Genomic DNA, 455,692 nt, shown 5'->3' with positions numbered 1-455,692 from the left:
GCGAGACAGCGGTAAGCCGACGAATAGGGGTTCTGACGAAGGGCCTTCTTTCCAGCGACGATTGCCTCGTCAAAGCGCCGAAGCTCAATTAAGGCCACCCCCATCCCAGTAAACGGCCGGTATAGCAGCGGGTCTACCGGGCTCAAGCGGATAGCACGTTCAAAGCTGCGGAGCGCTTCCTCCGGCTGAACTGCAATTGTATAGACCCAACCTCGGCCATTCCATGCGTGATGTGAATTTGGATTGAGCTTGACCGCCCGCTCTGCCATTTCGATCTCACGTTCACTATCGCTGACCATGAATGCCGAGGTTGCGGCAGCCATTGCTAACGTGTCTGGATCATCATCGTCGACGCTCAATGCATAGCGAGAAAGCCGGATTGCTTCCTCCCGCTCGAAATCAGGATCGTCAGCATAGCCAAAAAGGACGTTGTTCATGTGACAGAGACCTGCCAGAGCAGCGACAACGCCGAACCGAGGATCTAGCTCCAAAGCCCGACGAGCCAGCCTGATCGCCTCGGCCACCCCTTCACGGGTCATTGGGTAGTACTGTTGCGCGGCTCGAAGATAGAGATCATACGCGGTGAGGTTCTTCGGTCGTCGCCGCGCCGCCTCCGCAATTTCTGTTTGAAGTAATTTCGGGTGAATGGCTGAGACGACCGCAACTGTGACTTCGTCCTGAAGGACGAAAATATCAGTCAGGTCGCGCTCGAACCTGTCCACCCAAATGTGCGCGCCTGTCACCGCATCAACCAACTGCCCAGTGATGCGAACTTTGCCTGACGCCTTGCGCACCGACCCCTCAAGGACGTAGCGCACGCCAAGTCTGCGCCCGACTTCCTTAATATCGACGGCTCGACCTTTGAAGGTGAAGCTAGAATTGCGAGCGATCACGAACAACGATTTGAACCGCGAGAGCGCGGTGATGATCTCCTCAACCATTCCGTCCGCAAAATATTCCTGCTCGGGATCGCCGCTCATGTTATCGAACGGCAATACCGCGATGGAGGGCTTGTCGGGGAGCGCAAGAGCGCTCTCGGGCGCATCGCCCGGATCCGGGCCCGCAACTTCTCGCGTCTCCTGCACCTGTCCGACGAAACGGAATCCCTTGCGCGGAAACGTCTTGATGAGGCGCTGCTCCTCGCCGGTATCGCCGATGGCCGCGCGGACAGCATTCAGGCGAGTCGTAAGCGCAGCATCGGACACAATGCGACCTTTCCAAACGGCGTTGATAAGGTCGTCCTTGCTGACGACGCGCTCTCTATTTCGGATCAGGTATTCGAGCAAATCGAACACCTGTGGTGTAATGGAAACGACCTGTGCCCCGCGATGCAGTTCGCGCCGGTCGATGTCAAATGCGAATTCCTCGAAGCGATAGCGCAAGTTGCCAAACCTCTCACGGTGTCCTCCCTTCGCAGGAAGGCATCTTCGCACACCCAAAGAATAAGCCGATGGTATGAAAAATGTAAGCCGATGGTTGAGCGGGTTTTGAGCCGTGGCATCTCATCTGATGCGGCGCAGCCCGACTTCCGGTTTGGGTCTTGGCTGTGTGCAAACGGATGGTCGGCACGCGGCCGTGGGTCGCCAATCACTGCAGGCGGCTGAGGTTCTCGCGTCGGATCGCCCAATGACGGCCAAAGCGGGTATCGCGAGGCGGTATTGCGCTTTTGGACGTACTTTCCGGGCTTCAGGCGGCGCGGATGGCTGCAATCAGGCGCGGTTTGCCGACGATGTTCATCACCCGTGTGAGGTTATAGGCGAGAACGTGCAGCGCCATTTCGGCGGCGACGTTCCGTAGGCGCTTCATCAGGAAGTGGGTCGCCCCCATACGGGCCTTGATCGTGCCGAAGGGATGCTCGACCGTCTCGCGCCGCCTCCGCATGGCGTCGGGGTCGGAATCGAGCCGTCTCTGGACCTCCTCGACCACATGCTCATGCTCCCAGCGTGTGATGCGGCGCTCCTTGGACGGCGTACATTGGCTCTTGATTGCGCAGCCTTGGCACGCTGCTGTCGACCAGTAACGGCGCAGCGTCATTCCATGCTCGATGTTGGTATAGCGATAGGGCAGCACCTGGCCGGACGGGCAACGGTAGACGTCCTCGTCAGGTAGATAGGCGAAGTCCTGTTTGCCGAACCGACCCTCCGCCTTGGCGTTCGACGTCATGGGCTTGGGCAGCGTGACTGCAACGCCAGCCTCTTTGCAGGCCAATATCTCCTCTCCGTCGAAGTAGCCACGGTCGGCGACCGCCTCCAGTTTGTCCACTTCGAGCACTTCTTTGGCTTGCTTCGACATCCGAGCAAGCTGCCCACGGTCGTTGCCGACGTTGATGACCTCATGCGTAACAATCAGGTGGTGTTCGGTGTCCACCGCGACCTGGACATTGTAGCCGACGACACCTGATCCGCGTCCACTGGTGGCCATCGAACGGGCATCCGGATCGGTGAGCGATATCTGTTGATCCGGCGTGTTGCGCATCTGCGCATCGAGCACTTCCAGGCGGCCCATCTCCTGCTTCAGCCGAGCGATCTTTTCCTTAATCCTCGTCGTCTTGATGCTGATCGCTTCCGATGGCTCCTGCCGATCGGCGCTATCGAGTTGACGCAGATATCGACCGACGCTTTCCTCGATCTGCGCCATCCGCCTCGCCATCTTGGCATGCGTGAAGTTGCGGTCGCGGTTGTTCACCGCCTTGAACTTGCTGCCGTCGATTGCGACGCTTGAGGTCTGCAACAGGCCCATTTGCCGGCATAGTGCAATGAACTTCGCACAAACCTTCCGAAGCGCCGCACCATTGTCCTTCCGGAAATCGGCGATCGTCTTGTGATCGGGAGCCAGGCGGCCGATCAGCCACATCACCTCGATATTGCGGCACGCCTCACGTTCCAGGCGGCGACTGGATTGCACCCGATTGAGATAACCGTAGATGTAAAGCTTCAGAAGCACTGCCGGATGATAGGAAGGCCGGCCCGTCTCCTTGGCGATCACACGCTCAAACCCCAGTCCATGCAGGTCGAGCGCTTCGACGAACGCATCGATCACATGGACCGTGTTGTCCTCACTTACCCAATCCTCCAGGCATTCCGGCAAGAGCGTCAGCTGGGATCTGTCCGCGCCTTCAACGAAGCGTCCCATCCGTATCCTCCATCAGAAAACGGAGGAATCGTAACCGACTCGTGGCTTTTCACACAGCCAGGGTCAAAGGCTGACCTGGGCAGATCCGCGATGCTATTCCGCTCAGCTCTCGGAAGCGGTGCGTTGACCGCATGGCGGGAAGACGTGCTAGGTCGTTACCGCACGGAACAGACGCCATTTGTCGGGCACGCCTTTGAGAATGTGGCGGCCGCGCTCCTCAAACGTCAATCCGGAGCCTGCCACGAGATCGCGAACCGTCTGTGAGACCAGAACTTCACCCGGGGCAGCTAGCGCCGCCACACGTGCACCAATATGCACGGCAATGCCAACAATATCGTGAGCGACGAATTCGCACTCGCCGGTATGCAAACCGCAACGGACCTTCAGATCGAGTGGGCGCACCGCGTCGCCGATTGCGCTGGCGCAACGCACAGCGCGCGCAGGGCCATCGAACGTGGCAAGGAAACCGTCGCCGGCGGTATTGACTTCGCGGCCGCGATACTGACCGAGCACGCCCCGAGCTTTGGCATAGAACGCATCCAGCAGCACGCGCCAGGCGCCGTCGCCGAGAGCGGCCGCGCGCTCCGTCGATCCCGCAATGTCGACAAACAGCACAGTTGCAAGCACCCTGTCCGGCTCAGCTGCTTGCCGATGCCCGGTGACGAACTCTTCGACCTCATTGATAATTGCATCCTGATCGCCAACCCAGACCATATGGTCCTGACCGCTGAGCTCAATCAGTTTGGCGCAAGGAATCTGCTGCGCCATGTAGCGCGCATGCTTCACGTCAATGACGCGCTCATCGGTGCGATGCAAAATCAAGGTCGGCACACGCGTCACGGGCAGGATGTCCCTGACATCGATCTCCCGGTTCATGCGCATGATCGCCGATGCCGCGCCTGGGCTTGCCGAGGCCCTGAAGTAGGCGGCGGTTTGCTCAAGTGCCTGCTTATTGCCAGCGAGGCTAGGCGCCCACATCAGCAAACTCATCGCATCTGCCGAACCCCAATGGTGCTCAATGTCATCGAGGAAAGCGCTCCACTGCGCATCGGTCCACGCGAATGCGTAGTCAGGGGCCCACGAGCGTCGCGCATAAGTGCCACAAAGCACCAGAGCTGACGTGCGTTCGGGATACGTAGCGGCATAGAGCAGCGACATCGGACCGCCCTCGGACACGCCAAACAAGGTGGCCCGCTGAGAACCAACCTGGTCCAGCACCGCCTGCACGTCGTGCATCCGCTGTTCAAGCGTGAAGATCTGGGAACCGCGATCGGACATTCCGGTGCCGCGCTTGTCGAACGTGATGACCCGCGCAAACGTTGCAAGCTTGCGGAAAAAGGAAGCGCGTGCCGGCGATTGCCAGAGCGCTTCGACATTGGAGACAAAACCTGGGACGAACAGCAGGTCGCGCGGACCGTCGCCCATCACCTGATAGGCAATATGGACGTCGTCACTTTTGACATAGTGAGTGGCCGGGATGTCAGCCATGGTGGCCTACTGCGGGACAAACCGCGCGGCGCGAGTGTCGCACCTCATTCCGCGTCAGGCTAGCGAAATTCGGTGGAGAATTTGGCTGCCGCCCACCCGTAAGTACCGGCGCGACTGGGGGAACCCAGGGTGACGCCAGGTGCGGCCGCGATGTGCGTTTCGGGTCAAACGCGACCGGTCCGGCCGATCTTGCTCACCCTTTGATGTCGGCTTCGTCCCGAAAGCTACCGAGTTGGTGCGGCGATGCAATGTGACACGATGGGCCAATTCCGGAAGTGGACTGTGCCTACTCGATCACCGCGTCGGCACAGTCGAGAAAGGATGCCGGAATCTCGATGCCGAGCAATTTCGCTGTCTTTAAGATTGTTGGTAAGCAAGCTTTGGTGGGCTGCTCCGGTCATTGAAAGTTTGCGGTTCACGAGTCAGGTCAACCACGCATCATAAGACGATCAGAACGATAGTCGCCCCCGGCTTGGGTCCTCGTTGATTGAGCAGGCGCCGCGCTCAGCTCCCACCAATAGGCTGTCGGGCATAAACGCTTCCACTACTCTGCACAGGACCGGGGCGGCGCACCACGGCAGGGGGCGTCGCCCGACTGCTGTCAGATCGTCACGCGGCTGCCGTCGAAGCGCGTGAAGGAAAAGCCCTCGAAAGGTTCGCGGAGGGTCATGCGCTCGTCCCGCAGCATGCCGATAGCCACTTCTTCGCCGATCGCCATTGAGGCGGAGGCGTCGGAACGCCAGTGGATGCCCGCCCAATTCCGTCCGAAACCGTAATTCGCCGCGAGCTTGTTCAACTCTCCACCCACCGTGAGCGGCGGCCCGTTATAGGGCACCAGTTTCGTCGGGTCGGCCGGATCGGGCTGCACCGGGTTGGCGATGACGCGGCTCTCGTCGAAAAATGCCTTCAATAGGGTAGCTGCGACGGCACCAACGCTCGTGGCACCGCCGGGATAGCTGGAATGGAAGGGTGCGGCCTCCGGATAGGTTTGTGACAAAAGATAGGTGCCGTATCTGCCTTTGCTGCGATCGAGGGCTTCCGATCTCAGGAAGTTATCGTGCAACGGGTAGTCGCTCACGCCATTGGCGAGGCGATGGTGGGCGAGACCGCCATAGGCTTCCGGTCGTACAGCCCGGTGCACGAAATACTTCTGCCAGTAGGACGCGCGGGCGGAGTTATTGATCCCCATAGCGACTAGTGCCTGCAGATAGGGCAACCCGAAGGTGGCAGCTCCAGGGTTTTGGGTTTTCGATTTTCGATACGGGTCCGATGGGTAGGACGCGGGCTCGGCCGGTGGATACATCCCGGAGTAGCGTTGGTCCGTCCCACCGCCGGGTGTTGCAAGGAGCAGTGCTGCCGCCCACCCAAATGCAGGACCACTGTGGACATACTCGGCGAGATCTCTTCCTGTCGCTACGTATCGCGGTGTCGTGTCGAACTGCAGCCTGCGTTTCGGTGGAGTGCCATTCTGGATCGCCAGCCACTCCTCATATTCGGTCAGGAATTCGTTGGCGGGCGACGGGGTGCGAATTTGAGCACTGACCCACTGTGCGGCGTTGGGCACGTCCCGGAGCAGGAATTGCGAGATCAGCGGGCCGTCCAAAACACCCAGAGGCGTGACGGAGCGACCCTTCGGGTCAGTCGGGTCGAAGTAAAGCGCATTGGCACGGAACAGCGTCCCGGGTGTGACCCGACCACCAGACTTCGGCCCGCGGAAATCCGCAAGCTTGTTGATTTCCTCGGTCGCTGCAAGCACGTCGCGGTTGGAGGTGTCGTCGCGCAACTCGGTAAGCGGAACATCACGAAGCAGGGATTGCCAGTATACCTCGACCGCCTCGCCGCCGCGCTCCGCACTTGCAAGGGCCGGCGCCGGCGGTAGCGCAATCTGAGTAGGGTTCATGCCGCTCAGGCTGACGGCCAGCGTGCCTACCGGATTGACCAGTTTGCGCGTGCCGCCGAGCGGGATTTTCTCGAAATCAGCGGGATCGCCCGACTGGCAAGCAATATAGAAAGCCTGCCAAGCAGCTTGTTCCACTTCGCCGCGTTTGTCGTGCGGCAGGCCCCGCGTATCGGAGCCGATCTTGTTGGTGTAGCGCGCCTCATCGCCATTCGCCGGGTGGGGCGGGATGGGAATTTTCTCGTTATTGCTCGCGCAGGCCGCTCGGACTTCGAAGGCGCGGCGCTTGAACGCCGCGTCGAGCGGTCGCGCCTCCATGCCCACGCCCACGGTCTGCGCCGCGGCCGGGGCTACTCCGGACATACCCGGCGGAGACGCAAGCACGGCGGCGCCAACTGCGATGCCGGCCCCGCCGAGGAGCGAGCGGCGAGTGACCGCCGTGGTCGGCAGGGTCGGCGATGCCAGGTCATATACAGTCGAAATAGTGGGGTGGTCAGCCATGGAGATCTCCTTCCTCGCAGGCACGCTCTGGGCCCGCGTTTCAGATTCAAAGCATCCGGGCGCGCCTTGCGCACACCCGCGTTGGAATGCGAATGCTGAAGGACCGGCGAAAAAGGAAGTCGGTTTTTCGAGTGCAATGCTGCCGATGGCACGACTGCTGTCCGTTCAGTCCCGCGAGGAATTCGGCATTCTCGCCCGCGACGACAGCTATTTAAAGAGTACACGATCTCGTGCGTCCGGAAAAGACGCCTGAATCTTTGGACGACTTCCGCTTAGGAGCAAAAGCCGACCGTTGGAGAGCCCAGCAGCTTGTTCTGCAACGGGGCCACTTCCAGACATCGCCGATGGGTTAGGATCAGCCGCCACCCGGAGAACGACAAGTGGCCCGAATAACTTCCTTGGTATGCATCCTAACGACTTTCATAATCATTGTGGTCGCCACTCCACGACCGGCTCTGGCAACACCAGAAGCGTCTGCATGCGGGTACCTCGCTGGCCTGATCGATAAGGCACCGCCAGGGCCGTTGTTCTTGCCCAGCTATCCAACCGTGAACTCGGGGCCTCTCCATGGCGCCGCATACCTCTATGACAATGCGGTGGCCGCCATCGCATTGGTCGGTTGCGGTGAGCAAGACAAAGCACGTCGCATCGGCGCGGCGATTCTCTGGGCCATCGACAACGACCGGAGCTGGCATGATGGACGGCTGCGGAACGCCTACGGTGAAGACCGAGATGGTGTGTGGACCGAAGGGACAAGCCAAATGGCTCTCTTGCTGAAATTGCTCGGCAGGGCTGCGGAGGCGAAATCGTTGGTCGCTGTCATCGAATCCCAGAGGTCGCCGGATGGCGGGTTCTATGCCACAAGTGTCCGAGCGCTACCGACCGGGTTCATGCTGGATACCGATCCGGCCAAGCCACGACTCTATTTCCGATTGCCACATCTTGGCGCTGCTTCGTGGGCTGCTCTTGCAGAACGCGGGTTCAATCCCTTTACGGCGACCAAAGGACTTCCGTAGTTGAACCGCAGTGGCGCCCGTCCAGCTCCGAATTGGATCAAAAGCTCCGTTTTGACCAGCGGTCGGGAGCTTCGGGTTAGAAGCGCTGACTCATTTCCAACCACCTTTACCTCCGGCGCGCGACTTTTTGCCTCATCGCCTGAACTTTGGGATCAGTGCGCTGAACAAAGAGGGATATCCGACGGGAGTTGAGATTCCCGCAAGGTTCACATCGGTAGCGGATACGTTTGTATGAGTCGCCATGCGGCTCGCAATGCGAACTGACGACGCACTTTGTGCGCAAGAGCCCCAGATCCGAGTCATCCAGAGGTATCGCTGCCTTTCCAGGAAAGGAGGAGACCTCATGCAACTCAAGCAAACCGCAATCCGCATGTTTGCCGCCGCGTGTCTCACCTGGACCACGTCAGTTTTGGCTCAGCCAACCGAACCTCAGGACCCGAGAATCAAGGCGGCCATGGACCTCTTGGTGTCGATCGCGGCCCAGCTTGGTCCGCCAAGGGTCGAAGGTACTGAACCCGTTGCAGGCAAGGAGGTACCTGTCATTTATTTTGGTTCGGCAAAGATGAACAATAGTTTCGACCTGGTCGACGAGGTCGTGAGGAAAGCGCAGGGCACGGCCACAATTTTCGTCAGAAGCGGTGACGAGTATGTTCGGGTCGCGACTAACGTGAAGAAAGATGATGGCTCCCGAGCGATCGGAACTATTTTGGATCCCAAGGGCAAGGCGATCGAGTCCATCAGGAAGGGCGACGCTTTCTATGGCGAGGTCGACATCCTCGGCAAGCCCTACGTCACAGGCTACAAGCCTATCCGGGATGCCTCGCAAAACGTGGTCGGCATCTACTACGTCGGCTATCTGAAATAGATCGCCTCTGCGGTCTGTCGTGCCGCCAATGTGCTTCAACGTCCATGCCAACCGCGCTCGGCGCGGGGTGAGGGCGCGAAACGATTGGATCGGTGACTACAAGTCTGCGTTCGCGCTTCCCGGAACCAGCGGAATGTCTGCCTTGGGTCTTGGCTGTGTGCAAACGGATGGTCGGCACGCGGCCGTGGGTCGCCAATCACTGCAGGCGGCTGAGGTTCTCGCGTCGGATCGCCCAATGACGGCCAAAGCGGGTATCGCGAGGCGGTATTGCGCTTTTGGACGTACTTTCCGGGCTTCAGGCGGCGCGGATGGCTGCAATCAGGCGCGGTTTGCCGACGATGTTCATCACCCGTGTGAGGTTATAGGCGAGAACGTGCAGCGCCATTTCGGCGGCGACGTTCCGTAGGCGCTTCATCAGGAAGTGGGTCGCCCCCATACGGGCCTTGATCGTGCCGAAGGGATGCTCGACCGTCTCGCGCCGCCTCCGCATGGCGTCGGGGTCGGAATCGAGCCGTCTCTGGACCTCCTCGACCACATGCTCATGCTCCCAGCGTGTGATGCGGCGCTCCTTGGACGGCGTACATTGGCTCTTGATTGCGCAGCCTTGGCACGCTGCTGTCGACCAGTAACGGCGCAGCGTCATTCCATGCTCGATGTTGGTATAGCGATAGGGCAGCACCTGGCCGGACGGGCAACGGTAGACGTCCTCGTCAGGTAGATAGGCGAAGTCCTGTTTGCCGAACCGACCCTCCGCCTTGGCGTTCGACGTCATGGGCTTGGGCAGCGTGACTGCAACGCCAGCCTCTTTGCAGGCCAATATCTCCTCTCCGTCGAAGTAGCCACGGTCGGCGACCGCCTCCAGTTTGTCCACTTCGAGCACTTCTTTGGCTTGCTTCGACATCCGAGCAAGCTGCCCACGGTCGTTGCCGACGTTGATGACCTCATGCGTAACAATCAGGTGGTGTTCGGTGTCCACCGCGACCTGGACATTGTAGCCGACGACACCTGATCCGCGTCCACTGGTGGCCATCGAACGGGCATCCGGATCGGTGAGCGATATCTGTTGATCCGGCGTGTTGCGCATCTGCGCATCGAGCACTTCCAGGCGGCCCATCTCCTGCTTCAGCCGAGCGATCTTTTCCTTAATCCTCGTCGTCTTGATGCTGATCGCTTCCGATGGCTCCTGCCGATCGGCGCTATCGAGTTGACGCAGATATCGACCGACGCTTTCCTCGATCTGCGCCATCCGCCTCGCCATCTTGGCATGCGTGAAGTTGCGGTCGCGGTTGTTCACCGCCTTGAACTTGCTGCCGTCGATTGCGACGCTTGAGGTCTGCAACAGGCCCATTTGCCGGCATAGTGCAATGAACTTCGCACAAACCTTCCGAAGCGCCGCACCATTGTCCTTCCGGAAATCGGCGATCGTCTTGTGATCGGGAGCCAGGCGGCCGATCAGCCACATCACCTCGATATTGCGGCACGCCTCACGTTCCAGGCGGCGACTGGATTGCACCCGATTGAGATAACCGTAGATGTAAAGCTTCAGAAGCACTGCCGGATGATAGGAAGGCCGGCCCGTCTCCTTGGCGATCACACGCTCAAACCCCAGTCCATGCAGGTCGAGCGCTTCGACGAACGCATCGATCACATGGACCGTGTTGTCCTCACTTACCCAATCCTCCAGGCATTCCGGCAAGAGCGTCAGCTGGGATCTGTCCGCGCCTTCAACGAAGCGTCCCATCCGTATCCTCCATCAGAAAACGGAGGAATCGTAACCGACTCGTGGTCTTGGCTGTGTGCAAACGGATGGTCGGCACGCGGCCGTGGGTCGCCAATCACTGCAGGCGGCTGAGGTTCTCGCGTCGGATCGCCCAATGACGGCCAAAGCGGGTATCGCGAGGCGGTATTGCGCTTTTGGACGTACTTTCCGGGCTTCAGGCGGCGCGGATGGCTGCAATCAGGCGCGGTTTGCCGACGATGTTCATCACCCGTGTGAGGTTATAGGCGAGAACGTGCAGCGCCATTTCGGCGGCGACGTTCCGTAGGCGCTTCATCAGGAAGTGGGTCGCCCCCATACGGGCCTTGATCGTGCCGAAGGGATGCTCGACCGTCTCGCGCCGCCTCCGCATGGCGTCGGGGTCGGAATCGAGCCGTCTCTGGACCTCCTCGACCACATGCTCATGCTCCCAGCGTGTGATGCGGCGCTCCTTGGACGGCGTACATTGGCTCTTGATTGCGCAGCCTTGGCACGCTGCTGTCGACCAGTAACGGCGCAGCGTCATTCCATGCTCGATGTTGGTATAGCGATAGGGCAGCACCTGGCCGGACGGGCAACGGTAGACGTCCTCGTCAGGTAGATAGGCGAAGTCCTGTTTGCCGAACCGACCCTCCGCCTTGGCGTTCGACGTCATGGGCTTGGGCAGCGTGACTGCAACGCCAGCCTCTTTGCAGGCCAATATCTCCTCTCCGTCGAAGTAGCCACGGTCGGCGACCGCCTCCAGTTTGTCCACTTCGAGCACTTCTTTGGCTTGCTTCGACATCCGAGCAAGCTGCCCACGGTCGTTGCCGACGTTGATGACCTCATGCGTAACAATCAGGTGGTGTTCGGTGTCCACCGCGACCTGGACATTGTAGCCGACGACACCTGATCCGCGTCCACTGGTGGCCATCGAACGGGCATCCGGATCGGTGAGCGATATCTGTTGATCCGGCGTGTTGCGCATCTGCGCATCGAGCACTTCCAGGCGGCCCATCTCCTGCTTCAGCCGAGCGATCTTTTCCTTAATCCTCGTCGTCTTGATGCTGATCGCTTCCGATGGCTCCTGCCGATCGGCGCTATCGAGTTGACGCAGATATCGACCGACGCTTTCCTCGATCTGCGCCATCCGCCTCGCCATCTTGGCATGCGTGAAGTTGCGGTCGCGGTTGTTCACCGCCTTGAACTTGCTGCCGTCGATTGCGACGCTTGAGGTCTGCAACAGGCCCATTTGCCGGCATAGTGCAATGAACTTCGCACAAACCTTCCGAAGCGCCGCACCATTGTCCTTCCGGAAATCGGCGATCGTCTTGTGATCGGGAGCCAGGCGGCCGATCAGCCACATCACCTCGATATTGCGGCACGCCTCACGTTCCAGGCGGCGACTGGATTGCACCCGATTGAGATAACCGTAGATGTAAAGCTTCAGAAGCACTGCCGGATGATAGGAAGGCCGGCCCGTCTCCTTGGCGATCACACGCTCAAACCCCAGTCCATGCAGGTCGAGCGCTTCGACGAACGCATCGATCACATGGACCGTGTTGTCCTCACTTACCCAATCCTCCAGGCATTCCGGCAAGAGCGTCAGCTGGGATCTGTCCGCGCCTTCAACGAAGCGTCCCATCCGTATCCTCCATCAGAAAACGGAGGAATCGTAACCGACTCGTGGCTTTTCACACAGCCAGGGTCATGAACGTCAAAACTCAAGGTGAGCATAATAGGTCTGCTTCCGGGTGCTTAGCGACCTGTCGAGCCTGACAGCCGAGCCATGATTCAAGGCCCCCAAAGGAAGGGGCCGAATCATGCGCTACGAACTCACGGACTACGAGTGGTTTGCCACTAAGCCGATGCTGCCGTGCAGACGATCGACACGTCTATTGTCCGCGTGCATTAGCCGCACGTTATGAGCCGCACCGCTAGCGCCTGATCGTCCGCGTCAGCATCGGAAAATGCTTGTTGCCGCCCGCAAATGGCGGGAACTGGACGAAGTCGGCGCGCATGCGCGCGATGACGTCGGAGCTCAGGGCGCGTGCGAGCGCGGCCGGGCTGTCGAACACCAGCTTGTTGCGTTGCATGTGCTCCACGCGGCGCGACGGCAAGCGGTCGACCCAATCGATGCGCGTATAGATCTCGATCTGGCGGACATCCGGGAAGGTCCGCATGATCGCCGGGTGATGCGCGAGATAGTGCAAATGCCAGGCGTTCAGGTCTTCGGCAGGCCCGGGATAGTGAACGAGATAGCTGCACGGCGTGCCGGCGCCTTCCAGATGCGCGGCGACGTCGACGGGAAAGGCGCGCGTGAGCATCACCTGGTGCGTGACCCCCAGTCCGGTGAGGCTCGGCAATCCGACTGCCGCCACGAGCCTGGCGAGGTTGCCCTCGCCGTTCATCGCCGCCTCGCATGCGAACAGATCGTCAAACCGTAACTGAAGCGCCAGCACGGGACCTGCGCCGTCGGCCTTGTAGGGATGATCGACCGACTGCTCCAGCGGCGTGAACAGCAAAGCCTCGGTCACCGCCGGGATCGACCCAGCCAATTCGGCTGCGACGGCCATGTCCTCCGGACGGAGCCGCCGCTCGCCGGCCGGATCGGAGAATGTCACGAAGAGCGAAATCATGACGGTACCGCCTGCGTTCCCTCGTCCGCGTGACGATGCCTCTCGAGCGCGCCGCGAATATCATCGGGCCAGGGAATGGCATGATGATTTTCCAGCGACGTCGCAGCAAGAATCTGGCGGGCGCGCCAGCGCGTGCCGTCTGCGCCGGAGACCACGTGCGCCAAGTGAAGCGAGGCCCGTCCGACCTTGCCGATGCGCAGCTTGAAGGTCAGGAGATCGCCGAACATCGACGGCCGGGAAAAATCGCAGTCCAGATGCACCGTCGGTGTGCCGATCTTCCGGCTTCCGATCAATTCGGGCCAGGGAAATCCGATGTCGCCCCAGAAATCCTCGACCACCCCGTTCAACATGTTCAGATAGGAGGGAAAGTAAGCGATTCCGGAGGGGTCGCAGTCTGCGAACCGCAGCCTGCGCTCGAAGGAGAACTCGCTCATCAGATCGCAACGACCGGATGCCGGATGACACCGACGCCGTCGACCCCGGCTTCCACCACGTCGCCCGGCCACAGCCATTCCTGCGGGCTCATGCCCGCGCCCACGCCTTCCGGCGTACCGGTCGCGATGATGTCGCCGGGCTCCAGCGTCATGCCCGACGAAATGTCCGAGATCAAAACCGGGATATCGAAGATCATGTATTTGGTGTTGGAATCCTGCTTCACGACCCCGTTTTTCGTCAGCCACAACCGCAGATCATGCGGATCGGGAATCTCGTCCGCAGTCACGATGCAGGGGCCGAACGGCGCATAGGTGTCCATGCCTTTGGAGAAGATCCACTGACCGGCCCGGCGGTTGTCGCGCGCGGAGATGTCGATCATCACCGAATAGCCGAACACGTGGTCCATCGCCTTCTCGGGCACGATACGCGTCGCGGTCTTGCCGATGATGACGGCAAGCTCGACCTCCCAGTCGAGCTGCTGCGTCATCTTCGCATTGTGCTGGATCGCCGCGCCCGGGCCGATCACGGAGGTCGGCGGCTTGGAGAAGACGACTGGCTGTTTCGGCAAATCCTTGTCGGTATCCAGGCTCTTGGCGGATTCGGCGACATGGGCGCGATAGTTCAGCCCTATGCCGAAGATGTTCTTGCGCGGCCGCGGGATCGGGGCCTGCAGCTTTACGTCTTCGAGCGGAACCGCGGCGCCGGCCGGCAGGCGTCCTTTGGTGCTTTCCAGGCCACTCTTAAGCGCCGGCAGCAATGTGGCGTTGTTATCGATGAAGGAGATCATGTCGTTCGGCCATTCCAGGCCGAATGATGCGCCGAGGCGCTCGACATCGACGACCAATCCGTTGACGAGAACACCAAGGCGGGCGCCGGCGGCGCCGAGAGTATAGGTTACGAGACGCATTGAAGCTTGATCCGTCTGTTGAAATCCCGGGCCAATGAGGCGGTCAGGCGGCCACCGGCTGATGGCCCGCATTGTCGCCATAGGCCTCCTCGCGATAGAGACCGAGGCCTTCGATGACCGGCAGGTCGTTGAAGCAGAACAGGCAGGCGTCCTCGCTCTTCGAGGCATTGCCATGTTCGTGCCAGGCCCAGGACGGAACGCAGAAGATATCGCGCTCCCGCCATTCGAAGCGTTTGCCAGCGATGACGGAATAGCCCTGCCCCTTCGCGACCTGGTAGATGAAGCTTCCGGTATGCCGATGCGATTTCGTCGTCTCGCCCGGCCGCAGCAACTGCATGCTGGCGCCGATCGTCTGCATCACGTGGCCGCCGGTGACCGGATTGACGTAGTTCATGAGAATACCGTCGTAAGGCGATCCGTCGGTTGCCGCGGCATATTTGTTCAAGGCATCGTAGGTCGGCTCCCACTCATATTTGAACATCGGCGAATAGCCTTTCGACCAGGGCGCGTTCACCGGGCGAAGGCCCGGGTTGCCCCAGGTCCTGGTCATGTCGTCGACCGGATAGCCGGATTCCTCCTGCTGGACCTTCGGATGCACCACGAAGAAATTTGCCTCGAGCGCGTTGACGAGAGGAATGTCGAGCCCGTCCTGCCAGATGCACACCGAGCCGCCGGCGTCGACGCCGTGCTCATGCCAGGTGCCGTTCGGCGTGAGCACGAAGTCGCGGGCCCCCAGGGTCATCTTGTGACCGTCGACGATGGTGTAGGCTCCCGAACCTTCCATGATGAAGCGCAGCGCCGAGGCCGAGTGCGCATGTGCCGTGGCGACCTCGCCGGGATGCATGACCTGCAGGCCCGAGTAGAGCCAGCCGACGGCAGCCGACACCTCGCGACGACCGGGATTGTTGAGATAGATGACGCGGCGACCGGCCTTCTCCGGCGACACCAGCTCGACCGACCGCAGCACATGCTCGCGCAGATCCTCGTAGCGCCAGAGCACGGGAACGGACGCCGATTGCGGCTGCCACGGCTCGATCTTGTTGGCGACGGTCCATAAGGCGCCAGCTTCGTATCGCTCGAGGTCCTTGTAATAAGCCTTCAGTTCCGGAGTGTCCTCGACGTTGGCGCGGCCGATCACGTTCTCCCGCATCTCATCCTCCAGGTGCTGTGTCGTGGTATCGTGCGATCGATGCCCTGTCGTCGGTCACGACCGCTTCCATATCACGACGGCGGCATGCCCGGGCGTTGACTTACTTTACATGTAAAAGTATGGTAATGCATATTTCTGGAGGACGCAATGGCTGAACGGTCTTTCGCGCGCGAGGTCGAGGATCTCCGGCTCGGCGACGGCGACACCTTTCGCGGCGAAGGCATCCTCGCGATCACCAAGGCGCTGCTGCAATCAGGCGTCGCCTATGTCGGCGGCTATCAGGGCTCGCCGATCTCGCACCTGATGGACGTGCTGGCCGACGCCAAGGACGTGCTCGACGATCTCGGTGTCGTGTTCCAGAGCTCGGCGAACGAGGCGGCGGCCGCCGCCATGCTCTCGGCCTCCGTGATGTATCCGCTGCGCGGCGCCGTGGCCTGGAAGTCGACGGTCGGCACCAATGTCGCGTCCGATGCACTCGCCAATCTCGCCTCGGGCGGCGTCACTGGCGGCACCATGATCATCGTCGGCGAGGATTATGGCGAAGGCTCCTCCATCATGCAGGAGCGGACCCACGCCTTCGCCATGAAATCGCAGATGTGGCTGCTCGACCCGCGTCCCGACCATGAATGCATCGTCAACCTGATCGAGAAGGGTTTCGAGCTGTCGGAAGCCTCGAACACACCCGTGATGCTCGAGGTCCGCGTCCGCGCCTGCCACATGCACGGCAGCTTTGCCTGCAAGGACAACGCCAGGCCGGCTCACACCATCAAGGACGCGCTCAACAATCCCAAGCGCGACGTCAATCGCATCGTGTTGCCGCCGGCGGCCTACGAGCACGAGCAGGAGAAGATCAAGACACGCATGCCGGCCGCGATCGGCTTCATCCGGGACAACAAGCTGAACGAACGGATGGGACCGGCGTGGGGCAAGGTCGGCATCGTCATGCAGGGCGGCATGTACAACAACGTCATCCGCGCGCTGCAATATCTCGGTCTCTCGGACGCCTACGGCAACACGCAAGTCCCGCTCTACGTCATGAACGTCACCTATCCGGTGATCGAGGCCGAGGTGGCGGACTTCTGCATCGACAAGGACGCGGTCCTGATCGTCGAGGAGGGTCAGCCGGAATATCTGGAGCAGGCGATCAACACCGTTCTGCGGCGCAAGGACATCCAGGCGCGCGTCCACGGCAAGGACGTGCTGCCGATGGGCGGCGACTACACCGCGCAAGTCCTGCTCGGCGGCATCAGGGACTTCCTCGAGAAGACGGAGCCGCGCCTGCTCGGCAACCGGCCGCCGGCGCCGGACGCCGCTCCCGTGCTGAGTCATCCGGCGGTCGAGAAGCTCAAGCAGGTCGTGCCGCCGCGCCCGCCCGGGCTGTGCACGGGCTGCCCGGAACGACCGATCTTCGCGGCCATGAAGCTGGTCGAGGAGGAGCTCGGCCAGCACCATGTCTCGGCCGACATCGGTTGCCATCTGTTCTCCATCCTGCCGCCCTTCAACATCGGCGCAACCACGATGGGCTTCGGCCTCGGTCCAGCCTCGACCTCGGCCTTCAACGTCAAGGCCGACAAACGCTCGATCGCGGTGATGGGTGACGGCGGCTTCTGGCACAACGGGCTGACCAGCGGCATCGGCAACGCCGTTTTCAACAAGCATGACGGCGTGTTCGTCATCGTGGACAATTTCTACACCTCGGCGACCGGCGGACAGGACATCCTGTCCTCGCGCGCTGTCAACAAACGCCGCAAGACCAACAATTCGATCGTGCAGGCCGTGAAGGGCATCGGCGGTCAATGGGTCCGGCAGATCGACCGCACCTATGACGTCGCCAGGATGCGCGACACGTTGAAAGAAGCGCTGACGACCAAGGAGGAAGGTCCCAAGGTCATCGTCGCCTCTTCCGAATGCATGCTGAACAAGCAGCGCCGCGTGAAGCCGCAAGTGAGCAAGGCGATCAAGGACGGGGAGCGGGTCGTCAAGGAACGCTTCGGCGTCGACGAGGACGTCTGCACCGGCGACCACGCCTGCATCCGCCTGTCCGGCTGCCCGTCGCTCTCGGTGAAGCAGCTCGACGATCCCTTGCGCGACGATCCGGTCGCCGCGATCGACAATTCCTGCGTCGGCTGCGGCAATTGCGGCGAGGTCGCCGAGGCTGCCGTGCTGTGCCCCTCGTTCTATCGCGCCGACGTCATTCACAATCCGACGCGCTGGGACACGCTCAAGTCGAGGATCGCCATGGCGGTGATCGGCTGGCTGCAGCGACGGCGCGATCGGCGGCGGCCGACATTCGGGGCCTTGGCATGAGGGTCCTGGCATGAGGGTCCTGGCATGAGGGACGAGACGGTTCGGCTGGCGCTTCCCGCGGCCGGCGAAGCGACCGAACGCCCGATCTCGATCGCGATCCTGGCCATGGGCGGTCAGGGCGGCGGCGTGCTGACCGACTGGATCGTCCAGCTTGCGGAGAACCATGGCTGGGTCGCGCAGTCGACTTCGGTGCCCGGCGTCGCGCAGCGCACCGGTGCGACCATCTACTACATCGAAACGATGCCGCCGCTCGATGGGCGCAAGCCGATCCTCTCGCTGATGCCGACGCCCGGCGATGTCGACGTGGTGATGGCAGCCGAATTCATGGAGGCGGGGCGCTCGATCCTGCGCGGCCTGGTGACGCCGGACCGCACCACGCTGATCGCGTCCAACCACCGGTCATTTGCCATCGGCGAGAAGATCGCGCCGGGCAACGGCGTTGCCGATCCCGGCGCCGTCACCGGCGCGATCGGCATCGCCGCCAAGACCGAGATCATCTTCGACATGAACGCGCTGGCGATTGCGCACGGGAGCGTGATTTCAGCCGCGATGTTCGGCGCGCTCGCGGCCACCGGCGTGCTCCCCTTCGATCGCGACAGCTATCTGTCGGTGATCCGCGCCGGCGGCAAAGGCGCCAAGGCCAGCGTCGAGACTTTCGAAGCCGCGTTCGATCGCACCCGATCCGGGGCGCCGGAGGGCGTCGAGGTCCCGCGAGCCGAGGAGAGCAACGAAAGCCGTGCGCCTGCGACGCCGGATGCAGAGCTGGGCAAGTTGCTCGAACGTGCGAGACGGGAGCTGCCGGACGCAGCGCTGTCCATGGCGCAGGCCGGCCTGAACAAGGTGGTGGATTTCCAGGATATCGCCTACGGCGCTGAATATCTCGACATTCTCGGCACGCTGCACGCGGCCGATCGTGGTGCCGGCGGCATCGACAGAAGCTTCGCCTTCACCCAAACGGCCGCAAAATACCTCGCCAATGCCATGACCTATGACGACGTCATTCGCGTTGCCGACCTGAAGACGCGCACCAGTCGCCGCGCGCGGATCGAGGGCGAGCTGGAGCTGGGCCAAGGCCAGGTGCTCCAAACCACCGAGTTCATGCACCCTCGCCTCGAGGAGATCATGGGAATGCTGCCGGTGTCTTTACGTTGGCTCGACACCAAGCCGCGCCTGATGGGCTGGCTCGATCGCCGCATCAACAGGGGACGACGGGTGCGGACCTATTCGCTGCCCTGGTTTCTCGTGCTCTATGCCGTCGGCGGGCTTCGCGGCATGCGCCGCCGCTCACGGCGCCATGCGATCGAGACGGCGCATCGCGACGAATGGCTCAAGGCCGCCACCGAGGCTATCAGGACCAACTACCAGCTCGGCGTCGAGATCCTGCAATGCCGCCGGCTGGTGAAGGGCTATTCCGATACCCACAGCCGCGGCCTGTCGAAGTTCGACCGGACGCTGGCCACGATCAAGCTGGTTGCACAGCGCGAGGACGCCGCCGATTGGGCCCGGCGCCTGCGCGAAGCGGCGCTCAAGGACGGCCCCGGCAAGGAGCTCGACGGCGTCATCCAGACCATCAAGAGCTTCGCCTGATGAGACCGGCGTCGGCGAAGGATTGCGGTTCAACCGACGCTGGTCAGAACCGGGCTGCTTGACTGCGCTGACCGGTGCGCTAATCGGGGCCCGATCACCTCCGAAAAGAGCTTTGGAATATCTCCGTCAGACCAACCCGCCCTCCTGGTCATGCGATGCCGGCAGCACTCAAAGAGAATATCGTTCCCCTCGGGCAGATCGAGACCCGGCTCTGGCTGCAGCTGTTGTCGCTGCACGGAGACATCTTCGCGTCGTTGAATTCCCTCCTCGGCGCCGAGTTCGGCTTGTCGCTGGCGAAATTCGACGTCCTGGCCCAGCTCGACCGCGACAGGAACGGCCTTGCGCTCGGACAATTGTCGCAGAACCTGAAGGTATCAGGCGGCAACGTCTCGGGCCTGGTGCAGCGCCTCCTCGCTGACGATCTCATCAGCAGGGAAATGTCGAGTGAGGACCGCAGGTCGTTCATCGTGCGCCTCACACCGAAAGGCGAAGCTTTGTTCAGGAAGGCCGCCGACGTGCACAAGAAGCATCTCGGCCAAAAATTCGAGAACATCTCGGCCAAGGAACTCGACGCGGCGCTGTCGGTGCTACGCTCGCTTTCGGCCAAGATCCGAACCCCCAGCAAGAAGCAAAGTCGAAAAAGCTAATGGCAAGAGAATCCAGGAGCAGGTGGAGATCCGGCCCGCCAAGGTCGAGAGATCAGCTCTACGCCTACATTCCCTATCTGTTCAATCGGCTGGCCAATCGCTGGAACCTGGATCAGAACCGCGATCTCACCGAGCATGGCATCAACAACGTCGTCTTTCGGACGCTGTCGGTGCTGTTCATCTACAAGACGCTCACGGTCAACGAGATCGCCGTGCTCGCCGTGACCGAGCAATCGACGGCGAGCCGCATGGTCGAATCGATGGTGTCCGCCGGTCTCGTCAAGCGCGAGATCGCGGAGGAGGACCAGCGCCGCCGGGTCGTGGCATTGACCGCCGACGGCGAGGCGTTGCTGCGCAAGATCTGGCCGATCATGGCAAAGAACTACGAGCGCCTGACCGCCGGCATCGATCCCGACGAGATCGAGACTTGCGCGCGCGTGCTGGCCAAGATGATGGAAAACGTCAAGCAGAACCAGATCTGACGCGCGTCATCCGATGCGCATCATTTGACGCGCGTCATTTGATACGAGTCATTTTATAGGCGTCATGGGCCGAGGCCAACGAGGCTGGTGCCGCCGCAGACATAGAGCACCTGCCCGGTCACGAAGTCGGAGCGTTCGTCGAGAAAGAATTCGATCGCGTGCGCGACGTCCTCGCGTGCGCCGAGCCGGCCGACCGGGACGTTACGCGCCATTGTTTCCTGCCGCTCGGAATCCTTGGGGATGATGCCCCAGAAATTGTCGGTCAGGATCGGGCCCGGCGCGACGACGTTCACGGTAATGCCGCTGGACGCAAGCTCCAGCGCCCATGTCCGGGCCATGCCGTGCACGCCGGCCTTGGTGGCGGAATAGGCCGAGCGGGTCACGGCGCCCATCGCCGCGCGCGAGCTGACGAATACGATGCGGCCGAAACGGCGCGATTTCATCCTCTCCAGCGCGGCCTGGGTCAGGAGCATGGGTGCGCCGAGATGCAGCTGCGCCAGCGCCAGGATGTCTTCGGGCCTTGCGTCGGGCAACAGGTTCGGCAGGATGATTCCGGCATTGTGCACGAGGCGATCGATCGCATGATTGGAGGCGATCTCCCGGGCAACGTCCCGCGTCTGCTCGAGGCTGGTCAGGTCCGCGCAATAGGCCGTGAGCAGATCGTGTGTCCAGTCCGGCCTGTGCAGCCCGACCGAGACCACGCGCTGGCCCTTGTCCACGAGGCTCTTCGCCAGCGCTTCGCCGATTCCGGAATTGCCGCCGGTGATGAGGGTGGTGCGGACCTGGCTCATGCTCGGTTATCCCTGCGTTTCGTCAGACCTGCCGCCGCTTCAGATCGCGCAGATCGAAGAAGGCGCCGTCCTGCATCAGCCTGGCGACGAAATCCTTCAAGCCGCCGCGCTGGATCTTCTCGGTCGCGGTCAGCGGCAGGGTGTCGACGAAGCAGATCCAGCCGGGCGCCTTGTAATAAGCCATCTGCTCCAGGCTCCAGCGGACGATCTGCTCGGCGAGCGCGCGGTCGGCGCCGGCCTGCTCGGCGATGATGACGGCCGCCACTTCGTCGCCGCGCACCGGGTCCGGCGTCGCGGCGACGGCGGCCTGCCGAATCTGCGGATGCCGATTGAGCACGGATTCGACCTCGACCGCGGCGATGTTTTCGCCGGAGCGGCGGATGACGTTCTTCTTGCGGTCGACGAAGTGCAAATCGCCGTCCGCATCGCGCGACACGATATCGCCCGTATGCAACCAGCCTCCGGCCCAGGCCTCCGCCGTCGCCTCGGGGTTCTTGAGGTACTCCCGGAAGAAGCCGTAGCGCGGATCCGCGCCGGCCCGCCGCACCAGCAGCTCCCCCGGCGTCCCGGCCGGCACGTCATCCCCGCTGTCATCGACGATGCGAATGTCGATCTCCGGAGCCGGGCGGCCGAAGCAGCTGGTGCCGACCTTGCGCGGCTCGACATTGGCGGCGATCACGCCGCCGCTGCCGGTCTCGGTCATCGCCCAGGCCTCGAGCAGGGGGAAACCGAAGCGCGCCTCGAACGGCGCGTGAAGCAGCTTGTCGACGCCCGCGCCGAAGCCGAAGCGAACCGCGTGCTGCCGATCCTCTTGCGAGGGCGCGGCGCTCATCAGCATCGACGGCATGACGCCGAGATAATGCAGGCACGTGGCCCGGCTCTGCCGCACCGAGCTCCACCAGCTGCGCGGGTGAAAACGATCGAGCATGGTCAGGCAGCCGCCAACCGAGACCATCGCCATCAGCGAGACGGCCATCGCGTTCATGTGGAACAGCGGCAGCGGCGTGATCATGCGTTCGACATCCGGCATCAAACCGATTAGCCCGCCGGCATCGCGATACCAGTTTCCGCTGTGCAGGAAGTATTCGTTGGTGAGGACGCAGCCCTTCGGCTGGCCCGTCGTGCCCGACGTGTAGAGCAGCGCGCACTCCGTTGCGCCGTCCGCCGGCCGCAGCGGCCGCGTACCGTCATAGGGCGCGGGCACGTCTGCGTCATCGGTCACGACAGGAATCGGCCGGCCCGCCTGGCGCGCCGCCGTCTCCACCTCAGTACGGCGTTCGGCCAGCACGAAGGCGGCGTTCATCTCGGAATGCGCGATGATGTATTCGAGCTCGCTCATCCGCAGATCGGGGTTGATCGGCACCACGGAGACGCCGAGCGCGTTCAGCGCGAACCACAACTCGATGAACACCGGCCGGTTCTGGAGCAGGAGCCCCACCCTGTGGCCTTCGCCATAACCGCTTTCGGCGAACGCCTGGCGGCGGGCCTCGATCCGGTCGAGCATCGCGCGGTAGGAGATCTCGCCGGCCGGAATGCCGTAGATGCCTGATGTCTCAGGCAGCACGTTGAGGAAGCCGGCCTCGCCGCGGCGGAGCGCGGTCTGGCGAAAGCGGGCATGGACTGTCGTTGCAGCGATCAAGGCGCACTCACATGAAGAGCTGGATGTTGCCGAACGGCGCGTCGAAATTGACGAGATCGAGGCGCTTGAGCTTGATCTTCAGGCCGTCGCCGACCTTGACCAGGTCGTGCGATGCCCATCCCGAATAGCGCTCCAGCAGGTCGCCGCGGGTCTCGGTGTAGATATAGGACGTTCGTGCCTTGAACACGCCCGCCGCGACGTCGCAGGCGACGATCCTGGGGGCCTGGAGCAGATGGTGGCAGCGGCTCTTCGGCTTCTGGCTGAAGGTGCGCTCGCCGGCGAGGCGTTCGACCCGGACCTTGAGCAGCAACAGGTCCTCGTACATCAGCGACGGCTGCAGCACCGGATCCTGTTGCTGCCATTCGAGCGGCATCCAATAGCGCCCTTCCGGGTGAAACAGATCGAGCCAGCTCTGCCACTGCATCGTGTCGAGAAGCTCGGCCTCCCGATAGATGAAATCGATGATGGCCTTGTCGTCGATCATTGCGCCGCCTCGGTGTGCTCGTCCATGCCCATCGTCATGAATTTGGCCCAGGCATGGAACTGGTTGCGCATCTGCCGCTCGGACGTGCCGTTGATGACGGCGGTGACGTCCGGCTGTTCGCCTGCTACGTAGAGACGGCGCAGATTGATCCACTGATTGCCGTTGGACTTGAGGCCTTCCTGCGCCCGCTCGTACATTTCCAGGTCGTCATGCCCGACGATGGAGGTCGGCGCGTTGATGAAGCGATTGTACATCAGCGCGCGCTCGTAGAGCTTGTCGGGTGCGCCGACCAGGCGGTAGACCCAGCTCTCGACCAGCGTCCTGTCGACCGCGATCGGAATGAAGTTGCGCAGGATCTGCACCGCGCCCTTGACCATGATATTCGGGAAATAGACGGTATTGTGCCTGACCTCGCCGAGGATTTCGTGCGCCCGCGTCTCGCCATAGGCGGCGACCATCTGATCGAGATAGCCGTCGACGTCGGAATAATTGGAGTGGATCGAATTGGCGACGCCGGTGTGGCCGTGGCCGTTGGGCCAGATCCTGATGCCGCTCTGCTCGTAGAATTCGTACGGGCTCATGAACGGTCCGTAGAGCTGAACCGCCATGGGCGTCTCGGTCGAATCGCCCTGCTCGCGCTTCCAGACCTTGACCGCGGTGCCGGCCGAGCTCTCGTGCGCGACCATGGGATGGCAGGTGTCGGTCTGGTTCTCGACCAGCATCTTCCAATTGCAGGTGTGCATGTAGCGGATCGGCGCCGCCATCACCGCGAGCTTGCCCTCCGGCGAGCGCTCGACCATGTTGTCGATCGTCGAGAGGCTTTCGCCGAAATAATCCTCGAAGGACAGGCCGCGCTCACTCAGCCGCGCGAAGATGAAGTCGCGATAGATCGCGACGTTCCTCACGCGCGACAAGCCTTCATTGGCCTGGGTGTCGCCGAAGCCGGTCGCCTCATAGCCCTTCTTTAAGGGAATCGCGAGCAGCGATCCGTCGGTCTTGAACGACCATGCATGGTAGGGACAGCGAAAGAACTTGCCGGTGTTGCCGCAGGGCTCCGAGGCGATCTTGACGCCCTTGTGCGGGCAGCGGTTGTAGAAGACATGGACCTGGCCGTCGGTGTGGCGGCTCGCCAGCACCGGTTGCCGGCCGATCGTGGCAGTGATGAAGTCGCCGGGCTTGCCCAGCTGGCTGGCATGGCCGACATAGATCCAGCTGTTGGGAAACAGATGCTCCATCTCGAGATCGAAGATCTCGGGGTCGACGTAGACGTCGCGGTGCACCTCGCCCTCGCGTACCAGCGCCGCGATCGAGCGCCTGTCACTTGCGTGCTTGCCCATGGTGTCTTAAGTCCTTGTCCTAGAGATCCAGCACCAGTCGGTCCGATTTCGCGCGCGAGACGCAGATCTGCATCACCGTGTTCGACGCCCTCTCGTCGTCGCTGAGAATGACGTCGCGATGATCCGGGACACCGGAGATCACGCCGCACTGGCAGATGCCGCAATCGCCGCGCCGGCAGTCGGAGAGAACCTCGTGGCCGGCAGCTTCCAGCGCCTCGATGATGCTCTGGTCGGCCGCGACGGCGATGACCTCTCCCGTCGACTTGAGCTCGACTTCGAAGGCACGGTTCGGCGCGCTCGAGGTCTCGGCCTTGAAGAGCTCGTAGTGGATGCGATCGGCGGCGATGCCGCCGGCGTGAGCGGCGGCCTTCACCGCATCGATCATGCCTGCGGGACCGCAGACATAGACGTGGGAGCTCGCAGGCGAGGCGTGTAGCGCCGCGGCGATGTCGAGACACGAGGCGTCGCTGTCGTAATGGATCGAGAGAGCGCGCGCGCAGACGGCCTCGAGCTGCGGCAGGAACGCCAACGCGCCCGGTGCCCGCCCGGCATAATGGAGACGGCAGGTCGCTCCCCGCGCTTCGAGCTCGGCCGCCATCGACAGGATCGGCGTGATGCCGATGCCGCCGGCGAACAGAAGCGCGGGCGATGCGTCCTCGTGCAGCGGGAAATTGTTGACCGGCACCGAGGCGGTCACGACGTCGCCGACCTTGAGCGCATGCATGAAGGCCGAGCCGCCGCTCGACATCCGCTCGCGCAGAACCCCGAGCGCAAGCTGGCCTTCCGGCAGGCCCGGCAGGGCCATCAGGGAGTAAGGCCGGTCTCCCCCGCTCGGCAGCGAAACACGAATATGCGCCCCTGCCCGCCATCGCGGTGCCGCGCCGCCCTCCACGTCGAACACGAGGCTTCGTATCGTCGGCGTTTCCGCCGAGACCGACTGCACCCTGAGCCTCAGCTGACGCGTGTCCATTCGCGGGGTCTGCATAATGTATGAATTTGCATATTTTTAGACATATAACAATTCGATGTCAATCGGCTCTCGGACGGGACGTTTGCAGCTCTGAACGCCGGCGGCCGCTATTCGATCGGCGCCGGACGCGCCAGCTGGAAGAGGTCGCGAGGCCTTGCATACCAGCCGGAGCCGTGCATGCGGGCGATGAGGTCGAGGCCAATCGTGTCGATATGCCCTCGCTGTGCATCGATCACGAACTGCTCGGCGACGTGCGCACAGACGATCTCGCCGATCACCGCGATTTGCCGCGGCCCGGTTTCCTGAACAACGAGGGAGCGGCATTCGAACGCGACAGGGCAGCCCTTGAGGAGCGGAGGCGAGACCATTTGGGAGGGTAGCGTCTCCAGCCCCGCAAGCTCGATCTCGTCGATCTCGGCCGGAGCATCGACTGCGGTCGCGTTCATCGCTTCAGCCATCCGATGCGGCACCAGGTGAACGACGAACTCGCCCGTCTCGACGATATTCTGCGCCGTGTCCTTCAAGCCTCGTTTCGGATGGCGCAGCAGACCGAGCACGACCGTCGGCGGCTCGTGGCCCAGCACGGTGAAGAAGCTGAACGGCGCGGCATTGGCGGCCCCGTGTCTGGATCGCGTGGTGACCCACGCGATCGGCCGCGGCGTCACCGTCGCGGTCAGGATCTTGTAGCGGATATCCGCCGGAAGCTGTCCCATATCGAAGAGCATCGAACCCTCAGTTGCGCACGCGAGCGGCTTGTATTTGCGATCCGTCTAGTTTTTATTTGATCATATGCATATGATCTTATCAAATGTGCCGTATTGCATCGGAGCGCCCCCGACTTAACGATTTGATTTACAAGGACATTCAGTGAAGAAATCGCGCCGCCCCCGTCCGCCGGATCCGGCGAAAGCCTCCGCACGCGGGGCCAAATCCAGCAAGACCACCACGCCAGAACACCGCGGCCGGCGCGGCATCCAGTCGATCGAGATCGGCTTCAGAATTCTCGATTACCTCCGGACCGAACTGCGGCCGGTGCCGCTGAAGATGATCGCGGCCAACACCGGAATGTCGGCCGCGAACGTCCACTATTATCTCGTGAGCTTCCAGGCGGTGGGCATCGTCCGCCAGGAGACCGACACCGGCTGCTACGCCCTCGGGCCCTATGCGTTGAAGCTCGGCATGGCGGCGATCGAGCAGTTCGACGTCTTTGCCGTCGCACGGCCGGCCATGACCGAACTCGCGACGACCATCGGCCACACGGTGTTTCTCGGCGTTTGGGGTAATCGCGGTCCCACCATCATCTATCGCGTCGAGGGCGGGGCCAGCCGCCCCATCATCGAGCTGCGGGTCGGAAGCGTCCTCAGCCTGCTGCGGTCCGCGTTGGGACGCAACTTTCTCGCACATCTGCCGCGCTCGCTGACGGGTGAGATGCTCGATCAAGAGCTCAAGGAGGAGCGCTCGCGCAAGCCGCGGATGGATGATGCGCCAACCACCAAGATCGAGGTGGAAGAGATGATGGCCGCAATCCGGCGCGACGGCATCAGCCGCTGTCGTGATGCGCTGCTGCCGAACTTCACCTCCTTATCCGCACCGATCTTCGATCAGGCCGGGTTCATGATCGCCGCCATCACGATGATGGGGCCGATCGGCATTCTCGACGACGACCTGAAAGGCCCGACCGCAACCGCGCTGATCCTCCATGCGCGCGCCATCTCCGCGACCGCCGGCTGGCAGCCCGAGGCGTGACGGCTCCACGACCGGGCACGACGCAACAGCGCGGCCGCATCTCGGCACACGGACTTGCATCGATCAGCTGATTGGGGATCAACCTCCCGGCGCTCTCGATACCATTTGCGGCGCCGCCGCGGTGGATACCGGTTTCCTGGCCGGCAGCAATAGGCCAATCCATGCGCCGACCAGCGACAACAGCGCCGCCAATGTCATCGCTGCCTCGAAACCGTCGGCGAAACGAGCCGCGCTGTCCATTGCGCCATTCGCCGAGAAAGTGGCAACCAGCGCCGCAATCCCGAACATGCCGCCGAGAAATCGGCCCATGTTGAAGATGCCCGAAGCCTTCGCCATTTCAGCCAATGAAACCGAGCTCAGGATGGCGTTCTGCGCCGCGGGCATCGCCATGGACACCCCAACGCCGGCGATCACCAGCGGAGCAATTAGCGCGCCGTAGGCGACATCGGGCGAAGCGATGAAGGCGATCCAACCAAGCCCGAGCGCCTGCATGATCAGTCCCGTCACGACGAGCGGCCGCTCGCCAAACTTGCCGACCACGGCGCCCGCGATCGGAGCGGTCACAAACAACGTCGCCGTCCATGGCAGCAGGCGCACGCCGCCCCCGAAGGCGCCGAAATGCAGGGTCACTTGCAGGAACTGCGGCAGCAGGAATACGACGCCATACATCGCAGCATAGAACAGGAAGCTCAGCGAGAGCGCCGCCGAGAACGACCGCGACACGAACAGCCCGAGCGGCACCATCGGCGCAGCGACGCGCGCTTCCCAGATCAGGAATGCGATCGCGAAGACGAGACCAACGATCATCGAACCTACGACTTCCGCGCTGGTCCAGCCAACATTGTTGCCGCGCATGAGGCTCCAGACCCAGGCCAAAGCGGCAACGGCGACCAGTGTCAGCCCGGTGACGTCGAGTGTTGCCGCAGGTCCAAAGCTCTCGCGCAAACGCGCCCGCACCAATGTGGCCGCGAACGCGCCGATCGGCAGGTTGATCCAGAAGATGGAGCGCCAGCCAAGCTGCTCTGTGAGAAGGCCGCCGATCGCGGGCCCGATGATCAATGCAAAGCCGGTAATCCCTGAAAAGACGCCGAGCGCCTTGGCGCGCTCCTCCCGCCCGAACGTTCCACTCAGGATCGCCATCGCAAGCGGCATCACCAGCGCCGCTCCAGCACCCTGCGCGGCACGCGCCGCGATTAACCAACCGATCGTCGGCGCCTGCGCGCAAGCGGCCGAGGCGAGTGTGAACAGCGCGATGCCGCCAGCAAACATTCTGCGCCGCCCGAACCGGTCGCCGAGCGCGGCTCCGGACAGCAGCAGCACGGCGAAAGCGAGATTATAGGCGTTAACAGTCCATTGCAGTGTCTCGACCGAGCTCGAGAACTCGATGCGGATACCTGCGAACGCCGTCGTAAGGACCATCGCATCCAACGCCATCATGAACGAGGCAAGCGAGGTCAGGGCGAGTACCCAGGTCTTCTCCGCGGGGGTGGGAGCGTCTTGCATCTCATCAATCTCCATCTTGGGGCCGGAACGGCGCTGTCGCGGAGAGGACGAAGCAGGAGAGCCCAAGGATGCTGGCTGAAAAAAACTTGTGCGGGCCGCATCCTTTGGACCCAGCCAGACGTCCTAGTGATCGAGAAGCCGCAAGTTCGTGCTGCGGTGAGATGAGGAGACAACGATGAAACGAAACGTGATCCGCTACAGGACCAAGGCCGACTTGGCCGACAAGAATGCCGAGCTGGTCGAGGCGGTGTTTGCCGAGCTGAAGGCGGCGCACCCGGAGGGAGTGCGTTACTTGACGCTGCGGCTCGAGGACAACACCTTCATCCACATCGTCGAAACCACGGCCGAGGACGGCTCGTCAGCGCTGCCGAAGCTTGCGGCCTTTCAGGCCTTTCAGAGCGGTTTGCGTGACCGCTGCGCCGAGCCGCCGGTGCGCAACGGTGCTATTGTCGTCGGCAATTATCGCGTGCTGGCGGAGCCATAGGGCTCGTGGTGGAGGCATGATGAACTCAGCTCGGGAAGGCGCGGCCCACGACATTCCGGCGCTCCTGGTGGCTATCCGGCCGCGGCTGCACCGCTATTGCGCGCGTATGGTCGGATCCGCCATCGACGGAGAAGACGTACTGCAGGACGCGCTGATCAAGGCCGTGGAGGCGGCCCCTACGGCCAGTCCGATCCGCAATCCGGAGGGCTGGCTGTTCCGGATTGCTCACAATACGGCGCTCGATTTCCTGCGCCGGCGCAACCGGCAAGAGGCACTGCATTCGCTTCAGGAGGTGGACATGATCGTTGACGAGATCGACACGGTCGCAAGCCGCCAAATCGCAGCGACCAGCCTGCGCACTTTCATGCGCCTGCCGGTTGGCCAACGCGCAAGCGTGATCCTGATGGACGTGCTCGGCTGCTCGCTTCAGGAGATCTGCGATGTCATGGACTTGAGCCTGCCCGCAGTAAAGGCTGCGCTGCATCGCGGGCGCTCGCAGTTGCGCGAGCTTGCAGATGAACCCGACGATGCGCCGCCTCCGCGTCTGTCGGCAGCCGACCGCACGCGGCTGGCCAATTATGTCGACCATTTCAATGCACGGGATTTCGATGCGATTCGCGCCATGATCGCCGAGGACGTCAAGCTCGATCTGGTCAACAGGACCCGACTGACCGGCAAGGCCGAGGTGTCCCGCTACTTCGGCAACTACGCAAGAATCAATGACTGGCACCTCGTACCGGGCCTCGTCGAACGCCATCCGGCCGTCCTGGTGCTCGATCCCGCGGCGATCCCCGGTTCAAAGCCCAAATACTTCATCCTGCTCGGATGGGCGTCGGGCAAAGTCGCCAGGATACGGGACTTCAGGCATGCCTCGTACGTTGCCGAAGACGCTGACATCCTGGTCGACCAAGACAAGATCGGGCGTTAGGAGCCCGACCAGCGTTTCGATGCACTGGGTTCAGTCACGGAGCGGGCATTGGAGTTGCCATCGGTGCCGCGCCCCAAGGCACGCCCCCAAGGCACTGCAGCTACGTCATCCGAACCCAAGCGCCCTTGCTTGTTGCGGACTTCACAGCAGCATCGATGAACTGCACCCCTGCCAGACCATCCTCGGCGGTTGGGAAGATCACCTCAGGATCCGGCTTTTGGCCGGCCTGTGCCGCGCGGATGGCGCGCGCTGCTTCGGCATAGATCGTCGCGAAACCTTCGAGGTAGCCTTCAGGGTGACCTGAGGGGATACGGCTAACGCGGGCGGCGTCGGCCAATGTGCCGGCCCCACCGCGCGTCAGGAGCTGCTTCGGCCGGCCGTACGGCGTGAACCAGAGATGGTTCGGATTCTCCTGCGCCCATTCGAGACCGCCTTTGCTGCCGTAGACGCGCAGCGTGAGCCCGTTCTCGTTGCCGACGGCAACCTGGCTCGCCCACAGCATGCCCTTCGCGCCGCCCTTCCACCTGAGCAGAATCTGCACATCGTCATCGAGCCGCCGCCCCTCGACGAAGGTCGATAATTGCGCGAGCAATTCGTCGAGCGCGAGCCCGGTGACGAAGCAGGCCAGATTGTAGGCATGGGTGCCGATGTCGCCGATGCATCCGCCGGCTCCGGACCGGGCCGGGTCCGTGCGCCATGCCGCCTGCTTCTGGCCGGTGGTTTCCAATGGCTCGGTCAGCCAATCCTGCAGATATTCGGCCTTGACGAGACGGATCTCGCCGAGATCGCCATTTGCGATCATCGCGCGCGCTTGCCGGATCATGGGATAGCCGGTGTAATTGTGCGTGACGACGAAGACCTTGCCCGTCTTCCTGACCAGCGCCACCAGTTCCTCGGCCTCGGCTACGGTCGTCGTCAGCGGCTTGTCGCAAATGACGTGGATGCCGGCTTCGAGGAAAGCTTTCGCGACCGGGCTGTGCATGTGGTTGGGCGTCACGATCGCGACCGCCTCGATGCCATCCGCCCGCGCCGCTTCGGCCCGCGCCATCTCCTCGAAAGAGCCATAGGCACGGCCGTCGGCGATGCCGAGCTCCTTTGCGGAGGCTTTGGCGCGAACCGGATCCGACGCGAGCGCACCGGCGACCAGCACGAACTGGTCGTCGATGCGCGCGGCAATGCGGTGGACGGCACCGATGAAGGCACCCTGGCCGCCGCCGACCATGCCGAGGCGGATACGACGATGGCCGCCGGTGTCAGTGCTTGCTTCGATCGCCATGTTGCACCCTCTCGTCAGGAGATGCCGAGCATCTTGCGGTTGGCGGCAGCATCAGTGCCGCTGCCTGCGAAATCGTCGAAGGCTTTCTCCGTCACCCGGATGATGTGGCTTCGGATGAACTCGGCGCCCTCGGCCGCGCCTTGCTCGGGATGTTTCAGGGCACACTCCCACTCGAGCACCGCCCAGCTGTCGTAATCGTATTGGGTGAGCTTGGAGAAGATGGCGCCGAAATCGACCTGGCCATCGCCAAGCGAGCGGAAGCGGCCGGCACGGTCGACCCAGCTCTGGAATCCGCCATAGACGCCCTGGCGGCCGGTCGGATTGAACTCGGCGTCCTTGACGTGAAACGCCTTGATGCGCTGATGGTAGATGTCGATGTAGTCGAGATAGTCGAGCTGTTGCAGCACGAAGTGCGAGGGATCGTAGAGCAGGTTCGCGCGCGGATGGTTGTTCACCCGCTCCAGGAACATTTCGTAGGAAACACCGTCGTGGAGGTCTTCGCCCGGGTGGATCTCATAGGCGAGATCGACGCCGTGCTCGTCGGCATGGTCGAGGATGGGCCGCCAGCGCCTGGCGAGCTCGTCGAAGGCGGTCTCGATCAGGCCGGCGGGACGCTGCGGCCAGGGATAGACATAGGGCCAGGCCAGCGCGCCGGAGAAAGTCGCCTGGGCAGTCAGCCCGAGGCGCCTGGACGCCAGGATGGCGCGCTTGACCTGATCGACGGCCCATTCCGTGCGGGCCTTGGGGTTGCCACGCACCTCCGGCGCGGCGAAGCCGTCGAATGCCGCGTCATAGGCCGGGTGAACGGCGACGAGCTGGCCTTGCAGATGGGTCGAAAGCTCGGTGATGGCAAGGCCGTGGCGAGCCGCAATGCCCTTCACCTCGTCGGCATAGGTCTGAGACTCCGAGGCCTTGTTCAGGTCGAACAGCCGCCCATCCCAACTCGGAATCTGAATCCCCTTGTAGCCCAGGGATGCCGCCCATCCGCACATCGCATCGAGCGAGTTGAACGGCGCCGCGTCGGCAGCGAACTGAGCCAGGAATATCGCAGGCCCTTTGATCGTCTTCATCGAATGCCTCCTTCTGCCTTGGACGTTTTTCGGATCGCTTTTCCGCATCATGGGTGCGAGGATGCCGGCCATCGAGAAAGAGAGCAATACCGGACTACGCGACGGGATGAAGCTCTATATCGCGACGGGACCGATGATCCTACGCTCCAACAGATGGCGAGCGCCCCGCGCGCACGGTAGGCTGCGCGTTTGCCAAACTGGCCGGAGCCATTGCGGCTGCGACCGAACCCAGCCCATCTCGCTCCGCAGTTCGATCAATCGACGCGGCCACAAAGTGGCCGCGTCGACTTGGTCAGCGAAAGTCCCCTTTGGTCTCGGGGATCACGACCGCCCCGATCAGATAGATCGCGAAGACGCCGACCGCAAACCAGGCCAGCGACATCGGGATCTGCGCCGGGCTGCCGCTCACCAGCGAAACGAAGGTCGGCATCATGCCGCCTAGCGCGAAGCCGATGTTCCAGGACAGGCCCGTGCCGCTCGCGCGCAGCGCGGTCGGGAAACGCTCGTTCAGGAAGATCAGCACCGGCGCATAGCCGGCATTGCCGATGAAGGCGATGGCGAGCGCAAGAAGCGTGATCTCAGTCGTGTCCTTGGTCGCCGCGAGGTTGAGATAGCACAGCGGCAGCAGCACGGCCGCCAGCGTGCCGATCAGCAGAAAGGTCTTCTTGCGGCCGATCCAGTCGCTCAGCGCGCCGATCAGCACGGCCGAGAAGAACGCCGAGACGCTCGCGCCCATCAGGATCAGCGACGAGGTCTGGTTCGGCACCGCGTTGATCACCTTCAGGAAGCTCGGCAGGTACCCCGAGGTCAGGTAGTAGCCGGCGCCACCGCCGAAGGTGATGAGCAGATTGACCAGCAGGACGCCGCGATACTCGCCCGAGAACACGTCCTTGACCGGTGCTTTCGACACCTTCGCCTGCTTGTTGCCCTGCTGGGACTTGAGCTCCTTGAAGTACGGCGATTCCTCGAGGTTCCTGAAGATGAACCAGCCGAGCAGCGAGCTCAGCAGCCCCGAGAAGAACATGAAGCGCCAGCCCCACACGGCGAAGGCATCGCCGGGAAAGACCGAGGACGTGATCAGGAAGACGAAGGATGCGAGCAATGCGCCGATGCCGGCGCCACCTCCGCCTACCAGGCCTGACATCGCGCCACGCCATTGCGCCGGCACCGATTCCGTCCCGATCGTGTGGGTCGAGGCCACGACGCCGCCGACGAACACACCCTGTACCAGACGCAGGATCAGGAAGATGATCGGCGCGATAATTCCGGCCTGCGCGATGGTCGGCAGCAGGCCGAACGCCGCGGTACTGAGGCCGACGCCGACAATGGCGATCAGCATCGCCTGCTTGCGCCCATGCACGTCGGCATAGTGCCCGAACACTGCCGAGCCGAGCGGCCGCATCAGGAGCGTGACGGCGAACGAGCCGTACACTGCGGCGAGCGACAGTGCCGCATTGCTCGACGGAAAGAACAGCGCGCCGACGACCGGCGCCACGTAGAGCAGAATGAACAAATCAAACAGATCGAGCGCCCATCCGAGCACCGATGCGATGATCGCGTTGACCATCTGCTTGTTATCGGCCGATGCTTGCGCACCCGCGGCCGGCATATCCATCTCAGCCATTTTGTCCTACCTCCCCGCTTGAGTAATGCCGCGGTCCGCGCCATTGCGAACCACGGCAGTTCGTTGCATCGCGTATCAGCGGCCGACGAATTTCGGCGGGCGCTTGGCGTTGAAGGCCTCGACGCCCTCCTTGAAGTCCTCCGACTGGCGCAGGCGGCTGTAGCAATGGCCTTCGAGCTCGATGGCAATCGCCAGCGTCGAATCCTCGGTGTCGTTGAGCAGCTTCTTGGCGGTGCGCTGCGCCAGTGCAGAGAAGGTGCGGAGCTCGTCCACCAGTCTGTCGGTCGCCTTCTCGAGCTCGGCATCGGGCACGCATTCGGTGGCGATGCCCCACTCATAGGCCTGCTTGGCCGAGATACGCTTGGAGCGCATCACGATGTCCTTGGTGCGGGTGATTCCGACCATCTTCTGCAGGCGGGCCGAACCGCCCGAGCCCGGAATCTGACCGAGCTTCTGCTCCGGCAGCGCGTATTGCGTGGTCTCGGATGCGATGCGGAAGTCGCAGGCGAGCGACAGCTCGAAACCGACGCCGAAGCAATAGCCGCGATTGGCGACGATCACGGGTTTTGCGCAACGCGCCGGCGCCGCGATGTTCCAGGCGAGCTTGGAGACGTGCTCCGGGCTCGCCGCCATGAAGCCGCCGATATTGCCGCCGCTGGAGAAATGCTCGCCCTCGCCGCGCACGACGATGACGCGCACGCGCGGATCCTCGTCAAGCGTCTCGAAGGTCAGGCGCAGCTGGTCGCGCTGCGGCATCGCCACGACGTTGTAGGGTGGACGTCCCAGGATGATGTCGGCGCGCTCATGCGCCTCGTCGATCTCGACCTTGAACCCGTCGAGCTTTGCGAGCCGGGGATCGGCGAATGTGTAGGGTGACGGCATCTGTGCTTCCTTCTGTTGAATGGATGATGATCAGGCCGCGTCCGACGGCGGCAGGCGCTCGGCCTCGTATTCTCCCGCGACGAGCAGTCGCCGCAGCAGCTTTCCGACCGGCGATTTCGGGATCGCGTCGACGAAGACGTAGCGGCGCGGCCGCTTGAAATTGGCAAGGCCCGAAGTGCGGCAGAACTGCTCCAGCTCGACTTCAGACACCGCGCGGTTGCGCTTGACGAAGGCGGCGACGACCTTGCCCCATTTCTCGTCCGCGACGCCGACGACCGCGACCTCGTCCACGGCTGGATGCAGCGACAGGCAACTCTCGATCTCGACCGGCGAGACGTTTTCGCCGCCGGTGATGATCATGTCGTCGACCCGGCCGGTGACGAACAGATCGCCGTCGGGATCGACGAAGCCGGTATCGCCGGTGAAATACCAGCCTTCGCGCAACGACTTGGCGTCCGCTTCGGGACGGCGCCAATAGCCTTCGAAGGCCTCGTCGCCTTTGAGCGTGGCGATGATCTCGCCCTCCTCGCCGACGGCGGCAAGCTCCGCCACCGACTTCGCGCCGATGCGCACGACCTTGACGTGCTGGTTGAGCCCCGCCTTGCCGGCCGAGCCTGGCTTTGCGGCCGCATTCTGGTCGATCGTAAAGGTGTAGATCTCGGAGCTGCCGTAGTGATTGACGAACAGGCTTGGCTTGAACGCCTCGTTCAGCTTCTTCAGCAGGCCATCGGTCATCGACGCGCCGGCGAAGCCGAGCTTGCGGACGCTGGAGACGTTGGTCCCGGCAAAGGCCTCGTGATGGACGAGATCGTGGTAAAGCGTCGGCACCAGATAAAGATTGGTGATCGCTTCCTTCTCGATCAGCGCCAGCGCCTGGCGACTGTCATAGCGCGGCAGGCAGATGAACGTGCCGCCGATCAACGACATCGCCAGCAGCGAGCGAACGCCCATGGTGTGATAGAGCGGCATCACGCCGAGCGTGCGCTCACCTCGGCCGTAGAGATTTTGCGCGACATGGGCGACCGCGGCGGCGCGTTCGGCGCGATGCCGCCGCGGCACGCCCTTGGGACGCGACGTCGTGCCCGAGGTATAGAGCATGATCGACCAGGCATCGGCACCGACGCGCGGCTCGGCATCGGAGACGCGGTCCCTGATCAGATCGGCGAAGCTGGTTGCATCGCCCGTGCCGGGATCGACGGACACGCGCAGCAGCTTGCCTGCCAGCGCCGAGCCCTGCACGGCCTCGGCGGAGATGTCCTGATGGAAGACCGCGCAGGCCTCGGCATTCTCGATGCAATAGTCGAGCTCGTCGGCCGTGGCACGCCAGTTGATGGGCGTGATCACGAGGCCTGCGAACTGGCAGGCCCAGTGCAGCGTCGCCGCTTCCCAGCGGTTCTGCAGCAACGTGACGACGTGATCGGCGGGCTTGAGGCGGAGGCGGTCGAACGAGGCGACGAGAGCAGAAATTCTGTCGTACCATTGCCGGTAGGTCAGGCGGAGTTCGCCGTCGACCAGGGCAATGGCGTGAGGATCGCGCGCGGCGCTGGCAATGAAGCTGCTGGCGAGATCAAGCATCGGACGTCTCTTTGTTGGATGAAGCAAGCTCGGCGGCGGCATCCAGCGCCGCCTGGATGATCGGCGTGTAGCCGGTGCAGCGGCAGATATGGCCGCTAAGGAGATCGCGGATCTCCGCCTCGGTCGGCGCCGGGTTCTTCGCGAGATAATGATCGAGCGACATCAGAATGCCGGCGGTGCAGAAGCCGCACTGGAGCGCGTGGTTGCGACGGAACGCCTGCTGCAGCACGCCGAGCCTGTCGGCCGACGGCGCGAGGCCTTCGACGGTCTTGAGCTCGCAGCCATCGACCTGCGCGGCGAGCGTCAGACAGGACCGTGTCAGCATGCCGTCGACGACGACAGTGCAGGCACCGCAGACGCCGTGCTCGCAGCCGACATGGGTACCGGTCGCGCCCAGCTGGTGACGCAGGAAATCGGACAGCAGCATGCGCGGCTCGGCCTCGCCCTCGACCGGCTTGCCGTTGAGCGTGAAGCGGACGGGATGGCGGCGATCTGCCTCGAGGCGCGTCATTGCAGCACCTCGCCGATCAGGTCGCGGCCGATCATGCGCACGAGGTCACGGCGATAGCGCGCCGTGGCGTGGACGTCGTCGCGTGCGCCAAGCTCCCAGGCAAAGGCGTTGAGGGCATCGTCGAGCGCGCCTCCCTCCAGCCGCGGCCAGTCGCGCGCGGTCGGAACATCCGCGACGCCGCCAACGGCGAGGCGCACGCCCGTCGGCGTCTTCATCGCAGCGCAGGCAACAATGGCGAAGTCGCCGTGCCGGCGCGCGAGCTCGCGGAAGGCGACGCGCAATCCCTTCACCGCCGGCAGCGAGATGCCCTCGATCAGCTCGTCATCGGCGCGCGCAGTCAGCATCATGCCGGCAAAGAAATCTTTGGCCGCGACGCGACGGCGTCGTTTAGCGTTGCGCAACAGCACCTCGCCATCAAGTGCGACCAGCGCGAGCGGCATCTCGGCACTGGGATCGGCATGCGCGAGCGAACCGCAGATGGTGCCGCGGCTGCGGGTCTGCATATGCCCGACCCAGGGCAGCGCCAGCGCCACCAGCGGCAGTGCCTCGGCGAGACCAGGCCAGGCCAGGAGATCGGCCTGCCGCACGCCGGCGCCGATGACGATGCTATCGCCCTTCCGCTCGATCTGGCGCAGCTCCCTGATCCGCATGATGTCGATCAGCAGCTTCGGCTTGGCGAGGCGCATGTTGAGCATCGCCATCAGCGACTGGCCGCCGGCAAGGACGCGGGCATCGCCGCCCTGCTGCGCGAGGCCTTCGAGGACGTCACCGATGCTCTCGGCGCGGAGATAGTCGAATGCGGGCGGCTTCATCGGCGCCCCCCGAACAAGCCGGCGACCTTTGCCAGCAGCGCGAACAGCGAGAAGCCTCCACCCGAAGCACCGCCGGCCTTGCGGGCCAGCGCGGTGAAAAACTGGCCGATGATCACGCGTGTCGCGCCATCAAGCAGACGGCCGCCGATGCTGGCGACCTTGCCGCCGATCGCAGCGTCATAGCTGTAGGTCAGCTTCGTGCCGCCGTTGCCGTCCGGTGCAAGCGTGATCCGCCCCTCGGCGCTGCCAAAGCCCAGCGCGCCGGTGGCGCCGCCGCGCAAGGTGACCGCGCGTGGCGGGTCGAGATCGAACAGATCCACATCGGCGCGATAGCGGCCGGTGACCGGGCCGATGCCGAGCGTGACGTCCGCGCGGAAATGCGTGTCGGTGACCTTGTCGACGCGCTGGCAGCCGGGAATGACCGATTGCAGCGTGGCCGGATCGAGGAGCATCGCCCAGACCTGCTCCGGCGCGCCCTTCAACGTGGCCTGTCCTTCGCCGCGCAGCCGCCTGTCGCCGTCACGAACGGGGGCCGAGGTCGCGCCGCCTGCCGGAGGCGGCGGCTCGACGCCGCGCACCAGTTCGGCGAGCCGCGCCGGCACCAGCGGCAAGGTGATGTCGGCAATGCCAAGTGCATCCGCGACCGCATTGGCGAGGCACACCGGCGTCGACATGCAATTGCCTTCACCGACGCCCTTGGCGCCGAGCGGCGTGAACGGCGACGGCGTCTCCATGTGGAAGATCTCGGGCTCCGGCACCTCGGTTGTGGTCGGCAGCAGATAGTCGGCGAACGTTCCCGTCAGGAAGCTGCCGTCCTCGGCGTAGGCATATTCCTCGAGGAGAGCGGCGCCGAGCGCCTGGGTGAAGCCGCCGCGGATCTGGCCGTTGACCATGCCGGGATGCAAAATGGTGCCGCAGTCGTGCATGGTGACGTAGCGGTCGATCCGCGTCTCCAGCGTGACGGAATCAATCTCGACGCCGCAGAAGTCGAAGATGAAGCCGTGGCAGAGCGAGGAGTTGATGCGATCCTCATCGTCGGGCGGCGTCAGCTCCGGCGGCGTCCAGAACACGGTCTCGCGGATGGTCTGACCGGCATCATCAGGGAGCGAGCCCGGTGACCAATGGCTGAGCGCAGCGACGCGCGAGAACGCGATCCGGTTCTCGGGATTATGCTTTGAGGCCACAAAACCCTTTGCGAAGACGATGTCCGCGGCCTCGACGTTGAGCTGGCTCGCAGCAATGCGCGCGAGCCGGCCAGCGACGCGCTCGGCCGCAAGTTTTGCTGTGCCCGCCACGGCCGCGGCGAAGCGGCTGGCGTAGTTGCCGGACGCGATCGACCAGGCATCCTTGGCCGTGTCGATCTCGGTGTTGACGCGGATGTCCCCGGGCTGGAGGCCAAAGACGTCGGCGACGACCTGCGACAGCACGGTGCGATGGCCCTGCCCCTGCGGCACGGAGGCGACATGGACGGTGACGCTGCCAACGGGATCAAGGCCAACGGTAGCCGTCGCCTGCGCGCCGTTCTTGGGACCTGCCTTGCGGCGCTCGGCCGCCGTCAGCACGGTCGTGATGTAACCCATGTTGGAGACGCTGGGCTCGACCACCGCGGTGAAGCCGATGCCGTAGAGACGCCCTTGCGCCCGCGCCGCGTCGCGCCGCGCTTTCAGCTCCGCGAGCCGGCCCTGCTCGACCGCGCGCGCGACAGCTTCCTGATAATTGCCGGAGTCGAGTAACGCGCCAGTTGCCGTAGGATAGGGAAATGCGCCGGCGCCGATCAGATTGCGCTTGATCACATCGAGCGGATCGAGGCCGAGGCCGATCGCAATCGTCTGAACCAATCGCTCCAGCGCGAAATAGACCTGCGGGCCGCCAAAGCCGCGGTTGAGGCCGGTCGGCGTCTTGTTGGTGACGACGACGCGGTTGCGGACCTTGACGTGACGAATGTCGTAGGCACCGGTCAGATTGCCGTGCATGCGATAGAGCGTCGCCGGCTCGGGCGCGCGCAAATGCGCGCCGCAATCCTCGACCTGGTCCCAATCCAGCGCGAGGATCTTTCCATCCGCCGCGACCGCCGCCGACAGCGTCGTCGCGCGGTTGGTCGCCGACACCGATGCGGTGAGATGCTCGAGCCGGTCCTCGATCCACTTCACCGGCCGGCCCGTGATGCGCGCGGCGGCGGCGATCAGCACGATGTAGGGAAACACGCCTTGCTTGACGCCGAAGCTGCCGCCGGAATCCGGCGGCGTGCGCAACCGCAGGCGATTGCCCGGCACTTTCAGCGCCCGCGCGATCACGGTGTGGATGCTGAACGGGCCCTGAAAATTGGCGAGAACCTCATAGGCGTCCTCGCCGGCATCATGCGAGGCGACGACGCCATAGGTCTCGACCGGCGTGCAGGAATTACGGGGATAGCGGATGTCGATCGAGAAGCGATGCAGAGCCTCCGCAAAGACACTTTCTGGATCGCCATAGCGGAAGGAACGATCGCTGGCGAGATTGCCGGGAAAGCCGTCATGCAGCACGGGAGCATCAAGCGCCAGCGCACCCAGCGGATCGACGACGGCGCCGCGCGGTCGATATTCGACGTTGATGAGCTCGGCCGCATCCTCGGCATGCGCGCGATCCGTCGCGACGACCACGGCAACCGGCTCGCCGACATAACGCACGCGGTCCATGGCGATCGGCCAGCATTCGACCGGCGCCTTCACGCCGACGACGAGGCTTGTCGTGACCGCCTTGACATCGCTGCCGGTCAGAACCGCCGCAACGCCCGGCACGCGTTTTGCAGCTTCAGCATCGATCGAGAGAATATCGGCATGCGCATGCGGCGAGCGCAGGATGGTCGCGTGCAGCGTGCCGGGCGCAACACCGAGATCGTCGATGAAGCGACCACGGCCGGAGAGCAACGCGGCGTCCTCGACGCGCTCGATCGAGCGCCCGACCCACGGCTCATCGCCTCGTTCCGGATCTGCGGATCTGACCGCCTGCAACATGTCCCGGCATACCTCCCGACGCGTTCTTTGACGCGGCGGTGACACTTGTCAGGACAGGGGCTGCGCGGGCCATACCGCCCGCTCTCACGACTTACCAAATCGTCTCATTCGAGCGCGTGCAGCGCAATATCAGCCCGCGAGACTCAACCAGCGAGACGCGAGACGTTGCGAAACTCGCGCGGGCTGACGCCGGCATGGTCGCGGAAGAAGCGCGTGAAATGCGCCGGCTCCGGAAAGCCAAAACGCTCGCTGAGCTCGCCGAGCGGTGTGTCCTCGCGCATGACAGCATCGAGCGCGCGTTCCATGCGGACCACGTTGAGATAGATTTTTGGCGAGACACCGAGCGAGGTCTCGAACAGGCGGAAGAACTGCGCGCGCGAGAGCCCTGCGTCCTTCGCGAACTGATCGACGCCGCCATAGGAATCATGCACGCGCATCGCATCCATCGCGCGGCGGATGCGCCAGTCGCAGCTCACCGCGCTCATGCCGCGGATCGAGGTCGGAAAGCTGCGCCAGGGCGTAAAGCGCTCGATCACCGCGATCATCAGGTCCGACAGCGTCTGCTCGTGGGTCCGCACCGCATCCGGATTGGCCATCATTTCGGCCGCCAGGTGCAGCGTGAGCTGGCGGATGCGCGGCGACACCTCACCCGAGGGCCGCTCGAAAAAGCCCGGCGCGCCGCTCGCGGCCCAGCCGGGACGGAACTCCTTCAGCCATTCCGGCTCGATATAGAGCGCCATGATCAGGGTGCGCGGACGGTTGACGTCATGCACATAGGCATGCGGCTTCCAGCCGTCGACCAGTACGGCGGCGGTGTCCGTCAGCGGCGTGACCTGGTCGCCGACCATGAACTGCGTATCGGCCCCCTCGACCTTGAGCAGGACGTGGCAATGATGATGAGCGTGGCGGACCAGCGATCGATCCATGTCGAGCAGCGCGACCCTGCCGAAAGCACCATGAGCGATGCGCAGGGCCGTCGACATCAGTTCCTCCCTCCCGGCGTTGCACCGCAAAATGGCTGCCTTGTCGAGTGCGGCACTATAAGCAGCACCCACTTCATATTCCAAGCGCGCAAACGGATGCAAGCCGTTCACGCCCATAGCTCTGCAAGCAGTCCGCCGGGCTTGGATCGCCGCAACGCGGTGGCGAGATCGGCATCCTCGCCTTGACGCGGATGCGCTTGATCGCTTGATGCACGAAGCCGGCACGCCGCGACGTCACGGCGCGCTTCGAGCGACCTCACCGGTTCGCGCAACGTCTGCCTGAAAGACTTTTCCCAACCAACGCTGGAGATCGTCCATCACCGTGTAAAAAGCGGGCACGTACATCAGACTGAGAAGGGTCGAGCTGAACAATCCCCCGATCACGGCGATTGCCATAGGCGCCCTCCTCTCGGCATCCGCTCCCATGCCCAAAGCTATGGGCAGCATGCCGGCGCTCATCGCTATCGTGGTCATGACGATCGGCCGAGCTCGTTTCCGGGCCGCGTCCAACAAAGCCTGCGTGCGATCAAGGCCGCCATCGCGTCTGGCGACGATCGCGTACTCGACGAGAAGAATCGAGTTCTTCGCCGCAATTCCCATGAGCATGAGCAGCCCGATCATGACCGGCAGGGAGATCGACATCTGCGTCATCAGCAACGAGCCGAGAGCCCCTCCGACCGACAGCGGTAGCGCGGTGAGAATGGTTACCGGCTGAACGAACCCGTTGAAGAGCAGCGCGAGGACGACGAAGAGCAGAACGATGGCCGACTCGACCGCGAGCTTGAAGCCGTCGAACAGCTCCTGCATGCGTTCGGAATCGCCCGCAGGCTTGTAAAACACCCCTGCCGGCAGCCGCTTGATCGAAGGCATCCGGGCGACCAGGTCTTCCGCCTCGCCGACCGTCAAGCCACTTAATTCCGCTTCGACCGTCTCGCTTCTGGTGCGATCGGTCCGCTCGATCTGGAGCGGACCTGAGCCGAAGCTGATGTCGGCGACAGACGACAGAGGCACCGGCTTCTCGAAAGTCGGCACCTGCAGCATCGACAGGCCAGCCATGTCGGAGCGAGCAGCGTCGTTCAGCAAAATGCGAACCGGAATCTGCCGTGCGCCCAGGCTGAACTTCGACAGGTTCTGGTCGATATCGCCTACGGTGGCGATATTGACAGTCTTGGCGATCGCAGTCGTGGAAACTCCGAGGAGAGCGGCCTTGTCCGCCTTAGGCGTTATCTGGAGCTCAGGCTTGGCGAAACTGCTTGTGACTCTCGCGCGTTGGAATCCAGGAGTTGCGCGCATATCCTGGGCCAATCGGCGTGCCGCATCGGCAAGTGCTGCGGCATCATCGCTCAACAAGGATATCTGGATTTTCGCGCCGGAGGACCCGTCCTCGCCGAGGCGGATCCGGACGCCCGGAATGATCGACAGTTGACGGCCGATCGAGGCTTCGAACGCCTGTTGGGAGAGGGTTCGCTCGGCTCTCGGAACGAGATTGATCGTAACGGTCGATCTTCTGACCTCTCCCACCGAGGTCGACAGGTCTCCCGGGCCGGAAAGCGTCGAGGTCTCGGTTCCGACGGCGGCATAGACGGAAGCGACTTCTGGTCTCGCCCTCAGCAGGAACGCGACCCTTTGCGTGGCAGCGTCCGTTTCCTGCAACGTCGCACCCGGCGCCAACTCTACGCTGAGGATCGTGCGGCTTCGATCGGCCGCTGGCATGAAGTCGGTCGGAAGGGACGGAATGAGAGATAAGGACGCGACGAAGACTATGACACCGGCGACGATGGTGATCCATCGATAGCGCAGCGTCCAGGTCAACAGCAAGCCATAGTACCGCACCCACGCCGGCTCGGGATGCTCTTTTCCGGTCGTCTTCAGGAGAAAGGCCGCCATCAATGGCGTAAGAAGGCGAGCGACCACGAGAGAGAAGAAGACAGAACTGCAAACGGCGATCGAGAAAGCCTTGAAGAACTGCCCCGGAATGCCCGGCATCAGGCCGACCGGCGCGAAAACCACGATGATGGCGAACGTCGTCGCGACCACGGCCAGGCCAATCTCGTCGGCCGCATCGATGGCGGCCTCGTAAACGGTCTTTCCGGACTGCCGAATATGCCGGACGATGTTCTCGATTTCCACGATGGCGTCGTCGACAAGAATGCCGACGACCAGGGCAATCGCCAGAAGAGTGATGTTGTTCAGCGATTGGTTCAGCGCATACATCACCGCGAAGGTCGGCATCAACGACAAGGGTAGCGCAGCACTCGAGATCAAGGTCGCCCGAATATCCCGCAGGAAGATCCATACGACCAGAACTGCGAGCAACGCTCCCAACAGGAGCGCCTCGATGGCGGCGTCGTATCCCTCGATCACCGCATCGGTCGAGGACGTCACTTCCAGGATCCGAACGCCAGCGTGCGCAGCGCCGAATTCGGCCATCCGCTTCCTGACGGCTCGGGTCACTGCAAACTCTCCGGTCCCGACGGCGCGGTAGACGCTGAAGCCCACGACTTCCCGATCATTGAACCGGGACCTCTGTCGCGGTTCGGCCCATGAGCGCTCGACGGTTGCGATTTCGGACAGCTTGACGCTGCGGCCGTCGCTGAAGGCGAGCCGCATCTCCTTCAGGGCCGCGACGTCCGGAACGCTTCCCACGGTACGAATGACTTGCTCGGATCCCCCGAGCGTCGCACGACCGCCGGGCTGAGTGATGTTGCGGTTTCTCACAAGGTCGGAAACTTCCGCGGCGGTCAGTCCCAGAGCGAGCAATCGGTCGGGATCGAGCTTAACGGTGATTTCCGCATCGACACCGCCGGATCTGAGGATCTTGGAGACACCGGGGACTGCGAGCGCGGATTTGGCGATGTCGTTGTCTATGAACCAGCTCAACGCGTCCGGAGCCATCATCGGAGCGTCGACGATGAACGTGAGGATCGCCTGTCCCGTCGCCTCCACGCGCCGGACCGTGGGATCGAGCGTTGCTTGCGGGAGCTTCGAACGGATCGATACGACGGCATCCCGGACGTCGTTCGTCGCCCGATCGATATCGGTGCCGATCGCGAACTCGACCATGGTCATGGACAGTCCCTCGTTCACGATCGAACGAGTGCGATTGACGGTACCAAGTCCTGCGACGCCATCCTCGACGAATCGGGTGATTTGCGCCTCGATTTCGGTCGGCGCAGCTCCAGGCCAGGCAACGCTGACGGTCACCGTCGGAATGTCCATGTCGGGCATATTGTTGAGCCGGAGCTTCGAGAAGCCGGCGGCCCCTGCAAGGTTGAGCAGCACGAACAGAATGATGGTCGCGACGGGATTGCGGATCGCCCAACCGGAGATGCCGTTCATCGCAGCGCGCCGCCTTTGACCGAGGCAGTCTTGACGTTCACGAAATCGCCGTCACTGAGGAGACCTGCACCATGGGTCACAATGCGATCTCCAGCCTCCAGTCCGCGCAGGACTTCCACGTCATCCGATTCCTTGGCGCCTAGACCGATCTCGACCAACGACACCAGGCTGTCGCGTCCTATCTTGAAGACGTGCGCCTTCGCTTCGCGCCAGACCAGCGCCTTCAGAGGAACGGTCAACGCGAGTTTTCTTTCGGCCGAAATCTCGACCCGAGCGAACATCCCCGGCTTGAGTTTCGTTCCCTTTGGCAGCGCGACATGAACCGTACCCAAGCGCGTCTTCGGATCGACCACCGGCGAAACGAGGCGGACCGATCCATGCTCGGATTGCCCGCCGGGGCCGAGCACCATCACATGCTGCCCCGCGGCAGCAGCGAGCAGGTCGGTTTCGACCACGCGGGCATCGACCTCGATGCGATCGTCCTGGATCAATCGGAACATCTCGACCCCGGCTTGGACCACTTGGCCGATCGCCACCGATCTCGAGGCGATCGTTCCCGCGGCGGGAGCGATGATGACCGTCTGACGTTGCCGTGCTTCTGCTTCGTCGAGTTGGGCACGAGCCGCTTCCAGCTTGGCCTCGGTCGTCTTGACGAGCGTCTCGCGCTGCTCGATGGCTTGCGCGCTCATCACGCCCGAGGACACCGAATGCGCGCGCGCAGCATCCGATCTGGCAATGGCAAGGCTCGCTTCCAGTTCGTCGATCGCGGCTTTCTGCTTGGATATCGCTGCAGCCGTCAGATCCTGGCTGAGGCGCGCCAGTACCTGCCCCTTCGCAACGAGGTCGCCTTCGTCCACGGCGACCTCGATCACCGCCAGCCCACCCGCTTCAGAGCTGACCGGGATTTCACGCCACGCGACGACGTTGCCTGTCGCCGTGATCGTTCTGGTGACCTCCGATCTCTCGACCGATGCGGCCACGACGGTCATCGCGAATGAGAGACTTTCCGCATGGACGGTGGAATGGAAGACCAGAGACGTCATGAGCGCCATCGACCTCAGGCCGCGATGGATTCTTTTCATATCAGCACCCTTCTCCACGCCCCCGTCGATTCCCGAACGCCTCGCCAGCCATCACCTTCCCCGAACGGCCGACGACTGCTCGGGTAGGACGTGGGGTTTGCTCGCGTAGTACAATTTGTGTCGGATCGTCTCGGGCGGGTGCCCATTTGTGTCGAAATGTTGCTAGATCGGTGCCTTGGCGCCTTTCGTTACGAGTTCCGGCTTTTTTCGAGCCTGCTTACCGGTAAAACCGTGCTTCCGAGCCACCGTGAAGGGCATCCATGAACGAACACACTCCTCAGATCCTGGTCGTCGACGACGATCCCGAGATTCGTAAGCTGCTTGCCCGCTACATCGAAAGCCAGTCGCTTCGCGTCGTCCTGGCATCGAGCTGCAACGAGATGCGCGAGCGCCTTGCGGCCGAACAGGTCGATCTCGTGGTTCTGGATGTGATGCTTCCGGACGGCTCCGGGCTCGACGCCTGCCGCGATTTGCGAGCGAAACGGAACATGATTCCCGTTATCCTTCTGACGGCGCTCAAGGAGGATGTCGATCGCATCGTAGGTCTGGAAATGGGAGCCGACGATTATCTCGGCAAGCCGTTCAATCCGAGAGAACTGGTCGCCAGAATTCGCGCCGTCTTGCGACGCCGCTCAGAAAGAAGTCTTCGATCTCAAGAAACGAGGAAGTACCGATTCGACGGCCTTACGGCCGATCCTCAGTTGCGCAGCGTAACCGATGCGCAGGGCAATGCCCTGGAACTGACCGGCGCGGAATTCGACCTGTTGCAGGTCTTCCTCGACAGACCGGGACGTGTGCTTTCGCGGGATCAACTCCTCGACCTTACGCGCGGCCGGGAGGGAGAGGTCTTTGATCGCTCCATCGATGTCCTCGTCAGCCGGTTGAGGCGCAAACTGGACACTTCCGGAATGCCGCCCCTCTTCAAGACAGTTCGCAACGGCGGTTATCAACTCGTCGCGAAGATCGGGGTGCAGGACTTTCCGGCGTGAACACTCTGCGCGCCAAACTCGCCGTCCTTCTCACCGTCGTGATCATCTCGGTGGTCTGCATTCTGACCGGGATTCTCGTCTACCTGTTTGATCCGCCCAACGAACGGGAGGCAATCAGTCCACTCGTCGACCAAGTAGAGTTATTGACGCGAGTTGGGCAGGTCGCTCCCAAATTGGTCATCGTTCAACAGGCCGCTGCGGGCGGTGAAGTCGAAACCAATCTCACCACGTGGCTGCGCGCCGCTCTGACGGCCCGCGGGATCCCCCGCGACGTCATCGTGTCCCGCAAGGACGACCTTCCTCTCCTGTCCATTCCGGTTGATCAAGGATGGGTCGTCACGCAAATCCCTGACTTGCCTCCCGCGGGCGGCATCTTCCATCTCCTTTTGATTTGGCTTGCGCTGACCACGCTGGGCACGATGGCGGTCGCTCTCTTTTTCGCGAACCGGATGGTCAAACCCCTCGTACTTCTCGAACGCGCGATCGAGACCGTAGGCCCGGACGGTGTTCTTCCCGAACTGGCCGTGACAGGACCGGCGGAGGTACGGGTCGCAGCCAGAGCGCTGAATTCTCTGTCTTCCCGGCTGAAGGCGGCAATGGAAAGCCGAATGCGGCTCGTCGCGGCAGCGGGCCATGACTTACGGACACCGATCACCCGTATGCGCCTGCGCGCCGAGTTCGTCGCGGATGAAGAAGACCGCCAAATGTGGCTCAAGGATATGGACGAGCTGGAAAGGATCGCGGACAGCGCAATACTTCTCGTGAGAGAGGACTCCGGCAAATCGGCGCCCGAGCCGATCCGGCTGGACATTCTCGTTTCCGACCTCGTGGACGAGCTTCGAACGCTATCTTACGACATCACCCTGACCAGCTCTGCGGCGGCGACCGCGCTCGCGAATCGAACGGGTCTGAGCCGCGCCTTCAGGAATTTGCTCATAAATGCATCCACGCATGGTAAGCGGGCCCGGGTTGCCGTCCAAAGCAGCGCGAACGACGCCGTCGTTGTGATCGACGACGACGGTCCGGGGATTCCGCCCGATCTCATCGGGCAGGTTTTCGAGCCGTTCTTCCGCGTCGACCGGGCGCGCACGAAGCAGTTCGATGGTGCCGGACTCGGTTTGACGATCGCGAAAGAGATCGTTCAGCGCGCCGGCGGCAGCATCAAAATCCAGAACGGATCATTCCGGGGGCTGATCCAGACCGTGACGCTGCCGGTTGCGCAATCGCTTCCGGCGGAGCCACACTGACGGGTCCCCTTTCACAGCGACGGGACACACTTACCGGAGCTCCGCACCCTGGCTGGCGGGGGGCGATGCCGAACTGGAGACGCGTCCCAGCGGCTTCGGGTTGTTCGCGATTCCCGGGGGTGCCTTCATCCACTGGTAGCCCTCGTAACCCGAACGATAGCCTTCGGTGTACAACGCTTTCATATATCCCTGCTCAAACGACGTCTCCCTCGTCGCTCGAAAGGTCGACGGAATTGCCGCAAGGTTGAAGTCGGTACCGTCGATCTCGGCCTTCGCATAAATGCGATAGAGGTCGCCGATGCTTTGATTCTTGATCAGGGTGGAGATCGATCTCAGAGAAATAGAGAAAATGCCCGGTTCTACGGCTTCCCATTCCGGGTTGATCTTTCCGTTTCGGATGATGAAGAGGCGTGTAGCGGCTCTCTTGGTTGGGACGTCGGTACGAATGATCATCGAAGGTCGCGGCACGAAAACCTGCTGAGTCACGCCCCCATCGACGTGCAGTTCCTCGAAGGTCCGATCTGCAACACTGACCTTGATGCGGACGGGAGGAAAGGCACCCGGCACAGAAGCGGAAGCCAGCAGGATCTTCCGGAAGAGGGGCAGGGCTTGGGGATGATTGCTCATGGCTATGCGTCCCACATCCCATAGAACCGGACGCTGCGCGTCCAAATTCGTCGTTCCGATGAGCAATACTCGGCCCTTGCGCCGCTCCATCGCGATATCGCGGAGGAATTGATCATCGACATACTTTGCTATCAGGCTCTCGAGCGGAGAGCTGTCGACCAGGCCCGATCCGAGCAATGGCGCTACGACGCCGGGATCGTAGATATCGCTGCGCTCGTACCTCGTGAACACCTCTTTCAATGCCGCATCTCTGGTCCGCCCCAGGTAGACGAACGGCGCAGTCAACGCGCCGGCACTGACCCCGGTGACCAGATCGAACTCAGGTCTCGTGCCCGCATCACCCCACCCGACCAAGAGACCGGCGCCGAAGGCACCGTTGTCGCCTCCGCCAGATATTGCGAGAATGTTAAGCTCATCCGGTTGTTGGCCGAGACGACCATGAGCGGCATTCGGCTTCCTCCGGATTTGTTTGATCGTAGACAGGGCGGCAAGCGCCTCAGGCGGAGCATCCCCCCATACCCGGACGTTCGGCATCCCGGCGAGTTCGGCCTCGTCGATCAGTCGTTTCGGAACCACATCGCGCGGGAACATGGAGGCGCATCCGCAAAGAAGGCCGGTCATCAGAAACAGCGCGGCCACGCGCATCGCCGATCTGGACGCATACATGACGGGGCCGTACTCGATGGTGCGGATGACCATCATCATGGCGTTCTTCGCGGTCGAGCCGCAAAGGCTGTGTCTGCCCATGCGGCCGTCCTTGATCGCCACTACTTTCGTGTCTCCACTGGACCATCATCGGTCCATTCAGGAGGAAGGCCCAGTTTGCCGCCGACGAGACCGGCGATCCCAGGAGCGCGGCCGTAGGTTTCGCACGCCGCATACTTGGGAGCGAGACCAATATTCGAACCGACCTTTTCCAAGGACGGGATCTCGATACTAAAGCCTTCGAAGGGACTTTCACCCTTATTGAGCATCTTGGCGAAATCGTCGCCGAAGTCCCGAGCGAGATCGTAAGCGTCACTGGCTTTCGATGCTCTCGGCGTGCTGAAAAAGGCGTTCGCCCCTCTTCCCCAGATCATGGCGGCTTGCTGTCGCCCCGTGGCGTCGACGGCCTCGGCTTCGATGGACAAGTCTCCGAGCCCAACCGGAATGCGGGGCACCGGAATCGGAACGGCCGTATCCACGAAGCTCGAACCGAGCTTCGCCGCGGCCGAGACGCCCGCGGCGACTTCATCAGTCGGCGTCGCACGCGTAATGGCCGCACGCACGGTCAAATCCGCCTGTTGATCGGACGACACCACCCTGAATCTGTCGCTCAAATTGATGCACAAGGCGCGGCTTACCGTGTTGGCGACAAGGATACGCTGTTCATGGGTTAGGGCAGGCGCAACGTGGGCAGGGAATGCCGTCGGTGCGATATTGATCGTCTTCGCCGCCGCTACCTGCTCTTTCTTCACCTGAAGACGGGACTTGGTGATCTTTCCGTCCGACTGCTTCAATCCCTCGTAAGAGGAGAGCCCGTTGCCCTGGACCAGGGCGGGGGTCGCGCAACCCGGCAACAGTGCAAGGATGAGCAGGGCCGAAACGCAATATCCGAGCGGCCACCGGCGTTGATACGGAAACGACGGATATGAACCAGGATGGTTAAGACCGGCGGCGGAGCGCATTCAGACCCCCTTATTGTGAACCCTGCGCTCTTGATAAACGGGCTACATGGCTCGGAATCTGGCTGCGGATGACCTAATGTTGCTGGCCGACCGCCATTTGTGTCGAAAGATGTCCGGCCCGAATTGAGGACAGCCTTCGTTACAAATATTACCCTTCAGCCTGTTCCAACCGGACTAAACCGGCGCCCATGCACATTCCCCAAATCCTTGTCGTCGATGATGACTTAGAGATCCGCAAGCTCCTTGCTCGCTACATCAAGGAGCAGGGCTTCCGGGTTCAACTCGCGTCCCGCTGCGTGGAAGTACGTGAACGGATCGCCACGAATCAGATCGATCTGATCGTGCTGGACGTGATGCTGCCGGACGGGTCCGGACTCGATCTTTGTCGCGATCTCCGGTCCACGCGGTCGCGGATTCCGATCATCCTGCTCACTGCTCTGAAGGAAGACGTGGATCGGATCATCGGTCTGGAGATCGGCGCCGACGACTATCTCGGCAAACCGTTCAACCCGCGTGAGCTGATCGCCCGGATTCGTGCTGTGCTCCGACGCGGCGACGATGACCGCCCCTCTCACGGCCGGAAGGGTCGCTACCTCTTCGAAGGGTTCGTCGCCGATCCGTCCGCCCGGTCGGTGGTCGCTCCGCAAGGCGACTCGATCGATTTGACCGGGGCGGAGTTTGATCTTCTCTTGACGTTTCTCGACCGTCCCGGTCGCGTTCTGTCTCGCGACCAATTGCTCGATCTGACCCGCGGGCGCGATGGAGACGTCCTAGACCGCTCCATTGATGTGCTGATCAGTCGACTGCGGCGCAAACTTGCAGAGGGCGGCGCAAATCACATCTTCAAGACGGTGCGCAACGGCGGCTATCAGCTCGCGGCCACGGTCAGCTATCTGGACGAGCACTCCTAAGCCTGTTGCCGCTCAATCGGCTGTCGTCTGAATGCGAATGTCGGCGCTTTGTTCGCTTCATCGCGCATCACGCGTAAGATCGATGGAGACCTCGGACACCCAGGCTCCCGGCGACTCCATGACGAAGGATTGGCGGCTTCCTTTCGTGCGAACGACGAGCAACGCTGTGATCTTGTCGCCCTCGATGCGGGCATCGATCACGCCATTCTGATTTTGCCCATAGACCTTGCCCCCGACGCGGTACTGGCTTTCGAACCAGTTTCCTGAAAGCTCCGAGCCGCTTTGTTCGATTGTAGCGCCCAGATCCATCTTGTACGCGTCGCTCGCGCAGCGCACATTCATCTTGACGGATTGACCTTCGTTCTTGGGAACGTAGTCGACCTTACAGCGGACCCGCTCCCGGGGCCCGTCCTTAGGCCTCATCCAACCACTGCCCGACCATGACCCGGCGACGTTATTGAAGCTCGCCTGCGCTGATGCAGGCGATGCGACGGCGACGGCCATCAGCACCGAGAAACCGAGGCTCCGTGACATCTTCAACCGGCACATTGGCAGGCTTTTCATTGCGCTTACCATTGCGAAAATCATCTGCCCTCCTTCTGGAACATTGATCGTCGCTCCAGGCTTCGATCCATTGGTCAGCTGCATACCGCGCACTGCAGCGCGAACATCAGGCCCTTCGACGCGGCAGACCCCGCTTTCCGCTCTTGCAAAGCTGAACCACCCGACGAACGTCCGATCTTGATGAAATCGAGCGCCGCCCTTCTCCGGACCCGCGCTCGTTATCCGGGCACCTGGATCCAAATTGGGCCGTGTGTGACTGAACGTTTCTGCGCGTCGGCATGTTGAGTCAAAAGATGTCAGAACGGCCGAGTTGCCGAACCGGGTGCATCAGGCGACAGCTGCCTGGCATGGACTCTTGCTCGCCAATCCAGGCATGACCCCGTCCTCCTGGCCGCGCGGATGCCACAGCGTGCGCGCAGGCTTGCGTCGAAGCGGTCTCGGCATCCGAGCCAGCCCCGCAGCATGCTCGCAGTCGCTTCGTTTGCTCGTCATGGGCTGGGCTTGGGCGAAGGCGTCGGTGAAGGGCTGGCCTCCGGCTTCACGACGGCGCCGTCACCATGAGGCACGCACGTTCCAACATTGCTCAACAAGCGCTTGGCTTGCGCCTCCCGGGCTTTGGAATAGTCGCGACGCCGCTCGATGTTCACTGCCGCCCACTTGTCCCAAGCCTCGAAAGCGTCAGCATAGTGCTTGCGCATCTGCTCTTCCGCCGAAAGGCAATCAGCGAACTTGTCAAACAGCAAGTCTGTGTTGACCGGCGTCACGCCGCCGACCAGAACCACCAGCATCCATTTCATCGCGGTTCACCGTACTTCCCGGATGCAAACAGCGAACAAAGCTCGCCGGTTCCGTGGGGCGGAGCATCAACATCACCTCGAAGGCGTCCGCAATAGTCCAGCGCGGTCGCGGAAAGGCGGGCGGCGCTGCAGGGCGGCCCCATCGAAGCAAGGGCTCCGTGCCCAATGCTCGCCGCTCGCCGATGGGCGCGCCCGGCAGGCCGAAACGTCATGGCTTCTGCAACACGGTCGAGAGCGCCGAACCGTCGTTCAAGATCGAGAAGATCTCCCGCGAGGACAGATGCTCTGCGGCCTCCTCGAAAGTCTCGCTGGCATCGATCTTGGCACGTCCGACCGCCAGGTTGGCGTCGACGGTGTCGGGCCTGGTGGGGCGAGGCGGCGGCAGCTGAGCGAGGTGGAAGGCCAGGAGCGCGGGGTCTTGGCGCAGCTCCAGCAACGCGGGGTTGCCCCCTGCGTCCGCCGACGCGCTCAGTTCGTTCGCTCGCCGCAGCACCGGAGGCGGCTCTCGCTCTTCGGGAGTGACGAACAATCTTCCGGAGACGGGTATGGCGGTCAGCGCGCCTATGGGAACGGCGAACAGCAGACCAACGATGACCGGCGACATCCAAAGCAGCAGGGGCAGCGAAACGGCGTAGGCGCTTGCGGCCATCGCGACGCCGCACATGGTTGGAATGCCGTACTTCCGATAGAGTTCGCGGCGCTCCACCGTGCCGTCGTCGCGCCTTTGCGTCTGCCAGCCGGCATCGCGGCCGGCCAGAATCTCGACCACGGCGATCGACTGAAAGATCATCATCACCGGCGCCATCAGCGCGGAAACTATGATCTCTGCGAGAACTCCGGCCGAGGCTCGCAACGCGCCGCCGAACTGGCGTCTCGCCGAGCCCCGCATCCAAACGAGGACGAGGCTGAGCAGCTTCGGCAACAGCAGCAGACCCATCGTGGCGACGAACACCCAGATGGCGAGCACGGGATCCTGGGCCGGCCACGTCGGAAACAACGAGAAACCCTTCGGAAAATACTCCGGACGCACGAAGCGGGCCTGCAACGAGATCAGCATGCCCAGCAAGAGGAACAGCAGCCAGAGCGGTGCCGTCAGATATGCCCCTATCCCCACCATGAAGTGCAGGCGCGACACCCAGTGGAGACCCCGCGCCGGCACGACAGCCAGATGCTGAAGATTGCCCTGGCACCAGCGTCGGTCGCGCGCGGCAAAATCGAGCAGCGAGGGCGGCACCTCTTCGTAGCTTCCGCCGAGCGTCGGCAGCATGTAGATGCCCCACCCCGCGCGCCGCATCAGCGCAGCTTCGACGAAATCGTGGCTGAGGATGTGCCCGCCGAATGGCTTGCGCCCGCGCAGCTGCGGCAGCGCGGCCGATTCCGCGAACGCCTTCACGCGGATGATCGCGTTGTGGCCCCAGTAATTGCCTTCGGAGCCGTGCCACCAGGCGACGCCGGCGGCGATCAACGGTCCGTACAGGCGGCCCGCGAATTGCTGGACCCGGCTGAACAGGCTTCGCGCGTTGACGACCATGGGGAGCGTCTGGACGAGCCCGGCGCTCGGATTGCTCTCCATGGCGTGGACCAGTCGGACGATGGTCTGCCCGCTCATGAGACTGTCGGCATCGAGCACGATCATGAAATCGTACGCGCCGCCGAACCGCGTGATCCACTCGGAGATATTCCCGGCTTTGCGCGCCGTATTCTCGCCTCGGTGTCGATAGTACAGCCGTGGCGTCCCCACCGCCTGTCGCAGCGCGAGGAGCGCCTTTTCTTCGGCGACCCAGATGTCCGGATCGGTGCTGTCGCTCAGAACGTACCAGTCGAACAGCCTTCCTTGCGAGGTCGTCTCCAGGGATTCGATGATCGCGCGGAGCCGCGCCGTCAATCGGTGCGGGTCTTCGTTGTAGGTGGGAAGCAGCATGGCGGTGCGGCTTGCGATCGCAGGCAGCTCCGCGTCCGGCGCGAAGGCGCCCGGACGATGGGCCAGCAGCACGAAGAAGCCGGCCAGCGCGGAGGCGAACGAGAAGGCGACCCAGGCGAGCAGGACCAGGAAGAGCGCCAGCACCATGGCTTCAAGGACGGTGACGCCGCCCACCTGCAGCACGCGATACATCTCATATCCGCCGGCCGCCGTGAGCGCCGCCGTCGAGACGACGATGAGGCCGCGCCGCCAAGCCATCGCGGGAGCAACCGGCGCAGGAATGCGGTGGGCGACCTGGTTTTTTCCGAGGTCGCCGGGAGCCATCGGAAGGGGGGACTCGCCCGGCAGCAGGCGCTGGGTCGCGATATCGCCGGCCATCGGCCGCGGTGCCGTGCTCAGGGCGCCCATCGGTAGACCCAGATTTCCGACAAGGGCTTGTCGACTTGGGCCAGGAACGCCCGCAGCTCGATCGGCTCGCTTTTCACCTGGCACTGGAAGCTGAGCCGCCACCCACCTGTGTGGGGATTGGGCTGCGTGACGATGTTCTTCACTTCGGACTTCTCCGCCGTCACCACGCCTTTGACACCGGCAGGATCGATGCCCTTGAGGTTGTCGCCGAGCAGATCGAGCACGAACAGGCGCGCGTCCTCGCCCCTCGCCCCGATCCCGCTTCGCGTGAATCTGGCCAGCGAATGCGGCTTCGGGCTATCCGGCCCCCAATGCAGCCGATAGGTGTAGTTGTGTTCGCCCTTGGCCTGCAGCGGGTTTTTCGGCCGCCAGAAGGCGGCGATGTTGTCGTGGACCTCCTCCTTGGTCGGGATCTCGAACAGCACGACCCCGCCCTCGCCCCAATCCCCGATCGGCTCCATCCAGAGACTTGGGCGTTTTTCGAAGCTGGATTCGATGTCCTGGTAGGCGAAGAAGTTTCTCTCCCGCTGCATCAGCCCGAAGCCACGCGGATTGAGATCCTGGAAGGTGCTGATCTGGAGATCGCGGGGATTGCTGAGCGGCCGCCACAGGCTCTCGCCCTTCCCATTGAATATCCCAAGGCCATCGGAATCGTGGACTGAGGGGCGGAAATCGTCGATGTCGTTGCGGTCGTTCGGACCGTAAAAGAACATGCTGGTCATGGGCGCGAGACCGGCCCGCGGCATCTCGACGCGCGGGTAGACCGACATTTCGACGTCGAAGACCGTCGTCTCACCGGGCCGCACCGTGAACCGATAGCTCGCGGCGCAGCTCTTGCTGTCGAGCAGGGCATGAATCACCAACGATGTCGCACCCGGCGCCGGCCGCTCAAGCCAGAACGTCTTGAAGAGCGGAAATTCCTCGCCCTTGGCTTCGCCCGTATCGATCGAGAGCCCCCGGGCGGAAAGTCCGTAGGTCTGCCCCTTGGCCACGGCGCGGAAGTAGCTCGCGCCCAGGAAGACGCAGACCTCGTCGTAATAGTCGGGACGGTTCATCGGCGCGTGGATGCGGAAGCCTGCGAACCCGAGATCGATGTCCTCGAACGCCGGGACCTTCTCGCCAAAGGAGAAGTCCGCCTTGCGGTACTTTAGCTCGGACGCCTTTCCGTCCGCGACCTCGAAGATGTTCACCCTGTTCTTGTAAAAGAAGCCGCGGTGGAAGAACTGCGCCTCGAACGGAAGATTCTTGCCGCGCCAGAGCGCCCGCTCGGGCAAAAAGCGGATCGAACGATACTGATCGTAGTCCAGGTCCTTCAATCCACTCGGCAGCTTCTCGTCCGGCGCCTCGTACGGCTTGCTCGCCAACCTCCGCGCCAGGTCCCTCACGGTGGACGGCCCGAACATGTCATCCGAAGGGGCGGCCAGACTGCGTCGGGAAGCAAGCAGCAGCGCCGGCAGCGCTGCCGACCCTTGAACAAGCTGGCGTCGGTTCACGTACTCTCCTACTCGCTTGCAATTGCCGCGGCCAAGCAACGGCCGACGCGCCCACGAGTTCCAGTCGGCCCAGTTCCACCCTCGCACGCCGCGTGAGGTCGCCGGCTGATTGCGACACGGTTTCGCATCCTCGCGACGACCTTCGCCCGAGCTTTGCTTCGTCACTCCGCCCTCTGAAAGCCAGGAGGGCACAGGGAAGGCCCCTCAGGTCTCATTTCCCGGCAACGAAGTAAAAATCCTGCCGGCCCGAGACCGATCCGTAGCTGAACGGCTTTTGTGCACGATTGGTCGCCTCCATGACGTCGTCACGCACGACGTCGAACAGCCGGCGCACCTCGAGACCGGGCTTGCGCATATTGTCGACGAACGCCGTGGCGAACGGGCTGTTCCTGCCCACTCCGTCGAGCGCCATCTCTCCGTCCTTGGCGGCATACACCACCAGCGTGCCCGCCTCGGGCTCGATCGCCGCAAGGCCGCGCGACACCGAACGCGACGCCAGCGTCATGGTGCGCTTCATCTGGGTGGCGAAGGGATTGTCGCGGCAGGCATCGAGGATGATGAGGCGCAGCCGCTTGGCGCGTTCCGCCGCGTTCAACACCTGATCCAGCGCCACGGCTTCGAAGCTGACGTCGCGGTCGGAGGCGATCTTCGCGTCGATCGGGATCAGATAGTTGACGCCGCCGACCTCCATGCCGTGACCGGCGTAATATACCATCGCCCAGTCGGCGATTTCCGCCTGCCTTGCAAAGTCGCGCAGCGCCGCGGTCAACGCATCCTTGCGCAGATCGGTCAGCAGCGTGACGGAATCGAATCCGGTGAGCTTGAGCGTTTCGGCGACGAGCGCCGCATCGCGCGCCGGATTGGCGAGCGCTGCGACATTCTCATAAGCGGAGTTTCCGACCACGAGCGCGATGCGCCTGTCATTTCTACTTGACGGTCCCGGCAGCGCGATGACCGACGTGGTGGTGGCGGGAGGAACGGTCTTGATGGACGTATCGTCCAGCGCGGCGAGGCGTTCGCGTGCCTTGTCCATCGACCATTTCGCGCTGTCGTACTTCTGCGGGGCAGCCAGAGCTGCGTTGAAGTCGGCGCGGGCCTTTGCGACCTCGCCCAGCTTCTCGAACACCATTCCGCGGTTTACCAGCGCGCTCTGATGTTGCGGATCATTGCGCAGCGACTCGTTGAAATCGGCGAGGGCTTGATCGTACCTGCCCTGAAGGAGGTAGATGTCGCCGCGGTTGTTGTAGGCCAGCGTCGTCCTCGGCAAAAGCCGGATCGCCTCGCTGAAATCGGCCACGGCACGCTCGGACTGGCCGGTGTGCTGATAGGACAGTCCGCGATTGTTGAACGCATAACCGTAGGTCGGGTCAATGCGAATGACCTCGGAGTATTCGGCGATCGCCCGGGTGTGGTCGCCCTTGCCGGCATAGAGCCGCCCTCGATTGAAGTAGGCGAACTTGAACCTCGGATTGATGCGGATCGCTGCGTTGTAATCCGAAAGCGCGCGCTCGGAATCACCTGCAGCGGCATAGGCCATGCCGCGGTCGTTCAAGGCGTTCAGATTGTTTGCATCGAGCCGGATCGAGGCGGTCAGGTCGGCGATGGCCCGATCCACCTCGTTCCGGCGAAGCAGGGCGGCGCCGCGATGCTGCCAGGCAAGCGCGTATTTCGGATCGATGCGGATGGCCTCGCTGAAATCGGAGATTGCGCGATCGTAGTCGCCCTTGTCGCCATATTCGGCACCGCGATTGTCGAACGCCAAGGCGTCGCGCCCGCCGCTCTTTGCGATCAGCCGCGAACACGCGGCGATGCGGTCCTCATGGCCGCGCTGCGCGCAGATTGTCCGGTCGTCTGCGGCCGCAAGATCCGCGGCTGCCAGAAAAGTGAAAAAGAAACTGAAAACCAGTGCAATCCGATTCCGCATGGTCGCTACCCTGCTTCCGAACCGGCAGTATAGACAGGGAAAGGCGGCCACACCTGTGATGGTGATCACAGAACCGGTCGCTTGCTTCCCGAGCGAACCTTCGAGGGCCGGCGCGACGGCCAGGTCAGTCCGACGGGCTGGACCATTATCAATGGTGGTGCCGGCGTGATTCTTGATGAATAGAGCGAAGCGAAACCCATCAAGGTTCATCCGCGGACGAGGCAAGATGGGTTTCGCAAGAGCTCTACCCATCCTACCGGACTAAGTCCGTCCGATTAGCTCAGCGATCTCCCAGACATGACCTGAAGGATCGGCGAAGGATGCGGTTCGCCGTCCCCATGGACGGTCGATCGGGCCATTGAGCAGATCGACACCAATCCCCCGAAGGGCGAAGCACACCGCATCGACATCCGTGACCCTGATCGTCAACATCGCGCGGGGCCCCGCGGCGGACGGCCCAACCGGCAACGGCGTAACAAGCGCAGGCGCTTGAGAGGCGTCGAGAAGATTGATCAAGAGGCCGCCGAATTTCAGCACGGACGAGACGTCATCCTCCCAGATGGTCTCGGCTGCAAAGACCTTGGCGTAGAACGCCTTCGAAGCGGCAATGTCATCAACGAACAGCGTGATGACTTCAACTTCGCTTGGCAGACCTTCGACCATGTCGCCACACTCCCCCCGTAACGGCGCGTGCTTGCAGACGGCACAAGCGGCGCGCCGTCCAAATAGACCCGGCGCCATGCAATCAGGCTGAGGTCTACCGAACTATCAAATGGGAGCTTGGGGAGATGATTGGTAGCGGGGGAGGGACTCGAACCCCCGACCCCAGGATTATGATTCCCGTGCTCTAACCAGCTGAGCTACCCCGCCACAGGGATCGCGACGGCGACTTGAGGCCGATCTCGCGAACGCGCGGCATATAAGGAAGGGGGCGGGGGTAAGTCAATCCGCCTTCGCTAAAGCTTCCGCCTTCGCCGAGGCTTCGGCGCGACAAGTCCGCTTCGGCCCGATTTCTCACCAGAATTTGCGATTTTTACGGCGCCGGACTCGTGGAGGGTCCCCTCACCCGGAATCCGCGCTCTCGCGCGGATTCCGGCCTCTCCCCGGCGGGGAGAGGCGAAGGGAAGCGGCCCTTATTTCGGCCTGACGTTCGGGTCGCCGCCGGGGCTGCCGGGGGGCGGGATCACCGGGGTGTTGCCGCCGGTGCTGGGCGCGGGGGCGTGCATATCGGGATCGACGCCCGAGGGCGGGCAGAGCACGCCGTCCGTCTTGGCGAGCTTGTCGCCGAGCGGTTCCCGGGACTGGCCGGTGGTGGTGCCGTCGGGGGTGGTAGCCAGCCGATCGGATGGGGCGCAGCCGGCGGCGCGTTGCGGGGATGGCGGCGCGGTCTGTTGTGGCGGCGTCGCCGGGGCGGGCGGGGCCTGCGCGATCGCGCTGCCAGAGGCGGCGATCAGGAGGCCCGCAAGAATGAGGTTTGTCGTGCGCATGGGACGGAAACGCGCAGGGAGGGCGGGCTGTTCCCGGCGCGGAGTGCGATGTGATCGGGCCCCGTCTCCGGTTTCCTGCCTTGTCATTGCGAGCGCAGCGAAGCAATCCAGAATCCCTCCGCAGAGACAGTCTGGATTGCTTCGCTGCGCTCGCAATGACGGGATGACTCGCGAGATATCGTGCTTGGAGAGAGCCCTCTCCCCAACCCTCCCCCGCTCGCGGGGAGGGAGCGCACTGCCGTCTTGGCGGCGTGCCGGGCTCTCGCAGCTAGGCCTTGCGGTAGCGGATCAGCGAGAAATGGCCCATCGGCGGCATGGGCCTGCGCTCGGTGAGCGCGACGCCGCCGTGCCTTGTAGCCCAGCCCTCGAGGCGGGCCCACGGGAATTCCGGGCGCCAGCCGAGGCGGCGGGCGATGGGCGCGAAGGCGAGCTCGAACAGCTTGCGAGGGCCGCTCTCCGCACCGATGTGGTTGACCAGGATCAGCTCGCCGCCCGACTTGAGCACGCGCACGAACTCGTCGAGCGTGCCTTCGGGATCGGGCACGGCGGTGATGACATATTGCGCCACCACGGCGTCGAAGAAATTGTCGGGAAAGGCGAGGTTCTTCGCATCCATCACCGAGAGCACTTCGACGTTCGACAGACGAAGCGCGCGGACGCGCGCCTGCGCCTTGCGCAGCATCGGCTCGGAGATGTCGACGCCGCAGACCTTGGTGGTGCGCGCGTAGTCGGACAGCGAAAGACCCGTGCCGACGCCGACGTCGAGGACGCGGCCGCCGATGCGGTCGGCCTCCGCGATCGTCGATTGCCGCCCGGCGTCGAACACCTTGCCGAACACGAGATCATAGACCGGCGCCCAGCGGCCATAGGCCTTCTCGACCCCGGCCCGCGAGATGTCTGCTGCCATGCCCCCTGCCCTTGCTTACTTCACCTCTCCCATAGGGAGAGGTCGGATCGCATCGCAAGATGCGATCCGGGTGAGGGGTTGCAGTCTCAACGGGAGTTGCGGCCCCTCACCCGGATTGCTTCGCAATCCGACCTCTCCCCGCTGGGGAGAGGTGAACCCGGCCCTACCAATTGCGCTTAAAATCGTCATTCCGTCAGCCGCGCACGGCTTCCGCGAGCGGGCGCGATGTGTCCGCACCGAGCTTGGCCGCGGCGCTCTGGATGAAGCCGCCGCCGAGCACGCGGGCCTGGCCTGAAGGTGCGTCGTAGAACACGCAGGCCTGTCCCGGCGAGACGCCCTCTTCGCCGGCGACGAGCTCGACCTCATAGCGGCCATTGCTGCCGCGCAGCCAGGCTGCTTGCGGACTGCGGGTCGAGCGTACGCGCACGAACATCTCGAGGCCGGCACCGATGGCGCGGTCGATGTCGCCATCGCCGATCCAGTTGACGTCGCGCAGGGAGATGCGATGCATCTTCAGCGCATCGCGCGGGCCGACCACGACGCGGCGGGTCGCAGCGTCCAGCCGCACCACGAACAGCGGCGAGCCGGAGGCGATGCCGAGGCCGCGGCGCTGGCCGACGGTGAAATTGGCGATGCCGTGGTGCCGGCCTAGCACGCGGCCCTCGAGATCGACGATGTCGCCGGGGTCCATCGCATTGGGGCGCAGGCGCGTGATGATGTCGGTGTAGCGGCCGGTCGGCACGAAGCAGATGTCCTGGCTGTCGTGCTTGTCAGCGACCGCAAGCCCGAAGCGGCGCGCGAGCTCGCGCGTCTCGGGCTTGGTCATGTCGCCGAGCGGAAAGCGCAGGAAGTCGAGCTGCTCCTGCGTCGTCGCGAACAGGAAATAGCTCTGGTCGCGGTCGGCATCTGCCGCGCAGACCAGCGCGCGCGAGCCGTCGGCCCGACGGCGCGAGGCGACGTAATGACCGGTGGCGAGCGCCTGGGCGCCGAGCTCGCGTGCGGTTTTCAAGAGGTCACGGAATTTGACGCTGCGGTTGCACTCGATGCAGGGCACCGGCGTCTCGCCGAGCGCGTAGGAATCGGCGAAGTTGTCGATGACGGACTCGCGAAAGCGATCCTCGTAATCGAGCACGTAATGGGGAATGCCGAGCTTGGCCGCGACGTCGCGGGCGTCGTGGATGTCCTGGCCGGCGCAGCAGGCGCCCTTGCGGTGGGTAGCCGCGCCATGGTCGTAGAGCTGCAGCGTGATGCCGACGACGTCGTAGCCCTCAGCCTTCAGCAGCGCAGCCGTCGTCGAGGAATCGACGCCGCCCGACATGGCAACGACGACCCTGGTGTCCTCGGGACGGCCTTCGAGATCCAGACTGTTGAGCATCGGCCCTGAAGCGTTGTGACGGCGGCGAAGCGCGATCCGCGATTGCTGTGCTTTCTCGGGGGACAGCGGCGATCCCCCGGAACCTTGGTTCCCGAAGAGCACGACTGCCCAAGTCGAAAGCGGCTGAGAGTAACCTCTTTAATATAGGCGGCATTCCGGTGAAGCAATCACGCGGGCCCCCGGTTAGGGCAATTCTTGCCGGGGCGGCAGAAATGGCGGGGTCGCGACCAGCCGCCCGGCATTGCCCCGACATCATCAAAACCTTGATTATATTGATGAAATACCCGCTTTCGGAGGCTGGCCCACTCCTTGCTCCCTCTGGTCCGAAGTTGCTTGCAAGGGGTTGCCTGTGGTCGGTCGGATGTCAGATGTCGTGGCAAGCGTGCAAATCCAGAGCGCGCAGCAGAAGCCTGCCCGCTCGCAAGCCCCGAAGGACACGCCGGCGAGCGAGGCTTTCGGCTCGCTGGTCGACAGCAACACGCAGGCCATCAGTAACAACGCGCCGGCGCAGGACACCCCACCGCGTCGGAGCGAGCAGACCTCGTCCGCCCCGGCGCCCGAGCGGCCGTCGCGCGACAGCTCGTCCACGGACCAGCCTTCGCAGAGCAAGGCGAGCGACGACACCGACCCGTCTGCGCCGGTCGAGAATGACAGGGCCGAGGCATCCAGCGATCCGGCCAAGGACGCCGGCAAGGTCAAGGAAAAATCCGAGACGGCGGACGCCAAATCGGCGGACAAATCCGACGAGACCGAGGGCGAAGCGACCGACGGCACCGAGGTCGTCACGGCCGCGGTCGACGCGGCTGCCGCCGCGCCGCCCGATGTGACGCAAACCGCCCTGCCCGATCCCGGAATCATCGTTGCCGCGCCGGTCGTCCCGGTCGATCCGAATGCAGCTGCGAACCAGGCTGGCGATGCCGCCGCCGCGCCGCTGGCGATCGCCGCGGCCGCTCTTGCCGCCAGCGCCTCCACGGCGGCGCAGATCGCCGGCACCAAGACCGATACCGCCACGACGAGCGATAAGAGCGCCAAGGCCGCAGGCGTCGAGGTCGATGCCGACACCACCACGACGCTCGGCGAGGCCGCGGCCGGCACGACCGAGACCACCTCGACCGATGCAAAAGCTGGTGGCGGACTGATCGCCGCCGTCAGCCAGGGCACGCCCAAGACCGCGTTCAAGGACGCCGCCACGGCGCAGGCCCAGACCGACGTCTCCAATATCGGCCAGGATACCGGCAAGGCGAACCTCGCCACGGCGCAGGCACCGGCCGCCAACGCCGCACATGCGCAAGGCTTGAAGCCGCAGGCAGAGAACGTCGCGACCGAGGCGAAGGCGGGCCCCGCCGACCGCGCGGCCGATCCGGCCCAGGGCACGCCGGCCGCGCCTGCGCATGCGGGCTCGCAAGCGACCGTCGCCGCAACCGATACCAGCGCGCAGGCCGCCTCCGCCGTGCAGGCGCCGCTGACCAACACGACCTCGGCCGCGACAGCATCGACCGCGACGCTCACCGCGACCGCGGCGACCCACAATGCGGCGGTGCCGGTCAGCGGCATCCCGATCGAGATCGCGGCCGCCATTCGCGCCGGCAAGTCGCGGTTCGACATCAGCCTCGACCCGGCCGAGCTCGGCCGCATCGACGTGCGCATCAACGTCGACCGCGCCGGCAACGTCACCTCGCATCTCACCGTGGAGAAGCCGGAGACACTGCAGATGCTGCGCCAGGACGCGCCGCAATTGCAGCGCGCGCTCGACGATGCCGGCTTCAAGACCGGCAGCAACGGACTGTCCTTCAGCCTGCGCGACCAGAATTCATCGGGCCAGCACTCCGGCCAGAACAACGACAATGGCGGCAATGCCCGCCGCCTGATCGTCAGCGAGGACGACAGCGTTCCCGCAGCGCCCATCGGGCGCGGCTATGGCCGCATGCTCGGATCGAGCAGCGGCGTCGATATCAGAGTGTGAGGAGTATCAGGCAATGACCACCACGAATGCCGCCACCGCCCCTTCCGTCGTCTCCGGCACGACCGACATTCCGAAATCCTCGTCGAATTCGTCGATGAGCTCGACCACGGGGTCGACGCTCGCCGGCAATTTCCAGACCTTCCTGACCCTGCTGACGACGCAGCTGCAGAACCAGAACCCGCTCGATCCGCTCGACACCAACCAGTTCACCCAGCAGCTGGTGCAGTTCGCCGGCGTCGAGCAGCAGCTCAAGACCAACGATGCGCTGTCGCAGCTCGTCACCCTGCAGCAGACCACGCAAGCGACCCAGGCGCTGGGCTTCGTCGGCAAGACCGCGCTGGTCGACGGCTCGACCGCGACCATGAAGAACTCGTCGGCGACCTGGCATCTCAACGTGCCGACCGATTCCACCGTCGACATCACCATCGCCAATTCCAGCGGCCAGACCGTGTTCACCGGCAAATATAGCGCCGCCGCCGGCACCGACATCCCCTTCACCTGGAACGGCATGGGCAACGACGGCACGCAATGGCCCGACGGCAAGTACACGATCTCGGCCACGGGCAAGGACGTCGCGAACAACAATGTCGGCATTGCCGCGCAGGTGCAGGGCGTGGTGTCGTCGGTCGACCTGACCCAGTCGCCGCCGCTGCTCACCATCGACGGCGCCAGCTACACGCTGAGCCAGGTGAAGAGCATTATTGCGACGACGAGCAATTGATAGTGGAACACTGCCAGCGACAGATTCAGTGTCATCCCCGCCTAGTGCGCAATTGCGCACGGGGGCGGGGATCCATAACCCCAGGACGTCGTTTTCGCATGAGGTCTTAACCGGAGTCGTCGCCCAACTACTCCCTGGGGTTATGGATCCCGGGCTCGCGCTCCGCGCGCCCCCGGGATGACTATCAGGGCCTCCGCAACACCACCGCAGGCCCCATTCGTTAGTAAAGTATTTACGTTCCGCCCCGCTCAGCCGGCCGAGATTGCGTCTCCGCCCGCCGAACCGGCCGCGTTCCCGCAAGTTTCAACGAGAATTGTATTGAACCCTTAGGCTTAGCGGATTTTTAAGCCGCGGGGGTTACGGTTACGGCGTGAGTTCAGTGGTTGAGAGTTTGTGAGTACGCCATGACAGAACCCCATCGCCCGAGGGTGAAATACGTCATCGGGCCGGACGGCAGTCCGTTGACGATCGCGGACCTGCCTGCACCCGGCACCAAACGCTGGGTCATCCGCCGCAAGGCCGAAGTCGTCGCCGCGGTCCGTGGTGGACTTCTCTCCCTCGAGGAGGCCTGCAGCCGTTATACCCTGACGGTCGACGAATTCCTCTCCTGGCAGTTTTCCATCGACCAGCACGGTCTGGCGGGTCTTCGCACCACCCGCATCCAGCAATATCGCCAGTAGGCGATCCGGAAATCTGCGGCTTTTGACGAAAATCGGCCTCGCCCTGCGAGGCCGATTTTTTTCATGATGCACTTTTGTCCGACCTCTTAACCTTCGTTAACCATATCGAAACCATCACCTAGGCAATAATTGCCCAGTCGGCCTTTCCAGTGAAAGCGGCCGAAGCTGTGGGGCGGTTGCTTGCAAGGGCTTGCGGACTTTCTGAAGAGTATCGGCGCCGCCCGGTTCGGGGCGATGATCGCGGTCACCGCCGCGCTCATCGGCTTCTTCGCCTTCGTCATCATGCGCGTCACCACGCCGCAGATGACGACGCTGTTCACGGACCTGTCCGTCGAAGATTCCTCCAGCATCATCAAGGACCTGGAACGCCAGGGGATCCAGTTCGAGATCCGCAACGAGGGCTCCATCATCATGGTGCCCAAGGACAAGGTCACGCGGCTGCGGATGAAGCTCGCCGAGGGCGGCCTGCCCAAGGGCGGCGGCGTCGGCTACGAGGTGTTCGACAAGTCGGACGCGCTCGGCACCACCTCCTTCGTCCAGAACATCAATCATCTGCGCGCGCTCGAGGGCGAGCTCGCCCGCACCATCCGCGCCATCGACCGCATCCAGGCCGCCCGCGTCCACCTGGTGCTGCCCGAGCGGCCGCTATTCGCCCGCGAGGCGCCGGAGCCGTCGGCCTCGATCGTGGTGCGCGTCCGCGGCGCGCTGGAAGCCCAGCAGATTCGCGCCATCCGCCACCTCGTCGCCTCCGCCGTCAACGGCCTGAAGCCGCAGCGGGTCTCGATCGTGGACGAGGCCGGCCAGCTGCTCGCCGACGGCGCCCAGACCGATCCGGAGCAGGCGCTCGGCGACGAACGCCGCATCTCCTTCGAGAAGCGGATGCGCAAGCAGGTCGAGGACATCGTCTCCTCGGTGGTCGGTTCGGGCCGCGCCCGCGTGCAGCTCTCCGCCGATTTCGACTTCAACAAGGTCACCCAGACCTCGGACAAGTTCGACCCCGAAGGCCGCGTGTTGCGCTCGAGCCAAACCCGCGAAGAGCAGAGCATGACCGCCGACAACAACGGCCAGGTCACCGTCAACAACGAGCTGCCCGGCAACCAGCAGAACAACGGCGTCGCGGCCAAGGACCAGAGCAAGAAGACCGAGGAGACCAACAATTACGAGATCTCCCGCACCACCAAGACCGAGGTGACCGAGGCCGGCCGCGTCAACCGCATCTCGGTCGCGGTGCTGGTCGACGGCATCTACACCAAGAACGACAAGGGCGAGCTCGCCTACCAGGACCGCACCAAGGAGCAGCTCGACCGCATCGCCACCCTGGTGCGCTCGGCGATCGGCTTCGACCAGAAGCGCGGCGACCAGGTCGAGGTCGTCAACCTGCGTTTCGCCGACGCGCCCTCCACCGCCCCGATCGGCGAGCCCTCAGGCTTCCTCGGCATGCTGCAGTTCACCAAGGACGACGTCATGTACTTCGTCGAGCTCGGCGTGATGATGCTGCTCGGCCTCGTCGTGCTGTTCCTGGTGATCCGCCCGCTGGTCAAGCGCATTCTCGCCTCCGACGAGGTCGCCGCCGCCATCTCCGGCGTCCTCGCCGGCCCGTCTGCCTCGGAAGAGTCCGCGCCGGCCAGCCAGCCGCTGCTGCCGAGCGGCGCCGCCAGTGCCATCGACGTCGCCACCATCCAGGGCCAGGTCCACGCCCAGTCAGTTCACCGCGTCGGCGAGCTCGCCGAACGCAATCCCAACGAAACCGTCGCCATCATTCGCCAATGGCTCACCGAGCCAACCAAGTAACCGCCAAGTAAATCAAGAAGTGATCTGACATGGCCGCCTCCTTGCAAAACGCCAACTCCAACGACATCACCAGCGTGATCTCCACGCTCGGTCAGCGCGCCGGCAGCCGTGCCGCCGACGGCAAGGGCGCCGCGCAGCTGTCCGGTCCGCGCCGCGCCGCGATCCTGATGCTGGCGCTGGGCGAGCAATATGGCGGCAAGATCTGGGGCCTGCTCGACGACGACGAGGTGCGCCAGCTCTCGCTGGAGATGTCGACGCTCGGCACCGTCGAGGTCGACACGGTCGAGGACATGCTGCTCGAATTCGTCTCGCGCATGTCGGCCTCGGGCGCGCTGATGGGCAATTTCGACGCCACCGAGCGGCTGCTGCAGCAATACCTGCCGCCGGAACGCGTCAACGGCATCATGGACGAGATCCGCGGCCCCGCCGGCCGCAACATGTGGGAGAAACTCTCCAACGTGCAGGAAGAGGTTCTCGCCAACTACCTCAAGAACGAATATCCGCAGACCATCGCGGTGGTGCTGTCGAAGCTGAAACCGGAGCATGCCGCGCGCGTGCTCGGCATCTTCCCCGAGGATCTCGCGCTCGACGTCGTCAACCGCATGCTGAAGATGGAGGCGGTGCAGAAGGAGGTGATCGAGAGCGTGGAGAAGACGCTGCGCACCGAATTCATGTCCAACCTGTCGCAGACCCGCCGCCGCGACGCCCACGAGGTGATGGCGGAAATCTTCAACAATTTCGACCGCCAGACCGAAACCCGGTTCATCACCTCGCTGGAAGAGGACAACCGGGAATCGGCCGAACGCATCAAGGCGCTGATGTTCACCTTCGACGACCTGGTGAAGCTGGATTCCGGCTCGGCCCAGACCTTGATGCGCAACGTCGACAAGGACAAGCTCGGCGTCGCGCTCAAGAGCGCCAACGAGGACGTCCGCAACTTCTTCTTCGGCAACATGTCTTCGCGCGCGGCCAAGATGCTCCAGGACGACATGGCCGCGATGGGGCCCGTGCGCCTGCGCGATGTCGACGAGGCCCAGGCGCTGCTGGTCAATCTCGCCAAGGACCTCGCCGCCAAGGGCGAGATCATGCTGACCAAGAACCGCGCCGACGACGAGCTGGTGTACTGATGGCCGCTCCGGCAAAATTCCTGTTCGATACCGACTTCGCGGCACCCGAGCGCTCGCCGCGCGAGAAGGCCGCGACCGCGGCCGAAATCGCGCAGAAGGTCGCGGAAGCCGAGGCGCGCGCCTATCAGGACGGCTTTGCCGCCGGCCAGCGCGAGGCCAAGGCCGAGAGCGACCGCCGCGTCGCGCTCGCGATGGAAGAGATCAACATCGCCATCCGCGGCGTCGCCGCCGGAATCGGCAACATCGAGACCAGGATGGAGACGGAGGCCGTCGAGGTCGCGGTCGCGGTGGCGCGCAAGCTGTGCGCCGACCTCGTCGCCGCCGAGCCGCTCGGCGAGATCATCGCGCTGGTCAAGGACTGCTTCTCGCATCTGGTCGCGACGCCGCATCTCGTCGTCCGCATCAACGATGCGCTCTACGACAGCGCGCGCGAGAGGATCGAGCGGCTCGCCAAGCAGAGCGGCTTCGAGGGCCGGCTGGTGATCCTGGCCGAGCCGGACATTGCCACCGGCGACTGCCGGATCGAATGGGCCGATGGCGGCGTCGTGCTGGAGCGCGGCGCCATCGCGGCCAAGATCGACGAAATGGTTGGACGCTACATCGCGTCCCGCAGGGGGAGCTAAGCCATGAGCGACACTGACGGACAGGTCCCGCTGCCCGATCTCAACGGCCCGATGCCGCCTGCCGGCACCGACGTCGGCTACAACGAGGACGAATATGCGGCGCGCGCCGCCGCCGACCTCGAAGCGGTGTTCGACGTGCCGGTGCAGGTCTCGGCCGTGCTCGGCCGCTCCAAGATGGACGTCGGCGAGCTCCTGAAGCTCGGACCCGGCACCGTGCTCGAGCTGGACAGGCGCGTCGGCGAGGCCATCGACATCTACGTCAACAACAAGCTGGTCGCCCGCGGCGAGGTCGTCCTGGTCGAGGACAAGCTCGGCGTGACCATGACGGAAATCATCAAGGCCGACCGCGGCTGACACGCAAGGACATGACGCGCGCCGGCGCGAACAGACGGACAGGAGACTGACATGCGGCTTCTCATCGTTGGCACATTGAAGGGCCAGCTCACCACCGCCACCAAGATCGCGATGGAGAACGGCGCCACCGTGACCCATGCCGAGGATCACGAGCAGGCGATGCGCGTGCTGCGCGGGGGCAAGGGCGCCGACCTCCTCCTGGTCGACGTCGCGCTCGACATCCGCGACCTCGTGCTGCGGCTGGAAGCCGAGCACATCCACGCCCCGATCGTCGCCTGCGGCATCACCAACGACGCCCGCGCCGCCGTCGCCGCGATCCATGCCGGGGCCAAGGAATACATCCCGCTGCCGCCGGATCCGGAGCTGATCGCCGCGGTGCTGGCCGCAGTCGCCAATGATTCCCGCGAACTGGTCTATCGTGACGATGCGATGGCGAAGGTGATCAAGCTCGCCCAGCAGATCGCCGGCTCGGACGCCTCGGTGATGATCACCGGCGAATCCGGCACGGGCAAGGAAGTGCTGGCCCGCTACGTCCACACCCGCTCGGCCCGCGCCAAGCGTCCGTTCATCTCGATCAACTGCGCCGCGATCCCCGAGCATCTCTTGGAATCCGAGCTGTTCGGCCACGAGAAGGGCGCCTTCACCGGCGCGGTCGCTCGCCGCATCGGCAAGTTCGAGGAGGCGACCGGCGGCACGCTGCTGCTCGACGAAATCTCCGAGATGGACGTCCGACTGCAATCCAAGCTGCTGCGCGCCATCCAGGAGCGCGTGATCGATCGCGTCGGCGGCACCAAGCCGGTGCCGGTGGACATCCGCATCATCGCGACCTCGAACCGCAACCTGGCGGAAGCCGTGCGCGAAGGCACGTTCCGCGAGGACCTGTTGTTCCGCCTCAACGTCGTGAACTTGAAGATTCCGCCGCTGCGCGAGCGTCCCGCCGACATCCTCGAGCTCGCTCAGCATTTCGTGAAGAAATACGCCGAGGCCAACGGCGTGCCGATGCGCCCGCTCTCGGCCGAGGCGCGCCGCGTGCTCTCCGCCAACCGCTGGCAGGGCAACGTCCGCGAGCTCGAAAACACCATGCACCGCGCGGTGCTGATGGCGCAGGGCGACGAGATCGGACCCGACGCCATCATCACGCCGGACGGCGACCGCCTCGACCTCGCCAAGACCGCACCGGCCGTGGCGCATGCCACCATGGCCGCCGAGCAGGTGACGCGCGCGCTGGTGGGGCGCACCGTCGCCGACGTCGAGCGCGACCTGATCCTGGAGACGCTGAAGCACTGCCTCGGCAACCGCACCCATGCCGCCAACATCCTCGGCATCTCGATCCGCACGCTGCGCAACAAGCTCAACGAATATGCGGACGGCGGCATTCCGATCCCGCCGGCGGGCACGCCCGGTGAATATCCGCGGATGCCGATGATGGGGGCGTGATCCCTCGAAGCACACGAGCTGACGACGAATGCCCGGGCTAGACCCGGGCATTTTTGCTTGATGCAGGCCGCCAGCACGTCATTGCGAGCGCAGCGAAGCAATCCAGAATCCCTCCGCGGAAAGACTCTGGATTGCTTCGCTGCGCTCGCAATGACGGCGTCGAGAGCGCTCGTCGCATAACGGGAGCGCGCCACGCGACTAGGCCATCCGCGCATCAGGCCCTATAACCCGCCCGAAAACCACGCGAGGAACCACATGTCTGAAGCTCAAATCACGGATTGGCTGGCGTCGCAGAAGCAGGCGATGATCGACCTGCTCCGCGACGTCGTGAACATCGATTCCGGCTCCTACGACAAGGAAGGCGTCGATACGGTCGGTGCGCGGTTCGAGCGGCATTTTGCCGAGCACGGCATTCCGTTCCGACGCGAGGCCAACGCCACCTTCGGCGACGCGATCCATGCCGAGGTGGCAAAGCCCGGCAGCAACGAAAAGCCGGTGCTGTTGATGGGGCATCGCGACACCGTGTTCGGCAAGGGCGAGGCCGGGCGGCGGCCGTTCACGATCCGGGATGGCCGCGCCTATGGACCGGGTGTCGCCGACATGAAGTCCGGCCTCGTCATGAACGTGTTCGTGGCCACCGCCTTCCACAAATTCGGCAGCTCACCGCATCCGATCAAGGTGCTGATCACCTCGGACGAGGAGATCGGCTCGCCCTCCTCGCGCCCGGTGATCGAGCGCGAGGGACGCGCGGCCCGCGCGGTGTTCAATTCCGAGCCGGGCCGACCCACGGGCAACGTCGTCACCGGGCGCAAGGGCGGCATCTTCATGCACATGGCCATCACCGGCAAGGCCGCGCATTCCGGCGCCAATTTCGCCGCCGGCGTCAGCGCCATTGGCGAGCTCGCGCACAAGATCGTGCAGATCCACGCGCTCACCGATCTCGACAAGGGCATCACGCTCAATGTCGGCCTCGTCTCGGGCGGGCAGTCCGTCAACACGACGGCGCCTTACGCGGAAGGGCAGATCGATCTGCGCTATGTCGATCCGGCCGATCGCGCGCGGATCATGGCTGCGATCGAAAAGATCGTCGCGACCTCCTCCGTGCCGGGCACCAGCGCGACGTTGTCGATCAAGGGCGAGTTCGTGCCGGTGGTGCAGAGCGCGGAGTCGAAGGCCCTGTTCGAGGGCTATCAGGCGGCCGCAAGGCAGGTGGGCCTCACCACGCTGCAGGGCGAGTTCTCCGGCGGCTGCGCCGATTCCGGCTTCACCGCCGCGGTCGGCACGCCGACCATCTGCGGCCTCGGCCCGGTCGGCGGGCTCGCGCACACGCCGGAGGAATATCTGGAGATCGACAGCATCGTGCCACGCGCGCAGGCGCTGGCGCTGGCGATTCTAAGGGGGTGATTGCCGCAACCGCGGTGCCGTAGGGTGGGCAAAGGCGCACTTGCGCCGTGCCCACCATCTGGCTTCGCTGGGTAGAAATGATGGGCACGCTTCGCTTTGCCCACCCTACGAGACTACGAGACCGTTACGAATAACTCGGCGCGTCCGGCTTGCGGAAAATGTGGATGGGATCGCCCGGCACGATCGGAGAGCCGGAGAACATCGCATAGGCGTAGAGCGCGAGATAGGCGATCGCGAGCGCGCCGATGGCGTAGAAGGCCCAGGTCGCGATGCGCTTCATCGTTCCGCTCCAATGCCGACCCGGCGGGACGGCTCCAGGCGCTTCTAGAGCGATGAGGCGGAAAAGACCAGCCTTGCGCGAGGCGCGCCGTCGGCGATCAAATGCCGCGCCGGCCGCGCGCGGGAAGACTGACATCGGCGAGCCTGGCCGCGTCTTCGTCCTGATCGACCGCCACGTACTGGCCGTGCCAATAGGCCAGCGCGGCGGTGCGGGTCGAGCTCCTGATGTCCCTGACACGGCCGATGACGATGCCGTGCGAGTGGCGCTCGACGATCTCCTCCACTTCGCAATCGAAGGCCGAGAGCGCGCCGACCAGCAGCGGAACACCCGAGACTGCCGTCACCCATTGGCTGCCTGCAAAGCGATCCGCGCCCTTCAGCCCGCCCTTGCCGGCAAAACGCTCGGCAATGTCGAGCTGGTCGGCATTGAGGATATTCACGCCGAAAGCGCCGTGGCGGCGGATCAGCGGAAACGACGAGGCGTCGCGGTTGATGCTGACCAGCAGCGTCGGCGGCTCGACCGACAGCGAGGCCACCGAGGTCACCGTCATGCCGGTGATGTCCTTGCCCCGCCCGGCGGTGATGACGCTGACGCCGCCGGTGAGGTGGCGCATGGCGCCGCGGAAATCGGCGGACGAGACGGGAATTTCGGTCATGAGATCGCGGGGCACTACATTCATGGCGTTGCTCCCCAGAAGCGGGGTTCCCTTTATCTAGGTACGATCGTCCGCTGACAACAGGTGGCTCAGGATCGAGCCTTCGAGGCCTGCCAGCTCGGCCGAGCCGCGCTGGCGCGGCCGGGCGGCGTTAACCGTGACGTCATGGGCGATGCGGCCCTCCTCGATGACCAGCACACGGTCGGCCAGCGCGACCGCCTCGGCAACGTCGTGGGTGACCAGGATCGCGGTAAAGCCCTGGTCGCGCCAGACCCGCTCCAACAGGCGCTGCATCGAGATGCGGGTCAGCGCATCCAGCGCGCCGAGCGGCTCGTCGAAGGCGAGCACGCGTGGCCGGGAGACCAGCGCACGGCCGAGCGCGACGCGCTGCTTCTGGCCCCCTGAGAGCACCGAGGGCCATTGGTCGCGCTTGTCGGCGAGGCCGACCTCGATCAACGCCTTCTCGGCGCGCGCATGCGCATCGCTGGAAGCACGATCGCGGCCGAGGCCGACCTCGACATTGGCGAGCACGCGGGCCCACGGCAACAGCCGCGGCTCCTGGAACATCACGCGGATGTCCTCGGGCTGGATCTCCTGACCGAAGCTGATGCTGCCGGCATCGATCTTCTCCAGCCCGGCGATCAGGCGCAGCAGCGTGCTCTTTCCGCACCCACTTTTTCCGACGATCGCGACGAACTGGCCGGCGGGAATGTGAAGGTCGATGCCGCGCAGCACCTCGTTGTCACCGAACGATTTGCGCAGGCCGCGGATGCTGAGCGGCAGGCCGCTGGCCTGAACTCGGCGTTCTTCTTGCCGCTCCTCGCGCGCCACGCGGGCGTGAGGCGCGAAATTGGCGCGGCTGGCGAGCTCGGTCTCGGGAAGAGAGGTACGAAGCGCTGTCTGCATGTGATTCCCAGTATTTTCGCTCAACGTTTCTGGAAGGCGGGGTGCCAGGAGAGCGTCAGGCGCTCCAGCACCCGGGAGGCGCTGTCGGCGAGCTTGCCGAGCAGGGCATAGATCAGGATCGAGAGCACGACGACGTCGATCAGCATGAACTCACGCGCCTGCATCGCCATGTAGCCGAGGCCCGAAGAGGCCGCGATGGTCTCGGCGACGATCAGGGTCAGCCACATGATGCCGAGCGCGAAGCGGATGCCGACGAAGATCGAGGGCAGCGCGCCCGGGAAGATGACGCGGCGGAACAGTTCGCCGTCGGTCATGCCGTAGATGCGGCCCATCTCGATCAGCTGCGGATCGACGGTGCGGATGCCGTGCAGCGTGTTGAGGTAGATCGGGAAGAACACGCCCAGCGCCACCAGGAAGAGCTTTGCGCTCTCGTCGATGCCGAACCAGAGGATGACCAGCGGGATCAGCGCCAGATGCGGCACGTTGCGCACCATCTGCAGCGTGGTGTCGGTCAGCTTGGCCGAGAGCTGCGACAGGCCGTTGGCGAGGCCGAAGGCGAAGCCGATGCTGCCGCCGATCAAGAAGCCGATCGAGGCGCGCCAGAACGACACCCAGATGTTGCGGACGAGCTCGCCGGAAAGCAGCAGCTTCCAGCCGGAGAGCACGACGTCGCTGGGCGCCGGCAGCACCCGCGTCGGCACGAAGCCGGTCACGCTCGCGACCTGCCAGGCTGCGATGATGGCGAGCGGCACGATCCACTGGATCAGGCCGTCGACGCGCGGCAGGCGGATGCTGCGCGGAAGCGAAATGCCGTCGATGAGGCTCATGATTGCGACACCCGGTGCTGCGGACGGAAATCGCTGCCGACCGTCTCGCCGAACGGACCGCCGTTGAAATGCAGCTTGGTCACGTTGGAAGGCTGCTCCAGCGCAAGCAGCGGGAACACCAGCTCGGCGAACCGATAGGCTTCCTCCAGATGCGGGTAGCCCGACATGATGAAGGTATCGATGCCGAGATCCTGATACTCCTTGATGCGGGCCGCGACGGTCTGGGCGTCGCCGACCAGCGCGGTGCCGGCGCCGCCGCGGACGAGGCCCACGCCGGCCCACAGGTTCGGGGCGATCTCGAGCTTGTCGCGCTTGCCGCCATGGAGCTGCGCCATGCGTTGCTGGCCGACCGAATCCATGCGGGCAAAGTTCTTCTGCGCCAGCGCAATGGTGTCGTCGCTGACATGCTTGATCAATTCGTTGGCCGCGCGCCAGGCTTCTTCATTGGTCTCGCGGACGATGACGTGAAGACGGATGCCGAAGGAGAGTCTTCGGCCGCGCGCGCTCGCGACCTCCCTCACCTTGGCGATCTTCTCGGCAACGAGCGCCGGCGGCTCGCCCCAGGTGAGATATTTGTCAACGGTGTCGACGGCGACGTCGATGCCGGCATCGGAGGAGCCGCCGAAATAGAGCGGCGGGCGCGGCGACTGCACCGGGGGAAACAGCAGTTTGCCGCCCTCGATATGGAAGTGCTTACCCTCGACGTCCACCGTCTTGCCGGCGAGCAGGTCGCTGTAGACGTTGAGGAACTCGCGGGTGACCTCGTAGCGCTCGTCGTGAGCGAGGAAGATGCCGTCGCCCTTGTTCTCGACGGGATCGCCGCCGGTGACGACGTTGACGAGCAGCCGGCCGTTCGAGATGCGATCGAGTGTCGCGGTCATGCGCGCGGCAACGCTCGGCGATTGCAGGCCGGGACGAACGGCGACGAGATAGCGCAGCCGCTCGGTGAACGGCGCGACCGAGGAAGCGACGATCCAGGAATCCTCGCAGGACCGCCCGGTCGGCAACAGCACGCCGAAATAGCCGAGCTGATCGGCGGCCTGCGCGATCTGGCGCAGATAGTTGAAGTTGACCTCGCGGCCGCCGATGCCGGTGCCGAGATAGCGGCCGTCACCATGGGTCGGCAGGAACCAGAGGATGTTGGCGTTGGATTGGCTCATCGATGTGCCCCTAGCCGTAAGTCGTGCCGACAGCGGCGGCGACGATGCCGATCGAGAGCACGATGGCTGCGATCATGCGTTGAACGATACGCCTCATGTTCAGACCTTTGGAAATGGGAAGAGTTGTCGGCACGGTCAGGCTGCCGGGTTGCGCCAGACGATGTCGCGGATATGAATCGGCTTCGGGATCAGGCCGAGCTTGTAGAAGCGGTCGGCGACGCCCTGCTGGGTCGCGACGATCTCGTCGGTGACCGGACCGATCACGAAGTTTGCGCGGTTGGCGGCGACGTTCTGGATATCCAAGGGAACGCCGGTGATCGCGGCGAGCGATCTGGCGACCTCGTCGCGATGCTGCTCGGCCCATTTGCCGGCCGCAGCTGTGACCTCGACGATCTGCTGCAGGATGGCACCGTGGTTCTTCGCGAACTCGCGGTTGGCGATGAAGAAGGAATTGGTCTTGGTGACCTCGCGCGCATTGATCAGGATGCGGCCGTTCTGCTTGGTCTCGCCGATCGCGAAATACGGATCCCAGATCGCCCAGGCCTCGATGCTGCCATTGGCGAAGGCGGGCCCGGCGTCGGGCGGCGTCAGGTAGACCGGCGTGACGTCGGCATAGGTGAGGCCCGCCTTCTCCAGCGTCTGCACCACGACGTTGTGGGCGCTGGAGCCCTTGGTGAAGCCGATGCGCTTGCCCTTGAGGTCGGCGATGTCGCGGATCGGCGAATCCCTGGGCACCAGGATGCCCTGGCCGTTGGTGATGGGCTGGCCGGCGGCGTAGACGATCGCCGCGCCCGCGGCCTGGGCAAACACCGGCGGGGAATCCCCGACCGCGCCGAAATCGACGCTGCCGACATTCATCGCCTCCATCATCGGCGGCCCCGAGGAGAACTCGATCCATTTCACCTCGATGCCTTGCGACGTGAAATGTTTTTCCAGGGCGGCCTGCTGGCGCGTGATGACCAGCACGCCGGTCTTCTGATAGCCGATGCGAATTTCCTTCACCGCGCCTTGCGCGATCGCAGGGGATGCGAACGCAGCGGCGGCCGCAGTTCCAACCGTCAGCTTCAGAAAGTCTCGACGCTGCATTCCACTCTCCGGGCCACGCGCGGCCGTGATCATTCACGTTTGCGGAATGATGGTGCGGGCCGTCAGAAGTGTCGAGACGTCCGGGAAAATAGCGATGCGAGCACTGCGAGTTCATGCTGCGCGCGTGATCAATCTTTCAAGCGGCGAGGCGAATGAGGATGGAATTTTTCTGCACGCGAATGTGAGAGCTGCACGGATTTTGTCCAGGCCAGACGAACGGAACACAAAAAGTCGCAAAACAACCCCATGCACAGTAGCCGGGGCGCGCGAAAACAATGACTTACGTATTATCCGAAGCACGTTTGACCCGTCGGGCAAAACAGGAGCAGAATGGCATGATCTGCGGATCAAGGGCTGAGGTGTGAAGCCCCCTCTCCCACTGTCATTCCCCGCGAAGGCGGGGAATCCAGTACGCCGTGGCCCATCGATTCAACCACAACTGTCTCGGAGTACTGGATCGCCCGGTCAAGCCGGGCGATGACACCGAACGTGTGACGCGCCACGTGCCCCAAGCACGACCGGCCTATTGCCCCCATCTCACCGGCAGATTCTGCAGCCCGCGGAAGGCCCAGCCGCCGATCCGCACCTCCTCGTCCTCGGCGATCTCGATGCGCCCCGCGCGCGCGAACAATGTCGGCAGCGCGACGTCGGCGATCATGGCGCGCGAGGCGAAGGCGCCGGCGCAGAAATGCGGGCCGGCGCCGAAGGCGACGCTCTTGGAGGTGTCGCGCCGCACGTCGAACTGATCGGCGCGCTCGAAATGCTTCTCGTCGCGGTTGGCGGAGCCGAACATCAGGAATACGCGCTCGTCGCGCTCGAACGAGACGTCGCGAATGGTCCAGGGCTTGGCGATGCGGCGCGGCGACATGCCGATCGGCGAGATCCAGCGGGCATATTCCTCGAAGGCCTGCAGCCATGACACCTCGCCGCGCAGGACCAGATCGAGCTGGTCGGGATGGGTCAGCAGCGCCCAGACCGTGCCGGCGATCGCCTTGCGCGGCTCGTTCTGGCCGCCTGATATCGCGAGTTTTACATTCGCGCGCACGCTCTCCATCGGCATGCCCGAGCTAAGGAGCACGCCGAGAATGCTCTGGTCCGTGTTCTTGCGCATCACCGGCAGGATGTCGTCGATCGCGGCGTCGATGCCCGCGGTCGCCGCATGGCAGCGCGCCTCGACCTCAGGGTCGCCGGCATAATTGGCGATGCCCTCGATCATGCCTTGCGACCACGCGTCCATGTCCTGAAAGCCGATATTGGTGAGGCCGGTGATCGACTTCAGGCATTCGCCGGAGAACGGCAGCGCGAAGTCGCGCATGAGATCGATCCGGCCCGGTTCGAGCGAAGCGATGATGCGATCCGCATGGGCCTGGAACTGGGCGGTCCAGTGCGCCTTCACCGTCTTCGGCGAGACCGTCGGAAACATCGCGCGACGCTCGACGAGATGCGCTTCGCCGTCCTTGCGCATCATGTTGTGGCCCATCAGCCGGTTCATCAGGCCGGCCGGCTGGTGCGACGAGAACACGTCGATCTGCTTCTCGGAGATCGAGATGTCGTCGCGGCTGGTCAGCAGCGTCGAGCCGAGCTGCGGCACGAACGCGATCGGCGCCTCCTTCCGCATCCGGGCGAGCATCGGATAGGGATCGGCCCAGAAGGCGGCCGGGTCGATGTCGATGCGCGGCGCGGTGCTCAAGCTTCGCTCCCTTGTCGTCTCCTTGATGCCAAGGCTAGCGCCTTCGCGAGCCGCCGTCTGTCCCCAGCGATTGGGACGGGCGGCCTCGGGGGGCGTACCTTCAAGACCAAAGTACGCGCGGGCGAGACAGCGAGGTCCGCATTGCCCACAACGGCGGATGCTGAAGATGCATAGGCGGACTTCGTTAAGGGCCATTTTCAGCCCCTTGCACCGCAGCAAATGGCTTCCTTATTCGATGACCTCGTCGGCACGCGCAAGCAGCGTCGGAGGCATTTCGAGGCTCAGGGCGCTGGCGGCCTTCAGGTTGATCACCAGGTGGAATTTGCTGGGCCGGTAGATTGGGATGTCGCCCGGCCTGGTCCCGTTGAGAACCTGGTGGACATCAACGGCAAGTCGTTCGGCAAGCTCACCGAGATCCGGCGCATAGCTGATCAGCCCACCCGAATCCGCATAGTCGCGGAAGGGATAGATGATCGGAAGATGAAGTTTCCCGGCTAGCTCGGTGATCGAGGCGCGTCGTGCCAAAAAGCTGCCGCTCGCGTCAACCATGGCAGCGTCGAACCGCTGTGACGTCAACTCGGCAAAGGTCCGTCGGAGTTGCTCATCGTTCACCTCTGGAAGGAAATTCCAGCTCAGCACGATGCCCAGGGCCTGCCCTGCCTTCTGAAGCGACAATCCCAGGGGAGTATCCATCAAGGTACGCGACGATGTCAGGTAAGCGACCTTAGCGGCCGCGGGCATCGCCTCCTTCAGGATTTGCAGGCGCTTCGCGATGATTTCGTAACCTGCATCGATGCTGACGCCCGTCAGGTTGCCTCCGGGATGCGCGAGGTTCGCAACCAATCCTGTCGCGATCGGGTCTCCCATGATCGCGACAATCGGTATCGTTGTCGTGGCCGCGGCGAACGCTTCGATCAGCTCGTTAAGATTTACAACGATCACTTGCGGATCGCTGCCAACGACGGCAGCGGCGAGAGACGTAAAGTGCTGGGAGCGCCCCTCGGCTGAATAACGCTGGACGACGATATTGCTGCCTTCGGCATAACCGAGCTTACGCAGCGTTTGATAAAACCGCCGCACCCAGAAGGGGCCAGCAGTCTCGGTCAGCTGATCAGCAGGGATACCCGAATGAACCAACGCAATGCGGTGTTGCCGCCGCGCCTGCTGTGCTCGCCCCGCGAGCGGCCAGGCCGCTGCCGCACCGCTCACAAGCGTGATGAACTGCCGTCGCTGCATCGCCAATCCCGATGCTCCCAACCCGAGCGTAAGCAATATTTGGCGCAGGTCCAAGCGGCGGATATACGCACCCTTGCATCAAAGCATATCGGTGTCCACGAACGTCGGTACGCTCCCGTCAGGGCCTGGCCGAGCTCGACGGGTTCGGCCCATCGTGTATCCTTGTCTGCCTTCTACTCAGATGGCAGCTCCGGCCAGCAAGAAAACGCCGCCAAGCGCGACCATCACAAGTCCAGGCCAGTTCGATTTGACGCCGAAGCCGCTACCGGGCCTTTCAGGCTCCAGCGTATCACTCCCGGAGCGAAGCCACTTCCCACCGCTGAACCGGCCTCGCCAAATGGGCTGATACGCCATTTGGAACACGCCTCCGAAAACAAGGAGCACTCCAAGCAATATGAGAGTCATGCTCACCTCCTCTACCCGCGAACGCCGATAGGTTGCGGCGCCGAGAACCGTGGCCCATTCAACGTCTGCCCGCGGAATCAGACCGACCTTGAAAGCCGCCGGGCGGACCAGCGCGCTGCACGCAGGCTGGAGATCGCGCTCACCGAAGCTCAGACTATGTCCAAGCATCCTGCCTAGTCCTCGTCCGGCTCGCGCACGACCGCCGGTTCGTCGGTTTGGTTTTCTTCATCGTCTTGCTCGTCCTCATCCTCTTCGTCGTCATCAGGATCTCGGGGCGGCATCGTGTTGGTCATGACCGCAAAGACATGCCGGTCGGTCCCGGCGGTAACCAGCTCAGGAAGCAGGGTCATGTTGTTGCTCCTCGGATGTGACCTGGGACACTCTGTCCCTATTCGGCGGAGCAGACACGAAACGCCCCGCCAACGGCCCGCTGGAGCCCGGATCACCCGGGCCTCCAGGTCCTGAGATCGCGCGACGCTGGGATAACGCAATATCTCTCAAATAGTTGAAATATGAACATGATTTCTGCTAGGCGTCTATTGATGCCCACCCGGGAAATAGTAGCAATTGAGTTCCGCTGAATCGGGTTGGTATCAAGGGCCTTGGACGAGCAAAGCACGAACGCTCCTGCAAAGATGCACGCCGTGCGTCTGAAAGATCGGTCGAATCTGATGGGTCCAGCGCAGCAATGACGGGCATCGATTTCGAGCAGATCGTGGACCGCATCCACGAGGCAGCGACCGTTCCGGAGCTCTGGCCTGATGTCCTGGAGCAAATCGCACATGCCGCGGGCGCGCATGGCATGGTCATGATCACCACGGACTCCGATCAGTGGTCCGGTGTCTGGAATGGTGTCGTGACGTCGCCGTCGATCCGCGAGGCCTTCTCGGCGTTCGTGCGTAGCGACCTCTCCAGCCGGACGGAGACGACGCCGAGACTCCTGGCGCTTGATCATCCCGGCTTCGTCGGCGAGCAGGAGGTGTTTTCGCCGGAAGAATGGGACCGCGATCCATATCGGGTGGAATGGAACAAGAAGTGGGGATTCGAGCATGCTTGCGCGACGGCGGTCCGCAGCCCGTCCGGTGAGATCATCGTCTTCCACATGGAAAGACTGGCCGGCCGGCCCGCCTTTTCGCGGCAGGACCTCGATTTTCTCGACCGCTTTCGCCCCCATCTCGCGCGGGCGGCTTTGCTGTCGACGCGCTGGCGCCTCACCCGGATGCGGGCGGCAACCGAGGCGTTGTCGCTGGTCGGCCTACCGGCCCTCGCGATCACGCGCTCCGGGCGGGTTCTGGCCGCCAACGCCTTGATCGAAGCCATGACGGATGTTCTGCAATGGCTGCCGAAGGACCGGATCGCCATCAGGGACCGCGCGGCCGACACCCTGCTGCGCGCCGGCCTTGCTCAACTCGATGCGCCGGACAAGGTCGTGTGCTCCTTCGCCGCGCGCCGCACCAGCGATCTCGATCGGGTGGTCCTTCATCTCGTTGCGATGCCGGGCGAAGCCCGCGATCTCTTCGATGGGGCGGTTGGCCTTCTCATCGCGACACCGGTCGCCGCCTCGCAAGCACCGAGCCTCGCCCTCATTCGTGGCCTGTTCGATCTCACCCCGAGCGAAGCGCGCGTTGCGCGCGGAATTGCGCAAGGACAGACGATCGGCGACATCGCCGCGCATCACGGACTCAGCCGCGAAACCATCCGCACGCAGGTCAAGGCCGTCCTCGCCAAGACGGGAACGCGGAACCAGAAGAGCGCAGCTGCACTCTTCGGCGCGATCCCCAAATTGCCGCTGAGGGACTGACGCCAGACTTGTCGCCCGTGACTCGTAGCAGCGGCCTGCGCGCACGCCTCGTCCTTCGAGACGGCGCTGACGCGCCTCCTCAGGATGAGGCTCATCGGCTTCAGTTCTCGTTGAAACTGCTGCCGCGAACTCTATCCTCATCCTGAGGAGCCCGCCTTAAGCGGGCGTCTCGAAGGATGGCCGCAGGGAAAAGCTCTGCAACAGCCTGCCCCGGCAGGAGCAAGCTCCGCTTCACCCAAATGGGTGAAGACACAGGCCGACGCTCCGGGTTCAACTCCGCCCAAATTGGATCTCTGGCGAGAAGCGGCGGCGATGGCGGGACCGGAATTTCCGATTTTCGAGATGACCCTGGCGCAGCGCAGGCGCAGGAAATGGAACTGGAGCGTCTGCACCGTTCAAGGGGCGGTCGTGATGCAGGGCCGGGAATCCAGCCGAGCGGCCGCAAAGTACCGGGCCGAACGAGCGCTTTTCATGCTGCTGCTCACCGCGCCCTATCGTTCGCGACTTTCCGCATAGCAAGGCGCTCGTCGAGCGCTGCAGGGTTGCCGACGCCTTAGTTCATGCTGCGCGTCAGCAGGCGCAGCACGATCGCAAACAATTCGCTCTGCGACGAGATGCCGAGCCGTTCATAGGCGCGCTTGCGGTAGGTCAGCGTCGAATGCAGGCTGATGCCGAGCGCTTGCGAGATCGCCTCTGAGCTGAAGCCTGTGAGGATGCGGCGGCAGACCTCCTGCTCGCGCGGCGTCAGCGCGGAGAGCGGCGCGCGCGTGGCGAACAACGCGGCGATGTTCTGGTCGGGTGTCGCGGTCTCCGCCTGCTGGAAATGGCGGGCGACGCTGGCTGCGATCGCCGGCGCGATCGTCCCGAGCCGGTGGCGCTGGGCGGCGCTGAAGCGGCCCTGCGCGGCGATGCGGTAGAAATTGACGTAGAAGCAGGTATCGCCGGCCCAGATCGCGGTCGCGCATTTGTCGACGATGCCGGAATCCTGGAAGAAGATTTTTCGGTAACGCGCCCCGTACATGCGCGGCGCGAAGTGGGGCAGCATGATCGGCGCGCCGCCCTCGCCTTCGAACAGCGCGTCGCGGTTGGGGTCCGTTTCGTGAAACTGGCCGGCATAGGCGGCGCCGAGATCGCCGCCGATCGGGATGTTGCCGGCATCGAGCAGGCAGCTTGCCGCGCCGGCCCGGCTCAGCGCGAACACCATGCAATGGCCGACGTCCGCCTGCCGGCGCAGCGTGTCGATGAGAACGTTTGGAAAATTCGAGCGGCCGATGGCGAGCACCGCGGGCGTGACATCGCCGGCCGCAAAGCCTGAACCTGTCCCGTTGGGTGGCATCGCTCTCTCCCGGTCGCCTTCCTTATGGCTTGTGCCGATTTGTAGCAGCAGCTCTCGATGGCGTGAATGACTCATCTTTCTCGGGGTCTTCCGGCATAGAGCCAGTGAGGTTCGTCGGGCTAACCGGTTCCGCCTGGAGGAACAAGTGCGGTGGCCCCGCCTTGTCCAACCGATGAGATCAGCCGTTTGTCGGCATTCGGTTGCCTATCGAAGGAGGAGTCATGCGAATTCTCCTCGTTGGCGGTACAGGGTTTCTCGGCTCGGCGATCCACGCCAGGCTGTCGGCCGATGGCTACGAATGTATGTTGGTGTCGCGCCACCCGGCAGCAGAGCGCGATCGGCGCCATACCAGCCTCGACGTCGCCCGCACAACCGATCCCTCGCAATGGAAGGGCGTCCTTGCGGGCGTCGATGCGGTGATCAACCTGGCCGGAGCGCTCCAGGGACGGGATCTACACGGGGTTCATGTCGCCGGAAGCGCGGCACTCTACAGCGCCTGCGAAAGCGCAGGCGTCCGCCGCGTCGTCCTGTTCTCGGCCATCGGCAGCAATGTCGATGCCCCCAGCGATTTTTCTCGTACCAAGCGGGAAGGCGAAGCCGCCTTGATGGCGCGCGACCTCGATTGGGTCATCCTGCGCCCCTCCGTCGTGATCGGCCGCGCCGCCTATGGCGGCAGCGCGCTGTTGCGAGGGCTGGCGGCGCTGCCAATTCTGCCGGTCATGCCCGACACGGCGGCGATTCAACCGGTGCATCTCGACGACGTCGTTGAGACCGTGCTGTTCTTTCTGCAGCCGGGCGCGCCTTGCCGCATCGCCATCGATCTGGCCGGCCCACGGCAGATCGCCTTCAGCGACGCGGTCGGGCTGTTTCGGACCTGGCTGCGCTGGAGGCCGGCGTACCGCCTGCAGCTGCCATCCTGGGCAGCTTCGGTTGCTTTCCGCGCGGGGGACGTTGCGCAGATGCTGGGATGGCGAACGCCCATCAACACGACGGCACAGGCGGAAATGCGCCGCGGTGCGACCGGCGATCCCGAGCCCTGGCGTCGATTGACCGGCACTCCACCGCGCGATCTCGAAGTGGCGCTCGCACGCGAGCCTGCGTCGGTGCAAGAACGATGGTTTGCACGGCTGTATACGCTCAAGCCGCTGATCTTCGGCGTCTTCGGCGCGTTTTGGATCGCCACAGGCATCATCTCGCTGAGCGCGGGCTGGAAGATCGGCATGTCGTTGCTGCTTGAAGGCGGGCTGCAAGGGAACGTCGCGGCGCTCGTCGTTACCGCGGGCGCGCTCGCCGACATCGTCATCGGCCTTGCCATTCTCTGGCGGCCTCTGAGCCGCTACGGACTCTGGGCAGCACTGATCATCTCGCTCACCTATGCCGTGATCGGCACCGTCCTGGTGCCGCGGCTGTGGGCCGATCCGCTGGGACCGATGCTGAAGATCTGGCCGGTGATCATGCTCAACCTGGTCGCCATGGCGATCCGGGAGGATCGCTGATGCTCTATCTCCTCGTGAAGATGGCGCACATCATCGGCGCTGCCGTCCTGCTCGGCACCGGGGCCGGCATCGCCTTCTTCATGCTGGTGGCACATCTGCGCGGCGACCCGCGCGAAATCGCGGGGGTCGCGCGGACGGTGGTGCTGGCTGACTTCCTGTTCACGGCGAGTGCCGTGATCCTGCAGCCAATCACCGGGACATGGCTCGCTTGGTCCAGCGGGTATTCCCTCGGCGACGGCTGGGTGGCGGCGTCGATTGCACTGTATCTCGTGACCGGCGCCTTCTGGCTGCCGGTGGTGTGGATACAGATGCAGATGCGCGATCTCGCCGTCGCGGCGGTCGCGAGCAAGAGCGAGCTGCCCGCCTGCTATCACCGTCTCTTCCGATGGTGGTTCGCCTTCGGCTTTCCGGCTTTCGCGGCCGTGCTGATCATCTTCTGGCTGATGATCGCCCGTCCGGCCATTCCATTCTGGGATTAGATCGGCGCCTTCCAGCTTGATTGGCTTCTCATTGCGCCTGCTTCCAAATGACCGGCGCCGGATTCGGCAAGCTTCAGGAACAGAACCGGACCGGCCGAGTTCGACCTGTTTGGCGCTACATACAATGGAGTTACACGATGAGCCGCGGAATGCCGTCGATGACCGCACTTCTCGGACTGCTCGCAATCGCGGGATATCAGAATCGGGACAAGCTGGCGGAGTTGCTCAGAGGTCCGGGGGCCGGATCCCTCGAACCGTCCAGCGGCCAACAACCGCTTGGCGGCCTGCTCGGAAACCTGACGGGCATGCTGAGCGGGGCCGGGGTTGGAGGACTATTGCAGGGAGGAATTGGCGAGCTGCTGGAGAGATTCAACCAAAACGGCCACGGTGATGCAGCCCAGTCGTGGGTCGGCACGGGGCCGAACAAGGACATCTCGCCCCCGCAATTGCGGGAAGCGATCGGGCCCGACGTGCTGGACAAACTCGAGAAGGAGACCGGGCTTTCGCAAGAGGAAATTCTCGCGAGGCTCTCGCGCGAGCTGCCGCAGGCGGTCGACAAGTACACGCCCGAGGGGCGTCTGCCGAGCTGACGGCCTCGTCATTGTCGCCATTGATCAGGAGGAGTGGAGAATGGGCATTATTTGGACGATCATCATCGGCTTTATCGCGGGCATCATCGCGAAATTCATCATGCCGGGTGACAATGAACCCTCCGGGTTCATCCTCACGACCATCCTGGGCATCGTCGGTGCCTTCGTTGCCACTTACCTTGGCCAGGCCCTAGGCTGGTACCGTCCTGGAGAGGGTGCCGGGCTGATCGGAGCGGTCGTCGGCGCCATCATCGTCCTCTTTGTGTATGGTCTGTTCGCCGGACGACAACGGCGCGCGATCTGAAGAGCAGCAGGCCGGCCCGGTCGGTGGCGACCTGCGTGCGAGCCGATGAGACCTGCCTAAATCCCAGCGGGCGAAGGGGCGCGCCATTGATCGCAGCCCCTTCGCTTTCTTCGTCTCAAGGAGACTTCACCCCGGCACGGGCAGCTGCTGCAGCAGCGCCAGGAAGCAGGGCCTGTCGTTGCTTACACGCTACCCCGCCGCCGCCTTCGCGGGGGCCACGTTGATCGCCAGCTTGCCGTAGCGATCGGTGAAGGCCTCGGTGTCGATCTCTTCCAGCTCGATCTCGCCGCTCATCACGCCCTGCTTCCAAGCCGCCTGCGCCGGATCGTCCTGGAACTCCGGCATCACCTCGCGGCCGAACAGCTCGAGCGATTCGCAGATGTGCTCGTGGCTGTTCTTGCCGGCCTGATTGAGCAGGATGACCTGGTCGATATGCGAGGACTGGAAGCGCTTCAGCTTCTTCCGGATCGTCTCGGGTGAGCCGATCAGGCCGCCGCGCAGCGCCGCCTCCTGTGCTTGCGGATTGTCGCGCTTCCACTTGTTGTACTCGTCCCACATGTTGACGGTGTAGGGCGCAGGCCGCTGGCGGTTCTGCGCGGCGCCGTAGAAGCGCAGCGCGAACTGGAAGAAGGTGGCGCCGTCGGCGCGCGCACGCGCCTCCTCGTCCGTCTTGGCGCACATGAAGAACGAGACCAGCGCCATGTTCGGATTGATCTCGTAGTCGGCGAGCTTGTGCAGGCGCTTGGTGATGGCGTTGTAATAGGCGTGCACCCAGGCGTGCGCGGCATCGGCGCTGACGAACTGGAAGCCGAGCGCGCCGAAACCGTGGCGGCCGGCGCGCTCGATGGTCGGCAGCTGCGAGCAGGCCATCCACAGCGGCGGGTGCGGCTTCTGCACCGGCTTCGGCACCACATTGCGCAAGGGGATGTCGAAATACTTACCGTGATGCTCGCTGCCGGCGTCCTTGAACATCGGGAAGATCGCCGCGACCGCCTCCTCGAACACCTCCTTCTTGGTCTCCATGTCGCGACCGAACGGCTCCAGCTCGGTGATCGAGGCGCTCTCGCCCATGCCGAACTCGCAGCGGCCGTTCGAGAGCAGATCCAGCACCGCGACACGCTCGGCGACGCGCGCCGGATGATTGGTGGTGAGCTGGAGGATGCCGTGGCCGAGCCGGATGTTCTTGGTGCGCTGGCTTGCCGCAGCCAGGAACGATTCCGGCGAGGGCGAGTGCGAATATTCCTCGAGGAAGTGATGCTCGACCACCCAGGCGTGGTCGTAGCCGAGCTTGTCGGCGAGTTCCATCTGCGAGAGCGCATTCTGGTAGAGGGCGAGCTCGTCGCCGGCCACCCAGGGCCGCGGCAGCTGCAGCTCGTAGAAGATGCCGAACTTCATGGCGTTGCTCTCTCCCGCTTGTTCTTGTTGAGCTCATCTTAATGGGTGAGGCGAAGCTGTCTACGCAGTGGCAATTCCGCTGCGCGGGAGAATGATTTCGTCGCCCGGCCTGCGGGGCGGGGCTCGTCTTGCCCCGGGCGCTGCGACATCCGCGCAAGCGGCAGGTTGATCCAGATCAACGCCGTGGCGGCCCGGATGCATCAGAAGTGCAGCAAGGCAACGGCCCGGATGCCGTCCCGATTCCCATCCCATCCCGAAGAGACCGAATATGTCGGCCCCTGACGACACGACGTCGCGCGTGCGCCGTAAGCGCATGGAGATTTTTGCGTTCCTGTTCCTGACCGCCATCGTGATGCCCGTCCTCGCGGTCGGGACGGTCGGCTCCTATGGGCTCGGCGTCTGGATCTACCAGATGTTCGCCGGCCCTCCGGGCCCGCCACCCTCCCCGCATTGATCCGCTCAAAGCGAAAGACAGGCATCATGGCCCAAGCCACATTCAAAAGCGCCAAGCTCAACCGCCGCGCCCTGATCACCGGCCGCGTGCTCGCCGCCGACCGCATCGTGACGCCGCCGGGCGCCGAGATCGCCAGCATCATCGTGCAGGCGCGGCCCGAGCGCCTTGCCGAGCTGGAAGCGGAGATCGCGGCGCTTCCCGGCTGCGAGATCCATGCGCGCGATGCGCGCGGAAAGCTCGTCGTCGTCGCCGAAGCGCCGGATGCCGGCAGCCTCGGCACCATGCTCAACACCATCCAGTCGCTGCAGCACGTCTATTCCGCGGCGCTGGTGTTTCATGCCATCGAAACGACTTAAGGGCCGGAGAGCCAACATGACATCGCCGAAGCTCGACCGCCGCCAGATGCTCAAGCTCGAGGCCGCCGCGATCGCCGCGGCCGCCGCCGGCCTTCCCGCGCCGGCGCTCGCCGCCAACCTCGCCGCCGAGCGGGAGGTGAGCGAACTGAAATGGGACAAGGCCGCCTGCCGCTTCTGCGGCACCGGCTGTTCGGTGATGGTCGCGACCAAGGACAACCGCGTCGTCGCCACCCACGGCGACATCAAGGCCGAGGTCAATCGCGGCCTCAACTGCGTCAAGGGCTACTTCCTCTCCAAGATCATGTACGGCCACGACCGCCTGACGCAGCCGATGCTGCGCAAGACGAACGGCAAGTACGACAAGAACGGCGACTTCACGCCGGTGTCCTGGACCGAAGCCTTCGACATCATGGAGCTGAAGTGGAAGGAGGCGATCAAGAAGCGCGGGCCGAACGGCGTCGCCATGTTCGGCTCCGGCCAGTGGACGATCTGGGAAGGCTATGCCGCGTCAAAGCTGTTCAAAGCCGGCTTCCGCACCAACAACATCGACCCCAATGCGCGGCACTGCATGGCCTCGGCCGTCGCCGGCATGATGCGCACCTTCGGCATCGACGAGCCGGCCGGCTGCTATGACGACATCGAAGCCACCGACGCCTTCGTGCTGTGGGGCTCCAACATGGCGGAGATGCACCCGATCCTGTGGACGCGCATCGCCGACCGCCGGCTGTCCGCGCCGCATGTGCGTGTCGCCGTGCTCTCCACCTTCGAGCACCGCTCGTTCGACCTCGCCGACATCGGCATGGTGTTCGTGCCGCAGACCGACCTCTACATCCTCAACGCCATCGCCAACCACATCATCAAGACCGGTCGCGTCAACAAGGATTTCGTCGCCGCGCATACCGCGTTCAAGCGCGGCCAGACCGACATCGGCTACGGATTGCGGCCGGAACACCCGCTGCAGAAGAAGGCGACCGGCGCTGCGAAAGCCAACGACTCCACCGACATGAACTACGACGAGTTCGTCAAGTTCGTCTCGGAATATACGCTGGAGAAGGCGGCGCAGATGTCGGGCGTGCCGCTGAACCGGCTCGAAGCACTGGCCGAGCTCTATGCCGATCCGAAGACGAAGGTGGTCTCGTTCTGGACCATGGGCTTCAACCAGCACACCCGCGGCGTCTGGTGCAACAACCTCGTCTACAACATCCATCTTCTGACCGGAAAGATCTCCGCGCCCGGCAACAGCCCGTTCTCGCTGACGGGCCAGCCCTCAGCCTGCGGCACCGCGCGCGAGGTCGGCACCTTCTCGCACCGCCTGCCCGCCGACATGGTGGTGACCAACAAGGCGCATCGCGACCATACCGAGCAGATCTGGCAGTTGCCCGAAGGCACCATTCCGGACAAGCCCGGCGCCCACGCCGTGCTGCAGAGCCGGATGCTGAAGGACGGCCTGATCAACGCCTATTGGGTCCAGGTCAACAACAACCTTCAGGCCGGCCCCAACGTCAACGAAGAGACCTATCCGGGCTTCCGCAACCCCGACAATTTCATCGTGGTCTCGGATGCCTATCCGACCGTGACGGCGCTCGCCGCCGACCTGATCCTGCCGACCGCGATGTGGGTGGAGAAAGAAGGCGCCTACGGCAATGCCGAGCGGCGCACGCAATTCTGGCACCAGCTCGTCACCGCGCCGGGCGAAGCCAAATCCGATCTCTGGCAGCTCATGGAATTTTCAAAACGCTTCAAGATCGAGGAGGTCTGGCCCGCGGAGCTGATCGCCAAGAAGCCGGAATATCGCGGCAAGACGCTGTTCGACGTGCTCTACAAGAACGGCCTGGTCGACAAATTCCCCGTGACGGAGATCGAGCAAGGCTACGCCAACGAGGAAGCCAAGGCGTTCGGCTTCTACGTGCAGAAGGGCCTGTTCGAGGAATATGCCCAGTTCGGCCGCGGCCACGGCCACGACCTCGCGCCGTTCGACACCTATCACAGGGAGCGCGGCCTGCGCTGGCCCGTCGTCAACGGCCAGGAGACGAAGTGGCGCTTCCGCGAAGGCAGCGACCCCTACGTCAAGCAGGGCACCCGCGTGCAGTTCTACGGCTATCCCGACGGCAAGGCCCGCATCTTCGCGCTGCCCTTCGAGCCGGCGGCGGAATCGCCCGACAACGAATATCCCTACTGGCTCTCGACCGGCCGCGTCCTGGAGCACTGGCATTCCGGCACCATGACGCGCCGCGTGCCCGAGCTGTTCAAGGCCTTTCCCGAAGCCGTCTGCTTCATGCATCCGGACGATGCGCAGGACATGAAGCTGCGACGCGGCGACGAGGTGAAGGTGGTCTCCCGCCGCGGCTTCATCCGCGCCCGCCTCGAGACGCGCGGCCGCGACCGGCCGCCGCGCGGCCTCGTGTTCGTGCCGTGGTTCGACGAATCCAAGCTGATCAACAAGGTGACGCTCGACGCCACCGATCCGATCTCGCTGCAGACCGATTTCAAGAAATGCGCCGTGCGCATCGAGCGGGTGAACATGTCATGATGAAACGATCCGCAATCGTCCTGCTCGCCTTCGCGGTCGCAGCGGGCACGGGCTCGCTGACGGCGCAGACCGTGACCTCCGGCCTGCGCGGCCCGACCCCGCTCAACGACGAGGGCCCGGCGCCGCCGATGCTGCCGAACCGCAACACCTCCGAGAAGGAGGTGCGCAACTATCCGGAGCAGCCGCCCGTCATCCCGCACAATATCGACGGCTATCAGGTCGACCTCAACGGCAACAAATGCCTGTCCTGCCACGCGCGGGCGCGCACCGCCGAGTCGCAGGCGCCGATGGTCTCGATCACGCACTTCATGGATCGCGACGGCCAGTTCCTGGCTTCGGTCTCGCCGCGCCGCTTCTTCTGCACCGAATGCCACGTGCCGCAGAACACCGCCAATCCGCCGGTCAGCAACGACTTTACCGACATCGACACGCTGCTGTCGCGTGCAAGTCCGGGTGGCCGGCGATGACGACGACTGCTGACGAGCCCAATGCGGAGCTGAAGGCCAAGCGCGGCTTCATCGCGCGCAGCTGGGCGTTTCTGCTCGAGCTCTGGCAGGTGCTGACTCGGCCGAGCTCGGTGTTCGCCCTCGGCACCCTGGTGCTGGCCGGTTTCGTCGCCGGCGTGATCTTCTGGGGCGGCTTCAACACCGCGCTGGAAATCACCAACACCGAAAAATTCTGCACCGGTTGCCACGAGATGAAGGACAACGTCTACGCCGAGCTGAAGTCGACCATCCACTTCTCCAACCGCTCCGGCGTGCGCGCGACCTGCCCGGACTGCCACGTGCCGCACAACTGGACCGACAAGATCGCGCGCAAGATGCAGGCCTCCAAGGAGGTCTGGGGCAAGATCTTCGGCACGATCGACACGAGAGAGAAATTTAGGGATCATCGGCTCGAGCTCGCCGCGCATGAATGGGCGCGCTTCAAGGCCAATGATTCCCTGGAATGCCGCAACTGCCACAGCGCCGATTCCATGGACATCACCAAGCAATCGCCGCGGGCCTCGGTGGCGCACCAGCGCTTCCTGTTCACCAAGGAAAAGACCTGCATCGACTGCCACAAGGGCATCGCCCACCAGCTGCCCGACATGCGCGGCGTTCCCGGCTGGCAGTAGGGGCGGCCTGTTGAGCTCAGGCTCGCTTATAGCGGGGCCCGAGCAAGCGCCTCGTCCTTCGAGACGACCGCTTTCAGCGGTCTCCTCAGGATGAGGCTGAGCGGCATCTTCGCCTGCCGAAACTGCTGCCACACGCTCCGCCCTCATCCTGAGGGCCCGCCAAAGGCGGGCGTCTCGAAGGATGGGCCGCGGGGGAACGGCCTCCCTACGCTTGAACGGGCGGGGCGAATGGTTAGTTTCGGGGGGAAGGCGAATCGCCTCATTCGCCGCTCCCTCAAGACAGACATGGCCACTTTCACCCCGCATCAGGATGCTGCGCTCAAGGCCGTCGGCGATTGGCTCAAGGCCAGGCCGGGACGAGGCGACACGCCGCCGGTGTTCCGCCTGTTCGGCTTTGCCGGCACCGGCAAGACCACGCTGGCGCGGCACATCGCCGAGGGCGTCGACGGCGAGGTGAAGTTCGCCGCCTTCACCGGCAAGGCGGCCCTCGTCATGCGCAACAAGGGCTGCGACGGCGCCTCCACCATCCATTCGCTGATCTACCGCGCCCGCGAATCCGGCGAGGAGCAGCCGAGCTTCGAGTTGTGGGACGATGCGCCGGCCTCGAAAGCGAAGCTGATCGTGATCGACGAATGCTCGATGGTCGATGCCGAACTGGGTCGCGACCTGATGTCGTTCGACTGTCCTCTCCTCGTGCTGGGCGATCCCGCGCAGCTGCCGCCGATCCAGGGCGGCGGCTTCTTCACCAACACCACACCCGACGCGATGCTGACCGAGGTGCATCGCCAGGCCCAAGACGACCCGATCGTGCGGATGTCGATGGACGTGCGCGAGGGCCGCGAGCTCGACATCGGCCGCTACGGCGAGAGCGAGGTGGTGTCGCGGAAGGAGCTCGACCCCGATCGCGTCATGGGCGCCGACCAGATCCTGGTCGGCCGCAACAACACGCGCCGCGCCTACAACATGCGGGTGCGCCAGCGCCAGAACATCGAGGATCCGTTTCCGGTCGCCGGCGACAAGCTGGTGTGCCTGCGCAACAACCGCAAGAAGGGCCTGTTCAACGGCGGCCTGTGGCGCGTGAAGTCGCGCAACACCTCGCGCTCGAAATCGCGCATCCTCTCGATGCGGCTGTCGCCGGACGAGGATTTCGGCCACAAGGTGACCAAGGTCTCGGTGCGCGCCGATTGCTTCGAGGGCGGCGTCGAGCAGATCGCCTGGGAGCAGCGCAAGCCCTATGACGAGTTCGACTACGGCTACGTGCTGACCGTGCACAAGTCGCAGGGCTCGCAATGGGACGATGTCGTGCTGTTCGACGAGAGCTTTGCGTTCCAGGATTCGCGGGCACGGTGGCTGTACACGGGGATCACGCGGGCGGCGAAGCGGTTGAGCATCGTCGTCTAGATTCCGCTGCCGTAGGGTGGGCAAAGCGCAGCGTGCCCACGCACTATTGCTTGAGGAGAGAGATCGTGGGCACGGCGCGTTGCGCCTTTGCCCACCCTACGGCACCGCAGATGTGGCGCGAGTATTCCCCTCACTTCCCCGCGACGAAGTAAAAATCCTCCCGCCCCGGCGGCGATCCATATATGAACGGCTGCTGCTCGTGCTTGGTCGCGGCCCAGACGTCGTCGCGGACGATGTCGAACAATTTTCGGATCTCGACGCGCGGCTGCTTGATCTCGCGGGCGAGCGCGGTAGCGAACGGGCTGTTGGCGGCACCGTCGCCGTCCATCGCGGTCTCGCCGTGCTTGGCGGCGTAGACCACCATGAAGCCGGCACCGGGCTCGATGTTGGAAAAGCCCTTCTCCACCAGCTTCAGCGACAGGGTGCGTTGCATGGCCGGCGCGAAGGGATTGTCGCGGCAGGCATCGAGGACAACGAGGCGGACTTTCCGCGCGGCGCCGATCGCAGCGATCACCTGCTCGAGCGCGACGGCCTCGGTCTCGGCGTCCTTGTCGGCGGTGAGCCTGGCGTCGACCGGAACGAGATAGTTCACGCCGCCGATCTCAAAACCATGGCCGGCATAATAGACCACGGCCCAATCGGCTTTTTCCGCTTCCTCGGCGAAGGCCTTCAGAGTCTGAAAGAACGTGTCGCGGGTGAGGTCCTTGGTGTCGAGCACGGTCTGGAAGCCGAGGTCGCGCAGCACGCCCGCGATCAGCTTCGAATCGCGCGGCGGATTGGGCAGCGGGTGGGCGTTCTTGTAGGCGCCGTTGCCGATCACAAGCGCGACGCGACGGCCGGTCGTCGCGCCCGCCGCTTCTTTCGGCGACAGGGCGGCGAGCCGCTCCTGCGCGATGGCGCGGGCGCGCGCAACCTCGGTGTCGTCGAACCTCGTCAGCGAATAGGCCGCGGCGCGATAATCTGCGCGGGCCTGCGCGAGATCCTTCCGCCGCTCGTAGATCTGGCCGCGGCCGGAATGGGCGCGGACGTTGTTCGGGTTGATCTGGATGGCCGTGTTGTAATCCTTCAGCGCGGCCTCGAGGTCGCCCTTCATCATGCTGACGTCGGCGCGGTTGTTGATCGCGAACACGTTCCTGGGCTGCTTCTCGATCAGGCCGTTGCAATCGGCCAGGGCGCGGTCGAACTTGCCCATCATGCCGTAGGTGACGCAGCGATTGCCGGCGATCTGCGGCGCGGCCGCATCAATCTTCTCGGCCTCGGCGAAATCGGCGATGGCGCCGTCGAAATCCTTCATCAGCGTGCGCGCGCGGGCGCGATTGGTCCAGGCGAGCAGGAATTTGGGCGTGTACTTGATCGACAGGCTGAAATCGTCGATCGCGCTCTGCAGCGCGCCGCGGCGCGCGTGGATGACGCCGCGGTTGTTGTAGGGAACGCCATAGGCCGGGCGCTTCTGGAGCGCGAGGTTGTAGTCGGCCATCGCGAGATCCTCCTGTCCGCTGCGCTCATAGGCGAGGCCGCGCAGGTTGAGCGCGACGACGTTGTCCGGATCGAGGTCGATGGCCATGGACAGCGTCTCGATCGCGTGGACATGGTCGCGCTTGTTGAGCAGGATATTGCCGCGCACGGACAGGGCGATCGCCTTGTCCTTGCCGGTGAGACGATCGGCGTTCAGCAGGTTCTCGCAAACCGTGGCGCGGGCCTGCAGCTCGGCCTGACGGTCGCGGCACAAAGCGAGATCGTCGCCGGGTTGGGGATCGGCCGCGGCACTGCAAGTGCCGGCGGCGAGGACGGCGAGGATCAGGAATACGACGCGCAGCATGTTGTCAGGCCAGCTCCAGCCACCATTTGGTCGATCGTCGATCGCGCCGGTTCATCTAGCGCGGAGTTCCGCACCCCGCCAAGCGGGCCGGTTGCCGCGTCACCCCTGCGCGTCCTCACGGTCTCGTGTCCGCCCCGGCGTAACAATCGGCGGCTCGGCCCGTATCTCGGATGATGCGAAAACGTGGCCGGGCAGGCTGTTCGCCCGGTCCCGTCCACCCTAGACTGTCAGACCTCCCAAAAGAGGATTGCCGAAAGAGGATTGCCATGCGCCGAACCGCCCTCGCCACCCTGCTCGCCGCAACCACCGCCGTGACGCTGGCTTTCTTGATGCCGTCCCGGGCCGCGGAGGAGGCGGTCGTGATCCCAGCTCCCGCATTGGACGCTTCGCCCGCAAGCGGCATCCAGACCGCCGTGCTCGCCGGCGGCTGCTTCTGGGGCGTGCAAGGCGTCTTCCAGCACACGGCCGGCGTAGTCAACGCGGTGTCCGGTTATGCCGGCGGCACCAAGGCGACCGCCGACTATCAGGCGGTGTCGAGCGGCCGCACCGGCCATGCGGAATCGGTCGAGATCAAGTACGACCCGAAGAAGATCTCCTACGGCAAGATCCTCCAGATCTACTTCTCGGTGGTGCACGACCCGACCCAGCTCAACCGCCAGGGCCCCGACGTTGGCCCGCAATATCGCTCGGCCATCTTCACCACGTCGGACGAGCAGAAGAAGGTGGCGGAGGCCTATGTCGCCCAGCTCAACGGCGCGAAGGTGTTCAACAAGCCGATCGTGACCAAGATCGGCGCGCTGGAGGCGTTCTATCCGGCGGAGGCCTATCACCAGGACTATCTGACGCTGCACCCGAACCAGCCTTACATCGCCTATAACGACATCCCGAAGGTCGAGAACCTGAAAAAGCTGTTCGCGGATAACTACATTGAGAAGCCGACGCTGGTGAATGCCGGCAAGGCCACCAACTGATCGAAAGATCACCAAAGCAACGGGAGACCCATGCCCGACACCAAGACGAAAGCGACCGAGGACAAGGTCATCAAGAGCGAAGAGCAGTGGCGGCGCGAGCTATCGCCGATGCAATACGCCGTGCTGCGCGAGAAGGCGACCGAGCGTCCCTTCTCGGGCGAATATGAGCACGAGCACCGTACCGGCACTTATGTCTGTGCCGGCTGCGGCAACGTGCTGTTCGAGTCGGACGCCAAGTTCGATTCCGGCTGCGGCTGGCCGAGCTTCACCCAGCCCGCGGTCGAGAGCCACATCGACGAGGAGCGGGACACCAGCCACGGCATGATCCGCACCGAGGTGCTCTGCTCCAAATGCAGCGGCCATCTCGGCCACGTCTTCCCCGACGGCCCCGGGCCGACCCGCCTGCGCTATTGCATCAACTCCGCGGCGCTGAAGCTCGAGCCCAAATAACGCGGCGCGCCGCCGGGTTCCCCCGTGGAACCCGGCGGCGCGATGTGCTTTTCTGCTCTGGCGGTGCGGCCGATGATCGCATTCGGCGGCCGCCAGGGAGGATGCCATGACGCTTGGGACCATCCTGATCATCCTGGTGATCATCTATCTCGTCGGCGGCCTGTCCGGACGGTTCGGCGGCTACGGCTATGGCCTTGGTCATTCCGGCATGGGGATCGGCGGGGTCGTGCTGGTCATCCTGGTCGTGCTGCTGCTTCTTGGCAAAGTTTAAACCATATAAGTTATTGAAATATAAAGATTTTATTGGTCAGCGGAGCTGCCATGCGCGGATTCATCATCTCGCATCGCGGGGGTCGCATTTTTGTCAAATCGGCCTATATTAGAGGGCGACAATGACATGTGGCGGGCCCGCTCGATTGCGGCCCCTGCCCTCCCCAACCCCACGCGCTTAAAGCCCCAGAGAAGATCACGAGGTCTTTGACCATGCGTCCACTGCGTCCGTTCAACTTCAACACCTCCGCCGAGCTCTTCCCCGCCGCCATCCGCAAGAAGAAGCGCGCGGGCTTCACCTATCGCCGGTTCGGCACGGCGGCCGAGGCCGTGCAGTTCGCGATGGAGCAGTTGCCGACGGACTCGCTGAACGGCGCCTATCTCCAGGTCGAGGAAGCGCGCTTCGACCAGAACGGCATCCGCTCGCTGTACGAGAGCGATGCCTTCCCGCTGCCCCGCCGGCCCAAGCCGGCCCCGGCCGCGGAGACCGACGCCGACGCGGCGTAAGCTTTCGCAACAAAGTTCGATGTGCGCAGAAGGCGCGATGGCCGAAAGGTCGTCGCGCCTTTTGTGTTTTGGGGCTTTGTCCGGCCGTCATTGCGAGCGTAGCGAAGGAATCCAGAGTCCCTCCGCGGAAAGATTCTGGATTGCTTCGCTGCGCTCGCAATGACGACGCAGGGAGATCCGGCGCATTATCGACCAGTCGGACTCGCGGCGAGCGCTCTCAGCCAGGCTACATCCGCGGCTGCTTTTCCAGCCAGCGGCGCAAGAGGCGGACGTTGCGCATGTTGGCGCGGAACATGACGTCGAAGGCGTCGCCCGCGAACGGGACGAGGCCAACCACGCCGTCGACCGCGACATTGCCGAGCATGCGCGCCGTGATGTGCCAGGGCGCGCCCAGCGCGCGGGCCTCGCGCACCAGCCACAGCGAGATCGCGGTGGTGATGATGTCGCCGACGACGGGGATCAGGCCGATCAGCCCGTCGATGCCGTAGCGGATGTTGGTGCCGGGCAGGATGAAGGCGACGTCGAGCAGCTTGGCGATCGCCTCGAGCCGCGCGATCCGCTGCTCGCGGGTCAGATTGCCGAACGGGCCGCCTTGACCGAACTCGAAGCGAAACTCGCGAAATCCCTGCTCCAGGCTTTCGGGCCTGATCTCGTGGCCTTCCTGGTCGATGATCGGCCCGCGGGCCTCGTCGCGCGAAAAGCGCGCACGCGAGTTGCTCCCGGAACGGGATTTGCGCGGAGCGAGGATATCGTCGTCGGGCATGCCCATGGCCTGGAGTGAACGCGCCAGCGCGGCGGAGGTTGCTGCCGCGCGTCAGGTCGGCGCCGGCGCGGATTGCGTCTCCTCGACATAGCGATGCACGAGCCAGGATGAAATCACCGCCGGCACGAAACCCACGAGCCCGTACAGGATGAACTGCACCGCGCCCGAATCCGGCCCGCGCGAGCTGTAGGTGAGCGAGGCCAGGACGAAGGCGAACAGGCCGACCAGGAGCATCCGCAAGCCGGGACCGATCCGGCGGATGTGGAGCAGGATGTCGTCGACCGCGCCGATCATCAGCGAGGGGAGGAAGCCGAACAGGTAGCTGTATTGCAGGGTCTTGAAGAACACCGCGAAAAGCTTGCCGACCTCGGCGAGATTGGTCTGCGCCCAATAGCCGGACTGGTAGGTCGTCGTCAGCAGCAGCAGGAACCCGCCGACGAACGGGCCGACCAGCGCAAACACCAGATAGCGTTTCATCAAGCACCTCACACTTTGCCGGCGTTATAGCAGCGCAGCGGGAACCTTGAACAGCCGGCGCCGGGCGCCTTAAGGGGAACAAGTGGCAAGGCGATGAGTTCATGCTGGACCTGAATTCAACCCCTGACAGACTGGAGCCGCCGATGGCCCGCAAGATTCTCCTGGCGACGATCGCGCTGGCGGCCCTCAGCGGGCTGTCGACGTCACCCACGTTCGCCCAAGGCCATATGGGCACGCCGCAGGAGCAGCAGGCCTGCTCGCGCGATGCCCAGCGCTTCTGCCGCAAGGACCTCGGCAATGACGGCGCGGTGCAGAGCTGCCTGCAAGCCAACCGGGCCAAGCTGTCGAAGCCCTGCAGCAAGGTGTTTCAGAGCCACGGCATGTGAGGACGAACCCATCCCCGCGAATGGAGCGTGAAGCCATGTTGCACGACGAAGAGCTCTCGATCCTGCGGGACATCAGCCAGTCCGTCGCCTTCGCCGACGACCGGCAGGGCAAGATGGGGCAATTGATCGCCGACGGCTACGTGATGAAGGACGGCGATCTGTTCGAGCTGACGCCCAAGGGCGTCACCGCCGTCGAGGAACACGCCGCTTCGCTCGGCGCGAGCGATGCGGAACAGGCGCGGGCGTCGTAGGCTGGCTGATCTGATCGCGCACGACGTGACTGGCGTGCAACAATTGCGAATTCCTTTGTGTCGGCCATTGCGGGTGCGTGACAATGGCGCATACTTCGCTCGGGCGGCGCAGCACTTTCGATTCGAGCATCACGAAATCGAGCGACCACATGCGGGATTGAAGCTCCCGGCGTGAAGGCTGTGACATGCGGCAGATCAAGCCGCGTGCGGCGCCCCAAAACCAAGTGGCTCAACCCACGGAACTCGGGGACGCAACCTTCATGACGCGCTATCAGACCATCACCTCTCTCTTCGCCTTCGCCACTACCTTCGTACTCCAGACATCACCCAGTCTCGCCTTCTCGCAAGAAGCCCAGCAGATGTGCTCGGGTGACGCGATGCGGCTGTGCTCCAGCGAGATTCCCGACATCCCGCGCATCACCGCCTGCATGGTGCGGAACAAGGCCCATGTCAGCCCCGGCTGCCGCGCCGTGATGGACCGCGAGCACGCCGCCGCGGCGGCATCGCGCAAGCGGGAAGCCGCGGCGCAGTAGTCGTTCCATCCAAGATGTCATTCCGGGGCGGTGCGCAGCACCGAGCCCGGAATCCATCGGGCGGCAGTGACACGGTGAAATGGATTCCGGGCTCGCGCTACGCGCGCCCCGGAATGACAGAAGGGCTCAATCGCCCCACTGCGCGAAGGCGTCGTTGAAGGCGCGCTCGCCGGGGGCGCCCTTCTCGATGGCGATGATGGCGCGGCGCTGGTTGGCGTAGACCAGCGGCACGTCGAACCAGGAGCGCTCCTTCAGGAGCTGGACGTTGCGGGCGCGGTCGGCGTCGACATTGGAGAGGCCGACCAGGAAGAAGCCGTCGGTGACCTTGACCGCGAGGCCTGCCAGCGGCGTGCCGCGGGCCTGCTCGTTCGACTTCATTAAGATGCCCGGCACGTTGGAGACGCTGCCGCCGGGGAAATCCTGCGGCAGGATGAAGGTCAATTCCGCGGTGTGGCTCGCCGGCAGCGAGGAGTCGGTGTTGCGGCGGAACGACATCGTCATCTTGAACTTGCGGTCGGGGATCTCGATGTCGGCGCGCACGGCGAGGTCGGCCTTCTGGTTGCCCGAGGCCTTGATCGGCTCGAGCCGCCACACCACCGAGCCGACATATTGCTTGCCCTTCGGGTCGGACGGATCCTCGTCATAGAGCACGACCTTCTGCGCCACCGGCGCGACCGGCTGGTCGCTGGCCGAGGGCTGACCAACGCGATCGGGAATCTTGGGCTTGCTCTGCGGCTGCGCCGGGGTCGGCGTATCAGCCACTTGCGTCGCGGACGGCTTGAGAAAGCCGTTGACGATCTGGACCAGCTGCTTGCCCCAGAGGATGCCGGCGCCGACCAGGATGAGCACGATGCCGACGGCAATCGCGCTCTTGAACGGAAAGGCGGAGCGGGTGCGGGCGCGCTTCTTGACGTCGCGGTCGGGGGCAATGCGCGCACGCGGCGACGGCGGCTGCGGCGTGTAGCGCTCGGCCTCCTCGATCGACTCGTCGTAGGAATAGGGCGCCTCGGATTCGCCGGTGCGGTTTTCCAGGCTCGGCTCCAGCCGGTCGAATTCCGGCGAGGGCGAGGGCACGTTGGCGTAGGTGCGGCGCGCGGCGCGGCTGGCCTGCGCGGCGGCACCGCCGAGATCATTGGCATCGGCCGTGATGTCGCGGAAGCCGCGCACGCCGGGCGAGGACGGCAGCGGCGGCGGCGGTCCCACATCGGGCGGACGGCGCGCACCCTGGCGATCGCGCCCGGCCGGCGGCTCGGGCGGCGCGGGGGGAGGACCCGACGGGCGCGGGGCGTCGAAACGGGGCGCGCGCGGCGGACGCGGTGCCTCGCCCTGCTCGTCGACGTTGAAGGACGGGCGGTCGGCGCGCGGCGGCGTCGGGGCCGGACGCGTGCGCGGCGGCGCCGCAGCCGGGTTGCCCTCGGTGGCACGGGTGCTGGCGCGGCGGAAGGCATCGCCACTGCCGCCGCTACGGGCGCCGCCACCGGGACGCGAGGCCTCGCGGGCACGCTGGGCGGCCTCCGATTCGACCTTGCGGACGGCCTCCTCCAGCGACAGCCGTTCGCGGGTGATCTCGGATTCGGAGAGCGGCGGCTGCACGCTGCGCAGCTGCGCGATCAGGGCCGTGCGCGCCCGCTCATAGAGCGCGCGACGGCTTTCGCCGGGAGCGTTGGGGTCCAGGGCGGCAATAGCGCGGGCGATCAGCGGGTAGTAATCAGCCATTTCTACTCAACTATACGCGCGTCCCGGTAAGATATCGTTAAGCCTCAAACGGATTTTGCACCAGGATAGTATCTTCGCGTTCCGGGCTGGTGGAAAGCAGCGCAACCGGACATCCCACCAATTCCTCGATCCGCCGGACATATTTGATGGCCTGCGCCGGCAGGTCGGCCCAGGACCGCGCATTGGCGGTCGGCTCCTTCCAGCCCTCGATGGTCTCGTAGATCGGCTCGACGCGGGCCTGCGCGCCCTCGCCGGCCGGGAAATGGTCGATCTCCTTGCCGTCGAGCTTGTAACCGGTGCAGACCTCGATCGAATCGAAGCCGTCGAGGATGTCGAGCTTGGTCAGCGCGAGGCCATTGATGCCGCAGGTCCGGACCGCCTGGCGGACCAGCACGGCGTCGAACCAGCCGCAGCGGCGCGGGCGGCCGGTATTGGTGCCGAACTCGCGGCCGCGCTCGCCGATCTTGCGGCCGATCTCGTTGTCCTGTTCGGTCGGGAACGGGCCCTGGCCGACGCGGGTCGTGTAGGCCTTGCACAGGCCGAGCACGTAGCCGACCGCGCCCGGTCCGAGGCCAGCGCCGGTCGCGGCCTGGGCCGCCACCGTGTTGGACGAGGTGACGTAGGGATAGGTGCCGTGGTCGACGTCGAGCAGCGCGCCTTGCGCGCCCTCGAACAGCATGCGCTTGCCGGCGCGCCGCTCGATATCGAGCAGCCGCCAGACCGTCTCGGCATAGGGCAGCAGCTGCGGCGCCATCGCCATCAGCTCCTTCAGGATCACGGCGCTGTCGAATTCCGGCAGGTTGAGGCCGCGGCGCAGCGCGTTGTGGTGCGCCAGAAGGCGGTCGATCTTGTGCGGCAGCGTCTGATGATCGGCGAGATCCATCAGGCGGATGGCGCGGCGGCCGACCTTGTCTTCATAGGCCGGGCCGATGCCGCGGCGCGTGGTGCCGATCGCGGTCGCGGCGCTGGCGGATTCGCGATGCGCGTCGAGCTCGCGGTGCAGCGGCAGGATCAACGTGACGTTTTCCGCGACACGCAGATTGTCGGGGCTGACATCGACCCCCTGCGACCTGAGCCTGGCGACCTCGTCGAGGAAGGCGGCGGGGTCGAACACCACGCCGTTGCCGATCACCGACAGCTTGCCCTCGCGCAGCACGCCGGAGGGCAGGAGCGCGAGCTTGTAGGTCTTGCCGTTGATCACCAGCGTGTGGCCGGCATTATGGCCGCCCTGGAAGCGGACGACGATATCCGCCTGCTCCGACAACCAGTCGACGATCTTGCCCTTCCCTTCGTCGCCCCATTGGGCGCCGACGACGACAACATTGGCCATTCGCGGGTAATCCTGTTCAATCTGTCTCTAGAAGGCATGATCCTCGCGGAAAACCGGTGCCCACTCTTCCGGGATCATGCCTGCGCCCAGCCCAATCGGCGGCCGGAGCCGCCCGCACGCAAGGCAGCCAACCGGATAAAGGAAGCAGCCCCTCTAGGCAAGCAAGAACGGGGCTTTTTCGGGGTCCAAAGCCCGGTCCAAGCCCTTGATATCCGCGGAAAATCCCGACCCTTGCGGGCCGGCGTAGGCGGCTTCGACCAAAGCGTGAGAGGCCGCCTTCGCCGCTGGCATGGTCGCGATGCGTCCGCCCCCCGTTGCTGCAACCTCGTTTTCCGTGTCTTTGGACCTGCCGGGTGGATCAGCCGGCCCGGACCTCGCCGGGCCGGAGGGCTCGGCGTACTCGACGCGGGGCCCAACCATCACAATGTCCGCCACCGGCCACACCACGCATGCGGAAACATCCGGCCACAGCTGGATCGCCAACCAGCCTTACCTGCTGCTCAGCATCACCGCGCTGTGCTGGGCCGGCAACGCCATCGTCGGGCGGCTCGCCGCCGGCCACATTCCGCCGGTCACGCTGTCGTTCCTGCGCTGGTTCTTCGCCTTCCTGCTGGTGCTGCCGTTCGCCTGGAAGCACCTCGTGCAGGACTGGCCGGCGATCCGCGGCAAGCTCGGCCTGATGATCACGCTCTCGATCACCGGCATCGGCGCCTTCAACACGCTGCAATATTGGGCGCTGGAGCATACCCAGGCGCTTAATACGCTGCTGCTGCAATCGGCCGCGCCGCTGCTGGTGGCGCTGTGGTCGCTGGTCATCCTCGGCATCCGTCTTACCGCGGCTCAAGCCTTCGGCGTTCTGCTGTCGATGTGCGGCGTGCTGACCATCCTGCTCCACGGCGATTTCACCACGCTGTCGAGCATCGACTTCAACAAGGGCGACCTGATCTTCCTGCTCGCGCTCCTGATCTTCGCGCTCTATTCGGTGCTGTCATTGAAGCGGCCGCCGATGCACGGCCTCTCGTTCCTCGCCTTCACCTTCGGCTGCGGCGCCGCCTGTCTCATTCCGCTGGAGATCTGGGAACTGTCGGCACGCCCGGTGATGAAGCTCACCGGGCCGAATCTCCTGACCCTATTCTACGTCGCCGTCTTCCCCTCGGCGCTCGCCTATCTCTGCTTCAATCGCGGCGTGCGCCTGATCGGCGCCAACCGCACCGCGCCGTTCTTCCACGTCGTGCCGGTGTTCGGCTCGATCATGGCGATGGTGTTTCTGGGCGAGCACCCGCAGGCGTTCCACTTCATCGGCTTTGCATTGGTGCTGTCGGGCGTGTTCGCGGCGTCAAGGAAGCAGACGACGTAGGGGCTGCATTCATTCAAGCACAGGTGCCACAAGGGTGCCCCGCTACTTCGTCCTGAACTTGCTGTAGGCCTCGCTCGTCGCGATGATCACGTGCCCGGCGCAGCCGTTGACGCGATGCGGATCGGCTTCGCGCTCGTAGGCTTCCGAGGTCATCATGTCGAGAAAGGTCGAGACGGACGGGTAATGGACCAGCGCGACAAAGTCCCAATCGTTGCCCGCGTGAGGACCAAGCGCGACCGCCTTGGCTTCACCGGTCCAGAGCAGCGTGCCGCCGCGCGCCTTGATCATCGGCACCGCGATCGCGCTGTAGCGCAAATATGCGTCCCAGCCCGACCCGTTGCCGTCGCGCGAGCGCGCGTGGAAGCGCATCAGGTTCAGCATCACCACCGGCGCATTCGGATCGAGCCGCTCCAGGCCCTCGATGTTCAACATATTGACCGCCAATGGCACCTCCTTAAGGCTCGGCTGCATTGTAGCATTGCGGCGCTGTGACTTGTGCCACGACGCCGATCCGGCGCAAGCTTGCACAAAACGCCCATGACAATTGCTTCGCCCGCGCCACCGGCCGCCAATCCGGCCAGCTGGCTCAACAACCAGCCTTATCTGCTGCTCAGCCTGAGCTCGCTGTTCTGGGCCGGCAACATCGTGCTCGCGCGCCATGTCGGGGCGCATGTTCCGCCGCTGACGATCACCACCATCCGCTGGTTCGGCGTGTTCCTGATCCTGTTGCCGTTCGCCTGGCCGCATCTGAAGCGCGATTGGCCTGCCTTGCGCAAGAGCCTGCCGCTGATGCTGTTCCTGTCGCTAGTCGGCTTCGCCTTCAACAACGCGATCTCGTACTGGGCGCTGCAATACACCGAGGCGCTGAACGCGCTGTTGATCCAGTCGGCGGGTCCGCTGTTCGTGGCGCTGTGGTCGCTGGTGCTGTTCGGCGTGCGGCTCACCGGCGCGCAGCTCGGCGGCATTGCGATCTCGCTGCTCGGCGTGCTGATCATCATCCTGCGCGGCGATCTCGCGGCGCTGGCAAGCATCAGCTTCAACAGGGGCGACATCATGTTCGCCTCCTCGCTGGTGGCGTTCGGGCTCTACTCGGCTTTCATCCCGCGCCGGCCGAAGATCCACCAGCTCTCGTTCCTGTCCTTCACCACCTGCTGCGGCGCGACGATGCTGCTGCCGACCGCGATCTGGGGAGGCGGCAAGCGGCAGCGTGCTGCAATTCGACGCGATCACGCTGGCGACGCTGGGCTACATCCTGATCTTTCCCTCCACCCTCGCCTATCTCTTCTTCAACCGCGGCGTGGCGCTGATCGGGCCGAACCGTGCGGCGCCGTTCTTCCATCTGGTGCCGGTGTTCGGCTCGGCGCTGGCGATCCTGCTGCTGGGTGAGAAGCTCCAGCCGTTCCACCTGATCGGTTACGCCCTGGTGCTCGCCGGCGTCGTGCTTGCATCGCGCCGGGGCTCGGCGATGAAGTAATTCCGCGCGACGGACGCGGTCACGACCTATAGCCATCTTCCGATTCCCCTTTGGACAAGCTAGGTTCCCCGCCAACCAAAAAGAGGGAACGACCAGACATGATTTCAGGGCTGATCCGAAACCTGCGGACCGTCGCCGCGGCCGCGCTGTGCCTCACGGCAGCATCCACCGCTCACGCCGACACCTATCCCAGCCGCAACATCACGCTGGTGCTGCCGTTCGCGGCCGGCAGCGGCACCGACACCACGACGCGGCTGATCTCGCAGCATCTGTCGCAGGCGCTCGGCGTTCCCATCGTGATCGAGAACAAGGCGGGGGCCAACGGCATGCTGGCCGCGACCTATGTCGCGAAGGCCGCTCCCGACGGCTACACGCTGCTGGTGACGACCAACACCACGCATTCGGCCAATCCCTATCTGCTCAAGAGCCTCACTTACGATCCGGTCAAGGATTTCACCCCGATCGCGCGCACCGGCGACCTGCCCTTCATGCTGGTCATCAATCCCGATGTGCCGGCCAAGACGGTCGGAGAGCTGGTGGCCTACGGCAAGGCCAATCCGGGCAAGCTGAGCTACGCCTCCGGCTCGTCCTCGGCGATCGTGTCGGGCGCGACCTTCGCGCACAATGCCGGGCTCGACCTCTTGCACGTGCCCTACAAGAGCTCGCCGCCGGCGCTCAACGACGTCATGGGCGGCCGCGTCTCGATGATGTTCGTCGACATCCTGACCGGCCTGCCCCACGTCAACGGCAACGCCCTGCGCGCGCTCGCGGTCACCACCAAGGACCGCTCGCCGCTGGTGCCGCATCTGCCCTCGATGCAGGAGGCCGGCGTGCCGGACTTCGACATCTCGTCCTGGCAGGGCTATTTCGGCCCCGCCGGCATGCCGAAGGAGATCGTGACGCGGCTCAACACCGAGATCCGCAAGATCATCGAGAATCCGGAGGTCAAGGCCAAGCTCGCCACGCTCGGCATGGACGCCTTCTCCGGCACGCCGGAGCAGCTCGGCACCTTCGTGAACGAGCAGCTGGTGCTGTGGGAGAAGCTGATCACCAACGCGAAGATCGAGAAGCAGTAGCGCGGTGTCGTAGGGTGGGCAAAGCGTAGCGTGCCCACCAACCGTCGCGAATCAAGAGAAATGGTGGGCACGACGCTTCGCGTCTTTGCCCACCCTACGAATACAGCGCACTTACGCCGCGCGGACCTTGGCGAGGAAGCCATCCACGGCATTGCGCAGCGCGCCGGACTGATTGTCCAGCTCGCGGGCATTGCTGAGCACGTCGGTGGCCGCGCTACCGGTCGCTTCCGCGGCCGAGGTGACGCTGCCGATATGGGCGTTGATCTCGCTCGATCCGGCCGCGACCGACTGGATGTTGCGCGCGATCTCGCGCGTCGCTTCGCCCTGCTGCTCGATCGATGCGGAAATGCCGGCGGTGATCTCGCTCATCTCGGCGATCGTCTGGGTGATGCCGGAGATGGCCGCCACCGCGTCGCCGGTCGAGGTCTGCATCGCCGCGACCTGGGCGGAGATCTCTTCGGTCGCTTTCGCGGTCTGGTTGGCGAGCGCCTTGACCTCGGAGGCGACCACGGCGAAGCCGCGGCCGGACTCGCCGGCCCGCGCCGCCTCGATGGTGGCGTTGAGCGCGAGCAAATTGGTCTGCGCCGCGATCGAGTGAATGAGCTTGACCACCTCGCCGATCTTCTCGGCTCCGGTGGAGAGCTCCTGCACCGTGGCGTTGGTGCGCTCGGCATCGGTGACGGCACGGCTCGCAACTTCAGTCGAGCGCGTGACCTGGCGGGAGATTTCCGCAACCGAGCTCGACAGCTCTTCGGCGGCGGCGGCAACGGTGCCGACATTGCCGGACGCCTTCTGCGAGGCGGCACCGACGGTCGCCGCGCGCGAAGAGGCGTCGCTGGCGGTCGCGGTCATCGATTGCGCCGTGGTCTGCATGCCGGCTGCGGCCGAAGAGACCGAGCGGACGATGCCGTTGACGCTGCGCTCGAAGTCGTCGGCGATCTCCTCCATGGCGCTGCGGCGTTCCGCCGCGGCGCGTTCCTTGGCGTCCGCCTCGGTCCTCTCGAGGTCGCGGATGCGGACCGCGTTGTCCTTGAAGATCTGGACGGTCGCCGCCATCGCGCCGACCTCGTCGCCGCGGCCGACGCCGGGGATATCACCCTCGAGCTTGCCGTCGGCGAGATCCTTCATGCGGGTGCCGAGCCGGGCGAGCGGAGCACTGATGCTGCGGCCGATCAGCCAGGCGACGCTGCCGGCAACGATGACGATGCCGAGCACCGCCAGTCCGAGCAGCCAGTAGACCGGGCCCATCTTGGCGTCGATGTCGTCGAGATAGGCGCCGGTGCCGAGATACATGTCGAAGCCGGGCACCGCGACGGCATAACCGATCTTGCGGATCGGGGTTTCCTGGCCGGGCTTCATATATTCATAGTGAAGCAGAATCTCGCCGTTGGCCTTGACGCCGTTCATCAATTCCAGCGACAGCTTGCGGCCGTTGGTCACGACGTCCATTCGGTTGGTGCCGATCACCTTCGGATCGGGCGCAAGCTGGGTGAGACCGTCATAGGACGTGCCGAACAGGTAGCCGGCACCCTTGTCGTAGGTCATCGCGTTGCCGTAGCGGCGAAGCTCGGCCATCGCGGCGTCCTTCGTCATCTCGCCGGCATCGACGCGCTTCTTCAACGCGGCGGCATAGTTGCGCGCCAGCTCGACGATCGCCTTGGCCTGGTCGATGCGCGCATTCACCATCTCGCGCTTCATCAGGTAGCCGGCGAGAACTCCGGAGATGCAGAGGCCGAACAGCGTGACGCCGACGAGAATGCCAAGCTTCGGCGCGATCTTCAGATTGCTCAACTTCACGGGTTAGCTCCGGCAATAATGGTAAGGGCGCACGACGAGATCGATCAAATTCGAATCAAGGTTTAGTGGCGGAGCCCTTAGCAAGTTACTTACGTACCTCCGTAAAAGCCCCGACCTTGCTCGGAAAAGCGGAAAGATACCTCGCTCGCGACAACCATGAATTGTACGCGCCCGCCCCGATTTCGCGTAAAAGACGCAAAGGCTCGTCACGAAGGCGGGCCACGACAAGAAACCAATCGGGAGCAGAGAATGCCGAAATACAGGGTGGTGACGCCGAAGGGTGCGAGCTTCACGGTCGCGGGCAGCGATTATTCCTATGAGCGCGAGGCGCTCGATCCGATCGATGCCGAGATCATCGAGGCGCCGGCCGACGAGGCCGGGTTCATCGCCGCCGCGAAAAATGCCGACGCGATCTACGCCAAAGGCATCCCGATCACCAAGTCGATCATCGACGCACTCGAGAGCTGCAAGGTCATCACGCTCGGCTCGGTCGGCGTCGACAGTGTCGACGTCAAGGCCGCCACTGCCCGCGGCATTCCGGTCACCAACATCCCCGACACGTTCATCGAGGAGGTCGCCGACCACGCCATGATGCTGCTGCTCGCGGGCTTCCGCCGCCTGGTCGAGCAGGACCGCATGGTGCGCGACGGCCGCTGGGCCGAGGGCCGGCCGGCGCTGCTCAAGATCCCGAGGCTGATGGGCCAGACGCTCGGCTTCGTCTCGTTCGGCCGCGTCGCGCGTGCGGTTGCGAAACGCGCAGCGCCCTTCGGCCTGCGCATGATGGCCTACGATCCCTTCATCCAGGAAACGCTGATGTACGACCACGGCGTCATCCCGGCGACGCTGAACGAGGTGCTGTCGCAATCCGACTTCGTCTCGATGCATGCCCCTGCACGGCCCGAGGTGCACCACATGCTGACCGAGAAGCACTTCCGGCAGATGAAGAAAGGCTCGATCTTCATCAACACCGGCCGCGGCGCCACCGTGGACGAGGAGAGCCTGATCAAGGCGCTGCAGGAGGGCTGGATCGCACACGCCGCCCTCGACGTGCTGGAAAAGGAGCCGCCCTCGCACAACAATCCCCTGCTCGGCATGGAGAACGTGACCTTGACCGCCCATGTCGCCTCGGCCTCGGCACGGTTCGACGAGGCGCGCAAGCGGCGGGTGGGCTACGAATTGTCACTGGTGCTTCAGGGCATGTGGCCGGTAAGCTGTGTCAATCCGTCGGTGCTGCAGAACACCGCGCTCCGCCGCTGGCAGCCCGTCAGCATGGATCGCGGACCGAACAGCTAGGCGGCCGGCGCATCAGCGCCCACGACCGAAACGGCCCTTCACCGGCGATCAACGCCGGGAAGGGAGACATCATAGGGAGGAACTGATGAGGAACGACATCACACGTCGTGATGCCTTGGTGCTGGGCCTGTCCGCTGCAACGCTCGCGGCCACCGGTGCTGCAGCGCAAACATCGAATATCAAGGCTGCCGACGTCCCGGCACCCAAGCTCGACATCGAAAAGGGCGCGTCCTTGCGCATGCTGCGCCCGGTGCGTTTCGTCCAGGCGGACGAGGACGTGTTCCGCGCCAATGCCGCAAAGTTCACCAAGGACACCGGGGTCGAGGTCAAGGTCGACTTCGTCGGCTGGGAAGACATCAACCAGCAGACCGCGGTGACCTCGAATTCCGGCGCCGGCCCCGACATCATCATCGGCTTCTCCGACGCGCCCCATATCTACATCGACAAGCTGATCGAGCTCACCGACGTCGCCGACTATCTCGGCAAGAAGTATGGCGGCTGGCTGCCGCTGGCGCAACGCTACGGCAAGAAGAACAAGAGCGTATCCTGGATCGGACTGCCGTTCGGCGCCACCGCGGGTCCCCTGATCTACCGCAAGTCGGTCCTGCAATCGGTCGGCTTCGACAAGGTTCCGGAAGACCATGCCGGCGTGGTCGACCTCTGCCGCAAGCTGCACAAGGCCGGCAAGCCGGCCGGCTTCGCGCTCGGCAACGCCAAGGGCGACGGCAACGGCTTCGCCAACTGGGCGCTGTGGTCGCACAACGCCTCCCTGCTCGACGAGGAGGGCAACGTCACCATCAACAGCAAGGAGACGATCGCCGCGCTCAACTGGGTCAAGGAGCTTTATCCGACCTTCATCGCCGGCACGCCGTCCTGGAACGACGTCAGCAACAACCGGGCGTATTCCTCGCAGGAGATCGCGCTGACGGCCAACGGCGTCTCGCTGTACTTCTCGCTGAAGAACGATCCGGCCACCAAGGCCATCGCCGAGGACAGCGAGCATCAGCTGCTGCCGAAGGGCCTGGCCAAGGTCTCGCCGATGGCGGGCCTGACATTGAACGCCATGGTGTTCAAGCACAGCCCGTACCCCAACGCCGCCAAGGCCTTCCTGCAATACATGCTGGAGAGGGACCAATACGAGCCGTGGCTCAATGCCAATTCCGGCTACTGGTCCCAGCCGCTGGCTGCCTATGCCGAGGCTGCCGTGTGGTCGCAGGATCCGAAGGTGAGCCTGTTCAAGAACACGATGAACAGCACCTACTATGACGGCTACAAGGGGCCGATCTCGACGGCGACCGGCGCGGTCAGCGCCGATTACGTGCTGATTCAGATGTGCGCGTCCGTCGCCACCGGCGCTGCCACGCCGGAAGCCGCGGCCGCCGAAGCCGAGCAGCGCTGCAAGCGCTACTTCCGACGGCAGAAGTGACGGCCGATAGGCCGTCATTGCGAGGAGCCCTTGCGACGAAGCAATCCAGACTTTCACCGCGGAAGCACACTGGATTGCTTCGCTTCGCTCGCAATGACGGCGTGTTGAATTTCAAGAACAGGACAACACACTAATGTCCGTGACCACCCTCTCCTCCGCCGCACTGGCACAACGGCAGCCGAACTGGATCGTGCGGCTGTTCGACTACAAGCCGTTCCTGATCGCGATGTGCCTTGCGCCCGCGCTCGGGCTGCTCACCGTGTTCCTGACCTATCCGCTCGGGCTCGGCGTCTGGCTCGCCTTCACCGACACCACGATCGGCCGGCGCGGCATCTTCGTCGGGCTCGAGAATTTCCAGTACCTGCTGACCGATCCCTTGTGGTGGAACGCGGTATTCTACAGCGTGTTCTACACGGGGGTGGCGACCGTCGGGAAATTCGCGCTCGGCTTCTGGCTCGCCCTGCTGCTTAACAACCATTTCCCGTTCAAGAGCCTACTGCGCGCCATCGTGCTGCTGCCCTGGATCGTCCCGACGGTGCTCTCGGCGCTGGCGTTCTGGTGGATCTACGATCCGCAGTTCTCGATCATCTCGTATCTCCTGGTCGACGTTCTGCACTGGAAGTCGAGCAATATCGACTTCCTCGGCTCGCCCTGGCCGGCGCGCTTCTCGCTGATCGCCGCCAACATCTGGCGCGGCATTCCCTTCGTCGCGATCTCGCTGCTGGCGGGCCTGCAGACCATCTCGCCCTCGCTCTACGAGGCCGCAATGCTCGACGGGGCCAGCGCCTGGCAGCGCTTCCGCTACATCACCTTCCCGATGATGATGCCGATCCTCGCCATCGTCATGACGTTCTCGATCATCTTCACATTCACCGACTTCCAGCTGGTCTACGCCATCACCCGCGGCGGCCCGGTGAACTCGACCCACCTCTTGGCGACACTGGCGTTCCAGCGCGGCATCGCCGGCGGCGAGCTCGGCGAAGGCGCGGCGATCGCGGTGTCGATGATCCCGTTCCTGGTGTTCGCGACGCTGTTCTCCTATTTCGGCCTGGCGCGCCGCAAATGGCAGCAGGGAGAGGCCAATGACTGACACCGTCGCACAACCGACTGTCGCCGACGCAAAGGCCCCACCCGACACCATGGCCTGGGATTCCGGGCTGCGGCGGCTGATGATGATCTACCTGCCGCTCGGCTGCTTCGTGCTGATCCTGCTGTTTCCGTTCTACTGGATGGCGATCACCTCGTTCAAGCCGAACGCGGAACTCATGAACTACCGGGACAACAACCCGTTCTGGATCTCCTCGCCGACGCTGGCGCACATCAAGCATCTGTTGTTCAACACCGCCTATCCGCAATGGTTGAAGACGACGATGCTGGTCGCGATCGGCTCGACCACGCTGTCGCTGATCGCGTCTACGCTAGCGGCCTATGCGATCGAGCGCCTGCGCTTCCGCGGCAGTCCCTATGTTGGCCTCGGCATTTATCTCGCCTATCTGGTGCCGCCATCGATCCTGTTCATTCCGCTCGCGACCGTCGTGGTGCAGTTCGGCCTGTTCGACTCGCCGCTGGCCCTGATCCTGGTCTATCCGACCTTCCTGGTGCCGTTCTGCACCTGGCTCCTGATCGGCTATTTCAAGTCGATTCCTTACGAGCTCGAGGAATGCGCGCTGGTCGACGGCGCGACGCGGCTGCAGATCCTGCGCCGGATCACGCTGCCGCTCGCGGTACCCGGGCTGATCTCGGCCGGCATCTTCTCCTTCACGCTGTCCTGGAACGAGTTCATCTACGCGCTCGCCTTCATCCAGAGCGGCGCCAACAAGACGGTGCCGGTCGCGATCCTGACCGAGCTCGTCACCGGCGACGTCTATCAATGGGGTGCGCTGATGGCGGGATCGCTGCTCGGCTCGCTGCCGGTCGCGATCTTCTACTCGCTGTTCGTGGATTATTACGTGTCATCGCTGACGGGGGCGGTAAAGGAGTAGACGAAGCTGCGGCCTTTGGCCCGGCTTCACAATCCTGCAACATGCGATCCGCATAAGCGTTGCGTCCGCCAACAGGAGACGCACATGCGCGCGACTTTTCTTTGCACCGTCGCCACGATCATTCTCACCGCGAGCACCGCGCTCGCGCAGAGCGAGGGCGAATTCCCCGCCAAGCTTGCCGGCCACGTGGTGATGCCGGCTGAAACGTTCATCGAGGCGCCGGCCGATGCCCCCGCCGATCTCAAGGCGGCAGGCAAATATACCACCGGCAAGCGGGTCGACGCGCCCGGCACCGTCATGGGCAAGTCCTTTGAACGTCCGACCGGCGTGTCGCTGCCGTTCAAGGGCCAGCCTCTGCAGGGCCATTCCGGCATCAAGACCATGCCCGACGGCACGTTCTGGGTCCTCACCGACAACGGCATGGGCGCGCGCGCGAACTCGCCGGATTCGATGCTGTACCTCAACCGCTACAAGATGGATTGGGCCAGCGGCAAGATCGAGCGGCTGGAGACCATCTTCCTGCACGATCCCGACAGACGCGTGCCGTTCCGCATCGTGCATGAGGACACCCAGAAGCGCTATCTCACCGGCTCCGATTTCGACACCGAAGGCTTCCAGATCGTCGGCGACACCTTCTGGATCGGCGACGAATTCGGCCCCTATATCCTGAAGGCGGACAAATCCGGCAAAATCCTCGGCGTGTTCGACACGGTGGCCGACGGCAAGCCGGTGCGCTCGCCCGACAATTGGGCGGTGGGAACGCCGGCCGCGCCGGGCGCGACCTACACCAACGTCAATCTCCGCCGTTCCAAGGGCTACGAGGGCTTCGCCGCGTCGAAGGACGGCAAGTTCCTCTACGGCCTGCTCGAGGGACCGCTGTGGGATGCCGAGAAGAAGGATTGGGAGAAGGTCGACGGCAAGGAAGCCTCCCGCATCCTCGAATTCGACGTCGCCGCGGAGAAATTCACCGGCCGCTATTGGCAATATGTGTTCGAGCAGAACGGCAACGCCATCGGCGACTTCAACATGATCGACCAGGCCTCCGGCCTCGTCATCGAGCGCGACAACGGCGAAGGCACGGCCGACAAGGCCTGCCCGCAAGGCCAGCGCGGCGAGAACTGCTTCCCCGACCTCGCCAAGTTCAAGCGTGTCTACAAGATCGAGCTGACCGACGCCAATGTCGGCAAGCCCGTGCGCAAAATCGGCTATATCGACCTGATGAAGATCAGGGATCCCGACAAGAAGGCGAAGAAGCCGCTCAACGAGGGCGTCTACACCTTCCCGTTCTTCACCATCGAGAACGTCGATCGCGTCGACGACACCCACATCATCGTCGGCAACGACAACAACCTGCCGTTCTCCTCCAGCCGCGATCCCAACAAGGCCGACGACAACGAATTCGTGCTGCTCGAGGTCGCGGATTTCCTGAAGGCGAAGTGAGCGCCCCACCCTCATTGTCATCGCCCGGCTTGACCGGGCGATCCAGTACGCCGCAGCAGTGAATCTCGCTGCCTCTGGAATACTGGATGCCCCGCCTTCGCGGGGCATGACACCGAGGGCTACCTCACCGTAAATGCCACGGGAATCGTGAAGCTCATCGCGCCGTTCTTGATCTCATCCGGGATCGGCGGGAACGGCGAGGCCTGGCGAAGCATGGACATCGCCTGGGCGTCGAAGGCGGCGATGCCGGACGCACCACTGAGGCGGCTCGACGTCACCTGCCCGCTGCGGCTGATGGTGAAGCTGAGCCTTGCAACGCCGCGCTGGCCGCCGCCGCCGGCCGGATAGGAATGGAAGCGCATCAGATGCGCGCGAACGCGTTGGTTGAAGGATGCGACCGCGGCGGCCGTCGCACCCGCACTCATGGCGGATGCCATGGGCGCCTCACGCTCGGCGCGCGGCGGTGCGCTGGTGCGCGGCGCCGGAATTGCGTCCGACGGCCTCTTTGCCTCACGTCGAACCACCTTCGGCTTCTCCTGCGCGGGCTTTTCGACCGGCACGATTTTCGCCGGCTCGGGCCTGGCGGGCGTCGGCTCGAGCTTCTGCTCCGGCGCCGCAACCACCTCCGGCCTCTCCTGCGGCGGCGTCGGCGCGATGGTCTCCTCGACGGCCTGCTGCTGCACCGGCTCCGGTGGCGAGGCATCCGCCTCCTGCATCAGCGGCCCCGGCGCGACGTCGTCCAGCGTCGACTGCGGCGCCGATGTCACCGGCGACATGTCGACCATGATCGCGGGCAGGCTGACGCCCTGCTCGGGTTGCGTCCTGAGCCAGCTCATTGCAAGCAGCGCGGCGGCGACATGCAGCGCCACGATCACGCCCGCCGAAAGGCCCCAGCGCGCGCCGTCGCGCTCGCCGAGCGGCTCGTGCAGGGCGAAGGCATTCGCGGCCATCAGCTGCGTCCGTCGAGGCCGACAAGGGCGACCTTGAGATAGCCGGCGTTGCGCAAGGTGTTCATCACTTCCATCAGCTCGCCATAGGAGACGGCCTTGTCGGCGCGCAGATAGATGCGCTCGTCCTTGCGGCCCTTGGTGGCGGCATCGAGCGAGGTGCTGAGCACGTCGCGAGCGACGACATCCTCACCGACCGCGATCGAAAGGTCCGGCTTGACCGTGACGAAGACCGGCTTGTCGGGCCGTGGTGCCGGCTCGGCCGCCGTTGCCGGCAGATCGACGCCGATGTCGACGGTGGCAAGTGGCGCCGCCACCATGAAGATGATCAGGAGCACGAGCATCACGTCGATGAACGGCGTGACGTTGATCTCGTGCGTGACCTCGAGCTCGCCGGCATCGCCGCGCGAGCCGAGCTTCGATGTCCCGAGCCTGGCGGCCATGGCCTACTCCGCCGCTCGGGCCAGACGGAAATGGCCTTGGTCGCGCTGGCGGCTCACCAACAGCATGAGCTGCGCCGAGGCGTCGCCGAGCAAAGCGCGGTAATTGGCGATGCCGCGGACGAGGTGATTGTAGATCACCACCGCCGGAATCGCGGCGACGAGACCGAGCGCGGTCGCGAGCAACGCTTCGGCAATGCCGGGCGCGACCACCGCAAGACTGGTGGTATGGCTCTCGGAGATGCCGATGAACGAATTCATGATGCCCCAGACGGTGCCGAACAGGCCGACGAACGGCGCGATGGCGCCGATGGTCGCGAGCACGCCGGTGCCGCGCGCGATCTGCCGGGACATCGCCGCCTCGACCCGTTCCAGCCGCAACGCGATGCGCTCCTGCAGGCCGTCATCGACGATGCCGCCGGAGAGCTCGGCCTCCCTGGCGCAGGACTGGATCAGCTGCGCGACCGCATCGCGCGCGTCGCCGGTCCGTGCGCATGCTTCGGCCAGCGTCATGTTGCCCTCGAGGGCACGTGTCCGCTGCACGGCGAGCGAGGCCTTGCGGCGCAGCTCGACGGTCTTGGCGAGCCACACCGTCCATGTCACCAGCGAGGCGATGGCGAGGCCGACCATCACGACCTTCACGACGATGTCGGCACCGAGAAACATGCCCCGGGGCGACAGATTGCGCGGCAACAGCGCCGCGTCGATCGCGAAGGCCGGAGCCGGCGCGAGCGCCAGCGCGATTGCTGGGATCACATGCCGAAGCCTGGACTTGCTCTGCATCCTGATCTCCCCAGGTTGAAGCAAACTAGAGTGCGGGCGCGATCCGGTCCGCAAGCTGCCGGAACCGTGCCAGCTGATCCGCCCGCAGCGCCCTCGTCTCGTCGCGGCCGACGAAGACCTTGAACATGATGCCGCCGTCGGCGTTCACGAAGGCGACGAAGGCCGACACCTTGCCCATGAAGGGCCGCTCGACGAAGGCAATTCCTGCGCAGCGCTCGTGGCGGAGATGACCGTGCAGGCCCTTCGGCTGCATCAGGTTGAAATAGCCGCGGCCGACCTCGCCCGCAGGGATCGATCCCGTGAACTCGAAGATCGCGTCATCGGTGTGCACGATCAGCGTCACCTCGCCCCATTCCGAAATGTCCTGCATGGCGGCGGCGAAATGCTCGCCGCCTCCCATGCGCACCATGGACGGCGGCAGCGCCTCGATCACCGCGCGCGGGGTGACCTTGCGCTCGCGCGCAACGTCCTCGACCACCGCGCCGGGATTGTCGGCCATGTACGCCTTGAGATCGGCGAGTTCGGTGCTCAGCATGTCCGGCTTCCTTTCGTGATCGGCCGCGATCAGGCCGCCGCGCTCGCCTTGCGCTCGGTCATGATGACCTCGAAGCCTTCAAACTTCGGATGACCGAGATAGAGGCTCTCGCCGGTCTTGTTGTCGGCGCGCGCATGAGCGCGGCGGAATTCCTCCGAGCGCGTCCAGGCCTCGAAGGCCGCCTTGTCGACCCACACGGTATGCGAGGAATACAGCGTGTGGTCCTCGGCGACCGGCCCCTTGAGCAGATGGAATTCGACGAAGCCCGCCATGCTGCCGAGATAGGACTCGCGGGTCCGCCAGACGGTTTCGAACGCGGTTTCCGAGCCGGGCTTCACCTGGAAACGATTCATGGCGATGAACATTCGACTTTTCTCCTGTGACTTGTAGATCGGCAATTGCCGATCGGATATTTCATGACGGATCGAAAGCCACGCTGACGCATCAGCGTGGCTTTCGAGATCAGCTCGGCATCCCTGGAGAGAACCTCCGGTGTCTCCCTCAGGTGCCGCCAAAGTGGTACTTGAGACCTCCCTTGATCACGAGCCCGGCACCGGCGCTCGCCCACTTCACGTCGTTTTGCGTGTCACCCGTGCTACCGACCGGAATGGCGTACGGCCGATAGTAGCGGTTGAAGAGGTTCTCGACCGAGAAGTTGAGCGTGAGATCGCGCGTCGGGTGATACTGCGCGTAAAGATTGACGAGATCGTACGACGTCGCCGGCATGTAGGTCCTGGGGATGTCGTAGTTGGCGATTGCCGACGTCCACATCATCGAAAGGATGAGGGTGCGGTCGAGCAGACGCACGCCGGCCGTCGTCGTGATCTTCTGCGGCGGAATGCTGTAGAGGCCGAAGCCGGTCTGGAGATTCTTTCCGCTCTGATAGGTCCCGGAGAGGCCGAAGAACCACAGGTTCGCGTCATACATCGCCTCGGCCTCGACGCCTTGAATAAGCGCGGACGCCACGTTCTGATACTGCAGGAACGGGAGCACCGTGATCGACGGTGCCGGTGGCGGCCCGGTCGGGACCACGAGCGGGTTTCCGTAAGCGACCTGATCGATGAAGTCGCTGATGTCGTTGCGGAACACGTTGATCTTGCCGCGCAGCGTGTCGCCCGCCGTGAAGAGATCGTTCTTCTTGACGTTGAAGCCGATCTCCTTGTTCTTGCCGATCTCGGGGCGCAGGTTTGGATTGGGCACGAAGCAGAAGGTCGAATCCGCGCCCGGTCCCGGCGTGCCCGACGGACAACGGAAGAACGAGTCGTTGACCGTCGCGCCGGCATGTGGCCCGCTCACCAGCGTCTCCGTGATCGAGGGCGCCCGATAGCCTTCCGCGTAGCTGGCATAGGGAGTCACCACCGCGGTCGGAACGAGAGCAACGGTGATCTTCGGCGAGAGGCGATCGCCGCCCGACGACGACGACGCCGAGGAAAGCTGATAATTGTCGTAACGGAGCGCACCGATCACCTCGAGCATCGAGGTGTAGTTCGCCCTCCACTGCACGAAGCCGCCCGATACTGTGCGCTGACCGCCGGGGGTCGTGACCTCGGATGTACCGGTCCTGTCTTGAGATGACACCTTGTCCTGGAACGCATCCAGACCGTAAGTCACCGCGTGGCGCCAGCTTCCCGTTTCGAAGCGCGTCGTGTTGTGCACATCGATGCCGATCGTATCGAGCAGGTATCCGCGATTGCTCCCGATGCATCCCGAGACGGCGTTGCCGGGCACGCCGCCGCAATAAACGGAGGGCGTCGCAGTGGTGTGCCTGGTCTTGATCTGGTCGTTCTCGGTGCGATTCCAGTAGATCTTGGCATCCCAGTCGAACCACTGATCGTCCGGCTGCGCGTATTTCCAACCGAGCGTCGTGGTGTAATTCTTCACGTTGGACGCGTAGATGGACGTACCGCTCAGATTGTTTGTGCCGTTCGCATTGGTCGAATTGGGATCGCCCGCGCGCCGGGGCGGCTGGCCTACACTGAAGATGTCCTCCTGGAAGATGGCGCCGAGCTTGACCTCGTGGCCGTCCGCCGGCCGCACCGTCAGCTTGGCGATGCCGCTGCTGAGCCGATTGCCGGTGTTGGCGACCTCAAAGCCGGTGCCGTCCTTGTAGCTCTCCTGCGTCGAATAGGTACCCCCTGCGAACACGTCGACATTGGGATTGACGTGAACACCGCCAAAGGCGGATCCGAGTGCGCGTCCGTAGTTGCTGCCGAGGATGGTTTTCACGTCGACGCCCCAGCGCTCTCCCACGCGGACAACGTCCTCGATGTCCTTGGTGCGGAACGAGGCCACGCCGCCGATCGCACCGGAGCCGTAGATGTTCGCGGTCGGCCCGCGCACGATGTCGATGCCGCTGATCAATTCCGGATTGAGGAAGAACGAACCATTGGCGAAGTGACCGGTGCGCTGGTAGTTCTGCCGCGCGCCGTCGACCACGACGGCAACGCGGCCGAAATCCTGGAGGCCGCGGATGTTGATCGAGGTGGCCGGATCATCGCCGCGATTCTGAACCCAGACGCCGGGCAAGTTGTATATGAGATCGCCGATGTTGCTGGCTTGGCGGGCTTCGATCTGCTCGGACGACACGACACTGACCGGCGCCAGCGCGTCGACGGCGCGCTCTTCCGTCTTGGTCGCCGCAGCCGTGATCGTGTCGAGCACCTGAACGGGTGCCGTGCTGCCAGCCTGGGCGCGCGCATTCAGGGCGTCAGGCGTCGGCTGCTGTGCGACTTGCGGCTTCGCAGGCTTGCGCTTGGCCTGTTTCGGTCGTTCGGAGGACGCGTTTTCACTCTGCGGCGATGCGGTCTGCGCGAGACTGCCTTCCGCCGTCATTGCCGCAATTGAAACCACCGACGCGCCCAAAATCACGGCGCGCGCATACCTAGCCCCGTCAGCCATATCAGCCCCAGCCTGCACTTCACTTTAGTTTTTGATGTCGTCTGGCTGGCGTGCGCTCGCAACGCGAGCGACTGGCTGGCTGATTGTCTCGAGAGGCGGGGCAAGTTCCCCGCTGCCAGAAATGGTTACGTGGCAACACTCTGACGGTCAATGACATCAGGTTGCAGTTTATATCGATTGTAAACTGCGAACGTTGGAATGCGCTTGGCGCCGCCTATACAAACGGGCGGTACTCCAAGTTTTCGAAAGCGTATCACACCGACCATGTCAGCAACATCAGGAGACAGCAGCGGCAGCGCGGCAGGGCCGGCACAAAGCCCTTCTGCAACAACGCGAACGCTCACCATGCGCGGGAGCCGCATCGACAGCCGCGAGCTGTTTGCCGCCGAGCGCGAGATCATCATTGCGCATGGCGAGGACAGTTATCGTCTCCGCCTGACCTCGCAGAACAAGCTGATCCTGACGAAGTAATTGCAATGACATCTTGCCGCACCCTCGCCAGTCTTCTGCTCTCCGGTGGAATCGCGTTCGCGTCTGCTGCGCACGCCGCGGGCATCACCGTGCATGACGCGCGCAATCGCGACGTCACTGTTGCCGATTTTGCCCGCACGGTGTCGATCGGCGGCGCCATCACCGAGATCCTCTATGCGCTGGGATTGGAAAGCCGGCTGGTCGGCGTCGACACCACGAGCCTCTATCCGGCGGCGGCGCTGCACGACAAACCCAATGTCGGCTATATGCGCCAGATCTCGGCCGAGGGCGTGCTCGGTCTCAACCCGACGCTGATCCTGGCGATCCAGGGCTCGGGCCCGCGCGAGACCATGGACATCCTGGAGACGGCGAAGGTGCCGCTGGTGCTGGTGCCCGAGACCTTCTCCGAGGAAGGCCTGATTGCGAAGATCAAGCTGGTCGGCCACGCCATGGGCGTCGATGCGCGTGCCGAATGTCTCAGCGCCGCGGTCGGCGCCGATCTTGCGCAGCTCCGCGCGCTGCGCGCCAAGGTGACGAAGCCGGTGCGCGTGATGTTCGTGATGTCGCTCCAGAACGGGCGGGCGATGGTAGCGGGCCACAAGACCGCGGCCGACGAGATCATCCAGCTGGCGGGCGCGGCCAACGCGGTCGACGATTACAACGGCTACAAGATCATCGGCGACGAGGCGATCGTGGCCGCAAAGCCCGATGTCGTGCTGTCGATCGAGCGCGGCAAGGAATCGCTGCAGGCCGATGCAGTCTACACGCACCCCGGCTTTGCGCTGACGCCGGTCGCGGCCAACAAAAGCTTCATCACCATGGATGGGCTCTATCTACTCGGCTTCGGGCCGCGCACCGCGGCGGCGGCGCGCGATCTCTCGGTCAAGCTCTACCCGGCCCTGGCTGCGGGCGGCGCATTCACGTCGGCGCTGTCGACGGCGAATTGCCGGCAATGAGCGCGGCCGTCGGCATCGAAGCACGGAGGGCGCGACGCCGCGCGGGACGGCGGGCCGCATCGTTCGCGATTCCCCTTCTGCTCGTGGTGCTGGTGATCACCGCGATCGCCGCCCTGACGGTCGGCGCCGCCGGCATCCCGCTCTCCCGGCTGCCTGCCGCGCTGGGCTTGGCCGGCGAAAGCACGGCCATGACGGCACGCGACCAGCTCGTGCTGTTGTCGATCCGCATCCCCCGGATCGCGGCGGCTGCGATGATCGGCGGCCTGCTTGCCGCGGCCGGCGCGATCATGCAGGGGCTGTTCCGCAACCCACTCGCCGATCCCGCCCTGGTCGGTGTCTCCAGCGGCGGCGCGCTCGCGGCCGCAAGCGCGATCGTCTTCACCGACTCCCGCTTCGGCGAGGCGCTGCGCTTTCTCCAGACCGAGCTGTTGCCGCTGGCGGCCTTCGCGGGCTCGCTGGCGACCACCGCAATCCTCTACGGCATCTCCAGTCGCTCGGGGCGCACCTCGATCGCGATCTTCCTGCTCGCCGGCGTCGCCATCACCGCGATCGCCAATGCGGGCATCGGGCTGCTGGTTTTCATCGCCGACGATCGCCAGCTGCGCGACATTACGTTCTGGATGCTGGGCTCGATGAGCGGCGCGACGTGGACCAAGGCCGCCGTGCTCGCGCCGGTCCTCATTGCCGGACTAGCGGCCTGCGCCTTCATCGCCCGCGGTCTCGACCTGCTGGTGCTCGGCGAGGCCGATGCCTTTCACGGCGGCGTCGATGTCGAGCGCCTGAAGCGGATCTCGATCGTGATCGTCTCGGCCATGACCGGCGTCGCGGTGTCGATCAGCGGCGTCATCGGCTTCGTCGGCATCGTGGTGCCACACCTGCTCCGTCTCGTCATCGGCCCGGCGCATCGCCTGCTGCTGCCGGCCTCGGTGCTATCAGGCGCGATCCTGATGGTCGGCGCCGACACGCTGGCACGCACCATCGTGGCGCCGGCGGAGATGCCGATCGGCATCCTGACCGCGGCCGTCGGCGCACCCGTCTTTCTTTTCATCCTGCTGCGGCAGCGCGGGCTCGCAGCGCTATGACAGCGGTGCTCGAGGCACGACACTTGGGCAAGCGCGCCGGCCGCGCGACATTGCTCGACGGCGTCGGCCTGACGGTCGCGGCCGGCGAGATGGTCGCCATCATCGGCCCGAACGGCGCCGGCAAGTCGACGCTGCTACGGCTGCTCTCCGGCGATCTCCGTCCGAGCGCCGGCGAGGTGCGGCTCAAGCAGCGCGACATCGGCAGCTTCACGCCGCGCGAGCTCGCCGCGCGCCGTGCCATGCTGTCCCAGCACATCAACGTCACCTTTCCCTTCACCGTCGAGGAGATCGTGCTGATGGGCGCGGGCGAGCGCAGCTTGCGTGATGCCGGCCCACTCGTCGACGCCGCGCTGGACGAGGTCGGCCTGTCGCATTTCCGCGAGCGGCAATTGCCGACGTTGTCAGGCGGCGAGCAGCAGCGCGCTCATTTCGCCCGCGTGCTGGTGCAGCTCGCCTGCGGCGAGGCCGAGCACGGCCCCGGGCTTCTGCTGCTAGACGAGCCGACCTCGAGCCTCGATCTGCGCCACCAGATCGACCTCGTCGAAGCAGCGCGCCGCCGAGCGGCTGCCGGCACCGCCGTGATCGCGATCCTGCACGATCTCAATCTCGCGATCCGCTTTGCCGACCGACTGGTCGTGCTGGCCGGCGGCAGGCTCGCCGCGGACGGCCCGCGCGCCGATGTCGTCACACGCGAAAGGATCCGGGATATTTTCGAGATCGACGCGCTCGTGCATCAGGCCGACGGCGTGCCGTATGTGCTGCCGCAGTCGATGCGGGCTGCGGGGCAAGCTGAGCTGCCGCCGCGGTGAAGCTGCGCTCCCTCGCCCCGTTCTTACGGGGAGAGGGTTGGGGTGAGGGGCCTCTCTCACACGCGAGATGGTCGACGGACCTGTACCCCCTCACCCGGACCGCAAGAGCGATCCGACCTCTCCCCGCAAGCGGGGAGAGGTAAGAGGGCTGCGCGCCTCAGGCTCCTACCCCGCCGGCACGATCACCATGCTCTTGTCCTTCGGCCAGCGGACACGCCAGGCGAAGTTGATGTCGCGGGCCTCGCCGGGCTTGGCGTCGAACGACCATTCCAGCACGCCGCGCTTGTCGCGGATGTTGGTTGCGGTCGGCTGGGTGCTCGAGGGCAGCAACTCGACGACGATGTCCTCGTTCTCGCTGACCGGCAGCTGATCCTCGATCGCGACGCGAATCGGGAAATCATGGCCGTTGCGGATCGTGGTCTTGAACGAACGCTCGTCGGTCTTCGACGTCGTGACCAAGAGGCCGGCCGAACCTTCGTTGCGCTTGAGCACGGCGCGCTCGATCTTGACCTTGTCGTCGGCGCCGAAGCCGAGCCGCACGATGTCGTCCTTGGCGGACGCCGTGATCTTGCCGCGGCCGACGAAGGTGCCGTCGCGGTAGATCGCGACCTTGCCCGGCAGCAGCGTCGTGTCGTCGGTCTGCTTGAAGCTGGCTTCGAGGAACGCGGTCGGATCCAGCACCGGCGCGGCGCGCACCGCGAGATCGGCGGGCACGTTCACCGAAGCGATGCGGAGGCTCTTGGCGCCCTCGGCGGCGCCGAGGCTGACGCGGCCGGGAATCCTGAAGGTCGCCTGGAAGTCGCCGATCTCGGCGATGGCCTGCTGTTCGTCCGCCCGCTCGCGCGACTCGGCCGCCTCTGCGATCTTGGCCATGGCCGGCGATTGCGCCTGGCGCGTCATTGGCGCGGGTCGCGCCAGATCGGAGACCGAACCTGCCGCCAGCGGCTTCGGCACTTGTGGATATTGCGCGATCAGCGAATGCAGCTCCGGGGCACTGCCGCCGCGGCTGATGCGGGTCGTGGAGACGCCGAGCGTCACGTTCGACCAGTCCTCGCCGGTGGATTGCGTCACCTCGGCGCGACGAACCAGTTCGAGCTGCGGCTTGCGATCCCTGGCGCCGGTGTCGAGCCGGGCGTCGTAGAGCGGCACCCAGCGTGCGTTGCGCACGGCATAGGTCACCCGCAGCGTCGCCTTGGTCGCAGCGGCCGAGGCGACGTCGATCCGCACTTCCAGCTTGCTCGGCGGCTTGGCCGAGCGCTCGGCTTCCAATTCCGCGATCTGGCGGTCGAGCGCGCGCTGTTTTCGCGTCGCATCGCGAATTGCGCTGTCGGCGGTCGCGACCTCCTCGGCAATTGCGGCAAAAGCCGCGCGCCATTCGGTGATCGGGCGCGCCTCGCCCTTCTCGCCGAGGCCGGCCGGCGAAGCTTCTGCAAAATGCTGCGCGAACTTGCGCCGGGCATTGGCCGAGTCGATCGCACCCTGCAGGTCGGCCCGTTGATCCCTCAGCGCTTCGAGGCGCTTGTCGAGCTCGGGCTGGTTGACCGGCGGCGCGGCCTTCGGCGGCCGCGCATCGATCGTGCCGATGGTGAGCTTGGCGCCCGCCTCGCCTTCGACGCGGAGGGACGACGGATCGAGCGAGAGTGGAAAATCCTTGGCGACCAGCGTCGAATCGCCGGAGGCCAGATCCAAGGAAATGACGCGGGTGATGGTGGCGCCGTCGGGATAGACGGTCACCGTGTCGATCGCCGACGTGGCGTCCACGTTGGCCGCCCATGACGGCGACGCGAGGGCCGTGGTCACCAGGACCAGGCCCGTGGTTGCCAAATATCTGGCGGTGATGCGCATGAAGTCCCTCCTGCCGTATCGCCGCGCCGCCAGCCGGACGCGCGCGGTGAAATGCCTCGCCATCGTGGTTGGACGCGGCAGGGAAGGAACTGGTTCGATTGAGGTATCCATGGGGCGCCGCCGCGGCGGCACCATGGCCGCGGAACGCTCGGGTGATCCCGGCAGCTTCAGGCCTGGGTCTACGAGCCTTGGCCGAAGATGCGCCGGAGCAGATCGGTGACGTTCTTGGCGCCGGCTTTCTTCAGGATGCTGGCGCGGTAACCTTCGACCGTCCGCGCGCTCAGATGCATCCGCCGGGCGATTCCCTTGTTGGTGAGGCCGGCGGCAAGATGCTCGAGCACATCGGCTTCGCGCGCGGTCAGAGGTTCGCAGCCCGGCAGCCAGCGTTGCCGGATCGCGCCGGGTTGCGCGAATTCATCGATGGCGGCATCGATCCGGCCGACGATGTCGTGGGTCCGGAACGGCTTTGCGATGAAGTCGGTCGCGCCGCTCTTGATGGCGTCGACTGCCATGGCAATGCTGCCGTTCGCCGACGTCACCAGCACCGGCGCCATGCAATTCTCCTCGCGCAACCGCCTGAGCACGTCGAGAGCGGAGCGATCCGGCGGCATCTCCAGCAGCACACAGGCCGGCATCCGGGCCTTGGCTTCCGAGAGCAGAGACGCGCCATCGGCAAAGCAGATCACGTCATAGGCGCTCTGCTCAAGCGCGGCGGAAAGTTGTTCGCGGAAGGCGGCGTCAGTGTCGATGACGAAAACCTCGCCCTTGGAAAGCATGTTCCCCGGCATAGTCCCGATCCAGCAATGTCTTGGTCAAATGGCCCGAGACGGCCGGAGGCTCCGTCGCGCCCCACCGTCGTGCGCACGGCATTCACGCCAGTGCTTCGGTTTCTCTTATGTATGCGCCACCCGGTTCCCGGATTTGACGGATTGAGACAGAAACTTTACATTTCGGGACATCTGCGGGAATGGCTGGCAGGAACGGGTCGCATGACCGACCTCATTCGCAGCGCAGGCTTGAGCTATTACCCCGAGGTCGCCCGGTCGGTCGGGCTCGACCCCAACCAGATGATGCGCAAGGTCAGGCTGCCGCTGGCCTGCCTCGACAAGCCGGACATCCCCATCGCCGTCACCGGCCTGCGCCGCCTGCTCGAATTATCGGCGGCGGCGTCCGGTGCCGAGGATTTCGGCCTGCGTCTCGCCGAGCGCGGCGGCCTCACCAATTTCGGCGCGGTCGGCCTGATCGTGCGCGAACAGGCGACCGTCGGCGAAGCGATCGAGGCGTTCTCGCGTTTCATCCACATCCATCATGACGGCATGCGGCTCGACGTCATGCGCGACAAACGGACCGTGACCATCACGCTGCATTTGCGCGGCCGGCAGCCGCGCGCGCCGAGGCAGTCGATCGACATGGCGCTCGGCAGCGTCCACCGCATCATCCAGTCGCTGTTCGGCGGCGATTGGCGGCCGCTGGAAGTGCATCTGCATTACCCGCCGCCGCACGACCGCAAGCGCTACCGCGACTTCTTCGGCTGCCGGGTGACCTTCAATGCGGATGACGATGCGATCCTGCTGTCGGCGCACGACCTGGAGCGCCGGATCCCGAGCGCGCATCCCTTGATCGCGAATTACTTGCGCAAGCGGATCGAGGCGATCGAGAGCAGGCCGGCCAGCTGGGAGGCGAAGGTCGACGAGGTGGTACGCACCCTGCTCGCCAGCGGCGATTGCACGGTCGAGCGCGTCGCCGAGCATCTGGCCTGCACCCGCCGCACCATCCACCGGCGCCTCGCCGCATCGGGCACAAGCTTCTCGGCCATCCTGGACGCGCAACGCGCCGATCTCGTGGTCCAGCTGATCGAGGATCCCGCCCGGCCTCTGGCCGACATCGCGGTGCAGCTCGGCTTCTCCGCGCAGAGCGCCATGGCGCGCTGGTTTCGCGGCCGCTTCGGCTGCACCATCACCGATTGGCGCAAGGGCGTGCGGCCTCCGTCAACACAGCCCTCGGCGACTGCCGCCTGAATTCAGCGCGCGGGAGCGGGCACGCCCATCGTGGCGAGCGCCCGTCGCCCGCTGCCGGCGAGCAGCGGTCCGAACGCGACGGCAAATCCGAGGAAGGCGATGATCCAGCCGCAGGCGGCAATGTGCAGCAGCACATCGTTATACGCGGGCGACACGACGGCACCGACGCGGGCCAGGGCCGCGATGACGATCGCAGCATAGATTCCCTGGATCGCAGGCGAAGCCGTCAGCGCCTGTCCGGTATGGCCGAGGCTCGCGCGGGTCATCACCGCGAGCGTCATCGTTCCCGCCGCACCTGCCATCCAGGCGTGGATCCCGGCGCTTGGCGGCAGCTCGCCCAAGGCGGCTACAGCATTCAGGATGAAGCCGAGCGGCACGAAGACGTAACCGACATGCAGGATCAGCAGCAGCCGCTCGCGCGTGGTGCGATCGCCGGCCCAGCGTGCAAGCCGAACCAGATGCAGCACGCCAACCACCGCCATCGCAACGCCGGTGATCATGTTCAGCGGCGCCACGATCCACGCGATCAGCGCGAGCGCGCTCAAGCCGATCACCCCGCCGTCAAATCGTCCGAACGGCACCGGCAGGCGGCCGGGATTGAACTTGACCAGCCAGTTTCGGGTGAAGCTCGGAATGATGCGGCCGCCGATCAGGCCGATCAGCAGAATGACCACGCCGATGCCAACGCGGATGCTGACGTCGGCCGCGCCTTCGAAATGCGTTTCGACGTGGAAGGCGACGTTGCCGGTGAGCAGAACCAGCACCAGCCCCACCACGGGCAGGTTGCGCCAGTTGCCGCCCGCGATGATCTCACGCGTCGCGCCCGCAACGACCAATGCCAGGAACGCCGCATCAACGACCAGCGCAAACGCCCAGCCGGTATTCGCCGACAGCGTCACCACGACGCGCCCGGCAAGCCAGACCGTCAGCAACGCCGCGAGCGGCCCGCCCTGGATCGGCAGGCGCCCGGTCCAGTTCGGGATGGCGGTGAACAGGAACCCGGTGATGACAGCCGGCAGGAAGCCGTAGAGCATCTCGTGGATGTGCCAGTCGCGCGGCGCGAACGCGGAGCTCACCGACAATTCGCCGTAGAACATCGGCAGCCAGGCCAGAATCGAGAGCGATGCCTGGATTGCGGCGAGCAGGAAAAAGGGGCGAAAGCTGTTCGCAAACAGCGGCCAGCCCGCAAAGTTGCGGGATCGGGCGCCAGCCATGGGGTCAACTCCAATCGATTCAGACCGTTACTTTGAAAAATACTGCCGCCGGGCCGCCTCGTTTTGCGCTAACGCAAACTCGTTGACGATTGCAGGTGCCATCACACTCCCTGATGCCAAGGAGGCAGAATGGCCAAGGTCGACACATCGCTGGTTGCGCATTTGCCCCTGTTTGCGGGGATGACGCCGGAAGCTCTCGACGAGATCCTGCGTGAGGCCCGCTCGGCGCGCTATCCCAAGAACAGCGCGATCTTCGAGCAGGGGGCGGACGCGCAGTCCTTCTTCCTGCTGCTGCACGGCCATGTCCGCGCGGCCAAGACCACGCCGGCCGGCGAGCAGATCGTGGTGCGCTATGTCGCGCCCGGCGAGACGTTCGGGCTCGCAATGGCGATCGGAGCCGCGCGGTATCCAGCGACGGCGATGGCGGTCGACGACAGCGTCGTGCTGATCTGGCCGAATTCGGCCTGGCCGCGCCTGGTCGAGCGGTTTCCGGCGCTCGCCGCCAACACGCTGCAGACCGTCGGCACGCGGCTGCAGGAAAGTCACACCCGCATCCTGGAAATGTCGACCCAGCAGGTCGAGCAACGCATCGCGCACGCGCTGCTGCGCCTCGCCAAGCAGTCCGGCAAGAAGCTCGACCACGGAATCGAGATCGACTTCCCGATCAGCCGCCAGGACATCGCGCAGATGACCGGCACCACGCTGCACACCGTCAGCCGCATCCTGAGCGGCTGGGAGAGCCAGGGCCTCGTCGAGAGCGGCCGCCAGCGCATCATCCTGCGCGAGCCGCACAAGATCGTGGTGCTGGCGGAGCGGAGCGCCGACAGCGGCGCGGCGTGAGAACTGACACCTCTTCCCTGAAGATAGGGATGAGGCGCGCTTCCGCTTACGGCGAAAGCGCGCCCTCATCCGGGAATCAGCGCACACCTGCGCGATTCCTGACCGTTTCACGCCGGCACGCACTCGCTCAGCGCGGCGAGGAACTTCTCACGGTCGATGCCATGCTCGCGGCAGGCGTCACCGACCGTGTGGAAGGTCGCGATCGGACAGCCGACGCAAGCCATCCTGAAGGCGAGAAACACGCGGATCGTGTGCGGCGCCGATTGCATGATGTCGTCGACCAGATCGTTGGATCGGAAAGGCATGGACAACTCCATTCCGATTGACGATAGCGGCGTGGGCGGAAGTCTCTTTGTTGAAGCGCAAGCTGGTGCCAGTTCCTCCGCCGTCATTCCGGGGCGCGCCGCTTGGCGCGAGCCCGGAATCCATTGTGCAGCGGATTACGTGGAAGGATGGATTCCGGGCTCGCGCTTCGCGCGCCCCGGAATGACGGGAGGAGAGACCTCACACCGCCCGACTGTGCAGCTGCTTGCCCGGATCCAGATGCGCATCGAACGCGGCGGCGACGCTGCGGACCAGGAAGCGCGAATCCCCGGCGACGGCGAGCCGCTCGCCGTCCAGCCTCACGACGCCGTCGGAGATCAGCGGCTTCAGACGAGACGCCGCTTTCAGCATGGCGCCGGCCTCCGCGCCATGGCGCGCGCAGATATCGCCGAGATCGGCACCGAACTCGCACATGATGCGTTCGATGATGTCGGCGCGCAGCCGGTCGTCATCGGTGAGGCCATAACCCTTCGCGGTGGCGAGGCGGCCGGCCGCGATGCTCTGCGCATAGCCGCCGATCTGCACCTCGTTCTGGACATAGCCCTGCGGCAGGTGCCCGATCGCGCTGGCGCCGAAGCCGAGCAGGACTTCACTCCGGTCGGTGGTGTAGCCCTGAAAGTTGCGCCGCAGCGTGCCCTGCTCGAACGCCACGGCCATGGCATCGTCGGGCCGGGCGAAATGGTCGAGCCCGATCTGCACGTAACCGGCTTCCTTCAGCGCATTGGCGATGGCGCAGGCCTGGTCGTGGCGCGCAAGGCCGTCGGGCAAGACGGCCTCGTTGATCATGCGCTGGTGCTTCTTGAACTGTGGCACGTGAGCATAGCCGAACACCGAGAAGCGGCTGGGCGCCAGCGCGAGGCTGCGCCGTACCGTCTCCAGGCACGAGGCCACTGTCTGGTGCGGCAGCCCGTAGATCAGGTCGAAATTGATGCCCTCGATTCCGGCGCCGCGGAGCATCTCGACCACGGACGCCGTCTGCTCGAAGCTCTGCACGCGGTTGATCGCCCGCTGCACCACGGGATCAAAGCTCTGCACGCCGAGGCTTGCGCGGTTGACGCCCGAGAGCCGCATCGCCTCGACCATGTCTGCGGTCAACGTGCGGGGATCGATCTCAACCGCGATTTCGGCCGACGGCAGCACGAAGAATTCCTGGCGCATCGTCGCCATCAGTTCGGCAAAGGCGTCCGGCGCCATGATCGTCGGCGTACCGCCGCCGAAATGGATGTGCTCGACCTTGATGCGGTGGCCGATGGCTTCGGCGGTCAACGCGATCTCGCTGCGCAGCATCCGCTGGTAGCCGGCGACGAGATCGTCGCGGCGGACGATCTGGGTATGGCAGCCGCAATACCAGCACATCTCGCGGCAGAACGGCACGTGCAGATAAAGCGAGGCGCTGGCGGCCACTGGCAGCTCCGCCAGCCAGCGGGCATAGGTGTCCGGACCGATCGCGGGCGTGAAATGCGGTGCGGTCGGATAGCTGGTGTAGCGTGGCAGGCGTTCCTCGCCGTAGATCGCCGCAAGATCAGCTCTCATGAGTTACCCATTCGTAAACGTCCGCCGCGCAAGACAATCGCGGCAAATCACGGAATGAATTCAGATAACCCGGATCCGCGGCAGCGACTTTGCGCTCGCGCAAAGCGCGAGGGCCCCGTCTCGGCCATGGTGAGCGATATTCGCGGCCATCCGGAGCGTTTGCCATGGGGCTTTTCGCACTCGAACTCATTCTCTCCCTGCTCGACGTCCGCGGCCATATCCCGCGTTTCGACGACTTCCGGCCCGCGCCGGCCGCGCCTGCCCCGGTCGGCGTGGTGCGCGCCCTGGCTGCCGCAATCGCCGTCTTCGTCGCGCTGGCGCTGGCGATCTGGGGATTGGTCTGGCTCGCCGTGAATCTGCTCTGACCGGCCGTCCGCCAAGCCTCCTTCGCGATCTCACCCACGCGCGCATGAGCCGGGGCGAGATCGCATCCAACTTGAACATGCAAACGAATTGCCGCTGACGTCGATGCGGTTGCGATGACGCTCGGCCTGGATCGGCATCGCCCCTGCGGACGCGGTCAGCCGGTATCGCCGATTCGCTATTCGAGAACCCAAGTCCTGTTGCGGCGGTGAATCCGGCGGAAGCTTGTCGCAGCGCAAACACGCTTGCTGTAACAGGCGCACACTGCACTCCGTCATCAAAACCATTTCAGATGAAGGATGCTTCCGATGTTCACCCGCAGAGCCGCATTGATCAGCGCCGCCGCGACCGCCTTGATGTTGGCGACGCCGGCTTTCGCTGCCAGCGATCTCAAGCTGCCGCGTCAGAAGGTGGAGCTGGTCGCTCCGCCCTTCGTGCACGCGCACGAGCAGGCCACGACACAGGGCCCCAAGATCGTCGAGTTCAGGATGACGGTCGAGGAGAAGAAGGTCGTCATCGACGACAAGGGCACCACCTTCCAGGCCATGACGTTCAACGGTTCGATGCCGGGCCCGCTCATGGTCGTGCACGAGGGTGACTATGTCGAGCTGACGCTGGTCAATCCCGCGACCAACACCATGCCGCACAACATCGACTTCCATTCCGCGACCGGCGCGCTCGGCGGCGGCGAGCTGACTCTCATCAATCCCGGCGAGCAGGTCGTGCTGCGCTGGAAGGCGACCAAGACCGGCGTGTTCGTCTATCACTGCGCACCGGGCGGCCCGATGATCCCCTGGCACGTCGTCTCCGGCATGAACGGTGCCGTGATGGTGCTGCCGCGCGAGGGACTGAACGACGGCAAGGGCCACGCGCTGAAATACGACAAGGTCTACTATATCGGCGAGCAGGACATGTACGTGCCGCGCGACGAGAAGGGCAATTTCAAGTCCTACGACTCGCCGGGCGAAGCCTTCACCGAGACCGAAGAGGTGATGAAGAAGCTGATCCCGACCCACGTCGTGTTCAACGGCAAGGTCGGCGCACTCACCGGCAAGAACGCGCTGACCGCCAAGGTCGGCGAGAACGTGCTGATCGTGCACTCGCAGGCCAATCGCGACAGCCGCCCGCATCTGATCGGCGGCCACGGCGACTATGTCTGGGAAACCGGCAAGTTCGGCAACGCGCCCGAGGTCGGGCTCGAGACCTGGTTCATCCGCGGCGGATCGGCGGGAGCTGCGCTGTACAAATTCCAGCAGCCCGGCATCTACGCCTATGTCACGCATAACCTGATCGAGGCGGCCGATCTCGGCGCCACCGCGCACTTCAAGGTCGAAGGCAAGTGGAACGACGATCTGATGATGCAAGTGAAGGCACCTGCGGAAATACCGGCCGCCACCAACTAGACGCGACAAGGGGCCGGTCATCACCGGCCCCTTTTTTCCTTCTGCGGAGGATCGACCGTGCTGATCGCGTTCAAGCTCAAACTGGCACTCGCCTGCGCGGCCGGGCTTGCGGGGCCGCTGGCCGTTACGCCTCTGGTCTCTGGAATGACGACGCGCCATGCGGGAGGTGAGCCGGCCTTGGTCGAGGTTGCCGCCGGCAGCTTCTCCTATCGCGAAGCCGGCGATTTCACCCGCGACGGACGGCAGGCGGAAGCGCCGCTGCGCCTCATGCGGATGAACCGGCCGCTGCGCATCATGCGAAATCAGGTCGCCTCATCCGACTATCAGCTCTGCGTGCTGGACGGCGCCTGCCGTTCGCTCGACCGCGACGTCGTGGTCGCGCCCGATCGTCCCGCAGTGCAGGTGAGCTTTCACGATGCCGAAGCCTATGCAGGCTGGCTGTCGCGCAAGACCGGCCACCATTACCGCCTGCCGAGCGACGACGAATGGGCCTTTGCCGCCGGCTCCAGATTCCGGGATGACGGTGTACCGGTCGATGCAAGCGACCCTTCGAAGCGTTGGATCAGCCGCTACGAGCGCGAATCCGAGCGCGACCTCTCCGACACCACGGCCTATCGCTTCGGCAAGTTCGGCCCGAACGAGCACGGCGTCGAAGACCTCGCCGGCAATGTCTGGGAGTGGACTTCGACCTGCTTCGTGCGCTCCCGCGTCGACGTTTCAGGCAATCCCGGCCGCGCGACCGTGAATTGCGGCGTGCGTGTCGCCGAGGGCGCGCACCGCGCCTATGTCACCGACTTCATCCGCGACGCCCGCGCCGGCGGCTGCGCCCAGGGCGTACCGCCCGCCAATCTCGGCTTCCGCCTGGTGCGCGAGGAAACGTCGTGGCTGGCCAGTGTCTCGCAGCGCGCGAGCAAGACGAGGCCGCCAAGATCGTAGGGCGCCAATCGTTTCCGATGACCTTCTGGTATTAGAATGAGTCTAAAAGGTACTTTGGAATTGCTCTAAGCTTATGCCGTCGCGACATCGCGTCGCTGACTTTGTTCCAACGCCTGCGCTACTCAATCGGCGTTCAATCGCGCGCCTGGGAGCAGCCCTTATGATCTATCTTCGCGTCCTCGCCGCGTCTGCGGCGGTGTTGAGCCTGACCACGTCTTTCGTGTCGGAGGCAGCCGCCAATGGCGAGGTCAACGTCTATACCTACCGCGAGACCAAGCTGATCCAGCCGCTGTTCGATGCGTTCACCAAGGACACGGGCATCAAGGTCAACGTCGTCTCCGCAAGCTCCGGTCTGGAGCAGCGCATGAAGGCGGAAGGGGCCAACAGTCCGGCCGACGTGCTGCTGACGGTGGACATCGGCCGCATCGACGAGGCCGTGCAGGCCGGCGTCACCCAGCCGATCAAGTCGGAGGCGGTCGACAAGGTCGTGCCGGCGCAGTATCGCGATCCGGACGGACACTGGGCCGGCATCTCCATGCGCGCGCGCGTGATCTATGCCTCGAAGGATCGTGTCAAGCAGGACAAGATCACCTATGAGGAGCTCGCCGATCCCAAGTGGAAGGGCAAGATCTGCATTCGCTCGGGCCAGCACATCTATAACAATGCGCTGTTCGCGGCCTACACGGCCAAGTACGGCGAGGCCAAGGCCGAGGAATGGCTGCGCGGCGTGAAGGCCAACCTCGCGCAGAAGCCGTCGGGCGGCGATCGCGAAGCCGCGCGTGACGTCGCCGCTGGCAAATGCGATATCGGCATCGGCAACACCTATTACTGGGCGCTGATGATGAACAACGATCCCGAGAAGAAGCCGTGGGCGGAGGCGACCCGCGTCATCCTGCCGACCTTCGAGGGCGGCGGCACTCACGTCAACCTCTCCGGCGTGCTGCTCGCCAAGAACGCGCCCAACAAGGCAAACGGCATCAAGCTGATCGAGTGGCTCGTGAGCGAGCAGGCGCAGCAGATGTATGCCGACCAGAACTACGAATATCCGGTTCGGAGCGGTGTCGCCGTCAACGCGACCATCGCGGGCTACGGCAAGCTCGGCCCAGATCCGTTGCCGATCGCAAAGATCGCCGCCAACCGCAAGGCTGCGGCCTCGCTGGTGGACAAGGTCGGCTTTGACAACTGATCTCTGGCGGCCCACGTCTCTTACACTGGGAGAAACTTCGGACGCACGGCCGCGCTCGAGACGCCGTGCCCACGCCGGGCGCGCCGCGACCGCAATCGCGATCGCAACCGCGATCATGGTCGCGGCGCCCGTGATCTCGATCGTTTCGCTGGCTCTGCAGCCGGCGCCCGATGTGTGGCACGACCTGATCAGCTACGTGCTGCCGGCCGCCCTGCTGGATACCGCGCTTCTGCTCGTCGGGGTCGGCGCGGTCACATTACTGATCGGCGCCGGCACTGCATGGGTGATATCGCGCCACGATTTTGCCGGCCGGGGCATGCTCCTGTGGCTGATGCCGCTGCCGCTGGCGATTCCGACCTATCTTGCGGCTTACGTCTATGCCGACCTGTTCGAACCGCTTGGCCTCGTGCATCGCACCCTGGCGAACTGGCTGCCGCTGCGCGATGCACTCGGCCATCTGCCCAACCTGCGCTCGCTGCCGGGCGCCATCTTCGTGATCGGGCTCGTGCTCTATCCTTACGTCTATCTGTCGGCCCGCGCGACGTTCCAGGTTCAGTCTGCCGAATTCGCCGAAGCGGCTAAGACGCTTGGCGCCGGCCGATGGACCGTTTTCTGGCGCGTTTCACTGCCAATGGCGCGACCGGCGCTCGCGGTCGGAATGGCGCTGGTCGCGCTCGAAACGCTCAACGACATCGGAGCCAGCGAATATCTCGGCATCCGCACGCTGACGGTCTCGATCTTCACCACCTGGCTCAACCGCGGCAGCCTTGCCGGTGCGGCACAACTGGCATGCCTGATGCTTGCAATCGTCGCCGGCCTGATCGCGATGGAGCGTTACGGCCGTCGCAACGCCAGCACCGAGTTCTCGGCCGAAAGCCCGCATGTGAGGCAGCGAACCCCGCTGTCGGGTGCAAGAGCGTCGATCGCGTTCGCGGTCTGCGCGCTGCCGGTGCTGATCGGCTTCGTGGTACCGCTGCTCTATCTGGCGCATCAGGCTCTCGGTCGCGGACTGCTTGCAAATTTCGACCCGCTGCTGTGGCGCCACACCTTCCATTCGTTTGCCTTTGCAGGGCTCGCGACGCTCATGGCGCTGATGCTTGCGCTCGCTACGACGATCGCGCACCGCTTGCGGCCGGATCCTCTGCGATATGTCGCGCTGAGCATCGCGCAGGCCGGATACGCGCTGCCGGGTCTCGTCATCGCTCTCGGCCTGCTCACCCCGGTCCTGGCGGTCGACAATGCGCTGAGCGCGGTCGCGACCTGGACCGGACGTTCCCTTCCCGGGCTGGTCCTGGTCGGCTCTGGGATGGCCGTCGTGATCGCCTACACGATTCGTTTTCTGGCTGTGCCGGTCGGCATGATCAAGGCCGGGTTCGACAGCATTCCGAGCGACTATGACGAGAGCGCACGCGCGGTCGGCGCAGGCCAGGCAATCATCTTGAAGCAGATCTATTTGCCGTTGCTCAGACCCGCGATGCTTGGCGCCGTCATCATCATGTTCGTCGACTGTCTGAAGGAGCTCCCGGCAACGCTGCTCTTGCGGCCCCTCAACGTCGAAACACTGTCGACGTCGATCTACCAATACGCCAGCCGCGGCAATTTCGAGGACGGCGCGCTGGCGGCGCTCCTGATCATCGTCGCCAGCATCGGCCCGGTTGCCTGGCTGACCCGGTTCTCCGAAGTGCCGAGCGGCCCCGCTTGATGGGATGCCCCATCGTCCGCGCATTCACCGCCCGCATTCACGGGAGATGGGACGCACGGACCGCAGTGATGCGCCCGCTTCTCGCTTACGTGTTCTTCAGCGCGACGCGGAATTCGGCTTCGGTCTTGGCCTTGACCTCGTCGAGCGAAACGCCGTCGGCGAGCTCGATCAGCGCCATGCCACCGGTGCCATGCTTGTCGATGGTGAAGACGGCGAGATCGGTGACGACCATGTCGACCACGCGTTCGCCGGTCAGCGGCAGGTTGCATGTCTTCAGGAGCTTCGGGCCGTCCTTGGCCGAATGCTCCATCACCACGACGACGCGCTTGACGCCGGCGACGAGATCCATCGCGCCGCCCATGCCCTTGACCATCTTGCCGGGGATCATCCAGTTGGCGAGATCGCCGTTCTGGGCCACCTGCATGGCGCCGAGGATCGACAGATCCATGTGGCCGCCGCGGATCATGCCGAAGGAATCCGCGCTCGAGAAATAGGAGGTCGAGGGCAGCTCGCTCACGGTCTGCTTGCCGGCGTTGATGAGATCGGCGTCTTCCTCGCCTTCATAGGGGAACGGCCCCATGCCGAGCATGCCGTTCTCGCTCTGCAAGGAGACGTCCATGCCGTCGGGGATGTAGTTCGAGACCAGCGTCGGGATGCCGATGCCGAGATTGACGTAATAGCCGTCGCGCAACTCCTTCGCGGCGCGCGCGGCCATCTGTTCACGGGTCCAGGCCATGTGAGTCTCCTGTTGCGCTTAGGCGGCGGTACGCGGGCGGGTGTTGCGGAATTCGATGCGCTTCTTGGCCGTGCCGACCTCGACGATGCGCTTCACGAAGATACCGGGCGTGTGGATGTGGTCGGGATTGAGTTCACCGGCGGGAACCAGGTGCTCGACCTCGGCCACCGTGATCTTCGCGGCGGTCGCCATCATCGGGTTAAAGTTGCGCGCGGTCTTGCGGTAAATCAGGTTTCCGGCGGTGTCGCCCTTCCAGGCATGCACGATGGCGAGGTCGGCGAACAGGCCGCGCTCCATCAGATACTTCTCGCCGTCGAATTCCTTCACTTCCTTGCCTTCGGCGATCAGGGTGCCGACGCCGGTCTTGGTGTAGAAGGCCGGGATGCCGGCGCCACCAGCGCGGATGCGCTCGGCCAGCGTGCCCTGCGGATTGAATTCGAGTTCCAGCTCGCCGGCGAGGTATTGCTGGGCGAACAGCTTGTTCTCGCCGACATAGGACGAGATCATCTTCTTGATCTGGCGGGTTTCGAGCAGGCGGCTGAGGCCGATCCCGTCGACGCCGGCATTGTTGGAGACCACGGTCAGGCCCTTGACGCCGGAGTCCCGGATCGCGTCCGACAGCTCCTCGGCGATGCCGCAGAGGCCGAAGCCGCCCGACATGATCATCATGTTGTCCTTGAGAATGCCTGACAGCGCCGACTTGGCGTCGGGATAGACCTTGTTCATGCAAAAAACCTCGACTGAACCTTCGGCTGGCGGGCGTCGCGCCTCATTGGCGGCGATTATTAGGCGAAATCGTCCGAAGCCGTCAATGATACGGGGTTCTCCGCTCCGCCCCCCGGGTGATAGAAGCTGCCCATGCCGTGGGCATAACCGTGCAGCGGCCTTGAAAGCGTCAAGAAAACCCATCAAGTTGCGGCACTTAACACCATAGGATCTGGGCGTCGGCACGCAAGCTTTCGCTGCCCGCCCTTCTGGCTCCAACGACCAACCCGATCAGGACATGCCATTGACCATGGCCCAAGGAATGAAGCGCCTCGGGACGCCGATCGCGGCGCTGCTCGGCATCGCGCTGATCGCCCTGATCGCGACCTCCTGGCTCATCAACCGCGACGCGCTGCGCAAGGCGGTCGAGGCGCAGATCCGCGACGTCACCGGGCTCGAGCTCAATGTCGCCGGCAGCATCGACATCTCGGTGCTTCCGGCGAGCTACATCTCCTTCCGCGACGTCGGCCTCAAGGGCGGCGGCACCAGCGCTCCGGCGCTCCAGGTCGACGTGCTCACCGCGAATTTGCGGCTGCTGCCGCTCTTGCTGCAACGTTTCGAGATCGCCGACCTGACGCTGCTGCGGCCGCGCATCCACGTCAGCCTGCAGCCGGACGGCGAAAGCAACTGGACGCCCTTCATCCAGACCATCGCGCGCACCATGAAGCCCGGAGCCGAGAACCAGGTCTCGTTCTCCGAAATCCGGATCCAGGACGGCGTGCTCGATTACGAGGACGTTGCCACGCATGCCACCGAGAAGCTGGAGGACATCGACCTGTCGCTGGCGTGGCCTTCGATCTCGCGCTCCTTTGCCGCGACCGGACAGTTCGACTGGCGCGGCGAGCGCGTCGACGGCTCGATCAGCTTTTCCGACTTCGTCGCCGCCCTCTCCGGGGACCGCTCCGGCCTGAAGGCGCGCATCGCCAGCGCGCCGCTCAAGCTCGCCTTCGACGGCAGCGTCGCCAACCGCACCAGCCCGATGATGGAGGGCACGCTCACCGTGGACAGCCCGTCCTTGCGCAACGCGCTGCGCTGGACCGGACAGCCGCAGCCCGGCAGCGGCGGCTTCGGCCGCTTCGTGCTGAAGGCGCGCGCCAACGTCGTCGGCGCCTCGATCGCGCTCACCAATGTCAATGTCGAGCTCGACGGCAATGCCGCCGAGGGCGTCATGACCTACGCCAATAACGGCCGGCAGACGCTGCAGGCGACGCTCGCCGCCGACGCGCTCGACTTCACGCCTTATATCTCGACGTTCCGCCTGCTCGCGAGCGGCGCGCGCGACTGGAACAGGCAACTGTTCGATCTCAACGGGTTGTCGACCACCGACCTCGACATGCGCCTGTCGGCGGCAAAGCTGACGGTCGGGCCGACCAAGCTCGGCCGCACCGCGATCGGCGCCAATGTGCGCAATGGCACGCTGGCGCTCTCGGTCGGCGAGGCGCAGGTCTATGGCGGGATCGCAAAGGGCTCGTTCGGCATCGCGCGGTCCGATACGGTCGCCGACATCAAGGCGCAATTCCAGTTCACCGACGTCGATCTGCAGGCCTGCGCCACCGAGCTGTTCGGCCTCAACAAGCTGTCCGGCCGCGGCAACATCAACGTCTCGCTCTTCGCCTCGGGCTCGAGCCCGTTCGGCCTCGTGCAGTCCCTCGACGGCAGCGCCACCGTGACCGGGCACAACGGCGCGATCTCGGGCTTCAATGCCGAGCAGCTGCTGAAGCGGCTGGAGCGACGGCCGCTGTCGGGTGGCGGCAATTTCCGCAACGGCTCGACGCCATACGACAATCTCACCATCTCGGTGAAATTCTCCGACGGCATCGCCACCGCCGAGGACATCCGCATCGAGGGCCCGGCGGCCAAGATCACGCTGACCGGCACCGCCTCGGTGCCGGCGCGCGAATACGACATGAAGGGCGTGGCGAGCCTCAACACGGCGTCCGGCTTTCAATTGCCCTTCATGGTGCAGGGCCCCTGGGACGACCCCCTGATCTTTCCCGATCCCGAAAGCCTGATCCGTCAGTCGCCTGCGGCGTCTCCCTTCCTCGATCTCCTCAAGCAGCGCATCACGGGAAGTGGAAAGCGTCCCGACGGATCGCCGACGGCGGAGAATGCCAAGGAAAACGCCAAAGAAAACGCCAAGTCCAACTGAGGCAAGATCCGGCACGGCTTCACGCGGCCGATTGGGTCGTCGAAATCCAGCTCTTCTCCTCCCGCACCAGTGGCGCTGCAGCGATCGTCGACGCGGCCGCGGGCGTGCTGCCCTGGCCGAGTTCACGGGCCAACACCTCGCGGTCACAGGCGTTCTCCCACAGCGAAATGGTGATGGACGCCACGCAATTGCTGATCATGCTGGTCAGCGCCCGCGCCTCCGACATGAAGCGGTCGATGCCGACGAGCAGCGCCACGCCAGTCACGGGCAGATCCGGCATCACCGAAAGCGTTGCGACAAGCGCGACGAAGCCGCTGCCGGTGACGCCGGCCGCCCCTTTGGACGTCAGCAGCATCAGCCCGAGCATCGCGGCGATCTGTCCCCACGACAGGTGAATGTCGCAGGCCTGCGCGATGAAGATGGACGCCAGCGTGAGATAGATGGCGCTGCCGTCCAGATTGAAGGAATAGCCCATCGGCAGCACGAGCCCCGAGACGCCTTTGCGGCATCCGAGCTGCTCCAGCTTGCGCAGCGCACCCGGCAGCGCCGGCTCCGAGGACGAGGTGCCGAGCACGATCAGCAATTCTTCCTTGAAGTAGCGGATGGTCTTCCACAGGCTGAAGCCGTTCAGCCGCGCCAGCGTGCCAAGCACGACCACCACGAATACGGAGCAGGCGAGGTAGAAGGTCAGGATCAGCAGTCCGAGCGAGCCGATCGAGCGGATGCCGTAACGACCCACCGTGAACGCCATGGCGCCAAAGGCGCCGAGCGGCGCGAGCTTCATGATGAAGCCAAAGGACACGAACAGCACGTGTGAGAAAGAGGCGACGGCCTTGGTCACCACCACACCCCCGTCCCCGGCGCGGCTGAGGCCAAAGGCGATCAGGATGGAGATCAGCAGGACCGGCAGCACTTCACCGTCGGCGAACGCTCCAAAGAACGAATGCGGGATGATGTGCAGCATGAAGTCCGTAAATCCGGTCGCACTGGCCTGCTTGGTGAATTTCGCCGCCACCGACGGATCCAGCGTGCTGACGGAAACATGCATGCCGACGCCCGGCTGGATCAGCCAAACGGCCACCAGCCCGGCGAGCAATGCGAGCACGGTCAGCAGGTAGAACAGCGCCATGGATTTCACCAGCGTGCGGCCGACCTCGCGGGAATCGCTGATGCTGGTGATGCCGCTCACGATGGTGCAGAACACGATCGGCGCGATCATCATCTTGACCAGCTTGACGAAGCCGTCGCCGAAGGGTTTGAGCGCGGCACCGAATTCAGGCCAGAAATGGCCGGTGAGGACACCCAGCGCGAGGCCCATCAGCACCTGGACATAGAGAATCCGGTAGAAGGGTTTTCCCGCCTCGGTGTTGGCGTGGCCAGCCAGCGCATCCTTGTGCATTCTCATCTCTCCCATGACTCTGATTTTTTGTGATGACGTCGGAGGCGGCGGGGCTCAGGCCGCCAGCACCGAATGAGGCACGTGTGATCGGCGGGCGAAGACGTGGCCCTCGAAGATTCGCCGGGCTGTTCGCAGCACCCGGGCAACCGGGCCGGGCTCGAGCCTGACCACGAGCTGGCCGGAGGGATGGGCCAGCGTGATCGGCACCGGCGGCGCCAGCGGTCCGACCATCTCTGCGGCAATCGTTCCGGGTGTGACGCATGCGGTCGCGATCGCGACGGCGCCTGTTACCGCCAGCGCGCTATGGCAGTCGTGCGGCATGAAGTATCTGACGTTCAACGTCGCCCCGCTCGCGGGCGCGATCAGAACCGGCTTCGGGATCACCATCGAGGCGGGATTGGGAAAGCCCATCCGGCGTCCGGCCTCGATCCGCAACTCCTCGAGGCGCGCGCGGAAGCAGCTGTCGGCAAAGTCCGAGGGAGCCTCGCGGCCGCTCGATCCCAGATCCGCCGCACGGACCAGCATGACCGGCATCGCCGCATCGAGACAGGTCACATCGATTCCCTTGATGGTGTCGACGGCGCGTCCCGTCGGCAGGAGACGACCGGTGCGTGCGCCGGCGGCGTTGGGGAAAGACAGCTCGATGGGCGCGGCCGTTCCCGGCACACCGTCAATCTGCGCCTCGCCGTCATAGGTCACCCGCCCTCCCGGCGTGGCGACCGTCGCGTCGATCAGCTTGCCGGTGTTGACGTTGTGGATGCGCACATGGGTGCGATCGGCGGTGGCGGCGACGAGGCCGGCCTCGATCGCGAACGGCCCCACCCCCGCCAGCATGTTTCCGCAGTTCGGCGAGGTGTCGACGATCCCTTCACGAACCCGCACCTGGGCGAACAGATAGTCGACGTCGGCGCCGGGCACCGATGCCGGTCCAACGATCGCGACCTTGTTGGTGACGGCATTGCCACCGCCGATCCCGTCGATTCCAAGGTCATGTCCGCCTCCCATCACGGACAAGAGGACCGCGTCACGCGACCTTGCGTCGGCCGGAAGATCGCGGGCCAGGAAGAACGGGCCTCGCGAGGTACCCCCGCGCATGACCACACAGGGAATGGCAATCTGATTGTTCATGGAGCTGTTCCATTCGGCGACAACTTCGCGCCGGCCGGAGCATCTCCCGGCAGAACTCTTTTGTGAAATGCAAATATCCGAGGTATTATTTCGTAAATCGGTATAATTGGAGGCGGCCATGAACGCGGAACTGCTCGACCTCAAGGCCTTCATCACCGTGGCGGAGACCGGAAGCTTCGTCCGCACCGCGCGGGCGCTGAACCTGTCACAGCCCGCGCTCAGCCGACGCATCCAGAAGCTGGAAGAAGGCCTCGGTGCGCCGCTGCTCGAACGCTCGACGCGCCACGTCAATCTCACCATGACGGGCCGCGACTTCCTGCCGAAGGTGCGCCGCCTCATCGACGAGTTCGAGACCTCGGTGCTCGCCATCCAGGATATCGGCGCGCGAAGTTCAGGCCTGGTCTCGGTGGCGGCGGTGCCGACCGCGGTGTTCTACTTCCTGCCGCGCGCGATCGGCCGGTTTGCCGAAACCTATCCGCGCATTCGCATCCGGATCCTCGACATCGGTGCCAACGAGGGGTTGGAAGCGGTCGCGCGCGGCGAGGTCGATTTCGGCATCAATTTCATCGGGGCTTCGCATGCCGAGATCGAGTTCGAGAAGCTGGTGGAGGATCCTTTCGTCCTCGCCTGCCGTCACGACCATCCGCTGGCGTCGCGCAAGCAGGTCAGCTGGCCGGAGATCGTGCCGCACCGGGTCATCACCGTCGGTCGCAACAGCGGCAATCGTGCGCTGATCGACAATGCGCTGGCGCGGCACGGCTTGCAGCTGAACTGGTCCTATGAAGTGGCTCACCTCTCCGGTTCGCTTGGCCTGGTCGAAGCGGGTCTTGGCATCGCCGTGCTACCGAAGCTCGCGACGCCCGCGGCCGGCCATCCGATCATTCAGACCATTCGCCTGATCGAGCCGGAAGTGTCGCGGACGATCGGCATCGTGCGCAGGCGCGGGGCGACTCTGTCCCCTCATGCCAGCCAGTTTCTCAAGATGTTGCTCGAGGCATGGCGCTCGCCTGCTCGCACGAGCGGGCAAGGCAAGCCGCGCGCGCGATCGGCTGACACGAGCCCGACTGCCGCTTCGGCCGGCATCAAGGGGAAGCGCTGACGAGGCCAGACACTGCGAGGCGAATTGATTGGCATGTATTGATGCGGCCTTTGGATCGATGCGCGAATTCGCGTCTCCAGAGCCTCGCTCCAACCGCGACATAGGTCTGACAAGAAGCCGCTAGATCGGATGACGGCCATGCGCTAGTGTTTTATACGACCGGTTAAAACACCGGCCGTTTGAGGGAGAAAAACGTGAAATCCAAGGTTATTCGCGCAGTTTCATTGGCGGTCGCTGCGGCTGGGCTATTTGCCGCCACCGCACCCGCCTTTGCGCAGCAAAAGACGATTACGGTTTGGTGGGTCAAGGGCTTTTACAAGTCTGAGGACGAAGCGCTCGCCGAGACGATCAAGAAGTTCGAAGCCAAGACCGGCATCAAGGTCGAATTGTCGCAGTACGCAATCCAGGACATGATCCCGAAGACCGTCGCGGCGCTCGATGCAGGCACCGTGCCCGACGTCGCCTATTCCGACAGCTACGACGTGCAGGTACAGGGCAAGTGGGCCTATGAGGGCAAGCTCGAGGACCTCTCCGGCGTCATGGAGCCGATCAAGGATCGGTTCGTGCAGAACACGCTCGACGCCTCGATTCTCTACAACGACGTCACCAAGAAGAAGGCCTATTACGGCTTTCCGCTGAAGCAGCAGAGCATGCACGTTCAGATCTGGAACGACCTGCTGGAGAAGGCCGGCTTCAAGCTGAGCGACATTCCGAACGATTGGGCGGGCTACTGGACCTTCTGGTGCGACAAGGTGCAGCCGGCGATCCGCAAGGCGACCGGCCAGCGCCTCTACGCCGTCGGCCAGCCGATGGGCGTGGAATCCACCGACGCCTTCCAGTCGTTCTACACCTTCATGGACGCCTATCACGTCAAGCTGGTCGACGACGACGGCAAGCTCCTGGTCGACGACCCCAAGGTTCGCGAGAACCTGATCCTTGCGATGAAGGACTACACCGACACCTACATCAAGGGCTGCACCCCGCCGTCCTCGACCACCTGGAAGGATCCCGACAATAACGTCGCGTTCCACAACAAGACCATCGTGATGACCCATAACTTCACGATCTCGATCGCGGCGAAATGGTTCGAGGATTCCCAGAACCAGAACCTCACGCCGGAACAGCGCGAGGCCGGCAAGAAGGCCTATGAACAGGACATCATCACGGCCTCGTTCCCGAAGGCGCCTGACGGTTCGACCATCCGCTACCGCTCCGACGTCAAGACCGGACTGATGTTCACCGCGGCCAAGAACAAGACCGAGGGCAAGCAGTTCATCAGCTTCCTGCTGCAGGAAGAGAACATCCGCCCCTACATCGAGGGCGCGCTCGGCCGCTGGTTCCCGGTGACGAAGGAAAGCCAGGAAAGCCCGTTCTGGCAGGCTGACAAGCACCGCAAGGCCGTCTACGCCCAGTTCAAGGGCGGCACCGCAGCGTTCGACTTCACCAAGAACTGGAAGTTCACGATTCTCAACAACGAGAACGTGTGGGCGAAGGCGATGAACCGCGTCGTCAGCGAGAAGGTTCCGGTCGACAAGGCCGTGGACGAGCTGATCGCCCGGATCAAGCAGGTCGCGGGCTAAGGTCCATCCCTCTCTCCCCGTGGCTCGCAGGGAGTGGTAAACGACAAACACCGGCCGCCTCGTGCGGCCGGAAGTCCTTTCAAAGAGTTTCGAAAGAATGGCGATCACGCTCTCTGGCGATCAGGCAATCCCCGGCCCGCCCCTGTCGTCGCGGCTGACCCCGGCGCAGGTCTGGGGCATCATCCTGCTCGCGCCCTATCTGCTCGTCTTCCTTGCCTTCGTCGTCTATCCCGTTTGCTATGGGCTTTGGCTGGCGCGGGCGCCGTCGAATTACGTTGCGCTATACAACGACCCGATCTTCGCGCGCGCCGCAATCAACACGCTGATCTTCCTGGTCATCGGCATCAACATCAAGATGCTGATCGCGCTGTTCCTGTCCGGCTTCTTCGCGCAGCAGCGCCCCTGGATCAGATGGCTTTCGGTGATCTTCATCCTGCCCTGGGCGGTGCCGTCGATCCCGACCATCCTGTCGGTGCGCTTCATGCTCAATCCCGAATGGGGCGTGATCAACCACCTCATCTTCTCGTTTACCGGCGATGACGGCCCGAACTGGCTGAATGACCCGACCGTGGCGCTCAGCATGGCAATCGGCGTTCACATCTGGAAGTCGCTGCCGTTCTGGACCCTGATCCTGATCACCGGCCGTCTCGCGATTCCGCACGATCTGTTCGAGGCCGCGGAGGTCGACGGCGCGAGCTGGTGGCAGAAATTCCGCTACATCACCTGGCCGTCGATGCAGACGCTGTACGTCACCTGCACGCTGCTCTCGATGATCTGGACGCTGGGCGATTTCAACAGCGTCTACCTGCTCACCGGCGGTGGACCTGCCGACCTCACGCACGTGCTGGCGACGCTCGGTATCCGCTATCTCCGGCTCGACCAGCTCTCGCTCGCGATGGCATCCATCGTCTGTGCGATGCCGTTCGTCCTGCCGCTCGTTTACTTCATGATGAAACGGTTGTCGCGATGAAGCTTCCCTCCCTCCGTGACGTCGCGACGGAAGCGCGGCTGCTGCTGATCGGCATTCCCGTCTTCCTGTGGACGATGATCCCGATCTACCACATGTTCCTGTTCGCGATCTCCCCGAAGGAGGACGCGTTCTCGGGCAAGCTGTGGCCGGACCATCCGACGCTGCACAACTTCGAGATCGTGTTCAAGCAGCAGCACTATTTCCTGCGCGACTTCTACGTCCAGTTCTGGAATTCGACGCTGATCGCGGCTTCCGTCGGCGCGCTGACGCTGGTCATCGCGACCGCAGCCGCGTTCTCGATCTCGCGGCTGAAGGTGCCGGGCGGACGCGCGGTGCTGAACCTCGCGCTCTTCACCTATTTCATTCCGGCGGCGTTCCTCGCGGTGCCGATGTATCGCACCATGGGCAATTACGGTCTGCTCAACAATCACTGGTCGCTGATCCTGGCCATGGTGACGATCGCGAGCCCCTACGCCATCTGGGTGCTCAAGCAGGCCTCCGACAAGCTGCCGGTGGAGCTGGACGAGGCCGCGGTGATGGACGGCGCCACCACCCTGCAGATCTTCCGCCTGGTCTACGTGCCGCTGATGATGCCCTCGCTGGTCGCGATCGGCACCTATGCGGTGCTGCTGGCCTGGAACGAATATCTCTACGCGTTCCTGCTGCTGTCGAACGACCGCGAGATCACCCTCCCCGTCGCGCTCGGCAACTTCCTCGCCGCCGACGACTCGCCGTGGGAGCTGCTGATGACCACCGGCTTCATCTACGCGCTGCCGCCGGCCGCGGTCTATTACGCCTTCCGCCGCTACATGGTGGGCGGGCTCACGGCGGGCGCGGTGAAGTCCTGACGCAACACGACGCAAGGGGTCGCCGCAAGCAAAGCGGTCGAGCAACGGCGTGGGCAATTGAAGATTGTCCACGCCTCATCTAACCTCCGGGTTCCCAAAGGCGGGCCCCGGCATCATGCGAAGCAACGACGCGATCCATCTCGGCCTGATGCTGCTGGCGCTCGCGGCCGCCTATCTGGTGCCGTTCGAGCTGTTGCTGCTGGCCTATGTCGTGCTCGGCCCGGCGCACTATTTCACCGAGATCTCGTGGCTGCATGACCGCAGCTACTACCTGCCCCATCGCGGCATTGCGGCGGTCCTCGCCATCGTCGCCGTGGTCGCGGCGCTGATCGACAACGCCTCGTGGTTCGGTTTTGCGATGTGGGCCGCGCTGGTCGTCTGCGCCATGCTGGCGGCGACCGCCACCGCGATCGAGAGCATGCTGCTGTTCATGGTGGCGCTTGCCCTGTCCGCGATCATGTATTCGAGCGGCTCCTCGCTCGCCGTGATCGGCATCCTGATTCCGACGCTGATCCACGTCTCGCTGTTCACGCTGATCTTCATGGTGCTCGGCGCCTACCGGTCCGGCAGCCGCGTGCAGGCCGCGCTGGTGGTGGTCTATCTCGCCGCAATCGCCGCGATCCTGCTGCTGCCGCCCGCCGCCGAAATCCGCTTCGCAAGCTTTGCCCGGGTCGGGCAGGACTATTTCGGCAATGTCGGCCCGGCGCTCGGCCGGCTGTTCGGCGTGCCGGGACTCGTCCTCGACACCAGGCTGACCAGCCTGCTCGCCTTCGTCTACACCTATCACTACCTCAACTGGTTCATCAAAGCCGACGTGATCCGCTGGGCCGAGGTGCCGAAGGCACGGCTCGCGGCAATGGCCGCGGCCAGCGCGGCGGCGACCGCGCTCTATTTTTACGACTATGCTTTCGGGTTCACTTTCCTGCTGGCGCTCAGCCTCATTCACATCCTGCTGGAGTTTCCGCTCAACGCGCTGGCGCTGCGCCAGCTCGGCGCGGCCATGCAGGACGCGGCCCGCGCGCGGTTCGCCGCACGACCGGCTACAGCGGCGCCGCGCTCTCGCCCTGCGAGCTCGACAGCTTCGAAGCGAGCGAGGCGATGACGATGACGACCGCGATCAGGGCGATCACCAGCGTGCAGATCGCGTTGATCTCGGGCTTCACGCCGAGCCGCACCTCCGAATAGATGCGGATCGGCAGCGTCGCCGAGCCCGGGCCGGTGGTGAAGCTCGCGATCACGAGGTCGTCGAGCGACAGCGTGAACGCCAGCATCCAGCCGGCGACGATCGCCGGCGCGATCAGCGGCAGTGTCACGGCGACGAACGCGCGCACCGGGTCGCAGCCGAGATCCATCGCCGCCTCCTCCAGCGAGCGATCGAGCGATCCGAGGCGCGACTGCACGACCACCGCGACGAAGCACATGGTCAGCGTGGTATGGGCGATCGTCACCGTCCAGAAGCCGCGCTCGGCGTTCAGCGCGACGAACAGCAAGAGCAGCGACAATCCGGTGATCACTTCCGGCATCACCAGCGGGGCATAGAGCATGCCGGAGAACAGGGTGCGGCCGCGGAACCTCTCCCCGCGCGACAGCGCCACCGCCGCCAGCGTGCCGAGCAGTGTCGCGATGGTCGCGGAGGCGACCGCAACCCGCAGGCTCATCCAGGCCGCCTCGATCATGGCGCGATCGTTGAAGAACTCGTGATACCAGCGCAGCGACCAGCCGCCCCACACCGTCACCAGGCGCGAGGCGTTGAAGGAGTACAGAACGAGGATGAGGATCGGCAGATAGAGGAAGGCCAGCCCGAGTGCCAGCGAGGCGATGTTGAAGCGGGACAGGCGGGCGACCTTGCGCATCGTCTCAACGCCCCTGTTCCAGCTGCCGCTTCTGCAGCCGCTCGTACAGCAAAAGCGGCAGCAGCAGCACGAACAGCAGCACGATCGCAGCAGCGGAGGCGACCGGCCAGTCCTTGTTGGTGAAGAATTCGAGCCACAGGGTTTGGCCGATCATCAGCGAATTGGATCCGGCGAGAAGATCGGGAATCACGAACTCGCCGACGATCGGGATGAAGCACAAGAGCACACCGGCACCGACGCCGGGCAGCGACAGCGGGAAGGTGACGAGCCAGAACACCTGCCAGGGCGGCGCGCCGAGATCGGAGGCCGCCTCCTCCAGTGCCGGCTCCATCTTGGCGAGCGTGGCATAGAGCGGCAGGATCATGAACGGCAGATAGGAATAGACGATGCCGATATACATCGCGGTGTCGGTGGAGAGCCACACCACGGGCTGGCTGACCAGATGCAGCGCGAGCAGGACCTGGTTCAGCAGGCCGTCGTGCTGGAGGATGTTGATCCAGGCGTAGATGCGGATCAGGAACGAGGTCCAGAACGGCACGATCACCAGCACCATCGCCACCGCCTGCCACCGTTTCGGCAGCCGCGCCATGCCGTAGGCGATGGGATAGCCGATCAGGAGCAGCAGCGCGGTGGCGGTGATGGCGATGGTGAGGCTGCGCACATAGGCGAAGACGTAGATGTCGTCGGAGCCGAGCAGCTTGAAATTGTCGACCGAGAGCGCTGCGAACGCCGCCTTGAGAGCGTCCCATCCCGCCGTCAGGTCGAACACCGGCTCGTAAGGCGGCTGCGCGATCGCGGTCTGCGACAGGCTGATCTTGAGCACGAAGGCGAACGGCACCAGGAAGAACAGCACCATCCAGACATAGGGCGCGATCGCGGCGAAGCGCGCCGCGCCTTGCGAAGATGCGGCGCGAGCTCATGATTGCAGCACCACGCAATCATCAGGCGTGAACCAGGCGACGACATGCTGGTTCAGGCTGTAGGCGTCGACGTCGAGCCGCGCGCTGTTGGCGACCGACGCCTGCAACATTCCGCCAGTGTCGAGCTTCACCTTGTAGGTGGTGGTGCCGCCGAGATAGCAGATGTCGGCGATCACGCCGTCGAGAGTGTTGATCGCCGTCTCACGACCGGCCTCGCTGACCGGGGCGCGGCGCGACAGCTTGACCTTCTCGGGACGGATCGCGACCGCCAGTTTTCCGGTGCCGACGGCTTCGCGCGGCTCGGCCACCACCAGCGCCCCCGCATCACGCGTGCCGATGACCAGACGACGACCGTCGCGCAACTTGGACTCCCCGTCGAACAGATTGATGTCGCCGACGAACTCGGCGATCCAGCGCGAACGCGGCGCCTCGTAGAGCTCGCGGGGGCTCGCGACCTGGGCGAGCTTGCCTGATTTCATCACACCGATCCGGCTCGCCATCGTCATCGCCTCCTCCTGGTCGTGGGTGACGATGATGAAGGTCATGCCGAGCCGCCGCTGCAGCTCCATCAGCTCGGCTTGCGTGCTCTCGCGCAGCTTCTTGTCGAGGGCCGCGAGCGGCTCGTCGAGCAGCAGCAGTTGTGGCCGGCGCGCCAGGGCGCGGGCCAGCGCCACGCGCTGGCGCTGACCGCCGGACAGCTGGTCCGGCTTGCGCTTTTCCAACCCTTCGAGCTTGACCAGCGCGACCATCTCCGCCACGCGCGTCGCGATCTCGGCACGCGGCATGCCGGCGCGCTTCAGGCCGAAGGCGATGTTGTCGCGCACCGACAGATGTGGGAACAGCGCATAATTCTGGAACATCATGTTGATCGGCCGCTCATGCGGCAGCGCCTGCGCGATATCCTTGCCGCCGAGGAGGATGCGCCCCTCGTCCGGCGCCTCGAAGCCCGCGAGCATGCGCAAGAGCGTGGTCTTGCCGCAGCCGCTCGGGCCGAGCAGCGCGAAGAACTCGCCGGCGTTGATATCGAGCGACACCCCGTCGACGGCGCGGAATGTGCCGAAGGTCTTGGCAACGCCGTCGATGCGCAGCAGCGGCTGGCCTGCGGCCGGAAATGATTCTCCGCCAGCCGGTTCAGCCGCAACGTTCGTTTCGGGCAATTCTTCCGCCATGGTCCCTGCCAACCCCGATTCCGCCGCACGCTAGCGGCCGATCGTGTTTAGCTCAACCGGTTCGGGATGAAACGCTCTCGCCCGCCATGAACACCGCCAGCGCCTCACGGTCCGCGGCGGGCATGGTCAGGCCGAGCTTGGAACGGCGCCACAGAACGTCATCCGGAAAGCGCGCCCATTCACGGCTCATGAGATAGCGCACCTCGGCGCCGGTCAGTTCGGGTCCGAAGGCCCGGCCAAGCTCCTCGCGTGTCCTTGCTTCACCGAGCATGGCCGACAATCGCGAGCCATAGGCGGCAACCAGGCGCTGGGCTTCCGGCTCCGACAAGAAGCGCCAGCGCTCGCGTGCGAGGTCGACCTCGGTGTCAAAACGGTCCCAGGCGAAATCTCCGCCGGGCAGCGCTGCGCCGGCGGTCCAGGGCGGCGACATCGGGTAGAACGGCGTCAGCTTCGTCACCGCCCGCTCGGCGCGCCGGCGCGAGGTGGTGACGTCGCCGCCGAACATCGTGATCAGCGGCGCCTTGCGCCGACGCGCATGGAACAGGGTCGTACCCTCGCGTTGCCGCGCGGACGCCGGCCTCAAATTGACGCCCGAGACGGTCCGGACCACGTCGGTCGGGACGATGCGCTCGCGAAAGTAGCGGCTCGCCGCTTCGCAGAGATAATCGACGTCGGCACCGCGCATCGCCACGATGGCGGGGTCGCCGGTGAAATCATGCGTGACCGTGCCGATCAGCGTGAACGCGCGCTCGAACGGGCTTGCGAAGATCAGCCGGCCGTCGCTGTTCTGGAACACGTAGACATTGTCAGAATCGAACAGCCTGGGCACGATGATCTGGCTCATCTGCATGGCCGCCACGGCGGGCTGCGGCTGGCGCAGGACTGTCTCCGCGACGATCGAGGTCCAGCCGCCACTGGTATTGGCCAGCGCCCTGGCTGTGATGGAGCGGCGGTGGCCGCGATCGACCACGGCGAGCCGCCAGATGTCGGTTCGGTCGGCACGCACGCAGCGTGCGCCGGTCCGGATCGCCGCACTACGCTCGGCGGCGTCCAGCGCCGTGAGCACGACAAGGCGCGAATCGTCGACGATGCAGTCCGAATATTCGAACGCCGTGCCGAACGGGCGCTTCAGCGCGTTGCCGACCGGGTGATGGGTGATGTCGAGGGTCGCCGACGCGGGCAGGCCGCTCCGGCCGGCGAGGCCGTCATAGAGAAACAGGCCGGCCCGCAGCAACCAGGGTGGACGCTCGTCTACATGCGCGGGAATCACGAAACGCATCGGCCGGACCAGATGCGGCGCGATCCGGAGCCAGATCCGGCGCTCGGCCAGAGCCCGGCGCACCCGCCAGAAGCCGCGGCGCTCCAGCACTGAGAGATCGCCGTGGATCAGCCGCGGTGTGGCCGACGACGCCGCGCCGCCGAGATCGCCTTGCTCGAACAGGATTACCCGCAGGCCGCGGCCCGCCGCATCGCGGGCGAGGCTGACGCCGTTCAGGCCGCCGCCGATGATCGCGAGATCGTAATCCGCCATGAAGCCGTCGAATGGGAGCGAACGCTCCCATCACTAACCGGTCTTCAGCGCAAGCTCCATGGCTTCGTCGCGGCCGACGAGGCCGGCATATTTGCCGATCGGCAAGGGCTTGCCGAGCAGGTAGCCCTGCACGCCGTCGCAGCCCTCCTTGGCGAGGAAGGCGAGCTGGTCGACCGTCTCGACGCCCTCGGCGATGATCGACATTTCGAGGCCGTGGCCGAGGTCGATGACAGCGCGCACGATCGCCGCCGATTGCGGGTTGCGGCCGAGATTGATGATGAAGGCGCGGTCGATCTTGATCTTGTCGAACGGAAACGCCTGGAGATAGCTCAGCGAGGAATAGCCGCTGCCGAAATCGTCCATGGAGATGCGCACGCCGAGCGCCTTCAGCCGGCGCAGCAGCGCGAGACCGCGGTCGAAATCCTCGATCAGAACACCCTCGGTGATCTCGAGCTCGAGCCGGCCGGGTGCAAGGCCCGTCTCGAGCAGGATCGAATGGACGAGGCCGACCACGTCGCCGTGCATGAACTGCGCCGGGGACAGATTGACCGCGACCTGCAGCGGCTTCGGCCACGACGCCGCCTCGCGGCAGGCCTCGCGCAGGATCCACTCGCCCATCTCGACGATGAGGCCGCTCTCCTCGGCGATGGGAATGAACTCGGCCGGCGAAACCTGGCCGCGCACCGGATGCTGCCAGCGCGCCAGCGCCTCGAAGCCGATGATCTCGCTCTCGGCGACGCTGTGGCCCGCGGCCCCCTGCGGCTGGAAGGCGAGCGCGAGCTCGCCGTTCTTGACCGCCATGGACAGGTCCTGGTGCAGCACGCGGCGGTCGCGAATCTGCTGGTCCATCTCGGGCTGGTAGAGGCTGATCGTGCCGCGCGACTTCTGCTTGGCGCGGAACAGCGTGGCACCGGCATTGGCGAGCAGCGAGGCGCCATCGGTGCCATTGTGGGGGAACACCGACATGCCCGTGGTGATGCCGGCGCGGACCGGACGGCCGTCGATCTGAAAATCCTTCGCGACGGCTTCGGCGATCTGCTGCGCCAGCGCGAGGCCGGCCTCGGGCTGCTTGCCGTCGATGATCAGCCCGAACTCGTCCCCGGACAGGCGCGCCACCACGCCGCCGCGCGCGGAATCCTGGAGCCGATGGGCGACCTCGATCAGGAGCTTGTCGCCGAGCGCATGGCCGAAGACGTCGTTGACCTCCTTGAGGCCGTCGAGGTCGACGCAGAGCACGGCGAACTCCTCGCCGGTGCCCTCGCAGGCCTCGATCATCTGGGTCAGCGCCTGCAGGAAGGCGGCGCGGTTCGGCAGATCGGTGAGGCCGTCGTGATAGGCCATGTGCGCCATGCGCGACTCGGTCTGCCGGCGATCGGTGACGTCCTCGTGGGTCTTGATCAGATATTGCGGCTCGCCGGCCTCGCTCAGCACGGTGGCGCGGCGGGTGAGGAACAGCCGCAGGCCGTCCTTGGTCGAGATCGGATGCTCCTCGGTGATCATCCCGCGTTTCTTGATCGCGGCCTCGTCGCGCGCGACGATCAGCTTGGCTTCCTTGGCGTTGAAGATGTCGGTCGCGGTCAGGCCGGTGGCTTCTTCGCGGCTGCGGTTGAGGATCGTCTCGGCGCTGCGGTTGGCGAGAAGATAGCGGCCGTCCTTGACCTGTTCCACGATCAGCGCAACCGGGATGTTGTCGACCACGAGCTCGAGGAACTTCTTGGTGCTCTCCAGCTCCTCCGACAGCGAGCGGCGGTCAGTGATGTCCTCGAACACGATGAGCAGAAATTCGGGCTTATTGCTCTCGTTGCGGACCACGATCCGGATCGAGGCGACCGTGCGCTGCGCACCGGCACGATCCACGTCGAACTCGTTGCGGTACTGGCCATCCGGCGAATTGAGTGCCGCCTCGTCGGCCGCCTCGATGCTCGCGGCCGAGGCCGATGCAAACAGCTCCCGCGCATTCCTGCCGACGGCGAAGTCCCGCGACAATCCCCAGAACTTCTCATAGGCGCTGTTGGCGAAGATGTAGCAGCCGTCCTCGATGTTCTTGGCCGCCACGCAGGCCGGCACATGGTCCAGCACCGTCTCCAGGAACTGCTTGGTGGAGGCGAGCTGCCGCGACAGCCTGCGCTCCTCGCTGACGTCGAGATGGGTCGCCACCGAGCCACCGTTCGGCAGCACGAAATATTTCACCAGGATGGCCCGTCCGTCGGGCAGCTCCGTGATCAGGCCGTTGACGCTCGATGCCTTGTCGTAGAACTCGGCGTCGGAGGCGGCATTCAGCACCCCGCGCCTGCGACGAAGCTCGAGAAGGTCGTGGCCATTCATGCCAGGCCGGACTTCCGACCGCGTCAGGCCATAGATCTCGAGATAGCGGTCGTTGCAGAAGATGATGCGGCGCTGCGCATCCGTCATCACCACGCCCTGGTTGAGATTGTTCATGGCGGAGGAGATGAAGGCGTTGCGCCGCAGCTGCAAACGCCTGGACCGGCGCAATGAGGAATGGATCCACAGCCCGATCGCGGCGAGGAACGCGCAGACCACGATGCCGGCGATCAGGGCTTCCCAGATCACGCCCGGATCAAGCCCGGTGAGATCTGCCGCCACGGCAAGGCTGTCCGATGCCGCAAAGGCGCGCGCAGGCGCGCCCGTGCCGGCCAGGCATAGGAGGGCCTGCACAGCAATCGAAAGCGTGCTGCCCACGTGCCAGTTCTTCTCAGCCATCAGCCACCCGCGATTTCAACGTCGGATTGTCTGGCCTCGCGGGTTTGGATCGGGTAAACGCCTGAGGGAACAACAGAATAATGTCACGTGAAATACGGCAATTGCCCTGACATGATAAACGCCTTCTTAACGGAAGCCCCGCCTGCGCGCCCCTGCCCGGGCCATACGCCACCGGTGCTTCCAACTGGTATCCTGCACAACCATGGATAGGGTCGACTGCGTCGTCATCGGAGCCGGCGTGATCGGTCTCGCGGTGGCCCGAAAGCTCGCCCAGGCCGGGCGCGAGGTGATCGTGCTCGAGGAAGCCGAGGCGATCGGCACCGTCACCTCCTCGCGCAACAGCGAGGTGATCCATGCCGGCATCTATTACCGCGCCGGGAGCTGGATGGCGCGCATGTGCGTGGCCGGCAAGCACGCGCTCTACCGCTACTGCGACGAGCGCGGCATCCCGCACAAGAATTGCGGCAAGCTGATCGTCGCGACCAGCCCGAAAGAGACCGAGAAGCTGCAATCGATCAAGGCGCATGCCGAGGCCAACGGCGTGCTCGACATGCAGCTGCTCTCGGGCGAGGTCGCACGCGCGCTGGAGCCGGCGCTCGCCTGTGACGCCGCGCTGCTGTCACCGTCGACGGGCATCATCGACAGCCACGCCTACATGCTCTCGCTGCGCGGCGAAGCCGAGGACGCCGGCGCGGCTTTCGCGTTTCACACTCCGCTGATCCGTGCCAGGGCGGCGGCCGGATTTATCGAGATCGATGCCGGCGGCGAGGCACCGATGACGCTGCAATGCAGCCTCCTCGTCAACGCCGCGGGGCTGTCGGCGACGCATGTGGCGCGCAGCATCGACGGCATGCCGCTGGACCGGATTCCAGCGACCTATCTCGCCAAGGGAAACTATTTCAGCTGCAACGCCAAGGCGCCGTTCTCGCGCCTGATCTATCCGGTGCCCGAGCCCGGCGGATTGGGGGTGCACCTGACGCTGGACATGGCAGGACAGGCGCGCTTCGGGCCTGACGTCGAATGGATCGAGACGATCGATTACGAGGTCGACCCCTCACGCGCCGAGCGGTTCTATCCCGCGATCCGCAAATACTGGCCGACGCTGCCTGACGGCGCGCTGATGCCGAGCTATTCCGGCATCCGCCCGAAGATCGTGCCCCCGGCCGTGGCCACGCAGGATTTCTTGATGCAGGGCCCGCGCGATCACGGCGTTGCAGGCCTGATCAATCTGTTCGGCATCGAATCGCCGGGATTGACGTCCTCGCTCGCGATCGCCGATCACGTCGCCGAGCTCGCAGACATCGAGAGCGCTTCGAGAAGCGGATAAGTGTTGGTATCGAGACCACGCGTCCAAACAAGAGTGAGCGCCGCGCAAACCTGTTGCACGGTGCACACCTTGCAGCAGGGATGAGCACGAATGCTCTCATCCCTGCGTGAAGGATGTGATCAACTCTACACTGTCACGGGGGTTACTAGTGGAGCGTGTCGCCTTGCTTCAGACGCTCGATCTGGTCCTTGACCATCAACTTCCGGCGCTTCAACTCAACAATTTGCAGGTCGTCTGTTGAAAGGTGCACGAGAGCTTCGTGCAATTCGTTTTCGAGAAGTTTGTGCTTCCGTTCCAATTCAACGAGATGTGCCTGAATTGTCATTCGAAACCTCCTCGGTAGGGTTGAACCTCAGGATTCGATCCGGACGCCTAAGTCTACATCACCGATTCGTCCTGTCGATGGGTAACCGTCGTCGCCGCGTCATTTTTGAAAGTTCATATGTAACGAAGCGTGACTAGGGGAACCACGCCGGAAAAATCCATGATATCAATGCGCCGGCGCCACGCCGCAGCTCCTCGCAGAAATATCTTGCGGGAGATCGGCGACGAGGGATCGCAGATCGCTTGCGATCACGCGGCGCAAGGACGATAATTTCCACAGGGCATCCACAGCCCAGATCTCACGCCTATCGGTTTTCGGCCACCGCAGACATGACCAATGAAGATGAGCGTGAGCTCGAAGCCGAGCTCACCCGGTTGCAGCAGGAACACCGAGATCTCGATGCGGCGATCGATGCGTTGCATCAATCGCCCGCCCCCGACCTGTTGCGGTTACAGCGCCTGAAAAAGCGCAAGCTGTTGTTGCGCGACCGCATCGCTTTCATCGAAGACCAGATTACGCCCGACATCATCGCCTGAGCCTGGGCCGGTCTCGCGCGGCGCCCGCCGCTTCCGAATCCGCTTGACTCAATAAGAACAAAATAGGAACATTCGCGGGCGCCCCACCACCTCAGAGAACGCTCAAGACAACACACGAGGACAACGCAGATGTCGGCGACCGCCCTTCTCGACAACAGCCATTATGAACAGGCCTGCGATCAGGCGATCGCGATGTGCGACGGCAATCTGCGCAGCACCATCAAGGCGCTGATCATGGCCAACGAATATCTGGAAGCCGAGCTGGAGGAATTGCAGGCGGCAATTTCCGCGGGCTGCATTCCGGAGACTTCGCGCAGCAAGATGCGGAGCAAGAGCAGCGCCGCCTGATTTTCAAAGCGCGAAGAGACCGCGCTTTGTTTTAAGCATGATCTTGTCGGAAAACCGCTTGACACTTTTCCGGATCATGCTCCATCGGAGCAACGCCATGTCGGATGTCACCTATTACGTTGCAATGCCCTTTTTGATCGATGATGACGGATCCCCCGTCGCAGGCGCGGCAGAGGAGTGTCAGTCCTCGACGGCGGCGCTGCGACGCGCAGAGATTCTGGCGCGCGGCGCCGGCCATATCGGCGCGGTCGCATTCAGCCGCAGCGGCGATCCCTTGACCGGCGAGTTCGGGGATGCGACGCTGCTGCGCAAATTCGGCAACGTGCCGGAAGATCTTGCAACCCTCTAGACTAGCGCTCGCTGCGGAGCCTGATCCGCCGCTTCGTGCCGGCGGTGCGCCTTGCGCACATACATGGCGGCATCCGCCTCCTCCAGGGCGCGAGCTGCCGCGGACTGCGGACCGAGCAGGGCGACGCCCGCCGAGGCGCCCGCGGTCACGTGCTGGCCGCGAAAGACGAAGGACAATTCGTCGATCGCCTGCTCCAGGGCGGCGGCCTTCGCCTTGGCATCGGTCTCGCTGAGATTCCAGAGCAGCAGCGCGAACTCGTCGCCGCCGAGGCGGCCGACCACGTCGGAGGCGCGGACCTGTCGCGTCAGCGTGGCGACAATCGCCTTGAGCACCTCATCGCCGGCGGCATGACCGAAGGAATCATTGATCGGCTTCAGCCGATCGACGTCGAGCACGATCAGCGCCCCGCTGGCGCGGTAGCGCTTCATATAGGCGATGGCGCGCGCGAGCTCGCGCTCGAAACCGCGCCGGTTGGGGATATCGAGCAGGAAATCGGTGTCGGCGGCCGCCTCGAGTTCCGAGATCCGCAGCAGGGCTGCCTTCAGCTTGCTCCTGAGGCCGCGAATGGCCGCCTTGCTGTCGTCGGCAGCAGGCGCTCCGCGCAAGGCCGGTTTGGCCGCGCGGCTCGAAGCGGCTTTGGATCGGCCGGCGCTGATGGTCCGGCCCTTTCCGGCCTTCGCAGAGCTCGCCCTTTTTGGTTTCTTCATGGGCATCCTGCTCAATGAAGGCTTGCGGGGATTCACCAAGACAGGATAGTGGATTCCCTTCTCCTTGCCACCGCCTTGCGAGCCGCCGGCCGGAAACGTTAATCTGGCCTATCTTTCTGTTTTTCTGGGCACAATTGACGTCATGACCGCGCCAATCGCCATCATCATGGGCAGCCAGTCGGACTGGGACACGATGCGGCACGCCGCCGACACGCTTGACGCGCTCGGCATTGCTGCCGACAGCCGCATCGTCTCGGCCCACCGCACACCCGACCGGTTGTTCGCTTTCGCCAAGGGCGCCAAGGCCGCGGGTTACAAAGTCATCATCGCCGGGGCCGGTGGCGCGGCACATCTGCCCGGCATGGCGGCAGCGCTGACGGAACTCCCGGTGTTCGGCGTTCCCGTCGAATCCAGGACGCTCAAGGGCGTCGATTCGCTCTATTCGATCGTCCAGATGCCCGCGGGCATCCCGGTCGGCACCCTCGCCATCGGCAAGGCCGGCGCGATCAATGCCGCGCTGCTGGCGGCCGCCGTGCTGGCGTTGTCGGACCCGGCCCTGTCGGATCGCCTCGCCGCCTGGCGCAAGGCGCAGACCGAGGCGGTCGCCGAGCGCCCGGAGGACCAGGCGTGACGGACACCAGGCACGTGAAGCTGAAGCCCGGTGACACCATCGGAATCCTCGGCGGCGGACAATTGGGCCGGATGCTGGCCATGGCCGCGGCGCGGCTCGGCCTGCGCTGCCAGGTGTTCTCGCCCGATCCGGATTCGCCGGCCTTCGACGTCGTGCTGAACGCGACCTGCGCCGAATATGCCGACGTCGAGGCGCTCGAGTTGTTCGCGCACGATGTCGACGTCATCACCTATGAATTCGAGAACGTGCCGGCGGCAGCCGCGCTGGTGCTGGACGCGCGCCGCCCGGTGCTGCCCAATCGCAAGATCCTCGAGACCACCCAGGACCGGCTCGCCGAGAAGGATTTCGTGACGCGGCTCGGCATCGGCACTGCCGCCTATGCCGACGTCACCTCCGTCTCCTCGCTGCGCGAGGCGATCGCCAGGATCGGCCTTCCGGCGGTGCTGAAAACCCGCCGCTTCGGCTATGACGGCAAGGGCCAGGCCATCATCCGCGAGGGCGACGACATCGCGAAAGTGTGGACCAGCCTCGCCACCAAATCGGCGATCCTGGAGGCCTTCGTGCCCTACGAGCGCGAGATCTCCGTGATCGCCGCGCGCGCGGCCACGGGCGAGGTCGAGTGCTTCGACGTCACCGAGAACGAGCACCGCGACCACATCCTGAAAATATCGCGTGCACCCGCGCCGATCCCGGATGCGCTCGCCGAAGAGGCGCGCAGCATCGCCGGCAAGATCGCAACCGCGCTCGACTATGTCGGCGTGCTCGCGGTCGAGATGTTCGTGCTCGCCAACGGCACCGGGCCGAAGGTGCTGGTCAACGAGATCGCGCCGCGCGTGCACAATTCAGGACACTGGACGCTCGACGGCGCGTCCATCTCGCAGTTCGAGCAGCACATCCGCGCCATCGCCGGCTGGCCGCTCGGCAAGCCGGTGCGCCACGGCGACGTCGTCACCATGACCAACCTGATCGGGGACGAGATCAACGACTACGAAAAGTGGCTGAGCGTGCCCGGCGCGACCGTGCACATCTACGGCAAGGGCACGCCGCGCCCCGGCCGCAAGATGGGCCACGTCACCGAAGTCAGGCCGCCCCGGGACGAGTGACGGGATCGCAGCAGAGGCTGCAATCCCGCCGGGTGCTTTTCGATTACGCCGTCTTCACGCCCGCAACGACGCCGGTGGGCTCCTCGCTGAGCCAGCGATAGATCACCCCGCCGAGCGCGCCGCCGATCAGCGGCGCGATCCAGAACAGCCAGAGCTGCGACAGCGCCCAGCCGCCGACGAACAGCGCCGGGCCGGTGCTGCGCGCCGGGTTCACCGAGGTGTTGGTGACGGGAATGCTGACGAGATGGATCATCACCAGCGCGAGCCCGATCGCCAGCGGTGCGAAACCCGCCGGCGCGCGGCCATGGGTGGCCCCCATGATGATGAACAGGAACATCATGGTCATCACCACCTCGGTGAGGAAGCACACGATCATGCTGTACTGGCCGGGCGAATGCGCGTCATAGCCGTTGGAGGCAAAGCCCTTGCCGACGTCGAAGCCGGGCGCCCCGCTGGCAATGACATAGAGCAGCCAGGCGGCAATGATCGCCCCCGCCACCTGGGCGACGATGTAAGGCAGGACCTGCCCCGCCGGAAAACGGCCACCGGCGGTAAGACCGACCGTGACGGCCGGGTTGAGATGGCAGCCGGAGATGTGGCCGATCGCATAGGCCATGGTGACGACGCTCAATCCGAAGGCCAGGGACACGCCGACCAGCCCGATTCCCACCTGCGGGAAGCCGGCCGCAATCACCGCGCTTCCGCAGCCCGCGAATGTGAGCCAGAAGGTGCCGATGGCTTCGGCAGCATATTTTTTGATGTCCATTGTGGTCCCCTCATTGCAAGAATCCGGATCAAAGCTCCGGCGCGGCCCCGTCCTCGGCGCCAAACCGCCCAAATCGGGGCCGCATGGAGGTATTTTCGCCGCATTTAATGGCCGAACTTGGCCCGAAAACCCGCTTGGCCGGTGGACATCTGCTGTTTTGTCTGATACATCCGCGCGCTCAAGGTTAAGGGCTTGCGCGTTTCGCCATCCCCTTTGACTTACCAGAATTCAAATCCGATCCACTTGAAGAGGATGCCGCGTGCAGGTTCTCGTTCGCGATAACAATGTTGATCAAGCCCTCAAGGCGCTGAAGAAGAAGATGCAGCGCGAGGGAATTTTCCGCGAGATGAAGCTCCGCGGTCATTACGAGAAGCCCTCCGAGAAGAAGGCCCGCGAAAAGGCCGAAGCCGTGCGTCGTGCGCGCAAGCTCGCCCGCAAGAAGCTGCAGCGCGAAGGCCTGCTGCCGATGAAGCCGAAGCCGGTGTTCGGCGCCGGCCCGGGCGGCGATCGCGGCGGTCGTGGCGGCCCCGGTGCAGGTCCGCGCGGACCGCGCTGATCCGATTCAGCAAGACTTCAGTTTTCGATGACGCGGGCCCCAGGCCCGCGTTATTGTTTTGAGGACTTGTCGGATCAAGCTCTAGCGCGAGCGAACCGTAGATGGCCTCCCCTTTCCCTCAGCGCGGCTTTGCGCGACGGCGTCGGATCTGGCAGCCGCCGCTCGCGGTGGCGTTGACGGGAATCGCGCTGTGCGGCTGCTCGTTCGATCTGGGATCGCTGATGCCGGAGAAGGACAAGCCGCAGGAAGCGCCCAAAGCCACCGCGCCGGCCGAGGGCGCGGTAAGCGCCGGCAACGTCACCGAAGCCCAGGCCCATACCGCGAAGGCCCAGTCCCTGGCGAAGTCAGGCGAGACCACGGCAGCGCTCGACGAGTTCAACCGCGCGATCGGCCTCGATCCCTATAATGCGCAGGCGCTCTATGGCCGCGCCCTGATCTACCAGGGCAACAACCAGCACGACTTCGCGATCGCCGATTTCAGCGCGGCCAGTGGCCTCAACCCGCAAAAGGCCGAGCCGCTGCTCGGCCGCGCCACCAGCTATCTCGCGCTCGGCAAGGTCAAGGAGGCCGCAGCCGATCTCGATGAAGCCTCCGAGGCGGATCCGCACAATGCCCAGGTCTGGACCGCGCGCGGTCAGGCCTATGAGCGGCTGGGCGACAAGGCCAAGGCGGCGGCGTCCTACACCAGGGCGGTCGCGCTTCGTCCACGCGACGAACCCGCCCGCAGCGGTCTCGCCCGCGTCGGCGGCTGACCGTTTGGTGTGGCCTGAGCGTAGTTCTAGTCGGGCGTAGCGCTCTTGGGCAGAACGGCGTTGAACATCGACTTCATGCCCGACAGCATCTCGTCGGCGACATTGGTCTTCTTCGGCCGCGGCATGGAGGCGCCCGCATCGGCACGCAGGTCGAGCGGGGGCGCGATCACCGGCACGGGAATGTCGGCCGGCGGCGTCACCCGATTCGGATCGTCGTTGCCGACCGAGGCCGTGTAGGGCGGATTGGAGCCCGCATTGCCATAGGCCTCGAGCGAAGGCGTCGAGACATTGATCGGCGGCGGCAGCGGACGGACCGGGGACGGCTCCACATTCACGACCCGCGGGGCCTCCGGCGTGCGGGCAGCGTCCCGCACCGCAGGCTCGGCCGGCTTGGTCTCCGAAGCGCGAGCCTCGGCAGGCTTGGTTTCCGACGATTTGGCCTCGGCAGCCTTGCCCTCGGGCGATTTGCGCAGGCGCTCGATCGCAGCACGCGCCAGATCGTTGGCGTCGGGAGCCGGGGAAGCCGCCGTCGGGGCTGAATTGGCCTCAACCACCGGAGCAGAGACAGCCGGTGCGGATTTCGCCGCGGCCTTGTCGCGGGTAGAGGGTCGGCCGCGCGGGGCGGCGTCAGCGGGAGCCACGTCTGCGGCCTTGGTCTCGGCGGCCGGCGGACGATCGGCCGGCTTCTCGGCTGCCGCCTTGTCCGTCACGCTCTTCTCGGGAATTCCCTTGGCCTTGACGCCAGGCGCGGGAAGGTTGGCGCTATCGGTCGGCTTGCCGTCGCCGCCGGTCTGGGCAGGCGCGGTCACGGCGGCTGGGGTGTCGGCGGCCGGCTTGGCGTTGATGTAATGATTGACGATGTAGGCCCCGATGATCGTCGCGAGCACCGAGGGGAAAATATCCATCGAAATTTTTGCGAGGTATTTCAGCATTCCGACCACTCCCCGCGCGACCTGATGCGGGAACTTTAGGGCATTGTGAGGGATCAACTGCGACGGATCGATGGCAAAGGGTGGCGCGCCCCCTAGCGTTTCAGCTCAATTTCAAGGAACACGATCTCAGTTGAGGTTTCGTTAAGTACGTCATGCTGGACGCCGGCCTTGCGGAAATAGGATTTTCCGGCGGAAAGCTGCGCCTTGGACCGTTCGCCATTGGGCGCCACGATGGTCATCTCGCCGGCGGCGACCGGAACGATCACATAGTCCATCCCATGGGTGTGATGGCCGGTGGCGCTGCCGGGGGCAAGCCGCCATTCGGTCACCCGGACCTCTTCGTTGTCGATCTGGACGTCGGACTTGGCGGCAAGCACCGGGAGCTCCTTCTAGGGCACGAAAACCATGAACACGTAGACGGCAAATACCACCATATGCACCAGGCCGAACAGGACGTTGGTTCTGCCTGTGCCGAAGGTCAGCATGCTCAGGAAGAAGGTCAGCAGCAAAAGGACGCTGCCCTGGGCGCTGAGGCCGAGCTCGAGTTCCTTGTCGAGCGCATAGGTCGCGACGCCGACGGCAGGAATGGTCAGGCCGATGGTCGCCAGCGAAGAGCCGAGGGCGAGATTGATGCTCTTCTGGAGGTCGTTCCTGCGCGCCGCCGCGACGGCCGCAACGCCCTCGGGCATCAGGATCAGCAGCGCGACCAGAAGGCCGGCGAAGGCCGGTGGCGCCCCGATCCTGGCGTCCACGGCATCGACCACCAGCGAGAATTTCTTGGCGAGCAGCACGACCGCCAGAAGCGAGACCAGGAGCAGCACCACCGTGAGCGCGAGTGCCCCTGCAGACACGTGCGCCGCCCCGCCCTCGCCGCCCGCACGTTCGTGCACGAAGTAATCCTTGTGCAGGACGGTCTGGGTGTAGAGGAACACCGCATAGAGCGCGAGCGTGACCACGTCGACGAAGCCGAGCTGGACCGCCGAATAGACCGGCCCCGGCGTGGTGGTGGTGTAGTTCGGCATGATCAGCGTGATGGTCGCGAGCGCGAACAGGACGCTGAGATAGACGTTGGCGCCGGAGAGCTGAAAGCCCTGCTCGCGATAGCGCAGGCCGCCGATGAAGATGCAGAGCCCGACGAGGCCGTTGCAGACGATCATGACCACGGCGAACACGGTGTCGCGGGCCAGTGCCGGGGCAGGCTTGTCGCCTAGCATGATCGTGGTGATCAGCGCGACCTCGATGATGGTCACCGACAGCGTCAGCACCAGCGTGCCATAGGGGTCGCCGACCCGCTCCGCGATCACCTCGGCATGATGAACCGCAGCGAACACCGTGCCGAACAGGATGACCAGGAGGACGATTGCGAAGAGCAGTCCGCCAAACGACAGCGTGAACACGTAACCCGTCGCGCTGACGGCCGCGAACAACAGCACGGCCAGCGCCGGAAAGACCCAGGCCGACCGGGGCATCGGATCATGCGCGCTCATCCACCGGCTCCAATCCCAGCATGATCCGGAAAAGTGTGTTGCGGTTTTCCGATATGATCATGCGCAATCGAAAAACCGAGGTGCGATGAAATTCATCGCAGCTCGGCCGAGCAGTAGCAAATCGGCCGGCAGATTCAATGCCAGTGCAGGATCGGCGCGACCGGCAGGAACGTCAGCAACAGGAACAACGGGATCAGCACGGCGCCCGCGCGCAGGAGATAACCGAAGAAGCTCGGCATCTCGATGCCGTTCTCGCGGGCGATGCTGCTCACCATGAAGTTCGGCGCGTTGCCGATATAGGTGAGCGCTCCCATGTAGACGGCTCCCATCGAGATCGAGGCGAGCGTGCCCGAGAGCTCATGCATCAGCACCTGCGGGTCGCCGCCGGCGAGCTCGAAGAACAGCAGATAGGTCGGCGCATTGTCGAGGAATGCCGACATCAGTCCGGTGAACCAGAAATAGGCGACCTCGCGCGGGGTGCCGTCCGGCGCCGTCACGGCCGACAGCAGCCAGGCGAACGCGCCGTGATGGCCGGCATTGAGCATGGCAATGACCGGGATGATGGCGACGAAGATGCCCGCGAACAGCTTTGCGACCTCGCGGATCGGCTCCCAGGTGAAGCCGTTGGCCTGCCTGTGCTCGTCGGGCGTCAGCCATACCGACAGCGCCGCGATGGCCAGCAGCACCAGATTGCGAACGAGGTCCTCCAGGTCCAGCCTGGTGCCGAGAACATCGAACGCGATGCCGGGCCTCCACATCGCGGAGGCGAGCAGGCTGGCGACGATGGCTGCGATCAGCACCAGATTGACGAGGCCGCGGATGCGCAACGGCTCGCCACGGCTTGTGTCAGTCGGAGGCGGCTCGCTGCGAAAGCGCCAGACGTCGATGACGGCGAAGATCGCGAGCAACAGACCGGCAACCAGCGCGGTCTGCAACCAGATGGTCCGCGTGGTCCAGAAGAAGTCGACACCGTGGAGGAAGCCGACGAAGAGCGGGGGATCGCCGAGCGGGCTCAGCGCGCCGCCGACATTGGCCACCAGGATGATGAAGAAGATGACGACATGGGCGTTGTGGCGCCGCAGCCGATTGGCGCGGATCAAGGGGCGGATCAGGATCATCGCGGCACCCGTGGTGCCGACGATGCTCGCCCCCAACGTGCCGAGCGCGAGGATGCCGACATTCGCCGCCGGCGTGCCCTTGATGTCGCCCGTGATGAGAATGCCGCCGGCAACGACATAGAGCGCGAACAGCAGCACGATGAAGCCGAGATATTCGGCGAGGATGGCATGGACCAGCGCCGCCAGCATCGCCATGCCGCCGGCGAAGACGACGAGCGCGGCGAGCGCCAGCAGCGACCAGGCAGCTGTGATCTTGCCGTAATGGTGATGCCAGATCTTTGGCAACAGCAGCGGCCCCAGTGCGATCGACAGCAACAACCCGGCAAAGGGCAGCGCATGGGGCCAGCGCATCGCCGCGCCGTCGAGCCCGGTCGCGGCAAGCGCATTCTGCGGCAGAAACGTCAAGCAGGAGACGGCGAGCGCGGGAACGTAACGTTGAGCCAAGCCGTCAGCCGCCAATGAAGCCTCTCGCCGTTTCGATCGCACCATATTGATCGAGATTGTCGTGCCCGCCCTCCATGCGAACGAACCGCTTGGGCTCGCGGGCGAGTGCGAACAGACGCTCTCCGAACACGATCGAAATGACAAGGTCATTGGTGCCATGCATCACCAGGAGCGGCACCGTGACGCGCGAGATGCGCTCGTCGGAGGGAAACGGGTCGCGCATCAGCAGGCGCACCGGCACGAACCGGAACGACGAAGCTGCAATGTCGGCCGTCGACGTATAGGGGGCTTCCAGGATGAGCTTTCCAATGCGCTGCTCCGAGGCGAGCGCGACCGCCACGCCGGTCCCGAGCGAAAAGCCCCAGGCGACGATTCGTTCCGCCGCGTAGCGCGCGGTCGTGAAGGCGTAGGCGGCCGCGGCATCGCGCAACAGGCCTTCCTCGCTGGGCGCGCCGCTGGAGCCGGCATAGCCGCGATAGGACAGCGCGACGAGGCCGGTACCGTCTGCGGTCATCGCCTTGAAGCGGCCGACAGGACCGGCGAGAAAATCACCATTGCCTGGAAAATACAGGATCACGGGACGACCGGGTTTCGCCGGCACGTGCCAGACGATGACCTTCTCGCCGTCCGAGGTAGTCAGGACATGCTCTTCCGCCTCGGGAAGGCCCGCAGCATCGGGTGCGGTGCGACCGACGGGCGGGATCGGAAACAGCATCTCGCGCTGGCGGAGATACAGCACGACGAGACCGGCAAGATAGACGGCCACGAGCAGGATGACGGTCCATTTGACGATGGTGATCATTGCGCGGCCGGCCCCGATCCAGACTAGGGCTTGCGACGGCTCCGCAGCAATTTCATGACGTCGGGCCGGAGACTCGCCGGAACGTCGCGACAGCCGCACGCCGCCTTGTGGGCAGCGTGCCAGGCGATGCGCTGCTCGCGCGTCGCCTTGGGCGGCATGCGATGGGACCGGTGCCAATCCTTGTTGATGGCCACGGTCCCTCCCTCGCTACATCGCCTTGACGATGTTCTCGGTGACCTTCTTGGCGTCGCCGAGGAGCATCATGGTGTTGTCGCGGTAGAACAGCGGATTGTCGATACCGGCATAACCCGAGGCCAGCGAGCGCTTGATGAACATCACCGTGCCGGCCTTCCAGACCTGGAGCACCGGCATGCCGTAGATCGGCGAGGTCTTGTCCTCTTCTGCGGCCGGGTTGGTGACGTCGTTGGCGCCGATCACGAAGGCGATGTCGGCCTGCGCGAATTCGGAGTTGATGTCCTCGAGCTCGAACACCTCGTCATAGGGCACGTTGGCTTCGGCGAGCAACACGTTCATGTGGCCGGGCATGCGGCCGGCGACGGGGTGAATGGCGTACTTCACCTCGACGCCTTCCTTCTTCAGGATGTCGGCCATCTCGCGCAGCGCGTGCTGGGCCTGCGCCACCGCCATGCCGTAACCGGGCACGATGATGACCTTGGAGGCGTTCTTCATGATGAAGGCCGCATCGTCGGCCGAGCCGAGCTTTGCCGGCTTCTGCTCGCCCGTGCCGCCGCCGGCCGCAGCGGTCTCGCCGCCGAAGCCGCCGAGGATGACCGAGATGAAGGACCGGTTCATCGCGTGGCACATGATGTAGGACAGGATCGCGCCCGAGGAGCCGACCAGCGCGCCGGTAATGATCAGCGCGGAATTGCCGAGCGTGAAGCCGATGCCGGCCGCGGCCCACCCCGAATAGGAGTTCAGCATCGAGATCACGACCGGCATGTCGGCGCCCCCGATCGGGATGATCATGAGCACGCCGAGCAGAAGCGCCAGGATGACGTTCAGCCAGAAGAACACGGGGCTGCCGGTGACGACGAGACCGACGATGCAGGCGACCAGCGCCACCGCGAGCGCGATGTTGATCACGTGGCGGGCCGGCAGGATGATCGGAGCGCCGCTCATCCGTGCCGAAAGCTTGAGGAAGGCGATCACCGAGCCGGTGAAGGTCAAAGCGCCGATGGCGACACCGAGCGACATTTCGACCAGGCTCTGGGTGTGAATATTGCCCGGCGTGCCGATGTCGAACGCCTCGGGCGCATAGAACGCGCCGGCGGCGACCAGCACCGCGGCCATGCCGACCAGCGAGTGGAAGGCCGCGACGAGTTCCGGCATCGACGTCATGGGCACGCGCCGCGCGATCACCGCGCCGATCGCGGCGCCAATCGCGATGCCGACGATCACCAGCACCCACGCGAGACCGTCAGCCGGCGGATGGTTGGCAAGCGTGGTGGCGACCGCGATCGCCATGCCGATCATGCCGAACAGATTGCCCTGGCGCGACGAAGCCGGGCTGGATAGCCCACGCAGCGACAGGATGAACAGCACTCCCGCCACGAGATACAGAAATGCAGAGAGGTTGGCGCTCATCTCAGGTCCCCATTGATCCCATCAGCCCGAGGTGGCCGCTCACTTCGACTTCTTCTTGTACATCGCCAGCATGCGCTGGGTGACAAGGAAGCCGCCGAAGATGTTGATGCAGGCAAAGATCAGCGCGACGAAGCCGAAGGCTCGCGCCCAGCCGGAGCCGCTCGAAACATTGGCGACGCCGCCGGCAAGCAGCGCACCGACCACGATCACCGAGGAGATCGCGTTGGTCACGCTCATCAGCGGCGTGTGCAGCGCGGGTGTCACCGACCACACCACGAAATAACCGACGAAGACGGCGAGGACGAAGATCGACAGCCGGAAGATGAAGGGGTCGACGACCTGTGCAGCGTGCTCCATAACGGGTCTCCTTAAGCCTTCGGCTGGAAGTTCGGGTGGATCACGGCGCCGTCCTTGGTGAGCGCAGTGGCCTTGACGAGCTCGTCGTCCCAGTTCACGGCGAGCTTCTTCTCGTTCTTGTCGACCATGGTCTCGATGAAGGAGAACAGATTGCGGGCATAGAGGCTGGAGGCCGAGGCTGCGACGCGGCCGGCGACGTTGGTGTAGCCCACGATCTTGATGCCATCGAGGTCGATGACCTCGCCGGCCTTGGCGCCCTCGACATTGCCGCCGCGCTCGACGGCGAGATCGACCAGCACCGAGCCGGGCTTCATCGATCTCACCATGTCGGCACTGACGAGCTTCGGCGCCGGCCGGCCCGGAATCAGCGCGGTGGTGATGACGATGTCCTGCTTCTTGATGTGCTCGGCAGTGAGCGCGGCCTGCTTGGCCTGGTACTCTTTGGACATTTCCTTGGCGTAGCCGCCGGCGGTCTGTGCGTTCTTGAACTCCTCGTCCTCGACGGCGAGGAACTTTGCGCCGAGCGACTCGACCTGTTCCTTGGTTGCGGGTCGGACGTCGGTCGCGGTCACCACGGCGCCGAGACGGCGGGCGGTCGCGATCGCCTGCAGGCCGGCGACGCCGACGCCCATCACGAACACCTTGGCGGCGGGTACGGTGCCGGCCGCGGTCATCATCATCGGAAAGGCGCGGCCGAAGGCCTCGGCGCCCTCGATCACGGCACGGTAGCCGGCGAGGTTGGCCTGCGAGGACAGCACGTCCATCACCTGCGCGCGGGTGATGCGCGGCATCAATTCCATCGCGAAGGCCGCGACGCCCGCATCCGCGATCGTCTTCAGCGCGGCCTCGTTGCCGTAAGGGTCCATGATGGCGATGACGAGGGCGCCGCGCTTGTACTGCGCAAGCTCGGAGGCCTCGGGACGCTTCACCTTGATGATGATGTCGGCGTCCTTGAGCGCGTCTGTGCTGACGATGGCGCCCACGGCGGTGAATTCGGAATCCGGAAGGCCCGACTTGATGCCGGCACCCGGCTCGACGGCGATCTCGGCGCCGAGCGCCTTGAATTTTTTCACCGTATCAGGCGAAGCGGCGACGCGCGGCTCCGACGGATCGATTTCCTTGGCAACGGCGATCTTCATAGGCCCTCCGGCGACGCGGGACAAAGCGCGCACGCGAACTTAGCGTTACTCCCGCAACGTTGGATACCGGTTTTAGAACCGGCTTGAATGCAAATTTTATGGGCACCGACAGCGCTGGCGGTGCGGCAACGGACGGATCAGGTGAGGAAGATCGCCATCAGGATCACGATGAGCGCGACCGAGGCCGTGCCGTATTTCACCAGTTTGATGAAACCCTCATAGGTCTGCTCATGGGCAACGTAGTCGTTGCCGTCGGCGGTGCTGTACGCCACTTCGCTATGGTCGGCCATGGAATGTCCCCAGTCGAAAGTCGAATTCTCGGGCTGGGATACCTGAAAGATTTAGACAGGGCAACGGCACCGAAGCGGGGTTTTCCCGCAAATCGGGTCATTTGGAATTCCAATTGTCGCGGATCCAGCGCGTCAGGCTCTGCTCGCTGACTTCGCCGGCGGCGAGCGAGAGGATGATCGTCGTCGCCTCCGCAGGATCGGGACTGAAGGCCACGCCGTTCTTATGAAGGAAGACCATCATCACCATGAAGGCGATGCGCTTGTTTCCGTCGACGAATGCAGGGTTCTTCGCGAGGCCGAATGCATAGGCTGCAGCGAGTTCGTCCATCGGCGCCCGTTCATAGCGCCGTTTATTGAGCGGGCGCTCCAGCGCGGAGCGCAGCATGCCCTCGTCGCGCAATCCCGGCGCACCACCGAAGCGCCGGAGTTGGCGGCCGTGAATTGCGACAGCCTGTTCGTAGGTCACCCAGAGCGGCTCCTGAGGATCGCTCATGCGCGTCGCCGACTTATTTTGCGAGAGCAGCGAGCGTGTCGCGATACTTGTCCATCACCTCGTCGGCGATTTCCATCGTCCGCTCGAAGTCGGGATCGTAGGGCAGCAATTGAAAACCACCGCCAGGCAATTCCACGACGTGCAATTGCTGCCCCCGCTTGAGATCGAGGCGCTGCATGAGCTCGCGGGGCAGTAGCAATCCGTCCGAATTGCCAATCTTCTTGATCTCAATTTTCATAGTGTTTGGTTCCGGCGATGTTATACATGTGTATAACATCGCCGGAGACCTCGTTCAACAGGTGTCTTACGTGCAAGGTGAGGCGCCCGGGCGCCTCAGCCCATCGCCTCGAGTTCGTCGATCATCCCCGCGATGACGCTGAGCCCGCGGTCCCAGAACTTCGGGTCCTTCGCATCGAGCCCGAACGGGCGCAGCAGCTCGGAATAGTGCTTGGTGCCGCCGGCGGCGAGCATGTCGAGATAGCGCTCGGCGAAACCCTCGGCCGCGTTCTCGTAGACCGCATAGAGCGAGTTCACGAGACAGTCGCCGAATGCGTAGGCGTAGACGTAGAACGGCGAGTGGATGAAGTGCGGGATGTACATCCAGTAGTTCTCGTAACCCGCCTTGATCTCGATCGCCGGCCCCAGGCTCTCGCCCTGCACCGACAGCCAGATCTCGCCGAGCCGCGTCGCGGTGAGCTCGCCGTTCTTGCGCTCGGTGTGGACCGCGCGCTCGAAGGAATAGAACGCGATCTGCCGAACCACGGTGTTGATCATGTCCTCGACCTTGCCGGCGAGCAGCGCCTGGCGCTGCTTTGCGTTCTTGGTCTGGGCCAGCAGTCGCTTGAAGGTGAGCATTTCGCCAAACACGCTCGCGGTCTCCGCCAGCGTCAGCGGCGTCGGCGCCATCAGCGCACCGTTCTTTGCCGCGAGCACCTGATGGACGCCATGACCGAGCTCATGCGCGAGGGTCATCACGTCGCGCGGCTTGCCCTGGTAGTTCATCAGCACGTAAGGATGAGCCGATGGCGTGGTCGGATGCGAGAACGCCCCCGGCACCTTGCCCGGCCGCACCGGCGCGTCGATCCAGCGGTCGGTGAAGAAGCGCTCGGCGATATCGGCCATTTTGGGCGAGAAGCCGCGATAGGCCGTCAGCACCATGCTGCGCGCCTCCGGCCAGGCGATGACGTCAGTCGCCGCAAAAGGCAGCGGCGCGTTGCGGTCCCAATAGGCCAGCCGTTTCTTGCCGAACCATTTCGCCTTCAATGCGTAATAGCGATGCGACAGTTTCGGATAGGCTGCGCGCACCGAGGCGACCAGCGCGTCGACGACCTCGCGCTCGACGCGGTTGTTCAGATGGCGGGAATCGGCGACGTCCTTGAAGCCGCGCCAGCGGTCGGAGATGTCCTTGTCCTTGGCGAGCGTGTTGGTGATCAGCGCAAAGGTGCGCTCATTGGCCTTGAAGGTCTTCGCCAGCGCCTCCGCCGCGCTCTTGCGCTTGGAGCCGTCGCGGTCCTGCAACAGGTTGAGCGTCGGCTCGATCGCGAGCTCCTTGGTGCCGAGCTTGAAGCGCAGGCTGGAGATGGTCTGGTCGAACAGACGGTTGAAGGCAGAATAGCCGGTTTGCGCCTTCTCGAGGAAAAGCTGCTCGAGCTTGTCGTCGAGCTGGTACGGCTTCTCCTTGCGCAGATCCTCGATCCAGGGACGGTAGTGCGCGAGCTCGGCGGCCTGCATCGCGCGATTCAAAATATCGTCATCGATCCGGTTGAGCTCGAGCGCGAAGAACAACAGATGCGTGGACGCCGCCGTCAGCCGTTCGGACACATCGCCGTAAAACTTTGAAATCGCAGGGTCCACGCTGTCGCCGGCATGGACGAGGCCGGCATAGGAGCCGAGACGGCCGGCGAGATCGTCGATCGCCTCATAGCGTCGCACCGCTTCGGCGAGCCATTTTCCGCCATCTTCGTTTGCTGTCCCTGTCGCCAGCTTGCCCTTGTAGTCCGTCTCGAAGGCGACGCAGTCGGCATCCATTTTCTCGAGATCGCGCGCCACTTCCGGCGCGTCGATCCCGGAGTAGAGGTCGGCCAGGTTCCACTCGGGAAGCTTGCCGGTCTTGCTCGCAGCTTTGGAGGGTCTTGCCTTGGCGGCGGATTGTTTGGCGCTTGGCTTACGGAGAGCGGGCTTGCTGGAAGCGGACTTCTTGAGAGCGGTCTTCTTAAGAGCGGGCTTGTTCGAGGCAGACTTGGAGCGCGAATTCATTGTGTGGGAAACCTGTGTTCAACAATCGCGGCGGCGGGCGGGGGCATCAAGGATTAAGCGTGCGTTAATCGGCTTCGGCCAGAGTGCCCCGATTCGAGACAGATAGTAGTAGCGTGCGGGGAACACCATGGCTGCCAGTATTTTGATCGCCGACGACGACGCTGTAGCCCGCCGGCTGGTCGAGAACATGGTGCAGAAATGCGGCTATGAGACGGTCGTCGTGGACTCCGGCGACGCCGCAATCGCCGCCCTCACCGCTCCCGACGGACCGGCCATCGACGCCGTCATCCTCGATCTCGTGATGCCCGGCCTCGACGGCATGGGCGTATTGGCCAAGATCCGCGAAGCCGGCCTGAGCGTCCCCGTCATCGTGCAGACCGCCCATGGCGGCATCGACAACGTGATCTCCGCGATGCGCGCGGGCGCGGCCGATTTCGTCGTCAAGCCGGTCGGCGTCGAGCGGCTCCAGGTCTCGCTGCGCAACGCGCTCAACACGTCCGCGCTCAAGGGCGAATTGCAGCGCATCCGTCACAGCCGCGAAGGACGGCTCACCTTCTCCGACATCATCACCCGCTCCGAAGCGATGGCGGGCGTGATGCGTGCCGCCCAGAAGGCGGCAAACTCCGCGATCCCCGTGCTGATCGAGGGCGAGTCCGGCGTCGGCAAGGAGATGTTCGCGCGCGCCATCCATGGCAGCGGCGAGCGCAAGGCCAAGCCGTTCGTCGCGGTCAATTGCGGCGCGATTCCAGACAACCTCGTCGAGTCCATCCTGTTCGGGCATGAGAAGGGCGCCTTCACCGGCGCCACCGAGCGGCACACCGGCAAGTTCGTCGAGGCTCATGGCGGCACGCTGTTTCTGGACGAGGTCAGCGAGCTGCCGCTGACGGCGCAAGTGAAGCTGCTGCGCGCGCTCCAGGAAGGCGCCGTGGAATCGGTCGGCGGCCGCAAGCCGCTCAAGGTCGACGTCCGCATCATCTCGGCCACCAATCGCAAGCTGCTGGAGCGGGTCAAGCAGGGACATTTCCGCGAAGACCTGTTCTATCGGCTGCACGTGCTGCCGCTGACGATCCCCTCGCTGCGCGCGCGGCGCGAGGATATCCCGCATCTGCTCAGGCATTTCATCGCGCGCTTCGCCGCAGAGGAGAACCGCCCGATCGCCGGGATCAGCGGCGAGGCGGTGGCCCACCTTGCCCAGCTCGACTGGCCCGGCAACATCCGCCAGCTCGAGAACGCGGTCTACCGCGCCGTGGTGATGAGCGACGGAGACCAGCTCGCTCTCGGCGACTTCCCGCTGCTCGCCTCGCAGCCACATCCCGCCACGGAAATTCCGACCGCCCCGCTGATGCTCGAGCCGGCGGCGACGCCCTCCCTGGTGTCGGGTAACGAAATACCAATCGCTCCGCTCCCCCTGGTGGGAACGCTCTCCATGCTCACTGCGACCGGGGATGTCCGCCCGCTGGACGACATGGAGAACGAGATCATCCGGTTCGCGATCTCGCACTATCGCGGCCAGATGTCCGAAGTGGCTCGCCGCCTCAAGATCGGCCGCTCGACGCTCTACCGCAAACTCGACGAGGCCGGGGTTCCCGGGCATGGCGGCAAAAGCGGTGAGGAGACGCACTGAGCCCAGCGTGAATGGGGGTTCGCGCCGCGGTGCGAGACCGCTCTAAGCCGTTCGCGTGCCGACGGAATTCGTCTGCGATTTGAACCGTGACTTGGAAGTGACAGACAGAGGGAAAAGCGCGTGGCAGAAGCGTACAATCCGTTGCCAAGAGGCTCCCTTGAAGTCAGTTTGTCGTGAGTCGTCCCGGGTAGCGCTGGCTGCAAAATCGGGGCCTATATATCGTCTGCGTCAGAATCGTTGCGTGCAGGCGTGCAACTTTCGAGAGGCCGGCGCGGTTTTAGCCGTAACTCATCACTAGGCGATAACGAAGCTGTTCCACGAAGGAACAGCTCACCCGAGGGGTGCGACACAATGCGTGACTGTTTGAACCATCGTGTGGGCTTTGACCGTGTCTTGATGACGGTCGCGGCAACCTTCCTCACGGTGTCGGCCAGCTCGGCCCTGGCGCAGGATCAGGTGCGCAGCAGCGCCGCCGAGCTCGCGATCGAAGCTGCGATCCCGCGCCCCGAGCCCGCAAACGTCCCGCCCCCGACTGCAGCCGACATCAAGCTCGACACCACCGCCACGGTGCAGGATTCGACGAAGGACGCTGCGAGGGACTCCGCCAAGACGGACGTCGCACCAGCGCCGGACAAGGTCGAGACCAAGCCGTCCGACGTTGTCACCACACCCGCGCCAGAAGCGCCGAAGAGCGAGACTGCGAAGACCGAGCCGGCAAAGACCGAGCCTGCCAAGGCCGACACCGCGACCGCCACCCCGGCGGCTCCCGCAGCACCGGCCGCCGAGCCGGTGAAGGCCGCAAGCACCGTGCCCGCCGCCGACCAGCCGGTCGCGGACAGGCTCAAGGACATGATCGGCGCCAAGACCTCGCGCCATTTCGACCGCAAGAACGAGCGGGCGGCCGTCGAGAAGTTTTACGGCGCGCGCGACTTCGCGCCGGTCTGGACGCAAGGCGGCAGCCTGACTGCTGCGGCCAAGGGCGTGATCGCGCGGCTCAAGGACGCGGCCTCCGACGGTCTAAATCCCGCCGACTATCCGGTGCCGGATTTCGCCGCCGCCACGACGCCCGATGCGCTGGCCGATGCCGAGCTCAAGCTCACCGCCGGGATGTTCGACTACGCCCGCCACGCCCAGAGCGGCCGCATGCATTGGTCGCAGGTCAGCGGCGACATCCTCTATCCCGAGCACCCGGTCGAGCCCGGCGAGGTACTCGCCAAGGTCACGACCGCGAGCGACGCCTCCGCGGCGCTCGACAGCTACAACCCGCCGCACAAGCTCTACAAGGAGCTGAAGGCCAAGCTCGCCGAGCTGCGCGGCCAGGGCAGCGGTCCGGTGATCGAGATCGCCGACGGTCCGGCGCTGAAATATACCCCGGCCGGCAAGAAGCAGGCTGAGATCGTCGTGGAAGATCCGCGCGTGCCGCAACTGCGCGCCAAGCTCGGCCTCGCCGAGAATGCCAGCGACACCCGCTACGACGCTGCGGTGGCGGAAGCCGTGCGCAAATTCCAGACCAGCGTCGAGCTGAAGCCGACCGGCATCCTCGACGACAAGACGGTCAAGGCGCTCAACACTCCCAAGCGCGACAAGCAGATCGACGTGGTGCTGGTGAACATGGAGCGCTGGCGCTGGCTGCCGCGCGACCTCGGCACGCCGGCGCTGGGCGATGCCTATGTCATCCTCAACATTCCGGACTTCACGCTGAAGGTGATGCAGCGCGGCCAGCAGGTCTGGACCACCCGCGTCGTGACCGGCAAGCCGGGTTCGCATGCGACCCCGCTGCTCACCGAGACGATGAAGTACATCACGGTCAATCCGACCTGGAACGTGCCGCCGTCGATCGTCTACAACGAATACCTGCCGGCCCTGCAGCAGGACCCGACCGTGCTTCAGCGCATGGGCCTCAGGCTGGAGCAGAACCGCGACGGTTCGGTGCACATCTCGCAGCCACCCGGCGAGGCCAACGCGCTCGGCCGCATCCGCTTCAACTTCCCGAACAAGTTCCTGGTCTATCAGCACGACACCCCGGACAAGCATTTGTTCGCCCGGGACGAGCGCGCCTTCAGCCATGGCTGCATGCGCGTGCAGAATCCGGATCAGTACGCCTCCGTGCTGCTCAACATCGCCATGCCGAACGAGAAGTACACGCCGGAGCGCGTGCGCAGCATGTACGGCAAGAGCGAGATCGACCTGAAATTTCCGACCCCGATCCCGGTCAACATCACCTATCAGACCGCGTTCGTGGACGACGCCGGCAAGTTGCAATTCCGCAAGGACGTCTATGGCCGCGACGCGACCATGATCAACATCCTGAAGAACAACCGCGGCAAGGACCTCGAGGCCGTCGTGGCGCATTCCCAGCCGAGCTATTCGCGTCCGGCGACGACGCTGCCCTCCGGGGTGGCCGTGGCTAACAGCGGCTTCGGCTCGTCCGGGCCCAACTTCTTCGAGCGGCTGTTCGGGGCGCCCACCCAGGCCGCGCCGCCGGCGCCGGTCGGCCGCCGTCCGCAGCGGGTGTTTACCCGCTGAGCCTCGCTCGGCACCCTTGGCTTACAGGAATTATGTAATGAAATCAGCGGCCTCATCCCTCGGATGGGGCCGCTTAACGTTAACCATGCTGCGACCCGCCCTGGGGCGGCGGGCGTTTTTTTGCCACAGTCAACGGCTTAGGATCGTATTCTGACTTGGTTTGGGGGCGGGAAGGTCAACGTCAAATTAACCTTCTCGCTTTAAGAAAGCGTTCATCCTCTTTCGCGCTGCTAACGGGGTTGGCGGGAGAGTCCATTTGAACGCTCGTCGACTGGGTGGGCTCATACGTGCTGACTGGTCTCGCACGCCAACTTGCTGTGCTGTCGTTGTCCCATGCGGGCGTGAAGGCCGGATCCCGGATCGGCCTCGCGGCTGCATTGCTGCTTGCGGCCGCTGGTTCGGTTCATGACGCCGCCGCGCTGAACGAGACCAAGACGCTCTCGTTCCACCACACCCATTCCGGCGAAGACCTCACCGTCACCTTCAAGCGCGACGGGCGCTATGACGAGGCGGCGCTGAAGCAGCTCAACCACTTCCTGCGCGACTGGCGCACCCAGGACGAGACGGTGATGGACCGCCGCCTGTTCGACATCCTCTGGGAAGTCTATCGGGACGTCGACGGCAAGCAGCCCATCCAGATCATCTCCTCCTATCGTTCTCCCGCCACCAACGCCATGCTCCGCCGCCGCTCCTCCGGCGTGGCGCGCGCCAGCCAGCACATGCTGGGACATGCGATGGACTTCTACATCCCGGGTGTGCCGCTGGAGCAGATCCGCTTCGCCGGCCTGCGCCTGCAGCGCGGCGGCGTTGGCTTCTATCCGACCTCCGGCTCGCCCTTCGTGCACCTCGACACCGGCAGCGTCCGGCACTGGCCGCGGATGACGCATGACCAGCTCGCGCGCGTGTTCCCGGACGGCAAGACGGTGCATCTGCCGACCGACGGCGTGCCGCTGAAGAACTATGAGCTCGCCAAGGCCGAGATCGAGCGACGCGGCAGCGCCGACGATGCCGGCAGCAAGCCGAATTTCTTCGCCGCGCTGTTCAAGAGCAAGTCGGCAGCTCCGGCCGGCAGCGACGAGGATGACGAGGGCGCGCCCGCGCCGGCCGCGAAGCCGGCGGCAGCGACGGTCGTCGCAGCTGCCAAGCCCACCGAGCCGGTGCCGACGCCGCGCGCCAAGCCGCAGATCGCCACAGCGATCCAGCTCGCCTCAGCCGATGCGCAGATCGTCGCGCCGCCCAAGCCGAAGCCGGCGCCCGTGGCTGACAAGCCCGCTTCCGGCAAGCCGGAGACCCCGGCCGACATCATCAATGCGCGCGGCTTCTGGGATGACGTTCCTGCGACGCCGCAGCAGGCGACGCCGGCGCAGGTCGCAGCGCTGAAGGCGCGTCAGGCGCTGGCTGCGGCTACCGATCCGCAACCAACCGCGAGCGTGCCCAACGCGGCCCTCCAGGCCCTGGCTTTCGCGCCGGCGGCCTCGCCGGTCGACCGCGCCAATGTCGTCGCCGCCTCCGCGCCGATCCCGCGCACCGCCCGTCCCCGCAGCGTGGCCCAGGCAGCGGAGATCAACACGGTGGTCGGCAAGAGCATCGACGGCAGGATCGCAACCGCGACCCGCCTCTCCGCGGCCAAGGGCGAGAGCATCTGGCTCAAGATCGTGATGCTGTCGCCGAGCGCCAGCCGCGCGATGTCGGTGACGCTGATGGGCGAACTCGATACCGCGGCGCTGCGCGGCTATTTCGTCAAGCCGAAGGCCGTGATCGCGATGGGCTTCTCCGACGATCCGATGCTGGGCCTGTCCTGCGACAATTTCTCGGGCAGCGCGACCGCAAAGCTCGAGACGACGTCGTTCGTCGTGCGCACCGCCGCGCTGCGCTGAGGCGCATAGCGACCTCCACGAATTCAGTCTCGTAGCCCATCTTGCGATGATCGTAGGCAGTCTCCGCCGTGCGCCAGATCAAGCCGGCAGGCCTGCCCGGAGAAGGCCTGCCTCATAGCGCTGACGATCGACCTGCTGCTTGTAATGCTGGGTAGCAAGATGATTGGCCACCGAGAACGCCGGCTCACGCTTGAGAACTTCGGCCGCGTGCGCACCGGCAGCCACTGCATTGCCCATCTGCGCGAAGATCCCGGCAAGGAACGCATGATGGGTGTGATCGGGACGTGAGATCCGCGAGAAAGCTTCGGCGGCTTCGGCGTATTTCTCAGCGCAGTAATAGGCACGCCCGAGATGGCTCCAGAATCGTTCCGGGTGATATGGGTTGAGCCGCATCGCCTTCTTGATCCAGTCGATGCCCTCCTCCGGCCTCCCCAGCCAGGTCAGCAGTTCGCCCTGCTGCACCACCACGAGGTCATAGTTCGGGTTGAGCGCGAGCGCGCGTTCCTGATGGTAAGTGGCCTTATCATGGTCGTCGCGATTCAGATTGAGTGCCGCGAGGATGCGGTGGACGTCGCTGTCATTGTCGTCGAGGACCAGCGCGGTTTCCAGCTCTGCAGCCACCTGCTGGAAGGTGGCGTCGCGATCCGCGCACCAATTATAGACCCAGGTCTGGCCGAGGACGCACGCCTTCCACGCATGCGCGTGCGCATAGCTCGCGTCGAGTTCGAGCGCCCGGTCGAGCAGAAGTTGCGCCCGCGCATTGTCTTCGCGATTGGAGCGATGGTGCAAGACCTTCGCGGCCAGCACGCATTCGTAGGCCGCCATGTTGTCCGTCGGCTTGCGGTTCGCGCGATCGTGCGTCGCCGCCTCGACGCGGCCGGGCAATGTGGCGGCGATCGCCCGGGTCATCTCGTCCTGGATGGCGAAGATGTCCTTGAGCTCGCCGTCGTAACGCTCGGCCCAAATGTGCCGATCCGTCTCCGCATCGATCAGCTGCACGGTGACGCGGACGCGATCCCCGGCCTTTCGCACGCTTCCCTCGATGACGTAGTCGACACCGAATTCGCGGCCAACATCCTGTACCTTGACCGACTTTCCCTTGTACACGAAGGTCGAGTTGCGCGAGATCACCAGCAGGTCGTGGAAGCGTGAAAGCTCGGTGATGATGTCCTCGGTGAGACCGTCGGCGAAGAACTCCTGTTCCGGATCGCCGCTCATGTTGGCGAAGGGCAGCACGGCGATTGACGGCTTCTTCGACTTGCCAATCGGCTTTGCGGCGGCCGTCGCACCGGCTGGCGTGCTTGCCGGCGCATCCTCCAATCGGATCCGGTAGACGCGGATGGCGCGCGCGATGTTCTTGACGTTCTGCTCGCCGATGTCCTCGAATGCGACGCCATCGAGGCGCTCGCCCAGCTGGTCGCGAACCGCGCTGGAGATGCAGATGCCTCCAGGCTCGGCCAGCGTCTCCAGCCGCGCCGCGACGTTGACGCCATCGCCGAAAATGTCGTTCTGATCGACGATGACGTCGCCGAGATTGATGCCGATGCGGAATTGGATCCACCGCGGCGGCGCGACGTCGGCATTGCGCCGCGCCATGCGCCGCTGAACCTCGGCCGCACATAGCACGGCATCGACGACGCTGTGGAATTCCGCGAGCATGCCGTCGCCGGTCGTCTTGATGATACGGCCGCGATTCTTCGCAATGGCGGGATCGATGAGTTCGACCCGATGGGTCTTGAGGCGCGCGAGGGTGCCGGCCTCGTCGACCTCCATCAGCCGGCTGAAGCCGACCATGTCGGCGGCAAGAACCGCGGCAAGCCTGCGCTCTGGTCCCGGCACATCCATCGCTCGGTCCCTTCACCGAGCAATCTAGCAGATGCCGAGATTTTGCCCAAGCTTGGTGCGCTGCAACGCCGGCCGGGCGAGGCGCCTCAGAGCATCCCCAGCGCCTGCATATAGGTTTCAAGGATCGTCTCGGCCTCGGCACGCTCGTTGGGGTCCTGCTTGCGCAGGCGCACGATGGTGCGCAGCGCCTTGACGTCGTAGCCGTTGCCTTTGCTCTCGGCATAGACGTCGCGGATGTCGTCGGAGATCGCCTTCTTCTCTTCCTCCAGCCGCTCGATGCGCTCGATGATGGATTTGAGCTGGTCCTTGGCAAATTTCGTCGCGGGCTCGTCGTCGCGGACGGCGGCGGAGGTGGCCATCTTGGTACTCCCAATGGAACTGGCAAAACGAGGTGACGCCGGCATCCCTCACCGCGCGTGCTGGGTAGACCCTTAGGGTCGGCGCTCCCAGCGTTCAAGCAAGCATCACGCTCGTCCACAGCGCGCCCACACCTTCCTGCACTGATGCAAAGAAAGCTGTTGTGTGGAGCGACTCAGGGCTCGGCGATGGGCCGTTCAATGTCCGTGGGGATGGACCTTCTTCATCGCCTCGATCTGCTCGGGCGTGGCCGGGCCCTGGTGCTTCGCCTTCCAGGTCTCGTAGGGCATGCCGTAGACGGCCTCCCGGCTCTCGTCCTTGCTCAAGGCGACGCCCTGGGCGTCCGCGGCGTCCTTGAGCCAGTTCGAGAGGCAGTTGCGGCAGAAACCGGCCAGATTCATCAAGTCGATATTCTGGACGTCCGTCCGGCTCCGCAGATGCTCGACTAGGCGCCGGAAAGCGGCCGCCTCGAGCTCCGTTCTGGTTTTGTCGTCGATTGCCATGGCTGTCGTCCTTAACCGTGCCGGTGGAGGTTAGCGTTAGGGGATCAGGTGGGTGTTGTCACAGATTTTGCCATATCGCGGCGCAAAGGGGCCACGGCCGGGCTGGCCCCGGCCCAACGCCAAATCGTCAATGATCTGGTATAGCTTCCGCGACAATGACGACCGAATCTCCCCGCTCCCCGCTTTACCTGCTCGCCCGGTTGGTCCCGGTGCTGGTGGTCGCCCTGCTGTGCCTTGCCGCCAGCCCCGCCTCCGCCGATTTCCGCCTCTGCAACAACACCTCGAGCCGGGTCGGGATTGCGCTCGGCTACAAGGATGCCGAGGGCTGGACCACCGAGGGCTGGTGGAACATCTCGTCCCGTTCCTGCGAGACGTTGCTGCGGGGCACGCTGGTCGCCCGCTATTACTACATCTACGCCATCGACTACGACCGCGGCGGCGAATGGTCGGGCCAGGCCTTCATGTGCTCGCGCGACAAGGAGTTCACCATCCGCGGCACCGAGGATTGCCTGGCGCGCGGCTATGACCGCACCGGCTATTTCGAGGTCGACACCGGCGAGCAGCGGGCCTGGACGGTGCAGCTGACCGACGCCAACGAACAGCCGGCGCAGCAACGCGTGCCTGGCCTGCCCGGTCCGGTGGGCCCGGGCGGGGTTCCGGGTTTGCCCAATAGCCCGCCCGGTGCTACGCCCCCGGGCTCGCCCGGCCTGCCACCCCCGCCTGGAAATAAGCCATGAGGCGTCTTCGCCGTATCAAGATTCTCGCGACCCTGGGACCGGCCTCTTCAGACCTCGCGATGATCCGCCGCCTGTTCGAGGCCGGCGCTGACCTGTTCCGCATCAACATGAGCCACACCCCGCATGACAAGATGCGGGAGCTGGTCGCGACGATCCGCAACGTCGAGTCTAGCTACGGTCGGCCGATCGGCATCCTGGTCGACCTGCAGGGCCCGAAGCTGAGACTGGGCTCCTTTGCCGAGGGGGCGATCCAGCTCCAGAACGGCCAGACCTTCACGCTGGATTCCGACAAGGCGCCGGGCGATGCCACGCGCGTCAATCTCCCGCATCCGGAGATCCTGGCCGCGCTCAGGCCCGGCCATGCGCTGCTGCTCGACGACGGCAAGGTGCGGCTGATCGCGGAGGAGACCTCGAAAGAGCATGCGGTGACCCGTGTCGTGGTCGGCGGCAAGATGAGCGACCGCAAGGGCGTCAGCCTGCCCGACACCGATTTGCCGGTCTCGGCGATGACGCCCAAGGACCGCGCCGACCTCGAGGCCGCCCTCGTCACCGGCGTCGACTGGATCGCGCTGTCCTTCGTGCAGCGCGCCGACGACGTGATCGAGGCCAAGAAGATGATCCGCGGCCGCGCCGCCGTGATGGCCAAGATCGAGAAGCCGCAGGCGATCGACCGCCTCGCCGACATCATCGAGGCTTCCGATGCGCTGATGGTGGCCCGCGGCGACCTCGGCGTCGAGCTGCCGCTGGAGCGGGTGCCGAGCCTGCAGAAGCAGATGACGCGGATGGCGCGCCGCGCCGGGAAGCCGGTGGTGATCGCGACCCAGATGCTGGAATCGATGATCCAGTCGCCGGTGCCGACCCGCGCCGAAGTCTCCGACGTCGCCACCGCGGTCTATGAGGGTGCCGACGCCATCATGCTGTCCGCGGAATCGGCCGCCGGCAAATTCCCGGTCGAGGCGGTCTCGACCATGAACCGGATCGGCGAGGAGGTCGAGCGCGACCCGACCTACCGTTCGGTGATCATGGCCCAGCGCCCGGCACCGGAATCCACCGCGGGCGATGCCATCGCCGACGCCGCCCGGCAGATCGCCGAGACGCTCGACCTGCCGGCCTTGATCTGCTGGACCTCGTCGGGCTCGACCGCCGTGCGCGTGGCGCGCGAGCGGCCGAAGCCGCCGATCGTGGCGATCACGCCGAACATCACCGCCGGCCGCCGGCTCGCGGTTGCCTGGGGCGTGCATTGCGTGGTGGCGGAAGACGCGCGCGACCAGGACGACATGGTCAGCCGCGCCGGCCAGATCGCGTTCCGGGACGGCTTCGTCCGCGCCGGCCAGCGCGTGATCATCGTCGCCGGCGTGCCACTCGGCATCCCCGGCACCACCAACATGGTACGCATCGCCTCGGTCGGCCCCGAGGGCGACGCCAACCTGTAAGCCTCGCCAGAGGCCGCCAAACACAAAGTCGAAAAACAACCCCATGCACAGTAGCCGGCCGCTTGGCCGGATTTGCCGGGGTTTTGCGAAAAGGCATGCTCAGGCAAAGGCCTGAGCGCGATCACCTCGCCACCGCACGCGCGGCGCGATTTTTACGCGCCGACCAGCGCCTTGGTCGTCGGCAGCAGCGTCTGCTGGACCACGAGGCCGCGGGCGCGGGCGTCCATGACGCCGACGGCGCGCAGCGCCAGCAGCGTCACCGTCTGCACCGCATCGCGCATCTTGACGGGATCTTCGAGATTGTCGGGCGCAAGCGGCCCAACGAGAGCCTCATGCAGGGCCCCAAGCAGCGCGGTGGCGGCGAGCGCAGTGTCCTGCGCCGGCAGATGGCCGGCGCGCACCGCAGCGTCGATCCGGGAGGCGATCTCGCCGGCGATTTCGCGCCGGCTGGCAAGGCGGGAGGCGCTGACATCGACATCGACCGGCTCGGCCAGGATGCCCCAGGCCAGCCTGCGCTGCGACAGCGTATGGACCGCCACCGTGGTGACCGCAGCCGCCAGCGCCGAGGACGGCCCCGGCGCGGCATCGGCCGCCCGGCGGATCGCCGCGAGCTCGTCGCGGGAGACCTCGGCAATGAGCTCGGAGATCAGCTCGGCCTTGGAGGGGAAATAGCGATAGACGGTGCCGGCTGCGACATTGGCCCGAACCGCGACCGGCGCGATCTGCACCGCCGCCATCCCGCCCTCCGCCGCCGCCTCCCGCGCCGCCGCCAAAATCGCGCTGCGCCGCGCCGCAAGGCGCTTCACCACTTGATGCGTCCGCCGATAAACCATGGCGCGCTTCCTGTCCCACACACGCCGGCCGCACGCCCTGCGCCCGAACGCTTCTCACGCAAAAGATGCAAATCGCCCCGCAAGGACTGAACAACTATTCAGGATGAATGACAAGATGGGAAATGCGTGGAGCGCCATGGTGAGCGGACGGGGGCGCCAGGCCTGCGTCGGCGCCATCCCTGTAGAGGCCGCCTTCCGAGAGTGGCAGTTTGCCAGGAGCAGAGCGGAATCAGCGTCACGTCTGTCCGGTACGATCGATCTCCAGCGAACCTTCGCGAGGCCGAACGAGTAGGGTTGGAGGACCTGGACCGCCGTTCACAATGAGCTCGGTCGTCGCGGCAGAGGTCGTGCGGCATGCGCGCCATCCGGAGCTCCGCCGAGGTCATCGAGACGCCGGCCCGCTGCAGCATCCAGTCTCGTGCTCTTGGGCGCGGATCTATCCGCTCTATCCCTTGAAAGAAGCCTACGAGCATCTAGATAGCATCCATATGCCATCCATACGGATGGTAAGAATGGATGCTAGCCATGGCCGATAATGTGCGCGAGCTGCGCCCCAAGGTCCCCGACACCGAGAAGATCACGATCAACCTTGGCTATGTCGACCTCGGTCATGTCGATCTCATGGTGCAGGAAGGGTTCTATTCGAACCGGACCGATTTCATTCGGACAGCAATCCGGAACCAGCTCGAGCGCCACGCGGAGGTCGTCAGACAATCCACGGTCCGGAAGAACCTGGACCTCGGGCTGCGCAACTACGCGCGCGAGGATCTCGAAGCGGCGCGCCGCGCCGGCGAGATGCTGCAGATCAATGTTTTGGGCTTGGCCACTATCGCCCAAGACGTCACTCCCGAGTTGGCTCGCGCCACGATCGCGTCGGTCTCGGTGCTGGGGGCCCTCCACGCCACTCCCGCGGTCAAGGCCGCTCTCGCCGACAGAATGAGGTGAACGATGCTGAATCAAGACATAGTCCGCGAAGCAACCCGCCTTACGCGTGCCGGCCAACTGGTCGAGGCCACCGCGCTCCTGCAGCGCATGCTCCAGGGCGGTTACGCTCCAAGACCGGAGTCTCGTAGCGCCGCTCAGGCTCGGCTTCCGCTCGATCCGCTTACTATCGACGCCACTGCCGACGTCGTCGAGGAGCGGGAAGCTCCGCCGATCTCGCCGGCCCGCTCTGCTCAGGGACGCAGACGCGCTTTACCGCTCGACGGCATGCGGGATTTTCCCGGGGTCGGCCTGCGAAGTCCGATCACGCGCGCTCCCCTGTCCCCATCGGACATCGTGCCCGAGGGCACACAATTTATCGCCGGTACCTTCAGTAACGCCGCAGGAAGCCGGACCTACAAGCTGTTCATTCCAAGCCGCTTTCAGGGACAACGTCCCCTGATAGTCATGCTTCATGGCTGCACCCAGTCGCCGGACGATTTCGCGGCCGGCACCCGGATGAACTTCCTGGCGGAAGAGCAGAATTGCTATGTGGTCTATCCTGAGCAGCCGAGCGGAGCCAACCAGTCGAAGTGCTGGAACTGGTTTCGCACCGGCGACCAGCGTCGCGGCGGGGGCGAGCCGTCGATGATCGCCGGTATTACCCGCCAGATCATGCGCGAGCATCCGATCGATCCGAAGCGCGTATACGTCGCGGGTCTGTCGGCCGGCGGGGCCGCCGCCGCGATCATGGGCGCAACGTATAACGACCTGTACGCGGCCGTCGGTATTCATTCAGGCCTCGCGTGCGGGGCCGCGAGCGATCTTCCCTCCGCGTTCGTCGCCATGCGGCAGGGAGGCGGCTCCAAGGCAAATGCGGATGGCAAAACTTCTGTGCCGACCATCGTTTTCCATGGCAATCGCGACACTACGGTGCATCCAAAGAATGGCGATCAGATTATCGAGCAGTCCGCCAGGGCGACGAGGCCGACGACGAAGGTACTTCGCGGACGCGTACCCCACGGCCATGCCTATACTCGCACCGTCCTGATCGACGGGGCCGGTCGGGCGATCTCGGAACACTGGGACATCGATGGCGCCGGACACGCGTGGTCAGGCGGCAGCCCCGCCGGGTCTTACACTGATCCGCAAGGGCCGGATGCCACAAGGGAAATGCTGCGCTTCTTCCTCGAGCATTCGCTCGGTGGGTAACCCAGCTTCACAGGGCGCTCGGGTCCTCGAGCACGTCGCCGAGCTTCCGGATCAGCTTGCCGGCCTCTATCCGCCAGTCTCGCGATCAAGGCACGAATGCGAGCGTAGTCGCCGCAACTTAAAGCGGTCTCTGGAGAGCACAACGAGCGGAGAGCTGATTGTTCTCAGACCGACACCCGTTGAGTATAGGTCTGGAAGATCGCCAGCTATACGCTTGTTGGTTGGAGTTGCGACATCGCAGAGCGTGCGATTGATCTCGGGACTCCAACAATGCGCGGGTTGGAACGCCAGCTCACAAAGCCTGTTGTCCGTTCAGAAATGACCGTTGTGGTCGCACCCCATTTTATTGGAGCGTCAGATGAGCAAACGCAAACCGGCATCAGCCTCAAAGCGCGCCCGCAATCCGAAAATGGCCGTGCGGACCGAACGGAACAAACAGGCCGTTGTTAGAAGCCCGAAAGAGAATTTTCTTCGCTCGGTTGCGGCAGTTTCGATTGAACCGCCTCTTAAGCTTCAGGATGATCCTAACCACGAGGTTCCTACCATTGAGCCTCGGGTGGATGCCTTGCCAGATGACGTCAGTCAGAGAATGACGGAAAGCGATCAAACGAAGAGCTTTGTTTTAGCCACGGCAAACATGCAGGCATATCAAACGAAGCTTTTTGAGGTCGCCCGAGCCAACGTGCAATTTGCTTTTGAATTTGGCCTGAGATTTGCGACGATCGGGTCACCGACTGAATTTTTCGGCGTCCTTGCGGAGTTTACAAGCAGACAGGTCGATATGTTCGGGCAGCATTCGAAAGAATTGGCGGCATATCCATTCTGGCGCATCGAGCCGCCCCGTTCGCAAGTCACCAAGGAAGCCTCTAGTTTGAAGTAACGGACGCCGGCCGCCGTTGCCAACACGATCATCCCCGCAGCCATTCGAGTTGATGCAGTCGAGACAGGCCCTAAGGATGAAAATACGGGTTGGCTTCGAAATGATCTACGACTTCCAGCAAGTCACACCATTGATTGCTATCGTCGGTATGCATTTTACCCGGGCATCCGACATCATTGTGCCGGATTACCTCATCACCGAGCCTTCCGTCCCGATCTCGCCCTACCGCGACGGCTTCGGAAACTGGTGCAGTCGGTTCGTTGCGCCCGCCGGCCGCATGCGCCTTTCCGCCAACGGTACAGTGCGCGATAGCGGTTTGCCTGATGTGATCGCGCCTTCCGCCACGCAATACGCGGTCGAGGATCTTCCACCTGATACCATCGTTTATCTGCTTGGCAGCCGCTACTGCGAAACCGATCGGCTTTCCGACATCGCATGGAAGCTGTTCGAGAATGTGGCGCCGGGTTGGCCACGGGTCCAGGCGATCTGCGATTTCGTGCACAATCACATCGCGTTCGGCTACGAGCACGCGCGGGCCACCATGACGGCTTGGGAAGCATTCAACGAGGGCAAGGGCGTCTGCCGCGACTATGCGCATCTTGCCATTGCATTCTGCCGTTGCATGAACATTCCAGCACGCTATTGCACCGGCTATCTCGGCGACATCGGCATCCCGCCGCCCCACGCTCCCGGGGACTTTGCAGGTTGGTTCGAAGCCTATCTTGGCGGTCGCTGGTACACATTCGATGCACGCAACAACACTCCGCGAATCGGCCGCGTCCTGATCGCGCAAGGCCGCGATGCGGCGGATGTTCCGATCGCCCAAACTTTCGGACCCAACACGCTCGTCAGCTTCAAGGTGTGGGCTGATGAACTTGTATAAAGCGCTCGCCTTGGGCGATTGGGTACGAGGCGGCTGAGATTGATCTCGGCTGATTGCTTGGAAGACTGTTACACAGTTCGCATCACCGCCCGAAGTTCAGCTCGTACTTCTCGCAAAGAAGGGCCAACAGGTCGTTCGTGAGGAAATAGAATTCGAAGAAGATGATGGTTGGCAAGAGCTACAGCCCCGTCTCAAAGCTCAGACTTTGCAACGTCCTGCTCCATTTCAGCCCAAGGATGCCAGCCAAGACGATGACCAGGAGCACTGCGGTGAAGATTGCTTCCAGCCAAGGACCTGGAGCGCGCTCGGGCTTTCTACTCCGAAAAACTCGGTCTCGACCCGGTCGAACAGCGCGAGGGTGGATTGCGCTACGTCTGCGCATCTGGCGAGTTTGCGATATTCATCTCGGCCGGGGTGCAATCCGGCAGCATACGCAGATGGGCTGGGAAGTAGAGGATATCGACGCAACAGTGCGCGAACTTCGCGCGCGGGGAGTCAAGTTCGAGGAATATGACCTTCCTGGTCTGAAGACTGCTAACGGGATCGCCGAGATCGCCGGCAACTACGCCAGCAAGGGTGTCGCTCAGCGAGGCGCGTGGTTCCGCGACAGCGAAGGCAATCTTCCTGGTATCGGACAGCCAGTTCGATCCTGACGTTCCAGTAGAAAGATCGATGCGCGTGCGGGCCGAACGGATCGTGGTCATGTTGCCGCGCGGCCAAAACGCGCGCGACCATCAGTAGCATTGTGCTTCTGACTGCAAGGGTCGTCTTTTAAGCGGTGAAATCTGTCGATCGTGGGTGCGCTCTCGAGAGAGGCCAGCACATGATTGAGCTTTGGAACAGATGGTATGAGACCTTGGCCTCCGTCGAGGGGCTGGCAGCCGTTGTCATTGTTGCCGTAACGACCGCTGGCGTTCTTACGTTGATTGAGGGTCGGCGGCATAGGACAACAAGACATTCATTTGAGAGGCGGAAAACGCCCAAGTAGACCGGATAGTTCAACGAGTAGATGGCTCCTACATAAAGCGCTCGTATGCAGGAGGATCAAATGATCGCTTCTCATGCAAGTTGGAACAGGAATGCGCCTTGGCGGGACACATTCTGCTTATTCGCGTTGTTGAGCATCCTGGTCGCGACTCCCGCCCTCTTTATGATCCTCCTGCTGGATTCCCAACTCGTCTTACCAGCGCTCAGTCTTCTATTTTTCTCAGACGCGATGATCACCGCGCTCTTGGCCTGGGCAAAGCCCGAACATGTAACGCCAGAACATGTAACGCTCTGGGATATCGCAGGTGCATTCACCATGATGTGTTGCGCCGCAGCGATTTTTGGCGAACCAGATCAAGTCGCAATGCTTTTCGGGGCGCCGGTCGGACACCATTCGGACGCCGTTTTGGGAGATCGTCACCTGGCGCCCGGATTGCCGGCGACGTCGGACTAGAGCTGAATTGGCCGCTCTGTTTTGGATGGTAACGCGCATCGGTCAATCCATAAGAACGTACGCGACCATCGCTCGGAGTTGCTATTTCCCTGGCATTGGGGACCATGATCCGTGTTAGATTCTCTCAATACGGATGTTCTTAGCGTACTCTTGCAGGTCGTTCTAATCGACCTTGTGCTCGCCGGCGATAATGCCATCGTCATCGGCCTTGCCGCGGCGGGACTTCCTCAGGCCCAACGAAGCAAGGCGATTTTGATCGGTATAGTCGCCGCGACGATACTGCGCCTTCTGTTAGCCGGGATAGCGACGCAGATCCTGCAGATCGTCGGCCTCCCGCTCGCCGGCGGGATCCTGCTATTGTGGGTATGCTGGAAAATGTGGCGAGAGTTGCGCACGTCCCGCACGGGCCCCACCGATAGGAAAGGGGCAATTGAAGCAATCCCGGAAAGCAAACCTCGTAAAACACTCATCCAAGCGAGTTGGCAAATTATCGTTGCCGACGCTTCGATGTCTCTCGACAATGTTCTGGCCGTCGCGGGGGCTGCGCGGGAGCATCCATTGGTCCTGATCTTCGGCTTGGGGCTTTCCATCGCGATGATGGGAATGGCCGCTTCCTTCATTGCCCGCCTTCTGGAGACTCATCGCTGGATTGCTTACGTCGGTCTGGCCGTCATTCTCTACGTGGCACTTGAGATGATCTTTCGCGGAACATTGGATGTCATGAAGGTCGCGTCGATATGACGACCCTGTTGTGTCCGACGGCACGGCAAAATTTCCCCCTTGCCCGACGAGACACTGACTGCGCTCCACTCCGGAGGCTGCGCCGCTTTGCCCCGTCACGGTCCCATACCAATTCTTGCGAATGCCATCGCTTGGGAGCAATCTCGAGCTAGCTGTCTGGTCGGTCGCGGACTTCGGCCTTGAGGGTCAGGTGCCCCAGTTTTCGAGTCTACTGATTTTGCACAAATTGATGGCGGCATTTGCAGCCGTGGTAGCGGTCATATTCGTGAGCGGCGCAATCGTCTACGACAGACTTAGCGTGATCGAAGAGGCCAAAAACCGGCGGGTCCACACCACTGACGTGTTGGACACGCTAGAGGCGGCAGTAGCCGCAACGCTGGATCAACAAACTAGCCTACGCGGCTATTTGATCAGCGGCGACGAGAAATTCCTGGACCCGTACCGCAGAGGCAGCGCCGACTTCAGCGCGGCAATCCGAAAATTGAGAGAACAGACTTCGGATAACCCAGACCAGCAAAGTCGTCTCGATGAATTGAACAAGCTGGCGATGACGTGGCGCGTCGAGACCGCCGAGCGGGAGATCACGCTGATGGCGGATCCCACGACGCGGGAGCAGGCGCGCACGTTGGAGGGGGCGACCGGCAAAGCTGCCATGGACGCAATCCGCGCCAAGGCGCGCGAAATCGAGAAGGTTGAGCGCGATCTGTTGGCAAGGCGTGACGCCGTACAGAACTCGGCATATGCTACTGCATACACGGCAACCGTGATGGGCGCCGCAGCCTCACTCATGATCGCAGTGTTGATGGGCATACTACTCACACGCGCGATCGCGCGGCCGATCACACGCATGACCGGGGCTATGGCGGCACTTGCCAAGGGAGACACGAGCATCGACGTGCCCGGAATTGACCGGCGTGACGAAATCGGCGCAATGGCGGCCGCGGTCAATGTTTTCAAGAAAGGCATTGTCGAACGCCAAAGGACACAAGTCGAGCTCGCTCATGTCAGTCGCGTAGCCACAATGGGCCAGCTGACGGCCTCGATTGCCCATGAGATCAATCAGCCGATCTCGGCCGTGCTTAGTAACGCCGACGCCGCCTTGAACTGGCTCGCCGCGGACCCGCCAAACCTGGGCAAGGGCCGCGAGTCCCTCCACCACATTGTCACAGATTGCCAACGAGCTGGCGACATCGTCCACCGGATCCGCGATATGGTCAGGAAAGCGCCGGTGCCCAAAAGTCGGCTCGACGTCAACGCAGCCGTTCTGGACGTCATCGCCATGGTCCGGAGCGAGGCGGTGAGGCATGGAATCTCGGTACAGATGCAACTCGCTGAGGATCTGCCGCAAATCGAAGGTGAGCGCATTCAGCTGCAGCAAGTGCTCCTTAATCTGATCCTCAATGCTGTGGAAGCCATGAACAGCCTCGAGGACGGCAAGCGGGAGTTGCAGATCAGTACCGAAAGAGACGTTGCAGGCAGCGTGCTCGTCGCTGTACGGGATTCGGGCCCGGGGATCGAGCCGACGAGTGCGGAACGTGTTTTCGACGCGTTTTACACGACCAAGTCCGACGGCCTAGGCATGGGGCTTGCCATCTGTCGGTCGATCATTGCGGCTCATGGCGGACGGTTGTGGGTCACCGTGAATGAACCGCGGGGCGCCGTCTTCCAGTTTACCCTCGCTCCCCTCCAGGACTAGATGACGCCACTTGCCCTGCGCGGCTGCTGAGTTTTGCGGCCGACCCTCGGGTTGCGCGAGATGGGCCCGAGGGCTCACGCGCCCCTCGCGTCTCACCCGGAGCCCGATCAAAGCGTAATCGAGCTTCTCAGCTCGTTCGCGCGATCGCGGGCTGCGCCGATGCGGCCTCGGCGGTCCGCCAGGCTGCACAGCGTCCGAGGATCAGCCCGAACACGATCAGGATTGCCGGGAAGCCGACCGGTTGCCCGAGAAACAGGAAGCTCGCAAGCAGCGCAAAGACGAGCGCCAGCGCCAACACCTCGTGGCGTGCGAAACCTTCATCGAGCCCGGCGCGGATGAGGAACGCCACCGCGATGCCCAGCACGACCAGATCGTACATGAAGAGATAGGGCGTCGTCAGCAGCGTCGCCGTCGCGAGCATCGCCGCCTTGAGGGCGTGGGGCAACCGGCTCCGCCACACCACGGCCAGCACGACGGCAACGGCTGCGGTCAATACCCACTGGAAGATCCATCCGACCTGCTCGGTGCCGCCGACATAGCGCACCAGCGCGAAGATGCTCTGCATCTTGAACCAGGGCGCCCTGCCTTCGGTCAGGAAGGCCTGGGAGAACATCGGGATCCAGTGGAAGAACGCCTGCCAGCTTTCGGTGCCGAAGGCGAACCAGGACGCTGCAGCGATGGCAGCGGTGACGATTGCGGCGGTGAACAGCACGGTCCATTCGGCGGCGGCGAGCAGTGCAAGCGGAAACAGGAGTCCGTATTGCGGCTTGTAGCTGAGCAGGCCGAGACAGATTCCAGCCAGCACCGGCCGTGTCGGCAACAAATAGAGCGTGCCGCCGATCAGCGATGCCGTGAGGAAGCCGTTCTGCCCGACCAGGATGTTGAGGAAGGCGGCCGGAAATCCAATGGCAATCACGAGGCCCGCATTGCGCCCGATGATCGCGCGCATCACGGCGAGATACGGCACCATGCTGAACGCGGTCCAGCCGATGAAGGCGATTGCATAGGGAAATTGCGCAAGGAACGACGCGACGAACAGGAAGGGCGGCGGATAGTGCCAAGCGAAATGGCCGACGAAATCCTGCTTGAGCAGCGCAAGCTCGACCTGCTTCTGAATGTCCCAATCCCAGGCCTGCGCGGGATGCCCCTCGAGCGCCAGTCTTCCGGCCGCCCAGACATTGACGAAATCAGTGGGGATGCCGCGCCCGTCGGCGTCAAAGATCCAGAGATGGGTGAGATAGGCCGTCGGAAAATACGCCAGCGTGACGATCGCCAGCACGAAGGAGATGTTGACGAGGATCGCAGGGACCGCACCGTGACGGCCGACGGCTGGCGGGACGGACGAAGCTTCGGCCATGCGGCTTCCTTACGCGATACGCTGACGCAGATGCGTTCAAGCCATACACCCGAGTGGCTTGAAGGAGGCTTAAGCCCGATCGTCGCGCCTCGCGCCGATACCGGCAAAGCAAAAGAGCCCCGTCGATGACGGGGCTCTTCGCCATTTCGCTTGTCGTCCGGCCTTACTTGAGGCTGGTCGAGATCGAGGTGAACTTGGCGTTCAGCGTGGTGCCGAGGTTGTTGACGACGGTGATGATCGCCAGCGCGATGCCGGCAGCGATCAGGCCGTATTCAATGGCGGTGGCGCCCGATTCATCCTTCATGAAACGCGCAACGAGGTTCTTCATAGAGTGCTCCAAATGAGTACACGAGGCTACAACTGATCTGGTCTCTTCGGCTTCCCAGCGCCGCCCGACCATGGGAACGAAACGTAGAGGCAAAGAATTGCGCCGCAGTTAATTCGACTGCGTAAACACTGAGCGGATTGCGTGTATTGGCCCATGGTAAATCCAAGTTCGAAACAATCCGTTAAATTGTAAATATATGTCGCCGGTCTGGCGCGGCCGGTTTACCCGAAGTTATGACCGGCGTGGTCCAATGCCGCCCGCTCGGACTGAAGCGCGGCGAGATGGTGCGCACGCAGCCCGCCGGGTCCGGATCATGGCCGGACCGGCAAGAACAACCAGGACGACGAGGCGGCATGTCCCTTTCCTTCGCCAACAGCATCGCGGTGCAGGGCCGCGCACGCGCCCTGGTGCCATTGTGCGCCGGCGCCGGCGCCTATCTGTTCTTCCTGTTCCTCGGCGACACGCTGCTTCAGGATTCCGACTCGTTCTGGCAGATCAAGATCGGGCAATGGATCCTCGATCACCGCGCCATGCCCATGATCGACTTCTATTCCTTCACGCGGACGGGCGCGCCGTGGATCTCGACGTCCTGGCTGTCGCAGGTCGCGTTCGCCTTCTCCCATGCGCAATGGGGCTGGGCGGGTCCCGTCATCCTCACCGCGGCCGCCGTCGCGCTCACCGTCGCAATCTTCGTCCATCTGCTCGAGGCGCATCTCGAAGCCCCGCGCGCGGTGCTGTTCGCGATGCTGGCGCTGCTGCTGTCGATCCATCACGTGCTGGCGCGCCCGCATATTCTGGCGCTGCCGGTGATGGTGGCGTGGGTCGGCTTGCTGATGGCGGCTGCAAGCCGCAGGAGCGCGCCGTCCTGGACCTGGCTGCCGCTGATGGCGCTCTGGGCGAACCTGCATGGCGGCTTCGTGCTGGGGCTCGCGCTGATCGGACCGATCTCGCTCGAAGCGGTCGAGCATGCCGAGAAGGGGCGGCGGCTTGCCCTGTTCATGCGCTGGGTGCTGTTCGGAATCGGGGCGCTGATCGCGAGCTGCTGCACGCCCTATGGCTGGCGAACGCTGCAGGGCGCGACCAACATCCTCAGCCTCGGCGAGCTGCTGACGCTGATCCTCGAATGGATGCCGGCGAACTTCGCCACCTTCACCCCGTTCGAAGGCGCCCTGCTCGCCCTGATCGCATTCGGCTATTATCGCGGCCTGGTGCTGTCGGCGCCCCGGATCTTCCTGATCCTGTTCCTGACCTGGAGCGCGCTGAGCCATGTCAGGAGCATCGAGGCATTTGCATTCCTGGTGCCGCTGGTGCTGGCAAAGCCGCTCGGCGAGATGTTCCCGCAGCCGGCGCCTGAGGCCGCCGGTTCCGAAAGTTGGCCGGGCCGCACCCTCACAGCACTCGGCGTGCTGATGATCATGGCGGCAAGCTGGACCTCGACCTCGCTCTACATGGGGCACCACCGTTTCACCTTCACCATGACGCAGACGCCGGTTGCGGCGGTCGATCTGCTCGAGCAACGCAAGGTGCAGCGCGTCTTCAACGCCTACCAGTTCGGCGGCTATCTGATCTCGCGCGACATCCCTGTTTTCGTCGACGGACGCGCCGAGCTCTACGGCGAGAAGTTCATCTTGGACTTCTTCAAGGCAACCGAAGGCAAGAAGCCCGAGCTGCTGCCGCGTCTACTGGAAGAATACAAGATCGATGCGACGCTGCTGGGCGCCGATGCGCCGGGCCCGCAGATCCTCGACCAGCTCAAGGGCTGGAAGCGGATCTATGCGGACGACATCGCCGTGATCCACGTGCGCGACACCGCAGACAGCACGATTGCGGCGCCTGCGAAGTGAGGACCGGCTCCAGCGCGCGTCGTCGGCCTCAGCGGCTCCATCACATGGTTCCTTTCAGCAAGCCGACTCTGACAGATCCGGCTCGTCCCAACCCGGACCGAGCCGTGGCGATCATCGTGCTTACGATGCTGGCGGCGGTCTCGTTTGTTCCGGTGCTGCTGACGCCCATTCCGGCGATGGTCGATTATCCCAATCACCTCGCCCGCATGTACATTCTGAGCCAGAACAGCACCCCGGGGGCCAATCCGTATTACGAGGTGAGGTGGGCCTTCTATCCCAACCTCGGAATGGACCTGCTGGCCCCGCAGCTGGCGCGGCTGATGAGCGTCGAGAACGCCACGCGGCTGTTTCTGCTGCTGAGCCAATTCCTGATCGTCACCGGCGCGCTGCTGATCGAATGGGTCCGGAAGGGGCGCATCCATCTCGCCGGCTTCGCCGCGCTGGCTTTCCTCTACTGCCTGCCGTTCAGCTGGGGCTTCGTGAATTTCGAGTTCGGGCTCGGCCTCGCGCTCTGGGGCATCGCCGTCTATCTGATGCTGGCCGAGGGCCCCTGGCCGCTGCGCTTCGCCGCCAATCTGATCTTCGTCGCCGTGCTCTATGTCGCGCATTTCTTTTCGCTCGGCATCTACGGCGCGACGCTTGGCCTCTTCGAACTGTCGCGCATCCGCCGAGGGCAAGTCGCGTATCCGATCGCGGCCGCGCGGCTTGGCGCGCTCGCCCTGCCGGCGCTTGCGCTGCTTGCGATCATGCATGTGACGGCAGGCTCGATCGGAAGCGAAGGCAACAGCTGGTTCGCCGCATTCAAGCCGGTCTGGCCGCTGCGTATCATGAACGGCTACAATCTGACGATCGCGGCGATAACCGGCCTGGCGCTGATGACCGGTTTGCTGTTCGCCGCAAGGCGCGGCGTTCTCCGACTCGAGCCGGCGGGGATGTGGCTCGCGATCGGCTTCGTGCTGCTTTACCTCGTCATTCCCTCAAAACTATTCGGAACCTCGTTCGTCGACCTTCGCATCATTCCCGCAGCGGCGTTGATCCTGCCGGCCTTCTGCTCGCTTTCATTGCCGAGCCGGGCGTGGAGAATGGCTGCTCTCGCTGCGATCAGCGGCATCATATTGCTCAATGTCGCCGTCGTCCTCGCGGTCTGGCTGCCTTACCGCGCCGACTATGCGGCGATGATCGCCTCGTTCCAGAAGATCGATCGCGGCTCGCGCGTTCTCGTCGGCAGCACGGACGACAAGGGAGATCCACCCTTCGCCGACCTCACCTCCTATCCGATGTATTATGCGCCGACGCTGGCGGTGCACTATGCCGACGCGTTCGTGCCCAACCTGTTCACCGAAACGGGCAAGCAGCCGGTGCGGCCGCGCGAGGCAGTGCGCAATATTGCCATTCCCTATGGCGGGCCGGTGCCGTCGGGCCTGCTTGCCGCGATCGCGGCGGGCCGGCCGCCGGCGGACGCTCCGCAATTCGTCCGCACCTGGCACCGGGATTTCGACTACCTCTATGTGCTTGGATCGCCGGCCGCAAATCCGCTGCCGGATCGGCTGGAGGTGCTGGAGACATCGAAGCGATTCGTCCTCTACAGGATTCGCCGCACGCCCTAGCGCGAAGCCGCGCCGGCAAAAGCGTGGTTAACCGCACTTCACCATTCCGGTCCGCCGCCCTCACCAATGCTCCGGGCGATAGACCCTTAACGGTTGCGGCAAGGCGACCTTAACCACCTGCTCATAGACTTCCGCCCCTGCAACCCCAGCCGGACTCCCTCGCATGGCGGCCAATTCCAGATCGATCCGCTACAGCCTCGTCATCCCCGTGTTCAACGAGGAAGCGGTGTTGCCGGTGCTGCTGCGCCGGCTCGACCAGGTCATGTCCAAGCTGGACGGGCCGGCCGAAGCGATCTTCGTCGACGACGGCAGCAGCGATTCCAGCTCGATCGTGCTGCGGGCGCTCGCCGCGCGTGACGAGCGCTTTCGCTATATCGGCCTGTCGCGCAATTTCGGCCACCAGATCGCCATCACCGCCGGCATGGACGCCACGCAGGGCGACGCTATCATCGTCATGGACGCCGATTTGCAGGATCCGCCCGAAGTGATCGAGCAATTGATCGCGAAGTGGAAGGAAGGCAACGACATCGTCCACGCCCGCCGCCTGTCGCGCGAGGGCGAAAGCCGTTTCAAGCGAGCGACCGCGCATCTGTTCTACCGGCTGCTCGGCAGGATGTCCTCCGTCGGCATCCCCGCCGATGTCGGCGACTTCCGCCTGATCGATCGCAAGGTGCTGGACGCGCTCATGCAGATGCCGGAGCAGGATCGCTTCGTGCGCGGCATGATCGCCTGGCTCGGCTTCCGCCAGGCCGAGGTCGCGTTCCATCGCCTCGAGCGCGCCGCGGGCGAAACCAAATACCCGCTGTTCAAGATGGTTCGGCTGGCGGTGAACGCCGCGCTCGGCTTTTCCGATCTGCCGTTGCGGCTGGCGATCTGGTGCGGATTGACGGTCTCCGGACTTGCGCTGCTCTACGGCGGCTGGGTGGTCCTGTTGTGGCTCAGCAAGGACAGCCATCTCGTGACCGGCTGGTCCTCGACGATCGTCGTCGTGTCGCTGCTGTGCGGCATCAACATGCTGATGACGGGCATCGTCGGACTCTATGTCGGCCGCATCCATGCCGAAGTGAAACGCCGCCCGCTCTACGTGGTGCAGGCACGCATCGGATTCGATCGCGGCGAGACCGCGGCGACACCCGCGATCCACGCCGTCAACGAGTGACCCAGCGCATGGCCGAACTGTTCGACGGCTATCACGACAATTACCGTGATGTGGTCCAATCCTCGATCGACTTCTCGGGCCTGCCGCATGATTTCTTCATGCGCGCGAAGGCCGACCTGCTGCGCGATCTGATCGCGCAGCGGCTCGGCGCGGAGAGGCCCGACATGCTGGACGTCGGCTGCGGCGTCGGCAGCCTTCATCCGCTGCTGCACGGCATGGTCGGCCGCCTCAGCGGCATCGACGTCTCGTCCGCCAGCCTGATTCAGGCGCGCGCTCACAACGCCGCGGTCGACTACCGGGAGTATGACGGCCGCACCTTTCCGTTCGCCGACGCCAGCTTCGACCTGGTCACGGCCATCTGCGTGATGCACCATATCGTGCCGGCCGAATGGGCGCAGTTCATGGCCGAGATGCGGCGGGTGACGCGCCCTGGCGGGCTCGTCTGCGTGATCGAGCACAATCCGTACAACCCGCTGACGCGCCTCGCCGTTGCGCGCTGCGAGTTCGACCGGGACGCCGTGTTGCTCGGCGCCGGCACGACCCGGAAGCTGATGGCGGCGAGCGGCCTGCGCGAGATCGGCGCGCGGCATTTCCTGCTGCTGCCCTGGGACACCAAACCGGCGCGGCGCCTTGAAGCAGCGTTGAGCGGGGTCTGGCTCGGCGGCCAATACGCCGCGTTCGGGACCGCTTGAATTATTGCGGCGTCGCCCGCCGCTTGTGCACGACCGCCACATCGTCGCCGTAGACACGCTGCCATTCGGGCAGCCGGTCGAGCAACGCGACGGCCGGTGTGCCAGGCGCAAGCAGCGTCGCGCCGATCTTGTATTCATCGAGCAGCTTGAGAAGATCTCCGAGGTCGACCAGCGCCAGCGCACGGTTGTAGCGGTCGATGAACGGCCCGCCGTAGAGCTCGCCGCGGCCATCGATGAAGGTGGGAATGCCGGCATAGATCAAATAGCCGCCGAAGGAATAATCGTTGAGCACACGCTCCGCCTTGGCAAGGCCGGCTTGGGCGATGGCGGCCTCGGGGGTGATGATCGGCGCGGGCCGGATGTCGCGCGTCAAAGCCAGGCCGCTGATCGCGGCCAAGACGCCGAATGCAGCGAGATTCAAGCCGCGCGCGGAGCCGTCGGTCTCGCTCTCGCTCGGCCCGCCGAAGGTGCGGCCCAGCGGGGCCGCCAGATAGAGCGGCGCCAGCATGGCCAGCAGATCCGCATTGCGCATCTGCGCCAGCGCGAAATGCAGCAAGCCGATCACCACCAGGGTCCGCACCACCGGCAGCGTCACGCCGCGCGAGAGCGCGAAGATGCTCCCCAGCAGCAGCAGCTCGAAGCCGCCGACATGGCTGAAATCCTGCGGCCGCCATTCCGCGATCCAGGCGAGCGCGGAGCCGAGGCCGAGCGTGGTCAGCGGCATCAGCAGCGGTTCCGGGCCGTGCGGCGTCAGGCAGGACGCCACCAGGGCAAGCGCCGAGAACGGCAGCCATCGCAGCAGCACGCGCGGCCACTCGCTTCGCTGTTCGCGCAGCAGCGCCTCGAGCACCGCCGGGCCGATCAGCCCGAGCGCCAGCACCACGCTGCCATGCAGGTTGGTCCACAGCACCAGAAGCGGCAGGGCCCAATAGGGCGGAGGCGTGCTGCGGTCCATGCAGCGAACCAGCGCAGCCGCCCAGGTCACCATCAGCGGCAGCACGAGGACATGGGGCCGCGCCAGCATGTGCGGCGCCAGCAGAACGACGGCCGCGATCACCATCAGCATGGTCAGGGCCGGCGAAAGCTCGCGCAGCAGGAAGAACGTGAGCAGGCCAAAGGCGAGTGCTATCGCCGCGGCGGCGATGGCGACGACGCCCGGCCAGCCGGCCAGCGCGTAGACGGCGGCATAGATGACCTCGGACAACCATTCGAAGGTGATCCAGGGCGCGCCGTGCTTCGAAAATGAAAACGGGTCGCTCGTCGGCAGGGTGCCATGCGCGATGATCCAGCGTCCGACCTCGATGTGGGAATAGCTGTCGGGATCCCCAAGCAGCCGCGGCCCGATGGCCAGCAGCACGGCATAGAGCAACAGCCCCACCGCCCAAGGGAGCGCTGCACGCGCCGAAAACGGTTGAACCGCGCTGTGGACGACCTGATCAGTCATGGCGGGCCAAGGTAGGTCGCAAGCGTTAAGTTCTTCTTTAGGGTTTCGCGCATTTGCCCCGGAGCGCAAGTGCGCTTCTGCCGCCCGCTTCAGGCCGCGCGCGCTGGCTTGCGCCCCGGGGGCCAGCCAACAAAAAACGCGGCGTTGCCGCCGCGTTTTTCGATCTCTTCTGCCGCCTGGGTTTACGCCTGCGGCTGCGGCTCGAGGCCGGGATCCGGATCCGGACGCGGGCGCGGCTTGCCGGCCGGGGGCACGGCGGAGGCGCGCGGGGTGGTCGGCTCGAGCACGGACTCGCGGTTCGGCTTCTTGCCCTTGAGCAGGTCGACGATCTCGTCGCCGGTCAGCGTCTCGAACTCGAGCAGGCCCTTGGCCAGCGTCTCGAGATCGGCGCGCTTCTCGGTGAGGATGCGGGTCGCTTCCTTGTAGCCCTCCTCGACCAGACGCTTGATCTCGGAATCGATCTTCTGGACGGTGGCTTCGGAGGCGTTCTGCGTGCGCGACACCGACATGCCGAGGAAGACCTCGTCCTGGTTCTCGCCATAGGAGACGGTGCCGAGCTCTTCCGACAGGCCCCAGCGCGTCACCATCATGCGGGCAAGGCGCGTGGCCTGCTCGATGTCGGAGGCCGCGCCCGAGGTCACCTTCTCGCGGCCGAAGATCAACTCTTCGGCGACGCGGCCGCCCATCATGATGGCGAGGCGCGAGGTCATCTGCTCCAGCGACATCGACAGCTTGTCGCGCTCGGGCAGCTGCATGACCATGCCGAGGGCACGGCCGCGCGGGATGATCGTCGCCTTGTGGATCGGATCGGTCGCGGGCACGTTGAGGCCGACGATGGCGTGGCCGCCCTCGTGATAGGCCGTCAACAGCTTCTCTTCCTCGGTCATGACGAGCGACTTGCGCTCGGCGCCCATCATTACCTTGTCCTTGGCCTCCTCGAACTCGGCCTGCGTCACCATGCGCTTGTTGCGGCGGGCAGCGGTGAGTGCGGCCTCGTTGACGAGGTTCATCAGGTCGGCGCCGGAGAAGCCCGGGGTGCCGCGCGCGATGGTCTTGAGGTTGATATCGGGGGCCAGCGGAACTTTACGAACATGCACCTTCAGGATCTGCTCGCGGCCGACGACGTCGGGGTTCGGCACCACGACCTGACGGTCGAAGCGGCCCGGACGCAGCAGCGCGGGATCGAGCACGTCGGGACGGTTGGTCGCGGCGATCAGGATCACGCCCTCGTTCGCCTCGAAGCCGTCCATCTCGACCAGCAGCTGGTTCAGCGTCTGCTCGCGCTCGTCATTGCCACCGCCAAGGCCGGCGCCACGGTGACGACCGACGGCGTCGATTTCGTCGATGAAGATGATGCAGGGCGCGTTCTTCTTGGCCTGCTCGAACATGTCGCGGACGCGGCTGGCGCCGACGCCAACGAACATCTCGACGAAATCAGAACCCGAGATGGTGAAGAACGGCACGTTGGCTTCGCCCGCGACCGCGCGCGCGATCAGGGTCTTACCGGTGCCGGGAGGGCCGACCAGCAGCACGCCGCGCGGAATGCGGCCGCCGAGGCGCTGGAACTTGCCGGGATCGCGCAGGAACTCGACGATCTCCTGCAGGTCCTGCTTGGCCTCATCCACGCCGGCGACGTCCTCGAAGGTGACGCGGCCATGGGCCTCCGTCAGCATCTTCGCTCGCGACTTGCCGAAGCCCATCGCCTTGCCGGCGCCGCCCTGCATCTGCCGCGACAGGAAGATCCAGACGCCGATCAGCGCGATGAAGGGCAGCCAGGAGACCAGCAGCGAGACGAACCACGGCACGTTGTCGCCGGGCGGCTTCGCGGTGATCTGCACCTTGCTGTCATAGAGGCGCTTCACCAGCGTCGGGTCGTTCGGCGCGTAGGTCTGGAAGCTGGAGCCGTTGGTGAAGGTGCCGTGGATGTCCGGCCCCTGGATCACGACGTCGCGCACATTGCCGCGGTCAACCTCGCTCAGCAGCTGCGAGAAGGCGATGTCCTGCGAGGAAGCCCGCTGACCCGGATTCTGGAAGAGCGTGAACAACGCCAACAGCAGCAAAACAATGATGACCCAGAGGGCGAAATTGCGCAGATTGGCGTTCATCGATCTTCCTTCGTGGTCGCGCGGATCGCGGCCCTGATCCTTGGGTCGTTACTTCCGTCAATGCGAGGAAATCCCAAGGAATCCTCATCGTTGGACGCATACAATTTAGGTGCCGCCCCGGTCGCTGCCAAGGGAACGAGATGGGACTATTTATCCCATCTTACCGCGATTCCCGCTGAAATAATGGCGCCCAAACCGGGGTTTTTCCTGCCTGGTTAAGGTGGCCTGACGGGCACGGACGCGAATTGACCGGTGTCATGATCCGCTTCTCTTTCGCGCTCATTTGCCCTTGCGCCGCCGGGCCGGCGCCGGCGCGATCTGGATACGCCCGCCGGCAAGGCTGATCAAGGCTCCCGCAAGGGTTTGCTTCAGGACCGGCCGGCCATTTGCGGCTGCACGGGGGCTGGCGGCCGCCCGATCAAGCACGGACATCAGGGTTTCGACCTTGCCGAGTTCCGCCGGCCCTTCATGACCGAGCGCGTTGATGGCCCGCAGCAGCAGCCGCAGCCGCACCTCCTCCGGCAGGGCGGCAAAAGCCGAGGCCTCGAAGCTTCGGACGCCCACCTGCGGCGCATCGCCGCGATCCCGCACGCGGAGGAAGCGCTCGGCGCCGTCGGCGAGCACCTCGATCGCCGCGTTGGCCCGCGCCAGCCTTGCCGCGAGCCGCGCCAGATTTCTGGCATCGCCGCCCTCGGCTGCGAGAAGCGGCAGCAGCGCGCGCAACCGCGGCCGGGTGAAGGCGGCGTCCCGGTTGCTGGGGTCCTCGGCAAAGCCGATCCTCGCCCGCCGCAAGGTCGCGATCAGCTGCGATTTGGGGACATCGAGCAACGGACGCGCCAGCACGATTCCGTCGCGCGCGGTGAAAGGAGCCATGGCCGAGAGCCCGGCAAGTCCGCTGCCGCGGAACAGGCGCATCAACAGGGTCTCGGCCTGATCGTCACGGGTGTGGGCCGTCAGGACATGGCTCGCGCCGGCGGCACGCGCGGCCTGTGCAAGCAGACGGTAGCGGGCCTCGCGCGCGGCGGCAGGCAACCCCGTCTTCGGCTTTTCACCGCGCCAGCGCAGGGTCCGGTGCGGCAATCCGAGCGCGGCGGCGAGCCGCTTGACCTCGCGCGCCTCGCGGGCGGCTTCCGGGCGCAGGCCGTGATCAATCGTCACGACCGTGATTTGCGGGGCTCGCGCGAGGCTGCGCTGCCAGCGGGCCGCAAGCCACATCAGCGCAACCGAATCGGGCCCGCCGGAGACCGCGAGCACCAGCGCCGGCGCATCTTTCAGGCCCGCGAAGAGCCGCCTCGCCTCGCGCGCCGAGATCGGTGAATTGTCGTCGTCTGACATGACGCTGCAATCGTCCGCGGATGGACCGAGTGTTTAGCGCAACGCCATCGGTTTTGTCAGCGGATCAGCACTTCACCCGCTTCTGCTCGCGATCGACGGTGGCTTTGACGCTCGCCGAGGCGCGTGGATATTTGCGGCCGATCTCGCCGAAGGCGGCGCAGGCGGCCTCCTTCTCCTTCAGCGCGGCGAGCGACTGGCCGAGCCTCAGCAGCGCATCCGGCGCCTTGGCCGATTTCTCGTATTTGGTGGTGACGGCGAGGAAGGCTTCCGCGGAGTCACGATATCGCTGGCGCTGGAAATAGCTCTCGCCGAGCCAATATTGCGCGTCACCAAGCAGCGGGTCACTCGGATATTTCTGCGTGAAGTTCTTCATGGTCTGCTCGGCCAGTGCGTAGTCCTTGCGCTGCATGTAGCCGATGCCGAGGTCGAACTCGTCGCGCGGCGTCGCCGAGGGCGGCAGGGTGGCCAAGGCAGCGCCCCCGGCCGGTGCGGGATAACCCGATTGCGCCGGCGGATAGCCGGGCTGCGCGGCTGGCGGCACACCTTGCTGGTAGCGGGGGCTGGTGTTGGCGAGATCGAGCGGCTCGCCGGCATTGCGGCCGCCGCCGGGCGTGACCGCCGGCATCGGCTGCTGCCCGCCGCCGAGTGCGCGCGGCGCACCGGGCGCGTTCGGGTTCTGGTTGGGGTCGAAGGCATCGCCGCGGCGGCGCGTGCCGGGTGCGCCGGGCGTCGGCTGCTCCTGAACGATCGGCGCGGGCGCGGCGATCTGCGGCTGCTCGTAAGCAGGCTGAGCGGCCTGCTGTTGCGACGGCTGGCGGTAGCCGGGCGCGGCCTGACCTGGTGCAATCTGGCTCGGTGCGATCTGTGCGGGCGGCATCGCCGCGACGTTGGGTGCCTGCCCGGGCGCGGCTTGCGCGCCGCCCTCGAGCGCCCGCAGCCGCTCTTCGAGCTGGCGGTTGCGATATTGCAGCTCTTCGTTCTGGCCGGTGAGCTGGCGCAGCCGGTTCTCCAGCCGCTCGATCCGCATCTCCGGGTCGGCATCTTCCGACTGCCCGTAGCCCGATTGCGCAAGTGCGGGCGAGCACAAGGAGAGCAGCGCGGCGGTCGCCACGGTGCCGGTAAAGACCTTAAATCTGGATGACATCTTGCCCTGACGACGAAAGCGAAATGGCCTGCGACGGAACCCTCGACGCGCCACACATTGAAGTGGAGTACGCCAAAAATGTGACTGATACCAAGGGGTTTTCAGTCACAGAATGCTGAAACGAAACCGGCGCCCGAGAGGGCGCCGGCATCATCCAATTCCAAAGCTGAACGGCACCTGACTGACCGCCCGCGACCTGACCGATCGTCAGGAGCTCGCGTTCAAGACAGTGACCGCGCGGCGGTTCTGCGACCAGCAGGAGATGTCGTTACAGACGGCGACCGGCCGCTCCTTGCCGTAGGAGATCGTGCGCATGCGGTTCGGGTCGATGCCGCGCGAGGCGAGGAACGAACGCACCGACTGGGCACGCCGGGCGCCGAGCGCGATGTTGTATTCGCGGGTGCCGCGCTCGTCGGCATGACCTTCGATGGTGAAGGAGTAGCGCGGATAGGTCTGGAGCCACTGCGCCTGCTTCTCCAGGGTCACGATCGCCTGCGGGGTCAGATCGGTCTGGTCGCTTTCGAAGAACACGCGGTCGCCGACATTGACGACGAAGTCCTGCTGGCTGCCCGGCGTCGCCGCATTGGCCATCGCATCCGTCGCGGCATTCTTGTTGGCGCAGGCGCCCATCGACAGCGCGACGGCGAGCACCGCGGCCAGCTTCAATCCCTGGAGGATACGCATAGGATGTTTCATTCCGGAGCCTCCACGCTCACGTTAGTCCACTGCTGTCCGGTCTACAGGGGGTTGGTTAAGCGAACGTTCCGTCAACCTTGACGGAACCTTGCCACAGCCGGTCAAATGCCCCCAACCAGCGAAAAGCAAACGCCATGGTTAATGGGTTGTAAATGTGGCGCGAGGGTGAAGGCAAGCCGGTCGATGATCAAAACACCGTTCCGCCAGGATCGACCCCGGCGGCCGAGCGGCTGAAGCCGCTCACGGACTGAAGGGTTCAGGCCGGCGCAGCCGCGCCGGCAACGAGAACCGGCCGCGATGGGGCAATCCGGGGGGCGCTACGTTCGAACAGCATCCGCCGCTCGAACGCACTGGATCGCATGATGGGAAAACGCGTGAGGATCTTTTCCCGGACTCTAGGATAGTCCGAAGCCATCAGGACGGCTTTCTTGGTCGGCCAGCCCGGAAATGAACGCGGCTCGGTGAGAGTCTCGGACAGGAACACGCGGCGGTAGAACGCCTGATGATCGGTGCGCACCATCGAGAGTCCGACATCGGCGTTGAAGTGCTCGCAGGCGACGAAAGGAAGCCGCACCGTCAGATAAGGCAGTTCGGGGAACCGTTGCTGCATTTCCGGATCAGCGACGAATCGACAGGGGTCGATGAAGACCTCGCCCCGGTCCAGGCGCGGATGCAGCACGTCACCGAACACCTCTGTCGTGTAGGACATCCGCCATTCGAATGTCAGAACGTGGATGCGGACGGCACTGCAGAGTTCGTTGTCGACGTAGACTCCGAAATTCCAGACGTTGGGCGCGTCGTCGAAACGGTCGGTCACCCGCTGGGATTCCGACGGCGGAATCAGCCCGGCGTGCAAATAGGCATGGTAACGCATCCGATGGAGGCGATCCTTGTCCTCTTCCGTTTCGATGAGCCGATAATCCACACGCTCAAACAGCGCGGCTCCGCGTGGAACAAGCGCCGTTTGCGGTTCGGCCCCGGACTTCATCGATAACCCCTACGCTGCAAGCAACTTCTGCGAGTGAGCACAAGTTAATAGTTCCTTAAAGAAATTGCAAAGCGTTAGAAACGTTAGGGTTAACCTTTTGCGCCCCGTAAAAACACCGACAAGAAGAGCCTTTGTGAAGTCGGAAGGGAGGTCAGGCGATCGATCGCGCCGAAGCTGCGAGGGACTGATCGTTGCCGCCGCGAACGCCGTAGGAGGCATTGAGCAGCTGACGAATGCGCACGGCAGGGACTGGCCGGCTGAACAGGTATCCCTGAGCTTCGGTCACTGTCCCGTCGGCGTTGATGAGCTCGAGTTGCTCGTTGGATTCAATTCCTTCCACCACCACCGACATACCGAGGTCGGCGGATAGCCGCGCCACCCCCCGCAGCAGCGTCAGCGGACGGTCCGAGTCGATGCCTTCCAGGAAGGAGCGGTCGATCTTCACCTTCTGCATGGGGAAGTTGTGCAAATAGCTGAGGCTGGAATAGCCGGTGCCGAAATCGTCCAGCGAGATGCGCACGCCGAGCGCGTGCAATTGCGACAGGATGTCGTGCGTCAGCTGGGTGTTGCGCAACAGCGAGGACTCGGTGATCTCGATCTCGAGCCGATGCGCCGGCAGGCCCGACACTTCGAGGGCATAGCGGATTTCACTCAGGACGTCGCGCTGGTGGAATTGCTGCGGCGAGAAGTTGACGGCGACGCTGACGCCTTCCGGCCACTTCATGCATTCCACGCAGGCGCGGCGCAGGATCCAGCGGCCGAGATCGACGATCAGGCCCATGTCCTCCGCGACCGGGATGATGTCGATCGGCGACACCGTGCCGCGCACCGGGTGATTCCAGCGCAGCAGCGCTTCGCAGGTGGTGATCTTGCCGGACTTCAGATTGACCAGCGGCTGATAGAACAGCTCGAACTCCTCGTTGGCGAGCGCCTTGCGCAGGTCGAGCTCGAGGATGCGGCGGGCCTCGACGGTCGCCGCCATCTCGTCGCGGAAGAAGCAGAAGGTGCCGCGACCGTCGGCCTTGGCACGGTACAGCGCCATGTCGGCGTTCTTGAGCAGCGTGTCGGCGCTGGTACCATCCGGCGAGGTCAGCGCGATGCCGACACTGGCGCCGATCTCGACCAGGTGATTGTCGATGCGATAGCGCTCGCTCAGCCGCTCGACGATGCGGCGGGCGAGCGCCGCCGCGTCCTCCGGCGAAGCGAGGTTCTGCTGGAACACGACGAACTCGTCGCCGCCGAAGCGGGCGACGAAATCTTCGGGCCGCAGCATCTCGCGCAGGCGGTTGGCCACCGCACACAGGAGCTGGTCGCCGCAGGGATGGCCGAGCGTGTCGTTGACCTGCTTGAACTGGTCCAGATCGATGAACAGCAGTGCGGAGAGCCGCTCGGCATGATGCGTGCTCGCCAGCAGTCGCTCGATCTCGTCGCGGAAGCTGACGCGGTTCGGCAGCGCCGTGAGATCGTCGAAGCGGGCCAGATGGCTGATCCTGGCCTCCGCCGTGCGCCGCTCCGTAATGTCCTCGAGCAGCACCACCGCACCGCCGTCAGCCATCGGCTGTACGGTCCATGACAGCGAACGGTTCCTTTGTGAATCGGGGTCGGCGGTGATGATCTCTTTCGCATGCGCGTTTTCGATATCGGCAATGATCGCAGCGCCGCTCGCGGCCGAGATCGATCCCCCCTCGACACATGCGGCGACGATGTCGCGCGCTGTCATGCTGCTCTGGGTGAGATTGCCGGGCAGTTTCATCATGGCAGCAAAGCGGTGGTTCATCACCGCGAGCTGGCCGTCGATGCGAAACATGCAGAGCCCGTGCGGCATGTTGTTGAGCGCCGTGTCGAACTGGCCGGCGAGCGCAGCCTCGCGTTCGCGTGCGACAACCGCGCGCAAGAATATCTTGTGCAGATTGCCGGACAGCCGCATGACCGAAAGGAGGAACGCGGCGCAGACGACGGACATCGCGACGTAATAGGGCGTGCGGTGCAGCGCCAGCGCGATCACGGCCGGTCCGAAGATCAGAGTGGCTTGCAGACGAAATATCCACTGCCGTCCATAAGCTCTCCCGGCCCCTCCCGCCACGATTCCGGTGGTGACCGAGAGCGCAATCATGTGGGCGACGGCATCTTCATTGCTCAACAGCGTCGTGGAACACCAGAGACCGATTACGGCCGCCTGAATGAGCGCTCCAATCTGGTAGCGCTTCTGCCAACGCGCCGCTTGTTCGGCGCTCAGAACCGATTTTTGGGCCTGGTATCGACTGAGATCGAAAGCGCGTATAGCTCCCGCAAGAATGAGAAGCGGAACAAAGCCCCAGAGCAGCACCTGTCCGGTCTTGAGCGCCGTCAGCGAGGCCGAGAATGCCGAGAACACAATGCCGGTAAGCACCGTGCCGGGAGCTTCGAACAGCGAATCGGTCAGCGCCGCCGAGATCGTCGGCGAGGCCTGGTCCGGCTCTCTGCTCTGGCTTGCGAACTGCATTGGTGTTTGTACGCGCGTCCTGTTTGCCGCGTACTTTTACCCACTTCAGGTGAAGCCTTTCTGAGGGAACATCGTTAAAGTCGAGTTGTTTTCGGCAACGACGAAATGGCTTTCGCCTGATATATCAGGCAGGTAGGAAACTCTCGCCGGGGCCCAAGGTGAAGGAAGTGTTGCCCTTCGTAGAGAACGCGGAAAAATCGGCGCGTTTTTTCGAAAACATCGCGCGTCTGAACGCGCGATGTTTCGGTTGCGATGTCGTCAGCCCGAGGTCGAGGACAAGAGCGGCGACCATGCCGGGTCCGAGGCGAAGCCCGGCGTCGGCACCTTCAATTCGTTGCGGCCGGAGATGTCGACCGAGTACAGCGACGGCCCGCCGTTGCCGCCGGGATCGCGGAAGAACATCAGCACGCGGCCGTTCGGCGAGAAGGTCGGGCCTTCATTGTGGAAGCCGGAGGTGAGCAGCCGCTCGCCGGAGCCGTCGGGCTTCATGACGCCGATCGCGAACTGGCCGCCGCCCTGCCGGGTGAAGGCGATGTAATCGCCCTTCGGCGACCACACCGGGGTGGAGTAGCTGGCGTTGGTGTCGTCCTTGGAGAAGGAGATGCGCTGCGCCTGTCCGCCGCCCGCACTCATCACGTAGATCTGCGACCTGCCGCCACGATCGGACTCGAAGCAGATCCGGCTGCCATCGGGCGAATAGGACGGCGAGGTGTCGATCGCCGGCGTGTCGGTGAGACGCGTGGTCGAGCGCGAGCGCAGATCCATCACGAACAGGTTGGAATTGCCGCCCTGCTGCAGGCTCATGATGACGCGCTGGCCGTCCGGCGAGAAGCGCGGCGCAAAGGTCATGCCGGGGAAATTGCCGACGATCTCGCGCTGGCCGGTCTCGATGTTGTAGAGATAGACCTTCGGATCACCCTGGCCGAACTCCATGTAGGTGATCTCTTGCGAGTTCGGCGAGAAGCGCGGCGTCAGCACGAGGTCGGAGCCGCGGGTCAGATAGCGCACATTGGCGCCGTCCTGGTCCATGATCGCGAGCCGCTTGACGCGGCGCTCCTTCGGCCCGGTCTCGTCCACGAACACGACGCGGCTGTCGAAATAGCCCTTCTCGCCGGTCATGCGCTCGTAGATCTGGTCGGAGATGATGTGCGCGATGCGGCGCCAATATTCCGGCGAGGTGAAATATTGCTGGCCGGCGAGCTGCTGGCCGGAGATGACGTCCCACAGACGGAATTCGGCCTTGAGACGGCCGTCCGGCTGCCGCGTCATGCGGCCGGTGACGAGCGCCTGCGCGTTGAGGGTCTTCCAGTTCTGGAATTGCGGCGCGACGTCCATGTTGCTGATGCGCTCGATGAAGGCGGCCTGGTCGATCGGCGCGAACAGGCCCGAGCGCTTCAGATTGTTGGTGATGACCTGCGTGACGCCGTTGCCGACGTCGCCGTCGGACGGCGAGCCCGGCAGGAAGCTGGTGATCGCGATCGGGATCGGCTGGAATGCCGTGGGATCGATGCGCAGGCGCCCCTCCTGCCCTTGAGCGAAGGCGCGTCCGCTCCCGAGCATCGCGAGCGTCGATCCGGTCAGGGTCATGAAGCGGCGGCGGTTCATCGAGCTCACGTCATTCATCGCAAAATTCTTTTGTTCGGATGTCACAACATATCTTTCAGGCCGAAAGTCATCGGAATGAGCTTCCAGCTCTCGTACTGCTGCTTCGGCATGAAGGAATAGACCTGGCACTGCACGATGGCACGCTTGGCGCTCTCCGCCACCGCCTGTGCGATCGACCGCGACGGTCCACGCACTGCGACGACGATCGGCTCGGAGGCGAGCGATCCGTCGATCTTCATGGGAATGTCGATGTCAGCCTCGTACTGATCGGCATCCTGCCCGTTATAGGTGGGGGTGAAGCAGCGCTTGACGGCGCCCTGGAATGCACCGCGCCAGGTCGCGACATTGTTGGCGGCCGTCCCGGTCGCCGCCCCCAGCGATGCCGACGCGTTCAGCGTCGACCCGGCGAGCTCGTGCCGGGTCGCGGCGCGCTTGTCGAGGTCGCGCTGGATCTGCGCGGGATCGAAGGTGCGCTCCTTGGGCTTGGGCTGCTGCTGCGGCTGCACCGCCGCGACCTTCTGCTCCACGGGCTTCGGCGGCGGCTTCTTGGTCTCCATCTTCTTCTGCAGCTCGGCGATCGGATCTTCCTTGGCCGGATCAGGCTTCTTGTCCTGCGGCTTCGGCTCTTCCTTCGGCTTGGCCTCGGCGACGGGCTTGGGCGGCTCCGGCTTCTTCTCGACCGGCTTCTCGACGGGCTTCGGCGGCGGCTCCGGCTGCGAGTTGGTCTTGATCAGCTCTTTCTTCTCGGTGACCTTGCCGACGGCGTCTTCCTCGGGCTTGGGTTCGGCGATCTTCTCGACCTTGGGCTTCGGTTCTTCCTTCTTGCCGGTCTTCTGCCCCGCCATCATCTTGGCGAGCTGATCGGTGGAGATGATGTCGACCGGAAGCGACTCCTCCGGCGCGATGTAGGCCTTGCTGCTGAAGGTGACGAGCCCCCATCCCAGCACGAGGACATGCAGGGCAATCGACGCAACGAGTGTCTTGTCGACGTTCACCTTCACGGCCTCAAGACCCCTGATCCGCTTCCGTGACGAGCGCCAGCTTCTTGAATCCGGCGCCCGAGAGCTGGCCCATCACCTTGGCGACGGTGCCGTAATCCGCCTTCTTGTCGGCGCGCAGATAGATGCGCTCCTCGAGGCCGCCGCGCGCATCGGTGATCGCCTTCAGCTTCGGGATCAGCTCGTTCAGCGCAATCTCGGTATCGTTGATGAACACCTTGCCCTTGATGTCGACCGACATCTGGATCGGCTTCTGGTCGTTGTTTTCGAGGCTCTTGGCCTGGGTCTGGGGCAGGTCGAGCGGCACGCCGACGGTCAACATCGGCGCCGACACCATGAAGATGATGAGCAGCACCAGCATGACGTCGACCATCGGCGTGACGTTGATCTCGGCCACGACCGGCTTGCGCCGGCCGCGGCGCCCGCCGCCGCCGGACGAACTCGCAACGTTCATGGCCATGATCGCGTGCCCAAATTGCCCTTCACACTATACATGCCGTCGTTCAGCCCCGCTCGTCGATCTGACGGGACAAGATGGCTGAAAATTCATCAGCAAAGCCCTCGAGCCGCTGGGCCTGCCGGTTCACCTCGGAGGTGAACTTATTGTAGAAAATAGTGGCAGGAATGGCGGCGATGAGGCCGACGGCGGTCGCAAACAGCGCCTCGGCGATGCCGGGGGCGACCACCGCCAGAGAGGTATTTTTCGACGCCGCGATCGACTGGAAGCTCGACATGATGCCCCAGACCGTGCCGAACAGGCCGACGAAGGGGCCGGCGGAGCCGACGGTCGCGAGCACCAAGAGGCGCCGTTCCAGCCGCTCCACCTCGCGCGCGATCGAGACGTTCATCACCTTGTCGATGCGCATCTGAAGCCCTGCGACCGAGCGGGCATGGCTCTCGAACGAGCGCTTCCACTCGCGCATCGCCGCCACGAAGCAGGCCGCCATGGAATGCGTCGGCTTGGCCGACAGCGTGCGATAGAGCTCCTCGATCGACTCGCCGGACCAGAACGCCTGCTCGAAACGGTCCATCGAGCGGCGGGTGCGCGCGTAAAGAAAGATCTTGTCGATGGCGATCGCCCAGACCCAGACCGAGCAGGCCAGAAGCCCCAGCATCACCGCCTTCACGATCCAGTGAGCCTGCCAGAACAGCGCAATCAGCGACACGTCGGCGGCGGCAGCAACCGGAAGGGCTGACTGAGCCAATTCGGCCGGATTCATAAGCAGTATCCTCTCAAGGCGATCGTTACCTAATGTCCTTCGGCCAGCAAATCTCGGCCGGTGTTCCCCAACAGCCGCGCTGGACCCGCGCGGCGGGCAAGCCCGCTCAAAGCCTTGTCTTTCTGGGGTGCAGGGCTAGTCCAAAGCCGGCCGCCTGCATTCCCCGCCAAGATGTCAAAACTAAGGGGCCTTGACCCCAGGCCTTGACGCCGGGCTCCGGGCACGCCTGTCCGGCCTTACCAGAGCCCGCCGATGGTTAATGCGGGGTTACCGGCGGCGCATTTGGCTGCGGGAAAGGCAGTTCGCACAGGGGGATGAAGGACGCTGCGTCGCGCCCGGAGCACGAGTTCCGCGCACAGGGCAGCCGGAGGAACCAGCTTTCGCGCCAAAAATTGTCCGGAAAATCACTTTCAGCGAGGTCTTGCCATGTCCATCAACCCCAAGACGACCGCCGCCATCGGCGATCACCCGCTCCACCCCATGCTGATCCCGTTCCCGGTCGCGTTCCTGGTCGGCGCCCCCATCGCCGATCTGGCCTTCATCGGAACCGGGGACGGTTTCTGGGCGCGCGCCGCGATATGGCTGATCGGCGCCGGCGTCGTCATGGCGCTGGTTGCCGCCGCAGCCGGCTTCACCGACTTCTTCAGCGAGCCCCGCATCCGCCGCCTGAACGATGCCTGGTATCACATGGTCGGCAATCTCGCCGCGGTCGTGCTGGCCCTGGTCAATTTCTATCTCCGCTACGCCCAAGGCGCGGAGGCGGCGATCAAGCCGTGGGGCGTCGTGCTGTCGCTGGTCGTGGTCGGCATCCTCCTGTTCACCGGATGGAAAGGCTGGGAGATGGTCTACCGCCACCACGTCGCGGTGCTGGATGCGCCGGGCCAGACCAGCTCGGAGCCGGTCAACCCGCATCACGGCGGCGAACATCGCCGCGCCGCGTAAGCGAGGGCCCTCAGGCGGCCGATGCTGCCTCGGGGCAGTTGGTCAGCCGCGCAGGATTGCCGACCGCCGTGCAGCCGGCGGGAATATCCGACGTCACGACCGTGTCGGCGCCGATCTTGGCAAAATCGCCAATAGCGATGTCGCCGAGAATGGTCGCGCCCGATCCGATGAAGACGCCGCGGCCGACCCGCGGCGAGCGTGTCGGCAGCTCGCTGCGACGGCCGATGCTGACGTTCTGCAGGATGGTGACCTCGTCGCCGATGACGACGTTGGCGCCGATCACGATGCCCGTGGCGTGGTCGAGATAGACCGCCGATCCGATGCTGGCGGCCGGATGAATGCTCACCTGCAAGACATTCGACGCCTCGTTCTGAAACAGCAGCGCCGCATCGATTTGGCCACGATGCCACAGCCAGTGCGAGACGCGCCAGGCTTGCAGCGCGACGTAGCCCTTGTAGTGCAGCAAGGGCGGCAGCAGCTCGGCGATCGCGGGATCGCGAGATGCGATGGCCTGCAAGTCGCGGCTGGCGGTCTCGATCAGGTCCGGCTCGCCGTGAAAGGCGTCGCGGGCAAAGGATGCGAAGCGCGCGCGTTCGGCGGCATTGCTGCCGAGGCGCTGGCCGATCAGAGCGGATAAGGCTGCGGCAAAATTATCATGAGCGAGAATGGCGCCGGCGAGCGCCCTGCCGAACACGGGATCGGCAGCGGCCGCGCGCTGCGCCTCGCTGCGAAGTCTCCGCCAAAGGCTGTCGCTCGCCATCGTCGCAGCTTCCGCCATTGCCGCCTCCGGTATTCTGGCGCGTCCTACTCAGGTGCCGAATATAGGACGTGGGTGGCCCCCGCGCCACGGCGCACGCGTGGCCCCCAAACAGCATGCCGCAGCTCCCCGTGAGGCTACGAGCTTGCATGCCAGGCACCCGCGACCATATAGTTCGCTTGCTATTCGGCCGGCGCTGCGTTGGCCGGGATGTACACGCAGAGCATCTCAAGCCCCCCGCGGTGGTCCGCCATCCGCGGGTTTTTCGCACCCGACGTCCTGCGCGGCCGATGCGAATACCCGATCCCCCTCACCCAAGGTCACGCCAAGACATGTCGCCCAACGCGCTCGCCGACGACCACCATGACGACGTCATGTACCCCTCCGCCATACCGTTCGTGCTGGTCCATCTGGGCTGCTTCGCGGCCATCTGGTCGGGCGTCACCTGGCAGGCCGTCGCGATCTGCGGTTCGTTGTACGTCGTGCGCATGTTCGCAATCGGGGCAGGTTACCACCGCTATTTCTCTCATCGGGCCTTTGCGACAGGGCGCGCGTTTCAATTCATCCTGGCCTGTCTCGCGCAGAGCAGCGCACAGAAGAGCATTCTATGGTGGGCGGCCAAGCATCGGCACCATCATCTCCATTCCGATACCGAATTGGACGTGCACTCACCGCGCCAACGCGGCTTCCTGTACAGCCATGTCGGCTGGATTTTTTACCGGCAGCACGACGCGACCGACCTCGTGAAGGTGGGCGATCTCACGGTCTATCCGGAGCTGATGTGGCTGCATCGGCTGGAGCTTCTGCCGGCCGTCGTGCTTGCAGCGCTCTGCTTCCTGGTTGCGGGCTGGTCAGGTCTGATCGTCGGCTTCCTCTGGAGCACGGTGCTGGTCTATCACGCGACCTTCTGCATCAACTCGCTGGCCCATGTCCATGGACGCAAGCGCTACGTGACAGGCGACGATTCCCGCAACAACTGGCTGCTGGCCTTACTCACCCTGGGAGAGGGCTGGCATAACAATCACCACGCCTACCAGAGCAGCGTGCGACAAGGCTTTCGCTGGTGGGAGGTCGACGTGACCTATTACATCCTGAAGGTCCTGTCCTGGTTCGGCATCGTCTGGAACATGAAGGCGCCGCCCGAACTGGTGCTGCGCAACGAGCAGCAGCTCGGCGCACGGGTCATCAACAGGGCAGCCCGCCAGCTCGCCGGACAGTTCGACGCTCACGCGCTGGCGCACGCGATCTCGTCGGCGCTGCACAGGGCCGACATGGCCCAGCTGCAACTGCCGACGCTGCACGACATCTTTAATCGCGCCCACGAGAGCGTCGATGCGCTGACGCATCTGCATCTGCCGAAGATCCCGACCCGCGACGAGTTTCTCGCCGAAGCCAGGGCGATGTTCGCGCGAACGCGATCGCTCAACGAGATTGTGGACCACGCCTACGAGCATTTCCTGACGTCGGTTCGCGCGCAGCTCGCCACCGCGCGCTGACCAGGGTGACCTGCAAGGCCATCTGAACGTCGCGGCTGCCCAGCCGCACTCCCCCCAAGAACCAAACCGCCCGCCTGCGGGTTGCGCAGGCGGGCGGCTCGGGGCCATCAGGACTTTGGGGGCATGCGCCTGAAGGCTTTGAGAGGTGGACTTCTTCGGATCAACCCTGCTGCTGGTCGGTCGGCGGCGGGGTCGGACGCGTCTTGTGCTGCGCCATGAACTGGTCGAACTCTTCCTTGTCCTTGGCGTGACGCAGGCGGGTCAGGAAATCCTTGAACTCGCGCTGCTCTTCCTCGAGGCGCTGCAGCGTCTCGGCGCGATATTCGTCGAAGGCGCGGTTGCCGGAGGACGGCGGGCCGAAGCCAAAGCCGAAGCCGCGGCGATCCATGCGGTCGCGCATGCGATCCATCCTGTACTGCATCTTTTCCATCTTGTTCTGCCAGCGATCCTGGTGGCTCCAGCACGACATTCTTCTGCTCCCGAGTGTGAAAAAGAGAAGGGCAAGTCCGATCGGCCACCAGATGATGAAGCCGAGAATGGTCACGGCGATCCAGCCGGGATGCCAGGGCGTATCGAGCATGCGGGGGCGCTCGTACTGTTGGTATTGGTCCGAAGGGCCGCGCCATCGATTGACATCAGCGGTGTAGGCCATTTCCCATCTCCATCACGGCAACTGCGCCGTTGTGAATGTAAATAACATTTACATAGCTAGACTATCCCGCGATTTTGTCAAGCTGGCCGCCAGACACGCCCGCGTGATTATTCGCGCAATCTTATTTCGGCTTGCCCCAGGGACCGCCGGGCGGGACGCCCGAACCGGAGGGAGCCTCCGGCGGCACCGGCGGCGGCGCGGCGCCCTTGCCCGCAGGACGGCGGTCGGTCGGGAAACCGAGGCCGCGCAGATAGATCAGCACTTCGGCCTCCAGCAGCTCGTCCGGCGACATCGGCAGCTTGCGTCGCGCGGCATCGCCCCGCGAGAACAGCGAGGCCACGCCATGCGCCATCGACCAGATGTGCAGCGCCATCATCATGGCCGGCGGTCGGGGCGTGCCGGGCGGCGTTAGCGCGGCGAGCCGCTCGGCTGCGGCTCGGATGATGTTGAAGGCGCGTTCGCTGGCCGCCTGAAGTGCGGCATTGGCATCGACCGGCACGCCAGATTCGAACATCGCATTGTAGAAGGCCGGCTCCTCGCGGGCGAAGGCGAGATAGGCCTTGCCGACGCGCTCGAACGCGGTGACCGTATCGGGCCGCCCGTCGTCCCAGGCCGCGGACAGGCGCGCCTCGAACTGCTCGAAGCCGCGCTGCGCGATCGAGGACAACAGCTCCTCACGATCGCGGAAATGCCGATAGGGCGCCGCCGCACTGACGCCGGCCATGCGCGCGGCATCGGCGAAGGTGAAGCCGGCAGCCCCCTTCTCGGCGATCAGCCCGAGGGCCGCCTGCAACAGGGCTTCCTTCAGATTGCCGTGGTGATAGCCGCGCTCGGCGCGGCGCTGCTCCTTGCGCCAGCTCATGTGAACGACCTTTACATGAGCCGGGCGCGAAGGTCACTAGCGGCGATGGGGCGTGATTAACCCCGTAGTCTCCGCAGTCGTTCCGAAGTGGCTCGAAGAGCCGCCCCGGAATGACGATCGCCGGAAGCTACATCTGCGGAATCGGCAGCACGGGCATGACCTCGATGGCCTCGCCCGGGAAGATCGCAAAATGCGGGTGGTTCTCGAACAGCTTTGCAGCGTCCTCCTGCGAGGCGGCGCGCACCACCGTGAAACCGGTCAGCGCGTTGCTGATCTCGGTGATGCCATTGGCGTCGATCCTACGGGTCTTGCCGAGCGGGCCGCCCATCTCGACGATCACGGCCTTGTGCTTCTCGACCCAGCCTTGCCAGGCCGCCATGCCCTCCTGCTCCTTCGCCTTCCGTTCGGCCTCGGGCAGTGCGCGCCACGCCGCCATTTTCGATCCCGTCGTGCTGCCGAGATAGATGGCGAGGAATTTGTGTTCGGTGCTCATGGTTTTCTCCTGGGGTTGAAAGATTGGGGACATCACGCAGCGGCTGTGTCGTCTACGTCTTCAGGTCGCCAAACCCGGCGACGATCTCCTGCACTTCGGGCGAGTAATCGGCGATCTCCTGCACCTGCCTGATCTCGATGATCTCGTTCGGCGAAGCCGGGCACTTCCTGGCCCAGGCGATCGCTTCCTCGCGCGAAGCGACCTCGATCATCCAATAGCCGCCCAGGCCCTCCTTGGCTTCCGCGAAGGGGCCGTCGGTCACGACAGGCTTGCCGGTCGCGAACGAGACGCGCGCCCCGGTCGACGGCGGATGCAGCCCGTCCAGCGTGATCAGCACGCCCGCGTCCTTCAGCGCTTCGTTGTAACGCATCATCGCCGCAACACGCTCGGGATCGAGCTGCACCTCGGGCGGCGCGTTCTCGTAGCCGAGCGGGATCATCAGCATCATGAATCGCATGGGGCTTCCTTGCTGCTCTCAGTCATTCCGATGTGTCCTCCGGGCGGAAACGGCTGGTCCGCGCTCCCCTCCAAGACGAACGACCTTCTGCCGGGCCGACAGCGCGACAGGAATTATTTGAGGCCACAGTGCCGCCGCGGCTGGCCCATTCCGGCCGCACCGGTCCCGATCGGCACGGCGCGAGGCCTTTCATGCCGAAACGAAAGCGCAGTAAAAGGGGCCGGCGCTCTCGCACGCCGCTCCCGGACACAGGACAGATCAGCCGATGCCGCAAGCCACGCAAAAAGTCGCCCTCGTCACCGGAGCCGCCCGCGGCATCGGGCTTGCGACCGCGAAGAAGTTCCTCGCAGAGGGCTGGCGCGTGGCGCTGCTCGACATCGAGGGCGAGCTGCTCGGCCGCGCGGTTGCCGAGATCGGCCAGAGCGAGGCGACGCTGGCGCTCACCTGCGACGTTTCCGACGCTGCCGCAGTCAGCGATGCGATGACGGGGATCGAGGGGCGGTTCGGCCGGTTGGATGCGCTGGTCAACAATGCCGGCATCGCAGTATTCGCGCCGCTGATGGAGACGTCGGAGGCCGACTGGCGCCGCGTGCTCGAGGTCAACCTCACCGGTCCGTTCCTCTGCACCAAGGCGGCCGTGCCCTTGATGCGCGACGGCAATGGCGGGGCCATCGTCAACGTCACCTCGATCTCGGCCGTGCGCGCCTCGACGCTGCGCTCGGCCTACGGCACCAGCAAGGCAGGCCTTGCGCACCTCACCAAGCAGCTCGCAGTCGAGCTCGCCTCGCTCAACATCCGTGTCAACGCGGTCGCGCCGGGACCGGTCGACACCGCCATGGCCAAGCAGGTGCACACCAAGGAAATCCGCGCCGACTATCACGACGCCATTCCGCTCAACCGCTACGGCCTGGAGGAGGAACTCGCGGAAGCGATCTATTTCCTGTGCTCGGGCAGCGCGAGCTACATCACCGGCCAAATTTTGGCCGTGGACGGCGGCTTCGATGCGGCGGGTATCGGCCTGCCGACGCTGCGCGGGCAGAGGCGCAACGGGTAGAATTTGTAGGGTGGGTTAGCGCTGCGGCTGCGCGAAGCGCGGTCGCGGCGCGTAACCCACCACTTCTCACGCGGTCAGAAAGATGGTGGGTTACGCCAACGGACTGCGCTTCGCGCATCCGTCGGCTAACCCACCCTACCGGAATCGAGTTCGTGGAGAGTACCATGCAACGCATCACCTTCCTCAAAACCCTGATGCTTGCATCCGCGCTGCTCGTCGCCGCGCCGGCGGCGGCCGAGATCCGCATCATCCAATCCCCGGGTGGACAGGTCGGGCCGTTCCTCGATCTGTTCGAGAAAGTGCGCGAGAGCGGCGAGCGCGTCGTGATCGACGGCCCCTGCCTGTCCGCCTGCACGCTGGTGCTGAGCATCGTGCCGGGCGAGCGCATCTGCGTCACCAAGCGCGCCGTGCTCGGCTTCCACGCCGCGCGATCGGTGGACCGGCGCGGCCGCTTCTATGCCGAACCGGAAGCATCGGTCGCGGTGCTTGCCGCCTATCCAGGCCCGGTGCGCGACTGGATCAGCCGCCGTGGCGGTCTTAGCTCGCGGCTGCTCCTGTTGAAGGGGCGCGATCTCGCCGCGATCTATCCGCGTTGCCGCTGATACAGCCGGCAGCCGCCAGCCGCTTTCAAAAGAGCGTCTGGATCACCGGCACCAGCTTCGCGCTGGCGCAAATGAGCATTCCCCAGAGAGCAAAGTTGATCTGTAGCGCCGCCGCCATCGGTCGCTCCCCTTCCACGTGACGTCCATCCCAGTTTGTAGCTTTTATGACTCACCAATAGCGATTCTGACGTGCATATCACAGCCCAATATTGCGCCAATTGTTGTGCGATGCAGCTGGTGCCTCACTGCGTCCGCAAAGTGATGCGAAAGCACGACTCATATTCGGCCATGCCGGCAAGCTTGTTTTGCCTTGAGTTCCATTGAACCGATGAGGCGCGTGTCTCTCGCGCGCCGCTTATGGAGGCAAAAGCCCGGCATGATTCGACACGGCTTCATCGTGCTTACTTTTTGCACAGCGCTGATCGGCTGCGCAGAGGCGCAGGAGCGCCGCGCCATCGCATGGGATGGTCTCGGCAAGGATCCGAACCTTCCGCATGTCGCCAAGCGGCGCGTCACGACCGGTGCGCCGGCCGCAAGTGATCCCAATCAGGAGCGGGAAAAGGTGCTCGGCACATTGCGCCCATATTCCGAGGCGTGGTGGGCGGTCCAGGACGAGATACAGGCGGAGAACGACAAGAAGCTCGGCGCCAAGCTCGTGATCTGTCCTCGCTGCGTGGAATCGTCGCCGCCGCGCGAGGACGTCACCGGATCAATCCGGTGAGAGGAGACACGGCCGATCGACTCGTGACGTAACGAAGCGTACGTCCCCTCTCCCGCAGCATTGGAGAGAGGGGATCGCAACGCGACGGATCGCGCTCGCGCCCGTCACATGCCTTCGGCCGGGCAATTCACCATCCAGGGAATGCCGAACTTGTCGACGCACATGCCAAAGCCCTTGGCCCAGAACGTCTTGCTGAAGGGCATGGTGACGCTGCCGCCGTCGGCGAGCGCGTTGAACTTGCGCTCGCCATCTGCGGGGTCCTTGACCGTGAGCGAGATCGAGAAGCCCTGCGGCTTGTGAAAGTGTTCGGCCGGCGCGTCGGAAGCCATCAGCACGCTGCCGTCGGGGAGCGACATGCGCGCATGCATGATCATCTTCTCGCGGCCGGGCGCGGCCGGCATCTCCGGCGGAGCATCCGATGCGCGCATCATTGCGTCGATCTTGCCGCCGAGAACCTTGGCGTAATAGTTGAACGCCGCTTCGCAATTGTCTTGGTAGAACAGATAGGGATTGAGCATCGTTTCTCTCCTCTTCGTTGCAGTCCTATTGCTTCTCGGTGAGCTTCTTCAGGCCGGCGAGGCCCGCCTCGAAATCCTTGCCGATCATGCCGTCCATGTTGATGAACACCTGCATGACCTTGGACAGGAACGGGGCCGGACCGTACATCGCCCATGTGACGAGTGTGGCATCGCCTTGCGGCACAAAGGTGAACTCGGCGGTGTTGTGGCCTTCGAACGGCCGCTCGAAATCGAGCTTGATGCGGAGCTTGGAGGGCCCGTTCGCCTCCAGGATCTCCATATGGCCGGCGCCGACATTGTTGTTGCCGTCCCAGGCATAGGTCGCACCCTTGCCTTCAGCGGTTCCGCCGAACGTCCGCTTCATGGCGGGATCGCGGGTCTCATAGGGCGACCAGGCGGTCCAGCGATGGAAGTCGGCAACCAGCGGATAGATCGCAGCGGCCGGCGCCTTCACGGCGAGCGCGCGCTCGACACGGAGCGTATCGGGTTTGGTCAGGGCAAAGACGAGGACCGCGGCAATGCCGACGGCGAGAACGATGGCGATGACGGCAATGGCTTTCAGCATGAGGGCTCTCCTGGATACGGGATTAAGACGAAGGAGAACGGCTGGGGCCGACAAGACGGAAACGGAATTATTTCAGCGTCATTCCGGGGCACCCGAAGGGTGAACCCGGAATCTCGAGATTCCGGGTTCGATGCTTCGCATCGCCCCGGAATGACGGTTTAGGGGCACCTGCCCTACTTCGTCTTCGCGCTTTCCTTTGCCCTCGGCTGGCTGTCCCGGATCAGGCGATCGAGATGCATGCGGATGTGGGCGGCTTCGGCCGAGGTGTTGGCGAGCGCAATGGCGCGGTCGAAGGCGATTCGGGCTTCGTCGTTGCGGCCGAGCTGCATCAGGAAGGCGCCGCGCACGCCGTAGAAATGGAAATAGTTGGCGAGCTTCGGCGCCAGCGGCTCGATCAGCTCGAGCGCGGCCTGCGGCCCGCGCACCTTGGAGACCGCGACCGCCCGGTTGAGCGTGACCACCGGCGAGGGCTGCACCACTTCGAGCGCGCCGTAGAGCAGGTCGATCTCCGTCCAGTCGGTCTCCTCCGGCGTCGCTGCGCGCGCATGCAGCGCGGCGATCGCGGCCTGGATCTGGTAGGGCCCGCTGCGGCGGTGGCGCATCGCCTTGTCGATCAGCGCGAGGCCCTCCGCAATCATGGTGCCGTTCCACAAGGACCGATCCTGATCGTCCAGCAGGATCAGCGAACCGTCCGCGGCAAAGCGCGCGGCGCTGCGCGCGTGCTGCAACAGGATCAGCGCGGTCAGACCCATGATCTCCGGCTCGCTCGGAAACAGCCGCAGCAGCAGCCGCGCCAGCCGGGTCGCCTCCTCGCACAGCGGCTTCCTGATTTCAGCCGTGTCGCCGCTCGCCGAATAGCCTTCGTTGAAGATCAGGTAGATCATCGCCGCGACGCCGGCGAGCCGTTCGGAGCGCTCGACCGCGCCGGGCGCCTCGAACGGTGTCCCGGCCTCGGCGACCTTTGCCTTGGCGCGCGTGATGCGCTGCTCCATCGCCGCTTCCGAGACCAGGAACGCGCGTGCGATCTGCTTTACCGTGAGGCCCGAGACGATGCGCAACGCCAGCGCGATCTGCTGCGTCGCCGGCAGTCCTGGATGGCAGCAGATGAACATCAGCCGCAAGATGTCGTCGCGATAGTGCGAGCCGTCGAGCCGGTCGGCCAGCGCGCCTTCGGCGTCGTCGAGATCGGAGATCGCCTGGTCGTCCTCCGGCAGCGGCTGCTGCCTGCGCGCGCGTCGCACTTCGTCGATCGCAACGTTGCGGCCGACCATGATCAGCCAGGCCGCGGGATCGCGCGGAGGCCCGTTCTGCGGCCAGGTCTTCAGCGCGCGCAGGCAGGCGTTCTGAAAGGCCTCCTCTGCGGTGTCGAGATCGCGGAAATAGCGCAGCAGCGCGCCGACCGCCTGGGGTCGCGCCGAGGTCAGCGCAGTCTCTATCCAGGCGGTATCGGCCTCGCTCACGTCAGGTTTCCTCCGGGCCGGAACACGCCGACGGGACGCACCTCGTAGGCGCCGCCGGGGTTGGCGGCAGCCAGCTCGCGTGCGACGTCGAGGGCGTCGTCGAGGTTCTTACAGTCGACGATGTAGAAGCCGAGCAGCTGCTCCTTGGTCTCAGCATAGGGGCCGTCGAGCACCAGCGGCGGGTCCTCTTTGCGCAGGGTCGCCGCCGCAGTCGTCGGCAACAGCCGCGCCACCGGCCCGAGCCGGCCCTGCTTGGTGAGCTTCTCCTGCACGACGGAGAGCTTCTTCATCACGGCCTCGTCCTGGTCCTTGCTCCAGGAGCCGACGAAATCCTCATCGTGATAGCAAAGAATGGCGTAAAGCATGGCCGGCACTTCCCTCGTCTGTTCTGAAGACGCGCCAATATGCCCCGCGCCGACAGCGCTGCGGAAAAAAATTGCAAGAAAAATCCGGCAGATCGTGCCAAGGAGGGCTTTCTCGAGCGGAACCTGAAGAGGCACTTCGAATGACCATGGGCACACTGGCCGTCCTGATCAACAGCACGCAGCAGAACTGGCTGCCGGAGCGCTGGAAAGCCCGGTTTGACGCCGTCTGCGGGGACCGCCGCGTGGTGCTGCTACCGGACGCCGGGCTCGATCCGGCGGAGGTGCATTATGCGGCGGTGTGGAAGCCGGTGCCGGGCGATCTCGGTGCGTTCCCAAATCTGCGGGCGATCTTCAACCTCGGGGCGGGCGTCGACGCGCTGATGGCCGACAAGAGCCTGCCCGAGGTGCCACTGGTGCGCGTCGCCGTGCCCGATCTCACCAACCGCATGACCGAATATGTCGTGCTGCACGTTCTGATGCATCACCGCCAGGAGCTTTACCTCCGACAATCGCAGCGCGAGAAGCGCTGGGAGCCCAGATATCAGTGGCCGGCCAGCGCGATCACGGTCGGCGTCATGGGACTGGGCACGTTGGGCGCCGACGCGGCCGACGTGCTGCGGCGGCTCGGCTTCCGGGTCGCCGGCTGGAGCCGCAGCCCGCGCAAGATCGACGGCGTCGAATGCTTCCATGGCACGGCCGGCATTGACGCATTCCTGCGCGCGACCAATATCCTGGTCTGCCTGCTGCCGCTGACATCAGACACGCACGGCATCCTCAACCGTGACGTCTTCGCAAAGCTCAACCGCAGCAGTCCGCTCGGCGCGCCGGTGCTGATCAATGCCGGGCGCGGCGGCCTGCAGAACGAGGCCGATATTCTCGCCTGCCTCGACGACGGCACGCTGGGTGCCGCCTCGCTCGACGTCTTCGTGCAGGAGCCGCAGCCAAAGGACAGCCGGTTCTGGACCCACCCCAAGGTGGTGCTGACGCCGCACAATGCCGCCGACACCGACGCGGATGCGATCTCGGCCTATGTTGCCGAGCAGATCGCGCGGTTCGAGGCGGGCGGCGCGCTGGAGAACGTGGTGGACCGCGCAAGGGGCTATTGAGACCGCCTGAGAGGCGCACGACCGCGCGCTCCGCCGGTATCCCATTCACGCTCTCTTAGCGAGAAGTTGATAGGCGTTGTTAATCAACGCTCAAACAACGAGTCGGACATGCGGGCGAGTCTCGGTCTCAGGATGCGGATCACGGTTGCGCTGGCGGTGACGGCCGCAGCGACCACCCTGTTTGCCGTGCTCGGCGCGATGTGGATCATCGGCGGGATCATCGACCGCGCCGACCAGCGCGAGCTGCGCAGCCATTATGATGCCCTGTTGTCGCGCATCGCCGAGGAATCCCGCCGCGCCGCCGCCATGAGCACCGTAGTTGCCGCGATGCCGGCGACGCAGGATGCAATGGCGAAACAGGACCGCAACGCGCTCGTCACCCTGTTCGGGCCGGTGTTCACCGCGACCAAATCGGAGTACGGCGTCGAGCAGTTCCAGTTTCATGTGGCGCCGGCAACCTCGTTCCTGCGCGTGCACCAACCCGCCAAGTTCGGCGACGACCTCTCCGGCTTTCGCAAGACGGTCGTCGCCACCAACCAGGACCGCAAGGTCGTGGTCGGTCTCGAGGGCGGCGTCGCCGGTCTCGGCATCCGCGGCGTGGTGCCGATCGCGCAAACCGGCAAGCATCTCGGCAGCGTCGAATTCGGCCTGAGCTTCGGCCAGTCCTTCCTCGACGACTTCAAAGCCAACCGCCATGTCGACATCGCCTTCCATCTCGCCGATGGTTCGGGCTTCAAGCTCTTTGGCGGCACGCTGAAGGGCAAGAGCTTCTTCGATGCGACCGATTACGGCCGGGCCACCGGCGGCGACTTCACGGTGCGGCAGGGCAAGCTCGACAGCACGCCGGTCGCCGCCCTGCTGGGACCGGTCAAGGACTTTTCCGGCAAGCCGCTCGGCGCCGTCGAGCTGGTGATGGACAATGCCGACTATGTCGCTTCCGCCGATCGCGCGTGGTGGCTTTCGCTCGGGATCGCCGCGCTCGGGCTCGTGCTGGCCGCGATCGTCGGCTATCTGATCGCTCGCAGCATTTCGCGTCCGATCCTGTCGATCACATCAGTGATGCGCGAGCTCGCCGACGGCCGGCTCGACGTCGAAGTTCCCGTCAGCACGGCGAATGACGAAGTCGGCGCGATGGTGAAGGCGGTCGGGGTGTTCCGCGACAATGCCGTGAGCTTCGGCAAGCTTCAGGCCGAGCAATTCGAGGCCAAGGCCCAGTCCGAGGCGGAGAAGCGGCGGACTTTCGCGGCGCTCGCCGACAATTTCGAAGCCAGCATCCGCGACGTCGTCACCACGGTGTCCTCGGCCGCGGTCGAGATGGAGCATACGGCGCGATCGATGTCGGCCATCGTCGAACAGTCGCGGCAGCAGACCCGGATGGTGTCGTCGGCCTCGGCGCTGGCCTCCGAGAACGTGCAGACGGTTGCGGCAGCTGCCGAAGAGCTATCCTCGTCCATGACCGAGATCAGCCGCCGCCTCGCCCATGCGACCGAGGTGGTCGGCAAGGCGGCCAGCGACGGTCAGCGATCGAATGCGCGTGTGCAGAGCCTCGCCGACGCCGCGCAGAAGATCGGCGACGTCGTCTCCTTCATCCACGGCATCGCCGGTCAGACCAACCTGCTGGCGCTGAACGCGACGATCGAAGCGGCGCGCGCGGGCGAAGCCGGCCGCGGCTTCGCCGTGGTGGCGTCCGAGGTGAAGGCGCTGGCAACCCAGACCGCGAAGGCGACCGAGGAGATCGGCGCACAGGTCACCGCCGTGCAGGGCGAGACGTCAGGCGCGGTTGACGGCATCCAGTCGATATGCGCAACCATCCAGCAGGTCGACGAGATCTCGGCCGCGATCGCCGCCGCCGTCGGCCAGCAGGGCACGGCAACGCAGGAGATTGCGCAAAACGTCCAGCAGGCCGCGGCCCGCACCGGCGAAGTCTCGCAAAACATCGCGGGCGTCACCGACGGCATCGCAGCGACGGGTACCGCCGCCGAAGAGGTGCTGGGCTCGGCGGTCGAGCTTGCCAAGCAATCGCAGCGGCTGCGCGAAGAGGTGGATCGTTTCCTCGCGCAGATTCGCGCGGCGTAGCTCAGGCCCTGGTCCCAGCTCCCACCATCACGTCGATTGCGCCCTTCACGATCGCCTCCAGCTCCTTGCGCGGCACGCGGGCGCGCGAGCGGATGGCAATGGTGTGGACGGTGGCCGATGCGATCTGCGCCAGCGCGAACGGATCGGCGCTCTCCGGCAGCTCGCCTTTCTCCTTGGCGCGGCGGAAGCAACTGGCAAACGCCTTGTCGAGCCCGGTGAGGCCGTCCAGCACCATGGCGCGGATCTCGGGATCGCCGACCGCCTCGGAGGCCGCGGTCACGACCGTGAAGCAACCGCGCGGTCCGGTGTCGCCGGACAGATAGATGTCCAGCGCGGAAGCGTAGATGCGCTCCAGCCGCTGCCGCAGCGGCATCTCCTCGCGGAAGATCGCGACCATCGCCGCGCCCGCCTCGTCGCGATAGCGCTGGTAGCTCTTGATGTAGAGCTCGCGCTTGTCGCCGAAGGCGCCGTAGAGGCTCGGCCGGTTCATGCCGGTGGCTGCGCTGAGATCGTCCAGCGAGGTGGCCGCGAGACCCTGCTTGCGGAACAGATCGAGCGCCTTGCCGAGCGCGACATCGGGCTCGTAGGCGCGCGGGCGGCCGCGGCGCTTAGGCTGGCCGCGGCGCTCGGGTTGACCGCGGGATTCGGGCTGATTGGCAGCAGCTGGCGGCTTCGATTTTTGTACCATTTCGCAAAATAATCCTTGACCGCATCCATATTATGCAAGATGGTACAAAAATCAATCTGGCCAGGTTGAGCGACACCCAAAGAGGAATTGCCCAAGGAGGCTACAGATGGATCTCTATTTCTCGCCGCTTGCCTGCTCGATGGCGACGCGCGTCGCATTGTATGAAGCCGGCGCCGGGGCGAATTATCTCGAAGTCGATCCGCCGACCAAGAAGGTGCTGAACGACGGCTCCGACTTCCGCACCGTGAATCCGATCGGCCTCGTGCCGACGCTGCGCACCGACGAGGGCGTGGTGCTGACCGAGAACGCCGCCATCCTGCAATATGTCGCGGACCGTTTTCCGCAATCCGGTCTCGGCGCCACAGTTGGCATCGAGCGCACAAGGCTGCATCAGTGGCTCTGCTTCATCGGCACCGAGCTGCACAAGGGTCTCTTCATTCCCCTGCTCGACCGCAAGGCGCCGCAGGAAGCCAAGGCGTATGCGCTGGAGAAGAACCTGTCGCGGCTCGACTATCTCGACAAATACCTCGAGGGACGCGAGTTCCTGCTCGACCATTTCAGCGTGGCCGATGCCTATCTCGCCACGGTCATCAACTGGACCATGGCGACGCCGCCGATCGAGCTTGCGAAATGGCCGAACGTGAAGGCGTATTACGAGCGCCTGCGTCAGCGGCCGTCATTCGCGAGGGCGGTCGCCGAGGAGTTCGAGCTGTACAAGGCCGAGCTCGCGCGGAAGAAGGCGGCGGCCTGAGGCCGCACGCGAACTCCGTATTCGCGCGGCAGCGACGCTATTCCGGCTCAGTCGGGTCAGCGTCGCTCCGTCGTGCAGCGCGCTATCTCGGCGCCTGCAGCGTGATGCCGTAGCGGCGATAGATCCGGTCGATCGTGCCGTCGCTGCGCAGCCGTTCCATCGCTGCGTCGACGGCCTCGCGCAACGCATCGTCCGGGCGGACCATGCCGACGCCGACGTTCCAGTTCAGATCGGCCGTGCTCTCATCGCGATCCAGGATCCGGAGCGGATTGTCCGGATGGGTCAGATTGAAATAGCTCGCCGCAGTGGGCGTGACCGCGGCGGCATCGATCTCGCGGTTCGATACGGCCTCCAGGCTGTCGCTCTCGAAGCCGAAGGTCGATATCGGCACGCGCCGCTGACCGATGATCATGGCTGCGATCGATCCAACCTGCACGCCCACCTTGGTCGACCCGTTGAGGCTCGCGAAGGACGTGAGCGTGCTGGATGAAGGCACGGCAAGCGCGACGCCCGTGCGATAATATGGTTTGGAGATTCTCAGGCGGGTTTCGCCTTGCGCTTCGCGATCGGCGATGACGTCCAGAAGAATGTCGCAGCCGGCGCTGCGCATCTGGTACTGCGTGATGATCCAGTCGAGCCTCAGGGAGACACCGAGCTCGCGTGCCAGCACCCGGCCGAGCTCGACCTGGAAGCCCGGCGGATCGCCGGTCTTGTGCGCGAAGGGAAGCGAATTGGGATGTGCGCAGAGCCCGATCACGCCGCTGGTGCGGATCGCCTCCAGGGTTCGCGCCGACGCCGGCCCCGACAGCACGATGGCGGCGACGATAACAGGGACAAATGCCTTCATGCCGCGCTCTCTGCGGTTCAACCCTCGCGCGGTTTCAGGGCGCGGATGTATTTGACCATCTGGTCGATCTGGGCGTCGGTGAAGGCACCGTCGAAGGCCGGCATCGCCCCCTGCTTGCCCTGCTTGATGCGATTGCGAATGAAGTCGTCGTCGCGCGGCGAATTCATCAATTGCGGCCCTTTGCCGGCGGCACGGCCACCGTCAGAGTGACAAAAGCCGCACGTCCCCGCGAACACCTGCTCGACCTCGAACGCCGCGTTCTCCGGCGCGGGCGTGGCGGATTGTGCCTGGGCCAGCGCAGCCCACAGCAACGAGGCGCCCAGCCCCGCCGGAATCGTTTTGCAAGGCAGTCTCAACAGCTACGCTCCATTCCTGATCCACGCACGGGCCGCGACGTCGATCGAGGAGCGGGCTTGCGCCCGCTCCATGACCGAACCTCTCGGCTCACCTATTTCAGGCTGAAGACGACCAAGGCGCCGTCGTCACGCGGCATGCTCTTGTAGACGCCGCCGAAGTTCGGCGCATATTCGTCTGCCAGCATCCCGCCGAAGCCCGCCGTCACGGCGATATATTGCTTGCCGCCGACGGAGTAGCTGACGATGCCGCCCTGATGGCCGGTTCCGTTGTTGTGCTTCCACAGCTCAGCGCCGGTTTCGGCATCATAGGCGTGCAGCACGCCGCGGGAATCAGGCACGAAGACGAGGTTGCCCGCGGTCGACAGCACGCTTCCGAGCGGAGGCTCGGGATAGCGAACTTCCCATTTCTTCGCGCCCGTGATGGGATCGCGCGCGTCGAGGTGTCCGTAGATCTCACCACCTGGAGGCGGCACCATCTTGAAATCGGCACCGATGTTGAGCTGGGCCTGCGGCGCTGTGACCGGGGTCGTCTTCTGGATATCCAGCGTCATGCACCATTCCTGTCCGATCTTGTAATAGAGACCGGTCTTGGGGCTGTACGAGCCGGCGTTCCAGCTGATGCCGCCGCCGATGAACGGACACAGCGGTGGTTCGGTGACCTTCCCGACCGGGAAATCGCGACGGCCGATCAGCGCGCCGGACTTAGGATCGATGTCCTTCACGAAGTTGATGTTCTCGACCAGCCGCCAGACGTTCTTCACGGCGAGATTGCGGTCGTAGACGAAGACGAAGCCGCCCTTGTTGGGATGGACCACGTATTTCTGGCCGTCACGCTCGAGCATCACGAACTCGCCGACGGAGCTGTCGAAGTCCCAGGCATCGTGCGGCAGTTCCTGATGGTAGAATTTCAGCTTGCCGGTGTCGATGTCGAGCCCGATCACCGAGCTGGTGTAGAGATTGTCGCCGGGACGCGCGCCCTGCGTCTTGTAGTCTGCGCCCGACCAATCGTAGAGCGGCGCCGGGTTCGCAGTGCCCCACAGGATGGTGTTGGTCTCGGAATCGTAGGTGCCCGGCATCCAGCCGCCACCACCGCCGGTGCGCCAGGACTCGTTGCCCCAGGTCTTCATGGCCTCGTCGGTGCCTGCGACCGTCAGGAACTCCCACTTTTTCTTTCCCGTCGCGGCATCGAGCGCGAAGATCGGGCCGCGGCCCGGCCATTCGCCGCCTTGCGCGCCGATGATCACGCTGCCCTTCGCGTAAAGCGGCGCGCCGGTGAAGCCGACCGTGAGCTTCTGCGAGTCGAGCAGCCTGGTCTCCCAGAGAACCTTTCCGGTCTTGGCGTCCAGCCCAAAGGCACGTCCATCCATCGTGCCGACGAAGACCTTGCCTTCGCCGAGAGCGACGCCGCGGTTGTAAGGCGAGTGGGTCTGCCGGCTGATCAGCGCTTCATCCAGCTCCGGAAAGAACGACCAGATGACTTCGCCGGTCGCGCCGTTCAGCGCGAAGACGCGGCTGTAAGAGCCCGAATAGTACAGCACGCCGTCGGCTACGAGCGGCATCGACTGCAGCCCGCGCGTCGAGCGTCCGGGAATGTGCATCCACGCCACGCCCAGATTGCCGACATTGCTCGCATTGATCTGCGCAAGCGGGCTGTAGTGATGAGATTTGTACGAGCCGTGATAGGTAAGCCAATCGTTCTGCCCGGCGCTCTCGATACGGGCCGTATCCACGGACTGAGCCAATGCCGCCGTCGCTGCAAACGTCGCAACGACAACGACAGGCAAGACCGAGCTGAGCCACTGTTTCCTCATTTGCACTTCCTCCCGCTCTTGTGTTTGTTGATTGCGTCTCGTGAACGCCGCCGCGAGGGATTATTTGCAGTTCAGTGAGCGTCGATCGTCCTCCATCGGACCGAATCGTCAACAGACGTCCCCTCGCTCGGCGCATCGCGCCGAGGAGCTACGTTCACCGGAGTGGTTGCTATTGTACTTCTGCTTGCCGCTACAGTGTACGACGGATCAAAGAACGTGCAAACACGGAATGCGCGCTGAGGGCGATTTGATGCAGGGCAACTTGAAACGGCAGCGGCGCTGACCGTTTTTGCTTTTGAGCGGCCAAGTTTCTCGGAACGAGCCGCCTTATCCGTAGAGCACCTTCGGCAGGATCGTGACGATGCCGGGCCATAGCGTGAGCAGCAGCACGAAGGCGATCATGATCTCCGTTTACCAAGCGCGATGATGCATCAGCGCGCGTACCCATAAACCTTGACGGCGTTCTCCGACGACACGAGACCGCTCGCGATGTCGTCGTTGACGGCCGCGCGATCGCGCTCCCGGGGATCGCCGATGCCGGCCCCGCCGGGCGTCATCACAACCAGTCGATCGTCCGGCGGCACCTGCTGGAAGCCTTTGCCGCGCAGTTTCTTGCCGGACTTGAGGCCGACATAGCCGGCCTCGCCGTTCCGGCCGCCGTCGCGCCCGCGCGGCGGATGATCGATGCGGTCGAACGCGGCGAGGATGTCGAACGGCGCATCGACGCCGCTGCCGACCTCGATGATCTGGCCGAGGCCACCGCGGGTGCGCCCTGCCCCGCCGGAATCCGGACGCAGCTCCTTGCGCCAGAAGATCAGCGGCGTCTGTGTTTCCGCGATCTCCACCGGCGTGCCGCGCACGCCGCTCGGGTAAGCGGTGGCCGACAATCCATCCTTGCCGAAGCGCGCGCCGGTGCCGCCATTCGAGGTGACCGCCATCGAGAACCCGTAATTGCCGCCAGCGCCGCTTCGCGTCTGGCCGCGGACGTTGAGATTCCACAGGCAGGAGGTGCCTTCAGCGGGCACGCGCTCGGGAATGATCTGGCGCAGGCAGCCGAACACGACGTCAGGCAGCATCTGGCCGATGACGTGACGCGAAGCCACGGGCGCCGGCTTCGGCGCATTGAGGATCGCGCCCCGCCGGCGCCGACACCGTCAGCGGCGAAAGCGAGCCGGCATTGTTCGGGATCTGCGAGGCGACGACGCAGCCGAGGCCGAACACGGTGTAGGCCGTGGTGTAGGACAGCGGCACGTTGATGCCGAACTTCGAGGCGGCGGATGTGCCGTCGAAATCGACGTGGATGCCGGTCTCCGAGATCGTCAGCGTCGCGGCCAGCGTCACTGGCGCATCATAGCCGTCGACCACCATGGTGTTGCGCCAGCTGCCCTTCGGCAGCTTTGCGATCTCGGCCAGCACGGCCTCGCGCGAGCGCTCGCAGATGTAATCGCCGAGCTCGTCGAGCGTGTCGATGCCGAACTCCGTCATCATCTCGACCAGGCGCTCGCAGCCGACGTCGTTGCAGCCGGCGAGCGAATAAGTGTCGCCCTCGGTATCGATCGGCAGGCGCGTGTTGGTGCGGATCATCGCCATCAGCGTCTCGTTGACGGCGCCCTGATCGATCAGCTTCAGCATGGGGATGTAGAGCCCCTCCATGAACACGTCGGTGGCGTCTGGCCCGAAGCCGATGCCGCCGATGTCCATGAGATGGCTCGTGCAGGAGAACAGCGCGACGACCTTGCCGTCCTTGAAGCAGGGCGTGGTGACGACGAAATCGTTGAGATGACCGGTCCCCATCCAGGGATCGTTGGTGATGTAGGCATCGCCCTCCTTCATCGTCTCGATCGGGAAGTGAGCGATGAAGTGCTTGACCGATTCCGCCATCGAGTTGACGTGGCCGGGCGTGCCGGTCACCGCCTGCGCCAGCATCCGGCCCCTGAGGTCGAACACGCCGGCCGAGAGGTCGCCGCATTCGCGCACGATCGGGCTGAAGGCGGTGCGCAGAAGCACCTGCGCCTGCTCCTCCACCACGGCGATCAGCCGGTGCCACATGATCTGAAGGTCGATCAGGCTCGCGCCATTTGCCTTGCTCATGATCAGGCCGCCTTTCGTTCCATGACGATGCTGCCTGCACCGTCGATATGGGCGTCGAAACTGGTGGAGACGAAGGTCGAGGTCTCGTCTTCCGCGATCACGGCGGGGCCCGTGATGGTCGCCCCCGGCGCCATGTCCTCGCGCCGATAGAGCGGGATCTCGATCACTTCTCCGGCCCGGCCGTCGAAGAATTTTCGACTGCCCGACGCCTTGGCCGCGGCCTTGCGCGCGACCGCCGCAACGGCAGGCGGATTGCGCGCCTCCGTGGTCGCCAGCACCGACCAGCTCAACACCTCGATCGCCGCGCCCGGAATCGGACGTTCGAACATCGCCGAATAGTCGGTTTCGAACTGCTGACGCAGGGAGGCGAGATCGGCCGAGGTGAGCCGCCGGTTCGGCAGCTCGACCGAGATCTCGTGACCCTGGCCAACATAGCGCATGAAGGCGGCGCGGCGCTCGCGCACCGGTGCGCCGGCAGCTCCAGGCTCGACCAGCGCACGTGCTTCGGTTGCCATCTCCTGCAAGAGGTCGGAGACCGCCTCGGTGTCGAAATCATCGAGGCGGACGTGCCGGCTGCGCACCAGCTCATAGGCGATCGGCGCCGCCAGAAAGCCGACCGCCGAGCCGACGCCGGCATTCGACGGCACGATCACGCGGGAGACGCCGATCTTCTCGGCGACGCGCGCCGCATGCAGCGGCGCAGCGCCGCCGAAGGCGATCAGCGTGTGCTGGCCGACCACCGCGCCGCGCTCGACGGCGTGCACGCGCGCCGCGCTCGCCATGTTCTCGCAGACGACCTCGTGCACGGCATAGGCGGCCGTCTCCGCCGACAGGCCGAGCGGCGCACCGACATCGCGCAGCAGCGCCTGTTTCGACAGCTCCGGATCGAGCTTGATCGTGCCGGCCGCGAAGGCATCAGGGTCGATCATGCCGAGCGCAACGTCGGCATCCGTCACCGCCGGACGCTGGCCGCCGCGGCCATAGCAGGCCGGGCCCGGCTCCGACGAGGCGCTCTCCGGGCCGACGGTGACGCGCTTCATCGCGTCGACATGGGCGATCGAACCGCCGCCCGCGCCGATCTCGACCATCTCGATCACGGGGATGCGCACCGGCAGGCCGGAGCCCTTGAGGAAGCGCGCGGCGCGATCGACCTCGAACACGCGTGAGGTCTCGGGCTGGTACTTCTCGATCAGGCAGATCTTCGCCGTGGTGCCGCCCATGTCGAAGGAGAGCACCCTGCTCTCCCCGAGCCGCGCCGCGATCTGCGCCGCGAAGATCGCGCCGCCAGCAGGACCGGACTCGACAAGACGCACCGGAAAGCGCCGCGCCGTCTCGATCGAGGTGACGCCGCCGCCCGACGTGACGAGATAGATCGCGCCGCGAAACTGCTCGACCTGCAGGGCGTCGGCCATGCGGGCGAGATAACCGTCGATCAATGGCTGCACATAGGCGTTCGCAACGGCCGTGGAGGTGCGCTCGTATTCGCGGATCTCGGGACAGACCGCCGAGGACACCGTCACCGAAATGCCGGGCATCTCTTCCGCGATGATTGCGGCCGCGCGCCGCTCGTGCTCGGGATTGGCGTAGGAGTGCAGGAAGGCGATCGCGACGCTCTCGACGCCGAGCTCACGCAATTTCGGCGCCAGCGCGCGCACGGCCGTCTCGTCGAGCGGAAGGCGGACGCCGCCATGGGCGTCGATGCGCTCGGGCACCGTGAAGCGGAGGCTGCGCGGGGCCAGCGGCTTCGGCTTGTCGATGCCGAGATCGTACTGGTCGTAGCGGCTCTCGGTGCCGATATCGAGCACGTCGCGAAAGCCTTCGGTTGCGATCAGCGCCGTCTTGGCGCCGCGCCGCTCGATGATGGCATTGGTCGCGAGCGTCGTGCCGTGGATGAAGACGTCGATATCGCTGATATGGGCGCGTGCATCGGCAAGGATGAGCCGCATGCCGTCCAGCACCGCCTGCTCGGGCCGCTGCGGCGTCGTCAGCACCTTGCGGGTTTTGCGATCTTGTCCCACGTCCAGCACGATGTCGGTGAACGTGCCACCGATATCGACGGCAAGCCGTACCTCGGCTCCCTCAAGCATTCCAATTTCTCCGTGCTGGTCGTCAAGACTGGGTCCAAAAAGCGCAGCAATTCCCGTGCCATGAGGCATGCCGGCAGCGCTGTGCCCGGCTATTTTGCGCGGCACCTATGCAATAGGCAAGGCGTGTTCGCGCCTGAGCGATCAGAGCAGGAATGCAAGCGCCGCTTCGCAGCGCTCCTCGACCTGACGCGCGAGGAGATCGCCGGCGCGGCGCGACCAAGCAGCGGATGCGTTCTGCCTTTACCAAAGATTGCATCCGTGATTATTTTCCCGCAGCAGCCATTCCCAGGAGTGACTTGCATGGCCGACGATACTCCGCTCGAGGAGCGCAAATTCCTTTTCGAACAACAGCGATGGCGCGACGAGCTCCCGCTCAAGCGGTTGGAACTCGAACAGAAGCTTCGCGAGAACGGCTGGCTTGCCCGGGCATTCTCGCCGCTGACGACGGCCCTGATGGCGGGGGTTCTGACCATCTTCGGATCCGTGGTCGCGACCACGATGCAGAGCCGCAATTCACTCGAGCTGGAAACCAGGAAATTCGAAAGCACCAAGCAGTTGGAAAGCCAGAAGCAGGAGCACGAATTGATCCTGAAGATGGCCAGCGTCGGTGACGTCGAGCAATCCCGGAAGAACATTCGATACCTTGCTGAAACCGGACTCATTACAGACAAGGCGCTGGTCACGAGAATCCTTGCAAGAACGGATGCGCCCGTTCTCCCAGCGCCGGCCGGGGCAGCCAACTTCCCTGTTCCCGACTCGCTATCCCGGAGGCTTTCGCCGAGAGCGCTTGAAATGATAGCGAGCTTTGAGGTTCTCGGCCGCGAGAACTACGAAAAGACTTATGCGCATCCAACATGGACAGGCATGGGCGGCGTCACCATCGGGATCGGTTATGATCTGGGTTCGGTGTCTCCAAGCCAGATGAATCAGGACTGGGGCGGCCTGATTGCCTCGGCCGACCTGAACCGGCTGACAACAGCTGTCTCGATCAGAGGGCAAGCCGCGCGCGATCTCGCAAACAGCTTGCAGGACATCGTGATCGATTGGGATGACGCGGTCATTGTATTCGGCAAGCAGATCGAACGCTGGTCGAGCCTGGTTGACGGGCGCCTGCCAAATGCCCGCGAGCTTCCTCCCGATTGCTACGGAGCGATCCTGTCGATCGCATACAACAGGGGCCTGTCCTTCGACTCGCAAGGCGATCGCTACATCGAAATGCGAGCCATCAAGGAGCTGATCGAGAAACGGGAGTTTGACAAGATTGCCGATCAGATTCGGGCGATGAAGAGACTGTGGCCGACCGTCTCCGGACTACAGCAGCGCCGCGACAAGGAGGCAAAACTTTTCGAAGATGGGCTCGCGCGTGCCGGCAACAAGGCCGCAATTGCTCCAAACTAGACTTGCTACAGTGCCGGGCCGAGCCTGATCAACAGCCAGGCCACCCTGTTGGCCATGCGCTCAGAGCAAAAACGCCAGCGCCGCTTCGCAGCGCTCCTCGACCTTCAGCGTCAAGAGATCGTCGGCGCGGGTGCGGCCGAGATTGACCGCGGCGATCGGAATCTGCCGTTTCGCGGCGGCCTGGACGAAGCGAAAGCCGGAATAGACCATCAATGACGAGCCGACGATCAGCATGGCATCGGCCTGCGCCAGATGATCCTGCGCCGTGGCCACCACCTCGCGCGGCACGTTCTCGCCGAAGAACACCACGTCGGGCTTGAGGATGCCGCCGCAGGCCTCGCAAGGCGGCACCTCGAAGGAGGAAAAATCCTCGTGGTCGAGATCGGCGTCGCCATCGGGTGCGTCCGCGGCATCCAGCGTCAGCCATGCCGCATTGGCGCGGCCGAGAGCGTGCTGGAACGCGTCGCGAGGGGTCTTGCGACCGCAGCCCATGCAGCGGACCAGATCGAGCCGGCCGTGCAGGTCGATCACCTGCCGGTGGCCGGCCGACTGATGCAGCCGGTCGACATTCTGCGTCAGCAACATCCCGCATCGCCCATTCGCCTCGAGCCGGGCCAATGCGCGATGCGCATCGTTCGGCTTCGCCTGGCCGAACCGCCGCCAGCCGATCAGGCTGCGCGCCCAATAGCGCCGGCGCGTAGGCGCGTCCGACATGAAGGCCTGGAAGTTGACGGGCTGGGTCCGCTTCCAATTGCCCTGGCTATCGCGATAATCGGGAATGCCCGAATTGGTGCTGCAGCCGGCGCCGGTCAGCACGAACAGGTTCTCGTGCCCCTCGATAAAATCCTGGAGCGATCTGTTTCCCGGCGCAGCATTTGTCATGGCGTAGATGTAGTTCGCGCAAGTGCATTTTGCCAGATCACGAGCGTCGGCGGCGCACAGCCGTCCGGACGAGTGGCTATCGTGAGGACCGGCGCCCTGTGAGATCGGGCGGAGGAGCCTTCTCTTGTCCGGCGATTCGGGCGGCCTGCTGCAGCGTGCGCCGGAATTCGTCCCGCTTCTCGTGCACCGAGGCGATCGCATGACCGACGGCAACGCCGAGGCCGACCAGCGCGGCTTCGGAGAGTTGCAGGCTCGCCTCGATCGTTTCCGGCACCGCATCGGTTGCGCCGATCGCATAAAGGTGGCGGGCATGATCGGCGTCCCGCGCGCGTGAAACGATCAGCACATCCGGCCGCACCGCCCGGATCCGCTCGACGACAGCGTCGATCGCCGGCCGTGATTGGACGGTGATGATCACGCCGGTCGTCTGCATCAGGCCGCAGGCTTCGAGGAATCCCGGTTCTGTCGCATCGCCGAAATAGACTCTGTGGCCGTCGCGGCGGTCGCGCGCCACGCTGGCGGCCTCGTGATCGACGGCGATGTAGTTCAGGCCGTGGCTTGTCAGCAGCGAGCAGACGACTTTTCCAACACGGCCGTAGCCGACCACGATGGCTTGCGCCTGATCGCCGGGCGGCCGAACCGCAAGCTCGGGATCGGGCGCGCGTTCGCTGCCCAGCTTCGCGGCCAATTTTCGTCCGAGAATACTCAGAAGCGGTGTCAACGCCATCGTCACGGCGGTGACGGCCACGGCAAAGCTCGATACGCGGGGCTCGATCAGGTCGCCGGCTGCCGCCATTCCGATGCTGACGAAGGCGAATTCGCCGACGGGGCCCAGCAGGAAGCCGATCTCGATCGCCGCCGGCCATGACAGCCTGAAGAGGCGGCCTAAGATGATGAGCACGATCGCCTTGCCGACGACAATGCCGATAACGGCCGCCAGCAGCCAACCGGGCTCCCGCGCGAACACGCGGAAGTCGATAGCCATGCCGACGGTGAAGAAGAAGATGCCGAGCAGCAGGCCCTTGAACGGCTCGACGGTGGCCTCGATGGCCTTGCCATACTCGGTCTCCGCCAGCATCAGTCCTGCAACGAATGCTCCGAGCGCCATCGATAGGCCGGCCTGGTGGGCGGCAAGCCCTGCGCCGACAATGACGAACAGGGTGGCGGCAACGAACAACTCCGTCGAATGGGTGCCTGCAACCATCTGGAAGAGCGGACGCATCAGCAGCCGTCCAATCAGAATCAGGAAAACGACTGCCAGCACGGCCTTCAGGATCGCCGTGGAGATGTGCGCCACGACCGAGCCGCCGCTGCCCGCGCCGAGCACCGCGACAAGGACGAGGACGGGGACCACGGCAAGGTCCTGAGCCAGCAGCACCGCGAAGCTGGCGCGCCCGGCTGTGGTCGCAAGCCGCCTCTCGGTGGATAGAAGCTCGAGCACGATCGCAGTCGAGGACAGCGCAAGGCTCGCCCCGAGGATAACGGCCGTATCGGAGCTCTGCCCAAAGAGAAGTGCCACGCCGAAAATCATGGCCGAGGTCGCAAGGACTTGCAGGCCGCCAAGCCCGAACACGAAGCGTCGCATCGTGACGAGCCGGCGCAACGACAGCTCGAGCCCGATCAGGAACAGCAGGAACACGATGCCGAGATTGGCGATACCCTCGACGTTCTGCGCGTCCGTCACCGTGAACCAATACAGGAATGGGATGTCGCGAACGAGCGAGCCGAGCCCGAGCGGACCGAGAATGGCGCCGGCGCCAAGATAGCCCAGCACGGGATTGATGCCCCAATGCCGGACCATTGGCACCACCACGCCGGCGGTCCCGAGCACCACCAGCGCGTCGCTATAGGCATTGATGTTGATGGTTGTGGTCACGAGCCCGTCATGTGTCGGCGTCTGCCAATAGCGGCAGCATCGTCCACGGTCGATAGCACACGGCGCCGCAGACCCCCAACCGGACCTGCCCCTCCATCCCGCGCGAGGGACGCGTCATCCCAAGCCGATTCTCAGCTTGCCCAGTTCTCCCTGAACTCTGGAAACAGCGTGAGACCCCCGCAGGCATAGATGGTCTGCCCGGTGATGTAGCTGGCATCGTCGGAGGCGAGGAAGGCGAACACGGCGGCGATCTCTTCGGGCGCGCCGACGCGCCCCATGGGAATATGGGAGGTGACGACGCCGCGCTTTGCGGGATCTCCCGTCCAGGCGGCGTTGATCGGCGTGTCGATAGCGCCGGGACCGACCGCATTGACGCGGATGCCGTGCCGCGCGAATTCGAGCGCCAGCGTGCGGGTGAGACCGGCCATACCGCTCTTGCTGATGGAATAGGCGAGATAGCCGGGCTTCGGGATGATCTGGTGGACGCTGGAGCAGTTGATGATGCTGCCGCCTGCCCCGCGCGCGACGAAATGCGCCAGCGCCTTCTGCGCACACAGCACGGCACCGTTGAGATTGACGTCGATGATGCGGCGGTAGGTTTCGACGGCGAGCGCCTCGCTCGGCGATTCCCGCTGGAAGCCGGCATTGTTGACGAGGCAGTCGAGGCGCTTGAAGCGCGCCAGGACCGTCTCGAACATCGCGGCGATGTCCTGCTCATTGCCGATATCGGCCTTGACGACGATGTGGTCGAGTCTGCCGTGGCCGCGATCGCTCGACGCGCTTCGTGCAAGGGCAAGGGTCTCCTCGGCCTTTCCAGCGTGATCGAAATAATTGATGGCGACAGTCGCGCCTTCCTGCGCCAGCCGGATGGCAACGGCGCGGCCGATGCCTTGCGAGGCGCCGGTCACCAGCGCGTATTGGCCGACGAGGCGCGAGGGAAACGAGGTCGAGCGTTCGGTTTGCGGCATGTGTTCTCTCCGGGATGCACCATCATGGATGGAACCGGCCTTTTGTTCCATCCCTTAGCGATGCTGGGATCTAATCGGCTCGCTGCGCGCGCCGCGAGGTCAGGATCTGATAGAGGATGATCGCGCCGAAAGTCGCGGTGCCGATGCCGCCGATCGTGAACGCACCGAATTTGAGCGTGAGATCGCCGGCACCTGCGGTCAGCGCCACCGCGACGGTGATCAGGTTCGCAGGGTTGGCGAAGTCGACCTTGTTCTCGACCCAGATCCGCCCCGCCATCGCGGCGATCAAGCCGAACAACACGATCGAGAGGCCGCCGATGACGGGACCCGGGATCGACAGGATCAGCGCGCCGAATTTCGGCGAGAAGCCGAGCAGGATCGACACCAAGGCAGCGAACGCAAACAGCAGGGTCGAATAGACCTTGGTCGCCGCCATCACGCCGATGTTCTCGGCATAGGTGGTGACGCCGGTGCCACCGCCGCAAGCGGCCACGATGGTCGCGAGGCTGTCGGCGAACAAAGCGCGGCCGAGATAGGCATCGAGGCTGCGGCCCGTCATGGCGGCGACGGCCTTGATGTGCCCAAGGTTCTCGGCAACGAGAATGACCGCAACCGGCGCGATGAGGAAGATCGCATCGGCATGGAAGCTCGGCGTGGTGAAGTTCGGCAGGCCGAGCCACGGCGCGGCCGAGAGCTGGGTGAAGTCGATCGGCTTGCCGAAGCCGAGGCCGTTTGCGAACAGCAGATACAACAGATAGCCGCCGGCCGCGCCGAGGATGATCGGCAGGCGGCGCCACAGGCCTGGCGCTGCAACGGCCACCACGCCGATGATCAGCACGGTGGCGAGCCCGATTCCCGTGTCGAAGGCACTCGCGCTCACCGCCTTGACCGCCACCGGCGCGAGATTGAGGCCGATCGCGGCGACGACAGCGCCGGTGACGGCCGGCGGCAGCAGCCGCTCGATCCAGCCGACGCCGGACCACATCACGACCAGCGAAATCAGGCCATACAGCACCCCGGCGCCGACGATGCCGCCCAGCGCGACCGACAGGTTTGGGTTCGGCCCCTGCCCGGCATAGCCGGTGGCGGCGATGACGACGGCGATAAAGGCGAAGCTCGAGCCGAGATAGCTCGGCACGCGCCCGGCAACGACGACGAAGAAGATCAGCGTGCCAACGCCCGAGAACAGAACTGCAACGTTGGGATCGAACCCCATCAGCAGCGGCGCGATGATCGTCGCGCCGGACATCGCGACGCAATGTTGAAGACCCGAGACGATGGTCTGCCCCCAGGACAGCCGCTCCTCCGGCATGATCACGCCCGAGGTCTTGAGCTTCCAACGTGGAAAATAGCCTTGCCCCTGCTCGCCCGAGCCTGTTGCGATCGTCATGTTCCCACCCAAGTTGCGGCGCAACGATCGATGGTCGTGCCAACAGACAAAAATGTGATTATCGCTTCTGCGGCGCCCATCACATGATGCAAATCGTGCACGATCAATCCGTTCCCGAGCCTGCATTATGACACAGATCGCAATTCCGTCAGCCATCCAGCGCCGGCACCAGCCCTGGTACAAGATCCTCTACGTCCAGGTGCTGATCGCGATCGTGCTCGGCGTGCTCATCGGCTATGTCTATCCCGACCTCGGCAAGGCCTTGAAGCCGCTTGGCGACGGCTTCATCGCGCTGATCAAGATGATGATCGCGCCCGTGATCTTCTGCACCGTGGTGCACGGCATCTCCTCGATGGGCGATCTGAAGCGGGTCGGTCGGGTCGGGCTGAAATCGCTGATCTATTTCGAGACGGTCTCGACCGTGGCCCTCGCGGTCGGCCTTTTGGTCGGCGAGATTCTCCAGCCCGGGCACGGCTTCAATATCGATCCGGCCACGATCGACCCGAATTCGGTGGCGACCTACGTCACCAAGGCCAAGGAGGAGGGCATCGTCGCCCATCTGATGGCGATCATTCCCGACAGTTATCTGGGAGCGATTGCGCGCGGCGACCTGCTCCAGGTGCTGCTGATCTCGATCCTCTCCGGCTTCGCCATCGCCTTTCTCGGCAAGGCCGGCGAGCCCATTGCGGACGCGATCGACAAGGCGGCGAAGATGTTCTTCGGCATCATCCGCATCATCGTGCGCGTCGCGCCGATCGGCGCCTTCGGCGCCATGGCGTTCACCGTCGGCGCCTATGGTCTCGGCTCACTGCTCAATCTCGCCGCCCTGATCGGCACGTTCTATCTGACCAGCATCCTGTTCGTGCTGATCGTGCTGGGCGCGATCGCCCGGCTCGCCGGCTTCTCGATCCTGCGCTTCATCGCCTATATCAAGGACGAGCTCCTGATCGTGCTCGGCACCTCGTCCTCCGAGACCGTGCTGCCGCAGATGATCCAGAAGATGGAGCATCTCGGCGCCTCACGCTCCGTGGTCGGCCTCGTCATCCCCACCGGCTACAGCTTCAATCTCGATGGGACCAACATCTACATGACGCTGGCGACGCTGTTCCTGGCGCAGGCAACCAACACCCATCTGACCATCTGGCAGGAGCTCGGCATTTTGGGCATCGCCATGATCACCTCCAAGGGGGCCTCGGGCGTGACCGGCGCCGGCTTCATCACACTCGCCGCGACGCTGTCGATCGTGCCTGATATCCCGATCCAGTCGATCGCGATCCTTGTCGGCATCGACAAGTTCATGAGCGAATGCCGCGCGCTCACCAATCTGATCGGCAATGGCGTCGCCTGCGTCGTCATCAGCATCTCCGAAGGCGAGCTCGACCGCGACGCGCTGCACGAGACCATGGCGCATCCGCTGGAGATCGGCGAGGCGCTGGAGCCGGGCGGAGGCGCGGCGTCGTAGTCCGCGCAGCCGGTGAGCAGACGACGCCCAGTTCCAATGCGGTAGTTTCCCGGAGTAGAAAATCGATGCGGTCCGCGTCACAACAATGGCGTTGGGATCACGGATTGATACTCATTCTTTCCGCCCGACGCGCTGGGGGCAGGGCGTCGGGCTTTTGAAAATCATTACCGCATGCGATCTGGCGGCGCGTCGAATTCCCTCTCATGAATGCGCTGGCAAGATCGGGCGATCGCCTGATCTCGGTCCCGCCGATCGCGATCAGCCCTTGAGTGCGGTGACCACCACCTCGATCAGCGCGCCGCCGCCGAGATCGGCCACGCCGACGGTGGCGCGGGTCGGCAGGTTGTCGCCGAAGAATTCGGTCCAGGCCGCGTCCATCTCCTTCTTCTTGGAGAGATCGGTGACGAAGATCGAAGCGCTGACCACGCGCGACTTGTCGGTTCCCGCTTCCTTCAGATAGCCGGCGATCTTGCCGAGGATGTTGCGGGTCTGGTCGCCCATCGAGACCGAGGTGTCGTCGGCGATGGTGCCGCCGAGGAAGACGAAGCCACTGGCTTCGACGGCGCGGTGCATGATGGGCGTGCGGATGCTGCGGGTAATGCTCATGATGTCCTCTTCTTTAGAGCGTGGAAGGGTGGAAGCGGTCGATGCCGAGATCGCTGACGCGGGTCTGGGTACCGCCGTTGACGATCAGCTCCGCCATCACGGCGCCGGCGCCGGGGCCGAGCTGGAAACCGTGCAGCGAGAAGCCGAACTGGTGATAGAGGCCCTTGTGACGGGAGCTCGGCCCGAACACGGGAATGTCGTCCTTCATCTTGGCTTCGATGCCGGCCCAGGCGCGGACGATGGTGGCGCTGCGCATCACCGGGAACAGCTCGAACACAGTCTGCGCGCTGGTCGCAAGGCTCTTCCAGTCCAGCACTGTCTCGTTGCGGTCCTGATAGGGCGTCGCCAGATGGCCGCCGCCGATCAGCACGGTGCCGTTCTTGAACTGCTTGAAGGAGAGCTTTCGCCCGCGCAGGATCACGACGGGATCGATGAAGTGCGGCACGCGCGAGGTGATCATCAGCATCGGCGCCACGGTCTCGACCGGCACCGGCTCGCCGAGATCAGCCGCGATCTTGCCGGCCCAGGCGCCGGCGGCGTTGACCAGCACCGGCGCGGCAAAACTCTCCGAACCCGCATAGACATGCCAGAGGCCGTCGCTGTAGCGGATGTTGCCTGCGGCCATGCCTTCGCGCACGGTCGCACCTAACTGCTCCGCCTTGCGCCGGAATGCCGTCGTCGTCTGCGCCGGATTGGCTGCTCCGTCGCGGCGGGAGACCACGCCACCGGGACAGGTCTCGGCCACCGCCGGCACGAGCCGGCGCAATTCCGCCGCGTCGATCAGTTCTTCGTGGGTAAAGCCCAGCGCATTGAGCTCGGTGACACGCGCACGGCATACGGCGAGCTCGTCCTCGTTTTCGGCGACCAGCACCTGACCGTAGCTCTCGAAGCTGCAATCGTCGTCGAGGAGGTCCGAAATCTTCTCCCAGATGCCCATCGAGCGGATCGAGAGTGGGATTTCTGGAATGTGCCGGGCGAGCTGGCGAACGCCACCGGCGTTGACGCCCGAGGCGTGACGGCCGGCATAGTCCTTTTCGATCAGCAGCGGCTTCAGGCCGGCGAGACACAAATGCAGCGTGGTCGAGCACCCGTGGATGCCGCCGCCAATGACGATCGCATCCACGTTTCGTGTCATCCGCGCACCACGGCCTTGACGTCGGCCTCGCTCTTGGGAACAGCGGCGAGCTCGGCCAGCGTGATCGGCTTCACCGGCGCGCGCAGCCGGTAGTAACCGATCTCCTGCGGAGTCTTGCCGCGCGCCTGCGCCATCAGCTCGGTGACGGTGAGGCCGCAGAGCCGGCCCTGGCACGGGCCCATGCCGGTGCGGCGATAGGCCTTGAGCTGGTTCGGCCCGGTCGCACCGATTGCGACGGAATCCAGAACGTCCTTGGCGGTGACCTCCTCGCAGCGGCAGACGATGGTATCGCCCGAGGGAATACGGAACTGCGGCGCGGGACGGAACAGCGTGTCGAGGAAGACGCGGCCGCGCTCGGCCTTGGCTAGATCGGTGCGGAGCGTTGCCATTGCGGGAAGTTTTGCGGCAGAAGCGGGCGCCAGTGCTTCCACCGCGGCGCGCGCGGCAATGCGACCGCGCACCACGGCGGCATTGGCACCACCGATGCCGGCGCCATCGCCGGCGATCGCGATGCCGGCGACCGACGAATTGCCGCTTGCATCGAGCACCGGCGACCAGCACAGCTGCAAATCATCCCAGCGATGCTCGATGCCGGCCGACATCGCCAGATTGACGTTGGGCACGACGCCCTGATGCAGCAGCAACAGATCGGCCGGAATGGTCTCGCGCTTGCCGCCGGCGACATAGCTGACGCTCGCGAGCTGGCCGTCGCCAGCCGCGGCCAGCTCGGTGACGCCCGAGACGACCTGCACCTTCGCCTTCACCTCGCGCATCATCGAGAGGCCCTTGGCGAAATAGGGCGACGTCAGGAAGGCAAAGGCGTGCGGCAGCGCCGCGACATAATTGCCGCGCTCGGTGGTGTCGAGGATGCGATCGATGCGGCCGCCGAGCCGCAAAATCTGCGCGGCGAGCAGCCAGAGCAGCGGCCCCTGCCCTGCGATCACCGTGCGTCCGTCGGGCACCAGGGCCGACGATTTCAGCATGGTCTGGGCCGCGCCTGCGGTCATCACGCCCGGCAGCGTCCAGCCGGGAATCGGGAACGGCCGCTCAAGCGCGCCGGTCGAAAGGATCACGCGCTTGGCCTTCACGAAGGCGGAGGCGCCGCCGATCGAGACGGCGATGTCGAGATTGCGGTCGAGACTCCAGACCGTGGCACGCTGGATCACCTCGGCATTGCTCGCGCGCAGCGACTGCACGAGATCGGCCCCGACCCAATAGTCCGGGCCGAGCTGGTTGCGGTCCGTCACAGGTGTCGAGGCGATCGCCCGAAACACCTGGCCGCCAGGGCCGATGTTCTCATCGAGCAGCAGCGTCGACAGGCCGGCCTCGGCAGATGTGGCCGCAGCGGCGAGGCCGGCAGGGCCGGCGCCGATCACCACGACGTCGTAATTTTCGCGCTTGGGAGCCACACTCATCTTCCGATCTCCCGCTTGCCCTTCTGAATCTCGATCTGCATGCCCTCGGCGACGGGCACGAGACAGCCTTGCCGATTGCCGACGCCGTCGATGGTGACGAGGCAGTCGAAACAGACGCCCATCATGCAGTAGGGCAGACGCGGTGCGCCGCTGACTGCGGTGGAACGCCGTGCGTCAACGCCGGAGGCCAGCAGCGCGGCCGAGACGGTGTCGCCCTGGCGCGCCGCGACGGCGACGCCGTCGACGAAGATCTGCACCTGTGGGCGCTTGTCCTGTTCGGATCGTCTAAACATGGGATGCCCTTGGCTCCTTGTGATCTCTAGTAGCCGCTGCTGTTGGCAGCACCTGCGCCACCAAAGCGGCTGGCGGAGAACGCACCAACCAGCTCCGGCTCGAGCGCGCCCTGCGCCACCATGCGCGCAATCTCGAAGGCATGGTTCGAAGCCAGCGTCACGCCGGAATGGCAACAGGCGACGAAGGCGCCGGGATGCGTCTCCGACTGGTCGTAGATCGGAAAGCCGTCCTGCGGCATGACGCGAATGCCCGACCAGCTCCTGACCACGTTGAGCCTCGCCAGATGCGGGAACATGCGCTGCGCACGATCGGCCATGACGCCGCTGATCGAAGGCTTCAGCGTGCGATCGTCGAGCTCGTCCTCCTTGCTGTCGCCGATCATCACCGTGCCCTCGTCGGTCTGACGGATCGTGGTCAGCGGATGCGGCAGGAACGGCATGGTGCGCTCGGTCACGACGACCTGGCCACGGGTCGGGCCCATCGGAGCAAAGAGGCCGACCATCGGCGCCAGCGTCTGGTTGGCATTGCCGGCGGCGAGCACGATCTTGGCGGCACGCAGCTCACCCTGCGGCGTCGTCAGGCGAAATTCGCTGCCGCTCTTGCTGATCGCCGAGACCGGACGCTCCGGAAAATAATCGATGCCGAACGCAACGAAGCCGGTGTGGAAGGCGCGGAACGTGCGCAGCGAATTGACATGGCCGTCGAGCGGACAATAACTGCCGCCGGAGACCTCGGGCCCGATCAGCGGCAGCGCCTTCTTCAGCTCGGACGGCCGCAGCATTTCCATCTTGTAGTCGGCCGCGCCGGCCTGGTTGTGCATGCGCTTGACGATCTCGGTGCGCTGGCCGAATTCGTCCTCGCCGAGGGTGAGGTGAAAACCGCCATTCTGCTGAAGGGCAACGTCGAGGCCAGTCTGCTGCTTCAACTCGGAGGCAAGCCGGCCCCATGCCTGCGAAGCCTGCACGGTCCACACCGTATAGGCGGGCATGCCGAGCCCCTTGCTCTGCACCCACACCAGCGCGAAGTTCGCGCGCGAGGCGCGCTTGGTGATGTCGCCTTCGTCGAGCACCGCGACCTTCTTGCCGAGCCGGCCGAGGCCCCAGGCAATGGCGGAGCCGAGCAGTCCGCCGCCGACGACGGCGACGTCGTAATCCGTTCGCATAGGTTCTCCTATCGTCCCGTATCGCCCTTGCCGGCGAGCACACGGTCGAGCCCGTAGAAGCGGTCGAGCAGAATGAGGGCGGTCATGGTGATCGCGATCACGCAGGCCGAGACCGACGTCACCAGCGGATCGATGTTGTCCTGGATGTAAAGGAACATCCGCACCGGCAATGTTTCGGTGCCCGGCGCGGCGAGGAAGACGGTCATGGTGAGATCGTCGAAGGACTGGATAAAGGCGAGCGCCCAGCCGCTGATGACGCCGGGCAGGATCAGCGGCAGCGTCACGCGACGGAACAGCGTCCAGCCGCCCGCACCGAGCGAGACGGCAGCCATTTCGACCGAGCGATCCATGCCGGTCGCAGCCGCCAAGGTCAGCCGCAGCGCGAACGGAAACACGATGATGACATGGGCGATGATCAGCGCTGCAAAGCTGCCGCCGAGGCCCGCCGAGGTGAAGAAGCGCAGGAAGGCGATGCCGAGCACGACATGCGGGATCATCAGCGGCGACAGGAACAACGCCGCCAGCGCATCACGGCCGCGAAAGCGATAGCGCGCGATCGCCAGCGCCGCCGGCACTGCGAACAGGAGCGCCACGAGGGACGAGAGCGCGCCGAGGCCGAGGCTGACCCAGAACGCGTGAATGAATTCGGGATAGTTCAGGATGGTCCTGAACCAGCGCAGCGAAAACCCGTTGGTCGGCAGCGACAGAAACCCCTCGGGGGTGAAGGCGACGAGGCAGACCACCAGGATCGGCGCCACCATGACGATGACGAAGATGGTATGGAAGATCAGCGCGAGCGGACCGTTCTGCCTCATCGGAACACCTCGGCATAGCGGCGCTCGATCAGCGCATTGCTGCCGACCACGATCAGCACCAGCGCGACCAGCAGCAGCGTTGCGACCGCAGCTCCCAGCGGCCAGTTCAGGGTGTTGAGGAACTCGTCATAGGCAAGTGTCGCGGCGACCTTGAGCCGGCGGCCGCCGATGATCGCCGGTGTGGCGAAGGCGCTGGCCGAGAGCGAGAACACAATGATGGCGCCCGACAGCACGCCCGGCATGATCTGCGGCATGATGATGCGGCGGATGATGGTCGCGGGGCCCGCGCCGAGCGACATCGCGGCATTCTCGATCTGCGGGTCGAGCCGCTGCAGCGCCGCCCAGACCGAGAGCACCATGAACGGCATCATCACATGCGCGAGCGCGACCACCATGCCGGTTTCGGTGAACATGAACGGAATGGGCGAACGGATCGCGCCGAGCGACATCAGGAGCTTGTTGACGAGACCGTTGTTGCCGCCAAACAGCAGCGCCCAGCCGAGCGTGCGCGCCACCACGGAGATCAAGAGCGGCCCGAGAATGACCAGCAGGAAAAAGCTCTTCCAGCGGCCGCTCATGCGGTTGAGGATGTAGGCTTCGGGCGCGCCGAGCAGCGCGGTGAGCAGCGTGGTCAGGATCGCGATGCGGAACGTCCGCCAGAACATCTCGGCGTAATAGGGATCGGTCGCCATCTCGTGCCAGTTCTTCAGGATGAAGACCGGCTCGATGCCCTTGTACTGGCCCCAATCGTGGAACGACAGCATCACCGTCATCGCCAGCGGAATCAGCAGCACGCCGGCGAACAGCATCAGGGCGGGCGCGGTCAGCGCCCACGGCGCGCGTAGGCTGCGCTCCTCGGCGGCCATGCTCATGTGCCGGCCCTCGCGCGCACGCTCATGTCCTCGGCCCGCCAGGTGAGGCGAACCGCGTCGCCTTCGGCCGGCTGCGCCGTGCCGTCATTCTGGCGTATCACGATCGCCGGGCCGCATTCGCTGTCGCACTGGAACAGCCAGTGATTGCCCTGGAAGATGCGCGTGATGATTTTTGCGCTGAGCCCTGTATCGCCAAAGCCGATTCTTTCCGGGCGAACGCTGACGGTGACGGGACCGCCGAGCCCGGCCGGCGCCGGTGCGCGCCAGGAGCCCGCCACCAGTTGCGTCGGTGCGACGGTCCGGTCGATGGTTCCGGCAAAATCGTTGGTCTTGCCGAGGAATTGCGAGACGAAGGCGGAGGCCGGCTTCTCGTAAGTCTCTTGCGGCGTGCCGATCTGCTCGATCTTGCCCTGGCTCATCACCACGATGCGGTCGGACAGCGACATCGCCTCGTTCTGGTCGTGGGTGACCAGGATCGTGGTGGTGCCAACGGTGCGCTGGATCTGGCGCAGCTCGATCTGCATCTCCTCGCGCAGCTTGGCGTCGAGGTTCGACAGCGGCTCGTCGAGCAGCAGCACGCTCGGCTTGATCACCAGCGCACGCGCCAGCGCCACGCGCTGCTGCTGGCCGCCGGACATGCGGCGCGGATGACGGTCCTCGTATCCGGCGAGCCCCACCATCGCGAGCGCGGCGCGCACGCGCTCGGCCCGTTCGGTGCGCGGCACGCCACGCATCTCCAGGCCAAAGGCGACGTTCTCCGCCGCGGTCATGTGCGGAAACAGAGCGTAGCTCTGGAACACGATGCCGAGGCCGCGCTTGGCCGGATGGATCGCGGTCAGGTCCTTGCCCTCGAGGCGGATCGCGCCACGTGTCGGATCGAGGAAGCCCGCGATCATCTGCAAGGTCGTGGTCTTGCCGCAGCCGGACGGGCCGAGGAAGGAGATGAACTCCCCCTTCCCCACCGACAGGCTGAAGTCGTCGACCACAGTCTGCGTGCCGAACTGCTTGGCGACCCGATCGAGCTCGAGATAGGCCATGGCGCTGTCTCCGCGGCGACCGATCAGCGTTCGACCTCGCGATTCCAGCGCTTGGTCCACTCCTCGCGCTTCTCGTTGATGACGGTCCAGTCCGGATTGTAGAGCTTGGCCGCGCGCTCGCCGATCGGCGCCATCTTGCCGAGCTCGGGCGGGATCACCAGCGATTTCAGCACCGGGCCGTAGCCGTAATCCTTCAGCATCACGAGCTGGATCTTTGGATCGAGCAGCATCTTGACGAAGCTCGCCGCCAGCGGCGAAGCATTGGGCTTGTTGATCGGACACGCCGTCGTCAGCAGCGTCGCCGCGCCTTCCTTGGGATAGACGAAGTCGACGGGAAAGCCGGTATTGGCAAAGCTCTGCACGCGGCCGGTGCCCCACACCGCGATCACGGCCTGGCCGGACTGGAACAGCTCGGTCATCTTGCCCGGCGACGGCTCATAGGCCAGCACGTTCGGGTTGATCTGCTCCTTGAAGATCTTGAAGCCGGAATCGACGTTGGTCTCGCCGCCGCCGTTCATCTTCGACAGCATCACCAGCGCTTCGAGACCGTAGGTGTTGTTGATCGGCGGGATCACGAGCTGTTTTGCGTATTTCGTGTCCTTCAGGTCGTTCCACGAGGTCGGCGGCGCCCAGCCCTTCTCCTTGAACACCTTGGTGTTGTACATCAGGCCGGTGGCGACGATGCCGATCGCGACCGCGCGATCGTCCTTGAAACGCGCGGTGTCGTAGAGATCGGCGGGCAGGCCGTCGAGCTTGCCGCAGAAGCCGAGCTGGATTGCCTGGTACATCGGGCCGTCATCGACGATGGCGACGTCGATCTGCTGGTTGCCCTTCTGCGCCTGGAGTTTGGCCAGCGTGTCGGTGGAGTTGCCGGCGACGTATTCGACCTTGACGCCGTTCTCCTTCTCGAAGGCCGGGATCACCTCGTCGCGGATGGTCTTCTCGAACGAGCCGCCATAGCCGGCGACATAGAGCGTTTTCTGCTGGGCCCAGGCGACTGATGGGGAGGCAATGAGCGCTGCGATGCTGACCGCGGTCAGAAGGCGAAAAGTCTTCATGTGGACCGATCTCCAATACCGGAATGAGGTGACGTGCCGACGAGTCTCGCTGGCTGAAGCACCTTCCGCATTCCCTTCCGCGCAAACCCTCTCCGATCAGGGCTCCGGCCCCTGTTCGGCGGGGTTTTGGCGCGATCTGGAGGTTTGAACCCCTCCAATCTGCCGAAAAAGCGGGCTGTCTCCAGTCCTGATGAAAAAGATCGCAACCTATACTTCCATCGTCCAATGAATAATGGCACCCTCTGCATGCCAAAATGTTATGATTGGAATCGGAAATGGCGCGGATCAATTCGCGGCAGGTGGAGGCCTTCCGCGCGACAATGCTGACGGGCAGCGTGACCGAGGCCGCGGCGCTGATGAAGGTGACGCAGCCGGCCGTCAGCCGGTTGCTGCGCGACCTCCAGGCCCTGCTGAAAATGGAGCTGTTCGAACGGCGCGGCACCGGCCTGGTGCCGACCGCGGCGGCGATGGCGCTCTATACCGAGGTCGAGCGCTCCTTCGTCGGCCTGGAGCGCATCACTGCGGCAGCAGAAGAAATCCGCGGCCGCCGCACCGGCTCGCTACGCATCGCAGCACTGCCGGCGCTGTCGAACGGCTATCTGCCGCGGCTCACCGGTCACTTTCTGAAGGAGCGGCCCAACCTCAACCTGGCCTTCTTCGGTGTCATCTCGCCGATCGTGGTCGACTGGGTGCTGAACAATCAATGTGACGTCGGCTTTGCCGAGGTGCCGATCGCGCATTCCGGCCTGCCGAGCCAGCGGCTGCCAGCGCCGGCGCGGGTCGCAGTGCTGCCGACCGGTCATCGCCTCGCGGAGAAGGAAGTCCTGGAGCCGCGCGATTTCGAGGGCGAGACCTTCATCTCGCTGTCGGCGGGATCGTCGAGCCGGCACCTCGTCGACCAGGTCTTCCACCGCCATGATGTCCGCCGCGTGCTCAGGGTTGAGACCACGCTGTCGGAGATCATGTGCGGCATGGTGTCGTCAGGGCTTGGCGTCGCGATCTGCGATCCCTTCACGGCGCAGGAATTCGCAACGCGCGGTGTCGTCGTGCGCCGCTTCCTGCCGCGCATCGACTTCGAATTCTCCGCGGTCTTTCCGGCGCAGCGCAGTCCGTCGCCGGTGGCACTGGACCTGGTCGAGACCATGCGCAAGGCGCTCGCCGAATTTGACGAGGAGCCAATTCTCAACCGTTGAACGCCGCCTGCGCCTCCGGCAAATCCCAGATCTTGCCGATGGCGGCGGTGCCGGCCGCAATGATCGCGGCTTCATCCGTACCGAGATAGCGTCCCTCATCGACCAGCACGCGACCATCGACCATGACCTGATCGATATTGGCGCGGTTGGCGAGCGCGATCAGCGCGCGGCGCGGATCGAACAGCGGCTGCAGATGCGGATGGGTGAGATCGATCACCGTGAGATCTGCGGTCGCGCCCGGCTCGATGCGGCCGAGATCCGGCCGCTTGATGACGTCGGCGGCCACCGCCGTGTTCGCCTCGATCAACTCGGGCGAGTTCGCGACGTCAGGCCGCCCCGTGGTGATCTTGGAGATCAGCGAGGCCGCATTGAGCTCGCCGAGCAAATCCATGTTGTAGCCGTCGGTGCCGACCACGGTGCGCACGCCGTGCTCGGCGAAGCGGCTGAACGCCGCGGTGATGCCGGCACGCGCGAACACGCGCGGGCAGTTCAAGACGGTCATGCCGCGCGCAGCCATGAGCTTGAGATCGTCGTCGCTCGAGAACATGCAATGCGCCGCCATCAGATCGGGCGCGAGCAGGCCGAGCCAATCCAGATATTCTGCCGGGGTGCGGCCGCCGTAGCGCTTGCCGATGGTCTCGACCTCGGCGCGGCTCTGCGCCATGTGCGTGGTGATGGGAACGCCGAGTTCGCGCGCCCGCGTGGCGCAAGCCTTCAGGAGATCGGGACCGCAGGTGTCGGTGGCGTGCGGGCTCATGGCAAGGCTGATGCGGCCGTCGCCGCGATTGTTCCAGTGCTGATAGAGCGCATCCCATGTCGCCATGTCCGCGGCGCCGTCATCGCCGGAATATTGCACCACGCCGTCCGGGCCAGCCTTGGCATCGGAGGTCGAGAACAGATAGGGCGCGCCGTAGAAGCGGATGCCCATCTCCTCCGCCGCGTCGAACATTTCGGGGATCGAGTTGCGGAACGGCTCCATCACGGTGGTGGCGCCGCCCTTGAGCAGCTGGAGGATGCCGAGCCGCGCCACCGCGAGCCGTTCCTCCGCCGACAGGATGTCGGCGCCGCGCTTGGTCAGCGGCAGCAGCACCGTGTAGACGATGCTCTGGTTGTTCTTGCGGCCGTTGCCGTCCTCGGTGTGACTGCGCGCCACTGCTTCCGAAAAGCAGTGATTGTGCAGGTTGAGCAGACCGGGCAGCACGAAGCGGCCCGGGCGGTCATAGACCTGATCCGCGCTCGGTCTGTCGCGCGTGACTGCCGCGATCTTCTTGCCTTCGACCAGAACCCAGTGGTCGCGCAGCACGTCCTGCACGCCGTCTTTCCGTGACAGCACGTAGCTGCCGAAGATCGCTGTTGTGCTCATGCGGGGCGCACGTTCCAGAACACGGCGGTGCCGTCGAGAATGCCGGTGATCGCCTTGCGATAGGCGGTCGGCTGCTTGTACAGGCCGATCGGAATATAGGGGATTTCCTCGAACGCCACCGCCTGGATCTCGCGGCAGATGCGCTGTTGCTCGGCGAGCTCGGAGGCCGCCAGCCATTGGCTGCGCAACGTGCCCATCTTCGTGCTCGCATACCAGCCGGCGACCTTGCCTTCGCCCCGGATGTTGGTGTTGCCGGCCGGGTTGAGCCAGTCGATGCCCTGCCAGTTGCCGACCGCGGCGCTCCAGCCGCCCTGCGGAAGCGGATCCTTCTTCAGCTGGCGCTGCAGTACCACGGCGAAATCGAGGCCGGCATATTCGACGTTCATGCCGGCCTTGCGCAACGAGTCCACCGCGATCTCGCCGAGCGGCTTTTGCGCCAGCGAGTTGGTCGGGACGAGCAGCACGATCTTCTCGCCGTTGTAGCCGGCAGCCTTGAGGTCAGCCTTGACCTTGTCGTAGTTGCGCGGGCCGCGGAACACGTCGAGGCCGACGTCGTTTGCCATCGGCGTGCCGGGTGCGAAATAGCCGATCGGCGAGACCTGGAACGCCGGATCGGTGCCGGCGACGGCCGTCATGAACGCGGACTGGTCGATCGCCCCCAACAGCGCGCGGCGGATGGCGGGATTGTCGAACGGCGGCTGCAGGTGATTGAGGCGCAGCATGCAGGCGTAGCCTCTGGGATCGAGGATTCGCGTCTCGATATCGCCGGCCGCCTTGATCACCGGGAGCAGATCGTGCGGCGTGGTTTCCTGCCAATCCTGCTCGCCGGTCTGGAGCGCGGCGACGCCGGTGCCGGCATCAGGCGTGGTGGTCCAGACCACGCGGTCGTAGTGCACGATCTTCGGCCCGGCGGTCCAATCCGGCTTGCCGTCGGTGCGCGGCTGGTAGCGCTCGAACCTGGCATAGGCGTTGCGCGCGCCCTGCACGCGCTCGTCGGCGAGATAGCGGAACGGGCCGCTGCCGATCACCTCGGTCAGCGGCTTGAACGGATCCTGGCTCGCCAGCCGCTCCGGCATCATGAAGCAGGCATTGATCGCGGCCTTGCCGAGCGCCTGCGGCAGCAGCGGGAACGGACGCTTCAGACGGAAGCGGATGGTGCGGTCGTCGGCAGCCGATAGCTCATTGGTTGCCTCCATCAGCTCGCCGCCAAAGCCGTCGCGCGCGGCCCAGCGGCGAATGCTGGCGGCGCAATCGCGTGCCAGCACGCGCTCGCCATCATGCCAGAACAGACCATCACGAAGCGTGAGGTCCCACTGCAGTTGGTCGCCAGAGATGGCTTGGCCCGACAGCATCTGCGGCGAGACCTGGAGCGAGGAGCTCATGCCGTAGAGCGTGTCGTAGACCATGAAGCCGTGGTTTCGCGACACCTGCGCGGTCGAATAGATGGGGTCGACGAAAGCGAGGTCGATGACCGGGATGAAGCGCAGCGTGGACTGCGATTCAGCGCGGACGATGCCGGGCAGCGACAGCGCCGGCAGCGCCGCGCCAGACTTCAGGAGCGAACGGCGGGAAATGGACATTAGCGGCTACCGGCCTCGTGGCGCAGGAAGTTCTCCGCGATCTTCTCGCCGGTGGTGATCCAGACATCCGGGCACGATTTTGCGTAAGTGAGGAACTCGCGCAGCAGGCGCAGCCGCATCGGACGGCCGCTGCATTGCGGATGCAGCACGGTCGTCACCATCGCGCCCCAGTCGCGGACCTCGTCCAGCTCGTCCTTCCACATCGAGAGCACGTGCTCCTTGGGGAAGATCGAGCGCGGGCTGAAGCGCGCGGAGAGGCCGTGCATCCAATCGTCATAGCTCGCGGTCACCGGCAGCTCGATCGTGCCGGGCTTGCCGTCGGCGAGGCGATGGCGATAGGGCCTGACGTCGTCGCGGAACGAAGACGTATAGACGATGCCGTGGCGCACCAGCGCGACGCGCAGCTCCTCCGTGAATTCGCCATAGGGCGCGCGATAGCCGGTCGGCTTGACGCCGAGCCGGCGCTTCAGCGCCTCGAAGCCGCGCTCCAGCTCCTCCTCGATCCAGGGATCGCCGGGATCCGGCAGCAGATGGTGATAGCCGTGATGGCCGATCTCGTGACCGGCCTTGAGAATCGATTCCGCCATCGCCGGATGCGCATCGACCGACCACCCCGTGACGAAGAACGTCGCCTTGAGATCGAGCTGGTCGAGCAGCTCCAAGAGCTTCGGCGTGCCGACGCGGGCCTCATAGCCGCCATAGCTCATGGTGATCAGCCGCTGCGCATGCGACGCATCCTTGCTGGTCCAGGCGCTCTCCGCGTCCACGTCGAACGACAGGAACATCGCGGAATTGTACGGCTTCGGCCAGGGATATTCGGGCGCGGGATCCGCGGTGTTGGCCGGAACGAGCGGAATGCTCTGGAGTGCCTTACTGTCCAGCATTGATGGTCGCCTTCTCGATTGCGTTGTCGCTCAACTTCCACTTCGCCAGCAGCGTCTTGTAGGTGCCGTCCGCAATCAGCGCGTCGACCGCCTCCAGCATTGCCTGCTGCAATGCCTTCTCCTTCACCGGCAGAGCAATGCCGGTGAATTGCTGCGCGATGGGCTCACCCACGGTCGCATAGGTGTTGGGCTCGAGGTCCATGATGTAGGGCAGCGTCTCGTTGCCCTGGGCGGCGGCATCGATGCGTCCCTGCCGCAGCTGGGTGCGCGCGTCGGCCGAGCCGTCGGTGCCGATGACCTGGATCGGATTGCTGCCGCAGTTCTTCTCGCTCCACGCCGCGATCTGCGCCGGGAACATGGTGCGGCGGCTGGAGCCGACCTTCTTGCCGCACAGCGACGTCGCATCCTTGAATTCCGCCTTGCGTGACGCCTGCACGAAGAACTGCGGACCGCTGCGCAAATAGTCCACAAAGGAGGCGACCTCATGCCGGCTCGCATAGTCGGTGAAACCAGACAGGATGGCATCCACCCGCCCCGTCGAAATCGCCGGCATGAATTCGGCAAAGCTGGTCTCTGTCCATTCGATCTTGAGGCCGAGCTTGCGGCCGATCGCCTCGCCAAGATCGACGTCGAAACCGGAGAGCGCGTTGGTGGCGGGATCGCGGAACTCCATTGGCGGATAGTTCGGCACGATCGCCACTTTGAGGCTGCCGCGCTTGGCGATGTCAGGTGGCAATTCGGCCGCCATCGCCGACGCGCTCATGGCGCCCAGGAACGCCGCCGCAAGCAAAAATCTCTTCATCGCCATACCCCCAATGTCAGATCACTGCCGAAAGAAATGCCTTGGTGCGCTCCTCGCGCGGCGCGCCCAACACGTCGGAGGCGCGGCCCTGCTCGACGATCGCGCCATGGTCCATGTAAACGACGCGGTCGGCCACCTCGCGGGCGAAGCCGAGCTCGTGCGTCACCACCATCATGGTCATGCCGCTCTTCGCCAGCTCCTTCATCACCGCGAGCACCTCGCCGACCAGCTCGGGATCGAGCGCGCTGGTCGGCTCGTCGAACAGCATCAACATCGGCTTCATGGCGAGCGCCCGCGCGATCGCGACGCGCTGCTGCTGGCCGCCGGAGAGCTGCGCCGGATAGGAATCCGCCTTCGCCGCCAGCCCGACGCGACGAAGCAGCTCGGTCGCCTCGGCGCGCACCTCGTCCAGCTTGCGCCCCTGAACCTGGGTGGGGCCTTCGGTGATGTTCTCCAGCGCGGTCTTGTGCGGAAACAGGTTGAAACGCTGGAACACCATGCCAGTCTTCAGCCGCTGCCGTCCGATCTCGCGCTCGCTGAGGCGATGGAGCCGTCCGCCGTGCTCGCGCACGCCCAGAAGCTCGCCGTCGAGCCAGATGCCGCCGGCATCGATGGTGGTAAGCTGGTTGATGCAGCGGAGCAGCGTGGTCTTGCCTGAGCCGGAGGCGCCGATCAGGCACATCACCTCGCGGGGCCAGACGTCGAGCGAGACGTTGTTGAGAGCCTGAAACTCTCCAAAGTTTTTGCTGACGGAGCGGATGGCGACGAGGGGTTTTGTCATCGCGCCAGCCGCAATGTGCCGCGTGCAAAGCGGCGTTCGAGCAGCATCTGCAGCGGCGTCAGGATCGAGACCACGAGCAGATACCAGAGCCCGGCGACGATCAGGAGCTCGATCACGCGCGAATTGGCGTAGTAGATGTTCTCGGCATTGTGCAGCAGCTCCGGATACTGGATCACGCTGGCGAGCGAGGTCGCCTTCACCATGCTGATGAACTCGTTGCCGAGCGGCGGGATCACCACGCGCATCGCCTGCGGCAGCACGATCCGCCGCAGCGCGCGCAGCCGTCCCATGCCGATCGCCTGCGCCGCCTCATACTGCCCGATATCGACCGACAGCATGCCGGCGCGCATGACTTCGGAGGTGTAGGCGCCCTGGTTGATGCCGAGCCCAAGCAGCGCGGCAAGGAACGGCGTCATGACGTCGACGGCGCGCGCGGACCACAGGCCGGGAATGCCGATGGTCGGAAACACCAGCGCGAGGTTGAACCACAGCAGCAGCTGCAGGATCAGCGGCGTGCCGCGGAACAGCCAGGTGTAGCCGGCGGCGACCGACTTCAGCACCGGATTGGGCGACAGCCGCATGATCGCGACGACGATGCCAAGAAAGATGCCGAGCATCATGGCCAGCACCGCCATCACCATGGTGTTGACGATGCCTTCGAGGATGACCTTTGCGGTCAGGAAGCGGCTGACATAGGACCATTCGATCTGGCCGTTCGCAAAGGCGCGTGCGATCGCCGCCAGCACGAGGACGATCAGGGCCGCGCTGATCCAGCGAAACCAGTGCGGCTCGCGCGCGATCCGCATGCCCGACAGATCGGGAAAGCCTTGCGCGAGTGCCGGCGCCGGCTTCATTGCGGCGCCGCGTTCAGCATGGGCTGGGCGACCGCATTGGCCCCTAAGCCCCATTTGTCGAGAATGGCCTTGTACGAGCCGTCGGCGATCATCGCCGCGAGCTTCTCCGTCACGACCTCGCGCAAGGCCGCATCGTCCTTGCGGAACATGATGCCTTGATAGCCCGTGGACAATTGCTCACCAATGACGCGGTACTTGCCGGCTTCCTGCGTTTGCGCGTAGGGCAAGGTTTCACTGCCCTGAACCGCGGCATCGATGCGGCCCTGCTTGAGCTGATTACGCACGTCGATCGAATTCTCGCCGGGCACATACTGAATGGCAGGCTTGCCAACCGCCTCGCAGTTCTGCTTGCTCCATTTCTCGATCTCGATCGGAAATGCGGTGCTGCGGGTGGTGCCGACCTTCTTGCCGCAAAGATCGGTGGCGACCTTCGCCGCATTCTCGGTCAGCACGAAGAATTGCGGACCAGTGGTCAGGTAGTCGACGAAATCCGCCGTCTCACGCCGCGAACTACGATCCTGGATGCCACTGATGATGAAGTCGGCCCGCTTGGTCTGGAGCGAGGGGATCAGCTCGGCGAACGGCGTCTCGCTCCAGACGATCTTGAGGCCTCCGAGCCGCTTGGCGAGCTCGTTCGCCAGATCGATGTCGAGCCCGACCAGCTCGTTGGTTGCGGGATCCCGGTATTCCATCGGCGCGTAGGTGGAGTTGACCGTGAGCTTCAGCGTGCCGGCTTGCTTGATCTCCGCCGGCAGCTCGGCGGCTCGCGCCGACGTCACGGCAGCCAATGCTGCGAAGGCAAGCAAATGCGAAAGGCGTGTCATGTCAGCTCCTTTGCCAACGCCGCGACCGGCCGTTGATCAATCCGCGTCGAGAACGGCCGGCTCGATGACGCCGGCACGCTCGGTGATCACCCTGTATTGCTCGGGCCGCCGGTGGGCGGCGAAGTTGAACATCTTGTCCTTGCCCTGGCGGCAGAGGTCGAGATCGATGTCGGCGACGATCACCTCGTCGGCCAGCGTCTGCGCCTGCGCCACGATGCGGCCATTGGGATCGACGATGCAGGAGCCGCCGATCAGCCCGGAACCGTCCTCCTCGCCCGCCTTCGCCACCGAGATCGCCCAGGTCGCGTTCATGTAGGCGTTGGCCTGCGTCACCAGCGTCGAGTGGAAGGTGCGCAAGGCGCCGTCTTCCGTCGTGCCGCCGTTGGGATCGTAGGCCGCCGAATTGTAGCCGATGCAGACGAGCTCGACGCCTTGCAGACCGAGCACGCGCCAGGATTCCGGCCAGCGGCGGTCGTTGCAGATCATCATGCCCATGATGGCGTGGGCCCAGGACGAGCCGGCGCGGAAGGCGGGAAAGCCGAGGTCGCCATAGTCGAAGTAGCGCTTCTCGAGTTGCTGGTAGCGCGCGCCCGGACGTGGCTCGACCGAGCCCGGCAGGTGCACCTTGCGATAGCGGCCTAGAACCTCGCCGTCGCGATCGACCAGGATGGAGCAATTGTAGCGCCGTCCCTCCGGCGTCAGCTCGGCGTAGCCGACATAGAAGCCGACGCGCAGCTCACGGGCGCGGTCGAACAGCTTTGCCACAGCAGGGTTCGGCATGCCGCGCTCGAAATACCGGTCGAGCGCCTCGCCCTCGAGCAGCCAGCGCGGGAAGAAGGTGGTGAAGGCGAGCTCCGGAAACACCACAAGGCTCGCACCCCGACCGGCCGCCTCCTCCAGCATGTCGAGCATCCGCAACAACGTATGCTCGCGGCTGTCTGCTTTTTGCGTCGGCCCCATCTGAGCGGCGGCGGCGCGAAGGACACGAACCAAGATTGCCTCCAATCTGTGCGCAGTGCCGCCTCAATGGGCGAGCGAACCCTTTGATGCGACGTGCAAATCTGCTGCCATTACGGGGAAGCGCTGCTGCAAAATCAATTCGCTTTGCTATGATGTTTTGGCTCAGACTATAATCGGTAGTGATATGAACCTGCGTCAGCTCGAGATCCTGCGCGCCGTCATCCGGCACCGCACCACGGTGGCGGCGGCGGACGAGCTTGCGCTGTCGCAGCCCGCAGTCAGCAATGCGCTGAAGACGATGGAGACGCAGGCCGGCTTTGCGCTGTTCGAGCGCGTCAACAACCGGCTGTTTCCAACCGCCGAAGCGATGGCGCTCTACAAGGAGAGCGAGGCGATCTTTGCGCTGCACGCCAAGCTCGAGAACCGCGTGCGCGATCTGCGCGAGAACCGCTCCGGTCATCTCGCCATCGTGGCGACGCCGCCGCTCGCCTACAGCATCATTCCGTCCGCGCTGTCGGGCTTCCTGCGCCGCCGACCGGAGACGCGGGTGTTCTTCGACGTGCGGCGCTATGAGGGGATCATCGAGGGCGTACTGAGCCGTGTCGCCGAGCTCGGCTTCGCGCTCGGACTGACGCACCATCCCGGCATCGCGCATGAGGTGGTGCACACCGGCGAGATGGTGTGCGTGCTGCCGCCGCAGCATCCCCTCGCGGAACGACCGGTGATCACGGCCGCTGATCTCTCCGGCCTTCCCTTCATCGGGCTCGAACGCGGCACGCGGCTCGGCGAAGCCGTGCGCGACAGCTTTGCACGGGCCGGCGCGCCGTTCCGGCCGACGGTCGAGGTGCGCTACTGCAACACGGCTTGCGTGCTCGCCGCCGCCGGCGTCGGCGCCGCGGTGGTCGATCCCTTCTCGCCGCGGCAGAACGGCGGCAGCGGCCTCGTCGTCCGTCCGTTCACCCCGACGACGCAGGCGGTCGCCTACATGCTATGGTCGGAAGCCGAGCCGCTGTCGCGTCTGGCCAAGGCCTTTCTCAACGAGATCCGCAAGGAGAGCGCTCTGCTCGAGCGCACAGCGCCGCACCAGCAACATGGGGCAGAAAGCGGCTGAGCTTCGCAACCTTTTGCCTGGAGACTTATGGCACGCATCACGATCATCGAGACCGGAGAGGTCCCACAAAAATACCGCGAGCGCCACGGTTCATTTCCGGACATGTTCGCGCGTATGATCCGCGCCGAAGATCCGGCCGCGACAGTCGAGGTCGTCAGCATCCCCAACGGCCATGCGCTTCCCGATCCGGGCAACCTCGAGGCCGTCCTGATCACCGGCGCGGCTGCCGGCGTCTATGACGGGCTCGACTGGATCGCGCCGCTGGAAGATTTCGTGCGGACGGCCTACGCCAACAAGACTCCGATGGTCGGTGTCTGCTTCGGCCACCAGCTGATCGCGCAGGCGCTCGGCGGCACCGTGCGCAAGTCGGAGAAGGGCTGGGGCATCGGCCGGCACGTCTATCAGGTGCTGCCGGAGAACGGAGTGGTCGACGGCGAAGCGGTCGCGATCGCCGCCTCGCATCAGGATCAGGTGATCGAGCCGCCGAACGACGCGCTGACGATCCTCTCGTCCGACCTCACCCCGCATGCCGGCCTGCTCTATGCCAACGGCGCAACGCTGACCGTGCAGCCGCACCCGGAATTCGACGTGGGGTTTGCGCAAGTGTGCTGCGACCTGCGCGACGGCAAGGCGCCGGAGGAAGTCGTTGCCACGGCGCGGGCGTCGCTGGCGGAGCCGATGGACAGCGCCAAGCTCGGCGGAGCGATTACGCGGTTCTTGTCGCGCAAATCTCTCCCCCTCATCTTGAGGAGCTTGCGGAGCAAGCGTCTCGAAGGATAAAGGCCCGGATGCAGCAGCGGGGCCTGCATGGTTCGAGACGCCGCTTCGCGGCTCCTCACCATGAGGATTGACAGTTGCTTGCGCGGCTTAGAACGGATCCGTGCCCAGCCCCGGCACATCAGCCGGCCGCGGGCCCGGCGCCGCCCAGTGAAAGCGGCGGTCTTTCTCTGCAATCGCGATGTCGTTGATCGACGCCTCGCGGCGCTTCATCAGGCCGTGCTCGTCGAACTCCCACTGCTCGTTGCCGTAGGAGCGGTACCACTGCCCGCTTGCATCGTGCCATTCGTACTGGAAGCGCACCGCGATGCGATTGCCGTCGAAGGCCCAGAGGTCCTTGATCAGGCGATAGTCCTGCTCCTTCTCCCATTTGCGGGTGAGGAAGGCGACGATGGCCTCGCGGCCCTGAAACACTTCGGAGCGGTTACGCCAGCGGCTGTCCTCGGTATAGGCGAGCGAGACCCGCACCGGATCGCGGGAATTCCAGGCGTCCTCGGCCATGCGGGCCTTTTGCGCGGCGGTCTCGCGGGTGAAGGGTGGAAGCGGCGGGCGCGACATGATGGCCTCATCGGTTGATCGGGACCGCGAATGTATCGTCGCAATCGGCAGAGTCGATAGGCCATCGCCGATCGAGCGATCACGAAACCAGATCGGCCTTCATCAGCTGGCGGATCGACTTCGGAATCGGCTGGGCGCGGCCGCCGCTGATGAAGGCGACGCGGACCTCGGCTTTCACCAGCACATCGTCGCCGCGTCGCACCTCCTGCGCCAGCATGATGGACGCCCCCTTCACAGCAACCGGCCAGGTCACGACATCGAGCACGTCGTCCATTCGCGCGGGCTTCAAGAAGTCCAGATGCATCGAGCGCACCACGAAGGCAAAGCCCGTGCCTTCCGTCTCGGTCTGCTCGAACAGCGCCTGCTGCTCGGCGCCCATCAGCCTGAGATGATTGGTGCGTCCGCGCTCCATGTAGCGCAGGTAATTGGCGTGATAGACGATGCCGGAAAAATCCGTGTCTTCGTAGTAGACGCGGACCTGCATGTGGTGGCGGCCGTCGCGGATCTCGCCGTCGAGATGAGCTGTCACGTCGCGAGCCTCTTCGCTTGTCGGTAACCGGCTCGTTTTGCGCAAAAACGGCCGGAGGCGCAAGCGTGTTAGGACACAACCAGCCCTGACCGTCCCAGCGTCACCTCGACGATCTCAGGCGGCACGCCGAACCGGAGCGGCATGATGCTGCAACCAAGGCCGCCGGAGACGATGAGGTCGCATTTCAGGCGGAAGTGGCCATAGGCGAGCCGCAGGCCGTTCTTGGGCGAAACCGCAGGCGACCAGCCGAGCAGGCGGACCTGGCCGCCATGGGTATGGCCGGACAGTTGCAGCGCGACGCGCGCGGGTACCAGCGGCGCGATGTTGGGCTCGTGCGCGAGCAGGATGACCGGCGCATCGTCGGTGATCTTCGCCAGCGTGGCGCCGAGATCGTCGGCGCCGAAATGCGCCATGCTCCGGAAGCGCCGCGCCGGCAGGAAGGCGAGCTGGTCGCCGAGCCCCGCGAGCCAGAACGGACGGCCATTCTTGGTCAAGCGCACGGCATCGTTCTCGTAGACGGGGATGCCGGCCGCCTCCAGCGCACGATGGGCGATGGTCGGCCCGTGCCCTGCCTGCTGCACGGTCCTGTCGTCCCAATAGTCGTGATTGCCCATGACGGCATGAACGCCGAGGGGCGCCTTCAGGCGCGCCAGCACCCTCGCCCATTCGCTCGACGGAATGAAGCGCGTGACCTGATGCAGGCCGGCGACATAGTCGCCGAGCAGCACGATGAGATCGGCGTTGAGCGCATTGGTCCGGTCGACGATGCCCTCGATACGCTCCAGCGACATCCAGGGATCGCAGGCATGGATGTCGGCGATGGCCGCAATCTTCAGCGGAAAATCCGCCGGCCACTGCCGCGGCGTGGGATGATAGCGCGTGACGCGCAGCCGCAGCACCGGCTCGACGCCGACGCCATAGGCTGCAGTCGAGACGCCGAGGGCGGACAGGCCGCCGATGGAACGAATGAGATGACGGCGCGTGATCATGGAAGCCCGATGATGATGCGACGTCTTGATGATATCCGATTGGAGCGGAATTGGGGTGCGTTCGTGCAGATCGTTTGCACGAGATTAACGGAAATTCATCAAAGCCGGAACGGCGCGCGGTTCAGCAGGTCACTCGTCGCTGTCATCCGTGCCGAACAGACCGAACTGCGCCGCCGCATCGCGCGAGGGTTCGGCGATGCCGAGATGACGGAAGGCGTGCGAGGTGAGCAGGCGTCCGCGCGGCGTGCGCTGCAGATATCCGCACTGGATCAGATAGGGCTCGATGATGTCCTCGATGGCATCGCGCGGCTCCGACAAAGCCGCGGCCATGGTTTCGACCCCGACCGGGCCGCCGCCATAGTTGAGCGCGATGGTCGTGAGATAGCGGCGATCCATGGCGTCCAAGCCGGCGGCATCGACCTCGAGCGCGCTCAGCGCGTGGTCGGCGATCTTGCGGTCGATCTTGTCGGCATCGGCCGCGGAGGCGAAGTCGCGCACACGGCGGAGCAGGCGGCCGGCGATGCGCGGTGTGCCGCGGGCGCGGCGCGCGATCTCGTTGGCGCCGTCCACGCTCATGCCGACGTTGAGCACGCGCGCGCCGCGGCTGACGATGCTCTCCAATTCCTCGATCGTATAGAAATTCAGCCGCACCGGAATGCCGAAGCGGTCGCGCAAGGGATTGGTGAGAAGGCCGGCGCGCGTGGTGGCGCCGACCAGGGTGAATTTCGACAGCTCGATCTTCACCGAGCGCGCTGCCGGGCCCTCGCCGATGATGAGGTCGAGCTGAAAGTCCTCCATCGCGGGATAGAGCACCTCTTCCACCGCCGGGCTGAGGCGATGGATCTCGTCGATGAAGAGCACGTCGCGCTCTTCGAGATTGGTGAGGAGCGCGGCGAGGTCGCCGGCCTTGGCGATCACCGGGCCTGAGGTGGCGCGAAAGCCGACGCCGAGCTCTTTCGCCACGATCTGCGCCAGCGTGGTCTTGCCGAGGCCGGGGGGACCGACGAACAGCACGTGATCCAGCGCCTCGCCGCGCTTGCGCGCGGCGTCGATGAAGATCGAGAGATTCTTGCGCGCCTGCTGCTGGCCGACGAAATCGGACAGCGATTGCGGCCGCAGCGCGGTGTCGCCGACATCGTCGCTGCGGCGCTCGGGCGAAACCATGCGGCTGGCTTTGGGGTCGCTCACTTCGCGAGCTCCTTCAGCCCGAGCCGGATCAGCTGCGCCGTCTCGGCGCCCTCACCCGCACTGCGCGAGGCCGAGGCGATCGCGGCGGCGGCTTGCGGCTGGCCATAGCCGAGATTGATCAGGGCGGAGATCGCATCCGCGACGGGGCGCGGCGCGCGCTGGTCGTCGACGGCACCGGCGAGATGCACGACGGCGGGATCGACATTGGCAAAAGCCGGCGCCTTGTCCTTCAATTCGGTGACGATGCGCTCGGCGACCTTGGGGCCGACGCCGGGCGTGCGCGCCACCGCGGCCTTGTCGCGCAGCGCGATGGCATTGGCGAGATCGGCCGGCGACAGCGTGCCGAGCACGGCGAGCGCGACCTTGGCACCGACACCCTGCACGGTCTGCAGCAGGCGAAACCATTCGCGCTCCTGATCGGTGCGGAAGCCGAACAGCTTTATCTGATCCTCGCGGACATAGGTCTCGATCGACAGCACCGCGGCTTCGCCTGGCGAGGGCAGATGCTGCAAAGTGCGCGAGGAACAGTGCACCTGATAGCCGACGCCGCCGACGTCGAGGATGACGAAGTCCTCGCCGTAAGAATCGATCAGCCCCTTCAGCTTGCCGATCATATCCCCACCACCTTCAGCCGCAGCGCGGTGCTCTGGCGGTGATGGGCGTGGGTGATGGCGATGGCGAGCGCGTCGGCGGCGTCCGCGGACGGCGGCTCGGCCTTCGGCAGCAGGATCTTCAGCATCATCGCGATCTGTTGCTTGTCGGCGTGGCCGGCGCCGACCACGGTCTTCTTGACCTGGTTCGGCGCGTATTCGGCGACAGAAATGCCGAACATTGCGGGCGCCAGCATGGCGACGCCGCGGGCCTGGCCAAGCTTCAGCGTCGCAACGCCGTCCTTGTTGACAAAAGTCTGCTCGACCGCGGCTTCCATCGGCTGGTGGCTGGAGAGGACGGAAGCAAGCCCTTCATGGATCGCGAGCAGCCGGCTCGCCAGCGGCAAATCGTCCGGCGGTTCCACCGAGCCGCAGGCGAGGTAGATCAGGCGATTGCCCTCGGCCTCGATCACGCCCCAGCCGGTGCGGCGCAGGCCGGGGTCGATGCCGATGATGCGAACGGGGCCACGAATCGGAAGCGCAGTCATGGGCCAGTGATAGCGGCTGGCCGCGGCGGGGGAAACAGAAACAGAACGGAAGTAACAGGGGAAGTGGGGTATCTCGGGTGAGCACCGCCGCCCACTCCACATTCCGTTGTCATACCCCGCGAAAGCGGGGTATCCAGTACGCCGCGGCTTATCCGTATCCCTCTGGCGTCTCTGGAATACTGGGTCGCCCGGTCAAGCCGGGCGACGACAGCAGAATCCGGAGCGAGGTATCAGCCGCCCATCTTCGCAACAAGCGCGTCCGACACCTCGAAATTGGCGTAGACGTTCTGGACGTCGTCGTGCTCGTTGAGCAGGTCCATCAGCTTCAAGAGCTTCTCGCCGGTCTCGTCGTCGACCGCAACCGTGTTCTGCGGCTTCCAGATCAGCGCGGCCTTGCGCGGCTCGCCGAACTTGGCTTCCAGCGCCTTGGCAACATCGCGATAGCCTTCGGTCGAGGCGTAGATCTCGTGGCCGCCCTCGCCGGAAACGACGTCGTCTGCGCCGGCCTCGATCGCAGCGTCCAGCACCGCATCGTCGGATGCGACGCTGCGGTCGTATTCGATGACGCCGGTGCGGTCGAACATGAAGGAGACCGAGCCGGTTTCGCCGAGATTGCCGCCGGACTTGGTGAAGAAGGAGCGGATGTCGGAGGCGGCGCGGTTGCGGTTGTCGGTCAGCGCCTCGACGATGACGGCGACGCCGCCCGGGCCATAGCCCTCGTAGCGGATCTCGTCATAGTTCTCGCCGTCGCTGCCGAGCGCCTTCTTGATGGCGCGCTCGATATTGTCCTTCGGCATGTTCTCCTGGCGCGCGGCGATCACGGCGGCGCGCAGGCGCGGGTTCATGGCGGGGTCGGGCGTGCCCAGCTTGGCGGCGACGGTGATTTCACGCGCCAGCTTGCCGAACAGCTTCGACTTCTGGGCATCCTGCCGCCCCTTGCGGTGCATGATGTTCTTGAATTGGGAATGTCCGGCCATGCTTGGTCTCGTGAGGGAAGCGTGCGTCAAGGTGAGTGCGGGAAGCGCGGCCTTATAGGCCGCCCACCCACCGGAATCAAAGGGCTCGGCTGCTCCTGAGGTAGCCCTGTAAAGGTAGCCGCCGTAATGGCGCCTGCCTAGACGTCGGGCACCGTTAACCCTGATTTCATTCCGACTTGCGAAAATAGCGCCCGACCGTTCCCCGACAAGAGAGAGCTGATGGCGTTCGGACTATTTCGGAAGCGTCTGCCGGACACGGCCGCGCCTGCGGCAGCCCCGGAGGCTGCGCAGCCGGCGGCCCCTGCCGCACCCGCCCCGACCGCCGAAAGTGATTCGGCCCGGGAAATCCTGGAATTGCTGGAACTCGAGCTCGGCGCCATGATCCGCCAGCTCGAGCGCGCCGCCAATTCCGTCGCCGGCGGAGCCGATGCGACCGCCGCGACGCTCGCCGCCATTCGCGACCGCACCGACGCCCTGACCGGCCGGACCAACGCGGCGCAATCGACCGCCTCTACCTTCGCCCATGCCGCCGACAAGTTCACCCAATCCGCGCAAGGCATCGGCGCGCAGGTCCGCGAGGCCGGCAAGCTCGCCGACGAGGCCAGCGCCGCCGCGCAGGAAGCCCGCGCCAATGTCGACCGCCTGCGCGAATCCTCCGCCGCCATCGGCAACGTCGTCAACCTGATCGCGCAGATCGCGCGGCAAACCACGCTGCTCGCGCTCAACTCGACCATCGAGGCCGCGCGCGCGGGCGCCGCGGGAAAAGGCTTTGCCGTCGTCGCCACCGAGGTCAAGGCGCTCGCGGTGCAGACCCAGAGCGCGACAGAGGAGATCACAAAGAAGATCGACGCGCTGCAGCGCGACGCCGCCGGCTCGGCGGATGCGGTGCACCGCATCTCGCAGGCGATCGAGGCGATCCGCCCGGTGTTCGACACCGTCAACCGCGCGGTCGCCGAGCAGAACGCCACCACCAGCGAAGTCTCCGGCAATGCCGCCAGCGCCTCCGAGTTCATCATCTCGGTCGGCGAGAGCGCGGCCGAGATCGACGCGGCGACCAAGGCTGCCGAGACCCATGGCGAGAGCGTCGCCAGCGCCGGCAAGGCCGTCACCACCTTCGCCCAGAAGCTGAAATCGCGCTGCGCCGTGCTGCTGCGCCAGAGCGAGCACGACGACCGCCGCAAGACCGAGCGGCTGCCCTGCCATCTCAGATTCGAGACGGCGCGCGGCGTGATGCCGGTCTATGAAATTGCAATGGAGGGCGTGCTGATCGGCGGCGCGGACGCAAGCCGGCTCGCGACGCAAGCGACGGTCGAAGGCAGCCTAGAGGACATCGGCGCCTGCCGCCTGCGCGTGGTCGAGCAATCCAAGGCCGGCGCCCGCGCGCAATTCGTCGGCGCCACCGCCGCGCTCAACGAGAAGATCGAGGACAAGCTCTGGTCGATCCATGAGGAGAACACCGAGCTCGTCACCCGTGCCATGGAAGCAGGCAATGCGCTGACGAAGATATTCGAGCAGGCGGTTGCGCGCGGCGAGGTCAAGATCGAGGACCTCTTCGACACCGACTACGTGGAGATTGCCGGCACCAACCCGCAGCAATACCGCACCAAATATCTCGACTGGGCCGACCGCGCCCTGCCGCCGTTCCAGGAAGCCTTCCTGGCGAGGGAGTCGCGGATGGCGTTCTGCGCCATGGTCGACCGCAACGGCTTTTTGCCGGTGCACAACAAGGTCTATTCGCATCCGCAGCGGCCCGGCGACGTCGCCTGGAATACGGCCAACAGCCGCAATCGGCGCATCTTCAACGATCCGGCGGGGTTAGCTGCCGCACGCAACCTGCGATCGTACCTGGTCCAGAGCTATGCGCGCGACATGGGCAACGGCAACACGGTGATGATGCGCGAGATCGACGTGCCGATCCGCGTGCAGGGCCGGCACTGGGGCGGCTTCCGCACGGCCTACAAGCTATAACACCCCGCGCCTGCACTCCTGGGCAAGACGCCGGGCGCGAATCATCCTCTAAGGTCGGAGCTAGGAATCGGAATGCCGCCAAGGAGCCGACCAACGGCTCCGACTGGAGAGAGCCCGTACATGTCCTTTGCCCAACTTGCCGTGTTGGACACTGCGTCCAACCGGACGCTCGCCGAACGCCTGATCGACCAGCTCGCCGACCGCATCGGCGGTCTCGGCGTCGAGCTCGCCGATATCGCCGGCAACGTCCAGGAAGTCGCCAACCGCGTCGCGAGCCAGTCGGAACGGTTTCACCATCTGCAGAAGACGGCCGAGACGATGGTCTCGGCCAACCACGACATCGCCAACGCCTCGCAGGCGGTGCAAAGCACGACGTCGGCTGCAGTCGGCGAGATCGCGCAGTCGCGCGGCGCGGTCGACACCGCGGTCAGCCACATCTCCGAGCTCGTCGCCGCGGTGGAGCGGATCGAGGCCCGCCTGTCCGCCGTCGGCGCGGCGCTGGCGCAGGTGGCGAAGGTCTCCGGCTCGATCGAGGCGATCGCCAAGCAGACCAATCTGCTCGCGCTCAACGCCACCATCGAGGCGGCGCGCGCCGGCACTGCCGGCCGCGGCTTCGCGGTGGTCGCAAGCGAAGTCAAGAACCTCGCGGAGGCCACGCGCCAGGCCACGCATGAGATCTCCGACACCGTGCGCGATCTCGACGGCCAGATCGAAGGCCTGATCGGCGAGAGCAGCGACGCCTCGCAGCGCGCCAAGACCGCCGGCGAAGGCGCGCAAGCGATCTCCGGCATCATCTCGCGGGTCCAGCAGGGCTTCGCCTCCGTCGAAGCCGAGATCGACTGCGTCGCGCGCGCGGCAACCTCCAACCTCGGCCATTGCGACACCGTGATCAGCGAGCTCAACGAGCTCGCCAAGGGCGTCGACCTCTCCTCGCGCGACCTTCGAAGCGCCGACGAGCGCGTGGCGAAGCTGCTCGACACCTCCGAAGGCCTGATCGCGCTGATTGCCGACAGCGGCGTCGAGACATCGGATGCGCCGCTGATCCGCGTCGTCATCGACACCGCGAAGCGGATCTCCGCCGAGTTCGAAGCTGCGATCGACCGCGGCGAGATCACGCTCGACCAGCTCATGGACGAGAATTACCGCGAGATCCCCGGCACCAATCCAAAGCAGTACAACACCGCCTACGTCGACTTCACCGATCGCATGCTGCCCGCGATCCAGGACCCGATCCAGACATCCGACCCGCGCATCGTGTTCTGCGTCGCCTGGGCCAAAGGCGGGTACCTGCCGACCCACAATCCGAACTACCGCCTGCCGCAGGGCAAGGACCCGGTCTGGAACAACGCCAATTGCCGCAACCGCCGCCTGTTCACCGACCGCGCGGTGAAGAAGGTCGCAGCGAGCACAAAGCCGTTCCTGCTGCAAACCTACCGCCGCGACATGGGCGGCGGGCAGTTCGTGCTGATGAAGGACCTGTCCTCGCCAATCATGATCCGCGGCAAGCACTGGGGCGCCTTCCGGATGGGCTTTCGGCAGGGCTGACGAGGGCGCTCCGGCGTCCTCAAAACAAAAAGCTCGAAAACAACCCCATGCACAGTAGCCGGGGTGTGCGGAATCAATGGCTTACGCTGGCGGGCCCTGGCGCGCGTTGACTCGTCGGGCAAAACAGGGGTAGAATGCTAATATTCCGAAATTTCCGCGCCTGCCTTCTCCCGCAAGGAAAGTGCAGCGGAATTCATCGCGCCAGCTAGCTCAACCAGAACTTCGGCGTTGTCGGCTCCAGCCTTCCACCGACGCGCACCGGGGCGACCTTCAGCGCGAGCCCCGTTGCGTCATCCGTCTCCACGGCGACGCCGCTGAGCGTCGCGGCGCCTGCGGCGGGCTCGAAGCGGCTCGACGGAATTCCTGATGTGAACCGGCGCAGCGGTTCTTCCTTCTGCATGCCGATGATGGAATCGTAATCGCCGGTCATGCCGGCGTCGGTCATGTAGGCGGTGCCGCCTGCGAGGATCTGGTGGTCGGCGGTCGGCACATGCGTGTGCGTGCCGACGACGAGGCTGGCGCGGCCGTCGCAGAAGAAGCCGATGCCCTGCTTCTCGCTGCTCGCCTCGCAATGGAAATCGACGACGATGGCGTCGGCGGCCACACCGAGCGGACAGGCCCCCAACTCGCGCTCGAGTGCGGCGAAGGGATCGTCGAACGGGGTCATGAAGACGCGGCCAAGCGCGTTGACGACGAGGGCATGCTTGCCGTTCTTGGTTTCGACCAAGGCGGCGCCGCGGCCGGGCGTGCCGCGCGGATAGTTGGCGGGGCGCACGAGGCGGTCGGCGCGCTCGATGAAGACGAGGGCCTCGCGCTGGTCCCAGGAGTGATTGCCGAGCGTCACCGCATCGGCGCCGGCCTCGAGAAACTCCTGGTAGATCGCTTCCGTAATGCCGAAGCCGCCGGCCGAATTCTCGCCGTTGACGACGACGAGATCGAGCGACCAGTCCTTGACCATGCCGGGCAGATATTCGGAGACGGCCTCGCGCCCGCTACGGCCGACGACATCACCCACGAAGAGAATGCGCAACTTCAGAACTCCGGAAATCGAACACGTCCGATTCCGTTAGCACATAATCCAGCGCCACGTCGTGGGATAGTGCCGGAACCGCCTCGATCTCCTGCGCTGCAAACGCAAGGCCGATGCCGACGATGTGCTTGGCTTTGCGCAAATGCGCGAAGGTGAAATCGTAATGGCCCGCGCCATAACCGATGCGATGGCCGAGGCGGTCGAAGGCGGCGAGCGGCGTCAGCATGATGTCGGGAATGACTTCGGCTGCTGCCGGCGACGGCTCGGGAATGCCGAGCGGGCCGAGCATCAGGCGGTCGTTCGGATGGAAGAGACGGAAGATCAGCGACTGGCCGCGCGCGGTGACGCAGGGCAGCGCCAGCCTGGCGCCCTCTTCCGCGAGCTTCGTGAGCAGCGGCATCGGATCGATCTCGCTGCGGATCGGCGAATAGCCGGAGACGATGCTGCCCGGCAGCAGCGTGAACGGCAGCCCGCGCTTGGCGAGCTTTGCGGCGGCAGTGGCGCGCTTCTTCTCGCTCAGCGCATCGCGCTTGGCGAGGGCTTTGGCTCGGAGCTCGGCTTTGGAGTTCGACATGCGCTTTGGTCCCCCACGTCACCACCCGCCTTGTGCGCCCTTGCGCACTGGTGCGGGTGATCCAGTATTCCAGAGGCAGTGGTGATTCACACAAAGGCGGCGGCGTACTGGATGCCCCGCCTGCGCGGGGCATGACACCTACTGATTTGCCGCAGTCATTTCGACAGGCACGAATCGACAGGCAACAAGCAAACAAAAGTGCGAAGCCGCCGACGCCGTTGAAGCACTCGATCCCGGAGTTCCCTACGAAAGTAGGTGGGCACCATATGTCCGAGCCCACGGGCCCGGCCAGGGACAGTTCCCTAAAGGATCGATAAGGCCCCGGGGATATATGGCTCCTGACGCACGTCGCAGCCTCGCGCGGCCAATGTAACAACGATACTGACGAATCGCCAGTGCGACGAGCGGGGCGCTTTCTTACCCTCCCCTGGAGGGGTCCGGGACGAGCGAAGCTCGCCCGTGGGTCGGCTCACATGGAGCGCAGCGAAATGTGAGACGGGGTGGGGTGACGGTCTCTCCACTCGAACAGTGCCCGTGGGGAGAGATCACCCCACCCCGCTCGCGCTGCGCGCGATCGACCCTCCCCCTCCAGGGGGGAGGGTAAGGCGCGCGGCCCCGTCGAGCCTAACAATTTGGTCGAGTCTTCCGAAGAGCTTCAGCCGATCGCGATGCCGTTGCCTACCGTCCGGTTCAGCACCTGCGTCGACTTTTCGATGCGCTCGGCGGCGGCATTGAGCGCGTTCACCACCGCGGTCTGCGTCATGCGGGCGCGCTCGACGGCGGCGTTGCGGAAATCCCTGAGCTCGGTCAATTCCTGCTCGAGGGTGCGGACGCGGTTGGTGGTGTCGATCAGCTCGTCGCAGACGGTCAGCGCGGCCATCACGGTGAGCCGCGCATCGCCGATCTCGCCGAATTTTCCGCGCAGCGACTGGATGCGCGTCTCCAGCGTTTCGGCGAGCTTGAGCAGCCGCACCTCCTGGCCCTCCTCGCAGGCCATGCGGTATTGCCGGCCATTGATGGTGACGTTGATGTGGCTCATCCGTCCTCTCCGGTATCGAGCACCGAGCGTATCGTGACGATCGCGGAATCCAGCCGGTCGGAGATCTCGCGATTGGTGCGCTCGAGCTTGCGTGCCTTCACCAGCGCACCGTCGAGCTCGTCGGCAAGACGCGAGCGATCCGCGCCGAGCGCCTGGATTCGCGCCGCAAGCTCGTTCTCGTCGCGATCGGCGTCGCGCCGCCGCTCCACCGCACTTTCGAGCGCGTCGAGCGCCGCCATCAGTCTGCGGGTCGCAATCTCGATCTCGACGGCGGAAGACTCCGTCATGGCGGAACTGTTGGATACGCGATCGTTCATGCAGCTAGCGGCGGAACCTGGCGGCCTTTGCCCAGTGGCCTTTCCCTGGAGCTTGCCGTCCGGCAAAAGACTCGGTTCGGCAAGCGGTTAGAAGCAGAAATTTACGTGGCAAGCTAGCCAAGCGCAACGCCGCCGCAAAACTATGCACCGATCTATCGGGATGACGTCGTGCTGATCCGTCCATTCCGCCCGGCGCGATCCGAGCGGAAACCGATGTCCACACGGGCAACTTTTGCGGCCAAACCGGCGTTTGATTGCCTTGGACTCCCGGAACCGAGGTGCTATCCCAGCCCCGACCTTCAGTGGCCGCCAGGCTCCTCCCCGCGCGGGCAACCATCGCCAAGCGCCTCTTTTCAGACGGATTTTCAGACATGACGCAGGTCGATCACACCCGTATGGCCAACGCGATCCGCGGCCTTTCGATGGACGCTGTCGAGAAGGCGAAATCGGGCCATCCCGGCCTGCCGATGGGCGCCGCCGACATCGCCACCGTGCTGTTCACGCAGTTCCTGAAATTCGATGCCGCCGCGCCCGCCTGGCCGGACCGCGACCGCTTCGTGCTCTCGGCCGGACACGGCTCGATGCTGCTCTATTCGCTGCTGTATCTCACCGGCAATGCCGAGATGACGCTGGACCAGATCAAGCAGTTCCGCCAGGTCGACTCGCTGACCCCCGGCCACCCCGAGAACTTCCGCACCAACGGCATCGAGACCACCACCGGCCCGCTCGGCCAGGGCATCTCGACCGCGGTCGGCATGGCGCTGGCCGAGAAGATGCTGGCGGCCGAGTTCGGCAAGAAGATCGTCGACCACCACACCTATGTGCTCGCCTCCGACGGCGACCTGATGGAAGGCGTGTCGCAGGAAGCGATCGCGATGGCCGGGCACTGGAAGCTCAACAAGCTGATCGTGCTCTACGACGACAACGGCATCTCGATCGACGGCCCGACCTCGATCGCCGATTCCGTCGACCAGGTGAAGCGCTTCAAGTCGGCGGGCTGGGCTGCCGAGAAGATCGACGGCCAGGACCAGGCCGCGATCGCCGACGCCATCACGCGCGCGAAGAAATCCAGCAAGCCGACGCTGATCGCCTGCCGCACCACGATCGGCTTCGGCGCGCCGAACAAGGCCGGCACCTCCAAGGTGCACGGCGAGGCGCTCGGGGCCGACGAGCTCAAGGCCGCCAAGGAAAATCTCGGCATCGCGCTCGAGCCGTTCGCGGTCGCCGACGACGTGCTGAAGGCCTGGCGCGCAGCCGGCAGCCGCGGCGCGGCCGCACGGCAGGAATGGGAAGCGCGGCTCGGCGAGCTCGGCAGCCGCAAGCGCGCCGAGTTCGAGCGCCGCCTGCGTCATGAGCGTCCGGCCTCGCTGGCAAAGGCGCTGAAGGCGCACAAGAAGGAGCTGCTGGAGAAGCCGCTGACCGCGGCGACGCGCAAATCGTCGGAAGCGGCGATCGAAGCGATCGCAGCCGCGATGCCGATGGAATTCCTCGCCGGCTCGGCCGACCTCACCGGCTCCAACAACAACAAGGCGAAGTCGGCGACCGCCTTCTCGGCCAAGACGCCGAAGGGCCGCTTCATCCATTACGGCATCCGCGAGCACGGCATGGCCGCAGCGATGAACGGAATTTTCCTGCATGGCGGCTTCGCGCCGAATGGCGCGACCTTCCTGGTGTTCACCGATTACGCGCGGCCTGCAATGCGCCTTGCCGCCTTGATGGGCTCCGGCGTCGTTTACGTCATGACCCATGACTCGATCGGCCTCGGCGAAGACGGCCCGACCCATCAGCCGGTCGAGCATCTCGCTGCGCTCAGAGCCATTCCCAACATGCGCGTGTTCCGTCCCTGCGATGCGATGGAAGTCGCCGAGTGCTGGGAGCTCGCGCTCAACCGCGTCGACGGCCCGACCGTGCTGGCGCTGACGCGGCAGAACCTGCCGCAGCTGCGGACCACCGCACCGAACGATAACCCTTGCGCGGCCGGTGCCTATGAACTGGTCGCCGCCCAGGGCGAAGCCAAGGCGACGCTGTTCGCCTCCGGCTCCGAGGTCGAGATCGCGGTTGCGGCCCAGAAGCAGCTGGCGGAACGCGGCGTCGCCTCGCGCGTTGTCTCCGTTCCCTCGCTCGAGCTGTTGTTAGCGCAACCAGAGGCGAAGCGCGCCGCCATCATCGGCGACGCGCCGGTGAAGATTGCGATCGAGGCCGCGGTGCGCTGGGGCTGGGATGCCGTGATCGGCCAGGATGGCGAATTCATCGGCATGCATTCGTTCGGCGAAAGCGGCCCCGCAAAGGAGCTTTACAAGCATTTCGGCATTACCGCCGAGGCCGCGGTTAACGCTGTGCTGAAGCGCGTTTCCTGAGAGTTGAGCTTGCCGCAAAAAAGGACTACCTAATCTCCCATATGATCAAGCACCGCCCGGCCGAACCGGGCGTCCGCCCCTAAAAAACCCTCGCAGGCGCGTATAGCGCGTTGTGCGGGATGACAACGGTCATTGAAGGAGACGAAACATGGTAGTCCGCGTCGGAATTAACGGTTTTGGCCGCATCGGCCGCAACGTCCTGCGGGCTATCGCCGAGTCAGGCCGCAAGGATATCGAGGTCGTCGGCATCAACGACCTCGGCCCGGTCGAGACCAACGCCCATCTCCTCCGCTTCGACAGCGTCCATGGCCGCTTCCCCGGCACCGTCACCGTCGATGGCGATTCCATCAGCCTCGGCAACGGCAAGATCAAGGTGACCGCCGAGCGCGATCCCTCGAAGCTGCCCTGGAAGGATCTCGGCGTCGACATCGCGCTGGAATGCACCGGCATCTTCACCTCGAAGGACAAGGCTAGCGCGCATCTGACCGCCGGCGCCAAGCGCGTGCTGGTCTCCGCCCCCGCCGACGGCGCCGACGCCACCATCGTCTACGGCGTCAACCACGACACGCTGACCAAGGATCATCTGGTCGTCTCCAACGGCAGCTGCACCACCAACTGCCTTGCGCCGGTTGCCAAGGTGCTGAACGATCTCGTCGGCATCGAGACTGGCTTCATGACCACGATCCACGCCTATACCGGCGACCAGCCGACGCTGGACACGCTGCACAAGGATCTCTACCGCGGCCGCGCCGCTGCGATGTCGATGATCCCAACCTCGACCGGTGCCGCGAAAGCGATCGGCCTCGTGCTGCCCGAGCTGAAGGGCAAGCTCGACGGCGTCGCGATCCGCGTGCCGACCCCGAACGTCTCGGTCGTCGACCTCAAGATCGTCGCCAAGCGCTCAACCGACGCCAAGGAAGTCAACGCGGCGATGAAGCGCGCCAGCGAGCAGCAGCTCAAGGGCATCCTCGGCTACACCAGCGCGCCCAACGTCTCGATCGACTTCAACCACGATCCGCACTCCTCGACCTTCCACGAGGACCAGACCAAGGTGCAGAACGGCACGCTGGTGCGCGTGATGTCCTGGTACGACAACGAGTGGGGCTTCTCGAACCGCATGGCGGACACCGCCGTCGCGCTGGCGAAGGTGATCTGATCGGGGTCTCGTGTCCCGGCTGCGGTGCAGCGCGCAAGCGCTGCTCCGCAAAGCCGGGACCCATTCAACCGCGGGACTCGCTGTCATGTGGGTCCCGGTTCTGCAGCGCATCGCTCCGCTGCTATCGCAGCGCCCGGGACAAGAGAGATGACCAACAAATTCCGCACCCTCGATGACGTCGACGTGAAGGGCAAGCGCGTGCTGCTGCGCGTCGACCTCAACGTGCCCATGGAGAACGGGCGCGTCACCGACGCCACCCGGCTCGAGCGCGTTGCGCCGACCATCACCGAGATCGCGGACAAGGGCGGCAAGGTCATCCTGCTCGCGCATTTCGGCCGGCCGAAGGGCCGCGACGCCAAGGACTCGCTGAGGCCCGTCGCCGAGGCGCTGGCGAAGGTGGTGAAGAAGCCCGTTGCGTTTGCCGAGGATTGCATCGGCGAGCCCGCGGCCAAGGCGGTTGCAGCCCTGAACGACGGCGACATTCTCTGTCTCGAAAACACCCGCTTCCACAAGGAAGAGGAAAAGAACGATCCGGCCTTCGTCGCGGAACTGGCAAAACTCGGCGACATCTGGGTCAATGACGCGTTCTCGGCCGCGCACCGCGCCCACGCCTCGACCGAAGGCCTCGGCCACAAGCTGCCGGCCTATGCCGGCCGCACCATGCAGGCCGAGCTGGACGCGCTGGAGAAGGCGCTGGGCTCGCCGACCAAGCCTGTCATCGCCATCATCGGCGGCGCCAAGGTCTCGACCAAGATCGACCTCTTGGAAAACCTCGTGACCAAGGTCGACGCGCTCGTGATCGGCGGCGGCATGGCCAACACCTTCCTGCACGCGCAGGGCGTTGCGGTCGGCAAGTCGCTGGCCGAGAAGGATCTCGCACCGACCGCGCTGCGCATCATGGAGAAGGCTGAAGCCGCCAATTGCGCCATCATCCTCCCTGTCGACGCCACCGTCGCCTACCACTTCGCCGCCAACGCGCCGTCGCATGCCTATGGGCTCGACGCGATCCCGACCGACGGCATGATCCTCGACGTCGGCCCGCAATCGATTGCGCGCGTCCACGCCGCGATCGACGATGCGGCGACGCTGGTCTGGAACGGACCGCTGGGCGCGTTCGAGATGCAGCCGTTCGACCGCGGCACGGTCGCGGCCGCCAAGCACGCCGCCGAGCGCACCAAGGCCAAGAAGCTGATCTCGATCGCGGGCGGCGGCGACACCGTCGCCGCGCTCAACCAGGCCCATGTGGCCGGTGACTTCACCTATGTGTCGACCGCCGGTGGCGCGTTCCTTGAATGGATGGAAGGCAAGCCCCTGCCCGGCGTTGAAGTTCTGCGTAGCAAGTAATCAAGCGGCCCTTGCAGGCCCCAACGGGAGACAAAGACAGATGGCTCGGATCACGTTACGTCAATTGCTCGACCACGCGGCGGAGAACGATTACGGCGTACCGGCCTTCAACATCAACAACATGGAGCAGGCGCTGGCGATCATGGACGCGGCCAACCAGGTCGATGCGCCCGTCATCATCCAGGCCTCGCGCGGTGCGCGCTCCTACGCCAACGACGTCATGCTCAAGCACATGATGGACGCGGTGACCGAAATCTATCCGCACATTCCGGTCTGCGTGCATCTCGACCACGGCAACGAGCCGGCGACCTGCATGACCGCGATCCAGGCCGGCTTCACCTCGGTGATGATGGACGGCTCGCTCAAGGCCGACGGCAAGACCCCCGGCGACTGGGGCTACAATGTCGGCGTCACCAAGACCGTGACCGACATGGCCCATCTCGGCGGCATCTCGGTCGAGGGTGAGCTCGGGGTGCTCGGCTCGCTCGAAACCGGCATGGGCGACAAGGAAGACGGCCACGGCGCCGAAGGCAAGCTCAGCCACGACCAGCTCCTGACCAATCCGGACGAGGCCGTGAAGTTCGTGCAGGAGACCAAGGTCGACGCGCTCGCGATCGCGATGGGCACCTCGCACGGTGCTTACAAATTCACCCGCAAGCCCGACGGCGACATCCTCGCCATGAACGTGATCGAGGAGATCCACCGCAAGCTGCCGAACACGCATCTCGTCATGCACGGCTCCTCCTCGGTGCCGCAGGACCTGCAGGACATCATCAACGCCTATGGCGGCAAGATGAAGCCGACCTGGGGCGTGCCGGTGGCCGAGATCCAGCGCGGCATCAAGAACGGCGTGCGCAAGATCAACATCGACACCGACAACCGCATGGCCATGACCGGCCAGATCCGCAAAGTGCTGAAGGACAACCCGGAAGAGTTCGATCCGCGCAAGTACCTGAAGCCGGCGATGGAGGCGATGACCAAGCTGTGCAAGCAGCGCCTGCAGGAGTTCAACACCGCGGGCCAGGCCTCCAAGATCAAGAAGGTGCTGACCACCGCCGAGATGGCCAAGCGCTACGCCAAGGGCGAGCTGGATCCCAAGGTGGCTTGAGGGCCACGTTGCACGCTCTCTCGTCCCCCTCGCCCCGCTCTTGCGGGGAGAGGGCGGGGTGAGGGGCTGTTTCCGCATAATTGGTGACAGACGGACTCGCGGAGAGTCCCCCTCACCCGGATTTTACGCTGCGCGCAAAATCCGGCCTCTCCCCGCAGGCGAGGAGAGGCGAAGCCCCCCGCCTCCCGCCCCCCTTTACCCTGCGACGAACGATAACTCGGCAATTGCCCGAGAACGGTCTATTTTCACGGGCAAGGGCAGAATCGTTTTGGGAGGACCTCTCGATGAATCTGACTGAGCTCAACAGAATCGCGACCGCCATGGTCGCGCCGGGCAAGGGCATCCTTGCCGCCGACGAATCCTCCGGCACCATCAAGAAGCGCTTTGACGCCATCGGCGTGGAATCGACGGAAGAGAACCGCCGCGACTATCGCGAGATGCTGTTTCGCTCCAAGGACGCCATGAGCCAATACATCTCTGGCGTGATCCTCTATGACGAGACGATCTGGCAGAATGCCAAGGACGGCACGCCGCTGGTCAAGCTGATCGAGCAGGCTGGCGCCATCCCCGGCATCAAGGTCGACGAAGGCACGCAAGGCTTACCGATGTGCCCGGGTGAAACAGTCACCGTCGGGCTCGACAAGCTCGCCGAGCGCCTGAAGAAATATTACGAGCGCGGCGCGCGCTTCGCCAAATGGCGCGCGGTGATCGACATCGGCAGCGGCATCCCCTCGATGACCGCGATCAGCGTCAACGCCCACGCGCTGGCGCGCTATGCCGCGCTGTGCCAGGCCGCGCAGATCGTGCCGATCGTCGAGCCGGAGGTACTGATGGACGGCGACCACGACATCGAGCGCTGCTATGAGGTGACGCAACGCGTGCTCAACAAGACCTTCCAGGAGCTGCGCGTGCAGCGCGTCGCGCTGGAAGGCATGGTGCTGAAGCCGAACATGGCGATCTCTGGCAAGAAATGCGCAAAGCAGGCCTCCGTCGAGGAGGTCGCGGAGAAGACGATCCGGCTGCTGAAGGCCTGCGTGCCGGCGGCGGTGCCAGGCATCGCCTTCCTCTCCGGCGGCCAGTCGGACGAGGAGGCAACCGCGCATCTCAACGCCATGCACAAGCTCGGTCCGCTGCCCTGGGACCTGACCTTCTCCTATGGCCGCGCGCTGCAGGCCGCGCCGCAGAAGGCCTGGGCCGGGAGGCCTGAGAACGTCGCGGCCGGCCAGCGCGCCTTCAGCCATCGCGCGCGCATGAACGGCCTCGCCTCCAAGGGCGAATGGCAAAGCAGCCTGGAACAGAAGGCAGCCTAGACCTTGTCGAACAAACCGCTTCCGCCGCGCCCGGCGCCGCGTCTCTATCTCGCGACGCCCGTCGTCGACGATCCCGCGACGCTGGTCGCCGCGCTGCCCGAGCTGATCGCGTCCGCCGACGTCGCCGCCGTGCTGCTGCGGCTGAAGGAGACAGATCAGCGCAGCATGACCTCGCGCGTCAAGGCATTGGCGCCGCTGGTGCAGAAGGCGGGCGCGGCACTCCTCGTCGACGGCCATCCCGAGATCGTCGCGCGCGGCGGCGCCGACGGCGCGCACCTGCCCGGCATCGCCGCGCTGAAGGAGGCGCTGCCGTCGCTCAAGCCAGATCGCATCGCCGGTGTCGGCGGGCTGACGACGCGGCACCATTCCATGGATGCGGGCGAGATGGGCGCGGATTACGTGCTGTTCGGCGAGCCCGATGCGAAAGGCCAGCGTCCCTCGGCGCAGGCGATCGCCGAGCGGCTGGACTGGTGGGCCGAGCTGTTCGAGCCGCCCTGCGTCGGCTTCGCCATTTCGCTGGACGAGGCCCACGATTTCGCCCTTAGCGGCGCCGATTTCGTGCTGGTCGGCGACTTCATCTGGGCCGATCCGCGCGGGCCCAAGGCCGCGCTGATCGAGGCCGACGCCGCGATCAAGAAGGCCCATGCGACGGCGCTGGCCGGCCAAGATCCTGCGAGCCAAGATCCTGCGCGCCAGGAGCACGGCTAGCGCCCGACATGAAGCTCCCGTGCATCACCATGCTGGCCACGCTGCTGCTGACAGTGCCCGCGGCCGCGCAGCTGCAGATCACCCCGCCGGCGACGACGCCGAGCGCACCGGCAGAGAAGCAGAAGCCGAAGCCGCCCGCGCCGGCCAAGAAGAAGGAGGCCGCGCCGGCGCCGAAGCCCTCTTCATCTCCAAAGCCGTCCGCCTCGCCCAAGCCGGCAACCGTGATCCCCGCGCCGCCGTCCGACGATCCCAACGTCGATCTGGTGTTCGGCGCCTATCAGCGCGGCCAATACAAGACGGCGTTCGAGCTCGCCACCGCCCGGGCGCAAGGGGGCGATGCCAAGGCGATGACCATGCTCGGCGAGCTCTATTCCAACGCCATGGGCATAAGGCGCGATTACGCCAAAGCGGCCGAATGGTACAAGCGCGCCGCCGATTCCGGCGATCGCGAGGCGATGTTCGCGCTCGCCATGCTGCGCATTTCCGGTCGCGGCGGCCCGGTCGACAAAAGCGAGGCGGTCAAGCTGATGGCCTCCGCCGCCAAGCTCGGCGAGCCCAAGGCGGCCTATAACCTCGCTTTGCTCTATCTGGACGGCCAGACGCTGCCGCAGGACATCAGGCGTTCGGCGGAGCTGCTGCGCCAGGCCGCCGATGCAGGCCTGCCCGAAGCGCAATACGCGCTCGCGACCTTCTACAAGGAAGGCACCGGCGTGCCGAAGGACCCCGAACGCGCGGTGCGGCTGCTCCAGGCCGCCTCGCTCGCCGACAATGTCGATGCCGAGGTCGAATATGCCATCGCGATGTTCAACGGCACCGGCACGCCGAAGAACCAGCCGGCCGCCGTCGCCCTGCTCCGCAAGGCCTCCCGCCAGGGCAGCGCGATCGCGCAGAACCGCCTCGCATGGGTGCTGATCAACGGCGTGGGCACGCCCGTGGACAAGATCGAGGGCTTCAAATGGCACCTGGTGGCCAAGACATCAGGCAAGGGCGACCCCGAGCTCGACAAGCAGCTCTCCGATCTGCCGGCCGATGACCGCGCCAAGGCCGAGGCCGCCGCCAGGAAGTGGCTCGGGTCCAAATGACTTGACGCGGGGCCCCTCACGGGGCACCCAGTCCCCCAAACAGGCGTGTTTCCGCGCCCCTCTCCCCGATCAAGACCAGAAGCACATGCTGTATTCCGCCACTATCAACGTCATGGTCAAGGCCGCGCGCCGCGCCGGCCGCAGCCTCAAGCGCGATCTCGGCGAGATCGAGCATCTCCAGGTCTCGCTGAAGGGGCCGGCCAATTTCGTCTCGCTCGCCGACAAACGCGCCGAGGAGATCCTCTACCAGGACCTCGCCAAGGCCCGGCCCGGCTACGGCTTCATCGGCGAGGAAGGGGGACAGCGCGAGGGCACCGACAAGAGCCACACCTGGATCGTCGATCCCTTGGACGGCACCACCAACTTCCTGCACGGCATCCCGCAATTTGCGATCTCGATCGGCCTTGCCCGCGAAGGCACCGTAATCGCCGGCGTGATCTACAACCCCGCCAATGACGAGCTCTACATCGCCGAGCGCGGCAAGGGCGCCTTCCTCAACGACCAGCGCCTGCGCGTCGCCGGCCGCCGCCAGCTGAGCGAATGCGTGGTCGCCTGCGGCCTGCCCCATATCGGCCGCGGCGATCACGAGGAATTCCGCCGCGAGATGACCGCGATCCAGGACCGCGTCGCCGGCCTCCGCCGCTTCGGCGCCGCCTCGCTCGATCTCGCCTTCGTCGCCGCCGGCCGCCTCGACGGCTATTGGGAGCGCGATTTGCAATCCTGGGATATCGCCGCCGGTATGCTGATGGTGCGCGAAGCCGGCGGCACCGTGAGCGATATCGCCACGCCGGGCGACCCGCTGGTCACGGGGCACGTCGTGTGCGGCAATGAGTACGTGCACGGGGAGCTGGTGAGGATCTTGCGGAGGTAATCTCCGCTCGTCATTCCGGGACGCGCCTCTCGGCGCGGGCCCGGAATCCATTCATCGACTGTGATTGCGGCTTGATGGATTCCGGGCTCGCGCTACGCGCGCCCCGGAATGACAGCTTCAGTGGCCCTGCGACGCTGGCGCCGGCCGGCCGTGCGCTTCAGCTTCCCGCGCCGGCGCTGGCTCGCGATCCCCCGCCAGCACGCGCTGCACGGAGACGAAGAACACCGGCACCATCAACAGCGCCAGAATCACCACGGCGATCATGCCGCCCATCACGACTGAGCCGAGCGCCTGCTGGCTGGCGCCGCCGGCGCCGTGGGCGATGGCCATCGGCAGCACGCCGCAGATGAAGGCGAGGCCGGTCATCAGGATCGGGCGGAAGCGCAGGCGGCAGGCCTCGATGGTGGCTTCGACCAGCGGCTTGCCTTCCTTCCGCAGGTCTTTGGCGAACTCGATGATCAGGATCGCGTCCTTGGCCGCAAGGCCGATGATGGTGATCAGGCCGACAGTGAAATAGACGTCGTTGGGCAGGCTCCGCAGCGTCGCAGCCGCGACCGCGCCGACGATGCCGAGCGGCACGGTGAGCAGCACCGCGAGCGGAATGGTCCAGCTCTCGTAGAGCGCGGCGAGGCACAGGAACACCACGAACACCGACAGTGCGAGCAGGAACGGCGCCTGCGAGCCCGACAGCTTTTCCTGCAGCGACTGTCCGGTCCATTCATAGCCGAAGCCGCGCGGCAAGCGGCCGGCAAGCCGCTCCATTTCCGAAATGGCGTCGCCCGAGGTGAAGCCGGGCCTGGCTTCACCGGAGATGCGCACCGCCGGATAATAGTTGAAGCCGGCGATCTGCGTCGGGCCTCGCGCCCATTCCACCGTGGCAAAGGACGAGAACGGCACCAGCTGGCCGCGACTGTTCTTGACGTTGTAATTGAGGATGTCCTCGGTCCGCATGCGGTCGCGCGCGTCCGCCTGCACCACGACGCGCTGCATGCGGCCGCGGTTCGGGAAGTCGTTGATGTAGTTCGAGCCGAGATTGGTCGAGATGGTATTGTTGATGTCCTCGAAGGTGACGCCGAACGCGCCGGCCTTCTCGCGGTCGATCATGAGATTGACCACGCCCGCCTCGGGCAGGCCCTCGATATAGACCTTCTGCAGCACCGGGCTGGCATTGGCCTCCGCGATCAGCTGGTCGGCGGCGCGCATCAATTGCTGATAGCCCTTCTGGCCGCGGTCCTGGAGGCGGAACGAGAAGCCGGAGGAGTTGCCGAGATTGTCGATCGGCGGCGGCTGCAGCGCCGAGATCTTTGCGTCGCGGATCGACGAGCCCAGGTCGCGGTTGATGTCGTTGACGATCGCAGCAGCGGAATCCTTAGGCCCGCGCTCCGACCAGTCCTTCAGCGTGATGAAGGCCTGCGCGGTGTTCATGCCCTGGCCGGAGAAGCTGAAGCCGGTGAGGAAGGTGACGTTGTCGACGCCCGGCCGCTGCGCCAGATATTTCTCCACCTTCTCGATCACGGCTTCCGTGCGGGCGTAGGACGAATCCGACGGCGTCTGCACGTCGGTGGTGACGAAGCCCTGGTCGTCGACCGGCAGGAAGCCGCCGGGCAGGTTGACGAAGGCCCAGGACAGGCCGACCAGCAGCGCGGCATAGACCAGCATCAGGCGGCCGGTGCGGTTCAGCGAGAAGCCGACGGTGCGCGAATAGCGCTCCTTGCCGCCTTCGAGCATGCGGTTGAACCAGCCGAACACGCCTCTCTTCGCATGACCGTGGCCGGCCTCGACGGGCTTGAGCAGGGTCGCACACAGCGCCGGCGTCAACGACAGCGCCAGGAAGGCGGAGAAGCCGATCGCGGCGACCATGGTGACCGAGAACTGGCGGTAGATGATGCCGACCGAGCCCGGGAAGAACGCCATCGGCACGAACACCGCCATCAGCACCAGGGTGATGCCGATGATGGCGCCGGTGATCTGCGACATGGCTTTGCGCGTCGCTTCCTTCGGCGGCAGGCCCTCCTCGGCCATGATGCGCTCGACGTTCTCGACCACCACGATGGCGTCGTCGACGAGGATGCCGACCGCGAGCACCATGCCGAACATCGAGAGCATGTTGATGGAGTAGCCGGCGAGCAGCAGCGTGGAGCACGCGCCGAGCAACGCCACCGGCACCACGATGGTCGGAATGATGGTGTAACGGATGTTCTGGAGAAATAAGAACATCACCACGAACACCAGCACCACGGCCTCGACCAGCGTCGACAGCACCTTCTTGATCGAGGCCTCGACCACGGGCGTGATGTTGTAGGGGATCTCGTAGCTGATGTTGGCCGGGAAGAAGCGCGACAGCTCCTTCATCTTGGCTTCGACCGCGCTCGCGGTGGCCAGCGCGTTGCCGGTCGGCGACATCAGCACCGAAAGACCGGCGGTCGGCTTGCCGTCGAGGCGCGTGTTGAACTGGTAGCTGAGGCCGCCGACCTCGACGCGCGCGACGTCGCGCAGGCGCACGGTCGAGCCGTCGGCATTGGCGCGCAGGATGATGGCGCCGAACTCGTCCGGCGACGACAGCTGGCCCTTGACCAGCACCAACGCCGAGGTGCGCTGGTTCGACGTCGACGGTTCGGCGCCGATGCTGCCGGAGGCGACCTGCGCGTTCTGCGCGGTGATGGCCTTGTTGACATCGTCGGCGGTCAGCCCGTAGCCGACGAGTTTTGCGGGATCGACCCAGACACGAAGACTGCGCTCGGTCGAATAGAGCGTGGCGCGGCCGACGCCGGGAATGCGGCGGATCTCGCCGAGCACGTTGCGGATCATGAAGTCGCCGAGGCCGACTTCATCCAGGCTGCCGTCGGTCGAGTTCAGCGTGATGATCTGCAGCACCGCGCTGGAGGCTTCCTCGATCAGGATGCCCTGCTGCATCACCGCGCGCGGCAGGCGCGCCTCGACCCGCTTGATGCGGTTCTGCACCTCGACCGAGGCGGCGCTGGTATCGGTGCCCGGCTGGAAGTTGGCGATGATCTCGACCTGGCCGAGCGAGTCGCTGGTCGATTCGAAGTTGAGGATGTTGGCTGCGCCGTTGAGCTCCTCCTCGATCAGCCGCGTGACGCTGTTGTAGAGGTTTTCAGGCGAGGCGCCGGGATAGCTGGTCGAGACCGAGATCGAAGGCGGCGCGATGATCGGATATTGCGCGATCGGCAGCAGCGGCACCGCGATCGCACCGATCAAGCAGATGAACAGCGCAACCACCCAGGCGAAGATCGGCCTGTCGATGAAGAAACTCGGCATTGGCCGTTTATCCTCGTTGTTTCGTTAGATCCTCATGGTGAGGAGCGCGGAACGCGCGTCTCGAACCATGAAGGCCCGGCTCTTTCCCGGCCATCCTTCGAGACGCCCGCTTCCAGCGGGCTCCTCAGGATGAGGACGACACTTGCAAAGCCGCCCGGTTACCGCGTGAGCTTAAGGGCGTGCCGGTTGTCCGCGGTCGCGTCCGCCTCGGACCAGGATTGCGGCTGGACCTTGTCGCCGGCCGCGAATTTCTGGAAGCCTTCGACCACGACCTTGTCGCCGGCCTTCAGGCCTTCGGTGACGAACCAGAGGCCGTCCTGCACCGATCCGGTGCGCACCGGCTGCACCGCGATGTGGTTGTCGTCCTTGACCACGAATACCTCGCTGCCGCCGCCGCCGTTGCGCTGGATCGCCTGCTGCGGCACCGCGATCGCGTCGGAATCGAGACCCTGGTCGATCCGGACCCGCACATACATGCCCGGCAGCAGCTCGCGCTTGGGATTGCGGAACTCGCCGCGCAACGTCACCTGGCCGGTGTGGGCGTCGACCTTGGCGTCGGAGAACAGCAGCTTGCCGTCGAGCGAATAGATGGTGTTGTCGTCGAGCACGAGGCGCACCTTGGCGGCATCGGCGGCGATGCGCTCCAGGTCGCCGGTCTCGAAGGCACGGCGGAGCTGGTTGAGCTCAGTCACCGACTGGGTGAAGTCGGCATAGATCGGATCGAGCTGCTGGATGGTGGCGAGATTGGTCTCGTTCTGCACGGCGAGCGCGCCCTCGCTGACGAGGGCCGCACCGACCACGCCGTCGATCGGCGCGCGAACGGTGGCATAGTCGAGATTGAGCTTGGCCCGCGCGAGCTCGGCCTTGCGGCCCTCGACCTCGGCATGGGCCTGGCGTTCGGCCGCGATCGCCTTCTCGTTCTCGGCTTCGGGGGCGGCGCGATCCCTGGTCAGGGTGGCGATACGATGCGCCTGTTGCCTGGCCTGCATCAATGCGGCTTCGGACTTGGCCAGCGCGGCCTCATTCGCCATCACCTCGACCTCGAACGGGCGCGGATCGATGCGGTAGAGCGGATCGCCGGCCTTCACCTCGCTGCCCTGGCGGAACAGGCGCTCGACCACGATGCCGGACACGCGCGGCCGCACGTCGGAGACCCGCGTCGGCGCGATCCGGCCCGGCAGCTCGCGCACCACGGCGCGCGCCTGCGGCTTGACGACGACGATGCTGACGTCAGGAGCGGGCGGCTGGGCGGCGGACACCGCGGAGCTGGATTCGTCGCAGCCTGCCAGAAGCGGCGCAAGGGCCGCGAGCATCATTGCAACGCATGCCGATCGCGCGCGAAGTCCGGACATGAAGTGGGGTGCCCCGATATTGTTGAAACTGATCGTGCTCGCGCGTGGCCCGTTCTGGATCTTTTACACGCGGCTGATGCCGCCAAAATAGAATGCATCTGCTGCGATGCAACGCATGGCGCGGGCGGCTCATTGTCACACAGCTTATGCTGCTGAGATCAGAAGGCTTTTACGGTGTCACTTGATTGTGAGTCGGGGTCCACCGGCGCGTGCTGCGACGGAACATCGCAATTACTCGGCGGCCTTCATCCGGTAGTGGCTGACGCCCCATTCGGTTCCATCGGCGTAGCCGAACAGGCCCGAGGTCGCGAGCAGGAACCAGCGCCAGCGACGGATCCAGAGAGCGGCCTCCTCGCCATAGACCCTGCGCAAGGCGGCCTCGATGGCCTCGCGATGCGCATCGAAATTGGCGAGCCAGTCGTTGGCGGTGCGCTGGTAATGCGTCCCGCTCCAGCACCATTCCTTCTCGACCGCGAAGATATCGTCGAACTGCCTGACCAGGTGATGGCTCGGCATCAACCCGCTTGTATAGAGATGCTGCGCGATCCAGTCGTCGCGATCGGCGGGGTCAAGCAGATGCGAGCCGGAACGGTGGGTGACGACGTGCATGAAGAACCGCCCCTCCGGCGTGAGCCATGACCGCGCGCGCGTCATCAGCTTGCGCCAGTTGTGCATCTGCTCGAACATCTCGACCGAGACGATGCGGTCGAACTGCCCCTCGGGCGCGAACACGTTCATGTCGGCCGTGACCACGCGCAGATTGAGCAATCCGCGCAGCCGCGCCTCCTCCTCGACATAGGCGCGTTGCGCCTGTGAGGTCGCGACCGCCGTCACCCTGGCGTGCGGAAACTGCCGCGCCATCCACAGGGACAGCGAGCCCCAGCCGCAGCCGAGCTCGAGGATGGCCTGGCCGTCGGCCAGGCCGGCATGCTCGACGGTCTGGCGCAGCGCCTCCTCCTCCGCCTCCCGCAAGGTGGTCGCGTCGGTCTTGTAGAAGCAGGAGGAGAATTTACGGTTGGGACCGAGCAAATCGGCGAAGAAGGCGGCAGGCACCTGGTCATGCCCGGCACCTGCGCTCTCGGCGATCGGCCGCAGCATCATCCGGCCGGCAAAGGCGGCATCGTCGCCGGCGCCCAGGGCGGACAGGCGCGTCGCCATGCGGGAGCACAGGCGCTGGATCGCGGCGCGGATCACCACGTCCGGCAGCGGCACACGCTCGGCAGTCCCGATGATCGCGGAAACGACGCTCATGCGCCCCCCGAATGGCGAAATTCTGCAGAGACCTGCTTATCAAAGCGCCGCTTCCGGTCCGGGTTCCCCGAGCTGTCCCCGAAATCGGCGCATCCGGCGCTTTTTTTGGGCCGGCGCTGTGCCATAGTGCGCGCCGCAAGCAAGCTTACGTAACGGATGATACTGGCATGCGGTCTGGCACTTCCCGATCAACCATGGACATCGAGTACACGAAACTGTCCTCGCCCAGCGTCTTCCTGGTGCGGATGCTGGTCTTCCTGGTGCTGTGCACGCTGGTGGGCGTGGTGCTCTACAAGCAGATCATCCAGGCCTTCTTCGCCAATCCCGGGCTCAATGCCCTGATCGGCGGCGTGCTGTTCATCGGCATCATCCTGGCCTTCCGCCAGGTCATCCGGCTCTATCCCGAGGTCTCCTGGGTCAACAATTTCCGCGTCGCCGATCCCGGCCTGGCGCCGTCCCGTCACCCCAAGCTGCTGGCGCCGATGGCGGCGATCCTGGGCGGGGAGCGCTCGGGGCGGATGACCATCACCCAGACCACCATGCGGCACCTGCTCGATTCGATCGCGACCCGCCTGGACGAGGCCCGCGACATCTCCCGCTACATGACCGGCCTGCTGGTGTTCCTCGGCCTGCTCGGCACCTTCTGGGGCCTGATCGAGACGGTCGGCTCGGTCGGCAAGGTGATCGACGGGCTCAAGGTGGGGGGCGATTCCGGGGCGCTGTTCGACACGCTGAAGGAGGGCCTCGCCGCCCCGCTCGGCGGCATGGGCATCTCGTTCTCCAGCTCGCTGTTCGGCCTCGCCGGCTCGCTGATCCTCGGCTTCCTCGATCTGCAATCGAGCCAGGCGCAGAACCGCTTCTACACCGACCTCGAAGACTGGCTCGCCACCACCGTGCGCGAATACGGCAATGGCGAGGTGCCCGCCGCCGCCTCCGGCGGCGGTGTCGCCAGCGGGGAGCTTCAGGCCGCGGTCGAACGCCTGCGTTCCGTGTTCGAGGAAGGCAGCGCCGGCCGCGGCACCACGGCGGCGATGGCGAGCCTTGCCGAAGCGATCCAGGCGCTGGTCTCGCACATGCGCACCGAGCAGCAGATGATCCGCGAATGGGCCGACGGCCAGGGCGAGCAGAACCGCGAGATCCGCCGCCTGTTGGAGCGGATCGCGCGCCAGCCCGAGAAGAGTTGAGGGCTGGCTGAACCATCGTGCCCCGGACGCAGCGCAGCACGCAGTGATGCGCTGCTGAGCCGGGGCCCATTTGACGAGTGAATCTGGGTCCCGGCTCTGCGAAGCAGCGTTGCACGCTGCATCGCGTCCGGGACACGAAAGAAACGGAGACGTTAATGGCTCTAGCGCGCGGCCGCCGCAGCGAAGGCGCCTTCAATTACTGGCCCGGCTTCGTCGATGCGCTGTCGACGCTGGTGCTGTCCATCGTCTTCCTGCTGTCGGTGTTCCTCGTCGTGCAGTTCTTCCTGTCGCAGGAGGTCACCGGCAAGGACAAGGCGCTGGAGCAGCTCAACGCCAAGATCGCCCAGCTCAACGAGCTGTTGTCGCTGGAGAAGCTCGGCAAGCTCACGCTCGACGACCAGGTCTCGCAATTGAAGGCCGGGCTCGCCTCGGCCGAGACCGAGCGCGACCGCATCAAGGGGCTCTATGACGGTCTCGCCGCCGCCGGCAACGACGCGCAAGGCAAGACCGCCGAGCTCGGCAAGGCGCTGGATTCCGAGAAGGCGGTCTCGGCGCGGGCGCTGGCGCAGATCGAGGTGTTGAACCAGCAGATCAGCGCGCTGCGCCGGCAATTGGCGGCGCTGGAAGAGGCGCTCGATGCATCCGAGAAGCGCGACAAGGAATCGCAGAACCGCATCGCCGACCTGGGCTCTCGCCTGAACGTCGCCCTGGCGCAGCGCGTGCAGGAATTGTCGCGCTACCGCTCGGAATTCTTCGGCCGGCTGCGCGCCATCCTCGGCAACCGCCCCGACATCCGCATCGTCGGCGACCGCTTCGTGTTCCAGTCCGAAGTGTTCTTCGACACCGGCCAGGCGGTGCTGCTGCCCGAGGGCCGCGCCGAGCTCGACACCCTGGCGGCCGCGCTGATCGAGCTCGACAAGAAGATCCCGAGCGACATTCCCTGGGTGCTGCGCGTCGACGGCCATACCGACGTGCGCCCCGTCAACGGTCCGAACTTCAAGTCGAACTGGGATCTGTCCGCGGCGCGCTCGATCTCGGTGGTGCAATATCTGGTCTCGCTCGGCGTGCCCGCCCAGCGCCTCGTCGCCGCCGGCTTCGGCGAGTTCCAGCCGCTCGATACCGGCAACACGGAAGAGGCCTACAAGCGCAACCGCCGCATCGAACTGAAACTGACGGAGCGGTAGTGAGCGCGCTCCACCTCCGCCCCTACGCGGCCTTCGACGAGGCCGCCGCGATCGATCTCTGGCATCGCACCTGGCAGCAGGCCTATCCGCAGATCGACTTCGCGGCGCGGCTGGACTGGTGGCGCGAGCGCTGGTGCAAGGATCTGGTGCCGAAGGCCCAAATCGTGGTGGCGGAACAGGACGGCGCGCTGATCGGTTTCGTCACCATCGACGGCGACGGCTATCTCGACCAGCTCGTGGTCGATCCCGCGCATTGGGGCTCGGATGCGGCACGGCTGCTGGTGGACGAGGCCAAGCACCTGTCACCGTCTGGCGTCACGCTGCTCGTCAACAAGGACAATGCCCGCGCCATCCGCTTCTACGAGCGCAATGGCTTTGCCCATGCCGGCGACGACGTGAACCCGACCTCGGGCCGGCCGGTGTTGAAGATGGTGTGGCGGGCGTGAGGCCTGTCACATCGGGGATCCCAAGGCGCCGGTTATTCGTTGTCTCAAGGCATGGCCGATGGAGACGATCGATGAAGCTGAGCGAGCTGGCCAAGGGGTCCTCGGTGATGCTGGGCGTCATCGTCGCCGGCTATGTGTCGACGACCTATGTCGACCAGCGCTTTGCGACATCGAGCGCCCCTGCGCAGACGAACAGCCCTGAGGGATCAGCCTGCGTCGAAGCAGACGGCAGCTGGAAGAACTGGCCCTGGCCGAACGTGCCGGCGCTGTCGCCGAAGTGCCGGTAAGGTGCGAAGCTCCCTCCACACGTCATTGCGAGGAGCTCTTGCGACGAAGCAATCCAGAGTCTTTCCGCGGAAACAGTCTGGATTGCTTCGCTGCGCTCGCAATGACGAGATTGTAGAACGCGCTTGCAATACTCTCACTGTCGCAAGTGCGGCTGCGTTGAGGCGCCTCACGCCCCCTCGAACTGCAGCCTCGCCAGCCGGGCATAGAGCCCGTTCGCGGCCACGAGCTCGGCATGCGTGCCCTGCTCGACGATCCGGCCCTGGTCCATCACCAGGATGCGGTCGCAGGAGAGCACCGTGGCGAGGCGATGGGCGATCACCAGCGTGGTGCGGTGGCGCATCAGCTCTTCCAGCGCGGTCTGCACCAGCGTCTCGCTTTCGGCGTCGAGCGCGGAGGTGGCTTCGTCCAGCAGCAACAGCGGCGCGTCGCGCAGGATGGCGCGCGCGATCGCGATGCGCTGGCGCTGACCACCGGAGAGCGTCACGCCGCGCTCGCCGAGCGCCGTCTCGAAACCTTCGGGCAGGCGGCGGATGAATTCGGCGGCATGGGCGAGCTCGGCGGCGCGCTCGACCTCGGCATCGGTCGCATCGGGCCGGCCGAAGCGGATGTTCTCGCGGGCGCTCGCGGCGAACACCACCGATTCCTGCGGCACCAGTGCGATGCGCGCGCGGAAATCCCCGGGGTCGGCGGACTTGACCGGCACGCCGTCGAGCGAGATCGACCCGCTGCGCGGATCGTAGAAGCGCAGCAGCAGATGAAAGATGGTGCTCTTGCCGGCGCCGGAGGGACCGACGATCGCGACCTTCTCGCCGGGGCGCACGGTGAACGACACCGCGTCGAGCACCTTGACGTCGGACCGTGCCGGATAGGCGAAGCTGACCCGATCGAAGCCGACCTCGCCGCGCGCCGGCACCGGCAGCGCAAGCGGCGCCGCAGGCGCGGCGATCTCGGGCTGGACGTGGAGGATCTCGAACAGGCGCTCGGCTGCGCCCGATGCGGCCGAGACCTCGCCCCAGACCTCGCTGAGCTGGCCGAGGCCGGCTGCGGCAAACACCGCATACAGCACGAACTGGCCGAGCCGGCCCGGCGTGATCGCGCCGGTGAGCACGTCATGCGAGCCGATCCAGAGGATGGCGACCACGCTTGCGAACACGATGAAGATGATGATCGCCGTCAGCACGGCGCGGGCCTGGGTCGAGGTGCGCGCGGCTTCATAGGCCTGCTCGACCTCGCCGCCGAAACGCTTCTCGGCAAATTGCTCGCTGGTATAGGCCTGCACGGTGCGGATCGCGCCGACCAATTCGCCCGCATAGGCGGAGGCATCGGCGAGCGTGTCCTGCGCGTTGCGCGACAGGCGCCGCACCCAGCGGCCGAACGCCACCAGCGGCAGCACGATCAGGGGAATGGCGAGCAGCACGAAGCCGGAGAGCTTCGGGCTCGTGATCACCATCATCGCCGTCGCGCCCAGGAACATCATAAGGTTGCGCAGCGCGATCGAGACGGAGGCACCGACGGCCGATTTCAGCTGGGTGGTGTCGGCGGTGAGGCGCGAGATCAGTTCGCCGCTGCGCGCGGAATCGAAGAAGGCGGGGGAGAGCGACAGCAGATGGGCGAAGACGTCGCGCCGGAGGTCGGCGACGATGCGTTCGCCGATCGTCATCACGAGGTAGTAGCGCGCGGCACTGGCGATCGCGAGCACGGCAACGACCGCGAGCATGACCGAGAAGTAGCTGTTGATCAGCTCGATGCCCTCGGGCGTCAGGCCGAAATCGATCATCCTGCGCACCGCGACCGGCACCAGCAGCGTCGTCAGCGCGGCGATCGTGAGCGCGACGAAGGCCAGCGCCGCGCGGCCGCGATAGCGGATCACATAGGGCGCGAGCGCCAGCAGCGGCCGCAGCTTGGCGCGGCCCTTGGCCGGCGCTTCGATCAGCTCGGCCTCGATCGAGGGGGTGTCCGCGGCGTTCATTGCGGGCTGATCGACATATTGGTCATCAAGCCGTTCCACTGCGCTCATGAGATCCGACCCATTGCATTCGTTTGCTCCCAATAGGCCGGTGCATCAGTAGTGGCAAATCCGGGAAGTCCCTTAGGGCAAACCCCCGGTTCACCGCGGCAGCATGGCTTGTTTTGCCGGGTTTCGTGAGGTATAGAGCCGCCCAAATCCGTCATTCGCGAGCCACCCAAGAAGGCGCCGGAGCGCCGAGGAATTGCCATGAAAGCCGAAATTCATCCGAATTATCATACGATTAAGGTCGTCATGACCGACGGAACCGAGTACCTGACCCGCTCCACCTGGGGCAAGGAAGGCGACACGCTGAACCTCGACATCGACCCGAAGTCGCACCCGGCCTGGACCGGCGGCTCCGCCCAGATCATGGACCGCGGCGGCCGCGTCTCGCGCTTCCAGAAGAAGTTTTCGGGCTTCCTCAAGAAGGATTGAGCCGGCCGCAAGGCTGGACATGAAAACGCCCCCGGGAGACCGGGGGCGTTTTTGTTTTGGGGCCGGTCGTCGGCCAAGGCTGAGGACTCGCAGGGTGGGCAAAGCGAAGCGTGCCCACGACCTCTATTGTGATCCCAAAAGAGAGAGAGAGAGAGAGAGAGAGAGAGATGGTGGGCACGGCGCTTTGCGCCTTTGCCCACCCTACGGCACCGGTGAGACCTACCGCTCGAACGCGGCCTTCAGCGCGTTGAGATGCGGCACCAACGGATTGCCGATCGCGGCCTGCTCGGCCGGCGGGGTATGGATCGTGCTGTCGAGGCGGCGGACACGGGTCTGCAGGCTCATCGAGCGATGGATCAGGTCCTGAAGCTGTGCGGGCAACTTCTCGATGGTGTCGGCCGGGCCGGGATCGGCGGCGGTGAGCTTGACCTTGGTCTTCTCACGGTTGGCCTGGCTCAGCGTCATCTCGCCTTCCTTCACCGCGCGGTGCAGCAGCAGCCAGGAGGCGAGCTGCATCAGGCGCGTGGTGAGGCGCATGCTCTCGGTCGCATAGGTGAGGCTGACGGCGCGGTCGAGGGCCTTGGCCTCGACGCGGCCAGCGCCGTCGAGATAGGCGGCGGTCTCCTCGACGAGGTCCATGCCCTCCCGGAACAGGCTGCCGAACGCCGCAGAATTGGTGAATCGCTCGCTGAGCTGAACGAGAGCGCCTTCGGCCTGCAAACGTTCCATGGTTAACGCCTCTTACGCAACTGTTTGACTGCCCGGCTTTGGGCCGGCTTATGATGAACAAATCATTGCGCGGGCGGGACGCGGAGTCCAGTGACAAGCGCGGATATGGTTTCCGCGGGTCAATCCTTCGGAATGCAACCGGACGGGGATGCTAGATAGCGGGAGCGGAAGCAAAAAAAGAGCCGCCGGAGACCGGCGGCTTTGAAAGTTGATAACAGGGAGGCGTCAAACAGAGTGGACAGGAGCCACTCGGTGTCCAAACGAGGACAGTTCCAGTCATAAACCCGAAAGCTTAATCCGAAGTAAACGAGCTAATTTTTTGGGATTTCGTTAGCCATGTCGGCCAGTGGCCGAATGAAGTGCGGAACAATCCTCAGCCGTCATTCCGGGGCGCGACGACGTCGCGAGCTACGATGCGCAATTGCGCATCTGAGAATCCATAACCACAGGCGGATGGAGTAGCCGGCCACGATCAGCGTGCCCGTATCAACGGCCTGTGGCTATGGATTCCGGGCTCGGCGCTGACGCGCCGCCCCGGAATGACGAGGCGGAGAAAGTTCGGCCCACGCGTCCGGGACGACAGTCGGTTCTGTGGTGACCACTACGACTTGAAAATGCTGTTCGCCGCATCGCGCGAGGCGCGCTTCTTGGTGGCGGCTTCCTCCAGTCTTGCGATCTCGGTCTTGAGCAGCGCGACACGCTCGGTCAGTTCCTCCACTGACAAGAGTGAGAGGTCCTGTCCAATCTCATGGCTGATCTTCTTGCGCGGGCGGTCGTCGTCTTCCATCGGCATCGTCGTTCCTCCTCTCGTCCGCGGACCGGACCACATGGCCTAAGGCGGTTGCCAGCCTGCACCGCGCTGGCTAAGCAAGGGCCTCGTTTCCTCCCGCACCTTTGCTCAAGGACACATCATGGACAAGCTGCCCGCGCAAATGACCGTGGTCGCCATCTCCAAGCCCGGCGGGCCGGAAGTGCTGGTGCCGGAGCAACGCAGCGTTCCGCAGCCCGGTCCCGACGAGATCCTGGTCAAGGTGATGGCAGCCGGCGTCAACCGGCCCGACGTGGCGCAGCGCTCCGGCGCCTATCCGCCGCCGCCCGGCGCCAGCGACCTGCCCGGCCTCGAGATCGCGGGCGAAGTCGTCGCGGTCGGCAGCAATGCCAAGCGGCACAAGGTCGGCGACAAGGTGATGTCGCTCGTCGCCGGCGGCGGCTATGCGCAGTACTGCATCGCGCAGGATGCCCAGGCGATGAGCGTGCCGCCGGCGCTGTCGATCAAGGAAGCCGGCGCTCTGCCGGAAACCCTGATGACGGTCTGGCACAACGTGTTCGAGCGCGGCGGCCTCAAGGCCGGCGAGACGCTGCTGATCCATGGCGGCTCCTCCGGCATCGGCACCATGGCGATCCAGCTTGCGAAAGCCTTCGGTGCAAAAGTGTTCGTCACCGTGGGATCGCAGGACAAGATCGATGCCTGCCTCAAGCTGGGTGCCGACCGCGCCATCAACTACAAGAGCGAAGACTTCGTCGCCGTGATCAAGGCGGAGACCAACAACGTCGGCGTCAACCTGATCCTCGACATGGTCGCCGGTGACTATGTCGACCGCAACTATGATGCCGCCGCGGTCGACGGGCGCATCGTCCAGATCGCGACCCTCAACGGCCCCAAGGTCAGCGTCAACATCGCCAAGGTCATGGTCAAGCGCCTGACCCATACCGGCTCGACCTTGCGCCCCCGTAGTAATGCGGACAAGGCCGCGATGGTGGCCGCGATCGAGCAGAAAGTGATGCCGCTTTTGCGCGAAGGCCGCATCAAGCCGGTGATGGACAGCACTTTCCCGCTGGAAAAGGCCGCAGACGCCCACCGGCGCATGGAAACGAGCGCACATATTGGCAAAATTGTGTTGGAGGCCTAGGCCGCCGGCCGACAGGGCAAGCCGGAAACCCTTTGATTTTCCTCGCTTTCGTGGCATCTATCGCGACGCACCGAACCACATCGGTTCGGTCTGAAATCGCCTTCTAGATTCGCCTTGCACTGACGAGTTTGCGTCGAACGCGGAGAACTGACCTTGCGTCTGATCAGGTGCCTCGCGCCCATCGCGCTGGGCCTCATGATTCTCGTCGCCGCGTATCCCGCGCGCGCGCTCGACGCCGTCAGCGTCCGTGGCGACGCGCCCGCGATCGACCTCACCAGCGTGCTCGAGCATCAGCGCAGCGATGCCGATCGCATCCAGGTTTCCACCGCGCCCGGCACCGACGGCATCGTCCGCCGCATCGAGGTGCGCGCCCGCGAGGGCGGCCAGAACTGGGTGGTGTTCGCGCTCGCCAACAACACCGACGACCAGCTCGACCGCCTGATCGTCGCCCCGCATTACCGCATCGTCTCTTCGGGATTGCTGTGGCCCGACCTCGGCCTGTCGCGCATCGCGACCATCACGCCCTCGATCGGCGACCGGCCGGAACGGCAGGAAAGCGCCACCGCGGACGTGTTCCGCATCACGCTCGACCCCGGCGCCGTCGTCACCTTCGTCGCGGAGCTGCGCACCGACAAGCTGCCGCAGCTCTATCTGTGGGAGCCGGAAGCCTACAAGGACAAGGTCAACTCGTTCACGCTGTACCAGGGCATCGTGATCGGCATCTCCGGCTTGCTCGCCCTGGTGCTGACCATCCTGTTCGTGGTGAAGGGCAGCATCATGTTCCCGGCCGCGGCAGCGCTGGCCTGGGCGGTGCTGGTCTATATCGGCGTCGATTTCGGCTTCTGGGGCAAGGTGCTCGACATGTCGAACAACGCCGAGCGCATCTGGCGCGCGGCGGGTGAGGCGATCCTGGCGGCGACGCTCTTGGTGTTCCTGTTCGCCTATCTCAATCTCAGCCGCTGGCACGTGCGCTATTCGCACATCACGGTGGGCTGGCTTGCGTTCCTCGGCTCGCTGGTGGCGCTCGCCCTGTTCGATCCGGCAGTGGCCTCCGGCATTGCGCGCATCTCGCTGGTGCTGATCGCCTTCGCCGGCTTCGCGCTGATCGTCTATCTCTCCACCCACGGCTTCGACCGCGCCGTGCTCTTGATCCCGACCTGGTTCCTCCTGGTGGTCTGGGTGGTGGCGGCCGGCATGACGGTCGCGGGCTCCGTCACCAACGACATCGTCGGCCCTGCCCTGCTCGGCGGCCTCGTGCTGATCGTGATGCTGATCGGCTTCACGGTGATGCAGCACGCCTTTGCCGGCGGCGGTGCCAGCACCGGCGTCGTCTCCGACATCGAGCGGCGCGCCCTGGCGCTGGCCGGCTCCGGCGACCTGATCTGGGACTGGGACGTCTCGGCCGACAAGGTGTTTACGAGCCCCGAGACCGAAGCCCTGCTGGGACTGAAGCGGGGCACGCTGGAAGGGCCCGCCGCCTCCTGGCTCGAGGTGCTGCACCCGCTCGACCAGGACCGTTTCCGCGCCGCGCTCGACAGCGTGCTCGACCAGCGCCGTGGCCGTCTGGTGCAGGATTTCCGCCTGCGCACCCCGGACGGCCACTTCATGTGGTTCGCGCTGAAAGCGCGCCCGGTGGTCGGCTCGGACGGCGAGGTCTCGCGCGTGGTCGGCACGCTCACCGACGTCACCGAGCTGCGCAATGCCGAGGAACGCCTGCTGCACGATTCCGTGCATGACAATCTCACCGGCCTGCCCAACCGCAAGCTGTTCATGGACCGGCTCGGTGCGGTCGCGCATTTCGCCAAGACCATGCCGACGCTGCGGCCGACGCTGATGGTGATCGACCTCGACCGCTTCAAGCAGGTCAACGATTCCGTCGGGATTGCGGTCGGCGATTCCATCCTGCTCACTTTGGCGCGCCGCCTCACCCGCATCCTGAAGCCGCAGGACACGCTGGCCCGGATGGCCGGCGATCAGTTCGGCCTGATCTTGCTCTCGGAGCAGGACCCGGCGCGCATCACCGCTTTTGCCGAGACGATCCGCAAAACCATCCGCGCGCCGATCGCCTTCAACGACCGCGAGATCTTCCTCACCGCGTCGATCGGCCTCGCGCTGTCCGATCCGCAAACCCAGCTCACGGACGAGATCATCAAGGATGCCGAGCTGGCGATGTATCATTCCAAGCGCATCGGCGGCGACCGCATCGACGTCTACAAGCCGGCGATGCGCGCGCGGAAGACCGACCGCCTGACGCTGGAGAGCGAATTGCGCCGCGCCATCGAGCGCCAGGAGATCACGATCCTGTACCAGCCGATCGTGCGGCTGGAGGATCGATCCGTCGCCGGCTTCGAGGCGCTGGCGCGCTGGGATCATCCGAAGCTCGGACGCATGGCGCCCTCGGAGTTCATCTCGATTGCGGAAGAGACCGGCCTGATCGTCGACCTCGGCATGTTCGTGCTCGACCAGACCGCCAAGCAGCTTTCGGTGTGGCAACGCGCGATGCGCTCGCGCGAGCCGATCTTCGCCTCCGTCAACGTCTCGTCACGGCAGCTGCTGCGCCACGATTTGATCCACGACATCCGCACCGTGCTGTCGCGCTCCTCGGTGGCGCGCGGCACGCTCAAGCTCGAGCTGACGGAATCGCTGGTGATGGAGAATCCGGAGCACGCAGCCCAGATGCTGACCCGGATCCGCGAGCTCGGCACCGGGCTGTCGCTCGACGATTTCGGCACCGGCCATTCCTCGCTGGCCTATCTGCAGCGCTTCCCGTTCGACACCATCAAGATCGACCAGTCCTTCGTGCGCACCACCAGCCGCGGCACCCGCCCCGTGATCCTGAAGTCGATCATCGCGCTCGCGCACGATCTCGGCATGGACGTCGTCGCCGAAGGCGCCGAGACGGATTCGGACGCCGTCGAGCTCTACCAGATGGGCTGCGAATACGCGCAAGGCTTTGCCTTCGGCGAGCCGATGGACGCGGACGCGGCGATGCGGCTGCTTACGGAAGTGCGGCTGGAAGCGGCGAGCTGATTGCTCTCTTACCCTCCCCTGGAGGGAGAGGGTCGATCGCGCGCAGCGCGAGCGGGGTGGGGTGATCTCTCCACTCGGGCACCGCATCAGTCGAGAGACTGTCACCCCACCCCGGCTCGCAATCTCGCTTCGCTCGATCGCGAGCCGACCCTCCCCCTCCAGTGGAGGGTGGACGGCGTGCCCTACGATACTATCGCCGCCGCTCGTTCTTCTGCTTCCTGAACCTTACGCTCTGGCCGTCCGGCATGCGCGTTGCCACGAAGCCGGCGGCGAGGCAGGCTTCGCGTTGCGGCATCTGGATGTCGGGGCTGCGCAGGCTGTCCCACCATGAGGCACGCTGGGCCGCGCGCGGCAGCGCCGCGCCGATGATCTCCTCGATCTGCTCGAAGCTCAGCACGAGCTCCTCCTGCTTCTGCCGCAGCAGATAATCGCGCAACGCATCGTAGTCGTTCACACTCGTCCTCTCGTCCGGGGCCGAAGATCAGGTCTGCTCAAAACCGTCAGCCGCATAAACCGATTCTTAACTCATTGCAGCAGCGCCGTCGCGGCTTAAACACTACGCAAGCTTTCGGGCGCATCCACTATGGACAGGAGCGAACAATGTTCTCTGGATGGCGCGACGTTGCGGCCCGCCGGCCGTGGCGGATTTCGGCGAAGCTGCTGATCATCTCGTCCGTGGTGACGGTGATCGGCTTTTCCGCCATTTGCGTCAACGTCATGCTCGACATGCGCCGCGGCGAGGAGGCGCTCGCCCGCCAGACGCTGGAAAACCTTGCGACCACGATCGAGTCCGACGTCAGCCGCAACGTCGAGATCTACGATTTGTCGCTGAAGGCGGTCGCCAGCAACATGCTGCTGCCCGAGCTGGCGACGGTCTCGAAGCCGATTCGTCACCTGATCCTGTTCGACCACGCAACCACCGCCAGGCATTTCGGCGCCATCCAGGTGTTCGACGCCGAGGGCCGGCTGACCATCGACGCCTCCACGCTCGATCCGCTGCCGGAGGACCGCAGCGAGGAAGACTATTTCAGGGTTCACCGGGACAATCCCGGCGCGGAGCTGTTCATCAGCCGTCCCATGCTGTTTCGCGGCGCCTACTCGATCGTGCTGAGCCGGCGCATCAGCGACGCGGACGGCGGCTTCATGGGCGTCGTCGCCGGCTCGATCCGCTTCAGCTATTTCCACGAATTGTTCGATCGGCTCAACCTCGACCCCGACGACACCATCACCGTGCTCAAGCGCGACCGCACCATCATCATGCGGCGGCCATTCGATCTCGACGTCATCGGCACGAACCTGAACGACCGCCAGAACTGGAAGGCCGACAATCTCAGGGTCGGCGCCTCCTATTCGGGACAGGGCCCGGTCGATCCGACGCCGCGACTCTATGTCCGCAGCAAGAACAATGGTCCGCTGTTCGTGGTCGCCGGCAAGCCTTTGGCCGCGGTGTTCGCGCTCTGGCAGAAGGAGGCGATCCGCATCGGCGCCGTGGTGCTGGCGCTCGCACTGTTCGTGCTGGGATCGACGCTCGTGCTCGCGCGCGAAATCGGCCGGCGCGCCGAGGCCGAGCGCAAGCTCGAGGAGTTGGCGACGACGGACGCGCTCACGGGCCTGAAGAACCGCCGCAAGTTCGATTCCGTCATCGACGTCGAATGGCGGCGCGCCATGCGCCAGAAGGCGCCGATCGCGCTGCTCATGATCGATGCCGATCATTTCAAGGCCTACAACGACACCTTCGGCCATCAGGCCGGCGACCAGGTGCTGGTCGGCATCGCCATCTGCATTTCCGATTCGGTGAGCCGCGCCGGCGACTGCGCGGCGCGCTATGGCGGCGAGGAATTCGCCGTGCTGCTGCCGAACACCTCGGCCGCCGATGCCTTCAAGGTGGCGGAGACGATCCGCCTCAAGGTGCAGGGCTGGTCCGACGATCAGGCGATGTCGACGGTGTCCTGCGGCATCGCCAGCCTCGTCCCCGCCGCCGGCATGGACTGGGCGCTGCTGGTTGCCGCCGCCGACAAGGCGCTCTACGCCGCCAAGGCCGGCGGGCGCAACCAGTCGGTGGTGGCGAGCCTGCCGCAGCTGTCGCTGGTGGCGTGAGGCGCTGTTCTCTCGCAGTCATTGCGAGCGAAGCGAAGCAATCCAGTATCTCTCCGCGGATACATCACTGGATTGCTTCGTCGCTTCGCTCCTCGCAATGACGCCGGGAACTACTGCCCCAAATATTTCTTCATCTCGGCGATCAGGCCGTCGCGCAATTCCGGGCGCTTCAAGCCGTAGGCGATGTTGGCGCGCAGGAAGCCGGGCTTGGAGCCGCAATCATGGCGCTCGCCCTCGAACTCGACGCCGTAGAATTTCTGCGTCTTGGCAAGCCCGATCATGGCGTCGGTGAGCTGGATCTCGCCGCCGGCGCCGCGCTCCTGGGTCTCCAGGATCTTGAAGATCTCCGGCTGCAGGATGTAGCGACCGGTGATCGAGAGGTTGGAGGGCGCCGTGCCCTTGGCCGGCTTCTCGACCATGCCGTCGACCTCGAACATTTTGCCGTTGCGCTTGCCGACGCCGCAGATGCCGTATTGGTGGGTCAGATGATCGGGCACCGCCTCGACCGCGACCAGATTGGATTTTTCGCCGAGCGAGGACGCCATCTCGATCATCTGCTTCAGGCAGCCCGGCGTATTGAGCACGAGCTCGTCCGGCAGCACCACGGCGAACGGCTCGTTGCCGACGATGTCGCGCGCGCACCAGACCGCGTGGCCGAGGCCGAGCGGCGCCTGCTGCCGGGTGAAGCTGACCGCGCCGGCTTCCGGCTGGTTCTGCGCCAGGATGTCCTGCTCGGCTTTTTTGCCGCGTGCGGCCAGCGTCGCGTCGAGCTCGAACATCCGGTCGAAATGATCCTCGATGACAGCCTTGTTGCGGCCGGTGACGAAGACGAAGTGCTCGATGCCGGCTTCCTTCGCCTCGTCATAGACGTACTGGATCAGGGGCTTGTCGACGATGGTCAGCATTTCCTTCGGCATTGCCTTGGTGGCAGGCAGAACGCGGGTGCCGAGGCCGGCGACGGGGAATACAGCTTTGCGAATCTTCATGGGATCGATCGAATACCTTGGGGCACATGGGACGGGAGCAATGGCATTCTTGCTAGCCTGTTTGCAGCCGCCAACAAAGGCGGATGTGGGGCCTCGCCCAGACAGAGTTAAGAAAAAGGCCGTCACCAAAATTTCACCTTTGTTAAGCTATTGGCAACGCTAACCAGGCCTCCTGTGGCGGGTTTTCAGGCCGACGGGTGGGATATGATGCAATCAATGGCAGGACTGGCGAGACGGGCTGGCGGCGCAGTCGTTGCGGCCGCTTTGCTGCTGCCGGCCGGCGCGCAAGCGCAGGCACAGAACGGCCTGTCGAACCTGTTCGGCGGCATCTTCTCGGGATCGAACCCGGCACCGGCGCAACCCACACCTGGCCCGAGCGGCGCGCCGACGGGAGCATTGCCCTGGAGCGGCGAGGACGGCGCCTCCGGCCATCCCTTGATGACGGCCGCCGCGATCCGCGAGGCTGCCGGCAACTTCAACAATTGCGTCGCTGCGATGTGGCCCGATGCTGCACGGCGCGGCGTCACGCAGGAGAACTTTCAGCGCTTCACCGCCGGACTCTCGCCCGACCTGCGCATCATGGACCTCATGGACTCGCAGCCGGAATTCACCAAGTCGATCTGGGACTATCTCGACATCCTGGTGAACGACAACCGCCTCGCCAAGGGCCGCGAGGTCCTCGCCAAATACAAGGCGCAGTTCGACGCGACTGAGAAGGCCACCGGTGTCGACCGCACCATCATCGCCTCGATCTGGGGCATCGAGTCCAATTACTCGACGCAGATGGGCGACCGCAGCGTGCTGCAATCGACCGCGACGCTCGCCTGCATCGGCCGCCGCCAGGCCTATTTCAAGGACGAATTCCTCTCCGCGCTGGAGATCCTCAACCGCGGCGATCTGCGTCCGGAGCAGCTGCGCGGCTCCTGGGCCGGCGCGTTCGGCCCGACCCAGTTCATGCCGACCGCGTTCAAGCGCTTCGCGGTGGACGGAGACGGCGACGGACGGCGCGACGTCGTCGACAATCCAACGGACCTGATTGCGTCGACCGCCAACAATCTGAAGAAGGATGGCTGGCAGCCCGGCCAGACCTGGGGCTTTGAGGTCGTGGTGCCGCAAGGCTTCAACTACATGCTGGCCGACCGCGCCAAGGCGATGCCGATCGCGCAATGGGAGAAGCTCGGGCTCAAGCGTCCGAACAACCAACCCTTCCCGCAGCCGGCGGAGAAAGCTTACCTGCTGGCGCCGGCCGGCGCGCAGGGACCGGGCTTTCTGATGCTGCAGAATTACCGCGTCATCATGAAGTACAATCCGGCCGAGGCCTATGCGCTGGCGATCGGCCATTTCGCCGACCGCTTGCGCGGGGGACAGCCCTTCGTGCAGCCCTGGCCGCGGCAGGAGCGCGAGCTGTCGCGGACCGAGCGGCTGGAGATGCAGCAACTGCTGGCTCAGCGCGGCTTCTACAAGGGTACCCCGGACGGCCAGTTCGGCGGCATGACCAGGGAGGCCTTGCGCAACTTCCAGGCCTCGATCGGGGCCCCCGCCGACGGTTTTGCCTCGTCCGACGTGCTGGACCGGCTGCGCGGGCGGTAAAATCGCGCCTGAAGTAACCTTGAAGGCGGATTTTGCCTGAAAACCTTGACCGGGACTGGTGTTCCCCGGTCTATGGACAAGAATCTGCGATGGAATTTGCCCGTTTGGCGCCTGATTCCGTTATTATATGAAGCTAACTCCGATCCTCCATTGCGCGCGCCCGAGATCGCATGTCGAAGAAGTCCCTGTTCAAGGCGCTGACCGAGACCGGCCCGTTGATCGCGCTGGGGACGGCGCTTGCGATCCTGGTGTCGGTGGCGGCACCGGCTTCGGCACAGTTCTTCAACTTCCCCGGCTTCGGCGGGCCGCCGCAGCGTTCGGCCCCACCACCGCCACCCCGGGGCGGCGGAGGTGGCGGCTGGTTCGGCGGCGACTTCTTCGCACCATTCCAGCAGCAGCCGCAGCAAGCGCCGCGCCAGGATTTTTCGCGCGCGCCGGCACCGGCCAAGCGCGACACCATTCCTGAGAAGAACGTGCTGGTGATCGGTGATGCCATGGCCGACTGGCTCGCCTATGGCCTCGAAGACGCCTACGCCGAGCAGCCCGACATGGGAGTGATCCGCAAGCACAAGACCACGTCCGGCCTGATCAAGTACCAGCCCAAGGGCGAGCCCGCGGACTGGGCCGCGGCGGCCAAGGGCATTCTCGAGACCGAGAAGCCCGACGTGATCGTCGTCATGCTCGGCCTCAACGACCGCGTCGCGATCCGCGAGCCGGCCGCCGACAAATCCGACAAGGCAGCCGCGGAAAAAGACAAGGACAAGAAGAACGACAAGGGTGCGCGCGCCAAGCCACAAGCAAAGCCGGGCGACGCCAAGCCCGACACCGCCGCCAAGCCGGACGACAAGCCTGCCGATGCCGACCTGCCGCAGGACGACGCCGACAACGCCGACACGCCGGCGGCCGCGCCGGAAAAGACTGCGCGCAACCCGAACGGCCTCTATGAATTCCGCGACGAACGCTGGGTCGAGCTCTACAGCAAGAAGATCGAGGAGCTCGCGGGTGTGCTCAAGGCCAAGGGCGTGCCCGTGCTCTGGGTCGGCCTGCCCGCAGTTCGCGGACCGAAGGGCACCGCGGACACGCTGTTCCTGGATTCGCTGTATCGTGAGGGCGCGGCCAAGGCCGGCATCACCTATGTCGACGTGTGGGACGGCTTCGTCGACGAGGCCGGCCGCTTCCTGCAGAAGGGCCCGGACTTCGAAGGCCAGATCCGCCAGCTGCGCAGCTCCGACGGCGTCTACTTCACCAAGCCTGGCGCGCGAAAACTCGCACATTATGTCGAGCGCGAGATCACGCGCCTGCTTGCAGGACGCTCCGGCCCGATCGCGCTGCCGAGCGAGCCTGCGACCCCCGACACCAGCGCCGAGCCGGGCAAGCCCGCGCCGCGGCCGCTGGCCGGGCCAATCGTGCCGCTCGTTGCAGCCTCGATCTCGACCGATCAATTGCTGGGCGGACCAGGCACGCGTCCCGCCGCCGTCGATGCGCTCGCGGCAAAGACCATGGTGAAGGGTGAGCCGCTGGCAGCTCCCGCCGGCCGTGCCGACGATTATGCCTGGCCGCGCCGGGAAGTCGGCCGCGAGCAGGCCAAGGGCGATACGCCGATGGCGGCAACGACGCCGGACGGCGGGGCGGCTCAGGGCGCACCGGGCGCGGCCGCCGCGATCGCGCCGCCAAAGCTCGCGCCGAAGAAGCCGCCGCTCCCGCCACAGCAGCCGGCCCAGGCAACGCCCTCGTTCAGGGATTTCTTCGGCTTCGGCTCGCCGCAGCCCCCGCCGGCCCCGCGCCAGCTGGCGCCGGCACCCGGACCGCGCAATCCGAATCCCAATCCTGGGGTCCCGCGTCCGCCGGGCAACGTTGGCCGCTCGGCCGAGATGTTCCGGTAATTCGTCTCTGACGATTTCAGATGTCATTCCGGGGCGCGCATGGCGCGAACCCGGAATCCATCGTGCCACCGGCAATGTTGATGAATGGATTCCGGGCTCGCGCCAAGAGGCGCGCCCCGGAATGACGCACGACAATCAGCCGTAATAGCGCCAGCGTGACGGCGGGCGACGGGCGGGACGCGACATCAGAAGCGCCAGCGCGAAGCCGATACCGCCGGCCACCAGCAGCGCGCCGAGCGGGTTGTCCTGCACCTTCTGCGCGATGGCCTTCGAGCCGTCGCGGAAAGTCTCGCCACTGTTCTCATAGGCGTCCTTGGCATAACCCGCGGCCGTGTCCGTGGCGTCGCGCACGGCATCCTTGGCCTGGCCGTAGAGATTCTGCACCGTGCCCGCGGCTTCCCGCGCCTTGCCCGACGCCTGCGTCTTGGCATCGCCTGCCATGTCGCCGATCGCGCCTTCCGCGCGCCCGGCGTATTCCTTTGCCGATCCAACAATCCGATCCGTGTCCATGATGATCCTCCTCGGTGGTCAGCCGAAGTAACCGATCAGACGCAGCGCGGTTCCTTGGCTTGGCCTACAGAATCTTGGCCTACAGAATCAGGCCGCCATCGACGACCAGCGTCTGGCCGATGATGTAGGACGACAGCGGCGAGGCCAGGAACAGCGCCGCGCCCGCCATGTCGGCCGGCGTGCCCAATCGCCGCAGCGGGATGCGTGCGAGTGCGCCTTCCAGCCGCTTCGGATTGTCGGTCGTCACCTTCGTCATCTTGGTATCGACGAGCCCTGGCGCGATGCCGTTGACGCGGATGCCGTCCTCGGCCCAGGCCTCGCCCAGCGTGCGCGTCAATCCGACCGCACCGGTCTTCGAGGCATTGTAGGCGGGATTGCCCATGGTGGAATGATAGGCCGCAGTCGAGGACACGATGATCAGGGCGCCCTTCGCATCCCGCAACATGGAATGAAAGCGCGTCGCGCAGGCCATCAGACTCATCAGATTGACCTCGACGACCTTGCGGAAACCCGCCATCTCGAATTCGCCGCGGCGGTAGATCACCGCGCCCTGCGCGAGCACCAGGATGTCGAGACGTTCGAACGATGGCTTGAATGCTTCGATGGCATTGGGATTGCTGACGTCGAGCTGCGCGTAAGTAAGACCTTCGAGATCGGAGCCTTCCTCGGCTGAATATTCCGTTGCGTGAGCACGCGTGCCGCAAACCGCAACTGCTGCGCCCTTCCCGCGAAAGGTCTGCGCAATGCCGTTGCCGATGCCGCTGGAACCGCCGACCACCAGCACCTGCTTGCCTGAGAAATCGAGCTCGTTCGCCATTTGCGGCCTCCCCTGGTGTTTTCTGCTTGTTTGACCTGTCTGCGGATCGATGCCAGCCTTGTCAATCATAACAAGAACCAGCTCGGCGCGAGGAAGCAGCATGTCCGACTTCAGGGAGCTCAGCCGGTCCGTGAAGGGCCTCACCGTGCTCGTCACCGGCGCGGCCAGCGGCATGGGGCGCGCCACCGCGCGCATATTCGCTAGCGAAGGTGCGAATGTCGCCGTCACGGATTTCGACGAGCATGGCGCGCAGGACGTCGCCAAGGAGATTGCGGCGAGCGGTGGCGCGGCAAGGGCATGGAAGCTCGATGTCGCCGACGGCGGCGAGATCCAGCGTGTGGTCAGCGATGTCGCCGCGCATTTCGGCGGTCTCGACATCGTCGTCAACAATGCCGGAATCTCGGTGCGTGTCGCGATCGACGATGAGGCCTACGAGGACGCCTGGGCGAAGGGCATCGCCGTGATGCTGACGGCGCATCCGCGCATCATCCGCGCGGCGCTGCCCCACTTGCGCCAATCGAAGAGCCCGCGCATCGTCAACATCGCCTCGACCGAGGCGCTCGGCGCTACCGCCTTGCACAGTCCGTATTCGGCCGCGAAGGGTGGCGTTGTGAGCCTCACCCGCTCGCTTGCCGTGGAGCTCGGCCGCGAGGGCATCACCGTCAACTGCATCTGTCCCGGACCGATCCGCACGGCAATCACCGACCGCATCCCGGAGGAGCACAAGACCATCTACGCCAAGCGCCGCACCGCACTCGGCCGTTACGGCGACCCTGAAGAGGTCGCGCATATGACGCTGAGCCTGTGCCTGCCCGCGGCGTCCTTCCTCACCGGCGCGGTGATCCCGGTCGACGGCGGGCTGATGGCGCGGAACGCGTGAGAGCCATGCGCGCGGCGCGTTGACATCGCCGGATGCGGGAGTCATTTTTTCCACAAACAGAGCGGGAAAACCGCTCGTCAATGCGGGAGGAACGCCATGACCATCGCCATCCGGCAGCTTCAGAAACATTTCGTCGGCGAGGTATCCGGCCTCGATCTGCGCAAGCCGCTCACGCCGGATCAGGCGCGCGAGATCGAGGCCCCCATGGACAAGTACGCCGTGCTCGTCTTCCACGATCAGGACATCACCGACGAGCAGCAGATGGCGTTCGCGCTGAACTTCGGCCAGCGCGAGGAAGCGCGCGGCGGCAACATCACCAAGGCGGATGAACACCGCCTCACCTCGGGCCTGAACGACGTCTCCAACCTCGGCAAGGACGGCAAGCCGCTGCCGAAGGACAGCCGCGCCAATCTGTTCAACCTCGGCAATTGCCTGTGGCACTCGGACAGCTCGTTCCGCCCCATTCCCGCAAAGTTCTCGCTGCTGTCGGCGCGCGTGGTGAACCCGAAGGGCGGCAACACCGAATTCGCCGACATGCGCGCGGCCTATGACGCGCTCGACGACGAGACCAAGGCGGAGATCGAGGACCTCGTCTGCGAGCATTCGCTGATGTATTCGCGGGGATCGCTCGGCTTCACCGAATACACCGACGAAGAGAAGGAGATGTTCAAGCCGGTGCTGCAGCGGCTGGTGCGCACGCATCCCGTGCATCGCCGCAAGTCGCTGTATCTGTCATCGCATGCCGGCAAGATCGTCGGCATGAGCGTGCCCGAGGGGCGGCTGTTGCTGCGCGATCTGAACGAGCACGCCACGCAGCCTGAGTTCGTCTACGTGCACAAATGGAAGCTGCATGACCTCGTGATGTGGGACAACCGCCAGACCATGCACCGGGTCCGCCGCTACGACCAGTCCCAGCCCCGCGACATGCGCCGCGCGACGGTGGCGGGGACGGAGCCGACGGTGCAGCAGCAGGCGGCGGAGTAAGGCGCTGTCGTCGTGGTGAAGGCAGCAACGACAGAGTTGCAGACGACAGGGCGCGGGCGTTTCAACACACTCCGTCATTGCGAGCGAAGCGAAGCAATCCAGAATCCCTCCGCGTCGGGTTTCTGGATTGCTTCGTCGCTTCGCTCCTCGCAATGACGTGGTGGGAGGCCAGCTACACTCAGCGCCAGCTACGCGTGCCCGGCCTCGTTCGAGAGCATGCCGGGATCGATGCCGATCTTCTGCAAGGCGCGGTTGTACTTGTCGTCGACGTCGTCGCCGAAGATCAGATCCGCATCCGCGTCGCAATGCAGCCAGCCGTTGCTCTGGATCTCCGTCTCGAGCTGGCCCGGCGCCCAGCCGGCATAGCCGAGCGCGAGGATGGCGTGCTTGGGGCCGGAGCCGTTGGCGATCGCGCGCAGAATGTCGACCGTCGCAGTCAGGCAGACGCCGTCATCGATCCGCAGCGTCGCGTTCTCGATGTAGAAGTCGCTGGAATGCAGCACGAAGCCACGCCCGGTGTCGACCGGGCCGCCGCGCAGCACCTTCATGCTTTCGGCGTTCTCCGGCAGCTTGATGTGCTCGCCCTTCTTGATGATGCCGAGCTGCTGCAAGAGCTCGGGGAAATCGATGCTGCCGGCGGGATGGTTCACGATGATGCCCATCGCACCTTCCGCCGAATGGGCGCAGAGATAGATCACCGAGCGCTCGAAGCGGGAATCGCCCATCACGGGCATTGCGATCAGGAGCCGGCCGTCGAGATAGCCGGAACTGGGCAACGCGGCGCCCGAGCTGCGGGTGCTTTCGCCCGTCCTCTTGCCTGTGGGAGCCATCGCTCAAGCACTCCGGTTTCAATTCCTATCCTGATGTCAGGCCGGGCGGCTGTCAAATCAAGGCTTGCGGCGACTTGATTCAAGTGCATCCATCACACGCAATTCAATGGTTTGGCCCGGGGCCACCCTGTAAAGACGTGCTATGCTTACGAGAGTTCCCCTGCGTGCGGCGATTGGCGTCGCAACAACCCTGCTCGCGTCGGCGCTGGCCATCGCCGCCCGTGCCGATGACGCCTCGCCTTGGCAGCGCGACGGACATTCCGCGGTGCGGCTGCTGGCGGGATCGCGCAGCGGCGCGGTTTTGCTCGGCGGTATTGCCTTCCAGCTCCAGCCCGGCTGGAAGACCTACTGGCGGTCGCCCGGCGATTCCGGCGTTCCACCCCGGTTCGACTTCTCGAAGTCCGATAATGTCGAAGCGGTGACGGTGATGTGGCCGGCACCGCTGAAATTCGACGACGGCGCGGGCGGTCATTCGATCGGCTATCGCGACCAGGTCGTGCTGCCCCTGCGCATCGTCGCCAAGGCCGCGGACAAGCCGGTGACCTTGCGCGCCGAGATCAACTACGCGGTGTGCGAGAAGCTCTGCATTCCCGTGGAGGCCAGCGCCGAGCTCGGCTTCAACAGCGTCGCCTCGACCGAGGATGCGAACTTGCGCGCCGCGCTCGACACCGTGCCGAAGCCCGCCAATATCGGCGACCCCAACCCGCTCACCATTCGCGACGTCAAGCGTGACGGGCCCAAGAACGTGGTGGTCGACGTGGTGACGCCGGACGGCCGCAAGGTCAATCTGTTCGTGGAAGGCCCGACACCCGATTGGGCGCTGCCGATTCCGGCGCCGGTGCAGCACGGCCCGCCGGGGGTGATGCGCTTCTCGTTCGAGCTCGACGGATTGCCGCCGGGCGCCAAGCCCGAGGGCGCCGCGCTGAAGTTCACGCTGGTCGGGCCGGAGAAGGCGTACGAGTTCAATACGAATTTGGAGTGAGGCCAGGTCAACGCGAGTGAGTTGCTCTGCTGGCGTTCCACGTTCAGCTGTCGTCCCGGGGCGCGCGAAGCGCGAGCCCGGGACCCATAACCACAGGGAGTGGGTTGGCGAAGACTCGGAGTTGCCAGCTCACGCAACAACTTCTCCCTGGGGTTATGGGTCCCGGATCGGCGCGCGCTTGAGGCGCGCTTGTCCGGGACGACACCGCGTTTGGGGTTACGGCACCCCGCCCAACCGAATCTTAACGAATGGTTGCTAGTCCCTCACCTGCCGCTGCAGGTCGCCCTGGGGATTCTTCGAATTGGCCGTGATGGATGCACCACCCGCAACGACCGGACCGGCCGGCCTGATTGCGCGGCTGCGCGCCAAGCTCGCGGGCGGATCGAGCGAGGCGTCGCTGACGCGGCGGCTCGCCGGCACCATCTTCGTCATCCGCGTCATCAGCGCCGGCCTCGCTTATGTCTCGCAGGTGCTGCTCGCGCGCTGGATGGGAACGTCCGATTACGGCATCTACGTCTATGTCTGGACCTGGGTGCTGCTGCTCGGCAGCATGATGGATTTCGGCATCTCGGCCTCGGCGCAAAAAATCATTCCGGAGTACCGCGGCAGCGGCGCGCAAGCGCTGCTGCGCGGGTTTCTCTCCGGCAGCCGCTGGCTGACCTTTGCCGTGTCCACCCTGGTCTCGCTCGGCCTTGCCGGCATCGTCAAATTGCTGTCGCCCTGGATCGATCCGGCCGAGGTGCTGCCGCTCTATATCGGCTGCATGACGCTGCCCGCCTTCGTCGTCGCCAACACACAGGACGGCATCGCGCGCTCGCACGACTGGATGCAGCTCGGCCTGATGCCGCAATTCATCATCCGCCAGGCGCTGATCATCGGCATCACCGCGCTCGCCTTCCTGCTCGGCTATCACCTTGGCGCGGTCGCCGCGATGGTGGCGAGCCTGGGCGCGGTGTGGATCGCGATGGCCGGGCAGATGGTGGTGCTGAACCGCAAGCTCGCCGATCACGTCACACCGGGACCGAAGGTCTATGACGTCAAGGGCTGGCTCGCCGTCTCGCTGCCGATCCTGCTGGTCGAGAGCTTCTACCTGCTATTGTCCTACACCGACGTGCTGGTGTTGCAGCAATTTCGTCCCTCCGACGAGGTCGGCGTCTATTTCGCCGTGGTGAAGACGCTGGCGTTGGTCTCATTCATCCACTACGCGATGTCGGCGACGACGGCGCATCGCTTCGCCGAATACAATGCCAGCGGCGACAAGGCGCGCCTGTCGGCTTACGTCGCGCACGCCATCAACTGGACGTTCTGGCCGTCGCTGGCCGCGACCATCGTGCTGCTCGCGCTCGGCAAGCCGTTGCTGTGGCTGTTCGGACCGCAATTCATGATCGGCTACGACATCATGTTCGTGGCCGCGATCGGCCTCGTGGTCCGCGCCGCCATCGGCCCGGTGGAGCGGCTGCTCAACATGCTCGGCCAGCAGAAGATCTGCGCGCTGGCCTACGCGCTGGCCTTCGTGATGAATGTCGTGCTCTGCATCGCGCTGGTGCCGCGCTACGGCGGCCACGGCGCGGCGGCTGCGACCTCGATCTCACTGAGCTTCGAGACCGTGCTGCTGTTCTGGATCGTGCGGCAGCGGCTGGGGCTGCACGTGCTGGCGTTCGGGAAATAGCGATAGCAATTCGTAGGGTGGGCAAAGCGAAGCGTGCCCACCGCTCTTTCTCAACCGCGGAAAAATGGTGGGCACGGCGCTGACGCGCCTTTGCCCACCCTACGGCCTCGCCTCTTACTCCGCGGTCCAGCCGCCGTCGATCGAGAGGTTGGTGCCGGTGATCTGGGCGGCGTCGTCGCTGCACAGGAACAGCGCTAGCGCGGCGACCTGCTCGGAGGTGACGAACTCCTTGGTCGGCTGCGCATCGAGCAGCACGTCGTTGATGACCTGCTCGCGGGTCAGATTGCGCGCCTTCATCGTGTCGGGGATCTGCTTCTCGACCAGCGGGGTCCAGACATAGCCCGGGCTGATGCAGTTGCAGGTGATCTTGTGGGTCGCGACTTCCAGCGCCACGGTCTTGGTGAGACCGGCGATGCCGTGCTTGGCCGAGACGTAGGCCGACTTGAAGGGCGAGGCCACCAGCGAATGCGCCGACGCCGTGTTGATGATGCGGCCCCACCCCTTCTTCTTCATGCCGGGCACCGCGGCGCGGATGGCGTGGAACGCCGAGGACAAATTGATTGCGATGATCTGGTCCCATTTCTCCGGCGGGAATTCCTCGATCGGCGAGACGAACTGGATTCCGGCGTTGTTGACGAGGACGTCGACCGATCCGAACGACTTCTCGCCGAGCGCGATCATGCCGGCGATCTCGGCGGGCTTGGTCATGTCGGCGGGGGAGTAGACCGCCTTCACGCCGAAATCGTTCTCGATCTTGGCGCGCTCCTTCTCGATGTCCTCCGGCGCGCCGAAACCGTTTATGACGACATTGGCACCGGCGGCGGCGAAGGCGCGTGCGTAAGCGAGCCCGATGCCGCTGGTCGATCCGGTCACGACGGCGTTCTTGCCTGACAGAGTACCCATTCTATTCACTCCTTTTTGCCGGGGGCGCGGTGACGTCCCCCGTGAGATCGTAGGTCACCATGGTCTCGCCGGACTGCGGCCGCTCCAGCCAATCCTTGTGGCGCATCGACAAGTGCACGTCGCGTACGCCGGCTTCCCAATGCTCGACCATGGCGACGTGCGAGAAATCGTAATCCTTGGACGAGGATTCGTAGTTCTTGCTGCGATAGATCAAATGCACCACGGTGACGGTGCTTTCGCGCGACACTTTCGCCAGGAATTCGACGGAAGGATCGTTCCTGAGATAGTCCGGCAATTTGCCGATCAGATCGCGCACGGCCCTGCGGGCGTTGTGCAGCTGCTTGTTCTTGTCGGTGTTCATCCGCGTGCGGCTGGAATAGCGGATGTCCTTCTCGCGCTCGGCGGCCTCCAGCAGCGAGTTCGGCAGGTCGCCGCGCGCGGAAAACAAATCGACCTGGAAGATCAGCATGTCGCGTGCGACCTCGGCATCGAGCACGTAGTCGAGCGGGGTGTTGGAGGCGATGCCGCCGTCCCAATAATGCTCGCCGTCGATGACGACGGAGGGAAAGCCCGGCGGCAGCGCGCCGGAGGCCATGATGTGCTCGGGGCCGATCTTCTTGCCGAGCTTCTTGAACTCGTAATTGTCGAAATATTTGAAATTGCCTGAGGTGACGCCGACCGCGCCGACCGACAGGCGTGTCTTCAGATCGTTGATGCGGTCGAAATCGACGAGACGCTCCAGCGTCTTCTTCAGCGGCGCGGTGTCGTAATAGCTTTCCGCTTCGGGATGCCCCGGCGGCCACAGCGGCGCCGGCGGAATGCGCGGCGTGAAGAAGCCGGGCACGCCGAAGGTCGCGATCAGCGCAGCACTGGTGGAATTGAACAGCTCGCGGCTGTGGTCGCTCTTGCCGACCGGCTTCCACGGCACCGGGGCCGACACCATTTCCCAGAATTCCTTGAGCCGCTCGACGCGGGCGCGCCCCTCGTTGCCGGCGATGATGGCGGCATTGACCGCGCCGATCGAGATGCCGGCGACCCATTCCGGATCGAAGCCGTAGCCGCACAGCGCCTGAAAGGCGCCAGCCTGGTAGGAGCCGAGCGCGCCGCCGCCCTGGAGGACCAGAACGCGTTGCGCATTCGCGGGGACGCTGGCGGATTCCGGGCTATGATCGGTCATATGAGAACAATAGCAAAAGGCTGGCCACCGTGGCGACACTCCGCCGCGGCGTCAATGCATCCCGGGATCAAGTCTGGCTTATCGCGGCTCCGTCGAGGCCAGGATCATGGTCCAGAACACCTTGTATTTGGTGCCTGGAGCATAGCTCGCCGCGATGCCTAATTTTGTGACACCGCCCTTGAGCATGTTGGCGCGGTGCGGAGGCGAGTCGCGCCAGCCGGAAAACGCTTCCGCCAGCGTATGATAGCCGGCCGAAATGTTCTCGACCGCCACCGTGGCAGGATAGGCGCCAGAGGCCAGACGCTTGGCCAGCGGCGCGCGGACGTCGTGGTCCATCTTGTTGGCCGCCGCCATCGCGCCCGACTGGGATTCGGCGAGCCTGGTCAAATCGGGGTCGACCACGACCGTGCCGAGCCCGTTGTTCTGGCGGTATTGCGAGATCATGATCGCAGCCGCCTGGACGTCGAGCTTCGAGCCCGGGACCGCCATGTCGGCATACATCGACGGCTGCTGGACCGGTGCTTCGTTGCCGGCGCAGCCGGCGAGCAGCAACATGATGAGAATTGCGGCCGCAGCGCGCATGAATCGGGCCCCCAAATGAGGGGCCGTTGTTGCATACCAACAATGGCTGAAAGGTGAATATTGAAGAGAATTTGAGCCGTCATTCCGGGGCGGAATGACGGCAGACTTAGCCCGCAAATATCCGGTAGCGACGCGGATTGAGACCGATCGTGTCGCCGGCGCGCAGTTCCTTGTCGCGGGGGGCGTCGATCTCGATGGTCTCGCCGCCGGACAGGGCCACCTCCGCCCGCTGCACCGGGCCGAAATTGCGGACATGCTGGACCGCGCCCTCGAAGGCCCCGCTGCCGGGCGGGCCGACCAGCATGTCATGTCGCCGTACGAACAGCTTTGACGCGCCAGGCGTCAGGCCCTCCGCGGCGAGCTGAAGCGGCCGGTCGCCGAGCCTGATCACGCCGCCTTCGACCTGGACCGGCAACTCGATGGACTCGCCGATAAAGCCGTGAACGAAGGCGCTCGCCGGCGTTTCGTAGACATCGTCAGGCGAGCCGACCTGCTCGATCCGGCCCTTGTCCATCACCACGACGCGATTGGCGACTTCCAGCGCCTCCTCCTGGTCGTGGGTGACGAAGATCGAGGTGACGTTGATCTCGTGATGCAGCGAGCGCAACCATTTGCGCAGCTCTTTCCGGACCTTGGCATCCAGCGCGCCAAAGGGCTCGTCGAGCAGGAGGATGCGCGGCTCGATCGCGAGCGCGCGGGCGAGCGCGATGCGCTGGCGCTGGCCGCCGGAGAGCTGGCTGGGATAGCGGTCGGCGAGCCAGTCGAGCTGCACCAGATCGAGCAGCTCCTTGACCCGCGAGCGGATCGCGGCCTCGTCCTTTCGGACCGCGCGCGGCTGCACGCGGAGGCCAAAGGCAACGTTCTCGAACACCGACATGTGGCGGAACAGCGCATAGTGCTGGAAGACGAAGCCGACGTGACGCTCGCGGGCGCCTTGCGCCAGCGCGTCCTCACCGTTGAAGAAGACTTCGCCCGAGTCCGGCCAGTCGAGGCCGGCGATGATCCGCAGCAAGGTGGTCTTGCCGGATCCGGAGGGGCCGAGCAGCGCCAGCAATTCGCCGTTGTCGACCTTGAGGTCGACGCCGTCGAGAGCGGCAAAGCTGCCGAATTTCTTGACGAGATTCCTGACTTCAATCGTCACTGGCGTCTTGTCCTTCGTCGAGATGACGTTCGAGAATTGTTTTTGCGATGAGCGTGATCAGCGCAAGCATTGCGAGCAGCGAGGCGATCGCGAAAGCGGCGACGAACTGGTATTCGTTGTATAGGATCTCGACCAGAAGCGGCATGGTGTTGGTCTCGCCGCGGATGTGGCCGGAGACGACGGAGACCGCACCGAACTCGCCCATCGCGCGCGCGTTGCAGAGCAGGACGCCGTAGAGCACGCCCCATTTGATGTTGGGCAGGGTGACGCGGAAGAAGGTCTGCAGCCCGGAGGCGCCGAGCGAGATCGCGGCCTCCTCCTCCTGCGTGCCCTGCTCCTGCATCAGGGGAATCAGCGCGCGCGCCACGAAGGGGAAGGTCACGAAGGTGGTGGCAAGCGCGATGCCGGGAACCGCGAACAGGATCTGGATGTCGTGCTCGCGCAGCCAGCTGCCGAAAAAGCCTTGCGCGCCGAACAGCAGCACGAAGACGAGGCCCGAGATTACCGGGCTGACCGAGAACGGCAGGTCGATCAGCGTGATCAGGAAGGTCTTGCCCGGGAACTCGAATTTCGCAATCGCCCAGGCGGCGACGAGGCCGAACACCAGATTGAGTCCGACGGAAATCGCCGCGACGATCAACGTCAGCTTGATCGCCGCCATCGCCTCCGGCTCGGCGAGCGCGGCGAAATAGGCGAGGATGCCGCGGGAGAATGCCTGCGCGAACACGACGACGAGCGGCAGCACGACGAAAACGGTGAGAAACAGCACCGCCAGCGTGATGATGGCGATGCGGACGGTGCGCGGCTCGGTGCGCAAATTGTTCCGCGCTGCCGCCGCGTGAGCGCGTGCCTTCGAGTCGGAGGCCGAGAGCGACACGGAATCTGCGATCTGCATCGTCATGATCCGCCCTCAGCGCGCCGGAATCCGGCTCCGCGCCCAACGCTGGAGCCGATTGACCGTGAAGATGATGACGAAGGAGACGACCAGCATGACCACCGCAATCGCGGTCGCATCGGCGTAGCGGAATTCGGACAGGCGTATCACGATCAAGAGCGGCGCGATCTCGGAGACGTTGGGCAGATTGCCGGCGATGAAGATCACCGAGCCGTATTCACCGACCGCGCGGGCGAAGGCGAGCGCGAGGCCCGTGAGCAGCGCCGGTGCGAGCGAGGGCAGGATCACGCGGACGATGGTCTGCCAGCGGCTGGCCCCCAAGCTGCCGGCTGCCTCCTCGATTTCAGGGTCGAGATCCTGGAGCACCGGCTGCACGGTGCGGACAACAAAGGGAATGCCGATGAAGATCATGGCGACGAAGATGCCGACCGGCGTGAACGCCACCTTGATGCCGAGCGCGGCGAGCGGCGCTCCCAGCCAACCTTTCTCGGCGAACAGCGCCGTCAGCGCGACGCCGGCCACCGCCGTCGGCAGCGCAAACGGCACGTCGACGATGGCATCGAAGATGCGACGGCCGGGGAAGCGGTAGCGCACCAGCGCCCAGACGATGATGCTGCCCATCACCAGGTTGACGCAGGCCGCCGCAAAGGCGAGGCCGAACGAGACGCGGAGCGCGTTCAGGGTGCGGCGGCTGGAGAGGATATTCCAGAACTGCTCGGGGCTGAGCTCGAGCGATCTCAGGAACAGGCCGGCGAGCGGAATCAGGATGATCACGGACAGCCAGGAAAGCGTCAGTCCCATGGTGAGACCGAAGCCCGGCAATGTGCGGCGTCGTGCTGCGAGTGCGCTCACCAGGCCCCCTGCTAAAGCCTCTACGACAGCGCCCGATCAGTTCTTGTAAATCTGATCGAAAACGCCGCCGTCTGCAAAATGTTCCTTCTGTGCCTTGGTCCAGCCGCCGAAGACCTCGTCGATCGTGAACAGCTCGACCTTGGCGAAGGAATTTTCGTACTTTTTGGCGGTCTCGGCATCGCGCGGACGGTAGAAATTGCGCGCGGCGATCTCCTGCCCTTCCTTGGTGTACCAGTATTGAAGGTAGGCGTCGGCCGCGTTGCGGGTGCCCTTTTTGTCGGCAACCTTGTCCACGATCGCGACCGGCGGCTCGGCGAGGATCGACTGCGGCGGTGCAACGATCTGGAATTTTTCGGGACCAAACTCCTTGAGCGCAAGATAAGCCTCGTTCTCCCAGGCGAGCAGCACGTCGCCGACGCCGCGCTCGACAAAGGTCACAGTGGCGCCCCGCGCACCGGTATCCAGCACCGGCACCTGCTGGTAAAGTTTTCCAATAAAGTCCTTGGCCTTGTCGGTCGAGCCGTACTTCTTCTGCGCAAACCCCCAGGCCGCCAGATAATTCCAGCGCGCGCCGCCCGACGTCTTCGGGTTCGGCGTGATGACGGCAACGCCCGGCTTGAGCAGATCGTCCCAGTCCTTGATGCCCTTGGGATTGCCCTTGCGCACCAGGAAGACGATGGTCGAGGTATAGGGTGATGAATTCTGCGGCAGCCGCTTCTGCCAATCCGTCGCGGTGAGACCCTTGTTCGCGATCGCGTCGATGTCATAGGCGAGCGCAAGCGTCACCACATCGGCCTGCAAGCCGTCGATCACCGCGCGTGCCTGCGAGCCGCTGCCGCCGTGCGACTGCTTGATCTCGACGCTCTTGCCGGTTTCCTTCTGATAGGCGGTCGCGAACGCCTTGTTGAACTCGACATAAAGCTCACGCGTCGGGTCGTACGACACGTTCAGCAAATTGATGTCAGCGGCCAGAGCCGAGCCTGCCCAGAACCCCGTCGCGAGCAATCCCGCGGCGAGCGGAACGATACGGCGCATCATGTCCATCTCCATTCACCTCGACGACATCGGCGTCATCGACGGCAGGCATAACTCGTGGCGAAACGCTCTTGTGTCAACGGAACCTGATTTTCTTGTTCGCAGCGTGGCAGCGCGACTGTGCTACGAAGTCTTCATCGTGTGGATGCCGCATTCTGTCTTGGCCCTGCCACGCCAGCGGCCGGCGCGTGCATCCTCGCCCTCAGCCGTTCGGCTGGTGCAAGGCATACACCCAACCGACAGGAATCCTGACGCAGCCAGAGGGTGTCGCGGCAATTTGGCGCGGGAGAAGATCGCCTCGATCTCCTCGCGCGAGACGTTGGCGAAGGGATTGAATTTCAGCCGCGCGCCATCGTCCTCGACGACCGGAATGTCGGCGCGCGCATTGCCCTGGAAACGCTTGCGGCCGTTGAGCCAGGCGTCGAACGGTTTCAGCGCACGCGCCAGCGGCTCGACCTTGCGGATGCGGCAGCAGGCGTCGGGATCGGAGAACCAGAGGTCGCGGTCGGGATCTTCGCGCGACAGCGCCTCCTCGGCGGGCTTGATCGAGCGGACATCCTTCAGGCCCAGCGTCGCAATGAGGGTATCGCGATAGGCCAGCGTCTCCTCGAACAACCAGCCGGTGTCGAGAAAGATCACGGGGATCGCCGGATCGACGTCCGCCATCACCTTCAACAGCGTCGCCGATTCCGTGCCGAAGGAGGACACCAGCGCAAGCTTCTCGCGCCCGACCGTTTTCAGCGCCGCGGCAATGACCTCCGCGGGCGAGGCATCGCGCAGGGCGCGATCGAGCTCGTCCGCCGAAGGCAGCGCAGACACGGGCGAAACCTGTGGCGCGATCGCGTTCACGTGCCGACCCCTTCGGAGTGGCGCAGCTGCATGCGCCGGTGGAGCGCGGTGATGCGGCCATCGCCGGTCGGCTGGTAGAACACCGAATAGCGCTTGGCGGTCTGCATGAAGGCTTCGGCGTCGGCCTGCTTCTTGACCTCGAAGGCATCGAAGCCGGCACGCAACATGAACACGAACTGGTCGCGCAGCACCTGACCGGTCGCGCGCAATTCGCCGCGGTAATTGTAGCGTTCGCGCAGCAGCCGCGCCTGACTGTAGGCCCGTCCGTCACGGAAGGTCGGGAACACCAGCGCGACGGCGGCGATCTTGCCGAGATACGGCACGAGCTCGCTGATGTCGCGACTGTTGGGCCAGATCACGCCGACCTTGCCCGAACGCTTGAGCAAGCCCTCGGCCTCGCCGAGGAAGCGCTCGGCGGGCACCAGGATGTCGCCGCCCTCGGGCAGCGGCGTGTCGACGGCGAGCTTGACAAAGCTGTCATCGACGATCTTTCCGCCGTTAACGAGTGGCATAGACGCGCTCCTTGAAGGGTTCGACGCCGAGGCGCTTCACCGTGTCCATGAACAGCTCTTCCGGCCGCTCGCGCAGCGCGAGATAAGCTTCCACGATGTCCTCGACGACGTCGGCGACCTCGTCGAACTTCACGCCGGGACCGATCAGGGTGCCGAGCGCCGCATTCTCGTCCGCACGGCCGCCGATGGTGATCTGGTAAACCTCCTCGCCGTTCTTCTCGACGCCGAGAATGCCGATATGGCCGACATGGTGATGGCCGCAGGCATTGATGCAGCCGGAGATGTTGATGTGGAGACGGCCGATCAGGTTGGCCAGCTCGTGGTTGGCGAAGCGCCGCGTCAGCTCCTGCGCGATCGGAATCGAGCGCGCGTTCGCCAGCGAGCAATAATCGAGCCCCGGGCACGCGATGATGTCGGTGATCAGATTGACGTTGGGCGTCGCGAGCCCGAGCTTGTCGAGCGCCTTCCACAGCGCCGGCAAATCGCGCTTGGCGACGTGCGGCAGCGCCAGGTTCTGCTCATGGCCGACGCGGATCTCGCCGAAGGAATATTTGTCGGCGAGATCGGCCAGCGCATCCATCTGCTCGGCCGTGGCGTCGCCCGGAGGCCCGCCGGTCGGCTTCAGCGAGATCGTGACGATCGAATAGCCCTGCACCTTGTGCGGCGCCACCGAGTTCTTGCGCCACGCCTCGAAGTCCGGATCGGCCGCGGCCTGGCGCAACTCGTCCGGCATGTGCGGCAGCTTCTCGTAAGGAGGATAGGTGAAGCGCGAGCGGATGTCCTCGATCACCTCGTCGTCGATCTGGAGCGAGGAGTTGCGAATGTGCTGCCACTCGTCCTCGACCTCGCGCGAAAACTTCTCGATGCCGAGCTCGTGCACCAGGATCTTGATGCGCGCCTTGTAGATGTTGTCGCGGCGGCCGTACTGGTTGTAGACGCGCAAGATAGCCTCGATGTAGCTGAGGATGTCGCGTCCGTGCACGAAGTGCTTGATGGTCTTGGCGATGAACGGCGTGCGGCCGAGACCGCCGCCGACGAGAACCTCGAAGCCGGTCTCGTTCTTCTCGTTCTTGATCAGGCGGAGGCCGATGTCGTGGATCTTGATCGCGGCGCGGTCGTGGTCCGAGGCGGTGATCGCGATCTTGAACTTGCGCGGCAGGAACGAGAATTCCGGATGCAGCGTGGTGTGCTGACGGATCAGCTCAGACCAGATGCGCGGATCCTCGATCTCGCCCGGCGCGACGCCGGCCCATTGATCCGAGGTGACGTTGCGCATGTTGTTGCCGGAGGTCTGCATCGCATGGATGCCGACCTTGGCGAGGTCTTCGAGTGCATCCGGCAGCTCGGCGAGCTTGATCCAGTTGAACTGGATGTTCTGCCGCGTGGTGAAGTGGCCATAGCCGCGGTCGTATTTGCGCGCGACATGGGCAAGCGCCCGCATTTGGTTCGTCGCCAGCGTGCCGTAGGGAATCGCGACGCGGAACATGTAAGCGTGCAGCTGCAGATAGACGCCATTCTGCAGACGCAGAATCTTGAACTCGTCCTCGGTGAGCTCTCCGGACAGGCGCCGCTTCACCTGGTCGCGGAACTCCGAGACGCGCTCGTTGACGAGCGTGCGGTCGATTTCGTCGTAAGCGTACATAAGTGCGTGCCTTAAACCTGGGCCGGCTGTCCGATTGTGACGCCGGTGCGGCGAATCTGTTCGCGCAGATTGCCGGGCAGGACTTTGCCATCGTCGCCGATCTCCACCGGCGCGATATAGGGGCCGATGGCGCCGACGTCATCGGCCACGGCTTCCGCAAGCAACGCCTTGGCCTCGTCGGAGTTGCGCACGATGGCGGCTTCCGACAGCTCGGCGGACCAGCTTTTGGCGGCGGTGCGGTAGACCACGATGCCGTCCCAGGTGCGGTTGGCCGTCACCACCGAGGGGCCGGCGATCTTGATCTTCTTCTGTTCGAGCGGAGAGGTCATTCGGCTGCATCCAATAGGTCAGAGATGATTTGCTTGGGAGTCTGGCGGCGAAGCGAACCGGCATGCCGGACCACGTCGCCGATGATGAGGATGGCGGGACCGCCATGGATCCGCCGCACCAGTTCCGGCAGGTCGCGCAGCGTGCCGATCGCGCCTTGGGCCTCGGGTCGCGTGACGCGGGCGAACACGCCGACCGGCGTCTCCGGCGAGCGACCGGCCGCGAACAGGCCGGCGCGCACGGCGGGCGCTGCGGTCACGCCCATGTAGACCACGACGGTCATCTTCGTGTCGGTCAGCGTCGACCAATCCACGTTCTCGGCATCGCGCGACTTGTGCGCGGTGAGAAAGGTGATGCGGGTCGCTTCGTGACGATAAGTGAGCGGCACCTCGAAATCGGCAGCGGCGCCTAGGCCTGCAGTGATGCCGGGAATGATCGAATAGGCGACGCCGGCGGCGCGCAGCGCTTCCACTTCTTCGCCGCCGCGGCCGAACACGAAGGGATCGCCGCCCTTCAGCCGCACGACGCGCTGGCCCGATTGCGCGGCCTCGATCATGCGCTTGTTGATGGCGTCCTGGCCGATGCCGGGCTTGCCGACGCGGCGGCCGACCGCAACGCGCGTGGTGTCGCGGCGAATGCGATCGAGAATCTCGGGCGAGACCAGCTCGTCATGGAAGACGATGTCGGCGTCCTGCAGCGCGCGCAGCGCCTTGATGGTGAGCAGATCCGGATCGCCGGGGCCGGCGCCGACCAGCGCGACCGAGCCTTCCGGCTTGTCGGCGCGCGCGAAGGCGGAGGGATCGGAGATGGCCTTGAGCGATGCGTCCGCTTCGCTCTTGCGGCCGGCGAGCACGGCGGCGCCGATCGGACCGTCGATGACGCGCTCCCAGAAGCGGCGGCGCAGCGGAAACTCGGCGATGCGCTCGTTGATGGACTTGCGGAAGGTGCCGATGAACTCGGCGAGTTCGCCGATGCGCGCCGGCAGCAGCGCCTCGATCGTCTCGCGCACGCGCCGCGCCACCACCGGGGAGGTGCCGCCGGTGCCGACCGCGACCACGACATCGCCGCGATCGACGATGGCCGGAAAGATGAAGTTGGAATGCTCGAGGTCGTCCATGACGTTGACGGGAAGGCCGAGCGACTTGGCGCGAGCCGACATGGCCACACCGACATCGCCCGCGCCCGCGCAGACGACAGCAATGACACCTACGAGATCGGCCGTGAGCGGATCGCTCGCCGCGATCTCGATGCGGGCCGCATCTTCGGAGCCCAGGCCGAGGTCATGATTGCCGTCGATCGCATGCACGCGCAGCCGCGCGCCGGCAGCGGCGAGCACGCGCAGCTTGGCGCGCAAAAGCTCGCCCGCGCCGATGAGAATCACCGGGCCGGCCTTGAGATCGAGAAACACCGGCAAGAACCGCATGCGATACTCGCTTCCCCACAAACGGGGTTGACTGGAATTATTTTCTATATATGTCTCGTTTCGAGCGCGCAAAGAGAAATTTTTTTCTTCTCTTCTGCACCGCAACTATAGAATTTTCGCCTCCAAACGCAAAGTGGCAGAGATGCATCTTCTCAGGACGGATTCCGGTGCAGATGGGCAGAACTTTCGCGCGCCCACTTACGAGCAAATTCCAGTCGGGCTGACCGCCCCGAGCATGGATCATCTCGATCAGCTCGAAGCGCAGAGCATCTACATCTTCCGTGAGGCCTTTGCCCGGCTGAAGAAGATTGCCCTGTTGTGGTCGCTCGGCAAGGACTCCAACGTCATGATCTGGCTGGCGCGGAAAGCCTTCTTCGGCAAGATGCCGTTCCCGGCCCTTCACGTCGACACCGGCAAGAAGTTTCCGGAGATGTATCGCTTCCGCGATCATTACGGGAAGGAATGGGATCTCGATCTGCGCGTCGAGCCCTGCCCGCCGATCGATGCGGTCGACCCGACGCTGCCGCCGGCCGCCCGTTCCGCAGCGCGCAAGACCGAGGGCCTCAAGATGGCGCTCGCAAAGTATGGCTTCGACGGCCTGATCGCCGGCATCCGCCGCGACGAGGAAGCGACCCGCGCCAAGGAGCGCGTGTTCTCGCCGCGCGGGCTCGAAGGCAACTGGGACGTGCGCGACCAGCCGCCGGAGTTCTGGGATCATTTCAACGCCTCGCCGCCGCAAGGGGCGCATTTGCGCATCCATCCGATTCTGCATTGGACCGAGGCCGACATCTGGGCCTACACCAAGCGCGAGAACATTCCGATCATCCCCCTGTACCTCGCCAAGGACGGCAAGCGCTATCGCTCGCTCGGCGATCAGGACATCACCAACCCCGTGAATTCGACGGCGTCCAGCATCGACGAGATCCTGATCGAGCTCGAGCAGACCAAGGTGCCGGAGCGCTCGGGGCGCGCGCTCGACCACGAGACCGAGGACGCCTTCGAGCGTCTGCGCGTCGCCGGCTATCTCTGATCAAGGACGCTTTGCGGCTATGAACATGATCGTCACTCCCGCTTCGCCTGCGACCCCGAACGGCACCACGCGTCCGCAAGTGCGCATCGTCATCGTCGGCCATGTCGACCACGGCAAGTCGACGCTGGTCGGCCGCCTCTTGCATGAAACCGGCAGCCTGCCCGACGGCAAGCTCGAAATGCTGAAAGCTGTCAGCGCGCGGCGCGGCATGCCGTTCGAATGGTCGTTCCTGCTCGACGCGCTGCAAACCGAGCGCGACCAGGGCATCACCATCGACACCACGCAGATCCGCTTCCGCACCAATTCGCGCGACATCGTGCTGATCGATGCGCCCGGCCACGCCGAATTCCTGCGCAACATGATCACCGGCGCCTCGCAGGCCGACGGTGCGGTTCTGATCATCGATGCGCTGGAGGGCGTGCGCGACCAGACCAGGCGGCATGGCTATCTCCTGCATCTGCTCGGCGTGAAGCAGGTCGCCGTCGTCGTCAACAAGATGGACCGCGTCGATTTCTCCGCCGCACGCTTCAAGGACATCAGCGACGAGATTTCCGCGCATCTGAACGGCCTCGGCGTGACGCCCACGGCCGTGATCCCGATTTCCGCGCGCGACGGCGACGGCGTCGCCGAGCGTACCGACCGCATCGGCTGGTACAAGGGGCCGACCGTGGTCGAGGCGCTCGATCGCCTCGAGCCGGCGCGTCCGCTGGAAGCGCTGGCGCTGCGGCTGCCGGTGCAGGCGATCTACAAGTTCGACGACCGTCGCATCGTTGCCGGCCGCATCGAATCCGGCAGTCTGATTGCCGGCGACGAGATCGTGATCATGCCCGCGGGCAAGATCGCGAAGATCAAGACGGTCGAGAGCTGGCCGGTGACGCCGGTTGCCAGCCGGCAGGGCGCGGGCCGCTCGGTCGGCATCACGCTCGACCGCGAATTGTTCATCGAGCGCGGCGACATCATCGCGCATGTGGGCAGCGCCCCGCGCGAGACGCGGCGGCTGCGCGCGCGGATCTTCTGGCTGCACGACAAGCCGCTCGCGAAGGGCGACCAATTGCTGGTGCGCTGCGGACCGAAGGAAAGCCGCGCCACCGTTGTCGCCATCGAGAAGGCGGTCGATCCCGGTGAGCTCTCGAGCAGCGAGAACAAGGCGATCGGCCGCAACCATGTCGGCGAGATCGACATCTCCCTGTCCAATCCGATCGCGACCGATCCCTACACCGAAAATCCGCGCACCGGCCGCCTCGTGATCGAGGTGTCCGGACGCATCGCGGGCGGCGGCCTGGTGCTGTCGGTCGATGCCGGCCAGCGTGCCGTGCCGGTCGACATCGTGCCGGTGGAATCGGCGCTGCGCAGCGACGAGCGCTCGGCGCGCTATCGCCATAACGGTGCCGTGGTCTGGCTCACCGGCCTGCCCGCCTCCGGCAAGTCGACGCTGGCGCGGGCGCTGGAGCGGCGTCTCTTCACCAATGGCGGCTCGCCGATCCTGCTCGACGGCGACACGCTGCGCGCCGGGCTCAACAGCGATCTCGGCTTCTCCGCCACCGATCGCAGCGAGAACATCCGCCGCCTCGCCGAGGTCGCGACACATCTCGCCCGCAACGGCCACATCGCCATCGTCGCGGCGGTCTCGCCCGCGCGCGAAGATCGCGCCGCCGCGCGCCGCATCGCCGATACCGCGTTCCGCGAGATCCATGTCGCGACGCCGGCCGAAGTGTGCGAGGAGCGCGATCCCAAGGGCCATTACAAGAAAGCCCGCGCCGGCGCGCTCGCCTCGTTCACCGGCATCGGCAACGATTACGAGAAGCCTGAGGCTGCCGAGCTCGTGATCGACACGTCGAAGCGGACCGTGGCCGAGGCGGCTGACGAGATCGAGCAGATGCTGAAGACATCAGGCGTGCTGTTCGACGAGCTCGTGGACCTCGCTGCGAACATTTGAGGTCGCCCCAGTCTCCGCTGTCGTCGCCCGGTGTGAACCGGGCGACCCAATATTCCAGGGACAGCGTTGGGATACGGAGAAGCCGCGGCGTACTGAATTCCCCGCTTTCGCGGGGAATTGCACCGGTGCGTGGGGCTTCTCCCACCTTCTCTTGACATTTTGACAAGCCCCCGGGGGTCTTCTCACCGCCCTGATTTTGGGGCTAATAGGTCCGGAAAGCCGCCCCGCGTGGGCGCATTTTGCTGCTGTCGGGTCAAAAGCAGCCAAAAACAGCCATTTCCAACAAGAAAGCCCATCATGAAACGCGTCGACGCCCACGGATTGAAGATCGCCCCTGTTCTGTTTGACTTCATCGCCAAGGAAGCCGCCCCGACAACGGGGATCGCGCCGGATGCGTTCTGGGCCGGGCTTGCCGGCATCATCAAGGAGCTGGGACCGAAGAACCGCGATCTGCTCGCGTTTCGCGACAATCTGCAGGCCAAGATCGACGACTGGCACCGCGCCAACAAGGGCAAGGCGCTCGACCTCGATGCCTATACCGCCTTCCTGAAGGAGATCGGCTATCTCGTGCCGGAGCCGGCGACGCAGAAGGTCGAGACCGCCAATGTCGACGAGGAGATCGGCAAGATCTGCGGCCCGCAGCTCGTCGTGCCGCTCACCAATGCGCGCTACGCGCTGAACGCGGCGAATGCGCGCTGGGGCTCGCTCTATGACGCCTTCTACGGCACCGACGCCATCCCGCACGACCCGTCCGAGAGCGGCAAGGGCTACAACAAGGCGCGCGGCGACAAGGTGATCGCCAAGGCCAAGGCGTTCCTCGACAACGCCGTGCCGCTCGCGACCGGCAGCCACACCGACGTCACCGCCTACAGCGTCGTCGCGGGCCAGCTCGCAGTGAAGCTGAAGAGCGGCAACGCCACCGCGCTGAAGCACGCCGCACAGTTCGCCGGCTTCCAGGGCGATGCCGCCGCGCCGAGCGCCGTGCTGCTCGTCAACAACGGCCTGCATATCGAGGTCAAGATCGACCGCAGCAGCGCGATCGGCAAGGACGATCCGGCCGGTGTCGCCGACATGATCATGGAGGCCGCGGTCTCGACCATCCTCGACATGGAGGACTCGGTCGCCGCGGTCGATGCCGAGGACAAGGTGCTGGTCTACCGCAACACACTCGGCCTGATGAACGGCACGCTGTCGGCCGATTTCGAGAAGGGCGGCAAGACGCTGACGCGTTCGCTCAATTCCGACCGCCTCTACAAGACGCCTGACGGCAAGGGCGAGGTCAAGCTGCACGGCCGCAGCCTGCTGTTGATGCGCAATTGCGGTCACCACATGTTCACCGATGCGGTGCTCGACGAGAAGGGCGACGAAATTCCGGAAGGCCTGCTCGATGCCGCCGTCTCGGGCCTGCTCGCGATCCACGACCTCAAGGGCCATTCGAAGGTCAAGAACAGCCGCACGGGATCGGCCTACATCGTCAAGCCGAAGATGCACGGCCCGGACGAGGTCTCGCTGACCTGCGAGATCTTCGACCGCGTCGAGAAGATGCTGGGCCTGCCCGAGAACACGCTCAAGGTCGGCATCATGGACGAGGAGCGGCGCACCACCGTCAACCTCAAGGCCTGCATCCAGCGCGCCTCCAAGCGCATCATGTTCATCAACACCGGCTTCCTCGACCGCACCGGCGACGAGATCCACACCTCGATGGAAGCGGGCCCGATGATCCGCAAGAACGAGATGAAGGCGCAGGCCTGGATCAAGGCCTACGAGGACTGGAACGTCGACATGGGCCTGACCTGTGGCCTGCCGGGCCACGCCCAGATCGGCAAGGGCATGTGGGCCGCCCCCGACAAGATGGCGGACATGCTGGCGCAGAAGCTCGGCCATCCGCAGGCCGGCGCTACCACCGCCTGGGTGCCCTCGCCCACGGCGGCGACGCTGCACGCGCTGCACTACCACCAGGTCAACGTGATCGCGCGCCAGGAAGAACTCGCCAAGGGCGGACCGCGGGCAAAACTGTCCGACATCCTGACCATTCCGGTGTCGAAGTCGAACTGGGCGCCCGATGACGTCAGGCAGGAGATCGACAACAATTGCCAGGGCATCCTGGGCTATGTCGTGCGCTGGATCGACCAGGGCGTCGGCTGTTCCAAGGTGCCCGACATCCACGATGTCGGCCTGATGGAAGACCGCGCCACCTTGCGCATCTCCAGCCAGCACCTCGCCAACTGGCTGCACCAGGGCGTCATCACCGAGGCGCAGGTGATGGAATCGCTCAAGCGCATGGCAGTCGTCGTCGACAAGCAGAACGCTGGCGATCCGATCTACAAGCCGATGGCGCCCGCCTTCGACGGCGTCGCCTTCAAGGCGGCCTGCGACCTCGTCTTCAAGGGGCGCGAGCAGCCGAACGGCTACACCGAATACATCCTCACCGCGCGCCGCCGCGAGGCCAAGGCTCTTGGATAAGAGGCTCTTGGATAAAGAGGCGCTGGGCTGAACGAAGTCACGGAACCGTCAAAAGCCCCGGCCCGCGCCGGGGCTTTTTTCTTGCGCGAAACGTCGCGGCTTGGCGCGGAACAGGCTGCGTGCGCCTGGCGTTGTCGGGCCATCAACCTATGGGAGATGGTCATGGACTGGAATCGGATCGAAGGAAACTGGAAGCAGTTCAAGGGATCGGCCAAGGAGAAATGGGGCAAGCTCACCGATGACGACCTCCAACTGATCGAGGGCCGCCGCGAGCAGCTCGAGGGCCGGCTCCAGGAACGCTACGGCAAGGCCAAGGACCAGGTTCGTCAGGACGTCGACGACTGGCTGAAGTCGCTGCACTAGCGCAGCATGAACGAAGCCCCGGCTCAGGCCGGGGCTTTTTGTTTGGGAGCAGTAGCCCCGCTAGAATACTGTCAGATATTTCAGCAGCGACACGACGCCGATGATGATGACGATCACGCGCGCGATCTGCTTGGCGCGGCCGTCCATCGGCAGCATGTTGATCAGATAAAGCACGAGAATGACGACGAGAAAGGTGACGAGGACGCCGATCAGCATTGCAGGGACCCCCCTTCTGGCAAATTGCTAACGATGTCCTAACGCTGGCCTCGCGCGCTGGTTCCATCAACGCAACCCATTGCAACTTCTAGTAAATGCGTATTTTTACCGGTAGCTTGGCTGCCTAAAACTTTACCCTTTTCCTCTCACATGCAGAAACCGTCTGGCCATGAGGCGCCAACGGCATGTGATTGCCGATGCCACAGGGCCCCTCCTTTTCGATTGTTGCCGGGCGCCCTCCGCGAACTCGACATGGAAATTGGGGACCTCGATGCTGAATCGTCTGACCGTATCCGCGCTGCTCAAGGCAGTGATCGCGATCACGTCGGTCTGCGTGGTCGTTGCGCTCTCGCTCACCGCCTACGCATCCTGGGATCGGCTGAGGACCGCCAGCCGGATCTCGCAGATCGCGGACGCGTCCGCCGACCTGTTCAAGGCGATGCACAATCTGCGGACCGATCGCTCCACCAGCAACAGGCTGCTGAACGCGACCACGCCAATGGACGCCGACATCGAGAAATATCTGCGCGCGATCCGCGACGCCGAGATGCCGGCGATGGCGCATGCGCTCGAGCTGTTGCCGGCCATCGACTTTCCGCAATCCGGCACGCTGGTGCCGGAGCTCGCGCGCCTCTACAAATCCGCGAGCGAGCAGCAGAAGCAGTTCTGGGAGGACGTCGCCAAGCCCAAGGATCAGCGCCGCGCCGGCCTGCCGAAGGAATACATGGAGACGACGCAAGGCCTGCTCGACACGCTCGACAAGCTCTCGAGCGTCCTGGCCGGGACCGTCAATCACCAGGACGCGGCGATCGATCAGCTGCTGTCGATCAAGCAGAACGCATGGCTCTTGCGCAACACTGCCGGCGAAGCCTCGCTCATCGTCTCGACCGGCCTTAACGCCGGCAAGATCACGCCCGAGGCTCACCAGTCCTACACCCAATATGTCGGCGGCACGGCCGCGATGTGGAAGGCGCTGGAATTGTCGGCATCGGGCATGCAGCTGCCGTCCGCACTGTCATCCGCCATGACCGCGGTCAAGTCCGCCTATTTCGATCCGCAATATCTCGCCCTGCGCGACCGCCTCGCGGAGACGCTGGTGAAGGGCGACAAGGCCGAGATGACAGCCAATCAATGGACCCCGGTCACGGTCGGTCGCCTGTCCAATGCCGTCGCAGTGGCAGAAGCCGCCCTCGACGCCGCCAAGGTCCATACGCTGGAGCAACACGGCGCCGCGCAGCGCGCGCTGATCGTGCAGCTTGGGCTCCTGGCGCTCGCCATTGGGCTTGCCGTCGGCGCGACCATGCTGGTCAGCCGCCGCGTCATCACCCCGCTCAACACCATCCGCGACGCCATGCTCAAGGTCGCCGGCGGCGACCTCGCCGTCGACAGCGGCTATCTCGACCGTCATGACGAGATCGGCGCACTGGCCGGCGCACTGGAGACCTTCAAGCAGCAGGCGGCCGAGAAGCTCAAGATCGAAGAGCAGGAGCGTGAGCGCAATGCGGGCGCCGCCGCCCGCCAGCGCGTGGTCGAGGCCCATGTCGGCGAGTTCGAGAGCGCCGTGCGCAAGTCGTTGGGCGAGCTGAGCGAGGCCTCCGGCGAGATGCGCAAGACCTCGGGCGACCTGTCGGCCGTCTCGCGCCAGAGCAATGAACGCGTCGAGATTGCCGGCAAGGCCTCGAACGAGGCCTCCACGAGTGTCGAGAGCGTCGCGGCAGCGGCCGAGGAGCTCTCGGCCTCCATCAACGACATCAGCCAGCAGGCCGCGCATGCCGCGGGCATCGCCAGCCGCGCCGTCACCCAGGCGCGCGAAACCGACGGTACCGTGCAGGGCTTGGCGCAGTCGGCGGGGCGCATCGGCGAGGTCGTCGGCCTCATCAACACCATCGCGGCGCAGACCAACCTGCTCGCGCTCAACGCCACGATCGAGGCGGCGCGCGCCGGTGATGCCGGCCGCGGCTTTGCCGTGGTCGCCTCCGAGGTGAAGTCACTCGCGAGTCAGACCGCGAAGGCGACCGAGGAGATTTCCGAGCAGATCGCCGACATCCAGAAGGTTGCGGGCGATGCCATCAACGCGATCCAGGCGATCGGCGGCATCATCGGCGAGGTCAACGAAGTTGCCACCGCCATCGCGGCCGCAGTGCAGGAGCAAGGCGCCGCTACGCAGGAGATCACCCGCAGCACGCAATACGCGGCGCAGGGAACCAAGAATGTCTCGGACAACATCACCGGCGTGAAGGCCGATGCCGACACCGCAGCCGGTGCCGCGGAGAACGTGAAGCAGGCCTCCGAGATGCTGGAGACGCAAAGCCGCCAGCTCGGTCAGCAGGTCAGCGATTTCCTGGGCAAGATCCGCGCGGCGTAGGGCACGCCGGCTCCGCGCGTCGCGAGGACGCCGTTCGGAAGCCGAAGCTACTCCTTCGCCACCACGGGGACCTGGCGGAATCTGGCGCGCACCGATTCCGGCAGCGGCGAGAAATTCATCGCGACACCGCGGCGGTCATTGGCGTTGCGGCTGGCGACCACGAGGCCGCCGGCTCCGGCGACGATGTCGCCCTTGCGCAGGGTCGGATCGTCCTCGACCTTGACCGATGCGAGCCCGACCGGGTCCTTGCCGTTGCAGGTACAGCCCGCGACGATCTCGTTGCGAAAGCGGAACGCGTTCGGCAGGTCGGAATAGGACTTTCCGTTCTCCGTAGAGGCGTCGTCGATATTGCTGCCGTAAACCAGCGAGGTTTCCGCGGCTGGGCAGAAGCTCTTGCAGGATTGCGCCTTGCTCTCGGAATCGCTGCCCTGCGCCGGGAAATAGCGGCCGTCACAGCCGCGCACGCAATAGGCCGCGCCGCCGCCATAGGAGGCCCGCTGACGCGGCCCATCGTAGCGCGGCCCATCGTCATTGGGGAACGGCATGCGGATTTCCGGCGGCGGCCGCATCCGGAAGCCGCCGAACAATGCCGAGAAGAAATCCTCCGCATGCGCCGACGGCGCCGATGCAAGACCGGCGGAGATCGCGATCAGGATCACCGTTCCGCCAGTCCATTTGCCAATCAGGCGTCTGCTCATATGACCTCGCTCACGCTTAATTCACGGCCGACGACGTGATGTTCAACGCCTGCCGACCCGAGGGCAGCGTCGTCACGGCCGGCCGCCTGCGCACGGGCTCGCCGGCCTTGTCGCCTCCTCTGGCCATCAAGGGCGCGTTCTTCGGCAGCACCACGACCTTGGCGCCGACATTAACTCGATTGAACAGGTCAATGACGTCCTCGTTGGTCATGCGGATGCAGCCGGAGGAGACGAACTTTCCGATGGTGGAGGGATCATTGGTACCGTGGATGCGGTATTGGCTCGAGCCGAGATACATCGCACGCGCACCGAGCGGGTTGCCGGGGCCGCCGGCGACGAAGCGCGGCAGATAGGGCTGGCGCGCGATCATCTCGGCCGGCGGATGCCAGTCCGGCCACTCGGCCTTGCGACTGACGCTCTGCACGCCCGACCAGGTAAAGCCCTCGCGGCCGACGCCGACGCCGTAGCGGATCGCGCGGCCGCCTCCGAGCACGTAATAGAGATAGGTGCTGTTGGTATCGATGACGATGGTACCGGCTGGCTCGCTCCTGTCGAAGCTGACGATCTGCCTGCGCAGCCGGTCGGGCAACTGAGCATCCTCGTCGGCAACCTGCGGCGCCTCGTTGAGGTCATCCTGCGAATAGGCTTGGCCCTGCGAGTATTGGCCTTGCGAGTAACGGCCTTGCGAGTACAGGTCCTGCGGGTACACCCGCTGCATCGGCGCATAGCCGAAGGTTTGCGCGCTCGCGGTGCCCATGGGCGCCATGAGCAGAGCGGTTGCGAAAGCGAATGCGCCGACGGCGCGCGGCGAGAAGCTGCGACGGACTGCAAACAACTTTGTCATGAGCTGCCCCGTTGGATGTGCATCAGGTGATGCGCTGCCCAACAAACTCCGCCGGCTGGATCGAAGTTCCGTTGCCGCGTGCGGGAGCGGCGTCACAGTCAAGCGAGCCATCGTTCACGAAGCCGCGATGGAACCGGCATACCGCCCACGCGTTGTGAGGTCATCAATGGGCGCGCGGATCGCGGATTCCGTGCGGGAGAGATATTGTGCGCGTCCTACCCAGTGACCGTTTGATTTCCGGCAACGGCGAAGGCGAACCGCTCCCCGAGAGCCATGTCGAGCTGCCGCCGGTGATCCGCCGCACTGAATTCGTCGCGTTCGCGCTGGCCGGCCTGTTGCTGATTGCCATCGTCGCCGTGCTTTATGTCGGCAAGGCGTTCTTCCTGCCGGTCGTGATGGCGTTCGTCACCGGGACCATGCTGTCTCCGGCGGCCACCTTCCTGGAGCGAAGCAAGGTCCCACGCAGCCTCGGCGCCGTCCTGATCGTGGTCGCGGTGACCGCGGTGGTCGCCTTCGTCGTGGCGCTGATCGCTTCGCCGGTCATGGCATGGAGCACGCGCCTGCCGGAGCTCGGCGCGCAACTGCGGGACAAGCTGCACGTGTTCGATCGGCCGCTTGCGCTCTGGCGGGAGATGCAAGCCATGCTCGGCGGCTCGGAGGGATTGCCGAGCATCCACATGCCCAAGGTCGAGTGGGTGCAGCCGACGCTGGAATTCCTGTCACCGACCTTTACCGAATTTCTGCTGTTCTTCGTCACCCTGATCCTGTTCATCGCAAGCTGGCGCGACCTGCGGCGAGCCATGATCATGACCTTCAGCGATCGCGACGCGCGGCTGCGCACGCTCCGGATACTCAACGAGATCGAGGTCCATCTCGGCAATTATCTGCTGACCGTCACCCTCATCAATGTCGGCGTCGGCGTCGCCACCGGCCTGATCTGCGCGCTCACCGGAATGCCCAATCCGGCCGGGCTCGGCGCGCTGGCGGCCACGCTCAACTTCATCCCCATCATCGGGCCCGTGGCGATGTTCGTCGTGCTGGTCGTGGTGGGGCTGATCGCCTTTCCCACCATCGGCGGCGGCCTGATGGCCGCGCTCGCCTTCGGCGGTCTCACCTTTCTGGAGGGGCACTTCATCACACCGACGATCATCGGCCGGCGGCTCGCCCTGAACGCGCTCGCCGTGCTGCTCGCGCTCGCGTTCTGGACCTGGCTGTGGGGGCCGATGGGCGCGTTCCTGTCGTCGCCGCTCCTGATCGTCGCGCTGATCCTGAAGGACCACCTGTTGCCGGAGAATTCGCCGCAGCTTCCGCAAGCCTGACCGGTTTCGGCGAACGGAACTTACCCGGCGACGAAACGTTCTCCGCCCATCTCAGCCGTCAACAGTTCGGAGCTCCCGATGTCCACGCCCAATGCCGAAACCGGGATGAGAGACTGGACCGACAAAGCCACCCGAGACCGCCTCGAAAAGGATGTAGCAGCCGTGAAAAGCGATATCGCCGCCCTCACCGACCAGATCACCGACGCGCTCAATACTTTCGCCAACTCCACCAGCAAGCAGGCTCGCCGCGGCTATCGCCAGGCGCGCGAGAACATGGATTCCGCGATGGACGACATGTCCGAGCGCGGCAGCGCGATGATGGAAGCCGCACAAGACGCCTACGGCTCGATCGAAGAGACGCTGGAAGATGCGATCACGCAGCGGCCGCTGGCGACCGTCGGGCTGGCGCTCGGCATCGGCTTCCTGATCGGCGCCGCCTGGCGTCGCTAAGGATGCCGACGTTCATTTGAGACGGCAGCGACACGCGGCCGCTGTCGGCCCGTGACGATTCGGCTGGCGGGGATTGAGGAGCAAGGCCATGTTTCAGCGCATCATCGACAGCATCAGTGCATCCACCGGCACGACTGTTCGGCTGACCTCCCTGGCCGCGGGCGCTGCCTTCGCGCTGCTCGTGACGACAGGCTTCCTCTGTGCCGCCGTCTTCATCTGGGTGCTGCAGAAATATGGCCCGGTGCAGGCTTGCCTTGCCGGCGCCGGTATCTTCTTCCTGCTGACTCTGGCCGCGGCAGGCTCCTATTGGGGCTACAAGCGCGAGGTGCAGAAGCGCGCCCAGATCGCGGCCGAGCGCGCCGCGAAATCGGCCGCGCAGAGCATGCTTGCAGATCCGATGCTCCTCGCCACCGGGCTTCAGATCGTTCGCGCCATTGGCGTCAAGCGGCTGTTGCCGATCCTGGCCATCGGGGGCGTCGCCCTCGGCATCCTGGCGAGTCGCGCCGGCGTGGCCGACGAGGTGTCGGCGGAGCCTGCCGAGTAGCGATCGGAGCGGGTTAGATAATTTCGTCGGAAGTCCTTTGGGCGCATCTATCCCAATTCGATAGAGGGCGAGGGTCGCATTTCTGCGCCGTTCGGCGCGATTGCCTTGCCGCTCACGCAAACGCTACTCGGATGGGCAGGCGATTGCCTGCTAAAAGCATCATCCTGATTCCCAAAGCTATTTTACTTAATGAAACCGTCCGTCAAGGCGAACCTCGCCGCATTCCAGCACGACGCCAGGCTCTATCTGACGCTCGGCATCGCCAATTGGTCCATCTTCGTCGACCATATTCCGAACAACGTCGTCAACCTGCTGACGCTGCGCAATTTCGGCTTCAGCGGCGCGGCGGACCTGTTCGTGTTCGTGGTGGGCTACGGCGTTGCCATCATCCACGGCAGGATGGCGCTGGAGCGCGGCTACGTGGTCGCAGCGACGCGCATCTTTCGCCGGGTCTGGCGGCTCTATGCCGCCTATGTCGTGCTGTTCGTGATCTATATCGACGCCATCGCCTATGTCGCCTCGCAATCGATGGCGCCGGAGATCATCCACGAATACAACATCTCCGGAATTCTCGAGCACCCGCTGCGCATCCTGGTCCGCGGTCTCGTGCTCCAGGAAGAGCCGCTGAATCTCGACCTGCTGCAGCTGATGATCCCGCTGATGGCGCTCTTTCCGCTCGTGCTGTGGGGCCTGTTGCGGGGGCCGAACCTGACGCTGGCGGCATCGGTCGCGCTGTATCTTGCCGCGCGCTGGTTCGGCTGGAATTTTCGGATCTATCCGGACGGGGAATGGACCTTCAATCCGCTGTGCTGGCAGCTGCTGATGGTGCTGGGCGGCTGGTTCGCCGTGACCGGTGCGCCGGGGCGGGCGCTGCGCGGCATGTCCTGGCTGCGGATCCTCGCAGGCGCCTATTTGATCTTCGCGATGGCCGTCACCTTGATGCGCCATTCGCCGACGCTATCCGCTTACCTGCCGGATCTCCTCCTCAACAGCATCGCGCCGACCGACAAGGAAAACCTCGCGCCCTATCGCGTGGTCCATTTCCTGGCCCTCGCGTTCATTGCGACCCATCTCATTCCGGCCGATCACCCCGGCCTGAGATGGAGACCGCTGCAAGCGGTGATCGCATGCGGTGAGGAATGGCTCGCGGTATTCTGTGTCGCCGTGTTCCTGTCCTTCGCCGGCCACCTCATCCTGATCACCGGGCCGAACCTGGTGGTGATGCAGGTGGCGGTGAGCATCACCGGCTTCGCCGCGATGACCGGGCTCGCCTACTACATCGCCTGGTCGAAACGGCAGGATCTGCCGGCAGCCCTGCGGCGGCAGGCGTAGAGGCAAAAAAGCGTGCGATTCTGCTAGGCCGAAAGCCGCCCCTGCGGTATGCCGGGACTCTGCGTGAGGAGACCGGGCGTGGCGATGGCGAAAGACGGGCGTGAAGAGGCGGAGAGCGCGCCCCGGCGCGGCCGGCCAAGGTCGATCGAGACCACCAACGCCATCCTCGAAAGCGCCTATGCACTGATGGCGACCACCGGCCTTGCCGCCACCACCATCGATGCGATCGCGCGCCACTCCAGCGTGTCGAAGATGACGATCTACAAATGGTGGCCGTCGCGGGAAGCGCTGCTGATCGACGCATTCCTCCACCATGCCGCGCAGATGCTGCCGCTGCCGCCTGCGAGCGCCGGCACGCCCGCGGCGCGCGCGCGGCGCCACGCCACCGCCTATGCCGAGGCGCTCCAGGGCGAATTCGGCAAGGTGCAGCTCGCCGTGATCTCAGAATGCATTTCCAAGACCGGCTCGGCCGAGCTGTTCTACGCCCGCTACTTGCAATTCCGCCGCGACGCGCTGGTGGACATGATCGCCGCCGGCCAGAAGGACGGCAGCATTCAGGCCGAGGGTCCCCCTGAGAATCTCTACGACGCGATCTATGGCAGCCTGTTCTACCGCTACATCTTCGGCATCGCGCCGATCACACCTGGCTACGCCCGCAACCTCGTCGATCTGGTGTTGCGGCCAAAGAGTTAGCTTCGCGCCGGCCTGACCGGCGCCGAGATCTTGTCCGTGCGGTCGCGCTCGGTCATGTCGACCACCGTCTCCATCGGCGCGGTCAATTCATAGACGTAGGAGACGTCGGTGAAGAAGCGCTTGGCGGTCCCCCCCAGCGCCTCGGGCGCGACGCGGTCGAGCAGGATCAGGCCGAAATCGGAATCGGGCCGGCGCGTCGCCTCGCTGGTGTTGAACTCCTCCCAGCGAAAATGGAAGACCTCGTGGCCATCTTCGCCCGTCACCGTCCAATTGGCTGTGATGTGGGGGTGCTTGCCGACCAATGACAGGCCCTCGTCGGAATGCGAGGCGAGCTCGAAGAACAGCAGCGAGAGGCTCTGCGCCGCTCGCGCGCTGACCGCGATATCGGGGCCGGTGACCGCGATGCGATCGGCATGCGGAATCGCGCGCGCCTCGAACAAGCCCTTCAACTTGACGCCCTGCCACTGGCTCTCGCTGAGCAGCGAGACCACGTTGGACATGGCATGGATGCGCCCGATCAGGAGCTCGCGCGCGCTGTCGATGTCCGAGCCGTGGCGCAAGGTGCGCGTCACGATCGACTGGATCACCGCCAGGATGTTCTTGACGCGGTGGTTGAGCTCGTCGATGACCGCAGTCAGCCGCCGCTCGAAGCCGATCCTGACCTGGATCTCCCGGCTAAGCCGCAGATTGTTGTAGGCGACATAACCGAACAGGCCGCACACCATTGCAGTGATGGCAAAGCCAATCGCCGCCACGATGATCGCGGTCTGCTCGGCGCGGCGCACCGAATTGGTCTTCGCGTAATAGCCGAGCTGCCAATCGCGGCCGCCGAAGCTCACCGTGCGCGTCGCCGACGGCGCCGGCCCGTCCGCCGCCGCCATCCGCGTCGAGACCACGCCCTGATCGTTGGCGATCAGCTCGCCGCCGTCCTTGCGCGGATCCCTGAGCGCCACCGCGAACAGCGACATGTCGTCATTGGCCAGCATCAGCGAGGCAAGCTCGTAGGAAAACGTCACGAACCCGGCCGGCTCGGTCGCGCCCTCGGGAATGACGGGCGCAGCCACGATGATGCCGATCGCTCCGTTTCCGCGGATCAACGGCACCGGGTCCGAGGCAACCGACCTCTTCTCGGTGCGCGCGCGCGTCAGCATCGCGCTGCGAACCGGATCCTGATCGTAGCTGCGGCCGGGCAACATCCTGGTCTCGTTGCTGCGCGGCTCGAGATCCAACAGCACGTCGATCGGCTGGGTGACATCGGCAGGGTTGATCGGCTTGTCGTCATACGAGCGGATCTGCGGAGTCGGGAAGCCGGCGCCAGCGAGGGCGGCCTGCGCCGCCGCAAGCTCGTCCGGCTTCAACCGGGCGACCCACCCAGCCACCACGAAGTCGGTCTTGAAGGCGTAGATCGCCGAGCGCAGCGGCTCCAGCATGTTCGGCTTGATCACCGACGGCGCGCGGAACAGGCCTGAGGCGACACGCGCGAGCAGCTCCCGCTCGGTCAGGCGGTCCTGGACCAGGCTCGCATGGACATCGATCGCACGCGCCAGCGCGATCCGGTCCAGCGCCAGCTCCTGGTCGTGGACGCGATAAGCCGCAAGCCCGGAGAGCAAGGCCCCGAGCAGAGCGATGAAGCCGATGATGAAACCCAGCCTGACCACGCGATTACTCAGGCGAAAGCAGGAGGTCGGCAATGAACACGGAGCACATGAACGCCGCTCGAACGGCCATGGGCCGAAGCAGGGTAAACCCCAGTGGCGGAGATAATGAAGGAGGAGGCATCAGTACGCAACTTGGGTCGCCCGAAAAGCTTAATCCGCCCGGCCGATGGTCTGGCCGGGATGAATTCGCCCCGGGCGCCGGAGGTAGTTAATCCCCGTGTCCCAAATTTGTTCCGCGGGTTGCGGAGTGGCCCAGCTCGTTAACGGCGAAAAACACCTGCGCCAACTGGTCGCGTCCGGTCAGCCCGCCCGTTTCAGGCCGCCTTTGGCCTCGATGAAGCCGACGATTTGGTCGAGCCCCTCGCCTTTCTTGAGGTTGGTCATGACGAAGGGCCGCTCGCCGCGCATGCGCCTGGCGTCCGTTTCCATCTTCTCCAGGGAGGCGCCGACATGGGGCGCGAGGTCGGTCTTGTTGATGACCAGGAGGTCGGACCGGGTGATGCCGGGGCCGCCCTTGGACGGGATCTTGTCGCCGGCGGCGACGTCGATGACGTAGATGGTGAGGTCGGCCAGCTCCGGGGAAAAAGTGGCAGCAAGATTATCGCCACCGGATTCGATCAGCACGAGGTCAAGTCCGGGAAACTTGGCGCGCATGTCCGCGACCGCGGCGAGATTCATCGAGGCATCCTCGCGGATCGCCGTGTGCGGGCAGCCGCCGGTCTCGACACCGGCGATGCGATCCGGCGTCAACGATCCCGAACGCACCAGGAACTCCGCATCCCATTTGGTGTAGATGTCGTTGGTGATCGCCGCAATGTCGTAGCGCTCGCGCATGGTCTTGCAGAGCAGGTCCATCAGCGCGGTCTTGCCCGATCCGACCGGGCCGCCGACGCCGACACGCAAGGGACCGTGAGATTTCGCCATGTGACTTGCTCTCTCCTGATGACTTGAAGGCCGCGCCTCTCACGACCGAAACAACCGGGTATATTGCGTCTCGTGCCGCAAGCTGGCGAGGTCGGCGCGGAACGTCGCGCTGCCGAGATCGTCCAAGGTTGCAGCCAGCGCGCGATTGGCGGTGGCGGCGACGGCGGCTTCCAGCTTCACCAGCACACGCTGGCTATCGGTCTGGCCGAGCGGAATGAGCCGGCTGGCCGCGGAAATCCAGTTCGAGACCAGCGCATGCAGGAAGGCGTGCAGCGTCGGCGCCAACGGCACGGCGTGCATCGCGGCAACGACGCCGACCGCGACCGGATAGATCAGTGGCGCGCTGCATGCCGCGACCGTGGCATCCAGTCCGTCGGCATCCCACGCGGCGCGGGCAATGTCGATGAAGGCGCGGCCCTGCGAGGTCGTCTCCAGCTGCCGCTCGCGCGACGGCACGAAGGCGCTCGCAAGCTCGGCGATCTCGTTCAAAGCGGCCGTCTCGCCCGATTCCGTGGCGCGATAGGCGTGGACCAGAAACGTCGCGTCACAGAAGCCCGAGCCGTCGGCGAGCATCGCATCGAGCCAATCCGCCAGCGTCGTCGTGTCGGTGACGTCGCCGGCCTCGACCGCCCATTCGATGCCGCTGGAATAGGAGAAACCGCCGACCGGGAACGCCGGCGAGAGCCAGGTCATCAGCCGGTACAGCGCCGCCGCCTCGCCCTCGGCAAGACCACCGGCGCCGACCGGCTCATTTGTGGTCATGAGCATGCTTGTGGCCGTGGTGATGATCGGGATGATCGCAATGCTCGTCGTGGTGATGGTGGTGCTCATGGCCATGGTCGTGCGCGGCATGATCATGGTGGTGGCCATGGTCATGGTGATGATGGCCGTGATCGTGATGCGCATGGTCGTGTCCATGCGCATGGCCGGCATCGGCATAGGCGCCGCCTTCGGGATCGAACGGCGCTTCGATCTCGATCACACGCGCGCCGAGGCCCTTCACCATCGCCTCGATGACGTGATCGCGGCGAATGCGCAGGGCCTTGGCCAAGATCTGCGTCGGCAGGTGACGGTTGCCGAGATGCCAGCCGACGCGGACGAGGTGGTGCGGATCGCGGCCGCGGATTTCCAGCAGCGGCTCGGGCGCCGCGACCACCTCGATCAGCCTTCCATCCTCAAGCACCAGCGCATCGCCGCCGCGCAGTGCGACGGCATACTCCAGGTCGAGCAGGAATTCGAGGCCCCGCGTTCCCGTCATCGCCATGCGACGACGGTGCCGATCGTCGAAGTCGAGCACGACCGTGTCCACTGGTGCTTCCGTGAAGCGGTGCTGTCCCCTGACCTGCGTCGCCCGGATCATGCGTCGTCCCTCTTTACCGTGTCTCGACCTTCTCGGGCGTGATGTATTCGATCTTCGGCGGCGCCGTGAAGCATTTCACCGCAACGCGGCCGAACGTCTTCATGTGCTCGGCAGCACGATGCGGCCCCAGCGCCTCCATATTCTCCCACTGCTCGACGAACACCATCTTGGCAGGGTCCGTGACGCTCTCATGCAGATCATAGGCGATATTGCCGGGCTCCTTCCGCGTCTCCTTGATGCAGGCGGTGGCGGCCGCGATGAACTCGGCGCGCGTCTCGGGCTTGATGGTCAGGGTGGCAACGACGTAGATCACGAGAAATCCTCCCGGCTTTTCTTCTAAAGGGTTACGATACCGGGCGGGACATTAGACCAGGCGGGACCGAACGCAAAACCGCAAAAAGCCGTCCCCCGGACACCGCCGGGGACATGCGTTGAGGCGCTATTTCAGTACATGAAATATCGCTGCGCCATCGGCAGCACCTCCGCCGGAGCGCAGGTCAGGAGCTCGCCGTCGGCCCGCACTTCATAGGTCTCAGGATCGACCTCGATCTTGGGCGTCGCGTCGTTGTGGATCATGCTCTTCTTGGAGATCCTGCCCCGGGTATTCTGGACGGCATAGAGCTTCTTCTCGATGCCGAGCTTTCGCGCGAGGCCACCTGTGATAGCGGCCTTGGAGGTGAACACCACCGAGGATGCCGTACGCGCCTTGCCGAACGCGCCGAACATCGGCTGGTAGTGCACCGGCTGCGGCGTCGGGATCGAGGCGTTGGGATCGCCCATCGGCGCCGCGACGATGGTGCCGCCCTTGACGATGCAGTCCGGCTTGACGCCGAAGAAGGCCGGCGACCACAGCACGAGATCGGCGAGCTTGCCCTTCTCCACCGAGCCGATCAGCTTCGACACGCCATGCGCGATCGCGGGGTTGATGGTGTATTTGGCGATGTAGCGCTTGACGCGGAAATTGTCGTTGTCCTTGCCGTTGTCCTGCGGCAAGGCTCCGCGCTGCTTCTTCATCTTGTCGGCGGTCTGCCAGGTCCGGATGATGACCTCGCCGAGCCGGCCCATGGCCTGCGAGTCCGAGGACATCATCGAGAGCGCGCCGAGATCGTGCAGGATGTCTTCGGCCGCGATGGTCTCCTTGCGGATGCGGCTTTCGGCGAACGCCAGATCTTCCGCGATCGAGGGATCGAGGTGGTGGCACACCATCAGCATGTCCAGATGCTCGTCGATGGTGTTGCGGGTGAAGGGGCGCGTCGGATTGGTCGAGGACGGCAGCACGTTCTTCAGGCCGGCGACCTTGATGATGTCAGGAGCGTGGCCGCCGCCGGCGCCTTCGGTGTGGAAGGCGTGGATGGTGCGGCCCTTGAAGGCCTTGATCGTGTCCTCGACGAAGCCGGATTCGTTCAGCGTGTCGGTGTGGATCATCACCTGGATATCGTGATCGTCCGCCACCGACAGGCAATTGTCGATCGCGGCCGGCGTGGTGCCCCAATCCTCGTGCAGCTTCAGCGCACAGGCACCGGCCCTGATCATCTCGACCAGCGCCGCGGGGCGCGAGGCGTTGCCCTTGCCGGAAATGCCGAGATTGACCGGGAAGGCGTCGAACGACTGGATCATCCGCCCGATGTGCCAGGGCCCCGGCGTGCAGGTGGTCGCGAAGGTGCCGTGCGAGGGGCCGGTGCCGCCACCCAGCATCGAGGTGACGCCTGACATCAGCGCGTGCTCGATCTGCTGCGGACAGATGAAATGGATGTGGCTGTCGAAGCCGCCGGCCGTGAGGATCTTGCCTTCGCCCGCGATCACGTCGGTGCCGGGTCCGATGATGATGGTGACGCCCGGCTGGATGTCGGGATTGCCGGCCTTGCCGATTGCCGAAATCATGCCGTCCTTGATGGCAACGTCGGCCTTCACGATGCCCCAATGATCGACGATCAGCGCGTTGGTGATGACCGTGTCGGCCGCGCCCTGCTTGTTGGTGACCTGCGACTGCCCCATGCCGTCGCGGATCACCTTGCCGCCGCCGAACTTCACCTCCTCGCCATAGGTGGTGAAATCCTTCTCGACCTCGATGACGAGGTCGGTGTCGGCCAGCCGCACCTTGTCGCCGGTGGTCGGGCCGAACATGTCGGCATAGACGGAACGCTTCATCTTGACGGACATCACAAGCCCCGTTTGCGATTGAATGTCTGGTTGGTCACAGCAAGGCCTTTGCTGCCTTCACGGCATCGTCGAATTTTTCGTCGAGCCATGCATTGCCGCCGCGGCACCCCGCCACGACCTGCGTGGCCCAACCGATATAGTCGGCGAGTTCCTCGCGCTCCTCGGCGCTCGGATCGGTTTGAATGCGCGCGCCCGTATTGCTGATCTTGTCGGCGATCTTGATCAGCTTGGCGCCCGGCGATTTGTGGGGCGCGTCGTCGATCTGCTTCTGCCGCCGCTTTGCCTTCGGCAAGCTCATGTCGTCGGTGCACTCGGCAACCAGCGAGGCGACACGCTCGGAAAATCTCTGCGCGAGCTCCTCGCGCGTGGTGTCGGTGTCCTCGATCGTGTCGTGCAGCCAGCCGGCGGCGACCAGCTCTGCATCGGCGCCGTCGGTCGCGGTCGCGAGCAGGTTCGCGACCTCGGCGAGATGATTGATATAGGGCTCATTGCCGCGGCCCTTGCGCGCCATGCCGTTATGACGATGCGCAGCGAGCTCGGCAGCTTCTGAGACAAGGCGGATCGGAGAAATCACTGGAGCCTCCTGGTCAATGAAGCACCGGCAGCAGACCGCGCGTCCTGAATACGTCCTGCAGCTTCAATCGCGCAAGCTTGTATCCGGCCTCGCGACGCCGCTGAATTCCCGCGGCCGAAAAATCGCGAAAAGCGCCGGAGTCCCGGGACTCCGCGGAAAGACCGGCTTCCTTCATGAGACCCGCATCGGCCAGGTCGATGTTGGTGATGGCGCCCAGGGTCTTGAAACGCTGCGCACGCGAGACGTTGTCAACGAGCTGCGGATCCCGCGCCTCTACGGGAACGGCGGCGTAGAGCGCCTCCACGGTCTGCAACAATTCATTGATGACCGCTGCGTTCGCACCGTCCTGGCGCAGGCGGTTGCCATAACGCAGCTCGCTCAAGCGATCATTGACCTCGATCATGTTCTTTGGCGCCGCACGCTTGCTTCGAAACAAGTTCATCACGACCAGGATGCGATCGACGTCGTCCGATCCGGAAAACGCATCAATCGCATCGCCGAGCGGCGTGTTGTCGACGATGCCGCCGTCCCAGAAATTCGCGTCGCCGATTGGCGTCGCCGGAAATCCGGGCGGAAGGCTGCCGCTTGCCAGCACATGGCGAGGACCGATCTCGGTCCGCTTCTCGCCCTTGTGCGGATGGTTGCAGAAACGCACCAACTCGCCGGACGACACGTCGACTGCGGTGACGACGAAGGTGGTCGGGCTGTTGTTCAGCGCCGTGAAATTCACGTGTCTCGCCAACGTCCCGAGCATGGGCTCGGTGTTGTAGAAATTGGTCCAGCGGAAGACATTCCAGTAGTCATAACGAGGCTTGTAGAAACCGTGCACGCCGAACAAAGCGAAATCCTGGCTGGCGATACCCCACCAATAATTCCGCGACTCCAGCGAAAGCTCCGACCACAGCAATTGCAGGCGCCTTTTGGCATCGGCCCGATCGGTCGCGCCAACCACGCAGGCCGCATTTATCGCGCCAATGGAAACTCCGGTGACCGCGGCCAGCGTAACGGTCCTGCCCTCGGCATGGATGGCATCCATCAATTCCAGAAGCGCCTCGATCGCGCCGAACTCATAGGCCCCAAGCGCACCGCCGCCCTGGAGCACGAGTCCAATCTCGACCTTGTCCTTGACGACGGTATTCATGGCAGGCCTGCCCTACAGCTTCCCCATCACGTCGCCGCGGAAACCGTAGATCGTCTTCTTCCCCGCCATGGCGACGAGTTGCACGTCGCGGGTCTGGCCGGGCTCGAAGCGGACGGCGGTGCCGGCGGCGATGTCGAGGCGCATGCCGCGGGCCTTCTTGCGGTCGAACTTCAGCGCCGGGTTGGTCTCGAAGAAATGATAGTGCGAGCCGACCTGGATCGGGCGGTCGCCGGTATTGGCCACAGTCAACGTCACGGTCTTGCGGCCGGCATTGAGCTCGATCTCGCCGTCCTGGATGAAGAGTTCACCGGGGATCATGTTTTGCATTCCTCTGTCATTCCGGGGCGGCCCGAAGGGCCGAACCCGGAATCTCGGTCAACAATCTCTGGATTCCGGGTTCGCCCTGCGGGCGCCCCGGAATGACACTTAGCGGATCGGCTCGTGCACCGTGACGAGCTTGGTGCCGTCAGGAAAGGTCGCCTCGACCTGGATGTCGTGGATCATCTCGGGGATGCCCGGCATCACCTGGTCGCGGGTCAGCACCTGCGCGCCGGACTGCATCAGCTCGGCGACGGTGCGGCCGTCGCGGGCGCCTTCGAGGATGAAATCGGAGATGATCGCGATCGCCTCGGGATGGTTGAGCTTGACGCCGCGGTCCAGCCGGCGCCGGGCCACGATTGCCGCCATCGAGATCAAAAGCTTGTCCTTTTCGCGGGGAGACAGGTTCATGCGACATCTCTTCCGTTCAGCACGTCAATTCAACCAGTCTAGTTCAACCAGAGCCGCGGCAGGGCCGCACCGGTGCGTGCCAGCACCGTCATCATGTCGGCGCGCAAGCGCGCCGCATCTTGGGCACAGAACCGCGCCATTGCAAAGCCATTCCAGGCCGAGATTCCGACCTCGCCGGAGAACGATTCCGACGCCTCCCGGATGCGCTCGACCAGGGCCTCGTCGCCGGGCACGATCAGGGCTGTGCCGATCGCCGCGCCACCCTTGGCGACCGCGGGCCGTGCAAGCTTGCCGCCGATGTCGCCGTCGAGCCGGACCGTCTCTGCGAACACCAGCCGGCCGCCACGGCGCAGCCGCCAACGGTCGATGAACTCGCCCTGCTCCATCCGCTCGCCCATGGCGGTGCGGCCGAACACCACGATTTCGCAAAGCAGGAGCGAGGCTGCCTCGTCGAGATCGATGTCGAAGCGGCGCTGCACGCGGGCGCGGTCGAACAGAATCGTCTCCTGAGGCAGCCAGGCAAGATGCGCGCCCGCGCCGACCTTCAGGGCGATGTTGAGCTGCGCCGCAGCTCCGGGCGTGCGATAGACCTTTTCGGCGGCCGCTGTGGTCAGCGTCAGCCGCGCTCCATCCGCCGCCGCTATCTCGACATCGAAGCGATCGCCACCAGCAACTCCGCCGGCCGTATTGACGAACACGCCGGACAGACCCTGATCTTCCGGCGAGGGAAAGCGGACGCGGAGCGAACCGGATTCATGCAAGGCGCCGCGACGCGTCACGCCGGCGCGCGCATGCACGTCGAAGCGCACCGCGCCACGGGCGCGGTTGGCCTCGAACAGCGTGGATGTGGCTGACAATTCGCTGCGCATCCGTCTCCCCCAGCCGGTCGCGGCAGGTCTTTGCCGGCTTACAGCGCCATCTGGCGGCTAATCTCGCCCGGATCGAGATTGGAGCGGTCGCAGGTGAACTTCACCGCACCGCGATCCATCACCGCGAAACTGTCGCCGAGTTCGCAGGCAAAGTCGAGATATTGTTCGACCAGCACGATGGCGATGTTGCCGAGATTGCGCAAGTAAGAGATGGCGCGGCCGATGTCCTTGATGATCGAGGGCTGGATGCCTTCGGTGGGCTCGTCGAGCAGCAGCAGCTTCGGCCGCATCACCAGCGCGCGGCCGATCGCGAGCTGCTGCTGCTGGCCGCCGGAGAGGTCGCCGCCACGCCGGCCGAGCATGGATTGCAGCACGGGAAACAGCGAGAACACGTCGTCCGGAATGTGCTTGTCCTCGCGCTTGAGCGGACCGAAGCCGGTCTTGAGGTTCTCCTCGACCGTCAGCAGCGGAAAGATCTCGCGGCCCTGCGGCACGAAGCCAATACCCTTGCGCGCCCGCTCATACGGCTTGAGGCCGGTGATATCGCTGCCGTCGAACACGATTGCGCCCGAGGAGATCGGATATTGCCCGACCATGGCGCGCAAGAGCGAGGTCTTGCCGACGCCGTTGCGCCCGAGCACGCACGTGACCTTGCCGGGCTCGGCCGAGATCGAGACGCCGCGCAGCGCCTGCGCCGCGCCGTAGAACAGGTTGATGTCCTTGACCTCAAGCATCGCTCAGCGCCCCAGATAGACTTCGATGACCCGCTCGTTGGACGAGACCTGGTCGATGGTCCCTTCCGCGAGCACCGTGCCTTCGTGCAGGCAGGTGACCTTGACGCCGAGCTCGCGCACGAAGGTCATGTCGTGCTCGACCACCATGACGGTGTGGGTCTTGTTGATTTCCTTCAGCAGCTCGGCGGTGAGGTGCGTCTCGACGTCGGTCATCCCCGCGACGGGCTCGTCGACCAGCAGCAGTTTCGGATCCTGCGCCAGCAGCATGCCGATTTCGAGCCATTGCTTCTGGCCATGGCTGAGGCTGCCGGCGAGGCGGTTGCGCGCCTCGGTGAGGCGGATCGTCTCCAGCACCTTGTCGATGCGCTCGGACTCCGCCTTGCTGCCGCGCCAGAACAGCGTGCCGCGAACCGAGTGATCGACATTGAGCGCCAGCAGCAGATTGTCCTGCACGGTCTGGCTCTCGAACACCGTCGGCTTCTGGAATTTGCGGCCGATGCCGAGCTCGGCGATACGGGTCTCGTCGAGGCGCGTCAGGTCGGTGATGCCGTCGAACAACACGGTACCTTCGTCCGGCTTGGTCTTGCCGGTGATGATGTCCATCATCGTTGTCTTGCCGGCGCCGTTCGGGCCGATGATGGCGCGCATCTCGCCGGGCTCGAGCGTCAGCGACAGATTGTTGATGGCGTGGAAGCCGTCGAAGGAGACGTGCACGCCGTCCAGATAGAGCATCGCGGAGGTCGCGCGGGTGTCCATGACGTTCATGACCGCTTACTCCGCCATCTTGGGTTCGGTGACGCCGTCTTCGGCCGCGGCGCTCGCGGTGGTCGCGGCGGTGCGTTTTTCCTTCGACTGATCCCACCAGGCGTTGAAGGTGCCAACGATGCCCTTAGGCAGCAGCAGCGTCACCAGGATGAACAAAGCGCCCAGCATGAACAGCCAGTACGGCGCCAGCACGCCGGAGGTGAAGAACGTCTTGGCGTAGTTGACGACGACGGCGCCGAGCGCGGCGCCGACCAGCGTGCCGCGGCCGCCGACCGCGACCCAGATCACCGCCTCGATCGAATTGCCCGGCGCGAATTCGCTGGGGTTGATGATGCCGACCTGCGGCACATAGAGCGCGCCGGCGACGCCGGCCATGCAGGCCGACACCGTGAACACGAACAGCTTGTAGGATTCGACGCGGTAGCCGAGGAAGCGCGTGCGCGATTCCGCGTCACGCACCGCGATCAAGACCTTGCCGAGCTTGGAGGAGACGATGGCGCGGCAGATCAGGAAACCGACGATCAGTGCCAGGCAGCTCAGCGCGAACAGCGCGGCGCGCGTTCCCTCCGCCTGCACGTTGAAGCCCAGGATGTCCTTGAAGTCGGTCAGGCCGTTGTTGCCGCCGAAGCCGAAATCGTTGCGGAAGAAGGCGAGCAGCAGCGCATAGGTCATCGCCTGCGTGATGATCGACAGATAGACGCCGGTGACGCGGGAGCGGAAGGCGAGCCAGCCGAAGCAGAAGGCGAGCAGGCCTGGCACGACCAGCACCATCAGCGCGGCGAACCAGAACATGTCGAAGCCGTACCAGTACCAGGGCAGCTTCTGCCAGTTCAGAAACACCATGAAGTCGGGCAGGATCGGGTTGCCGTAGACGCCGCGGGTGCCGATCTGCCGCATCAGGTACATGCCCATGGCGTAGCCGCCGAGCGCGAAGAAGGCGCCGTGGCCGAGCGAGAGGATGCCGCAATAGCCCCAGATCAGATCGATCGCGAGCGCCAGGATGGCGTAGCAGACATATTTGCCCCAGAGCGCCACGAGATAGGTCGGCACTTGCAGGAACGAGCCGGCGGGCAGCAGCAGGTTGGACAGCGGGATCAGCACGCCCAGCCCGGCGACAACCAAGAGGAAGATCGTCGCGCCGCGGTCCAGCGATCGCGTCAGCATGTGAGGGGTCATGCTTCCACCGCACGGCCCTTGAGCGCGAACAGGCCGCGCGGCCGCTTTTGAATGAACAGGATGATGAGAACCAGGATCGCGATCTTGCCGAGCACTGCGCCGGCGACCGGCTCCAGGAACTTGTTGGCGATGCCGAGCGTGAAGGCGCCGACCAGCGTGCCCCAGAGATTGCCGACGCCACCGAACACCACGACCATGAAGCTGTCGATGATGTAGCTCTGGCCGAGATTGGGGCTGACATTGTCGATCTGCGACAGCGCCACGCCGGCGATGCCGGCAATGCCCGAGCCGAGGCCGAATGTGAGCGCGTCGACGCGCGAGGTGGCGATGCCCATCGAGGCCGCCATGCGGCGGTTCTGCGTCACCGCGCGCATTTCGAGGCCGATCGCGCTGTAGCGCAGCATCGCAAGCAGAATCGCGAACACGGCGAGCGTGAAGACAAGGATCCAGAGCCGGTTATAGGTGATGGTGATCTGGCCGAGCTCGAACGCGCCGCTCATCCAGGAGGGGTTACCGACCTCGCGGTTGGTCGGGCCGAACATGGTGCGCACTGCCTGTTGCAGCACCAGCGACAGGCCCCAGGTCGCGAGCAGCGTCTCGAGCGGGCGGCCGTAGAGGAAGCGGATGATGCTGCGCTCGATCAAGACCCCGATCGCGCCTGCGACGAGGAAGGCGAGCGGCACGGCGATCAAGAGCGAATAGTCGAACAGGCCGGGATAGCGGGTGCGGATCACCTCCTGCACCACGAAGGTGGTGTAGGCCCCGATCATCACCATCTCGCCATGCGCCATGTTGATGACGCCCATCACGCCGAAGGTGATGGCGAGCCCGATCGCGGCGAGCAGCAAGACCGAGCCGAGCGAGAGGCCGTACCAGGCATTCTGCACCATCGACCAGACTGCGAGCGAATTCTGGATCGAGCCGATCGCGCTCGCGGCGGCCTTGGTCACCGAGGCGGGCTGCTCGCCCATGCCGGTGAGCAGCGCCAGCGCATCCTGGTCGCCACGCGCCTTGATGGTTGCGACCGCTTCGAGCTTCTCGACCTCGGTGGCGTCGGACTTGAACAGCAGGATCGCAGCGCGGGCCTCGCCGAGCGCCGCCTTGACGGATTTGTTGGTTTCCTTGGCAAGCGCGGCATCGACCGCCTCAAGCGCGGTCTCCTCGTGCGACTTGAAGACGGACTGCGCGGCCTGCAGGCGCGCTCCCAGATCCGGCGACTGCAGCGTCAGGCTGCCGAGCGCGGCATCGACGCTGCGGCGCAGGCGGTTGTTGAGGCGAACCGCGCTCGCACTGTCGGGAACGCTGGCGACGGCCTCGCCGGTCGCAGCGTCGATCGACTTGCCGTCGGCACCGGTGACGTAGACCTTCTTGCTGTCGGGATCGGCCATGAGACGGCCGTCCTGGAGCGCACTGATGATCGGAAAAGCCAGCTTGCTGCCGCTGCCCGCGATCGCACCGATCGCCTCTTCCGTGTCGGAAAAATCATCATTGGCGAATTTGGCGACCGCGTCCTCGAACGGACCGGCGAAGGCCGGCAGCGCGAACGCAATCAGAAACAACGAGAGTGCAAGCGAACAGAGACGGGCGGACAAATGGGCTGGCACTGTGAATGACCCCGGCAGAAATGAGTGGAGAAGGCGGCGGGATCGCCGCCCTCTCCGGTCTTGCAATGGAGCGTCAGATCGGGATCAGGAGCCCGAGCCGAGGCACTTGTTGGTCTTGGTGTTGAAGTTGCCGCACTTCTTGCCGACCCAATCGCCGATCAGGTCCTTGGAGCCGTCGAGCTCCTTCGACCAGGCATCGCCGGGGACGAGGCTCGGGGTCTTCCAGACCACGTCGAACTGGCCGTTGCCCTTGATCTCGCCGATGAACACCGGCTTGGTGATATGGTGGTTCGGGAGCATCTTTGAGGTGCCGCCGGTCAGGTTCTTGGCTTCGATGCCCGGGAGAGCGTCGATCACCTTGTCGGGATCGGTCGACTTCGCCTTCTCGACCGCCTTGACCCACATGTCGAAGCCGATCACGTGCGCTTCCATCGGATCGTTGGTCACGCGCTTCGGATTCTTGGTGTAGGTCTGCCACGCCTTGATGAACTTCTCGTTCTCCGGCGACTTGATCGACTGGAAGTAGTTCCAGGCGGCGAGGTGACCGACCAGCGGCTTGGTGTCGATGCCGGCGAGCTCCTCCTCACCCACCGAGAACGCGACCACCGGGATGTCCTTCGCCTTGATGCCCTGGTTGCCGAGCTCCTTGTAGAAGGGAACGTTGGCGTCGCCGTTGATGGTCGAGACCACCGCGGTCTTCTTGCCGGCCGAGCCGAACTTCTTGATGTCGGCCACGATCGTCTGCCAGTCGGAATGACCGAACGGCGTGTAGTTGATCATGATGTCTTCCTGGGCGACACCCTTCGACTTCAGATAGGCTTCCAGGATCTTGTTGGTGGTGCGCGGATAGACGTAGTCGGTGCCCGCGAGCACCCAGCGCTTCACCTTCTCTTCCTTCATCAGATAGTCGACGGCGGGGATCGCCTGCTGGTTCGGCGCAGCGCCCGTGTAGAAGACGTTGCGCTCGCTCTCCTCACCCTCGTACTGCACGGGGTAGAACAGGATGCTGTTCAGCTCCTTGAAGACGGGGAGCACCGACTTGCGCGACACCGAGGTCCAGCAGCCGAACACGACCGAGACCTTGTCCTTGGTGATCAGCTCGCGCGCCTTTTCGGCGAACAGCGGCCAGTTCGAAGCGGGGTCGACGACGACGGCTTCCAGCTTCTTGCCGAGCACGCCGCCCTTCTTGTTCTGCTCGTCGATCAGGAAGAGGATGGTGTCCTTCAGCGTGGTTTCGCTGATCGCCATGGTGCCGGACAGGGAGTGCAGCACACCGACCTTGATGGTGCCGTCCGCGGCCTTCGCGCCAGTCAATGAAGCCAGACCGAGCATCAGTCCGGCGGTCGCGGCGAGCACGCCGCGGCGGCTAAATGACGCCGCTATATCGTGAGTGGATTTGTTAAACATGAGTGCCTCATCTCCCTGACGCAGACGTGAAAACGCTGCGAAACGGCCCCACGGCCGCCTGCGATTAACGGAATCGCAAGAACCATGCCATGGGCTGAGCACCCATCAACTTATTGAATGTATTGACTTAATCGTCACAATTCAAAGTTTCGCCGCAGTCAGACAGCCCAAATCCTAGGCAATATAAATGTATGCGAAAGCGGCAGTCGGACTATTTTCTGAGCAAATCGCCAGTTCTGGCTAAATTTCCGGCAGTAGTATTTTTGCACCGCACCCGCTGTTTCGGGCGCACCTGCCTTGAAAGCGCCCCGTCGATGTTCCATATGAACGTCCGAGACCTCTTGCGAATCAAGGGGTCGTTGCGAGCCGCGTGTTCTTAAGCCCTCTACGGGCCTCTGGCTTGCCCCATATCATCCAAGCCATCCGACACCCCAAACACGCAGGTGTCTTCTCGACACCCTTTTGCGCGCGCCGCGCTGATGCGCCGGGCGTTCGCTTTTGACATGGAAAGAACCCCTCTTTTGACTTCGTTTCAGGACTTCGGCCTCGCCGAACCCATCGCGCGCGCTCTTCGTGAAGAGAATTACGTCACCCCAACCCCGATCCAGGCCCAAACCATCCCGCTGGCATTGACCGGCCGCGACGTCGTCGGCATCGCCCAGACCGGTACCGGCAAGACCGCGTCCTTCGCGCTGCCGATCCTGCATCGTCTGCTCGATAACCGCATCAAGCCGCAGCCCAAGACCGCCCGCGTGCTGGTGCTGTCGCCGACCCGCGAGCTGTCCGGCCAGATCCTCGACAGCTTCAACGCCTATGGCCGCCACATCCGCCTGTCCTCGACGCTTGCGATCGGCGGCGTGCCGATGGGCCGTCAGGTCCGCGCGCTGATGCCGGGCGTCGACGTGCTCGTCGCCACCCCCGGCCGCCTGCTCGACCTCGTGCAGAGCAACGGCTTGAAGCTTTCAAGCGTCGAGTTCCTCGTGCTCGACGAAGCCGACCGCATGCTCGACATGGGCTTCATCAACGACATCCGCAAAATCGTCGCCAAGCTGCCGATCAAGCGGCAGACGCTGTTCTTCTCGGCCACCATGCCGAAGGACATCGCCGAGCTCGCCGATTCCATGCTGCGCGACCCCGCCCGCGTCGCGGTGACGCCGGTGTCCTCGACCGCCGAGCGGATCAACCAGCGCATCCTCCAGGTCGATTTCGCGGCCAAGCCCGCCTTCCTGACCAAGCTGCTGCAGGACGAGGCGATCAACCGCGCGCTGGTCTTCACCCGCACCAAGCACGGCGCCGACAAGGTGGTGAAGACGCTGGCCAAGGCCGGCATCGCCGCCAACGCCATCCACGGCAACAAGTCGCAGAACCATCGCGAGCGCACGCTCGCCCAGTTCCGCTCGGGCGAGATCCGCACCCTGGTCGCCACCGACATCGCCGCCCGCGGCATCGACGTCGATGGCATCAGTCACGTCATCAACTTCGACCTGCCGAACGTGCCGGAAACCTACGTCCATCGCATCGGCCGCACCGCGCGTGCCGGCGCCGACGGCACCGCGATCTCGCTGGTCGCGGGCGGCGAGGAACTCGGCTATCTGCGCGACATCGAGCGGCTGATTCGCGTCGCCCTGGCGCGGGAGGACCACCGCACCGACGCCGGCCGCCGCGATCCCGGTCCCGCTCCGTCGCAGCAACGACAGGGCCGGCCAGGCGGCCGCCCCGGCCAGCGCCCGCAAGGCGCACGGCACGGTGACGGGCGTCGTGCCGACGAACGGCATGCCGACGGGCGCCACCATGGTGCCGGCAAGCACGGCGACGGAAGGCACGGTGAAGGACGGCATGCGGAGGCAAGGCATGCCGACGGACGGCCCGGCAGTGGGCAGAATGCCTCCAAGGGTTCTCGCCGCCGCCGCTCCGGTGGTAAGATGCATTCATCGCCTGTCGACCGTCCGGAACAGCGTTCCGCGCATAGCGCCGGGACCCCTGATGGGATACAAGGCGTTGCCTTTTTGCGCCGCCAGAGTCGGCCAAACAGCCAACCGAACCGCAAACCCTATTCGCACTAGCCGTCCACGACCTGGAGACATTCATGGCTAAGGAAGAGCTGATCCAGTTCGAAGGACTGGTCACCGAAATCCTCCCCGATGCCCGCTACCGCGTGCAGCTCGACGCCGGACACGAGATCGTTGCCTATACCGCCGGCAAGATGAAGAAGAACCGCATCAAGACGCTCGCGGGCGACCGCGTGACGGTGGAGATGTCGCCCTATGACCTCGAGAAGGGCCGGCTGATTTTCCGCCACAAGGACGAACGTCCCAGCACGCCGGGCGGACCGCCCCGTCCCGGACAGCGCGGCGGCCAGTTCCGCCGCCGCTAGTCGGCTGCGTCGAGTTCGAATTCCGATCTGTAGATTGATCCGCCGTTGGCATCACGGCGGATCAAAAATCGTGCACGTCCGGATTGTTTCGGACCCTCGTTTCCGATAAAATGAATTAATCGATTTTCGGCCGGACGACATTGGCATCCACCGGTACAGCCGGTTCAGACACGCTGACGACCCTTCCAGAAATTCGATCTAACCCTGCCCGCGCGAGCGGGCTCCGACATTGTGTTATCTGAGAAGGACTACCCCATGAGCATGGGAACCGTGAAGTGGTTTAACGCGACCAAGGGTTTCGGCTTCATTCAGCCCGACGACGGCGGCCAGGACGTGTTCGTTCACATCAGCGCCGTCGAGCGCGCCGGCCTCGGCTCGCTGCGCGAGGGCCAGAAGATCTCCTACGAGATCGTGGCCGACCGCCGTTCCGGCAAGTCGGCAGCCGACAACCTGCGCGCTGCGGGCTGAGCCCACCGGGCCGGTGGCCCGATCGAGCCAAAGCAAAAAGGCCGTGCGTGACGCACGGCCTTTTTCATTTCACGGGCGGCTGGCAAGTCTCAACAGGTCGAGGGCACGTTGTTGTAGGGCACGCAGACGACCTGACGCGGCCGCGTGTAGGAGAGATCGCTCAGCGTCACGCTCGACTTCAACACGTAACCGATGGTCGGCGTGTAAGTGTACTTGACCTCGCTCAGAATGAGATAACTCGACGGAATCAGGAGCGTCGGGGGAATCATCGTGGTGACCGTGTCGCCGGCGGTCCGAGTCGAGGTCGCAAGCGTGGCCTGCGTCGCGCCGCTCGCAATGGTGCCGGCCTTGCTCCACTGGACCTTGGCGACGCTGTTGGCGTCGATGTAGATCTGCGAGATCGTGCCCTTCACAAGCGTCGCGTCGTAGGGCATGACGACCGAGATGCTTGCCGTGAACGAATCCTTCATGCTGGCATCGTCGAGCGTCGTCGACTGCGACGTCAGATCGGACAATGTCCGCGCGATCAACGTGATTTTGCGGTCGATCGCCACGGCCGACGAAAATTCGACGGTGCCGAAGAACATCACCAGCATCAGCGGTACGATGATCGCGAATTCGGTCGCCGCCAGCGCGCGCTTGTCGGCGACGAAGCCGCGCACGGAGCCGCCTGCATTCCTCCAGATGTTCGCAATCGCCCGCATCGGTCCGCCCAGATCCATCTGCCTCAGAAGGGTTCGTTCTTGAACGCCGCCGTTGCCACCATCAGCCGCTTGTTGTTGCATCCCATGTTGTAGCCGAGACCGGTGACGATGAGCGGCCACTGATAGAACAGGCGCACCACGACGACCTGTCCGGAGCTTCCGGCACTGTACTGCATGCCGGAGGGATTGAAGGTGCAGGAAGTGCCGAAGTTGGTGAGGCTGAGCGTCCCGAAGGAGCTGGTGCTGACAACGTCGACATAAAGCTTGCTGCAATCGAACAGCGCCGGGATCTTGGTGCAGACAAAGGCCTTGAACGTCGTCTGATCGCACGCGGAGACGGTGTTGGGCGCGGTCTGACAGGCCGCCACCGAGCCGCCTTGTGCCTGGGCCTGGCCGGTCAGAATCGCGCGCGCGGAGTCCTGCGCGATGGTTTCGAGCACCTGGCTCGAGAAGAACATGAGCGCCGTCTCGATGATGGCGAACAGCAGCGCGAAGAACATCGGTGCGACCAGCGCAAACTCGACGGCCGCGGAGCCGCGGCGGTTGCCGCGAAACCGGAGCAGCGCCTTCCGCAGCGTGAACCTCGTAGGTGCAGGCGATGGCATCTCGTCAAATTCCCAGCGACCGGCGATCATCTGCGCGTTCAATAGCGGAAACTGATTGTCTAAGTGTTTCAGACGATCCGCAGCCGGCGGACCGCGCCGTTAAGACTGCATTAACCAGGCGCGTCCCGAAGCGCGCTGAAATGCGGCGCGCGGAGAGATGCCGGCGAAGCGGCGAGCGGCCTCGCGGGGTGCAGGCCTAGTTTGGCTTGGCAGCCGCGCCGGCACCCGCACCGCCACTGGCGCTGCTGCTCAGCGTACCGGCCTGGCTCATCGCGTTGTTGAAGTAGGCATCGCTGTCGCCGAGCGTCACGCGGCGCTGGCAAAGCGGTACGCAGCTGTAGGACTCGCGCTCGATGCCGCGATAGACGGTGACGAGCCGGTCGCTCGGACCTTCGACCTGGATCTGGCGGTCCACCAGAATCTCGCCGCCGCGGTCGAGCGCGATGAAATTGGTGGCCCCGTAGCCCTTTCCGGTCACGACGATCATGCCGCCGGGCTGGAGCGTGACGTCGGCGATCAGGGGATTGCCGACCACGATGGTCGCCACCTTGCCGGGCAGCCGCACCAGCTTGGCCTGGTCGACATTGACCGCGATGGTATCGGCGACGGGCTCGGCGAGGCCTGCGGCCGGCGTTGCCAGCATCGCAGCGGCAACCAGAAGACAGACGCGCACATGACGGCGCAGCATTTCTTTACGCATACTCTTACCCCCGGGACGTCACAAACCGGCAGAAACGACCGAATACAGCGGAGCCGGTGCCCGACCCGGCTAACCTGCCTTTAATTCGTGAACGTTCCGCAAACTCGCCGCGTATTGTTTGAACGGACGGATATTTGCGGGGCCCGCCCCCTAGTGCCGAAACGGATAGGCGAGCTGGCCTCCGATCTCCTTGGGCATGCTCGCTTCGTCCTTGCCATAATCCTGCGGCAGCCTGCCCTCCGGCATGCGGAAGGTGCCGAACAGCACGTCCCAGATCGGGAACGTTCCGGCGAAATTGGTGTCCCCGCCCTCTTCGAGCGAGGTGTGGTGCCAGCGATGGAAGACCGGCGTCGCCAGCACGTATTTGAACGGTCCGAAGGTCCAGTTCAGGTTGGCGTGCACGAAGGCCGAATGGAAGGTGGTGAACGGGCCGACCCAGACCATGACGTTCGGGGAGATGCCTGCCATCAGCAGCAGGACGTCGACGCTGATCGTCCCGAGCAAGAGATTGACCGGATGAAAGCGGGCCGCGGAGATCCAGCCGATCTCCTCCGACGAATGATGGACCGCGTGATATTTCCAGAAGCCGCCGTCGTGGAATAGCCGGTGCAGCCAGTACAGCATGAAATCGGACAGCACCAGGAACAGCAGGGCCTGCAGCCACAGCGGCAGCTGCGCCAGCGGACCGTGGCCGTTGTCGTAGAAGGCGATGAGTTCGTCGGCATCGTGGATGTTGAAGACGACGCTGGCGCCGACGACCAGCAGCCCGATCCGCATGGTGCGGGCGAACACCGGGACGAAGAACCAGTAGCAGATGTCGGTGACGATCTCCCGCTTGCGCCACCACGGCGCGCCGGGATTGCAGGCCCAGAAATGCTCCAGCACGGTGAAGACAGCCGCGAGCAGGAAGGTGACCGGGATCACCTTCACGATGGTCTCGCCGAGCATCAAGGCGACTTGCATGGGCAGGCTCGACATCGTCGCCTCTCTCCGCGAATTCCGCTGTAGCTAGGCCTACTCCGCGAAATTTAAGGGAGGGTGAAGCAGGCGCCGCGTTGGCGAGGCATCCGGAACCGGAACGAATTGCAGAGGCCGTCTTAAGGCGAAATTCACTCTGGGCAAAAGCATCGCGCCGAAGCTGGGTTTACCCGATCGAATTAACTCCCCCGAAAGAGCTCGGCTCTCATGGTCGTCACGTCAACGACAGCGCCGAACGAGGCGGTCCCCACCAAGACGGAGTTTTGTTCATGAAGAACTTGATTGCGCGTTTCGCGAAGGATGAATCCGGCGCCACCGCCATCGAATACGGCCTGATCGCCGCCGGCATCGCGCTGGCCATCATCACCGTCGTCAACAATCTCGGCACCACGCTGAACGCCAAGTTCACCTCGATCAGCACCTCGCTGAAGTAAGCGGGTCCACGAACGACGACAAAAGCCCCGGACCTCCGGGGCGTTTGTTTTTCTGAAGACGGCGAGTTCCAGTGGCGTTGCACAAGGTAAGAACCGATGCCGCGGTTGCGGCGCGCGAGGCGGAAGCGGCGCAGGCCGGCTCGCCGGTCTATTGGATCTGCCTTGCGCTGCTGGTTGCGACGGTCGCGCTCGCCGCACGCATCGCCAGCTTCTGGTGAAGGCGCGTTCGGCGGCCGAGGGCCCGCGCGCCCGTGCCGCCGTTGTCGGTTTGTTTAGCATCGCGCGCTAGCATCGCCCGACGCCAGCTCCCGCGACAAACCCAGGCCCCAAGACGCAGCCCATGATCCTCGACCTTGCGCGCCTTCTGCTCTTCCCGGCCCTGATGGCGTTCGCCGCGGCGAGCGATCTCCTCACGATGACGATCTCGAACCGCGTGTCGCTGGCGCTGGTGGCAGGCTTCTTCGTGCTCGCCCTCGCCGGTGGCATGGCACCTTACGAGATGCTGAGCCATGTCGGCGCCGGTGCGCTTCTCCTGGTCGTGGCCTTCACCTGCTTCGCCATGGGCTGGGTGGGCGGCGGCGACGCCAAGGTCGCGGCTTCCGTCGCGCTCTGGTTCGGCTTCCCACATCTGATGAACTTCCTGCTCTACGCCTCGCTGTTCGGCGGTGCGCTGACGCTGCTTCTGCTCCAGTTCCGGCAGTGGCCGCTGCCGTACGGGCTGGCAGGACAGGCCTGGCTCGCACGGCTGCACGCCAAGGAGAGCGGCATTCCCTACGGCATCGCGCTCGCGCTGAGCGCGCTGATGGTCTACCCGGAGACCGAATGGGTGAAGGCGATCGACCTCGCTCACCTCGCACTGCGCTGAACGCCCAGGGTAAACCCGGCGTTAAGGCGATTTAGATACGCCTCATTAACCATGCTTTGACGAATAGCTGGTCAACTGCCGATGACGGCGGCGGCAGCGTCGCGGCGTATTGTTGGAAAGTTGAAGCGTATGAATAGGGCACGCATTGTCGTCCTGACGGTCGCGATCTGCGCCGGCGGCGTCGCCGCGTACCTGGCGAGCGGCACCGACAATTCTGCGCCGCCTCCGGTTCCGGTCGCGCAGCTGCCGACGGTCGACGTCCTCGTCGCCAAGAACGACATCGGCCTCGGCCAGACCGTGAAGCCCGAAGACGTGCAATGGCAGACCTGGCCGACCGCGACCGCCAGCGCCACCTTCATCCGACGCAACGAGCGCCCCAATGGCGCGACCCAGGTGACCGGCTCGATCGCGCGCGCGCCCTTCATTCAGGGTGAGCCGATCCGCGACCAGAAGCTCGTCAAGGCCGAAGGTTCCGGCTTCATGGCGGCAATCCTGCCCACCGGCATGCGGGCGATCTCGACCGAGATCTCGCCGGAGACCGGCGCAGGCGGCTTCATCCTGCCCAACGACCGCGTCGACGTCCTGCTCACGCGCCGGCTCAAGAACCCGGACCAGAGCAGCGGCGCTCCCGACATCGTCACCTCCGAGATCATCCTGGCCAATATCCGCGTCCTCGCCATCGACCAGGCGCCCAAGGAAAAAGACGGGCAGAACGCGGTGGTCGGCAAGACCGTCACCCTGGAGCTCAATCCCGCGCAGACCGCAACGCTCTCCGCGGCGCGTCAGAGCGGCACGCTGTCGCTGGCGCTGCGCAGCATCGTCGACGTCAAGATGAGCGAGATCACGCTCGATGACTCCGCGCAGAAGCGCGAGGGGGTCTCGATCATTCGCTACGGCATTCCAAGTCAGACGGCTAAGGCACGATGAAGACAGTCGACATCAAATGCAGGCCAGATTCGGCGACGATGCGGACCTCACTGGTCCGCGCCCTGTCGTTTTCGGCCGCCCTCGCGCTGGCGCTCCATCCGGCGATCGCCCCGGCGGTCGCAGCCGATTACCGCCCCGTGGCGCCGGCCGCGGCAGACGGCCAGATCAATGCGCGTTTCCTTTCGCTCGGCGTCGGCAAGTCTATCGTCATCGACCTGCCGCGCGACATCAAGGACGTGCTGGTCGCCGATCCCAAGATCGCCAACGCGGTGGTCCGCTCGGCGCAGCGCGCCTATATCATCGGCGCCGCGGTCGGCCAGACCAACATTGTGTTCTTCGATTCCGCCGGGCAGCAGATTGCGGCCTATGACATCGCGGTGAAGCGCGACCTCAACGGCGTGCGGGCCGCGCTGAAGCAGGTCCTGCCCAATTCGGACATCCAGATCGACGGCCTCGGCGACGGCATCGTCCTGACCGGCACGGCTGCCAATCCGCTGGAAGCGCAGCAGGCCAACGACCTCGCCGCGCGCCTGGCCGGCGGCGCCGACAAGGTGGTGAACTCGATCGTGGTACGCGGCCGCGACCAGATCATGCTCAAGGTGACGGTGGCCGAGGTCCAGCGCAACATCGTCAAGCAGCTCGGCATCGACCTCACCGCCAACCTGAACTACGGCACGTCGGTGGTGAGCTTCACCAATTCGAACCCGTTCACGGCGCTCGGCAAGAACCTCGTGGACGGCAACAACCTGACCACGAAGTTCGGCGCCGCCCCGTCGGTGCAGGCCACGCTGCGCGCGATGGAAACCGCCGGCGTGATCCGCACGCTGGCCGAACCGAATTTGACCGCGATCTCCGGTGAATCGGCGACGTTCATCGCCGGCGGTGAATTCCCGGTTCCGGCAGGCTATGCCTGCGATCCCACCACGCATGTCTGTACCACCCAGATCAGCTTCAAGAAGTTTGGCATCTCGCTGAACTTCACCCCCGTCGTGCTGAGCGAGGGCAAGATCAGCCTGCGGGTGATGACCGAGGTCTCGGAGCTGTCGAACGAGAATGCGATCACGCTGTCGCAGGCGGTGACCACGAACACGGTGAACTCGCTGACGGTCCCCTCGATCAGGACCCGCCGCGCCGAGACCTCGCTGGAAATTCCCTCCGGCGGCGCGATGGCGATGGCCGGCCTGATCCAGCAGCAGACCAAGCAGGCAATCAGCGGATTGCCGGGGCTGATGCAGCTGCCGATCCTGGGCACGCTGTTCCGCAGCCGCGACTTCGTCAACAACGCGACCGAGCTGGTCGTGATCGTGACGCCCTATGTTGTCCGCGCGGTGGCGCCGAAGGACCTGTCGCGGCCGGATGACGGCTTCGCCCCGCCTGCCGATCCGCAAGCCCAGCTGATCGGCAACATCAACCGGCTCTACGGCGTGCCCGGACGCACCGAACCGGCCAAGAACTACCGCGGCACCTACGGCTTCATCACCGACTGAGGCGGAACGGGGACTCTACGATGACCACAAGACCACCCCAGCTTCGCAAACGCGCCGTCCGCCTCGGCGGCGCGCTCGTCGGCCTGACGCTCGCGCTCGGCGGCTGCCAGCACAACGAGGTCGTTACCGCCTCCATTCCCGACGACTACAAGCAGCGCCATCCGATCGCGATCGAGGAGCAGAACCGCTCGATCGTCGTCTTCGTCGGTCATGCCCGCGGCGGATTGACCGCCGCCCAACGCGCGGACGTGATGGGCGTCGCATCGGCATGGTTGCACGAAGGTACCGGTGCCATTCACATCGACGTGCCGTCCGGCACGCCCAATGCGCGTCCGGTCACGGATACGATGCGCGAGATCCAGGCCATGCTGGCAGGGGCAGGCGTTCCGCCGCGCGGCGTCACCATTCGTCCCTATCAGCCCGAGGACAAGCGGTTCCTGCCGCCGATCCGGCTCACTTATACCAAGATCGCCGCGGTCGCCGGTCCCTGCGGCCTGTGGCCGGACGACATCGGGCCTTCGATGAAGAACAAGAGCTGGTTCGAGAACAAGGACTATTACAATTACGGCTGCGCCTATCAGCGCAACCTCGCGGCCATGGTCGACAATCCATCCGACCTCGAGCAGCCGCGGCCCGAGACACCTTCCTACACGATACGGCGCACCGCCGCCTTCGAGAAGTATCGTAAGGGAATGCCGACGGGTGTCGCCTATCCCGATGCCGACAAGGCCAAACTCAGCGACACAGGCAAATGATCAGTTACGCGCGCCAGACACACGAAGAGCAGCCGGCAGCAGCTCCTCCGCCGGTCGAGGAGCATATTGCGCCCGCGCCGCGCGTCTCGGTCCAGGCCTTCTGCGAAACCGTGGAGACGGCCGCCGCGGTACAGTCGGCCGGCGAGGATCGCCGTCTCGGCAAGGCTCACCTGAAGATCCAGATGGGCGGCATGGCGGCCGCGATCGAAGCCTACCGCTCGGCACCTACGCCGAACGTGATCGTGCTCGAGAGCGACGGCCGCAACGACCTGCTGGGCGGGCTCGACCAGCTCGCCACCGTCTGCGATGCCGGCACCCGCGTGGTCGTGATCGGCCGCATCAACGACGTCACGCTCTACCGCGAGCTGGTGCGCCGCGGCGTCAGCGATTACGTGCTCGCGCCGGTCGGCGCGATCGACGTCGTGCGCTCGATCTGCAACCTGTTCTCGGCGCCGGAAGCCAAGGCGGTCGGCCGCATCATCGCCGTGGTCGGCGCCAAGGGGGGCGTCGGCGCCTCCACCATCTCCCATAACGTCGCCTGGGCGATCGCGCGCGACCTCGCAATGGATGCCGTCGTCGCCGACCTCGATCTCGCCTTCGGCACCGCTGGCCTCGACTACAACCAGGATCCGCCGCAGGGCATCGCCGACGCCGTGTTCTCGCCCGACCGCGTCGACACCGCCTTCATCGACCGCCTGCTGTCGAAGTGCACCGACCATCTCAGCCTGCTGGCGGCGCCTGCGACGCTCGACCGGGTCTATGATTTCGGCACCGACGCCTTCGATGCCGTGTTCGACACGCTGCGCTCTACGATGCCCTGCATCGTGCTCGACATTCCGCATCAATGGTCGGGCTGGACCAAGCGCGCCCTGATCGGTGCGGACGACATCCTGATCGTGGCCGCCCCGGACCTCGCCAATCTGCGCAATACCAAGAACCTGTTCGACCTGTTGAAGGCCGCCCGTCCCAACGACCGGCCGCCGCTGTACTGCCTGAACCAGGTCGGCGTGCCGAAACGACCCGAAATCGCCGCCGCGGAGTTCGCCAAGGCGATCGAGAGCCAGCCGGTCGTTTCGATCCCGTTCGAGCCGCAGATCTTCGGCTCGGCCGCCAACAACGGCCAGATGATCGCGGAGATCTCCGCCAACCACAGATCGATCGAGATGTTCCTGCAGATCGCCCAGCGCCTGACCGGCCGCAGCGAGACCAAGAAGCAAAAGTCGTCCCTGCTTTCACCTCTGATTGAGAAGTTGCGGGGAAGATAAGCCGCCGCATGGAGTTGTTAAGTGTTCGGTAAGCGTAGCGGAACAGACACCGACTTTCGGGCGCCCAAGCCCGGCGCCGTGTCGCTCGAGCCTGCCCCGGCTCAGGCGCCGACGGTGTCGCGCGCCCCGCCTCCGCCGGCCGTCGCCTCGCCGCCGCTTGCGCCCGCCAAAGCTCCGCCGCCTCCGGCCATGGAGAGCCGGCGTTCGGACAATTATTACGAGGTCAAGGCGACCATCTTCGGCGCGCTGATCGAGGCCATCGACCTCGCCCAGCTCGCCAAGCTCGATTCGGAGTCCGCGCGCGAGGAAATCCGCGACATCGTCAACGAGATCATCGCGATCAAGAACATCGTGATGTCGATCGCCGAGCAGGAGGAGCTGCTCGACGACATCTGCAACGACGTCCTCGGCTACGGTCCGCTCGAGCCGCTGCTGTCGCGCGACGACATCGCCGACATCATGGTCAACGGCGCCAACACCGTCTACATCGAGGTCGGCGGCAAGATCCAGCGCACCGGCATCCGCTTCCGCGACAACCAACAGCTTCTCAACATCTGCCAGCGCATCGTCAGCCAGGTCGGCCGGCGCGTCGACGAATCCTCGCCGATCTGCGACGCGCGCCTCGCCGATGGCTCCCGCGTCAACGCCATCGTGCCGCCGCTGTCGATCGACGGCCCCGCGCTCACCATCCGCAAGTTCAAGAAGGACAAGCTGACGCTGGATCAGCTCGTCAAGTTCGGCGCGATCACCCCGGAAGGCGCCGAGATCCTCCAGATCATCGGTCGCGTCCGCTGCAACGTGCTGATTTCCGGCGGCACCGGCTCGGGCAAGACCACCCTGCTCAACTGCCTCACCAACTACATCGAGCACGACGAGCGCGTCATCACCTGCGAGGACGCCGCCGAGCTCCAGCTGCAGCAGCCCCACGTGGTGCGGCTGGAAACCCGCCCGCCCAACATCGAGGGCGAGGGCCAGGTCACGATGCGCGAACTGGTGCGCAACTGCCTGCGTATGCGCCCCGAACGCATCATCGTCGGCGAGGTTCGCGGACCCGAAGCCTTCGACCTGCTGCAGGCCATGAACACCGGCCACGACGGCTCGATGGGCACGCTGCACGCCAACAACCCGCGCGAGGCACTGTCGCGCTGCGAATCCATGATCACGATGGGCGGGTTCTCGCTGCCCTCGCGTACCATCCGCGAGATGATCTGCGCCTCGATCGACGTCATCATCCAGGCCGCGCGCCTGCGCGACGGTTCCCGCCGCATCACCCACATCACGGAGGTGATGGGCATGGAAGGCGACACCATCATCACCCAGGACATCTTCCTCTACGACATGGTCGGCGAGGATGCCAACGGCAAGATCATCGGCCAGCACCGCTCGACCGGCATTGGCCGTCCGAAGTTCTGGGAACGCGCCCGCTACTACGGCGAAGAGAAGCGCCTCGCTGCGGCGCTCGACGCGGCGGAAGTCGCGCCGAAGACGTGAGCAGGTCAGCAGCGCCATGAACATTCAGGTCCTCGCCCTCGCCTTCCTCGCCACCGCAGCGGTCGGTGGCATCGCCTGGGTCTTTCTCTATCCGCTGCTGTCCGGGGAGCGAAAGGCGGAAAGCCGCCGCGCCTCGGTCGCGCGCGCCGAGGCGCCCACGGCCCGTCAGGCCGAGAAGACCCAGCGCTCGCGCCGCGAGCAGGTCGAGACCACGCTCAAGGACCTCGAGGCGCGGCGCGCCCAGGAGAAGAGCGTCCCGCTCAGCGTCCGCCTGTCGCAGGCCGGGCTCGACTGGACGCCTCAGAAATTCTGGATCGTGTCCGCCGTCGTGGCGGGCGTATTTTTCGCGGCCGCTGTGTTCGCGGGCGGCGGACTGATCGGCGCCGCCGGTCTTGCCTTTGCCGGCGGCTTCGGCCTGCCGCGCTGGGCACTCGGCTTCCTCAAGAAACGCCGCGAAACCAAGTTCCTGGCTGCACTGCCCGATGCGGTCGACGTGATCGTCCGCGGCATCAAGGCGGGCCTGCCCTTGTTCGAATCGATCAAGGTCGTGGCCGCCGATGCGCCCGAGCCGCTGCGCAGCGAGTTCCTGGCCATCATCGAGACGCAGGCGATCGGCATGCCGCTGGGCGAGGCCTGCGCGCGGCTCTACGAGCGCATGCCGCTGCCGGAGGCCAATTTCTTCGGCATCGTGGTGTCGATCCAGCAGAAGTCGGGCGGCAACCTCTCCGAAGCGCTCGGTAACCTCTCCAAGGTGCTGCGCGACCGCAAGAAGATGAAGGAAAAGATCCAGGCGATGTCGATGGAAGCCAAGGCCTCGGCCGGCATCATCGGATCGCTGCCGCCGATCGTGATGTTCCTGGTCTATCTCACGACGCCGCAATACATCTCGGTGCTTTGGACTCATCCCACCGGCCAGCTGATGCTGGTCGGCTGCGTCGTCTGGATGTCGATCGGCATCCTGGTGATGAAGAAGATGATCAACTTCGATTTCTGACGGTGGCGTATGGTCGAATTCCTCGTCTCGAAACTGCACGACGTCCGTTTCATGACCATGCTGCTCGCGGCCATCGCCGCGAGTGCCACCGTCTATACGCTGGTGATGCCGTTGTTCGCCGGCGAGGGCCTCTCCAAGCGCATGAAGGCGGTGGCGAGCGAGCGTGAGCGCATCCGGCAGCGCGAGCGTGAGCGTCTCAACAAGAGCGAGAAGGTTTCGCTGCGCCAGACACCGAAGCAACTCGTCTCCAGGGTGGTCGAGGACTTCAACCTGACGAAATGGCTCGCGCAGGAAGCTGCGCGGGACAAGCTCATCATGGCAGGTTACCGCGGCCAGGCACCCTATATCACCTTCCTGTTTGCCCGCATGGTCGCCCCGATCGTGTTCCTGATCGGCTCGGCCCTCTACGTGTTCGTGATCGGAAACATGCAACAGGCGCTGCCGATCAAGATCGGCATCTGCCTCGGCGCCGCCTATCTCGGCCTCCAGGCGCCGATGCTGTTCCTCAGGAATGCGATCTCCAAGCGCCAACTCTCGATCAAGCGTGCGTTTCCCGACGCGCTCGACCTGCTCCTGATCTGCATCGAATCCGGCATGTCGGTCGAGATGGCATTCCGGAAGGTTGCGAACGAAATCGTGGGCCAGTCGATCGCGCTGTCGGAGGAGTTCACCCTGACCACCGCCGAGCTGTCCTATTTGCAGGATCGCAAGGTCGCCTACGAGAACCTGGCACGGCGTACCGGGCTCGAGGGCGTCAAGTCGGTGTGTCTGGCGCTGCAGCAGGCGGAACGTTACGGCACCCCGCTCGGCCATTCCTTGCGCGTCATGGCGCAGGAGAATCGCGACATGCGCATGAACGAGGCCGAGAAGAAGGCGGCCGCGCTGCCGCCGAAGCTCACGGTGCCGATGATCCTGTTCTTCCTGCCGGTGCTGTTCGTGGTCATTCTCGGACCCACCGCCATCAAGGTCACCGAGATGCAGTGAGCCGGGCTGGACCCATACGCTCTGCCACCAAGGCCAGGAAGTCAGATGATCAGTCGGGCTGGCTCAGCGAAGCGATCGGCGTCCGCTTCGGCGCGCCGCGCGGGGCGTCGCTGCGGCTCAGCATTTCCTTGAGATAGGCGACATTGGCCGCAGCCTGGTCCGGCGGCAGGTCCGCCTTGACGATGGCCTCCGCTTCCGCGAAGCGGCCCTGCAGACCGACGACCAAGCCGAGGTTCTGCCGCACCCGGGCGCCGGCACGCGGCGAGGCATGGGCCTGCCGTAGCGCCTCTTCCGCCTTCGGCAGCTCTTTCGACAGCATGTAGGACAGGCCGAGGTTTGAGAGCACGCCGGGATCACCCGGTGCGATCTTCAGCGCGCTCGCGTAATAGGATCGCGCCTCCTCATGACGGCCCATCTGGTCCAGCGCGGTGCCCTGCACAGAGAGCAGGCGCCAGTCCGGATTGTCGGGCGAATGCGCCTTCGACAGCACGTCGAAGGCCTGCTGGAAATTGCCGTTGTCGGCGAGTGCGCGGCCGTATTGAGCGAGCAGCGCCTTGTTGCCGGGGTTGGCGATGGTCGCCTGCTCGAGCACGGCGGCCGCCTGGGCGCGTTGGCCGTTGGCGCGCAAGGCCTGTCCATAGGCGAGTGCGGCGTCGGCATCCCGGGGATTGGCGCGGTAGCGCTCGCCATAGGCTTCGACCGCACGCGTCGGATCGGTCGGCGCGCGATCGGCGGAGGCCGCATCCGCCCGGGGGCCGACCGAGCCCGTCACCTCGGAGAGCTTCGACATGGCCGTGCAGCCGCCGAGGCCCATCGCAACCGTCGCGACCAGCGACGTGGAAGCAAGTAGCCGGGTAAGCCTGATCCGTTGACGCATGACGCTTTGACTCTCGAGCTGCTCGATCGAGCCGAACGCGTCAGCAATAGAATGTTAACCCTAACGGCCGGTTAACGGCGCTATCCGACGTGCTCCTCTCGCGCCGGCGGTTGTTGCGGAGGCGCGCCTCCGCCGAGGCCGAGATCGAGGCCGAGCGCCTTCACCTGCTGGTCCAGCTCCCGCAGCAATTGCAGTCTCTGCCGCGCCCGCCGTCGAACGTCGATCCCCTCGCGAGGCAGCCGCGGCACCTGGCGCAGGAAGTCGTGACGGTTGATCAGGCCTCTCCCGTAGAGCTCATCGAGCTGAGCGCGATCGATGCCGAGCACGTCGGCGGATTGCTCGATCAATCGACCGAGCAGCGTTCTCACCGCGGCGAGCACGTCGACATCGAATCCCGGCCCGGATCTCGCGGCCTTGCGCGCGAGCTCCGCCCAGGCATGGGCCGAGACGACGTAGGCGTAGAGCGCATTCGCCCAGTTCGGCTCCGCCTCATCGTAGAAGCTGCCACGCATGAACAGCCGGCGGACGATCGCCGCGACCTGGTCGCGTGTCAGCGCGCCGGATGAGGCGGCCGCGATCGCCGACTGGACGGCCGGATCACGGGAAAAGTCGCGTCCCGCGGGCAGCCTGATGACGCCGCCCGGCAGGTTGGAATCGAGTGGCCTGAAGGCCGCATCGTTGCGGAGCCTCGAATAGCGGGTGATCGCGAAGCGGTGCTCCGTGCGGCCGGCATGGGACGCGGGGCCGAAATGGACGAGGTTGAAGCCGGCATCGTCACCGGCCTGCCCGGTCGAGGACGGACAGGAGAGCACGTAGATCGTGCGCCAGAACGCCTCACCGCTGTCGCTCGACGTCGCACGCGGATCGGGGATGGAATAACGGGTCAGCCCCTCGACATGGCGATGACCGTGCAGAACCAGATCGACGTTGAGCGAGGTGGCAGCCTCGAGGAAGGTCGCGGGTGCGGCGAGATACATCAGCGGCTCGTCGGGCACGCCGAGAAAGCGCTTTCCTTCGCCGGTCGCCTGCGGCAGCGGATGATGGTGCAGGGCCAGCACGCGGACCAGGTTGTCCACGGGCTCGGCATAGTCGGTGCGCCCGGAAGAACCGATGCTCCCCGCGAGCTCGGCACTCAGCCGGGCGGAATCGGCGACCATCGCCTTGTAGGCGCTCTCGCCGATCTTGCCGCTCGCGAGCGCCATAAGGCTTGCGCGATTGGAATCGAGCAGCACCAGGTCGAGGCCGGCCTGACGGTAATAGACGCTCTTCGCGCTCCGCGGCAGGTGCAGGTAATCGTAGGCGTCGTGATGGCCCGCACGCTGGCTCGGCCGCTTGACGTCGTGATTGCCGGCTATGGCCTGGATGTCGGTGAACAGCCCGGTCTGCCGGAAGGATGCGATGACGGCGAGCGCCTCGTCGAGCGCGCGCGGCGTCGGGTCGTCCACCAGGTCGCCCGTGATCAGCAGGATGCGATCGGGAACATTCGTGGCACCCGCCATCTTCTCGCAAATCGCGGCCCTGAGCGTCTCGATGGCCGGAAGCAGCCGGCCCGACCCGTCCAGATGCAGGTCGGAAATCTGCGCAACAACGAACGATCTATCCATTTTGCGCCGCTCATCTGCAATGCTGCGCCGCCCAAACAGTAAGAAAAATGCTTCGACGAACGGATTCGGCCGTATCGACCTAACCTGGGCAGGCACCGTGCTGCTGCGTGTCTGCGTTCGGGTCACGCAGAGCGAGCGGCACAATCTAGAATATTCGCAGATAATGCCACAACCAAAGCGCTAGTAAAGCCCTGCGGCCGCGGCGTCGCGAACGGCAGCTCTCGGCGTCAGATACGAGATTTGTCCGAGGAGGTTTCGTCTCGTCCGCTCAATATTCGATGGCAATCCGCTTGCGGATCTCGTCGACGCGCCTGTCGAGCGCATCGAAGCGCGCGTGGACGGAGCGGTCGTGGAGATAGAAGAGGTAGCCGCCGGCAAGGAACGCGAAGATCCAATGGTGGTGCTCGACATAACCGAAGATCACCTCGATAGCCTGGCCGATGAACGTAACCACGCTCCACACAAACTCCATTGCATGTCCTCCCGGCGCGTTTGTCGTCGGTCGCCCCCGATTTCATTCTGGCGACCGTTGCCGGAACCTACCATGGCCCCCTTGAGGCGAGTAGCGGCTCGCCGAACGGTGACGGCAAAGCCGATTGCAGCCGCGGCCAAACTCTGCGAAGTCTCGTCCGTTCGCATGACTCGCCTGAACTGACGATCCGGACCCGCCAATGCCTTCTGTCTTCGAGACGTCATCCACCGCCACCCCGATCACCTTCGTCGCCAAATCGAGCTGGGATCAGGTCGCCGAGACGCTGCCGCCGGCGCAACGCCAGTTCGCGCGCGCCAGCGCCTTTGCCGGCAAGCCGGGCGGCTATCTTGCCCTGCCCGCGACCGACGGCGCCATTGCACAGGTGCTATTCGGGCTCGAGGAGGAGAGCGCAAGATCGCGCGACCTGTTTCGGCCCGGCGCCCTGCCCGGCCTTTTGCCGCCGGGCACCTATCGGTTTGCGAATGCACCGCACGACGCACGGCTCGCGGCGCTCGCGTTCGCGCTGGGATGCTATCGCTTCGCCCGCTACCGTAAGGCTGATCGCCCCGAGGTCCGGCTGGTGCCGCCTGACGGTGTCGATGCGGCCGAGATCGAGCGGATTGCCGATGCCGCAATGCTCGCGCGCGACCTCATCAACACGCCCTCCAACGACATGGGCCCGGACGAGCTCGCCGCAGCGGCGCAAGCGCTCGCCGCCGAGTTCGGCGCGAGCTTCGCCTGCACCATCGGCGAAGAGCTGGCGAAGAGCTTTCCGCTGATCCACGCCGTCGGCGTGGCCTCCAGCCGCGCGCCGCGGCTGATCGACATCGTCTGGGGCGATCCTGATCATCCCAAGGTGACGCTGGTCGGCAAAGGCGTGTGCTTCGACACCGGCGGCCTGGACCTGAAGCCGTCGAGCGGCATGCTGATCATGAAGAAGGACATGGGCGGCGCCGCCAACGTGCTGGCGCTGGCGCGCATGGTGATGGATGCGAAGCTGAAGGTGCGGCTGCGCGTGCTGATCCCGGCGGTCGAGAACGCCGTCGCCGGCAATGCCTTCCGCCCGCTCGATATCTTCACCTCGCGCAAGGGGATCACGGTCGAGATCGGAAACACCGACGCCGAAGGCCGCCTCGTGCTCGCCGACGCGCTGGCGCTGGCCGACGAGGAGACGCCCGATCTGCTGATCGACCTGGGCACGCTGACCGGCGCGGCCCGCGTCGCGCTGGGACCGGATCTGCCGCCCTTCTACACCAATGATGAGACGCTGGCCGCCGACGTCGCGCGCTGCGCGATGAAGGAGAACGATCCGTTGTGGCGCATGCCGCTGTGGCCGCCTTACGATGCCTGGCTGGACTCCAAGACCGCCACCATCACCAATGCGCCGTCGGGCGGTTTTGCCGGCTCGATCACCTGCGCCCTGTTCCTGCAACGCTTCGTCGAGCGCGCCAAGAGCTGGCTGCATGTCGATATCTTTGGCTGGACGCCGTCGGCGAAGCCGGCACGGCCCGAAGGCGGCGAGTGCCAGGCCGCGCGCGCCATCTACGCACTGCTGAGCGAGCGCTATGCATGACCCGCGGCTGACACCGGCGCGCGGCGACCTCGCCGCCAAATATCTCGAAGGCAAGGTGCAGGCGGATCGCTACGTCGCCGGCGAGGAATTCGAGGTGGTCGAAGCGATTGCGCCGGTGCGCGAGCAGCCGTCTTCGAACGCGATGCTGATGACGGAGGCCCTGCGCGGCGAACGTGTCACGGTCTACGACCGCAACGGCGAGGGTTGGGCGTGGGGCCAGCTCAATGGCGATGGCTATGTCGGCTGGCTGCCGGATGCTGCGCTCGCAAAGCCGGCGGCCGCCCCAACTCACTTGGTCAGCGCGCTGCGGACGTTTGCGTTCCCCGGACCCTCGATCAAACTCCCGCCGGCCGACACGCTCGTGATGGGATCGAAGCTCGCCGTGGCGCGCCAGGACGGCGGCTTCGCCGTGACGCACGACGGCAGATATCTGCCGAGATCGCATCTCGCTCCGCTCGATCATCGCGAAGCGGATTTCGTCGCGGTCGCCGAGCGCTTCCTCGGCACGCCCTATCTCTGGGGCGGCAAAAGCAGCTTTGGCATCGATTGCTCCGGCCTCGTCCAGGTCTCGCTGGCATCGACCGGGATCGGCTGCCCGCGCGACAGCGACATGCAGCTCGCCGGTCTCGGCCGTGCGCTGGAGCCGCATGAATGGAGCAGCTTGCAGCGCGGCGATCTGATCTTCTGGAAAGGTCATGTCGCGATCGTGCGCGATGCCGCCACCATGGTTCACGCCAATGCGCATCACATGGCAACGGTGATCGAGCCGATCGAGCCGGCGATCGCGCGGATCAAGGCGGCCGGCAGCGAGGTCGTTGCGATCAAGCGGCTGTAGCCGCGCACCTTGTAGATGGGTAGAGCGCAGCTACGTCGCCACCGCCCCATTCCCGGCCGTTTCCAGCCGGAACGCGGCCGCGAACAGCGCGCGGGTGTAGTCCGTCTTCGGATTCCTGAACAGCTCGGCGGCCTGGCCTTCCTCGACCACCTTGCCGCCGCGCATCACGATGAGGTGGCTGGCGAGCGAGGCGACGACGCGCAAATCGTGCGAGATGAACATGTAGGTGAGCTCGCGCTTGCGCTGCAGCTCGCGCAACAGATCGACCATCTGCGCCTGGAACAGCATGTCGAGTGCGCTGGTCGGCTCGTCGAGCACGACAAAATCCGGCTCCAGCACGATCGCGCGCGCGATCGAGATGCGCTGACGCTGGCCGCCGGAGAATTCGTGCGGATAGCGGAAGCGCGTCTCCGGATTGAGCCCGACATCCTCGAGCGCCTTGACGACGCGCGCCTCGCGTTCTTCGCGCGAGAGCTTCGGCTGATGCACGGACAGGCCTTCGGCGATGATGTCGGCGACCGACATACGTGGTGAGAGCGAGCCGAACGGATCCTGAAACACGATCTGCATGTCGCGCCGGAAGGGACGCATCTCCTGGAAACGCAGGCCCTGGATGTCTTTCCCTAAGAACACGATGCGGCCGTTCGAGGAGATCAGCCGCAGCAGCGCCAGTCCCAGCGTCGTCTTGCCCGAGCCGGATTCGCCGACCACGCCGAGCGTCTCGCCCTTGCGTACGGCGACGCTGACGCCGTCGACCGCCTTGATGTGGCCGACCGTCTTGCGCATCAGGCCGCGCTTGATCGGGAACCAGACTTTGAGATCATCGGCCGACATCACCACCGGCGCATCCGGCTGCGGCGGCGCCGGATCGGGCTTGGGCTCGGCCGCGAGCAGGTCGCGCGTATAGGGATGTTTCGGGCTCTTGAAGACCTGCTCGACCGGCCCCTGCTCGACGATCGCGCCGCCCTTCATGACGCAGACGGTGTCGGCGATGCGGCGCACGATGCCGAGATCGTGGGTGATGAACAACAGGCTCATGCCCAGCCGCGAGCGGATCTCGGCGAGCAGCGCCAGGATCTGCGCCTGCACGGTAACGTCGAGCGCGGTGGTCGGCTCGTCCGCGATCAGAAGGTCCGGCTCGTTGGCGAGCGCCATCGCGATCATCACGCGCTGGCGCTGGCCGCCGGAGAGCTGGTGCGGATAGCTGTTCAGCCGGGTCTCCGGATCGGGAATACCGACCTGGGTCAGCAGCTCCAGCGTCCGCTTGCGCGCCTGCGCATTGCTGGTCGGATTGTGCAGCTGGATGATCTCGCCGATCTGCGCCTCGATCGTGTGCAGCGGATTGAGCGAGGTCATCGGCTCCTGGAAGATGATCGAGATGTCGCTGCCCCTGAGCTCGCGCATCTGCTGCTCGGATTGGTCGATCAGCTCCTGCCCCTTGAAGCGGATGCTGCCGGAGGGGTGGGAGGCGTTCGGATAGGGCAGCAGCTTCAGGATCGACAGCGCGCTGACCGACTTGCCGGAACCGGATTCGCCGACCAGCGCGACGCATTCGCCGCGCTTGATCTGGAACGAGACCTTGTCGACCGCGAGCGTGGTGGCGCCCCCCTGATGGAAAGCCACCGAGAGATCGCGCACGCTGAGCAGAGGCTGGTTGATCGCGTCCATGTACCTTACCTGAACGTCTTGCGCGGATCGAAGGCGTCGCGCACGGCTTCGCCGATGAAGATCAGGAGCGACAGCATGATCGCGACCGAGAAGAAGCCGGAGAAGCCGAGCCACGGCGCCTGCACATTGGCCTTGGCCTGCGACAGCAGCTCACCGAGGGAAGGCGAACCCGGTGGCAGGCCGAAGCCGAGGAAATCGAGCGCCGTCAGCGTCATCACCGAGCTCGACACGATGAACGGCAGGAACGTCATGGTCGCGACCATCGCGTTCGGCAGCAGGTGACGGAACATGATCACGGGATTGGAGACGCCGAGCGCCCGCGCCGCCTGGATGTATTCGAAATTGCGCCCGCGCAGGAACTCGGCTCGCACGAGACCGACCAGCGAGACCCAGGAGAACAGCAGCAGGATGCCGAGCAGCACGAAGAAGCCGGGTACGAGCACCGAGGACAGGATCAGGAGTAGATAGAGCGATGGAATCGCGGTCCAGATCTCGATGAAGCGCTGGAAGATCAGATCGACCCACCCGCCGAAATAGCCCTGCACCGCGCCCGCCGCGATGCCGATGACGGACGAGACGATGGTGAGACAAAGGCCGAATAGCACGGAGATGCGGAAGCCGTAGATCAGCCGCGCCACCACGTCGCGGCCCTGATCGTCGGTCCCAAGCCAGTTGTATTCGAGATCGCGGCAGCTCTTCAGCCCCTTCTTCTCGACCACCGGCTTGCACTGCTTCTCCGTCAGCATCCAGGTCGGCGGCGACGGCGCCGGCGTCGGCAAATCGAGATTATGGGTGTCGTAGGAGTAGCGGATCAGCGGCCAGACGATGCTGCCGCCCTTTTCCTTGATCAGCTTCTGCAAGTACGGGTCGCGATAATCGGCCGCCGTCTCGAAATCGCCGCCGAACGTCGTCTCCGAATAGGTGACGAAGGCCGGCCAATAGAGACGGCCATCGAACTTGATCAGGAAGGGCCGATCATTGGCAATCAGCTCGGCGAACAGCGAAATCACGAACAGGCCGATGAAGATCCAGAAGGACCAGTAGCCGCGGCGGTTCGCCTTGAAGTTCTGCCAGCGCCGCCGGTTGAGCGGCGACGGAGCGAACGGCTTGCGCGTGATCGGAACGACATCGCCGAGCGGCGACTTCGCTGTGGTCTCGATCGGCGTCGGCGCGGTGATCGTCATCAGACCTCCCGCGCTTCGAAATCGATCCGGGGGTCGATCCACATATAGGTCAGGTCGGAGATCAAGTTGATGACGAGTCCGACCAGCGAAAAGATGTAGAGCGTGCCGAACACCACGGGATAGTCGCGGTTGAGCACGCTCTCGAAGCTGAGCAGCCCGAGCCCGTCCAGCGAGAAGATCGTCTCGATCAGCAGCGAGCCGGAAAAGAAGGCGTGGATGAAAGTGCCGGGGAAGCCGGCGATCACGATCAGCATCGCGTTGCGGAAGACGTGGCCGTAGAGCACCCGGTTCTCGCTACAGCCCTTGGCGCGGGCGGTCATGACGTATTGCTTGCGGATCTCGTCCAGGAACGAGTTCTTGGTCAGGAACGTCATGGTGGTGAAGGCACCCAGCCCCATGGCGATCAGCGGCAGCGTCAGATGCCAGAAATAATCGATGATCTTCCAATACCAGGGAAACTGCGACCAGCCGTCCGAGGTGAGTCCGCGCAACGGGAACCAGTTGAAGAAGGAGCCGCCGGCAAACAGGATGATGAGGAGGATGGCGAACAGAAAACCGGGGATGGCGTAGCCGAGCACGAGTACCGTCGAGGTCCAGGTGTCGAAGCGCGCCCCGTCGTTCACGGCCTTGCGAATGCCGAGCGGGATCGAGATCAGATACGTCACAAGCGTCAGCCAGAGGCCAAGCGAGATCGAGACGGGCAGCTTCTCCTTGATGAGCTGGAGCACGCTGACGTCGCGAAAATAGCTCTTGCCGAAATCGAAGCGGGCGAAGTTCCACACCATCAGCAGGAAGCGTTCCGGCGCGGGCTTGTCGAAGCCGAACTGCACCTCCAGCTTCTTGATGAAATCAGGGTCGAGGCCCTGCGCGCCGCGATATTTCGAGTTGATGGCATCGCCGCCAGCACCGACCTGTCCCGGCGCGCGCTGCGCAAAATCGCTGCCGCCGGAAATACGCGAGGTCCCGCCGGTATCGGCACCCGAGAGCTGCGCGATTACGCGCTCGACCGGGCCGCCCGGCGCGAACTGCACGACGACAAAGGACACGAAGAGGATTCCGAGCAGCGTCGGAATCATCAGCAGGATGCGGCGGGCGATATAGGCGCTCATGGCTATTTTGCCTGCTCGAGCTTGGCCGCCTTGGCGGGCTCATACCACCAGATCTCCGGCGCGCCGACGCCATTGGCATAGCGCGGCAGCTTCTGCGGATGGCCGAACTGATCCCAATAGGCCAGCCGGTGCGTCTTGTTGTACCATTGCGGTATCCAATAGCGACCGGCGCGGAACAGGCGATCGAACGCGCGGCAAGCGACGGTCAGCTCTTCGCGGCTGTCGGCCGCCATGATCTTCTCGATCATGGCATCGATCGCCGGACTGGCGACGCCGGCGAGATTGTACGAGCCCTTGGTGTTTGCGACCTGCGAGGAAAAGAATGCGCGCATGGCATCGCCTGGTGTCGCCGACATGCTGAAGCGCTGGATCGTCAGGTCGAAATCAAAATCTTCCTGCCGGGCTTTGTGCTGTACGGCATCGACGAGGCGCACGCTCGCTTCGATGCCGAGCGTCGCGAGATTCTTGATGTAAGGCGCGTGGTGCGGCTGGAACGAGGGCTCATCCAGCAGGAACTCGATCTTGAATACCTCGCCGTTCGGCAGTACCCGCTTGCCGTCCTTGATGGGCACGCCGGCCTCGGTCAGCAATTGCTGCGCCTTGCGGAGAAGGCTGCGATCCTGACCGGAGCCGTCAGAGGTCGGCGGCGTGAACGGCGCCGCAAACACCTCGTCGGGAACCTGGCCGCGAAACGGCTCCAGCAGCTTCAGCTCTTCCGGCGAAGGCGGCGCATTGCCCGCCATGAGGTCCGAGTTCTGGAACGGCGACACCGTACGGGCATAAGCGCCGTACATGATGGTCTTGTTGGTCCATTCGAAATCGAAAGCGTTGATCAGCGCCTCGCGCACGCGGGGGTCCTTGAATTTGTCGCGCCGCGTATTAATGAACCAACCTTGCGCACCGGAGGGCGTGTCGTCGGGCACGACCTCCATCTTGACACGGCCGTCCTTGACCGCGGGGAAGTCATAGCGCGTTGCCCAGATGCGCGAAGTGAACTCCTCCCGGTAGAGATAGCTCTTGCCGGTAAAGCCCTCGAAGGCGACGTCGCGGTCGCGGTAGAATTCGTAGCGGACGACATCGAAGTTGTAGCTGCCGCGGCAGGGCGGCAGATCAGCGGCCCACCAGTCCTTCACGCGCTCGAACTCGATGTAGCGATTGACCTCGAACCTGCCGACCCTGTACGGGCCCGAGCCGAGCGGAATCTCCAGCGACGATTCATCGAACGGGCGGGACGCGTAGTACGCCTTCGAGAAGATCGGCAGGCTGGCGACATAGAGCGGCACGTCGCGCGCACGCCCCTTGGCAAAGGTGACCACGAGCGTCGCATCGTCGAGGGCTTCCGCGCTGACCATGTCGCGCATCTGCACGATGATCAGCGGATGCCCCTTGGTCTTCAGCGTCGTCAGCGAAAAAGCTGCATCGTGGGCCGTGAGCCTGGTCCCGTCGTGGAACTTCGCTTCCGGCCGCATCGTGAAGCGATAGACCAGCTTGTCCGGTGATATTTGCACGGATTTGGCGGCCAGCCCGTACATTGCGTCAGGCTCGTCACTTGCCCGGACCATCAGCGGCGAAAACGTCATGTCCATACCTTGTGCGCCGTCGCCTTTCAGGATGAAGGCGTTGAGCGAGTTGAAGGTCTGGTAGGACTGATTGTAGGCGCGCACCGACGGGATCAGCGAGAACGTGCCGCCTTTCGGCGCATCGACATTGACATAGTCGAAATGATGGAAGTCGGCGGGATATTTGAGATCGCCGAACGCCGACATGCCGTGCGCCTCGATCGCCGCTTCCGATGCTCGTGCGCCGCGCAACGGCTGCGCACCCAGCGACGCCCCGAGGGCGCCGCCAATACCCAAGACCAGCACATGGCGGCGTGACATCTGCGTCATGCGGGAATTGTCCTTCACGACTTCTTTGCGATCCGCGCCGCCTTGTCTGCGTCGTACCACCAGATGAACGGGAAGCCCGACTGACCGTATTTGGGCAGTTCCGCCGGCCGGCCAAAGCGATCCCAGCGTGCGGTGCGGACCTTGTTGTAGGTCCATTGCGGAACGACGTAGTGATTCCACAACAGCACGCGGTCGAGTGCCTTGGTGGCCGCGACGAGATCGTCGCGATCAGTGGCGTAGATCACCCGCTCGATCAGCTTGTCGACGGCCGGATTCTTGATGCCGGCGATGTTGCGCGAGCCGGCGATGTCGGCCGACTTGGACGACCAGAACTCGCGCTGCTCGTTGCCCGGCGATTGCGATTCGCCCCACGAGTTCGTGACGATGTCGAAGTCCCACTCGCGCGTCCTGTTCTCATATTGAGTCGGATCGACCGTCCGCACGCTCACGGCAATGCCGAGCCGCTCCAGCGACGGCTTGTAGAACAGCGTAATTCGTTCGAAGCTGGGATCCGAGTTGAGCAATTCCAGCGAGAACTGGGCGCCGGTCTTGACGTCGATCAGCTTGCGGTCGCGCACCTCGTAGCCGGCCTCCTTGAACAGGCGCAGCGCCTCACGCAGATTGTCACGCACCGCTTCCGGGTTGCCTCCTACCGGATTGGTATAGGCCGTCGTGAAGACTTCGGGCGGCAGCTGGGCGCGAATCGTCTCGAGGATCTCGAGCTCTTTTCCCTGCGGCAATCCGGTTGCCATCAGCTCGTCGATGCCGTCGAAATAGCTGCTGATGCGCTTGTACTGACCGAAGAAGATCTGCTTGTTCATCTCCTCGAAGTCGAACGCGTAGTTGAGCGCACGACGAACACGCGGATCGCTGAACTTGGCGCGGCGCAGGTTCGGCACGAAGGCCTGCATCACGCCCGAGCTGCGATTGGCGAACTCCTCGAGGATTACCCGCTTTTCGGTCACGGCCGGGAAATCGTAGGCGGTCGCCCAGCTCTTCGCGCTGTTCTCGGTACGCCAATCCACCTGGTCGGCCTTGAAGGCCTCGATCGCAACGGTGCCGTCGCGAAAATATTCGTAGCGCAGCTCGTCGAAATTGTTGCGGCCCACATTTATGGGAAGATCGCGACCCCAATAGTCCTTGACGCGCTCCAGCGCGATCGACCGTCCTGCAACGAAATCCTTGATCTTGTAGGGACCGGACCCGAGCGGCACTTCGAGCGTGGTGGTGGACACATCGCGCTTGCGGCCCTGCGCATCGGTCCCCTCCCACCAATGCTTCGGCAGCACGATGAGCTGCCCGACGATCTGCGGCAGCTCGCGGTTACCCGGCGCGTCGAACACGAACTTCACCTCGCGCTCGCCGACCTTCTCGGCCTTCACCACATGGCTGTAATAGGCCGAGTACATCGGATGGTGCTTCTTGAAGGAATCGAGCGAGAAGATCACGTCCTCCGGCGTGACGGGCTTGCCGTCGTGCCATTTCGCCTGCGGCCGCAGGCGATAGGTGACGAAGGAAAAATCGTCGGGATGGCTGACCGCTTCGGCCAGCGCGCCGTATTCGGTCGAGACCTCGTCAAGCGACTGGGTCAGGAGCGATTCGTAGATGAATGCGACGGCGCCGGCGACCTGGCCCTTCACGCCCGAGACGACGATGTTGAAATTGTCGAACGTGCCGACGGCGATCTGGCGCGCCACGCCGCCTTTGGGCGCGTCCGGATTGACGTAGTCGAAGCGCTTGAAGTCGGCGGGATACTTGACCTTTCCGAACAGGGACAGCGCGTGGCGCCAAGGCAACCCACCAGAAGGCAGTTCGCTTGCCGATTGCGCCTGTGCCGTGCCGGCGACGGGAACGCCCGCGACGGAACCAAGGGTTGGAAGCGCTGCCGCAGCAGTGCCGGTGAGCAGGAGATCGCGTCGGGTAATGGCCAAATCAACATCCCTGTCTTGAAGGAGGCTACTCCTTTAAGTTCCCAATATAGGCGAGGTTTCGACGGAATATGTTGCTTTTTCCTCATCTTGGAAGCCCGGCCGGCCTATCGGATGCGGCCAAACGCCCCGATAACGTCGTTGCGAGGTCCGGATAAGGAAACGGCCAGGCTTTTCAGCCTGGCCGCATATCCGAAAAATGCTCTGGAAGTCTTACTTCGACGCGGTCGGCAGCGGCTGCGGATGCTCCGACAGCGAGTTCAGATAGGCAATGACGTCGGCGCGCTCGGAATCCTTCGGAATGCCGGCGAAGCCCATGGCAGTGCCCGGGATGAAGCCCTTCGGGTTGGCAATGAACTTGTTGAGGTCGTCGAAGGTCCACGTGCCGCCCTTGGCCTTCATGGCAGCCGAGAAGTTGAAGCCGCCACGGCCCTCACCCCGCTTCTCGCCGACCACGCCATAGAGGTTCGGACCGACACGATTCGGGCCACCCTTCTCGAAGGTGTGGCAGGCGCCGCACTTCTTGGCGGCGGCAGCGCCCTTCTCGACGGAGGCAGTCTGGAGCAGCTTTTCGATCGGCTCGGAGGAGGCTGCGGCGGCGCCACCTTCCTTGCCATGGCCAGCGTCTTCCTTCACCGCGATCTCGAAGCCCGGCTTTTCCGGCATCTTGGGGGAGAACAGTGCGCTCGCGGTGAAGCTCGTCACCAGCAGGAAGAGACAGGTGCCGAGCACGGCACCGAGAATCTTATTGAGTTCGAAAGAGTCCATTTCCGGCCAGGCCCCACCGCAAGAAGGAAACAGCGGCCCAAGCGGCCGCCAGGACGAGCCTCGGGAGAATCAAACGTTCCTTATTGTTTCCCCGAGTTTTGCCATTGAGATATCGGTTTGCCCGGGGTCTGGCAACCCGTATAAGCGAGCCGGCTTCAGGCCCGTCCCCATCCCATTTCCCGGTGCGGAAAACGCTCCGTTTTCAGGCTCTTGACCCCAGACCTTTGAACCCAATGATCGACCCCCGCATCCTGGTTCTGATCCCGGCCCGCATGGCGGCTACCCGCCTGCCCGGCAAGCCGCTCGCCGATATCGCGGGACTGCCGATGATCGTGCATGTGCTGCGCCGCGCAGAGGCCGCTGCAATCGGCCGGGTTGCGGTCGCGACCGACACCGACGAAATCGCCTCGGTCGTGACCGCCCATGGCGGTGAGGCAGTGATGACCCGCGCCGACCACCCCTCCGGCTCCGACCGCATCCACGAAGCCATGCAGAAACTCGATCCCGAGGGCAAGGCCGAGATCGTGATCAATCTCCAGGGCGATTTCCCGACCATCACGCCGCAGACCATCCGCGAGGTGCTGCCCCCCTTCGACGATCCCGCGGTCGACATCGTCACATTGGCCTCGCAGATCCACACCGAGGAGGAGGACCTCGCGCCGAGCGTGGTGAAGGCGATCGGTTCGCCGATCGGGCCGAAGCGGTTGCGGGCACTTTATTTCACCCGGGCCACAGCCCCTCACGGCAACGGACCGCGATACCATCACATCGGGCTTTATGCCTATCGCCGCGCGGCGCTGGAGCGGTTCGTATCGCTGCCGCCGTCGCCCCTGGAACGTCAGGAGAGCCTGGAGCAGCTCCGGGCGGTGGAGGCCGGCATGCGGATCGACATCATGATCGTCGATAGCGTGCCTCGCGGCGTCGACACGCCGCCCGATCTCGAAACCGCGCGCAGCATCCTTTCCAAATCCTGAGCCGCTGCTACAAGGCCGAGCATGAGCAAGATGAAGATCGCATTCCAGGGCGAACCCGGAGCCAATTCCCACATCGCCATCGTCGAGGCCTATCCCGGCGCCGAGCCGATGCCCTGCGCCACGTTTGAGGACGCGCTGTCGGCGATCTCGTCGGGCGAGGCCGATCTCGGCATGATCCCGATCGAGAATTCGGTCGCCGGCCGCGTCGCCGACATCCATCATTTGCTGCCGGCGTCCGGCCTCTTCATCGTCGGCGAATGGTTTCTGCCGGTGCGGCATCAGCTGATGGCGGTGAAGGGGACCAAGCTCGAGGACATCAAGAGCGTCGAGAGCCACGTGCACGCGCTCGGCCAGTGCCGGCGCATCATCCGCAAGCTCGGCATCAAGCCGATCGTGCACGCCGACACCGCCGGCAGCGCCCGCGACATCTCGGAGCGCAAGGACAAGACGGTGGCCGCGATCGCCTCGCGCCTGGCCGCAAAGATCTATGGCCTAGACATCCTCGCCGAGGACATCGAGGACGAGGCCCACAACACCACGCGCTTCGTGGTGCTGGCGCGCGAGCCGAAATGGGCGCCCCAAGGCACCGCGCCGCTCGTCACGACTTTTGTTTTCCGCGTGCGCAATTTGCCGGCGGCGCTCTACAAGGCGCTCGGCGGCTTCGCCACCAATGGCGTCAACATGACCAAGCTCGAGAGCTACATGGTGGACGGCAATTTCTTCGCCACGCAGTTTTATGCCGATGTCGATGGCCACCCCGATGACAAGGGCCTCGCCTTCGCCATCGAGGAGCTGAAATTCTTCTCGCGCGAATTCCGCATCGTCGGCGTGTATCCGGGCCATCCGTTCCGCGCGACATTCAGCGAGGCGCAGGATTGATAGCGTGTCCCGGACGCGCGAAGCGCGAGCCGGGACCCAGGGACAGAATACCCAGTCGCGAGATGGGCCCCGGCTCTGCAGCGCACCGCTGCACCGGACGATACTTCGCATCGCCGGGGAAGCGCTGCGCTGCGTCCGGGGCACGAGAGCGGGTTTACGCGCTTTCTCTTTTCGCCAGCCCGAACGCCTCCGCCAGCAGCGAATACGACTTCTTTCGGGCCTCGTGGTCATACACCGCCGTGATCACCATCAGCTCGTCCGGTTTGCTCGCGTAGATCAAGGGCTGCAGCTTCTTCTGCACCGTCGCGGGGCTGCCGACGAACAGGCGCGAACGGTTGCGCAGGATCGAGGTGCGCTCGGCATCCGTATACGGATAGGCCAAGGCCTCCTCGACGCTCGGCAGCGGCAGATATTGACCACGGTCGCGGCGAAGGCGGTTGAGGTCGAAGGACGAGGCGAGCCTTTCGGCCTCCTCGTCGGTATCGGCCGCGATGACGGCGACCGCGAGAATGGCATGCGGGCTCGCGCGCCACGCCGAGGGCTGAAATCGATTGCGGTAATGCACCATCGCATCGATCGCGTCGTGGGATGCGAAATGATGGGCGAAGGCGAAGCCCATGCCGACCTGGGCGGCCAATTCCGAGGAATAATCGCTGGAGCCAAGCAGCCAGATCGGCGGTAGCCTGGTGTCGTCGGGCATGGCGACGACGTTGTTGTATGGGTGCCCTGCGGGGAATTCGCGCGTCTCCCACAGGATCAATTCGTGCAGGCGCTCCAGGAAATCGTCGCCCTCGCGACGGTCGAGCCGGCTTCTGAGCGCGTAGGCCGTGGCACCGTCGGTGCCGGGCGCGCGGCCGAGACCGAGATCGATCCGGCCGGGAAACAGCGCCTCCAGCATCTTGAAGCGCTCGGCGACGACCAGCGGCGCGTGGTTGGGTAGCATCACGCCGCCGGAGCCGACGCGGAGATGCTTCGTCACCGCCGCGATCTGCCCGATCATGACGTCGGGCGCCGGGCTCGCGACAGAGGCGAGGTTGTGATGCTCGGCGAGCCAGTAGCGGACATAGCCGAGGCCATCGACGTGACGCGCCAGATCGATGCTGTTGCGTAGCGCCGCGGCGGGCTTGGTGCCTGTTGTGACGACGGAGAGGTCGAGGACGGAGAGCGGGATCATGGCCGGTTAACGTAATGGAGGCCGTCGCGGCGGCAATGGGCGGGCTGCGCAGGCCTGACGTGTACGGACGGGCGGGCCCGCCAGCGGCTCAGGTTGGGCCAATTGCTGCTTGCTTGTAGACGGTTCTATCTTGCCCACCACGAAACTGGGCCCGCGAAACGAAGCCAACGAATGATAATTCTTTTAAATCAATATATTATGTCGGCCACCCTCATTCCCACCGAACGCGCGATTCAAACGAATAACCTGCACATCCGCGCTTAAATGGGCAACTTCCCATCAATGATGGGCTGTCGACCCGGGGGCCTTTGCCGTATTTTAGGTCTCCGAAGCTAGATCCGATCGCCGGCCTACATTGGAGTGAGTGGCGCCATGACTGACCTGACGACGCCTGCGACAGCCGACCGGCAAGATGGGCACCTGAAACGGCCTGCGATCTCCTTCGAATTCTTTCCGCCCAAGACGGAAGAGATGGAGCGCAATCTCTGGGAGACGATCAACCGGCTCGCCCCACTCGAGCCGAAATTCGTCTCGGTGACCTATGGCGCCGGCGGCTCGACCCGCGAGCGCACGCATTCGACCATCGCGCGCATCCTGCAAGAGACCGCACTGCTGCCGGCGGCGCATCTGACCTGCGTCGGCGCTTCGCGCAGCGAGATCGACGAGATCGTCGACCGCTATCACGAGGTCGGCGTCCGCCACATCGTGGCCTTGCGCGGCGATCCCGTCGGCGGCATCGGCACGCCCTATTCGAGCCATCCCGAGGGTTATCAGAGCTCGGCCGGGCTCGTCGCCGGGATCAAGAAGCGGCACGGCGATATCGAGGTCTCGGTCTCGGCCTATCCCGAGAAGCACCCTGAATCGCGCGACTTCGATGCCGATATCGACACGCTCAAGGCCAAGGTCGATGCGGGTGCGACGCGCGCGATCACCCAGGTGTTCTTCGACAACGACCTCTACTTCCGCTATCTCGACCGCGTGCGTGCGCGCGGCATCGATATCCCGATCGTGCCCGGCATCATGCCCATGCACAATTTCAAGCAGGCGCGCAATTTCGTCACCCGGAACGGCACCTCCGTGCCCGACTGGCTCGCCGCGAAATTCGAGGGCCTCGATGACGATGCCGAAACGCGCAAGCTGGTGGCGGCGACCGTCGCCGCGGGCCAGGTGCAGAAGCTCGCCAAGCACGGCGTCGACACCTTCCATTTCTACACCATGAACCGCGCCGATCTCGTGTTCGCGATCAGCCATTTGCTCGGCATTCGCGCCAAGAGCGCGCAGAAGGCGGCATAAGAGAAAATGACCGTGACCGTCTCTCCGAAGCGAACTGCTCTCCTTGCCGCCGCGCGCGAGCGCATCCTCGTGCTCGACGGCGCCATGGGCACGATGATCCAGAACCTGCAGCTCGACGAGAAAGCCTTCCGCGGCGAACGCTTCAAGAACTTCCATCGCGACCTGCGCGGCAACAACGATTTGTTGATCCTGACGCAGCCGCAGGCGATCGAGGACATCCACGCGGCCTACTTGCGCGCCGGCGCCGACATCGTCGCGACCAACACCTTCTCGACGACCTCGATCGCGCAGGCCGATTACGACCTCACCGACATCGTCTACGAGATGGCGCGCGAGGGCGCCCGCCTAGCCGGCAATGCCGCCCGCCGCGTCGCGGCCGAGGACGGCAAGCCGCGCTTCGTCGCCGGCGCAATCGGTCCCACCAACCGCACGGCCTCGATCTCGCCCGATGTTTCCAATCCCGGCTATCGCGCCGTCACCTTCGACGATCTGCGCAAGTCCTATGGCGAGCAGATCCGCGGCCTGATCGACGGCGGCGTCGATCTCTTGCTGGTCGAGACCATCTTCGACACGCTCAACGCCAAGGCGGCGCTCTATGCGATCGCGGAGATCACCGAAGAGCGCGGCATCGACATGCCCGTGATGGTGTCAGGCACCATCACCGACAAGTCCGGCCGCCTGCTGTCGGGGCAGATGCCGGAAGCGTTCTGGAATTCGGTGCGGCATGCAAAGCCTGTGACCATCGGCTTCAACTGTGCGCTCGGCGCCGAAGATCTGCGCGCGCACATCGCCGACATCGGCCGCGTCGCCGACACGCTCGTGTGCGCCTATCCCAATGCCGGCCTGCCGAACGAGTTCGGCCAGTATGACGAGACGCCAGAGTACATGGCACGGCTGATCGGCGAGTTCGCGCGCGATGGCCTCGTCAACATCGTCGGCGGCTGCTGCGGCACGACGCCGGACCATATCGCCGCGATCGCAGCTGCGGTCGCCCCGCACAAGCCGCGCATCGTGCCGGAGATCACCCCGCGCCTGCGGCTCTCCGGCCTCGAGCCTTTCGTGCTGACGGACGCGATCCCCTTCGTCAATGTCGGCGAGCGCACCAACGTCACCGGCTCGGCCCGCTTCCGCAAGCTGATCACCGCCGGCGACTACACCGCCGCGCTCCAGGTCGCGCGCGACCAGGTCGAAAACGGCGCGCAAATTATCGACGTCAACATGGACGAGGGCCTGCTCGATTCAGAAGCGGCGATGGTGACCTTCCTCAACCTCGTCGCCGCCGAGCCCGACATCGCCCGCGTGCCCGTGATGGTGGACTCCTCGAAATTCTCGGTGATCGAAGCCGGCCTGAAATGCGTGCAGGGCAAGCCGGTCGTGAACTCGATCTCGATGAAGGAAGGCGAGGAGAAGTTCATTCACGAGGCGAAGATCGCCCGCCGTCATGGCGCGGCCGTCGTCGTCATGGCGTTCGACGAGGTCGGCCAGGCCGATACGTTCGCGCGCAAGACCGAGATCTGCAAGCGCGCCTACGACATCCTGGTGAACAAGGTCGGCTTCCCGCCCGAGGACATCATCTTCGATCCGAACATCTTCGCGATCGCGACCGGCATCGAGGAGCACAACAATTACGGCGTCGACTTCATTGAGGCGACGCGCTGGATCCGCCAGAACCTGCCGGGCGCGCATGTCTCGGGCGGCGTCTCCAATCTGTCGTTCTCGTTCCGCGGCAACGAGCCGGTGCGCGAGGCCATGCACTCGGTGTTCCTGTATCACGCCATCAAGGCCGGCATGGACATGGGCATCGTCAATGCCGGTCAGATGATCGTCTATGACGACATCGATCCGGAGCTGCGCCAGACCTGCGAGGACGTCGTCCTCAATCGCGACCCCGGCGCGAGCGAACGCCTGCTGGCGCTCGCCGAGAAATTCCGCGGCAAGAAGACGGAAAGCAAGGAAGCCGATCTCGCCTGGCGCGAATGGCCGGTGGAGAAGCGGCTGTCGCATTCGCTGGTGCATGGCAACACCGAGTTCATCGAGCAGGACACCGAGGAAGCCCGCAAGAAGTCCTCGCGCCCACTCGATGTCATCGAAGGCCCGCTGATGGCCGGCATGAACGTGGTCGGCGACCTCTTCGGCGACGGCAAGATGTTTTTGCCGCAGGTGGTGAAGTCCGCGCGCGTCATGAAGCAGGCCGTTGCTTACCTCATGCCGTTCATGGAGGAGGAGAAGGCGCGCAACCTTGCGAGCGGCATCGGCACCGAGGGCTCCTCGTCCGCCGGCAAGATCGTCCTCGCGACGGTGAAGGGCGACGTCCACGACATCGGCAAGAACATCGTCGGCATCGTGCTCCAGTGCAACAATTTCGAGGTCATCGACCTCGGCGTGATGGTGCCGGCGGCGAAGATCGTCGAGACCGTGAAAGCGGAGAAGGCCGACATCGTCGGGCTCTCGGGCCTGATCACGCCCTCGCTCGACGAGATGGCGTTCTTCGCCGGCGAATTGCAGCGTGAAGGCTTGAGGCTGCCGCTCTTGATCGGCGGCGCCACCACCAGTCGCGTGCATACGGCGGTGAAGATCGACCCGAGCTATCGCGCCGGTCCCGTCGTGCACGTCAACGATGCCAGCCGCGCCGTCGGCGTCGCCTCCGCGCTGCTCTCGCCGGAGAAGCGCGAGGCCTATGCGGCCGAGGTGCGCGCCGAATACGCAAAGATCTCGGAGGCGCATCTGCGCGCGCAGGCCGACAAGAAGCGGCTGAAGCTCGCTGATGCCCGCGCCAACCGCGTGCCGGTCGACTTTGCCGCGAACAAGCCGGTGAAGCCGACCTTCCTCGGCACCAAAAGCTTCGACGAATATGATCTCGCCGAGCTCGTGCCCTATATCGACTGGACGCCGTTCTTCCAGACCTGGGAGCTCGCGGGACGTTTCCCCGCCATCCTCGACGACGCCAAGGTCGGCGAGGTCGCGCGCTCGCTCTATGACGATGCGCGCAAGATGCTCGACACCATCGTCAAGGAAAAGTGGTTCCGGGCGCGCGCGACGATCGGCTTCTGGCCGGCGAATGCGCAAGGTGACGACATCGTGCTCTATGCCGACGAGAGCCGGACCAAGAGCATCGCGACGCTGCACACGCTGCGCCAGCAGCTGGAGAAGCGCGAAGGCCGCTTCAACGCGGCGCTGTCCGACTTCATCGCGCCGGCGGGCGTGCCCGATTACATCGGCGGCTTCGTCGTCACCGCTGGGATCGGCGAGGACGCCGTTGCCGACCGCTTCAAGATGGCCAACGACGACTACTCCTCGATCCTGTGCAAGGCGCTGGCCGACCGCCTCGCCGAGGCCTTTGCCGAACGCATGCATGCCCGCGTGCGCCGCGAGTTCTGGGCCTATGCACCTGACGAGGCGCTCTCCAACGATGAGCTGATCCTGGAGAAATACCAGGGCATCCGCCCCGCGCCCGGCTATCCCGCGCAGCCCGATCACACCGAGAAGGCGACGCTGTTCGAGCTGCTCGATGCGGAGGCGACCGCCGGCGTGAAGCTGACCGAGAGCTTTGCGATGTGGCCGGGCAGTAGCGTGTCGGGGCTCTACTTCGCCAACCCCGAGAGCTATTATTTCGGCGTCGGCAAGATCGAGCGCGACCAGGTCGAGGACTACGCGGCGCGCAAGGGGATGAGCGTGGCGGAAGCCGAGCGCTGGCTCGCGCCGGTGCTCAACTACATCCCGTCGCAGGACAAGGCCTTCGCCGCCACGCCGGCCAACGACGAGATGCCGAAAGACCTCGCCTCGCATCCGCCGGGCTGCACCTGCGCGGTGCACCTCGTGTGGCAGAAAAAAGCGCGCCGGCGCGGGGTAAGCGCGCCTTCAGAACGAAAGTTGAGAAAACAACCCCATGCACAGTAGCGATGGGGTTGAAAGACTTGAACAATTTCGGTCTTGCCGAAAACCGCGTTGCGACGTCGGGCAAAACAGGGGTATTGTTGCATCATCGGGCTGCTATGGCGTCCGACACTCTCGCCAGGCCCAGCGCTGTCATTCCGGGGCGCGCCTCTTGGCGCGAGCCCGGAATCCATTGCTCCACATCATCCGCTGCACGATGGATTCCGGGTTCGCGCTTCGCGCGCCCCGGAATGACAGAGCGCACCTCATCCCTTCGGCGGGGACAGCGGTTGTACGATCTCCTGGAACGGGGCCAGTGCCTCGCAACGCTCGCTATGCGCCGCGAGCGCCGGATAGCGCGACGCATCGAACAGCTGCGGATGCGCTTCGCGGGTAAAGCGGACGACGCAGGCCACCGCGATGTCGGCGTGGCCGATGCGCGTCCCCAGCCAGTACGGCGTCGTCACCTTGGCGCGCTCGGCCTCGAGCACCTCCAGCACGTCCGCGATCTGTGCCTGGCAGCGCTCGACCCACAGCGCGAGCTGCTCCTTCCGCAGCACGCGCTCGTAGAGCAGGCTGACCGCCTTGTCGCCGAGGCCGGAGGCGAGCGCGCAGATGCGCAAATGCCTGCGCCGCTCGGTGCCGCCGCGCGGCAGCATGGCCTTCTCGGGCCCGACGAGGTCGTCGAGATAATCCAGGATGATCATGCTCTCGATCAGCGCCTCGCCGTCGTCGAGCACCAGGGTCGGCACGCGGCGCAACGGATTATAGGGCGCGATCTTGTCGGCATCGCCGAAGGTCGACCATGGCTTGTGCTCGAAGGCGAGCCCGTAGAGCCGGAGCGCAATCGCGACGCGGCGGACGAAGGGGGAATCATATTGGCCGATCAGGAACATGGTTCTCGCTCTTCTCAATCATTGAACAAGGCAGGGCCGATCAGTCTCCACGACCAGCTCGGCGCGGCGCAACAAAAATCTTGGAAAGGGAGCATTGCGCCGGCTGCAACGAGGTCCGCGGGCGGCCTTGCGCTCAAAGGCCGTCCTGGATCGAGCGCTTGATCGCGGCGATGGCCGTCTCGTTGCGCTTGTACATCGTCCATTGCTTGATGCGCTTGGCGCGCACCAGCTTGGCTGCCGTCAGCACCCGCATGTGCTCGCTCAATGTCGGCGCGCTGACCCCGAGCTTTTCGGCGATCAGCAATCCGCAGACGCCGTCCTCGACCAGGTCGCCATCTTCCTGCTCGCGAAAATGCCGCCGCGGATCCCGCAGCCATTCCAGGATCTGCAGGCGGCGTTCGTTGGCGAGCGCGCGCAAGGCGACGGCAAATTTCATTTAGCCATTTTGCTAATTACCTAATTGATGTCAACGCTCCCTTGGGCTATCCTGGACGGTATCATGACAGCGACAATGGACATCAATCGGGAGCGGATTGCGGCGACCGAGCCGGTCATCCGTCCGCATATCAGGCGCACGCCGCTTGTTCAGGCCGATCTCGCCGATTTCGGCCTGCCGGCAGCACCCGTCACCTTCAAGCTCGAGATGCTGCAGCATTCCGGATCGTTCAAGGCGCGCGGCGCCTTCGCCAATCTGTTGCTGCGGCAGGTGCCGCAGGCCGGCGTCGTCGCCGCATCCGGCGGCAATCACGGCGCGGCCGTCGCCTATGCGGCGCAGCGGCTCGGCATTCCCGCCACGATCTTCGTGCCCGACATCACCTCGCCGGCCAAGGCCGAGCGGATCAGGGCTTATGGCGCAAAGCTCGTGATCGCGGGCAGCCGCTACGCCGATGCGCTCGCCGCGAGCGAGGCGCATGTCGCGCAGACCGGCGCGCTGGCCGTCCATGCCTACGATCAGGCCGAAACCCTGCTCGGCCAGGGCAGCGTCGGACTGGAATTGGAGCAGGATGCGCCCGGCATCGACACGCTGCTGGTGGCGGTCGGCGGCGGCGGGCTGATCGGCGGCATTGCGGCATGGTACGCCGGCAGGACACGCATCGTCGCGGTCGAGCCGGAGCAATCGCCCACCCTGCACGCCGCGTTCGAGGCGGGCGCTCCGGTCGATGCGCCGGCCGGCGGCATCGCCGCCGACAGCCTTGCGCCGCGGCGCGTCGGCGAGCTGATGTTTCCGGTCGCGCGGGCCCATGTCGAGCGCGTCGTCCTGGTCAGCGACGATGCGATCCGGCAGGCCCAGGCCGCGCTGTGGTCGCACTTGCGCCTCGTCGCCGAGCCCGGCGGTGCCGCCGCCTTTGCCGCGGTGCTCTCCGGCCGCTATCGTCCTTCGCCTGCCGAGCGTCTCGCGATTTTGGTCTGCGGCGCCAACACGACGGCGGTGAATTTCGATAGCTGAGTGGGAATGACATGACGGCACCGCGCGGACTGATCCTGCTATCGATCCTGCTGCCGATGATCGGTGCCACCCACGCGCAGGATGGCCCGATCGGCTTCCTGACGCCGTCGACGAACATCGCCTGCCAGTTCTTCACCGACAACGGTCAAGGCGTGCTCCGCTGCGACATCATGAACATGGACGCGCGCCCGCGCCGGCCCGCCGATTGCGAGCTTGACTGGGGTCACGCCTTCGAGATGAGCGCGAAGGGCGCAGCAAGCCGCATCTGCGCAGGGGACACCGTGATGGACCCCTCGCTGCCGGTGCTGGCCTATGGCGAGGTGTGGCAGCGCGGGGGATTCACGTGCCGGTCGGAGGAGAGCGGGCTGACGTGCTTCAATGCGATGCAGCGGGGGTTTTCGCTGGCGCGGGGGAAGCAGGAGGTGTTTTGAGATCGTAGGCCCATTGCATGCGGAAAAGCAGGTCCCGGACTTTGCTGTGCGCCATCCAGTACGGCGCCGCCGCCCTTTGATGTGCTAATCAGAACATTGACGTCAGCGCAGCACTTCGTCATTGCGAGCGCAGCGAAGCAATCCAGAAACTCTTCGTGCAGACATTCTGGATTGCTTCGTCGCAAGGGCTCCTCGCAATGACGGTGAGGAGGCAGCCGCACACTACTCGATGATCGGCACATGCGGGGCCGCATCGCGCGGCGACCTCCCGTCGAGCCGCGGGTCGTCGTCGATTTCGATCTGGCGGCGAAAGGGGCGGAAGCCGGAGCGCTGATAGAATGCCACCGCCCCGGGATGATCGAAAGTGCAGGTGTGCAGCCAGAGGCGGCGGAGGTCGCGTGACCATGCGATCTCCAGCGCACGATTCATCAGGAAGCGGGCGGCACCCGTTCCGATCAGGCCGGCGGTGACGCCGAAATAGACCACCTCGCACTGACCGGGCTCGCGGAAATCCATCTCCAGAAAGCCTTCATCGCGCCCATCCATGACGAGGGCATAGACCTCGACGCCGGGCGCGTGGATGATCGCGGCGAGCTCGGTGTCGGTCAGATGCGGCCGCGCCAGCCACAGCCAGTTCTCGCCGACGCGGCGATAGAGATCGCGGTACCAGGGAATCGCAGGGGCATCGACCTTCCGCAATGACCAGTTTCCCGGCGGATCGTCGCAGCGCGCGGGAAGCGTGGTCATCTCCAGATGGGTGACGACGGCGGCGATCTTGCCGTTCGGCACGTCGGAATAGCCGTCGGGGACGATCATGCTTCGTTGCTTACTTTCGTTATGGGCGAGCGGGCGGCGCCGTTTGAGCCACCACAGCAGCGCCACACTCCGTCATTGCGAGCGTAGCGAAGCAATCCAGGATCTTTCCGCAGAGGCAGTCTGGATTGCTTCGTCGCAAGAGCTCCTCGCAATGACGACGTGGAGGCAGTTGAGCGCGCCTCGCGGCGTCGAGCCGCGAGGCCGTGCCTACGCCTACCCCTCCCCCTCGTCGCTCGCCAGCACGCCCTTCACCGCCCTCGCCCAGCCGGCGAGCTTCCGCTCGCGCGTGGCCTGGCTCATGTTCGGCTTGAAGCGGTGCTCGAGGCGCCAATTGTCGGCGAATTTGGTCGGCTCGGGATAGACGCCGGCATTGAGGCCGGCGAGGTAGGCGGCGCCCAGCGCCGTGGTCTCCTGGATCACGGGGCGGTCGACCGGGGCATCGAGGAGATCGGCGAGGCGCTGCATGGTCCAGTCGGAGGCGGTCATGCCGCCGTCGACGCGGAGCACGACGCTGGCGGTTTCCGAGCTCGGCCAGTCCGCGCGCATCGCGGCCCAGAGGTCGAAGGTCTGGTAGCAGACGCTTTCCAGCGCCGCATGGGCGAGCTCGGCGGGGCCGGTGTTGCGGGTGAGGCCGAACAGCGCGCCACGGACGCGCGGATTCCAGTACGGCGCGCCCATGCCGACGAAGGCGGGGACGAGATAAACGCTCTGCATGGAATCCGATTGATCGGCAAGCGGCCCGGTCTCGGCGGCATGCTTGATGATGCCGAGGCCGTCGCGCAGCCATTGCACGGCGGAGCCCGCGACGAAGATCGAGCCTTCGAGCGCGTAGGTGCGTTTGCCATCGAGCTGATAGGCGACGGTGGTGAGCAGCTTGTTCCTGGAGACCACGGGCGTGGTGCCGGTGTTGAGCAGCGCGAAGCAGCCGGTGCCGTAGGTGGACTTCATCATGCCCGGGCGGAAGCAAGCCTGGCCGATGGTGGCGGCCTGCTGGTCGCCGGCGATGCCGGAGATCGCGATGGCGCCGCCGAACAGGTCCGGCGTGCTCTCGCCGAAGCGGGCGGAGGAGTCCTTCACCTCGGGCAGCATCGAGCGCGGCACGCCGATGATTTCTAGCAGCTCGTCGTCCCACTGGCCGGTGTGGATGTTGAACAGCAGCGTGCGCGAGGCGTTGGTGGCGTCGGTGGCGTGCACCTTGCCGCCGGTGAGGCGCCAGAGCAGATAGCAATCGACGGTGCCGAACATCAATTCGCCGCGCGCGGCGCGCGCCCGGGCCCCGGGAACGTGGTCGAGGATCCAGGCGACTTTCGTTCCGGAGAAATAGGGGTCGATGATCAGGCCGGTCTTCTGCGAGATCACGCCCTCGCGGCCGTCGGCTTTCAGTTTCGCGCAGATGTCGGCGGTGCGCCGGTCCTGCCAGACGATGGCGCGGTGCACGGCCTGGCCGGTGGCGCGGTCCCACACCACGGTGGTCTCGCGCTGGTTGGTGATGCCGATCGCGGCGATGTCCTTTGCGGTGATGCCGGCGTGCTCGATCGCCTCGCGGCAGACCATCACGGTCGAGGTCCAGATGTCCTCGGGCTCGTGCTCGACCCAGCCCGAGGCCGGAAAATGCTGCGGAAACTCGGCCTGCGCCTTGGCGGCGATGGAAATATCGCCGCGAAACACGATCGCGCGCGAAGAGGTGGTGCCCTGGTCGATGGCGAGGACGAAAGGCATGGCGGCTTACCTTGATGTTTTCTTGAATGTGTTCTTGGCGTTTCCGGGGGGGTCGTTGTGTCGGGCCAAAGGGAGCGGATTGGAGGCAGAAGGTCAAGATTGGATGCGTCGGGTGCCACGCTTACTTACCCTCCCCTGGAGGGGGAGGGTCGCTCGCGCGCAGCGCGAGCGGGGTGAAGCCACAAAGGCGGTCTCACATTTGTTCCGCCGAAGGCTTTTCCGTTCATTCAGGAGCACTGCGCTCGCGGATGGTCTGTCACCCCACCCCGGTTCGGATTCCGCTTCGCTGCATGCGAACCGACCCTCCCCCTCCAGGGGAGGGTAAGAGAAGGGTCGCGCGAGCCGCTAGGTTCGGCGGTGCTTTAAGGGTGTCGTCTCTGCGTCGCTCGATCCGTACAGCTCGACATAGATGCGCTCCATCACCGCGGTCAGATCGGTCGTGATCTCCAAATTCCAGAACCGGATGACACGGTAGCCTTCGTGTTCGAGCCAGCGTTGGCGGTCGAGATCGCGGGCGGCCACACCGTCTTCATTGTGGTGGCCGCCGTCGAGCTCGATGATCAGGCGCCTGGCAGGGCAGAAGAAGTCCACGATGTATGGACCGATCGGCGCTTGCCGGCGGAAATGCGAACCATTCATCGGAGGGTCTTTGAGAGCGCGCCACAGCATCCGTTCGTGCGGTGTCGTATTCGCTCTCAGCTTTTTCGCGGCGGCACGTCGGATTGATGTTGAGACCATTGCCTTGGCTTCACCCCACCCCGTCCCAAGTTGCGCTCTGCGCAACCTGGGACGACCCTCCCCCTCCAGGGGAGGGTAAGCGACGCCCGTCACGCCGGCAACCAGAAGTGGCGTCCCGGCAGAGCCGACAAGGCTATGACCATCTCGACCAAAATGCTAAATGCCGTGTCGGGCCAATGGGGCGGCATGACTTTCACCTCCTTTCAGTTCGGCGTCTTCGTGGCGGCCGTGTTCGGCGCTTATTACCTGCCGCCGCTGCGCGGCTTCCAGGTGCAGCTGCTGGTGGCCGCGAGCGTGTTCTTCTACGGGTTCGGCCAGCCCGAGTTGCTGCCGCTGCTGCTGGTCGCGGTGCTCGGTACCCATGTCTGCCTGGTGCTGGCGTTCGAGAACCGGGCTGTGTGGATGCCGGCCGGCATCGTCTTCAACCTCGGCCTGCTGGCGTTCTTCAAATACAAGTTCCTGTTCGTCGATGGCGCCGCAAGCCATCTGACCGGCGTCGCGCCGCTCGACTTCCTGCTGCGGCTGCCGCTGCCGATCGGCATCTCGTTCTTCGTGTTTCACAACATCAGCCTGCTGGTCGACCTGACGCGCGAGAAACGCACCGCAAGCCTGCGCGAGGTCTTCCTCTACATCATCTTCTTCCCGCAGCTGGTGTCCGGCCCGATCACCCGTGCGGCCCAGTTCATGCCGCAGATCGTGCCGAAGCGGATCAGTGACGTCGCCTTCATCGAGGCCGCAAAATGGATTCTCGTCGGCTATTTCTTCAAGCTGTATGTGGCGAACAATCTCAACGAGATGACGTCCTACATGGACTTCCCGCTCCACGAGACGCTGCGCACGCAGGACCGCTGGCTGCTCGTGTTCCTCTATAGCTACCAGATCTACGCTGACTTCTTCGGCTATTCCGCGATTGCGCTCGGCCTCGGCCTCTTGTTCGGCTATCGGCTGCCCGTGAACTTCAACCTGCCCTACATCTCGACATCGTTCTCGGAGTTCTGGACACGCTGGCACATCTCGCTGTCGAGCTGGCTCAGGACCTATCTCTACATTCCCCTCGGCGGCAACCGGCACGGGGGCTTGCGCACCTATCTCAACCTGATGATCGTGATGACGCTAGGCGGGCTCTGGCATGGCGCGAGCCTGAGCTACGCGCTGTGGGGCATGGCGCACGGGCTGCTGCTCGCCATCGAGCGGCCGTTCCTGAAGCTTCTCGGCGACCGCCCTGCGTTGCGCGTCGTCCGGATGGGCGTCGTGTTCTTCTGCGTCACGATGCTCTGGATCTTCTTCAAGCTGCCGAATTTCGACCACGCGATCAGCTACCTCAAGGGCATGTTCATCGCGACGGACGCGCCCAATCCGCCGAAGCTGTTCTATAATCTCGCCCTGCTCTACGCGCTGCCGGTGATCATCCAGCATGCCGGCATCGGCGCGCTGGTCGACGGTCGGTTGCGGCGATGGGAGCCGTATCTCTATGGTGCGCTGGCGGCGCTGGCCTATCTCGAAGCCGGGCCCGACAGCGCCTTCATCTACTTCCAGTTCTGACCATGCGGCAGGATACGACACTTTCGTGGATGATCAGGTGCGCCGGCGGCGCCGCGATGCTGCTGCTCGCCTGCGGCCTCGCCACCGCGCGCTTCGGCTCGGCCCTGCAGCAGCCGGCCGTCACCACGCGCGACGGCAGCCTCGTCACCCTCAACCGCTATGTCCGGGAGCCCACGCCTGACATCGTACTGGTCGGCAGCTCGGTCGCGTGGCGCCTGAAGGAGGAATATTTCTCGTTGCCCCGAATCCGCAACCTGGCGCTGGCCGGCGGCTCGCCGGTGACGAGCCTGGAGATCATCGCGAGGCAGAAACGCCTGCCGAAGATCGTCCTGATCGAGACCAATGTGCTCACGCGCCTGCCGGACGACGCGCTGATCGAGAAATTCTCCGGCGGCGCGGACAACGATGCGCGGTTCCTGCGCCCGGTGCGAACGGCGGTGGCCGCCTACGAGACCTGGAATCACACCCCGCCAAATCCCGCAGAGGCGCGCGCGGCGCGGGATCGCCTGCTCGGCGAGCCACCGAGCACTTTCGACAACAAGGTCCATCTCGACCGCGCTGTGCAACAGATGAACGACGAGGACCCAACGGTTGCGGCGCGGGTGAATGTGGCGCGCATCAAGGCGCTCATCGACGAGATCGAGCGGCGGGGATCACGCGCCTTGCTGTTCGAGATTCCCTTCGCGGCGGAGATCGAGGATTCCCGCTTGGTCAGGATGAGCAAGGCGATCGTCCACACGGCCTTCCCGGATGGCGGGCGCTGGCTGCCGATCCATCCGCCGATCGGCGAGCTGCGCTGGGCCGACGGCGTGCATCTCGACGAGCGGTCCGCCCTGATCGTGGTGCGCGCCATCGAGGGCGCGCTGGCGGCGCGCGGGGCTACACCGCCGCGGTCGTGACGCCGCCGTCGATGACGATGGTCTGGCCGGTCATGAAGCTCGAGGCGTCGGAGGCGAGGTAGGCGACGGCGCCGGCGATCTCGTCGGGCTCGCCGATGCGGCGCAGCGGCGTGGTGGCGGTGCGGCGCTTCAAATTGGCTTCGTCTTCCCAGAGCGCGCGGGCGAAGTCGGTCTTGACGAGGCCAGGCGCGATGCAGTTGACGCGGACGCCTTTCGGGCCCCATTCGCCGGCGAGCGAACGGCACAGCGCGAAGTCAGCGGCCTTGGAGATGCCGTAGGCGCCGATCACGGTGGAGCCGCGCAGGCCGCCGATCGAGGAGATGATGATCACCGAGCCCTTGCCGCGCTCGGCCATCTCAGGGATCGCGAGCGCGGAGAGCCAGATGTTGCTCTTGACGTTGCTTCCCATGATCTTGTCGAAGGCCTCATCCGTGATGTCGAGCAGCGGGCCGTAATACGGGTTGACCGCGGCGTTGCAGACCAGGATGTCGATCTTGCCGTAATGCTTCGTGGCGCCTGCGATCAGCGCCTCGACCTCGGCCTTGCGCGCGATGTTGCAGGGGATGACTGTAGCGTCGCCGCCAGCGGCATTGATGCCGTCGGCGACCTCCTTGCAGGCCTCCGCCTTGCGCGAGGAGACCACGACCTTGGCCCCGAGCCTGGCGAGCAGCTCGGCGGAGGAGCGGCCGATGCCGCGGCTGGAGCCGGTGACCACGGCGACCTTGCCGGTGAGATCGAACGGGGTGTTTTGCATTTGTGCCCTCACTTCTTGGTCATTCCGGGGCGCGCGTAGCGCGAGCCCGGAATCCATCTCACCGCGGGTGATGACGCCCGATGGATCCCGGGCTCATCGCTTCGCGATGCCCCGGGATGACGGTCATCGCGCGCCTCAAATCAACCCGCCCGCATCGGCGACGCGGCGCTGGTGGTAGTCGGTGTCGCCAAAGGTGTTCTCGATCATGGTGAGGCGCTTGAAGTAGTGGCCGATCTTCGCCTCCATGGTCATGCCGATGCCGCCGTGGAGCTGGATCGATTGCTGGCCGACGAACTTCAGCGACTTGCCGATCTGCACCTTGGCCGCGGCGATCGCGTTGCTGCGCTCCTTGGCGTCCTCGAAATCACCAGCCATGGTCGCGAACATCGACATCGAGCGCGCCTGCTCGGTGGCGACGAACATATCGGAGGCGCGGTGCTGCAGCGACTGGAACGAGCCGATCGCGACGCCGAACTGCTTGCGCGTCTTGATGTACTCGACCGTGGTCTTGAGCGATTCGTCCATCAGGCCGACCGCTTCGGCGCAGAGCGCGACGCGGGCCTCGTCCACGACACGCTCGATCAGCGCGAGCGAATCCTCGGGGTTGCCGAGCACGGCATCAGGTGCGACCTCGACACCGGTGAAGGTGATGTCGGCGGCGTGCAGGCCGTCTTGCGTGGGATAGGACTTCCTGGCGACGCCCTTGGCATTGGCCGGGACCAGGAACACGCCGATGCCTGACTTGTCGCGACGGTCGCCCTTGGTGCGCGCGGTGACGATCAGGGTGTCGGCGTTCTCGCCGTTGAGCACGACGAACTTTTCGCCGTCGATCACAAAGCCGTCGCCCTTCTTCTTCGCGGTCGTGGTGACGTCGAACAGATCGTAGCGCGAGTTCTTCTCGAGCTGGGCGAAGGCGAGCGTCTTGCTGCCGTCGATGATCCCCGGCACGTGCGCGGCCTTCTGCGCATCGCTGCCGGCATGGCGCAGGAAGCCGCCGCCGATCACGACCGTGGCCAGATACGGCTCCAGCACCAGCGCCTTGCCGAGCGCCTCCATCACGATCATGGTCTCGACGCCGCCGCCGCCGAAGCCGCCGTCGGCTTCGCTGAAGGGCAGGCCCAACAGGCCCTGCTCGGCGAGCTTGAGCCAGACCGTTTTGCTCCAGCCGCCCTTCTCCGCCATGTACTTCTTGCGCTGCTCGAAATCGTAGGAATCGGTCAGCAGGCCGTCGATGCTTTCCTTGAGAAGCCGCTGCTCCTCGGACAGATCAAAATCCATTTCTGTTTCCTCAAGTCAAAAGTGTACGCGTTGTGTGGGGTGCCTCTCTTCACCTCTCCCCGCTTGCGGGGAGAGGTCGACGCGTGAAACGCGTCGGGTGAGGGGGTACCGCTCTCTCGACAGTCCCTGCGCGGAGAGAGGCCCCTCACCCTGCCCTCTCCCCGTAAGAACGGGGAGAGGGAGAGGAGAGAGCATCACAGCCCCAGCACCGCCTTGGCGATGATGTTGCGCTGGATCTCGTTGGAGCCGCCGTAGATCGAGACCTTGCGGTTGTTGAAGTAGCTCGGCGCGATCTGGGCGGTCCAGTCCATGGCTTCGTTCGAGCCGTCGTCGCCGTGCACGTCGTAGGGCGCGGCGAACGGGCCGATCACTTCCATCAAGAGCTCAGTGGTGGTCTGCTGGATCTCGGAGCCCTTGATCTTCAGCACCGACGAGGCCGGATTGGGCTTGCCCTTGCCGTGCTTGCCTTCGTCGGCGACGACGCGCAGCTGCGTCAGCTCGAGCGCTTTCAGCTCGATCTCGCACGCCGCAAGCTTCTCGCGGAAGGCGGGATCCTGGATGATCGGCTTGCCGGCGGATTCGACCTTCGACGCCAGATCCTTGATGCGGCGGATGCGCTCCTTGGAGACGCCGACGCGGGCGATGCCGGTGCGCTCATTGCCGAGCAGGAATTTTGCGTAGTCCCAGCCCTTGTTCTCCTCGCCGATCAGGTTCTCGTAGGGAACCTCGACGTCGTCGAAGAAGACCTCGTTGACCTCACGGCCGCCGTCGATGGTCTGGATCGGACGCACGGTGACGCCCTTCGACTTCATCGAGAACACGATGAAGGAGATGCCCATCTGCTTCTTGGCGTTGTTGTCGGTGCGGCAGAGGCAGAAGATCATGTCGGCGTGCTGGGCGAGCGTGGTCCACGTCTTCTGGCCGTTGATGATCCACTTGTCGCCACGGCGCTCGGCCTTCGTCTTCAGCGAGGCGAGGTCGGAGCCGGAGCCGGGCTCCGAAAAACCCTGGCACCACCAATCGTCGACATTGGCGATGCGCGGCAGGTATTTCTTCTTCTGCTCATCGTTGCCGAAGGTGTAGATGACCGGGCCGACCATGCTGACGCCGAAGGCGAGCGGCTGCGGCGCCGGATAGGACTGCAGCTCCTCGTTGAAGATGTAGTGCTGCACGGAGGTCCACCCCGTTCCGCCATATTCCTTCGGCCAATGGCTGACGCCCCAGCCCTTCTTGTTGAGGATGCGCCACCACGTCACCATCTCGTCCTTGGAGAGATGACGGCCCTCGACCAGCTTGCGCCGCGTATCCGGCGGCACGTTGTCGCGGAAGAACTGCCGCACTTCGTCGCGAAACGCCTGCTCTTCTTTCGTGAATGCGAGATCCATCGGATCCTCCTGTGAACTACTGCAAAACTTCGAACAGTCCGGCCGCGCCCATGCCGCCGCCGACGCACATGGTGACGACCGCGTACCTGGCCTTGCGACGGCGGCCTTCGATCAGAGCGTGGCCGGTGAGGCGCGCGCCGGACATGCCGTAGGGATGGCCGACCGAGATCGCGCCGCCGTTGACGTTGATCTTGTCGGGGTCGATGCCGAGCTTGTCGCGGCAATACAGCACCTGCACCGCGAAGGCTTCGTTCAGCTCCCAGAGGCCGATGTCGTCGACGGTGAGGCCGTGGCGCTTCAAGAGGCGCGGCACGGCGAAGACCGGACCGATGCCCATCTCGTCCGGCTCGCAGCCGGCCGAGACGAAGCCGCGGAAAATGCCGAGCGGCGCAAGGCCCCGCTTTGCGGCTTCCTTGTCGCTCATGATCACGGAGGCGCTGGCGCCGTCGGAGAGCTGGCTGGCATTGCCGGCGGTGATGGTGAAGCCTTCGCCGCGCACGGCCTTCAGGCCGGCGAGACCTTCAATCGTGGTCTCGGGGCGCGGGCCCTCGTCCTGCGACAGCGTGACTTCCTTCATCGAGACGGCGCCGGTCGCCTTGTCGGTGACCGCCATCTGCGTCGTGATCGGGGCGAGCTCGTCCTTGAACTTGCCGCCCTGCTGCGCGGCCGCGGTGCGGCGCTGGCTCTCCAGCGAATATTCGTCCTGGCGTTCGCGCGAGATGCCGTAGCGCTTGGCGACGACTTCCGCCGTGTCGATCATGGGCATGTAGACCTCGCCCTTGATCTTGAGCAGCGCCGGATCCTGGGCGTGGAAGCCATTCATCTTGTCGTTCTGCACGAGGCTGATCGACTCGCCGCCGCCACCGACCGCGATCTCGACGCCGTCGAAGATCACCGAGCGCGCCGCGAGCGCGATCGCCTGCAGGCCCGAGGCGCATTGCCGGTCGATGGTGGTGCCGGCGACGGTGACGGGAAGGCCGGCGCGTAGCAGCGCCTTGCGCGCGATGTTGCCGCCGGTCGCGCCCTGCTGCAGCGCTGCGCCCATCACGACGTCCTCGATCTCCTTCGGATCGATCTTGGCGCGGGCGACGGCCTCGCCAATGGCGTGGCCGAGCAGCGTCGCGCCCTCGGTGGCGTTGAGCGCGCCGCGATAGGCCTTGCCGATCGGGGTGCGGGCGGTGGAAACGATGACGGCGTCGGTCAAGAGCGACCTCCTGATGCGGTTGTCGTGGATTGTGACGGTTTCTGCTGCTGGCGCAATTCGTGGCGGGACAATTTTCCGACCGGCGTGCGCGGCAGGTCGTCGACGAATTCGACCGCGGCCGGCAGCTCGTGCCTGCCAAGCTTGCCGGCGAGCTGCGCGCGCAATTCGTCGAGCGAAAACGGCTTTGCGTCGGGCCTCAGCTTGATGAAGGCCTTTGCGGCTTCGCCACGATACGCGTCGGGAATGCCGAGCACGATCACCTCGTGCACGCCCGGAATGGTGTAGATCGCCTGCTCGATCATCTGCGGATAGACGTTGAAGCCGCCGGAGATGATCATGTCCTTCTTGCGGTCGACCAGGAAGAAGTAGCCGTCGGTATCGACATAGCCGATGTCGCCGGTGAGGAAGCGGCCGTCGACGAAGGCCTCCGTCGATCCTGCCGGCTTGTTCCAGTAGCCTTTGGTGACGTTCGGGCCCTTGATGCGGATCTCCCCGATCTCGCCCGGCGGCAGCACGCGTCTGGGATCGTCGAGCGCGACGACGTCGAGCTCGATGCCGGGCAGCATCAGGCCGATCGAGCCGGGCTTCTCGGGACCCGTGGGCGGATGGCCGGTGCCGGGCGAGCAGGTCTCGGTCATGCCCCAGCCGCTGCGCAGCTTCTTGCCGACCTTGCGCTCGAAGAAGCTCGCGATCTCCACCGGCAGCGGCGCGCCGCCGGAGCCGATGGTAACGAGCGAGGAGAAGTCGCGCTTGTCGAGATCGGGCAGCGCGGCGATCGCGATCCACATCGTCGGAACGCCCGGAAAGTAGGTCGCACGCTTGACCTCGATGTCGCGCATCACGGCTTCGACGTCGAAGCGCTGATGCAGCGAGATCAGATTGCCGCGCCGAAGCGAGGACAACAGCACCACGGTGAGCGCGTAGATGTGGAACAGCGGCAGCACGCAGATCACGCGCTCGATCACGTCGCCGCGGGCGGCGCGCGCCGGCTTGCCCCAGACGTCGTAGATCGACACCGCAGAGGTGAGATTGCCGTGGGTGAGCATTGCGCCCTTGGGCAGGCCGGTGGTGCCGCCGGTATATTGCAGCAGCGCGACGTCACCGGCCGTGACGACAGGCCATTGCGCAGGCGCGGTGGCGCCTTCGACGAAGGTCTTGAAGGTGACGATGCGGGGATCGTCGGGGATCGCCGCCTGCGGCGTGCCGACCTTGCCCCAATGATCGTCCTCGCAGACGACGAGCTTGTCGATCAGGCCCTTCTCCAGGAATTTCAGCGCGGTCGGCAGCAGGGCCTGGAGGTTGGAGGTGACGAGCACACGCGAGCCGGAATCGGTGATCTTGTGCGTCAGCGCGATCTCGCCGTCGAGCGGCGACAGATGCGCGACGCGGCCGCCGGCCTTCAGCGCGCCGAAGAAGTTGACGGGGTGATCGGGCGTGTTGCCGAGGAACAGCGCGACCGAGCTGTTCTTGCCGCATCCGGCGCGCAGGAACGCCGCGGCGGCGCGATCGGCCTGAGCTGTGAGCTCGGTGTAGCTGATCGGTCGGTCGCGGAACTCCAGCGCGGTGCGCGTGCCATAATCGGCGGCGGCCTTCGAGAGGAGATCCGGCAGCGTGCCCTGGACGATGGTGTCGTCCCACCGCACGCCCTCGGGATAAAACTGTTCGCCGGGATGGGTCATTTTCTTGATTGCTTGAGCGAGCAAACTAACACAGACCGTCATTCCGGGGCGCGACGAAGTCGCGAGCTACGATGCGCAATTGCGCATCTGAGAATCCATAGCCACCAGCTGGGGTTATGGATTCCGGGCCTGCGCCTTGCGGCGCATCCCGGAATGACAAAGGTTGAGACGAAGCGGCCATCACGCCGCTTTCGACTCGGCCGCGAGCGAGGCGAACGTCTTGCCCTCAGCCGCGAGCTTCTTCAGCAGCGGGGCGGGCTCGAGGCTGGGGTCGTTGGTCTCCTTGGCGTAGAAGGCAAGGCGATCGGCGATGTGCTTCAGGCCGACGCTGTCGGCCCAGAACATCGGGCCGCCGCGATAGATCGGCCAGCCATAGCCGTAGAGCCAGACCACGTCGATGTCGCTGGGACGCGCGGCGATGCCTTCTTCGAGGATCTTCGCGCCCTCGTTGATCATCGGATACATCATGCGCTCGAGGATCTCCTCGTCGCTGACGACGCGCTTCTTGCGGCCGAGACGCAGCAAGGTCTCGTCGATCAGCTTCTCGACATCGGGGTCAGGGAGCGGCGCGCGAGAACCCTGCTCGTACTTGTAGTAACCCTTGCCGGTCTTCTGGCCGAAGCGGCCGGCTTCGCAGAGCGCGTCCGCGATCTCCGACTTGATGCCGCGATCCTTGCGCGAGCGCCAGCCGATGTCGAGGCCGGCGAGGTCGCCCATTGCGAACGGCCCCATCGGCATGCCGAACTTCGTCACGACGGCGTCGACCTGCTGCGGCAGAGCGCCTTCGAACAGGAGCTTCTCGGACTGCTTGCCGCGCTGCGCCAGCATGCGGTTGCCGACGAAGCCGTCGCAGACGCCGACCACGGCCGGCACCTTCGCGATCTTGCGCGCGATCGACACCGCAGTCACCAGCGCATCCGGCGCAGTCTTGTCGGCGCGCACGATCTCGCACAGCTTCATGACGTTGGCCGGCGAGAAGAAATGCATGCCGAGCACGTCCTGCGGACGCTTGGTCGACTTGGCGATCTCGTCGATGTTGAGGTACGAGGTGTTGGAGGCGAGCACGGCGCCGGGCTTGGCGTACTGGTCGAGCTTGCCGAACACCTCCTTCTTCACCGCCATCGTCTCGAATACGGCCTCGATGACGAGGTCGGCATCGCCGACATTCTCGATACCGACGACGCCGTTGATCAGCGCCATGCGCTTGGCGGGCGCATCGGCCGGGATGCCGCCGCGCGCTGCGGTCGCTTCCCAGTTCTTCTGCATGATGCCCATGCCGCGCTTGAGCTGCTCTTCGCCGGTCTCGATCAGGGTGACGGGCACGCCGGCATTGGCAAAGGACATCGCGATGCCGCCGCCCATGGTGCCGGCGCCGAGAATGGCGACGCGGTTGACGGGCCGCGGCTTGGTGCCTTCAGGAACGCCCGCGATCTTGTTGGCCTCGCGCTCGGCGAAGAAGGCGTAGCGCTGCGCCTTGGACTGGTCGCTGGCGACGAGCTTGAGGAAGCCCTCGCGCTCCTTCTTCAGGCCTTCGTCGAAGGGCAGGTCAATGGCGTAGCCGACGGCATCGGCCGCCGCGAACGGCGCCTCCAGGCCGCGCGACTTCTTGGTCATTGCCGCAACCGCATTGGTGAAGATCGAGCGGTCGGCCTTGGCCGCCGCGAGCTTGGAATCGTCGTCGCGCAGACGGCGCAGCGGGCGCTTCTCCGCCAGCAGCTTGCGCACGAAGGCTTCGCCGCCGGAGGCCGGCCCCTCGATGATCTCCTCGATCAGGCCGTTCTTCAGCGCTTCCGCCGCCCCGATCGGGTCGCCGCCGACGATCATCTTGACCGCAAGCTCGGGCCCGACCGCACGCGGCAGGCGCTGCGTGCCGCCGGCGCCGGGCAACAGGCCGAGCTTCACCTCGGGCAGGCCGAGCTTGGCCTCTTTCACCGCGACGCGGAAATGGCAGGCCAGCGCGACCTCGAGGCCGCCGCCGAGCGCGGTGCCGTGGATGGCGGCAACGACCGGCTTTGGCGAATTTTCGATCTCGGACAGCACGTCGTTGAGGGCGGGCGGCTTCGGCGGCTTGCCGAACTCGGTGATGTCAGCCCCGGCGATGAAGGTGCGGCCGGCGCAGGTCAGCACGATGCCCTTGATGGCGGGATCGGCGATCGCGGCCTTGATGCCCTCGAGGATCCCACCGCGGACTGCGGCACTCAGCGCGTTGACCGGCGGGCTGTTGACCGTGACGATCCCGACTTCGTCATGACGCTCAAGCTTGACCACTTCGCTCACGGTGTCCCTCCTTGGTGGGGATTTACTTTTGTTCGATTTCGCGGTGCGGAATTTAATTCCGCATCTTGACGGCAGGGTTATTTTGAAGCACGGACGTTGTCAACGACTCCGCGCAAGAAGCAGATCAGGGATGAAGCGTACAGGAAAGAAGACCGCGACCGATCGGAATTTCGTCGTCGCGCTTTCCCGCGGACTGGAAGTATTGCGCGCGTTCCACCCCAATGACGGCCTGCTCGGCAATCAGGAGATTGCCTCGCGCACCAATCTGCCCAAGCCCACCGTGTCGCGCCTGACCTACACGCTGACCAAGCTCGGCTATCTGACGCCGGTTCCCCGGTTCGAGAAGTACCAGCTCGCACCTGCAGCGATGTCGCTCGGCTACGCGGCGCTGGCCAATCTGGGCGTTCGGCATTTGTCCGAGCCGTTCCGCGAGGAAGTGATGCGCGCGACCGGCGGCGCCGTCGCCGTCGGCGGCCGTGACCGCCACAGCATGATCTATTTCGGGCAGAGCCGCGGCAGCGAGACCGTCGGCGTTCAACTTGACGTCGGCTCGCGCGTGCCGATTGCAACCAGCGCGATGGGCCGCGCCTATTTCTGGGCGCTCGACGACGAAGGTCGCGCTGACGTGTCGCGCATCCTGCGTGAACATTACGGCAGCCGCTGGCCGAAGATGCGCGAGGGATTGGAACGTTCCGGCGAGACCGTCGCGAAATACGGCTTTGCGATTTCGGTCGGCGACTGGCACGACGACATCGGCGCGGCCGGTGTCGCGCTCAAGCTCAACGACGGAACCGGACCTTACGCATTCAATTGCGGGGCGCCCGCATTCCGTTTCACGGAAGAGCGCTTGATCAACGACATTGGACCGCGTCTCCTAGCGATGGTAAGGAACATCGAAGCGGCGCTCGGGGGTCTGATGCCGCATTCAAAAAAAGACATCAGCAAAAAGCTGAAATCAGGAGGAAAAGTTGCGCGTGTGGCCGAGGGATTCAGATAGCCTTTGTCATCACCGGGAGCGGCTCGCGTCGCCCCATCGCTCACTGAACGACGTGAGCGAGACGAGATGACGCAGGCACAGCTCGCGCAGGGTACATCGCCCCTGCTCGCGGTTCGCGACGTCAGCGTCGTGTTCGGCGGCATCGTCGCGCTCAACGGCGTGTCCTTCGACATGCACAAGGGCCAGATCCTCGGCTTGATCGGCCCGAACGGCGCGGGCAAGACCACGCTGTTCAACTGCCTGTCGCGTCTGTACCAGCCGTCGTCCGGCGACATCCTGATGGAGGGCGTGAGCATCCTGTCGCGGCCGCCGCACCGGATCGCCGAGATCGGCATCGGCCGCACCTTCCAGAACGTGGCGCTGTTCCCGAACCTGTCGGTGATGGACAACGTCCGCGTCGGCGCGCATGCCCGCACCTCCAGCGACATCATCAGCGACTCCTTGCGGCTTGCCTGGGTCCGCCGCAGCGAGACCGCGGTCAACAAGAAGGTCCACGAGATCCTCTCCTATCTCGACCTCGAGGACGTCGCGCACACCATCGTCTCCGGCCTGCCCTTCGGCACGCAGAAGCGGGTCGAGCTGGCGCGCGCGCTGGCGGCGGACCCGAAGATCCTGCTGCTCGACGAGCCCGCCGGCGGCCTCAACCACGAGGAAGTCCACGTGCTCGGCGACCTCATCCGCCGCATCCGCAACGAGCGCCACATGACCGTGCTGCTAGTCGAGCACCATATGGGCCTCGTGATGTCGATCGCCGACCACGTCGTCGCGCTGAATTTCGGCAAGAAGCTCGCGGAAGGTACGCCCGCTCAGGTGCAAGCCGACCCGGACGTCATCAAGGCCTATCTCGGGAGCAAGGACCAATGACGACGCTGCTCAACGTCAAGGACCTGCGTGCCTATTACGGTCAGGTCCAGGCGCTCCACGGCCTGTCCTTCTCGCTCAACGAGGGCTCGCTCGTGACGCTGCTCGGCGCCAACGGCGCCGGCAAGACCACGACGCTGCGCGCGATCTGCAACATGGTGCGCTCCACCGGTGCGATCGAGTTCGACGGCAAGCCGCTGAATAACCGCTCGACCGAGAACATCGTGCGGTTCGGCATCGCCCATGTGCCGCAGGGCCGCGGCACCTTCACCACCATGACGGTGGAGGAGAATCTCCAGCTCGGGGCCATCACCCGCAAGGACAGCGCCGGCATCGTCTCCGACATCGAGCGCATGTACGCGCATTTCCCGGTCTTGAAGCAGCGCCACACCCAGCAGGCCGGCACGCTCTCCGGCGGCGAACAGCAGATGCTCGCGGTCGCCCGCGCCCTGATGCTGCGGCCGCGGCTGATGCTGCTCGACGAGCCCTCCTTCGGCCTCGCGCCGCTGGTGGTGCGCGATCTGTTCGGCATCCTCGGCAAGATCAACCGCGAGGACAAGGTGTCGATCCTGGTGGTCGAGCAGAACGCCCAGCTGGCGCTCGAGCTCGCCGACCAGGCCTATGTGATCGAGACCGGCCGCATCGTGATGTCCGGCAAGGCCAAGGACATCGCGAACAACGAAGAAATCCGCAAATCCTATCTGGGTTACTGAGGGAGCCGGGACAATGGAGCTGTTCACCAACCAGGTCCTGGCCGGCATCGCCACGGGCGCGATCTACGCCTGCATGGCGCTTGCCGTGGTCATGATCTACCAGGCCATCGACCATCTCAACTTCGCGCAGGGCGAGATGGCGATGTTCTCGACCTTCATCTCGTGGCAGCTGATGCAGTGGGGGGTGTCCTATTGGGCCGCCTTCCTGATCACGCTGGCATTTTCCTTCGTTGCCGGCATCGCGATCGAGCGCATCCTGTTCAAGCCGCTCGCCAAGGCACCGGTGCTGACCAACGTCGCCGGCTTCATCGCGCTGTTTGCGATCATCAACTCGTCGGCCGGCCTGATCTGGGACTTCACCATCAAGCAATATCCGACGCCGTTCGGCTCCGCGCCGTTCCTCGGCAGCCAGCTGATCTCGACCCACCAGGCCGGCATGATCGGCGTCACCGTGCTGCTGTTGCTCGGGCTCTATTTCTTCTTCCAGTACACCCGCATCGGTCTCGCCATGCGCGCGGCCGCGTCGGTGCCTGAATCGGCCCGCCTCGTCGGCATCAACACCAGCTGGATGATCGCGCTCGGCTGGGGCATGGCGACCGCGATCGGCTCGATCGCCGGCATGCTGATCGCCCCTGTCGTGTTCCTCGAGCCCAACATGATGGGCGGCGTCCTGATCTACGGCTTCGCCGCGGCGGTGCTCGGCGGACTGTCGAGCCCGTTGGGCGCCGTGGTCGGCGGCTTCCTGGTCGGCGTCTTCGAGAATCTCGCCGGCACCTACATCCCGGGCGTCGGCAACGAGCTGAAGCTCCCGATCGCGCTCGCGCTGATCATCTCCGTCCTGGTCGTCAAACCCGCTGGTCTGTTAGGCCGGCACATCGTCAAGCGAGTTTGATCATGAGCGCAGCAGAAGAAGTCGTCGCCGAAGGCCACGAGGCGGTCGAGGCGGTTCCGAAGCGGGCCATGACGCTGGGCACCGGCACCTCGCTGGTGGTGCTGGCGGCGCTGTTGATCGTGCCGATGTTCGTCAAGAACTTCATCATCTTCCAGATGACGATGCTCCTAATCTACGGGCTCGCGGTGCTGGCGCTGAACATCCTGACCGGCGGAAGCGGCCAGTTCTCGCTCGGCCAGAGCGCGTTCTACGCCGTCGGCGCCTATACCTCGGCCGTGCTGATGGAGCACGCCAACATCAACTACGCGCTGACCATTCCGATCTCCGCTGCGGTCTGCTTCGCATTCGGCTATTTGTTCGGCAAACCGGCGCTGCGGCTGTCCGGCGTCTATCTCGCGCTTGCGACCTTCGCGCTCGCGACCGCGATGCCGCAGCTGCTCAAGCTGAACTTCCTCGAGCACTGGACCGGCGGCGTGCAGGGCCTCGTCGTCACCAAGCCGGACGCGCCGTTCGGCCTGCCGATGTCGCAGGACATGTGGCTCTATTATTTCACGCTCATTGTGACGGTCTTGATCTACATCTTCTCGGTGAACCTGTTGCGCTCCCGCTCCGGCCGCGCCTTCATGGCGATCCGCGACAACGAGATCGCGGCCTCCTCGATGGGCGTCAACGTCGCGCTGTACAAGACGCTGGCGTTCGGCGTGTCCGCCGGCATCACCGGCGTTGCCGGCTCGCTCGGCGCCATCGCGGTGCAGTTCGTCGCACCCGACAGCTACACCATCACGCTCGCGATCTCGCTGTTCCTCGGCATGGTCGTCGGCGGCGTCGGCTGGCTGCCCGGCTCGTTCGTCGGCGCGGCCTTCATCATCTTCGTGCCGAACATGGCCGAGAGCATCTCCAAGGGCCTCTCCGGCGCGGTGTTCGGCGTGCTGTTGTTCCTCGTCATCTACCTCGTGCCGCATGGTGCAAGGCAGGTCGCGATCCTGGGCCAGCAACTCGTCGGCAAGCTCAGGAAGAACTGAAGACCCGTTGAATTAACCAAGGAGACCGAATTGTATTTTGGAAGAACACTGCGAGCCGCCGCGCTGGTCACGGCAACGGCGGCCATCACTCTCACCTCCGGCGCTGCACTCGCCCAAAAGAAATACGACACCGGCGCGTCCGATACCGAGATCAAGATCGGCAACATCATGCCGTACAGCGGTCCGGCGTCGGCCTATGGCATCATCGGCAAGACCGAAGAAGCCTATTTCAAGATGATCAACGACAAGGGCGGCATCAACGGCCGCAAGATCAACTTCGTGACCTATGACGACGGCTATTCGCCGCCGAAGGCCGTCGAGCAGGTCCGCAAGCTGGTCGAGAGCGACGAGGTGCTGGCCGTCTTCAACCCGCTCGGCACGCCCTCGAACAGTGCGATCCAGAAATATCTCAACGCCAAGAAGATCCCGCAGCTGTTCGTCGCCACCGGCGCCACCAAGTGGAACGATCCGAAGAACTTCCCCTGGACCATCGGCTGGCAGCCCTCCTACCAGAGCGAAGCCCACATCTACGCGAAATGGCTGATGAAGGAGAAGCCGGACGCCAAGATCGCGATCCTCTATCAGAACGACGATTTCGGCAAAGACTACCTCAAGGGCACCAAGGACGGTCTCGGCGCCAAGGCCTCGTCCATGGTCATCCTGGAGGAGAGCTACGAGGTGTCCGAGCCGTCGATCGACGGCCACATCGTCAAGATCAAGGCGGCCAATCCCGACGTGCTGCTGATCTACGCGACGCCGAAATTCGCGGCCCAGACCATCAAGAAGACCGCCGAGCTCAGCTGGAAGCCGCTCCAGATCCTCACCAACGTGTCGATCTCGGTCGGCAGCGTGATGAAGCCGGCCGGCTTCGAGAACGCACAGGGCGTGCTGTCGGCCGCCTATGCCAAGGACTCGACGGACCCGCAATGGGCCAACGATCCCGGCATGAAGAGGTGGAACGAGTTCGTCGACAAGTACATGCCGGGCGCCGACAAGTCGGACACCAGCATGGTCTATGGCTATGGCGCCGCCTCGACCCTGGCCAAGGTGCTGGAAATGTGCGGTGACGATCTCACCCGCGCCAACCTCATGAAGCAGGCCGCGAGCCTGAAGGACTTCGCGCCGGATACGCTGCTGCCCGGCGTCAAGATCAACACCGGCGCCACCGACTTCGCCCCGATCGCGCAGCTCCAGATGATGCGCTTCAAGGGCGAGAAGTGGGAACTGTTCGGCGAAATCATCAGCGGTGACGTCGCCTCCGAGTGACGGGCTGACACTATCATCCAAGACGAGGAGCCCCCGCGGACAGCCGCGGGGGCTTTTTGTTGACGACAGGCGTCAATCTTGTTCAATGCGATCGATCCATCCCGGAGTAGGAGAACAATGGCCGCCGCTCGTTCCCAGGTTGCGCTCCTCTGGGCCGCGCTCGCCTTGTGCACCGCAACGAGCAGCGGAGCGCTGGCGCAAAAGAAATACGACAGTGGCGCATCAGATACCGAGATCAAGATCGGTAACATCATGCCCTATAGCGGTCCGGCCTCCGCCTATGCCGCGATCGGCAAGATCGAGGAAGCCTATTTCAACAAGATCAATGCCGAGGGCGGCATCAATGGCCGCAAGATCAAATTCATCTCCTATGACGACGGCTATTCGCCGCCGAAGACGGTGGAACAGGCACGCAAGCTGGTCGAGAGCGACAATGTGCTGCTGATCTTCGGCTCGCTCGGCACCTCCACCAACAGCGCCATCCGCAAATACATGAACGAGAAGAAGGTGCCGCAATTGTTCGTGGCGAGCGGCGCCTCGAAATGGAACGATCCCAGGCAATATCCCTGGACCATGGGCTGGCAGCCGAGCTACGCGAGCGAGGCGCGCATCTACGCCAAATACGTCATGAAGGAGAAGCCGGAGGCGAAAATCGGCGTGCTCTACCAGAACGACGATTTCGGCAAGGACTATCTGAAGGGGCTGAAACAGGGCCTCGGGCCCAAGGCCTCGATGATCGTGCTGGAAGAAGCCTATGACAGCTCCGAGCCGGCGATCGACGAGCACGTCGTCAAGTTGAAAGCCTCCGGCGCCGACGTCTTCATCAGCATCACCAGCCCGAAATTCGCCGTGCAGGGGATCAAGAAGGCGGCGGAGATCAACTGGCATCCGATGCAGATCATCTCCAACGTCTCGGCTTCGATCAGCGGCGTCTTGGAGCCGGCGGGCATCGAAATCTCGCAAGGCGTCCTGTCGGCGACCTACACCAAGGACGGCTCCGACCCGCAGTGGAATGCCGATGACGGCATGAAGAAATTCTACAACTTCCTCGCCCAATACCAGCCCAAGGCCAACAAGCTCGATGCCGGCGTCGTGTTCGGCTACGCCGCCGCGCAGACCATGGTGAAGGTGCTGCAGATGTGCGGCGACGATCTCACCCGCGAGAACGTCATGAAGCAGGCCGCCAGCCTGAAGGACTTCGAACCCGACACGCTGCTGCCCGGCATCAAGATCAACACCGCGCCGGACAATTTCGCCCCGATCGAGCAGCTGCAGATGATGCGCTTCAAGGGCAAGAAATGGGAGCTGTTCGGCGACATCATCTCGAGCGAGATGAGCCACTGAGCACCACGGCGGCACAATTCAAGATAGCCGCTTCTTCACGAAGCAACTCCCGCGGTGAGTTTGCCCCGCAAAAATCTCACGCGCCGGAATATTCCGAGTCGCCTTCGAAAAGATCTCCGCTCCCGCGATGCTCGTGCGGGGCGTTTGTCTTGCTGACGGCCGTGGATAGGTATTGAATACACGACGGAGCGACGAGCAACGATCGCTCCCAACAAGAACAATCGACACAATCAAACCCACCTAGGGAGAGCAAGATGCCTGCAATGCATGTGCGATTGGGGGCCGTCTCGGCTGCCCTCGTGCTGGCCGCCACACTTTCCACGGCAGCGTCCGCGCAGAAGAAATACGACACCGGCGCATCCGACACCGAAATCAAGATCGGCAACATCATGCCCTACAGCGGTCCCGCGTCCGCCTACGGCGTGATCGGCAAGACCGAAGAGGCCTATTTCCGCAAGATCAACGCGGAAGGCGGCATCAACGGCCGCAAGATCAACTTCGTCACCTACGACGACGCCTATTCGCCGCCGAAGACGGTGGAGCAGGCGCGCAAGCTGGTCGAGAGCGACGAGGTGCTGCTGATCTTCAACTCGCTCGGCACGCCGCCGAACTCGGCGATCCAGAAGTACATGAACCAGAAGAAGGTGCCGCAGCTGTTCGTCGCCACCGGCGCCACGAAGTGGAACGATCCGCAGAACTTCCCGTGGACGATGGGCTGGCAGCCGAACTACCAGAGCGAGTCGATCATCTACGCCAAGTACATCCTGAAGAACCATCCGAACGCCAAGATCGCCGTACTCTACCAGAACGACGATTACGGCAAGGACTATCTGAAGGGCTTCAAGGACGGGCTCGGCGGCAAGACCTCGATGATCGTGATGGAGGAAAGCTACGAGGTCTCGGAACCGACCATCGACTCCCACATCGTCAAGCTCAAGGCGACCGGCGCCGACGTGTTCTTCAACATCACGACGCCGAAATTCGCGGCGCAGGCGATCAAGAAGAACGCGGAGATCGGCTGGAAGCCGCTCCACTTCCTCAACAACGTCTCGGGCTCGATCGGCAGCGTGATCAAGCCGGCCGGCTTCGAGAACGCGCAGGACATCATCTCGTCGCAATACTTCAAGGATCCGACCGACGCGCAGTGGAAAGACGACAAGGCGATGATCGCGTGGAACGAATTCCTGGACAAGTACTATCCGGAAGCGAACCGCGCCGATGCCTCGGTGATGTATGGTTATATCGTGAGCCAAGGCCTCGCTCACGTGCTCAAGGCCTGCGGCGACAATCTGACCCGCGAGAACATCATGAAGCAGGCCGCCAACATCAAGGACTTCGAGCCGGCGGGCCTGTTGCCGGGCGTCAAGGTCAACACCTCGGCCGCCGATTTCGCGCCGATTTCGCAGCTGCAACTGATCCGGTTCAAGGGCGAGCATTGGGAGCGATTTGGCGAGGTCTTGAGCGGCGACGTCGGCGGCTGACCATTAACCAGTCGCTAAAGACGTAAGTCCCAATCGACTAAAGACGCAGCCCCTGCGGCCCTGCCGCAGGGGCTTTTCCTTGAAGCTTCTGGGCAAATCGTATTGAATTGCGGTTGCGTCGCCAAAAACAATCAAGCCAAGAAAAGGGACGCGCACACCAAGAAAAAAACAGGGAGATTGGAATGCCCGCTGTCACCGGCAAATTTGCGGCCGCGTCACTGGCGCTCGCGCTCATTGCAGCTGCGACCTCCACTGCATCGGCCCAGAAGAAATACGATACCGGCGCGACCGACACCGAGATCAAGATCGGCAACATCATGCCCTACAGCGGACCGGCCTCCGCCTACGGCATCATCGGTCGCACCGAAGCCGCCTATTTCAAGAAGATCAACGAAGAAGGCGGCATCAACGGCCGCAAGATCAATTTCGTCTCCTACGACGACGCCTATTCGCCGCCGAAGACGGTGGAGCAGGCGCGCAAGCTGGTCGAGAGCGACGAGGTGCTGCTCGTCTTCAACTCGCTCGGCACGCCGCCGAACACCGCGATCCAGAAATACATGAATTCGAAGAAGGTGCCGCAGCTGTTCGTCGCCACCGGCGCCACCAAGTGGAACGATCCGCAGAACTTCCCGTGGACGATGGGCTGGCAGCCCAACTACCAGAGCGAGACGCAGATCTACGCCAAGTACATCCTCAAGGCCATGCCGAACGCCAAGATCGGCGTCCTCTACCAGAACGACGATTACGGCAAGGACTATCTGAAGGGCCTGAAGGACGGCCTGGGCGCCAAGGCCGCGAGCATGATCGTGCTGGAGGAAAGCTACGAGACGTCGGAGCCGACCATCGACAATCACATCGTCAAGCTGAAAGCGACCGGCGCCGACGTCTTCATCAACATCACCACACCGAAATTCGCCGCACAGGCGATCAAGAAGATCTCCGAAATCGGCTGGAAGCCGACGCACTTCCTCAACAACGTCTCGGCCTCGGTCGGCAGCGTGATCAAGCCCGCCGGCTTCGAGAATTCGCAGGACATCATCTCGGCCGCCTATCTGAAGGACGTCTCCGATCCGCAGTGGAAGGACGATGCCGGCATGAAGGCGTTCCTGGAGTTCATGACCAAGTACTTCCCCGAAGGCGACAAGCTCGACGGCGGCACCATCGTCGGCTACGGCGTGGCACAGACGCTGGTCGAAGTGCTGAAGAAGTGCGGCGACAATCTCACGCGCGAGAACGTCATGAAGCAGGCCGCGAGCCTCAAGGACTTCCGCACCGAAGTGCTGCTGCCCGGCATCAAGATCAATACCGGGCCGAACGACTTCGCGCCGATCAGCTCGCTCCAGCTCATGAAGTTCAAGGGCGACAAGTGGGATCTGTTCGGTGACGTGATCAGCGCCGACGCCGGCGGCTAGAAGCTGCAAAGCGCGGACAACGAGCCCCCTGCGCCGATCACGCAGGGGGCTTTTCTTTGCGCGGCAATTTTGATCACGCGATTGCACAATCGAATGATGGCAAAGGCCGCTTACGCTTTGGCGCACGATGCGGTAGGCAGATGGCGGCGACCTCGTCGCCGCCACTCCCGTCTGCTCAAGGCCATCGTCCATGACCGACCGACGCCCCCTGCTCCGCGCGCTTTACGACGCCGCCGTCGCCGCCGCCCATCCCAACGTGGTGCTGGCCCCTCACCTGCGGCCTGCGCCCAGGGGGCGCGTGATCTGCCTCGCCGCCGGCAAGGGCGCCGGCGCGATGGCCGCGGCCGCGGAGCGGCATTATCTCGACGCGCTGGGATTGGCGCCGGAGCGCCTCGTCGGCATCGCCACCACGCGCCACGGCTACGGCGTGCCGACGCGCCGCATTCGTGTGGTCGAGGCCGGTCATCCCGTGCCCGACGAAGCCGGCCTGAAGGGCGCGGCCGACACCCTCGCGCTCGCGGGCGAGGCCGGGCCGGACGATCTCTTGCTGGTGCTGCTCACCGGCGGCGGCTCGGCCAACTGGATCGCGCCGGTGGAGGGCATCAGCTTCGCGCAGAAGCAGGCGGTCAACAAGGCGCTGCTGCGCTCGGGCGCGCCGATCGGCGAGATGAACGTCGTGCGCAAGCACCTGTCGCGGATCAAGGGCGGCCGTCTCGCCCGCGCCGGCAGGAACGCCGCGGAGATCGTGACGCTCGCGATCTCCGACGTGCCGCACGACGATCCTTCCGCGATCGCCTCCGGCCCCACCGTGCCTGATCCGACCACGCTGGCCGATGCGCGCGCGATCGTGGCGAAATACAAGCTCGACATCGACGATGCGGTGCGCCGCGCGCTCGACGAGCCCGCCAATGAAAGCGCCAAGCCCGATGACGCCGCCTTCGCGCGCGCGTCGTTCGAGCTGCTCGCGCGGCCCAAGCAATCGCTGGACGCGGCGGTGAAGCTCGCACGCGAGTCCGGTTACGAGACCATCGATCTCGGCGCCGATCTCGAAGGCGAGGCGCGCGAGGTCGCCACCGACCACGCCAGGCTGGCACTTCAGGCCCGCTCGCAGGGCAAGCGCGTCGCGATCCTGTCCGGCGGCGAGCTCACGGTCACCGTGCGCGGCAATGGCCGCGGCGGGCCGAACCAGGAATACGCGCTGGCGCTGGCCTCGCTCTTGAAGGACACGGTCGGCATCGCGGCGCTGGCCGGCGACACCGACGGCGCCGATGGCGGCGCCGGCCACCCGACCGACCCCGCCGGCGCGCTGATCGACGCTGCGACGTTCGCGAAGATGAAGGCCCTGGGGCTCGAGCCGCAGGCCTATCTCGACAACAACGACGCGACCACGTTCTTCGAGGCGACCGCCGACCTGCTGCAGCCCGGCCCGACCCTGACCAACGTCAACGATATCCGGGTGATTTTGGTGGATTGAGGCGCCTGCCCCAACAACGGTGTCATTCCCCGCGAAAGCGGGGAATCCAGTACGCCGGGCCTTCTCCGCATCTCACTACGGCCTCTGGAATACTGGATCGCCCGCCTTCGCGGGCGATGACGGAGTAACTCAAAACTCGTTGGCGATCTTCGCGAGCATTCCGATCAGGGCTTCGCGGTTGGCCTGGCCGAGCAGATCGTTCAGCCGGGCCTCGTGCTTGGTGGCGACGAGCTTCTTCGCCCGCGCCAGCACGGCCTTGCCCTTGTCGGTCAAGACCAGGATGTGCGAGCGGCGGTCGTTGGTGGAGCGGATCCGCGCGCAAAGGTCGCGGCTCTCCAGATTGTCGAGCATGGCCACGAAGTTCGGCCGGAGGATGCCGAGCGTGGAGGCGATCTCGGTCTGGTTACGGCCGGGGTTCTTCTCGACCAGCAGCAGCACCGAGAACTGCGCCGGCGTCAGCTGGAGCGAGGCCATGCAGCGCAAGAAATTCTCGAACACCTTGAGCTGTGCACGTTTCAGGACATAGCCCAGCTGCTCGGAAAGCTCGCCGAGCTGGAGGGCTTCAGCCTGCGGCTCGCCCGCGTCCTTGCGGCCCTTGGCCGCCTCGGCAGGCTTTTCGGAAGACTTTTCAGCGGTTTTGGAAACGGTCATCGCCTCGTGCTCGTAATCCCGCTAAATTCGGAACGGGTTCGTTCCCCGCCCTTGAAGTTATATTTGATAATTGTTATGGACCATATCAAATATCGCATGCGTTTTTCAATGGCTGTGAGCGGACCGTCCACCACAATCAGGAGGACCGGTCCGGATTAAGGGGGAGCGTCCGGTCTTGAATACCACCATCATGCTGTTCCTGCTGCAGGACGGCATCACCAATGGCGCAATCTACGCGCTGCTCGGCCTGGCGCTGGTGCTGGTGTTCGCCGTCACCCGCGTCATCCTCATTCCCCAGGGCGAATTCGTCACCTATGGCGCGCTGACCTATGCCTCGCTGGCCGCCGGCCAGATGCCGGGCACGGCTAAGCTGGCGCTGGCGCTTGGCATCGGCGCTTTCGCCTTCGATCTGTTCGTCGCGCGCAAGGCGCTGCATGGGCGGCTGATCGCGCGCAGCTTCACCGCCAATGTCGTGCTGCCGGGCATCGTGCTGGCGCTGACGCTGTATTTCGCCGCCCAGAAGCCGCCGGTCGCGGTATGCATCGCGCTGTCGCTGGTGATCGTGGCGATGATCGGCGTCTATCTCTACCGCATCGCCTTCCAGCCGCTGGCGCACACCTCGGTGCTGGTGCTGCTGATCGCCTCGGTCGGCGTCCACCTCGCGCTGCAGGGCCTCGGCCTGTTGTTCTTCGGCGCCGAAGGCCAGCGCGGGCCTGCCGTGCTGTCTGGCGCCTTCACCGCCGGCGCGCTGCGCTTCACCGGCCAGAGCATCACGGTCTACGCCATCACCATCGCCTTCATCGTCGCCCTCTGGCTGTTCTTCGGCCTGACACTCTATGGCAAGGCGTTGCGCGCCACTGCCGTGAACCGGCTCGGGGCACGGCTCGCGGGCATCCGCACCACGCTGTCGGGCCAGATCGCTTTCCTGCTGGCCTCCGTGATCGGCGCGCTCTCCGGCATCCTGATCGTGCCGATCACGACCCTGTATTATGACTCCGGCTTCCTGATCGGGCTGAAGGGCTTCGTCGCCGCGATCATCGGCGGCCTCGTCAGCTATCCCCTCACCGCCGTCGCGGCGCTGGTGGTCGGCATCGTCGAGGCGTTCTCGTCCTTCTATGCCTCCAACTACAAGGAGGTGATCGTCTTCATGCTGCTGATCCCCGTGCTGCTGCTGCGTTCGCTCGCCGCGCCCGCGGTCGAGGAAGAGAAGGACTGAGCCCGATGCAGAGCCGGCTTCCCATCCTCGTCTTTGCACTTGTCATGGCGGCGGTCCCGTTCATCCCGGGCGTGCCCCCGTTCTGGATCGTGCTGCTCGACAATATCGGCCTTGCGGCCCTGGTCGCGATGGGCCTCGTGCTGCTGACCGGCGTCGGCGGCCTCACCTCGTTCGGCCAGGCCGCCTTCGTCGGCTTCGGCGCCTATACCACCGCGGTGCTGTCGACGGCCTACGGCCTGTCGCCCTGGCTGACGCTGCCGCTGTCGCTCCTGGTCAGCGGCTCGCTCGCGGTGCTGCTCGGGCTGATCACCGTGCGCCTCTCGGGGCACTATCTGCCGCTCGGCACCCTCGCCTGGGGGCTTGGGCTGTTCTACCTGTTCAGCAAGCTGGAGTTTCTGGGCCGTAACGACGGCATCTCGGCGATTCCGCCGCTGTCGATCGGCACGTTCAAGATGCTCTCGCCCGGCTCGATCTACTACGCGATCTGGATCGCCGTGATTCTCTCGGCCCTGCTGACGATGAACCTGCTGGACTCCCGCACCGGCCGCGCCATCCGTGCGCTACGCCGCGGCCATGTCGCGGCCGAGGCGTTCGGCGTCCACACGCCGCGGGCCAAACTGCTGGTGTTCATCCATGCCGCGGTGCTCGCCGGCCTGTCCGGGTGGCTCTACGCCCATCTCCAGCGCGCGGTGAACCCGACGCCGTTCGGTGCGCATATGGGCATCGAATATCTCTTCATCGCCGTGGTCGGCGGCGCCGGCTATGTCTGGGGCGGCGTGCTGGGGGCGGCAATCGTCGTGATCCTGAAAGAGGTGCTGCAGACCTATCTGCCGTTGATCCTGCCGGGCTCCGGCCAGGTCGAGACCATCGTGTTCGGCATCATGCTGGTGGCGCTGCTGCAACTTGCGCCCGGCGGACTCTGGCCCTGGCTGATGTCGTTCCTCCCCGAGCGCACCGATGGCAAGAAGCCGGACACCTCGCTGAAGCTGGAGCATCGCGCCCGCGCGCCCGCCGAGGCCGGTGTCCTGCTTCAGGTCGAGAAAGCGCGAAAACAATTCGGCGGCGTGGTCGCCGTGAACAATGTTTCCTTCGACGTCCAGGCCCGCGAGATCGTCGCGCTGATCGGCCCGAACGGCGCCGGCAAGAGCACGACCTTCAACCTGATCACCGGCGTACTGTCGGCGACCTCGGGCTCGATCTCCGTGCTCGGCAGGAAGGTTGACAACGCGCCGCCGCAGGAGATCGTCAAGCTCGGCATCAGCAGGACCTTCCAGCACGTCAAGCTCGTCCCCGACATGACCGTGCTGGAGAACGTCGCGATCGGCGCGCATCTGCGCGGCCATTCCGGGCCCGTTTCCTCGATGCTGCGGCTCGACCGCGCTGATGAGGCCAAGCTGCTCGCCGAGGCCGCGCGCCAGATCGAGCGCGTCGGCCTCACCGAGCAGATGCACCAGCTGGCCGGCTCGCTCTCGCTCGGCCAGCAGCGCATCGTCGAGATCGCCCGCGCGCTGTGCGTCGACCCGATGCTGCTGCTGCTCGACGAGCCGGCGGCGGGCCTGCGCCACATGGAGAAGCAGCGGCTCGCCGCGCTGCTCCGCGAGCTGCGCGACGGCGGCATGAGCGTGCTGCTGGTCGAGCACGACATGGGCTTCGTCATGAACCTCGCCGACCGCATCGTGGTGCTCGATTTCGGCACCAAGATCGCCGAAGGCACGCCGGCGACGATCAAGACCAATCCCGAAGTGATCAAGGCCTATCTCGGAGTGGCGGCATGAGCACGCTGTTGTCCGTCACCGACGCGCATGTCGCCTATGGCAAGGTCGAGGCAGTGCGTTCGGTCTCGCTCGAGGTCGGCACCAACGAGATCGTCACCATCGTCGGCGCCAACGGCGCCGGCAAGACCACGCTGCTTTCGGCCATCATGGGCATCCTGCCGCTGAAAGGCCGCGTCGCTTTTGCCGGGCAGGATCTCGCCCGGCTCGACATCGAGGACCGCGTCGCGATGGGGCTCGGTCTCGTTCCCGAGCACCGCGAATTGTTCGTGACCATGAATGTCGAGGACAATCTCGAGCTGGGCGCGTTCCGGATCGAGCGCAGCAAGGCGAAAGCCTCGATCGAGCGGGTCTATGCGCTGTTTCCGCGGCTGAAGGAGCGGCGCAAGCAGCTCGCCGGCACGCTCTCCGGCGGCGAGCAGCAGATGCTCGCGATGGGCCGCGCGCTGATGGGCGAGCCGAAGCTCTTGATGCTGGACGAGCCGAGCCTGGGCCTTGCCCCGATCATCGTCGCCGACATCTTCCGCATCGTCACCGAGCTCCGCGCCGCCGGCGTCTCCGTGCTGCTCGTCGAGCAGAACGCGCAGGCCGCGCTGAAGATCGCGGACCAGGCCTATGTGATGGAGCTCGGCGAGTTCGTGCTCAGCGGCAAGGCCAGCGACATCGCGGCCAACGAGCGGGTCGCGGCGAGCTATCTCGGCTTCCAGCACGAAGGTGAAAGTGTGATTTAGCGATGTAGCGCTGTTCTTCCCTTCTCCCCTTGTGGGAGAAGGTGGCGCGAAGCGCCGGATGAGGGGTTCTCTCCACCCGAAAGATTGCTCGTGAGGATAGAGACCCCTCACCCGTCTCGCCGCTCCGCGGCGAGCCACCCTCTCCCACAAGGGGAGAGGGTGCACCGCGCAGGCTGCTTTAGCTTTCGTTGGAGGCTAAGCTCGCCTTCTCCCCCTTCAGCGCCGCAACCTCCGCCTCCAGTTCCGCGATCCTCGCATCTCTCGCCGCCAGCGCGGCCGCGACGTCGGACGCGTCGAATTTCTGCGGGATGTGCTGCGGGCAGTTGGTGTCCCAGGCCGCGATCTTGAACAGAATCACCTGCTCGGGGCGGGCACGATAACCTTTCGGCATCAGTGACGTGGTCAGGGCTTCGTCGTCCTCGACCACGCGCGCCTCGCCCCAGATCTTCACACGGCGGCGGTGGGCGTAGTCCATCACGAAGATGTAGGCTTTGGGATTCTCCGAGAGGTTCCCTTGCGTGATGAACTGCTGGTTGCCGGCGTAGTCGGCGAAGGCGAGCGTCTGCTTGTCCAGCACCTTGAGAAATCCCTTCGGGCCGCCGCGGTGCTGGATGTAGGGCTGGCCGTCGGCTGAAGCGGTGGCGAAGTAGAAGCTATTGGCGTCGGCCAGGAAGGCGGCGAGATTGTCGTCGACCTCGGTGCGCCAGCCGCGCTGCTCGCTGCGTGCATAGGCCTCGCGCGAACCCTTGCGGGCCTGGATCGTCTTCACCGCCGGCGAGAAGGCCACGTCGCTGGCATAGGTGTGGACTGCGGTCGTCATCGGAACATCTCCTGAAATTCCGGCGCATGCTTGCGTCTTTCGCGCCTAATCTGGACCTTTCGGCGCCTAAAACAATCGAGCACCTTGACACTTCATCATTGCGATATATGCAATAATGTCCCATGGACCGCCTGGAAGCCATGCACGTCTTCGTCACGGTCGCTGATCTCAGCGGCTTTGCGCCGGCCGCGCGAAAGCTGCGGCTGTCGCCATCGGCGGTGACGCGGCTGATCGCGGCGCTGGAGGAGCATCTCGGCGCGCGGCTGCTGCAGCGGACCACCCGGCAGGTGACGCTGACCGACGTCGGCACGCGCTATCTGGAGCGAGCTCGGCGCATCCTCGCCGATGTCGAGGAGGCTGACGGCTCGGCGCGGGAGGAGCGCAACCGACCGAGCGGGCGCCTCGTCGTGTCGGCGCCGGTCGGCTTCGGCCGGCTGCATGTCGGGCCGGTCATGACCGCCTATCTCAAGCGCTATCCCGAGGTCACGGCCGAGCTCCGGCTGTCGGACCACCTCGTCAACCTCGTGGAGGACGCCGTCGATGCAGCAGTGCGGATCGGCCATCTCGCCGATTCCTCGCTGGTGGCACGCCAGGTCGGCGAGATGCGGCGGATCGTGGTGGCTGCGCCCGGCTATTTGAAGCGGCATGGTGAGCCGAAGACGCCGGAAGCGCTCGCCACGCACCAGACCATCCAGTTCGGCCCCTGGTCCGAATGGCGCTTCCTGCGCGACGGCCGCGATATCGGGCTGCCGCTGTCCCCTCGCTTCATCAGCAACAGCGCCGACGCCGCCCTGCAATATGCCGAGGCCGGCGGCGGCGTGACGCGGGTGCTGGCCTATCAGGCCGCCGAGGGCCTGAAGCGCGGACGCCTGAAGATCGTGCTGGCGAAATTCGAGCAGCCGGCGCTGCCGATCCACATCGTCTATCCGACCTCGCGTCTGCTCTCGGCCAAGGTGCGCGCGTTCATCGATCTCGTGGTGGAGACGGCGGAGTGGCGGTTTGGGTAAGTGCGTGTCCCGCCCCGCTATCTCCACATCGTCAATGCGAGCCAACGGGTCCGCGCGTAGCGCGGCCCGATGACAGGCTCCGCGAAGCAATCCAGAGTCTTTCCGCAGTGGCAGTCTGGATTGCTTCGCTACGCTCGCAATGACGGGGCAAGGGGCGACATCGCGGCGACCTCACGAGCATCATCCCTTCTTCGGCACCACCCGGAACGTGCCGCTGGCCCGCGCGATCACGGCGTCGTCCGCCTTCACCAGGCACTGCGCGAAGCAGATCGTGTTCCCGGTCTTGATCGCCTCGCCCTCGACCGCGAGCCACTGGCCGATCTCGGCGGCGCCGACATAGTCGACCGACAGCGAGATGGTGACGAACGACGTCGTCCAGCCCGTCGCCTGGGCGCAGCTGTAACCCATGGCAGCGTCAGCGAGCGCTGCGATCAGCCCGCCGTGGATCAGCCCGCGGGCGTTGGTGTGCGGCGTCGCCAGGCGGAGTCCGACGGTGACGCCCTTGTCGGTCTTCTTCGAATAGAGCGGCTCCCAGGGATCGGTCAGCGGCGCTTTGCGGAAATGCGGCTCGTAGCCGGCGGGGATGTCGGTGAAGGTCATGGCAATCTCGCTTCATTGCTTTGGCCGCATTGGAAGCGAATGAAGCGGCGAATGCATCACCTACAAAGCTTTAAACGGAATTTGTGCAGGTGTTTGAAACGAGCTCCGCCGTCGCCTCACCAAGACTGTCATCACCGCCTTGTGCGCAATGGCGCACCGGGGCGGGTGATCCAGTATTCCAGAGACGGCAGTGATTGAAATCGAAAGGCCGCGGCGTACTGGATGCCCCGCCTTCGCGGGGCATGACAGTTGCCCAAGCAGCAATTCGGCCGGCCCGGCTCCGCTGATTGCGACCTTTGCCCGCAATACTTGCTCTGCCCGATCCTGTAGGCTCTGGGTCCGGGGCCTGCTTGTCGCACGGGCTCGCAGACGATAATTATACCATATAACGTTTGCGCAAAGGGGAGAGCGGTCGTCGCCCGAGCAGCGACAAGTCCATGCAACATGGCTGACGTAGATGGCGCGACACCGCGCGCCTCAGTTCCGGCTTGAACGCGCCGGCCAATTAGATAACATGTTAATTAACGAGACGGGGCCAGCGAAGCCCGCCGTCGCAAAAGGGAGAGACGCGTGATGAGGAAAGCCTGTCTGGCCTTGCTGCTGGCAGCAAGCGTGAGCCCAGCGCTCGCGCAGGACAAGACCTTCGACCTGAAGATCTCGCATTGGGTGCCGGCCTCGCATCCCCTGCAGAAATCGCTGGAAGACTGGGCCGCCGCCGTCGAGAAGGATTCCGGCGGCACCATCAAGGGCAAGGTGTTCCCGGCCCAGCAGCTCGGCAAGGCCTTCGACCATTACGACATGGCGCGCGACGGCATCGCCGACGTCACCTATGTCAATCCCGGCTACCAGCCCGGCCGCTTCCCGATCATCGGCGCCGGGGAATTGCCGTTCCTGATCTCGGACGCCAAGGGCGGCTCGATGGGGCTCGACGCCTGGTACCGCAAATTTGCCGAGAAGGAGATGAAGGACGTCAAATATTGCCTCGCCTTCGTCCACTCGCCCTCCTCGTTCCATTCCCGCACCAAGAAGATCGTCAACCCCGAGGACGTCAAGGGCCTGAAGATCCGCCCGGCCCACGCCACCATGGCGAATTTCGTCACCTCGCTCGGCGGCACCAACGTGCAGTCCTCGGCTCCGGAAGTGCGCGACATCATCGAGCGCGGCGTCGCCGACGGCGTCACCTTCCCGTGGGGCTCCCTGGTGCTGTTCGGCATCGACAAGGTGACCAAGTACGACATGGAGGCGCCGCTCTACACCACGACCTTCGTGTTCGTGATCAACAAGGACAAGTACAATGCGATGTCCGACAAGCAGAAAGCCGCGATTGACAAGAACTGCACGGTCGAGACGGCGGGCGCGGTCGGCGAGCACTGGGGCAAGTTCGAGGACGCCGGCATCGACAAGGTGAAGGCGGAATCCAACCATGAGGTCTACAAGCTGACGCCCGAGCAGATCGCGGCCTGGAAGAAGGCCGCCGAACCGCTGGTCAAGACCTGGGGCGACGGCGCCAAGAAGGCCGGCGCCGATCCCGATGCGACGCTCGCGGAGCTCAAGGCCTCGCTGAAGAAGTACAACGCGCTGGCGGAGTGAAGCGGCGCCGGCGCGGCGACTTTCTCTTCCCCCTCGCCCCGTTCTTACGGGGAGAGGGTCGGGGTGAGGGGCTGCCTCCGCAAAAACAGTGAGAGATGGACTCGCGGAAAGTCCCCCTCACCCGCATCACATCTCCGATGCGATGCGGCCTCTCCCCGCGCGCGGGGAGAGGCGAAGAGCCGCCGCTGGAGTCGAGATCAAGCAATGACAGCACACGACGGAACACACCCCGCAAGGCGCTCCTGGATGGATCGCGTGATCGACTCGATCGAATGGATCGCGGCCGGCTTTGTCGGCATCGTCGCGCTCGACATCTTCCTGTCGGTGCTCTTGCGCAACACGCTGAACTATTCGATCCCCGACAGCTTCGACATCGGCCGCATGCTGCTCGGCATCCTCATCTTCTGGGGCATCGCCGCGACTTCCTATCGCGGCACCCACATCACGGTCGACCTCGTCTGGGGCAATGTCGGGCCACGCCATCAGCGCTGGATCGACGTGTTCGCGACGCTGGTGCTGCTGTTCGTCGTCACCGTGCAGACCTGGACGCTGTTCGACAAGGTGCGCGGCACCTACAACGACAACGTCCAGACCTTCGACCTGCACATGCCGACCTGGCCGTTCTTCGCGGTCGCCTGGATCGGCGACGTCTGTGCCGTGCTGCTGATCGCGATCCGCACCTACCGGCTGATCTTCCATCCCGAAGAGATGCACGACCCCAAGATCAAGGCGACGGAGTAACCATGAGCACCGATGCCGTCGCCGTAATCGGCTTCATTTCCCTCTTCGTCCTGATGCTGCTGCGCGTGCCGGTCGGCATGGCCATGGGCCTCGTCGGCGTGTCCGGATTCGCCTATCTCGTCAACGGGACGGCAGCGCTGAAGCTGGTCGGCCAGACCTCGATGCGCACGGTCACCGACTACACGTTCGGCGTCATCCCGATGTTCCTGCTGATGGGCTCGTTCGTGTCCCATTCCGGCATGAGCCGCGAGCTGTTCCGCGCCGCCAACGGTTTCGTCGGCCATCTGCGCGGCGGGCTCGGCATTGCCACCGTCGGGGCCTGCGGCGGCTTTGCCGCGATCTGCGGCTCGTCGGTGGCGACCGCCGCGACCTTCTCCGCCGTCGCCTATCCCGAAATGCGCCGGTTCGGCTATCCGCAGTCCTTCGCCACCGGCGTGATCGCGGCCGGCGGCACGCTGGGGGCGATGCTGCCGCCCTCCACCGTGCTCGCGGTCTACGGCATCATCACCGAGCAGGATATCGGCAAGCTGTTCATCGCCGGCATCATCCCGGGCCTGCTCGCGATGACCATGTACATGATCACGATCTTCCTGATCGGCTATTTCCGCCCAGACTTCCTGCCGAAAGGCAAGGTGACGCCGTGGCGCGAGCGCTTTGCCGGGCTGAAGGAGATCTGGGCACCGGTGCTGCTGTTCATCTTCGTCATCGGCGGCCTCTACGGCTTGCCCTTCCTGCCGCGCTTCACGCCGACCGAGGCCGGCGGCGTCGGTGCGACCGGCGCCTTCATCATCGGCGTGCTGACCGGCCGGCTCGACCGCGAGAAGGTGCTGGCCTCGCTGCTGCAGGCCACGCGCACCGCGGCTGCGGTGTTCACGGTGCTGATCGGCGCGCTGATCTTCGGCTATTTCCTCACGGTGACCCAGACGCCGCAGAAGGTGACGGAATTCCTCACCGGGCTCGGCCTTGGTCCCTACGGCGTGCTGGCCCTGATCATGGTGATGTATCTCGTGCTCGGCTGCCTGATGGACGCCATGGCGATGATCATCCTCACCGTGCCGATCATCTTCCCGGTGATCATGCATCTCGGCTTCGACCCGATCTGGTTCGGCGTCATCATCGTCATGACCGTCGAGCTCGGCCTGATCCATCCGCCGGTCGGCATGAACGTCTTCGTCATCAAAAGCGTGGTGAAGGACGTGTCATTCTCGACGATCTTCAAGGGCGTGATCCCGTTCGTGGCGACGGACCTGGTGCGGCTGGTGATCCTGATCGCCTTCCCGCTGCTGGCGACCTGGCTGCCGACGCGGATGATGGCGCATTAATGCTTTGAATCGAGACAGTCGCCGCGACGGCAGTAAGCCCCCTCGCCCCGCTTGCGGGGAGAGGGTTGGGGTGAGGGGGAGCCTCCGCGGGGACGCTGGCAGTTGGACTCGCGGAGACTCCCCCTCACCCGGAATCCGCGCTACGCGCGCATTCCGGCCTCTCCCCGCAAGCGGGAGAGGCGAAGAAGGCGGCGCCTTCTAACATGAAAGTTGGAGTGACCGATGGCCCCTATCCTCGAAACGAAATACGTCTTCACCATCACCGCGCGCATCGGCGACGTCGTCACCGCCGGCGAGACCGGGATCGGCGTCCGCCGGATCATTCCGATCATCGGCGGCGAGGTGAGGGGCGCTGTCATCGGAAAGGTGCTCCCGTTCGGCGCCGACTTCCAGACCATCCGGCCCAACGAGCTGATCGATCTCGAGGCGAAATACGCCTTCGAGACCGACGACGGTGCGACCGTCTACGTCGAGAACAGAGGTATGCGCTTCGGCCCGCTCGAGCTGCTGCACAAGCTCAAGCGCGGCGAGCCGGTCGATCCGAAGCTGATCTATTTCCGCACCGTGCCGAAATTCGAGACCGGACACGAGAAGTACCGCTGGCTGATGGAGCACATCTTCGTGGCGTCAGCGGCGCGCCATGCGGATCGCGTTGTGATCGACGTGCATCAGGTGATGTGAGGGCGAGGCCGTAGGGCCCCTACCCGGATCGCGCCGGACGATGCTGCGCATCGCCGGAGGCAATCGGGGTGAGGCGAAGACGCCTACAACGTCTCTTGCTTATGCCCGCAGTTCTTGCAGGCGAACTTGACGCGGGTCTGGCCTTTCTCCGCCTGCACCCGGTTCGGCGCTCCGCACTTGCCGCAGACGGCCTCGATACGGGTCGTGCCCTGCTTGACCACGATGGTCTTCTTTTCCATCGATTCGCGGATCAGGCGCTCGGCCTCCTCGCGCAGGGATTGTTTCGACAAAGCTCGTCTCCGCCTCTGGAAAGCGCGAGAGCCATATCGCACCTGCACGCGAAGCACAATGCGCCCGTCCTGCCGCAGGGCCCCCGCCGCCCCACATTGCGGCGGGGCCGTTCGCTCCTCACGCCGCCTTGGAGACCTCCATCAGCAGCCGCTCGGCCTTGGCATCCTCGATGCGGTTCACGAGGCGGCTGCTCTCATGATTGTCGCGCACGGTCTTGGTCAGGGTGACGCAGGTCTGGATCATCATCACGATGCCCATGGTGAGATAACCCTTCATCCAGAGGTCGATCGGCAGGAAGAAGATGCCGATGGCGACGAGGAAGGCGGACGCTGCGAAGGACGCGTAGGTAAAGCTCACCCAGGCGCCGCTGTGGGGCTGGCCGTTCTGGTTCATGATCGTCTCCTGTTGATTCGAATGATGATTGCGTTCGGGTTCAGACTTGAGATCAGGCCGCCGGCATGCGCTTGGACTTCAACCGCGCCAGCACGTCGTCTGCGGTCGTCTTGAGCCGCGGGCCAAAGCCCTGCTCGGCGAGTCTTTCGGCGGTGGCGAGCGGACCGGTGGCCGCGTCGAGCTCGACCAGGGCATCGTCGGCCGCCTGAGCCTCCATCTGCCGCTCGCGCAGACGCCTCAGCGTGCCCTCCGCCTCCGGCAATGTCGATTCATAGGGGCGCGCGGCCTCGATGCCGCTGCGGCGAAGCGAGCGCACCGCGTCCGAGGCACGCGCGATCCGGCGACCACGATCGAGCTCGGTGATGCGGGCCTGCGCGTTGGCGACGTGGCGCTTCAGCCGGGCGATCTCGGTCGCGAACAGCGCGCGCGCCGTCATGGCCGCATCGCGATCGGCCTCCAGGGCCGCAATGGCTTCGGCGGCCTCCTTGGCGAGATCCTCGCGGCCGCCATCCAGCGCCGCAACGGCACGGGTCTCGAGATCGGCGATGCGCGCATTCGTGGCCTCGAGCTTGCGGCCTTCCTGCTGGTCCTGCGCGATCGCCAGCGCCAGAGTGCGCTTGCTGCGCTCGACGGCTGCGGCCGCGTCGCGCATCTGCTGGTCCAGGATAAGGAGGGCGGGTGCGGTCTTCCAGTTCCTCGCCCGCGGCGGCGACGCTGCCGCGGAAGAGGGTCACAACGGTCTTGAACATTGGTTGCTCCCTGTCTATGAGCGTTGCTCACACATGCTTTGTAGCAGGAATCTTGAACTTCGTTCAATACATATTTGAGCGACGCTCACGAATTTGGTTAAAGATGACTAAAGCTCTGGAGAGGCGAGAGAAATTGCGTGTCGCCCTGATCCAGGCGGCCGAGCGGATGATCGCCGAGAGGGGGTTGGCGGGCCTGAAAACCCGCGATTTGGCCCGCGAGATCGGCTGCGCCAATGGCGCGGTCTATAATCTCGTGGCTGATGTCGACGAGCTGATCCTGCGGGTCGGCTCGCGCACACTGCTCCGGCTCGACGAGGCGCTGACTTTCGCGACGCGTGCGGGCAAGCCATCGCCACGGGAATCCCTGATCCGCATCGCCCTCGCCTATTGCGATTTCGCCGCCGAAAATCTCCAGCTCTGGCGCGCGCTGCTTCGAGCATCGCATGGAGACGGGCAAGCTGGTGCCGGATTGGTCGGTGCACGACCAGATGCAGCTGTTCCGTCATATCTACCAGCCGCTGGCCGCGCTGTTTCCCGGGCGCAGCCCAGAGGAACTCGGCATCACTGCGCGCAGCCTGTTCTCGGCCGTGCATGGCATGGTGGCGCTCGGGCTGGAGCAGAAGCTGGTGGCGGTGCCGTTGCCGGCGCTGCGCAAGGAGATCGCGTGCCTTGTGCGCGCGATGATCGACGGGCTGGTCGCGCGCGACGTGAAAGGAGCGGCGGCGGCTGACTAAAATTTCACCTGTCGCATCGTGAGCGGTGCACTTAGCCTTCGAGCGGTCCCTCACCTCTCGGAGTCACTCATGCCCCTTCTCATCCGCGGCGGCACCGTCGTCAATCACGATCATTCGCGCCGCGCGGACGTGCTGATCGACGGCGAGACCATCGTCGCGATCGACGCATCGCTCGATGCGCCGACCGGTAGCCAGATCATCGATGCGGGCGGCGCCTACGTCATCCCGGGCGGGATCGATCCGCACACCCATCTCGAAATGCCGTTCATGGGCACCGTCACAGCCGACGATTTCGAATCCGGAACCAAGGCGGCGCTGAGCGGCGGCACCACCATGGTGGTGGATTTCTGCCTGCCCGATCCCGGCCAATCCATGCTCGCGGCGTATCAGGAGTGGCGGCACAAATCCGAGAAGGCGGCCAGCGACTACGGCTTCCACATGGCGGTGACGTCATGGTCGAAGCAGATCCACGACGAGATGGAGACCGTGGTCAAAACCTACGGCATCAACACCTTCAAGCACTTCATGGCCTACAAGGGCGCGCTGATGGTGAACGATGACGAGCTCTACAATTCGTTCGCGCGCTGCGCCCATCTCGGCGCCATGCCTGTTGTCCATGCGGAGAATGGCCACGTCGTCGCCCTGATGCAGGAGGCGCTGATCGCGCGCGGCGTCACCGGCCCCGAGGGCCACGCCTATTCACGGCCGCCGGAGGTCGAGGGCGAAGCCACCAACCGCGCCATCATGATCGCCGATATGACGGGCACGCCGGTCTATATCGTGCACACCAGCTGCCGCGAGGCGCATGAGGCGATCGCGCGGGCACGCGCCGTCGGCAAGCGCGTCTATGGCGAGCCGCTGATCCAGCATCTGCTGCTGGATGAGAGAGAATATCAGAACAAGGACTGGGATCATTCCGCGCAGCGCGTGATGTCGCCGCCGTTCCGCGACAAATCGCATCAGGACAGCCTCTGGGCTGGCCTGCAAGCCGGCTCGCTCCAGGTGGTTGCGACCGACCATTGCGCCTTCACCACCGAGCAGAAGCGGTTCGGGCGCGGCGATTTCAGGAAGATCCCGAACGGCACCGGCGGCCTCGAAGATCGCCTGGCGCTGCTCTGGACCGCGGGCGTCGCCACCGGGCGGCTGACCAAAGAGGAATTCGTCGCGGTGACCTCGGCGAACATCGCGCGCATCCTCAACATCTATCCGCGCAAGGGCGCGATCGCCGTGGGCTCGGATGCCGACATCGTGGTGTGGGATCCCAAGGCGAGCAAGACCATCAGCGCCAAGCGGCAGATGAGCCGGATCGATTACAACGTGTTCGAGGGTTTTGCCTGCACCGGCGGCGCGGCCGCGACGCTGTCGCGCGGCCGTATCGTCTGGAAGGATGGCGATCTGCGCGCCGGGGCCGGCGACGGGCGATACGTCGAACGTCCCGCCTTCTCACCGGTGCATGTGGCAAATTCGACCTGGAAGGAACTGACGGCTCCTCGCGCCGTCGCACGCAGCGCGGTAACGCCGTAAGCCGTCGCGCTCCCAGGCAGACGTCCGGGCAATCTCGGAGAGACTTAGGAACGAACGGCTGGAGGCCTCGTTGTCGCGCATATTTCCCTCCAGCACGCGAGTCCCTCCATGTATCACCACGTCAAGAAGCTGATGTTCACCGTGCGCGTCGACGAACCCGATCCGCGCTTCGGCAATATGCTCCTCGAGCAGTTCGGCGGCGCCAACGGCGAACTTGCGGCTGCGATGCAATATTCGATTCAGGGACTGAATTGCGAGGATCCAGACCGCAAGGACCTCTTGATGGATATCGGCACCGAAGAGCTCAGCCATCTCGAGGTCGTCGGTTGCCTCGCCCGGATGCATCTTGCGCCCTCGCGGAACGACCGCCAGGCCGCGGAGGCCGATCCGCTGATTGCGATCGCCGGCGGAGGCGGCATCAATCTGTTCAACTCGCAAGGCAATCCCTGGACCGCCGACTATCTCAAGATCACCGGCGAGCTCGACGTCGATCTCCGCAGCAACATCGCCGCCGAGGCGCGTGCCAAGATCGTCTACGAGCGCCTGATCAATTTCTGCGACGACGCCGGCAGCAAGGACGCACTGCAATTCCTGATGACGCGCGAGATCACGCATATGAAGGCGTTCGCGCGCGCGCTCGAGAGCCTGTCGAAGCCGGCCTTCAGCATCGGCCGGATCGCCCCGACGCCGGGCCTCGTGAACCAGTATTTCAATGATTCCACCGGCAGCGGTGATCACGGCGAGATCGACACCCGCGGTCCTTGGAACGAAGGCGAGGACTGGGTGTTCACGGAATCGCCTGCGCTTCAGTCCGCCGATCCCGGCGCTGCCCCGTCGATCGTCGCGGAGAGTTCGCCGCCCGTCGACGAGGCCGGACTGACCGACCTTCTGCTTCACGAGCTGCGCGACATCCTCCATGCCGAGAAGCAGCTGACAAAGGCGCTCCCGAAAATGGCGCAGTCCGCCCGATTCGATCAGCTGCGTGAACTGTTCGAGCAGCATCTGGCCGAGACCGAAAATCAGGTCGAGCGCATCAACGAGTGCTTCGAGCTGCTCGGCGAGAACGCTCGCGCCAAGCCCTGCAAGGGCATGATGGGCCTGATCGAGGAAGGCCAGGAGGTCATGAAGGAAGGCGAAGAGAAGGAGGATGCGGCCGCCGACCTCGCGCTGATCTCTGCGGCGCAACGCGTCGAGCATTACGAGATGGCCGGCTATACCACCGCACGCAACCTCGCGCAGCAGCTGCGCCACAGCGCCATCGTCGCCCTGCTCTCCAAATCCCTCGCCGAGGAAGAGAATGCCGATCTCCTGCTCAACCAGGTCGCGCGATCGCTGATGTCGGTGGCGAAAATGCCCGCCGCGCTGGAGCAGGCCGAACAGACCTAAGCCGATCGCAGCGCGTATCCGGTCGAACCCAAGCCGCCTCGCGCCTTTGCGGGGCGGCTTGGCACGTCCTGCCTGTGGCATACACCTTGCCTCTCAATGCCGGACAATTCCGGACAGGAGGTACCCTTGAGCGTTTCACCCCTCGATTTGAACCGCCGCAGCGTCGTGCTCGGAGGCCTCGGTGTCGCCGGTATGGCAGCATTTGCTCCATGCCTCGCCTGGGCGCAGGGGCGCAGCGAGACGCTGCTGGTGGTGCAGGAGCTCGGGCCGAACTCGCTGGACATGCAGGGCGTCGGCTCCAACCAGACCGTGAACGGCCTGTCCTGGAATTGCTACGACCGTCTGCTCACCTACGCCTCCAAGACGCTGCCGGACGGCACGTTGTCGTATGACCGCGAGAAGCTCGCGCCCGAGCTCGCCGAGAGCTGGGAGGTCGCGGCCGACGGCATGTCCTGCACCTTCAAGCTTCGCAAGGATGCCAAATTCCACGACGGTTCGCCTGTCACCGCCAAGGACGTCAAATGGTCGTTCGACCGCGCCGTGAAGGTCGGTGGCTTTCCGACCTTCCAGATGTCGGCGGGGTCGCTGGAGAAGCCGGAACAGTTCGTGGTGGTCGACGACCACACTTTCCGCATCGACTATGTCCGCAAGGACAAGATGCTGCTGTTCAACGTCGCCGTCGTCGTGCCCTTCATCATCAATTCCGAGCTCGCCAAGAAGAACGCGGCGCCAGAAGACCCGTGGGCGCTGGCCTGGCTGAAGAACAACGAGGCCGGCGGCGGCGCTTACAAGATCGAGAGCTGGAAGCCGGGCAGCGAGACCGTGCTGACGCGCTTCGACGACTGGAAGAGCGGGCCGCTGCCGAAGGTGAAGCGCGTGATCGCACGCGACGTTCCTTCCGCCGGCACCCGCCGCGCCATGCTGGAGCGTGGCGATGCGGATATCTCCAGCGGCTTTGCGCCGCGCGATTTCGAGCAGATCATCAGGGAGGGCAAGGTCAAGGTCTCGGGCGTGCCGATCCCGAACGCGCTCTGGTACGTCGCGCTGAACACCGCCAAGCCGCCGTTCGACAATGTCAAGCTGCGCCAGGCCATCGCCTGGGCCATGCCCTACGAGCAGATCCAAACCAGCGCCTTCTTCGGGCGCGCCGTTCCCATGTATGGCGGCGCGGCCGAGGTCTCAAAGCCGGTCTGGCCGCAGCCATTTCCTTACGTCACCGATCTCGACAAGGCCAAGGCTCTGCTGAAGGAAGCAGGCTTCGAATCCGGCCTGGAGACCACGCTGTCGCTCGACACCGGCACCGCCACCGTCGGCGAGCCGGCCGCGATCCTGATCCAGGAGAGCCTCGCCAAGATCGGCATCAAGGCGGGAATCGAGAAAATTCCCGGCGCGAACTGGCGCACGACGCTGAACAAGAAGGAACTGCCTCTCGCGCTCAACCGCTTCAGCGGCTGGCTCGATTATCCCGAATATTACTTCTACTGGAATTTCCACGGCAACAACTCGATCTTCAACATCTCCTCCTACAAGAACAAGGAGATGGACGCCCTGATCGACAAGGCGCGCTTCACCACCGATACCGCGGAATACGACAGGTGCGTGAAGGATTTCATCGCGCTCTGCATGCGCGACGTTCCCGTCGTTCCGCTTAACCAGCCGATCCACGACGTTGCCATGCAAAAGGGTGTCTCCGGCTACGAATTCTGGTTTCACCGCGAGCCGGACTACCGCCAGTTCGCAAAAGGCTAGTTCCGCCGGGCGACGCTGACGGTGCGCGAGGCAGCTCGCGCCTGCGCGGTCGAAAAGCCGCGCTCCAGGCGCGCCGCGCTCGCATGCAGCATCGCCGCATCGAGCCTGCCCTGTCGCGATCCTTGCAGGGCGCAGGCAAAGACCCCGTAGAACTGCGCGCCATCATAGGCGACCAGCAACAGATCGACGCCGGCATTGACCGCCTCGACCACGGCCTTGCAGACGTCGTTCTGGTAGATCGCGCCCATCACGAGGTCGTCGGTCATTACCACGCCCTGGTAGCCCCACGTCCCGCGAATGATCCCATCGACGACGCGCTTCGAATGCGAGGCGGCGCGATCGGGATCGACGGCGGTGAGCGTGACGTGGCCGACCATGAGCGCGCTGCGCGAATGCGACAGCACCTCGCGGAACGGGAGCCAGTCGGTTGCCTCCAGCTCCTTCACCGGCGTGTCGAGATTGGCGCTGAAATGATGCGTGTCGGCGCGGACGCGGCCGATGCCGGGAAAATGCTTGAGCGTGGCGCCGACGCCGGTCTCTTCCAGCCCGCGCACATAGGCGCTGGCGATGGTGCTGACGACGGCGGGATCGGTCGCAATCGCGCGCTGGCTGATCAGGGTGTGGAAATCGAGACGATTGCGCCGTTGCGGCGGCTTGAGGTCGAGCACCGGGGCGAGATTGAGGTTGACGCCGACTTGCGCGAGCTCGCGGCCGTGAATGCGGCCGAACTCTTCGGCTTTGGCCTGCTGATCGTCGGGGGCCAGCCCCGTCAGCGTCGCCAGCGCCGGCACCTTCGTCAGCGGCGGTGCAAGATGCCCGACGATGCCGCCTTCCTGATCGGCGGCGACGACCAGCGGCGGCAGGCCGGCTGCCCGTCTGAGATCCTGGAGCGCCGCGATCTCGGCCCGCAGCGCCTCGATGGTGCGGCCGCGGATATTGTGCCGGGTGACGTAGACGCCGCCGATCAGGCCCTGCCCGGCAAGACGCGCCACCTCGGAAAAAGAGGAATAGCCGACCATGAAGTGGGGCCCGAGCTGCCGCGCCTCGACGGCGCTGGCGCCGAGAACGTCATGCTTGCGCAGCTCGAACTTCAGATGCGCGGCGGACATCAAGACAGGCGGCAAGCACCAGAGCACGACGAGCGCCTTGCCGGCCAAGGTGCGCCAGCGGCCTCTGCGCAGCAAGAGAACGACGATTGCGATGCTTGTGACGACAAGAGCGATGTTTCCGGCGCCGCGCAACACGAGCAGATACGGATCGTTCTTGTTCGCGGCCAGAAATGCAACGAACGGCGCGGCGAGCCAGAGCAGGATGAGACCGATGCGGTTGAACAATTGCATGATGCGTCACTTGCGAAAAGCGATGATGCTTCGCACCTATCAAAGCACTTCGCGCCGCGCGAGGGCCAAAATCGCGCCTGCACGAAAACTGCAAAAGACTCCTGAAACCGTGCAGACGATGGCCGCGGCTTCTGCGCAAACGCCGTTCAGAGTTCGTGATGCCACCATTCACGGAGACTTTCTGGACATGACGAGCCTGGCTTCGACATCGACGACGGACATCCAGCCTATCAGGCCTTCTGCGCTGTCGGCCAAGCTTGCAATGGCGCTGCTGCTGGCCGCGCTCGCCGACTGGCTGTTCTACGGCCAGCGGATCGGGCTGTCGCTGACGCTGTTTGCGATCGCGACCGCCTGCGTGTCGGTGCTGTTCAATCATGCGGCCCTGGACTTCAGGCGTGCGGCGATCGGCGGCGCGATCCTCACGCTCGGCGTCGTCCCCGCCGTGGAGGAGCTCAACACGCTGTCCTTCCTGATCCTCGTCGCGTCGCTGACGATCGCGCTGTTGCTTGCGACCAATCCTGATACGACCGAGCTCACCGAACGCGCCCGCGCGCTGCGCAATCTTCTCCTGCTTGGCCCCTTCAGGTTCTTCCTCGACGCCCCCCAGGTCTTCAACATGTCGGCGTTCACCCGCGGCGTCGCGCTCTGGCTGATGCCCGCGGCACTCGGCACCGTCTTCGTCGCACTGTTCGCCGCGGCCAATCCGGTGATCGAGCAATGGGTGTCCCTGCTCAATCCCAAGGTCATCCTCGAATATGTCAACACGTGGCGCGTTCTGTTCTGGACCATGATGCTGGCCCTGGTCTGGCCCTTCATTCATGTGCGTTGGCGGCGCAAGACGATGGTCACCACCACCGGGGTCGACGGCCCTGTGCCACCGCCGCTGCCGCCCATGGTCTCGGCAGAATTTCTCGGCCCCTCCACCATCCTGCGCTCGCTGATCCTGTTCAACCTGCTGTTTGCGGCGCAGTCCATTCTCGACGGCATCTATCTCTGGGGGCACGTGGCGCTGCCCGACAACATGACTTATGCGACTTACGCCCATCGCGGTGCCTATCCGCTGATCGTAACCGCCCTGCTCGCTGCTGCCTTCGTGCTGGTGGCAATGCGCCCGGGCGGGCCGGCGGAGAAATCGACGGTGATCCGGCCGCTGGTCTATGTCTGGGTCGGGCAGAACGTGCTGCTGGTCGCGTCCTCCATTCTGCGGCTCGATCTCTACGTCGGCATCTACATGCTGACCTACTGGCGCATCGCGGCCTTCATCTGGATGGGCCTTGTGGCGCTAGGACTGATCCTGATCGTCGCCCGCATCGCGCTCAACCGGTCCAACCGGTGGCTCGTCTGCGCCAACCTGATCGCATTAACGATCGTGCTCTATAGTGTCTCGCTGGTGAACTTCGATGCATTCATTGCCGACTATAATCTGAAGCACAGCAGCGAAATGGGAGGGAACGGCGTGAAGATCGATGCCAACTACCTCCTCACGCTCGGGCCGCAGGCGCTGCCTGCGATCGACAAGGTCATTGCGCTTCGCGGCGGCGACTACTGTCTTGCGGGACGTCGAGATCGGCTTGTAGAAAGTCAACGGCAGGACCTCGCCTGGCGGGCCTGGGGCTTCCGGAGCTGGCGGCTGCAGCGCCGGCTCGACGCTCAGGTCAAGGTGCAGCCCGGCAATCAGCCGGCGGGGTGAGCGGAGAGTTTCTTGGCGCATCGCATTCTCATCGTCGACGACGAGGGCCATATCCGCGAGGTCATCCGCGTCGCCCTGAAGAAGGCCGGCATGGACGTGATCGAGGCGCGCGACGGCAAGGAGGCGCTTCTCCGCTTTGCCGCCGACAGGCCCGACCTCATCGTGCTCGACATCGGCATGCCCGAGTTCGACGGCCTCGACGTCTGCCGCGAGATCCGCAAAGGCTCCGACGTGCCGATCCTGTTCCTGTCGGCGCGCGATGAGGAGATCGACCGCATCCTCGGCCTCGAGATCGGCGGCGACGATTACGTGACGAAGCCATTCAGCCCGCGCGAGCTGGTGGCGCGGGTCAACGTCATCCTGCGCCGCCTCAGCCCGCGCAATGGCGAGGCCAAGGCCGGGCCCACCGCGCTGGCGCAAGGCGGCCTGCTGATCGATCCCGAGCAGCACGTCGCAACCTTCGCCGGCACGCCGCTGAAGCTGACCGCGATCGAGTTCGGCATCCTGCGCGCATTCCTCACCCGGCCGACATCGGTGTTCAACCGCGAGCAGCTGATGCGCGCGGCCTATCAGCTCAACATCCAGGTCTCCGACCGCACCATCGACAGCCATATCCGCAACATCCGCGCCAAGCTGGCGGCGCTTTCCTGCGACAACGTGATCGAGACGATCCACGGCGTCGGCTTCAAGCTCGGCCGTTGCGAGAAAGAGGCATGAGCACAGCGCCCGACAAATGGCGGCCGTCGCTCACCCTCGTGATCTTCACGGTGCTGGCGACGGTCGGAATATTGCCGCTGGTCGGCCTGTTCTTCTTCCGTCTCTACGACAACCAGCTGATCCGCCAGACCCAGGCCGAGCTGATCGCGCAGAGCCGCGTGCTGGCGACGATCTATGCGCAGGAGGTCGCGGCCCGGCTCGACGGCGGCCTCATGCTCGGCGCCGAGGTGCCGCCGGGCGTGCTGCCCGATCCCGGCGACCAGGTCACGCCGATCCGCCCCGCGCTCGACCTCACCGCGAACGACCTCTTGCGGCGGCGGCCCGACGCATCGGCCGCGCCCCAGCCGGCGCAAGCAGCCTATGTCGAGATCGGCGCCAGGCTGACGCCGATCATCCGCGAGACCCAGAAGGTGACGTTGGCCGGCTTTCGCATCCTCGATCCCCAAGGCGTGGTGATTGCCGGGCGGCAGGAGGTCGGCCAGTCGCTCGCCCATATCGAGGAGGTCGCGGACGCCCTGCACGGGCAATACCGCGCGACTTTACGCAACCGCGTGCCGGACAAGCCGCCGCCGCCGATCTATTCCTTCAGCCGCGGCCTCGGCGTGCACGTGTTCTCGGCGATGCCCGTCATCGTCAACAACCGCGTCGCCGGGGTGATCTACACGACGCGGACGCCGAGCAACATTTTTGACCATCTCTACCAGGAGCGGGCCAAGTTCGTGCTGGCCGGCCTTGCCGTCATCCTCGGCACGATAGCGATTGGCCTCGTGTTCTCGCGCACCATCACGCTGCCGATGCGCGAGCTGATCGACCGCGCCGCCAGAATCGGCCGCGGCGACCGCGAGGCGTTCCAGCCGCTGAAGCATTATGGCACGCGCGAGTTCGCCCAGCTCTCGCACAGCTTTCTCGGCATGGCCGAGCAGCTGGCGCGGCGCTCCGACTATATCGCGACCTTCTCGGCCCATCTCACCCACGAGCTGAAATCGCCGCTGACCTCGATCAAGGGCGCGGCCGAGCTGCTGCAGGATTCGGTTCAAGGCAAGGCCGAGGGCCTGACGCCGGCCGAGCAGAAGACCTTCATCGCCAACATCCTGTCCGACACCCAGCGGCTGGAGGCGATGGCGCAACGGCTGCGCGAGCTCGCCCGCGCCGAGAGCCTGCCGCAGAACGAGCGCACCGAGCTGGCGCCCGTGATCGCCGATCTCAGGAACCGGTTTCCGGCAAGCGCGATCGAGGCCAGCGGCAGCCTCGACCGGGCGATCGGCATGTCCTCGGAGAAGGCGCTGATCGTGCTGTCACACATCGCCGACAACGCGGTGCGGCACAAGGCCGGGACGATCAGGCTGGAGGCGGTCGACGCGCGGACGACCGTGCTCGTGACGGTCAGCAATGACGGCGAGCCGATCTCGGCGCCGAACCGCGACAGGATCTTTGATGCGTTCTTCACCACCCGTCGCGACCAGGGCGGCACCGGCATGGGGCTGGCGATCGCGCGCGCGGTGATGGCGAGCCATGGCGGCTCGATCAGGCTGAAGCCGACCGACGAAGGGGCCGCCTTCGAACTCCAGTTTCCGGTTGCCTAGATTGCAAAGACCCAGGCGGCGACGATGGTGCCGATGGTGACGAGACCGGCGATGGTCCAGCCGGCGGCGTATTCCAGCTCAGGATGACCGGTCGCCCGCATGATCTCAACCGGATCGGCGGTATGCTTCTCTGCCATGACAGCCTCGCACGTTTCTTCCCGCGTCATAGATAAGTCGCATCAGCCGCAAAGAGGTTCCATCACGGAAATGCGAGGCATGACGCAGCTAGGTTTGTTCGCCGACCCGCAGGAAGGCCCGGCCGGCCTTCGCTACACGGACGATTTTATCGATCGTGCCACCGAGCAGGATCTGATCGCCCGCATCGCAGCATTGCCGCTCCAGCGCTTTCAGTTCGGCGTCTTCGAGGGCAACCGCCGGGTGGCGTCGTTCGGCTATCGCTACGACTACACGCTGCAGCTTCTAGCCGAGGCCGATCCGATCCCGGACTGGGTGCGGCCGGTCGCGCACCAGGTCGAGGCCTGGGCGGGGCTGCCGGAGGGCAGCGTCCGGCAGGTGCTGTGCACCGAATACGAGGTCGGCGTCGGCATCGGCTGGCATCGCGACAAGCCGCATTTCGACAAGGTGCTCGGCCTGTCGCTGGGCTCGCCTTGCGCTTTCCGCTTCCGCCGTCGCAGGGGCAAGAAGTGGGAGCGCCACACGCTCAAAGCCCTGCCGCGCTCGCTCTACATGATGGACGGCGAGGCGCGGTCGCAATGGGAGCACAGCATCCCGCCGGTCGCGGCGCCTCGCTACTCCATCACCTTCCGGACAATGAAGCGGGCCTGACGGGCCGTCCAAAACAAAAACTGCGAAAACAACCCCATGCACAGTAGAACGCCAGATTCGGCGCGAGCCTCGGCGGCGCCGGACAACGGCTTGACGGATCGGGATAAAACGGCGGCTGCGCGCGGTGTCGGCCAAGGCGCCGCGAATTCGCCTCAAGGCCGGCGGACTAATGAGACGAATTGAAAAAGACGGGCCATATCTGCGAGCCAAGATGAGTCCCGCAAGGCCGCCACACCCATGAAGAATTATCTGACATTTTTCCTGTTTCTGACCATGACCGCGGCCTCCGCGCACGGACCCGTGCCGGGCCGGCTGCCGCCGCCCTCCGATCTCGTGCAAGTGGGCCTCACCGATTCCGACACCACCGCCGGCGGCACCGCGCGGCTGTGCGAGCAGGTGACCTTCTCGCGCGGCCTGCGCTATGGCGAGAGCGAGGCCAACGTGCTCGATGTCGCGGCCAGCGCGACCAAGGCCGATACGCCGCGGCCGGTGCTGGTGTTCGTGGCGGGTGACACCTTCACCGGCGACCGCGGAGCGCCGGAGCTGTCGCGCCAGATCCAGGATCAGGCCATGTGCTTTGCCGCGCGCAACGGCATGATCGGGGTCCGGGTCAATTATCGCCTGGCGCCCGCGGCGACCTGGCCGGCCGGCGCGTCCGATGTGGCGGCGGCGCTGTCCTGGGTCCACGGCAATATCGACCTCTTCAATGGCGATGCCCGCGAAATCGTCGCGGTCGGCTACGGCGCCGGCGCCTTCCACGTCGCCACCCTGCTGGCGCATCCGGAGCTGCAGACCGCCGGCGCCGACGTCGCCGGCGTGGTGCTGGTGTCCGGGGTCTACCGCGCTGGCAAGGACGCCAGCGAGAGCGAGAAGGCCTATCTCGGCGGCGATGCCACCCAGTACGACAAGCGCTCGGTGTTCCCCGGCATCCTCAATGTCGACGTGCCGATCGTGCTGGCCTGGGCCGCGGACGATTCCGCCGGTCTCGTGGCGCAGGGCGAGACCCTGAAGAAGACGCTGTGCGGCGCCGGCCATTGCCCGCGCAGCACGCTGCTGCGCAGCCGCGACGGTATCGCGAGCGCCTTCGGCCTCGATGGCTCCGGCGAGAGCCTCGCGGAGCCGACGCTGCTGCTGGTGCATCAGTTGGAGGCGCGGGGGTTGCCGTAACGCGTTGCGGCAACACGCCTGCCGCTTTCATCGAAGCGCGCTCCCAGCCACACGATTGCCAAACGCTTGACCTAGATCAAGCGGCCTTGGTGGGGATTGAGCCGACCTCGTTTGGGGGCCAACCACAGGGCATCGAACATGCGCGTCATCGGCAGGATGCTGTTCGTTTCCGCGATTGCCGTCGCATCGCTGGGCGCGATGTCGCAGCAGCAACACTCGGTTCAACCCGCAAGCGACCAGGAGATCCGCATCGGCAATGTCATGCCGTATTCGGGGCCGCTGTCGGAGTTCGGCGCGATCGGCCAGGCAGAAGCGGCCTATTTCGACATGGTCAACGCGCGCGGCGGGATCAACGGCCGCAAGATCCGGTTCATCACCCGCGACGACAATTCCGATCCGGCGACCGCGCTGGAGCTGACGCGCAAGCTGGTCGAGACGGACGGCGTGCACCTGATGTTCGGCTCGTTCGGCACGCCGGGCAATCTCGCCACACGCCGGTACCTGAACGAGAAGAAGATCCCGCAGCTGTTCGTTGCCACCGGCGACGAGGAGCTGAGCCAGCCGAACGCGTTTCCCTGGACCATGGGCTGGCAGCCGTCGTTCCGGTCGGAGGGGCGCATCTATGCCAACTACATCCAGGCCTATTACCCCAGAAAGAAGATCGTCGTGCTCTGGCAGAACGACCAGTTCGGACGCATGCTGTACAAGGGGATTCAGGAGGGCCTTGGCGATCTCAACCGCCACGTTCTCGTCGACATCGCCTTCGACCTTGCCGATGAGCATCTCGACGGGCACATCTCGATCCTCAAGCGCGCCGGCGCCGATATCTTCGTCTTCCTCGGCGTGCCCTCGACCGCATCCAAGGTGATCAAGCTGGCAGCGTCCATGAATTGGCGCCCGGTCTTCATCGTCAACGATGCCTCCGCCTCGATCGCCAATGCGATGGCGCCCGCGGGGCTGGAGAATTCCGCCGGCGTGATCTCGGCGGCCTTCCTGAAGGATCCGAGCGATCCGGCCTGGAAGAATGATCCCGCCATGAAGGACTGGTTCGCCTTCATGGACAAATACCATCAGGTCGAAAGCACCAACAATAGCGCAGCCGTCTATGGCTACGCCGCGGCCGAGGCGCTGGCGCAGGTGCTGAAGCAATGCGGCGACGACTTTTCGCGCGAGAACATCATGCGCCAGGCGGCCTCGCTCAGGGACGTCAATCCCTCCCTGGCGTTGCCCAACATCCGGATGAGCACCTCGCCGAACAATTATCTGCCGATCAGGCAGATGCGGCTGGTGCAATTCGACGGCCGGTCGTGGCAGCAGTTCGGGGACGTGATCGAGACGGCGTTCACGGAAGGCGCGGCAAGATGAGGTGACTCTGACCCTCCCCTGGAGGCGCAGTGCTGTCGCATTTGAGAGCTTTTCCGTGCGGCCATCCTTCGAGACGCCCGCTTTAGGCGGGCTCCTCAGGATGAGGACGGAGTGCGCGGAAGCAGTTTCAACTCGCACTGACGCCAAATGGCCTCATTCCGGCTTAAGCGAGGCCAGCGCGTCTCCAGCAGCGAGCGCACGCGGGTCCTTTTCGTTTGATCACGGATGCTTAAGATCGGCGCGACCTGCAGCCGCTCCGCCGGGAGAGACCCATGACCGAGACCATCCGCATCAAGCGCTTTGTCGCACGCCCCGTGATCGTGCCGATGAACCTGCCGCTCCAGACCTCGACCGGGGCGGTCGCCAAGGCGCCGCTGGTGCTGATCGACTGCGAGACCGACCACGGCGCGACAGGCCATGCCTATCTGTTCTCGATCACGCCCTCGGCCCTGAAGCCGCTGACGGCGATGGTCACGGAAATGTCAGACCTCGTCGCCGGCGACGAGCTGCTGCCGTTCGAGATCGAGCGCAAGCTGAGCCAGCGCTTCACGCTGCTGGGCCTCGCCGGCCTGCAGCGGCTGGCGCAATCCGGCATCGACATGGCGGCATGGGACGCGCTGGCGCGCACGCGCGGCCTGCCGCTGGCGCGCCTGCTCGGCGGCGCGCCGAAGCCGGTGCGCGCCTACAATTCGAAGGGCCTCGGCATCATGCCGGCGGGCGCGGCGGTGGAGGAAGCGCACAAGCTGCTGGCCGAAGGGTTTCACGCCGCCAAGATCCGCGTCGGCCGGAGCGATGCGCGGGAGGACCTCGCCGTCGTGCGCGCGGTGCGCAAGGCCGTCGGCGACGAGGTTACGCTGATGTGCGACTACAACCAGGCGCTGACGGTCACCGAAGCGATCCGCCGCGGCGAGATGCTCGACGACGAGGGCCTCACCTGGATCGAGGAGCCGATCCGCCACGACGATTATGAGGGCAATGCCCGCGTCGCCGACGCGCTGCAGACGCCGGTCCAGATCGGCGAGAACTTTGACAGCGCGTTTTCCATGCAGAGCGCCCTCGCCGCGGAGGCCTGCGACTACGTGATGCCTGACGTGCAGCGCATCGGCGGCGTCACCGGCTGGCTGCGGGCCGCATCGCTCGCCCATGCGGCCGGCATCGAGATGTCGACGCACCTGTTCTCGGAGATCAGCGCGCATCTGCTCTGCGTGACGCCATCAGCGCATTGGCTGGAATATGTCGACTGGGCCGACGCCGTGCTGGCAACGCGGCTGCAGATCAAGGACGGCTTTGCGCTGCCGAGCGAGGAGCCCGGCAACGGGATCGCGTGGGACGAGGCGGCGGTCGCCAAATATCTCGTCAAATAGAACGACCTCCTACGGCCGAACGGCGGCAATCATGCTCAGCTCGACCGGCGCTCCCCGCGGCAACTCGGCGACGCCGACCGACGTCCGCGTGTGACGGCCGCGATCGCCGAGGCGTTCGATCAGCCGGTCGGAGGCACCGTTCATGACTTGCGACTGCTGGGTAAATCCGGGCGCTGAAGCAACATATCCAACGACTTGCAAGACCTGGACGATCCTGTCCTCGCCGCCCGTTGCGTGGTTGATCGCCGCAATGCAGAGATCGGCGCAAAGCGCCGCAGCCTCCTGCGCGGCCGCGATATCGACGCCAGCGCCGACCTTGCCTGCATACAGCAGGTCCTCGCCGCGACGGGGCAGCTGACCGCTGACATAGGCAATTCCATCATGGATGATCACCGGCAGATAGTTGCCGCCGGGCTTGTTGATGCTGCTCATCTTGAAAGCCTGCCTTCTTTTCATCTCCGGCACAGCGACGCATTTCGCCGAACGCCGTAACCCGATCGCACCAGGCTCGTTGCCGTGGTGGCCGATCGGACAATGGCAGGCGGCGAGTCGTGGATCAAGGCGGTGCAGATCCAGCTCCGACAAGACCTCGCCTGCACGCATTGCACGGCGGCGGTGCGCGGGAGCAAACGCGACGTTCCGTCATCCTGAGGCGCGAGTGGCGCGATGCAAATGCATCCCGCCGAGATCCTCGAAGGACGAACGGCCCGGATGCAGCGAGGCCGTCGCCCTTCGAGGGCCGCTGAAGAAGCGGCCACGTCCAGCGACAACGGCTTCGCCGTTGCGCGGGGGTGACGGTCCGCATGTATGTGCCGGCTGCATCAGCATCGTCATTGCGAGCGCAGCGAAGCAATCCAGACTGCTGCCTGCGGAAAGACTCTGGATTGCTTCGCTGCGCTCGCAATGACCGGCCCCATCAGCACCAGCATTGCCACGGCGCGACAGATCGTCCGCATCGTTCCCGTCATCGTGACCCGCCCACATCGCGCTTGTAGCGGAAGTCGCAATGGGAGGCGCCTTGCATGATGGTCTGCGTGCGCGTGAGCTTGATGTCGGGACCAAAACCTTCCGCGGTGGCAAAGTCGGCGGTGCAGATCAGGAGAAAACCGAGCTCCGGCTCGCCCAGGGCCTTGTAGAACTCGGCATAGGCGCAGCGTGTCACGTCGAAAGCGAACGCGTCATGCGTCTGCTCCACGACGTCATAGGCGAGCGCATCGTCGCGGGCATAGGTGCGGAAGGCCGACGACACGGCCTTGCCGAGATCGCGCTCGTTCTTGGCCTTCCAGAATTCCTCGCCGAAGCGGCGATAGAGATCGCCGAGCGCCTTGCGCACCAGCGCGTTGGCGCGCGCCTCGCCGAGCTCGGCCTGCAATGCCTTGACCAGCGGCACCAGCACCTGCGCCTGGATCTTTGCCTGTTCGATGACGGACACGGTCATGGGCGGCCTCGCGTCGGAAGGCTGCATCGTAGCCAGTATGGAGTGAAAGCGTAATCCGAGGCGGTGCCCAAGGGGATAGAGCCCTGGATTGCGCTGCGCTCCATCCAGGCTACGGATGTTCCAATGATACCGAGGAGGCCGCACCAGTCCGTCTACGCTCTTCGAGCTACGCCGGACACGCTTCGCAATGAGATTCCCGGCTTGCCGAGCCGAGCTCGCGGCGGCAGCCCGCCTCCGCCCGTTGGGCTTCGGCGCGGCATCCTTCACTCTGCTATCGCGAGCGAAGGATGGTGGGCACGACAGGGATCGAACCTGTGACCCCTACCATGTCAAGGAAGGGCTCGCCGGCGTATCTCCTTGATTTTGGTTCACATTCGCTCCAGCTCGTTACGTTCGGTGAAGCCTCGTTTCCGCGGCTTTTGGCCCTTTCCTGGAAGGTTCGTGGAAACGGCTGCGCTTCCCTGCGGGTGCCCGCATGAGCACCGAGACATCCACGGCGCACCGGAAAGCCTTGTTTAACCGCCTGCCGCCCGAGCTCCGTGAGGAGCTCATCACGCTTGGGCGGCGCGCCAAAAACATGTTCGGCCGCATCCGCTTTCAGGACGTTTTCGATCAAAACCTGCAGCTGTTCGAGCGATTGGCCGCCAATGGCGCGACGGCAGCCGATATCGGCGAGGTGCTGGCTGCCGCCGGCGTGACGCGCAAGGACGGCATGGTCCTGCCGGAGGGGACGGTTACCAGCGCCCTGAGCCGTGCGCGCGAACGCGCCGGCCGCCGCACCACGACGTCGGCCGGTCCCTGCATGCCCCTGCCGAGCCCTGCACCGGCCTGCAATGCCCTGCAGAGTGGGGAGGAAACCCGCTCATCTGGCGGCCTGCCCCGACGCCCGCCCGTTCAACACCCGCCGGCCCCTATGCCCGGCCTCAGTTCTGTTCGGACTTCCCCGAACGGACCGGCAGGTTTCGTCCTTCCGGCACACGCGCGCCGCACCGCGGCACTTCTACACAAGATAAGGAGCGAAAACGATGAAGACAGCTAAGACGACCGATTTTCCGGACCTCGTGGAGATCACGGCGGACGGCACCTCGATCGGCAAGACGGTTTTGGCCGGCCGCGTTGCACACTTCTTCGGCGAGGTGGGACGAAAGGTCATCAGGGTCCAGATCGAGAGCAGCCGCCGCCGAGGCGCGGTGGAGACGGGCGATATTTTCATCAATCTTGAGGAGTTTGCCTCCGCCGGAATCCGCAACGGAGGCCTGGTCGGCGTGCTTTCCCCGCTGTTTGAGGCGGTCATAGAGGCCCGCAAGAGTGGCGCCGGCGTCGTCGTCGATTGGGCGGGCGGCACGGCGGGCCATCGTTTGGAGGTTCTGGCCGCCACCAACTTCGACGCCACGCTCGCCGCCATGCAGGTGAAGGCGCTGTCGATCGTCATGACCACCAATTCCAGCGAGCACATGGCCCAGGCTGAAAAGCACCTCCACAGCCTTCAGAAGGTTGCTCCCCACCTGCCCCGCGCCTTGGC

423 protein-coding genes, 1 tRNA gene, 1 other RNA gene and 5 pseudogenes (2 of these 430 only partly in view) are annotated in these 455,692 nt (G+C 64.8%); 192 read left to right on the top strand and 238 right to left on the bottom strand.

What is annotated here, in order from left to right; translation table 11 throughout:
* The 4 genes from AB7M16_RS28030 to AB7M16_RS28015 all read right to left on the bottom strand — a co-directional run.
* A protein-coding gene (locus AB7M16_RS28030; protein ID WP_453945676.1) for a winged helix-turn-helix domain-containing protein crosses the window boundary here: on the bottom strand, positions 1-1,382 show its 5' portion. 166 nt of this gene lie to the left of the window's left edge; only the first 1,382 of its 1,548 coding nucleotides appear in the window; its start codon is at positions 1,380-1,382; its stop codon lies off the left edge, out of view.
* A gap of 304 nt (positions 1,383-1,686) precedes the next feature.
* A complete protein-coding gene (locus AB7M16_RS28025; protein ID WP_453942833.1) occupies positions 1,687-3,132 on the bottom strand; it encodes an IS1182 family transposase in 1,446 nt (481 codons plus the stop codon).
* A gap of 147 nt (positions 3,133-3,279) precedes the next feature.
* Complete coding sequence (locus AB7M16_RS28020; RefSeq protein ID WP_036046399.1) at positions 3,280-4,620, bottom strand: adenylate/guanylate cyclase domain-containing protein; 1,341 nt, start codon at positions 4,618-4,620, stop codon at positions 3,280-3,282.
* A 601-nt stretch (positions 4,621-5,221) separates the two neighbouring features.
* Positions 5,222-7,018, bottom strand: coding sequence for a vanadium-dependent haloperoxidase (locus AB7M16_RS28015; RefSeq protein WP_453945675.1), 1,797 nt, complete (start codon positions 7,016-7,018; stop codon positions 5,222-5,224).
* Here AB7M16_RS28015 and AB7M16_RS28010 point away from each other — a divergent pair.
* The 3 genes from AB7M16_RS28010 to AB7M16_RS28000 all read left to right on the top strand — a co-directional run bounded on the left by AB7M16_RS28010 (position 7,017) and on the right by AB7M16_RS28000 (position 8,899).
* On the top strand, positions 7,017-7,271 hold the full coding sequence (locus AB7M16_RS28010; RefSeq protein ID WP_453945674.1) for a hypothetical protein: 255 nt from the start codon (positions 7,017-7,019) through the stop codon (positions 7,269-7,271). The two genes, AB7M16_RS28015 and AB7M16_RS28010, sit on opposite strands and share 2 nt — an antisense overlap.
* Positions 7,272-7,614: 343 nt before the next feature.
* Positions 7,615-8,034 carry a hypothetical protein gene (locus AB7M16_RS28005; RefSeq protein ID WP_453945673.1) on the top strand — a complete coding sequence of 140 codons (420 nt, stop codon included), beginning with the start codon at positions 7,615-7,617 and terminating at the stop codon, positions 8,032-8,034.
* A gap of 343 nt (positions 8,035-8,377) precedes the next feature.
* Complete coding sequence (locus AB7M16_RS28000) at positions 8,378-8,899, top strand: Cache 3/Cache 2 fusion domain-containing protein (protein ID WP_246570592.1); 522 nt, start codon at positions 8,378-8,380, stop codon at positions 8,897-8,899.
* A 295-nt stretch (positions 8,900-9,194) separates the two neighbouring features.
* Here the strand turns inward: AB7M16_RS28000 and AB7M16_RS27995 are convergent, their stop codons facing one another.
* The 6 genes from AB7M16_RS27995 to AB7M16_RS27970 all read right to left on the bottom strand — a co-directional run bounded on the left by AB7M16_RS27995 (position 9,195) and on the right by AB7M16_RS27970 (position 15,765).
* Positions 9,195-10,640, bottom strand: coding sequence for an IS1182 family transposase (locus tag AB7M16_RS27995; protein WP_453942833.1), 1,446 nt, complete (start codon positions 10,638-10,640; stop codon positions 9,195-9,197).
* A 193-nt stretch (positions 10,641-10,833) separates the two neighbouring features.
* Positions 10,834-12,279: an IS1182 family transposase gene (locus tag AB7M16_RS27990; protein ID WP_453942833.1), complete on the bottom strand. Its 1,446-nt coding sequence runs from the start codon at positions 12,277-12,279 to the stop codon at positions 10,834-10,836.
* A gap of 292 nt (positions 12,280-12,571) precedes the next feature.
* A complete protein-coding gene (locus AB7M16_RS27985) occupies positions 12,572-13,273 on the bottom strand; it encodes a hypothetical protein (protein WP_453945672.1) in 702 nt (233 codons plus the stop codon).
* Positions 13,270-13,707, bottom strand: a complete 438-nt coding sequence (locus AB7M16_RS27980; RefSeq protein ID WP_453945671.1) for an acyl-CoA thioesterase — start codon at positions 13,705-13,707, stop codon at positions 13,270-13,272. Before AB7M16_RS27980 ends, AB7M16_RS27985 begins: the two co-directional genes overlap by 4 nt.
* Positions 13,707-14,615: a fumarylacetoacetate hydrolase family protein gene (locus AB7M16_RS27975; RefSeq protein ID WP_453945670.1), complete on the bottom strand. Its 909-nt coding sequence runs from the start codon at positions 14,613-14,615 to the stop codon at positions 13,707-13,709. The genes AB7M16_RS27980 and AB7M16_RS27975 overlap by 1 nt, the downstream gene beginning before the upstream one ends.
* Before the next feature lie 43 nt (positions 14,616-14,658).
* Positions 14,659-15,765 carry a cupin domain-containing protein gene (locus AB7M16_RS27970; protein WP_453945669.1) on the bottom strand — a complete coding sequence of 369 codons (1,107 nt, stop codon included), beginning with the start codon at positions 15,763-15,765 and terminating at the stop codon, positions 14,659-14,661.
* 147 nt (positions 15,766-15,912) lie between these two features.
* Here AB7M16_RS27970 and AB7M16_RS27965 point away from each other — a divergent pair, with 147 nt between their 5' ends.
* The 4 genes from AB7M16_RS27965 (at position 15,913) to AB7M16_RS27950 (ending at position 20,788) form a co-directional block, all read left to right on the top strand.
* Positions 15,913-18,072: a thiamine pyrophosphate-dependent enzyme gene (locus AB7M16_RS27965; RefSeq protein ID WP_453945668.1), complete on the top strand. Its 2,160-nt coding sequence runs from the start codon at positions 15,913-15,915 to the stop codon at positions 18,070-18,072.
* Positions 18,073-18,096: 24 nt separating this feature from the next.
* Entirely contained in the window at positions 18,097-19,659 is a 1,563-nt protein-coding gene (locus AB7M16_RS27960) for an indolepyruvate oxidoreductase subunit beta family protein (RefSeq protein WP_453945667.1), read from the top strand.
* Between the two features lie 155 nt (positions 19,660-19,814).
* The gene (locus AB7M16_RS27955) at positions 19,815-20,306 is read left to right on the top strand and encodes a MarR family winged helix-turn-helix transcriptional regulator (protein ID WP_172789280.1); all 492 of its coding nucleotides are present in this window, start codon (positions 19,815-19,817) and stop codon (positions 20,304-20,306) included.
* Positions 20,306-20,788 (top strand): MarR family winged helix-turn-helix transcriptional regulator, encoded by a 483-nt coding sequence (locus AB7M16_RS27950; protein ID WP_453945666.1) that lies wholly within the window; start codon positions 20,306-20,308, stop codon positions 20,786-20,788. Before AB7M16_RS27955 ends, AB7M16_RS27950 begins: the two co-directional genes overlap by 1 nt.
* Before the next feature lie 62 nt (positions 20,789-20,850).
* Here AB7M16_RS27950 and AB7M16_RS27945 read toward each other — a convergent pair whose 3' ends face one another.
* The 6 genes from AB7M16_RS27945 to AB7M16_RS27920 form a co-directional block, all read right to left on the bottom strand.
* A complete protein-coding gene (locus AB7M16_RS27945; protein ID WP_260382430.1) occupies positions 20,851-21,579 on the bottom strand; it encodes an SDR family NAD(P)-dependent oxidoreductase in 729 nt (242 codons plus the stop codon).
* Positions 21,580-21,601: 22 nt separating this feature from the next.
* Entirely contained in the window at positions 21,602-23,218 is a 1,617-nt protein-coding gene (locus AB7M16_RS27940) for an ATP-dependent acyl-CoA ligase (protein WP_453945665.1), read from the bottom strand.
* 7 nt (positions 23,219-23,225) lie between these two features.
* The gene (locus AB7M16_RS27935) at positions 23,226-23,702 is read right to left on the bottom strand and encodes an aromatic-ring-hydroxylating dioxygenase subunit beta (RefSeq protein ID WP_439364168.1); all 477 of its coding nucleotides are present in this window, start codon (positions 23,700-23,702) and stop codon (positions 23,226-23,228) included.
* Positions 23,699-25,039: a Rieske 2Fe-2S domain-containing protein gene (locus AB7M16_RS27930; protein WP_453945664.1), complete on the bottom strand. Its 1,341-nt coding sequence runs from the start codon at positions 25,037-25,039 to the stop codon at positions 23,699-23,701. The genes AB7M16_RS27935 and AB7M16_RS27930 overlap by 4 nt, the downstream gene beginning before the upstream one ends.
* Before the next feature lie 19 nt (positions 25,040-25,058).
* On the bottom strand, positions 25,059-26,009 hold the full coding sequence (locus tag AB7M16_RS27925) for a PDR/VanB family oxidoreductase (RefSeq protein ID WP_453945663.1): 951 nt from the start codon (positions 26,007-26,009) through the stop codon (positions 25,059-25,061).
* Positions 26,010-26,116: 107 nt separating this feature from the next.
* Positions 26,117-26,734: a flavin reductase family protein gene (locus AB7M16_RS27920; protein WP_453945662.1), complete on the bottom strand. Its 618-nt coding sequence runs from the start codon at positions 26,732-26,734 to the stop codon at positions 26,117-26,119.
* A 142-nt stretch (positions 26,735-26,876) separates the two neighbouring features.
* Here AB7M16_RS27920 and AB7M16_RS27915 point away from each other — a divergent pair, with 142 nt between their 5' ends.
* Positions 26,877-27,755 carry an IclR family transcriptional regulator gene (locus AB7M16_RS27915; RefSeq protein ID WP_453945661.1) on the top strand — a complete coding sequence of 293 codons (879 nt, stop codon included), beginning with the start codon at positions 26,877-26,879 and terminating at the stop codon, positions 27,753-27,755.
* Positions 27,756-27,833: 78 nt separating this feature from the next.
* On the opposite strand, the gene AB7M16_RS27910 is transcribed toward AB7M16_RS27915, so the two are convergent.
* Complete coding sequence (locus AB7M16_RS27910) at positions 27,834-29,258, bottom strand: DHA2 family efflux MFS transporter permease subunit (RefSeq protein WP_453945660.1); 1,425 nt, start codon at positions 29,256-29,258, stop codon at positions 27,834-27,836.
* Between the two features lie 175 nt (positions 29,259-29,433).
* Here AB7M16_RS27910 and AB7M16_RS27905 point away from each other — a divergent pair, with 175 nt between their 5' ends.
* Positions 29,434-29,742 (top strand): hypothetical protein, encoded by a 309-nt coding sequence (locus tag AB7M16_RS27905; protein ID WP_453945659.1) that lies wholly within the window; start codon positions 29,434-29,436, stop codon positions 29,740-29,742.
* 16 nt (positions 29,743-29,758) lie between these two features.
* Entirely contained in the window at positions 29,759-30,670 is a 912-nt protein-coding gene (locus AB7M16_RS27900; protein WP_453945658.1) for a sigma-70 family RNA polymerase sigma factor, read from the top strand.
* A gap of 100 nt (positions 30,671-30,770) precedes the next feature.
* Here AB7M16_RS27900 and AB7M16_RS27895 read toward each other — a convergent pair whose 3' ends face one another.
* The 11 genes from AB7M16_RS27895 to AB7M16_RS27845 all read right to left on the bottom strand — a co-directional run bounded on the left by AB7M16_RS27895 (position 30,771) and on the right by AB7M16_RS27845 (position 46,778).
* Positions 30,771-31,946 carry a Gfo/Idh/MocA family protein gene (locus tag AB7M16_RS27895; RefSeq protein ID WP_453945656.1) on the bottom strand — a complete coding sequence of 392 codons (1,176 nt, stop codon included), beginning with the start codon at positions 31,944-31,946 and terminating at the stop codon, positions 30,771-30,773.
* A 14-nt stretch (positions 31,947-31,960) separates the two neighbouring features.
* Positions 31,961-33,016, bottom strand: a complete 1,056-nt coding sequence (locus AB7M16_RS27890) for a sugar phosphate isomerase/epimerase family protein (RefSeq protein WP_453945654.1) — start codon at positions 33,014-33,016, stop codon at positions 31,961-31,963.
* Positions 33,017-33,308: 292 nt separating this feature from the next.
* Positions 33,309-34,640 carry an MFS transporter gene (locus AB7M16_RS27885; protein WP_453945653.1) on the bottom strand — a complete coding sequence of 444 codons (1,332 nt, stop codon included), beginning with the start codon at positions 34,638-34,640 and terminating at the stop codon, positions 33,309-33,311.
* 75 nt (positions 34,641-34,715) lie between these two features.
* Positions 34,716-35,522, bottom strand: a complete 807-nt coding sequence (locus tag AB7M16_RS27880) for an enoyl-CoA hydratase/isomerase family protein (RefSeq protein WP_212254365.1) — start codon at positions 35,520-35,522, stop codon at positions 34,716-34,718.
* A 30-nt stretch (positions 35,523-35,552) separates the two neighbouring features.
* Complete coding sequence (locus AB7M16_RS27875; RefSeq protein WP_453945652.1) at positions 35,553-37,097, bottom strand: AMP-binding protein; 1,545 nt, start codon at positions 37,095-37,097, stop codon at positions 35,553-35,555.
* A complete protein-coding gene (locus AB7M16_RS27870) occupies positions 37,090-37,608 on the bottom strand; it encodes a (2Fe-2S)-binding protein (RefSeq protein ID WP_453945651.1) in 519 nt (172 codons plus the stop codon). Before AB7M16_RS27870 ends, AB7M16_RS27875 begins: the two co-directional genes overlap by 8 nt.
* Positions 37,605-38,420: an FAD binding domain-containing protein gene (locus AB7M16_RS27865; RefSeq protein ID WP_453945650.1), complete on the bottom strand. Its 816-nt coding sequence runs from the start codon at positions 38,418-38,420 to the stop codon at positions 37,605-37,607. The genes AB7M16_RS27870 and AB7M16_RS27865 overlap by 4 nt, the downstream gene beginning before the upstream one ends.
* Positions 38,417-41,413: a xanthine dehydrogenase family protein molybdopterin-binding subunit gene (locus AB7M16_RS27860; RefSeq protein ID WP_453945649.1), complete on the bottom strand. Its 2,997-nt coding sequence runs from the start codon at positions 41,411-41,413 to the stop codon at positions 38,417-38,419. Before AB7M16_RS27860 ends, AB7M16_RS27865 begins: the two co-directional genes overlap by 4 nt.
* A 143-nt stretch (positions 41,414-41,556) precedes the next feature.
* Positions 41,557-42,396: a helix-turn-helix transcriptional regulator gene (locus AB7M16_RS27855; protein WP_172789262.1), complete on the bottom strand. Its 840-nt coding sequence runs from the start codon at positions 42,394-42,396 to the stop codon at positions 41,557-41,559.
* A 234-nt stretch (positions 42,397-42,630) separates the two neighbouring features.
* Positions 42,631-45,735, bottom strand: a complete 3,105-nt coding sequence (locus AB7M16_RS27850; RefSeq protein ID WP_453945648.1) for an efflux RND transporter permease subunit — start codon at positions 45,733-45,735, stop codon at positions 42,631-42,633.
* Positions 45,732-46,778, bottom strand: a complete 1,047-nt coding sequence (locus tag AB7M16_RS27845) for an efflux RND transporter periplasmic adaptor subunit (RefSeq protein ID WP_453945647.1) — start codon at positions 46,776-46,778, stop codon at positions 45,732-45,734. The genes AB7M16_RS27850 and AB7M16_RS27845 overlap by 4 nt, the downstream gene beginning before the upstream one ends.
* 299 nt (positions 46,779-47,077) lie before the next feature.
* On the opposite strand from AB7M16_RS27845, the gene AB7M16_RS27840 reads away from it, so the two are divergent.
* Positions 47,078-47,806, top strand: a complete 729-nt coding sequence (locus AB7M16_RS27840; RefSeq protein ID WP_453945646.1) for a response regulator — start codon at positions 47,078-47,080, stop codon at positions 47,804-47,806.
* Positions 47,803-49,053 carry a sensor histidine kinase gene (locus tag AB7M16_RS27835; RefSeq protein ID WP_257187572.1) on the top strand — a complete coding sequence of 417 codons (1,251 nt, stop codon included), beginning with the start codon at positions 47,803-47,805 and terminating at the stop codon, positions 49,051-49,053. Before AB7M16_RS27840 ends, AB7M16_RS27835 begins: the two co-directional genes overlap by 4 nt.
* 30 nt (positions 49,054-49,083) lie before the next feature.
* Here the strand turns inward: AB7M16_RS27835 and AB7M16_RS27830 are convergent, their stop codons facing one another.
* Positions 49,084-50,448, bottom strand: a complete 1,365-nt coding sequence (locus tag AB7M16_RS27830; RefSeq protein ID WP_453945645.1) for a patatin-like phospholipase family protein — start codon at positions 50,446-50,448, stop codon at positions 49,084-49,086.
* Positions 50,448-51,347: a DUF3313 domain-containing protein gene (locus AB7M16_RS27825; RefSeq protein WP_453945644.1), complete on the bottom strand. Its 900-nt coding sequence runs from the start codon at positions 51,345-51,347 to the stop codon at positions 50,448-50,450. The genes AB7M16_RS27830 and AB7M16_RS27825 overlap by 1 nt, the downstream gene beginning before the upstream one ends.
* A gap of 188 nt (positions 51,348-51,535) precedes the next feature.
* On the opposite strand from AB7M16_RS27825, the gene AB7M16_RS27820 reads away from it, so the two are divergent.
* Complete coding sequence (locus AB7M16_RS27820) at positions 51,536-52,258, top strand: response regulator transcription factor (protein WP_212254355.1); 723 nt, start codon at positions 51,536-51,538, stop codon at positions 52,256-52,258.
* A gap of 57 nt (positions 52,259-52,315) precedes the next feature.
* On the opposite strand, the gene AB7M16_RS27815 is transcribed toward AB7M16_RS27820, so the two are convergent.
* The 10 genes from AB7M16_RS27815 to mnmA form a co-directional block, all read right to left on the bottom strand.
* Positions 52,316-52,906 (bottom strand): hypothetical protein, encoded by a 591-nt coding sequence (locus tag AB7M16_RS27815; RefSeq protein ID WP_453945643.1) that lies wholly within the window; start codon positions 52,904-52,906, stop codon positions 52,316-52,318.
* Positions 52,907-53,310: 404 nt separating this feature from the next.
* Positions 53,311-53,619 (bottom strand): hypothetical protein, encoded by a 309-nt coding sequence (locus AB7M16_RS27810; RefSeq protein ID WP_212254354.1) that lies wholly within the window; start codon positions 53,617-53,619, stop codon positions 53,311-53,313.
* Between the two features lie 208 nt (positions 53,620-53,827).
* Positions 53,828-55,948, bottom strand: a complete 2,121-nt coding sequence (gene mdoH, locus AB7M16_RS27805) for a glucans biosynthesis glucosyltransferase MdoH (RefSeq protein ID WP_453945642.1) — start codon at positions 55,946-55,948, stop codon at positions 53,828-53,830.
* Complete coding sequence (locus tag AB7M16_RS27800; protein WP_453945641.1) at positions 55,936-57,441, bottom strand: glucan biosynthesis protein G; 1,506 nt, start codon at positions 57,439-57,441, stop codon at positions 55,936-55,938. Before AB7M16_RS27800 ends, mdoH begins: the two co-directional genes overlap by 13 nt.
* 211 nt (positions 57,442-57,652) lie before the next feature.
* Positions 57,653-59,365 (bottom strand): tetratricopeptide repeat protein, encoded by a 1,713-nt coding sequence (locus tag AB7M16_RS27795; RefSeq protein WP_453945640.1) that lies wholly within the window; start codon positions 59,363-59,365, stop codon positions 57,653-57,655.
* A gap of 261 nt (positions 59,366-59,626) precedes the next feature.
* Positions 59,627-60,028, bottom strand: a complete 402-nt coding sequence (locus AB7M16_RS27790) for a VOC family protein (protein ID WP_453945639.1) — start codon at positions 60,026-60,028, stop codon at positions 59,627-59,629.
* A gap of 130 nt (positions 60,029-60,158) precedes the next feature.
* Positions 60,159-60,235, bottom strand: a tRNA-Met gene (locus AB7M16_RS27785).
* A 263-nt stretch (positions 60,236-60,498) separates the two neighbouring features.
* A complete protein-coding gene (locus tag AB7M16_RS27780; RefSeq protein WP_212254348.1) occupies positions 60,499-60,852 on the bottom strand; it encodes a hypothetical protein in 354 nt (117 codons plus the stop codon).
* 268 nt (positions 60,853-61,120) lie between these two features.
* A complete protein-coding gene (locus AB7M16_RS27775; protein WP_271501672.1) occupies positions 61,121-61,759 on the bottom strand; it encodes a class I SAM-dependent methyltransferase in 639 nt (212 codons plus the stop codon).
* Positions 61,760-61,952: 193 nt separating this feature from the next.
* Positions 61,953-63,134 carry a tRNA 2-thiouridine(34) synthase MnmA gene (mnmA, locus tag AB7M16_RS27770; protein ID WP_453945638.1) on the bottom strand — a complete coding sequence of 394 codons (1,182 nt, stop codon included), beginning with the start codon at positions 63,132-63,134 and terminating at the stop codon, positions 61,953-61,955.
* A 349-nt stretch (positions 63,135-63,483) separates the two neighbouring features.
* Here mnmA and AB7M16_RS27765 point away from each other — a divergent pair, with 349 nt between their 5' ends.
* The 9 genes from AB7M16_RS27765 to AB7M16_RS27725 all read left to right on the top strand — a co-directional run bounded on the left by AB7M16_RS27765 (position 63,484) and on the right by AB7M16_RS27725 (position 73,234).
* A complete protein-coding gene (locus AB7M16_RS27765; protein ID WP_453945637.1) occupies positions 63,484-65,097 on the top strand; it encodes a flagellar hook-length control protein FliK in 1,614 nt (537 codons plus the stop codon).
* Between the two features lie 13 nt (positions 65,098-65,110).
* Positions 65,111-65,818 carry a flagellar hook assembly protein FlgD gene (locus AB7M16_RS27760; protein ID WP_453945636.1) on the top strand — a complete coding sequence of 236 codons (708 nt, stop codon included), beginning with the start codon at positions 65,111-65,113 and terminating at the stop codon, positions 65,816-65,818.
* A gap of 404 nt (positions 65,819-66,222) precedes the next feature.
* Complete coding sequence (gene sciP / locus AB7M16_RS27755; RefSeq protein WP_002714638.1) at positions 66,223-66,498, top strand: CtrA inhibitor SciP; 276 nt, start codon at positions 66,223-66,225, stop codon at positions 66,496-66,498.
* A gap of 180 nt (positions 66,499-66,678) precedes the next feature.
* Complete coding sequence (fliF, locus tag AB7M16_RS27750) at positions 66,679-68,289, top strand: flagellar basal-body MS-ring/collar protein FliF (protein WP_453945635.1); 1,611 nt, start codon at positions 66,679-66,681, stop codon at positions 68,287-68,289.
* A 29-nt stretch (positions 68,290-68,318) separates the two neighbouring features.
* Positions 68,319-69,416 (top strand): flagellar motor switch protein FliG, encoded by a 1,098-nt coding sequence (gene fliG / locus AB7M16_RS27745; protein ID WP_172784662.1) that lies wholly within the window; start codon positions 68,319-68,321, stop codon positions 69,414-69,416.
* On the top strand, positions 69,416-70,039 hold the full coding sequence (locus AB7M16_RS27740) for a FliH/SctL family protein (RefSeq protein WP_172784663.1): 624 nt from the start codon (positions 69,416-69,418) through the stop codon (positions 70,037-70,039). The genes fliG and AB7M16_RS27740 overlap by 1 nt, the downstream gene beginning before the upstream one ends.
* A 3-nt stretch (positions 70,040-70,042) precedes the next feature.
* Positions 70,043-70,393: a flagellar motor switch protein FliN gene (gene fliN / locus AB7M16_RS27735; RefSeq protein ID WP_172784664.1), complete on the top strand. Its 351-nt coding sequence runs from the start codon at positions 70,043-70,045 to the stop codon at positions 70,391-70,393.
* A 51-nt stretch (positions 70,394-70,444) separates the two neighbouring features.
* On the top strand, positions 70,445-71,830 hold the full coding sequence (flbD, locus tag AB7M16_RS27730; protein ID WP_212254343.1) for a sigma-54-dependent transcriptional regulator FlbD: 1,386 nt from the start codon (positions 70,445-70,447) through the stop codon (positions 71,828-71,830).
* Positions 71,831-72,085: 255 nt separating this feature from the next.
* Positions 72,086-73,234 carry a M20 family metallopeptidase gene (locus tag AB7M16_RS27725; protein WP_172784666.1) on the top strand — a complete coding sequence of 383 codons (1,149 nt, stop codon included), beginning with the start codon at positions 72,086-72,088 and terminating at the stop codon, positions 73,232-73,234.
* Between the two features lie 124 nt (positions 73,235-73,358).
* Here the strand turns inward: AB7M16_RS27725 and AB7M16_RS27720 are convergent, their stop codons facing one another.
* The 10 genes from AB7M16_RS27720 to AB7M16_RS27675 all read right to left on the bottom strand — a co-directional run bounded on the left by AB7M16_RS27720 (position 73,359) and on the right by AB7M16_RS27675 (position 81,829).
* The gene (locus AB7M16_RS27720) at positions 73,359-73,514 is read right to left on the bottom strand and encodes a hypothetical protein (RefSeq protein ID WP_172784667.1); all 156 of its coding nucleotides are present in this window, start codon (positions 73,512-73,514) and stop codon (positions 73,359-73,361) included.
* A 97-nt stretch (positions 73,515-73,611) separates the two neighbouring features.
* Positions 73,612-74,193: a flavin reductase family protein gene (locus tag AB7M16_RS27715; RefSeq protein WP_260382186.1), complete on the bottom strand. Its 582-nt coding sequence runs from the start codon at positions 74,191-74,193 to the stop codon at positions 73,612-73,614.
* A gap of 33 nt (positions 74,194-74,226) precedes the next feature.
* Positions 74,227-75,075, bottom strand: a complete 849-nt coding sequence (locus AB7M16_RS27710; RefSeq protein ID WP_212254340.1) for an ATP-binding cassette domain-containing protein — start codon at positions 75,073-75,075, stop codon at positions 74,227-74,229.
* A 20-nt stretch (positions 75,076-75,095) separates the two neighbouring features.
* Positions 75,096-75,902: an aliphatic sulfonate ABC transporter permease SsuC gene (ssuC, locus tag AB7M16_RS27705; protein ID WP_453945634.1), complete on the bottom strand. Its 807-nt coding sequence runs from the start codon at positions 75,900-75,902 to the stop codon at positions 75,096-75,098.
* Positions 75,899-77,062: an FMNH2-dependent alkanesulfonate monooxygenase gene (gene ssuD / locus AB7M16_RS27700; protein WP_260382185.1), complete on the bottom strand. Its 1,164-nt coding sequence runs from the start codon at positions 77,060-77,062 to the stop codon at positions 75,899-75,901. The genes ssuC and ssuD overlap by 4 nt, the downstream gene beginning before the upstream one ends.
* Positions 77,063-77,072: 10 nt before the next feature.
* Positions 77,073-77,195: a hypothetical protein gene (locus tag AB7M16_RS27695; protein WP_283813578.1), complete on the bottom strand. Its 123-nt coding sequence runs from the start codon at positions 77,193-77,195 to the stop codon at positions 77,073-77,075.
* A 2-nt stretch (positions 77,196-77,197) separates the two neighbouring features.
* Positions 77,198-78,148 (bottom strand): sulfonate ABC transporter substrate-binding protein, encoded by a 951-nt coding sequence (locus tag AB7M16_RS27690; protein WP_453945633.1) that lies wholly within the window; start codon positions 78,146-78,148, stop codon positions 77,198-77,200.
* A gap of 523 nt (positions 78,149-78,671) precedes the next feature.
* Positions 78,672-79,838 carry a cytochrome P450 gene (locus tag AB7M16_RS27685; protein ID WP_453945632.1) on the bottom strand — a complete coding sequence of 389 codons (1,167 nt, stop codon included), beginning with the start codon at positions 79,836-79,838 and terminating at the stop codon, positions 78,672-78,674.
* A 228-nt stretch (positions 79,839-80,066) separates the two neighbouring features.
* On the bottom strand, positions 80,067-81,074 hold the full coding sequence (locus AB7M16_RS27680) for an ABC transporter substrate-binding protein (RefSeq protein ID WP_453947274.1): 1,008 nt from the start codon (positions 81,072-81,074) through the stop codon (positions 80,067-80,069).
* Positions 81,075-81,652: 578 nt separating this feature from the next.
* Positions 81,653-81,829: a hypothetical protein gene (locus AB7M16_RS27675; protein WP_260383841.1), complete on the bottom strand. Its 177-nt coding sequence runs from the start codon at positions 81,827-81,829 to the stop codon at positions 81,653-81,655.
* Between the two features lie 338 nt (positions 81,830-82,167).
* Between AB7M16_RS27675 and AB7M16_RS27670 the strand changes: the two genes are divergently transcribed.
* Together AB7M16_RS27670 and AB7M16_RS27665 are read left to right on the top strand one after the other, a co-directional pair.
* A complete protein-coding gene (locus AB7M16_RS27670) occupies positions 82,168-83,280 on the top strand; it encodes a helix-turn-helix transcriptional regulator (RefSeq protein WP_453945630.1) in 1,113 nt (370 codons plus the stop codon).
* 312 nt (positions 83,281-83,592) lie between these two features.
* A complete protein-coding gene (locus AB7M16_RS27665) occupies positions 83,593-83,796 on the top strand; it encodes a hypothetical protein (protein WP_172784677.1) in 204 nt (67 codons plus the stop codon).
* 37 nt (positions 83,797-83,833) lie between these two features.
* Here AB7M16_RS27665 and AB7M16_RS27660 read toward each other — a convergent pair whose 3' ends face one another.
* Complete coding sequence (locus tag AB7M16_RS27660; RefSeq protein ID WP_453945629.1) at positions 83,834-84,616, bottom strand: helix-turn-helix transcriptional regulator; 783 nt, start codon at positions 84,614-84,616, stop codon at positions 83,834-83,836.
* A 221-nt stretch (positions 84,617-84,837) separates the two neighbouring features.
* On the opposite strand from AB7M16_RS27660, the gene AB7M16_RS27655 reads away from it, so the two are divergent.
* The 4 genes from AB7M16_RS27655 (at position 84,838) to AB7M16_RS27640 (ending at position 87,485) form a co-directional block, all read left to right on the top strand.
* Entirely contained in the window at positions 84,838-86,112 is a 1,275-nt protein-coding gene (locus AB7M16_RS27655; protein WP_453945628.1) for an SDR family oxidoreductase, read from the top strand.
* Positions 86,112-86,591, top strand: a complete 480-nt coding sequence (locus tag AB7M16_RS27650) for a DUF2269 family protein (RefSeq protein WP_453945627.1) — start codon at positions 86,112-86,114, stop codon at positions 86,589-86,591. The genes AB7M16_RS27655 and AB7M16_RS27650 overlap by 1 nt, the downstream gene beginning before the upstream one ends.
* A 137-nt stretch (positions 86,592-86,728) precedes the next feature.
* Positions 86,729-87,181, top strand: coding sequence for a YidB family protein (locus tag AB7M16_RS27645; protein ID WP_172784681.1), 453 nt, complete (start codon positions 86,729-86,731; stop codon positions 87,179-87,181).
* Between the two features lie 40 nt (positions 87,182-87,221).
* Entirely contained in the window at positions 87,222-87,485 is a 264-nt protein-coding gene (locus AB7M16_RS27640) for a GlsB/YeaQ/YmgE family stress response membrane protein (RefSeq protein ID WP_172784682.1), read from the top strand.
* 189 nt (positions 87,486-87,674) lie between these two features.
* Here the strand turns inward: AB7M16_RS27640 and AB7M16_RS27635 are convergent, their stop codons facing one another.
* Positions 87,675-88,880, bottom strand: a complete 1,206-nt coding sequence (locus AB7M16_RS27635; protein ID WP_453945626.1) for an LLM class flavin-dependent oxidoreductase — start codon at positions 88,878-88,880, stop codon at positions 87,675-87,677.
* Between the two features lie 268 nt (positions 88,881-89,148).
* Here AB7M16_RS27635 and napE point away from each other — a divergent pair, with 268 nt between their 5' ends.
* The 6 genes from napE (at position 89,149) to AB7M16_RS27605 (ending at position 94,738) form a co-directional block, all read left to right on the top strand.
* The gene (gene napE, locus AB7M16_RS27630; RefSeq protein WP_018318384.1) at positions 89,149-89,334 is read left to right on the top strand and encodes a periplasmic nitrate reductase, NapE protein; all 186 of its coding nucleotides are present in this window, start codon (positions 89,149-89,151) and stop codon (positions 89,332-89,334) included.
* Positions 89,335-89,360: 26 nt separating this feature from the next.
* Positions 89,361-89,690, top strand: a complete 330-nt coding sequence (locus tag AB7M16_RS27625) for a chaperone NapD (protein ID WP_260382178.1) — start codon at positions 89,361-89,363, stop codon at positions 89,688-89,690.
* A gap of 16 nt (positions 89,691-89,706) precedes the next feature.
* Positions 89,707-92,220 carry a nitrate reductase catalytic subunit NapA gene (gene napA / locus AB7M16_RS27620; RefSeq protein ID WP_453945625.1) on the top strand — a complete coding sequence of 838 codons (2,514 nt, stop codon included), beginning with the start codon at positions 89,707-89,709 and terminating at the stop codon, positions 92,218-92,220.
* Complete coding sequence (locus tag AB7M16_RS27615) at positions 92,217-92,687, top strand: nitrate reductase cytochrome c-type subunit (RefSeq protein ID WP_260382177.1); 471 nt, start codon at positions 92,217-92,219, stop codon at positions 92,685-92,687. The genes napA and AB7M16_RS27615 overlap by 4 nt, the downstream gene beginning before the upstream one ends.
* Positions 92,684-93,337, top strand: coding sequence for a NapC/NirT family cytochrome c (locus AB7M16_RS27610; protein ID WP_172784687.1), 654 nt, complete (start codon positions 92,684-92,686; stop codon positions 93,335-93,337). Before AB7M16_RS27615 ends, AB7M16_RS27610 begins: the two co-directional genes overlap by 4 nt.
* Before the next feature lie 285 nt (positions 93,338-93,622).
* Positions 93,623-94,738 (top strand): ATP-dependent DNA helicase, encoded by a 1,116-nt coding sequence (locus AB7M16_RS27605; RefSeq protein WP_453945624.1) that lies wholly within the window; start codon positions 93,623-93,625, stop codon positions 94,736-94,738.
* Positions 94,739-94,868: 130 nt separating this feature from the next.
* Here AB7M16_RS27605 and AB7M16_RS27600 read toward each other — a convergent pair whose 3' ends face one another.
* Positions 94,869-96,557, bottom strand: a complete 1,689-nt coding sequence (locus tag AB7M16_RS27600; RefSeq protein WP_453945623.1) for a caspase family protein — start codon at positions 96,555-96,557, stop codon at positions 94,869-94,871.
* A gap of 266 nt (positions 96,558-96,823) precedes the next feature.
* Here AB7M16_RS27600 and msrA point away from each other — a divergent pair, with 266 nt between their 5' ends.
* From msrA to AB7M16_RS27580, 4 genes are all read left to right on the top strand, one after another.
* Complete coding sequence (msrA, locus tag AB7M16_RS27595) at positions 96,824-97,528, top strand: peptide-methionine (S)-S-oxide reductase MsrA (RefSeq protein ID WP_172784690.1); 705 nt, start codon at positions 96,824-96,826, stop codon at positions 97,526-97,528.
* Between the two features lie 30 nt (positions 97,529-97,558).
* A complete protein-coding gene (gene msrB / locus AB7M16_RS27590; RefSeq protein WP_453945622.1) occupies positions 97,559-97,978 on the top strand; it encodes a peptide-methionine (R)-S-oxide reductase MsrB in 420 nt (139 codons plus the stop codon).
* Positions 97,979-98,084: 106 nt separating this feature from the next.
* Positions 98,085-98,249, top strand: coding sequence for a DUF3309 family protein (locus AB7M16_RS27585; protein ID WP_172784692.1), 165 nt, complete (start codon positions 98,085-98,087; stop codon positions 98,247-98,249).
* A 212-nt stretch (positions 98,250-98,461) separates the two neighbouring features.
* Entirely contained in the window at positions 98,462-98,755 is a 294-nt protein-coding gene (locus AB7M16_RS27580; RefSeq protein ID WP_024337713.1) for a hypothetical protein, read from the top strand.
* Between the two features lie 226 nt (positions 98,756-98,981).
* Here AB7M16_RS27580 and AB7M16_RS27575 read toward each other — a convergent pair whose 3' ends face one another.
* Both AB7M16_RS27575 and AB7M16_RS27570 read right to left on the bottom strand, forming a co-directional pair.
* The gene (locus AB7M16_RS27575; RefSeq protein WP_453945621.1) at positions 98,982-99,524 is read right to left on the bottom strand and encodes a DUF4112 domain-containing protein; all 543 of its coding nucleotides are present in this window, start codon (positions 99,522-99,524) and stop codon (positions 98,982-98,984) included.
* Between the two features lie 45 nt (positions 99,525-99,569).
* Positions 99,570-99,995 carry a DUF5413 family protein gene (locus AB7M16_RS27570; protein WP_453945620.1) on the bottom strand — a complete coding sequence of 142 codons (426 nt, stop codon included), beginning with the start codon at positions 99,993-99,995 and terminating at the stop codon, positions 99,570-99,572.
* Between the two features lie 143 nt (positions 99,996-100,138).
* Here AB7M16_RS27570 and AB7M16_RS27565 point away from each other — a divergent pair, with 143 nt between their 5' ends.
* The 3 genes from AB7M16_RS27565 to AB7M16_RS27555 all read left to right on the top strand — a co-directional run bounded on the left by AB7M16_RS27565 (position 100,139) and on the right by AB7M16_RS27555 (position 101,165).
* A complete protein-coding gene (locus AB7M16_RS27565; protein WP_172784696.1) occupies positions 100,139-100,381 on the top strand; it encodes a cysteine rich repeat-containing protein in 243 nt (80 codons plus the stop codon).
* Between the two features lie 35 nt (positions 100,382-100,416).
* The gene (locus AB7M16_RS27560; RefSeq protein WP_172784697.1) at positions 100,417-100,632 is read left to right on the top strand and encodes a hypothetical protein; all 216 of its coding nucleotides are present in this window, start codon (positions 100,417-100,419) and stop codon (positions 100,630-100,632) included.
* Positions 100,633-100,892: 260 nt separating this feature from the next.
* Entirely contained in the window at positions 100,893-101,165 is a 273-nt protein-coding gene (locus AB7M16_RS27555) for a hypothetical protein (RefSeq protein ID WP_271501752.1), read from the top strand.
* Positions 101,166-101,291: 126 nt separating this feature from the next.
* Here AB7M16_RS27555 and AB7M16_RS27550 read toward each other — a convergent pair whose 3' ends face one another.
* Both AB7M16_RS27550 and AB7M16_RS27545 read right to left on the bottom strand, forming a co-directional pair.
* The gene (locus tag AB7M16_RS27550) at positions 101,292-102,881 is read right to left on the bottom strand and encodes a hypothetical protein (RefSeq protein WP_453945619.1); all 1,590 of its coding nucleotides are present in this window, start codon (positions 102,879-102,881) and stop codon (positions 101,292-101,294) included.
* Positions 102,882-102,918: 37 nt separating this feature from the next.
* Positions 102,919-104,211: an adenylosuccinate synthase gene (locus AB7M16_RS27545; RefSeq protein ID WP_172784700.1), complete on the bottom strand. Its 1,293-nt coding sequence runs from the start codon at positions 104,209-104,211 to the stop codon at positions 102,919-102,921.
* A gap of 424 nt (positions 104,212-104,635) precedes the next feature.
* On the opposite strand from AB7M16_RS27545, the gene AB7M16_RS27540 reads away from it, so the two are divergent.
* Positions 104,636-105,568 carry a DMT family transporter gene (locus AB7M16_RS27540; protein WP_453945618.1) on the top strand — a complete coding sequence of 311 codons (933 nt, stop codon included), beginning with the start codon at positions 104,636-104,638 and terminating at the stop codon, positions 105,566-105,568.
* A 42-nt stretch (positions 105,569-105,610) separates the two neighbouring features.
* Here the strand turns inward: AB7M16_RS27540 and AB7M16_RS27535 are convergent, their stop codons facing one another.
* On the bottom strand, positions 105,611-106,012 hold the full coding sequence (locus AB7M16_RS27535) for a DUF1330 domain-containing protein (RefSeq protein WP_453945617.1): 402 nt from the start codon (positions 106,010-106,012) through the stop codon (positions 105,611-105,613).
* A 93-nt stretch (positions 106,013-106,105) separates the two neighbouring features.
* Between AB7M16_RS27535 and AB7M16_RS27530 the strand changes: the two are divergent.
* Positions 106,106-107,042, top strand: a pseudogene (locus AB7M16_RS27530) (DMT family transporter).
* Positions 107,043-107,140: 98 nt separating this feature from the next.
* The gene (locus AB7M16_RS27525; protein WP_212254319.1) at positions 107,141-108,118 is read left to right on the top strand and encodes a Bug family tripartite tricarboxylate transporter substrate binding protein; all 978 of its coding nucleotides are present in this window, start codon (positions 107,141-107,143) and stop codon (positions 108,116-108,118) included.
* A 111-nt stretch (positions 108,119-108,229) separates the two neighbouring features.
* Here the strand turns inward: AB7M16_RS27525 and AB7M16_RS27520 are convergent, their stop codons facing one another.
* Complete coding sequence (locus AB7M16_RS27520) at positions 108,230-109,915, bottom strand: methyl-accepting chemotaxis protein (protein ID WP_453945616.1); 1,686 nt, start codon at positions 109,913-109,915, stop codon at positions 108,230-108,232.
* Between the two features lie 249 nt (positions 109,916-110,164).
* Between AB7M16_RS27520 and AB7M16_RS27515 the strand changes: the two genes are divergently transcribed.
* From AB7M16_RS27515 to AB7M16_RS27495, 5 genes are all read left to right on the top strand, one after another.
* Positions 110,165-111,208 (top strand): C-terminal binding protein, encoded by a 1,044-nt coding sequence (locus AB7M16_RS27515; protein ID WP_260382171.1) that lies wholly within the window; start codon positions 110,165-110,167, stop codon positions 111,206-111,208.
* An 85-nt stretch (positions 111,209-111,293) separates the two neighbouring features.
* Positions 111,294-112,634 (top strand): ABC transporter substrate-binding protein, encoded by a 1,341-nt coding sequence (locus AB7M16_RS27510; protein WP_453945615.1) that lies wholly within the window; start codon positions 111,294-111,296, stop codon positions 112,632-112,634.
* A 133-nt stretch (positions 112,635-112,767) separates the two neighbouring features.
* A complete protein-coding gene (locus AB7M16_RS27505; protein WP_212254315.1) occupies positions 112,768-113,724 on the top strand; it encodes a carbohydrate ABC transporter permease in 957 nt (318 codons plus the stop codon).
* Positions 113,717-114,616, top strand: a complete 900-nt coding sequence (locus tag AB7M16_RS27500; RefSeq protein WP_453945614.1) for a carbohydrate ABC transporter permease — start codon at positions 113,717-113,719, stop codon at positions 114,614-114,616. The genes AB7M16_RS27505 and AB7M16_RS27500 overlap by 8 nt, the downstream gene beginning before the upstream one ends.
* Before the next feature lie 84 nt (positions 114,617-114,700).
* A complete protein-coding gene (locus tag AB7M16_RS27495) occupies positions 114,701-116,056 on the top strand; it encodes an esterase-like activity of phytase family protein (protein ID WP_453945613.1) in 1,356 nt (451 codons plus the stop codon).
* 119 nt (positions 116,057-116,175) lie between these two features.
* Here the strand turns inward: AB7M16_RS27495 and AB7M16_RS27490 are convergent, their stop codons facing one another.
* The 6 genes from AB7M16_RS27490 to AB7M16_RS27465 form a co-directional block, all read right to left on the bottom strand.
* Entirely contained in the window at positions 116,176-117,006 is an 831-nt protein-coding gene (locus AB7M16_RS27490) for a TonB family protein (RefSeq protein WP_453945612.1), read from the bottom strand.
* The gene (gene exbD, locus AB7M16_RS27485; RefSeq protein WP_212254311.1) at positions 117,006-117,446 is read right to left on the bottom strand and encodes a TonB system transport protein ExbD; all 441 of its coding nucleotides are present in this window, start codon (positions 117,444-117,446) and stop codon (positions 117,006-117,008) included. The genes AB7M16_RS27490 and exbD overlap by 1 nt, the downstream gene beginning before the upstream one ends.
* A gap of 3 nt (positions 117,447-117,449) precedes the next feature.
* Positions 117,450-118,226, bottom strand: coding sequence for a tonB-system energizer ExbB (exbB, locus tag AB7M16_RS27480; protein WP_453945611.1), 777 nt, complete (start codon positions 118,224-118,226; stop codon positions 117,450-117,452).
* Positions 118,227-118,251: 25 nt separating this feature from the next.
* On the bottom strand, positions 118,252-118,761 hold the full coding sequence (gene hutX / locus AB7M16_RS27475; protein WP_260382168.1) for a heme utilization cystosolic carrier protein HutX: 510 nt from the start codon (positions 118,759-118,761) through the stop codon (positions 118,252-118,254).
* A 29-nt stretch (positions 118,762-118,790) separates the two neighbouring features.
* Positions 118,791-119,126, bottom strand: coding sequence for an antibiotic biosynthesis monooxygenase family protein (locus AB7M16_RS27470; protein ID WP_172784714.1), 336 nt, complete (start codon positions 119,124-119,126; stop codon positions 118,791-118,793).
* A gap of 136 nt (positions 119,127-119,262) precedes the next feature.
* On the bottom strand, positions 119,263-121,659 hold the full coding sequence (locus AB7M16_RS27465; protein ID WP_453945610.1) for a TonB-dependent hemoglobin/transferrin/lactoferrin family receptor: 2,397 nt from the start codon (positions 121,657-121,659) through the stop codon (positions 119,263-119,265).
* Positions 121,660-121,923: 264 nt separating this feature from the next.
* Here AB7M16_RS27465 and AB7M16_RS27460 point away from each other — a divergent pair, with 264 nt between their 5' ends.
* The 4 genes from AB7M16_RS27460 to AB7M16_RS27445 are packed head-to-tail and all read left to right on the top strand — an operon-like array spanning position 121,924 to position 124,977.
* On the top strand, positions 121,924-122,130 hold the full coding sequence (locus tag AB7M16_RS27460; protein WP_246504594.1) for a hemin uptake protein HemP: 207 nt from the start codon (positions 121,924-121,926) through the stop codon (positions 122,128-122,130).
* A gap of 5 nt (positions 122,131-122,135) precedes the next feature.
* Positions 122,136-123,086, top strand: coding sequence for a heme/hemin ABC transporter substrate-binding protein (locus tag AB7M16_RS27455; protein WP_453945609.1), 951 nt, complete (start codon positions 122,136-122,138; stop codon positions 123,084-123,086).
* On the top strand, positions 123,083-124,168 hold the full coding sequence (locus AB7M16_RS27450; RefSeq protein WP_453945608.1) for a FecCD family ABC transporter permease: 1,086 nt from the start codon (positions 123,083-123,085) through the stop codon (positions 124,166-124,168). The genes AB7M16_RS27455 and AB7M16_RS27450 overlap by 4 nt, the downstream gene beginning before the upstream one ends.
* Positions 124,165-124,977, top strand: a complete 813-nt coding sequence (locus AB7M16_RS27445) for a heme ABC transporter ATP-binding protein (protein WP_453945607.1) — start codon at positions 124,165-124,167, stop codon at positions 124,975-124,977. The genes AB7M16_RS27450 and AB7M16_RS27445 overlap by 4 nt, the downstream gene beginning before the upstream one ends.
* Before the next feature lie 165 nt (positions 124,978-125,142).
* On the opposite strand, the gene AB7M16_RS27440 is transcribed toward AB7M16_RS27445, so the two are convergent.
* Positions 125,143-126,822 (bottom strand): mucoidy inhibitor MuiA family protein, encoded by a 1,680-nt coding sequence (locus AB7M16_RS27440; protein ID WP_453945606.1) that lies wholly within the window; start codon positions 126,820-126,822, stop codon positions 125,143-125,145.
* A 179-nt stretch (positions 126,823-127,001) separates the two neighbouring features.
* Complete coding sequence (locus AB7M16_RS27435; protein ID WP_172784719.1) at positions 127,002-127,610, bottom strand: response regulator transcription factor; 609 nt, start codon at positions 127,608-127,610, stop codon at positions 127,002-127,004.
* Positions 127,611-127,811: 201 nt separating this feature from the next.
* Here AB7M16_RS27435 and AB7M16_RS27430 point away from each other — a divergent pair, with 201 nt between their 5' ends.
* Positions 127,812-128,840: an AraC family transcriptional regulator gene (locus AB7M16_RS27430; RefSeq protein ID WP_453945605.1), complete on the top strand. Its 1,029-nt coding sequence runs from the start codon at positions 127,812-127,814 to the stop codon at positions 128,838-128,840.
* Between the two features lie 2 nt (positions 128,841-128,842).
* On the opposite strand, the gene AB7M16_RS27425 is transcribed toward AB7M16_RS27430, so the two are convergent.
* Positions 128,843-130,054, bottom strand: a complete 1,212-nt coding sequence (locus AB7M16_RS27425) for an NnrS family protein (RefSeq protein ID WP_453945604.1) — start codon at positions 130,052-130,054, stop codon at positions 128,843-128,845.
* 129 nt (positions 130,055-130,183) lie between these two features.
* Between AB7M16_RS27425 and AB7M16_RS27420 the strand changes: the two genes are divergently transcribed.
* Entirely contained in the window at positions 130,184-130,894 is a 711-nt protein-coding gene (locus tag AB7M16_RS27420; protein WP_172784722.1) for a Crp/Fnr family transcriptional regulator, read from the top strand.
* Positions 130,895-131,001: 107 nt separating this feature from the next.
* On the opposite strand, the gene AB7M16_RS27415 is transcribed toward AB7M16_RS27420, so the two are convergent.
* A complete protein-coding gene (locus AB7M16_RS27415; RefSeq protein ID WP_453945603.1) occupies positions 131,002-131,199 on the bottom strand; it encodes a DUF1858 domain-containing protein in 198 nt (65 codons plus the stop codon).
* Positions 131,200-131,398: 199 nt separating this feature from the next.
* Positions 131,399-132,751 carry an oxygen-independent coproporphyrinogen III oxidase gene (gene hemN / locus AB7M16_RS27410; RefSeq protein ID WP_453945602.1) on the bottom strand — a complete coding sequence of 451 codons (1,353 nt, stop codon included), beginning with the start codon at positions 132,749-132,751 and terminating at the stop codon, positions 131,399-131,401.
* 164 nt (positions 132,752-132,915) lie between these two features.
* Between hemN and AB7M16_RS27405 the strand changes: the two genes are divergently transcribed.
* The 5 genes from AB7M16_RS27405 (at position 132,916) to AB7M16_RS27385 (ending at position 138,341) form a co-directional block, all read left to right on the top strand.
* On the top strand, positions 132,916-133,116 hold the full coding sequence (locus AB7M16_RS27405; RefSeq protein ID WP_172784725.1) for a hypothetical protein: 201 nt from the start codon (positions 132,916-132,918) through the stop codon (positions 133,114-133,116).
* Positions 133,117-133,422: 306 nt separating this feature from the next.
* On the top strand, positions 133,423-134,517 hold the full coding sequence (nirK, locus tag AB7M16_RS27400; protein ID WP_453945601.1) for a copper-containing nitrite reductase: 1,095 nt from the start codon (positions 133,423-133,425) through the stop codon (positions 134,515-134,517).
* Between the two features lie 57 nt (positions 134,518-134,574).
* On the top strand, positions 134,575-135,453 hold the full coding sequence (locus tag AB7M16_RS27395) for an SUMF1/EgtB/PvdO family nonheme iron enzyme (RefSeq protein ID WP_172784727.1): 879 nt from the start codon (positions 134,575-134,577) through the stop codon (positions 135,451-135,453).
* Positions 135,454-135,613: 160 nt separating this feature from the next.
* Positions 135,614-136,639 (top strand): Fe(3+) ABC transporter substrate-binding protein, encoded by a 1,026-nt coding sequence (locus AB7M16_RS27390; RefSeq protein WP_260382158.1) that lies wholly within the window; start codon positions 135,614-135,616, stop codon positions 136,637-136,639.
* 115 nt (positions 136,640-136,754) lie between these two features.
* Positions 136,755-138,341 (top strand): ABC transporter permease, encoded by a 1,587-nt coding sequence (locus tag AB7M16_RS27385; RefSeq protein ID WP_453945600.1) that lies wholly within the window; start codon positions 136,755-136,757, stop codon positions 138,339-138,341.
* Between the two features lie 85 nt (positions 138,342-138,426).
* Here AB7M16_RS27385 and AB7M16_RS27380 read toward each other — a convergent pair whose 3' ends face one another.
* Positions 138,427-139,077: a 3-oxoacid CoA-transferase subunit B gene (locus AB7M16_RS27380; RefSeq protein WP_172784730.1), complete on the bottom strand. Its 651-nt coding sequence runs from the start codon at positions 139,075-139,077 to the stop codon at positions 138,427-138,429.
* Positions 139,078-139,095: 18 nt separating this feature from the next.
* Positions 139,096-139,803: a CoA transferase subunit A gene (locus AB7M16_RS27375; RefSeq protein ID WP_035998773.1), complete on the bottom strand. Its 708-nt coding sequence runs from the start codon at positions 139,801-139,803 to the stop codon at positions 139,096-139,098.
* 289 nt (positions 139,804-140,092) lie between these two features.
* Between AB7M16_RS27375 and AB7M16_RS27370 the strand changes: the two genes are divergently transcribed.
* Entirely contained in the window at positions 140,093-141,991 is a 1,899-nt protein-coding gene (locus AB7M16_RS27370) for an AsmA family protein (protein WP_453947273.1), read from the top strand.
* Positions 141,992-142,010: 19 nt separating this feature from the next.
* Here the strand turns inward: AB7M16_RS27370 and dctA are convergent, their stop codons facing one another.
* Together dctA and AB7M16_RS27360 are read right to left on the bottom strand one after the other, a co-directional pair.
* Entirely contained in the window at positions 142,011-143,390 is a 1,380-nt protein-coding gene (gene dctA, locus AB7M16_RS27365) for a C4-dicarboxylate transporter DctA (RefSeq protein ID WP_453945599.1), read from the bottom strand.
* Positions 143,391-143,444: 54 nt separating this feature from the next.
* The gene (locus tag AB7M16_RS27360; RefSeq protein WP_212254296.1) at positions 143,445-144,518 is read right to left on the bottom strand and encodes a 4-oxalomesaconate tautomerase; all 1,074 of its coding nucleotides are present in this window, start codon (positions 144,516-144,518) and stop codon (positions 143,445-143,447) included.
* Between the two features lie 118 nt (positions 144,519-144,636).
* Here AB7M16_RS27360 and AB7M16_RS27355 point away from each other — a divergent pair, with 118 nt between their 5' ends.
* From AB7M16_RS27355 to AB7M16_RS27335, 5 genes are all read left to right on the top strand, one after another.
* Positions 144,637-145,617 (top strand): LysR substrate-binding domain-containing protein, encoded by a 981-nt coding sequence (locus AB7M16_RS27355; RefSeq protein WP_453945598.1) that lies wholly within the window; start codon positions 144,637-144,639, stop codon positions 145,615-145,617.
* Positions 145,618-145,811: 194 nt separating this feature from the next.
* A complete protein-coding gene (locus tag AB7M16_RS27350; protein ID WP_212254294.1) occupies positions 145,812-147,197 on the top strand; it encodes an ABC transporter substrate-binding protein in 1,386 nt (461 codons plus the stop codon).
* A gap of 97 nt (positions 147,198-147,294) precedes the next feature.
* A complete protein-coding gene (locus AB7M16_RS27345; protein ID WP_172784733.1) occupies positions 147,295-148,167 on the top strand; it encodes a carbohydrate ABC transporter permease in 873 nt (290 codons plus the stop codon).
* Positions 148,164-149,015, top strand: a complete 852-nt coding sequence (locus tag AB7M16_RS27340; protein ID WP_172784734.1) for a carbohydrate ABC transporter permease — start codon at positions 148,164-148,166, stop codon at positions 149,013-149,015. Before AB7M16_RS27345 ends, AB7M16_RS27340 begins: the two co-directional genes overlap by 4 nt.
* A 115-nt stretch (positions 149,016-149,130) precedes the next feature.
* The gene (locus tag AB7M16_RS27335) at positions 149,131-150,117 is read left to right on the top strand and encodes a hypothetical protein (protein ID WP_453945597.1); all 987 of its coding nucleotides are present in this window, start codon (positions 149,131-149,133) and stop codon (positions 150,115-150,117) included.
* Here AB7M16_RS27335 and AB7M16_RS27330 read toward each other — a convergent pair.
* The 5 genes and pseudogenes from AB7M16_RS27330 to AB7M16_RS27310 all read right to left on the bottom strand — a co-directional run bounded on the left by AB7M16_RS27330 (position 150,056) and on the right by AB7M16_RS27310 (position 157,209).
* Positions 150,056-150,868, bottom strand: coding sequence for an ABC transporter permease (locus AB7M16_RS27330; RefSeq protein WP_260382152.1), 813 nt, complete (start codon positions 150,866-150,868; stop codon positions 150,056-150,058). The genes AB7M16_RS27335 and AB7M16_RS27330 overlap by 62 nt on opposite strands.
* Positions 150,869-150,872: 4 nt before the next feature.
* Positions 150,873-151,788 (bottom strand): annotated as a pseudogene (locus AB7M16_RS27325) (ABC transporter permease).
* Positions 151,785-152,957 (bottom strand): ABC transporter ATP-binding protein, encoded by a 1,173-nt coding sequence (locus AB7M16_RS27320; RefSeq protein WP_453945596.1) that lies wholly within the window; start codon positions 152,955-152,957, stop codon positions 151,785-151,787. Before AB7M16_RS27320 ends, AB7M16_RS27325 begins: the two are co-directional and overlap by 4 nt.
* A 52-nt stretch (positions 152,958-153,009) precedes the next feature.
* Entirely contained in the window at positions 153,010-154,488 is a 1,479-nt protein-coding gene (locus AB7M16_RS27315) for a glycerol-3-phosphate dehydrogenase (RefSeq protein WP_453945594.1), read from the bottom strand.
* A 33-nt stretch (positions 154,489-154,521) separates the two neighbouring features.
* Complete coding sequence (locus tag AB7M16_RS27310; protein ID WP_260382149.1) at positions 154,522-157,209, bottom strand: EAL domain-containing protein; 2,688 nt, start codon at positions 157,207-157,209, stop codon at positions 154,522-154,524.
* 202 nt (positions 157,210-157,411) lie between these two features.
* Here AB7M16_RS27310 and AB7M16_RS27305 point away from each other — a divergent pair, with 202 nt between their 5' ends.
* Entirely contained in the window at positions 157,412-158,536 is a 1,125-nt protein-coding gene (locus AB7M16_RS27305) for an NAD(P)/FAD-dependent oxidoreductase (protein WP_453945593.1), read from the top strand.
* Between the two features lie 145 nt (positions 158,537-158,681).
* Here the strand turns inward: AB7M16_RS27305 and AB7M16_RS27300 are convergent, their stop codons facing one another.
* Positions 158,682-158,861, bottom strand: a complete 180-nt coding sequence (locus AB7M16_RS27300) for a YdcH family protein (RefSeq protein ID WP_025034152.1) — start codon at positions 158,859-158,861, stop codon at positions 158,682-158,684.
* Between the two features lie 329 nt (positions 158,862-159,190).
* On the opposite strand from AB7M16_RS27300, the gene AB7M16_RS27295 reads away from it, so the two are divergent.
* From AB7M16_RS27295 to AB7M16_RS27285, 3 genes are all read left to right on the top strand, one after another.
* The gene (locus AB7M16_RS27295) at positions 159,191-159,397 is read left to right on the top strand and encodes a YdcH family protein (protein WP_008546179.1); all 207 of its coding nucleotides are present in this window, start codon (positions 159,191-159,193) and stop codon (positions 159,395-159,397) included.
* A gap of 129 nt (positions 159,398-159,526) precedes the next feature.
* A complete protein-coding gene (locus AB7M16_RS27290; RefSeq protein WP_007596256.1) occupies positions 159,527-159,745 on the top strand; it encodes a hypothetical protein in 219 nt (72 codons plus the stop codon).
* Positions 159,746-159,842: 97 nt separating this feature from the next.
* Complete coding sequence (locus AB7M16_RS27285; protein WP_453945592.1) at positions 159,843-160,094, top strand: hypothetical protein; 252 nt, start codon at positions 159,843-159,845, stop codon at positions 160,092-160,094.
* Here the strand turns inward: AB7M16_RS27285 and AB7M16_RS27280 are convergent.
* Positions 160,091-160,801, bottom strand: a complete 711-nt coding sequence (locus AB7M16_RS27280; RefSeq protein WP_212254285.1) for a GGDEF domain-containing protein — start codon at positions 160,799-160,801, stop codon at positions 160,091-160,093. The genes AB7M16_RS27285 and AB7M16_RS27280 overlap by 4 nt on opposite strands.
* A gap of 142 nt (positions 160,802-160,943) precedes the next feature.
* Between AB7M16_RS27280 and purE the strand changes: the two genes are divergently transcribed.
* Both purE and AB7M16_RS27270 read left to right on the top strand, forming a co-directional pair.
* Positions 160,944-161,432 carry a 5-(carboxyamino)imidazole ribonucleotide mutase gene (purE, locus tag AB7M16_RS27275; protein WP_172784744.1) on the top strand — a complete coding sequence of 163 codons (489 nt, stop codon included), beginning with the start codon at positions 160,944-160,946 and terminating at the stop codon, positions 161,430-161,432.
* Positions 161,429-162,535 (top strand): 5-(carboxyamino)imidazole ribonucleotide synthase, encoded by a 1,107-nt coding sequence (locus AB7M16_RS27270; RefSeq protein WP_453945591.1) that lies wholly within the window; start codon positions 161,429-161,431, stop codon positions 162,533-162,535. Before purE ends, AB7M16_RS27270 begins: the two co-directional genes overlap by 4 nt.
* Positions 162,536-162,578: 43 nt before the next feature.
* Here the strand turns inward: AB7M16_RS27270 and aqpZ are convergent, their stop codons facing one another.
* Positions 162,579-163,301 carry an aquaporin Z gene (gene aqpZ, locus AB7M16_RS27265; protein WP_271503781.1) on the bottom strand — a complete coding sequence of 241 codons (723 nt, stop codon included), beginning with the start codon at positions 163,299-163,301 and terminating at the stop codon, positions 162,579-162,581.
* A 259-nt stretch (positions 163,302-163,560) separates the two neighbouring features.
* Between aqpZ and rpsU the strand changes: the two genes are divergently transcribed.
* Together rpsU and AB7M16_RS27255 are read left to right on the top strand one after the other, a co-directional pair.
* Positions 163,561-163,857, top strand: coding sequence for a 30S ribosomal protein S21 (gene rpsU / locus AB7M16_RS27260; RefSeq protein ID WP_008546194.1), 297 nt, complete (start codon positions 163,561-163,563; stop codon positions 163,855-163,857).
* A 101-nt stretch (positions 163,858-163,958) separates the two neighbouring features.
* Positions 163,959-164,609 (top strand): tetratricopeptide repeat protein, encoded by a 651-nt coding sequence (locus tag AB7M16_RS27255; RefSeq protein WP_453945590.1) that lies wholly within the window; start codon positions 163,959-163,961, stop codon positions 164,607-164,609.
* A gap of 26 nt (positions 164,610-164,635) precedes the next feature.
* Here the strand turns inward: AB7M16_RS27255 and AB7M16_RS27250 are convergent, their stop codons facing one another.
* From AB7M16_RS27250 to AB7M16_RS27190, 13 genes are all read right to left on the bottom strand, one after another.
* Positions 164,636-165,541 (bottom strand): hypothetical protein, encoded by a 906-nt coding sequence (locus tag AB7M16_RS27250; protein ID WP_453945589.1) that lies wholly within the window; start codon positions 165,539-165,541, stop codon positions 164,636-164,638.
* Between the two features lie 92 nt (positions 165,542-165,633).
* Entirely contained in the window at positions 165,634-165,918 is a 285-nt protein-coding gene (locus AB7M16_RS27245) for a cupin domain-containing protein (protein ID WP_172784749.1), read from the bottom strand.
* Positions 165,919-165,930: 12 nt separating this feature from the next.
* Positions 165,931-167,028, bottom strand: coding sequence for a calcium:proton antiporter (locus AB7M16_RS27240; protein WP_453945588.1), 1,098 nt, complete (start codon positions 167,026-167,028; stop codon positions 165,931-165,933).
* A gap of 134 nt (positions 167,029-167,162) precedes the next feature.
* A complete protein-coding gene (locus tag AB7M16_RS27235) occupies positions 167,163-168,641 on the bottom strand; it encodes a sodium:proton antiporter (RefSeq protein ID WP_453947272.1) in 1,479 nt (492 codons plus the stop codon).
* Positions 168,595-169,389, bottom strand: coding sequence for an alpha/beta hydrolase (locus AB7M16_RS27230; protein WP_453947271.1), 795 nt, complete (start codon positions 169,387-169,389; stop codon positions 168,595-168,597). Before AB7M16_RS27230 ends, AB7M16_RS27235 begins: the two co-directional genes overlap by 47 nt.
* A 26-nt stretch (positions 169,390-169,415) precedes the next feature.
* The gene (locus tag AB7M16_RS27225; protein WP_211407108.1) at positions 169,416-169,586 is read right to left on the bottom strand and encodes a hypothetical protein; all 171 of its coding nucleotides are present in this window, start codon (positions 169,584-169,586) and stop codon (positions 169,416-169,418) included.
* Between the two features lie 13 nt (positions 169,587-169,599).
* The gene (locus tag AB7M16_RS27220) at positions 169,600-170,997 is read right to left on the bottom strand and encodes an NAD(P)(+) transhydrogenase (Re/Si-specific) subunit beta (RefSeq protein ID WP_453945587.1); all 1,398 of its coding nucleotides are present in this window, start codon (positions 170,995-170,997) and stop codon (positions 169,600-169,602) included.
* A gap of 39 nt (positions 170,998-171,036) precedes the next feature.
* Positions 171,037-171,354: a proton-translocating transhydrogenase family protein gene (locus AB7M16_RS27215; RefSeq protein ID WP_014492434.1), complete on the bottom strand. Its 318-nt coding sequence runs from the start codon at positions 171,352-171,354 to the stop codon at positions 171,037-171,039.
* 11 nt (positions 171,355-171,365) lie between these two features.
* Positions 171,366-172,493 (bottom strand): Re/Si-specific NAD(P)(+) transhydrogenase subunit alpha, encoded by a 1,128-nt coding sequence (locus AB7M16_RS27210; RefSeq protein WP_453945586.1) that lies wholly within the window; start codon positions 172,491-172,493, stop codon positions 171,366-171,368.
* A gap of 137 nt (positions 172,494-172,630) precedes the next feature.
* Positions 172,631-172,783, bottom strand: a complete 153-nt coding sequence (locus tag AB7M16_RS27205) for an aa3-type cytochrome c oxidase subunit IV (RefSeq protein ID WP_018317799.1) — start codon at positions 172,781-172,783, stop codon at positions 172,631-172,633.
* 97 nt (positions 172,784-172,880) lie between these two features.
* A complete protein-coding gene (locus tag AB7M16_RS27200; protein ID WP_453945585.1) occupies positions 172,881-173,276 on the bottom strand; it encodes a type II toxin-antitoxin system death-on-curing family toxin in 396 nt (131 codons plus the stop codon).
* Between the two features lie 13 nt (positions 173,277-173,289).
* A complete protein-coding gene (locus tag AB7M16_RS27195; protein ID WP_124162834.1) occupies positions 173,290-173,514 on the bottom strand; it encodes an AbrB/MazE/SpoVT family DNA-binding domain-containing protein in 225 nt (74 codons plus the stop codon).
* Positions 173,515-173,609: 95 nt separating this feature from the next.
* Entirely contained in the window at positions 173,610-175,532 is a 1,923-nt protein-coding gene (locus tag AB7M16_RS27190; RefSeq protein ID WP_453945584.1) for a M3 family oligoendopeptidase, read from the bottom strand.
* Between the two features lie 127 nt (positions 175,533-175,659).
* Here AB7M16_RS27190 and AB7M16_RS27185 point away from each other — a divergent pair, with 127 nt between their 5' ends.
* From AB7M16_RS27185 to AB7M16_RS27175, 3 genes are all read left to right on the top strand, one after another.
* Positions 175,660-177,156: a sigma-54-dependent transcriptional regulator gene (locus AB7M16_RS27185; protein ID WP_453945583.1), complete on the top strand. Its 1,497-nt coding sequence runs from the start codon at positions 175,660-175,662 to the stop codon at positions 177,154-177,156.
* Positions 177,157-177,507: 351 nt separating this feature from the next.
* Complete coding sequence (locus AB7M16_RS27180; RefSeq protein WP_172784756.1) at positions 177,508-179,682, top strand: L,D-transpeptidase family protein; 2,175 nt, start codon at positions 177,508-177,510, stop codon at positions 179,680-179,682.
* A gap of 275 nt (positions 179,683-179,957) precedes the next feature.
* Positions 179,958-181,559: a DUF882 domain-containing protein gene (locus AB7M16_RS27175; RefSeq protein WP_453945582.1), complete on the top strand. Its 1,602-nt coding sequence runs from the start codon at positions 179,958-179,960 to the stop codon at positions 181,557-181,559.
* Between the two features lie 78 nt (positions 181,560-181,637).
* Here AB7M16_RS27175 and AB7M16_RS27170 read toward each other — a convergent pair whose 3' ends face one another.
* The 3 genes from AB7M16_RS27170 to AB7M16_RS27160 form a co-directional block, all read right to left on the bottom strand.
* The gene (locus tag AB7M16_RS27170) at positions 181,638-183,404 is read right to left on the bottom strand and encodes an adenylate/guanylate cyclase domain-containing protein (protein ID WP_439365749.1); all 1,767 of its coding nucleotides are present in this window, start codon (positions 183,402-183,404) and stop codon (positions 181,638-181,640) included.
* Between the two features lie 86 nt (positions 183,405-183,490).
* Positions 183,491-183,763, bottom strand: coding sequence for a DUF2312 domain-containing protein (locus tag AB7M16_RS27165; protein ID WP_018641571.1), 273 nt, complete (start codon positions 183,761-183,763; stop codon positions 183,491-183,493).
* A gap of 195 nt (positions 183,764-183,958) precedes the next feature.
* Positions 183,959-184,264, bottom strand: a complete 306-nt coding sequence (locus AB7M16_RS27160; RefSeq protein ID WP_260382135.1) for a DUF1244 domain-containing protein — start codon at positions 184,262-184,264, stop codon at positions 183,959-183,961.
* A gap of 155 nt (positions 184,265-184,419) precedes the next feature.
* Between AB7M16_RS27160 and AB7M16_RS27155 the strand changes: the two genes are divergently transcribed.
* Both AB7M16_RS27155 and pyk read left to right on the top strand, forming a co-directional pair.
* Positions 184,420-185,001 carry a DUF1036 domain-containing protein gene (locus tag AB7M16_RS27155; RefSeq protein ID WP_271503822.1) on the top strand — a complete coding sequence of 194 codons (582 nt, stop codon included), beginning with the start codon at positions 184,420-184,422 and terminating at the stop codon, positions 184,999-185,001.
* Positions 184,998-186,434: a pyruvate kinase gene (gene pyk / locus AB7M16_RS27150; RefSeq protein ID WP_172784761.1), complete on the top strand. Its 1,437-nt coding sequence runs from the start codon at positions 184,998-185,000 to the stop codon at positions 186,432-186,434. Before AB7M16_RS27155 ends, pyk begins: the two co-directional genes overlap by 4 nt.
* 152 nt (positions 186,435-186,586) lie before the next feature.
* Here the strand turns inward: pyk and AB7M16_RS27145 are convergent, their stop codons facing one another.
* Positions 186,587-187,267: a TetR/AcrR family transcriptional regulator gene (locus AB7M16_RS27145; RefSeq protein ID WP_063694085.1), complete on the bottom strand. Its 681-nt coding sequence runs from the start codon at positions 187,265-187,267 to the stop codon at positions 186,587-186,589.
* 525 nt (positions 187,268-187,792) lie between these two features.
* On the opposite strand from AB7M16_RS27145, the gene AB7M16_RS27140 reads away from it, so the two are divergent.
* From AB7M16_RS27140 to AB7M16_RS27120, 5 genes are all read left to right on the top strand, one after another.
* Positions 187,793-188,212: a CopG family transcriptional regulator gene (locus tag AB7M16_RS27140; protein WP_172784762.1), complete on the top strand. Its 420-nt coding sequence runs from the start codon at positions 187,793-187,795 to the stop codon at positions 188,210-188,212.
* Between the two features lie 3 nt (positions 188,213-188,215).
* The gene (locus tag AB7M16_RS27135; protein WP_172784763.1) at positions 188,216-189,400 is read left to right on the top strand and encodes an extracellular catalytic domain type 1 short-chain-length polyhydroxyalkanoate depolymerase; all 1,185 of its coding nucleotides are present in this window, start codon (positions 188,216-188,218) and stop codon (positions 189,398-189,400) included.
* A 358-nt stretch (positions 189,401-189,758) separates the two neighbouring features.
* Positions 189,759-190,280 carry a phasin family protein gene (locus tag AB7M16_RS27130; protein WP_172784764.1) on the top strand — a complete coding sequence of 174 codons (522 nt, stop codon included), beginning with the start codon at positions 189,759-189,761 and terminating at the stop codon, positions 190,278-190,280.
* A gap of 76 nt (positions 190,281-190,356) precedes the next feature.
* Positions 190,357-191,163, top strand: coding sequence for a transglutaminase-like domain-containing protein (locus tag AB7M16_RS27125; protein WP_439365748.1), 807 nt, complete (start codon positions 190,357-190,359; stop codon positions 191,161-191,163).
* Between the two features lie 276 nt (positions 191,164-191,439).
* Positions 191,440-191,616 (top strand): VOC family protein, encoded by a 177-nt coding sequence (locus AB7M16_RS27120; protein WP_337993334.1) that lies wholly within the window; start codon positions 191,440-191,442, stop codon positions 191,614-191,616.
* On the opposite strand, the gene AB7M16_RS27115 is transcribed toward AB7M16_RS27120, so the two are convergent.
* Positions 191,532-191,867 (bottom strand): hypothetical protein, encoded by a 336-nt coding sequence (locus tag AB7M16_RS27115; RefSeq protein ID WP_453947330.1) that lies wholly within the window; start codon positions 191,865-191,867, stop codon positions 191,532-191,534. The genes AB7M16_RS27120 and AB7M16_RS27115 overlap by 85 nt on opposite strands.
* Before the next feature lie 344 nt (positions 191,868-192,211).
* On the opposite strand from AB7M16_RS27115, the gene AB7M16_RS27110 reads away from it, so the two are divergent.
* The 3 genes from AB7M16_RS27110 to AB7M16_RS27100 all read left to right on the top strand — a co-directional run bounded on the left by AB7M16_RS27110 (position 192,212) and on the right by AB7M16_RS27100 (position 195,041).
* Positions 192,212-192,604, top strand: a complete 393-nt coding sequence (locus tag AB7M16_RS27110; protein ID WP_453945581.1) for a hypothetical protein — start codon at positions 192,212-192,214, stop codon at positions 192,602-192,604.
* A 111-nt stretch (positions 192,605-192,715) separates the two neighbouring features.
* Positions 192,716-193,345 carry a TerC family protein gene (locus tag AB7M16_RS27105; RefSeq protein ID WP_453945580.1) on the top strand — a complete coding sequence of 210 codons (630 nt, stop codon included), beginning with the start codon at positions 192,716-192,718 and terminating at the stop codon, positions 193,343-193,345.
* Positions 193,346-193,574: 229 nt separating this feature from the next.
* Positions 193,575-195,041 (top strand): CHASE3 domain-containing protein, encoded by a 1,467-nt coding sequence (locus tag AB7M16_RS27100; RefSeq protein ID WP_453945579.1) that lies wholly within the window; start codon positions 193,575-193,577, stop codon positions 195,039-195,041.
* Between the two features lie 127 nt (positions 195,042-195,168).
* On the opposite strand, the gene AB7M16_RS27095 is transcribed toward AB7M16_RS27100, so the two are convergent.
* Both AB7M16_RS27095 and AB7M16_RS27090 read right to left on the bottom strand, forming a co-directional pair.
* Complete coding sequence (locus AB7M16_RS27095; protein WP_453945578.1) at positions 195,169-196,398, bottom strand: glycosyltransferase family 87 protein; 1,230 nt, start codon at positions 196,396-196,398, stop codon at positions 195,169-195,171.
* Between the two features lie 163 nt (positions 196,399-196,561).
* Positions 196,562-196,726 carry a Flp family type IVb pilin gene (locus tag AB7M16_RS27090; RefSeq protein WP_172784770.1) on the bottom strand — a complete coding sequence of 55 codons (165 nt, stop codon included), beginning with the start codon at positions 196,724-196,726 and terminating at the stop codon, positions 196,562-196,564.
* Between the two features lie 353 nt (positions 196,727-197,079).
* Between AB7M16_RS27090 and AB7M16_RS27085 the strand changes: the two genes are divergently transcribed.
* From AB7M16_RS27085 to AB7M16_RS27070, 4 genes are all read left to right on the top strand, one after another.
* Complete coding sequence (locus AB7M16_RS27085; protein WP_453945577.1) at positions 197,080-198,570, top strand: hypothetical protein; 1,491 nt, start codon at positions 197,080-197,082, stop codon at positions 198,568-198,570.
* 44 nt (positions 198,571-198,614) lie between these two features.
* The gene (locus AB7M16_RS27080) at positions 198,615-200,177 is read left to right on the top strand and encodes a hypothetical protein (RefSeq protein WP_453945576.1); all 1,563 of its coding nucleotides are present in this window, start codon (positions 198,615-198,617) and stop codon (positions 200,175-200,177) included.
* A gap of 163 nt (positions 200,178-200,340) precedes the next feature.
* Positions 200,341-201,336 (top strand): glycosyltransferase family 2 protein, encoded by a 996-nt coding sequence (locus tag AB7M16_RS27075; protein WP_212254263.1) that lies wholly within the window; start codon positions 200,341-200,343, stop codon positions 201,334-201,336.
* Between the two features lie 8 nt (positions 201,337-201,344).
* The gene (locus AB7M16_RS27070) at positions 201,345-202,028 is read left to right on the top strand and encodes a class I SAM-dependent methyltransferase (RefSeq protein WP_453945575.1); all 684 of its coding nucleotides are present in this window, start codon (positions 201,345-201,347) and stop codon (positions 202,026-202,028) included.
* 1 nt (position 202,029) lies between these two features.
* On the opposite strand, the gene AB7M16_RS27065 is transcribed toward AB7M16_RS27070, so the two are convergent.
* The 11 genes from AB7M16_RS27065 to tolQ all read right to left on the bottom strand — a co-directional run bounded on the left by AB7M16_RS27065 (position 202,030) and on the right by tolQ (position 216,045).
* On the bottom strand, positions 202,030-203,472 hold the full coding sequence (locus tag AB7M16_RS27065; RefSeq protein WP_453945574.1) for a hypothetical protein: 1,443 nt from the start codon (positions 203,470-203,472) through the stop codon (positions 202,030-202,032).
* A 182-nt stretch (positions 203,473-203,654) separates the two neighbouring features.
* On the bottom strand, positions 203,655-205,577 hold the full coding sequence (ftsH, locus tag AB7M16_RS27060; protein ID WP_035998585.1) for an ATP-dependent zinc metalloprotease FtsH: 1,923 nt from the start codon (positions 205,575-205,577) through the stop codon (positions 203,655-203,657).
* Between the two features lie 279 nt (positions 205,578-205,856).
* Positions 205,857-206,912 carry a tRNA lysidine(34) synthetase TilS gene (gene tilS, locus AB7M16_RS27055; protein ID WP_453945573.1) on the bottom strand — a complete coding sequence of 352 codons (1,056 nt, stop codon included), beginning with the start codon at positions 206,910-206,912 and terminating at the stop codon, positions 205,857-205,859.
* A gap of 64 nt (positions 206,913-206,976) precedes the next feature.
* Entirely contained in the window at positions 206,977-208,056 is a 1,080-nt protein-coding gene (gene ybgF, locus AB7M16_RS27050) for a tol-pal system protein YbgF (RefSeq protein ID WP_453945572.1), read from the bottom strand.
* A gap of 207 nt (positions 208,057-208,263) precedes the next feature.
* On the bottom strand, positions 208,264-208,752 hold the full coding sequence (gene pal, locus AB7M16_RS27045; protein WP_018641585.1) for a peptidoglycan-associated lipoprotein Pal: 489 nt from the start codon (positions 208,750-208,752) through the stop codon (positions 208,264-208,266).
* A gap of 256 nt (positions 208,753-209,008) precedes the next feature.
* Positions 209,009-209,740 carry an N-acyl amino acid synthase FeeM domain-containing protein gene (locus AB7M16_RS27040; protein WP_212254258.1) on the bottom strand — a complete coding sequence of 244 codons (732 nt, stop codon included), beginning with the start codon at positions 209,738-209,740 and terminating at the stop codon, positions 209,009-209,011.
* 151 nt (positions 209,741-209,891) lie between these two features.
* On the bottom strand, positions 209,892-212,222 hold the full coding sequence (locus AB7M16_RS27035; RefSeq protein WP_212254257.1) for a putative bifunctional diguanylate cyclase/phosphodiesterase: 2,331 nt from the start codon (positions 212,220-212,222) through the stop codon (positions 209,892-209,894).
* 258 nt (positions 212,223-212,480) lie between these two features.
* Positions 212,481-213,827 carry a Tol-Pal system beta propeller repeat protein TolB gene (tolB, locus tag AB7M16_RS27030; RefSeq protein ID WP_172785222.1) on the bottom strand — a complete coding sequence of 449 codons (1,347 nt, stop codon included), beginning with the start codon at positions 213,825-213,827 and terminating at the stop codon, positions 212,481-212,483.
* 41 nt (positions 213,828-213,868) lie between these two features.
* Positions 213,869-214,828: a protein TolA gene (locus AB7M16_RS27025; protein WP_172784780.1), complete on the bottom strand. Its 960-nt coding sequence runs from the start codon at positions 214,826-214,828 to the stop codon at positions 213,869-213,871.
* Between the two features lie 4 nt (positions 214,829-214,832).
* On the bottom strand, positions 214,833-215,285 hold the full coding sequence (gene tolR / locus AB7M16_RS27020) for a protein TolR (RefSeq protein WP_025034102.1): 453 nt from the start codon (positions 215,283-215,285) through the stop codon (positions 214,833-214,835).
* Between the two features lie 43 nt (positions 215,286-215,328).
* On the bottom strand, positions 215,329-216,045 hold the full coding sequence (gene tolQ / locus AB7M16_RS27015) for a protein TolQ (RefSeq protein WP_212254256.1): 717 nt from the start codon (positions 216,043-216,045) through the stop codon (positions 215,329-215,331).
* A gap of 426 nt (positions 216,046-216,471) precedes the next feature.
* Here tolQ and AB7M16_RS27010 point away from each other — a divergent pair, with 426 nt between their 5' ends.
* A complete protein-coding gene (locus AB7M16_RS27010) occupies positions 216,472-216,987 on the top strand; it encodes a DUF2231 domain-containing protein (RefSeq protein ID WP_453945571.1) in 516 nt (171 codons plus the stop codon).
* Positions 216,988-216,997: 10 nt separating this feature from the next.
* Here AB7M16_RS27010 and AB7M16_RS27005 read toward each other — a convergent pair whose 3' ends face one another.
* Entirely contained in the window at positions 216,998-217,765 is a 768-nt protein-coding gene (locus AB7M16_RS27005) for a serine O-acetyltransferase (protein WP_453945570.1), read from the bottom strand.
* Between the two features lie 311 nt (positions 217,766-218,076).
* On the opposite strand from AB7M16_RS27005, the gene AB7M16_RS27000 reads away from it, so the two are divergent.
* The gene (locus AB7M16_RS27000; protein WP_453945569.1) at positions 218,077-219,240 is read left to right on the top strand and encodes an acyl-CoA desaturase; all 1,164 of its coding nucleotides are present in this window, start codon (positions 218,077-218,079) and stop codon (positions 219,238-219,240) included.
* A gap of 160 nt (positions 219,241-219,400) precedes the next feature.
* Here AB7M16_RS27000 and AB7M16_RS26995 read toward each other — a convergent pair whose 3' ends face one another.
* The 4 genes from AB7M16_RS26995 to AB7M16_RS26980 form a co-directional block, all read right to left on the bottom strand.
* Positions 219,401-219,892, bottom strand: a complete 492-nt coding sequence (locus AB7M16_RS26995; RefSeq protein WP_453945568.1) for a DUF2852 domain-containing protein — start codon at positions 219,890-219,892, stop codon at positions 219,401-219,403.
* A 121-nt stretch (positions 219,893-220,013) separates the two neighbouring features.
* Positions 220,014-220,754 (bottom strand): TetR/AcrR family transcriptional regulator, encoded by a 741-nt coding sequence (locus AB7M16_RS26990; RefSeq protein WP_172784787.1) that lies wholly within the window; start codon positions 220,752-220,754, stop codon positions 220,014-220,016.
* A 127-nt stretch (positions 220,755-220,881) separates the two neighbouring features.
* Positions 220,882-221,247 (bottom strand): YciI family protein, encoded by a 366-nt coding sequence (locus AB7M16_RS26985; protein WP_172784788.1) that lies wholly within the window; start codon positions 221,245-221,247, stop codon positions 220,882-220,884.
* Between the two features lie 52 nt (positions 221,248-221,299).
* The gene (locus tag AB7M16_RS26980) at positions 221,300-221,704 is read right to left on the bottom strand and encodes a YciI family protein (RefSeq protein WP_453945567.1); all 405 of its coding nucleotides are present in this window, start codon (positions 221,702-221,704) and stop codon (positions 221,300-221,302) included.
* 265 nt (positions 221,705-221,969) lie between these two features.
* On the opposite strand from AB7M16_RS26980, the gene AB7M16_RS26975 reads away from it, so the two are divergent.
* The 3 genes from AB7M16_RS26975 to AB7M16_RS26965 all read left to right on the top strand — a co-directional run bounded on the left by AB7M16_RS26975 (position 221,970) and on the right by AB7M16_RS26965 (position 224,081).
* On the top strand, positions 221,970-222,758 hold the full coding sequence (locus AB7M16_RS26975; protein ID WP_453945566.1) for an SDR family NAD(P)-dependent oxidoreductase: 789 nt from the start codon (positions 221,970-221,972) through the stop codon (positions 222,756-222,758).
* Positions 222,759-222,922: 164 nt separating this feature from the next.
* Positions 222,923-223,360 carry a hypothetical protein gene (locus AB7M16_RS26970; protein ID WP_172784791.1) on the top strand — a complete coding sequence of 146 codons (438 nt, stop codon included), beginning with the start codon at positions 222,923-222,925 and terminating at the stop codon, positions 223,358-223,360.
* Positions 223,361-223,736: 376 nt separating this feature from the next.
* Positions 223,737-224,081: a hypothetical protein gene (locus AB7M16_RS26965; RefSeq protein ID WP_453945565.1), complete on the top strand. Its 345-nt coding sequence runs from the start codon at positions 223,737-223,739 to the stop codon at positions 224,079-224,081.
* Between the two features lie 104 nt (positions 224,082-224,185).
* On the opposite strand, the gene AB7M16_RS26960 is transcribed toward AB7M16_RS26965, so the two are convergent.
* The 4 genes from AB7M16_RS26960 to AB7M16_RS26945 form a co-directional block, all read right to left on the bottom strand.
* Positions 224,186-224,599 carry a VOC family protein gene (locus AB7M16_RS26960; protein WP_172784793.1) on the bottom strand — a complete coding sequence of 138 codons (414 nt, stop codon included), beginning with the start codon at positions 224,597-224,599 and terminating at the stop codon, positions 224,186-224,188.
* 25 nt (positions 224,600-224,624) lie between these two features.
* Positions 224,625-225,164, bottom strand: a complete 540-nt coding sequence (locus AB7M16_RS26955) for an SRPBCC family protein (protein WP_439402267.1) — start codon at positions 225,162-225,164, stop codon at positions 224,625-224,627.
* 173 nt (positions 225,165-225,337) lie between these two features.
* Positions 225,338-226,624: an RNA polymerase sigma factor gene (locus tag AB7M16_RS26950; RefSeq protein WP_453945564.1), complete on the bottom strand. Its 1,287-nt coding sequence runs from the start codon at positions 226,622-226,624 to the stop codon at positions 225,338-225,340.
* Positions 226,621-226,989 carry a YciI family protein gene (locus AB7M16_RS26945; protein WP_172784796.1) on the bottom strand — a complete coding sequence of 123 codons (369 nt, stop codon included), beginning with the start codon at positions 226,987-226,989 and terminating at the stop codon, positions 226,621-226,623. The genes AB7M16_RS26950 and AB7M16_RS26945 overlap by 4 nt, the downstream gene beginning before the upstream one ends.
* A gap of 140 nt (positions 226,990-227,129) precedes the next feature.
* On the opposite strand from AB7M16_RS26945, the gene AB7M16_RS26940 reads away from it, so the two are divergent.
* Positions 227,130-228,095 (top strand): 2-hydroxyacid dehydrogenase, encoded by a 966-nt coding sequence (locus AB7M16_RS26940; RefSeq protein ID WP_453945563.1) that lies wholly within the window; start codon positions 227,130-227,132, stop codon positions 228,093-228,095.
* 108 nt (positions 228,096-228,203) lie between these two features.
* Entirely contained in the window at positions 228,204-230,171 is a 1,968-nt protein-coding gene (locus tag AB7M16_RS26935) for a cache domain-containing protein (RefSeq protein ID WP_453945562.1), read from the top strand.
* A 1-nt stretch (position 230,172) separates the two neighbouring features.
* Here AB7M16_RS26935 and AB7M16_RS26930 read toward each other — a convergent pair whose 3' ends face one another.
* The gene (locus AB7M16_RS26930; RefSeq protein WP_172784799.1) at positions 230,173-230,859 is read right to left on the bottom strand and encodes a TetR/AcrR family transcriptional regulator; all 687 of its coding nucleotides are present in this window, start codon (positions 230,857-230,859) and stop codon (positions 230,173-230,175) included.
* A gap of 106 nt (positions 230,860-230,965) precedes the next feature.
* Between AB7M16_RS26930 and AB7M16_RS26925 the strand changes: the two genes are divergently transcribed.
* Entirely contained in the window at positions 230,966-231,610 is a 645-nt protein-coding gene (locus AB7M16_RS26925) for a glutathione binding-like protein (RefSeq protein ID WP_212254244.1), read from the top strand.
* Between the two features lie 82 nt (positions 231,611-231,692).
* On the opposite strand, the gene AB7M16_RS26920 is transcribed toward AB7M16_RS26925, so the two are convergent.
* From AB7M16_RS26920 to AB7M16_RS26900, 5 genes and pseudogenes are all read right to left on the bottom strand, one after another.
* Positions 231,693-232,457 carry a substrate-binding periplasmic protein gene (locus AB7M16_RS26920; protein WP_453945561.1) on the bottom strand — a complete coding sequence of 255 codons (765 nt, stop codon included), beginning with the start codon at positions 232,455-232,457 and terminating at the stop codon, positions 231,693-231,695.
* 17 nt (positions 232,458-232,474) lie between these two features.
* Complete coding sequence (locus tag AB7M16_RS26915) at positions 232,475-232,813, bottom strand: c-type cytochrome (protein WP_453945560.1); 339 nt, start codon at positions 232,811-232,813, stop codon at positions 232,475-232,477.
* Positions 232,814-232,905: 92 nt separating this feature from the next.
* Positions 232,906-234,624, bottom strand: coding sequence for an outer membrane protein assembly factor BamB family protein (locus AB7M16_RS26910; protein ID WP_453945558.1), 1,719 nt, complete (start codon positions 234,622-234,624; stop codon positions 232,906-232,908).
* A gap of 431 nt (positions 234,625-235,055) precedes the next feature.
* Positions 235,056-236,715 (bottom strand): annotated as a pseudogene (locus tag AB7M16_RS26905) (hydantoinase B/oxoprolinase family protein).
* Between the two features lie 2 nt (positions 236,716-236,717).
* Entirely contained in the window at positions 236,718-238,802 is a 2,085-nt protein-coding gene (locus tag AB7M16_RS26900; RefSeq protein ID WP_453945557.1) for a hydantoinase/oxoprolinase family protein, read from the bottom strand.
* Here AB7M16_RS26900 and AB7M16_RS26895 point away from each other — a divergent pair.
* A complete protein-coding gene (locus AB7M16_RS26895) occupies positions 238,725-240,200 on the top strand; it encodes a hypothetical protein (RefSeq protein ID WP_453945556.1) in 1,476 nt (491 codons plus the stop codon). The genes AB7M16_RS26900 and AB7M16_RS26895 overlap by 78 nt on opposite strands.
* A gap of 60 nt (positions 240,201-240,260) precedes the next feature.
* On the opposite strand, the gene AB7M16_RS26890 is transcribed toward AB7M16_RS26895, so the two are convergent.
* The 4 genes from AB7M16_RS26890 to AB7M16_RS26875 all read right to left on the bottom strand — a co-directional run bounded on the left by AB7M16_RS26890 (position 240,261) and on the right by AB7M16_RS26875 (position 245,316).
* Positions 240,261-241,082, bottom strand: coding sequence for an NAD-dependent protein deacetylase (locus AB7M16_RS26890; protein WP_453945555.1), 822 nt, complete (start codon positions 241,080-241,082; stop codon positions 240,261-240,263).
* 76 nt (positions 241,083-241,158) lie between these two features.
* Complete coding sequence (locus tag AB7M16_RS26885) at positions 241,159-242,958, bottom strand: cation:proton antiporter domain-containing protein (protein ID WP_212254237.1); 1,800 nt, start codon at positions 242,956-242,958, stop codon at positions 241,159-241,161.
* A 131-nt stretch (positions 242,959-243,089) separates the two neighbouring features.
* A complete protein-coding gene (locus AB7M16_RS26880; protein WP_453945554.1) occupies positions 243,090-243,926 on the bottom strand; it encodes an SDR family oxidoreductase in 837 nt (278 codons plus the stop codon).
* Positions 243,927-243,996: 70 nt separating this feature from the next.
* Entirely contained in the window at positions 243,997-245,316 is a 1,320-nt protein-coding gene (locus tag AB7M16_RS26875; protein ID WP_453945553.1) for a solute carrier family 23 protein, read from the bottom strand.
* A 127-nt stretch (positions 245,317-245,443) separates the two neighbouring features.
* On the opposite strand from AB7M16_RS26875, the gene AB7M16_RS26870 reads away from it, so the two are divergent.
* Entirely contained in the window at positions 245,444-246,778 is a 1,335-nt protein-coding gene (locus tag AB7M16_RS26870) for a dicarboxylate/amino acid:cation symporter (RefSeq protein WP_212254234.1), read from the top strand.
* Positions 246,779-247,036: 258 nt separating this feature from the next.
* Here the strand turns inward: AB7M16_RS26870 and AB7M16_RS26865 are convergent, their stop codons facing one another.
* Genes AB7M16_RS26865 through AB7M16_RS26825 form a run of 9 tightly spaced genes read right to left on the bottom strand, consistent with a single transcriptional unit; the run spans position 247,037 to position 255,172 of the window.
* Positions 247,037-247,384, bottom strand: coding sequence for a RidA family protein (locus AB7M16_RS26865; protein WP_453945552.1), 348 nt, complete (start codon positions 247,382-247,384; stop codon positions 247,037-247,039).
* A 13-nt stretch (positions 247,385-247,397) separates the two neighbouring features.
* Complete coding sequence (locus AB7M16_RS26860) at positions 247,398-248,519, bottom strand: NAD(P)/FAD-dependent oxidoreductase (protein WP_453945551.1); 1,122 nt, start codon at positions 248,517-248,519, stop codon at positions 247,398-247,400.
* A complete protein-coding gene (locus AB7M16_RS26855) occupies positions 248,516-249,934 on the bottom strand; it encodes an FAD/NAD(P)-dependent oxidoreductase (RefSeq protein WP_453945550.1) in 1,419 nt (472 codons plus the stop codon). The genes AB7M16_RS26860 and AB7M16_RS26855 overlap by 4 nt, the downstream gene beginning before the upstream one ends.
* Positions 249,931-250,227, bottom strand: a complete 297-nt coding sequence (locus AB7M16_RS26850; protein WP_172784813.1) for a (2Fe-2S)-binding protein — start codon at positions 250,225-250,227, stop codon at positions 249,931-249,933. Before AB7M16_RS26850 ends, AB7M16_RS26855 begins: the two co-directional genes overlap by 4 nt.
* A gap of 26 nt (positions 250,228-250,253) precedes the next feature.
* Positions 250,254-251,390 (bottom strand): NAD(P)/FAD-dependent oxidoreductase, encoded by a 1,137-nt coding sequence (locus tag AB7M16_RS26845; RefSeq protein WP_453945549.1) that lies wholly within the window; start codon positions 251,388-251,390, stop codon positions 250,254-250,256.
* 8 nt (positions 251,391-251,398) lie between these two features.
* A complete protein-coding gene (locus tag AB7M16_RS26840) occupies positions 251,399-252,205 on the bottom strand; it encodes an ABC transporter permease (protein WP_172784815.1) in 807 nt (268 codons plus the stop codon).
* Positions 252,202-253,077, bottom strand: coding sequence for an ABC transporter permease (locus AB7M16_RS26835; protein WP_172784816.1), 876 nt, complete (start codon positions 253,075-253,077; stop codon positions 252,202-252,204). The genes AB7M16_RS26840 and AB7M16_RS26835 overlap by 4 nt, the downstream gene beginning before the upstream one ends.
* Entirely contained in the window at positions 253,074-254,114 is a 1,041-nt protein-coding gene (locus AB7M16_RS26830; protein ID WP_453945548.1) for an ABC transporter ATP-binding protein, read from the bottom strand. The genes AB7M16_RS26835 and AB7M16_RS26830 overlap by 4 nt, the downstream gene beginning before the upstream one ends.
* A 23-nt stretch (positions 254,115-254,137) precedes the next feature.
* Entirely contained in the window at positions 254,138-255,172 is a 1,035-nt protein-coding gene (locus tag AB7M16_RS26825; RefSeq protein ID WP_172784818.1) for an ABC transporter substrate-binding protein, read from the bottom strand.
* A gap of 275 nt (positions 255,173-255,447) precedes the next feature.
* Between AB7M16_RS26825 and AB7M16_RS26820 the strand changes: the two genes are divergently transcribed.
* Entirely contained in the window at positions 255,448-256,365 is a 918-nt protein-coding gene (locus tag AB7M16_RS26820) for a LysR substrate-binding domain-containing protein (protein WP_453945546.1), read from the top strand.
* Here AB7M16_RS26820 and AB7M16_RS26815 read toward each other — a convergent pair.
* The 8 genes from AB7M16_RS26815 to AB7M16_RS26780 are packed head-to-tail and all read right to left on the bottom strand — an operon-like array spanning position 256,355 to position 264,446.
* Positions 256,355-257,728: an amidohydrolase family protein gene (locus AB7M16_RS26815; RefSeq protein WP_453945545.1), complete on the bottom strand. Its 1,374-nt coding sequence runs from the start codon at positions 257,726-257,728 to the stop codon at positions 256,355-256,357. The two genes, AB7M16_RS26820 and AB7M16_RS26815, sit on opposite strands and share 11 nt — an antisense overlap.
* Positions 257,725-259,308, bottom strand: a complete 1,584-nt coding sequence (locus AB7M16_RS26810; protein ID WP_453945544.1) for an ABC transporter substrate-binding protein — start codon at positions 259,306-259,308, stop codon at positions 257,725-257,727. Before AB7M16_RS26810 ends, AB7M16_RS26815 begins: the two co-directional genes overlap by 4 nt.
* Entirely contained in the window at positions 259,308-260,192 is an 885-nt protein-coding gene (locus AB7M16_RS26805; protein WP_453945543.1) for a polysaccharide deacetylase family protein, read from the bottom strand. The genes AB7M16_RS26810 and AB7M16_RS26805 overlap by 1 nt, the downstream gene beginning before the upstream one ends.
* Positions 260,179-260,994 (bottom strand): ABC transporter substrate-binding protein, encoded by an 816-nt coding sequence (locus AB7M16_RS26800; protein ID WP_453945542.1) that lies wholly within the window; start codon positions 260,992-260,994, stop codon positions 260,179-260,181. Before AB7M16_RS26800 ends, AB7M16_RS26805 begins: the two co-directional genes overlap by 14 nt.
* A 16-nt stretch (positions 260,995-261,010) precedes the next feature.
* Positions 261,011-261,775 carry an amino acid ABC transporter ATP-binding protein gene (locus tag AB7M16_RS26795; protein WP_453945541.1) on the bottom strand — a complete coding sequence of 255 codons (765 nt, stop codon included), beginning with the start codon at positions 261,773-261,775 and terminating at the stop codon, positions 261,011-261,013.
* A complete protein-coding gene (locus tag AB7M16_RS26790) occupies positions 261,772-262,629 on the bottom strand; it encodes an amino acid ABC transporter permease (RefSeq protein WP_212254224.1) in 858 nt (285 codons plus the stop codon). Before AB7M16_RS26790 ends, AB7M16_RS26795 begins: the two co-directional genes overlap by 4 nt.
* Positions 262,626-263,453, bottom strand: coding sequence for an ABC transporter substrate-binding protein (locus AB7M16_RS26785; RefSeq protein WP_453945540.1), 828 nt, complete (start codon positions 263,451-263,453; stop codon positions 262,626-262,628). The genes AB7M16_RS26790 and AB7M16_RS26785 overlap by 4 nt, the downstream gene beginning before the upstream one ends.
* Before the next feature lie 36 nt (positions 263,454-263,489).
* Positions 263,490-264,446, bottom strand: coding sequence for an N-carbamoyl-D-amino-acid hydrolase (locus AB7M16_RS26780; protein ID WP_453945539.1), 957 nt, complete (start codon positions 264,444-264,446; stop codon positions 263,490-263,492).
* Positions 264,447-264,597: 151 nt separating this feature from the next.
* Here AB7M16_RS26780 and AB7M16_RS26775 point away from each other — a divergent pair, with 151 nt between their 5' ends.
* Together AB7M16_RS26775 and AB7M16_RS26770 are read left to right on the top strand one after the other, a co-directional pair.
* On the top strand, positions 264,598-265,524 hold the full coding sequence (locus tag AB7M16_RS26775; protein ID WP_212254221.1) for a LysR family transcriptional regulator: 927 nt from the start codon (positions 264,598-264,600) through the stop codon (positions 265,522-265,524).
* A 27-nt stretch (positions 265,525-265,551) separates the two neighbouring features.
* On the top strand, positions 265,552-266,304 hold the full coding sequence (locus AB7M16_RS26770; RefSeq protein ID WP_453945537.1) for a type 1 glutamine amidotransferase: 753 nt from the start codon (positions 265,552-265,554) through the stop codon (positions 266,302-266,304).
* Between the two features lie 87 nt (positions 266,305-266,391).
* On the opposite strand, the gene AB7M16_RS26765 is transcribed toward AB7M16_RS26770, so the two are convergent.
* From AB7M16_RS26765 to AB7M16_RS26735, 7 genes are all read right to left on the bottom strand, one after another.
* The gene (locus AB7M16_RS26765; RefSeq protein WP_271503989.1) at positions 266,392-266,859 is read right to left on the bottom strand and encodes a nuclear transport factor 2 family protein; all 468 of its coding nucleotides are present in this window, start codon (positions 266,857-266,859) and stop codon (positions 266,392-266,394) included.
* A gap of 79 nt (positions 266,860-266,938) precedes the next feature.
* On the bottom strand, positions 266,939-267,388 hold the full coding sequence (gene ybgC, locus AB7M16_RS26760) for a tol-pal system-associated acyl-CoA thioesterase (RefSeq protein WP_172784831.1): 450 nt from the start codon (positions 267,386-267,388) through the stop codon (positions 266,939-266,941).
* 68 nt (positions 267,389-267,456) lie between these two features.
* Entirely contained in the window at positions 267,457-268,377 is a 921-nt protein-coding gene (locus AB7M16_RS26755) for a metallophosphoesterase (protein ID WP_453945536.1), read from the bottom strand.
* Between the two features lie 129 nt (positions 268,378-268,506).
* The gene (gene ruvB / locus AB7M16_RS26750; RefSeq protein WP_453945535.1) at positions 268,507-269,565 is read right to left on the bottom strand and encodes a Holliday junction branch migration DNA helicase RuvB; all 1,059 of its coding nucleotides are present in this window, start codon (positions 269,563-269,565) and stop codon (positions 268,507-268,509) included.
* The gene (ruvA, locus tag AB7M16_RS26745; RefSeq protein ID WP_260382083.1) at positions 269,562-270,179 is read right to left on the bottom strand and encodes a Holliday junction branch migration protein RuvA; all 618 of its coding nucleotides are present in this window, start codon (positions 270,177-270,179) and stop codon (positions 269,562-269,564) included. Before ruvA ends, ruvB begins: the two co-directional genes overlap by 4 nt.
* On the bottom strand, positions 270,176-270,703 hold the full coding sequence (gene ruvC, locus AB7M16_RS26740; RefSeq protein ID WP_260382082.1) for a crossover junction endodeoxyribonuclease RuvC: 528 nt from the start codon (positions 270,701-270,703) through the stop codon (positions 270,176-270,178). The genes ruvA and ruvC overlap by 4 nt, the downstream gene beginning before the upstream one ends.
* A gap of 230 nt (positions 270,704-270,933) precedes the next feature.
* The gene (locus AB7M16_RS26735; protein WP_453945534.1) at positions 270,934-271,680 is read right to left on the bottom strand and encodes a YebC/PmpR family DNA-binding transcriptional regulator; all 747 of its coding nucleotides are present in this window, start codon (positions 271,678-271,680) and stop codon (positions 270,934-270,936) included.
* Positions 271,681-271,899: 219 nt separating this feature from the next.
* Between AB7M16_RS26735 and AB7M16_RS26730 the strand changes: the two genes are divergently transcribed.
* Positions 271,900-273,648, top strand: a complete 1,749-nt coding sequence (locus tag AB7M16_RS26730; RefSeq protein WP_453945532.1) for a methyl-accepting chemotaxis protein — start codon at positions 271,900-271,902, stop codon at positions 273,646-273,648.
* Between the two features lie 120 nt (positions 273,649-273,768).
* Entirely contained in the window at positions 273,769-275,193 is a 1,425-nt protein-coding gene (locus AB7M16_RS26725; RefSeq protein WP_453945531.1) for a methyl-accepting chemotaxis protein, read from the top strand.
* 205 nt (positions 275,194-275,398) lie between these two features.
* Here AB7M16_RS26725 and AB7M16_RS26720 read toward each other — a convergent pair whose 3' ends face one another.
* The 5 genes from AB7M16_RS26720 to AB7M16_RS26700 form a co-directional block, all read right to left on the bottom strand.
* Positions 275,399-276,223: a TIGR00282 family metallophosphoesterase gene (locus tag AB7M16_RS26720; RefSeq protein ID WP_172784838.1), complete on the bottom strand. Its 825-nt coding sequence runs from the start codon at positions 276,221-276,223 to the stop codon at positions 275,399-275,401.
* Positions 276,201-276,797 carry a 5-formyltetrahydrofolate cyclo-ligase gene (locus AB7M16_RS26715; protein ID WP_439402243.1) on the bottom strand — a complete coding sequence of 199 codons (597 nt, stop codon included), beginning with the start codon at positions 276,795-276,797 and terminating at the stop codon, positions 276,201-276,203. The genes AB7M16_RS26720 and AB7M16_RS26715 overlap by 23 nt, the downstream gene beginning before the upstream one ends.
* A gap of 199 nt (positions 276,798-276,996) precedes the next feature.
* A non-coding RNA gene (gene ssrS / locus AB7M16_RS26710) (6S RNA) lies at positions 276,997-277,157 on the bottom strand.
* Positions 277,158-277,452: 295 nt separating this feature from the next.
* Complete coding sequence (locus tag AB7M16_RS26705; RefSeq protein ID WP_035998340.1) at positions 277,453-277,836, bottom strand: cell division protein ZapA; 384 nt, start codon at positions 277,834-277,836, stop codon at positions 277,453-277,455.
* Positions 277,833-278,153 carry a DUF4164 domain-containing protein gene (locus AB7M16_RS26700; RefSeq protein WP_020608063.1) on the bottom strand — a complete coding sequence of 107 codons (321 nt, stop codon included), beginning with the start codon at positions 278,151-278,153 and terminating at the stop codon, positions 277,833-277,835. The genes AB7M16_RS26705 and AB7M16_RS26700 overlap by 4 nt, the downstream gene beginning before the upstream one ends.
* Positions 278,154-278,524: 371 nt before the next feature.
* Here AB7M16_RS26700 and tkt point away from each other — a divergent pair, with 371 nt between their 5' ends.
* The 8 genes from tkt to AB7M16_RS26660 all read left to right on the top strand — a co-directional run bounded on the left by tkt (position 278,525) and on the right by AB7M16_RS26660 (position 288,089).
* On the top strand, positions 278,525-280,510 hold the full coding sequence (gene tkt / locus AB7M16_RS26695) for a transketolase (protein WP_453945530.1): 1,986 nt from the start codon (positions 278,525-278,527) through the stop codon (positions 280,508-280,510).
* 148 nt (positions 280,511-280,658) lie between these two features.
* Positions 280,659-281,666, top strand: coding sequence for a type I glyceraldehyde-3-phosphate dehydrogenase (gene gap / locus AB7M16_RS26690; protein ID WP_172784841.1), 1,008 nt, complete (start codon positions 280,659-280,661; stop codon positions 281,664-281,666).
* A gap of 147 nt (positions 281,667-281,813) precedes the next feature.
* The gene (locus tag AB7M16_RS26685) at positions 281,814-283,010 is read left to right on the top strand and encodes a phosphoglycerate kinase (protein ID WP_453945529.1); all 1,197 of its coding nucleotides are present in this window, start codon (positions 281,814-281,816) and stop codon (positions 283,008-283,010) included.
* Positions 283,011-283,050: 40 nt separating this feature from the next.
* Positions 283,051-284,118, top strand: coding sequence for a class II fructose-bisphosphate aldolase (fba, locus tag AB7M16_RS26680; protein WP_025034030.1), 1,068 nt, complete (start codon positions 283,051-283,053; stop codon positions 284,116-284,118).
* 284 nt (positions 284,119-284,402) lie between these two features.
* Positions 284,403-285,428, top strand: a complete 1,026-nt coding sequence (locus AB7M16_RS26675; protein ID WP_453945528.1) for a class I fructose-bisphosphate aldolase — start codon at positions 284,403-284,405, stop codon at positions 285,426-285,428.
* A 3-nt stretch (positions 285,429-285,431) separates the two neighbouring features.
* Positions 285,432-286,136, top strand: a complete 705-nt coding sequence (locus AB7M16_RS26670; protein WP_453945527.1) for a thiamine phosphate synthase — start codon at positions 285,432-285,434, stop codon at positions 286,134-286,136.
* 8 nt (positions 286,137-286,144) lie between these two features.
* Entirely contained in the window at positions 286,145-287,218 is a 1,074-nt protein-coding gene (locus AB7M16_RS26665; RefSeq protein WP_453945526.1) for a tetratricopeptide repeat protein, read from the top strand.
* Positions 287,219-287,303: 85 nt separating this feature from the next.
* Positions 287,304-288,089, top strand: coding sequence for an inositol monophosphatase family protein (locus AB7M16_RS26660; protein WP_260382070.1), 786 nt, complete (start codon positions 287,304-287,306; stop codon positions 288,087-288,089).
* A gap of 117 nt (positions 288,090-288,206) precedes the next feature.
* Here AB7M16_RS26660 and AB7M16_RS26655 read toward each other — a convergent pair whose 3' ends face one another.
* The 3 genes from AB7M16_RS26655 to AB7M16_RS26645 form a co-directional block, all read right to left on the bottom strand.
* Positions 288,207-291,368 (bottom strand): multidrug efflux RND transporter permease subunit, encoded by a 3,162-nt coding sequence (locus AB7M16_RS26655; protein ID WP_172784848.1) that lies wholly within the window; start codon positions 291,366-291,368, stop codon positions 288,207-288,209.
* A 158-nt stretch (positions 291,369-291,526) separates the two neighbouring features.
* Positions 291,527-292,720 carry an efflux RND transporter periplasmic adaptor subunit gene (locus AB7M16_RS26650; RefSeq protein ID WP_212254202.1) on the bottom strand — a complete coding sequence of 398 codons (1,194 nt, stop codon included), beginning with the start codon at positions 292,718-292,720 and terminating at the stop codon, positions 291,527-291,529.
* Between the two features lie 231 nt (positions 292,721-292,951).
* A complete protein-coding gene (locus tag AB7M16_RS26645; protein WP_453945525.1) occupies positions 292,952-293,971 on the bottom strand; it encodes an SAM-dependent methyltransferase in 1,020 nt (339 codons plus the stop codon).
* A gap of 167 nt (positions 293,972-294,138) precedes the next feature.
* Here AB7M16_RS26645 and AB7M16_RS26640 point away from each other — a divergent pair, with 167 nt between their 5' ends.
* The 4 genes from AB7M16_RS26640 (at position 294,139) to AB7M16_RS26625 (ending at position 297,072) form a co-directional block, all read left to right on the top strand.
* On the top strand, positions 294,139-295,155 hold the full coding sequence (locus tag AB7M16_RS26640; protein ID WP_212254200.1) for a flagellar motor protein MotA: 1,017 nt from the start codon (positions 294,139-294,141) through the stop codon (positions 295,153-295,155).
* Positions 295,156-295,310: 155 nt separating this feature from the next.
* A complete protein-coding gene (locus AB7M16_RS26635; RefSeq protein WP_172784852.1) occupies positions 295,311-296,339 on the top strand; it encodes a peptidoglycan -binding protein in 1,029 nt (342 codons plus the stop codon).
* Positions 296,339-296,785: a GNAT family N-acetyltransferase gene (locus tag AB7M16_RS26630; protein WP_453945524.1), complete on the top strand. Its 447-nt coding sequence runs from the start codon at positions 296,339-296,341 to the stop codon at positions 296,783-296,785. Before AB7M16_RS26635 ends, AB7M16_RS26630 begins: the two co-directional genes overlap by 1 nt.
* A 71-nt stretch (positions 296,786-296,856) precedes the next feature.
* The gene (locus AB7M16_RS26625) at positions 296,857-297,072 is read left to right on the top strand and encodes a hypothetical protein (protein ID WP_172784854.1); all 216 of its coding nucleotides are present in this window, start codon (positions 296,857-296,859) and stop codon (positions 297,070-297,072) included.
* A 167-nt stretch (positions 297,073-297,239) separates the two neighbouring features.
* On the opposite strand, the gene AB7M16_RS26620 is transcribed toward AB7M16_RS26625, so the two are convergent.
* On the bottom strand, positions 297,240-299,090 hold the full coding sequence (locus AB7M16_RS26620) for an ABC transporter ATP-binding protein/permease (RefSeq protein ID WP_453945523.1): 1,851 nt from the start codon (positions 299,088-299,090) through the stop codon (positions 297,240-297,242).
* A 198-nt stretch (positions 299,091-299,288) separates the two neighbouring features.
* On the opposite strand from AB7M16_RS26620, the gene rpmE reads away from it, so the two are divergent.
* On the top strand, positions 299,289-299,516 hold the full coding sequence (gene rpmE, locus AB7M16_RS26615) for a 50S ribosomal protein L31 (RefSeq protein ID WP_027573780.1): 228 nt from the start codon (positions 299,289-299,291) through the stop codon (positions 299,514-299,516).
* A gap of 219 nt (positions 299,517-299,735) precedes the next feature.
* On the opposite strand, the gene rcdA is transcribed toward rpmE, so the two are convergent.
* Together rcdA and AB7M16_RS26605 are read right to left on the bottom strand one after the other, a co-directional pair.
* Positions 299,736-300,245 (bottom strand): protease adaptor protein RcdA, encoded by a 510-nt coding sequence (gene rcdA, locus AB7M16_RS26610; protein ID WP_172784856.1) that lies wholly within the window; start codon positions 300,243-300,245, stop codon positions 299,736-299,738.
* 601 nt (positions 300,246-300,846) lie between these two features.
* Positions 300,847-301,038, bottom strand: coding sequence for a DUF1192 domain-containing protein (locus AB7M16_RS26605; protein ID WP_172784857.1), 192 nt, complete (start codon positions 301,036-301,038; stop codon positions 300,847-300,849).
* 118 nt (positions 301,039-301,156) lie between these two features.
* On the opposite strand from AB7M16_RS26605, the gene AB7M16_RS26600 reads away from it, so the two are divergent.
* On the top strand, positions 301,157-302,155 hold the full coding sequence (locus tag AB7M16_RS26600) for an NAD(P)H-quinone oxidoreductase (RefSeq protein ID WP_212254197.1): 999 nt from the start codon (positions 301,157-301,159) through the stop codon (positions 302,153-302,155).
* A gap of 153 nt (positions 302,156-302,308) precedes the next feature.
* On the top strand, positions 302,309-305,185 hold the full coding sequence (locus AB7M16_RS26595) for an EAL domain-containing protein (protein WP_453945522.1): 2,877 nt from the start codon (positions 302,309-302,311) through the stop codon (positions 305,183-305,185).
* Between the two features lie 190 nt (positions 305,186-305,375).
* On the opposite strand, the gene AB7M16_RS26590 is transcribed toward AB7M16_RS26595, so the two are convergent.
* Positions 305,376-305,639 carry a DUF7662 domain-containing protein gene (locus AB7M16_RS26590; RefSeq protein WP_212254195.1) on the bottom strand — a complete coding sequence of 88 codons (264 nt, stop codon included), beginning with the start codon at positions 305,637-305,639 and terminating at the stop codon, positions 305,376-305,378.
* 146 nt (positions 305,640-305,785) lie between these two features.
* Here AB7M16_RS26590 and AB7M16_RS26585 point away from each other — a divergent pair, with 146 nt between their 5' ends.
* Positions 305,786-307,282 (top strand): sensor domain-containing diguanylate cyclase, encoded by a 1,497-nt coding sequence (locus AB7M16_RS26585; RefSeq protein ID WP_172784860.1) that lies wholly within the window; start codon positions 305,786-305,788, stop codon positions 307,280-307,282.
* 110 nt (positions 307,283-307,392) lie between these two features.
* Here the strand turns inward: AB7M16_RS26585 and AB7M16_RS26580 are convergent, their stop codons facing one another.
* Positions 307,393-308,268 carry a UTP--glucose-1-phosphate uridylyltransferase gene (locus tag AB7M16_RS26580; protein WP_172784861.1) on the bottom strand — a complete coding sequence of 292 codons (876 nt, stop codon included), beginning with the start codon at positions 308,266-308,268 and terminating at the stop codon, positions 307,393-307,395.
* A 207-nt stretch (positions 308,269-308,475) separates the two neighbouring features.
* On the opposite strand from AB7M16_RS26580, the gene AB7M16_RS26575 reads away from it, so the two are divergent.
* Both AB7M16_RS26575 and AB7M16_RS26570 read left to right on the top strand, forming a co-directional pair.
* Complete coding sequence (locus tag AB7M16_RS26575; RefSeq protein ID WP_453945521.1) at positions 308,476-309,858, top strand: lytic murein transglycosylase; 1,383 nt, start codon at positions 308,476-308,478, stop codon at positions 309,856-309,858.
* Between the two features lie 170 nt (positions 309,859-310,028).
* Positions 310,029-311,741 carry an SGNH/GDSL hydrolase family protein gene (locus AB7M16_RS26570; protein WP_453945520.1) on the top strand — a complete coding sequence of 571 codons (1,713 nt, stop codon included), beginning with the start codon at positions 310,029-310,031 and terminating at the stop codon, positions 311,739-311,741.
* A gap of 135 nt (positions 311,742-311,876) precedes the next feature.
* Here the strand turns inward: AB7M16_RS26570 and AB7M16_RS26565 are convergent, their stop codons facing one another.
* On the bottom strand, positions 311,877-312,251 hold the full coding sequence (locus AB7M16_RS26565) for a CsbD family protein (RefSeq protein WP_035998251.1): 375 nt from the start codon (positions 312,249-312,251) through the stop codon (positions 311,877-311,879).
* Between the two features lie 79 nt (positions 312,252-312,330).
* A complete protein-coding gene (locus AB7M16_RS26560; RefSeq protein ID WP_453945519.1) occupies positions 312,331-313,068 on the bottom strand; it encodes an SDR family NAD(P)-dependent oxidoreductase in 738 nt (245 codons plus the stop codon).
* Positions 313,069-313,168: 100 nt separating this feature from the next.
* Here AB7M16_RS26560 and AB7M16_RS26555 point away from each other — a divergent pair, with 100 nt between their 5' ends.
* Positions 313,169-313,948: an SDR family NAD(P)-dependent oxidoreductase gene (locus tag AB7M16_RS26555; RefSeq protein ID WP_453945518.1), complete on the top strand. Its 780-nt coding sequence runs from the start codon at positions 313,169-313,171 to the stop codon at positions 313,946-313,948.
* Between the two features lie 96 nt (positions 313,949-314,044).
* The gene (locus tag AB7M16_RS26550; protein ID WP_453945517.1) at positions 314,045-314,932 is read left to right on the top strand and encodes a TauD/TfdA dioxygenase family protein; all 888 of its coding nucleotides are present in this window, start codon (positions 314,045-314,047) and stop codon (positions 314,930-314,932) included.
* Between the two features lie 188 nt (positions 314,933-315,120).
* On the opposite strand, the gene AB7M16_RS26545 is transcribed toward AB7M16_RS26550, so the two are convergent.
* On the bottom strand, positions 315,121-315,762 hold the full coding sequence (locus tag AB7M16_RS26545) for a YqgE/AlgH family protein (protein ID WP_172784868.1): 642 nt from the start codon (positions 315,760-315,762) through the stop codon (positions 315,121-315,123).
* 142 nt (positions 315,763-315,904) lie between these two features.
* On the opposite strand from AB7M16_RS26545, the gene AB7M16_RS26540 reads away from it, so the two are divergent.
* Both AB7M16_RS26540 and AB7M16_RS26535 read left to right on the top strand, forming a co-directional pair.
* The gene (locus AB7M16_RS26540; protein ID WP_453945516.1) at positions 315,905-316,744 is read left to right on the top strand and encodes a protein-disulfide reductase DsbD domain-containing protein; all 840 of its coding nucleotides are present in this window, start codon (positions 315,905-315,907) and stop codon (positions 316,742-316,744) included.
* A 310-nt stretch (positions 316,745-317,054) separates the two neighbouring features.
* Entirely contained in the window at positions 317,055-318,413 is a 1,359-nt protein-coding gene (locus AB7M16_RS26535) for a flippase (protein WP_453945515.1), read from the top strand.
* A gap of 114 nt (positions 318,414-318,527) precedes the next feature.
* Here the strand turns inward: AB7M16_RS26535 and AB7M16_RS26530 are convergent, their stop codons facing one another.
* The 12 genes from AB7M16_RS26530 to cysG form a co-directional block, all read right to left on the bottom strand.
* The gene (locus AB7M16_RS26530) at positions 318,528-319,316 is read right to left on the bottom strand and encodes a 3-hydroxybutyrate dehydrogenase (RefSeq protein WP_453945514.1); all 789 of its coding nucleotides are present in this window, start codon (positions 319,314-319,316) and stop codon (positions 318,528-318,530) included.
* 1 nt (position 319,317) lies between these two features.
* Positions 319,318-320,493 carry a DUF3734 domain-containing protein gene (locus AB7M16_RS26525; RefSeq protein ID WP_453945513.1) on the bottom strand — a complete coding sequence of 392 codons (1,176 nt, stop codon included), beginning with the start codon at positions 320,491-320,493 and terminating at the stop codon, positions 319,318-319,320.
* A 78-nt stretch (positions 320,494-320,571) separates the two neighbouring features.
* Positions 320,572-321,075 carry a CAP domain-containing protein gene (locus tag AB7M16_RS26520; RefSeq protein ID WP_212254186.1) on the bottom strand — a complete coding sequence of 168 codons (504 nt, stop codon included), beginning with the start codon at positions 321,073-321,075 and terminating at the stop codon, positions 320,572-320,574.
* 106 nt (positions 321,076-321,181) lie between these two features.
* Positions 321,182-322,216, bottom strand: coding sequence for a sulfate/molybdate ABC transporter ATP-binding protein (locus AB7M16_RS26515; protein WP_260382055.1), 1,035 nt, complete (start codon positions 322,214-322,216; stop codon positions 321,182-321,184).
* Entirely contained in the window at positions 322,206-323,117 is a 912-nt protein-coding gene (gene cysW, locus AB7M16_RS26510; RefSeq protein ID WP_260382054.1) for a sulfate ABC transporter permease subunit CysW, read from the bottom strand. Before cysW ends, AB7M16_RS26515 begins: the two co-directional genes overlap by 11 nt.
* 9 nt (positions 323,118-323,126) lie before the next feature.
* Positions 323,127-323,963: a sulfate ABC transporter permease subunit CysT gene (cysT, locus tag AB7M16_RS26505; protein ID WP_172784876.1), complete on the bottom strand. Its 837-nt coding sequence runs from the start codon at positions 323,961-323,963 to the stop codon at positions 323,127-323,129.
* A 36-nt stretch (positions 323,964-323,999) separates the two neighbouring features.
* A complete protein-coding gene (locus AB7M16_RS26500) occupies positions 324,000-325,007 on the bottom strand; it encodes a sulfate ABC transporter substrate-binding protein (RefSeq protein WP_453945511.1) in 1,008 nt (335 codons plus the stop codon).
* Between the two features lie 114 nt (positions 325,008-325,121).
* The gene (locus AB7M16_RS26495; RefSeq protein WP_212254183.1) at positions 325,122-325,847 is read right to left on the bottom strand and encodes a phosphoadenylyl-sulfate reductase; all 726 of its coding nucleotides are present in this window, start codon (positions 325,845-325,847) and stop codon (positions 325,122-325,124) included.
* Entirely contained in the window at positions 325,844-326,359 is a 516-nt protein-coding gene (locus tag AB7M16_RS26490; RefSeq protein ID WP_172784879.1) for a DUF934 domain-containing protein, read from the bottom strand. The genes AB7M16_RS26495 and AB7M16_RS26490 overlap by 4 nt, the downstream gene beginning before the upstream one ends.
* Positions 326,346-328,001 carry a nitrite/sulfite reductase gene (locus AB7M16_RS26485; protein ID WP_172784880.1) on the bottom strand — a complete coding sequence of 552 codons (1,656 nt, stop codon included), beginning with the start codon at positions 327,999-328,001 and terminating at the stop codon, positions 326,346-326,348. The genes AB7M16_RS26490 and AB7M16_RS26485 overlap by 14 nt, the downstream gene beginning before the upstream one ends.
* An 11-nt stretch (positions 328,002-328,012) precedes the next feature.
* Entirely contained in the window at positions 328,013-328,330 is a 318-nt protein-coding gene (locus AB7M16_RS26480; RefSeq protein WP_172784881.1) for a DUF2849 domain-containing protein, read from the bottom strand.
* Positions 328,327-329,751: a siroheme synthase CysG gene (gene cysG, locus AB7M16_RS26475; RefSeq protein WP_453945510.1), complete on the bottom strand. Its 1,425-nt coding sequence runs from the start codon at positions 329,749-329,751 to the stop codon at positions 328,327-328,329. Before cysG ends, AB7M16_RS26480 begins: the two co-directional genes overlap by 4 nt.
* Positions 329,752-329,986: 235 nt before the next feature.
* Between cysG and cysD the strand changes: the two genes are divergently transcribed.
* The 4 genes from cysD (at position 329,987) to AB7M16_RS26455 (ending at position 335,543) form a co-directional block, all read left to right on the top strand.
* The gene (gene cysD / locus AB7M16_RS26470; RefSeq protein WP_172784883.1) at positions 329,987-330,781 is read left to right on the top strand and encodes a sulfate adenylyltransferase subunit CysD; all 795 of its coding nucleotides are present in this window, start codon (positions 329,987-329,989) and stop codon (positions 330,779-330,781) included.
* A 19-nt stretch (positions 330,782-330,800) separates the two neighbouring features.
* Positions 330,801-332,717 carry an adenylyl-sulfate kinase gene (cysC, locus tag AB7M16_RS26465; protein ID WP_172784884.1) on the top strand — a complete coding sequence of 639 codons (1,917 nt, stop codon included), beginning with the start codon at positions 330,801-330,803 and terminating at the stop codon, positions 332,715-332,717.
* Positions 332,718-333,014: 297 nt separating this feature from the next.
* On the top strand, positions 333,015-335,180 hold the full coding sequence (locus tag AB7M16_RS26460) for a malate synthase G (RefSeq protein WP_453945509.1): 2,166 nt from the start codon (positions 333,015-333,017) through the stop codon (positions 335,178-335,180).
* A gap of 162 nt (positions 335,181-335,342) precedes the next feature.
* Positions 335,343-335,543: a CsbD family protein gene (locus AB7M16_RS26455; RefSeq protein WP_008546815.1), complete on the top strand. Its 201-nt coding sequence runs from the start codon at positions 335,343-335,345 to the stop codon at positions 335,541-335,543.
* A 60-nt stretch (positions 335,544-335,603) separates the two neighbouring features.
* On the opposite strand, the gene AB7M16_RS26450 is transcribed toward AB7M16_RS26455, so the two are convergent.
* Positions 335,604-335,759, bottom strand: a complete 156-nt coding sequence (locus tag AB7M16_RS26450; protein WP_130363252.1) for a Thivi_2564 family membrane protein — start codon at positions 335,757-335,759, stop codon at positions 335,604-335,606.
* A 271-nt stretch (positions 335,760-336,030) separates the two neighbouring features.
* On the opposite strand from AB7M16_RS26450, the gene AB7M16_RS26445 reads away from it, so the two are divergent.
* Positions 336,031-338,124 (top strand): methyl-accepting chemotaxis protein, encoded by a 2,094-nt coding sequence (locus tag AB7M16_RS26445; RefSeq protein WP_212254179.1) that lies wholly within the window; start codon positions 336,031-336,033, stop codon positions 338,122-338,124.
* Between the two features lie 47 nt (positions 338,125-338,171).
* Here the strand turns inward: AB7M16_RS26445 and AB7M16_RS26440 are convergent, their stop codons facing one another.
* Both AB7M16_RS26440 and AB7M16_RS26435 read right to left on the bottom strand, forming a co-directional pair.
* Entirely contained in the window at positions 338,172-338,822 is a 651-nt protein-coding gene (locus AB7M16_RS26440) for a DUF2865 domain-containing protein (protein ID WP_172784887.1), read from the bottom strand.
* 16 nt (positions 338,823-338,838) lie between these two features.
* Positions 338,839-339,666 carry a L,D-transpeptidase gene (locus AB7M16_RS26435; RefSeq protein WP_453945508.1) on the bottom strand — a complete coding sequence of 276 codons (828 nt, stop codon included), beginning with the start codon at positions 339,664-339,666 and terminating at the stop codon, positions 338,839-338,841.
* Positions 339,667-339,872: 206 nt separating this feature from the next.
* Between AB7M16_RS26435 and AB7M16_RS26430 the strand changes: the two genes are divergently transcribed.
* The 5 genes from AB7M16_RS26430 (at position 339,873) to AB7M16_RS26410 (ending at position 344,004) form a co-directional block, all read left to right on the top strand.
* Complete coding sequence (locus tag AB7M16_RS26430) at positions 339,873-340,985, top strand: AI-2E family transporter (protein ID WP_453945507.1); 1,113 nt, start codon at positions 339,873-339,875, stop codon at positions 340,983-340,985.
* Between the two features lie 78 nt (positions 340,986-341,063).
* Positions 341,064-341,435, top strand: a complete 372-nt coding sequence (locus AB7M16_RS26425) for a DUF883 family protein (RefSeq protein ID WP_172784890.1) — start codon at positions 341,064-341,066, stop codon at positions 341,433-341,435.
* An 88-nt stretch (positions 341,436-341,523) separates the two neighbouring features.
* Positions 341,524-341,979, top strand: a complete 456-nt coding sequence (locus AB7M16_RS26420) for a hypothetical protein (protein ID WP_172784891.1) — start codon at positions 341,524-341,526, stop codon at positions 341,977-341,979.
* A 189-nt stretch (positions 341,980-342,168) separates the two neighbouring features.
* Positions 342,169-343,311 carry an OpgC domain-containing protein gene (locus AB7M16_RS26415; protein ID WP_212254176.1) on the top strand — a complete coding sequence of 381 codons (1,143 nt, stop codon included), beginning with the start codon at positions 342,169-342,171 and terminating at the stop codon, positions 343,309-343,311.
* Positions 343,312-343,395: 84 nt separating this feature from the next.
* On the top strand, positions 343,396-344,004 hold the full coding sequence (locus AB7M16_RS26410; protein ID WP_453947269.1) for a TetR/AcrR family transcriptional regulator: 609 nt from the start codon (positions 343,396-343,398) through the stop codon (positions 344,002-344,004).
* Here AB7M16_RS26410 and AB7M16_RS26405 read toward each other — a convergent pair.
* From AB7M16_RS26405 to urtA, 16 genes are all read right to left on the bottom strand, one after another.
* Entirely contained in the window at positions 344,001-345,662 is a 1,662-nt protein-coding gene (locus AB7M16_RS26405; protein ID WP_172784893.1) for a CHASE domain-containing protein, read from the bottom strand. The two genes, AB7M16_RS26410 and AB7M16_RS26405, sit on opposite strands and share 4 nt — an antisense overlap.
* 300 nt (positions 345,663-345,962) lie before the next feature.
* Positions 345,963-346,586 (bottom strand): urease accessory protein UreG, encoded by a 624-nt coding sequence (gene ureG / locus AB7M16_RS26400; protein ID WP_453945506.1) that lies wholly within the window; start codon positions 346,584-346,586, stop codon positions 345,963-345,965.
* A gap of 39 nt (positions 346,587-346,625) precedes the next feature.
* Positions 346,626-347,354 carry an urease accessory protein UreF gene (locus AB7M16_RS26395; protein ID WP_260383614.1) on the bottom strand — a complete coding sequence of 243 codons (729 nt, stop codon included), beginning with the start codon at positions 347,352-347,354 and terminating at the stop codon, positions 346,626-346,628.
* Entirely contained in the window at positions 347,335-347,946 is a 612-nt protein-coding gene (locus AB7M16_RS26390) for an urease accessory protein UreE (protein WP_453945505.1), read from the bottom strand. Before AB7M16_RS26390 ends, AB7M16_RS26395 begins: the two co-directional genes overlap by 20 nt.
* Positions 347,947-347,959: 13 nt before the next feature.
* Entirely contained in the window at positions 347,960-348,259 is a 300-nt protein-coding gene (locus AB7M16_RS26385) for a putative quinol monooxygenase (protein ID WP_035998129.1), read from the bottom strand.
* Positions 348,260-348,390: 131 nt separating this feature from the next.
* Positions 348,391-350,106 carry an urease subunit alpha gene (ureC, locus tag AB7M16_RS26380; RefSeq protein WP_453945504.1) on the bottom strand — a complete coding sequence of 572 codons (1,716 nt, stop codon included), beginning with the start codon at positions 350,104-350,106 and terminating at the stop codon, positions 348,391-348,393.
* A 34-nt stretch (positions 350,107-350,140) separates the two neighbouring features.
* Positions 350,141-350,680, bottom strand: a complete 540-nt coding sequence (locus tag AB7M16_RS26375; RefSeq protein WP_439365682.1) for an HD domain-containing protein — start codon at positions 350,678-350,680, stop codon at positions 350,141-350,143.
* 13 nt (positions 350,681-350,693) lie between these two features.
* Positions 350,694-351,782 carry a patatin-like phospholipase family protein gene (locus AB7M16_RS26370; protein ID WP_453945503.1) on the bottom strand — a complete coding sequence of 363 codons (1,089 nt, stop codon included), beginning with the start codon at positions 351,780-351,782 and terminating at the stop codon, positions 350,694-350,696.
* 51 nt (positions 351,783-351,833) lie between these two features.
* Complete coding sequence (locus tag AB7M16_RS26365) at positions 351,834-352,139, bottom strand: urease subunit beta (protein ID WP_026202067.1); 306 nt, start codon at positions 352,137-352,139, stop codon at positions 351,834-351,836.
* 108 nt (positions 352,140-352,247) lie between these two features.
* Complete coding sequence (locus AB7M16_RS26360) at positions 352,248-352,550, bottom strand: urease subunit gamma (protein WP_007605424.1); 303 nt, start codon at positions 352,548-352,550, stop codon at positions 352,248-352,250.
* Between the two features lie 38 nt (positions 352,551-352,588).
* Positions 352,589-353,419 (bottom strand): urease accessory protein UreD, encoded by an 831-nt coding sequence (locus AB7M16_RS26355; protein WP_172784899.1) that lies wholly within the window; start codon positions 353,417-353,419, stop codon positions 352,589-352,591.
* 38 nt (positions 353,420-353,457) lie between these two features.
* Positions 353,458-354,153 carry an urea ABC transporter ATP-binding subunit UrtE gene (gene urtE, locus AB7M16_RS26350; protein ID WP_036021619.1) on the bottom strand — a complete coding sequence of 232 codons (696 nt, stop codon included), beginning with the start codon at positions 354,151-354,153 and terminating at the stop codon, positions 353,458-353,460.
* 3 nt (positions 354,154-354,156) lie between these two features.
* Complete coding sequence (urtD, locus tag AB7M16_RS26345) at positions 354,157-354,918, bottom strand: urea ABC transporter ATP-binding protein UrtD (RefSeq protein WP_212254171.1); 762 nt, start codon at positions 354,916-354,918, stop codon at positions 354,157-354,159.
* A 6-nt stretch (positions 354,919-354,924) separates the two neighbouring features.
* Positions 354,925-356,094: an urea ABC transporter permease subunit UrtC gene (gene urtC, locus AB7M16_RS26340; protein ID WP_172784902.1), complete on the bottom strand. Its 1,170-nt coding sequence runs from the start codon at positions 356,092-356,094 to the stop codon at positions 354,925-354,927.
* On the bottom strand, positions 356,091-357,698 hold the full coding sequence (urtB, locus tag AB7M16_RS26335) for an urea ABC transporter permease subunit UrtB (protein WP_260382041.1): 1,608 nt from the start codon (positions 357,696-357,698) through the stop codon (positions 356,091-356,093). The genes urtC and urtB overlap by 4 nt, the downstream gene beginning before the upstream one ends.
* 84 nt (positions 357,699-357,782) lie before the next feature.
* Positions 357,783-359,105: an urea ABC transporter substrate-binding protein gene (urtA, locus tag AB7M16_RS26330; RefSeq protein WP_172784904.1), complete on the bottom strand. Its 1,323-nt coding sequence runs from the start codon at positions 359,103-359,105 to the stop codon at positions 357,783-357,785.
* Between the two features lie 479 nt (positions 359,106-359,584).
* On the opposite strand from urtA, the gene AB7M16_RS26325 reads away from it, so the two are divergent.
* The 3 genes from AB7M16_RS26325 to AB7M16_RS26315 all read left to right on the top strand — a co-directional run bounded on the left by AB7M16_RS26325 (position 359,585) and on the right by AB7M16_RS26315 (position 361,947).
* Positions 359,585-361,168: a DEAD/DEAH box helicase gene (locus AB7M16_RS26325; RefSeq protein ID WP_212254169.1), complete on the top strand. Its 1,584-nt coding sequence runs from the start codon at positions 359,585-359,587 to the stop codon at positions 361,166-361,168.
* 23 nt (positions 361,169-361,191) lie between these two features.
* Entirely contained in the window at positions 361,192-361,479 is a 288-nt protein-coding gene (infA, locus tag AB7M16_RS26320) for a translation initiation factor IF-1 (protein ID WP_035998101.1), read from the top strand.
* Between the two features lie 255 nt (positions 361,480-361,734).
* Positions 361,735-361,947, top strand: a complete 213-nt coding sequence (locus AB7M16_RS26315; RefSeq protein WP_014439634.1) for a cold-shock protein — start codon at positions 361,735-361,737, stop codon at positions 361,945-361,947.
* An 89-nt stretch (positions 361,948-362,036) separates the two neighbouring features.
* Here AB7M16_RS26315 and AB7M16_RS26310 read toward each other — a convergent pair whose 3' ends face one another.
* The 4 genes from AB7M16_RS26310 to AB7M16_RS26295 all read right to left on the bottom strand — a co-directional run bounded on the left by AB7M16_RS26310 (position 362,037) and on the right by AB7M16_RS26295 (position 364,934).
* Positions 362,037-362,651 (bottom strand): TadE/TadG family type IV pilus assembly protein, encoded by a 615-nt coding sequence (locus AB7M16_RS26310; RefSeq protein ID WP_246570574.1) that lies wholly within the window; start codon positions 362,649-362,651, stop codon positions 362,037-362,039.
* A 23-nt stretch (positions 362,652-362,674) separates the two neighbouring features.
* A complete protein-coding gene (locus AB7M16_RS26305) occupies positions 362,675-363,256 on the bottom strand; it encodes a TadE/TadG family type IV pilus assembly protein (RefSeq protein WP_172784907.1) in 582 nt (193 codons plus the stop codon).
* A gap of 196 nt (positions 363,257-363,452) precedes the next feature.
* Positions 363,453-363,956, bottom strand: coding sequence for a pilus assembly protein N-terminal domain-containing protein (locus AB7M16_RS26300; protein WP_172784908.1), 504 nt, complete (start codon positions 363,954-363,956; stop codon positions 363,453-363,455).
* Between the two features lie 150 nt (positions 363,957-364,106).
* Positions 364,107-364,934 (bottom strand): sterol desaturase family protein, encoded by an 828-nt coding sequence (locus AB7M16_RS26295; protein ID WP_212254167.1) that lies wholly within the window; start codon positions 364,932-364,934, stop codon positions 364,107-364,109.
* Positions 364,935-365,203: 269 nt separating this feature from the next.
* On the opposite strand from AB7M16_RS26295, the gene AB7M16_RS26290 reads away from it, so the two are divergent.
* The 10 genes from AB7M16_RS26290 to AB7M16_RS26245 all read left to right on the top strand — a co-directional run bounded on the left by AB7M16_RS26290 (position 365,204) and on the right by AB7M16_RS26245 (position 374,136).
* The gene (locus AB7M16_RS26290) at positions 365,204-365,368 is read left to right on the top strand and encodes a Flp family type IVb pilin (RefSeq protein ID WP_106941836.1); all 165 of its coding nucleotides are present in this window, start codon (positions 365,204-365,206) and stop codon (positions 365,366-365,368) included.
* Between the two features lie 77 nt (positions 365,369-365,445).
* The gene (locus AB7M16_RS26285) at positions 365,446-365,586 is read left to right on the top strand and encodes a hypothetical protein (protein ID WP_172784654.1); all 141 of its coding nucleotides are present in this window, start codon (positions 365,446-365,448) and stop codon (positions 365,584-365,586) included.
* Positions 365,587-365,708: 122 nt separating this feature from the next.
* On the top strand, positions 365,709-366,233 hold the full coding sequence (locus tag AB7M16_RS26280) for an A24 family peptidase (RefSeq protein ID WP_453945501.1): 525 nt from the start codon (positions 365,709-365,711) through the stop codon (positions 366,231-366,233).
* Positions 366,234-366,362: 129 nt separating this feature from the next.
* Positions 366,363-367,160 carry a Flp pilus assembly protein CpaB gene (cpaB, locus tag AB7M16_RS26275; RefSeq protein ID WP_453945500.1) on the top strand — a complete coding sequence of 266 codons (798 nt, stop codon included), beginning with the start codon at positions 366,363-366,365 and terminating at the stop codon, positions 367,158-367,160.
* Entirely contained in the window at positions 367,157-368,647 is a 1,491-nt protein-coding gene (locus AB7M16_RS26270) for a type II and III secretion system protein family protein (RefSeq protein WP_212254164.1), read from the top strand. The genes cpaB and AB7M16_RS26270 overlap by 4 nt, the downstream gene beginning before the upstream one ends.
* Before the next feature lie 20 nt (positions 368,648-368,667).
* A complete protein-coding gene (locus AB7M16_RS26265; protein ID WP_453945499.1) occupies positions 368,668-369,402 on the top strand; it encodes a CpaD family pilus assembly protein in 735 nt (244 codons plus the stop codon).
* Positions 369,399-370,667 carry an AAA family ATPase gene (locus tag AB7M16_RS26260; RefSeq protein WP_172784914.1) on the top strand — a complete coding sequence of 423 codons (1,269 nt, stop codon included), beginning with the start codon at positions 369,399-369,401 and terminating at the stop codon, positions 370,665-370,667. Before AB7M16_RS26265 ends, AB7M16_RS26260 begins: the two co-directional genes overlap by 4 nt.
* 21 nt (positions 370,668-370,688) lie before the next feature.
* On the top strand, positions 370,689-372,158 hold the full coding sequence (locus AB7M16_RS26255) for a CpaF family protein (protein ID WP_172784915.1): 1,470 nt from the start codon (positions 370,689-370,691) through the stop codon (positions 372,156-372,158).
* Between the two features lie 16 nt (positions 372,159-372,174).
* Positions 372,175-373,152, top strand: coding sequence for a type II secretion system F family protein (locus tag AB7M16_RS26250; RefSeq protein WP_260382039.1), 978 nt, complete (start codon positions 372,175-372,177; stop codon positions 373,150-373,152).
* 9 nt (positions 373,153-373,161) lie between these two features.
* Entirely contained in the window at positions 373,162-374,136 is a 975-nt protein-coding gene (locus AB7M16_RS26245) for a type II secretion system F family protein (protein ID WP_172784917.1), read from the top strand.
* A gap of 49 nt (positions 374,137-374,185) precedes the next feature.
* On the opposite strand, the gene AB7M16_RS26240 is transcribed toward AB7M16_RS26245, so the two are convergent.
* From AB7M16_RS26240 to AB7M16_RS26230, 3 genes are all read right to left on the bottom strand, one after another.
* Positions 374,186-375,013 carry a tetratricopeptide repeat protein gene (locus AB7M16_RS26240; protein WP_453945498.1) on the bottom strand — a complete coding sequence of 276 codons (828 nt, stop codon included), beginning with the start codon at positions 375,011-375,013 and terminating at the stop codon, positions 374,186-374,188.
* Between the two features lie 80 nt (positions 375,014-375,093).
* Positions 375,094-376,617, bottom strand: coding sequence for a metallophosphoesterase family protein (locus AB7M16_RS26235; protein WP_453945497.1), 1,524 nt, complete (start codon positions 376,615-376,617; stop codon positions 375,094-375,096).
* Positions 376,618-376,885: 268 nt separating this feature from the next.
* Positions 376,886-377,089 carry a hypothetical protein gene (locus AB7M16_RS26230; RefSeq protein WP_172784920.1) on the bottom strand — a complete coding sequence of 68 codons (204 nt, stop codon included), beginning with the start codon at positions 377,087-377,089 and terminating at the stop codon, positions 376,886-376,888.
* Positions 377,090-377,288: 199 nt separating this feature from the next.
* Here AB7M16_RS26230 and AB7M16_RS26225 point away from each other — a divergent pair, with 199 nt between their 5' ends.
* Together AB7M16_RS26225 and AB7M16_RS26220 are read left to right on the top strand one after the other, a co-directional pair.
* Positions 377,289-378,662 carry a leucyl aminopeptidase family protein gene (locus AB7M16_RS26225; RefSeq protein WP_453945496.1) on the top strand — a complete coding sequence of 458 codons (1,374 nt, stop codon included), beginning with the start codon at positions 377,289-377,291 and terminating at the stop codon, positions 378,660-378,662.
* The gene (locus AB7M16_RS26220) at positions 378,655-379,497 is read left to right on the top strand and encodes a C40 family peptidase (protein WP_453945494.1); all 843 of its coding nucleotides are present in this window, start codon (positions 378,655-378,657) and stop codon (positions 379,495-379,497) included. Before AB7M16_RS26225 ends, AB7M16_RS26220 begins: the two co-directional genes overlap by 8 nt.
* A 30-nt stretch (positions 379,498-379,527) precedes the next feature.
* Here AB7M16_RS26220 and AB7M16_RS26215 read toward each other — a convergent pair whose 3' ends face one another.
* From AB7M16_RS26215 to AB7M16_RS26190, 6 genes are all read right to left on the bottom strand, one after another.
* Positions 379,528-381,165 carry an ABC transporter ATP-binding protein gene (locus AB7M16_RS26215; protein ID WP_453945493.1) on the bottom strand — a complete coding sequence of 546 codons (1,638 nt, stop codon included), beginning with the start codon at positions 381,163-381,165 and terminating at the stop codon, positions 379,528-379,530.
* Positions 381,166-381,170: 5 nt separating this feature from the next.
* A complete protein-coding gene (locus tag AB7M16_RS26210; RefSeq protein ID WP_172784924.1) occupies positions 381,171-382,349 on the bottom strand; it encodes an ABC transporter permease in 1,179 nt (392 codons plus the stop codon).
* Entirely contained in the window at positions 382,349-383,458 is a 1,110-nt protein-coding gene (locus tag AB7M16_RS26205) for a microcin C ABC transporter permease YejB (RefSeq protein WP_172784925.1), read from the bottom strand. The genes AB7M16_RS26210 and AB7M16_RS26205 overlap by 1 nt, the downstream gene beginning before the upstream one ends.
* Positions 383,459-383,460: 2 nt before the next feature.
* A complete protein-coding gene (locus AB7M16_RS26200; RefSeq protein ID WP_453945491.1) occupies positions 383,461-385,347 on the bottom strand; it encodes an extracellular solute-binding protein in 1,887 nt (628 codons plus the stop codon).
* Between the two features lie 14 nt (positions 385,348-385,361).
* On the bottom strand, positions 385,362-387,278 hold the full coding sequence (locus AB7M16_RS26195) for an extracellular solute-binding protein (RefSeq protein WP_453945490.1): 1,917 nt from the start codon (positions 387,276-387,278) through the stop codon (positions 385,362-385,364).
* A gap of 210 nt (positions 387,279-387,488) precedes the next feature.
* On the bottom strand, positions 387,489-388,043 hold the full coding sequence (locus AB7M16_RS26190; RefSeq protein WP_172784928.1) for a c-type cytochrome: 555 nt from the start codon (positions 388,041-388,043) through the stop codon (positions 387,489-387,491).
* 233 nt (positions 388,044-388,276) lie between these two features.
* On the opposite strand from AB7M16_RS26190, the gene AB7M16_RS26185 reads away from it, so the two are divergent.
* Complete coding sequence (locus tag AB7M16_RS26185; protein ID WP_212254157.1) at positions 388,277-389,017, top strand: 3-deoxy-manno-octulosonate cytidylyltransferase; 741 nt, start codon at positions 388,277-388,279, stop codon at positions 389,015-389,017.
* Positions 389,018-389,038: 21 nt separating this feature from the next.
* A complete protein-coding gene (locus AB7M16_RS26180; protein ID WP_453945489.1) occupies positions 389,039-389,896 on the top strand; it encodes a prephenate dehydratase in 858 nt (285 codons plus the stop codon).
* A 154-nt stretch (positions 389,897-390,050) separates the two neighbouring features.
* On the opposite strand, the gene AB7M16_RS26175 is transcribed toward AB7M16_RS26180, so the two are convergent.
* Entirely contained in the window at positions 390,051-391,070 is a 1,020-nt protein-coding gene (locus AB7M16_RS26175; protein ID WP_453945488.1) for an LLM class flavin-dependent oxidoreductase, read from the bottom strand.
* Positions 391,071-391,442: 372 nt separating this feature from the next.
* Between AB7M16_RS26175 and metF the strand changes: the two genes are divergently transcribed.
* Together metF and metH are read left to right on the top strand one after the other, a co-directional pair.
* Positions 391,443-392,363 (top strand): methylenetetrahydrofolate reductase [NAD(P)H], encoded by a 921-nt coding sequence (metF, locus tag AB7M16_RS26170; protein WP_439365667.1) that lies wholly within the window; start codon positions 391,443-391,445, stop codon positions 392,361-392,363.
* 6 nt (positions 392,364-392,369) lie between these two features.
* Positions 392,370-396,260 carry a methionine synthase gene (gene metH / locus AB7M16_RS26165; protein ID WP_453945487.1) on the top strand — a complete coding sequence of 1,297 codons (3,891 nt, stop codon included), beginning with the start codon at positions 392,370-392,372 and terminating at the stop codon, positions 396,258-396,260.
* A 242-nt stretch (positions 396,261-396,502) separates the two neighbouring features.
* Here the strand turns inward: metH and AB7M16_RS26160 are convergent, their stop codons facing one another.
* Complete coding sequence (locus AB7M16_RS26160) at positions 396,503-397,132, bottom strand: glutathione S-transferase family protein (protein ID WP_453945486.1); 630 nt, start codon at positions 397,130-397,132, stop codon at positions 396,503-396,505.
* Between the two features lie 133 nt (positions 397,133-397,265).
* A complete protein-coding gene (locus AB7M16_RS26155) occupies positions 397,266-397,568 on the bottom strand; it encodes an ArsR/SmtB family transcription factor (protein WP_057028173.1) in 303 nt (100 codons plus the stop codon).
* 27 nt (positions 397,569-397,595) lie between these two features.
* On the opposite strand from AB7M16_RS26155, the gene AB7M16_RS26150 reads away from it, so the two are divergent.
* A complete protein-coding gene (locus AB7M16_RS26150) occupies positions 397,596-398,579 on the top strand; it encodes a threonine/serine dehydratase (RefSeq protein ID WP_453945485.1) in 984 nt (327 codons plus the stop codon).
* 11 nt (positions 398,580-398,590) lie between these two features.
* A complete protein-coding gene (locus AB7M16_RS26145) occupies positions 398,591-399,010 on the top strand; it encodes a DUF6636 domain-containing protein (protein ID WP_453945484.1) in 420 nt (139 codons plus the stop codon).
* Positions 399,011-399,232: 222 nt separating this feature from the next.
* Here AB7M16_RS26145 and AB7M16_RS26140 read toward each other — a convergent pair whose 3' ends face one another.
* The 3 genes from AB7M16_RS26140 to AB7M16_RS26130 all read right to left on the bottom strand — a co-directional run bounded on the left by AB7M16_RS26140 (position 399,233) and on the right by AB7M16_RS26130 (position 402,283).
* Positions 399,233-399,826 (bottom strand): GNAT family N-acetyltransferase, encoded by a 594-nt coding sequence (locus AB7M16_RS26140; protein WP_453945483.1) that lies wholly within the window; start codon positions 399,824-399,826, stop codon positions 399,233-399,235.
* 213 nt (positions 399,827-400,039) lie between these two features.
* Complete coding sequence (gene glpK / locus AB7M16_RS26135; protein ID WP_453945482.1) at positions 400,040-401,545, bottom strand: glycerol kinase GlpK; 1,506 nt, start codon at positions 401,543-401,545, stop codon at positions 400,040-400,042.
* A 345-nt stretch (positions 401,546-401,890) separates the two neighbouring features.
* Positions 401,891-402,283 (bottom strand): endonuclease domain-containing protein, encoded by a 393-nt coding sequence (locus tag AB7M16_RS26130; protein ID WP_453947268.1) that lies wholly within the window; start codon positions 402,281-402,283, stop codon positions 401,891-401,893.
* Positions 402,284-402,418: 135 nt separating this feature from the next.
* Here AB7M16_RS26130 and AB7M16_RS26125 point away from each other — a divergent pair, with 135 nt between their 5' ends.
* Both AB7M16_RS26125 and AB7M16_RS26120 read left to right on the top strand, forming a co-directional pair.
* Complete coding sequence (locus AB7M16_RS26125; protein ID WP_453945481.1) at positions 402,419-403,825, top strand: MBOAT family O-acyltransferase; 1,407 nt, start codon at positions 402,419-402,421, stop codon at positions 403,823-403,825.
* A gap of 29 nt (positions 403,826-403,854) precedes the next feature.
* Positions 403,855-404,724 (top strand): hypothetical protein, encoded by an 870-nt coding sequence (locus AB7M16_RS26120; RefSeq protein ID WP_453945480.1) that lies wholly within the window; start codon positions 403,855-403,857, stop codon positions 404,722-404,724.
* On the opposite strand, the gene AB7M16_RS26115 is transcribed toward AB7M16_RS26120, so the two are convergent.
* The 6 genes from AB7M16_RS26115 to AB7M16_RS26090 all read right to left on the bottom strand — a co-directional run bounded on the left by AB7M16_RS26115 (position 404,705) and on the right by AB7M16_RS26090 (position 413,301).
* Positions 404,705-405,478 (bottom strand): SDR family NAD(P)-dependent oxidoreductase, encoded by a 774-nt coding sequence (locus tag AB7M16_RS26115; RefSeq protein ID WP_453945479.1) that lies wholly within the window; start codon positions 405,476-405,478, stop codon positions 404,705-404,707. The two genes, AB7M16_RS26120 and AB7M16_RS26115, sit on opposite strands and share 20 nt — an antisense overlap.
* A gap of 135 nt (positions 405,479-405,613) precedes the next feature.
* Positions 405,614-406,756 carry a pimeloyl-CoA dehydrogenase small subunit gene (gene pimD, locus AB7M16_RS26110; RefSeq protein ID WP_453945478.1) on the bottom strand — a complete coding sequence of 381 codons (1,143 nt, stop codon included), beginning with the start codon at positions 406,754-406,756 and terminating at the stop codon, positions 405,614-405,616.
* Positions 406,757-406,950: 194 nt separating this feature from the next.
* A complete protein-coding gene (gene pimC, locus AB7M16_RS26105; protein ID WP_453945477.1) occupies positions 406,951-408,141 on the bottom strand; it encodes a pimeloyl-CoA dehydrogenase large subunit in 1,191 nt (396 codons plus the stop codon).
* A 16-nt stretch (positions 408,142-408,157) separates the two neighbouring features.
* Positions 408,158-409,345 (bottom strand): acetyl-CoA C-acyltransferase, encoded by a 1,188-nt coding sequence (locus tag AB7M16_RS26100; protein WP_453945476.1) that lies wholly within the window; start codon positions 409,343-409,345, stop codon positions 408,158-408,160.
* Positions 409,342-411,024, bottom strand: coding sequence for a dicarboxylate--CoA ligase PimA (gene pimA / locus AB7M16_RS26095; RefSeq protein ID WP_453945475.1), 1,683 nt, complete (start codon positions 411,022-411,024; stop codon positions 409,342-409,344). Before pimA ends, AB7M16_RS26100 begins: the two co-directional genes overlap by 4 nt.
* Positions 411,025-411,204: 180 nt before the next feature.
* Positions 411,205-413,301, bottom strand: a complete 2,097-nt coding sequence (locus AB7M16_RS26090; RefSeq protein WP_453945474.1) for a 3-hydroxyacyl-CoA dehydrogenase NAD-binding domain-containing protein — start codon at positions 413,299-413,301, stop codon at positions 411,205-411,207.
* Positions 413,302-413,431: 130 nt separating this feature from the next.
* Here AB7M16_RS26090 and AB7M16_RS26085 point away from each other — a divergent pair, with 130 nt between their 5' ends.
* The 10 genes from AB7M16_RS26085 (at position 413,432) to AB7M16_RS26040 (ending at position 424,763) form a co-directional block, all read left to right on the top strand.
* Positions 413,432-414,298 (top strand): IclR family transcriptional regulator, encoded by an 867-nt coding sequence (locus AB7M16_RS26085; protein WP_453947267.1) that lies wholly within the window; start codon positions 413,432-413,434, stop codon positions 414,296-414,298.
* Positions 414,299-414,364: 66 nt separating this feature from the next.
* Positions 414,365-415,162, top strand: a complete 798-nt coding sequence (locus AB7M16_RS26080; RefSeq protein WP_453945473.1) for an ABC transporter ATP-binding protein — start codon at positions 414,365-414,367, stop codon at positions 415,160-415,162.
* Entirely contained in the window at positions 415,159-415,872 is a 714-nt protein-coding gene (locus AB7M16_RS26075) for an ABC transporter ATP-binding protein (protein ID WP_172784950.1), read from the top strand. Before AB7M16_RS26080 ends, AB7M16_RS26075 begins: the two co-directional genes overlap by 4 nt.
* Before the next feature lie 13 nt (positions 415,873-415,885).
* The gene (locus AB7M16_RS26070) at positions 415,886-416,764 is read left to right on the top strand and encodes a branched-chain amino acid ABC transporter permease (protein WP_172784951.1); all 879 of its coding nucleotides are present in this window, start codon (positions 415,886-415,888) and stop codon (positions 416,762-416,764) included.
* Between the two features lie 2 nt (positions 416,765-416,766).
* On the top strand, positions 416,767-417,786 hold the full coding sequence (locus AB7M16_RS26065) for a branched-chain amino acid ABC transporter permease (protein ID WP_172784952.1): 1,020 nt from the start codon (positions 416,767-416,769) through the stop codon (positions 417,784-417,786).
* Between the two features lie 30 nt (positions 417,787-417,816).
* Complete coding sequence (locus AB7M16_RS26060) at positions 417,817-419,052, top strand: ABC transporter substrate-binding protein (protein ID WP_172784953.1); 1,236 nt, start codon at positions 417,817-417,819, stop codon at positions 419,050-419,052.
* Positions 419,053-419,169: 117 nt separating this feature from the next.
* The gene (locus AB7M16_RS26055) at positions 419,170-420,396 is read left to right on the top strand and encodes an ABC transporter substrate-binding protein (RefSeq protein ID WP_260382016.1); all 1,227 of its coding nucleotides are present in this window, start codon (positions 419,170-419,172) and stop codon (positions 420,394-420,396) included.
* Positions 420,397-420,650: 254 nt separating this feature from the next.
* The gene (locus tag AB7M16_RS26050; protein ID WP_439365654.1) at positions 420,651-421,877 is read left to right on the top strand and encodes an ABC transporter substrate-binding protein; all 1,227 of its coding nucleotides are present in this window, start codon (positions 420,651-420,653) and stop codon (positions 421,875-421,877) included.
* 182 nt (positions 421,878-422,059) lie between these two features.
* Entirely contained in the window at positions 422,060-423,289 is a 1,230-nt protein-coding gene (locus AB7M16_RS26045; RefSeq protein WP_172784956.1) for an ABC transporter substrate-binding protein, read from the top strand.
* A 190-nt stretch (positions 423,290-423,479) separates the two neighbouring features.
* Positions 423,480-424,763, top strand: coding sequence for a glycerate kinase type-2 family protein (locus AB7M16_RS26040; protein ID WP_453945472.1), 1,284 nt, complete (start codon positions 423,480-423,482; stop codon positions 424,761-424,763).
* A gap of 129 nt (positions 424,764-424,892) precedes the next feature.
* On the opposite strand, the gene AB7M16_RS26035 is transcribed toward AB7M16_RS26040, so the two are convergent.
* Positions 424,893-425,414 carry a MarR family winged helix-turn-helix transcriptional regulator gene (locus AB7M16_RS26035; protein ID WP_172784958.1) on the bottom strand — a complete coding sequence of 174 codons (522 nt, stop codon included), beginning with the start codon at positions 425,412-425,414 and terminating at the stop codon, positions 424,893-424,895.
* Positions 425,415-425,589: 175 nt separating this feature from the next.
* Here AB7M16_RS26035 and AB7M16_RS26030 point away from each other — a divergent pair, with 175 nt between their 5' ends.
* From AB7M16_RS26030 to AB7M16_RS26020, 3 genes are read left to right on the top strand one after another with little or no spacing between them, the layout of a single operon-like run.
* Positions 425,590-426,630 (top strand): branched-chain amino acid ABC transporter permease, encoded by a 1,041-nt coding sequence (locus AB7M16_RS26030; RefSeq protein WP_212254133.1) that lies wholly within the window; start codon positions 425,590-425,592, stop codon positions 426,628-426,630.
* Positions 426,631-426,635: 5 nt separating this feature from the next.
* Complete coding sequence (locus AB7M16_RS26025) at positions 426,636-428,405, top strand: branched-chain amino acid ABC transporter ATP-binding protein/permease (protein WP_453945471.1); 1,770 nt, start codon at positions 426,636-426,638, stop codon at positions 428,403-428,405.
* Positions 428,402-429,133: an ATP-binding cassette domain-containing protein gene (locus tag AB7M16_RS26020; protein ID WP_439365651.1), complete on the top strand. Its 732-nt coding sequence runs from the start codon at positions 428,402-428,404 to the stop codon at positions 429,131-429,133. The genes AB7M16_RS26025 and AB7M16_RS26020 overlap by 4 nt, the downstream gene beginning before the upstream one ends.
* 178 nt (positions 429,134-429,311) lie before the next feature.
* On the opposite strand, the gene AB7M16_RS26015 is transcribed toward AB7M16_RS26020, so the two are convergent.
* Positions 429,312-429,953, bottom strand: a complete 642-nt coding sequence (locus AB7M16_RS26015) for a pyridoxamine 5'-phosphate oxidase family protein (protein ID WP_212254131.1) — start codon at positions 429,951-429,953, stop codon at positions 429,312-429,314.
* Positions 429,954-430,075: 122 nt separating this feature from the next.
* Between AB7M16_RS26015 and AB7M16_RS26010 the strand changes: the two genes are divergently transcribed.
* Positions 430,076-430,960, top strand: a complete 885-nt coding sequence (locus AB7M16_RS26010) for a LysR family transcriptional regulator (RefSeq protein ID WP_453945470.1) — start codon at positions 430,076-430,078, stop codon at positions 430,958-430,960.
* Positions 430,961-431,140: 180 nt separating this feature from the next.
* Here AB7M16_RS26010 and AB7M16_RS26005 read toward each other — a convergent pair whose 3' ends face one another.
* A complete protein-coding gene (locus AB7M16_RS26005; RefSeq protein ID WP_212254129.1) occupies positions 431,141-431,560 on the bottom strand; it encodes a PaaI family thioesterase in 420 nt (139 codons plus the stop codon).
* Positions 431,561-432,133: 573 nt separating this feature from the next.
* Here AB7M16_RS26005 and AB7M16_RS26000 point away from each other — a divergent pair.
* The 4 genes from AB7M16_RS26000 (at position 432,134) to AB7M16_RS25985 (ending at position 435,894) form a co-directional block, all read left to right on the top strand.
* Positions 432,134-433,150, top strand: a complete 1,017-nt coding sequence (locus tag AB7M16_RS26000; RefSeq protein WP_172785227.1) for a TRAP transporter substrate-binding protein — start codon at positions 432,134-432,136, stop codon at positions 433,148-433,150.
* A gap of 204 nt (positions 433,151-433,354) precedes the next feature.
* Entirely contained in the window at positions 433,355-433,891 is a 537-nt protein-coding gene (locus AB7M16_RS25995; RefSeq protein ID WP_210268232.1) for a TRAP transporter small permease, read from the top strand.
* 2 nt (positions 433,892-433,893) lie between these two features.
* Entirely contained in the window at positions 433,894-435,213 is a 1,320-nt protein-coding gene (locus AB7M16_RS25990) for a TRAP transporter large permease (protein ID WP_260374247.1), read from the top strand.
* A gap of 222 nt (positions 435,214-435,435) precedes the next feature.
* Entirely contained in the window at positions 435,436-435,894 is a 459-nt protein-coding gene (locus AB7M16_RS25985) for a DUF3237 domain-containing protein (RefSeq protein WP_453945469.1), read from the top strand.
* Between the two features lie 83 nt (positions 435,895-435,977).
* On the opposite strand, the gene AB7M16_RS25980 is transcribed toward AB7M16_RS25985, so the two are convergent.
* From AB7M16_RS25980 to AB7M16_RS25970, 3 genes and pseudogenes are all read right to left on the bottom strand, one after another.
* Positions 435,978-436,184 (bottom strand): hypothetical protein, encoded by a 207-nt coding sequence (locus AB7M16_RS25980; RefSeq protein ID WP_025033895.1) that lies wholly within the window; start codon positions 436,182-436,184, stop codon positions 435,978-435,980.
* Between the two features lie 118 nt (positions 436,185-436,302).
* On the bottom strand, positions 436,303-436,578 hold the full coding sequence (locus AB7M16_RS25975; RefSeq protein ID WP_035997898.1) for a YiaA/YiaB family inner membrane protein: 276 nt from the start codon (positions 436,576-436,578) through the stop codon (positions 436,303-436,305).
* Between the two features lie 52 nt (positions 436,579-436,630).
* Positions 436,631-437,327, bottom strand: a pseudogene (locus AB7M16_RS25970) (PspA/IM30 family protein).
* 103 nt (positions 437,328-437,430) lie between these two features.
* On the opposite strand from AB7M16_RS25970, the pseudogene AB7M16_RS25965 reads away from it, so the two are divergent.
* The 4 genes and pseudogenes from AB7M16_RS25965 (at position 437,431) to AB7M16_RS25950 (ending at position 442,720) form a co-directional block, all read left to right on the top strand.
* Positions 437,431-438,061, top strand: a pseudogene (locus tag AB7M16_RS25965) (TetR/AcrR family transcriptional regulator).
* A 69-nt stretch (positions 438,062-438,130) separates the two neighbouring features.
* The gene (hydA, locus tag AB7M16_RS25960; RefSeq protein WP_453945468.1) at positions 438,131-439,585 is read left to right on the top strand and encodes a dihydropyrimidinase; all 1,455 of its coding nucleotides are present in this window, start codon (positions 438,131-438,133) and stop codon (positions 439,583-439,585) included.
* A 108-nt stretch (positions 439,586-439,693) separates the two neighbouring features.
* Positions 439,694-440,971 carry a DUF892 family protein gene (locus AB7M16_RS25955; RefSeq protein ID WP_453945467.1) on the top strand — a complete coding sequence of 426 codons (1,278 nt, stop codon included), beginning with the start codon at positions 439,694-439,696 and terminating at the stop codon, positions 440,969-440,971.
* Positions 440,972-441,097: 126 nt separating this feature from the next.
* Positions 441,098-442,720 carry an ABC transporter substrate-binding protein gene (locus tag AB7M16_RS25950; protein WP_453945466.1) on the top strand — a complete coding sequence of 541 codons (1,623 nt, stop codon included), beginning with the start codon at positions 441,098-441,100 and terminating at the stop codon, positions 442,718-442,720.
* Here AB7M16_RS25950 and AB7M16_RS25945 read toward each other — a convergent pair.
* Complete coding sequence (locus AB7M16_RS25945) at positions 442,717-444,060, bottom strand: glycoside hydrolase family 3 N-terminal domain-containing protein (protein ID WP_453945465.1); 1,344 nt, start codon at positions 444,058-444,060, stop codon at positions 442,717-442,719. The genes AB7M16_RS25950 and AB7M16_RS25945 overlap by 4 nt on opposite strands.
* Positions 444,061-444,247: 187 nt before the next feature.
* Between AB7M16_RS25945 and AB7M16_RS25940 the strand changes: the two genes are divergently transcribed.
* Genes AB7M16_RS25940 through AB7M16_RS25930 form a run of 3 tightly spaced genes read left to right on the top strand, consistent with a single transcriptional unit; the run spans position 444,248 to position 448,050 of the window.
* Positions 444,248-445,750 carry a DUF4153 domain-containing protein gene (locus AB7M16_RS25940; RefSeq protein ID WP_212254119.1) on the top strand — a complete coding sequence of 501 codons (1,503 nt, stop codon included), beginning with the start codon at positions 444,248-444,250 and terminating at the stop codon, positions 445,748-445,750.
* A gap of 12 nt (positions 445,751-445,762) precedes the next feature.
* Positions 445,763-446,467 carry a response regulator transcription factor gene (locus AB7M16_RS25935; RefSeq protein ID WP_172784975.1) on the top strand — a complete coding sequence of 235 codons (705 nt, stop codon included), beginning with the start codon at positions 445,763-445,765 and terminating at the stop codon, positions 446,465-446,467.
* Positions 446,464-448,050 (top strand): ATP-binding protein, encoded by a 1,587-nt coding sequence (locus tag AB7M16_RS25930; RefSeq protein WP_453945464.1) that lies wholly within the window; start codon positions 446,464-446,466, stop codon positions 448,048-448,050. The genes AB7M16_RS25935 and AB7M16_RS25930 overlap by 4 nt, the downstream gene beginning before the upstream one ends.
* Here AB7M16_RS25930 and AB7M16_RS25925 read toward each other — a convergent pair.
* Positions 448,047-448,187 (bottom strand): hypothetical protein, encoded by a 141-nt coding sequence (locus tag AB7M16_RS25925; RefSeq protein WP_165935896.1) that lies wholly within the window; start codon positions 448,185-448,187, stop codon positions 448,047-448,049. The genes AB7M16_RS25930 and AB7M16_RS25925 overlap by 4 nt on opposite strands.
* 79 nt (positions 448,188-448,266) lie before the next feature.
* On the opposite strand from AB7M16_RS25925, the gene AB7M16_RS25920 reads away from it, so the two are divergent.
* The 4 genes from AB7M16_RS25920 to AB7M16_RS25905 all read left to right on the top strand — a co-directional run bounded on the left by AB7M16_RS25920 (position 448,267) and on the right by AB7M16_RS25905 (position 452,732).
* The gene (locus tag AB7M16_RS25920) at positions 448,267-448,836 is read left to right on the top strand and encodes an alpha-ketoglutarate-dependent dioxygenase AlkB (RefSeq protein WP_439365641.1); all 570 of its coding nucleotides are present in this window, start codon (positions 448,267-448,269) and stop codon (positions 448,834-448,836) included.
* A 237-nt stretch (positions 448,837-449,073) separates the two neighbouring features.
* Positions 449,074-450,003 carry an alpha/beta hydrolase gene (locus AB7M16_RS25915; RefSeq protein ID WP_453945463.1) on the top strand — a complete coding sequence of 310 codons (930 nt, stop codon included), beginning with the start codon at positions 449,074-449,076 and terminating at the stop codon, positions 450,001-450,003.
* Positions 450,004-450,141: 138 nt separating this feature from the next.
* Positions 450,142-451,368: an ABC transporter substrate-binding protein gene (locus AB7M16_RS25910; protein ID WP_453945462.1), complete on the top strand. Its 1,227-nt coding sequence runs from the start codon at positions 450,142-450,144 to the stop codon at positions 451,366-451,368.
* Positions 451,369-451,640: 272 nt separating this feature from the next.
* Positions 451,641-452,732 (top strand): enolase C-terminal domain-like protein, encoded by a 1,092-nt coding sequence (locus AB7M16_RS25905; protein ID WP_453945461.1) that lies wholly within the window; start codon positions 451,641-451,643, stop codon positions 452,730-452,732.
* 9 nt (positions 452,733-452,741) lie between these two features.
* Here AB7M16_RS25905 and AB7M16_RS25900 read toward each other — a convergent pair whose 3' ends face one another.
* Positions 452,742-453,164 (bottom strand): RidA family protein, encoded by a 423-nt coding sequence (locus AB7M16_RS25900; protein WP_453945460.1) that lies wholly within the window; start codon positions 453,162-453,164, stop codon positions 452,742-452,744.
* Positions 453,165-453,696: 532 nt separating this feature from the next.
* A complete protein-coding gene (locus AB7M16_RS25895) occupies positions 453,697-454,170 on the bottom strand; it encodes an L-2-amino-thiazoline-4-carboxylic acid hydrolase (protein WP_453945459.1) in 474 nt (157 codons plus the stop codon).
* Positions 454,171-454,645: 475 nt separating this feature from the next.
* Here AB7M16_RS25895 and AB7M16_RS25890 point away from each other — a divergent pair, with 475 nt between their 5' ends.
* A complete protein-coding gene (locus AB7M16_RS25890) occupies positions 454,646-455,209 on the top strand; it encodes a hypothetical protein (protein ID WP_124163901.1) in 564 nt (187 codons plus the stop codon).
* Positions 455,196-455,692, top strand: the 5' portion of a protein-coding gene (locus AB7M16_RS25885) for a hypothetical protein (RefSeq protein WP_124163900.1). 322 nt of this gene lie beyond the right edge of the window; the window shows 497 of its 819 coding nt (coding positions 1-497); it begins with the start codon at positions 455,196-455,198; its stop codon lies off the right edge, out of view. The genes AB7M16_RS25890 and AB7M16_RS25885 overlap by 14 nt, the downstream gene beginning before the upstream one ends.

Source organism: Bradyrhizobium sp. USDA 372 (assembly GCF_053629095.1).
This window is presented reverse-complemented; position numbering and strand designations above follow the sequence as displayed.

Bases quoted from the DNA above. Each gene is read 5' to 3' on its own strand.
- AB7M16_RS27825 (WP_453945644.1), bottom strand. From the start codon at position 51,347: ATGCGCTCCGCCGCCGGTCTTAACCATCCTGGTTCATATCCGTCGTTT.
- metF (WP_439365667.1), top strand. From the start codon at position 391,443: ATGACTGACCTGACGACGCCTGCGACAGCCGACCGGCAAGATGGGCAC.
- AB7M16_RS26000 (WP_172785227.1), top strand. From the start codon at position 432,134: ATGAGGAAAGCCTGTCTGGCCTTGCTGCTGGCAGCAAGCGTGAGCCCA.
- AB7M16_RS27565 (WP_172784696.1), top strand. From the start codon at position 100,139: ATGGCCCGCAAGATTCTCCTGGCGACGATCGCGCTGGCGGCCCTCAGC.
- AB7M16_RS26215 (WP_453945493.1), bottom strand. From the start codon at position 381,165: ATGGACGCGATCAACCAGCCTCTGCTCAGCGTGCGCGATCTCTCGGTG.
- AB7M16_RS26920 (WP_453945561.1), bottom strand. From the start codon at position 232,457: ATGAAGGCATTTGTCCCTGTTATCGTCGCCGCCATCGTGCTGTCGGGG.
- AB7M16_RS27840 (WP_453945646.1), top strand. From the start codon at position 47,078: ATGAACGAACACACTCCTCAGATCCTGGTCGTCGACGACGATCCCGAG.
- AB7M16_RS27100 (WP_453945579.1), top strand. From the start codon at position 193,575: ATGGCGGCATTTGCAGCCGTGGTAGCGGTCATATTCGTGAGCGGCGCA.
- AB7M16_RS26180 (WP_453945489.1), top strand. From the start codon at position 389,039: ATGAGCAAGATGAAGATCGCATTCCAGGGCGAACCCGGAGCCAATTCC.
- AB7M16_RS26390 (WP_453945505.1), bottom strand. From the start codon at position 347,946: ATGATCCGGGCGACGCAGGTCAGGGGACAGCACCGCTTCACGGAAGCA.
- AB7M16_RS26900 (WP_453945557.1), bottom strand. From the start codon at position 238,802: ATGCTTGAGGGAGCCGAGGTACGGCTTGCCGTCGATATCGGTGGCACG.
- AB7M16_RS27720 (WP_172784667.1), bottom strand. From the start codon at position 73,514: ATGAAGCGCATCGCGACCTGGGCCTTCTACGCCATCGGCGCGCTCGCG.
- AB7M16_RS27455 (WP_453945609.1), top strand. From the start codon at position 122,136: ATGACATCTTGCCGCACCCTCGCCAGTCTTCTGCTCTCCGGTGGAATC.
- AB7M16_RS26700 (WP_020608063.1), bottom strand. From the start codon at position 278,153: ATGAACGATCGCGTATCCAACAGTTCCGCCATGACGGAGTCTTCCGCC.
- AB7M16_RS26675 (WP_453945528.1), top strand. From the start codon at position 284,403: ATGAATCTGACTGAGCTCAACAGAATCGCGACCGCCATGGTCGCGCCG.
- AB7M16_RS27170 (WP_439365749.1), bottom strand. From the start codon at position 183,404: ATGGATGTGCCGGGACCAGAGCGCAGGCTTGCCGCGGTTCTTGCCGCC.
- AB7M16_RS27540 (WP_453945618.1), top strand. From the start codon at position 104,636: ATGTCCGCCACCGGCCACACCACGCATGCGGAAACATCCGGCCACAGC.
- AB7M16_RS26450 (WP_130363252.1), bottom strand. From the start codon at position 335,759: ATGCTGATCGGCGTCCTCGTCACCTTTCTCGTCGTCATTCTCGTGCTT.
- AB7M16_RS27240 (WP_453945588.1), bottom strand. From the start codon at position 167,028: ATGAGCGCGCATGATCCGATGCCCCGGTCGGCCTGGGTCTTTCCGGCG.
- AB7M16_RS28010 (WP_453945674.1), top strand. From the start codon at position 7,017: ATGGAGATCTCCTTCCTCGCAGGCACGCTCTGGGCCCGCGTTTCAGAT.
- AB7M16_RS27935 (WP_439364168.1), bottom strand. From the start codon at position 23,702: ATGATCGACGACAAGGCCATCATCGATTTCATCTATCGGGAGGCCGAG.
- AB7M16_RS27660 (WP_453945629.1), bottom strand. From the start codon at position 84,616: ATGCCACCCAACGGGACAGGTTCAGGCTTTGCGGCCGGCGATGTCACG.
- AB7M16_RS26890 (WP_453945555.1), bottom strand. From the start codon at position 241,082: ATGACAAATGCTGCGCCGGGAAACAGATCGCTCCAGGATTTTATCGAG.
- AB7M16_RS27885 (WP_453945653.1), bottom strand. From the start codon at position 34,640: ATGGCTGAGATGGATATGCCGGCCGCGGGTGCGCAAGCATCGGCCGAT.
- AB7M16_RS27580 (WP_024337713.1), top strand. From the start codon at position 98,462: ATGCGTCCACTGCGTCCGTTCAACTTCAACACCTCCGCCGAGCTCTTC.
- AB7M16_RS27965 (WP_453945668.1), top strand. From the start codon at position 15,913: ATGGCTGAACGGTCTTTCGCGCGCGAGGTCGAGGATCTCCGGCTCGGC.
- AB7M16_RS26310 (WP_246570574.1), bottom strand. From the start codon at position 362,651: ATGCGGGCGATTGCGAACATCTGGAGGAATGCAGGCGGCTCCGTGCGC.
- AB7M16_RS27925 (WP_453945663.1), bottom strand. From the start codon at position 26,009: ATGGACACGCGTCAGCTGAGGCTCAGGGTGCAGTCGGTCTCGGCGGAA.
- AB7M16_RS25900 (WP_453945460.1), bottom strand. From the start codon at position 453,164: ATGAGCAGCATCAACAAGCCCGGCGGCAACTATCTGCCGGTGATCATC.
- AB7M16_RS26665 (WP_453945526.1), top strand. From the start codon at position 286,145: ATGAAGCTCCCGTGCATCACCATGCTGGCCACGCTGCTGCTGACAGTG.
- AB7M16_RS26755 (WP_453945536.1), bottom strand. From the start codon at position 268,377: ATGATCACGCGCCGTCATCTCATTCGTTCCATCGGCGGCCTGTCCGCC.
- AB7M16_RS26200 (WP_453945491.1), bottom strand. From the start codon at position 385,347: ATGACGCAGATGTCACGCCGCCATGTGCTGGTCTTGGGTATTGGCGGC.
- AB7M16_RS27570 (WP_453945620.1), bottom strand. From the start codon at position 99,995: ATGAAACGCTATCTGGTGTTTGCGCTGGTCGGCCCGTTCGTCGGCGGG.
- AB7M16_RS27665 (WP_172784677.1), top strand. From the start codon at position 83,593: ATGGCGGGACCGGAATTTCCGATTTTCGAGATGACCCTGGCGCAGCGC.
- mnmA (WP_453945638.1), bottom strand. From the start codon at position 63,134: ATGCTCAACAGTCTGGATCTCGAAGGCCGTCCCGAGGACACCAGGGTC.
- AB7M16_RS26500 (WP_453945511.1), bottom strand. From the start codon at position 325,007: ATGGACATGATGCGCCGTATCGTTCCGCTCGCCGCGGGATTGCTCGCG.
- AB7M16_RS27655 (WP_453945628.1), top strand. From the start codon at position 84,838: ATGCGAATTCTCCTCGTTGGCGGTACAGGGTTTCTCGGCTCGGCGATC.
- AB7M16_RS26460 (WP_453945509.1), top strand. From the start codon at position 333,015: ATGAAACGCGTCGACGCCCACGGATTGAAGATCGCCCCTGTTCTGTTT.
- tolR (WP_025034102.1), bottom strand. From the start codon at position 215,285: ATGGCCATGAACGTTGCGAGTTCGTCCGGCGGCGGCGGGCGCCGCGGC.
- AB7M16_RS26080 (WP_453945473.1), top strand. From the start codon at position 414,365: ATGACGCAGGCACAGCTCGCGCAGGGTACATCGCCCCTGCTCGCGGTT.
- AB7M16_RS27615 (WP_260382177.1), top strand. From the start codon at position 92,217: ATGATGAAACGATCCGCAATCGTCCTGCTCGCCTTCGCGGTCGCAGCG.
- fba (WP_025034030.1), top strand. From the start codon at position 283,051: ATGGCTCGGATCACGTTACGTCAATTGCTCGACCACGCGGCGGAGAAC.
- AB7M16_RS27405 (WP_172784725.1), top strand. From the start codon at position 132,916: ATGGGGCTTTTCGCACTCGAACTCATTCTCTCCCTGCTCGACGTCCGC.
- AB7M16_RS27425 (WP_453945604.1), bottom strand. From the start codon at position 130,054: ATGGCTGGCGCCCGATCCCGCAACTTTGCGGGCTGGCCGCTGTTTGCG.
- AB7M16_RS25945 (WP_453945465.1), bottom strand. From the start codon at position 444,060: ATGCAATTGTTCAACCGCATCGGTCTCATCCTGCTCTGGCTCGCCGCG.
- AB7M16_RS27135 (WP_172784763.1), top strand. From the start codon at position 188,216: ATGCTGAATCAAGACATAGTCCGCGAAGCAACCCGCCTTACGCGTGCC.
- AB7M16_RS27850 (WP_453945648.1), bottom strand. From the start codon at position 45,735: ATGAACGGCATCTCCGGTTGGGCGATCCGCAATCCCGTCGCGACCATC.
- AB7M16_RS26130 (WP_453947268.1), bottom strand. From the start codon at position 402,283: ATGGTCTCAACATCAATCCGACGTGCCGCCGCGAAAAAGCTGAGAGCG.
- AB7M16_RS27895 (WP_453945656.1), bottom strand. From the start codon at position 31,946: ATGGCGATCGAAGCAAGCACTGACACCGGCGGCCATCGTCGTATCCGC.
- AB7M16_RS25925 (WP_165935896.1), bottom strand. From the start codon at position 448,187: ATGGCAGAGAAGCATACCGCCGATCCGGTTGAGATCATGCGGGCGACC.
- AB7M16_RS27995 (WP_453942833.1), bottom strand. From the start codon at position 10,640: ATGGGACGCTTCGTTGAAGGCGCGGACAGATCCCAGCTGACGCTCTTG.
- tilS (WP_453945573.1), bottom strand. From the start codon at position 206,912: ATGTCAGACGACGACAATTCACCGATCTCGGCGCGCGAGGCGAGGCGG.
- AB7M16_RS26085 (WP_453947267.1), top strand. From the start codon at position 413,432: ATGAAGCGTACAGGAAAGAAGACCGCGACCGATCGGAATTTCGTCGTC.
- tolB (WP_172785222.1), bottom strand. From the start codon at position 213,827: ATGAACCGCCGCCGCTTCATGACCCTGACCGGATCGACGCTCGCGATG.
- AB7M16_RS25910 (WP_453945462.1), top strand. From the start codon at position 450,142: ATGCGCGTCATCGGCAGGATGCTGTTCGTTTCCGCGATTGCCGTCGCA.
- AB7M16_RS26355 (WP_172784899.1), bottom strand. From the start codon at position 353,419: ATGCGCAGCGAATTGTCAGCCACATCCACGCTGTTCGAGGCCAACCGC.
- AB7M16_RS27200 (WP_453945585.1), bottom strand. From the start codon at position 173,276: ATGAGCGATCCTCAGGAGCCGCTCTGGGTGACCTACGAACAGGCTGTC.
- AB7M16_RS27600 (WP_453945623.1), bottom strand. From the start codon at position 96,557: ATGCTGCGCGTCGTATTCCTGATCCTCGCCGTCCTCGCCGCCGGCACT.
- AB7M16_RS25940 (WP_212254119.1), top strand. From the start codon at position 444,248: ATGACGAGCCTGGCTTCGACATCGACGACGGACATCCAGCCTATCAGG.
- AB7M16_RS27645 (WP_172784681.1), top strand. From the start codon at position 86,729: ATGAGCCGCGGAATGCCGTCGATGACCGCACTTCTCGGACTGCTCGCA.
- AB7M16_RS26575 (WP_453945521.1), top strand. From the start codon at position 308,476: ATGCAATCAATGGCAGGACTGGCGAGACGGGCTGGCGGCGCAGTCGTT.
- ssuD (WP_260382185.1), bottom strand. From the start codon at position 77,062: ATGAGCCAATCCAACGCCAACATCCTCTGGTTCCTGCCGACCCATGGT.
- AB7M16_RS27890 (WP_453945654.1), bottom strand. From the start codon at position 33,016: ATGAAGACGATCAAAGGGCCTGCGATATTCCTGGCTCAGTTCGCTGCC.
- AB7M16_RS27355 (WP_453945598.1), top strand. From the start codon at position 144,637: ATGAACGCGGAACTGCTCGACCTCAAGGCCTTCATCACCGTGGCGGAG.
- AB7M16_RS26705 (WP_035998340.1), bottom strand. From the start codon at position 277,836: ATGAGCCACATCAACGTCACCATCAATGGCCGGCAATACCGCATGGCC.
- AB7M16_RS27380 (WP_172784730.1), bottom strand. From the start codon at position 139,077: ATGGCCTGGACCCGTGAACAGATGGCCGCGCGCGCCGCGAAGGAGTTG.
- AB7M16_RS26140 (WP_453945483.1), bottom strand. From the start codon at position 399,826: ATGATCGTCCCCGACGGCTATTCCGACGTGCCGAACGGCAAGATCGCC.
- AB7M16_RS27865 (WP_453945650.1), bottom strand. From the start codon at position 38,420: ATGAAGCCGCCCGCATTCGACTATCTCCGCGCCGAGAGCATCGGTGAC.
- ssuC (WP_453945634.1), bottom strand. From the start codon at position 75,902: ATGAGCCTCATCGACGGCATTTCGCTTCCGCGCAGCATCCGCCTGCCG.
- AB7M16_RS26245 (WP_172784917.1), top strand. From the start codon at position 373,162: ATGGTCGAATTCCTCGTCTCGAAACTGCACGACGTCCGTTTCATGACC.
- AB7M16_RS27095 (WP_453945578.1), bottom strand. From the start codon at position 196,398: ATGGCCGAAGCTTCGTCCGTCCCGCCAGCCGTCGGCCGTCACGGTGCG.
- pimD (WP_453945478.1), bottom strand. From the start codon at position 406,756: ATGGATTTTGATCTGTCCGAGGAGCAGCGGCTTCTCAAGGAAAGCATC.
- hutX (WP_260382168.1), bottom strand. From the start codon at position 118,761: ATGCTGAGCACCGAACTCGCCGATCTCAAGGCGTACATGGCCGACAAT.
- AB7M16_RS27305 (WP_453945593.1), top strand. From the start codon at position 157,412: ATGGATAGGGTCGACTGCGTCGTCATCGGAGCCGGCGTGATCGGTCTC.
- rpmE (WP_027573780.1), top strand. From the start codon at position 299,289: ATGAAAGCCGAAATTCATCCGAATTATCATACGATTAAGGTCGTCATG.
- AB7M16_RS27420 (WP_172784722.1), top strand. From the start codon at position 130,184: ATGGCCAAGGTCGACACATCGCTGGTTGCGCATTTGCCCCTGTTTGCG.
- AB7M16_RS26585 (WP_172784860.1), top strand. From the start codon at position 305,786: ATGTTCTCTGGATGGCGCGACGTTGCGGCCCGCCGGCCGTGGCGGATT.
- cysC (WP_172784884.1), top strand. From the start codon at position 330,801: ATGAACATGATCGTCACTCCCGCTTCGCCTGCGACCCCGAACGGCACC.
- AB7M16_RS27860 (WP_453945649.1), bottom strand. From the start codon at position 41,413: ATGTTGCAGGCGGTCAGATCCGCAGATCCGGAACGAGGCGATGAGCCG.
- AB7M16_RS27445 (WP_453945607.1), top strand. From the start codon at position 124,165: ATGACAGCGGTGCTCGAGGCACGACACTTGGGCAAGCGCGCCGGCCGC.
- AB7M16_RS26940 (WP_453945563.1), top strand. From the start codon at position 227,130: ATGACCATGGGCACACTGGCCGTCCTGATCAACAGCACGCAGCAGAAC.
- AB7M16_RS27505 (WP_212254315.1), top strand. From the start codon at position 112,768: ATGTCCGTGACCACCCTCTCCTCCGCCGCACTGGCACAACGGCAGCCG.
- AB7M16_RS26600 (WP_212254197.1), top strand. From the start codon at position 301,157: ATGGACAAGCTGCCCGCGCAAATGACCGTGGTCGCCATCTCCAAGCCC.
- cysD (WP_172784883.1), top strand. From the start codon at position 329,987: ATGGATCATCTCGATCAGCTCGAAGCGCAGAGCATCTACATCTTCCGT.
- AB7M16_RS26440 (WP_172784887.1), bottom strand. From the start codon at position 338,822: ATGAGCAGACGCCTGATTGGCAAATGGACTGGCGGAACGGTGATCCTG.
- rcdA (WP_172784856.1), bottom strand. From the start codon at position 300,245: ATGGAACGTTTGCAGGCCGAAGGCGCTCTCGTTCAGCTCAGCGAGCGA.
- AB7M16_RS26985 (WP_172784788.1), bottom strand. From the start codon at position 221,247: ATGAGCACCGAACACAAATTCCTCGCCATCTATCTCGGCAGCACGACG.
- AB7M16_RS27635 (WP_453945626.1), bottom strand. From the start codon at position 88,880: ATGAAGTTCGGCATCTTCTACGAGCTGCAGCTGCCGCGGCCCTGGGTG.
- AB7M16_RS26415 (WP_212254176.1), top strand. From the start codon at position 342,169: ATGAAACCGTCCGTCAAGGCGAACCTCGCCGCATTCCAGCACGACGCC.
- AB7M16_RS26005 (WP_212254129.1), bottom strand. From the start codon at position 431,560: ATGACCTTCACCGACATCCCCGCCGGCTACGAGCCGCATTTCCGCAAA.
- AB7M16_RS26935 (WP_453945562.1), top strand. From the start codon at position 228,204: ATGCGGGCGAGTCTCGGTCTCAGGATGCGGATCACGGTTGCGCTGGCG.
- AB7M16_RS27300 (WP_025034152.1), bottom strand. From the start codon at position 158,861: ATGACAATTCAGGCACATCTCGTTGAATTGGAACGGAAGCACAAACTT.
- AB7M16_RS26280 (WP_453945501.1), top strand. From the start codon at position 365,709: ATGATCCTCGACCTTGCGCGCCTTCTGCTCTTCCCGGCCCTGATGGCG.
- AB7M16_RS27345 (WP_172784733.1), top strand. From the start codon at position 147,295: ATGGCGATCACGCTCTCTGGCGATCAGGCAATCCCCGGCCCGCCCCTG.
- mdoH (WP_453945642.1), bottom strand. From the start codon at position 55,948: ATGGGCGCCCTGAGCACGGCACCGCGGCCGATGGCCGGCGATATCGCG.
- AB7M16_RS27435 (WP_172784719.1), bottom strand. From the start codon at position 127,610: ATGCCGGGGAACATGCTTTCCAAGGGCGAGGTTTTCGTCATCGACACT.
- AB7M16_RS27610 (WP_172784687.1), top strand. From the start codon at position 92,684: ATGACGACGACTGCTGACGAGCCCAATGCGGAGCTGAAGGCCAAGCGC.
- AB7M16_RS26210 (WP_172784924.1), bottom strand. From the start codon at position 382,349: ATGACGATCACCGCGCCGACGCCGATCGAGACCACAGCGAAGTCGCCG.
- AB7M16_RS27575 (WP_453945621.1), bottom strand. From the start codon at position 99,524: ATGGGCATGCCCGACGACGATATCCTCGCTCCGCGCAAATCCCGTTCC.
- AB7M16_RS27340 (WP_172784734.1), top strand. From the start codon at position 148,164: ATGAAGCTTCCCTCCCTCCGTGACGTCGCGACGGAAGCGCGGCTGCTG.
- aqpZ (WP_271503781.1), bottom strand. From the start codon at position 163,301: ATGGACATCAAAAAATATGCTGCCGAAGCCATCGGCACCTTCTGGCTC.
- AB7M16_RS27560 (WP_172784697.1), top strand. From the start codon at position 100,417: ATGTTGCACGACGAAGAGCTCTCGATCCTGCGGGACATCAGCCAGTCC.
- AB7M16_RS27710 (WP_212254340.1), bottom strand. From the start codon at position 75,075: ATGCAGACAGCGCTTCGTACCTCTCTTCCCGAGACCGAGCTCGCCAGC.
- AB7M16_RS27390 (WP_260382158.1), top strand. From the start codon at position 135,614: ATGATCTATCTTCGCGTCCTCGCCGCGTCTGCGGCGGTGTTGAGCCTG.
- AB7M16_RS26770 (WP_453945537.1), top strand. From the start codon at position 265,552: ATGGCACGCATCACGATCATCGAGACCGGAGAGGTCCCACAAAAATAC.
- AB7M16_RS27490 (WP_453945612.1), bottom strand. From the start codon at position 117,006: ATGGCCGCGAATGCCTTCGCCCTGCACGAGCCGCTCGGCGAGCGCGAC.
- AB7M16_RS27280 (WP_212254285.1), bottom strand. From the start codon at position 160,801: ATGAAGAAACCAAAAAGGGCGAGCTCTGCGAAGGCCGGAAAGGGCCGG.
- AB7M16_RS26645 (WP_453945525.1), bottom strand. From the start codon at position 293,971: ATGAGCGTCGTTTCCGCGATCATCGGGACTGCCGAGCGTGTGCCGCTG.
- AB7M16_RS27725 (WP_172784666.1), top strand. From the start codon at position 72,086: ATGTCTGAAGCTCAAATCACGGATTGGCTGGCGTCGCAGAAGCAGGCG.
- AB7M16_RS26225 (WP_453945496.1), top strand. From the start codon at position 377,289: ATGCCTTCTGTCTTCGAGACGTCATCCACCGCCACCCCGATCACCTTC.
- AB7M16_RS26945 (WP_172784796.1), bottom strand. From the start codon at position 226,989: ATGCTTTACGCCATTCTTTGCTATCACGATGAGGATTTCGTCGGCTCC.
- AB7M16_RS26205 (WP_172784925.1), bottom strand. From the start codon at position 383,458: ATGAGCGCCTATATCGCCCGCCGCATCCTGCTGATGATTCCGACGCTG.
- AB7M16_RS27795 (WP_453945640.1), bottom strand. From the start codon at position 59,365: ATGCGGAATCGGATTGCACTGGTTTTCAGTTTCTTTTTCACTTTTCTG.
- AB7M16_RS26455 (WP_008546815.1), top strand. From the start codon at position 335,343: ATGGACTGGAATCGGATCGAAGGAAACTGGAAGCAGTTCAAGGGATCG.
- ureC (WP_453945504.1), bottom strand. From the start codon at position 350,106: ATGTCCGTCAAGATGAAGCGTTCCGTCTATGCCGACATGTTCGGCCCG.
- AB7M16_RS26420 (WP_172784891.1), top strand. From the start codon at position 341,524: ATGTTTCAGCGCATCATCGACAGCATCAGTGCATCCACCGGCACGACT.
- AB7M16_RS26040 (WP_453945472.1), top strand. From the start codon at position 423,480: ATGACCGACCGACGCCCCCTGCTCCGCGCGCTTTACGACGCCGCCGTC.
- AB7M16_RS26625 (WP_172784854.1), top strand. From the start codon at position 296,857: ATGAAGCTGAGCGAGCTGGCCAAGGGGTCCTCGGTGATGCTGGGCGTC.
- AB7M16_RS27010 (WP_453945571.1), top strand. From the start codon at position 216,472: ATGTCCATCAACCCCAAGACGACCGCCGCCATCGGCGATCACCCGCTC.
- AB7M16_RS26250 (WP_260382039.1), top strand. From the start codon at position 372,175: ATGAACATTCAGGTCCTCGCCCTCGCCTTCCTCGCCACCGCAGCGGTC.
- AB7M16_RS27845 (WP_453945647.1), bottom strand. From the start codon at position 46,778: ATGACGTCTCTGGTCTTCCATTCCACCGTCCATGCGGAAAGTCTCTCA.
- AB7M16_RS26050 (WP_439365654.1), top strand. From the start codon at position 420,651: ATGCCTGCAATGCATGTGCGATTGGGGGCCGTCTCGGCTGCCCTCGTG.
- AB7M16_RS26825 (WP_172784818.1), bottom strand. From the start codon at position 255,172: ATGAAGACTTTTCGCCTTCTGACCGCGGTCAGCATCGCAGCGCTCATT.
- AB7M16_RS27125 (WP_439365748.1), top strand. From the start codon at position 190,357: ATGAAAATACGGGTTGGCTTCGAAATGATCTACGACTTCCAGCAAGTC.
- AB7M16_RS27005 (WP_453945570.1), bottom strand. From the start codon at position 217,765: ATGGCGGAAGCTGCGACGATGGCGAGCGACAGCCTTTGGCGGAGACTT.
- AB7M16_RS26055 (WP_260382016.1), top strand. From the start codon at position 419,170: ATGGCCGCCGCTCGTTCCCAGGTTGCGCTCCTCTGGGCCGCGCTCGCC.
- ureG (WP_453945506.1), bottom strand. From the start codon at position 346,586: ATGGCGAAATCTCACGGTCCCTTGCGTGTCGGCGTCGGCGGCCCGGTC.
- AB7M16_RS27195 (WP_124162834.1), bottom strand. From the start codon at position 173,514: ATGAAAATTGAGATCAAGAAGATTGGCAATTCGGACGGATTGCTACTG.
- AB7M16_RS26530 (WP_453945514.1), bottom strand. From the start codon at position 319,316: ATGGGTACTCTGTCAGGCAAGAACGCCGTCGTGACCGGATCGACCAGC.
- AB7M16_RS26875 (WP_453945553.1), bottom strand. From the start codon at position 245,316: ATGACGATCGCAACAGGCTCGGGCGAGCAGGGGCAAGGCTATTTTCCA.
- ruvC (WP_260382082.1), bottom strand. From the start codon at position 270,703: ATGACTGCGCTTCCGATTCGTGGCCCCGTTCGCATCATCGGCATCGAC.
- AB7M16_RS27180 (WP_172784756.1), top strand. From the start codon at position 177,508: ATGCGTGACTGTTTGAACCATCGTGTGGGCTTTGACCGTGTCTTGATG.
- AB7M16_RS27285 (WP_453945592.1), top strand. From the start codon at position 159,843: ATGTCGGATGTCACCTATTACGTTGCAATGCCCTTTTTGATCGATGAT.
- AB7M16_RS27320 (WP_453945596.1), bottom strand. From the start codon at position 152,957: ATGGCGGAAGAATTGCCCGAAACGAACGTTGCGGCTGAACCGGCTGGC.
- AB7M16_RS27130 (WP_172784764.1), top strand. From the start codon at position 189,759: ATGAGCAAACGCAAACCGGCATCAGCCTCAAAGCGCGCCCGCAATCCG.
- AB7M16_RS27955 (WP_172789280.1), top strand. From the start codon at position 19,815: ATGCCGGCAGCACTCAAAGAGAATATCGTTCCCCTCGGGCAGATCGAG.
- msrB (WP_453945622.1), top strand. From the start codon at position 97,559: ATGCCCGACACCAAGACGAAAGCGACCGAGGACAAGGTCATCAAGAGC.
- AB7M16_RS27110 (WP_453945581.1), top strand. From the start codon at position 192,212: ATGATCGCTTCTCATGCAAGTTGGAACAGGAATGCGCCTTGGCGGGAC.
- AB7M16_RS26035 (WP_172784958.1), bottom strand. From the start codon at position 425,414: ATGACCGTTTCCAAAACCGCTGAAAAGTCTTCCGAAAAGCCTGCCGAG.
- AB7M16_RS26725 (WP_453945531.1), top strand. From the start codon at position 273,769: ATGTCCTTTGCCCAACTTGCCGTGTTGGACACTGCGTCCAACCGGACG.
- sciP (WP_002714638.1), top strand. From the start codon at position 66,223: ATGACAGAACCCCATCGCCCGAGGGTGAAATACGTCATCGGGCCGGAC.
- pimC (WP_453945477.1), bottom strand. From the start codon at position 408,141: ATGGATCTCGCATTCACGAAAGAAGAGCAGGCGTTTCGCGACGAAGTG.
- AB7M16_RS27875 (WP_453945652.1), bottom strand. From the start codon at position 37,097: ATGCTTGATCTCGCCAGCAGCTTCATTGCCAGCGCCGCGCGCGATCCT.
- tolQ (WP_212254256.1), bottom strand. From the start codon at position 216,045: ATGAATCCGGCCGAATTGGCTCAGTCAGCCCTTCCGGTTGCTGCCGCC.
- AB7M16_RS26550 (WP_453945517.1), top strand. From the start codon at position 314,045: ATGACCATCGCCATCCGGCAGCTTCAGAAACATTTCGTCGGCGAGGTA.
- msrA (WP_172784690.1), top strand. From the start codon at position 96,824: ATGCGCCGAACCGCCCTCGCCACCCTGCTCGCCGCAACCACCGCCGTG.
- AB7M16_RS26020 (WP_439365651.1), top strand. From the start codon at position 428,402: ATGAGCACGCTGTTGTCCGTCACCGACGCGCATGTCGCCTATGGCAAG.
- AB7M16_RS27210 (WP_453945586.1), bottom strand. From the start codon at position 172,493: ATGAAGATCGCCGTTGCCAAGGAAATCGATCCGTCGGAGCCGCGCGTC.
- AB7M16_RS27465 (WP_453945610.1), bottom strand. From the start codon at position 121,659: ATGGCTGACGGGGCTAGGTATGCGCGCGCCGTGATTTTGGGCGCGTCG.
- AB7M16_RS27085 (WP_453945577.1), top strand. From the start codon at position 197,080: ATGTCCCTTTCCTTCGCCAACAGCATCGCGGTGCAGGGCCGCGCACGC.
- AB7M16_RS26185 (WP_212254157.1), top strand. From the start codon at position 388,277: ATGATCGACCCCCGCATCCTGGTTCTGATCCCGGCCCGCATGGCGGCT.
- AB7M16_RS26305 (WP_172784907.1), bottom strand. From the start codon at position 363,256: ATGCCATCGCCTGCACCTACGAGGTTCACGCTGCGGAAGGCGCTGCTC.
- AB7M16_RS27315 (WP_453945594.1), bottom strand. From the start codon at position 154,488: ATGGCGGATTACGATCTCGCGATCATCGGCGGCGGCCTGAACGGCGTC.
- AB7M16_RS27515 (WP_260382171.1), top strand. From the start codon at position 110,165: ATGCCGAAATACAGGGTGGTGACGCCGAAGGGTGCGAGCTTCACGGTC.
- AB7M16_RS27290 (WP_007596256.1), top strand. From the start codon at position 159,527: ATGTCGGCGACCGCCCTTCTCGACAACAGCCATTATGAACAGGCCTGC.
- AB7M16_RS27715 (WP_260382186.1), bottom strand. From the start codon at position 74,193: ATGAATGTAGTGCCCCGCGATCTCATGACCGAAATTCCCGTCTCGTCC.
- AB7M16_RS26735 (WP_453945534.1), bottom strand. From the start codon at position 271,680: ATGGCCGGACATTCCCAATTCAAGAACATCATGCACCGCAAGGGGCGG.
- AB7M16_RS27510 (WP_453945615.1), top strand. From the start codon at position 111,294: ATGAGGAACGACATCACACGTCGTGATGCCTTGGTGCTGGGCCTGTCC.
- AB7M16_RS27440 (WP_453945606.1), bottom strand. From the start codon at position 126,822: ATGCGCATCACCGCCAGATATTTGGCAACCACGGGCCTGGTCCTGGTG.
- AB7M16_RS27790 (WP_453945639.1), bottom strand. From the start codon at position 60,028: ATGGTCGAAGGTCTGCCAAGCGAAGTTGAAGTCATCACGCTGTTCGTT.
- AB7M16_RS27190 (WP_453945584.1), bottom strand. From the start codon at position 175,532: ATGAATTCGCGCTCCAAGTCTGCCTCGAACAAGCCCGCTCTTAAGAAG.
- AB7M16_RS26070 (WP_172784951.1), top strand. From the start codon at position 415,886: ATGGAGCTGTTCACCAACCAGGTCCTGGCCGGCATCGCCACGGGCGCG.
- dctA (WP_453945599.1), bottom strand. From the start codon at position 143,390: ATGCACAAGGATGCGCTGGCTGGCCACGCCAACACCGAGGCGGGAAAA.
- AB7M16_RS27585 (WP_172784692.1), top strand. From the start codon at position 98,085: ATGACGCTTGGGACCATCCTGATCATCCTGGTGATCATCTATCTCGTC.
- AB7M16_RS27555 (WP_271501752.1), top strand. From the start codon at position 100,893: ATGACGCGCTATCAGACCATCACCTCTCTCTTCGCCTTCGCCACTACC.
- AB7M16_RS26360 (WP_007605424.1), bottom strand. From the start codon at position 352,550: ATGAACCTGTCTCCCCGCGAAAAGGACAAGCTTTTGATCTCGATGGCG.
- AB7M16_RS26990 (WP_172784787.1), bottom strand. From the start codon at position 220,754: ATGAGCTGGCGCAAGGAGCAGCGCCGCGCCGAGCGCGGCTATCACCAC.
- AB7M16_RS26850 (WP_172784813.1), bottom strand. From the start codon at position 250,227: ATGTTTAGACGATCCGAACAGGACAAGCGCCCACAGGTGCAGATCTTC.
- AB7M16_RS26660 (WP_260382070.1), top strand. From the start codon at position 287,304: ATGCTGTATTCCGCCACTATCAACGTCATGGTCAAGGCCGCGCGCCGC.
- AB7M16_RS25915 (WP_453945463.1), top strand. From the start codon at position 449,074: ATGAAGAATTATCTGACATTTTTCCTGTTTCTGACCATGACCGCGGCC.
- AB7M16_RS26640 (WP_212254200.1), top strand. From the start codon at position 294,139: ATGCGGTCTGGCACTTCCCGATCAACCATGGACATCGAGTACACGAAA.
- tkt (WP_453945530.1), top strand. From the start codon at position 278,525: ATGACGCAGGTCGATCACACCCGTATGGCCAACGCGATCCGCGGCCTT.
- AB7M16_RS26970 (WP_172784791.1), top strand. From the start codon at position 222,923: ATGCAACGCATCACCTTCCTCAAAACCCTGATGCTTGCATCCGCGCTG.
- AB7M16_RS27415 (WP_453945603.1), bottom strand. From the start codon at position 131,199: ATGCCTTTCCGATCCAACGATCTGGTCGACGACATCATGCAATCGGCG.
- AB7M16_RS26315 (WP_014439634.1), top strand. From the start codon at position 361,735: ATGAGCATGGGAACCGTGAAGTGGTTTAACGCGACCAAGGGTTTCGGC.
- AB7M16_RS26925 (WP_212254244.1), top strand. From the start codon at position 230,966: ATGGATCTCTATTTCTCGCCGCTTGCCTGCTCGATGGCGACGCGCGTC.
- AB7M16_RS26525 (WP_453945513.1), bottom strand. From the start codon at position 320,493: ATGACCGATCATAGCCCGGAATCCGCCAGCGTCCCCGCGAATGCGCAA.
- AB7M16_RS27970 (WP_453945669.1), bottom strand. From the start codon at position 15,765: ATGCGGGAGAACGTGATCGGCCGCGCCAACGTCGAGGACACTCCGGAA.
- AB7M16_RS25995 (WP_210268232.1), top strand. From the start codon at position 433,355: ATGACAGCACACGACGGAACACACCCCGCAAGGCGCTCCTGGATGGAT.
- AB7M16_RS27145 (WP_063694085.1), bottom strand. From the start codon at position 187,267: ATGGTTTATCGGCGGACGCATCAAGTGGTGAAGCGCCTTGCGGCGCGG.
- AB7M16_RS26125 (WP_453945481.1), top strand. From the start codon at position 402,419: ATGACCATCTCGACCAAAATGCTAAATGCCGTGTCGGGCCAATGGGGC.
- infA (WP_035998101.1), top strand. From the start codon at position 361,192: ATGGCTAAGGAAGAGCTGATCCAGTTCGAAGGACTGGTCACCGAAATC.
- AB7M16_RS26325 (WP_212254169.1), top strand. From the start codon at position 359,585: ATGCGCCGGGCGTTCGCTTTTGACATGGAAAGAACCCCTCTTTTGACT.
- AB7M16_RS26840 (WP_172784815.1), bottom strand. From the start codon at position 252,205: ATGAGGCAGAACGGTCCGCTCGCGCTGATCTTCCATACCATCTTCGTC.
- AB7M16_RS26930 (WP_172784799.1), bottom strand. From the start codon at position 230,859: ATGGTACAAAAATCGAAGCCGCCAGCTGCTGCCAATCAGCCCGAATCC.
- AB7M16_RS26425 (WP_172784890.1), top strand. From the start codon at position 341,064: ATGTCCACGCCCAATGCCGAAACCGGGATGAGAGACTGGACCGACAAA.
- AB7M16_RS26965 (WP_453945565.1), top strand. From the start codon at position 223,737: ATGATTCGACACGGCTTCATCGTGCTTACTTTTTGCACAGCGCTGATC.
- AB7M16_RS27495 (WP_453945613.1), top strand. From the start codon at position 114,701: ATGCGCGCGACTTTTCTTTGCACCGTCGCCACGATCATTCTCACCGCG.
- AB7M16_RS27335 (WP_453945597.1), top strand. From the start codon at position 149,131: ATGCGAAGCAACGACGCGATCCATCTCGGCCTGATGCTGCTGGCGCTC.
- AB7M16_RS27605 (WP_453945624.1), top strand. From the start codon at position 93,623: ATGGCCACTTTCACCCCGCATCAGGATGCTGCGCTCAAGGCCGTCGGC.
- AB7M16_RS26295 (WP_212254167.1), bottom strand. From the start codon at position 364,934: ATGTCGAGCCTGCCCATGCAAGTCGCCTTGATGCTCGGCGAGACCATC.
- nirK (WP_453945601.1), top strand. From the start codon at position 133,423: ATGTTCACCCGCAGAGCCGCATTGATCAGCGCCGCCGCGACCGCCTTG.
- AB7M16_RS27000 (WP_453945569.1), top strand. From the start codon at position 218,077: ATGTCGCCCAACGCGCTCGCCGACGACCACCATGACGACGTCATGTAC.
- AB7M16_RS26120 (WP_453945480.1), top strand. From the start codon at position 403,855: ATGATCAGGTGCGCCGGCGGCGCCGCGATGCTGCTGCTCGCCTGCGGC.
- flbD (WP_212254343.1), top strand. From the start codon at position 70,445: ATGCGGCTTCTCATCGTTGGCACATTGAAGGGCCAGCTCACCACCGCC.
- pal (WP_018641585.1), bottom strand. From the start codon at position 208,752: ATGAAACATCCTATGCGTATCCTCCAGGGATTGAAGCTGGCCGCGGTG.
- exbB (WP_453945611.1), bottom strand. From the start codon at position 118,226: ATGCAGAGCAAGTCCAGGCTTCGGCATGTGATCCCAGCAATCGCGCTG.
- AB7M16_RS27330 (WP_260382152.1), bottom strand. From the start codon at position 150,868: ATGCGCAAGGTCGCCCGCCTGTCCCGCTTCAACATCGCCTCGCTGGCA.
- AB7M16_RS26980 (WP_453945567.1), bottom strand. From the start codon at position 221,704: ATGCGATTCATGATGCTGATGATCCCGCTCGGCTACGAGAACGCGCCG.
- AB7M16_RS27155 (WP_271503822.1), top strand. From the start codon at position 184,420: ATGACGACCGAATCTCCCCGCTCCCCGCTTTACCTGCTCGCCCGGTTG.
- AB7M16_RS27250 (WP_453945589.1), bottom strand. From the start codon at position 165,541: ATGCTGAAATACCTCGCAAAAATTTCGATGGATATTTTCCCCTCGGTG.
- AB7M16_RS26810 (WP_453945544.1), bottom strand. From the start codon at position 259,308: ATGTCCATTTCCCGCCGTTCGCTCCTGAAGTCTGGCGCGGCGCTGCCG.
- AB7M16_RS27450 (WP_453945608.1), top strand. From the start codon at position 123,083: ATGAGCGCGGCCGTCGGCATCGAAGCACGGAGGGCGCGACGCCGCGCG.
- AB7M16_RS26865 (WP_453945552.1), bottom strand. From the start codon at position 247,384: ATGAGCATTACCCGCAGCATCCGCACGCCCATCATGCACCGCGCCGTC.
- napE (WP_018318384.1), top strand. From the start codon at position 89,149: ATGTCGGCCCCTGACGACACGACGTCGCGCGTGCGCCGTAAGCGCATG.
- AB7M16_RS26265 (WP_453945499.1), top strand. From the start codon at position 368,668: ATGACCACAAGACCACCCCAGCTTCGCAAACGCGCCGTCCGCCTCGGC.
- AB7M16_RS27040 (WP_212254258.1), bottom strand. From the start codon at position 209,740: ATGAAGTCCGGGGCCGAACCGCAAACGGCGCTTGTTCCACGCGGAGCC.
- urtE (WP_036021619.1), bottom strand. From the start codon at position 354,153: ATGCTTGAGGTCAAGGACATCAACCTGTTCTACGGCGCGGCGCAGGCG.
- AB7M16_RS27670 (WP_453945630.1), top strand. From the start codon at position 82,168: ATGACGGGCATCGATTTCGAGCAGATCGTGGACCGCATCCACGAGGCA.
- AB7M16_RS27960 (WP_453945667.1), top strand. From the start codon at position 18,097: ATGAGGGACGAGACGGTTCGGCTGGCGCTTCCCGCGGCCGGCGAAGCG.
- AB7M16_RS26075 (WP_172784950.1), top strand. From the start codon at position 415,159: ATGACGACGCTGCTCAACGTCAAGGACCTGCGTGCCTATTACGGTCAG.
- AB7M16_RS27185 (WP_453945583.1), top strand. From the start codon at position 175,660: ATGGCTGCCAGTATTTTGATCGCCGACGACGACGCTGTAGCCCGCCGG.
- AB7M16_RS26190 (WP_172784928.1), bottom strand. From the start codon at position 388,043: ATGGACTCTTTCGAACTCAATAAGATTCTCGGTGCCGTGCTCGGCACC.
- AB7M16_RS25890 (WP_124163901.1), top strand. From the start codon at position 454,646: ATGAGCACCGAGACATCCACGGCGCACCGGAAAGCCTTGTTTAACCGC.
- AB7M16_RS27295 (WP_008546179.1), top strand. From the start codon at position 159,191: ATGACCAATGAAGATGAGCGTGAGCTCGAAGCCGAGCTCACCCGGTTG.
- AB7M16_RS26145 (WP_453945484.1), top strand. From the start codon at position 398,591: ATGACGGCACCGCGCGGACTGATCCTGCTATCGATCCTGCTGCCGATG.
- AB7M16_RS26395 (WP_260383614.1), bottom strand. From the start codon at position 347,354: ATGCTCATGACCACAAATGAGCCGGTCGGCGCCGGTGGTCTTGCCGAG.
- fliG (WP_172784662.1), top strand. From the start codon at position 68,319: ATGGCCGCCTCCTTGCAAAACGCCAACTCCAACGACATCACCAGCGTG.
- AB7M16_RS26605 (WP_172784857.1), bottom strand. From the start codon at position 301,038: ATGCCGATGGAAGACGACGACCGCCCGCGCAAGAAGATCAGCCATGAG.
- AB7M16_RS27920 (WP_453945662.1), bottom strand. From the start codon at position 26,734: ATGCTCTTCGATATGGGACAGCTTCCGGCGGATATCCGCTACAAGATC.
- AB7M16_RS27870 (WP_453945651.1), bottom strand. From the start codon at position 37,608: ATGACGCGCCTCGAGGCAGATCGCCGCCATCCCGTCCGCTTCACGCTC.
- AB7M16_RS27525 (WP_212254319.1), top strand. From the start codon at position 107,141: ATGATTTCAGGGCTGATCCGAAACCTGCGGACCGTCGCCGCGGCCGCG.
- AB7M16_RS26620 (WP_453945523.1), bottom strand. From the start codon at position 299,090: ATGAGCGCAGTGGAACGGCTTGATGACCAATATGTCGATCAGCCCGCA.
- metH (WP_453945487.1), top strand. From the start codon at position 392,370: ATGACCGTGACCGTCTCTCCGAAGCGAACTGCTCTCCTTGCCGCCGCG.
- AB7M16_RS27780 (WP_212254348.1), bottom strand. From the start codon at position 60,852: ATGCGCACGACAAACCTCATTCTTGCGGGCCTCCTGATCGCCGCCTCT.
- AB7M16_RS26635 (WP_172784852.1), top strand. From the start codon at position 295,311: ATGGCTCTAGCGCGCGGCCGCCGCAGCGAAGGCGCCTTCAATTACTGG.
- AB7M16_RS27680 (WP_453947274.1), bottom strand. From the start codon at position 81,074: ATGCAGCGACGGCAGTTCATCACGCTTGTGAGCGGTGCGGCAGCGGCC.
- AB7M16_RS26555 (WP_453945518.1), top strand. From the start codon at position 313,169: ATGTCCGACTTCAGGGAGCTCAGCCGGTCCGTGAAGGGCCTCACCGTG.
- AB7M16_RS26570 (WP_453945520.1), top strand. From the start codon at position 310,029: ATGTCGAAGAAGTCCCTGTTCAAGGCGCTGACCGAGACCGGCCCGTTG.
- exbD (WP_212254311.1), bottom strand. From the start codon at position 117,446: ATGGCCGCCAGGCTCGGGACATCGAAGCTCGGCTCGCGCGGCGATGCC.
- gap (WP_172784841.1), top strand. From the start codon at position 280,659: ATGGTAGTCCGCGTCGGAATTAACGGTTTTGGCCGCATCGGCCGCAAC.
- AB7M16_RS26730 (WP_453945532.1), top strand. From the start codon at position 271,900: ATGGCGTTCGGACTATTTCGGAAGCGTCTGCCGGACACGGCCGCGCCT.
- AB7M16_RS26260 (WP_172784914.1), top strand. From the start codon at position 369,399: ATGATCAGTTACGCGCGCCAGACACACGAAGAGCAGCCGGCAGCAGCT.
- AB7M16_RS27880 (WP_212254365.1), bottom strand. From the start codon at position 35,522: ATGCCGTCACCCTACACATTCGCCGATCCCCGGCTCGCAAAGCTCGAC.
- AB7M16_RS26960 (WP_172784793.1), bottom strand. From the start codon at position 224,599: ATGCTCAATCCCTATCTGTTCTACCAAGACAATTGCGAAGCGGCGTTC.
- AB7M16_RS26580 (WP_172784861.1), bottom strand. From the start codon at position 308,268: ATGAAGATTCGCAAAGCTGTATTCCCCGTCGCCGGCCTCGGCACCCGC.
- AB7M16_RS26300 (WP_172784908.1), bottom strand. From the start codon at position 363,956: ATGCGTAAAGAAATGCTGCGCCGTCATGTGCGCGTCTGTCTTCTGGTT.
- AB7M16_RS26995 (WP_453945568.1), bottom strand. From the start codon at position 219,892: ATGGCCTACACCGCTGATGTCAATCGATGGCGCGGCCCTTCGGACCAA.
- AB7M16_RS26860 (WP_453945551.1), bottom strand. From the start codon at position 248,519: ATGACACGAAACGTGGATGCGATCGTCATTGGCGGCGGCATCCACGGG.
- AB7M16_RS27385 (WP_453945600.1), top strand. From the start codon at position 136,755: ATGGTCGCGGCGCCCGTGATCTCGATCGTTTCGCTGGCTCTGCAGCCG.
- AB7M16_RS27675 (WP_260383841.1), bottom strand. From the start codon at position 81,829: ATGACCCTGCTTCCTGAGCTGGTTACCGCCGGGACCGACCGGCATGTC.
- AB7M16_RS26955 (WP_439402267.1), bottom strand. From the start codon at position 225,164: ATGCTGAAAGCCATTGCCGTCATCGCCATCGTTCTCGCCGTCGGCATT.
- AB7M16_RS25975 (WP_035997898.1), bottom strand. From the start codon at position 436,578: ATGAACCAGAACGGCCAGCCCCACAGCGGCGCCTGGGTGAGCTTTACC.
- pimA (WP_453945475.1), bottom strand. From the start codon at position 411,024: ATGACCCATCCCGGCGAACAGTTTTATCCCGAGGGCGTGCGGTGGGAC.
- AB7M16_RS27550 (WP_453945619.1), bottom strand. From the start codon at position 102,881: ATGGCTGATTACTACCCGCTGATCGCCCGCGCTATTGCCGCCCTGGAC.
- AB7M16_RS26535 (WP_453945515.1), top strand. From the start codon at position 317,055: ATGGATGCACCACCCGCAACGACCGGACCGGCCGGCCTGATTGCGCGG.
- AB7M16_RS26240 (WP_453945498.1), bottom strand. From the start codon at position 375,013: ATGCGTCAACGGATCAGGCTTACCCGGCTACTTGCTTCCACGTCGCTG.
- AB7M16_RS26045 (WP_172784956.1), top strand. From the start codon at position 422,060: ATGCCCGCTGTCACCGGCAAATTTGCGGCCGCGTCACTGGCGCTCGCG.
- AB7M16_RS27215 (WP_014492434.1), bottom strand. From the start codon at position 171,354: ATGGAGCACGCTGCACAGGTCGTCGACCCCTTCATCTTCCGGCTGTCG.
- pyk (WP_172784761.1), top strand. From the start codon at position 184,998: ATGAGGCGTCTTCGCCGTATCAAGATTCTCGCGACCCTGGGACCGGCC.
- ybgF (WP_453945572.1), bottom strand. From the start codon at position 208,056: ATGTCATCCAGATTTAAGGTCTTTACCGGCACCGTGGCGACCGCCGCG.
- AB7M16_RS27900 (WP_453945658.1), top strand. From the start codon at position 29,759: ATGATGAACTCAGCTCGGGAAGGCGCGGCCCACGACATTCCGGCGCTC.
- AB7M16_RS27255 (WP_453945590.1), top strand. From the start codon at position 163,959: ATGGCCTCCCCTTTCCCTCAGCGCGGCTTTGCGCGACGGCGTCGGATC.
- AB7M16_RS26115 (WP_453945479.1), bottom strand. From the start codon at position 405,478: ATGCAAAACACCCCGTTCGATCTCACCGGCAAGGTCGCCGTGGTCACC.
- AB7M16_RS26655 (WP_172784848.1), bottom strand. From the start codon at position 291,368: ATGCCGAGTTTCTTCATCGACAGGCCGATCTTCGCCTGGGTGGTTGCG.
- AB7M16_RS26785 (WP_453945540.1), bottom strand. From the start codon at position 263,453: ATGACACGCCTTTCGCATTTGCTTGCCTTCGCAGCATTGGCTGCCGTG.
- AB7M16_RS26365 (WP_026202067.1), bottom strand. From the start codon at position 352,139: ATGATCCCCGGTGAACTCTTCATCCAGGACGGCGAGATCGAGCTCAAT.
- AB7M16_RS27810 (WP_212254354.1), bottom strand. From the start codon at position 53,619: ATGAAATGGATGCTGGTGGTTCTGGTCGGCGGCGTGACGCCGGTCAAC.
- AB7M16_RS26650 (WP_212254202.1), bottom strand. From the start codon at position 292,720: ATGTCCGGACTTCGCGCGCGATCGGCATGCGTTGCAATGATGCTCGCG.
- AB7M16_RS25930 (WP_453945464.1), top strand. From the start codon at position 446,464: ATGAGCACAGCGCCCGACAAATGGCGGCCGTCGCTCACCCTCGTGATC.
- AB7M16_RS26795 (WP_453945541.1), bottom strand. From the start codon at position 261,775: ATGACAAAACCCCTCGTCGCCATCCGCTCCGTCAGCAAAAACTTTGGA.
- urtC (WP_172784902.1), bottom strand. From the start codon at position 356,094: ATGACCCCTCACATGCTGACGCGATCGCTGGACCGCGGCGCGACGATC.
- AB7M16_RS26565 (WP_035998251.1), bottom strand. From the start codon at position 312,251: ATGGACACGGATCGGATTGTTGGATCGGCAAAGGAATACGCCGGGCGC.
- AB7M16_RS26765 (WP_271503989.1), bottom strand. From the start codon at position 266,859: ATGTCGCGCCCGCCGCTTCCACCCTTCACCCGCGAGACCGCCGCGCAA.
- AB7M16_RS26490 (WP_172784879.1), bottom strand. From the start codon at position 326,359: ATGCCACTCGTTAACGGCGGAAAGATCGTCGATGACAGCTTTGTCAAG.
- AB7M16_RS26830 (WP_453945548.1), bottom strand. From the start codon at position 254,114: ATGGCCTATCTCGAGCTCGATCGGGTCGCCAAGCAGTTCGGCACGCAG.
- AB7M16_RS26480 (WP_172784881.1), bottom strand. From the start codon at position 328,330: ATGACCTCTCCGCTCGAACAGAAGAAGATCAAGATCGCCGGCCCCTCG.
- AB7M16_RS26975 (WP_453945566.1), top strand. From the start codon at position 221,970: ATGCCGCAAGCCACGCAAAAAGTCGCCCTCGTCACCGGAGCCGCCCGC.
- AB7M16_RS26025 (WP_453945471.1), top strand. From the start codon at position 426,636: ATGCAGAGCCGGCTTCCCATCCTCGTCTTTGCACTTGTCATGGCGGCG.
- AB7M16_RS27310 (WP_260382149.1), bottom strand. From the start codon at position 157,209: ATGGCTGAGAAGAACTGGCACGTGGGCAGCACGCTTTCGATTGCTGTG.
- AB7M16_RS27640 (WP_172784682.1), top strand. From the start codon at position 87,222: ATGGGCATTATTTGGACGATCATCATCGGCTTTATCGCGGGCATCATC.
- urtD (WP_212254171.1), bottom strand. From the start codon at position 354,918: ATGAACGTCATGGACACCCGCGCGACCTCCGCGATGCTCTATCTGGAC.
- AB7M16_RS27740 (WP_172784663.1), top strand. From the start codon at position 69,416: ATGGCCGCTCCGGCAAAATTCCTGTTCGATACCGACTTCGCGGCACCC.
- AB7M16_RS27980 (WP_453945671.1), bottom strand. From the start codon at position 13,707: ATGAGCGAGTTCTCCTTCGAGCGCAGGCTGCGGTTCGCAGACTGCGAC.
- AB7M16_RS26160 (WP_453945486.1), bottom strand. From the start codon at position 397,132: ATGTTCCTGATCGGCCAATATGATTCCCCCTTCGTCCGCCGCGTCGCG.
- AB7M16_RS27375 (WP_035998773.1), bottom strand. From the start codon at position 139,803: ATGAACAAGGTCTATCCCGACGCCAAGTCGGCGCTGTCAGGCATTCTC.
- AB7M16_RS26835 (WP_172784816.1), bottom strand. From the start codon at position 253,077: ATGAGCATGGCCGCCGAGGAGCGCAGCCTACGCGCGCCGTGGGCGCTG.
- AB7M16_RS27760 (WP_453945636.1), top strand. From the start codon at position 65,111: ATGACCACCACGAATGCCGCCACCGCCCCTTCCGTCGTCTCCGGCACG.
- AB7M16_RS27905 (WP_453945659.1), top strand. From the start codon at position 29,434: ATGAAACGAAACGTGATCCGCTACAGGACCAAGGCCGACTTGGCCGAC.
- AB7M16_RS27545 (WP_172784700.1), bottom strand. From the start codon at position 104,211: ATGGCCAATGTTGTCGTCGTCGGCGCCCAATGGGGCGACGAAGGGAAG.
- AB7M16_RS26445 (WP_212254179.1), top strand. From the start codon at position 336,031: ATGCTGAATCGTCTGACCGTATCCGCGCTGCTCAAGGCAGTGATCGCG.
- AB7M16_RS27220 (WP_453945587.1), bottom strand. From the start codon at position 170,997: ATGAGCGCCAACCTCTCTGCATTTCTGTATCTCGTGGCGGGAGTGCTG.
- AB7M16_RS27035 (WP_212254257.1), bottom strand. From the start codon at position 212,222: ATGCAGTTCGCAAGCCAGAGCAGAGAGCCGGACCAGGCCTCGCCGACG.
- AB7M16_RS27815 (WP_453945643.1), bottom strand. From the start codon at position 52,906: ATGCAGCTGACCAATGGATCGAAGCCTGGAGCGACGATCAATGTTCCA.
- AB7M16_RS26270 (WP_212254164.1), top strand. From the start codon at position 367,157: ATGAAGACAGTCGACATCAAATGCAGGCCAGATTCGGCGACGATGCGG.
- AB7M16_RS26015 (WP_212254131.1), bottom strand. From the start codon at position 429,953: ATGACGACCGCAGTCCACACCTATGCCAGCGACGTGGCCTTCTCGCCG.
- AB7M16_RS27950 (WP_453945666.1), top strand. From the start codon at position 20,306: ATGGCAAGAGAATCCAGGAGCAGGTGGAGATCCGGCCCGCCAAGGTCG.
- AB7M16_RS26855 (WP_453945550.1), bottom strand. From the start codon at position 249,934: ATGAGTGTGGCTCCCAAGCGCGAAAATTACGACGTCGTGGTGATCGGC.
- AB7M16_RS26175 (WP_453945488.1), bottom strand. From the start codon at position 391,070: ATGATCCCGCTCTCCGTCCTCGACCTCTCCGTCGTCACAACAGGCACC.
- AB7M16_RS27945 (WP_260382430.1), bottom strand. From the start codon at position 21,579: ATGAGCCAGGTCCGCACCACCCTCATCACCGGCGGCAATTCCGGAATC.
- AB7M16_RS27115 (WP_453947330.1), bottom strand. From the start codon at position 191,867: ATGACCACGATCCGTTCGGCCCGCACGCGCATCGATCTTTCTACTGGA.
- AB7M16_RS27070 (WP_453945575.1), top strand. From the start codon at position 201,345: ATGGCCGAACTGTTCGACGGCTATCACGACAATTACCGTGATGTGGTC.
- AB7M16_RS25895 (WP_453945459.1), bottom strand. From the start codon at position 454,170: ATGACCGTGTCCGTCATCGAACAGGCAAAGATCCAGGCGCAGGTGCTG.
- AB7M16_RS26815 (WP_453945545.1), bottom strand. From the start codon at position 257,728: ATGAGCACAACAGCGATCTTCGGCAGCTACGTGCTGTCACGGAAAGAC.
- AB7M16_RS27430 (WP_453945605.1), top strand. From the start codon at position 127,812: ATGACCGACCTCATTCGCAGCGCAGGCTTGAGCTATTACCCCGAGGTC.
- AB7M16_RS28000 (WP_246570592.1), top strand. From the start codon at position 8,378: ATGCAACTCAAGCAAACCGCAATCCGCATGTTTGCCGCCGCGTGTCTC.
- AB7M16_RS26775 (WP_212254221.1), top strand. From the start codon at position 264,598: ATGAACCTGCGTCAGCTCGAGATCCTGCGCGCCGTCATCCGGCACCGC.
- AB7M16_RS27855 (WP_172789262.1), bottom strand. From the start codon at position 42,396: ATGTCGACGGCCCTGCGCATCGCTCATGGTGCTTTCGGCAGGGTCGCG.
- AB7M16_RS27370 (WP_453947273.1), top strand. From the start codon at position 140,093: ATGGCCCAAGGAATGAAGCGCCTCGGGACGCCGATCGCGGCGCTGCTC.
- AB7M16_RS25985 (WP_453945469.1), top strand. From the start codon at position 435,436: ATGGCCCCTATCCTCGAAACGAAATACGTCTTCACCATCACCGCGCGC.
- AB7M16_RS26010 (WP_453945470.1), top strand. From the start codon at position 430,076: ATGGACCGCCTGGAAGCCATGCACGTCTTCGTCACGGTCGCTGATCTC.
- AB7M16_RS26155 (WP_057028173.1), bottom strand. From the start codon at position 397,568: ATGAAATTTGCCGTCGCCTTGCGCGCGCTCGCCAACGAACGCCGCCTG.
- AB7M16_RS26410 (WP_453947269.1), top strand. From the start codon at position 343,396: ATGGCGAAAGACGGGCGTGAAGAGGCGGAGAGCGCGCCCCGGCGCGGC.
- AB7M16_RS26540 (WP_453945516.1), top strand. From the start codon at position 315,905: ATGCTTACGAGAGTTCCCCTGCGTGCGGCGATTGGCGTCGCAACAACC.
- AB7M16_RS27650 (WP_453945627.1), top strand. From the start codon at position 86,112: ATGCTCTATCTCCTCGTGAAGATGGCGCACATCATCGGCGCTGCCGTC.
- AB7M16_RS27500 (WP_453945614.1), top strand. From the start codon at position 113,717: ATGACTGACACCGTCGCACAACCGACTGTCGCCGACGCAAAGGCCCCA.
- AB7M16_RS26820 (WP_453945546.1), top strand. From the start codon at position 255,448: ATGGCGCGGATCAATTCGCGGCAGGTGGAGGCCTTCCGCGCGACAATG.
- AB7M16_RS27775 (WP_271501672.1), bottom strand. From the start codon at position 61,759: ATGGCAGCAGACATCTCGCGGGCCGGGGTCGAGAAGGCCTATGGCCGC.
- AB7M16_RS26800 (WP_453945542.1), bottom strand. From the start codon at position 260,994: ATGAAGAGATTTTTGCTTGCGGCGGCGTTCCTGGGCGCCATGAGCGCG.
- AB7M16_RS27985 (WP_453945672.1), bottom strand. From the start codon at position 13,273: ATGATTTCGCTCTTCGTGACATTCTCCGATCCGGCCGGCGAGCGGCGG.
- AB7M16_RS27080 (WP_453945576.1), top strand. From the start codon at position 198,615: ATGGTTCCTTTCAGCAAGCCGACTCTGACAGATCCGGCTCGTCCCAAC.
- AB7M16_RS26845 (WP_453945549.1), bottom strand. From the start codon at position 251,390: ATGCGAACGGATTACGACGTCGCCGTCGTCGGCGGCGGACTGCTCGGC.
- AB7M16_RS26545 (WP_172784868.1), bottom strand. From the start codon at position 315,762: ATGGCTCCCACAGGCAAGAGGACGGGCGAAAGCACCCGCAGCTCGGGC.
- AB7M16_RS27930 (WP_453945664.1), bottom strand. From the start codon at position 25,039: ATGGGCAAGCACGCAAGTGACAGGCGCTCGATCGCGGCGCTGGTACGC.
- AB7M16_RS27690 (WP_453945633.1), bottom strand. From the start codon at position 78,148: ATGCAGCGTCGAGACTTTCTGAAGCTGACGGTTGGAACTGCGGCCGCC.
- AB7M16_RS27360 (WP_212254296.1), bottom strand. From the start codon at position 144,518: ATGAACAATCAGATTGCCATTCCCTGTGTGGTCATGCGCGGGGGTACC.
- ruvA (WP_260382083.1), bottom strand. From the start codon at position 270,179: ATGATCGGCAAGCTGAAGGGGCTGATCGATTCTTACGGCGAGGACTTC.
- AB7M16_RS26880 (WP_453945554.1), bottom strand. From the start codon at position 243,926: ATGCCGCAAACCGAACGCTCGACCTCGTTTCCCTCGCGCCTCGTCGGC.
- AB7M16_RS26790 (WP_212254224.1), bottom strand. From the start codon at position 262,629: ATGAAGCCGGCGCCGGCACTCGCGCAAGGCTTTCCCGATCTGTCGGGC.
- AB7M16_RS26220 (WP_453945494.1), top strand. From the start codon at position 378,655: ATGCATGACCCGCGGCTGACACCGGCGCGCGGCGACCTCGCCGCCAAA.
- AB7M16_RS25990 (WP_260374247.1), top strand. From the start codon at position 433,894: ATGAGCACCGATGCCGTCGCCGTAATCGGCTTCATTTCCCTCTTCGTC.
- AB7M16_RS25920 (WP_439365641.1), top strand. From the start codon at position 448,267: ATGACGCAGCTAGGTTTGTTCGCCGACCCGCAGGAAGGCCCGGCCGGC.
- AB7M16_RS26715 (WP_439402243.1), bottom strand. From the start codon at position 276,797: ATGTCGAACTCCAAAGCCGAGCTCCGAGCCAAAGCCCTCGCCAAGCGC.
- AB7M16_RS27975 (WP_453945670.1), bottom strand. From the start codon at position 14,615: ATGCGTCTCGTAACCTATACTCTCGGCGCCGCCGGCGCCCGCCTTGGT.
- purE (WP_172784744.1), top strand. From the start codon at position 160,944: ATGACCGCGCCAATCGCCATCATCATGGGCAGCCAGTCGGACTGGGAC.
- AB7M16_RS28025 (WP_453942833.1), bottom strand. From the start codon at position 3,132: ATGGGACGCTTCGTTGAAGGCGCGGACAGATCCCAGCTGACGCTCTTG.
- AB7M16_RS26870 (WP_212254234.1), top strand. From the start codon at position 245,444: ATGACACAGATCGCAATTCCGTCAGCCATCCAGCGCCGGCACCAGCCC.
- AB7M16_RS28015 (WP_453945675.1), bottom strand. From the start codon at position 7,018: ATGGCTGACCACCCCACTATTTCGACTGTATATGACCTGGCATCGCCG.
- cpaB (WP_453945500.1), top strand. From the start codon at position 366,363: ATGAATAGGGCACGCATTGTCGTCCTGACGGTCGCGATCTGCGCCGGC.
- AB7M16_RS26435 (WP_453945508.1), bottom strand. From the start codon at position 339,666: ATGACAAAGTTGTTTGCAGTCCGTCGCAGCTTCTCGCCGCGCGCCGTC.
- AB7M16_RS27075 (WP_212254263.1), top strand. From the start codon at position 200,341: ATGGCGGCCAATTCCAGATCGATCCGCTACAGCCTCGTCATCCCCGTG.
- AB7M16_RS27820 (WP_212254355.1), top strand. From the start codon at position 51,536: ATGCACATTCCCCAAATCCTTGTCGTCGATGATGACTTAGAGATCCGC.
- AB7M16_RS27205 (WP_018317799.1), bottom strand. From the start codon at position 172,783: ATGGCCGACCATAGCGAAGTGGCGTACAGCACCGCCGACGGCAACGAC.
- AB7M16_RS27460 (WP_246504594.1), top strand. From the start codon at position 121,924: ATGTCAGCAACATCAGGAGACAGCAGCGGCAGCGCGGCAGGGCCGGCA.
- AB7M16_RS27065 (WP_453945574.1), bottom strand. From the start codon at position 203,472: ATGACTGATCAGGTCGTCCACAGCGCGGTTCAACCGTTTTCGGCGCGT.
- AB7M16_RS28020 (WP_036046399.1), bottom strand. From the start codon at position 4,620: ATGGCTGACATCCCGGCCACTCACTATGTCAAAAGTGACGACGTCCAT.
- AB7M16_RS26910 (WP_453945558.1), bottom strand. From the start codon at position 234,624: ATGAGGAAACAGTGGCTCAGCTCGGTCTTGCCTGTCGTTGTCGTTGCG.
- AB7M16_RS27470 (WP_172784714.1), bottom strand. From the start codon at position 119,126: ATGTTCATCGCCATGAATCGTTTCCAGGTGAAGCCCGGCTCGGAAACC.
- glpK (WP_453945482.1), bottom strand. From the start codon at position 401,545: ATGCCTTTCGTCCTCGCCATCGACCAGGGCACCACCTCTTCGCGCGCG.
- AB7M16_RS26520 (WP_212254186.1), bottom strand. From the start codon at position 321,075: ATGCGCGCTGCGGCCGCAATTCTCATCATGTTGCTGCTCGCCGGCTGC.
- AB7M16_RS25955 (WP_453945467.1), top strand. From the start codon at position 439,694: ATGTATCACCACGTCAAGAAGCTGATGTTCACCGTGCGCGTCGACGAA.
- AB7M16_RS27140 (WP_172784762.1), top strand. From the start codon at position 187,793: ATGGCCGATAATGTGCGCGAGCTGCGCCCCAAGGTCCCCGACACCGAG.
- AB7M16_RS27910 (WP_453945660.1), bottom strand. From the start codon at position 29,258: ATGCAAGACGCTCCCACCCCCGCGGAGAAGACCTGGGTACTCGCCCTG.
- AB7M16_RS26150 (WP_453945485.1), top strand. From the start codon at position 397,596: ATGTCAACGCTCCCTTGGGCTATCCTGGACGGTATCATGACAGCGACA.
- AB7M16_RS27990 (WP_453942833.1), bottom strand. From the start codon at position 12,279: ATGGGACGCTTCGTTGAAGGCGCGGACAGATCCCAGCTGACGCTCTTG.
- cysG (WP_453945510.1), bottom strand. From the start codon at position 329,751: ATGCGGTTCTTGCCGGTGTTTCTCGATCTCAAGGCCGGCCCGGTGATT.
- AB7M16_RS26685 (WP_453945529.1), top strand. From the start codon at position 281,814: ATGACCAACAAATTCCGCACCCTCGATGACGTCGACGTGAAGGGCAAG.
- fliN (WP_172784664.1), top strand. From the start codon at position 70,043: ATGAGCGACACTGACGGACAGGTCCCGCTGCCCGATCTCAACGGCCCG.
- AB7M16_RS26485 (WP_172784880.1), bottom strand. From the start codon at position 328,001: ATGTACGCTTACGACGAAATCGACCGCACGCTCGTCAACGAGCGCGTC.
- urtA (WP_172784904.1), bottom strand. From the start codon at position 359,105: ATGTTTAACAAATCCACTCACGATATAGCGGCGTCATTTAGCCGCCGC.
- ftsH (WP_035998585.1), bottom strand. From the start codon at position 205,577: ATGAACGCCAATCTGCGCAATTTCGCCCTCTGGGTCATCATTGTTTTG.
- AB7M16_RS26805 (WP_453945543.1), bottom strand. From the start codon at position 260,192: ATGCTGGACAGTAAGGCACTCCAGAGCATTCCGCTCGTTCCGGCCAAC.
- hydA (WP_453945468.1), top strand. From the start codon at position 438,131: ATGCCCCTTCTCATCCGCGGCGGCACCGTCGTCAATCACGATCATTCG.
- AB7M16_RS26065 (WP_172784952.1), top strand. From the start codon at position 416,767: ATGAGCGCAGCAGAAGAAGTCGTCGCCGAAGGCCACGAGGCGGTCGAG.
- AB7M16_RS26235 (WP_453945497.1), bottom strand. From the start codon at position 376,617: ATGGATAGATCGTTCGTTGTTGCGCAGATTTCCGACCTGCATCTGGAC.
- AB7M16_RS27625 (WP_260382178.1), top strand. From the start codon at position 89,361: ATGGCCCAAGCCACATTCAAAAGCGCCAAGCTCAACCGCCGCGCCCTG.
- AB7M16_RS27160 (WP_260382135.1), bottom strand. From the start codon at position 184,264: ATGGCAATCGACGACAAAACCAGAACGGAGCTCGAGGCGGCCGCTTTC.
- AB7M16_RS26560 (WP_453945519.1), bottom strand. From the start codon at position 313,068: ATGGCGAACGAGCTCGATTTCTCAGGCAAGCAGGTGCTGGTGGTCGGC.
- cysW (WP_260382054.1), bottom strand. From the start codon at position 323,117: ATGACGATGCAGATCGCAGATTCCGTGTCGCTCTCGGCCTCCGACTCG.
- hemN (WP_453945602.1), bottom strand. From the start codon at position 132,751: ATGAGAGCTGATCTTGCGGCGATCTACGGCGAGGAACGCCTGCCACGC.
- AB7M16_RS25905 (WP_453945461.1), top strand. From the start codon at position 451,641: ATGACCGAGACCATCCGCATCAAGCGCTTTGTCGCACGCCCCGTGATC.
- napA (WP_453945625.1), top strand. From the start codon at position 89,707: ATGACATCGCCGAAGCTCGACCGCCGCCAGATGCTCAAGCTCGAGGCC.
- AB7M16_RS27090 (WP_172784770.1), bottom strand. From the start codon at position 196,726: ATGAAGAACCTCGTTGCGCGTTTCATGAAGGATGAATCGGGCGCCACC.
- AB7M16_RS26230 (WP_172784920.1), bottom strand. From the start codon at position 377,089: ATGGAGTTTGTGTGGAGCGTGGTTACGTTCATCGGCCAGGCTATCGAG.
- AB7M16_RS26290 (WP_106941836.1), top strand. From the start codon at position 365,204: ATGAAGAACTTGATTGCGCGTTTCGCGAAGGATGAATCCGGCGCCACC.
- AB7M16_RS27165 (WP_018641571.1), bottom strand. From the start codon at position 183,763: ATGGCCACCTCCGCCGCCGTCCGCGACGACGAGCCCGCGACGAAATTT.